Origin of the sequence: Bradyrhizobium manausense (assembly GCF_018131105.1) — a bacterium.
GTDB classification, from domain to species: domain Bacteria; phylum Pseudomonadota; class Alphaproteobacteria; order Rhizobiales; family Xanthobacteraceae; genus Bradyrhizobium; species Bradyrhizobium manausense_B.
Window position 1 is genome coordinate 735,023 of the sequence record NZ_JAFCJI010000001.1, and the last position, 461,373, is coordinate 1,196,395.

General features: G+C 64.2%; 388 protein-coding genes, 6 pseudogenes and 2 riboswitches (2 of these 396 only partly in view). Of the genes and pseudogenes, 207 read left to right on the forward strand and 187 right to left on the reverse strand.

Going from position 1 to position 461,373, the window contains the following annotated elements; translation table 11 throughout:
* Window positions 1–1,052 carry the 5' portion of a diguanylate cyclase gene (locus tag JQ631_RS03450; protein ID WP_212324049.1) on the reverse strand. It extends 847 nt beyond the left edge of the window, so 1,052 of the gene's 1,899 nt are visible here — the first part of the coding sequence; the start codon lies at window positions 1,050–1,052; its stop codon lies beyond the left edge, outside the window.
* 170 nt (window positions 1,053–1,222) lie between these two features.
* Between JQ631_RS03450 and JQ631_RS32610 the strand changes: the two are divergent.
* The 3 genes and pseudogenes from JQ631_RS32610 to JQ631_RS03460 form a co-directional block, all read left to right on the forward strand.
* Window positions 1,223–1,461 (forward strand): annotated as a pseudogene (locus tag JQ631_RS32610) (acyl-CoA dehydrogenase family protein); the annotation flags it as partial.
* Window positions 1,462–1,777: 316 nt separating this feature from the next.
* On the forward strand, window positions 1,778–2,272 hold the full coding sequence (locus JQ631_RS03455) for a septal ring lytic transglycosylase RlpA family protein (protein WP_212328472.1): 495 nt from the start codon (window positions 1,778–1,780) through the stop codon (window positions 2,270–2,272).
* Window positions 2,273–2,462: 190 nt separating this feature from the next.
* Window positions 2,463–2,726 carry a hypothetical protein gene (locus tag JQ631_RS03460; RefSeq protein ID WP_212324051.1) on the forward strand — a complete coding sequence of 88 codons (264 nt, stop codon included), beginning with the start codon at window positions 2,463–2,465 and terminating at the stop codon, window positions 2,724–2,726.
* Window positions 2,727–2,938: 212 nt separating this feature from the next.
* Here the strand turns inward: JQ631_RS03460 and JQ631_RS32455 are convergent, their stop codons facing one another.
* The 3 genes from JQ631_RS32455 to JQ631_RS03470 all read right to left on the reverse strand — a co-directional run bounded on the left by JQ631_RS32455 (window position 2,939) and on the right by JQ631_RS03470 (window position 5,748).
* Window positions 2,939–3,067: a hypothetical protein gene (locus tag JQ631_RS32455; protein WP_283841749.1), complete on the reverse strand. Its 129-nt coding sequence runs from the start codon at window positions 3,065–3,067 to the stop codon at window positions 2,939–2,941.
* A 260-nt stretch (window positions 3,068–3,327) separates the two neighbouring features.
* Entirely contained in the window at window positions 3,328–3,780 is a 453-nt protein-coding gene (locus tag JQ631_RS03465; RefSeq protein ID WP_212324053.1) for an arsenate-mycothiol transferase ArsC, read from the reverse strand.
* A gap of 237 nt (window positions 3,781–4,017) precedes the next feature.
* Entirely contained in the window at window positions 4,018–5,748 is a 1,731-nt protein-coding gene (locus JQ631_RS03470) for a methyl-accepting chemotaxis protein (RefSeq protein ID WP_212324055.1), read from the reverse strand.
* Window positions 5,749–5,966: 218 nt separating this feature from the next.
* Here JQ631_RS03470 and JQ631_RS03475 point away from each other — a divergent pair, with 218 nt between their 5' ends.
* The 4 genes from JQ631_RS03475 to JQ631_RS03490 all read left to right on the forward strand — a co-directional run bounded on the left by JQ631_RS03475 (window position 5,967) and on the right by JQ631_RS03490 (window position 12,461).
* Complete coding sequence (locus tag JQ631_RS03475; RefSeq protein ID WP_212324057.1) at window positions 5,967–7,349, forward strand: ethanolamine ammonia-lyase subunit EutB; 1,383 nt, start codon at window positions 5,967–5,969, stop codon at window positions 7,347–7,349.
* A 171-nt stretch (window positions 7,350–7,520) separates the two neighbouring features.
* Window positions 7,521–9,107, forward strand: a complete 1,587-nt coding sequence (locus tag JQ631_RS03480; protein WP_212324059.1) for a B12-binding domain-containing radical SAM protein — start codon at window positions 7,521–7,523, stop codon at window positions 9,105–9,107.
* The gene (gene eutC, locus JQ631_RS03485; RefSeq protein ID WP_212324060.1) at window positions 9,104–9,889 is read left to right on the forward strand and encodes an ethanolamine ammonia-lyase subunit EutC; all 786 of its coding nucleotides are present in this window, start codon (window positions 9,104–9,106) and stop codon (window positions 9,887–9,889) included. The genes JQ631_RS03480 and eutC overlap by 4 nt, the downstream gene beginning before the upstream one ends.
* A gap of 205 nt (window positions 9,890–10,094) precedes the next feature.
* Window positions 10,095–12,461 (forward strand): efflux RND transporter permease subunit, encoded by a 2,367-nt coding sequence (locus tag JQ631_RS03490; protein WP_212324061.1) that lies wholly within the window; start codon window positions 10,095–10,097, stop codon window positions 12,459–12,461.
* Between the two features lie 82 nt (window positions 12,462–12,543).
* Here JQ631_RS03490 and JQ631_RS03495 read toward each other — a convergent pair whose 3' ends face one another.
* A complete protein-coding gene (locus JQ631_RS03495; protein WP_092229874.1) occupies window positions 12,544–13,041 on the reverse strand; it encodes a hypothetical protein in 498 nt (165 codons plus the stop codon).
* Between the two features lie 481 nt (window positions 13,042–13,522).
* On the opposite strand from JQ631_RS03495, the gene JQ631_RS03500 reads away from it, so the two are divergent.
* The 6 genes from JQ631_RS03500 to JQ631_RS03525 all read left to right on the forward strand — a co-directional run bounded on the left by JQ631_RS03500 (window position 13,523) and on the right by JQ631_RS03525 (window position 19,682).
* Window positions 13,523–13,756, forward strand: coding sequence for a hypothetical protein (locus JQ631_RS03500; protein ID WP_212324062.1), 234 nt, complete (start codon window positions 13,523–13,525; stop codon window positions 13,754–13,756).
* 191 nt (window positions 13,757–13,947) lie between these two features.
* Window positions 13,948–14,832 (forward strand): squalene synthase HpnC, encoded by an 885-nt coding sequence (gene hpnC / locus JQ631_RS03505; RefSeq protein WP_212324063.1) that lies wholly within the window; start codon window positions 13,948–13,950, stop codon window positions 14,830–14,832.
* Window positions 14,822–15,661, forward strand: a complete 840-nt coding sequence (gene hpnD / locus JQ631_RS03510; protein WP_212324064.1) for a presqualene diphosphate synthase HpnD — start codon at window positions 14,822–14,824, stop codon at window positions 15,659–15,661. Before hpnC ends, hpnD begins: the two co-directional genes overlap by 11 nt.
* Window positions 15,661–16,917: a hydroxysqualene dehydroxylase HpnE gene (hpnE, locus tag JQ631_RS03515; protein WP_212324065.1), complete on the forward strand. Its 1,257-nt coding sequence runs from the start codon at window positions 15,661–15,663 to the stop codon at window positions 16,915–16,917. The genes hpnD and hpnE overlap by 1 nt, the downstream gene beginning before the upstream one ends.
* Window positions 16,918–16,968: 51 nt before the next feature.
* Complete coding sequence (shc, locus tag JQ631_RS03520; RefSeq protein ID WP_212324066.1) at window positions 16,969–18,936, forward strand: squalene--hopene cyclase; 1,968 nt, start codon at window positions 16,969–16,971, stop codon at window positions 18,934–18,936.
* Entirely contained in the window at window positions 18,933–19,682 is a 750-nt protein-coding gene (locus JQ631_RS03525) for a phosphorylase (protein WP_212324067.1), read from the forward strand. The genes shc and JQ631_RS03525 overlap by 4 nt, the downstream gene beginning before the upstream one ends.
* A 99-nt stretch (window positions 19,683–19,781) precedes the next feature.
* On the opposite strand, the gene hpnH is transcribed toward JQ631_RS03525, so the two are convergent.
* The gene (hpnH, locus tag JQ631_RS03530) at window positions 19,782–20,942 is read right to left on the reverse strand and encodes an adenosyl-hopene transferase HpnH (protein WP_212324068.1); all 1,161 of its coding nucleotides are present in this window, start codon (window positions 20,940–20,942) and stop codon (window positions 19,782–19,784) included.
* Between the two features lie 36 nt (window positions 20,943–20,978).
* Window positions 20,979–21,403, reverse strand: a pseudogene (locus JQ631_RS03535) (4-hydroxy-3-methylbut-2-enyl diphosphate reductase); the annotation flags it as partial.
* A 337-nt stretch (window positions 21,404–21,740) separates the two neighbouring features.
* Here JQ631_RS03535 and hpnN point away from each other — a divergent pair.
* On the forward strand, window positions 21,741–24,329 hold the full coding sequence (hpnN, locus tag JQ631_RS03540) for a hopanoid transporter HpnN (protein ID WP_212324069.1): 2,589 nt from the start codon (window positions 21,741–21,743) through the stop codon (window positions 24,327–24,329).
* On the opposite strand, the gene JQ631_RS03545 is transcribed toward hpnN, so the two are convergent.
* Window positions 24,297–24,902 (reverse strand): DUF2147 domain-containing protein, encoded by a 606-nt coding sequence (locus JQ631_RS03545; RefSeq protein WP_212324070.1) that lies wholly within the window; start codon window positions 24,900–24,902, stop codon window positions 24,297–24,299. The genes hpnN and JQ631_RS03545 overlap by 33 nt on opposite strands.
* A 142-nt stretch (window positions 24,903–25,044) precedes the next feature.
* Here JQ631_RS03545 and hpnO point away from each other — a divergent pair, with 142 nt between their 5' ends.
* On the forward strand, window positions 25,045–26,436 hold the full coding sequence (gene hpnO / locus JQ631_RS03550) for an aminobacteriohopanetriol synthase HpnO (protein ID WP_212324071.1): 1,392 nt from the start codon (window positions 25,045–25,047) through the stop codon (window positions 26,434–26,436).
* Window positions 26,437–26,554: 118 nt separating this feature from the next.
* Here the strand turns inward: hpnO and JQ631_RS03555 are convergent, their stop codons facing one another.
* The 6 genes from JQ631_RS03555 to JQ631_RS03580 all read right to left on the reverse strand — a co-directional run bounded on the left by JQ631_RS03555 (window position 26,555) and on the right by JQ631_RS03580 (window position 31,960).
* Complete coding sequence (locus tag JQ631_RS03555) at window positions 26,555–27,319, reverse strand: anti-sigma factor family protein (protein WP_212324072.1); 765 nt, start codon at window positions 27,317–27,319, stop codon at window positions 26,555–26,557.
* Entirely contained in the window at window positions 27,316–27,864 is a 549-nt protein-coding gene (locus tag JQ631_RS03560; protein ID WP_212324073.1) for a sigma-70 family RNA polymerase sigma factor, read from the reverse strand. Before JQ631_RS03560 ends, JQ631_RS03555 begins: the two co-directional genes overlap by 4 nt.
* A 151-nt stretch (window positions 27,865–28,015) precedes the next feature.
* Window positions 28,016–28,345 (reverse strand): cupredoxin domain-containing protein, encoded by a 330-nt coding sequence (locus JQ631_RS03565; RefSeq protein WP_212324074.1) that lies wholly within the window; start codon window positions 28,343–28,345, stop codon window positions 28,016–28,018.
* Window positions 28,346–28,359: 14 nt separating this feature from the next.
* Window positions 28,360–29,304: a metallophosphoesterase family protein gene (locus tag JQ631_RS03570; protein WP_212324075.1), complete on the reverse strand. Its 945-nt coding sequence runs from the start codon at window positions 29,302–29,304 to the stop codon at window positions 28,360–28,362.
* 139 nt (window positions 29,305–29,443) lie between these two features.
* Complete coding sequence (locus JQ631_RS03575; protein WP_433995497.1) at window positions 29,444–30,280, reverse strand: alpha/beta fold hydrolase; 837 nt, start codon at window positions 30,278–30,280, stop codon at window positions 29,444–29,446.
* Between the two features lie 60 nt (window positions 30,281–30,340).
* Window positions 30,341–31,960, reverse strand: a complete 1,620-nt coding sequence (locus JQ631_RS03580) for a GMC family oxidoreductase (RefSeq protein WP_212324077.1) — start codon at window positions 31,958–31,960, stop codon at window positions 30,341–30,343.
* A gap of 174 nt (window positions 31,961–32,134) precedes the next feature.
* On the opposite strand from JQ631_RS03580, the gene JQ631_RS03585 reads away from it, so the two are divergent.
* The gene (locus JQ631_RS03585) at window positions 32,135–33,307 is read left to right on the forward strand and encodes a M20 aminoacylase family protein (protein WP_212324078.1); all 1,173 of its coding nucleotides are present in this window, start codon (window positions 32,135–32,137) and stop codon (window positions 33,305–33,307) included.
* 73 nt (window positions 33,308–33,380) lie between these two features.
* On the opposite strand, the gene JQ631_RS03590 is transcribed toward JQ631_RS03585, so the two are convergent.
* From JQ631_RS03590 to JQ631_RS03600, 3 genes are all read right to left on the reverse strand, one after another.
* The gene (locus JQ631_RS03590; RefSeq protein ID WP_212324079.1) at window positions 33,381–35,003 is read right to left on the reverse strand and encodes an inorganic phosphate transporter; all 1,623 of its coding nucleotides are present in this window, start codon (window positions 35,001–35,003) and stop codon (window positions 33,381–33,383) included.
* 124 nt (window positions 35,004–35,127) lie between these two features.
* Window positions 35,128–36,570: a UdgX family uracil-DNA binding protein gene (locus tag JQ631_RS03595; RefSeq protein ID WP_212324080.1), complete on the reverse strand. Its 1,443-nt coding sequence runs from the start codon at window positions 36,568–36,570 to the stop codon at window positions 35,128–35,130.
* The gene (locus tag JQ631_RS03600) at window positions 36,570–37,805 is read right to left on the reverse strand and encodes a putative DNA modification/repair radical SAM protein (protein ID WP_212324082.1); all 1,236 of its coding nucleotides are present in this window, start codon (window positions 37,803–37,805) and stop codon (window positions 36,570–36,572) included. Before JQ631_RS03600 ends, JQ631_RS03595 begins: the two co-directional genes overlap by 1 nt.
* A gap of 163 nt (window positions 37,806–37,968) precedes the next feature.
* On the opposite strand from JQ631_RS03600, the gene JQ631_RS03605 reads away from it, so the two are divergent.
* From JQ631_RS03605 to JQ631_RS03615, 3 genes are read left to right on the forward strand one after another with little or no spacing between them, the layout of a single operon-like run.
* Window positions 37,969–38,757: an ImuA family protein gene (locus JQ631_RS03605; protein ID WP_212324084.1), complete on the forward strand. Its 789-nt coding sequence runs from the start codon at window positions 37,969–37,971 to the stop codon at window positions 38,755–38,757.
* Complete coding sequence (locus tag JQ631_RS03610) at window positions 38,654–40,246, forward strand: Y-family DNA polymerase (RefSeq protein ID WP_212324086.1); 1,593 nt, start codon at window positions 38,654–38,656, stop codon at window positions 40,244–40,246. Before JQ631_RS03605 ends, JQ631_RS03610 begins: the two co-directional genes overlap by 104 nt.
* A complete protein-coding gene (locus tag JQ631_RS03615) occupies window positions 40,243–43,623 on the forward strand; it encodes an error-prone DNA polymerase (RefSeq protein ID WP_212324088.1) in 3,381 nt (1,126 codons plus the stop codon). Before JQ631_RS03610 ends, JQ631_RS03615 begins: the two co-directional genes overlap by 4 nt.
* Before the next feature lie 78 nt (window positions 43,624–43,701).
* On the opposite strand, the gene JQ631_RS03620 is transcribed toward JQ631_RS03615, so the two are convergent.
* Together JQ631_RS03620 and JQ631_RS03625 are read right to left on the reverse strand one after the other, a co-directional pair.
* Window positions 43,702–44,472, reverse strand: coding sequence for an SDR family NAD(P)-dependent oxidoreductase (locus JQ631_RS03620; protein ID WP_212324090.1), 771 nt, complete (start codon window positions 44,470–44,472; stop codon window positions 43,702–43,704).
* A 177-nt stretch (window positions 44,473–44,649) separates the two neighbouring features.
* On the reverse strand, window positions 44,650–44,937 hold the full coding sequence (locus tag JQ631_RS03625; RefSeq protein ID WP_008136644.1) for a hypothetical protein: 288 nt from the start codon (window positions 44,935–44,937) through the stop codon (window positions 44,650–44,652).
* A gap of 56 nt (window positions 44,938–44,993) precedes the next feature.
* Between JQ631_RS03625 and JQ631_RS03630 the strand changes: the two genes are divergently transcribed.
* From JQ631_RS03630 to JQ631_RS03640, 3 genes are all read left to right on the forward strand, one after another.
* Window positions 44,994–46,388, forward strand: coding sequence for a CoA transferase (locus JQ631_RS03630; protein WP_212324092.1), 1,395 nt, complete (start codon window positions 44,994–44,996; stop codon window positions 46,386–46,388).
* A gap of 152 nt (window positions 46,389–46,540) precedes the next feature.
* Window positions 46,541–47,785, forward strand: a complete 1,245-nt coding sequence (locus JQ631_RS03635) for an efflux RND transporter periplasmic adaptor subunit (RefSeq protein WP_212324094.1) — start codon at window positions 46,541–46,543, stop codon at window positions 47,783–47,785.
* Between the two features lie 38 nt (window positions 47,786–47,823).
* A complete protein-coding gene (locus JQ631_RS03640) occupies window positions 47,824–50,940 on the forward strand; it encodes an efflux RND transporter permease subunit (protein ID WP_212324096.1) in 3,117 nt (1,038 codons plus the stop codon).
* Window positions 50,941–50,948: 8 nt separating this feature from the next.
* On the opposite strand, the gene JQ631_RS03645 is transcribed toward JQ631_RS03640, so the two are convergent.
* The 3 genes from JQ631_RS03645 to JQ631_RS03655 are packed head-to-tail and all read right to left on the reverse strand — an operon-like array spanning window position 50,949 to window position 53,909.
* Complete coding sequence (locus tag JQ631_RS03645) at window positions 50,949–51,860, reverse strand: amidohydrolase family protein (protein WP_212324098.1); 912 nt, start codon at window positions 51,858–51,860, stop codon at window positions 50,949–50,951.
* 39 nt (window positions 51,861–51,899) lie between these two features.
* Window positions 51,900–52,457 carry a P-loop NTPase family protein gene (locus JQ631_RS03650; protein ID WP_212324100.1) on the reverse strand — a complete coding sequence of 186 codons (558 nt, stop codon included), beginning with the start codon at window positions 52,455–52,457 and terminating at the stop codon, window positions 51,900–51,902.
* A 21-nt stretch (window positions 52,458–52,478) separates the two neighbouring features.
* Window positions 52,479–53,909, reverse strand: a complete 1,431-nt coding sequence (locus JQ631_RS03655) for a TolC family outer membrane protein (protein WP_212324102.1) — start codon at window positions 53,907–53,909, stop codon at window positions 52,479–52,481.
* Window positions 53,910–54,136: 227 nt separating this feature from the next.
* Here JQ631_RS03655 and JQ631_RS03660 point away from each other — a divergent pair, with 227 nt between their 5' ends.
* Entirely contained in the window at window positions 54,137–55,996 is a 1,860-nt protein-coding gene (locus JQ631_RS03660) for an acetyl-CoA hydrolase/transferase C-terminal domain-containing protein (protein ID WP_212328473.1), read from the forward strand.
* Window positions 55,997–55,999: 3 nt separating this feature from the next.
* Here JQ631_RS03660 and JQ631_RS03665 read toward each other — a convergent pair whose 3' ends face one another.
* Both JQ631_RS03665 and JQ631_RS03670 read right to left on the reverse strand, forming a co-directional pair.
* A complete protein-coding gene (locus JQ631_RS03665; protein ID WP_212324104.1) occupies window positions 56,000–56,779 on the reverse strand; it encodes an enoyl-CoA hydratase in 780 nt (259 codons plus the stop codon).
* Window positions 56,780–56,888: 109 nt separating this feature from the next.
* A complete protein-coding gene (locus JQ631_RS03670; RefSeq protein ID WP_212324106.1) occupies window positions 56,889–57,569 on the reverse strand; it encodes a hypothetical protein in 681 nt (226 codons plus the stop codon).
* A gap of 290 nt (window positions 57,570–57,859) precedes the next feature.
* Here JQ631_RS03670 and JQ631_RS03675 point away from each other — a divergent pair, with 290 nt between their 5' ends.
* Window positions 57,860–58,405 (forward strand): sigma-70 family RNA polymerase sigma factor, encoded by a 546-nt coding sequence (locus JQ631_RS03675; protein WP_212324108.1) that lies wholly within the window; start codon window positions 57,860–57,862, stop codon window positions 58,403–58,405.
* Between the two features lie 2 nt (window positions 58,406–58,407).
* On the forward strand, window positions 58,408–59,046 hold the full coding sequence (locus JQ631_RS03680) for an NrsF family protein (protein ID WP_212324110.1): 639 nt from the start codon (window positions 58,408–58,410) through the stop codon (window positions 59,044–59,046).
* Here JQ631_RS03680 and JQ631_RS03685 read toward each other — a convergent pair.
* Both JQ631_RS03685 and JQ631_RS03690 read right to left on the reverse strand, forming a co-directional pair.
* Window positions 59,043–60,143, reverse strand: coding sequence for a DUF2336 domain-containing protein (locus JQ631_RS03685; RefSeq protein ID WP_212324112.1), 1,101 nt, complete (start codon window positions 60,141–60,143; stop codon window positions 59,043–59,045). The genes JQ631_RS03680 and JQ631_RS03685 overlap by 4 nt on opposite strands.
* Window positions 60,144–60,206: 63 nt before the next feature.
* Complete coding sequence (locus JQ631_RS03690) at window positions 60,207–61,364, reverse strand: GGDEF domain-containing protein (protein ID WP_212324115.1); 1,158 nt, start codon at window positions 61,362–61,364, stop codon at window positions 60,207–60,209.
* Window positions 61,365–61,804: 440 nt separating this feature from the next.
* Here JQ631_RS03690 and JQ631_RS03695 point away from each other — a divergent pair, with 440 nt between their 5' ends.
* The 4 genes from JQ631_RS03695 (at window position 61,805) to JQ631_RS03710 (ending at window position 65,919) form a co-directional block, all read left to right on the forward strand.
* Window positions 61,805–62,374: a sigma-70 family RNA polymerase sigma factor gene (locus JQ631_RS03695; RefSeq protein ID WP_164938793.1), complete on the forward strand. Its 570-nt coding sequence runs from the start codon at window positions 61,805–61,807 to the stop codon at window positions 62,372–62,374.
* On the forward strand, window positions 62,371–63,063 hold the full coding sequence (locus JQ631_RS03700) for a hypothetical protein (RefSeq protein ID WP_212324117.1): 693 nt from the start codon (window positions 62,371–62,373) through the stop codon (window positions 63,061–63,063). The genes JQ631_RS03695 and JQ631_RS03700 overlap by 4 nt, the downstream gene beginning before the upstream one ends.
* Window positions 63,064–63,079: 16 nt before the next feature.
* Window positions 63,080–64,765: a S8 family serine peptidase gene (locus JQ631_RS03705; RefSeq protein WP_212324119.1), complete on the forward strand. Its 1,686-nt coding sequence runs from the start codon at window positions 63,080–63,082 to the stop codon at window positions 64,763–64,765.
* A 479-nt stretch (window positions 64,766–65,244) separates the two neighbouring features.
* Window positions 65,245–65,919, forward strand: coding sequence for a TIGR03809 family protein (locus tag JQ631_RS03710; RefSeq protein WP_212324120.1), 675 nt, complete (start codon window positions 65,245–65,247; stop codon window positions 65,917–65,919).
* 21 nt (window positions 65,920–65,940) lie between these two features.
* Here JQ631_RS03710 and JQ631_RS03715 read toward each other — a convergent pair whose 3' ends face one another.
* The 13 genes from JQ631_RS03715 to JQ631_RS03775 all read right to left on the reverse strand — a co-directional run bounded on the left by JQ631_RS03715 (window position 65,941) and on the right by JQ631_RS03775 (window position 78,518).
* Complete coding sequence (locus JQ631_RS03715) at window positions 65,941–67,311, reverse strand: TIGR03808 family TAT-translocated repetitive protein (RefSeq protein WP_212324122.1); 1,371 nt, start codon at window positions 67,309–67,311, stop codon at window positions 65,941–65,943.
* Between the two features lie 94 nt (window positions 67,312–67,405).
* Window positions 67,406–68,065, reverse strand: coding sequence for a pyroglutamyl-peptidase I (locus JQ631_RS03720; RefSeq protein ID WP_212324125.1), 660 nt, complete (start codon window positions 68,063–68,065; stop codon window positions 67,406–67,408).
* The gene (meaB, locus tag JQ631_RS03725; protein ID WP_212324127.1) at window positions 68,062–69,051 is read right to left on the reverse strand and encodes a methylmalonyl Co-A mutase-associated GTPase MeaB; all 990 of its coding nucleotides are present in this window, start codon (window positions 69,049–69,051) and stop codon (window positions 68,062–68,064) included. The genes JQ631_RS03720 and meaB overlap by 4 nt, the downstream gene beginning before the upstream one ends.
* A 40-nt stretch (window positions 69,052–69,091) precedes the next feature.
* Window positions 69,092–70,078, reverse strand: coding sequence for a tripartite tricarboxylate transporter substrate binding protein (locus tag JQ631_RS03730; protein WP_212324128.1), 987 nt, complete (start codon window positions 70,076–70,078; stop codon window positions 69,092–69,094).
* A gap of 117 nt (window positions 70,079–70,195) precedes the next feature.
* Window positions 70,196–70,957: an RsiV family protein gene (locus JQ631_RS03735; protein ID WP_349644998.1), complete on the reverse strand. Its 762-nt coding sequence runs from the start codon at window positions 70,955–70,957 to the stop codon at window positions 70,196–70,198.
* A 216-nt stretch (window positions 70,958–71,173) separates the two neighbouring features.
* On the reverse strand, window positions 71,174–73,330 hold the full coding sequence (scpA, locus tag JQ631_RS03740) for a methylmalonyl-CoA mutase (RefSeq protein ID WP_212328474.1): 2,157 nt from the start codon (window positions 73,328–73,330) through the stop codon (window positions 71,174–71,176).
* Between the two features lie 16 nt (window positions 73,331–73,346).
* Entirely contained in the window at window positions 73,347–73,811 is a 465-nt protein-coding gene (locus tag JQ631_RS03745; RefSeq protein ID WP_212324130.1) for a GFA family protein, read from the reverse strand.
* Window positions 73,808–75,682: a methylmalonyl-CoA mutase subunit beta gene (locus tag JQ631_RS03750; RefSeq protein WP_212324131.1), complete on the reverse strand. Its 1,875-nt coding sequence runs from the start codon at window positions 75,680–75,682 to the stop codon at window positions 73,808–73,810. Before JQ631_RS03750 ends, JQ631_RS03745 begins: the two co-directional genes overlap by 4 nt.
* Before the next feature lie 80 nt (window positions 75,683–75,762).
* Complete coding sequence (folK, locus tag JQ631_RS03755; protein ID WP_212328475.1) at window positions 75,763–76,254, reverse strand: 2-amino-4-hydroxy-6-hydroxymethyldihydropteridine diphosphokinase; 492 nt, start codon at window positions 76,252–76,254, stop codon at window positions 75,763–75,765.
* Window positions 76,254–76,622 carry a dihydroneopterin aldolase gene (gene folB, locus JQ631_RS03760; RefSeq protein ID WP_212324132.1) on the reverse strand — a complete coding sequence of 123 codons (369 nt, stop codon included), beginning with the start codon at window positions 76,620–76,622 and terminating at the stop codon, window positions 76,254–76,256. Before folB ends, folK begins: the two co-directional genes overlap by 1 nt.
* A complete protein-coding gene (gene folP, locus JQ631_RS03765; RefSeq protein WP_212324133.1) occupies window positions 76,619–77,479 on the reverse strand; it encodes a dihydropteroate synthase in 861 nt (286 codons plus the stop codon). Before folP ends, folB begins: the two co-directional genes overlap by 4 nt.
* Window positions 77,480–77,721: 242 nt before the next feature.
* Window positions 77,722–78,129, reverse strand: coding sequence for a DUF4332 domain-containing protein (locus JQ631_RS03770; protein WP_212324134.1), 408 nt, complete (start codon window positions 78,127–78,129; stop codon window positions 77,722–77,724).
* Between the two features lie 26 nt (window positions 78,130–78,155).
* Window positions 78,156–78,518 carry a DUF2267 domain-containing protein gene (locus tag JQ631_RS03775; protein WP_212324137.1) on the reverse strand — a complete coding sequence of 121 codons (363 nt, stop codon included), beginning with the start codon at window positions 78,516–78,518 and terminating at the stop codon, window positions 78,156–78,158.
* A gap of 341 nt (window positions 78,519–78,859) precedes the next feature.
* On the opposite strand from JQ631_RS03775, the gene JQ631_RS03780 reads away from it, so the two are divergent.
* From JQ631_RS03780 to JQ631_RS03790, 3 genes are all read left to right on the forward strand, one after another.
* Complete coding sequence (locus JQ631_RS03780; RefSeq protein WP_212328476.1) at window positions 78,860–80,482, forward strand: helicase HerA-like domain-containing protein; 1,623 nt, start codon at window positions 78,860–78,862, stop codon at window positions 80,480–80,482.
* Window positions 80,483–80,624: 142 nt separating this feature from the next.
* Complete coding sequence (locus JQ631_RS03785) at window positions 80,625–81,953, forward strand: glycosyltransferase family 87 protein (protein ID WP_212324139.1); 1,329 nt, start codon at window positions 80,625–80,627, stop codon at window positions 81,951–81,953.
* Between the two features lie 43 nt (window positions 81,954–81,996).
* Window positions 81,997–83,391, forward strand: a complete 1,395-nt coding sequence (locus tag JQ631_RS03790) for a M20/M25/M40 family metallo-hydrolase (RefSeq protein WP_212324141.1) — start codon at window positions 81,997–81,999, stop codon at window positions 83,389–83,391.
* Between the two features lie 240 nt (window positions 83,392–83,631).
* Here the strand turns inward: JQ631_RS03790 and JQ631_RS03795 are convergent, their stop codons facing one another.
* Both JQ631_RS03795 and JQ631_RS03800 read right to left on the reverse strand, forming a co-directional pair.
* Window positions 83,632–84,411, reverse strand: coding sequence for a class II aldolase/adducin family protein (locus JQ631_RS03795; RefSeq protein WP_212324143.1), 780 nt, complete (start codon window positions 84,409–84,411; stop codon window positions 83,632–83,634).
* Window positions 84,412–84,540: 129 nt separating this feature from the next.
* Window positions 84,541–86,190: a glycosyltransferase family 39 protein gene (locus tag JQ631_RS03800; protein WP_212324145.1), complete on the reverse strand. Its 1,650-nt coding sequence runs from the start codon at window positions 86,188–86,190 to the stop codon at window positions 84,541–84,543.
* 313 nt (window positions 86,191–86,503) lie between these two features.
* On the opposite strand from JQ631_RS03800, the gene JQ631_RS03805 reads away from it, so the two are divergent.
* Both JQ631_RS03805 and JQ631_RS03810 read left to right on the forward strand, forming a co-directional pair.
* Window positions 86,504–87,382, forward strand: coding sequence for a DUF308 domain-containing protein (locus tag JQ631_RS03805; RefSeq protein WP_212324146.1), 879 nt, complete (start codon window positions 86,504–86,506; stop codon window positions 87,380–87,382).
* 159 nt (window positions 87,383–87,541) lie between these two features.
* A complete protein-coding gene (locus tag JQ631_RS03810) occupies window positions 87,542–87,958 on the forward strand; it encodes a Ros/MucR family transcriptional regulator (RefSeq protein WP_212324148.1) in 417 nt (138 codons plus the stop codon).
* 141 nt (window positions 87,959–88,099) lie between these two features.
* Here JQ631_RS03810 and JQ631_RS03815 read toward each other — a convergent pair whose 3' ends face one another.
* Both JQ631_RS03815 and JQ631_RS03820 read right to left on the reverse strand, forming a co-directional pair.
* A complete protein-coding gene (locus JQ631_RS03815) occupies window positions 88,100–88,528 on the reverse strand; it encodes a SufE family protein (RefSeq protein ID WP_212324150.1) in 429 nt (142 codons plus the stop codon).
* Between the two features lie 70 nt (window positions 88,529–88,598).
* The gene (locus JQ631_RS03820; protein WP_212324153.1) at window positions 88,599–89,045 is read right to left on the reverse strand and encodes a DUF5330 domain-containing protein; all 447 of its coding nucleotides are present in this window, start codon (window positions 89,043–89,045) and stop codon (window positions 88,599–88,601) included.
* A gap of 389 nt (window positions 89,046–89,434) precedes the next feature.
* Here JQ631_RS03820 and JQ631_RS03825 point away from each other — a divergent pair, with 389 nt between their 5' ends.
* The 5 genes from JQ631_RS03825 to JQ631_RS03845 all read left to right on the forward strand — a co-directional run bounded on the left by JQ631_RS03825 (window position 89,435) and on the right by JQ631_RS03845 (window position 92,974).
* Complete coding sequence (locus JQ631_RS03825) at window positions 89,435–91,285, forward strand: PAS domain-containing sensor histidine kinase (protein WP_212324155.1); 1,851 nt, start codon at window positions 89,435–89,437, stop codon at window positions 91,283–91,285.
* Window positions 91,278–91,994 carry a peptidoglycan-binding domain-containing protein gene (locus JQ631_RS03830; RefSeq protein ID WP_212324157.1) on the forward strand — a complete coding sequence of 239 codons (717 nt, stop codon included), beginning with the start codon at window positions 91,278–91,280 and terminating at the stop codon, window positions 91,992–91,994. The genes JQ631_RS03825 and JQ631_RS03830 overlap by 8 nt, the downstream gene beginning before the upstream one ends.
* Before the next feature lie 97 nt (window positions 91,995–92,091).
* Entirely contained in the window at window positions 92,092–92,352 is a 261-nt protein-coding gene (locus JQ631_RS03835; protein ID WP_212324159.1) for a BrnT family toxin, read from the forward strand.
* Complete coding sequence (locus JQ631_RS03840) at window positions 92,333–92,626, forward strand: BrnA antitoxin family protein (protein WP_212324161.1); 294 nt, start codon at window positions 92,333–92,335, stop codon at window positions 92,624–92,626. The genes JQ631_RS03835 and JQ631_RS03840 overlap by 20 nt, the downstream gene beginning before the upstream one ends.
* A gap of 3 nt (window positions 92,627–92,629) precedes the next feature.
* Complete coding sequence (locus JQ631_RS03845) at window positions 92,630–92,974, forward strand: DUF1491 family protein (RefSeq protein ID WP_212324163.1); 345 nt, start codon at window positions 92,630–92,632, stop codon at window positions 92,972–92,974.
* 1 nt (window position 92,975) lies between these two features.
* Here JQ631_RS03845 and JQ631_RS03850 read toward each other — a convergent pair whose 3' ends face one another.
* On the reverse strand, window positions 92,976–93,953 hold the full coding sequence (locus tag JQ631_RS03850) for a DUF2336 domain-containing protein (RefSeq protein WP_212324165.1): 978 nt from the start codon (window positions 93,951–93,953) through the stop codon (window positions 92,976–92,978).
* A gap of 252 nt (window positions 93,954–94,205) precedes the next feature.
* On the opposite strand from JQ631_RS03850, the gene JQ631_RS03855 reads away from it, so the two are divergent.
* From JQ631_RS03855 to JQ631_RS03880, 6 genes are all read left to right on the forward strand, one after another.
* A complete protein-coding gene (locus JQ631_RS03855; RefSeq protein WP_212324167.1) occupies window positions 94,206–94,394 on the forward strand; it encodes a hypothetical protein in 189 nt (62 codons plus the stop codon).
* A 15-nt stretch (window positions 94,395–94,409) separates the two neighbouring features.
* Window positions 94,410–95,171, forward strand: coding sequence for a hypothetical protein (locus tag JQ631_RS03860; protein ID WP_212324169.1), 762 nt, complete (start codon window positions 94,410–94,412; stop codon window positions 95,169–95,171).
* A 196-nt stretch (window positions 95,172–95,367) separates the two neighbouring features.
* Window positions 95,368–98,775 (forward strand): CHAT domain-containing protein, encoded by a 3,408-nt coding sequence (locus JQ631_RS03865; RefSeq protein ID WP_212324170.1) that lies wholly within the window; start codon window positions 95,368–95,370, stop codon window positions 98,773–98,775.
* A gap of 25 nt (window positions 98,776–98,800) precedes the next feature.
* A complete protein-coding gene (locus tag JQ631_RS03870; RefSeq protein ID WP_212324171.1) occupies window positions 98,801–99,244 on the forward strand; it encodes a hypothetical protein in 444 nt (147 codons plus the stop codon).
* A 71-nt stretch (window positions 99,245–99,315) separates the two neighbouring features.
* Window positions 99,316–99,438: a hypothetical protein gene (locus JQ631_RS32460; protein WP_283841750.1), complete on the forward strand. Its 123-nt coding sequence runs from the start codon at window positions 99,316–99,318 to the stop codon at window positions 99,436–99,438.
* 2 nt (window positions 99,439–99,440) lie between these two features.
* Window positions 99,441–100,205: a hypothetical protein gene (locus tag JQ631_RS03880; protein WP_212324172.1), complete on the forward strand. Its 765-nt coding sequence runs from the start codon at window positions 99,441–99,443 to the stop codon at window positions 100,203–100,205.
* 115 nt (window positions 100,206–100,320) lie between these two features.
* Here the strand turns inward: JQ631_RS03880 and JQ631_RS03885 are convergent, their stop codons facing one another.
* Entirely contained in the window at window positions 100,321–101,595 is a 1,275-nt protein-coding gene (locus JQ631_RS03885; protein WP_249160121.1) for an MFS transporter, read from the reverse strand.
* Window positions 101,596–101,655: 60 nt separating this feature from the next.
* On the reverse strand, window positions 101,656–102,816 hold the full coding sequence (locus JQ631_RS03890; protein WP_212324173.1) for an amidohydrolase: 1,161 nt from the start codon (window positions 102,814–102,816) through the stop codon (window positions 101,656–101,658).
* A gap of 186 nt (window positions 102,817–103,002) precedes the next feature.
* On the opposite strand from JQ631_RS03890, the gene JQ631_RS03895 reads away from it, so the two are divergent.
* Complete coding sequence (locus tag JQ631_RS03895) at window positions 103,003–103,500, forward strand: MarR family winged helix-turn-helix transcriptional regulator (RefSeq protein ID WP_212324174.1); 498 nt, start codon at window positions 103,003–103,005, stop codon at window positions 103,498–103,500.
* A 77-nt stretch (window positions 103,501–103,577) separates the two neighbouring features.
* On the opposite strand, the gene JQ631_RS03900 is transcribed toward JQ631_RS03895, so the two are convergent.
* The 3 genes from JQ631_RS03900 to JQ631_RS03910 are packed head-to-tail and all read right to left on the reverse strand — an operon-like array spanning window position 103,578 to window position 105,555.
* Window positions 103,578–104,267, reverse strand: a complete 690-nt coding sequence (locus tag JQ631_RS03900) for an L-2-amino-thiazoline-4-carboxylic acid hydrolase (RefSeq protein WP_212324176.1) — start codon at window positions 104,265–104,267, stop codon at window positions 103,578–103,580.
* Window positions 104,268–104,297: 30 nt separating this feature from the next.
* Window positions 104,298–104,684 (reverse strand): RidA family protein, encoded by a 387-nt coding sequence (locus tag JQ631_RS03905; RefSeq protein WP_212324178.1) that lies wholly within the window; start codon window positions 104,682–104,684, stop codon window positions 104,298–104,300.
* A gap of 1 nt (window position 104,685) precedes the next feature.
* Window positions 104,686–105,555: a VOC family protein gene (locus JQ631_RS03910; protein WP_212324180.1), complete on the reverse strand. Its 870-nt coding sequence runs from the start codon at window positions 105,553–105,555 to the stop codon at window positions 104,686–104,688.
* Window positions 105,556–105,685: 130 nt separating this feature from the next.
* Here JQ631_RS03910 and JQ631_RS03915 point away from each other — a divergent pair, with 130 nt between their 5' ends.
* Window positions 105,686–106,312, forward strand: a complete 627-nt coding sequence (locus JQ631_RS03915) for a LysR family transcriptional regulator (protein WP_212328479.1) — start codon at window positions 105,686–105,688, stop codon at window positions 106,310–106,312.
* Between the two features lie 9 nt (window positions 106,313–106,321).
* Here the strand turns inward: JQ631_RS03915 and JQ631_RS03920 are convergent, their stop codons facing one another.
* Genes JQ631_RS03920 through JQ631_RS03940 form a run of 5 tightly spaced genes read right to left on the reverse strand, consistent with a single transcriptional unit; the run spans window position 106,322 to window position 110,284 of the window.
* A complete protein-coding gene (locus JQ631_RS03920) occupies window positions 106,322–107,092 on the reverse strand; it encodes an SDR family oxidoreductase (RefSeq protein WP_212324182.1) in 771 nt (256 codons plus the stop codon).
* 14 nt (window positions 107,093–107,106) lie between these two features.
* A complete protein-coding gene (locus JQ631_RS03925; RefSeq protein ID WP_212324183.1) occupies window positions 107,107–107,973 on the reverse strand; it encodes an alpha/beta fold hydrolase in 867 nt (288 codons plus the stop codon).
* Between the two features lie 36 nt (window positions 107,974–108,009).
* Complete coding sequence (locus JQ631_RS03930; RefSeq protein WP_212324184.1) at window positions 108,010–108,708, reverse strand: alpha/beta fold hydrolase; 699 nt, start codon at window positions 108,706–108,708, stop codon at window positions 108,010–108,012.
* 44 nt (window positions 108,709–108,752) lie between these two features.
* Window positions 108,753–109,349, reverse strand: a complete 597-nt coding sequence (locus JQ631_RS03935; protein ID WP_212324185.1) for a TMEM175 family protein — start codon at window positions 109,347–109,349, stop codon at window positions 108,753–108,755.
* A gap of 47 nt (window positions 109,350–109,396) precedes the next feature.
* Complete coding sequence (locus tag JQ631_RS03940) at window positions 109,397–110,284, reverse strand: haloalkane dehalogenase (RefSeq protein ID WP_212324186.1); 888 nt, start codon at window positions 110,282–110,284, stop codon at window positions 109,397–109,399.
* A gap of 173 nt (window positions 110,285–110,457) precedes the next feature.
* On the opposite strand from JQ631_RS03940, the gene JQ631_RS03945 reads away from it, so the two are divergent.
* The 8 genes from JQ631_RS03945 (at window position 110,458) to JQ631_RS03980 (ending at window position 117,631) form a co-directional block, all read left to right on the forward strand.
* The gene (locus JQ631_RS03945; protein WP_212324187.1) at window positions 110,458–112,440 is read left to right on the forward strand and encodes a tetratricopeptide repeat protein; all 1,983 of its coding nucleotides are present in this window, start codon (window positions 110,458–110,460) and stop codon (window positions 112,438–112,440) included.
* 135 nt (window positions 112,441–112,575) lie between these two features.
* On the forward strand, window positions 112,576–112,752 hold the full coding sequence (locus tag JQ631_RS03950; protein ID WP_212324188.1) for a hypothetical protein: 177 nt from the start codon (window positions 112,576–112,578) through the stop codon (window positions 112,750–112,752).
* A 236-nt stretch (window positions 112,753–112,988) separates the two neighbouring features.
* Window positions 112,989–113,264: a hypothetical protein gene (locus JQ631_RS03955; protein ID WP_212324189.1), complete on the forward strand. Its 276-nt coding sequence runs from the start codon at window positions 112,989–112,991 to the stop codon at window positions 113,262–113,264.
* A gap of 78 nt (window positions 113,265–113,342) precedes the next feature.
* Window positions 113,343–113,693 carry a nuclear transport factor 2 family protein gene (locus JQ631_RS03960; RefSeq protein WP_249160123.1) on the forward strand — a complete coding sequence of 117 codons (351 nt, stop codon included), beginning with the start codon at window positions 113,343–113,345 and terminating at the stop codon, window positions 113,691–113,693.
* 343 nt (window positions 113,694–114,036) lie between these two features.
* Window positions 114,037–114,528, forward strand: a complete 492-nt coding sequence (locus JQ631_RS03965; protein ID WP_212324191.1) for a YkgB family protein — start codon at window positions 114,037–114,039, stop codon at window positions 114,526–114,528.
* Between the two features lie 83 nt (window positions 114,529–114,611).
* On the forward strand, window positions 114,612–114,938 hold the full coding sequence (locus tag JQ631_RS03970; protein ID WP_212324192.1) for an antibiotic biosynthesis monooxygenase family protein: 327 nt from the start codon (window positions 114,612–114,614) through the stop codon (window positions 114,936–114,938).
* Between the two features lie 185 nt (window positions 114,939–115,123).
* Entirely contained in the window at window positions 115,124–115,549 is a 426-nt protein-coding gene (locus tag JQ631_RS03975) for a hypothetical protein (protein WP_212324195.1), read from the forward strand.
* A gap of 120 nt (window positions 115,550–115,669) precedes the next feature.
* Entirely contained in the window at window positions 115,670–117,631 is a 1,962-nt protein-coding gene (locus JQ631_RS03980; protein ID WP_212324197.1) for a hybrid sensor histidine kinase/response regulator, read from the forward strand.
* An 85-nt stretch (window positions 117,632–117,716) separates the two neighbouring features.
* Here the strand turns inward: JQ631_RS03980 and JQ631_RS03985 are convergent, their stop codons facing one another.
* On the reverse strand, window positions 117,717–118,538 hold the full coding sequence (locus JQ631_RS03985; protein WP_491018473.1) for a DMT family transporter: 822 nt from the start codon (window positions 118,536–118,538) through the stop codon (window positions 117,717–117,719).
* Between the two features lie 216 nt (window positions 118,539–118,754).
* Between JQ631_RS03985 and JQ631_RS03990 the strand changes: the two genes are divergently transcribed.
* The 7 genes from JQ631_RS03990 to JQ631_RS32250 all read left to right on the forward strand — a co-directional run bounded on the left by JQ631_RS03990 (window position 118,755) and on the right by JQ631_RS32250 (window position 125,919).
* On the forward strand, window positions 118,755–119,243 hold the full coding sequence (locus tag JQ631_RS03990) for an Lrp/AsnC family transcriptional regulator (RefSeq protein WP_212324199.1): 489 nt from the start codon (window positions 118,755–118,757) through the stop codon (window positions 119,241–119,243).
* Between the two features lie 272 nt (window positions 119,244–119,515).
* Entirely contained in the window at window positions 119,516–119,881 is a 366-nt protein-coding gene (locus JQ631_RS03995) for a hypothetical protein (protein WP_212324200.1), read from the forward strand.
* A gap of 103 nt (window positions 119,882–119,984) precedes the next feature.
* Window positions 119,985–120,377: a FixH family protein gene (locus JQ631_RS04000; RefSeq protein ID WP_212324201.1), complete on the forward strand. Its 393-nt coding sequence runs from the start codon at window positions 119,985–119,987 to the stop codon at window positions 120,375–120,377.
* Window positions 120,378–120,459: 82 nt separating this feature from the next.
* The gene (locus tag JQ631_RS04005) at window positions 120,460–121,857 is read left to right on the forward strand and encodes an efflux RND transporter periplasmic adaptor subunit (RefSeq protein ID WP_212324202.1); all 1,398 of its coding nucleotides are present in this window, start codon (window positions 120,460–120,462) and stop codon (window positions 121,855–121,857) included.
* Entirely contained in the window at window positions 121,854–125,027 is a 3,174-nt protein-coding gene (locus JQ631_RS04010; RefSeq protein ID WP_212324203.1) for an efflux RND transporter permease subunit, read from the forward strand. Before JQ631_RS04005 ends, JQ631_RS04010 begins: the two co-directional genes overlap by 4 nt.
* Before the next feature lie 30 nt (window positions 125,028–125,057).
* Window positions 125,058–125,519 carry a cupredoxin domain-containing protein gene (locus tag JQ631_RS04015; RefSeq protein ID WP_249160125.1) on the forward strand — a complete coding sequence of 154 codons (462 nt, stop codon included), beginning with the start codon at window positions 125,058–125,060 and terminating at the stop codon, window positions 125,517–125,519.
* A gap of 196 nt (window positions 125,520–125,715) precedes the next feature.
* On the forward strand, window positions 125,716–125,919 hold the full coding sequence (locus JQ631_RS32250) for a GDCCVxC domain-containing (seleno)protein (protein WP_249160127.1): 204 nt from the start codon (window positions 125,716–125,718) through the stop codon (window positions 125,917–125,919).
* Window positions 125,920–125,941: 22 nt separating this feature from the next.
* Here the strand turns inward: JQ631_RS32250 and JQ631_RS04020 are convergent, their stop codons facing one another.
* The 6 genes from JQ631_RS04020 to JQ631_RS04045 form a co-directional block, all read right to left on the reverse strand.
* Window positions 125,942–126,355 (reverse strand): MAPEG family protein, encoded by a 414-nt coding sequence (locus tag JQ631_RS04020; protein ID WP_212324205.1) that lies wholly within the window; start codon window positions 126,353–126,355, stop codon window positions 125,942–125,944.
* Window positions 126,356–126,401: 46 nt separating this feature from the next.
* Complete coding sequence (locus tag JQ631_RS04025) at window positions 126,402–126,887, reverse strand: SRPBCC family protein (RefSeq protein ID WP_212324207.1); 486 nt, start codon at window positions 126,885–126,887, stop codon at window positions 126,402–126,404.
* A 2-nt stretch (window positions 126,888–126,889) separates the two neighbouring features.
* Window positions 126,890–127,201: an ArsR/SmtB family transcription factor gene (locus tag JQ631_RS04030; RefSeq protein ID WP_212324209.1), complete on the reverse strand. Its 312-nt coding sequence runs from the start codon at window positions 127,199–127,201 to the stop codon at window positions 126,890–126,892.
* A gap of 156 nt (window positions 127,202–127,357) precedes the next feature.
* Window positions 127,358–127,942: a DUF1254 domain-containing protein gene (locus JQ631_RS04035; RefSeq protein WP_212324211.1), complete on the reverse strand. Its 585-nt coding sequence runs from the start codon at window positions 127,940–127,942 to the stop codon at window positions 127,358–127,360.
* A complete protein-coding gene (locus JQ631_RS04040; protein WP_212324213.1) occupies window positions 127,939–128,517 on the reverse strand; it encodes a DUF1214 domain-containing protein in 579 nt (192 codons plus the stop codon). The genes JQ631_RS04035 and JQ631_RS04040 overlap by 4 nt, the downstream gene beginning before the upstream one ends.
* 8 nt (window positions 128,518–128,525) lie before the next feature.
* Entirely contained in the window at window positions 128,526–130,817 is a 2,292-nt protein-coding gene (locus JQ631_RS04045) for a transglycosylase domain-containing protein (protein ID WP_212324215.1), read from the reverse strand.
* Between the two features lie 292 nt (window positions 130,818–131,109).
* Here JQ631_RS04045 and JQ631_RS04050 point away from each other — a divergent pair, with 292 nt between their 5' ends.
* Together JQ631_RS04050 and JQ631_RS04055 are read left to right on the forward strand one after the other, a co-directional pair.
* Window positions 131,110–131,625: a YcgN family cysteine cluster protein gene (locus JQ631_RS04050; RefSeq protein WP_212324217.1), complete on the forward strand. Its 516-nt coding sequence runs from the start codon at window positions 131,110–131,112 to the stop codon at window positions 131,623–131,625.
* A gap of 161 nt (window positions 131,626–131,786) precedes the next feature.
* Complete coding sequence (locus JQ631_RS04055; RefSeq protein WP_212324219.1) at window positions 131,787–133,376, forward strand: MDR family MFS transporter; 1,590 nt, start codon at window positions 131,787–131,789, stop codon at window positions 133,374–133,376.
* A gap of 4 nt (window positions 133,377–133,380) precedes the next feature.
* Here the strand turns inward: JQ631_RS04055 and JQ631_RS04060 are convergent, their stop codons facing one another.
* From JQ631_RS04060 to ku, 6 genes are all read right to left on the reverse strand, one after another.
* Window positions 133,381–135,864 (reverse strand): GAF domain-containing sensor histidine kinase, encoded by a 2,484-nt coding sequence (locus JQ631_RS04060; RefSeq protein WP_212324220.1) that lies wholly within the window; start codon window positions 135,862–135,864, stop codon window positions 133,381–133,383.
* 96 nt (window positions 135,865–135,960) lie between these two features.
* Entirely contained in the window at window positions 135,961–137,625 is a 1,665-nt protein-coding gene (locus JQ631_RS04065) for a thiamine pyrophosphate-requiring protein (RefSeq protein ID WP_349644999.1), read from the reverse strand.
* 865 nt (window positions 137,626–138,490) lie between these two features.
* Window positions 138,491–138,655 carry a Flp family type IVb pilin gene (locus JQ631_RS04070; protein WP_212324222.1) on the reverse strand — a complete coding sequence of 55 codons (165 nt, stop codon included), beginning with the start codon at window positions 138,653–138,655 and terminating at the stop codon, window positions 138,491–138,493.
* 188 nt (window positions 138,656–138,843) lie between these two features.
* The gene (locus JQ631_RS04075) at window positions 138,844–139,026 is read right to left on the reverse strand and encodes a hypothetical protein (protein ID WP_212324223.1); all 183 of its coding nucleotides are present in this window, start codon (window positions 139,024–139,026) and stop codon (window positions 138,844–138,846) included.
* A gap of 188 nt (window positions 139,027–139,214) precedes the next feature.
* The gene (locus tag JQ631_RS04080) at window positions 139,215–139,451 is read right to left on the reverse strand and encodes a hypothetical protein (RefSeq protein WP_212324224.1); all 237 of its coding nucleotides are present in this window, start codon (window positions 139,449–139,451) and stop codon (window positions 139,215–139,217) included.
* A 58-nt stretch (window positions 139,452–139,509) separates the two neighbouring features.
* Window positions 139,510–140,496 carry a non-homologous end joining protein Ku gene (gene ku / locus JQ631_RS04085; RefSeq protein WP_212324227.1) on the reverse strand — a complete coding sequence of 329 codons (987 nt, stop codon included), beginning with the start codon at window positions 140,494–140,496 and terminating at the stop codon, window positions 139,510–139,512.
* A 235-nt stretch (window positions 140,497–140,731) separates the two neighbouring features.
* Here ku and JQ631_RS04090 point away from each other — a divergent pair, with 235 nt between their 5' ends.
* The 13 genes from JQ631_RS04090 to JQ631_RS04150 all read left to right on the forward strand — a co-directional run bounded on the left by JQ631_RS04090 (window position 140,732) and on the right by JQ631_RS04150 (window position 156,636).
* Entirely contained in the window at window positions 140,732–140,887 is a 156-nt protein-coding gene (locus JQ631_RS04090; RefSeq protein ID WP_194476763.1) for a hypothetical protein, read from the forward strand.
* Between the two features lie 256 nt (window positions 140,888–141,143).
* A complete protein-coding gene (locus JQ631_RS04095) occupies window positions 141,144–141,818 on the forward strand; it encodes a response regulator transcription factor (RefSeq protein WP_212324229.1) in 675 nt (224 codons plus the stop codon).
* 94 nt (window positions 141,819–141,912) lie between these two features.
* Window positions 141,913–143,289: a sensor histidine kinase gene (locus tag JQ631_RS04100; RefSeq protein ID WP_212324231.1), complete on the forward strand. Its 1,377-nt coding sequence runs from the start codon at window positions 141,913–141,915 to the stop codon at window positions 143,287–143,289.
* A gap of 148 nt (window positions 143,290–143,437) precedes the next feature.
* Window positions 143,438–144,841, forward strand: coding sequence for a hypothetical protein (locus JQ631_RS04105; protein ID WP_212324233.1), 1,404 nt, complete (start codon window positions 143,438–143,440; stop codon window positions 144,839–144,841).
* 100 nt (window positions 144,842–144,941) lie between these two features.
* Complete coding sequence (locus JQ631_RS04110) at window positions 144,942–145,211, forward strand: hypothetical protein (RefSeq protein ID WP_212324235.1); 270 nt, start codon at window positions 144,942–144,944, stop codon at window positions 145,209–145,211.
* A 131-nt stretch (window positions 145,212–145,342) separates the two neighbouring features.
* Window positions 145,343–146,458 (forward strand): c-type cytochrome biogenesis protein CcmI, encoded by a 1,116-nt coding sequence (gene ccmI / locus JQ631_RS04115; RefSeq protein WP_212324237.1) that lies wholly within the window; start codon window positions 145,343–145,345, stop codon window positions 146,456–146,458.
* 37 nt (window positions 146,459–146,495) lie between these two features.
* Entirely contained in the window at window positions 146,496–147,005 is a 510-nt protein-coding gene (gene ccmE / locus JQ631_RS04120; RefSeq protein ID WP_212324238.1) for a cytochrome c maturation protein CcmE, read from the forward strand.
* Window positions 147,002–148,984, forward strand: a complete 1,983-nt coding sequence (locus tag JQ631_RS04125; RefSeq protein ID WP_212324239.1) for a heme lyase CcmF/NrfE family subunit — start codon at window positions 147,002–147,004, stop codon at window positions 148,982–148,984. Before ccmE ends, JQ631_RS04125 begins: the two co-directional genes overlap by 4 nt.
* A 4-nt stretch (window positions 148,985–148,988) precedes the next feature.
* On the forward strand, window positions 148,989–149,471 hold the full coding sequence (locus tag JQ631_RS04130; RefSeq protein WP_212324240.1) for a cytochrome c-type biogenesis protein: 483 nt from the start codon (window positions 148,989–148,991) through the stop codon (window positions 149,469–149,471).
* A 207-nt stretch (window positions 149,472–149,678) separates the two neighbouring features.
* Complete coding sequence (locus tag JQ631_RS04135; RefSeq protein ID WP_212324241.1) at window positions 149,679–151,256, forward strand: Do family serine endopeptidase; 1,578 nt, start codon at window positions 149,679–149,681, stop codon at window positions 151,254–151,256.
* Between the two features lie 283 nt (window positions 151,257–151,539).
* Complete coding sequence (locus JQ631_RS04140; protein ID WP_212324242.1) at window positions 151,540–152,220, forward strand: response regulator transcription factor; 681 nt, start codon at window positions 151,540–151,542, stop codon at window positions 152,218–152,220.
* Window positions 152,204–153,661: a sensor histidine kinase gene (locus JQ631_RS04145; RefSeq protein ID WP_212324243.1), complete on the forward strand. Its 1,458-nt coding sequence runs from the start codon at window positions 152,204–152,206 to the stop codon at window positions 153,659–153,661. Before JQ631_RS04140 ends, JQ631_RS04145 begins: the two co-directional genes overlap by 17 nt.
* Entirely contained in the window at window positions 153,658–156,636 is a 2,979-nt protein-coding gene (locus tag JQ631_RS04150; RefSeq protein WP_212324246.1) for a bifunctional [glutamine synthetase] adenylyltransferase/[glutamine synthetase]-adenylyl-L-tyrosine phosphorylase, read from the forward strand. The genes JQ631_RS04145 and JQ631_RS04150 overlap by 4 nt, the downstream gene beginning before the upstream one ends.
* Here the strand turns inward: JQ631_RS04150 and JQ631_RS04155 are convergent.
* The 5 genes from JQ631_RS04155 to JQ631_RS04175 are packed head-to-tail and all read right to left on the reverse strand — an operon-like array spanning window position 156,602 to window position 162,576.
* On the reverse strand, window positions 156,602–156,841 hold the full coding sequence (locus tag JQ631_RS04155) for a formate dehydrogenase subunit delta (RefSeq protein WP_212324248.1): 240 nt from the start codon (window positions 156,839–156,841) through the stop codon (window positions 156,602–156,604). The genes JQ631_RS04150 and JQ631_RS04155 overlap by 35 nt on opposite strands.
* The gene (fdhD, locus tag JQ631_RS04160; protein ID WP_212324250.1) at window positions 156,825–157,658 is read right to left on the reverse strand and encodes a formate dehydrogenase accessory sulfurtransferase FdhD; all 834 of its coding nucleotides are present in this window, start codon (window positions 157,656–157,658) and stop codon (window positions 156,825–156,827) included. Before fdhD ends, JQ631_RS04155 begins: the two co-directional genes overlap by 17 nt.
* A 4-nt stretch (window positions 157,659–157,662) precedes the next feature.
* Entirely contained in the window at window positions 157,663–160,536 is a 2,874-nt protein-coding gene (gene fdhF / locus JQ631_RS04165; protein WP_212324252.1) for a formate dehydrogenase subunit alpha, read from the reverse strand.
* Between the two features lie 10 nt (window positions 160,537–160,546).
* Complete coding sequence (locus JQ631_RS04170) at window positions 160,547–162,103, reverse strand: formate dehydrogenase beta subunit (protein ID WP_212324254.1); 1,557 nt, start codon at window positions 162,101–162,103, stop codon at window positions 160,547–160,549.
* On the reverse strand, window positions 162,100–162,576 hold the full coding sequence (locus JQ631_RS04175) for a formate dehydrogenase subunit gamma (protein ID WP_212324256.1): 477 nt from the start codon (window positions 162,574–162,576) through the stop codon (window positions 162,100–162,102). Before JQ631_RS04175 ends, JQ631_RS04170 begins: the two co-directional genes overlap by 4 nt.
* Before the next feature lie 224 nt (window positions 162,577–162,800).
* On the opposite strand from JQ631_RS04175, the gene JQ631_RS04180 reads away from it, so the two are divergent.
* Window positions 162,801–163,697, forward strand: a complete 897-nt coding sequence (locus tag JQ631_RS04180; RefSeq protein WP_212324258.1) for a LysR family transcriptional regulator — start codon at window positions 162,801–162,803, stop codon at window positions 163,695–163,697.
* Window positions 163,698–163,782: 85 nt separating this feature from the next.
* Here the strand turns inward: JQ631_RS04180 and JQ631_RS04185 are convergent, their stop codons facing one another.
* From JQ631_RS04185 to JQ631_RS04250, 14 genes are all read right to left on the reverse strand, one after another.
* Entirely contained in the window at window positions 163,783–166,113 is a 2,331-nt protein-coding gene (locus JQ631_RS04185) for a PAS domain-containing sensor histidine kinase (RefSeq protein WP_212324260.1), read from the reverse strand.
* Window positions 166,114–166,338: 225 nt separating this feature from the next.
* The gene (locus JQ631_RS04190; RefSeq protein WP_212324262.1) at window positions 166,339–167,712 is read right to left on the reverse strand and encodes a cation-efflux pump; all 1,374 of its coding nucleotides are present in this window, start codon (window positions 167,710–167,712) and stop codon (window positions 166,339–166,341) included.
* Window positions 167,713–168,003: 291 nt separating this feature from the next.
* Entirely contained in the window at window positions 168,004–168,975 is a 972-nt protein-coding gene (locus JQ631_RS04195; protein ID WP_212324264.1) for a quinone oxidoreductase family protein, read from the reverse strand.
* A 25-nt stretch (window positions 168,976–169,000) separates the two neighbouring features.
* Window positions 169,001–169,996 (reverse strand): NAD(P)H-dependent flavin oxidoreductase, encoded by a 996-nt coding sequence (locus JQ631_RS04200; RefSeq protein ID WP_212324266.1) that lies wholly within the window; start codon window positions 169,994–169,996, stop codon window positions 169,001–169,003.
* A 283-nt stretch (window positions 169,997–170,279) separates the two neighbouring features.
* Window positions 170,280–170,930, reverse strand: a complete 651-nt coding sequence (locus JQ631_RS04205; RefSeq protein WP_212324268.1) for a hypothetical protein — start codon at window positions 170,928–170,930, stop codon at window positions 170,280–170,282.
* 59 nt (window positions 170,931–170,989) lie between these two features.
* On the reverse strand, window positions 170,990–171,187 hold the full coding sequence (locus JQ631_RS04210) for a hypothetical protein (protein ID WP_212324270.1): 198 nt from the start codon (window positions 171,185–171,187) through the stop codon (window positions 170,990–170,992).
* A gap of 173 nt (window positions 171,188–171,360) precedes the next feature.
* Window positions 171,361–172,071: a hypothetical protein gene (locus tag JQ631_RS04215; protein WP_212324273.1), complete on the reverse strand. Its 711-nt coding sequence runs from the start codon at window positions 172,069–172,071 to the stop codon at window positions 171,361–171,363.
* A 56-nt stretch (window positions 172,072–172,127) separates the two neighbouring features.
* Window positions 172,128–173,534 carry a hypothetical protein gene (locus JQ631_RS04220; protein ID WP_212324275.1) on the reverse strand — a complete coding sequence of 469 codons (1,407 nt, stop codon included), beginning with the start codon at window positions 173,532–173,534 and terminating at the stop codon, window positions 172,128–172,130.
* 190 nt (window positions 173,535–173,724) lie between these two features.
* Window positions 173,725–174,498: a fumarylacetoacetate hydrolase family protein gene (locus JQ631_RS04225; RefSeq protein WP_249160131.1), complete on the reverse strand. Its 774-nt coding sequence runs from the start codon at window positions 174,496–174,498 to the stop codon at window positions 173,725–173,727.
* 11 nt (window positions 174,499–174,509) lie between these two features.
* Window positions 174,510–175,529, reverse strand: a complete 1,020-nt coding sequence (locus JQ631_RS04230) for a 2-dehydropantoate 2-reductase (protein WP_212324279.1) — start codon at window positions 175,527–175,529, stop codon at window positions 174,510–174,512.
* A 109-nt stretch (window positions 175,530–175,638) separates the two neighbouring features.
* The gene (locus JQ631_RS04235; RefSeq protein WP_212324280.1) at window positions 175,639–176,064 is read right to left on the reverse strand and encodes a CBS domain-containing protein; all 426 of its coding nucleotides are present in this window, start codon (window positions 176,062–176,064) and stop codon (window positions 175,639–175,641) included.
* 190 nt (window positions 176,065–176,254) lie between these two features.
* Window positions 176,255–177,577, reverse strand: a complete 1,323-nt coding sequence (gene oxlT / locus JQ631_RS04240; protein WP_212324281.1) for an oxalate/formate MFS antiporter — start codon at window positions 177,575–177,577, stop codon at window positions 176,255–176,257.
* Between the two features lie 261 nt (window positions 177,578–177,838).
* Window positions 177,839–179,128: an oxalate/formate MFS antiporter gene (gene oxlT / locus JQ631_RS04245; protein WP_212324282.1), complete on the reverse strand. Its 1,290-nt coding sequence runs from the start codon at window positions 179,126–179,128 to the stop codon at window positions 177,839–177,841.
* A gap of 249 nt (window positions 179,129–179,377) precedes the next feature.
* Window positions 179,378–179,515: a hypothetical protein gene (locus tag JQ631_RS04250; RefSeq protein WP_212324283.1), complete on the reverse strand. Its 138-nt coding sequence runs from the start codon at window positions 179,513–179,515 to the stop codon at window positions 179,378–179,380.
* Window positions 179,516–179,802: 287 nt separating this feature from the next.
* Between JQ631_RS04250 and JQ631_RS04255 the strand changes: the two genes are divergently transcribed.
* A complete protein-coding gene (locus JQ631_RS04255; RefSeq protein WP_212324284.1) occupies window positions 179,803–181,134 on the forward strand; it encodes an Hsp70 family protein in 1,332 nt (443 codons plus the stop codon).
* A gap of 24 nt (window positions 181,135–181,158) precedes the next feature.
* Here the strand turns inward: JQ631_RS04255 and JQ631_RS04260 are convergent, their stop codons facing one another.
* A complete protein-coding gene (locus JQ631_RS04260) occupies window positions 181,159–181,602 on the reverse strand; it encodes an SRPBCC family protein (protein WP_212324285.1) in 444 nt (147 codons plus the stop codon).
* 332 nt (window positions 181,603–181,934) lie between these two features.
* Between JQ631_RS04260 and JQ631_RS04265 the strand changes: the two genes are divergently transcribed.
* Complete coding sequence (locus JQ631_RS04265; RefSeq protein ID WP_212324287.1) at window positions 181,935–182,903, forward strand: alpha/beta hydrolase family protein; 969 nt, start codon at window positions 181,935–181,937, stop codon at window positions 182,901–182,903.
* 57 nt (window positions 182,904–182,960) lie between these two features.
* Entirely contained in the window at window positions 182,961–183,938 is a 978-nt protein-coding gene (locus JQ631_RS04270; protein WP_212324289.1) for an ankyrin repeat domain-containing protein, read from the forward strand.
* 19 nt (window positions 183,939–183,957) lie between these two features.
* On the opposite strand, the gene JQ631_RS04275 is transcribed toward JQ631_RS04270, so the two are convergent.
* The 5 genes from JQ631_RS04275 to JQ631_RS04295 all read right to left on the reverse strand — a co-directional run bounded on the left by JQ631_RS04275 (window position 183,958) and on the right by JQ631_RS04295 (window position 190,011).
* Entirely contained in the window at window positions 183,958–184,539 is a 582-nt protein-coding gene (locus JQ631_RS04275; protein WP_249160133.1) for a c-type cytochrome, read from the reverse strand.
* A gap of 83 nt (window positions 184,540–184,622) precedes the next feature.
* Complete coding sequence (locus JQ631_RS04280) at window positions 184,623–186,497, reverse strand: pyrroloquinoline quinone-dependent dehydrogenase (RefSeq protein ID WP_249160135.1); 1,875 nt, start codon at window positions 186,495–186,497, stop codon at window positions 184,623–184,625.
* A gap of 217 nt (window positions 186,498–186,714) precedes the next feature.
* Window positions 186,715–188,040 (reverse strand): MFS transporter, encoded by a 1,326-nt coding sequence (locus tag JQ631_RS04285; protein ID WP_249160137.1) that lies wholly within the window; start codon window positions 188,038–188,040, stop codon window positions 186,715–186,717.
* 43 nt (window positions 188,041–188,083) lie between these two features.
* Window positions 188,084–189,196, reverse strand: coding sequence for a M14 family metallopeptidase (locus JQ631_RS04290; RefSeq protein WP_212324291.1), 1,113 nt, complete (start codon window positions 189,194–189,196; stop codon window positions 188,084–188,086).
* Complete coding sequence (locus JQ631_RS04295) at window positions 189,193–190,011, reverse strand: gamma-glutamyl-gamma-aminobutyrate hydrolase family protein (RefSeq protein ID WP_283841751.1); 819 nt, start codon at window positions 190,009–190,011, stop codon at window positions 189,193–189,195. The genes JQ631_RS04290 and JQ631_RS04295 overlap by 4 nt, the downstream gene beginning before the upstream one ends.
* Before the next feature lie 85 nt (window positions 190,012–190,096).
* On the opposite strand from JQ631_RS04295, the gene JQ631_RS04300 reads away from it, so the two are divergent.
* Window positions 190,097–191,098: a LysR family transcriptional regulator gene (locus JQ631_RS04300; RefSeq protein ID WP_212324295.1), complete on the forward strand. Its 1,002-nt coding sequence runs from the start codon at window positions 190,097–190,099 to the stop codon at window positions 191,096–191,098.
* A gap of 19 nt (window positions 191,099–191,117) precedes the next feature.
* Here JQ631_RS04300 and JQ631_RS04305 read toward each other — a convergent pair whose 3' ends face one another.
* Window positions 191,118–192,548, reverse strand: coding sequence for a TAXI family TRAP transporter solute-binding subunit (locus JQ631_RS04305; protein WP_212324297.1), 1,431 nt, complete (start codon window positions 192,546–192,548; stop codon window positions 191,118–191,120).
* Window positions 192,549–192,716: 168 nt separating this feature from the next.
* Here JQ631_RS04305 and JQ631_RS32615 point away from each other — a divergent pair, with 168 nt between their 5' ends.
* The gene (locus JQ631_RS32615; RefSeq protein ID WP_433995515.1) at window positions 192,717–192,974 is read left to right on the forward strand and encodes a DUF3551 domain-containing protein; all 258 of its coding nucleotides are present in this window, start codon (window positions 192,717–192,719) and stop codon (window positions 192,972–192,974) included.
* A 50-nt stretch (window positions 192,975–193,024) separates the two neighbouring features.
* On the opposite strand, the gene JQ631_RS04315 is transcribed toward JQ631_RS32615, so the two are convergent.
* The 4 genes from JQ631_RS04315 to JQ631_RS04330 all read right to left on the reverse strand — a co-directional run bounded on the left by JQ631_RS04315 (window position 193,025) and on the right by JQ631_RS04330 (window position 198,448).
* Window positions 193,025–194,389: an MFS transporter gene (locus JQ631_RS04315; protein WP_212324301.1), complete on the reverse strand. Its 1,365-nt coding sequence runs from the start codon at window positions 194,387–194,389 to the stop codon at window positions 193,025–193,027.
* A gap of 229 nt (window positions 194,390–194,618) precedes the next feature.
* Complete coding sequence (gene frc / locus JQ631_RS04320; protein ID WP_212324303.1) at window positions 194,619–195,896, reverse strand: formyl-CoA transferase; 1,278 nt, start codon at window positions 195,894–195,896, stop codon at window positions 194,619–194,621.
* 61 nt (window positions 195,897–195,957) lie between these two features.
* Entirely contained in the window at window positions 195,958–197,691 is a 1,734-nt protein-coding gene (oxc, locus tag JQ631_RS04325) for an oxalyl-CoA decarboxylase (protein ID WP_212324305.1), read from the reverse strand.
* 61 nt (window positions 197,692–197,752) lie between these two features.
* Entirely contained in the window at window positions 197,753–198,448 is a 696-nt protein-coding gene (locus JQ631_RS04330; RefSeq protein WP_249160460.1) for a GntR family transcriptional regulator, read from the reverse strand.
* 344 nt (window positions 198,449–198,792) lie between these two features.
* On the opposite strand from JQ631_RS04330, the gene JQ631_RS04335 reads away from it, so the two are divergent.
* The 7 genes from JQ631_RS04335 (at window position 198,793) to JQ631_RS04365 (ending at window position 207,938) form a co-directional block, all read left to right on the forward strand.
* On the forward strand, window positions 198,793–200,922 hold the full coding sequence (locus JQ631_RS04335) for an acetate--CoA ligase family protein (protein WP_212324309.1): 2,130 nt from the start codon (window positions 198,793–198,795) through the stop codon (window positions 200,920–200,922).
* A 56-nt stretch (window positions 200,923–200,978) separates the two neighbouring features.
* Window positions 200,979–201,818 carry an IclR family transcriptional regulator gene (locus JQ631_RS04340; protein ID WP_212324311.1) on the forward strand — a complete coding sequence of 280 codons (840 nt, stop codon included), beginning with the start codon at window positions 200,979–200,981 and terminating at the stop codon, window positions 201,816–201,818.
* A gap of 181 nt (window positions 201,819–201,999) precedes the next feature.
* Window positions 202,000–203,802: an adenine deaminase C-terminal domain-containing protein gene (locus JQ631_RS04345; protein ID WP_212324313.1), complete on the forward strand. Its 1,803-nt coding sequence runs from the start codon at window positions 202,000–202,002 to the stop codon at window positions 203,800–203,802.
* Between the two features lie 153 nt (window positions 203,803–203,955).
* Complete coding sequence (gene gcl / locus JQ631_RS04350; RefSeq protein ID WP_212324315.1) at window positions 203,956–205,746, forward strand: glyoxylate carboligase; 1,791 nt, start codon at window positions 203,956–203,958, stop codon at window positions 205,744–205,746.
* Window positions 205,747–205,757: 11 nt separating this feature from the next.
* A complete protein-coding gene (gene hyi / locus JQ631_RS04355) occupies window positions 205,758–206,543 on the forward strand; it encodes a hydroxypyruvate isomerase (protein ID WP_212324317.1) in 786 nt (261 codons plus the stop codon).
* A 12-nt stretch (window positions 206,544–206,555) separates the two neighbouring features.
* The gene (locus JQ631_RS04360) at window positions 206,556–207,443 is read left to right on the forward strand and encodes a 2-hydroxy-3-oxopropionate reductase (RefSeq protein ID WP_212324319.1); all 888 of its coding nucleotides are present in this window, start codon (window positions 206,556–206,558) and stop codon (window positions 207,441–207,443) included.
* 111 nt (window positions 207,444–207,554) lie between these two features.
* On the forward strand, window positions 207,555–207,938 hold the full coding sequence (locus JQ631_RS04365) for a DUF1236 domain-containing protein (protein ID WP_212324321.1): 384 nt from the start codon (window positions 207,555–207,557) through the stop codon (window positions 207,936–207,938).
* Window positions 207,939–208,016: 78 nt separating this feature from the next.
* Here JQ631_RS04365 and JQ631_RS04370 read toward each other — a convergent pair whose 3' ends face one another.
* Window positions 208,017–208,613, reverse strand: coding sequence for a thiamine pyrophosphate-dependent enzyme (locus JQ631_RS04370; protein WP_212324323.1), 597 nt, complete (start codon window positions 208,611–208,613; stop codon window positions 208,017–208,019).
* 8 nt (window positions 208,614–208,621) lie between these two features.
* Entirely contained in the window at window positions 208,622–209,188 is a 567-nt protein-coding gene (locus JQ631_RS04375; RefSeq protein WP_212324325.1) for a thiamine pyrophosphate-binding protein, read from the reverse strand.
* A 241-nt stretch (window positions 209,189–209,429) separates the two neighbouring features.
* Here JQ631_RS04375 and JQ631_RS04380 point away from each other — a divergent pair, with 241 nt between their 5' ends.
* Complete coding sequence (locus JQ631_RS04380; RefSeq protein WP_212324327.1) at window positions 209,430–210,479, forward strand: hydroxyacid dehydrogenase; 1,050 nt, start codon at window positions 209,430–209,432, stop codon at window positions 210,477–210,479.
* Between the two features lie 125 nt (window positions 210,480–210,604).
* The gene (locus JQ631_RS04385) at window positions 210,605–210,817 is read left to right on the forward strand and encodes a hypothetical protein (protein WP_212324328.1); all 213 of its coding nucleotides are present in this window, start codon (window positions 210,605–210,607) and stop codon (window positions 210,815–210,817) included.
* Between the two features lie 3 nt (window positions 210,818–210,820).
* Here the strand turns inward: JQ631_RS04385 and JQ631_RS04390 are convergent, their stop codons facing one another.
* From JQ631_RS04390 to JQ631_RS04400, 3 genes are all read right to left on the reverse strand, one after another.
* Entirely contained in the window at window positions 210,821–211,399 is a 579-nt protein-coding gene (locus tag JQ631_RS04390) for a GNAT family N-acetyltransferase (protein WP_212324329.1), read from the reverse strand.
* A 5-nt stretch (window positions 211,400–211,404) separates the two neighbouring features.
* Complete coding sequence (locus JQ631_RS04395; protein ID WP_212324330.1) at window positions 211,405–213,762, reverse strand: Orn/Lys/Arg family decarboxylase; 2,358 nt, start codon at window positions 213,760–213,762, stop codon at window positions 211,405–211,407.
* 98 nt (window positions 213,763–213,860) lie between these two features.
* Window positions 213,861–214,340: an Lrp/AsnC family transcriptional regulator gene (locus JQ631_RS04400; RefSeq protein ID WP_212324331.1), complete on the reverse strand. Its 480-nt coding sequence runs from the start codon at window positions 214,338–214,340 to the stop codon at window positions 213,861–213,863.
* A 133-nt stretch (window positions 214,341–214,473) separates the two neighbouring features.
* Here JQ631_RS04400 and ald point away from each other — a divergent pair, with 133 nt between their 5' ends.
* Window positions 214,474–215,589, forward strand: coding sequence for an alanine dehydrogenase (ald, locus tag JQ631_RS04405; RefSeq protein ID WP_212324332.1), 1,116 nt, complete (start codon window positions 214,474–214,476; stop codon window positions 215,587–215,589).
* A gap of 98 nt (window positions 215,590–215,687) precedes the next feature.
* Here ald and JQ631_RS04410 read toward each other — a convergent pair whose 3' ends face one another.
* On the reverse strand, window positions 215,688–217,598 hold the full coding sequence (locus JQ631_RS04410; protein ID WP_212328485.1) for a flavin-containing monooxygenase: 1,911 nt from the start codon (window positions 217,596–217,598) through the stop codon (window positions 215,688–215,690).
* Window positions 217,599–217,897: 299 nt separating this feature from the next.
* Between JQ631_RS04410 and JQ631_RS04415 the strand changes: the two genes are divergently transcribed.
* The 32 genes from JQ631_RS04415 to JQ631_RS04570 all read left to right on the forward strand — a co-directional run bounded on the left by JQ631_RS04415 (window position 217,898) and on the right by JQ631_RS04570 (window position 255,428).
* On the forward strand, window positions 217,898–218,077 hold the full coding sequence (locus JQ631_RS04415; protein WP_349644955.1) for a hypothetical protein: 180 nt from the start codon (window positions 217,898–217,900) through the stop codon (window positions 218,075–218,077).
* Between the two features lie 130 nt (window positions 218,078–218,207).
* Window positions 218,208–219,266 (forward strand): YeiH family protein, encoded by a 1,059-nt coding sequence (locus tag JQ631_RS04420; protein ID WP_212324335.1) that lies wholly within the window; start codon window positions 218,208–218,210, stop codon window positions 219,264–219,266.
* 124 nt (window positions 219,267–219,390) lie between these two features.
* Window positions 219,391–220,563 (forward strand): fumarylacetoacetate hydrolase family protein, encoded by a 1,173-nt coding sequence (locus tag JQ631_RS04425; protein ID WP_212324336.1) that lies wholly within the window; start codon window positions 219,391–219,393, stop codon window positions 220,561–220,563.
* A gap of 390 nt (window positions 220,564–220,953) precedes the next feature.
* Complete coding sequence (gene ytfQ, locus JQ631_RS04430) at window positions 220,954–221,919, forward strand: galactofuranose ABC transporter, galactofuranose-binding protein YtfQ (protein WP_212324338.1); 966 nt, start codon at window positions 220,954–220,956, stop codon at window positions 221,917–221,919.
* 117 nt (window positions 221,920–222,036) lie between these two features.
* Window positions 222,037–223,578, forward strand: a complete 1,542-nt coding sequence (locus JQ631_RS04435; RefSeq protein ID WP_212324340.1) for a sugar ABC transporter ATP-binding protein — start codon at window positions 222,037–222,039, stop codon at window positions 223,576–223,578.
* On the forward strand, window positions 223,575–224,567 hold the full coding sequence (locus tag JQ631_RS04440; protein WP_212324341.1) for an ABC transporter permease: 993 nt from the start codon (window positions 223,575–223,577) through the stop codon (window positions 224,565–224,567). The genes JQ631_RS04435 and JQ631_RS04440 overlap by 4 nt, the downstream gene beginning before the upstream one ends.
* Window positions 224,564–225,544 (forward strand): galactofuranose ABC transporter, permease protein YjfF, encoded by a 981-nt coding sequence (yjfF, locus tag JQ631_RS04445; RefSeq protein ID WP_212324342.1) that lies wholly within the window; start codon window positions 224,564–224,566, stop codon window positions 225,542–225,544. The genes JQ631_RS04440 and yjfF overlap by 4 nt, the downstream gene beginning before the upstream one ends.
* Window positions 225,541–226,308 (forward strand): FadR/GntR family transcriptional regulator, encoded by a 768-nt coding sequence (locus tag JQ631_RS04450; protein ID WP_212324343.1) that lies wholly within the window; start codon window positions 225,541–225,543, stop codon window positions 226,306–226,308. Before yjfF ends, JQ631_RS04450 begins: the two co-directional genes overlap by 4 nt.
* Entirely contained in the window at window positions 226,305–227,231 is a 927-nt protein-coding gene (locus tag JQ631_RS04455; protein ID WP_212324344.1) for a Gfo/Idh/MocA family protein, read from the forward strand. The genes JQ631_RS04450 and JQ631_RS04455 overlap by 4 nt, the downstream gene beginning before the upstream one ends.
* Window positions 227,232–227,233: 2 nt before the next feature.
* The gene (locus tag JQ631_RS04460; protein ID WP_212324345.1) at window positions 227,234–228,310 is read left to right on the forward strand and encodes an aldose epimerase family protein; all 1,077 of its coding nucleotides are present in this window, start codon (window positions 227,234–227,236) and stop codon (window positions 228,308–228,310) included.
* Window positions 228,310–229,188, forward strand: coding sequence for an SMP-30/gluconolactonase/LRE family protein (locus JQ631_RS04465; RefSeq protein ID WP_212328486.1), 879 nt, complete (start codon window positions 228,310–228,312; stop codon window positions 229,186–229,188). The genes JQ631_RS04460 and JQ631_RS04465 overlap by 1 nt, the downstream gene beginning before the upstream one ends.
* 73 nt (window positions 229,189–229,261) lie before the next feature.
* The gene (gene chvE, locus JQ631_RS04470; RefSeq protein ID WP_212324347.1) at window positions 229,262–230,335 is read left to right on the forward strand and encodes a multiple monosaccharide ABC transporter substrate-binding protein; all 1,074 of its coding nucleotides are present in this window, start codon (window positions 229,262–229,264) and stop codon (window positions 230,333–230,335) included.
* 63 nt (window positions 230,336–230,398) lie between these two features.
* Window positions 230,399–231,976, forward strand: coding sequence for a multiple monosaccharide ABC transporter ATP-binding protein (gene mmsA, locus JQ631_RS04475; protein ID WP_212324349.1), 1,578 nt, complete (start codon window positions 230,399–230,401; stop codon window positions 231,974–231,976).
* Entirely contained in the window at window positions 231,973–233,163 is a 1,191-nt protein-coding gene (gene mmsB, locus JQ631_RS04480; protein WP_212324351.1) for a multiple monosaccharide ABC transporter permease, read from the forward strand. The genes mmsA and mmsB overlap by 4 nt, the downstream gene beginning before the upstream one ends.
* A gap of 396 nt (window positions 233,164–233,559) precedes the next feature.
* Complete coding sequence (locus tag JQ631_RS04485; protein WP_212324353.1) at window positions 233,560–234,216, forward strand: HAD family hydrolase; 657 nt, start codon at window positions 233,560–233,562, stop codon at window positions 234,214–234,216.
* Between the two features lie 6 nt (window positions 234,217–234,222).
* A complete protein-coding gene (locus JQ631_RS04490) occupies window positions 234,223–235,173 on the forward strand; it encodes a sugar-binding transcriptional regulator (RefSeq protein ID WP_212324355.1) in 951 nt (316 codons plus the stop codon).
* A gap of 297 nt (window positions 235,174–235,470) precedes the next feature.
* Window positions 235,471–236,724: an ABC transporter substrate-binding protein gene (locus tag JQ631_RS04495; RefSeq protein WP_249160464.1), complete on the forward strand. Its 1,254-nt coding sequence runs from the start codon at window positions 235,471–235,473 to the stop codon at window positions 236,722–236,724.
* Between the two features lie 149 nt (window positions 236,725–236,873).
* Window positions 236,874–237,746: a carbohydrate ABC transporter permease gene (locus JQ631_RS04500; protein WP_212324359.1), complete on the forward strand. Its 873-nt coding sequence runs from the start codon at window positions 236,874–236,876 to the stop codon at window positions 237,744–237,746.
* Between the two features lie 4 nt (window positions 237,747–237,750).
* Window positions 237,751–238,581, forward strand: a complete 831-nt coding sequence (locus JQ631_RS04505; protein ID WP_212324360.1) for a carbohydrate ABC transporter permease — start codon at window positions 237,751–237,753, stop codon at window positions 238,579–238,581.
* Between the two features lie 15 nt (window positions 238,582–238,596).
* Window positions 238,597–239,604: an ABC transporter ATP-binding protein gene (locus JQ631_RS04510; protein ID WP_212324362.1), complete on the forward strand. Its 1,008-nt coding sequence runs from the start codon at window positions 238,597–238,599 to the stop codon at window positions 239,602–239,604.
* A gap of 20 nt (window positions 239,605–239,624) precedes the next feature.
* On the forward strand, window positions 239,625–240,398 hold the full coding sequence (locus tag JQ631_RS04515; protein ID WP_212324364.1) for an SDR family NAD(P)-dependent oxidoreductase: 774 nt from the start codon (window positions 239,625–239,627) through the stop codon (window positions 240,396–240,398).
* Window positions 240,399–240,436: 38 nt separating this feature from the next.
* The gene (locus tag JQ631_RS04520; RefSeq protein ID WP_212324366.1) at window positions 240,437–242,083 is read left to right on the forward strand and encodes an FGGY-family carbohydrate kinase; all 1,647 of its coding nucleotides are present in this window, start codon (window positions 240,437–240,439) and stop codon (window positions 242,081–242,083) included.
* A gap of 6 nt (window positions 242,084–242,089) precedes the next feature.
* Complete coding sequence (locus JQ631_RS04525; RefSeq protein ID WP_212324367.1) at window positions 242,090–243,025, forward strand: carbohydrate kinase family protein; 936 nt, start codon at window positions 242,090–242,092, stop codon at window positions 243,023–243,025.
* 112 nt (window positions 243,026–243,137) lie between these two features.
* Entirely contained in the window at window positions 243,138–244,559 is a 1,422-nt protein-coding gene (locus JQ631_RS04530; protein ID WP_212324368.1) for an amidase, read from the forward strand.
* Between the two features lie 86 nt (window positions 244,560–244,645).
* Window positions 244,646–245,596, forward strand: a complete 951-nt coding sequence (locus JQ631_RS04535; RefSeq protein WP_212324369.1) for an ABC transporter permease — start codon at window positions 244,646–244,648, stop codon at window positions 245,594–245,596.
* Window positions 245,593–246,486, forward strand: a complete 894-nt coding sequence (locus JQ631_RS04540; RefSeq protein WP_212324370.1) for an ABC transporter permease — start codon at window positions 245,593–245,595, stop codon at window positions 246,484–246,486. Before JQ631_RS04535 ends, JQ631_RS04540 begins: the two co-directional genes overlap by 4 nt.
* Window positions 246,487–246,488: 2 nt before the next feature.
* Window positions 246,489–247,496, forward strand: a complete 1,008-nt coding sequence (locus JQ631_RS04545; protein WP_212324371.1) for an ABC transporter ATP-binding protein — start codon at window positions 246,489–246,491, stop codon at window positions 247,494–247,496.
* Window positions 247,493–248,497 (forward strand): ABC transporter ATP-binding protein, encoded by a 1,005-nt coding sequence (locus JQ631_RS04550; RefSeq protein ID WP_212324372.1) that lies wholly within the window; start codon window positions 247,493–247,495, stop codon window positions 248,495–248,497. Before JQ631_RS04545 ends, JQ631_RS04550 begins: the two co-directional genes overlap by 4 nt.
* A gap of 58 nt (window positions 248,498–248,555) precedes the next feature.
* Window positions 248,556–250,049, forward strand: a complete 1,494-nt coding sequence (locus JQ631_RS04555; RefSeq protein ID WP_212324374.1) for an ABC transporter substrate-binding protein — start codon at window positions 248,556–248,558, stop codon at window positions 250,047–250,049.
* Window positions 250,050–250,411: 362 nt separating this feature from the next.
* Window positions 250,412–251,386 carry a magnesium transporter CorA family protein gene (locus tag JQ631_RS04560; protein WP_212324376.1) on the forward strand — a complete coding sequence of 325 codons (975 nt, stop codon included), beginning with the start codon at window positions 250,412–250,414 and terminating at the stop codon, window positions 251,384–251,386.
* 273 nt (window positions 251,387–251,659) lie between these two features.
* Window positions 251,660–252,133, forward strand: a complete 474-nt coding sequence (locus tag JQ631_RS04565) for a hypothetical protein (RefSeq protein WP_249160143.1) — start codon at window positions 251,660–251,662, stop codon at window positions 252,131–252,133.
* A 55-nt stretch (window positions 252,134–252,188) separates the two neighbouring features.
* Window positions 252,189–255,428, forward strand: coding sequence for a CHAT domain-containing protein (locus JQ631_RS04570; protein ID WP_212324378.1), 3,240 nt, complete (start codon window positions 252,189–252,191; stop codon window positions 255,426–255,428).
* Window positions 255,429–255,485: 57 nt separating this feature from the next.
* On the opposite strand, the gene JQ631_RS04575 is transcribed toward JQ631_RS04570, so the two are convergent.
* From JQ631_RS04575 to JQ631_RS04595, 5 genes are read right to left on the reverse strand one after another with little or no spacing between them, the layout of a single operon-like run.
* The gene (locus JQ631_RS04575) at window positions 255,486–257,192 is read right to left on the reverse strand and encodes a GMC family oxidoreductase (protein ID WP_349644956.1); all 1,707 of its coding nucleotides are present in this window, start codon (window positions 257,190–257,192) and stop codon (window positions 255,486–255,488) included.
* Entirely contained in the window at window positions 257,182–257,832 is a 651-nt protein-coding gene (locus JQ631_RS04580; protein WP_212324380.1) for a gluconate 2-dehydrogenase subunit 3 family protein, read from the reverse strand. The genes JQ631_RS04575 and JQ631_RS04580 overlap by 11 nt, the downstream gene beginning before the upstream one ends.
* Window positions 257,825–258,790, reverse strand: coding sequence for a hypothetical protein (locus tag JQ631_RS04585; RefSeq protein WP_212324382.1), 966 nt, complete (start codon window positions 258,788–258,790; stop codon window positions 257,825–257,827). The genes JQ631_RS04580 and JQ631_RS04585 overlap by 8 nt, the downstream gene beginning before the upstream one ends.
* Window positions 258,787–259,893: an enolase C-terminal domain-like protein gene (locus JQ631_RS04590; protein ID WP_212324384.1), complete on the reverse strand. Its 1,107-nt coding sequence runs from the start codon at window positions 259,891–259,893 to the stop codon at window positions 258,787–258,789. The genes JQ631_RS04585 and JQ631_RS04590 overlap by 4 nt, the downstream gene beginning before the upstream one ends.
* Complete coding sequence (locus JQ631_RS04595) at window positions 259,893–261,668, reverse strand: thiamine pyrophosphate-requiring protein (RefSeq protein WP_212324386.1); 1,776 nt, start codon at window positions 261,666–261,668, stop codon at window positions 259,893–259,895. The genes JQ631_RS04590 and JQ631_RS04595 overlap by 1 nt, the downstream gene beginning before the upstream one ends.
* A 571-nt stretch (window positions 261,669–262,239) precedes the next feature.
* On the opposite strand from JQ631_RS04595, the gene JQ631_RS04600 reads away from it, so the two are divergent.
* The 3 genes from JQ631_RS04600 (at window position 262,240) to JQ631_RS04610 (ending at window position 265,407) form a co-directional block, all read left to right on the forward strand.
* The gene (locus tag JQ631_RS04600; RefSeq protein WP_212324388.1) at window positions 262,240–263,325 is read left to right on the forward strand and encodes a cytochrome-c peroxidase; all 1,086 of its coding nucleotides are present in this window, start codon (window positions 262,240–262,242) and stop codon (window positions 263,323–263,325) included.
* Between the two features lie 18 nt (window positions 263,326–263,343).
* Window positions 263,344–263,664, forward strand: coding sequence for a plastocyanin/azurin family copper-binding protein (locus tag JQ631_RS04605; RefSeq protein ID WP_212324391.1), 321 nt, complete (start codon window positions 263,344–263,346; stop codon window positions 263,662–263,664).
* An 84-nt stretch (window positions 263,665–263,748) separates the two neighbouring features.
* Window positions 263,749–265,407 (forward strand): methyl-accepting chemotaxis protein, encoded by a 1,659-nt coding sequence (locus JQ631_RS04610; RefSeq protein WP_212324393.1) that lies wholly within the window; start codon window positions 263,749–263,751, stop codon window positions 265,405–265,407.
* A gap of 87 nt (window positions 265,408–265,494) precedes the next feature.
* Here the strand turns inward: JQ631_RS04610 and JQ631_RS04615 are convergent, their stop codons facing one another.
* Together JQ631_RS04615 and JQ631_RS04620 are read right to left on the reverse strand one after the other, a co-directional pair.
* Complete coding sequence (locus JQ631_RS04615; RefSeq protein ID WP_212324395.1) at window positions 265,495–266,130, reverse strand: alpha/beta hydrolase; 636 nt, start codon at window positions 266,128–266,130, stop codon at window positions 265,495–265,497.
* Window positions 266,127–267,065 carry a ring-cleaving dioxygenase gene (locus tag JQ631_RS04620; RefSeq protein WP_212324397.1) on the reverse strand — a complete coding sequence of 313 codons (939 nt, stop codon included), beginning with the start codon at window positions 267,063–267,065 and terminating at the stop codon, window positions 266,127–266,129. The genes JQ631_RS04615 and JQ631_RS04620 overlap by 4 nt, the downstream gene beginning before the upstream one ends.
* 131 nt (window positions 267,066–267,196) lie before the next feature.
* Between JQ631_RS04620 and JQ631_RS04625 the strand changes: the two genes are divergently transcribed.
* On the forward strand, window positions 267,197–268,108 hold the full coding sequence (locus JQ631_RS04625) for a LysR family transcriptional regulator (protein ID WP_212328489.1): 912 nt from the start codon (window positions 267,197–267,199) through the stop codon (window positions 268,106–268,108).
* Between the two features lie 18 nt (window positions 268,109–268,126).
* Here JQ631_RS04625 and JQ631_RS04630 read toward each other — a convergent pair whose 3' ends face one another.
* The 3 genes from JQ631_RS04630 to JQ631_RS04640 form a co-directional block, all read right to left on the reverse strand.
* Window positions 268,127–269,050 (reverse strand): alpha/beta fold hydrolase, encoded by a 924-nt coding sequence (locus tag JQ631_RS04630; protein WP_433995499.1) that lies wholly within the window; start codon window positions 269,048–269,050, stop codon window positions 268,127–268,129.
* A gap of 111 nt (window positions 269,051–269,161) precedes the next feature.
* Complete coding sequence (locus tag JQ631_RS04635; protein WP_212324399.1) at window positions 269,162–271,876, reverse strand: hybrid sensor histidine kinase/response regulator; 2,715 nt, start codon at window positions 271,874–271,876, stop codon at window positions 269,162–269,164.
* The gene (locus JQ631_RS04640; RefSeq protein WP_212324401.1) at window positions 271,873–272,904 is read right to left on the reverse strand and encodes an ABC transporter substrate-binding protein; all 1,032 of its coding nucleotides are present in this window, start codon (window positions 272,902–272,904) and stop codon (window positions 271,873–271,875) included. The genes JQ631_RS04635 and JQ631_RS04640 overlap by 4 nt, the downstream gene beginning before the upstream one ends.
* A gap of 283 nt (window positions 272,905–273,187) precedes the next feature.
* Between JQ631_RS04640 and JQ631_RS04645 the strand changes: the two genes are divergently transcribed.
* The 3 genes from JQ631_RS04645 to JQ631_RS04655 all read left to right on the forward strand — a co-directional run bounded on the left by JQ631_RS04645 (window position 273,188) and on the right by JQ631_RS04655 (window position 299,757).
* Complete coding sequence (locus tag JQ631_RS04645) at window positions 273,188–273,949, forward strand: hypothetical protein (RefSeq protein ID WP_433995500.1); 762 nt, start codon at window positions 273,188–273,190, stop codon at window positions 273,947–273,949.
* 71 nt (window positions 273,950–274,020) lie between these two features.
* The gene (locus tag JQ631_RS04650; protein ID WP_212324403.1) at window positions 274,021–298,056 is read left to right on the forward strand and encodes a leukotoxin LktA family filamentous adhesin; all 24,036 of its coding nucleotides are present in this window, start codon (window positions 274,021–274,023) and stop codon (window positions 298,054–298,056) included.
* A gap of 6 nt (window positions 298,057–298,062) precedes the next feature.
* Window positions 298,063–299,757 (forward strand): ShlB/FhaC/HecB family hemolysin secretion/activation protein, encoded by a 1,695-nt coding sequence (locus JQ631_RS04655; RefSeq protein ID WP_212324405.1) that lies wholly within the window; start codon window positions 298,063–298,065, stop codon window positions 299,755–299,757.
* Between the two features lie 131 nt (window positions 299,758–299,888).
* Here JQ631_RS04655 and bluB read toward each other — a convergent pair whose 3' ends face one another.
* Genes bluB through cobU form a run of 3 tightly spaced genes read right to left on the reverse strand, consistent with a single transcriptional unit; the run spans window position 299,889 to window position 301,810 of the window.
* Window positions 299,889–300,521, reverse strand: a complete 633-nt coding sequence (gene bluB, locus JQ631_RS04660) for a 5,6-dimethylbenzimidazole synthase (protein ID WP_212324407.1) — start codon at window positions 300,519–300,521, stop codon at window positions 299,889–299,891.
* Between the two features lie 3 nt (window positions 300,522–300,524).
* Window positions 300,525–301,310: an adenosylcobinamide-GDP ribazoletransferase gene (cobS, locus tag JQ631_RS04665; protein ID WP_212328492.1), complete on the reverse strand. Its 786-nt coding sequence runs from the start codon at window positions 301,308–301,310 to the stop codon at window positions 300,525–300,527.
* The gene (cobU, locus tag JQ631_RS04670; RefSeq protein ID WP_212324408.1) at window positions 301,307–301,810 is read right to left on the reverse strand and encodes a bifunctional adenosylcobinamide kinase/adenosylcobinamide-phosphate guanylyltransferase; all 504 of its coding nucleotides are present in this window, start codon (window positions 301,808–301,810) and stop codon (window positions 301,307–301,309) included. Before cobU ends, cobS begins: the two co-directional genes overlap by 4 nt.
* Window positions 301,811–301,932: 122 nt before the next feature.
* Between cobU and cbiB the strand changes: the two genes are divergently transcribed.
* Together cbiB and cobD are read left to right on the forward strand one after the other, a co-directional pair.
* Window positions 301,933–302,874, forward strand: a complete 942-nt coding sequence (gene cbiB, locus JQ631_RS04675; RefSeq protein ID WP_349644957.1) for an adenosylcobinamide-phosphate synthase CbiB — start codon at window positions 301,933–301,935, stop codon at window positions 302,872–302,874.
* 12 nt (window positions 302,875–302,886) lie between these two features.
* On the forward strand, window positions 302,887–303,852 hold the full coding sequence (gene cobD / locus JQ631_RS04680) for a threonine-phosphate decarboxylase CobD (RefSeq protein WP_212324410.1): 966 nt from the start codon (window positions 302,887–302,889) through the stop codon (window positions 303,850–303,852).
* On the opposite strand, the gene JQ631_RS04685 is transcribed toward cobD, so the two are convergent.
* Complete coding sequence (locus tag JQ631_RS04685; RefSeq protein WP_212324412.1) at window positions 303,841–305,289, reverse strand: cobyric acid synthase; 1,449 nt, start codon at window positions 305,287–305,289, stop codon at window positions 303,841–303,843. The genes cobD and JQ631_RS04685 overlap by 12 nt on opposite strands.
* 5 nt (window positions 305,290–305,294) lie before the next feature.
* The gene (gene cobO / locus JQ631_RS04690; RefSeq protein WP_212324414.1) at window positions 305,295–305,930 is read right to left on the reverse strand and encodes a cob(I)yrinic acid a,c-diamide adenosyltransferase; all 636 of its coding nucleotides are present in this window, start codon (window positions 305,928–305,930) and stop codon (window positions 305,295–305,297) included.
* A gap of 40 nt (window positions 305,931–305,970) precedes the next feature.
* A riboswitch (cobalamin riboswitch) is annotated at window positions 305,971–306,188 on the forward strand.
* A 96-nt stretch (window positions 306,189–306,284) separates the two neighbouring features.
* Here cobO and JQ631_RS04695 point away from each other — a divergent pair.
* Genes JQ631_RS04695 through cobJ form a run of 7 tightly spaced genes read left to right on the forward strand, consistent with a single transcriptional unit; the run spans window position 306,285 to window position 314,192 of the window.
* Window positions 306,285–306,659, forward strand: a complete 375-nt coding sequence (locus JQ631_RS04695; protein WP_212324416.1) for a DUF1636 family protein — start codon at window positions 306,285–306,287, stop codon at window positions 306,657–306,659.
* The gene (cobW, locus tag JQ631_RS04700; protein WP_212324418.1) at window positions 306,656–307,690 is read left to right on the forward strand and encodes a cobalamin biosynthesis protein CobW; all 1,035 of its coding nucleotides are present in this window, start codon (window positions 306,656–306,658) and stop codon (window positions 307,688–307,690) included. The genes JQ631_RS04695 and cobW overlap by 4 nt, the downstream gene beginning before the upstream one ends.
* Window positions 307,690–310,938 carry a cobaltochelatase subunit CobN gene (cobN, locus tag JQ631_RS04705; RefSeq protein WP_212324421.1) on the forward strand — a complete coding sequence of 1,083 codons (3,249 nt, stop codon included), beginning with the start codon at window positions 307,690–307,692 and terminating at the stop codon, window positions 310,936–310,938. Before cobW ends, cobN begins: the two co-directional genes overlap by 1 nt.
* Window positions 310,935–312,098, forward strand: coding sequence for a precorrin-3B synthase (gene cobG, locus JQ631_RS04710; protein WP_212324423.1), 1,164 nt, complete (start codon window positions 310,935–310,937; stop codon window positions 312,096–312,098). Before cobN ends, cobG begins: the two co-directional genes overlap by 4 nt.
* On the forward strand, window positions 312,098–312,727 hold the full coding sequence (locus JQ631_RS04715) for a precorrin-8X methylmutase (protein WP_212324424.1): 630 nt from the start codon (window positions 312,098–312,100) through the stop codon (window positions 312,725–312,727). The genes cobG and JQ631_RS04715 overlap by 1 nt, the downstream gene beginning before the upstream one ends.
* Before the next feature lie 2 nt (window positions 312,728–312,729).
* Window positions 312,730–313,461 (forward strand): precorrin-2 C(20)-methyltransferase, encoded by a 732-nt coding sequence (locus JQ631_RS04720; RefSeq protein ID WP_212324425.1) that lies wholly within the window; start codon window positions 312,730–312,732, stop codon window positions 313,459–313,461.
* Entirely contained in the window at window positions 313,458–314,192 is a 735-nt protein-coding gene (cobJ, locus tag JQ631_RS04725) for a precorrin-3B C(17)-methyltransferase (protein ID WP_212324426.1), read from the forward strand. The genes JQ631_RS04720 and cobJ overlap by 4 nt, the downstream gene beginning before the upstream one ends.
* Here cobJ and JQ631_RS04730 read toward each other — a convergent pair.
* Window positions 314,168–314,914 carry a cobalt-precorrin-6A reductase gene (locus JQ631_RS04730; RefSeq protein WP_212324427.1) on the reverse strand — a complete coding sequence of 249 codons (747 nt, stop codon included), beginning with the start codon at window positions 314,912–314,914 and terminating at the stop codon, window positions 314,168–314,170. The genes cobJ and JQ631_RS04730 overlap by 25 nt on opposite strands.
* 10 nt (window positions 314,915–314,924) lie before the next feature.
* Here JQ631_RS04730 and cbiE point away from each other — a divergent pair, with 10 nt between their 5' ends.
* Genes cbiE through cobT form a run of 7 tightly spaced genes read left to right on the forward strand, consistent with a single transcriptional unit; the run spans window position 314,925 to window position 321,097 of the window.
* Window positions 314,925–316,106, forward strand: a complete 1,182-nt coding sequence (cbiE, locus tag JQ631_RS04735) for a precorrin-6y C5,15-methyltransferase (decarboxylating) subunit CbiE (protein WP_212328494.1) — start codon at window positions 314,925–314,927, stop codon at window positions 316,104–316,106.
* Window positions 316,103–316,471, forward strand: coding sequence for a cobalamin biosynthesis protein (locus tag JQ631_RS04740; protein ID WP_212324428.1), 369 nt, complete (start codon window positions 316,103–316,105; stop codon window positions 316,469–316,471). The genes cbiE and JQ631_RS04740 overlap by 4 nt, the downstream gene beginning before the upstream one ends.
* Window positions 316,468–317,250: a precorrin-4 C(11)-methyltransferase gene (gene cobM / locus JQ631_RS04745; protein ID WP_212324430.1), complete on the forward strand. Its 783-nt coding sequence runs from the start codon at window positions 316,468–316,470 to the stop codon at window positions 317,248–317,250. Before JQ631_RS04740 ends, cobM begins: the two co-directional genes overlap by 4 nt.
* Complete coding sequence (locus JQ631_RS04750) at window positions 317,250–318,560, forward strand: cobyrinic acid a,c-diamide synthase CobB (RefSeq protein WP_212324433.1); 1,311 nt, start codon at window positions 317,250–317,252, stop codon at window positions 318,558–318,560. Before cobM ends, JQ631_RS04750 begins: the two co-directional genes overlap by 1 nt.
* Window positions 318,557–319,288 (forward strand): uroporphyrinogen-III C-methyltransferase, encoded by a 732-nt coding sequence (gene cobA / locus JQ631_RS04755; RefSeq protein WP_212324435.1) that lies wholly within the window; start codon window positions 318,557–318,559, stop codon window positions 319,286–319,288. Before JQ631_RS04750 ends, cobA begins: the two co-directional genes overlap by 4 nt.
* Window positions 319,285–320,034: a precorrin-6A synthase (deacetylating) gene (gene cobF, locus JQ631_RS04760; RefSeq protein WP_212324437.1), complete on the forward strand. Its 750-nt coding sequence runs from the start codon at window positions 319,285–319,287 to the stop codon at window positions 320,032–320,034. The genes cobA and cobF overlap by 4 nt, the downstream gene beginning before the upstream one ends.
* Before the next feature lie 10 nt (window positions 320,035–320,044).
* Window positions 320,045–321,097, forward strand: a complete 1,053-nt coding sequence (gene cobT, locus JQ631_RS04765) for a nicotinate-nucleotide--dimethylbenzimidazole phosphoribosyltransferase (protein WP_212324439.1) — start codon at window positions 320,045–320,047, stop codon at window positions 321,095–321,097.
* Here the strand turns inward: cobT and JQ631_RS04770 are convergent, their stop codons facing one another.
* The gene (locus JQ631_RS04770) at window positions 321,098–321,670 is read right to left on the reverse strand and encodes a histidine phosphatase family protein (protein ID WP_212324441.1); all 573 of its coding nucleotides are present in this window, start codon (window positions 321,668–321,670) and stop codon (window positions 321,098–321,100) included.
* A gap of 72 nt (window positions 321,671–321,742) precedes the next feature.
* Window positions 321,743–321,944, forward strand: a riboswitch (cobalamin riboswitch).
* Window positions 321,945–322,060: 116 nt separating this feature from the next.
* Between JQ631_RS04770 and JQ631_RS04775 the strand changes: the two genes are divergently transcribed.
* The 5 genes from JQ631_RS04775 to JQ631_RS04795 all read left to right on the forward strand — a co-directional run bounded on the left by JQ631_RS04775 (window position 322,061) and on the right by JQ631_RS04795 (window position 329,734).
* Window positions 322,061–324,415: a TonB-dependent receptor gene (locus JQ631_RS04775; RefSeq protein WP_212324443.1), complete on the forward strand. Its 2,355-nt coding sequence runs from the start codon at window positions 322,061–322,063 to the stop codon at window positions 324,413–324,415.
* Between the two features lie 12 nt (window positions 324,416–324,427).
* Window positions 324,428–325,861 carry a PepSY domain-containing protein gene (locus tag JQ631_RS04780; protein ID WP_212324445.1) on the forward strand — a complete coding sequence of 478 codons (1,434 nt, stop codon included), beginning with the start codon at window positions 324,428–324,430 and terminating at the stop codon, window positions 325,859–325,861.
* 115 nt (window positions 325,862–325,976) lie between these two features.
* Entirely contained in the window at window positions 325,977–326,711 is a 735-nt protein-coding gene (locus JQ631_RS04785) for a maleate cis-trans isomerase family protein (protein ID WP_212324447.1), read from the forward strand.
* The gene (gene hydA, locus JQ631_RS04790; RefSeq protein ID WP_249160149.1) at window positions 326,708–328,132 is read left to right on the forward strand and encodes a dihydropyrimidinase; all 1,425 of its coding nucleotides are present in this window, start codon (window positions 326,708–326,710) and stop codon (window positions 328,130–328,132) included. The genes JQ631_RS04785 and hydA overlap by 4 nt, the downstream gene beginning before the upstream one ends.
* A gap of 168 nt (window positions 328,133–328,300) precedes the next feature.
* Window positions 328,301–329,734, forward strand: a complete 1,434-nt coding sequence (locus JQ631_RS04795) for an NAD-dependent succinate-semialdehyde dehydrogenase (protein ID WP_212324449.1) — start codon at window positions 328,301–328,303, stop codon at window positions 329,732–329,734.
* 54 nt (window positions 329,735–329,788) lie between these two features.
* Here the strand turns inward: JQ631_RS04795 and JQ631_RS04800 are convergent, their stop codons facing one another.
* The 4 genes from JQ631_RS04800 to JQ631_RS04815 form a co-directional block, all read right to left on the reverse strand.
* Window positions 329,789–330,925 (reverse strand): MFS transporter, encoded by a 1,137-nt coding sequence (locus JQ631_RS04800; RefSeq protein ID WP_212324451.1) that lies wholly within the window; start codon window positions 330,923–330,925, stop codon window positions 329,789–329,791.
* A 306-nt stretch (window positions 330,926–331,231) separates the two neighbouring features.
* Window positions 331,232–332,236: a helix-turn-helix domain-containing protein gene (locus JQ631_RS04805; RefSeq protein ID WP_212324453.1), complete on the reverse strand. Its 1,005-nt coding sequence runs from the start codon at window positions 332,234–332,236 to the stop codon at window positions 331,232–331,234.
* 198 nt (window positions 332,237–332,434) lie between these two features.
* Window positions 332,435–333,142, reverse strand: a complete 708-nt coding sequence (locus JQ631_RS04810; protein ID WP_212324455.1) for a hypothetical protein — start codon at window positions 333,140–333,142, stop codon at window positions 332,435–332,437.
* A gap of 118 nt (window positions 333,143–333,260) precedes the next feature.
* A complete protein-coding gene (locus tag JQ631_RS04815; RefSeq protein ID WP_212324457.1) occupies window positions 333,261–336,098 on the reverse strand; it encodes an ATP-binding protein in 2,838 nt (945 codons plus the stop codon).
* Window positions 336,099–336,439: 341 nt separating this feature from the next.
* On the opposite strand from JQ631_RS04815, the gene JQ631_RS04820 reads away from it, so the two are divergent.
* The 6 genes from JQ631_RS04820 (at window position 336,440) to msrA (ending at window position 341,511) form a co-directional block, all read left to right on the forward strand.
* Window positions 336,440–337,111: a sensor histidine kinase gene (locus tag JQ631_RS04820; RefSeq protein ID WP_212324459.1), complete on the forward strand. Its 672-nt coding sequence runs from the start codon at window positions 336,440–336,442 to the stop codon at window positions 337,109–337,111.
* Window positions 337,112–337,133: 22 nt separating this feature from the next.
* Window positions 337,134–337,823: a VOC family protein gene (locus JQ631_RS04825; protein WP_212324461.1), complete on the forward strand. Its 690-nt coding sequence runs from the start codon at window positions 337,134–337,136 to the stop codon at window positions 337,821–337,823.
* A 258-nt stretch (window positions 337,824–338,081) separates the two neighbouring features.
* A complete protein-coding gene (locus JQ631_RS04830; RefSeq protein ID WP_212324463.1) occupies window positions 338,082–339,395 on the forward strand; it encodes an epoxide hydrolase family protein in 1,314 nt (437 codons plus the stop codon).
* A gap of 64 nt (window positions 339,396–339,459) precedes the next feature.
* On the forward strand, window positions 339,460–340,308 hold the full coding sequence (locus JQ631_RS04835; RefSeq protein WP_212324465.1) for an enoyl-CoA hydratase/isomerase family protein: 849 nt from the start codon (window positions 339,460–339,462) through the stop codon (window positions 340,306–340,308).
* Window positions 340,309–340,423: 115 nt separating this feature from the next.
* Entirely contained in the window at window positions 340,424–340,846 is a 423-nt protein-coding gene (locus JQ631_RS04840) for an OsmC family protein (protein ID WP_212324467.1), read from the forward strand.
* Window positions 340,847–340,995: 149 nt separating this feature from the next.
* Window positions 340,996–341,511, forward strand: a complete 516-nt coding sequence (gene msrA / locus JQ631_RS04845; protein ID WP_212324469.1) for a peptide-methionine (S)-S-oxide reductase MsrA — start codon at window positions 340,996–340,998, stop codon at window positions 341,509–341,511.
* A 20-nt stretch (window positions 341,512–341,531) separates the two neighbouring features.
* Here the strand turns inward: msrA and JQ631_RS04850 are convergent, their stop codons facing one another.
* Window positions 341,532–344,375, reverse strand: coding sequence for an ATP-binding protein (locus JQ631_RS04850; protein ID WP_212324471.1), 2,844 nt, complete (start codon window positions 344,373–344,375; stop codon window positions 341,532–341,534).
* A gap of 326 nt (window positions 344,376–344,701) precedes the next feature.
* Here JQ631_RS04850 and JQ631_RS04855 point away from each other — a divergent pair, with 326 nt between their 5' ends.
* On the forward strand, window positions 344,702–345,691 hold the full coding sequence (locus JQ631_RS04855; RefSeq protein ID WP_212324473.1) for a Bug family tripartite tricarboxylate transporter substrate binding protein: 990 nt from the start codon (window positions 344,702–344,704) through the stop codon (window positions 345,689–345,691).
* A gap of 59 nt (window positions 345,692–345,750) precedes the next feature.
* On the opposite strand, the gene JQ631_RS04860 is transcribed toward JQ631_RS04855, so the two are convergent.
* The 21 genes from JQ631_RS04860 to JQ631_RS04960 all read right to left on the reverse strand — a co-directional run bounded on the left by JQ631_RS04860 (window position 345,751) and on the right by JQ631_RS04960 (window position 368,405).
* Window positions 345,751–346,203, reverse strand: coding sequence for an RbsD/FucU family protein (locus tag JQ631_RS04860; RefSeq protein WP_212324475.1), 453 nt, complete (start codon window positions 346,201–346,203; stop codon window positions 345,751–345,753).
* Between the two features lie 131 nt (window positions 346,204–346,334).
* The gene (locus tag JQ631_RS04865) at window positions 346,335–346,961 is read right to left on the reverse strand and encodes an FMN-dependent NADH-azoreductase (protein ID WP_212324477.1); all 627 of its coding nucleotides are present in this window, start codon (window positions 346,959–346,961) and stop codon (window positions 346,335–346,337) included.
* A gap of 3 nt (window positions 346,962–346,964) precedes the next feature.
* The gene (locus JQ631_RS04870; RefSeq protein ID WP_212324478.1) at window positions 346,965–348,542 is read right to left on the reverse strand and encodes an isochorismatase family protein; all 1,578 of its coding nucleotides are present in this window, start codon (window positions 348,540–348,542) and stop codon (window positions 346,965–346,967) included.
* A 21-nt stretch (window positions 348,543–348,563) separates the two neighbouring features.
* Entirely contained in the window at window positions 348,564–349,412 is an 849-nt protein-coding gene (locus JQ631_RS04875) for an MBL fold metallo-hydrolase (protein WP_212324479.1), read from the reverse strand.
* 31 nt (window positions 349,413–349,443) lie between these two features.
* Complete coding sequence (locus JQ631_RS04880) at window positions 349,444–350,328, reverse strand: amidohydrolase family protein (protein ID WP_212324480.1); 885 nt, start codon at window positions 350,326–350,328, stop codon at window positions 349,444–349,446.
* Window positions 350,325–351,446, reverse strand: a complete 1,122-nt coding sequence (locus JQ631_RS04885; RefSeq protein WP_212324481.1) for a vWA domain-containing protein — start codon at window positions 351,444–351,446, stop codon at window positions 350,325–350,327. Before JQ631_RS04885 ends, JQ631_RS04880 begins: the two co-directional genes overlap by 4 nt.
* The gene (locus JQ631_RS04890; protein ID WP_212324482.1) at window positions 351,443–352,324 is read right to left on the reverse strand and encodes an AAA family ATPase; all 882 of its coding nucleotides are present in this window, start codon (window positions 352,322–352,324) and stop codon (window positions 351,443–351,445) included. The genes JQ631_RS04885 and JQ631_RS04890 overlap by 4 nt, the downstream gene beginning before the upstream one ends.
* 12 nt (window positions 352,325–352,336) lie before the next feature.
* On the reverse strand, window positions 352,337–353,359 hold the full coding sequence (locus JQ631_RS04895; protein WP_212324483.1) for a xanthine dehydrogenase family protein molybdopterin-binding subunit: 1,023 nt from the start codon (window positions 353,357–353,359) through the stop codon (window positions 352,337–352,339).
* Window positions 353,360–354,937, reverse strand: a complete 1,578-nt coding sequence (locus tag JQ631_RS04900; protein ID WP_212324485.1) for a xanthine dehydrogenase family protein molybdopterin-binding subunit — start codon at window positions 354,935–354,937, stop codon at window positions 353,360–353,362.
* A 12-nt stretch (window positions 354,938–354,949) separates the two neighbouring features.
* Window positions 354,950–355,426 (reverse strand): (2Fe-2S)-binding protein, encoded by a 477-nt coding sequence (locus JQ631_RS04905; protein ID WP_212324488.1) that lies wholly within the window; start codon window positions 355,424–355,426, stop codon window positions 354,950–354,952.
* A 6-nt stretch (window positions 355,427–355,432) separates the two neighbouring features.
* Window positions 355,433–356,251, reverse strand: coding sequence for an FAD binding domain-containing protein (locus tag JQ631_RS04910; protein WP_212324490.1), 819 nt, complete (start codon window positions 356,249–356,251; stop codon window positions 355,433–355,435).
* Entirely contained in the window at window positions 356,252–356,695 is a 444-nt protein-coding gene (locus tag JQ631_RS04915) for an SRPBCC family protein (RefSeq protein ID WP_212324492.1), read from the reverse strand.
* Between the two features lie 5 nt (window positions 356,696–356,700).
* Window positions 356,701–357,138, reverse strand: a complete 438-nt coding sequence (locus JQ631_RS04920) for an SRPBCC family protein (RefSeq protein ID WP_015686997.1) — start codon at window positions 357,136–357,138, stop codon at window positions 356,701–356,703.
* A 10-nt stretch (window positions 357,139–357,148) separates the two neighbouring features.
* On the reverse strand, window positions 357,149–360,055 hold the full coding sequence (locus JQ631_RS04925) for a flotillin family protein (RefSeq protein ID WP_212324493.1): 2,907 nt from the start codon (window positions 360,053–360,055) through the stop codon (window positions 357,149–357,151).
* 26 nt (window positions 360,056–360,081) lie between these two features.
* Entirely contained in the window at window positions 360,082–360,915 is an 834-nt protein-coding gene (locus JQ631_RS04930; protein WP_212324494.1) for a phosphoenolpyruvate hydrolase family protein, read from the reverse strand.
* A 3-nt stretch (window positions 360,916–360,918) separates the two neighbouring features.
* Complete coding sequence (locus JQ631_RS04935; RefSeq protein WP_212324495.1) at window positions 360,919–363,132, reverse strand: ABC transporter permease; 2,214 nt, start codon at window positions 363,130–363,132, stop codon at window positions 360,919–360,921.
* Window positions 363,125–363,907, reverse strand: a complete 783-nt coding sequence (locus tag JQ631_RS04940; protein ID WP_212324496.1) for an ABC transporter ATP-binding protein — start codon at window positions 363,905–363,907, stop codon at window positions 363,125–363,127. Before JQ631_RS04940 ends, JQ631_RS04935 begins: the two co-directional genes overlap by 8 nt.
* The gene (locus tag JQ631_RS04945; protein WP_212324497.1) at window positions 363,900–364,988 is read right to left on the reverse strand and encodes a branched-chain amino acid ABC transporter permease; all 1,089 of its coding nucleotides are present in this window, start codon (window positions 364,986–364,988) and stop codon (window positions 363,900–363,902) included. Before JQ631_RS04945 ends, JQ631_RS04940 begins: the two co-directional genes overlap by 8 nt.
* A 1-nt stretch (window position 364,989) precedes the next feature.
* On the reverse strand, window positions 364,990–366,000 hold the full coding sequence (locus JQ631_RS04950) for a branched-chain amino acid ABC transporter permease (RefSeq protein WP_212324498.1): 1,011 nt from the start codon (window positions 365,998–366,000) through the stop codon (window positions 364,990–364,992).
* A gap of 197 nt (window positions 366,001–366,197) precedes the next feature.
* Complete coding sequence (locus JQ631_RS04955) at window positions 366,198–367,025, reverse strand: helix-turn-helix domain-containing protein (RefSeq protein WP_212324500.1); 828 nt, start codon at window positions 367,023–367,025, stop codon at window positions 366,198–366,200.
* Between the two features lie 129 nt (window positions 367,026–367,154).
* Window positions 367,155–368,405 (reverse strand): ABC transporter substrate-binding protein, encoded by a 1,251-nt coding sequence (locus tag JQ631_RS04960; protein ID WP_212324501.1) that lies wholly within the window; start codon window positions 368,403–368,405, stop codon window positions 367,155–367,157.
* Between the two features lie 397 nt (window positions 368,406–368,802).
* Here JQ631_RS04960 and JQ631_RS04965 point away from each other — a divergent pair, with 397 nt between their 5' ends.
* A complete protein-coding gene (locus tag JQ631_RS04965) occupies window positions 368,803–370,962 on the forward strand; it encodes an exonuclease domain-containing protein (RefSeq protein ID WP_212324503.1) in 2,160 nt (719 codons plus the stop codon).
* Between the two features lie 9 nt (window positions 370,963–370,971).
* Here JQ631_RS04965 and JQ631_RS04970 read toward each other — a convergent pair whose 3' ends face one another.
* The 3 genes from JQ631_RS04970 to dinB form a co-directional block, all read right to left on the reverse strand.
* The gene (locus tag JQ631_RS04970) at window positions 370,972–371,517 is read right to left on the reverse strand and encodes a redoxin domain-containing protein (RefSeq protein ID WP_249160151.1); all 546 of its coding nucleotides are present in this window, start codon (window positions 371,515–371,517) and stop codon (window positions 370,972–370,974) included.
* Window positions 371,518–371,566: 49 nt separating this feature from the next.
* Complete coding sequence (locus JQ631_RS04975) at window positions 371,567–372,979, reverse strand: sensor histidine kinase (protein ID WP_212324505.1); 1,413 nt, start codon at window positions 372,977–372,979, stop codon at window positions 371,567–371,569.
* A gap of 99 nt (window positions 372,980–373,078) precedes the next feature.
* Entirely contained in the window at window positions 373,079–374,179 is a 1,101-nt protein-coding gene (gene dinB, locus JQ631_RS04980) for a DNA polymerase IV (RefSeq protein ID WP_212324507.1), read from the reverse strand.
* Between the two features lie 42 nt (window positions 374,180–374,221).
* Between dinB and JQ631_RS04985 the strand changes: the two genes are divergently transcribed.
* Window positions 374,222–374,665, forward strand: coding sequence for a TspO/MBR family protein (locus JQ631_RS04985; RefSeq protein ID WP_212324509.1), 444 nt, complete (start codon window positions 374,222–374,224; stop codon window positions 374,663–374,665).
* Window positions 374,666–374,686: 21 nt separating this feature from the next.
* Here the strand turns inward: JQ631_RS04985 and JQ631_RS04990 are convergent, their stop codons facing one another.
* The 5 genes from JQ631_RS04990 to iolG all read right to left on the reverse strand — a co-directional run bounded on the left by JQ631_RS04990 (window position 374,687) and on the right by iolG (window position 380,858).
* The gene (locus JQ631_RS04990) at window positions 374,687–375,733 is read right to left on the reverse strand and encodes an ABC transporter ATP-binding protein (protein WP_212324511.1); all 1,047 of its coding nucleotides are present in this window, start codon (window positions 375,731–375,733) and stop codon (window positions 374,687–374,689) included.
* Window positions 375,734–375,742: 9 nt separating this feature from the next.
* Window positions 375,743–377,923 (reverse strand): ABC transporter permease, encoded by a 2,181-nt coding sequence (locus JQ631_RS04995; RefSeq protein ID WP_212324513.1) that lies wholly within the window; start codon window positions 377,921–377,923, stop codon window positions 375,743–375,745.
* 22 nt (window positions 377,924–377,945) lie between these two features.
* Complete coding sequence (locus tag JQ631_RS05000; protein WP_249160481.1) at window positions 377,946–378,980, reverse strand: ABC transporter substrate-binding protein; 1,035 nt, start codon at window positions 378,978–378,980, stop codon at window positions 377,946–377,948.
* A 100-nt stretch (window positions 378,981–379,080) separates the two neighbouring features.
* Window positions 379,081–379,863: an inositol monophosphatase family protein gene (locus JQ631_RS05005; protein ID WP_212324517.1), complete on the reverse strand. Its 783-nt coding sequence runs from the start codon at window positions 379,861–379,863 to the stop codon at window positions 379,081–379,083.
* Between the two features lie 2 nt (window positions 379,864–379,865).
* Window positions 379,866–380,858: an inositol 2-dehydrogenase gene (gene iolG / locus JQ631_RS05010; protein ID WP_212328497.1), complete on the reverse strand. Its 993-nt coding sequence runs from the start codon at window positions 380,856–380,858 to the stop codon at window positions 379,866–379,868.
* Window positions 380,859–381,110: 252 nt separating this feature from the next.
* Between iolG and iolD the strand changes: the two genes are divergently transcribed.
* The 3 genes and pseudogenes from iolD (at window position 381,111) to JQ631_RS05025 (ending at window position 385,447) form a co-directional block, all read left to right on the forward strand.
* A complete protein-coding gene (iolD, locus tag JQ631_RS05015) occupies window positions 381,111–382,952 on the forward strand; it encodes a 3D-(3,5/4)-trihydroxycyclohexane-1,2-dione acylhydrolase (decyclizing) (protein ID WP_212324519.1) in 1,842 nt (613 codons plus the stop codon).
* A gap of 15 nt (window positions 382,953–382,967) precedes the next feature.
* Window positions 382,968–383,867, forward strand: a complete 900-nt coding sequence (gene iolE / locus JQ631_RS05020; RefSeq protein WP_212324521.1) for a myo-inosose-2 dehydratase — start codon at window positions 382,968–382,970, stop codon at window positions 383,865–383,867.
* A gap of 807 nt (window positions 383,868–384,674) precedes the next feature.
* Window positions 384,675–385,447: pseudogene (locus JQ631_RS05025) on the forward strand (SDR family NAD(P)-dependent oxidoreductase).
* 12 nt (window positions 385,448–385,459) lie between these two features.
* Here JQ631_RS05025 and JQ631_RS05030 read toward each other — a convergent pair.
* Entirely contained in the window at window positions 385,460–386,218 is a 759-nt protein-coding gene (locus JQ631_RS05030) for an SDR family NAD(P)-dependent oxidoreductase (RefSeq protein WP_212324523.1), read from the reverse strand.
* A 168-nt stretch (window positions 386,219–386,386) separates the two neighbouring features.
* Between JQ631_RS05030 and JQ631_RS05035 the strand changes: the two genes are divergently transcribed.
* The 6 genes from JQ631_RS05035 to JQ631_RS05060 are packed head-to-tail and all read left to right on the forward strand — an operon-like array spanning window position 386,387 to window position 392,256.
* The gene (locus JQ631_RS05035; protein WP_212324525.1) at window positions 386,387–387,652 is read left to right on the forward strand and encodes an extracellular solute-binding protein; all 1,266 of its coding nucleotides are present in this window, start codon (window positions 386,387–386,389) and stop codon (window positions 387,650–387,652) included.
* Window positions 387,653–387,654: 2 nt separating this feature from the next.
* Window positions 387,655–388,596, forward strand: a complete 942-nt coding sequence (locus JQ631_RS05040; RefSeq protein WP_212324526.1) for a carbohydrate ABC transporter permease — start codon at window positions 387,655–387,657, stop codon at window positions 388,594–388,596.
* Window positions 388,589–389,437, forward strand: a complete 849-nt coding sequence (locus JQ631_RS05045; RefSeq protein ID WP_212324527.1) for a carbohydrate ABC transporter permease — start codon at window positions 388,589–388,591, stop codon at window positions 389,435–389,437. Before JQ631_RS05040 ends, JQ631_RS05045 begins: the two co-directional genes overlap by 8 nt.
* A 20-nt stretch (window positions 389,438–389,457) precedes the next feature.
* Window positions 389,458–390,555, forward strand: coding sequence for a Gfo/Idh/MocA family protein (locus JQ631_RS05050; protein ID WP_212324528.1), 1,098 nt, complete (start codon window positions 389,458–389,460; stop codon window positions 390,553–390,555).
* A gap of 10 nt (window positions 390,556–390,565) precedes the next feature.
* The gene (locus tag JQ631_RS05055) at window positions 390,566–391,210 is read left to right on the forward strand and encodes a ThuA domain-containing protein (RefSeq protein ID WP_212324529.1); all 645 of its coding nucleotides are present in this window, start codon (window positions 390,566–390,568) and stop codon (window positions 391,208–391,210) included.
* The gene (locus JQ631_RS05060; RefSeq protein WP_212324530.1) at window positions 391,207–392,256 is read left to right on the forward strand and encodes a LacI family DNA-binding transcriptional regulator; all 1,050 of its coding nucleotides are present in this window, start codon (window positions 391,207–391,209) and stop codon (window positions 392,254–392,256) included. The genes JQ631_RS05055 and JQ631_RS05060 overlap by 4 nt, the downstream gene beginning before the upstream one ends.
* Window positions 392,257–392,390: 134 nt before the next feature.
* On the opposite strand, the gene JQ631_RS05065 is transcribed toward JQ631_RS05060, so the two are convergent.
* The 4 genes from JQ631_RS05065 to JQ631_RS05080 form a co-directional block, all read right to left on the reverse strand.
* Window positions 392,391–393,596 carry an NAD(P)/FAD-dependent oxidoreductase gene (locus JQ631_RS05065; RefSeq protein ID WP_212324531.1) on the reverse strand — a complete coding sequence of 402 codons (1,206 nt, stop codon included), beginning with the start codon at window positions 393,594–393,596 and terminating at the stop codon, window positions 392,391–392,393.
* A 111-nt stretch (window positions 393,597–393,707) separates the two neighbouring features.
* Complete coding sequence (locus JQ631_RS05070; RefSeq protein WP_212324532.1) at window positions 393,708–393,995, reverse strand: hypothetical protein; 288 nt, start codon at window positions 393,993–393,995, stop codon at window positions 393,708–393,710.
* Between the two features lie 102 nt (window positions 393,996–394,097).
* Complete coding sequence (locus JQ631_RS05075; RefSeq protein ID WP_212324534.1) at window positions 394,098–395,048, reverse strand: helix-turn-helix transcriptional regulator; 951 nt, start codon at window positions 395,046–395,048, stop codon at window positions 394,098–394,100.
* Between the two features lie 51 nt (window positions 395,049–395,099).
* The gene (locus JQ631_RS05080) at window positions 395,100–396,047 is read right to left on the reverse strand and encodes a helix-turn-helix transcriptional regulator (RefSeq protein WP_212324536.1); all 948 of its coding nucleotides are present in this window, start codon (window positions 396,045–396,047) and stop codon (window positions 395,100–395,102) included.
* A 514-nt stretch (window positions 396,048–396,561) separates the two neighbouring features.
* Between JQ631_RS05080 and JQ631_RS05085 the strand changes: the two genes are divergently transcribed.
* Entirely contained in the window at window positions 396,562–397,491 is a 930-nt protein-coding gene (locus JQ631_RS05085; RefSeq protein WP_212324539.1) for an AraC family transcriptional regulator, read from the forward strand.
* A gap of 26 nt (window positions 397,492–397,517) precedes the next feature.
* Here the strand turns inward: JQ631_RS05085 and JQ631_RS05090 are convergent, their stop codons facing one another.
* The 7 genes from JQ631_RS05090 to JQ631_RS05120 form a co-directional block, all read right to left on the reverse strand.
* Entirely contained in the window at window positions 397,518–398,444 is a 927-nt protein-coding gene (locus tag JQ631_RS05090; RefSeq protein ID WP_249160484.1) for a catalase, read from the reverse strand.
* 126 nt (window positions 398,445–398,570) lie between these two features.
* Complete coding sequence (locus tag JQ631_RS05095; RefSeq protein ID WP_212324543.1) at window positions 398,571–399,935, reverse strand: FGGY-family carbohydrate kinase; 1,365 nt, start codon at window positions 399,933–399,935, stop codon at window positions 398,571–398,573.
* 134 nt (window positions 399,936–400,069) lie between these two features.
* Window positions 400,070–401,185, reverse strand: coding sequence for an autoinducer 2 ABC transporter substrate-binding protein (locus JQ631_RS05100; protein ID WP_212324545.1), 1,116 nt, complete (start codon window positions 401,183–401,185; stop codon window positions 400,070–400,072).
* A gap of 49 nt (window positions 401,186–401,234) precedes the next feature.
* A complete protein-coding gene (locus JQ631_RS05105; RefSeq protein WP_212324546.1) occupies window positions 401,235–402,227 on the reverse strand; it encodes an ABC transporter permease in 993 nt (330 codons plus the stop codon).
* On the reverse strand, window positions 402,224–403,210 hold the full coding sequence (locus JQ631_RS05110; protein ID WP_212324547.1) for an ABC transporter permease: 987 nt from the start codon (window positions 403,208–403,210) through the stop codon (window positions 402,224–402,226). The genes JQ631_RS05105 and JQ631_RS05110 overlap by 4 nt, the downstream gene beginning before the upstream one ends.
* Window positions 403,207–404,748: a sugar ABC transporter ATP-binding protein gene (locus JQ631_RS05115; protein WP_212324548.1), complete on the reverse strand. Its 1,542-nt coding sequence runs from the start codon at window positions 404,746–404,748 to the stop codon at window positions 403,207–403,209. Before JQ631_RS05115 ends, JQ631_RS05110 begins: the two co-directional genes overlap by 4 nt.
* Before the next feature lie 2 nt (window positions 404,749–404,750).
* A complete protein-coding gene (locus tag JQ631_RS05120) occupies window positions 404,751–405,563 on the reverse strand; it encodes a DeoR/GlpR family DNA-binding transcription regulator (RefSeq protein WP_212324549.1) in 813 nt (270 codons plus the stop codon).
* Window positions 405,564–405,747: 184 nt separating this feature from the next.
* Here JQ631_RS05120 and JQ631_RS05125 point away from each other — a divergent pair, with 184 nt between their 5' ends.
* The 9 genes from JQ631_RS05125 (at window position 405,748) to JQ631_RS05165 (ending at window position 417,049) form a co-directional block, all read left to right on the forward strand.
* On the forward strand, window positions 405,748–407,844 hold the full coding sequence (locus tag JQ631_RS05125) for a bifunctional rhamnulose-1-phosphate aldolase/short-chain dehydrogenase (protein ID WP_212324550.1): 2,097 nt from the start codon (window positions 405,748–405,750) through the stop codon (window positions 407,842–407,844).
* Window positions 407,841–409,139: an L-rhamnose catabolism isomerase gene (gene rhaI, locus JQ631_RS05130; protein WP_212324552.1), complete on the forward strand. Its 1,299-nt coding sequence runs from the start codon at window positions 407,841–407,843 to the stop codon at window positions 409,137–409,139. Before JQ631_RS05125 ends, rhaI begins: the two co-directional genes overlap by 4 nt.
* Window positions 409,140–409,360: 221 nt before the next feature.
* Window positions 409,361–411,682 (forward strand): FdhF/YdeP family oxidoreductase, encoded by a 2,322-nt coding sequence (locus JQ631_RS05135; RefSeq protein WP_212324553.1) that lies wholly within the window; start codon window positions 409,361–409,363, stop codon window positions 411,680–411,682.
* A gap of 52 nt (window positions 411,683–411,734) precedes the next feature.
* The gene (locus tag JQ631_RS05140; RefSeq protein ID WP_212324554.1) at window positions 411,735–412,169 is read left to right on the forward strand and encodes a PPC domain-containing DNA-binding protein; all 435 of its coding nucleotides are present in this window, start codon (window positions 411,735–411,737) and stop codon (window positions 412,167–412,169) included.
* A gap of 14 nt (window positions 412,170–412,183) precedes the next feature.
* The gene (locus JQ631_RS05145; RefSeq protein WP_212324555.1) at window positions 412,184–412,393 is read left to right on the forward strand and encodes a hypothetical protein; all 210 of its coding nucleotides are present in this window, start codon (window positions 412,184–412,186) and stop codon (window positions 412,391–412,393) included.
* 39 nt (window positions 412,394–412,432) lie between these two features.
* Window positions 412,433–413,146 (forward strand): MgtC/SapB family protein, encoded by a 714-nt coding sequence (locus tag JQ631_RS05150; RefSeq protein WP_212324556.1) that lies wholly within the window; start codon window positions 412,433–412,435, stop codon window positions 413,144–413,146.
* Window positions 413,147–413,313: 167 nt separating this feature from the next.
* Entirely contained in the window at window positions 413,314–414,039 is a 726-nt protein-coding gene (locus JQ631_RS05155) for a gluconate 2-dehydrogenase subunit 3 family protein (RefSeq protein WP_212324557.1), read from the forward strand.
* 9 nt (window positions 414,040–414,048) lie between these two features.
* Window positions 414,049–415,827, forward strand: a complete 1,779-nt coding sequence (locus tag JQ631_RS05160) for a GMC family oxidoreductase (RefSeq protein WP_212324558.1) — start codon at window positions 414,049–414,051, stop codon at window positions 415,825–415,827.
* On the forward strand, window positions 415,820–417,049 hold the full coding sequence (locus tag JQ631_RS05165; RefSeq protein WP_212324559.1) for a c-type cytochrome: 1,230 nt from the start codon (window positions 415,820–415,822) through the stop codon (window positions 417,047–417,049). The genes JQ631_RS05160 and JQ631_RS05165 overlap by 8 nt, the downstream gene beginning before the upstream one ends.
* A gap of 3 nt (window positions 417,050–417,052) precedes the next feature.
* Here the strand turns inward: JQ631_RS05165 and JQ631_RS05170 are convergent, their stop codons facing one another.
* From JQ631_RS05170 to JQ631_RS05190, 5 genes are read right to left on the reverse strand one after another with little or no spacing between them, the layout of a single operon-like run.
* Complete coding sequence (locus JQ631_RS05170; protein ID WP_212324560.1) at window positions 417,053–417,328, reverse strand: cytochrome C oxidase subunit IV family protein; 276 nt, start codon at window positions 417,326–417,328, stop codon at window positions 417,053–417,055.
* Window positions 417,325–417,969 carry a cytochrome c oxidase subunit 3 gene (locus JQ631_RS05175; RefSeq protein ID WP_212324561.1) on the reverse strand — a complete coding sequence of 215 codons (645 nt, stop codon included), beginning with the start codon at window positions 417,967–417,969 and terminating at the stop codon, window positions 417,325–417,327. The genes JQ631_RS05170 and JQ631_RS05175 overlap by 4 nt, the downstream gene beginning before the upstream one ends.
* A complete protein-coding gene (gene ctaD, locus JQ631_RS05180; protein WP_212324562.1) occupies window positions 417,962–419,569 on the reverse strand; it encodes a cytochrome c oxidase subunit I in 1,608 nt (535 codons plus the stop codon). The genes JQ631_RS05175 and ctaD overlap by 8 nt, the downstream gene beginning before the upstream one ends.
* Window positions 419,566–420,507: a cytochrome c oxidase subunit II gene (locus JQ631_RS05185; protein ID WP_212324563.1), complete on the reverse strand. Its 942-nt coding sequence runs from the start codon at window positions 420,505–420,507 to the stop codon at window positions 419,566–419,568. Before JQ631_RS05185 ends, ctaD begins: the two co-directional genes overlap by 4 nt.
* 26 nt (window positions 420,508–420,533) lie before the next feature.
* Window positions 420,534–420,887, reverse strand: a complete 354-nt coding sequence (locus tag JQ631_RS05190; protein WP_212324564.1) for a hypothetical protein — start codon at window positions 420,885–420,887, stop codon at window positions 420,534–420,536.
* A 121-nt stretch (window positions 420,888–421,008) separates the two neighbouring features.
* Here JQ631_RS05190 and JQ631_RS05195 point away from each other — a divergent pair, with 121 nt between their 5' ends.
* The 6 genes from JQ631_RS05195 to JQ631_RS05220 are packed head-to-tail and all read left to right on the forward strand — an operon-like array spanning window position 421,009 to window position 428,055.
* Window positions 421,009–421,665 carry a cytochrome c3 family protein gene (locus JQ631_RS05195; RefSeq protein WP_212328498.1) on the forward strand — a complete coding sequence of 219 codons (657 nt, stop codon included), beginning with the start codon at window positions 421,009–421,011 and terminating at the stop codon, window positions 421,663–421,665.
* Window positions 421,662–424,547, forward strand: coding sequence for a TAT-variant-translocated molybdopterin oxidoreductase (locus JQ631_RS05200; protein ID WP_212324565.1), 2,886 nt, complete (start codon window positions 421,662–421,664; stop codon window positions 424,545–424,547). Before JQ631_RS05195 ends, JQ631_RS05200 begins: the two co-directional genes overlap by 4 nt.
* A complete protein-coding gene (gene nrfD / locus JQ631_RS05205) occupies window positions 424,544–425,899 on the forward strand; it encodes an NrfD/PsrC family molybdoenzyme membrane anchor subunit (RefSeq protein WP_249160153.1) in 1,356 nt (451 codons plus the stop codon). The genes JQ631_RS05200 and nrfD overlap by 4 nt, the downstream gene beginning before the upstream one ends.
* Window positions 425,892–426,422: a DUF3341 domain-containing protein gene (locus JQ631_RS05210; RefSeq protein ID WP_212324567.1), complete on the forward strand. Its 531-nt coding sequence runs from the start codon at window positions 425,892–425,894 to the stop codon at window positions 426,420–426,422. The genes nrfD and JQ631_RS05210 overlap by 8 nt, the downstream gene beginning before the upstream one ends.
* Complete coding sequence (locus tag JQ631_RS05215) at window positions 426,419–426,949, forward strand: c-type cytochrome (RefSeq protein WP_212324569.1); 531 nt, start codon at window positions 426,419–426,421, stop codon at window positions 426,947–426,949. The genes JQ631_RS05210 and JQ631_RS05215 overlap by 4 nt, the downstream gene beginning before the upstream one ends.
* A complete protein-coding gene (locus tag JQ631_RS05220) occupies window positions 426,946–428,055 on the forward strand; it encodes a hypothetical protein (protein ID WP_212324571.1) in 1,110 nt (369 codons plus the stop codon). The genes JQ631_RS05215 and JQ631_RS05220 overlap by 4 nt, the downstream gene beginning before the upstream one ends.
* Here JQ631_RS05220 and JQ631_RS05225 read toward each other — a convergent pair.
* A complete protein-coding gene (locus tag JQ631_RS05225; protein ID WP_212324572.1) occupies window positions 427,997–428,842 on the reverse strand; it encodes a thioredoxin domain-containing protein in 846 nt (281 codons plus the stop codon). The two genes, JQ631_RS05220 and JQ631_RS05225, sit on opposite strands and share 59 nt — an antisense overlap.
* 121 nt (window positions 428,843–428,963) lie before the next feature.
* On the opposite strand from JQ631_RS05225, the gene uvrA reads away from it, so the two are divergent.
* The 5 genes from uvrA to JQ631_RS05250 all read left to right on the forward strand — a co-directional run bounded on the left by uvrA (window position 428,964) and on the right by JQ631_RS05250 (window position 435,016).
* Complete coding sequence (gene uvrA / locus JQ631_RS05230) at window positions 428,964–431,513, forward strand: excinuclease ABC subunit UvrA (protein ID WP_212324573.1); 2,550 nt, start codon at window positions 428,964–428,966, stop codon at window positions 431,511–431,513.
* Window positions 431,513–432,121 (forward strand): cysteine hydrolase family protein, encoded by a 609-nt coding sequence (locus JQ631_RS05235; protein WP_212328500.1) that lies wholly within the window; start codon window positions 431,513–431,515, stop codon window positions 432,119–432,121. Before uvrA ends, JQ631_RS05235 begins: the two co-directional genes overlap by 1 nt.
* Before the next feature lie 490 nt (window positions 432,122–432,611).
* Complete coding sequence (locus JQ631_RS05240) at window positions 432,612–433,688, forward strand: flavodoxin family protein (protein ID WP_212324574.1); 1,077 nt, start codon at window positions 432,612–432,614, stop codon at window positions 433,686–433,688.
* 68 nt (window positions 433,689–433,756) lie between these two features.
* Window positions 433,757–434,716: a cation diffusion facilitator family transporter gene (locus tag JQ631_RS05245; protein ID WP_212324575.1), complete on the forward strand. Its 960-nt coding sequence runs from the start codon at window positions 433,757–433,759 to the stop codon at window positions 434,714–434,716.
* A 105-nt stretch (window positions 434,717–434,821) separates the two neighbouring features.
* The gene (locus JQ631_RS05250) at window positions 434,822–435,016 is read left to right on the forward strand and encodes a hypothetical protein (RefSeq protein ID WP_212328660.1); all 195 of its coding nucleotides are present in this window, start codon (window positions 434,822–434,824) and stop codon (window positions 435,014–435,016) included.
* A 2-nt stretch (window positions 435,017–435,018) separates the two neighbouring features.
* Here JQ631_RS05250 and JQ631_RS05255 read toward each other — a convergent pair.
* A pseudogene (locus JQ631_RS05255) lies at window positions 435,019–435,184 on the reverse strand (DUF72 domain-containing protein); the annotation flags it as partial.
* A gap of 121 nt (window positions 435,185–435,305) precedes the next feature.
* On the opposite strand from JQ631_RS05255, the gene JQ631_RS05260 reads away from it, so the two are divergent.
* Complete coding sequence (locus JQ631_RS05260) at window positions 435,306–435,497, forward strand: hypothetical protein (protein ID WP_249160155.1); 192 nt, start codon at window positions 435,306–435,308, stop codon at window positions 435,495–435,497.
* Window positions 435,498–435,613: 116 nt separating this feature from the next.
* Here JQ631_RS05260 and JQ631_RS05265 read toward each other — a convergent pair whose 3' ends face one another.
* Both JQ631_RS05265 and JQ631_RS05270 read right to left on the reverse strand, forming a co-directional pair.
* Window positions 435,614–435,910 carry a hypothetical protein gene (locus JQ631_RS05265; protein WP_212324576.1) on the reverse strand — a complete coding sequence of 99 codons (297 nt, stop codon included), beginning with the start codon at window positions 435,908–435,910 and terminating at the stop codon, window positions 435,614–435,616.
* 94 nt (window positions 435,911–436,004) lie between these two features.
* On the reverse strand, window positions 436,005–436,181 hold the full coding sequence (locus JQ631_RS05270) for a hypothetical protein (protein ID WP_212324577.1): 177 nt from the start codon (window positions 436,179–436,181) through the stop codon (window positions 436,005–436,007).
* Between the two features lie 371 nt (window positions 436,182–436,552).
* On the opposite strand from JQ631_RS05270, the gene JQ631_RS05275 reads away from it, so the two are divergent.
* Both JQ631_RS05275 and dusA read left to right on the forward strand, forming a co-directional pair.
* The gene (locus tag JQ631_RS05275; RefSeq protein WP_212324579.1) at window positions 436,553–437,443 is read left to right on the forward strand and encodes an SDR family oxidoreductase; all 891 of its coding nucleotides are present in this window, start codon (window positions 436,553–436,555) and stop codon (window positions 437,441–437,443) included.
* A gap of 252 nt (window positions 437,444–437,695) precedes the next feature.
* Window positions 437,696–438,691: a tRNA dihydrouridine(20/20a) synthase DusA gene (gene dusA, locus JQ631_RS05280; RefSeq protein ID WP_212324580.1), complete on the forward strand. Its 996-nt coding sequence runs from the start codon at window positions 437,696–437,698 to the stop codon at window positions 438,689–438,691.
* Window positions 438,692–438,695: 4 nt separating this feature from the next.
* Here dusA and JQ631_RS05285 read toward each other — a convergent pair whose 3' ends face one another.
* The 5 genes and pseudogenes from JQ631_RS05285 to JQ631_RS05305 all read right to left on the reverse strand — a co-directional run.
* A complete protein-coding gene (locus JQ631_RS05285) occupies window positions 438,696–439,250 on the reverse strand; it encodes a TIGR02281 family clan AA aspartic protease (RefSeq protein WP_212324582.1) in 555 nt (184 codons plus the stop codon).
* 28 nt (window positions 439,251–439,278) lie between these two features.
* On the reverse strand, window positions 439,279–439,482 hold the full coding sequence (locus JQ631_RS05290) for a DUF1289 domain-containing protein (protein ID WP_212324584.1): 204 nt from the start codon (window positions 439,480–439,482) through the stop codon (window positions 439,279–439,281).
* 44 nt (window positions 439,483–439,526) lie between these two features.
* The gene (locus JQ631_RS05295; protein WP_212324585.1) at window positions 439,527–441,122 is read right to left on the reverse strand and encodes a sensor histidine kinase; all 1,596 of its coding nucleotides are present in this window, start codon (window positions 441,120–441,122) and stop codon (window positions 439,527–439,529) included.
* Window positions 441,123–441,262: 140 nt separating this feature from the next.
* Window positions 441,263–442,540 carry a sodium:proton antiporter NhaD gene (gene nhaD / locus JQ631_RS05300; protein WP_212324586.1) on the reverse strand — a complete coding sequence of 426 codons (1,278 nt, stop codon included), beginning with the start codon at window positions 442,538–442,540 and terminating at the stop codon, window positions 441,263–441,265.
* A 12-nt stretch (window positions 442,541–442,552) separates the two neighbouring features.
* Window positions 442,553–443,449: pseudogene (locus JQ631_RS05305) on the reverse strand (NAD(P)-dependent oxidoreductase); the annotation flags it as partial.
* 168 nt (window positions 443,450–443,617) lie between these two features.
* On the opposite strand from JQ631_RS05305, the gene JQ631_RS05310 reads away from it, so the two are divergent.
* The 8 genes and pseudogenes from JQ631_RS05310 (at window position 443,618) to JQ631_RS05340 (ending at window position 451,595) form a co-directional block, all read left to right on the forward strand.
* Complete coding sequence (locus JQ631_RS05310; protein ID WP_212324588.1) at window positions 443,618–444,055, forward strand: VOC family protein; 438 nt, start codon at window positions 443,618–443,620, stop codon at window positions 444,053–444,055.
* A 54-nt stretch (window positions 444,056–444,109) separates the two neighbouring features.
* Entirely contained in the window at window positions 444,110–445,252 is a 1,143-nt protein-coding gene (locus JQ631_RS05315; RefSeq protein WP_212324590.1) for an Mrp/NBP35 family ATP-binding protein, read from the forward strand.
* Window positions 445,253–445,448: 196 nt separating this feature from the next.
* On the forward strand, window positions 445,449–446,540 hold the full coding sequence (locus tag JQ631_RS05320) for a TRAP transporter substrate-binding protein (protein WP_212324592.1): 1,092 nt from the start codon (window positions 445,449–445,451) through the stop codon (window positions 446,538–446,540).
* 421 nt (window positions 446,541–446,961) lie between these two features.
* Entirely contained in the window at window positions 446,962–448,050 is a 1,089-nt protein-coding gene (locus JQ631_RS05325) for a TRAP transporter substrate-binding protein (RefSeq protein WP_212324594.1), read from the forward strand.
* A gap of 612 nt (window positions 448,051–448,662) precedes the next feature.
* Window positions 448,663–448,869 (forward strand): annotated as a pseudogene (locus JQ631_RS32660) (histidine kinase dimerization/phosphoacceptor domain -containing protein); the annotation flags it as partial.
* A 40-nt stretch (window positions 448,870–448,909) separates the two neighbouring features.
* Window positions 448,910–449,239 (forward strand): ATP-binding protein, encoded by a 330-nt coding sequence (locus JQ631_RS32620; RefSeq protein WP_491018474.1) that lies wholly within the window; start codon window positions 448,910–448,912, stop codon window positions 449,237–449,239.
* A 285-nt stretch (window positions 449,240–449,524) separates the two neighbouring features.
* Window positions 449,525–450,199, forward strand: a complete 675-nt coding sequence (locus JQ631_RS05335) for a response regulator transcription factor (RefSeq protein ID WP_212324595.1) — start codon at window positions 449,525–449,527, stop codon at window positions 450,197–450,199.
* Between the two features lie 58 nt (window positions 450,200–450,257).
* Entirely contained in the window at window positions 450,258–451,595 is a 1,338-nt protein-coding gene (locus JQ631_RS05340; protein WP_212324596.1) for a sensor histidine kinase, read from the forward strand.
* 3 nt (window positions 451,596–451,598) lie between these two features.
* Here the strand turns inward: JQ631_RS05340 and JQ631_RS05345 are convergent, their stop codons facing one another.
* The 6 genes from JQ631_RS05345 to JQ631_RS05370 all read right to left on the reverse strand — a co-directional run bounded on the left by JQ631_RS05345 (window position 451,599) and on the right by JQ631_RS05370 (window position 457,912).
* Window positions 451,599–452,888: a M20/M25/M40 family metallo-hydrolase gene (locus JQ631_RS05345; RefSeq protein ID WP_212324597.1), complete on the reverse strand. Its 1,290-nt coding sequence runs from the start codon at window positions 452,886–452,888 to the stop codon at window positions 451,599–451,601.
* A 104-nt stretch (window positions 452,889–452,992) separates the two neighbouring features.
* The gene (locus JQ631_RS05350) at window positions 452,993–454,594 is read right to left on the reverse strand and encodes a TRAP transporter large permease (protein ID WP_212324598.1); all 1,602 of its coding nucleotides are present in this window, start codon (window positions 454,592–454,594) and stop codon (window positions 452,993–452,995) included.
* Entirely contained in the window at window positions 454,591–455,130 is a 540-nt protein-coding gene (locus tag JQ631_RS05355; protein WP_212324599.1) for a TRAP transporter small permease subunit, read from the reverse strand. The genes JQ631_RS05350 and JQ631_RS05355 overlap by 4 nt, the downstream gene beginning before the upstream one ends.
* Window positions 455,131–455,424: 294 nt before the next feature.
* Complete coding sequence (moaA, locus tag JQ631_RS05360; protein ID WP_212324600.1) at window positions 455,425–456,459, reverse strand: GTP 3',8-cyclase MoaA; 1,035 nt, start codon at window positions 456,457–456,459, stop codon at window positions 455,425–455,427.
* A 119-nt stretch (window positions 456,460–456,578) separates the two neighbouring features.
* Window positions 456,579–457,079, reverse strand: a complete 501-nt coding sequence (locus tag JQ631_RS05365) for a hypothetical protein (protein ID WP_212324602.1) — start codon at window positions 457,077–457,079, stop codon at window positions 456,579–456,581.
* Window positions 457,080–457,237: 158 nt separating this feature from the next.
* The gene (locus JQ631_RS05370) at window positions 457,238–457,912 is read right to left on the reverse strand and encodes an HAD-IA family hydrolase (RefSeq protein ID WP_212324604.1); all 675 of its coding nucleotides are present in this window, start codon (window positions 457,910–457,912) and stop codon (window positions 457,238–457,240) included.
* A gap of 166 nt (window positions 457,913–458,078) precedes the next feature.
* Here JQ631_RS05370 and rpiA point away from each other — a divergent pair, with 166 nt between their 5' ends.
* The 4 genes from rpiA (at window position 458,079) to JQ631_RS05390 (ending at window position 461,182) form a co-directional block, all read left to right on the forward strand.
* Window positions 458,079–458,792, forward strand: coding sequence for a ribose-5-phosphate isomerase RpiA (rpiA, locus tag JQ631_RS05375; RefSeq protein ID WP_212324606.1), 714 nt, complete (start codon window positions 458,079–458,081; stop codon window positions 458,790–458,792).
* Window positions 458,793–458,794: 2 nt separating this feature from the next.
* Complete coding sequence (locus JQ631_RS05380) at window positions 458,795–459,316, forward strand: DUF2059 domain-containing protein (protein WP_212324608.1); 522 nt, start codon at window positions 458,795–458,797, stop codon at window positions 459,314–459,316.
* A gap of 47 nt (window positions 459,317–459,363) precedes the next feature.
* Complete coding sequence (gor, locus tag JQ631_RS05385; protein ID WP_212324610.1) at window positions 459,364–460,752, forward strand: glutathione-disulfide reductase; 1,389 nt, start codon at window positions 459,364–459,366, stop codon at window positions 460,750–460,752.
* A gap of 121 nt (window positions 460,753–460,873) precedes the next feature.
* A complete protein-coding gene (locus JQ631_RS05390) occupies window positions 460,874–461,182 on the forward strand; it encodes a hypothetical protein (protein ID WP_249160163.1) in 309 nt (102 codons plus the stop codon).
* 16 nt (window positions 461,183–461,198) lie between these two features.
* On the opposite strand, the gene JQ631_RS05395 is transcribed toward JQ631_RS05390, so the two are convergent.
* Window positions 461,199–461,373 carry the end of a carboxylate-amine ligase gene (locus tag JQ631_RS05395; protein WP_212324612.1) on the reverse strand. The gene runs 1,055 nt beyond the window's last position, so only the last 175 of its 1,230 coding nucleotides appear in the window; its start codon lies off the right edge, out of view — the gene reads right to left on this strand; it ends in the stop codon at window positions 461,199–461,201.

Below are 461,373 nucleotides of genomic sequence, written 5' to 3' on the forward strand. Positions count from 1 at the left end.
GGAGACATGTAGAGACGCCTGCCGTTGAGGTCGAGCCGGGTGACCACATCCTCGATGTTCTCGGCAAGCAGCCGGTAGCCGCGCTCACGTTCGCGCAGCATTCTGGCCATCTTCGAACGTTCGCGGAATTGACGCATCAGCAGAGCCGCCAGCCCGATAAGGACCGTCGAGACGACCCCGCCGAGCAGAAAGTCGAAATTCCGGCTTCCGCGCCATTCAGCCAGGATGCTGTCTTCAGCGACTGCAACGCTGATCACGACCGGAAACTCGGCGACAATTTCAAAGGCGAACTGTTTGTGGCGACCGTCAAATGGTGAGACGATCGAATAAAGACCTGTCGAAGCTTCCTTGAGCCGGCTGGCGAACAGGGAGCTGCCGCCTACGTCCTTGCCCACTTGTTCATCGCTGCGATGAACGAGCACCTTGCCATTTTTCTTCATCAAGGTGACCGTGCGCCCCTGGTCGGACTCGAAGCCTTGGTAGAACGACCGGAAGTAGGCCAGATCGATCGCTGCGAACACCACCCCACCGAACGAGCCGTCGGCGTTCGGCAGGCGCCGTGTCATCAGGAGGGTCGGACGACCGGTCACGCGCGATATGACGGGTTCGCTGATGCGGGGCCCGGCCTGCTCGGGATGAGCCTGATGAAACCTGAAGTACTCGCGATCCGAATTGTTCACTGTCGGCACGGTTTCGAACGACGAATACATCCAGTCGCCATTTGCCGAGAGCACGCCAAGCTCGCGCACCTGCGGCATGTTCTTGGCGTACTGCGCCAGGAGGTCATTGATTTCGGCGGACGATCGGGCTGATTTGTCGGAGTGCTCGATGTATTGGCTTGCTCCGAACAGCGCGAGCGCGACCGCGCCAAAGCTCTTGGATGCGTGCTGGGCCAGCGAATGCGTCAGGGCTTGCGTTTGCTGGCCTGCCTGAGCGAGCGCGGATGCTTTCTCTTCCGTCGATTTCCACGCCACAAGCGCCCAGAAGCTGCTGAGCGTAAAGCCAAGCAGCACGGCGATGATGGTTAAGGGAGACCTGACGAGCCGACGCAAGAGACTGTTCCTTTCGAAGGAACATCCTGTCGCATCGCGGCTGAAATCCAGGTTTCCATCGGATCGAAGGCAGCCCCTTTCTGGCTCGATCGTTAATTTGGCGGGAATTTTCGGTGAATTCTGCAACTTGCCGATGTCCCGTTGCTGTGCTGCTCGGTACCAGACCCATCTGTTTGATCGCAAGGGCGCGACCGCTCGTGCTGCAAGTTGCCGACAAGATCGACCCGCGAGGACAATAAGGCCGCGCGCAACGTGAGCGCGGCCGCCAAGATCGTGGTGCCGAGCAGGGCCGCCCGCGTCATCGACCGCCAGATATATCCACGCGCGCTTCATCCGTGTCAGCGACAGCCTTGATCAGGTGCATCTCGCCGCGGTCGGGAAAGATCTGATCCAGCGTGGTGGAGTGATCGGAGTGTTGCACGACACGATAGGCCCATCTTCCAGAGTTCCGCGAGTGCGGTTTTCACGGGTGTTGCGCGATTGCGCGCGCCGCTGAGTGCGTAGGACTCCGGGGATCGACGACGGGGGTCATGTTGCTGACTCATTCCCTGTCTTAGACGGCGACAACGAAAACACGATGCGGGGACCGCTCAGGTTCTCGCAATGGTTCCGTAGCCAGGAGTTTGGCGCGAATCCGCAAAAGTTTGGCACGAGTTCAAAAACGCTGACGCGTTCGCTTGGCCATGTTCTGCGGCATCGGGAACCGGACGAAAATCAAAGGAGATATGATGGTGTTCCGCTCGCGCGCCGCACTTTGCGGCGCTCTGGTTGCGCTTGTCGTTTCTGTGACTGTTGGCCGTAGTGAAGCAAGTGGGGATCATTCAAGCGCCGTCGTCGAGGCCGCCTGTGGCGATGCGATCGTTGGCGCAGCATCCACGTATAATCCGTTCAAGCCCGGCAAGGAGGAGGGCGGCCCGAAAACAGCTTCCGGCGAGCGTTATGATCCCTCGGTCTGGACAGCCGCGATCAAGACGAGCTTGCGTCGGAAATTTGGCGGGGTCCAATTCGGGGCGAAACCGAAATTTGCGCTGGTCGAAGCCGTCGGCAAAAAGGTCATCGTCAAGATCAATGACGTCGGGCCGCTCAGGCCCGGGCGCATCATCGACCTCAACGAGCGGACGATGCGTCACTTCGATCCGGGCATGGAGCTTGGCGTGATTCCTGACGTCACAGTCAGGCCGCTGGCCGGCGATGATTGGACTCCTGGGCCGGTTGGCTAGAGCGTTTTCCCGCGAAGTGGACACCGGTTCGCGTGAAGAAAACGCGTCAAAACAGGAATCGAGAGCTCCGTTCCGATTGAATCTAACGGAAACGGCTCTGAAGGTTCGTTGATCTGGATCAACGAGGAGATGCCGCGGGATGGCGCGATGCGATCGCGCAATTCCGTTGGCATCACGCCGGAGCCCCCTCATGTGGGTCCTGATGTACGTGTTCTCCTATTCGGTCAGTCCCGCTGCGACCAACGACAGGGCGGAATGGCGGCTGCTGCCGACCGTGGTGTTTCAGGAATTCTCCAACGAAGAGCGGTGCAAGGCAGCGAAGTCGACGCTCGAGGCTAGTCTGAGCGAGGCGGGCACGAAACTGAAGAGCGGCCTCGAAGATTTGAAGAGCCTGGGCAAGGCCGACCCCAGTCAGATCATCATTGCCTACAACGTGGAGTGCCTGCCGAAATAGGTCTTGGTCCTGGCGGCGGGCGAAAGCCTCGAGGCCGCCGCCTCCGCAAAGGTCTCAAATATCGTTTTGGCACAAACTGCACAGGCCCTTGGCCCTATCATGGGTTAAGTTTGGGCATGGGCCGAGAGTTGGTCATACGCGTCATTGTCGTTGCAGCCGGTGCCTTCACCGTGGCTGCCGTCTCCGCGCTCGTCTTCAGCTATTGATCTATCTCAACTGGCGCGCCCCGGATGGGTGTTTCCTGTCATCGGCAGGAGATGCGTACGGGGTGCAACGATGCGGCCGTGGGCTTTGCATTCGCTGGTTTGGGTGCTGACGGCGATCGGCTTGATCGCGATCATCTCGATGCTGCTTTGAGGCCGTTTGCGACCAAGCCATTGCAGGTCCAGGCGCGGTGGATGATGATGCGTGATCCATCTTCGTGACGCGATCGCATTCCGCACGGCGCGACACTTTGTCGTCGAACCCCCGTCATGATCCGTTCAAGATTCGCGGCTAATCTTACATCCGACGATTGGTTCGCCGGATGTACGCGGACTGGATCGCAAGCCTCGGCCCCGTGCCGGGGCTTTTCGTTGCCGATGCCCGCGCAATAGTCGCGCTATCGCTCGCGACTTTGCAGGCTCCCGATCAGCAGCCCGACGAGGTCGTCGATCTTGCCCAGTGCAGCGGTCGGATCGAGGAACTCGATATCGTCCACGTTCCAATATTCGACACGATGGGCGATGGCGGCAAAGCGGCGCTCAATCATGGGGCGATGCTCGGTGTCCTTCAGCGCGACCACAAGCTCGGCTTGCGCGAAGTCGTCGACAGTGCAGATCACCGGATGTCGCGCAGCGCCGCCCGGCGCGATTCCTTTCGCTTTCAAGGCCGCCAGCGTGTAGGGCGACATGGGTCCGACGTTCTCGGGAAAATGCTTGTCGGCGACGCCGCGCGAGAAGGCGTGCCACCTCAGTCCGTCGAGTTCGGCCCGATGGTTGAAAATCTCTTCGGCGTAGCGGCTGCGGTAGTAGTTGCCGGTGCAGAGAAACAGCACGCGATTGGTTTTGATCATTGAGCCGTCAAGGAAGTGCATGCCCCGGGGGGAGGCAAGGCTCAAGGGAGCGTCGCCAGGATGATATCATGCCAGTGTTTTGCCCGACGCGTCAATTGAATTTCGTAAAATCAGCAGCAGCTGCCGCGCGGCCGGTCAAGCCCTTGACAGGGCTTGCCCGGCTACTGTGCATGGGGTTGTTTTCGAGATTTTACGAGAGCGGGCCGACTGCCGTCGTCGCAGGCAGCGCGCGCCCTGTCATCCCGCCCTGGCAGTGCGACTGTCCGCGCGCAGGTCCTCGAAGAATTTTTCGACCTCGCGCGACAGCGTGTCGGCGGTCGCGGTCAGGCTGCTTGCAGCCGTCAGCACGGATGCCGCCGCCGTGTCGGTCTCGCCGATGGCATCGCGGAGCGAGGTGATGTTGGCGACCAGCGTCTCGTTGCCCTGGGCTGCGCTTTGCGCATTCGAGGAGATCTCGCGCGTGGCCTGGTCCTGCTGGCCGACGGCACCGGCAATCGCCGAGGTGACCTCGTTGATCTCGCGCACCGCGCCGCCGATCTCGCGCACGGCATCGACCGCGTTGCGGGTCGAGGACTGGATCATCGCGACATTCTCGCTGATGTCGGCGGTCGCCTTCGCGGTCTGTCCGGCCAGCGCCTTCACCTCGTGCGCGACGACGGCAAAGCCGCGGCCGGCATCGCCGGCACGGGCGGCCTCGATGGTCGCGTTGAGCGCGAGCAGATTGGTCTGCTCGGCGATGGTCTGGATCAGGGTCAGCACGCCGTCGATGCGCTGCGTGGCCGCCGCGAGGCTCTCGATCTCGGCAATGGATTTCTCGGTGCGTTGTCCGGTCTGCTCGACCGCGCTGGCGCTCTGCCGCACCTGGCGGCCGATCTCCTCGACGGATGCCGACAACTCCTCGGCCGCGCCCGCCACCGCGGTAACGTTGTGCGAGGCCTGCTCGGTGGCGTTGGCGGCCGTGCCGGCGCGGTTGTTCGCGTCGGAGGTGACGCGCGTGATGGTCTGCGCGGTCTCACGCATGACCGAAGCATTGTCGCTGAGGCCGCGCATGATCGCGCCGATCGCTTCGCGGAACGCCTCGACCGATTGCTCGATGTGGCGCGCGCGTTCTTCGCGTGTGGCCGAATCCTGCGAGACCTGAGAAGCGAGGTTGCGGTTGCGGCCCATCGCGTCCTGGAACACTTCGATGGCGCGGGCCAGCGCGCCGATCTCGTCGGCGCGACCGCTATGCGGCACCACGACGTTCTCGGCGCCGTCGGCGACCTGCTTGATGGTCGCGGTGATCGCGGCGAGCGGCCGGGCGATCGAGCGGGCGATGATGATGATGCCGATCACGACCAGCGCCAATGCGACACCGCCGAGGCAGGTCAGCACGAACGACAGCGTGCGGTTGGTCGCGGTTTCGCGCGCGATCTGCTTGGCGCGCTCGGCATAGACCTTGGAGAGCGCCTCGAGATCCTTGTTCAGCGCCGAACGCACGGAGCGGTTGGCGTCGTTGTCGCCCCATTCGCGGCCCGCGGCCGCGTTGATCTCGACGCCGCGGCGGACCAGCTCCTTGCGGAACTCGACGAACTGCTCGATGCGCTTCTTGAAGGCGGCGAACTGTTCGGCGTCGTCGGCCTTGACGATGGTTTCCCAGCCCTTCACCACGCCGAGGATCTGCTCGTTGAACTTGAGCAGCCCGTTGCCGTATTTCTTCACGACGGCCGGCTCGGTCGACATGTAGACGCCGCGCGACTCCATCACGACCGCATAGACCAGCGAGTTGACGCGCTCGACGTTCAGCGCGGCCGCATTCGCCGTCTCGATCGCACTGGTCAGCTCGGCGCCGCGGCGGCTGTTGTAGTCGGACAGCATCGCGATCGCCGCGGTGAGCAGGGCGAACAGCGCGAAGATCGCATAGAGCTTGGTGGCCAGGGTGAAACGGCCTGCCAGGTCGGCAGCATTCCCAGATCGATTGATTTGCATGTGTTCGGGCCCGAATTGGCCAGGAGCGGCCGGTGGCGCGGTCGTATAAAATTGATGCAAAACTATGCAGAATGAAGATGGACGCAGCGTTAACGCGGCCGGCGGGCCCCTTCGCCCCAGGCCCAAGGAAAGGTAAGCTATTTCAGCGTCTTGATACGAAGGTATGGTTCAGGATCGCTTTGGAGTCGGTCACTGGCCGACGAACCCCGGAGGGGCCTTTGGTCTACCGCCACGCCATCGACACCACGACCTACGCCTTCCCCGACCTGCGCGACCTCCTCGCCAAGGCGACGCCGCCGCGCTCCGGCGACCGGCTGGCCGGCATCGCTGCCGGCAGCGCCGAGCAGATGATCGCCGCCCGCATGGCCCTGGCGGACGTCCCCTTAAGTCAATTCCTCAACGAAGCCGTCATCCCCTACGAGGCCGACGAGATCACCCGCCTCGTCATCGACAGCCATGATGCCAACGCTTTTGCGCAGGTCTCCTCATTGACGGTCGGCGCCTTCCGCGACTGGCTGCTGTCGGACGCCGCCACGCCGGACGTCTTGCGCAAGCTCGCACCCGGCATCACGCCGGAGATGGCGGCCGCGGTGTCAAAGCTGATGCGCAACCAGGACCTGATCCTGGCGGCGCGCAAATGCGAGGTGGTCACCGCTTTCCGCAATACCATCGGCCTGAAGGGCCGGATGAGCACGCGGCTCCAGCCCAATCACCCCTTCGACGACGCCAGGGGCATCACCGCCTCGATTCTCGACGGCCTGCTGCTCGGGGCCGGCGATGCCTGCATCGGCATCAATCCGGCAAGCGACGATCCGGCGGTGATCGCGCAGTTGCTGCGGCTTCTGGACGAGATCATCGCGCGGCTGAAAATCCCGACGCAGGGATGCGTGCTGACCCATGTCACCACGACGCTCTCGCTGATCGGGCAGGGCGTGCCTGTCGACCTTGTCTTCCAGTCGGTCGCCGGCACCGAGGCCGCGAACCGCAGTTTTGGCATCGATCTCGCTCTGCTGAAGGAGGCGCAGGAAGCCGGGCTGTCGCAGAAGCGCGGTACGGTCGGCAATAACGTCATGTATTTCGAGACCGGCCAGGGCTCGGCGCTGTCGGCCAATGCCCATCACGGCGTCGACCAGCAGACATGCGAGGCACGCGCCTATGCGGTGGCCCGCGCCTATGCGCCGTTGCTGGTCAACAGCGTGGTCGGCTTTATCGGCCCGGAATATCTCTACGACGGCAAGGAGATCATCCGGGCGGGGCTGGAAGATCATTTCTGCGGCAAGCTGCTTGGCCTGCCGCTGGGCATCGACATCTGCTACACCAACCATGCCGAGGCGGACCAGGACGACATGGACAATCTGCTGACGCTGCTCGCGGCTGCCGGCGTCACCTTCATCATGGGGGTCCCGGGCGCCGACGACGTCATGCTGAACTACCAGTCCACCTCCTTCCACGACGCGCTCTATGTCCGCGACGTCTTCGGTGCGGCGCGCGCGCCGGAGTTCGACGATTGGCTGGTGCTGTCAGGCATTGCCGGCGCCGACTTCCGGCTTGCCGGTGACGCAGGCCTGTTGCCTGATTTTGCCTCCCGGCTGATCGCCTAGCGCGAAAAATCGCGAAAAACTCCCACCCCGCGGCATGAACCGGGGAAACCATTGGCGCGTCTCATGAATTAGTTCGATGCCACAATATTGAGGAATTCCGGTCGCAGCGTTACGCTATGTTTCTGGAGACCTCGTCAGTACCGTTCTTGGAACGTGGTTGGGGGAAGTTCGATGCGCGCTGAAAGCAACGGAACGAGCCGGCACATTCTCTGTGTCTTCCCGCGCTACACGTCATCCTTCGGCACCTTCGAGCATGCCTATCCGCTGACCGACGGCGTCCGCGCCTTCATGCCGCCGCAGGGCCTGCTGCTGCTCGCGGCCTATCTGCCCAAGGAGTGGCACGTCAAATTCGTCGACGAAAATCTCCGCCGCACCACGAAGGAAGAGTTCGAATGGGCCGAGGCCGTGTTCGTGAGCGGCATGCACATCCAGCGCCAGCACATGAACGACATCTGCCGCCGCGCTCATGAGTTCGACCTGCCGGTTGCGCTCGGTGGCCCCTCGGTCAGCGCGTGCCCGGATTACTACCCGTCGTTCGACTATCTCCATGTCGGCGAACTCGGCGACGCCACCAATCAGCTGCTCGAAATCCTGTCGCGCGACGTCTCGCGCCCCGACCGGCAGGTGGTGCTGACGACCAAAGACCGCGTGCCGATGACGGAGTTTCCGATCCCGGCCTATGAGCTTGCGGACGTGAAACGCTATTTCCTCGGCAGCATCCAATATTCCAGCGGCTGTCCGTATGAGTGCGAGTTCTGCGACATTCCCGGCCTCTACGGTCGCAACCCGCGCATCAAGTCGCCGGAGCAGATCATCGCAGAGCTCAATCGCCTGCGCGAATGCGGCATGACCGACACGGTCTACTTCGTCGATGACAATTTCATCGGCAACCGCAAGGCAGCGCTGGACCTCTTGCCGCACCTCATCGAATGGCAGAAGAAGACCGGCTATGTGATGCGGCTTGCCTGCGAGGCGACACTGAACATCGCAAAGCGGCCCGAAATCCTCAAGAAGATGCGCGAGGCCTTTTTCGTCACGATCTTCTGCGGCATCGAAACGCCGGACCCTGACGCGCTGAAGGCCATGCACAAGGACCACAACATGATGGTCCCGATTCTGGAGGGCGTGCGCACCATCAACTCCTACGGCATGGAAGTCGTGTCCGGCATCATCATGGGGCTCGACACCGACAAGCCAAATACATCCGATGCGCTGCTCGCCTTCGTCGAGGAGTCGCACATTCCGTTGCTCACGATCAATTTGCTTCAGGCGCTGCCGAAGACGCCGCTGTGGGATCGCCTCGAGCGCGAGGGGCGTCTGGTCGATGACGACAGCCGCGATTCGAACGTCGACTTCCTGCTGCCGTATGACGATGTCGTCGAATCCTGGAAGCACGCGATGGGCGTGGCTTACGAGCCCGAGAAGGTCTATGCGCGCTTCCAGTATCAGTGCGACGAGGTTTATCCGCACCGCCTGAAAATGCCGGTGCCGGACGAGATGAAGACCTGGGCCAACATCAGGCGTGGCCTCGTCATGCTGCGCAATATCTTCTGGAAGGTCGGCGTGCTCGGCGACTACAGACGCGTGTTCTGGAAGTTTGCGCTCGGGCGCATCAAGCGCGGCGACATCGAAGGTCTGATCGGTTGCACCATGATCGCGCACCACCTCATCACCTTTGCGCGCGCGGCCTCGAGCGGCAGGCAGAACGCGTCGAACTATTCGATCCGGCTGCGCGAAGCGTCCGTTCCCGCCGAATGAGCGACAAGCCCGCTCCGGCGCGCCCGACCGTCGACCTCAGATTGCTCACGCCTGCGCGCGTCGCGCTCGGGCGCAGTGGCGCCAGCCTGCCGACCAGGCCGCTGCTGGATTTCACGCTGGCCCATGCCCGCGCCCGCGATGCCGTGCATGCCGCCTTCGGCTCGGCGCATCTGGTGGCCGGGGTGAGGGCGCTCGGCCTTGCCGCCACCGCGGTCAGCAGCCGGGCCGCCGATCGCAGGGATTATCTGCGCCGGCCGGACCTCGGGCGGCAGCTCGATGCCGGCTCCGCGGCTGCGTTGGCGGAAGTAGCAACCGCGCCGCGCCAGCTTGCGATCGTCATCGGCGACGGATTATCGGCGGCCGCGGTCCATGCCCATGCGGTCGCGCTGCTGCAAAACCTGTTGCCGCTGCTCGGCGAGGACGAGGCTGTCGCGGTTGGCCATGTCGTCGTCGCCTCGGGCGCGCGGGTCGCGCTTGGCGACGAGATCGGGGCCATTCTCGGCGCTCGCATGGTTTTGATGCTGATCGGCGAACGGCCGGGCCTGTCCGCGCCCGACAGTCTCGGTGCCTATCTGACCTTCGCGCCGAAGCCGGGACTGACCGATGCCGCGCGCAACTGCGTGTCCAACATCCACAAGGCGGGGTTGAGCTATGACGAGGCGGCCCTCAAGATCGTCTGGCTCGTGCGCGAGGGATTGGCGCGGCAGGTCACGGGCGTGACGCTCAAGGACGAGAGCGCCGACCGTGCCCCGCGTCGAATCGGCACGGACGTGCCAAAATGACGGGCATTCCGGTAAAATCTCCGCTTCTTGATCGATTCGGAGACGCTTGGCGCGCTTGCGAGATGGGCTCTTGACCTGCTAAACCGCGGCCGGCGATTTTCCGCGTATTTTCAAAGGGCAAGCCTCCCATTGGTATGGCGTTTTCAAGCCGTTCGCGGGACGCAATAAGCTCACAGACCGAGCCGATTTAGGAACTGGACAAGGCATGCTCGAAAAGCACCGCGAGAATGAGGTTCATGTCGACAAGGTCGAGCAGGGACCTACGTCCTCAATTGCCTTCGGGCTGGAGCGTCTCGGGCTGATTGCAGTCCGGGCGCCGATCGTCTCCTGCATCATCCTGCTCGTGCTGATCGTCGGCGCGGTGTTCGGCATTCATCGCATCAAGATCGACGATTCTCTGTCGCAGCTGTTCCGCTCCAACACGCCGGAATTCCGCCAGTACGAAGCGGTGACAAAGAAGTTCCCGGCCGAGGAATTCGACGTTCTCGTCGTGGTCGAAGGCCAGAAACTGCTGGCGCGAAACAACCTCGAGAAGCTTCGTGACTTCGTCACCGATATGCAACTCGTCGACGGTACGCGCGGCCTCGTCTCGCTGTTCTCGGCGCGCCAGGCGCCAGCGCCAGGCAAGCTGCCGGCCGCGCTGTTCCCGGCCGAACTGCCCGAGGGCGCGGCCTATGACCAGTTCATCGAAACGGTCAAGAACAACGAGATCATCCGGGGCAAGCTGCTATCGGAGGACGGCACGCTCGCGCTGATCGTGCTCTCGCTCGATCCGGAGGTGGTCGCGTCCAACAAGCTCAGCAAGACCGTCGGCGACATCCGCGCGCTGATGAAGGAGGATCTCGGCGACACCGGGCTCAGCGTGCAGCTCTCCGGCGTGCCGGTGATGCAGCTCGAGATCCGTAACGCGGTCGAGCGCGATGGCCTCACCTACAACATCCTCGGCATTCTCGCCGGCTGCGTCATCGCCATCATCTTCTTCCGCAAGATCTCGTTCATGGTGGTGGCGGCGTTCCCGCCGATGATCGCTATCCTGATTGCACTCGGCGCGCTCGGCTGGGCCAATTTCAATCTCAACATGTTCCTGAACGTGATGACACCGCTCATCATGGTGATCTCGTTCTCGGACTCGATGCAGCTCACCTTCGCCGCGCGAGACCGGTTGATCGCGGGCCAGGACAAGTTCACCGCGTTCAAGAATGCAGTGCTGGTGGTGGGCCCGGCTTGCGTGCTGACACATGGCACCGCCGGCATTTCCTTCATCGCGCTCCAGTTCTCCGACTCCGACCTGATCCGCAAATTCGGCGAGGCGGGCCTCGCCGCCACCATCATCGCGCTGGTCACGGTGCTGTCGCTGGTGCCGGTGTTCGGCGTGCTGTTCGTGCGCAACGAGAAGCTTTTTGCGGTGAAGTTCCAAAGCGCGGATGCCGGCGTGCAGGCGTTGCGCAATTTCTGCTACTGGATCGCGGTGCGGATGGTTGGCCGGCCCGGCTTGTTCAGCCTGATCGCGCTGCTGTTCGTTGCCAGCCTCGGCGTCATCTACGCCAATCTTCAGCCGCGCTACCGGCTCGCCGACCAGGTGCCCGACAAGCGCCAGGCCGTGGCCGCCAGCAACAGGCTCGACGCCAAGCTGACCGGTGCCAATCCGGTCAACGTGCTGATCCAGTTCCCCAAGGGTGAAACGCTCTACTCGCCGGAGACGTTGCAAACCATCGCGGACGTGCACGCGACCGTGGAAAAAGCGGCCGGCGTCGGCAACGTCTGGTCGCTTGAGACGCTGCGTCGCTGGCTGGCCGAAAAGGCCGGCAGCGACGACGTCGCGACCCTCAAGGAATATGTCAACGTCATCCCCGAGCATCTGGTGCGACGCTTCATTGACGCCGAGCAGGATGCGGTGGTCGTGGCCGGTCGCGTGCCGGACAAGGACTCCAGCCAGCTCCTGCCGATCGTCGACAAGCTCGATTCCGAGCTCGACGCCGTCCGCAAGAAGCATCCCGGCTACGAGGTTGCCGTCACCGGCCTCGCCGCCATCGCAGCGCGCAACTCGGCCGGCATGATCGAGAAGCTGAACCGCGGCCTCACCGTCGAATTCGCGCTGGTCGCGATCTTCATCGGCCTGGCCTTCCGCTCATGGGTGGTGATGTTTGCCTGCATCCTGCCGGGCATCTTCCCGGTGGTGATGTCGGGAACGGTGCTGTGGGCAATGGGCGAGGGCTTGCAATTCGCCAGCGTCGTCGCGCTCACCGTCTCGTTCGGTCTCGGCCTGTCCGCAACCATCCACTTCCTCAATCGCTTGCGATTGGAGAGCAAGCCCGGCGTCGGTTCTGCGCTTGCGGTGGAACGTGCGACCGTGCTGGTCGGTCCCGCGCTGATCCTGACCACGGTGGTGCTGGCCTGCGGCCTCGTCGTCACCGTGTTCTCGGACCTGCCGTCGCTGCGGCTGTTCGGCTGGCTCAGCGCCTTCTCGATGGTGGCGGCGCTGGTCGCGGACCTCTTCATCCTGCGGCCGACGGCGATGTGGCTGATCAACCTGCACACCAGGCTGCAGGGCCCCGACAAGCCGGCGATCTGAGCGGGGCGGCGAACGCGTACCAGCAAGAAGCCCCCGGCTCGCGAGAGCCGGGGGCTTCTTCTCGAAGACCGGGATAAGGCGATCAGCCCTTCGTCATCGTGATGTTGACGCCGCGAATCTCGCCCTTGGACGAGATCTGCACCGTCTGCTTGGAGCCGTTGGTGCGCAGCGACAGATTGGCGGCAAAACCGTTGGCCTCGACGAACACGTCGATCTGGCCGCCGCCGGCCGTGCCTTGCAAATTGCCGAAGATGTTGCGGTTGGACTCGCTCCAGTTGCCGGAAATCCGCTCGCCCTGGCTGGTCACATCGCTGGTGAGGTCGAACTTGTAGCTGTCGGAGGCGCAGTGCAGCGCCTGCTTGAGGCTGAGGCCGGTGCCGGCAACCTTGTAATCCGCCTTGCAGCGGATGCGCTCGGTCGAACCATCGGACAGCGAAACCGTACCGGTGCCGGTCCACGCCCCGTCGAAACCGGCGAACGGTCCGGACGACTGAGCGTGGCTCGCCGCGACCGAGAAGAGCAGCGCCGCACCAATGCCGGCCGCCTTGATTGCCAGTTCAGATCGCCCAAAGAATTTCATCATCAGTATCCCGTTTTTGGAACGACGCCCGTTCTTGAAAGGACGTCTCGCCACATCGAAAGTTTAGTGTTGCGAGCCTGTGTCAGGTTCAAGCGGGCGATGTCTGCTTCGAAGCCTGGCCACCCACGATGTCAGGCTCGTGCAGCGGTCCAGCCATGATCTGGACCCGGATTCCCTCTGTTTCCATGTGTTTCCGGCCGGAATGGCCGGTCGGACAGATGCAGCTCTGCAACAGGTATGCAGTAAAACGTCGCCTCCCAGAATTATGACGTAGTATCAAACTCTTACATCTGCCAATGAAGACAGAGGGAAGACCTGATTTGGTCGGTGCGGCACCAATTTGGCCGCATTTGCCAGCGCTTGTGGCCTTCTCCGGTACCGCTCTCATCCCGCGGTAACTTGCCATCAGAACAATCCGTTCCCGTTGTGCCCTGTGCTGTCCGGGATTGGTGCGATTCTGCCGTCAGAATGAAGGAATACAATGCGTAAGCTTCTCGTCGCTCTCACCCTGCTGTCGGCAACTCTTTCGACGGCGGCTTTCGCCCAGGCTGGACGCGGCACGGACGCCGAGCAGAAGGCCTGCACGCGCGATGTGCAGAAGTTCTGCCGCCCCGTCATCGACCAGGGCGATTTCACCATCCTGGCCTGCCTCAAGGAGAACCGGGCCAAGATCTCGCAGGCCTGCGACCAGGTCCTGAAAGACCACAACCAGTAAGCTCGGCCACTGGCCCACAAAGGCGGCCCTGGGGCCGCCTTTTCAGGCCTGAAACGGTAGGGCTGCCATCGCGAGACAGGATTGGTTTTACGGCCGTATTCCCCTATATGGGGGCCGCGGCGGCGTCGCCGGCATGAGCCCACGCGAACGCAAAAGCCCTTCCTGTCCAAACGATTGTTGATCAGCCCTCGATGACCTCCGCGAACGAATTGCGATCCGGCAAAGGTGACCGCGACGAGAATTTTCCCGTCGCGTCCTGGATCATTCATCCGCGTCATCGCGCGCTGATTCTGGCGTACTACAATTTCGTCCGCACCGCCGACGACATCGCCGACCACGCCACGCTGCCGGCGGACGAAAAGCTTCGCTATCTCGACCTGTTCGAGGCGGAACTGCTCGGCAAGGGCGAGACCCAGGCCGAGGCTGTCGTGTTGCGCCGTGCGTTGGCCGAACGCGGCATGGCACCGCGCCACGCGCTCGATGTGCTGATCGCGTTCCGCATGGACGTGACCAAGCTGCGCTATGAGAACTGGGACGAGGTCATCCACTATTGCCGCTATTCGGCGATGCCGGTCGGCCGCTTCATGCTCGATGTCCACGGCGAGAGCACGGCGACCTGGGCCGCGTCGGACGCGCTCTGCGCCGGCCTGCAGATCAACAATCATCTGCAGGATTGCGGCAAGGATTTCCGCGAGCTCAATCGCGTCTATCTGCCGCGTGACGCGCTGGCCGCAAGCGGCGCGACCGTCGAGCAGCTCGGCCTGACGCAGTCGCCGCCGGCGATGCTGGCCTGCCTTCAGGGCCTCGCCGTGCGCAACGAGGCGCTGCTGGGTGAGGGCAGGTCGCTGAGCGCCGAGATCAGGGATGTCCGTCTCGGCGTCGACGTCGCGGTGATCCAGGCTTACGCCGACCGTATCGTGCGCCTGCTGAAGGTGCGCGATCCCCTGCGTGAGCGCGTGCATCTGAACAAGTTCGAACTGCTCATGTTCAGCCTTGCCGGCATGGTCGGTGAACTCGGCCGCCGTGCGATCGGCCGCAAGGCCATCTCGAATCCGGGGACTGCCCATGACGCTTGAGGCGACCGCGCCCAGCGCCGATTATGGCTCGTCCGCATCGAACAGCTCCTTCTACGCTGCGATGCGTATCCTGCCGCGCGACCAGCGCGAGGCGATGTTCCAGATCTACAGCTTCTGCCGCCAAGTCGACGACATCGCCGATTCCGACGGTCCGCGTGACCAGCGGCTCGCTGCGCTGCAGGAATGGCGCAACGACATCGATGCGCTCTACCAGGGCAATCCGCCGCCGCGGCTGAAGGACTACGTCGCCTCGGTGAAGACGTTCGGCCTGAAGCGCGAGGATTTCCTCGCCATCGTCGATGGCATGGAAATGGACGTACCGCAGGACATCCGCGCGCCCGACATGGCGACGCTCGATCTCTACTGCGACCGCGTTGCCAGCGCCGTCGGGCGGCTGTCGGTGCGGGTGTTCGGCCTGCCCGAGGAAGACGGCATTCAGCTCGCCCATCATCTCGGCCGCGCGCTGCAACTCACCAACATCCTGCGCGACATCGACGAGGATGCAACGCTCGGCCGGCTCTATCTGCCGCGCGAGGCGCTGCTGCATGCCGGCATCACCTCCGACGATCCGAACCGCGTCATTGCCGAGCGCGCGCTGCCGAAGGTCTGCCTGCCGCTGACGCAGCGCGCGAAGGCGCATTTCGAAAAGTCGGACGAGATCATGAACCGCAACAGGCGCCGCGTGGTGCGCGCGCCGCGGATCATGTCGAAATACTACCATTCCATTCTGGACCTCCTGATCGCGCGCGGCTTCAACGCGCCGCGCGAGTCGGTGCGTGTGTCGAAGGTCACGCGCTTCGCGATCCTGTTCCGATACGCTTTCATCTGATGCAGAACACAGCTCACATCATCGGCGCTGGAATTTCCGGCCTCTCCGCCGCTGTGCGGCTCGCCAATGCCGGCTACAAGCTCGCCGTGCACGAGGCGACGCACCAGGCCGGCGGCCGCTGCCGCTCCTATTTCGACGGCGCCACCAATCTCACCATCGACAACGGCAATCATCTGCTGTTGTCCGGCAACAGCCACGCGCGCGCCTATGCGCGCTCGATCGGCACCGAGGCGGGCCTGGTCGGGCCTGAGACCGCGCAGTTTCCCTTCGTCGACATCAAGACCGGGCAGCGCTGGCAGATCGATCTCGGCAATGGCCGCTGGCCTGCCTGGGTGCTCGATGAGGGGCGCCGCGTCCCCGATACGGGCCTTACCGATTACCTCAAGCTGGCGCCGCTGATCTGGGCGTCGGAACAGACGTTGGTCGGCAAGTCCATTCCCTGCGAGGGCATTCTCTATCAGCGTCTGGTGCAGCCGCTGCTGCTCGCGGCGCTCAATGTCGATCCGCCCGAAGGCTCGGCCGGGCTCGCCGGTGCGATCGTGCGCGAGACGCTGCTTGCGGGCGGGCAGGCCTGTCGTCCGCTGATCGCGCGCGACGGCCTCAGCGCCGTGCTGATCGAGCCTGCCGTGAAGTTTTTGCAGGACCGCGGCCACACCGTTCAACTCGGCCATGAGCTGCGCTCCTTCGTCAGCGCCGACGGCAAGGTCGGTGCGCTGAATTTTGGCGGCGAGGACGTCGTCCAGCTCTCTGCCGGCGACGTGATCGTGATGGCAGTGCCGCCGCGCGCGGCGACGAGCCTGCTGCCGGGCCTGACCGCGCCGACCGAATTCCGTGCCATCGTCAATGCGCATTTCCGCGTTGAGCCGCCGCCGGGTTCGGCACCGATCCTGGGCGTCATCGGCGGCGTCGTGGAATGGCTGTTCGCGTTCCCGAACCGGCTCTCCGTCACCATCAGCAATGGCGACCGCCTGGTCGACATGCCGCGCGAGGAACTCGCGCAGGCGATCTGGAACGACGTCTGCGAGGCTGGTGGCGTGTCGGGCGAGCTGCCTCCGTGGCAGATCGTGCGCGAACGCCGTGCCACATTTGCGGCAACCCCGGCGCAGAACGCCCTGCGTCCAGGGCCGGCGACTACGCTGAAAAACCTGTTTCTTGCCGGCGATTGGACTGCTACGGGATTGCCTGCAACCATCGAGGGATCGGTCCGGTCCGGTGACCGCGCCGCAGATCTGGTTTTGGCCGCAAAGCGGCCCTGACGGGCAAATGCCCCCGTCAATTTCAATCGACGATCGGAGCAATCGAGCGACATGGATTCCGTGAACGCGACCAGCCGCGAAGCCCTGGAATCGAAAGCTTTGGAAACGAGCATTGCCTCGGCCACGCAAGGCGTGCTCGACTTCCAGCAACCCGACGGCCATTGGGTGTTCGAGCTCGAGGCCGACGCCACCATTCCCGCCGAATACATCCTGCTGCGCCATTATCTCGCCGAGCCCGTCGACACGGTGCTCGAGGCCAGGATCGCCAACTATCTGCGCCGCATCCAGGGCGCCCACGGCGGCTGGCCGCTGGTCCACGACGGCGCCTTCGACATGAGCGCCAGCGTGAAGGCCTATTTCGCGCTGAAGATGATGGGCGATTCCGTCGATGCTCCGCACATGGTGCGTGCGCGCGAAGCGATCCATTCGCACGGTGGCGCGATCAACAGCAACGTCTTCACTCGGTTTCTGCTCGCGACGTTCGGCGTCGTGACCTGGCGTGCGACGCCGGTGCTGCCGATCGAGATCATGCTGCTGCCGTTCTGGTTCCCGTTCCACATCAACAAGATCTCGTACTGGGCGCGCACCACCATGGTGCCCTTGATGGTGATCGCCGCGCTGAAGCCGCGCGCGAAGAATCCGCTAGGCGTCGGCATCGACGAGCTGTTCCTCCAGGATCCGCGCTCGATCGGCATGACCGCGAGGGCGCCACACCAGAGCAAGGCCTGGTTCGTGCTATTCCGCGCGCTCGACAGCGTCCTGCGCGTGGTCGAGCCGATGTTTCCCAAGCGCCTGCGCCAGCGCGCCATCGACGCCGCGCTCGCTTTCACCGAGGAGCGGCTCAACGGCGAGGACGGCATGGGCGCGATCTATCCGCCGATGGCCAACATCGTCATGATGTATGACGCGCTCGGCAAGGACGAGAACTTCCCGCCGCGCGCGATCACGCGCCGGGGCATCGACAAGCTGCTCGTGATCAAGGGCGACGAGGCCTATTGCCAGCCCTGTGTCTCGCCGGTGTGGGACACCACGCTGACGGCGCACGCGCTACTGGAAGCCGGCGGCGACAAGGCGGTGCCTGCGGCGAAACAGGGCCTCGACTGGTTGATCCCGAAGCAGGAGCTTCAGGTGAAGGGCGACTGGGCGGTGAAGCGCCCCGACGTGCGTCCGGGCGGCTGGGCCTTCCAATACAACAATGCCCATTACCCCGATCTCGACGACACCGCCGTTGTGGTGATGTCGATGGACCGCATGCGCCGGGAGCACGGCGCGACCGGCTATGACGCGGCGATCGACCGCGCCCGGGAGTGGATCGAGGGCATGCAAAGCGACGACGGCGGCTGGGCTGCCTTTGACGTCAACAACCTCGAATACTACCTCAACAACATCCCGTTCTCCGACCACGCCGCGCTGCTGGATCCGCCGACCGAGGACGTCACCGCGCGCTGCATCTCGATGCTGGCCCAGCTGGGCGAGACCCACACCAGCAGCAAGCATGTGGCCGAAGGCGTCGCCTACCTCAGGAAGACCCAGCACCCGGAGGGGTCCTGGTACGGCCGCTGGGGCATGAACTTCATCTATGGAACCTGGTCGGTGCTCTGCGCCCTCAACATGGCCGGGGTCGACCACGGGGATCCCATGATGCGGAAGGCCGCTGGCTGGTTGGCCTCGATCCAGAACAAGGACGGCGGCTGGGGCGAGGATGCGGTCAGCTACCGGCTGGACTACCGGGGTTGGGAACCCGCCCCCTCGACCGCCTCACAGACGGCATGGGCCTTGCTTGCCCTGATGGCCGCTGGCGAGGTTGATCACCCGGCCATCGCCCGAGGGGTGGAGTACCTGATTGCAACACAAAACGAAAAAGGACTGTGGGACGAGCAGCGGTATACCGCCACAGGCTTCCCCCGCGTGTTCTATCTGCGGTATCATGGTTACCCGAAGTTCTTTCCGCTGTGGGCGCTGGCTCGCTATCGGAACTTGCGGAGCACCAACAGCAGGGTGGTAGGGGTCGGAATGTGACTTTGGGGACGGGGGACTATATTACCGCGGGCAATGCCATTGATCCGCGGCCGATCTTGATCGTGACTGGACTGGTTCAGGAGGCCCGCATTGCTGCCGGGCCCGGGATGGCGGTCATTTGCTCGTCGAGCAGCCCCGCCCAGTTGCGGGCGCTGCTGACGGTGGTCGATCCTGAGACGATTCGCGGCGTGATCTCGTTCGGCGTGGCCGGCGGGCTCGACCCGAGCTTGCGATCCGGCGACGTCGTGGTGGCGACCGAGGTGCTCTCGGGCGATGCCCGCTGGGGCGCCGGGCTGTCGCTCAGCGACGACCTCATCGACAAGCTGACCTCCGGCCGCCGCCGGGTCGTGCGCGGTTCCCTGGCCGGCGCCGAGGAAGTGGTCACGGGCTCATCCTGCAAGGCAGCGCTCCATTCGGAGACTGGCGCCTCCGCCGTCGACATGGAAAGCCACATCGCGGCCGCCTATGCCGCCGAGGTCGGCTTGCCGTTCGCCGCGGTCCGCGTCATCAGCGACCCCGCCCACCGCGCGCTGCCGGCGCTCGCCCGCGCCGCGATCAAGCCGAACGGCCAGATCGACCTCGCCGCCGTCCTGCGCGGCATCGTCCGCAATCCGGCGACGCTCCACGCGCTGGTCTCGACCGGCATCGACTTCAACCGCGCGCTGCGGAGCTTGCGCGGCTGCCGCGACTTCCTGATCGGCACGGAGTTGCTGGAGAGCGAGGCCTTGGTGTCCAAGGCAGCCTGAGCGGCGTCGCTGAGCTGACAAAGAGCTGGACTGACAAAGAAAAGGCCCGGTCGCCAATGACGACCGGGCCTTTTTCGTTTGTGACTGTGACCTGCGCGCTTACGCGGCCGTCGAAGCCTTCCGTGCAGCCTTTGCTTCGGCCGCCGCGGCTTCGTCCTTGCGGATCTCGGAGAGCTTCTTCTGGACCTGCTCGGAGAAGATGTACTGCGCCGGGCGCTGCTTCGACATGTCGATCTCCGGCGCCATCGGGCCCGAAGTCTTGATGCCGCGCAGCGACACCCACATCGCCTTGATCGGGTTGTTGAGCGCTGCGGTCGCAGCCGTCGGCTCGTAACCGCAATGGGCCATACAGTCGGCGCACTTCTCGTACTTGCCGGTGCCGTAGGTCTCCCAGTCGGTGGTGTCCATCAGCTCCTTGAAGGTTTTTGCGTAGCCTTCACCGAGCAGGTAGCAGGGCTTCTGCCAACCGAAGATGTTGCGCGCGGGCATGCCCCACGGCGTGCACTCGTATTCCTGGTTGCCGGCGAGGAAGTCGAGGAACAGGCCGGAGTGCATGAAATTCCACTTCTTGCCCTTGCCCATCGCAAAGACGTCGCGGAACAGCTTCTTGGTCTTGGTGCGGTTGAGGAAGTGCGCCTGGTCCGGCGCGCGCTCATAGGCGTAGCCGGGCGACATCGAGACGCCGACGCCGAGCTCGACGGTAAGGTCGAGGAATTTCGCGATCTCCTCGGCCGGGTGGCCGTCGAAGATGGTGGCGTTGACGTTGACGGTGAAACCACGCGCCTTCGCGGCCTTGATAGCGGAGACGGCGCGGTCGAACACGCCCTTCTGCGACACGGCCTTGTCGTGGTGGTCCTTCAGGCCGTCGAGATGGACGGAGAAGAACAAATACGGCGAGGGCTCGAACAGATCGAGCTTCTTCTCGAGCAGCAGCGCGTTGGTGCAGAGCGAGACGAACTTCTTGCGGGCGACGAGGCCGCGCACGATCTCGCCGATCTCCTTGTGGATCAGCGGCTCGCCGCCGGGGATCGCCACCATCGGCGCGCCGCACTCGTCGGCTGCGTCCCAGCACTCCTGCGCGGTCATGCGGCGATTGAGGATCGCATCGGGATAATCGATCTTGCCGCAGCCGACGCAGGCGAGGTTGCAGCGGAACAGCGGCTCCAGCATCAGCACGAGCGGATAGCGCTTGCGGCCCAGCATTTTCTGCTTAAGCAAATAGCCGCCGATACGCATTTCCTTGAAGAAGGGGATTGCCATTACACGTTTTCTTTCTGGGCTTGAAATTCGGGTAGGTCAGCTTGCCGGTTGGGCCGGAAGCCTGAATTCAATGTTTTCCTCGCGGCCGGGGAGCACCGAAATCATCACCGGTCCAATCCGCCGCAGCGCTTCGATCACGTCATCCACCAGCACCTCAGGCACCGAGGCGCCGGCCGTGAGGCCGACGATTCTGGCACCATTCAACCACTTCGGATTGAGCTCGCGCCATCGGCGATCAGATAACTCGCGACACCGGCCTCAGTGCCGATCTCGCCGAGCCTGTTCGCGTTCGAGCTATTGGCGGCGCCCACCACCAAAATCACGTCGACCAGCTTACTCAAGTCCCTTACCGCAGATTGGCGGTTCTGTGTCGCATAGCAGATATCCCGGATGTCTGGGCGTTGAATGTCTGTAACTTTGGCTTGAAGAGCCCCGATAATGTCCCTGGTGTCATCGACCGACGGGGGGCCGGCGCATCCAAGCACAGCACTTTGTGTCAAAAAATCGGCAAGAGGGAAAGGTGGAAGGGGCCGCAGGTTCCGAACAGGACCGATCTGAGGTATTATAGTGCGCCCGCTTTAGAAGGCAAGGCGGCGACATTTGCGCTCACCCCTTCGTCACTTTACCGCCTCAACTGCGCGGCTATACCGGCCTCCCGCATGATTTTGCCATGGTCCGTCGCCGCTTACCTCGAACCTTGTTCCGGCGCGAACGACCCAAACGGCAATAGGTTTCGCTCGGGAACTCCGCTAAACAGCGGGCGTTTTCGGCAGGCTGTTAACCGCAGAAAGAAAAGAAGTGCTGCAAAGCGTAGTCGTTGCCATCGTCAGGGCCTGTACCCGGTTTGCCTCCCTCGTCGTCGTTCTCGGGCTCCTGCTGGCGGTGGGGGCGGGCTATTACACGTCCCGGCACTTCGCCATCAACACCGACATCAATTCGCTGATTGCGCAGAACCTGGACTGGCGCCAGCGCGACCAGGAGTTCGACCGCGCCTTCGACCGTGATGCGACGATTCTCGCGGTCGTCGAGGCCCGGACGCCGGAGATGGCGACCGCAGCGGCGGACGCACTGTTCGCGAAGCTGAAGGACAACAAGACCGAATTCCAGTCGATGCAGCAGCTCGGCACCGGCGAGTTCTTCGAAAAGAACGGTCTGTTGTTCCTGCCGACCGAGGAAGTCGGCAAGATCACCAGCCAGTTCGAATCCGCGGCGCCCCTGATCGAGATCATGGCGGGCGATCCGTCGATCCGCGGCCTGACCGGCGCACTGGAGACCGGGCTTGCCGGCGTCAAGCGCGGCCAGGTCAAGCTCGACAGCACCGAACGTCCGTTCAACCAGATCGCAGAGACGGTCGAGACCGTGCTCAACAAGGGCAATGCGATCTTCTCCTGGCGCGAACTCGTGAGCGACAAGCCGCTGTCCGACTCGGACAAGCGTGCCTTCATCGAGTTCAAGCCGATCCTCGACTACAACGCTCTGGAGCCCGGCAAAGGCGCAACCGACGCGATCCGCAAAGCCGCGGTCGACCTCGATTTCGCGACGAAGTATCAGGCGCGGGTGCGGCTGACTGGTCCGGTCCCGATTGCCAACGAGGAATACGCCACCGTCCAGGAAGGCGTCGTCGTCAACGGCGTCGGCACGGTGCTCGTCGTGCTCCTGATCCTGTGGCTGGCGCTGCATTCCTCGAAGATCATCTTCGCGGTGTTCGTCAATCTCTTCGTCGGCCTGGCGATCACGACCGCCGCGGGACTGATGATGGTCGGCTCGCTCAATTTGCTGTCGATTGCGTTTGCGGTGCTGTTCGTCGGCCTCGGCGTCGATTTCGGCATCCAGTACAGCGTCCGCTATCGTTCAGAGCGCTACAAGCACGACGATCTCACTGCCGCTCTGGTGCGCGCGGCGAGGCGCTCGGCAGTACCGCTGTCGCTGGCGGCAATGGCAACCGCGGCGGGCTTTCTTTGCTTCCTGCCGACCGCCTACAAGGGCATTTCGGAGCTCGGCCAGATTGCCGGTGTCGGCATGCTCGTGGCCTTCATCTCCTCGATCACCATCCTGCCGGCGCTCCTGAAACTTCTGAACCCGCCCGGCGAGAAGGAGCCGGTCGGCTACGCCTTCCTGGCGCCGCTCGATCATTTCCTGGAGAAGCACCGCGTGCTGGTCGTCGGCGGCACGCTGCTGCTCGCGATCGCCGGTCTGCCGCTGCTCTATTTCATGAAGTTCGACTTCAACCCGATGAACCTGCGCAACCCGAAGGCCGAGTCGATCGCGACCTTTCTCGACCTGCGCAAGGATCCGAACACCGGCGCCAACGCCGTCAACGTGATGGTCAAGTCGGAGGAGCAGGCCAAGCAGGTCGAGGCGAAGCTGGAGAAGGTGCCGGAAGTGTTGCGGGTGATGTCGCTCGACAGCTTCGTGCCGGAGGACCAGGAACCGAAGCTGAAGCTGATCGCGCAGGGCGCCAAGATCCTGAATCCCGCGCTCAACCCGGATCAGGTCGACGCGGCGCCGTCGGATCAGGAAAATGTCGAGTCGCTCAAATCCTCGGTCGACAATCTGCGCCGAACCGCTGGTGACGATAAGGGCCCGGGCGCAGTCGCCTCGCGACGCCTCGCCGACGCGCTGGAGAAGCTCGCCAATTCGGACGAAGCGACCCGCAACAAGGCGCAGGACGTTTTCGTCACGCCGTTGAAGATCGTGTTCGACCAGCTCAGGAAGGCAATGCAAGCCGAGCCGGTGACGCTGAGTTCACTGCCACCCGATCTTGTGAGCGCCTGGAAGAGCAAGGATGGCATCATTCGCGTCGAAGCTCAGCCGAAGGGCGATCCCAACGACAATGATACGCTGCGCAAATTCGCGGCCGCAGTGCTCAACGCTGAGCCAACCGCGATCGGCGGGCCGGTCTCGATCCTGAAATCCGGCGACACCATCGTGAACGCTTTCATCCATGCCGGCATCTATGCGCTGCTGGTGATCGGCCTGTTGTTGTGGATCACGCTGCGCCGCATCGTCGACGTGCTGATGACGCTGGTGCCGCTTCTGGTTGCCGGCGCGGTCACGCTCGAAATCTGCGTGCTGATCGGCTTGCCGCTCAACTTCGCCAACATCGTCGCGTTCCCGTTGCTGCTCGGCGTCGGCGTCGCGTTCAAGATCTACTATGTCGTGGCGTGGCGCTCGGGCAGGACAAACCTGCTTCAGACCAGCCTGACGCGCGCGATCTTTTTCAGCGCCCTGACCACGGCGACGGCATTCGGCAGCCTGTGGCTGTCGAGCCATCCCGGCACGTCCAGCATGGGCAAGCTGCTCGCACTCTCGCTGGTGACGACGCTTGCCGCAGTGCTGCTGTTTCAGCCGGCCCTAATGGGCAAACCCCGCAATCTCAGGGAGTAGGCAGATGTCGCCGACGGGATCGGCGGCACCTTTCTGACCCGGCTTGGCCGCGGCGGCGCTCTTCGGAGCCGCCGTTGTCGGCGCGGCCTTGGGCGCCGCACCTGTCGTCTTGGACGTACTCTTGGCCATGGCGTTGGCCGTGCTCGGGGGGATCGGCGGACCGACGCGGGTCCAGGTCTCTCCGCCGCACAGGATGCCCAGCACGCAGCCCTTGATCTCGAGCTGGTCGGTGCCGACGGGCGTGATGGTCGCACTATACATCTGACCATCCTTGGCGTTGTAGACCTGACCTTCCCACTGCTCCGCGCCGGGCGACTTCTTCATATTGATGAGGGTCGGCATGCCCAAGGTCGGCCTGTTCTTCTTTGAGGCATCCGGGTTGTTTTCGTCGCGGCCGCCGGGCTGCTTTTCCCAGGAAACCGCACCCCACATGCCGCCATTGCATTGGGCGACACGAACATTGGCGACGCCGTCGGCGACTCGCCAGTCGCCGGTAGGATCGGCGGCAAGCGCTGGTGTCAGGCCGGCGCAACCGCCTGCCAGTATTATTCCGGTGTAAATGGCCAAACGCATGAGTGTTCCTTGGCAGTGCAACATGGTCTAAAGCTGTGCTTGCGAAGATGGTCCGAAAAAGGGCAAAAGGCCGCACAGACCCTTTTCCGTCGGCTGACCGTTTTCAGTTGACGAAGCGGCCCTCAACCGAAGTATGTAGCGGATGAACAGTCCAAATCCAGACATGTCTCAGCTATTCGCGGACCGTCAGGCCCAGCGAAGCACCCTGCATAACCGGTTCCTGAACGAGCAGTTCGTCCGGGTTCTCAAGACCATCGGCTACGATGTCGGCTTCCAGAAGGGGCAGGGGCAGTACCTCTACGATCGCGAGGGCGCGCGCTATCTCGACCTGTTGTCCGGCTTTGGTGTGTTCGCAATCGGGCGTAATCATCCGGTCATGCGCGAGGCGCTGAAAAGCGTGATCGACGCCGATCTGCCCAACCTCGTCCAGTTCGACGTCTCGGTGCTTGCCGGCGTCCTCGCCGAGCGGCTTTTGAAATATGTTCCATATCTCGACAAGGCCTTCTTCGCCAATTCCGGCGCCGAATGCGTCGAGGCCGCGATCAAATTCGCGCGCGGCGCCACTGGCCGCCCCGGCATCGTCTATTGCGCCCACGGCTATCACGGCCTGACCTATGGCGCGCTGTCGCTGACCGGTGATTCGAACTTCCGCACCGGCTTTGAGCCGCTGCTGCCGGGCTGCACCTCGGTTCCTTTCAACGATCTTGCCGCGCTGGAGAAGGCGCTGGCCTCGCGCGAGGTCGCGGCCTTCATTGTCGAGCCCATCCAGGGCAAGGGCGTCAACATGCCCACCGACGAGTTCCTGCCGGGCGCGGCCGCGCTCTGCAAGAAATACGGCACGCTGTTCGTTGCCGACGAGATCCAGACCGGCATGGGCCGCACCGGCCGCTTCCTCGCGGTCGAGCACTGGAACGTCGAGCCCGACATGGTGCTGCTGTCGAAGTCGCTGTCGGGAGGTCACGTGCCCGTGGGCGCCGTGCTGACGCGCAAGACCATCTTCGACAAGATCTTCAACCAGATGGACCGCGCCGTGGTACACGGTTCGACCTTCTCCAAGAACGACCTCGCGATGGCGGCGGGCATCGCCACGCTCGATGTGATGGAATCCGAGAAGCTGATCGAGTCCGCCGCCAAGCGCGGCGCCGAGCTTCGTCTTGCGCTGACCCGCATGGTGCCCGGCTATGAGCTGCTGAAGGAAGTGCGCGGCAAGGGTCTGATGATCGGCATCGAGTTCGGACCACCGAAATCGCTGCGGCTGCGGGCCTCCTGGAACGTGCTTGAGGCCGCCAATAAGGGCCTGTTCTGCCAGCTCATCACCGTGCCGCTTTTCAAGGACCACAAGATCCTGACGCAGGTCGCCGGCCACGGCAGCCACACCATCAAGCTGCTGCCGCCGCTCACCATCACCGAAGAAGACTGCAGCTGGATCGAGCGCGCCTTCGACGACGTCATCGCCGGCAGCCATAAGGTCCCCGGTGCGATCTGGTCGCTCGGCAAGACGCTGGTCGACAACGCGGTGCGGCGGTCGGCGTAAGTTCCGTCGATCCATCTCAACGATCGTCATTGCGAGCGAAGCGAGGCAATCCAAAATCTTTCCGCGGAAAGATCCTGGATTGCTTCGTCGCTAGTGCTCCTCGCAACGCTGGCCGAGCCTATCCCTCCACATTCGCCTTCATCGCCGCCTCGAACTTGTCGACGAACTCGGTGAGCTCGTCGCCGCCGATGTCGCTGACGGCCCAGAAGTTCAAGCCGCGCTCGCCCCAGCGGCGGCAGTTGAAGCCCTGCATGGTCTGCGTCTTCGGCGGCCGGTGCTCGGTGCTCGCGGTCTGCGCCACGAACAGGTTGATGATGTGCTGCCGCCGCCGGTAGACGACGGCGCCGATGGCGCGCGCATCGACATAGTCAAGCCGGCCGCCGACCAGGGTAAAGCCTTGCGCGGTGAGGTCGATTACGGGCGGAGCGACGTCGAGCTTGCCGTTGAACCAGGGCTTGACCGTGTGCTGGTCGGTCGAGACGACGTCGATGAGATGGCCGGCCTGGAGCGAGCGCAGATGCGCGGAGACGACCTCCGAGAGGATGCGCTGCTGGTCGTCCTGGCGCAGCACGACGGCGACGACGCCGGAGGCGGCGAGCGCCGAGACCGCCGAGCCCATGGCGAAACCGCGCAGCACGGAGCGACGGCTCGGCTGCGGCCGCGCTTGCGGTATCGACGCCTCGATACGGGCGCGCAAGGTCGCGGGCGCGCTGTAGCGCAGCTTGGTGTCGGCCAGCACGCGCTTCATCTCGCGCTGCGCGGCCAACTCGGCCGTGCAGGCCGGGCAGGTGGCGATATGGGCTTCGACCTCGCGCGCGTGGCCGGCATCGAGCTCGTTGTCGAGCAGCGCGTGAAGCAGGATGTTTGCTTCGTCGCAGGTCATTTCGAGTGCTCCTCTTCCGCCGTCCAGGCCGCGCGCAGCATGGCGCGGGCGCGGGCGAGGCGGGACATCACGGTGCCGACGGGGGCGCCGACGGCGTCTGCAATTTCACGATAGGACAGGTTGTTGATCTCCCGCAGCACGAAGGTTTCCTTGAACGGCTCGGCGAGCGCGTCGATCATCTTGCGAATGGCGCCGGCGTCGCGGCTGCGCAGCACCTCGGTCTCCGGGCTCGCCTCGTTCTCCTGCCACATCGGCGTCTGGTCGGAGGCGCCGGGTGTGTCCTCGATCGCGGCGTGCTTGTGTGCGCGTCGGGCGTATTCGGCGTTGCAGACATTGCGCAGGATCGCGAACAGCCACGGCTTCATCGCCGGACCGCGATAGCTGTCGAAGTGCTTCAGCGCACGCAAATAGCATTCCTGCACCGCGTCCTCCGCGTCGGAGGCGTCGCGCAGCAAGTAGCGTGCGAGCGTGTAGACGTCGTCGAGATAGGGCAGCGCCGCCTCGCGGAAGCGCTGCGCCTTCTGGAAATCGTCGCTGACGGGCATCGCCTCTCGCTTTGCCTCTTGCTGCGTTTCGTACGTCGTTGCGTGCTTCGTGTCGTCCTTCGTGCCGTCCTTGGGTCTGGCCGAAGGCACACGAGCCCGGCCGGCGTGGGACCACCGGCCGGGCAGGACAGAGATGCCTTGGTTGGAGACGTTACTCAACCGTGATCATCCCGGTCATGTGCGGGTGCAACGAACAAAAATACTTGTAGTCGCCCGCATTGGTGAAGGTGAACGTGAATTTGTCGTCGGTATCCAGGGTCTTGGACCTGAATTTTCCGGCCGACACCACGGTGTGGGGGATGTCGTCCCGGTTCGTCCAGGTCACGGTCGTGCCGACCTTGATCTTGAGCTCCGGCGGCTGAAAGACAAAATTGTCGATATGCACCTCCAAGGCGGTGTCGTCGGCACGGGCGGTCGTGACGGGGAGCAGGATGGCCGCGGCCACAGCGACCCCGAAGTCGCGGCGATTGAGTGTCTTCATCTGTCAGCTTCCGATTAACCCTGGAGCGGCGTGTCGATGATCGCGAGCCGCTGCTCATTCTGCTTGAAGTTGATGCTGGCGACCCCGAGCATCGAGCGGAGCTTGGCGTCCTCGACCTTCATCGGTCCGGGCGAGGAGGCGGCGCCCGGTGCCGGTTGCGGGAAGGCGGTCGAACGCGCGGTGTGGAAGGTGACGTTGCCCTCGACCTTCTGCATCACCTGATGGATGTGGCCGTTGAGCACGGTGACCGAGCCAAAGCCCTTGACGTATTCGAGCGCGCGGCCGCCGTCCTCGGTGCCCCAGCCCCATTCCGGATAGACGGTCCACAGCGGAATATGAGCGAACAAGACAATGGGCGTGGATTTCGACTTGCCGCGGAGATCGTCCTCGAGCCAGGCAAGCTGCTCGGCGCCGAGATTGCCGAGACCGCCGGCCTTGAGGTCGACGACGTTGACGAGGCCGACGAAGTGCACGCCGCCGGCGTCGAAGGAGTACCAACCCGCGCCCTTGGTGCCGCGGCCGTAGCGCTCGCGATAGAACTTCACCTCTTCGTCGAGGAAGTCATGCTCGCCGGGCACGTAGTGAACGTCCAGCTTGGACTGCGAAATGATGCGATCGGCGTTATCGAACTCGGCGGCCTTGGACAGATGGGTGATGTCGCCGGTGTGGATCATGAACGACGGCTTGGCCGGCATCGCGTTGATCTTGTTGACGGCTTCTTCCAGCGTGCCCAGCGCATTGGGGTTGGCCGGCTTGTCGAAGCCGACATGGCTGTCGCTGATCTGGAGGAAGGTCATGCCGGGCGCGGCGGCGGTTGCGGCCTCAGCGGAATCGATGATGCCGAGCGAGCGCGGCACACCACCCGTGATGGTCCAGAGCACCCCGGTGCCGGCCCATGTCATGCATTCCAGCACCTTGCGGCGGCTGACGCCGTCGTCCCCGTGATCGTGTCCGCTCATCGCACGTCTCCTTTGGCCCGGAATTGGGCTTCGGGGGAGGTGATCGGGGGAGGGTCCGATTTATTCGCGGGGCGTGATGACGTTTTCGTGAGGTGGGATCACATGCGCCTGGCGCGGGACCTCGGAGGTGAACGGAGACCTACGCAGAAAATTCCCGGACCGCTTGCACCACCATGGCCGGAGCTTCCTGCGCTACGCAATGGCCGGCGCCTTCGAAGACGAGCGTTCGGGCGTGCGGGATGAGCGCCCTGGCGCGTGAGGCCATCTCCTTGTAGATCGGCCACGATGTCTCGGCGGTCGTCACCATCACGGGGCACGCGACTTCGCTGAACCAGGCAAAGGGATTGCCGCGCGCGTCGCCGATATAGACTTGCTCCATCGCCTCGTAGATCGGACGCAGCATCGCCGACTCGATCTCGGGCGTGCAGCAAAGGCGTATCCGGCCATTGTCGAGTGAAGTGAAGCCGTGCCGGACATAGGCCCAGAGCGACGTCTCGGTCCAATCCGCAAAGGCAGGCGCGGCACGGTAGCGTTCGAAGACGGCATCGGCACTGTCGAACTCTGCCTGTCGGCGCAGCGCGCCCTGCGCGCGGGAGAGCGATTGCTCGCTCAGTCCTGCGGATGGATCGCGCGCCGCCTTCGGATTCATGACGGTCGGCTCCATCACGAACAGGCGCGTAAAGCATCCCGGCAGCATCTTTGCCGCCAGCAAAAGGTCAGTCGCGCCCGCGCTGTGGCCGACGCCATAGACCTGGCGCAAGCCCAGCGCATCGATCACCCGGCAGATGTCGTCGGCAAAATCCACGAAGTGATATGTCGCGGGCTTGTGACTGGCGCCGTGACCACGGCGATCCAGTGCATAGACGGTGTGGGTCGATGCGAGCTCGCGCGCGACCTCGTCCCAGACGTCGGCGACGAAGCCGGTGCCATGCACGAGCAGGGCGGCCGGCTTGCCGCTTTCGCCCCATTGCAACATGGCGATCTCTGCGCCTGGGAGGCCGATGGAAAAGCGCTGAGAGATCATGGTGAGGGGATGCTACTTCGCATCCTCCAAAATCATCGCAGCACCCTTCTCGGCGATCATTGCCGTCGGCGTGTTGGTGTTGCCCGAGGTGATCGTCGGCATGATCGAGGCATCGACGACGCGAAGACCGCTGAGGCCATAGAAGCGCAAGCGTTCGTCGACCACAGCCATGGGATCGCTCGCCGCGCCCATCTTCGCGGTACCTACGGGATGGAAGATGGTGGTGCCGATGTCGCCGGCGGCCTTTGCGAGCGAGGCATCGTCGTTGCCGACGGTGGGGCCGGGCAGATATTCGGTGGGGCGATATTTAGCGAGCGCCTTCTGCTGCATCAGGCGGCGCGTGGTGCGGATGGCGTCTGCGCCGACCTGGCGGTCATCGTCAGTCGACAGATAGTTTGGTGCGATGATCGGCTTCTCATCCGGCGTGGCCGAGCGCAGCCGCACGGTGCCGCGCGAGGTCGGCTGGAGATTGCAGGCGCTGACCGTGATCGCCGGAAAGCGGTGCAGGGGATCGCCGAACTTGTCGAGCGACAGCGGCTGCACGTGGAACTGGATGTTGGCGCGCGCGCGCGTCGCGTCGGAGCGGGTGAAGATGCCAAGCTGCGAGGGCGCCATGGTCAGCGGACCGCGGCGGCGGAAGGCGTAGTCGAGGCCCATCAGGCCGCGGCGGAACAGATTGTAATAGGTCTCGTTCAGCGTGCGCACGCCCTCGACCTTGTAGATCGCACGCTGCTGCAGATGGTCCTGCAGATTGCGTCCCACACCCGGCTTGTCCATGACGATGTCGATGCCGAGCGGCGACAGCCAGTCGGCAGGCCCGATGCCGGAGCGATGCAGCACCTGCACCGAGCCGATCGAGCCGGCCGACAGGATCACCTCGCGCCTCGCGCGCGCCTCGATGATCTCGCCGTTCTGGATGAAGCGGACGCCGACGGCGCGGCCCTGCTCGATGATCAGGCGATCGACCAGCACATGCTTCTCGAGCCGCAGATTGGGACGGTTCAGCGCCGGCTTGAGGAAGCCGCGCGCCGACGACCAGCGCCGGCCGCGCTTCTGGTTGACGTGAAAATAGCTGGTGCCTTCGTTGTCGCCGGTGTTGAAGTCCGGGATGCGCTTGATGCCCATTTCTTCCGCGGCATTGCCGACGGCATCGAGAACGTCCCAGGACAGCCGCGGCGCCTCGATACGCCAGCCGCCGCCGGCACCGTGATGCTCGCTTGCGCCGAGGAAGTGATCCTCTAGCCGTTTGAACAGCGGCAGCACATCGTCATAGCCCCAGCCGGTCATGCCGAGTTGGCGCCAGTGATCGTAGTCGGCGGCCTGGCCGCGCATCGAGATCATGGCATTGATCGCCGAGGAGCCGCCGATCACCTTGCCGCGGGGATAGGATAGCGAGCGGCCGTTCAGGCCCGGCTCGGCCTCGGTCTTGAACATCCAGTCCGAGCGCGGATTGCCGATGGCGAAGAGGTAGCCGACCGGAATATGGAACCAGATCCAGTTGTCGTCCCCGCCGGCCTCGAGGATGAGGACGCGGTTTTTGGGCTCCGCCGATAGCCGGTTGGCCATGATGCAGCCCGCCGTGCCGGCGCCCACAACAATGTAGTCAAACTCACCTTCGAGCCGTCTCGGCATTCTGCTTCCACCCGGATGATCTCTAAACGTTCCACCCTAATAGGCAGACGAAGACGGCCGGGACAAGTCCGGCCATGACGTGAGGACAGGTCTACCCTCGATCTGTGGGAGTTAGGCGGACTGGTGGTCGCATGGTAGACAGTCCTGTATTTTCAACAAAGCTTGAGTCCCTCCATGCCGATCGTGAACCGCGTCGCCGACCTTCAACCCGATATCCAGGCCTGGCGGCGTGACATCCACCAGCACCCCGAGTTGCTTTATGACGTCCACCGCACCGCAGCATTCGTCGCGGACCGTCTGCGCGAGTTCGGTTGCGATGAGGTCGTGACCGGCATCGGCCAGACCGGCGTGGTCGGCGTGATCAAGGGCAGCAAGCCGACGGGCGAGGGCCTCAAGGTGATCGGCCTGCGCGCCGATATGGATGCGCTGCCTGTCGAGGAACAGACCAACCTGCCTTACGCGTCCAGGATTCCGGGCAAGATGCACGCCTGCGGCCATGACGGCCACACCGCGATGCTGCTCGGTGCTGCGCGCTATCTCGCCGAGACCCGCAACTTCGCCGGCGACGCCATCGTGATCTTCCAGCCAGCCGAGGAAGGCGGCGCCGGCGGCGCGGCCATGGTCAAGGACGGCATGATGGAGCGCTTCGGCATCGAGCAGGTCTACGGCATGCACAACGGTCCCGGCATCCCGATCGGCTCGTTCGCGATCCGGCCGGGCCCGATCATGGCGGCGACCGACGAGGTCGACATCAAGATCGAGGGGCTCGGCGGCCACGCCGCGCGCCCGCACAAGTGCATCGATTCCGTTCTGGTCGGCGCACAGGTGATCACCGCGCTGCAGTCGATCGTTGCGCGCAGCGTCGATCCGCTGGAATCAGCGGTGATCTCGATCTGCGAATTCCACGCCGGCAATGCCCGCAACGTCATCCCGCAGACCGCGGAACTGCGCGGCACCATTCGCACGCTGTCGCCGGAGGTGCGCAAGCTTGTCGAGAAGCGCGTGCGTGAAGTGGTGGCGGGCGTTGCGCAGATCACTGGCGCCAAGATCGATTTGCACTACAAGCGCAACTACCCTGTCGTGAACAATCACGCCGCGGAGACCGAGGTGGCGGCGCGCATTGCCAAGCAGGTCGCAGGCGACGCCAATGTGCACGACATGCAGCCGCTGATGGGCGGCGAGGACTTTGCCTACATGCTGGAAGCGCGTCCCGGCGCGTTCATCTTCTGCGGCAACGGCGACAGCGCCGGCCTGCATCACCCCGCCTACAATTTCAACGACGAGGCGATCGTGTTCGGCACGTCCTACTGGGTCAAGCTGGTCGAGGAACAGCTCGCGGCGTCGTGACACTGAGCGAAATCATAATGAAAAGGGCCCGTGCATCGCACGGGCCCTTTTTGTTGGTGTGCCGTCTCGCTGCTCAGAAGACGTGCGAGAACAGATAGTAGAGCACGCCCGAGATGATCATCGCGGCCGGCAGGGTCAGCACCCAGGCCATCGCGATGTTGCGGATCGTCGCCCATTGCAGGCCCGAGCCGTTGGCGGCCATGGTGCCGGCGATGCCCGATGACAGCACGTGGGTGGTCGACACCGGCAGGCCGTAGATGTCGGCGGCAGCGATGGTGGCGGCCGCAGTGATCTCGGCGCAGGCGCCCTGCGCATAGGTCAGGTGGGTCTTGCCGATCTTCTCGCCGACCGTGACGACGATGCGCTTCCAGCCGACCATGGTGCCGAGGCCAAGCGCAATGGCGACCACGATCTTTACCCAGCCAGGGATGAACTTCGTGGCGCTGTCGAGCGAGCCCTTGTAGGCGTTGAGCACGGTGACATCGGCAGCGCTGAGCTCCGCTTCCTTGTCCTTCATCAGGAAACGTAGGGCTTCGGAGGCGAGGTACATGTCGTTACGGGTGTTGCCGACGAGGTCGGCCGGCACCTTGGCGAGCGAGCCGTAGGTGCTCACCTGCCTGGAGATGTCGCGCACGAGCACGGCGAGCGACGGGAACGTTCCGGCGTTGACCTCGTGCTGCGCGACATAGTTGGTCACTGCGGGCCGGGGATTGCCGATCACGTTGTAGCCGGCAGCCTTGCCTTCGATGATCTTGCTGGCGGCCTCCGAGTTCTGGCTGAACGCGGCGAGCTGGCTTTCCGGCAGGGCGCGGTTGAGCGCGTAGGCGGTCGGCACGGTGCCGATCAGGATCAGCATGATCAGGCCCATGCCCTTCTGACCGTCATTGGAGCCGTGGAAGAAGCTCACCAGCGTGCAGGTGAGGATCAGGATGCCGCGGATCCACCACGGCGGCGGCTGGTCGCCCTTTGGCTCGCCGAACAGAGCGGGCGTCACGCGCAGCAGCACGGTGCGCAGGATCAGCAGCAGGCCGGCGGCAAGCGCGAAACCAAACAGCGGCGACAGCAGCAGCGCCTTGCCGATGTTGGTGGCCTGGGTCCAGTCGACGCCGGTGGTGCCGCTGCGACCATGCAGAACCGCATTCATGATGCCGACGCCCATGATCGAGCCGATCAGCGTGTGCGAGCTCGAGGCCGGCAGGCCAAAATACCAGGTGCCGACGTTCCAGATGATGGCGGCGATCAAGAGCGCGAACACCATCGCGAAGCCGGCGCTGGAGCCGACCTGGAGGATCAGCTCGACCGGCAGCAGCGAGACGATGCCGAATGCGACTGCGCCGGAGGACAGCAGCACGCCGAACAGGTTGAACATGCCGGACCACACCACGGCGATATGGGCGGGCAGCGAGCGGGTATAGATCACGGTCGCGACCGCGTTGGCGGTGTCGTGGAAGCCGTTCACGAACTCGAAGCCGAGCGCGATCAGGAGCGCGACGAAGAGCAGGAGGAAGGGAGCGAAGGTCTTGACCTGCGCGCCGGACGCATCGACGTCGACCCAGATGCTGTAGGCGACGAAGAGCAGCGCGGCGGCGATCACGCCCATATAGATCACGCCGGTGAGCGGATGGAATCCGCGATTGAGGTCCGGCCCCTTACTCAAAGCAGGCTCGATGGAGCCCGGCAAAGCAACGTCACTCATTGGAAATTCTCCTGTCCCAAGGCCTCGACTTTGCGCGCGGCGTGTGACAGGCGATTGAAACGGCGTGCAGGCCGCCGAAATGACGTGCGTTCTCCACGGCTTGTTGCTGTGCATCGGAGCCGCGTCAGGCGGCGCGTGGTGCTTTTTTCTGCAACGCTGCGGCGATCTTCAGGTCTTCGACAAAGCGCTGATATTCCAGCACCTTGGCCTTTGGATCGGGCAGTCGCAGCAAGTAAGACGGATGCACCGTCACCAGAGCCCTGCGTCCATCGGGGAGGTCTATGAGCCGGCCGCGGGTTTTGCCGATGGGCGTGATCTTGCCTAACACGCTTTGCGCGGCGGTGGCGCCCATCGCCACGATGAGCTCGGGCTGGATTGCCAAGACTTCCCGCTCGTACCACTGCCGGCACGCGCGGATCGCCGGTGTGGCCGGCTTCTGGTGCAGGCGGATCTTTCCGCGCGGCACGAATTTGAAATGCTTCACCGCGTTGGTGACATAGACCTTCTTGCGGTCCACACCGGCTTCCGCGAGCGCACGGTCGAGCATCTGGCCGGCCGGACCGACGAAGGGATGGCCGGCGAGGTCTTCCTTGTCGCCAGGCTGCTCGCCGACCAACATGATGGTGGCGTTGTTCGGGCCTTCGCCGAACACGGTCTGCGTGGCGTCCTTGTAGAGCGGGCAGGCGCGGCAATGCGCGGCCTCCTCGCGGAGCGCTTCGAGATCGTCGGTGGCTGATCTACGTTTCATCGGAGCCTCCGGCCGCTTCTGAGGCTTGTGCGGATCGGTTGCAGCGTTGGCGATCATGGCGCCGGTCATGCGCTCGGCGTCCTCGATCAAGGGCTTAATGATCGAGGCCTCGGGCAGGTTCCTCCAGTATTTCTTCGGCATCTCCGTCTGCATCGCCTTCACCTTGAGGCGCGCCGGATTGAAGATGCTGGCGTAGTAGCGCCGCCATGTTTCCTCCAACCGATCTTCGCCCGGTGCTTCGCTCTTGCTCACGCCCGGCGTGAACGAGAGCGCATGGCCATGCCAATGCGCGCATAGATCCGGCGTCAAGATCGACCAGGGCCTGTCGGCAAAGCGTTTTGCGAAGAATGGGGCTGCGAGCTCGACGATGTGATGCTCCGGTTCGAACCAGGCGACGTAATGCGCTTCGCGTTCGCGTCCGATTTCGCGGAAGCGCACGAAGGCGTGCATCTTGTGCTCGTCGCGATGGACCGCGCGTGCCATCGCCGTGACCTGCGCGACATCGGCATCGGTCGCGACTTCCATGAGATCGTGATTGTCCTTCAATCGCCAGAGCAAGCGGTAGAGGATCGCAAATCGCTCGCCATCGCGATGCAGGATCGCCGATTTCGCGAGGTCGACGAATGTCGCCGATACGCTGAAAGTGCCGTCATTCACCTCGAGGATCGGCGACGGTGAGGGCGGTGCGAACAAATCGGCTTCGCCACCCTGCACGGCCCAGGTGATATCGGTGGGCCGCACATGACCAAGCACAAGGGTCCGTGCGGCCGTGCGCCAGCCGTCGAAATCGGTTTGGGTGTCGAGAGTGATGTATTGCATCAGAAGCCAAACCCCAATTGCGTTGCTTTCGGCTTGAATCGTTCGATCAGCCCTGCTGCATCGAGACGGTTCGACGAAGGGCGGTGATCGCTGAGGATGATGAATGGCAGCGCCTTGTGCTTGGGCACGTGCAGCCGCGCCAGATCGGACAGGCGGATCGTGGTGGTGCGCCGTGTCGCGATGATGCGCTCGACCGCCTTGGTGCCGAAGCCCGGCACGCGCAGCAGCTCCTCGCGGCTGGCACGGTTGACGTCGAGCGGGAAGCGGTCGCGATGGCGCAGTGCCCAGGCGAGCTTTGGATCGATGTCGAGCGGCAGCATCGCGCTGTCGTCGACGATCTCGCCGACGTCAAAGCCGTAGAAGCGCATCAGCCAGTCGGCCTGGTAGAGCCGGTGCTCGCGCAGCAAAGGCGGCGCGCGCAGTGGGAGTGCGCGGCTCGCATCGGGGATCGGGCTGAAGGCGGAGTAATAGACGCGCCGAAGCTTGTACGAGCCATAGAGATTGGCGCTGGTATGGAGAATGGTGTGGTCATTGGCGCTGTCTGCGCCGACGATCATCTGCGTGCTTTGGCCTGCGGGCGCGAAACGCTGCGGCTTGGCCTTCGTTCTTGCTGCGCGGTTCTCCTCGGCTTCGTCCAGCTTCAGCCGCAGCCGGCCCATCGTGCGACGGATCGCGCGCACGTCCTTCTCCGGCGCGAATTGCTGCAGGCTCGCCGGCTCGGGCATTTCGATGTTGATGGAGAGACGGTCGGCATATTTGCCGGCCTGCGCGATCAGCGCGTCGTCAGCCTCCGGAATGGTCTTGAGATGGATGTAGCCGCGGAAGTGATGCTCCTCGCGCAGCTTTCGCGCGACGCTGACCACTTGCTCCATGGTGTAGTCGGGGCTGCGGATGATGCCGGAGGAGAGAAACAGCCCTTCGATGTAATTGCGCCGGTAGAAGTCGAGCGTCAGCTTGACCAATTCGTCGATGGTGAAACGGGCGCGCGGCACGTTCGAGGAGGCGCGGTTGACGCAATAGAGGCAATCGTAATTGCAGGCGTTGGTCAGCAGCACCTTGAGCAGCGAGATGCAGCGTCCGTCCGGCGCGTAGGAATGGCAGATGCCCATGCCTGGTGCGGTCGAGCCCATGCCCTTGCCGTCGCTGGAATCCCGCTTCTCGGTGCCGCTGGAGGCACAGGAGGCATCGTACTTGGCGGCGTCTGCGAGAATCTCCAGCTTGCGTTGCACATCCATTATTGAATCCCTTTGATTCCGCTGATGAATCCGGCAAATCGCCAATTCGATTGACTCTTCGTGCGCCGTTAGCTTTATATTAGAACATATCATGAACAAATGAGCCAGCCACTGGTTCTCTTTTTGAGAGCCACCGGCAATCACCTCTGAAGGAGCGGCGAGCATGAGCAGCGCACGCATGAGCGCGCTTGCGACCTTGCGCAGCCAGATCGAACGGATCGAGACGGCAGAGGTCGTGCATCATCACGACCGCGTTGCGCTCGGGCACCGCGAGGTCGATCGCGCCTTGAAGGGCGGGCTCGCGCGTGCGGCGATCCATGAGGTGTTTTGCACCGGGTCTCAGGGCGCGGTCGCGACAGGCTTTGTCACCGGGCTTGCCGGCCGCGTCACGGTAAGCCGGCCACTGCTGTGGGTGCGGCAGGATTTTTCGGAACTCGAGACCGGCGCGCTGTCGATGAGCGGGCTCGCCGAGCTCGGCCTCGATCCACGCCGCGTGGTGATGGTGCGTGCGGCCGACGTGGAGAGCGCGCTGCGCACCTCGGCCGATGCGCTCGCCTGCGATGCGCTCGGCGCCGTCGTGCTCGAGCTCTGGGGCGAGACCAGACAATTCGATCTGGTGGCGAGCCGCAAGCTGACGCTGGCCGCGCAATCATCCGGCGTCACCGGCTTGCTGCTGCGGATGGCAGCGCAACCGCTGCCGTCGACTGCGGAGACGCGATGGATGCTGCGCGCGGCGCATTCGCCGCCGGGGTCTGCGTGGAGTGCCTGGGGCGCGCCGCGCTTCGATGTCGAGCTGTTGCGCAATCGTCATGGCCCGTGCGGTCGATGGATCATGGAATGGAAATGTGATGAGTGCCAGTTCACTGAACCGTCGGCGGATCCTCAGCCTGTGGCTGCCGCGCCTGCCCATCGACCGGATCCAGCGGTTTCTTGGCAGCGCCGGGCTGGGTAAGGCCAATGAGCCCAGCATCGTCGTCATCAAGGACAACAATGCGCTGGTGATCCATGCGCTGGATGAGGCCGCCGAACGCCTCGGTCTGCATATTGGTCAGCCGCTCGCCAATGCGCGGGCGATGTGTCCGGACTTAAAGGTGTTCGACGCCGATGTCGTGGCCGATACGAAGACGCTCAGCGACATCGCCGATTGGTGCGACCGCTTCACGCCGCTGGTGGCGCTCGATGCGCCGCATGGGCTGTTCCTCGACATCACCGGCTGCGCGCATTTGTTTGGCGGCGAGGCTGCGCTGTTGCAGACGCTGGTCCGTGCGCTGGCGCGCCAGGGCTTTGCCGTCAGCGCCGCGATTGCCGGCACCTCGGTCTGCGCGCGCACGCTGACGCGGCAGGCCACGAACAGCATCGTTGCGGATGGCGCGGAGGCCGCGGCGATCGACCGGTTTCCGGTGTCCGCGCTCGGTGCGGACGAGACGATCACCACCGGCCTCCGCCGTGCCGGCTTGAAGACCATCGGCGATGTTGCATCGCGCAGCGCCTCCGAAATCACGGCACGGTTCGGCGCGCGGTTCTCCACGCTGCTCGCGCATGCGCTGGGGCAGGGTGATGCGCCGATCAGCCCGCGCAAGCCGCTGCCGGATTACATCGTGGAAAAGCGTTTTGCCGAGCCAATCGCGACCGACACCATGATCGCGATGACGCTGTCGCGCCTGGCCGACACGTTGATCGCCTCCATGGAGAAGCAAGGCAAAGGCGCGCGCCGCCTGGAGGCTGCGTTCTTCCGCACCGACGGCGTCGTGCGCGCGATCATGGTCGAGACCGGGCGGCCCGTGACACGAAGCGCCGTCATCGACCGGCTGTTTCGCGAGCGTCTCGATGCACTCGCCGATCCGCTCGATCCCGGCTTCGGCTTCGACATGGTGCGGCTGTCGGCGAGCCGCACCGAGATCGTGGTGCAGGAGCAGCGCGATCTCGACGCCCATGTCCATGACAGTGACGAACTCGCTGCGCTGATCGACCGCATCGCCGCGCGCATCGGCGGCAGGCGCGTCGTCGTGCATCTACCCGGGGATACCCATATCCCCGAGCAGGCGGTGCTGGCCGCGCCCGCCCAGCATCACCTCGCCGCCGCCATGCAGGCCGAATGGCCAGATCGTGCCGAGGGCGAGCCGCCGCTGCGTCCCCTCAGGCTGTTCGACAAGCCGGAGCCGGTCACCGTGCCGTTCGCGACCGTGCCCGATGGTCCGCCGCATCAATTCACCTGGCGGCGCGCAAAACATGCCGTGGTGCGGGTGGAAGGACCCGAGCGCATCGCCATGGAATGGTGGCGGCAGGACGGCAAGCAATTGACGCGGGATTATTTCCGCATCGAGGATGCGGAGGGCCTGCGCTTCTGGATTTTTCGCGACGGTCTTTATGAAGGGGAGGTGTTCGACGCCGACGGCAAGCCCGCTCCGCCCAACTGGTATGTGCACGGTCTCTTCGCATGAACGCGCCTGCTTACGCCGAGATTGGCATCACCACGAACTTCTCTTTCCTGCGCGGCGGCTCGGATCCGCGGGCCTACGTGCATCAGGCCAGCAAGCTCGGCATCCCCGTGATCGGCATCGCCGATCACAACACGCTCGCCGGCGTGGTGCGCGCCTGGAACGAGCTCGACAATAAGGAGGTGCTGCACAAGCCGAAGCTGCTGATCGGCACGCGCATCGTCTTCATAGACGGCACGCCAGACATTTTTGTCTATCCGCGCGACCGCGCCGCCTATGGCCGGCTATGCCAGCTCCTGACCAGGGGCAAACGTGGCGACGACGTCACGCGGATCGAGAAGGGCGAGTGTCGTCTCGGCTTCGCTGATCTGCTGGATTTTTCGGAAGGCCAGCTCCTGGTCCTGACGCTGCCGCATCGGTTCGATGACGCTCAAGCGCTGGATGTGCTTTCAAAACTCGGGGACAGCCGCGCCGAGGGCGTGTGGCTGGCGGCGAGCCTGATCTATCGCGGCGACGACCGCCGCCGTCTCGCGCGGCTCGACGATCTCGCCGCCAAGGCAAGAGTGCCGCTGCTCGCGACCAACGAGGTGCTCTATCATGATCCCGGCCGCCGTCCGCTTCAGGACGTGCTGACCTGCATCCGGGAAAAGACCACGATCGAGGCGGTTGGACGCAAGCTGGAAGCCAATGCCGAGCGCTTTCTGAAGACGCCTCGCGAGATGTCGCGGCTGTTTCGCGATGTCCCAGAGGCGATCGCGGAGACCATGCGCTTTGCGGACAGGATCGACTTCTCGCTCGACCAGCTCAAATACCAATATCCTGATGAACCGGTGCCGCCGGGCAAGACCGCCCAGGGACATCTGGAGGATCTGACCTGGGCGGGCGTCGACAAATATTTCGGCGGTATCGAGAACATTGACGAAAAGCTGCGCGCTACCCTGCATAAGGAACTCGCGCTGATCGCTGAGCTGAAATACGCGCACTACTTTCTCACCGTGCACGATATCGTCCACTATGCGCGCAGCCAGGACATTCTGTGTCAGGGGCGGGGATCGGCGGCGAATTCCGCCGTCTGCTACGTGCTTGGCATCACCTCGGTCGACCCGACCAAGGTTGATCTGCTGTTCGAGCGTTTCATCTCCAAGGAGCGGCTGGAGCCGCCCGACATCGACGTCGATTTCGAGCATTCGCGGCGCGAGGAGGTGATGCAATATGTCTATCGCCGCTACGGCCGCCACCGCGCCGCGATCATTGCCACCATCATCCACTACCGACCGCGCAGCGCCATCCGCGACGTCGGCAAGGCGCTCGGCCTGACCGAGGACGTCACTGCCGCGCTCGCCGACACCGTCTGGGGCAGCTGGGGCAAAGGTCTCAATGACATGCAGGTCCGGCAGGCCGGGCTCGATCCCCAAAATCCCATGATCAACCTCGCGGTCGAGCTTGCGACCGAGCTGATCGAATTCCCGCGCCATCTCTCCCAGCATGTCGGCGGTTATGTGCTGACGCAGGACCGGCTCGACACCTATGTTCCCATCGGCAATGCGGCAATGGACGATCGCACTTTCATTGAATGGGACAAGGACGACGTCGACGCGCTCAACATGATGAAGGTCGACGTGCTCGCGCTCGGCATGCTGACCTGCATCAGGAAGTGTTTTGACTTGATCGATCAGCACAAGGGCGAGCGTTTTTTGTTGGCGAGCGTCCCGCAGGACGATCCCAAGGTTTACGACATGCTGTGTGCTGGCGAGTCGCTCGGTGTGTTCCAGGTCGAGAGCCGCGCGCAGATGAACATGCTGCCGCGTCTGAAGCCGCGGACCTTCTACGACCTCGTCATCGAGGTCGCGATCGTACGACCGGGGCCGATCCAGGGCGACATGGTGCATCCTTACTTGAGACGGCGGAACGGTCTTGAAAAGGTAAGCTATCCGTCTCCGTCGCCGGATCATGGCGACAAGGACGAACTTTACAATGTGCTGCACAAAACGATGGGCGTTCCCTTGTTCCAGGAACAGGCGATGCGCATCGCCATCGAGGCAGCAAAGTTCACTTCCGAGGAAGCCAACGGCCTGCGCCGTTCGATGGCGACCTTTCGCAATGTCGGCACTATTGGCCAATACGAGGAGAAGCTGATCGGCAACATGGTCGCGCGCGGCTATGATGCCAATTTCGCCAGAAGCTGCTTTGATCAGATCAAGGGATTTGGCTCCTACGGTTTTCCGGAGAGCCATGCCGCGAGCTTCGCCCAGCTTGTCTACATCTCCTCATGGCTGAAATATCATCACCCCGACGCATTCTGCTGCGGCCTCCTGAACTCGCAGCCGATGGGCTTTTACGCTCCGGCGCAGATCGTCGGCGACGCCCGCAAGAACGGGGTCGAGGTGCGCGACATCGACGTCTCCTATAGCTTTGCGCAGAACACGCTGGAAAACACCGAAAAAAAGTACTGCGCCGTACGCCTCGGCTTCCGCCAGATCGATGGCTTTCACTGGCTCGATCCGGATGAGGAGTTCCTGAAAAAGCAGCAGGCGAAGCGGCAAGGCAAGATCTATGTCACCCAGGAAGACTGGGCCGACTGCATCATCAAGGCCCGCAACCTGCGGCCCTTCACCTCGCTCGAGGATTTTGCGCGCGACACCAAACTCCCCAAGCGCGCGCTGATCCTACTGGCGGATGCCGATGCGTTCCGCTCGCTCAGGCTCGACCGCCGTGAGGCGCTGTGGCAGGTGCGGCGGTTGCCGGATGACGTCGTACTGCCGCTGTTTGAAGCGGCGACGGCGCGTGAGCAGCCCGACGAGCATGCAAAGCCGCTGCCGGTGATGCCACGTTCCGAACAGGTCGTCGCCGACTACCAGACCATCCGGCTGTCGCTCAAGGGCCACCCGATGGAATTCCTGCGCGAGGCGTTTTCGCGGGAGCGGATCGTCGCCTGCAAGGAGATCAGTCACGAGAACGAGCGACGTCGCGTCCGCTGCGCCGGCGTGGTGCTGGTGCGGCAGCGGCCGGGCAGCGCCAGCGGCGTCGTGTTCATGACGCTGGAGGACGAAACCGGCATCGCCAATGTCGTGGTGTGGCCCAAGGTCATGGAGCAGTACCGGAAGGAGGTGATGGGCGCGCGCCTCATCGAGGTCCAGGGCTATATCCAGAGCAGCCCCGAGAAGGTGACGCATCTGATCGCGCAGCGGATGATCGACCGCTCGCACGATCTGGTCGGCCTCGCCAATGATGCCTTGAGCCGCAAACATCCGGTGCCGGCCGGCGCCACCGTGATCGAGCCGCTCAACGAAGACCCCCGCGCCCTCGCGGATATGCCGGCCCAAAAGATCCGCCACCCCCGCAACGTCCGTATCCTGCCGCCGTCGCGGGATTTTCATTGAGATGTGGCGCGGGATGCGCGCCACTCAGTCGTCATGCCCGGGACAAGCCCGGCCATGACGGCGGCGTGAGCAGCGCCTCTAAAAATTCACCCGGTTCGAGATCGCGCCGTCCACGACGAGATTGGCGCCAGTGGTGAACGCCGACACCGGACTCGCCAGAAACACCGCGGCGTTCGCGATCTCCTGTGGCGTGGCCATGCGCCCCGTCGGATTGCGCTTCATCGCATCGTTGTAGCGCTCCGGCGTGTTCTGCTCGATCATGTTCCAGACGCCGCCCTTGAAATAGACGGTGCCGGGCGAGACCACGTTGACGCGGATTTTCTTCTTCGCGTATTGCCGCGCGAGTCCCTTGGCCATGTGGATCAGCGCCGCCTTGATCGGACCGTAGGAGCTTGCGAAATCGGCCTGAGCTGCCGAGATCGAGGAGATGATGACGAAGGCGGCGTCGCCGCTCTTCTCGCCGCTGGCTTCGAGGAAGGGACGCGCCGCGTCGAACGCATGCACGGCGCCGAGCACGTCGAGCCGAAAATTCTGTTCCCATGACGCCGGATCGTGACCTTGCGCCATGGCGCCGGCATTGGCGAACAGCAGGTTGATCCCGCCGAGTTCCTTGGCCGCGTTCTCGACCCACGCCTTCAGCGCCGCACCGTCGGTAACGTCGACCGTGCCGCCGGTGGCGCGGATGCCGCTCGCTTTCAGCTCGGCCACAGTGGCCGCGACCTGTTCTGCGTTGCGCGCGCACACCGCGACATTGCCGCCTTCACCGGCCAGCGTCGCCGCAATCGCCCGTCCGATGCCGCGTGTGCCACCGAGCACGATGGCATTCTTTCCCTTGAGACCGAGATCCATTGCTTGGGTTTTCCTTTTTGTTGGGTGCAGGGAGTGTAGCTCCTTCAGGAGATGCGCAGAAGCCTCCACATCGTCATTGCGAGGAGCTCTTGCGACGAAGCAATCCAGACTGTCGCTGTGGGCAGACTCGGGCTTGCTTCGCTGCGCTCGCAATGACGCGGAGAGAGAAGCGGGCCCTCACTCCGGCGCGGCCCCCACCGGCGGGCCGCCGGGCGGGCGATGCAGGAAGGTCAGCGAGGCGTAGGCGCCGGCCCAGGAGCCGATCGCCGCGAACGCGACATAGAAGGCGTTTTCGGTGTAGCTGATGACGGCGTAGGAGGAGAGCAGATACCAGACCGCGCTCCAGTTCGCGGCTGGCACACGCTTGCGTGCGATGACGGCTGACGTAAACATGACATAGACCGCGTCGGTGGCCGCCGTTGCGATGAACACGGCGCCTGCGGTGAGGGGATCGATGGCGGCCATTGCATTCCTTCTCGTGCTGATGAATGGTCGCAAAAACGTAAGGGAGAGAAGCGGCCATGCAAAGCCCCTCCGATATTCTCAAGGGTATCTGGACGTCTGTCGGCGGTGATGCGGCCGCGCTCGCGCGCGTGCGGTTGGCCGACGAGGAGGGGCAGATCCCGTCTTCGTTTCGCGTCGCCGTCGCGGGCCAGACGACAATCGCTGCCGCAGGCCTCGCCGCGGCCGAGATCTGGCGACTGCGTAGCGGCGAGGCGCAGGACGTGACCGTCGGCATGCGCCACGCCGTCGTCGAATGCCGCTCCGAGCGTTATCTGCGCCTCGACGACAAGCCGCCGCCGCCAGCCTGGGACGCCATCGCCGGCGTGTACAGGACAGGCGACGGCCGCTTCGTCCGCTGCCACACCAATTTCCCGCATCACCGCGACGCCGTCTGCAAGGTGCTCGGCTGCGTGGCCGAGCGCGATAAAGTGCAGGCCGCACTGATGCAGTGGAAGGGCGAGGATTTTGAAACCGCGGCCTATGCCGCAGGCGGCGTCGTTGCATTGGTGCGCTCTTACGACGAATGGTCCGCGCTGCCGCAGGCGCGCGCTCTCGCCGGACTTCCGCTGATCTCGATCGAGAAGATCGGCGATGCCCCGCCCAAGCGATGGCCGCAAGGTGGTCGGCCGCTCGCAGGCGTGCGCGTGCTCGATCTCTCCCGCGTCATCGCAGGTCCCGTCGCGGGCCGCACGCTTGCCGTGCATGGTGCCGACGTGCTGCTCGTATCGGGGCCGGATCTGCCGGCCATTCCGTGGCTGACCATCGACACCGGCCGCGGCAAGCTTACCACCTTCATCGAACTGAAGAGCGAGGCGGGCAGGGCGCAGATGCGCGCGCTGCTGAAGGACGCTGACATCTTCTCGCAAGGCTATCGCCCGAGCGCGCTCTCAGCCCTGGGCTTCTCGCCGGAAGAGGCCGCAAGAATCAATCCCGGCATCGTCTACGTCACGCTATCGGCGTACGGTGACGCCGGTCCCTGGGCCGAGCGGCGCGGCTTCGATTCACTGGTGCAGACCACGACCGGCTTCAATCACGCGGAGGGGAGGGCCGCCGGAGTCGATGGTCCGAAGGAATTGCCCGCGCAGATGCTCGACCACGCCACCGGCTATCTGATGGCGTTCGGCGCGATGATGGCCAAGGCACGCCAGGTTCGTGAGGGCGGTAGTTGGCACGTGCGTGTGTCGCTGGCTCAGACCGGACGCTGGCTATGGAATCTCGGCCGGCTCGAAAGCGGTCTCGACACCCCGGATCTTACGGGTGACGCCGTACATGCTGCGTTCATGGAAACGGTGTCATCTGGCTTCGGCACGTTGAAAGCGGTGCGCCATTCGGCTGTGCTGTCGAAGACGCCGGTGCGCTGGGATCGACCGGCGATGCCGCTCGGCAGCCATCCGCCGCAATGGCCGCGCTGAAGCTGACGTGAAGCTGACGTGTCGCAAGATTTTACCGCCAACCGACGGACGACCCGCGTTTTTTTAGGTTGTTTGAAATCGCAATTCGGCACTATTAGCGCGACCGATGAGGCAGTTGTCTGCCGAGATCGTCGCAGACATGACCGGGCCCCATGGTAGCTGAAAATACCAAGCGATTGCAGGTGTTTACAAAACGGCGGGTGATCACATCCGTAGTTTTACTAGCGCTTGCCGGGGCGGGTGCCTACGGCTTCCAGTTTGCAGGCGCCAAGGACAAGAAGCATTCCGAAATCTCCAGCCAGTCGCGCAGGAATGCCCAGAATTTCACGCCGACGGCGTCCGAATGGGCGACGCTGACGATCGAGCCGGTCAAGGCCAAGACCTTCCGCGCCGAATACGTCACCGAAGGCAAGGTCGCGGTCGACGAGGATCGTTCGACGCCAGTGTTCTCGCCCTATGCGGGGCGCGTCACCAAGCTGCTCGCCAAGCCCGGCGAGACCTTGAAGCAAGGTCAACCGCTGTTCACAATCGAGGCCGCCGACACCGTGCAGGCCCAGAATGAATTCATCGCCGCGATGACCGCGCAGAACAAGGCGAAGTCGGCGATCGATCTTGCCGACATCCAGTTCAAGCGCGCGAAGGATCTCTACGAGGGCCATGCGATTCCGCTGAAGGACTATCAGCAGGCGGAAGCGACCCAGGTCCAGGCGCAGAACGACATGCGATCTTCGGTGACGGCACTGGAAGCCGCACGCAACAAGCTGCGGATTCTCGGCTTCACCGACGAATCCATCAAGTCGTTCCAGGAGAAGGGCGTGATCGATCGCGAGATCACGATCTACTCGCCGATCTCCGGCACGGTCGTGCAGCGCAAGATCGGCCCCGGCCAGTACGTCAATTCCGGCGCGAGCGATCCGGTGTTCGTGGTCGGCGATCTCTCCACGGTCTGGCTCACCGCCTTCGTGCGCGAGAGCGATGCGGCCGCGGTGTGCATCGGGCAGGACATCACCGTCAACGTGATGGCGCTGCCGGGCCGCCCGCTGACGGCCAAGATCAACTACGTTGCCGCGGCGATCGATTCGAGCACGCGTCGTCTCCTGGTCCGCGCCACCATCGACAACAAGGACGGCCTGCTCAAGCCGGAAATGTTCGCCAACGTCACGATCTATTCGGCCGGGGACCGCGCCGCGCCGGCAGTGCCGAAGCAGGCGTTGATCTATGAAGCCGACAAGGTGCGGCTCTGGGTCGCTCGCGAGGACAAGTCGGTCGAGTTGCGCGAGATCAAGACCGGCCTCATCAACGGCAACCTCGTCGAGGTGACCAGCAACCTGAAGCCCGGCGAGCAGATTGTCGTGAAGGGCAGCCTGTTCATCGACCGCGCGGCGTCCGGTAGCTGATCGACGACCCAAGAAAACAAGACAAGCTGAAGACCTGAATGGACCGTCTCGTCGCCCTTGCCGTCAACCGGCGCTTCCTGATGGTCGGCATGTTCGTTGCCGTGTTCATCGGCGGCCTGCTCGCGTTCAACCAGCTCAACATCGAGGCCTATCCCGATCCGACCCCGCCGATGGTCGACATCGTGACGCAGAGCCCCGGCCTGTCGGCGGAAGAGATCGAACGCTATATCACGATCCCGATCGAGACCCAGGTCGCGGGCCTGAAGAACCTCACGACGATCCGGACCATCTCGCTCTACGGCCTCTCCGACGTCAAACTTCAGTTCTCCTTCGCCTATACCTATGACGAGGCGTTGCAGCAGGTGCTGAACCGGCTGGCGCAACTCGCGCCGCTGCCGGGCAACGTGCAGCCGCAGATCTCGCCGTTGAGCCCGATCGGCGAAATCTTCCGCTATCGCCTGGTCGGCCCGCCGAACTACAGCGTGCTCGACCTCAAGACGATCCAGGACTGGATCCTCCAGCGTCGTTTCCGCGCCGTGCCTGGCGTGATCGACGTCACCGGCTGGGGCGGCAAGAGCAAGACCTATGAGCTCCAGGTCGACAACAACAAGCTGGTTGCCAACGGCTTGACGCTGCCGCAGCTGCTCCAGGCCGTCAGCAATTCCAATGTCAATGTCGGCGGCAACACCGTCAATATCGGCCAGCAATCGGCCGTGGTGCGCGGCGTCGGTCTGATCCGCTCGATCGACGACCTCGCCAACACCATGATCGCCCAGACCAACGGCAATCCGGTGCTGGTGAAGGACGTCGCCACCGTCACCGTCGGCCAGAAGCCGCGTCTCGGCATCGCGGGCATCGACGATTCCGACGACATCGTGCAGGGTATCGTGCTGATGCGGCGCGGCGAGCAGAGCTCGCCAACCATCAAGCGGGTCCACCAGCTCGTGCAGACCATCAACAACTCCAGTATCCTGCCGCCCGGCGTGCGCATCGAGCGCATCTACGACCGCGGAGACCTGATCGAACTCACCACCCACACCGTGCTGCACAACATGGTGGTCGGCATCCTGCTGATCGTGCTGTTGCAGTGGATCTTCCTCGGCGATCTGCGCAGTGCACTGATCGTCGGCGCGACAATTCCGTTCGCGCTGTTTTTCGCCGTGATCATCCTGGTGCTGCGCGGGGAATCTGCCAACCTGCTGTCGGTCGGTGCCATCGATTTCGGCCTGATCGTGGATGCCACCGTCATCATGGTGGAGGCGATCTTCCGTCGCCTGACGCAGACCACGCCAACGACGGAATCCGAGCACATGTCGCCCGAGACACTGTTCGGCATGAAGAGCCATGCCATTCTCAGCGCCGCGGCCGACGTTTCGCGCTCGATCTTCTTTGCCGCCGCGATCATCATTGCGGCCTTCCTGCCGCTGTTCACGCTCTCAGGCGTCGAAGGCAACATTTTCGGACCGATGGCGCGCACCTATGCCTACGCCCTCGCGGGCGGCCTGCTGGCGACCTTTACCGTCACGCCTGCGCTGTCCGCGATCATCCTGCCGGCGCATGTCGAGGAGACCGAGACCAGGGTGATGCAGATCCTGCACCGGATCTACATGCCGGTCCTGAATTGGGCCGTCGCCAACCGCACCATCATGCTCGGCGCCGCCGTCGGCCTCGTGCTGATGACGGTTGCGCTCAGCCGGCTGCTCGGCCTCGAATTCCTGCCCAAGCTCGAAGAGGGCAATCTCTGGATCCGGGCCACGCTGCCGCCGACGATTTCGCTCCAGGAGGGCAACTCATACGTCAACGAGATGCGCAAGCTGATCCGCGCCAGGCCCGAGGTCGAGTCCGTGGTGTCGCAGCACGGGCGTCCCGATGACGGCACCGACGCCGCGGGCTTCTTCAATGCCGAGTTCTTCGCGCCGCTCAAACCCGCGAGCGAGTGGCCCGGCACGCATGACAAGGAGGAGCTGACCGCGGAGCTGCTCAAGCAGCTCGACGATCGCTTCCCCGGCGTCGAGTTCAACTTCTCGCAATATCTCCAGGACAACGTCTCGGAAGCCGTCTCCGGTGTGAAGGGCGAGAACTCGATCAAGCTGTTCGGCAGCGATCTCCAGGCGCTGACCGACACGGCCAACAAGATCAAGTCTGTGCTGTCGACCGTGCAGGGCGTGACCGACCTCGCGGTGTTCACTTCGCTGGGGCAGCCGACGGTGCAGATCGACATCGATCGCGCCAAGGCTGCGCGCTACGGGCTCGCACCCGGCGACATCAACGCCACGATCAAGGTCGCGATCGGCGGCGACACCGCGGGCGACATCTACGAGCCGGGAAGCGACCGCCACTTCCCGATCATCGTTCGCCTTGCGCCGGAATATCGCCGGAGCGCGGAGGCGATCCAGAACATACGGATCGGTGCGCCCGGACCGAACGGCTCGGTGACCCAGATTCCTCTCAGCGAGGTCGCCACGATCAGCCTCGTCTCCGGCGCCGCCTATATCTATCGTGAGCAGCAGGAACGCTATCTGCCGATCAAGTTCTCGGTACGTGAGCGCGATCTCGGCAGTGCCATCCGCGAGGCCCAAGACAAGATCGCCGAACAGGTGCAGCTGCCGCCCGGATCCCACATGGAATGGGTCGGCGAATTCGGCAATCTCCAGGACGCGATCCGGCGCTTGTCGATCGTGGTGCCGATCTCGCTAGCACTGATCGCCGTCCTGCTCTGGTTCAATTTCGGCTCGATGACCGACACGCTGCTCGCCATGAGCGTGATCCCGATGGCCATCTTCGGCGGCGTGCTGGGTTTGCTGATCACCGGCACCGCCTTCAGCGTCTCGGCGGCGATTGGCTTCATCGCGCTGTTCGGCATCGCCGTGATGGACGGCATCATCATCCTGTCGCAGTTCAACCAGCTGATTGATGAAGGCATGGACCGCCTGAGCGCGGTGATCCGCACCGGCGAACTGCAGCTCAGGCCCGTGCTGATGACCTGCGTGGTCGCCGGCGTCGGCCTGCTGCCAGCCGCGCTGTCGGGAGGTATCGGCTCGCAGGTGCAGAAACCGCTCGCGGTCGTGGTCGTCACCGGAATGATGCTGGCGCCGGTCGTGATCCTGGTGACGCTGCCGGTGTTGATCTCTTTCTTCTCGCGCCGCGCGCGCTGACGCCGCGCTTAAAATTCGTAAAGCCGCGCGGGATTGTCGACCAAAATCTTCTTGCGCACATGGGCATCCGGCGCCCACAGCGGAAGCTGGTTGAGCAAGCGGCCATCGTCGATCTGGTGGAACGGCGCGATGTCTGTGCTCTTGCGGCCCTCGACCTGCGCCGAATCCGGATGCGGCCAGTCGGTGCCCCAGACAATGCGATCCGGGTTCGCTTCGATCAGCGCACGCGCATAGGGCACCATGTCCTGATAATCGGGAGCGAGATTGGACGAGCGATATGCGCCTGAAATCTTCACGTAGGCCTTGCCTGACTTGATCAGAGCAACGAGGTCGGCAAAGCCGGGCTGCTCCAGTCCGAGCGGAGCCTCGAGTCCGCCAAAGTGGTCGAACACCGCAGGCACCGGTGAGGCCAGCACGAGATCCCTGATCGCCGAGATCATTGACAGCGTCGTGTAGAGTTGCACATGCCAGCCGCGCGCCTTCATGCGCTCGACGGCGGTGGTGAAGCGGGCGCGACCGACATCGGGATTGTTGACGCCGTCGGTGGCCATATTGATACGGATGCCGCGAAAGCCTGCCGCCTGCATCGCGTCGAGCTCGTTCTCCGTGGTCTTGTCGTCGATCACGGCCACCCCGCGCGCGGTCCTGCCGCGCGCTTTCATCCCGAACAGGCTGGAGGAATTGTCGGTGCCGTAGACGCTCGGCGTGACGATCACGACGCGCTCGATGTGCAGCGTTTTGTGCAGCGCCGCCATTTCTTCCGGGCTTGCCGGTCCCGGCGTGTAGACGCGCCCCGCGAAGAACGGAAATTTGGCGACGTCGCCATGGATATGGGTGTGACAGTCGCAGGCGCCTGCCGGCACCTCGAAATTGATCGGTGTCGTGGGCTGCGCTGCGCGCGCGTAAACCTGGTCGGTCATGGGTACTCCGGCGGCGAGAAGGCGCGCGACGATATCACATCAGCCGGGCAGTCGCGCCACGTCGGTGCATAGCTGCTCGACGAGCTGCGCGACCGGTCGCGCGCCGTCGATGCGGACGACAGGGCAGGGCAGGCCGGCAATCCACGCTTCATGCTTTGCAAGGCTGCGGCCCTCGCGGTCGCCGGCCTCGTAATGCGCGGCCCATTCGATGAAGGCTTCCGTCTCCGCATGACGCCAGCCGCCCGGGGCGACGGCATCAAGACCGAAATGCGCGGCCTCGCGGGCACGGAGGCGCTTCAAGCGAAGCTCGCGCGGGGTGACCACGAAGACGACGAGGTCGAAATACGCGACGAGTTCGTCGCCCCAACCGGTGGCGGTTCCGCTCAACACCCAGTCGTGCCGCGGCAGGAACATCTCGCGCATCAGGCGCAGCCGGTCTGCGGCCGAGCGCGTCGTCCGGTACGGAGGCGACGTCGGCAGCCAGAAATAATCGTCGCAGTCGTGATGCGGCAGCGCCAGCCTGTCCGCAAGCGCGCGGCCGAGCGTTGTCACGCCAGCGCCTGAGGCTCCCATCAGATGAATGCGGCGGCTCTTCATCGGTGTCGACCGACTTGAAACTTACTGCCCCGACGGCGTGCGCAGGCCGTGCCAGGCGTCGCGGACCTGGTGGTAGTGCACTTCGGGCAGATAGTCCGGCGTGTTCAGGCTCAACGTCTTGACGTCGAGATGACCGACGGCGCTCAGCAAGGTGTAGGAGGCGATGACGCGGTCGCGCAGCGCGCCGATCAGGCGGGCCTTGGCCTGGATCAGATCGGCCTGCGAGTTCAGGACGTCCACTGTGGTGCGCTGTCCGCCGGCAGCTTCTCGCTGCACGCCCTGGAGCGCGACGGTCGCAGCCTTCACCTCGGACTCCGAGGCCGAGACCGCGATCTTGGCGCCTTCATTGGCGACCCAGGCGCTGACCGCTGCCGTGCGCGCCTGGTTGCGCACCTGGTCGAGCACGAGCCGGCTCTGCGCCGTGACTTCCTTGGCCTGCCGGGTCTGCGAGGCAGCCTGGCCGCCGTCGTAGATCGGCGCGGTGACGTTGGCGACGATCGAGGCCTGGTCGGTGGCGAAGGTGCCGAGGGTCTGGTCGCCGTCGCGGCTGCGGCTGACACTGCCCTGGAGGCTGGCGCTGGGCAGCAGCGCGCCCTCGGCGACGCGGATATTGGTCGAAGCGACGTCGACATCGAAGCCGGCGGCCATCACCGCCGGGTGCTCGCGGATCGCCATCACGATCGAATCTTCGCGGCTCTTCGGCAGATAGCGATCGACCACTTCGGCCGGACGAAGCGCGGTGGGCGCATTGCCGATCACCTGGGAATAGGTCGCCTGGCTCACCGCGAGCGCAACCTCGGCGGCGTTGAGATCGGACAGGCCGCGATTGAGGCGCGCCTCGGCCTGGGCGGTGTCGGTCGGGGTAACGTCGCCGGCGTTGAGGCGGCGCTGGGTGATCGAGAGCGTCTCGCGCAGGAAGGCGACGTTGGAACGCTGCGCTTCGACCAACGACTGGTTCGCGAGCACATTGGTGTAGGCGGTGACGGCGTCGAGCAGCACGCCCTGGCCGACATTGCGCAGCGCCTCGCGGCCGGACTGCACCTGGAGTTCTGCGACCCGCACGTTGTTGGCGGTGCGGAAGCCGTTGAAAAGGGTCTGCGACACCGTGACCCCGATGGTCCAGGGTTTCAGCGTCGCGGTCTGGATGGTGTTGTCAGGAAGCAGATTGCGCACCGCCTGTAAGCCGGCGCTGAGGCTCGCCACGATCTGCGGGCGGTAGCCGGCCAGCGCCTGTGGTACGTTCTCGTCGGTGGCGCGCTGTCTTGCGCGCTCGGCATTAAGCTGCGGATTGGTCTGGTAGGCCTTGACCAGCGCCTCGGGCAGGGCCTCCGCGTAGGCCGCGGCGGGCAGGGCGCAGCAGAGCGCCAGCGTCGTCCATGTCGCCAGGACAGGACCCACGCCCGATCGACGCCGCGTCATCACGCGACCAGCTCTGGCGGCACGCCCAATCATGTAATCCCGCAAAAACCCCGGCTGTCCGCCCCCGCCGACGGCGGCTGTCATAACTGTTTACCCAGCGTCGGTCCCGCAGGCAAACTGCCGCGGAGAAAACCCCCATGAAATCCGTGCTTGTTGCAGGTGCGTCACACACCGATTCCGCCGCGAATGGGCTATAGGGACTTGGTGGCGCCTTCCAATCCCGTCTGGCGTCTTTGCAAAGCGGTCCGGACCCACGGATGATGCCGAAATTCTTCTCCGATCCCGATGCGCTCGCGGAGGAGATCGTTCGCGACGTCGGAACTGATCTGGTGGTCGGTCTGCCGCTTGGTCTCGGCAAGGCCAATCATGTCGTCAACGCCCTCTATGCGCGGGCCTGCGCCGATCCTGACATCAAGCTGACATTGCTGTCGGCGCTGACGCTGGAAAAGCCCAAGCCGAAGGCCCTGATCGAACGCCGCTTCATCACGCCGGTGATCGACCGCCTGTTCGGCGGGTATCCCGATCTGGCCCATGCTGGCGCGCTGCGCGAGCATCGACTGCCGCCCAACATCAAGGTCGTCGAATTCTTCTTTCTCGCCGGACGCTGGCTGCACGTGCCGGCCGCGCAACAAAACTACATCTCGGCGAACTACACCCACGCCGCGAGTTATCTGCTGGCGCGCGGGATGAACGTGGTGACGCAATTGGTGGCCAAGCGCGTCGTCGACGGCGTGCCGCGTTATAGTCTCTCCTGCAACACCGACACGACGCTGGATGTGCTGCGCGAGCGCCGCGCAGGACGCGCCTCGTTCAAGCTGATCGCGCAGGTGAATTCCGAGCTGCCGTTCATGCCGGGCGAGGGCGATCTGTCAGCCAAAGAGTTTTCCGCTGTGCTGGATAGCGCGGCGACCGACTTTCCCCTGTTCGCGCCGCCGTCGGAGCCGATCTCCGATACCAAATACGCGATCGGCCTGAATGCGGCCTCTCTCGTGCGCGACGGCGGCACGCTGCAAATCGGCATCGGACAGATCGGCGATGCGCTGGCGCAAGGCCTGATCCTGCGCCATCGCGACAGCGGGGCGTTTCATGATGTTGTCACGCGGCTGTGTCCGGCGCGACCAGCCGTTGCGCAGGAAGCCGGTGCCTTCCAGACGGGCCTTTATGGCGTCAGCGAGATGGTGACCGAGGCCTTCATCGGACTGATCGACGCCGGCATTCTCAAGCGCGCCGTAGACGGCGTGGTGCTGCACGGCGCCTTCTTTCTCGGTCCGAAATCCTTCTATCGCGCATTGCGCGAGATGCCGCCCGAGCTGATCGCACGCATCCAGATGATGCCGGTATCGTTCACGAACGAGCTCTACGGCGATGAGGACCAGAAGCGCCGCGCCCGCATCGACGTACGCTTCATCAACGTCACGATGATGGCGACGCTGTTGGGGGCGGCAGTATCTGACGGCCTCGACGATGGCCAGGTCGTGAGCGGCGTCGGCGGGCAATACAATTTCGTGGCCCAGGCCTTCGCGCTTCACGGCGCGCGATCGGTCCTGACTCTCGAGGCGACGCGGCAGTCCGGCGGTGCGCTGAAGTCCAACATTCTCTGGCGCTACGGACACGAGACCATTCCCCGTCATCTGCGCGATGTCTTCATCACCGAATACGGTGTCGCCGATCTCAGGGGAAAGTCGGACGCCGATGTGATCGCAGCCATGCTCGAGATCGCAGACTCGCGCTTTCAGGACGAACTGGCGCGGGTTGCGAAGGACGCCGGCAAATTGCCGATCGGCTACGAGATCCCCGCGGTTCACCGCGAAAACCACCCTGAACGGATCGCGGCTGCACTCAAGCCAGCACGCGATGCCGGGCTTCTGCCCTCGTTCCCGTTCGGTTGCGATTTCACCGAGGTGGAGCAGCGTCTCATCCCGGCGCTGGAAATCCTGCAGGGCGCGCAACATTCATCGCGCGCACTGGCGGGCCTGCTGTGGCAGGGATTGACGCAAAAGCCGGATGCAGACGACGAGGCGTGTCTCGCACGTCTCGGCCTGGATCGCCCCAAGACGTGGCCCGAGCGCCTCTATCGCGCGCTGGTCAGCGCGGCCCTGGTGCAGAGCCGCGCCAGCTAGCCCTCATCGATTCTTGTTCACCGGCTTGCGCTTCTCGATGAACGCGGCCATGCCCTCGGAGCGGTCTTCGAGCGCGAAGGTCGAGTGGAACAGGTTGCGCTCGACGCTCATGCCTTCGGCCAGCGTGGTCTCGAAGGCGCGGTTGATCGCTTCCTTCGCCATCGCGACCGCGGGGCGGGACATCGCGGCGATCTTCTCGGCAGCCGCCATGGTCTCGTCCATCAGCTTGTCGGCGGGGACGATGCGGCTGACGAGACCCGAGCGCTCGGCTTCCGCCGCATCCATCATGCGGCCGGTGAGGCAGAGATCCATCGCCTTGGACTTGCCGATCGCCCGGGTCAGGCGCTGGGTGCCGCCGATGCCGGGGATGGTGCCAAGCGTTATCTCGGGCTGGCCGAATTTGGCGGTGTCGGCCGCGATGATGAAATCGCACATCATGGCGAGCTCGCAGCCGCCGCCGAGCGCGTAGCCGGCGACGGCGGCGATGGTCGGCTTGCGGCAGCGCGCGACACGGTCGCCGCCGATCGCGGCAAAATCCTCGGAGAACATGTCGATGAAGCCCTTCGGCTGCATCTCCTTGATGTCGGCGCCGGCCGCAAAGGCCTTCTCGCTGCCGGTCAAGACGATGCATCCGATGGCGTCATCGGCCTCGAGATCGTCGACGGCGGCTGCAATCTCGCGAAAGACACCGAAGGAGAGCGCGTTGAGCATTTTCGGCCGGTTCAGCTTGATGATGCCGACCGCGCCTTTGCTTTCGACGATGATGTGTTCGAACGTGCTCATGCTCCACCCACGCGTTTGATTGGGCCGGCAATGTGCCCGCTGGCGGGATGAGCTTCAAGGGGGCCAAAAGCCGCCGGGACGCGCGTACAGCGCGCCCCGAAATGGGTCGTTAGGCCATGAACATGCGCGCGGCGGAGGCCAGGGTCAGCAACGTGCCGACACCGATGAAGATCTTGCCGATCAGGGAGCTCTGGTCCCAGGCCGAGCTCGGCTGACTGCTCGCCATCACCGGCGCCGGGCGCGGCTGCGCGTCGGTTGCCGCGACCACCGCTTTCTGCACGGGCGGATTGTCCTGTTGCAGGGCGCGGTCGAGGTCGTTGAGCTGGTCGGGTGCGACCACCTGGTTCTCGGGATTGGGGGCCGCGCTATTGTCGGCTGCGGCCTGCACATTGTCGCTGGCGCGACCGGTCATCGCCGAGGCTGCGGCCGCAGGCGGCGTGTCGGGGGCGGCGAGCTGGGCGTTGGCATTGGCGACTTCCGGCGGCATCTGGCTCGAGGCCGCGACGTCGGCGCCAGCCTTATTGTCGGTCTTGGCCTCGTCGGCCTGCGGCGTTGCATCCGCCTTGCCCGTCTTGTCGGCCTTGTCGTCGGATTTCTGCGCCGTCTTGCTGTCGGTGTGACGGCGCGACGAATGGCGCCGCTGCTTGACCGGCTTGACCGCGTCGGCCTCTTTGCTGGCGCCGTCCGCCTTCGTGCTCGCAGAGCTTGGCGCGGCCTGCACCGGGGCTCCAAACAGCAGCAATAGTCCGGTCAGAACAACCAATGCCGCGCGCCCGCTGGCTTTCATCATGTTGATGATCTCCCCAATTCGCCCGTCCCGGGGGCGAACAGAGACCTCGCCGCATGACGACAGCGCGGCAAAATATGGGAATCTTCGGGCCACACCGGGCAAAACCGGGGCAAAGCGGTCCACCGCAGCGGCCGCCCGGATGCGGCAGGGACCGATCGGTGTTAAGAGCCCTGACGGAGTTCCTGCGGCTGCTTCGGGGCAGGTCGGGCATCGATCACGACTTCGTGATCTCGTGCGTCGCGGCGTAACAAATTGAAAGAGCGGCCGAATTGCAATGGTGAGGGGCGCGCGTGCGCGGACGTGAGGACGAATGGACCGGCCTGATGCGGTCGGCCATGGCGGGCGATGATGCGGCGTATCATCGTCTGTTGAAGGCGGTCACGCCGGTGCTGCGCGCTGCCGCGAGGCGCGGCCTGGCGCGTGCCGGGCAGCCTCCCGATCAGGCGGAGGATATCGTGCAGGAGATTTTGTTGGCGGTGCATCTGAAGCGGCACACATGGGATAGCGAAGCGCCCTTCGCCCCCTGGCTGTTCGCGATCGCGCGCAACAAGCTGATCGATGCGCTTCGCCGCCGCGGCCGGCGAGTCTTCGTCAACATCGACGATTTCGCCGAGACGCTGCCCGGAGAGACGCCACAGGAGACGGCATCGGCGGGCGAAGTCACTGCGCAGCTCAATGCGCTGCCGCAGCGCCAGCGCGACGTTTTGCAGTCGATCGCGGTGGACAGCACCTCGATCAAGGATACGGCGACGAAATTCTCGATGAGCGAAGGTGCGGTGCGGGTCGCGCTGCATCGGGGGCTTGCCGCCCTGACCGCCAAACTACGGGACCACTAGTCATGGACACCGATCAACTCATTCGTACGCTCGCGGCCGACAACGCTCATCGTGGCCCACGCGTCGGCGCGCTGCTGACCACGGGCCTTTTGGTTGCGGCGCCGTTGTCCATCTTGATCTTCGCGACGTTCCTGGGCGTGCGGTCGGACGTGATGAGCGCCATGCACAACCCGTTCTTCGACATGAAGTTCGCGGTCACGCTGTCGCTCGCGATCCCCGCGATCATCATCAGCCTGCATCTGTCGCGGCCCGAGGCTTTGATGCGCGGCTGGGCCTGGCTTCTGCTGTTGCCTGTTGGACTGCTCGCGGTCGCGATCGGCAGCGAGGCGATGATGGCGCCGGCGATGCCGATGACGATGCGGCTCGTCGGCAAGAATTCGCGGGCGTGCCTGTCGGCGATCCCCGCGATGTCGCTGCCGCTTCTTGCCGGCGCATTGTTCGGCCTGCGTCACGGTGCGCCGTCACGGCCTGCGCTCGCCGGTGCGCTCGCCGGCCTTTTGTCGGCCGGGCTCGCCGCCACGCTCTACGCCTCTCACTGCACGGATGACTCGCCGCTGTTCGTCGCGACCTGGTACACGATCGCGACCGCGGTCGTGACCGCGATCGGAGCGCTCGCAGGGTCGAAGGTCTTGCGGTACTAGGCCGCCGACGTCGTGTTCTGCATGCGTTGGAAGCGCAGCACCTGCTGGGCGGTGGAGCTGCGCAGGGCCTCGTAGGTATCGCGCAGCGCCAGCATGTCGGTCTGAGGACCGCCCGAGAGTTTTTCGCGCATGGCAATGATCGCGCGCACGCTCGACCATTGCATGCCGGCGACCTTGGCGAGGATCATCACGCCCTCGGTACGGCTCTCGATCATCATGTTCTCGGCGGTCTCGACAGAAACGCCAGCCAGAGCTGCGAGTCCGGCATTGGTCTCGTCGAACTTGCCCTGTTCGGCGAAAGCGGTGACCTGGAATTCGTTGAGACGGCCGTCGTCGTGGAGCGACTTCACCAGCGCACGTGCCATTTCGGTCTGCCGGCTCATGGCGGCGGCACGAACCCGCTGCGCCGCTTCCTGGACCACGCTCGACACTTCGTCGGCGAGTTCGGGATGGGCGGCTTCCAGCTTCCTGCGCACGCTGAGCGAGGCCTTGGCGACCAGCTTCAGATAATGATGGCGCGGCAGGTCGGGCCGCAGGCCGATGCAGGTGGCGAGATCGTCGTCGCGCTCGGCGCGGGTGACGAGGTCGGTGAAGCTGCCCTCGGAGAGCTTTGCACCGGGATTGCTGACGGTCGACTGCACCACGTCTTCATTGCCGCGCGTCACCAGCACGTCGGTCAGTGCCTCCGACAGCACCCGCCGCAGCGAGATCGCCTTGAGATGGGCCTGGCTCTTGCTGCGCGCGATCTCGATCAGGGTAGCTTCGTCGAGCCGCTCCGACTTGGAAAGCACGGGGCCGGCAACCTCGATGATGTCGTCGAGCGCCAGCGTGCGGATGATCTGTGGCGGGGCGGCTCCGATCGGCGCGAGCCGGTCGGCGAGCAATGCCTTCGCCGAAGTCTCGATCTGCTCGATCAGGCATTGGAAGACGTCGTCGAACACCCGGATATGGTCGTCGGAGTAATCCACTGCGTTGCCCACGAAGAGGTCGGTGACACGGCGCAGCGTTTCGACCCGGCGCGCGACGGTGCCGTGCGCAAGTGCCGACTGCAATTCGTCGAGGAGGTTCTCGGATGACTTAGCGGATTTGGATGTCATAGCCCTGTCCTGGAGCGTTCGGTCCGGCGGTGTGTTCTCACGTGCCGGCGGCAAATGGATTGGTCAACTCGTAGCAATGCGGTTGCGCCCTTGCGCTTTGGCGGAATACAGCGCGCTGTCGGCGCGCGCGAGAAACGTGTCGGCAGTATCGACGTCGCGCAGCGTCACGACGCCGGCGGAAATGGTCACGCTCATACCGGGCGAGAACGCGCTCCAGTCGAGCTCGGCGACGATGCTGCGCAGCCGGTCGAGCATGCGCGATGCAGCCCCGCTGGCGGTACTTGGGAGCAGCAGCAGAAATTCCTCGCCGCCATAGCGGCCGAAGCGGTCGTCGGGCCGGATGTTGGCGAAGATGGTGATGGCGAAGGTCCGAAGCACCTCGTCGCCCACGGGATGGCCGTAGGCGTCGTTGATCCGTTTGAACCAGTCGAGGTCGATCAGCGCGATGGCGCAAGGCGTATCCGCCTGCCGCGACTTTTCGATCTCTGCGTCGAGAAGCCGCATAATGCAGCGGCGGTTGTAGGAGCCGGTCAGCTCGTCAAGCTCGGCGAGCTCCTCGATGCGCTGATAGGCGACCTTCAGCTCGATGCTGCGCCGGTACAGGATTTTGCGCAGCGTGGCGCCGAACAGGCCGAGGAAGGCGCACTGGCCGATCACCAGCACGAAGCAGAGCATCGAAGCGATCCGCTGGAGCCGCGTCGCAACCGGCATGCCGATCGGCAGGTCGGAGCCGAGAAACACGGCCGCGAGCGCAAGGGTCGCGATCGCCCAGGTCAGCATCGCCTGGGCCGAGGTCATGCGCAGCGTGCCGAACGCGAAGATCAGGAAAAGCACGCTGATGAAGGCGAAGCCGATTGTGGGGACCGAAACCAGGAATATGAATTGCAGCGCCATATGCGCCGAGATCTGGAAGACCGTGAGATAATGGTCGGTGTGCTTGTCGCCGACGCCGGCCTCCGACATCACCACGAAGATGCCGATGATCATGAGGCCGCCGACCCAGAACAGCGACGGAACGTTGAGCTGGACGGCGCCGTCAAAGGCATAGAGCAGCAGCACGAAAGCGCCGAGCGAGTAGCTCGCGACCTGGCCGATATACATCTGCCGGCGCTGCCGGATCCGGCGCGCCAGCACCTCGGGCGCCGCTGCCTCGGGCGCGAGGGCGAGATCCGCGACTTCAGCGGCATTCCCTTCTGGAATGGACGTCGCGGCCGTACTCATGGTCCCGCCAATGGTGGATGTCAGCCGAAAAAATCTACGTGGCAAGCCTTTAGGTTTGGTATCCTTTTGCACCGAATCCCGGGGGACGCCGCGCGCGGGTGAGGGCTTCGTGCGGCGCGGAATTTGGCAGTCAGTTAGGCATCGCAGGCGATATCGCGGACCAAATCCGGCGCCGTGCGACATATGGTGCACAGGGCCGCGTCAGGGACCCGGCTCGATCGGGCCGTCTGTGCCGGCCAGCGGCAGTCCGTAAGAAAGTGTTACCGTATTATGTTACCGTTCTGGAGCGAAGTGGCCAACCGCCACGGGTGCGACAAGGAAACTGCGCGCATGTGGGGTAGTTCACACGGGTCCCCGTATGACTGCGGTAGGTTGAAGAATTTCACTCCTCCCGTCGAACCCTGCGCTGCATCGACCCGACCAATCTTGCGAGACGGGCTTTGAGCGTGACACAGGCGGCTACGGACGAAGTCCTCATCGCCAGGATCGCCCAGGGTGACCGGCTCGCCATGCAGGTGCTGTACGGGCGGCACCATGTCAGGGTGTACAGGTTCGGGCTAAGGCTCGTGCGGGACGAGCAGACGGCAGAAGACCTCATCAGCGAGGTGTTTCTCGACGTTTGGCGTCAGGCCGGCAAGTTCGAGGGCCGGTCCGCGGTTTCCACCTGGCTTTTGGCAATCACCCGATTCAAGGCCCTGTCTGCGCTTCGGCGCAGAAAGGATTTTGAGTTGGACGACGAAGCCGCCAACGCGATCGAGGATTCGTCCGACGATCCCGAAACGGTGGTGCAGAAGAAGGATACCAGTGAAGCGTTGCGGGAGTGTCTGACGGGCCTCTCGCCTGACCATCGGGAAATCGTCGACCTCGTCTACTACCACGAGAAGTCCGTGGAAGAGGTGGCCGAGATCGTCGGGATCCCGGAGAACACTGTAAAGACGCGCTTGTTTTATGCGCGCAAGAAATTGGCCGAACTGCTGAAGGCAGCCGGCATTGAGCGAGGCTGGCCATGATGGCGTTGAGCAAGAAGATGCTGGAGCAAGAGCCCAGTGAGATCGAGATGCTGCTGCCGTGGCACGCCGCCGGCACGCTAAACGCGCGCGATGCCCGCCGCGTCGAGGAAGCGCTCGCCAACGATCCGGAGCTTGCCAGGCAATATGCGGCTGTCCGCGGTGAATACGAAGAGACCATCCATCTGAACGAGAGCCTGGGCGCTCCGTCGGCGCGTGCGATGCAGAAGCTGTTCGCCGCGATCGACGCCGAGCCGGCGCGGGCGACCGGTTCGCTGCCGCTGTCGGCGCGCATCGCCACGTTCTTCGCCAGCCTGTCGCCGCGCGCGCTGGCCTGGTCGGCGAGCCTTGGCGCCATCGCGCTGCTGCTCCAGGCCGGCATCATCGGCGCCGTGCTGATGAAGACCCAGACTGCGACCTTCCAGACAGCATCGCTCTCGACCGGCGCGCCGATCACTCGCGAGCTCGGGGCGGCTGCGCCTTCGCGGGCGCTGGTGCGCTTCACGCCCGAGGCCCGCGTTGCCGACGTCACGGCGCTGCTCGACAGCTACCAGGCGTCGATCATCGGTGATGCCAAGGGCGGCATGTTCCGTCTCCAGTTCGACAAGGCGATGAGCCAGGACGAGCTGACCGCACTGCTCGGCAGGATGCAGCGCGAGAAGTTCGTCAACCTCGCCGTGGCGGCGCCTTAAACGCGCCTTCGCACCCATGACGCGCAAGTCCCAGAGTCAGTTGCGAGCCGGGGCCTATGTCTCGTCGGTTGGAGCCGCGCTCCTGCTGGCCGCCTGTCTCGACATCGAGGTGGCGCACGCCCAGGCGATCATGCGCACGCCCACGATCAGTGTTCCCTCGCGCACGCCAACGATCTCTCCAAATATCGCGGCCGGGGCGATGAGCGTCGACCACGCTGCCCGGGTCGTTCCCGCCATCCCGCATACGACTACGGCGCGGATCGGATCGACGCCGGTGCTGCCCTATGCGCATTACTCGCCAAACCTCTATCCGGCTTGCTCCGCGCCCTATCGCGACGCCGACGGCGAGTGCCTTGCACAGCCGAATGGAGGCGGCGACGGCTCCGGAAAGTCGGTCAAGAAAAGCGCCGGCAAGGGGCGGGGCAACACGACGCCGGTTGCGGTTACCTCGCGCACCTTCGCCAGCGAGTTTGTGGCCGAGATCGATGGCGCGCTGTCGCTGACCGAGGCCGACGAGCTTGCGCGGCGCCACGGATTGACGCGGATCTCCTCGGAAAACTTCCCGCTGATCGGGGCTACGGTCGGCCTGTTCCGCATCAGCGACGGCCGGCCCTATGAGACGGTGCGGCGCGAATTCGCCGCCGACGGCAGCGTTCGCTCGCTTCAGCCGAACTTCCGCTACGTCCTCCAGGACCAGAAGCCGGCGGTGCCGACCGAGGGAGATCCGGCGCAGTATGCGCTGTCGAAGCTGCGCCTGCCGCAGGCACACACCCTGGCGCACGGCGCCAATGTCACGGTCGCCGTGATCGATTCCGGTATCGACGCCAAGCATCCCGAACTTGCCAACTCCATTGCCGACGTATTCGACGCGCTCGGCAGCAGCGAGGGCGCCCATGTCCACGGCACCGGTATTGCGGGCGCCATCGTGGCGCATGCGAAGTTGATGGGCAGTGCGCCGGAAGCGCGCATCATCGCTATCAGGGCCTTTGGCGGCACCACCGGGGGCGCCGAGAGCTCGTCCTACATCATTCTGCGCTCGCTCAATTATGCCGCCGAGCACGGCGCCCAGATCGTCAATATGAGCTTTGCGGGTCCCAAGGACGCGGTGATCGAACGTGCGATTGCGGCCAGTGCCGAACGCGGCCTGGTGCTGATCGCTGCCGCCGGCAATGCGGGCGCGAAATCGCCGCCGCTCTATCCCGCCGCCAATCCCAACGTGATCGCGGTCAGCGCGACCGACCAGCAGGACAAGCTGTTCACGGCGTCGAACCGCGGCAATTACATCGCGCTGGCCGCGCCCGGCGTCGACATTTTCCTGCCGGCGCCTGACGGCAAATACCAGATGACGTCGGGTACCTCGTTCTCGGCGGCCTATGTCTCCGGCGTCGCGGCCTTGCTCCTCGAACGCAACTACGCCCTGAAGCCGGAAGCGCTGCGCATGACGCTGGCGAAGACCGCGCGCGATCTCGGTTCACCCGGGCGTGATGATCTCTATGGCGATGGCGAGGCCGACGCGTTTGCCGCGGTCATGGCCGTTCCGGTCGACAGCACGACGCCGGTCGCCGCTGCCGGTACAACTAAACGTGAAGATGCCGACAAGCGTCGCGACGACCCCGGCATCCGCGCGATCGAGCAGCCCTCGCTGTCGAGCGCGGGCGATAAATCCGCGATTTCTCAGGCGGATAGGCCCGCGGCACGCTAGCGCCTGCGACAACTTTGCGCGCAAGCCAAAGGTTAAAAAGTCGACCCCCGGTTTGAACGTTCAGCTTGCTGCCACGACCAATCTATGTGGGAGCGGTCATCCCTCCCCATCAGTCATATCAGGCGCGAGCGCCCATCCACCCCAAGCGCCCATATGGCTCGACCCGTCCGGTTGTCCCCCCGGACGGGTCTTTTCTTTTGGGCGTCCGATTTCTCGAAGCTTGATGCGAGATCAGCTGGCGGTTGAGCTGCAGGCGCGATCGCTGCCACGACTCGGCGCCGACACGCGGCAAGCCCGCTATGCTCATGCGAAGCTTGACTCGCAAACCCCTGAAATCTCCGCACGACTACGGAGTTTGGTGACGGGGGCCGTGTCGTTGCTGGACAAGTCAAAACTTTTCCACAAAATATTCACGTCGCGTCTAAATTGATTCGTGTGCGTTGCGTCGCGTCCGTATTTTTCTCATGACGGGCTGGTTCATGACACATCGCCAAGAGGTTGGCCAAGGCGCGGCCACCCGTGAAATTGCTGCGCGCTGGTGCGCTCTCGCCGAACAGCGGCTCGAACATCTTTCCGAAATGTTCGAGACCGGCCGCTGGCGGCGCTATCACTCCGAACTCGCATTTCTCGAAAACATCCAGGAAGCCAAGCGTGCGGTCCAGACCTGGCGCGCGCTTGCGAGTGGCGGGGACGTCGCCGCTGCCGCAGCCAGCGTAACCTCCGCATTCGGCTGGTCGCCCGCGACCATGCCGCGCGTGTTTCCACGCGAGCAGGCCCAGACCGTGCAGCCGAAGGCCGTGCACATCGCGCCCGAGACCGCCGTGCCGGTCGGGCTCGAGCCCAAGCCGGACGTGCTCGCCGAAATCGTCGAGGCTCCCATTGCTCCGCTCGCCCCGATTGCGCCGATCGATCCGCCTGCGCCGGTCGCTTCGATGCCGCCGCCGGCTCTGCCTGTGCGGGTCGCTCCGATTGTACGGGTCGCTCCAACTGAACGGGTCTCACCGGTCGCGCCGCTGGCGACGATCGCATCGTTCCTGCAGACCTTCACACCGCCTGCCGACGACATCGCCGCCACGCCCGAGCGCGTCGTCGAATTCACCTTCAGCCTCGACGGCATCGAGGCGAAGTACCCACTGTTGCGGAATGCGTTCTAGGCTGAAGGCGAGGCGTCCCGCCTACTGCCGCACCGCGTTGCCGCCGATCACCACCTGCGCAAAGCGCTGAGCGCCGTCGGCCGACAGATCGGCCGTTACCGCGCGCGCGTGGTCCAGGCCGACCACGGCGCCGCGCGGGGTTTCGGAGATCATGTTGTTGTTGACCAGCGCGGTGCCGGCGCCGGGCACCACGGAGATGCCCACGCCCGCGAGCGCCTTGCGGATCACATTGCCCGTGATCGCGACGTCGCGCAGATATTTGCCCCAGCCGGCGACGATGCCGTAGGACGGCGCGTTCTCGATCACATTGCCCGTCACCGACGTGTCGGCCTCGATATAGATGCCGACACCGGCGTCGTCGTCAGGCGCGGTCCCGATCGGCCGCTTCGGGATCAGATTGCGGATGATGTTGCCCTGGACCACCGCGATACGTCCGCCTTCGTTGAAATTGCAGACGGAGACGCCGACGGCAGCGCCATCGACCGTGTTGTTGGCGATCACCGCGGCCTCGAACGAAAACTCCGAATAGAGCGCGACTTCGCGCACGTCGCTGACGCTGTTGCCTGATATGTGGATGTTGGAGGCCGAGTTGCCGCGCACCGCGGAGTAATCGCAATTTTTGATGCGGTTGCCGCGCACGATCACGTTGCCGGCGCGGAACGCATTGATGGCGTTGCCGTACTGGCCGGAGCCGCCGGGGCCGGCCTTGATGTCCTCGATGCGGTTGTCGGTGACCAAGGTGCCGTCATCGCCCATCGCAGTGCGCAGGATCTCGATGCCGTTGTCGTTTGTGCCGACGATGGTGTTGCGGGACACGCTGAGGCCCTTGGCGTCGAACGAGACCACCGCGGTTACCGCGGTGTTTGTAAAAATGTTGCCGGAGATTTCGCCCGTGACCTGTTCGAGCCAGATGCCGCTGCCGCCGGACGCCGTGATCTCGCAATCGGCGATGCGGACGTCGCGCCCGCCAAGGACATGGATCAACCCGCGCCGAGTCGGCAGCGGAATGCCACCGCCGTCAAACGTGATGCCGGTGAGGCCGATTGAGTCGGAGCCATCGCTCTGGATTGCCGAAGCTCCGCCGGTGAAGACGAGTTTGGTCGCACCGCGCACGCCGATCAGCTGCGCGCCAGCAGGCAGCCGTAGCAAGCCGGTGCGATAGATGCCGGGCGGAAGTGCCAGCGGCATCTGCGCGCGCGAGGCTTCGTCGATAGCGCGCTGGAGTGCGCGGGTCTGGTCCTCGCTGCTGCCGGGGCGCACGCCATATGTGGTTGCATCGCGGCCGAGCAGGGACGTCAGCGGCGCCGCGCGTGCGGCCCCTGAGGGCATGGCGAGCGCGCCGGCGATGCCGGCGGTCGAAGCTCCGATGAGATGACGGCGATTGAGGTCCATGACGCGTCCTTCGGCGGACGCGGGGTGTCCGCGAGAGGTTAGGTAGCGCAGGGCGGACGGCGCCGTCGGGATTGTTCGCGGTAGGGTTAAATGTTTACCGCACAGGCCGCCTGTTCCGCACCTTCCTCGCCAAACCCGCCATCTCCATCAGCATGGCCTCGCCGGCATCCACCAGCTCCTCCAGCGTGATCCGTGGTGCACCCTTGCGCCGCACCGCGCCGCTGCGGGCAAGCAGCGGAATGTGGATGAATGCCGCCAGCGGCGGACCGCCGGCCCTGACGTTCTCGATCGCGCGCCAGCTCAGATAGTTGCAGAGATAAGCCCCGGCATCGCGCGAGGGCCGCGCATCGATACCCGTGAGGCGCGCGGCGCGCAGCAGCCTTGCCGTGTGCGGACCGAAGGTCATGGCGTCGGCGTGACCCGCGATTCCTCGTTTGCTCGAGCGGGTATTGGCGGCATCGGGCCACAGCATGGTGACGGCGTTGCGCGCGCGACTCTCGATGCGCAGGTACGGCGTGCGCGCGGCGAGGCCGAACATCAGCAGTGCGTCCGGTTTCACCTTCGCCAGCACCTCGGGCAATTGCCGGTCGACTGCAGCGTAGGTCACCGGAAAGATATGGCTCGATATCGCGACATCATCGAGCGCCGGACGGCGCAGTTGCGCCAGCCGCGCCACCAGTGGCTGGGTCGGATTATGCGGCGCCCCGGGAAACGGGCCGAAGCCGGTGAGGAGAATACGGACCTTGTCGCTCACTGCAGCAACTCCAGGATTTGCTCGGCGGCAAGCGCCGGGGTGAGATGGCCATGGGCCACTTCCGCCTCGATCTTCCTGACCTTGGTGCGAACCGAAGCCTCGCTGCGCAACCGCGCCAGCATGCGCTGCTCCAGCATCGACCACATCCATTTCACCTGCTGGTCGCGCCGCCGCGCGGCGAAATCACCGGATGCGTTCATCGCCGTGCGGTGATCCAGAACCTTCTGCCAGAGTTCGGCGATGCCGGTGCCGGCCAGCGCCGAATAGGTAACGACCGGCGGATGCCAGTGCTCCGATCGGGGTGCCAGAATATGCAGCGCGCCGCGATAGTCAGCCGCAGTGATGTTGGCGCGCTTGAGATTGTCGCCGTCGGCCTTGTTGATCGCGATCATGTCGGCGAGCTCGACCAGGCCTTTCTTGATGCCCTGCAATTCGTCACCACCGCCAGGTAGCATCAGCGCGAGAAAGAAGTCCGTCATGTCGCAGACCGCTGTCTCGGACTGGCCGATGCCGACTGTCTCGACCAGTACCACGTCGAAGCCGGCCGCCTCGCACAGCAGCATCGCCTCGCGCGTCTTGGCAGCGACGCCGCCGAGTGTGCCCGACGACGGCGAGGGACGGATGAAGGCGGCGTCCGACGCCGATAGCCGGGCCATCCGCGTCTTGTCGCCGAGGATCGAGCCGCCGCTGCGTGCCGAGGACGGATCGACCGCGAGCACCGCGACCTTGTTACCCTGCTCGATCAGATAGGTCCCGAGCGCATCGATGGTGGTGGATTTGCCGACGCCGGGCGAGCCGGTGATGCCGACGCGAACCGCCTTGCCGGTGTCGGGCAGCAGCATCTGCACCAGCTCGCGCGCCTGTGCCTGATGATCGCTGCGCCGGCTCTCCACCAGTGTGATGGCCCGCGCCAGCGCTGCACGGTGACCGGTGCGGAGATCGCGGGCGAGGGTGGTGATATCGAGCGAAGTCTTCTTCTCAGCCATGCCCTGCTTTACAACGCCCGGATGGGGCAGGCGAGGGCCCTCAGGCTTTGGCAAAACCGGCGGCCTTCATGGCCTGACCCATCTGGCGATCCGCCTGGTCCATGAAGGTCTCGAACTGGGCGGCATCGCGCCAGACGGTGCCAAAGCCGCGTCCGGTCATGAAGTCCTTGAACGCGGAGGAATCGTACACCTTCTTCAGGGCCGCGGTCAGCCTGGTCGCGATCTCGGGGGCGAGGCCCCTGGGGGCGGCGATGCCGCGCCACGAACTGGTGGAGTAGTCGACGCCGAGCGCCTCCTTCAGCGTCGGGACGTCTGGGAAGCTCGGATTGCGCGCATGCGCCATGATCGCGAGGCTCCGCGCCTGGCCGGCTTCGATGGTGGCGCGCGCCTCCGGCACCGAGCAGGTGGTGAGATCGAGGCTGCCCGCGACGAGATCCTGCATGGCGGGTGCTGCGCCATTCGACGGCGCCCACGCGACCTGGTTTGCCGGCAATCCCATCGCCTGCATCCAGCCGACGAGCGCGAGATGCCAGATGCCGCCTTGTCCGGTGCCCGAGGCCTTGAACCGACCCGGTGGTGCCAGCTTGATGGCATCCATCAGCTCCTTCGCCGTCCTGTAGGGCGAAGACGTGGCGACCTGGATGCCCGGCGGGTCTTCGTTCATCAGTGCCAGCGGCGTGAAGTTTCTCGGCGTCAGCTGCGTCAGCGCCTGCCAATGCAGCATCGCGATCTCCACGGTCAGCATGCCGATGGTGTAACCGTCAGGCGCTGCGGCTGCGATCTCGGCATGGCCAGTGGTGCCGGATCCGCCGGTGCGATTGACGACGTTGAACGGCTGGCCGAGCTCCTTCTGCAGCAGCGTCGCGACGATGCGCGCGGTTGCATCCGAGCCGCCACCCGCACCCCAGGGCACGATCAAGGTCACCGGACGCGCCGGATAGGCTTGGGCGTGCGCAGCCGCGAACAGTGCAGATGTGGCCGCAGCCACAGAAGAAGCCGCGAAATTGCGGCGCGTGATTCCTGACATCAATGATCCCGGCATCGCCCTCGGGAATCGGGCTCGTATCAATGCAAGATGCTACGCAGCTTTGCCCGGATGTCGCAAGCGGCCACCCCGCGGCACTGTGAGCAACGGATTCCCTCCCTATTGCGGCTCCTCAGCGTCGCCCTTGGGCCGTGTGCCGCCGAAGATGCGGACGCCCTCCGGCGTGAGATAGGGCTTCAACGTCTCCCACGGAACGAACGCGACATATTGGCCTTCGGCGTAGGGACCGACGGCATAGGGCGGGTAGTGGAAGGTAAGGCCGGAACTCTTGCCGGTCTCGGTCGACGGTGCGAGCGTCACCGCGCCGATCTTGAGCAGGTTCGGCTCAACGCCCTTGAACCACTCATTGGTGGCGGTCTCGCTGCTGTCGCGCTTCTTCTTCTCGCTTTTCAGCGATGCGATGATGGCCTTCACCATCGCCTTCATGGTCGGGCCGTTGTCGGCGGTCTCGGCGAAGAACGGCCGGATCGAGACCCGCTTGTTCTCGAACTTGTCCCACAACACCGTGTTCACGTCCGAATTGGGATGCGCGCCATGGGTGTCCATGTAGTCGTCGCGCAGCACGCTGACATAGCGGTCGGCAACGATGGAGCGGATCGAATATTTGCGCTCGAAATCCCAGCCGCCGTCCTTGAAGAATTGCGGATCCTCTTTGCGGGCGGCAGCCGCGTCGGTTGCGTTCTTGTCGAGCCACTTCTTGCCCTCGGCGATGCAATCCGCGGCGAGCGCCGCGTCGGCCTTGATCTTGTCGTCGAGGAAGACGCGGGCCTCGATGTTTCTGTTCTTGATGAGTGCATCGGGTTTGGGATCGGCGGCGAGGGAGGGGGAGACGAGGGCGACCGTCGCGACAGCGGACAGAATAGCAAGCCATCCGGCCGGCACATTTGCACGATGATATGTCACTTCAATATCCATCAATTCTGCATCCGACCGCCGTCGCGGCGCTCGGATGTCTGCATGAGCGTAATGACCGCAGGATGAACCGGCGCAGAACGTGCGGCGCGAACACTGGGACGTGATGATTGGTCGCGGCAGCGCGCCCGCGGGTTTGATGCCGGCGGCCGAACGGCGGCGGAACTACTCCGCCGCCTCGCTGTGCCCGAGCCTGGCGTTCAGCTTGCGGATCAGCTCTTCGGCCGCATCGGCGATCACGGTGCCCGGCGGGAAGATGGCTTCGGCGCCGGCCGCATAGAGCGCGTCGTAATCCTGCGGCGGCACCACGCCGCCGACGATGATCATGATGTCCTCGCGGCCCTGCTTCTTCAGCGCGGCCTTCAATTCCGGCACGGCGGTGAGGTGGGCGGCGGCCAGCGAGGAGACGCCGAGAATGTGAACGTCGTTCTCGACCGCCTGCCGCGCCGCTTCGTCGGCGGTGGCAAACAGCGGCCCGATGTCGACGTCGAAGCCGATATCGGCAAACGCGGAGGCGATCACCTTCTGGCCGCGGTCATGGCCGTCCTGGCCGATCTTGGCGACCAGAATGCGCGGGCGGCGGCCCTCGGCCTCCTCGAAGGCGTCGATCAGCGCCTGAACCTTCTCGACCTGGTTGCCCATGCTGGACGCCTCCCGCTTGTAGACGCCGGTGATGGATTTGATCTCGGCGCGGTGCCGGCCGAACACCTTCTCCATCGCGTCCGAAATCTCGCCGACGGTCGCCTTGGCCCGCGCCGCGTCGATCGCGAGCGCAAGCAGATTGCCGTTGCCTTCGCCAGCCGAGCGCGTCAGCGCAGCGAGCGCGGCATCGACGTCCTTCTGGCTGCGCTCGGATTTCAACCGCGTCAGCTTGTCGATCTGCAAGCGGCGGACATTGGTGTTATCGACCTTGAGAATGTCGATGGCCGCTTCGTCCGATGGCTTGTATTTGTTGACGCCGATCACCGCCTGCTTGCCGGCATCGATGCGGGCCTGCGTCTTCGCCGAGGCCTCCTCGATGCGCAGCTTCGGCACGCCGGCCTCGATGGCCTTGGCCATGCCGCCGAGCTCCTCGACCTCCTGGATGTGGCTCCAGGCTTTTGCGGCGAGGTCGCGCGTCAGCCGCTCCACATAATACGATCCGCCCCAGGGATCGATGATGCGGGTGGTGCCGCTCTCCTGCTGCAGGAACAGCTGGGTATTGCGGGCGATGCGCGCCGAGAAATCCGTCGGCAGCGCCAGGGCCTCGTCGAGCGCGTTGGTGTGCAGCGATTGGGTGTGGCCTTGCGTCGCCGCCATGGCTTCGACTGTCGTCCGCATGACGTTGTTGAACACATCCTGCGCGGTCAGCGACCAGCCAGAGGTCTGGCTATGCGTGCGCAGCGACAGCGAGCGCGGGTCTTTCGGGTTGAACGGCTTCAGGAGCTTCGCCCAGAGCAGGCGCGCGGCGCGTAGCTTGGCGACCTCCATGAAGAAGTTCATGCCGATCGCCCAGAAGAACGACAGCCGCGGCGCGAAGCGGTCAACGTCGAGGCCTGCGGCAAGTCCGGCGCGCAAATATTCGACGCCGTCGGCGAGCGTATAGGCGAGCTCGAGATCCTGCGTCGCGCCGGCCTCCTGCATGTGATAGCCGGAGATCGAGATCGAATTGTACTTCGGCATCCGCGTCGAAGTGTAGGCGAAGATGTCCGAGATGATCCGCATCGAGGGCGCGGGCGGATAGATGTAGGTGTTGCGCACCATGAACTCTTTCAGAATGTCGTTCTGAATGGTGCCCGACAGCTTTTCCGGCGCAACGCCCTGTTCGCCGGCAGCGGCGACATAGAGCGCGAGGATCGGCAGCACCGCGCCGTTCATGGTCATCGACACGCTCATCTGGTCGAGCGGAATGCCGGCAAACAACGTGCGCATGTCGTAGATGGAATCGATCGCGACACCGGCCATGCCGACGTCGCCGCCGACGCGCGGATGATCGCTGTCATAGCCGCGATGGGTGGCGAGATCGAAGGCGACCGAGAGGCCCTTCTGCCCGGCTGCCAGGTTACGGCGATAGAACGCGTTGGAATCTTCCGCCGTGGAGAAGCCCGCATATTGCCTGACGGTCCAGGGCTGGTTGACATACATGGTCGGATAGGGGCCGCGGAGGAACGGCGCGATGCCCGGATAGGTCTCCAGGAAATCGAGCCCTGCCAGATCAGCCTCGCCATAGGCGGGCTTCACCAGAATGCCTTCGGGCGTCAGCCAAGGCTCGGCGAGGCCTGACGGCGCGGCGGTGGCAGTCCGTTCGAAGGCGACATCGGCGAAATTGGGAATGCGGCTCATGGCTTCAACCATATCCTCAATCGTGATCCGGATGCTGGTGGCTGACAATGGTCGCCATCTTCTCCGGTCCGTAGTTCTGCTGCGTAGTCTGGCTCGGCAGGTTGGAGATGCCGATCACCCAGCCGAGGCGAGACTCGCTTCCGTATTGCCGCGTCGGCACCAGGCGGTCGGGCCGGTCGAAGGCGCCGGTCATGATCTCGATCCGGTCGCCGTCGATGCGGCCAAAACTCAGCGGCGTGCCGCAGGCGGCGCAATAGCCGCGGTCGGCGATCGTGGAGGAGCGGAAGAACGACGGCTGCCCCTTGGTCCATGCGAAATCCGTGCGGTTGATGTCGGCAAAGGAGGCGAACGGCGCGCCGCTCGCCTTCTGGCACATCCGGCAATGGCAGATCGAAACCCGGTTAGGGGTTGCCGAAATCGCAAAGCGCACTGCACCGCATTGGCAGCCGCCGGTGAGAACGGGTTTGCTGGCGTCGGTCATGCCTGTTCCATCCGCAAATAGGCGTCTCGAAGCGTGGCGAGTGCATCGCCGCCGGCAAACACAAAGCCAACGACGCCGGCCGCCCGCAGGGCCGCCTCGGCCTCAGCCGGACGGCCTGCCAGATAGATATGTCGCGCGCCCGCCGTTTGCAGGGCCTTTGCTGCCGCCTCGGCCTGTTCCGCATAGACCTTGTCGCTGGAACAAAGGCAGGCGAGCGCAGCACCGGAAGCCCTGAGGGCCGCGGCGAGCTTGGCGGGATCGGCAAAACCTTCGCTGTCGAGGGCCTGAATGCCGCCTGCTTCGAAGAAGCTCTTGGCAAAGGTCGCGCGCGCGGTGAAATCCGCGGGCGTGCCGAGATTGGCCAGGAACACGCTCGGCCGTGTGCCGCGTGTTTTCAATGCCGCATCGGATTTGTCGCGCAGCGCTTCGAATGGCGCGGCCATACGCATCGGCGCCAGCGCGTCGAACTTGCACTTCGGTTCGCCCGCGGGCGGCAGCGCGACCGGCTTCACATCCAGCACGGTGGCATCGGCCTCGTGCAGGTTTGGAAACTCGCTGGCGCCGGTCAGCACGTCGCGGCGCTTTGCGATGTTGGCCTCTCGCGCCTTGCGCGTGCCCGCGACCTTGCTTTGGAACAGGCCCTGCTCGAGTGCGGCGAAGGAGCCGCCAGCTTTCTCGCTCTCCTGGAACAATGCCCAGGCCGCCGCGCACAGTTCCGACGTCAGCGTCTCGATGCCGCCGGAGCCTGCTGCGGGATCGCTGACCTTGGCGAGGTTACTCTCCTCCAGCAGCAGGAGCTGCGTGTTGCGTGCCACGCGCCGCGCAAAGGGATCAGGCAGCCCGCGCGCCAGCGTGTGCGGCAGCACGGTGATCGCATTCGCTCCGGCGAGGCAGGCTGCGAATGTTGCGATCGTCGCGCGCAGCATATTCACGTAAGGATCGCGCTGCGTCAGCATGCGCCAGGCGGTTTCCGCGGCGATGAAAGCCGGCTGAGGTGTGAGGCCGCAGGCCTGCTCGACGCGGGCCCATAGCTGCCGCAATGCGCGGAACTTGGCCATGCCCAGGAATTGATCGGCGTCGGCGCAGAGCCGGAATGAAATCGCTCCTCGCGCGACATCGAGATCGATGCCGCCGCGCTCGAGCATGCGCAGATAGGCCGCACCGAGCGACAGCGCGAACGCCAGCTCCTGGGCCTCGGAACCGCCGGCATCGTGCACGGGGCGGCCATCGGCGAGCACGAACGGGCCTTTGAAGCCGCGCCCGATCAGACCCGACACGATGCGCGCGAAGGGCGCTTCGTACTCCGACCAAGGAACAAGCGCAGCGCCGCGCACGGCGAACGTGCTCAGGGCCTGGTAGTTGAAGCGAACGTCGATCCTGGCCGGGTCGAGCTTCCTGGCCTCGACCATCTCGGCGAACAGCGTGCCGGCGTCCTGGCGGCCGGCCACCGGGTTGAGCGAGACCGCAACGCCGGCGTCGAGGAATACACCGTCGAACAATCGCTCCAGCGTCGCCGGGTTTGCATCGATGATACCGAAGCCACGCGCGCCGGGGCCGCCCGCGAACTCGACCTCAAGGCCGGTGGCGCCGTTCTCCAGATCCAGCAGGGCCTGCGCATTTGCCGTGGCCACATCGGGATGATCGATCCGCTGCATGATCTGCCACGGCGCGGCTGCCGCTCGCCCCGTCACCAGCGCAGCCCCCTTGGCGCGCGGGTAGAGCGGCTCGATCCTGAGACCATCATAGGTCTTGCCGACCAGCTTCTCGAATGGCGCGCCCTTCAGCACGACGTCGACCAGCTTGCGCCAGTCCGCGTCTGTCGCCTTGGGAAAATCCGCCGCCAGCGGCAGATTGTCAGTCACAGAGGTCATACGGCCAAGGGCTCCCAACGTATCGACATTCGCAGGCGAAATTGCCACGCCGGAGCGACCCTGCAAACGGTTGTTTTTGGTTAACCGGTATCCGAAAGCCGCTCAATGCCTTGCGTCGAGACGCTGGCGAGGCCGTCACGCACACGAATGCCTGAGATCACGCGGTCCGGTGCGATTTCGGCCAGCGGCACCAGCACGAAGGCGCGCTCGAACAGCCGCGGATGCGGCAGGGTCAGGTCGGGCTTCTCGAACGACACATCGTCATAGGCGATCATGTCGAGATCGAGCGTGCGCGGGCCCCAGCGTCGATCCTTGTCCCGGGTGCGGCCGAATTTCTGCTCGACTTTCTGCATCACGAACAATAGCGCGTGCGGATCGAGGTCAGTCTCGATCTCGACGCAAGCGTTGATGAAGGGATCCTGGTCCTCGTCGCCCCAGGGCGGCGTGCTGTAGTCCGACGAGCGCGCGACCACCGCGGCCTGCGCCATGCCGCAGATATGGGCGACGGCCTTGTTGAATGTCGCGCGGACATCGCCGACATTGCCGCCGAGTGCGATCAGCACGCTCGCCATCATGGGTGCCGCGAGCGGGTCAGCATGATGCCGACGTCGTCGAAGATCGCAGCGATTGGCGCATGCGGCTTGTGCACGGTGATCTTCACGGCGCGGATGCGCGGGAAGTGCGCCAGGATGGCGTCGGCCACCGCACCCGCTGCGCGCTCAAGAAGCTTGTAGTTGGTGTTCTTGAACGCCGCCGTCGTGGTCGCCACCACGTCGGCATAGGAGACGGTATCCATGAGCCGGTCGCTGCGCGAGGGCTCCGACAAATCGGTGTAGAGCTCGAGGTCAATGACGAAGCGTTGGCCGACTGCCGTTTCGTGATCCATCACGCCATGGCGGGCATGGATCGACAGGCCGGTGACGAAGATCGTATCGGTCATTGCTTGCCCTCGATTGCGTTGGCGACCCGCAAGGCCTGCAAGGTCTCGGCGACGTCATGGGTCCGGATGATCTTGGCGCCCTTTTGAGCCGCGATCAGATGTGCGGCGATCGAACCGGCAAGCCGCCCCGACGGCTCCGACGGCGACACCGAGGCGATGAAGCGCTTGCGCGATGCGCCGACCAGGACGGGCAGGCCGAACATGTCGAGCTCGCGTAGCCGCGCCAGCGCGATCAGGCTCTGCTCGGCGGTCTTGCCGAAGCCGATGCCGGGATCCAGCACGATTTTATCACGCGCGATACCGGCCTTCGCGGCAATGTCGAGCGAGCGCAGAAAGAACGCCTTGATGTCAGCGACGATGTCGATGGCGGAATCGATGCTGTCGCGGTTATGCATGACGATGACGGGGACGCCTTTCGCGGCGACCAGCGGCGCTATGTCGGGGTCGCGCTGCAATCCCCAGACATCGTTGGCGATGGCGACGCCCTGGTCGAGCGCGAAGGCCACGACCTTCGCCTTCATGCTATCGATCGACACCGGCACGCCGAGTTCCACGACGCCTGCCAGTACCGGCTTCAGACGGGCCAGTTCGCCTTCTGCGGTGACCGGCTGGGCGCCTTTGTAGGGACGGGTGGATTCGGCGCCGATATCGATGATGTCGGCGCCATCGGCGATCATCGCCCGCGCCCGCGCCAGCGCCCGGTCCGGCGCGATGAAATCGCCGCCGTCGGAGAAGGAGTCCGGGGTGACGTTGAGCACGCCCATCACCGCCGGCAGAGGCCGTTCCAGCAGCGTCCGCAGCGCATCTAGCCCGGCCGAGCCGGCCGGCGGGACGGATGGGGAGGGCGAGGCATTCATGCGGCCCGCTTTGCGCGGTCGGGCAGGGGGAGTCAAGACGGGATTGGCGGCAGCGTCGTGCCCCGGCGTTGCCGATGTTGCGACAACCTCGTGCGTCAATCTCGGCCGTCGTCCCGGCGAACGCCGGGACCCATAACCCCAGGGAGAAGTTTGGCGAAGATTTGTCGTTCGGTACTGCGACCTTCGACGATCGATAGATTCCGCGGTATGGGCACCGGCGTTCGCCGGGACGACAGAACGCCCTAATACGTAATCTTCGGCGGCAGCTTCTTGGCCTTGGCGATGATATCGCCGACCGACTTCTCGGAAGGAAGGATGCGGACGAGCTTCTTCCGGTCGTTGGCCTCGCGCATGCTCTGCGCCAGTCTCGCCGGATTCCGATAGGCGAGCTCCCGCACGGTGGTGACGCCGGCGGCGCGGACGAGGCCGACCTTGGCACGGCCCATGCCGGGAATGCGCATGTAGTCGGAGACGTTGGCCCACTCCAGGAGCTGCTGCTCGCTGATGCCGGTCTTGGCCGAGAGCGCCTTGCGGCCCTTGGCGGTGCTCGCGGCTTCCAGCAGTGCGTCAGTCGTGCGGATGCCATGCGCCTTCAGCTTGTTGGCGGCAAAGGCAGGCAGGCCCTCAATCTCGGAGATCGGATATGTCATGATACTCGGTATGAAATGCGACAGCTTCAGGCGAACTGGCTGAGGCCCGGCGTGCCCGCGATGATCTTGCCCATCTGATCAGCTCCGATTTTGTCTCGACCAAAGCGAAAAAGTTCACGGGCCACGTTCTGGATTTCGGACATGCCGAGCCCAAGGCCCATCAGGCGCGTGCCGACGGCCATCAGCCCGCCGCCTATCAGCCGCGACAGTCCGCCGCTCCTGGATGCTTCGATCACCCCTTCTGCACCGGGGATCTGGTCGATCAGGGCCTGCACGCTGTCGGACGGACCTTCGCTGCGAAGGAAGCCCAGGATAATGCCGACGGTCTTTTCAGCCACAGCACTATCTATGCTGGCGTTTGTCGCCAGGCGCCCGATCAGCTCGTCCATATTGACCCGCCCCTCAGCCGGTTGCACGCCGGAGTATTATTTCGAAAAACGATCTTGAGCCGGTGTGATGTGAAATACAAGCGATGAACGCACGCAACGTTCCGATTCATTCCCGAAGGCGCGAAAAGTGTTGCAGCGATGCAAGAGCGGAGAAGAAATTCATGAGAAATTGCCGCGGTGCGAATGCATCACTCCGACTTTTGGCGCATGCGGCGCGCACATTCTCCGACAATGTCGCATGTCGAGGGCGTCTTGAACGGTTTCAATCGACTTGCGACATGCGTTAAACTACGGAACTGGTGGGCTTGTATTTCAATACGCGAAACTAACGAGAGAGCATGATGGCGGCGCAGGACAACAAGCTCGGCGATACCGACGACAAGATCTTCGTCGGCAAGGGAGACGAGCAGGCCTGGCTGACGCTGGCGCTCGCAAATCGCCATGGCCTCGTCACAGGTGCGACCGGCACCGGCAAGACGGTCACGCTGCAAGTGATGGCGGAAGGATTTGCGCGGGCCGGCGTTCCGGTGTTCGCCGCCGACATCAAGGGCGATCTCTCGGGCATTTCGCAGGTTGGAGAGGCAAAGGATTTCATCGTCAAGCGCGCGACCGAGCTGGGGCTGAATTTCCAGCCCGACCAGTTCTCGACGGTGTTCTGGGACGTGTTCGGCGAGCAGGGCCATCCGGTGCGGGCCACCGTCACCGAGATGGGGCCGTTGCTGCTGGCGCGCATGCTCGATCTCAACGACGTGCAGGAAGGCGTGCTCAACGTCGCCTTCCGCGTCGCGGACGACAACGGCCTTACTCTGATCGACATGAAGGATCTGCGGGCATTGCTCGATGCCATCGTGCCCGATAGCGGCAAGAAGGGACCGGACGCGGAGGAGGATCCGCTCGCGCCGATCCGCAAGGCCGCCCAGGGTTTTGGCAACGTCACCAAAGCCACCGTCGGCACCATCCAGCGCCAGCTTCTGGTGCTGGAGAACCAGGGCGGCACCAAATTCTTCGGCGAGCCGGCGCTGACCTTGAAGGACTTCATGAAGACCGACCGCGACGGCCGCGGCATGGTCAACATTCTCGTCGCCGACAAGCTGATGCAGAGCCCACGGCTTTACGCGACATTCCTGCTGTGGATGCTGTCAGAGCTGTTCGAGGAATTGCCCGAGGTCGGCGACCTGCCCAAGCCCAAGCTGGTGTTCTTCTTCGATGAGGCGCATCTGTTGTTCACCGATGCGCCCAAGGCACTGATGGACAAGATCGAGCAGGTGGTCCGTCTGATCCGCTCCAAGGGCGTCGGCGTCTATTTCGTCACGCAGAACCCGGTCGACGTGCCCGACCGCGTGCTCGGGCAGATGGGCAACCGGGTGCAGCATGCGTTGCGCGCCTTCACTCCGCGCGACCAGAAGGCGGTCGCCGCGGCCGCCCAGACCTTCCGGCCCAACCCGAAGCTCGACACCGCCAAGGTGATCATGGAGCTCGGCAAGGGCGAGGCGCTGGTGTCGTTCCTCGAAGGCAACGGCACGCCGGCGATGGTCGAGCGGGTGCTGATCCGCCCGCCCTCGGCCCGTATCGGGCCGATCACGCCGGAGGAGCGCAAGGCGATCATGGATGCGAGCCCGGTGAAGGGTAAATACGACACCGCTGTTGATTCCGAGTCCGCCTACGAAATCCTCCAGAAGCGCATTGCGGGCACCGCGGCGCCGGCTGACGGTCAGGCCGGGGCAAGCGGCGGCGGCATCCTCGGCCAGATCGGCTCGATCGTCGGCACCATCTTCGGCACCAATACCGGGCGTAACCGGCTGACGACGGGACAGCGCATTGCGCGCGACGTCACGCGCACGGTGACCGGCAAGGTGGTCGGCGGTGTCGCGGCCGATCTCGGCAAGTCGGTCGGCGGCCAACTCGGCGGCTCGGTCGGCCGCGCGCTCGTTCGTGGCGCGTTGGGCGGATTGCTGCGAAGGTAGGGCAGCCACCCCCGTTTGAGGCCATTCTCCTCGGCCCCGGGGCGCCGCGACCGGTCCCGGGTCAGGCACAAATTCGGTCGAAGGGGACTCTCCAAGCGTCTGTCGGTCTGCTACGTGCTGTCTGTTTCCAACGGGACATCATGTGACACCCTCGAATCCATCAGATAAACCTCGCGCGTTGCGCCTGCCGTCCCTGCGCGCGCCGCTCGATCTGCTCTTCCTGGTCTGCTGCGTCATCCTCACCGCCGATGTCCTCGGTCCCGAGATTTTCGGCCGCGGCAAGACGAAGGACTACGCGCTGTGGTACTGGGCCGGGCAGCAGGTGCTGCATGGCGGCTGGCTCTATCCCAGCGACATCCATCACCAGTTCGAGTTCATCTATCCGCCGTTGCCGGCCATCCTGCTGGCGATCCCGAGTTGGTTCGGCAAAATCCCGCTCTACCTCGTGCTGTCGATCCTGAACGTGGTGGCGTGGTGGTGCACGGGCACTCTCTCCAATGCGATGACCGGCTCGGACCGCAAGCCCGGTCCCTGGCTCGAAGCGCTGCCGGCGCTCGTCACCGTGACCTTCGTGTTCGACATGTTCGATCTCGGCCAGCCGAACCTCGTTCTGCTCGCGATGATGCTCTACGGGTTCTGGTGCCTTCTGCACCAGCGGTCGTGGTTCGCAGGCTTCATGTTCGCGCTCGCCACCGGCATCAAGGTGTTTCCGATCGCCGTACTGCCTTATCTGGTCTGGCGCAGGCAGTGGGCGGCGGTTGTCAGCATGCTCGCCTTCATCGGCATCCTGCTTTATGTCGTGCCGGCCCCGATCCGTGGCTTCGAACGCAACGCCGCCGAGCTCAAGACCTGGTACCAGGGCATGGTCGGTTCGAGCTCGGAAAAGGGCTTTGGCCAGCGCGATGCGCAGAACTGGTCGTGGGTCAACCAGTCCATCATTGCCGTGACGCACCGGCTGGTCCGGCCGATCAACTATAATCAGGAGGATCCCGGCAAGCCCGTGCGCACGATGAATGTCATCGACGTCGACTACAAGACGGCGAACTGGATCGTGCTCGTGGTATCGGGGCTGCTCGGGCTCGGCTTCGTTGCGGTCATGCCGCGACAGGCGCGACGAACGCCACGATCGGATGCGGAAGAGCTCGGCATCCTGTTCTGCCTGATGACGGTGGCTTCGCCGCTGGCGCGACAATATTATTTTATGTGGCTGTTCGTGCCGTTCACGGTGCTGATGCATCGGGCCGCCTTCGATGCGAGGCCGAGGGTGCGGCTGGGAACCTGGCTTACGCTCGGCGTTGCCGGCATCATCATGCTGCTGTCGCTGCCGTGGTTTCCCACCGCCATCCAGGCCTGGGGCAACAACCTCGTCGCCACCGCGATCCTTGCAGTTTGCCTTGGCTGGCACATCCGGCATCCGCCTGATGCGGCTAGCTCCAACGTCGCGACAGGGCTAAAACGCAAGACCGCTTGAAACTCAAGCCATCTTGAGACTCGAAAAGTCAGGGAATCCGACCATGGCCAACGCGCAGCTTCAATCCGTGCTCGACCACATCGACAAGGACTTCGACAACAGCCTCGAGCGCCTGTTCTCGCTGTTGCGGATCAAGTCGATCTCCGCCGATCCGGCCTTCGCCGCCGATTGCAAGGCGGCGGCCGAGCATCTCGCCAAGGACATCGCAAGCCTCGGCGTTGCGACCGAGGTAAGGCCGACCGCGGGCCATCCCGCCATCGTCGGCAAGACCGGCGCGGGCGGACGGCCGCATGTGATCTTCTACGGCCATTACGACGTGCAGCCGGTCGATCCGGAAAGTCTCTGGCACCGTCCGCCGTTCGAGCCCGTCGTCACCGATCATGCCGACGGCCGCAAGATCATCGTCGCGCGCGGCGCCGAGGACGACAAGGGCCAGGTGATGACCTTCGTCGAAGCCTGCCGCGCCTGGAAGAAGGTGACGGGCTCGCTGCCGATCGACGTCACCTTCCTAATCGAAGGCGAGGAGGAGGTCGGCTCCAAGAACTTCGTGCCCTTCATCGAAGCCAACAAGAACGAGTTCAAAGCGGACTATGTGCTGGTCTGCGACACCGGCATGTGGGACCGCAACACCCCGGCGATCACGACGTCGCTGCGCGGTCTGCTCTATGAAGAGCTGAAGATCACTGCGGCCAATCGCGACCTGCATTCGGGCGTATTCGGCGGCAGCGCGATGAATCCGATCCGGGTGCTGACGAAGATCCTGGGCGGCCTGTTCGACGACGATAACCGCATCACCATCCCCGGCTTCTATGACGGCGTGAAAGATCTGCCGCCCGATATTCTGGAGCAGTGGAAGAAGCTCAACCTGACGCCGGAGATGTTCCTGAAGCCGATCGGGCTGTCGATCCCGGCCGGCGAGAAGGGGCGCCTGCTGATCGAGCAGGCCTCCTCGCGCCCGACCTGCGACGTCAACGGCATCTGGGGCGGCTATATCGGCGAAGGCTCAAAGACGGTGATCCCCTCGCATGCCTCGGCAAAAGTCTCGTTCCGCCTGGTGGAGGGACAGGACCCGCAAAAGATTCGTAAAGCCTTCCGCGACTACGTCACGGCGCGGCTGCCGGGCGATTGCAAGGTCGAGTTCGGCGATCATTCTGCCGCGCCCGCGGTCGCGCTCGACTGGAACATGAAGCCGCTTGCCGCAGCCAGCAAGGCGCTGGCGGAGGAATGGGGCAAGGAGACCGTGCTGATGGGCTCCGGTGCCTCAATCCCAATCGTCGCCGACTTCAAGCGCACGCTGGGGCTGGACTCGCTGTTGGTCGGCTTCGGCCTCGACGACGACAACATCCATTCGCCGAACGAGAAGTACGATCTGCGCAGCTTCCAGAAGGGTATCCGTTCCTGGGCCCGCATTCTCGCCGCGCTGGCAGACGTGAAGTAGCGGCCCCGCTCTATCCCCGTCATTGCGTAGCGAAGCAATCCAGACTGCCCCCGCAGAAATAGTATGGATTGCTTCGTCGCCAGCGCAAAATTGCTCCGCAATTTTGTCGCGGGCTCCTCGCAATGACGGACGTGGCGAGACCGCCGCCTCAAATAAAAACGCCGCCCGGAATTGGGCGGCGTTTCATTCCGAAACGTGTAGAGGTAGGTGGCGCCTAGCCTACACGAAACCGGCAAAATCTCAAGACCGGTAGCCCGGAAGCTCGCGGTCGAGCTTGCGCAGCAGCGGCGGCCAGACGAGGTTGGTCGCGCGCAACTCGGCGCGGTCGCGATTGGCGAGCAGCTCGGTGTTCTTCTCGATCGCGATCTCCTCGACCGGATAGACCGGCGTGCCCAGCGCGCGGGTGCGCACCTGCATCGAGCAGGCGCGCTCGAGGTGGTACATGCGCTCGAAGGCGGAGGCGACCGAGCGGCCGACGGTCAGCGTGCCGTGGTTGCGCAGCAGCATGTGATTGTGGTCGCCGAGGTCCTTCTGCAGCCGCGGCCGCTCGTCGTGATCGAGCGCGATGCCTTCATAGTCGTGATAGGCGAGATCGTGGGTGACGAGCTGCGCGGTCTGGTTCAGCGGCAGCAGGCCTTCGGCGCTGCTCGACACCGCGGTGCCGTCGAGGGTGTGGAGATGCAGCACGCAGATGGCATCCTCACGCACCTCGTGGATCGCGGAATGGATGGTGAAGCCGGCCGGGTTGATGCTGTACTCGCTCTCCGAGAGCTGGTTGCCGTGCAGATCGACCTTGACCAGGCTCGAGGCCGTGATCTCGTCGAACATCAGCCCATAGGGGTTGATCAGGAAATGATGGTCGGGGCCGGGCACGCGCGCGGAGATATGGGTGTCGACCAGATCATCCCAGCCGTACAGCGAGACGAGGCGATAGCAGGCGGCGAGATTGACCCGTTGCTGCCACTCGGCCTCCGTCATGTCGGACGGCACTTCCTTCAGGCGGGCTTCCGCTGGTGACATGGCAAATCTCCGAACCTCGTTGTTGCGGGAAGGGAGCCTAGTCTCGGGTGAAGCCGGCAGCAAGGCGAGCAAAGCGCGGCAGTTCAGCGTAGCTCGCATGGGGCGGGCTACGGGCTCGGGAGAAAATGACTACGGCGCCGGGATCGACAGCAGGCTGGAAATGCTGCGGCCGCGGATGTCGTAGACGCGCGCGAACACGACGTCGTCGCGCTTGATCTCGACCATCACCGGCGCGGTGAGACCCTTGCAGTAGAATTCGCCGAGCGTCATGGCGAAATCGGCAGCATTGGAATCCCAGCCGATGGTGAAGTCGGGGCCGAGTGCGACTTGCGCAGGACGCTGCGGACCGCACACCGCGACTTTCCATTTGCGATTGCGCGGCGGCACTTCCTGGCGCTCGACCAGTTGCTCGCGCAGGCCGTCGGAGGCCTGTTTCAGCGCGAGGCCCCAATAGTCCAGCATGAAGCGGTCGTCGGCGCCGCGCACCGTGCCGGCGATGTGGTTGAAGTGGGTGTACTGATAGGGATGCAGCCGGATCATTTCGGCGAGTGGCAGCGCCAGGCCGAAACAGAACAGTGCGAGCATGGCCGGCTGCCAGGCGCGGTGCTTGGTGCGCAGGCGCTCCATGCTCCATCCGAAGGCGACGCCGCCGAGCACCGCCATCGGCGGGATCACGAACACAAAGTGGCGGATGCCGTTGTAGAGCGCCGGGCGCTTCACCATCGCGATCGCGAGCGGCAGGGTGGCCGCGAGCGTCAGCATCAGCATGATCGTCTTGCGGCGCGCGGGAACATCGTGGCGCGGCAGCATGACGAAGGTGCCGACCGCGGCGCCGATCATCAGCACCAGCATCACTTCGGGCAGCTGCAGCGCGAACAGCGTCGGCAGATACGACCAGGGCATGTCCGGCACGGACACGATCGCGCCATCGAACATCTCCTTCCAGGGCTTCTCGAAGAAGTGCGAGAAATAGGTCAGCGCCTCGAATGGATTGCCGGGCTCCATGATCGACCACGGCCAGATCAGGCCCATCACGAGATAGCCGAGCGCAAGACCGGGCAGCAGCACGTAGACGACATGGGCGAAACGCCTGATGGCCTCGCGCGCGCCTTCGACGCGCAGTTCCTCGAGGAACAGCGGCACGAAGCCGATCATGGCGTAGACCAGCGCGAGCCCGCCGAGAATGCGCGTGCCGAGCGAGAGACCGGCTCCGAGGCCGACGATCAGGATCGTGCGCGGCGAGGGCTTTGGATATTCTTCGGCGAGCCGGACCAGGCCCAGCATCAGGATGATCATTGCCACCGCGAAGGGCGCATCCTTCGGGTTCATGAACATGTGGCCGTAGAAGATCGGGCAGAGCGCGAGCAGCAGGAGCGAGGCGAGGCCGGCAAGAGGCCCGCCGACGCGGCGGCCGAGCCGCCACGTCACCGCAAGTCCGATCACGCCGACGATCGCGCCGACCAGGCGTCGCGTTTCGAACAGCTCGAGCGGAATGACCTTGTGCAACAGCGCCGCGGCCATGTCGAAACCACCGCCATACATATAGAGATTGGCGAAGGAGAGCGCGGACGTGTCCTTGAAACCGGAGCCGAACATGCGCAGCAGCAGGTCGGCATATTCCGCGTGCGTATAATCGTCCCAGCCGAGCCCGTAGTCGCGGAAGGTCAGGCCTGCGATGACCGCGACGGCAGCCAGCACCAGCATGGCGAGGTCGTCGCAAGTTCGCTCAACCGAGCGCCCGAGAGGCGTGTCGAGCGCCGAAGTCGTGATCGATGTCATGGCTATTGGTGACCCGGACTACCCTCTCGGCCCTGCTGGTGCGCGCGGGCCTGCTCCCCGGAATCCCTATAGCGCAGTTCCATTACCAAGTAATTGGGCATTATGGCTAAATTCCTGATGCGACGCAGCAATTTCCGATCAACTTGGAGAACATGAGAGCTAGCGGAGCGTTGCTGAAGGGAATGTGAATAAGTCCCTGATATCCTTCCCCTTAGGAACGGCGGCGGCAATTCGTCGTTGGCGAGGAACGCAGGATGACGGTATCGTGGCGTAGCGGGTGCCGCGCGTTGATGCGCGGCCGGGGGTGTATTCGATGAGCGTGGCTTTGTTGATCGCTGGGATTTTCGCCGTGGTGGCGGGCCTCCTTGCGGTCGCGTTTGGCTATTCGATCAGGGATTTCAGCCTCGGCAGCACGCTCATAACGAGCGGAACGATGGGCGTCTGCTCCGGAATGTTACTGGTCGGCCTCTACGCCGTGCTGCTCGAGCTGCAAGGCATCGCCCGCCGTCTGGCCGGGGTGGCCTCCGCGTCCGAGGTTCGCGTGCGGCCGGTGCTGCCGCCGGGCCTCGCACCGCCAAATGGACCCAGCACGGCTGTGTCGGAGCCGGCTCCGGCAACGCGGGGCGAGCCGCCGGCCCCGGCTGCGCTGCCATGGCAGGCCGAAGTGCCCGCGCCGACGCGCCCGCGCAGCGAGGCACCGGCCGAGCCGGAGACACCTCCGCCGCCGCCGGCAGAGCCGGAACCACCGCGCCGACGCAACCTGATGTTCGCCTCGAGCTCGCGCAAGGAGCGCGAACGTGCCGAGGCGAAGGCCGCCGAGGGCGCGCCGCCGCAGGCCCACACTCAGCCTGCGGAGCCGGCCGCGCCCGACGCTCCGCACGCGAGCTTCGACGACGCCTGGCCGAAGCCGGACCGCGCGCGGCCGCCGGAGCCGCCCGTTGCGCGTCGGCCGCCGCCGCGCCCGGCGTCGACCTTCGAGCCTGCTGTGCCGCAGCCCGCCGCACCACCGCCGGCGCCCGAGCCGCCGCCGGCCGAACAAGCGCAGGTGACGGTGCTGAAATCCGGCATCGTCGACGGCATGGCCTATTCGCTCTATTCCGACGGCTCGATCGAGGCGCAGATGCCCGAGGGCATGATGCGCTTTGCCTCGATCGACGAGCTGCGCGCCCATCTCGACCAGCGCGGTGGCTGAAGACCTCGCGTGCTCAAGTAAAGTCTCCCAGTTCTCGTCGCGAGAGCAGTAATCGGTTTATATTCTCCAGTTGTCCTATTTCGGCCAAACGTATTGTTGATAGAGAATACTTCACCGTCGCCAGTGTAGCGACGGGGTCTGATTGGAGGGGGCGCGCCCATGTCGGATGCCGGGGCCAAGAATTTCATCGAACTGACGGCGAGCATCGTGTCGGCCTATGTCGGCAACAACCCGACACCGGCTGCCGAGATTCCGAACCTGATCAGCCAGGTGCATGGAGCCTTGACGCGGGTGTCCTCGGGGCGCGTGGAAGCGCCGCTGGAGCCGGCCAAGCCCGCGGTGTCGCTGAAGAAGTCGATTGCGCCCGACTATCTGGTGTGTCTGGAAGACGGCAAGCGCTTCAAGTCACTGAAGCGTCATCTGCGCACCCAGTACAACATGACGCCCGAGCAATATCGCGAGAAATGGGGCCTGCCGGCCGACTATCCCATGGTTGCGCCGAACTACGCGGTGGCCCGTTCGCAACTCGCAAAGAAGATGGGCCTGGGACAGCAGCAGCGGAAGAAGGGGAAGTAGAATCGCGCACTCGGTCTCGTAACTCGGACTCGTAGGGTGGGCAAAGCGAAGCGTGCCCACGTTCTGAGTGCGATCAACGAGAGATCGTGGACACGGCGCTACGGCGCCTTTGCCCACCCTACGGCAGCTCACGATGAGGAGCTACGATGCTTCCGCCAGTGCTTCCCTCGCGTCGGTCTTGATGCGCTCGACCATCGAGCGCAGGCCGTTGGAGCGCTGCGGCGTCAGATGGTCGCGGAAGCCGAATTCGTTGAACACCGAGAGCGCATCGGTATCGAGAATCTCCTGCGGCGTACGGCCGGAGTACAGCGCGAGCACGATCGCGACCAGCCCGCGTACGATATGCGCGTCGCTGTCGCCGCGATATCTCAGGATCGGCACGCCGGCGTCGCGATCAACCAGCTTCTGGAGCCAGACCTGGCTGACGCAGCCATTCACCTTGTTTTCGGCCGAATGCTCTTCCTCGGGCATCGGGTCCAGGGTGCGGCCGAGCTCGATGACGTACCGGTAGCGGTCGTCCCAGTCGTCCAGAAGCTCGAAATTGTCCCTGATGTCGTCGATCGAAGTCATTGATGGCCCGTGGTTCCCGCTTACTGCCTATATAGGCACGCGGGGCCGCGAAATCGATAGGATTTGGGGCCTAATTCGCCGTAGCCTCGGGGCCGCGCCACTCCAGCGCGAGATCGTCCTGGGTCAGCGTGTCGCGCGGCACTTCGGTGGTTGCCGCGTCGCCTTCACCGGCGACCGTGATCGAGCCGGTATGGTCGGGCGCCTTCTTGTCGTTCCTGTTGGTCTTCTCGTTCTTCTCGTCGGTGATCTGCTCCTTCTTGTCGTTGATGATCTGGTAGATCTTCTTCGCGCCGTCCTGGGCACGCTGGCCGATGATGGTCGCGGCCTGGCCGCCGACCTCGCAGGCCGCCGGCTGTCGCTTGCAGAACTGGCTCATGTCGGAAACGGCCGCGGTCGCAGCCTGCACCGCGTCGGCAGCGCCGATCTGCGGCAGCTTGTCCGATTCGGGCGTCTTGTCCCGCGGCAGGAGCACCAGCACCAGCCCGAGCCAGAATGTGATGCGGAGCAGAAAGCGCATCTTATCGACCTGTTTGTTAGATCCGGCTCGCGGCGACTTCCGCGCGCGTTTCGACCTAGCAACTCTCGATAAATCGCAAGTGATTGCCTTGAGCTTAATTCGCGGAGAATTTGCGCAAAAATCTTCGCAAATGACGGTCTCGTAAATTTTCGATTGACGAGGGCGGCCGTGGCTGTCCGGACCGTCGTATCCACCAATTCGAAACCATGAGCGTGACGGTGAAACCCTGTGTTCACCATCACCAATGATGACATTGCCAAATCGTCTAAAAATCTCCGCGATCTCGCGGTGGCCGGCGGTGGGTCGATCCGCCTTAGCACTCGTTTAAGGTCGCTCTGACACGGTGGCTCAACGACAAGGAGGCGTTCCGGCGCGTCTTTTCGAGACGAATGAGCCGAAGCGCGAGACCCGTGACAGTTTTGAGTATCATCCGCGATTGTCTCGATGCACTGCTGCATCCCTCCGCGCGTTACGATGCGCTGACGCGTGCACGCCATCGGGCTTTCATGGCGCCGCGACTTCTTGGCAGCCTGGCTGCCTTTGCCGCATTTCCCGTCTATCTCGTCCTGCGTGGCGCGCCGAGCGCGATCGAAGTCGCGGCCTTCGCCTGGCTGATCGCACCGATCCTGTTGTCCTGGTTCCTGTCGCGCACCGGCCGCTATGAAGGCGCCCATGTGCTGTCGTCGCTGGCGCTCGCCGGTCTGATCATGGCGATCGCGGCGACGACCGGCGGTATCGAATCATTCGCTGCGATCTGGCTGGTCGTGGTTCCACTCGAAGCCGCGCTATCGGCCTCGCGCCGCGTTGCGGCCTTTGCCTCCTTGCTCGCACTGTCCTGCGCGGGCCTGTTGATCCTGCTCGGCCAGTTCGGCTGCCTGCCGGCCGGAGAGCTCGGCGGCGCTGAACGCGGCGTGATGATGGCATTCGGCGTCGCCTCGGCAACGCTTTATGCCGCGGGCCTTGCCTTCGGCGCAGAGTCGCTTGCGCGCACCAGCGTCACGCTGCTGTCGCGCGAGGAGGAACGCTACCGGCTGCTGGCGCGCAACATGAGCGACGTGATCTCCCGGCATCAGCGCAACGGCGCGGTGCAATTCATGTCGCCGGCGGCAGAAGCCATGCTCTGCGTGCCCGTTGCGCAACTGCACGGCCATGGCCTCTTCGACCGCGTCCATGTCGCCGATCGTCCGGCTTATCTCACCGCGCTCTCCGATGCCGCGCGCGGCGACGTGCGCAGCGTCGAATTCCGGCTGCGGCGGGAGCCGACCGGTTCCGGGCGGAGCCAGATCGACTTCATCTGGGTCGAGATGCGCTGCCGGCCACTCGATCAGGATCTCGGCCGTGATGTCATGCGTGAGGCGGAAGTCGTCGCCGTGATGCGCGACGTCACCGATCGCAAGCTCTCCGAGCAGGCGCTCGATCAGGCGCGCAGCGCGGCAGAGGACGCCGATGCCGCCAAGACGCGCTTCCTCGCCACCATGAGCCACGAGCTGCGCACACCCCTCAACGCCATCATCGGCTTTTCCGAGATGATCGCGCAGGAGCAGACCCTGATGCTGGCAGCGAGCCAGCGCAAGGAGTATGCCGAGCTCATCAACGCATCCGGCCAGCACCTGCTGTCGGTCGTCAACGGCATCCTCGACATGTCGAAGATGGAATCGGGAAATTTCGAGATCGCGTCGGAGCCATTCGCGCCGCGCGCCTCGCTGATGCATTGCTGCAATCTGCTGGCGCTGAAGGCACGCGAGAACGGCATCGATCTCATCACCGACGCGCCGCAGGATCTTCCCGTGATGACCGGAGATCCGCGCGCCTTCAAGCAGATCGTGCTCAATCTCGTCGCCAACGCCGTCAAGTTCACCGAGCGCGGCGGCCAGGTCACGGTGTCTGCGTCGGCATCCGCCTCGCAGCTCACGCTACGCATCAGCGACACCGGCGTGGGCATCGCGCCTGACGATCTCAAGCGCATCGGTTCCCCGTTCTTCCAGTGCGGCAAGACCTATGAACGCCGTCACGAGGGCACTGGCCTCGGCCTTTCGATCGTGAAGAGCCTCGTGGCGTTGCATCTCGGCGAATTGACGGTACAAAGCAAGCTCGGCGAGGGCACCGCCGTCACAGTGAAGCTGCCGCTCGTCTACACGCCGCCGCAAGCAAAGCCGGCCGAGAGCAAGATCGCGACGCTGACGCCGGTGCTCCGTCATGAAGTTCAGGACCAACCTGCTCTGGTGAAGAAAAGTGCCTAGAAAGTCTGCCAACGATGAAGCTGCTCCGCGCCGCCGTGGCGCCAAGGGTGGCGTTAAGGCTGCGGTCGTGGATGTCGAGACCGAGCGCAATCTCGTGATGCGCGTGCTCTTGCACAGCCCGAAGGACACGCTGGCCGGCCTCGTCGCCGCCGCGGCCGTCAGCGCCATCGTTGCGAACGCGCTGTTCCTCCAGACCGGCCGGCATCCGGCGCCGATGTTCGGCACTGTGATCAATCTTCCCGCGCCGTCGTCCGTGTCGCTGTCTAGTCCTTTGCCGCGCCCGCGTCCCGTCGGCGCGGATACGTCGCCGCTCGAGCCGCGTGCAACCGAGTTTCGCGTCGAGCCGAAACCGGCCGAGAAGGCGCCTGAGAAGGCCGCCGAGACGACGGCCTCGACGCCGCGCTCCGGCGATCCCATGACCAATCTGGTCATCAAGTCCACCACACCGACGCCGGCCGCCGTTGCCATCGCGCGTCCGCCGGCGCCGATCCCGGTGCAGCAAAGCCCGGCGGCGCGCCGTCTCGCCGGCGTACAGCGCGCTCTGTCCGAATATGGCTACGGCAATTTGAAGATCACGGGCACGATGAGCGGCGAAACCCAGTCGGCGATCCAGACGTTCGAGCGCCAGCACAAGATGCCTGTCTCCGGCCAGGTGTCGGATCGCCTGCTGCGCGAGCTTGCCGCCGCGATCGGTCATCCCGTCGAATAGGCGTCATCCTGCCGCATTCATGGATCCTCGTAGCCCTCCCGCGGCGAGGGCCGGCCACAATTGACTTCAGGATATTTTGTAGTTACAAAATAATCTCGTGAAAATCGTTTGGGACGAGCCAAAGCGCCGAGCCAATCTCGACAAGCACGGGATGGATTTCGCTGATCTCAACGAAGCCTTCTTCGACAATGCCTTGGTTTTGGCCACCTATGGTAACCGCTGGCGCGCAATCGGTGTCAGTGCTCGTGGTGTTGTCTCGGTTATCTTTGCAACTCGCGGAACCGAAGGCGTCAGCATTGTCAGCATGCGCCCTGCCAGCAAGAAGGAAAGGGAGCTCTATGAAAAGGCCCGCCGCTAAGAAGGGCTACACTGCGCGAGACATGCGTGCGGTGAGCGAAAATCCGGAATGGACCAATGCTGACTTTGCCAGCGCCAAAACTTTCGATGAGGCATTTCCCGGCATGCGAAAGGGCCGCGGTCCCAACAAAGCCCCGACAAAGCAGCAAGTGACTTTGCGCTTGAGCCCGGACGTCGTCGACTATTTCAAGGCTGAGGGACCAGGTTGGCAGAGCCGGATTGACGAAACCCTCGTCAAGGTGGTGAAGCGCAGGCGCAGTTCTGCCACGGGTTAATCGATGCGTTTGAAATCAAGTATCTGGGTCTCTGCTTACTTGCGTCGGTGCCAGACCGAGGGCGTGTTCGGCGCGGTGCGCCGTCGCGGCGCCGAGGAGGCGGGCGCGGTGTTCGTCAAAGTATCGCTGCTCGACGGCAACGCGATGCTCTACGTGCCGGCGCCGCAGACCGTCTATGACGAGGGCCGGCCGACCGACCGCATCTTCGTGCCGGCAGCGCCGCAGCCGATACCTGAGCCCGCGGTGGAGGAGCGCCTGACGAAGGAGCTCCGCTTCGATCCCGATGCCTGGATCGTGGAAACCGAGGACCGTGCAGGGCGGCACTTTCTCGATCTGGCGAAGACCTGACTTACCGCTCCGACGACGCGCCGCTGCCCGTGCGCACGGCCGGGCTCGAGCCGGGCTGCACGCTCGGCCGTGACTGGCTTGCGCCTGCGCGTGCGCGCTGGCGGTCGCTGTCATGCAGGGAAGGCTGATATTTGGCGCGCGTGACCGCGAGCGTCGAGCCGCGCCAGGCGGCGAGCATCACCAGCGCGGAGCGGTCACTGAGGCGATCATAGAGCCGCGACAACCGGTACACCTCGTTCACGGAATTGCCGATCGCGGGCTTGAAGAACAGCAGGATGCGCTGAAAGTTCGGGCTCGGCATGTCGAGCGCGCGGGCGGCGACCGCGAGCGCCTCGCCGCCGGCATCGTCGACGATCTGCGCCGCGACGCGCGACGGCAGGATCAGGGTATCGCCAAGCTCGTAGATGAAGCTTTCGACATCGCCGGCGATCGCCGCCATCTCCAGGATCTGGATCGCGCGTTTGGCGTGCACCGTCGGAATCCGCGGCGCGGCCTTCAGCGGTGTCTGTGCCAGATTATGCAGGATCAGCGCGCGCTGGCTTGCATCGGCGCGGAAGAACATGTCGTGGATCTCGGCCGCTTCCTTCGGCTGCATCGCCATGTTGGCGGCCATGCGCATTTCCGCGTCGGTCGGCGTGCGGGCAGGTGAGGGGGCGGGCGAAGCCTGCGGGATTGCGCGCGCCAGCGGAACCCTGCGGCCTTCCTGCGCGGCGACCAGCCCGAGCTTCTGAAGAACAGGGAGGGGCGTCTGCGGATAGATCGCCAGCTTCGCCTTGACGGACGCCCGCGTCGCATCGTCGACCTGGTCGATCAGCCGCGTCGCAAGCTCGATGAATTGCCGCTGCTCGTCCTCGGTGTGGGTGCTGGCCTGGACATACAGGTCGGTCAACACGCGCAGCAGCGTCGGGCGAACATCGACGCCCTCGCGGCGGGAGAGTGTCATCAGCCCGTCGAATCCGGGAAACAGCGACTTGGTCATGGAGGCTTACGCAACTCGGGAAAACTGTTGCCTCAGCCTATCAGCGGTTCGTTTAAAGGCTCCTTAAGGAAAACGAAGTGTGAAACAAACCCGCTCATTTCAACCATTCCAGTGCCGCATTCGGAACGAGTGGAGCGGCCCGTGCGGCTACGGTCCGAAGGCCGTGTTTACATCCCGTTAACCATAAACTGATCCTAATGACGCTCATGTTGCAGGGGCGCGTTCGGTCGCGCGGCAATCGAGAGAGCTGATATGGGGACCATCATCGAATTTCCGGCCGGTCGTCGGGTGGGCTCGTCGGCGGACGTCGCACCGCGCGCGGACATGGGAACGATCCTGATCCTTCCCGTCATCCGCATCGAGCGCGAAGCGGACGAAACCAGCGGCGACCGTGGACCGGAAGCGGGCACTGCGCCGGGGCGCCGTCGTCGTCGCCGCTAAATTCCGGCTTTTGCAATGCCGGACTCCTTCCGCCAGATTCGCACCGTCTTATCGGCCATCCTGCTAGCAACTCTAGGCGCCTCGCTCGCTGCCTGCAGCGGCGGAGATTTCGGCCGCACCCGCGCCGACATGCGCAGCGACGACATGCATCGCTGGCTCGGCGCCGAGGTCACCGGCAGCCTCGGCCTGAAGCCGTCGCAATTCCAGCTCACCGACGAAGAGCGCCAGCTTCGCGATCTCGCCTATCCCATGATCGAGCCGCCGCTGTCGCGGCCGGCCTGGAAGAGCGTGTTCGGCGACTACAAGGCCATACCCTCGCCCTGGCACCAGAAGATCGTGTTCGACCGCACCATGTACGGGCGCACGCTGATCGACGAGCCGCACCGCTCGCATTCCTCGCGTTATGCGCAGCTGATCGAGGACGTGCGCAACGACATCACCCGCTTCGAGCCGTTCTTCGCCAGTGCCATCCGCGTCATCGATCTCGACAGGAAACGTGATGCCAGCATGGCGCGCGTCTCTGCGCTCTCGCCGCAGGAGAAGGCGGATGCGGTCGCGCGCATGCAGGAGAACGCGCTGATCGTCCAGTGGGTGCAGCTGTCGCTCGAGCAGCGCGTCTCATCCTATCGCTGGGCGCTGGAGCGGCTGGTGATCCACGCGCCCGACGGCATGGCCGCCGACGCCGACCGGCTGATCGGCGAGCTCGCGGAGCAGACGGCCAACCCACCGATCCAGTCGCAGCCGGCCTATGGCCGCGCGGTGGTCTCGAAGGGCTGAGGCAGGTCGCTACGGCCGTTCCGGCATCGGCCTGAGCGACCCGCTCCGTCAGGCCCGCCCGCGGAACCGCTGCTCCACCGCAGCCGCCGACCCTCCTGAGCATTCCGCCACCCTACCGATTGGTGATTGTCCTCCCGGGCAATAGGGGTAGGATTAGCCCGTTTCTTCAAGTGATTTCACCCAAAGGTCCTTCGCGATGAGCTTAGACGCCGCGAATCCGTTTAAGAGCCGTCCGGACGCCACCCTGCCGCGCAAACTGCTGGTCCTCGCCGTTCTCCTGGGATCGACCGGCTCGGCTGCCGCGCTGACCAAGGAGGCGGCAATCGAGAACTGCCGGATGACCGTCGGCAAGCCGATCGTGCAGGCCTGCATGCGTTCGGGCGGCGGCGCCAATCTGGAAGCGTGCCGCGCCACGGCTTCTCCCAAGGTCAAGGCCTGCGTCTTGGCGGCGCTCAACGCCGCCAATGGCCGCGCCAACGTCGCCGTCGAGCTTCCCAAGGAAGTGGCACCGAAGCTCGATCCGGGCACGGCCCTGCCGAAGGACTTTGTCGCGCCGCCGCGCAACATTGCGGACATCACGGCGATCCTCGACGGCGAGAAGCCGGACGAGAAGATGATCGCGGAGTTGAAGTCGGATGCCGACGATATGCCGACGGGGAAGGAATCGCGCGTGGATCTCGCGCAGTTCTATTTTGATCGCGCCAACGCGCGCGCCCAACTCGGCCGCCTCACCGAGGCCACGGCCGATGCCAACAAGGCCGTGGAGACGGGGCGCGGCGCCGCCAGCCCGAACATGATGGCACGGATGATGCAACTGCAGTCGTTCCAATACGCGACTGCGGGCGACCCCAAGCGTGCGTTCGAAATCCTCCAGAGAATGCTGCGCGATTTCGCCGGCACGCCGACGGCCAAGGGATTTCAGTTCGGCGCCAACCGCTCGATTGCGGCCATCCTGATCCAGATGGGCGACATCCCGCAGGCCGAAGCCTATCTGCGCCGGAGCCTGACTGCGATCCAGGAAGCGCGCACGAGCGGACTTCCCGGCTGGCGCGCCTCCTATGCCCGGCTCGGCCAGAACTGGGAGGGTGAGATCGAGATTTCGCGCGGCCAGATATTCGAAGCGCGGGGTCAGTTTGCCGAGGCCGAGACAGCCTATCGCACCGCGGAGACGCGCAAGCGTGCCGGCACCAAGGGGGTTCTTGAAGGGGACAATCCGCCGGCCGAGACCCTTCTGCTGCAGGCGATCGACAGCACCGTCCTGAATCAGGCGCGCATGAAGGCGCGGCAGGGCAGGCTCGCCGAAGCCGAGGTCGATGCGCGCCGGGCCCTGTTGTCGCGCCTGAAGGACACCGGCAAGTACAATCCGGTGACGCCGCGTTTTGTAATGGGATTGGCCGGAATTCTGGTCGACCAGGGCCGCTACGACGAAGCCGAACAGCTCGGCCGCGTCGCGCTCGATATCAGCAAGACGGTCGGCGTGCCGGAAGACTCGCAGTCGACCGTGCAGCTGCTCTCGGCGCTCGCCGGCATTCTGAATCTCCAGCGCAAGAATGCCGAAGCCAACGAGATATTTGCGCGGATCGACAAGGCGGTCGCCAATTGGGATCCGCAGCGCCGCCAGGTCATCGAGCTCAATCCGGCGCGCATTATCGCGCTCTACAATTCCGGCCAGCTCGACGCCGGCATCGCCGCCGCCGAGCAGCTGGTCAAGAAGCAGATCGGGCGGGTCGGAGAAAGCCATTTCGATACCGCGTCGGCGCGCGGCACCCTGGCTGTGGGCTTGATGCTCGCCAAGCGCGATGCCGACGCGATCCGCGAGTTCAAGGCCGCCATCCCGGTCATGATGGCGAACGCGAACGAGAACGCCGACGACGAGAACACGACCGTTGTCGCCGCGCGCAGCCAGCGGCTTCAAACCATCGTCGAGAGCTATCTGCTGCTGCTCGCGCGGGCCGAGGGCACCGGCGACGCCGTCGGGGAGGAGACGTTCGGCCTGGCAGACGCCATCCGCGGCCGCTCCGTGCAGCAGGCGCTGGCGGCCTCCAGCGCGCGTGCCGCAGCCAAGGATCCCGCGCTGGCCGAGCTGGTGCGCAAGGAGCAGGATCTCACCAAGCAGGTCAACGCTCAGCTCGGCACGCTCAACAACGTCCTCGCCATTCCCTCGTCGGAGCGCGACGAGAAGGGGGCGCAGCAGATCCAGGCGTCGATTGCCGCCTTGCGCAGTCAACGCGACAAGGCGCGCCAGGAGATCAAGCAGAAATTCCCCGTTTACGCCGATCTGGTCTCGCCGAAGCCGCCGAGCGTCGCCGAAATCCGCGCGATATTGTCCGACAATGAAGCGATGTTGTCGTTCTATTTCGGCCAGAACGGCAGCTTCGTCTGGGCCGTGCCGAAATCGGGGCCGGTGGCGTTCGCTGCCGTGAACGCCAAGATCGGCGATATCGAGACCAAGATTCGCAAGTTGCGCGAGGCACTCGAGCCACAGGCCGCGATGATCTCGGACATTCCGCCGTTCGATCTGAAGCTCGGTTACGAACTCTACGAGCTGTTGCTGAAGCCGGTCGAGAGCGGATGGAAGCCGGCCAGGAATCTGATCGTGGTGACCAACGGCGCGCTCGGCCTGTTGCCGCTGTCGCTGTTGCCGACCGCGCCGGCGGAGGTCGCGGCGGACGAGGATCCACTGTTCGTCGGCTATCGCAAGGTGCCGTGGCTGGCCCGGACCCATGCCGTGTCGACCGTGCCGTCGGCGGCAGCGTTGCGCACGCTGCGGCAGTTGCCGCCGGGCAAGCCCGGCCGCGGCGAACTCGTGGCGTTCGGCGACCCCTATTTCAACAAGGAGGAGGAAGCCGAGGCCGAAAGCGCTGACAGCAAGGTTCAGGTGGCCGATGTCGGTGGCAACGTCACCCGCGGCATGCCGCTGAAGCGCCGCAGCAGCCCGAAGCTGGACGGCGTCGACAGCGCCGAGATCGGCCTCTTGCCGCGGCTTCCTGATACGGCCGATGAGCTCAAGTCGATCGCGCTGGCGCTGCAGGCGGATCCCTCAAAAGTCCTGTTCCTCGGCAAGAACGCGACCGAGAGCGCGGTCAAGACGATGAACCTGTCCGGTTTCCGCATTCTTGCTTTTGCCACGCACGGTCTGGTCCCGGGCGAGCTCAACGGACTGACCCAGCCCGCGCTCGCGCTGTCCTCGCCGGCGGTGACGGGCGAAGGTGGCGACGGCCTGCTGACCATGGAGGAGATTCTCAGCCTGAAGCTCGACGCCGACTGGGTGATTCTGTCCGCCTGTAACACCGGTGCTGGCGCAGGCGCCGGTGCCGAGGCAGCCTCCGGCCTTGGCCGCGCGTTCTTCTACGCGGGCACGCGCGCCTTGCTGGTGACGAACTGGTCGGTGCATTCGCAATCGGCGCGGCAGCTGGTGACCGACCTGTTCAAGCGGCAGGCCGATGATCCGAAACTGTCGCGGAGCGAAGCGCTGCGGCAGGCGATGATGGCCCTGGTCGACGGTCCCGGTTACCTGAACGACGAAGGCAAGACCGAGTTCGCCTACGCGCATCCGCTGTTCTGGGCGCCGTATACGATCATCGGTGACGGCGGTGTGCGATGATTGAAATGGGAAGGTTGGAAGGACTATGACGCGAAATATCTTGCTGGGACTAGTTGCGGCAGGTCTCCTGTTTTCGGGAACGTCGCGGGCAACGCAATTGATCACCGAAGACGAGGCCAAGCTGCCGCCGCCGAAGGGCGCGATCGCGGCCGACCGGCGCGGCATCCTGCGCGGTCCGAAGGTGGAGTTCGTCTCGCCGGGTGACGCCGTCGCCTCTCCCTTGAAGCTTCAATTGAAGTTCGAGTCGTTCGGCGGCGCCAAGATCGATCCTGACTCGGTCAAGGTGATCTTCCTCCGCACGCCGAACGTCGATCTGACGCCCCGCGTCAAGCCGTTCGTGCAGGCTGACGGGATCAACATGCAAAATGCGGAATTGCCGCCGGGCGATTACACCATGCGGGTCGACATCAAGGACAGTGATGGGCGGCCGGGCACGGCGATTTTTACCCTCAAGGTCGCGCCGAAGTGATGTGCCTTTACTGCCAGGCCGAGAACGCGGACAGCGCGCTGGTTTGCGCGTCCTGTTCCCGAGACATCGCCGTGCCCGCAACACTGATTGCGGAGCGCGACGATCTCTTGCGCAAGCGGGACCAGCTGCGCGATGAGCTGGCGCATGCCAGAGGTGAGGTCGAAGCCATCATGCGGCGCAGGAAGTCGCGCTGACGATGGAGTGTCCGTTCTGCGCCGAGACGATCAAGGACGAGGCCATTGCGTGCAAGCACTGCTCGCGCGATTTGCGCGTCGTGCGGCCGACGCTTTTGGAAATCGATGACATCGTTGCCGAGCTGGACAGGCTCAGGCGCGATCTCGACCGTGTCAATGTCCGGCTCGAGCGCTACAAGAATCCGCTGCGCTATTACGCGACGCATGCCGTTCTCTATGTCGTCATTCCGGCCGTCCTGCTGACCTTCGCGCATATTCTGGTCACCATCACCTTCAACCTTTCTCCCATTCCGCTCCGGATCGCGTCGATCATCATTCCGTTGCTGTTCGGCTTCGTGGCCTATCCCCTGCATCGGGTCTCGACGCTGGGCGCGTTCGTGCTGGCCTTGCTGCTCGCCAGCCTCAGCATCCAGGCGATGCTGACGGTGACCGGACTCCACGATGGCGTTCCGATTCTTCCGGAGGTGTGGGTCGAGTGGCGCGAAGTGTTCGAATACGGTGCGAGCATCCTGCTCGCCTTTGTTTCCGGAAACATCCTGGGAATCGTCGTCTTCCAGGTCCTGCCGCGCGTCCTAGGTCAGGGCGGAAAACCCAATGCGTTCGCCTTCAGGATCGCGCGCCTGCTCGGCCAGCATGTCGGGGAGGAGCAGCTGCGCCGCCGGGCGCGGTTGATCCAGGATCTCATGCAGACGGTCGGACCGCTGGCGGGCGTCGCCGCGACAGCCGTGGGCTCGATCTATGCCGGCCTGAAGGGCCTGCTCGGGTAGCTTATGGTCGCGCCGGCGGCTGCCCTGTCTACAACGGCAGTGCTCGGTTTGCCGATGCCCGGGCCGCGGCGCCGATGGCTTGAGGCGCGCGCCCTGGGCACAAGCGAGGCTTTGGCTACGACCCCGTTGGGTCGGTGCGATGCTCGCGCAACAGCAGCAGACCCAGAAGGCCGACGGCCCCGGAGATGGCGACGTAATAGACCGGGCTCATCTTGTCGCCTGTGGCCGCGATCAGCCAGGTGATCGCGAACGGCGCCAGTCCGCCGAAGATTGCAACGGCGAAATTATAGATCAGCCCGACGCCGGTCGAACGAACGCCGACCGGGAATAATTCCATCAGGACGACCGGCGTCGGCCCCCAAATGAACGCCATGACGAGCGATGTCGCCATCTGCGCCAAAATCAGTCCGCCGAGCGAGGGCGCCGCGAGCAGATAGTGCACGGCGGTCCACACGACGATCACATAGATGATCGTCGCCGGCAGCAGGATCGTACGGCGTCCAATACGATCAGACAGGCTGCCGGCGAGGGGACAGAAAATCACGATCAGCGCCGTCGACAGCACCGACGACAATTGCGCGCCGCTCATGGGCATCCCCAGCTGGCGGACGGCATAGATCGGGATGTAGAGCAGCATCACGTAGTAGGAGACGGTCCCCATCACCACGATGCAGAAGCCGACCACGAGCTCGCGCAGATGGTTCGTGAACAGCTCCTGAAGAGGCGTGTTCGCGGGCTTTTGCCGGGATTGCAGATAGCGCTGGAATTCCGGCGTTTCGTCGATGTTGGATCGAAGCCAATAGCCGAACGGGCCGATGAGAATCCCGAGGATGAACGGCACCCGCCACCCCCAGCTTTCCAGCGCCGCGGGCGAGGCATAGGCCGTAGCAAGGTAGGCCAGAAGCGCGCCGACCGTGAAGCCGAGCGCCTGCGACACCATCTGGAAGCTGCCGTAATAGCCGCGGCGGTTCTTCGGCGAATACTCGACCAGCATGGCGGTGGCGTTGGAGAATTCACCGCCGACCGAAATGCCCTGGATCAGCCTTGCAATCACCATGAGCAGCGGCGCGGCGATGCCGATCGCAGCATAGGTCGGCAACAGGCCGATCATGCCGGTGCCGATGGCCATCATGATGATCATCAGCGTCAGCGCGCGCTTGCGGCCGAGCCGATCGGCATAGAGGCCGAACAATATGCCACTCAGCGGCCGCATCGCAAACGCGACCGCGAATGTCGCAAATGTCAGCAGCATCGAGTTGACCTCGTTGCTGGCCGGGAAGAACAGCTTTGAAATGATCGGTGCAAACATGCCGAAGATGGCGTAGTCGAACCATTCAAAGGCGTTGCCCAATGTCGAGGCGACCACCACGCGGCGGCGCATCGCAGTCATGGCATCGTGTTTTGTGCTGGCCTGTATATCCATTGGTCCCCCCGTTTTATGTTTTGTCGTTCAAGTCCGATTGAGCCGGTCGTAGGCGATCTGGACGAACATGGCGCCGCCGATCGGCATGATCGCATCGTCGAAGACGTATTCGGGATGATGGCAATTCGGGCCGTTCTGCCCGACGAAGAAATAAGCTCCAGGCCGCTCCTGAAGCATGAAGGAAAAGTCTTCCGAGGCCATCAGCGGCGTGACGTCGGCGACGAGATCGTCCGATCCGACAACGAGGCGCGCCGCGCGCGCGACGGCCGCCGATGGCTCCGCGTGATTCATCGTCGGCGGGCAGCCGGCGGCGATGTCGCAGGTGATCTTGATGCCAAAGCAGCGGGCAACGCCGTCGCAGATCTCGCCCACCCGCCGCAGCAGGAGTGCCCGCCCTTCCGTGGACATCGAGCGGATGGTGCCTTCCAGAACCACCCGGTCGGGGATGACGTTGGCCGTTGTGCCGCCCTGGATGACGCCGAAGCTGACGACTCCGGAATCCAGCGCGTTGAGCGAGCGGCTGACGACGGTCTGCAACAGGCCGACGAGCTCGCAGGCGATCACGATGGGATCGATGCCCTGGTGCGGCTGTGCGCCATGCGCTCCGACACCATGCACCTCGATGCGCAGCGGATCGCAGCCGGACAGGATCGCGCCGGTGCGAATGCCAACCTTGCCGGGCGGCATCAGCGGATTGTTGTGCAGGCCATAGACTTCGCTGACCGGTGCGTGGGTAAAGAGGCCGTCGGCAATCATCGCCGGGCCGCCGCGCAACGTCTCCTCGGCGGGCTGAAAGATGAAATGGATCGTGCCGGCGAAGTCAGGATGCTCGGACAGATACTTGGCCGCGCCCAGCAGCGTCGCAGTGTGCCCGTCATGTCCGCAGCCGTGGAACGCGTCCGGCCGGGTCGAGCGATACGGCACATCGGCGCGACCGGTCATCGGCAGGGCGTCCATGTCGGCCCGGAAGCCGATGGCGTTGTGGCCGGGCCGGCGCCCCCGCAGCGTGCCGATCACCCCGGTGCCGCCGACGCCGGTACGGACTTCGATGCCCCAGCCGGCGAGCAACTCGGCAACCCTGGCGGCGGTGCGCGTCTCCTGGAAACCGATTTCCGGATGGGCGTGGAAATCGTGGCGCCAGCTCATCAACAGCGGCATTTCCTGCTGCAGATATTCGCGCGCACCCATGCCGGCCTCGTCGAGATAGTGTTGCGCGCCAGGAGGCAATAGGCTTCATGGTGCGAAGGACGTCCACACAGCGGATTCGGCCATCGAGGGCCTACCTGCCACGACGAAAGCCAAACATTATTAGTTGCAATTTGCAACAGTATTGTTTTGCAACAATATGGCCTTCGGGCCGCCAAAGAGGGCCCGATGCGGCGAGAGAAGGTTGAGCGCCATTTAACCTATCGGATGGACACGCTGAGCAGCAGCGCGATCGATATGGCCAACGAGGTCTATACGCAGTGCTGCGGCCTCAACGTGCGAGAGCTGCGCGTGCTGCGCCTCGTCGACGACAATCCGGGAATCACGTTCAGCGATCTCGCTGCGGAGACCAGGTTCGAACGAAGCCTGACCTCGCGCCTGCTTTCGAAGCTCATCAAGGATGGCCTGCTCAGGCGCGCGATCGGCAAGGACGATGCGCGGCAGTTCAATCTGCACACCACGGCAAAGGGCCGTGGGATGTGCGCAAAGGTCGCCAGGATTGCGGGCGAGCTGGAGGAGCACTTCCTCGCTCCATTGACGGCCGCAGAGCGCGATGCGCTGGATTCCTGCATCCGGAAACTGACCGAATGGGTTGATGGCGGGGGCAGGGAGAAGATTGCGCAGCTTGTGCCGAAGACCCGTCGCGGTTCGGCGAGCAAGACCTAGATCGCGCGGCAACTGCGTGACCTCCATTCTGCTTCGCTAATCCTCGGGGATGAACCGCGTGCCGGCCCGGCGCGAAGTCAGCCGTCACGATGCAGTCGCGAGAAGCGGAAATTGCAGTGGCTCGCGCCGCCGGCCAGCGTCTGCGTCCGTTCCAGGCGGATGCCGCGCGTCGCATAGGCGTCGAAATCGAGCCCGCAAATGTGGGGAAGGATCTCCTTGTCGCCGTGGCGGCCTGCGAATTTGCAGAAGCCGCAAGCCCGGTAGTCGATGCCGAATTCAAAACTGTCATTTGGACCCGGTTCGACGAAATCGTAGACGAAATCCTCCGGAAATTCGCTCTGATGGCTCCCTGTCGTGCTTGCCGCCGCCTGCTCGCGCAGCAAGGCCTGGTTCTCCGGCGACATGAATTGATCTCCCGCCGCGAGGCGTTCCGCCTCAGGCACGGTGAGCAATTGCGTCTTGTAGGTGTCCCGCTCGATCTCGCCGATGACAGGCAGCGGTACGCCATGCCGCCGCAGCACGCGGCTGATCGCCATGAATCCGATCAGCCGCATGAAGAAATCGCTCATGCGGTTCGCAGTGCCGCCGACGTAGGGCGTCTGGCTGAGCACGATGACGAATTCGTCCATCACCTCCCGCCTGATCCCGTCGATATCGGCGAGCCGCGCGCGCTCGCGCAGCATTGCCTCGGCAAGGTCGAGCCGATGGCGCATCGCGGCCTCCATGGCGTCACGATGGCGCTCGTAAAAGGGATGGATATCAGCCATGGCTGCCTCGCATCATTGGTCAGTGAAGCCTCATTCCGCGGCGATCGCCTCGATCTCGAGCAGCCATTTGCTGTCGACGGTCTGGACTACCACGGCCGTCAGCGCGGGCTGGTGATCCCCGAGCACTCTGCGGCGAATGATGCGGTTGGCGACGAGCTGGCTGCGGTCGGTCAAGAACGTGGTGACCTTGACCAGATGCGCGACACCAAGGCCGGCAGCGGCGAGCACCTCCACGACGTTACGCCAGGACTGCTCGCATTGCGCCTCGAAACTGTCGGGCACGCTGCCGTCGAGTCTCTCCGGCACCTGGCCGCTGATGAACAGCAGGCGGCGATGCTGCGTCACTTCGAGCCCCATGCAGTAACCACCGGCGGGAGGGCAAACCGTTGCGGGATTGTGGCTGACGATATGGGCCATCTCAGTGTGTCTCCTGTTCGACGAATTCCAGTGCCAGGCCGTGCGAGGCCGCGGGCGGAACCAGCAGCACGCTGCCCGTGGCTTCGAACCCGACGCCGTTGCCTTTCAGTGTTCCTGCGGTGGCGTCGAGATTGCCAACCGCGATGCGGACCGCACAAAACCTAGGCGATCCGCCCCCATCGACGCCCGGCAGCCGGCGCGCGATCCCATCTGGCCCCAGGACCGTGATCCGATCACCGTGCTCGCCGATTGTCAGTCCGTCGGGCACGGGCTCGGCGTCAGTCTCTGCGAAGCGTTCGAGGAAGGATTTGTGCTTCATCGGGTCCGGCGCCGACATCACCACCTCGGTCACGCGCAGGGCGCCGTTGGGGTGACGCTGATAGTCCGGCTTCCAGAACAGTTCCGGCGGATGGCGCTGCTGGCAAGTGAAGAAGGCAAGGCCGGGCATCCCGGGATCGGTGGCAAAGGCCAGCGAGAAGGCGACGCGGGCCCTGTCCCCGCCCGGCAGCACTGCGTCGCGGCCAAAATCGAATGGCGCATAGGCACCGATGCCTTGGCTGCGGAAACGCGCCGCGTCGGCGTGGGCGTCTGTGGTGTGGAGGACCAGCATCGACATTCCCTCGGCGCTTTCGAGGAATTCGCGATTATGTGCGGCGAAGCTGAAATGGCCTGATGTGGCCGGCGGCACCGCCGCAGCGTCGGTGACGGCCAGCAGCTCGAAGAAATTGTTTTCTAACATCGCCAGCCGGTTGCTGGTGCCAAAGGGATGCACCCCGGTTGGCGTCAGGGCGAAGCCGAGCCTTTGCCAATCTGTCGCGGCCTGCGCGAGGTCGTGAACACAGATGACAAAGTGGTCCAGTCGGCGCGGCATGAGAACTCTCCTCGAGATGAGGGCCGACCGTAGCCGCCGATGTCGCGCCGGCGCAAACCATCTTTGCTGCACTTCAGCGCAAGAAAATCTATTGCAAGGAGACCGCCCGTCCGTGTCAAACTGCGACGCGATGACCTATGCCCTTCCGCCACTCAACGCGCTCCGCGCTTTTGAAGCCGCTGCGCGCCATCTCAGCTTCAAGCTGGCCGCGCACGAGCTGCACGTGACGCCCGCAGCCATCGGGCAGCAGGTCAAAGCGCTGGAGGCGCGCCTTGGCGTGCAGCTGTTCGAACGGCTGCACAAGCAGCTCATCCTGACCGCGGCAGGGCAGGCCTATCTGCCCGGTGTGTCCGAAGGCTTTCGCCACATTGCGGAGGCGACCTCGCAATTGAAGCCGGCAGGTGCGGTGCTGCTGCAATTGGGCGTGCATGCCGGCTTTGATTTGCGCCGGCTCGATCTGGCGGCGTTTCGCGAGGCGCATGCCGAGATCGGCCTGCGGGTGCTGCAGCCCGCCGGCCTGCACGAGCTGGTCGAAGGCAAGGTCGATCTCCTGATCGCCCGCAGCCTCGGTCATCATCCTGGTTATCGCTGCAACAGGGTCGACGATGGATCGGGTCTCGGTGATTGGCTGGTCGCACCCGAGGGCGCCGCGGATTGCCCCGAGATCGTCAGCTTTCGCGCCTGGCTGCGCGCCGTGACATCCGAGAGCCCGCGCGCAAATCGCCGTCCGCGGCTGGTCGGCGGCGTCGGAAGTTGAAGCGGCAAATCAGATCGATTTCACTTCGCCGCCGTCCATGCGCAGCGTCGAGCCGGTCATCCAGCGAGCGCCTGGCGACACAAGGAACGCCATCAGCTCGGCGATCTCCTCGGGCTCGCCATAGCGCGCGATACCGGCTTCCTTCGGAAAATTTGCCGTTGCCTGCTCGACCGTCATGTTGTGCAGCGGGGCCCAATGCTCGAGATAGGACCGGCGCCGTCCCGTCATCACCGGTCCCGGCAGCACGCTGTTGACCTGCACGCCGTCGGCGATGCCGCGGTCGGAGAATGCCTTTGCCAGCGCGACAATGGCGGCGTTGATCGTGCCAACGCCTGCATAAGGCGCCTTCGGAAAGAGGGCGGAGTTGCCGGACATCAGCACGACCGAGCCCTGCGCCGCCTTCAATGCCGACCAGGCTGCGATCGTGAGGCGGCGAGCGCCGTGCAGCTTCAGCGCCAGCCCGCCGTTCCATTGCGCATCGGTCATCTCAAACAGGTCGATCTGCGGGACCGCGCCTGCGATGTTGAGCAGGGCGTCGATCCGGCCGAAAGCCGCGAGCGCCTGATCGACGATCGCGCCCGCCGCCGCGGGATCCGCCAGATCGGCATCGATGACCAGCGGTTTTGCGCCGGCGGTCCTCACGGCCTCCGCGGTCTCGTCCAGATTGGCGCGGTTGCGCGCGACCAGCACGAGCTCCGAAAAATCACGCGCGAGACGTATTGCCGTCGCGCGGCCGATGCCCTGGCTGGCACCGGTAACAATGGCCACAGACTTTGACATGCTGGAGATCCTTCCTACTTGCGCACGCGCGCATCTATGAAATCGCCGATGATCTTCGCGATCTCGGCGCAGTGCGTCTCCAGCGCGAAATGGCCGGTGTCGAAGAAGCGGACCTCTGCCTCCGGGATGTCGCGCTTGAAGGCTTCGGCGCCAGGCGGAAGGAAGAACGGGTCGTTCTTGCCCCACACCGCAAGGAATGGCGGCTTGTGCGTGCGGAAGTAGTTTTGGAATGTAGGATAGAGGGCGACGTTGCTCTTGTAGTCGCCGAAGAGGTCGAGCTGGATGTCGTCAGCGCCAGGACGGGCCAGATAGTAATTGTCGAGGTTCTGGCCGTCCGGCGACACGCGCGTCGGGTCGGGTACGCCGTGGGTGTATTGCCAGCTTGTCGTCTCGGGCGTGAGGAAAGCGCGCAGCGCTTTTCGGTTCGCTTCCGAGGCATCTTCCCAATAGGCCCGGATCGGGGTCCAGCCGTCACTGAGACCCTCTTCGTAGGCGTTGCCGTTCTGCGAGATGATCGCACTGATGCGTTCGGGATGGCGAACGGCCATTCGAAAGCCTGTCGGCGCGCCGTAGTCGAAAACGTAAATCGCAAAGCGATCGAACCCGATGATCTCGGTAAAGCGATCGATCACGCGTGCGATGTTGTCGAATGTGTAGGGGAAGCGTTCCCGCGGCGGCATGTCGGTGAGGCCGAAGCCGGGAAGGTCAGGTGCGACCAGATGAAATCTGTCGGCAAGCAGCGGCATCAGGTCACGGAACATGTGGCCTGAGCTGGGAAAGCCGTGCAGCAGAAGAAGCTTCGGCGCTCCGGCTTTCAGCGCTTCGCGATAGAACACTTTGAGGCCGTCGACCTCGATGGAATGGTACCGGACTGCACTCATCGGATTGCTCCTTACGTTCGTGTTCGATCAGTCGGATCAAGCCGAGATGGATTGCCCGGCCTCGAGCAGCAGTTCGACCACATGCTCGGGTGCCGTCGCGATCGGCGTATGATCGACGTCCAGCCGGCGAATCCTGGCTTTCATCCGCTGCGCCATGAAGTCCTGCGTCTCGGGGTTGATCATGCGATCCTGCTCCGCCAGCAGGTACCAGGACGGCAAAGTCTTCCAGAGCGGCTTCGCGGCCTTCTCCATGAGGCAAGCTCCATGTATCGGCCGCTGCACGGCGGCGAACAGCGCGGCTTCCTTCGGGCTGGCATTCTGCGCGAAGGCGCTCGCAAACGCGCTGTCCGGCAACCAGATGAAGCCGTCGCTATCAGGTGCCAGTTGCGGAGCCTTCGGATGCGGCTTCCCGCGGCCGAACACTTCGCCGACGGTCTCGCCTTCGTCAGGCGCCAACGCCGCGACGAAGACCAGGCCCTTGACGCGTTCGTTCTTCGATCCCGGGATCACGGCGCCGGCATAGGCGTGCGCGACGAGCACGAGCGGTCCCTCTATCCGAGCGAGGCGGCGATCCAGCGCGCGAATGTCGTCCGAAACGCTTGTGAGCGGAAGAGGCGCGGCGACGGCCTTTGCGCCACGGGCCTCGAGTGCCTCGATCACCTTGCGCCAGCTCGAGCCGTCCGCCCAGGCTCCGTGAACGAGCACGAATGTCGGAGCAGTTTTGGATTCAACCATGGAAACAATTCCTCTTCAGATCACGCGGGTCAAGTTGGCTTGGGCTAGTTGAGTTGACGAGCTGTGCCCGGCGCCCCCGGGCTCAGGTAGACGGCGAGGCAGAGGCAGATCATCGCCATGCCGCCGAACGGGTATCGAAGTGCGACGATGCCGGCCGCGGCAAAGACCGCCAATGTCGCGAGTGAACGGATGCGCATCATCATGCGGGCCCGCGGCCCGACCTTGTGCGGCGCGGACCTGTCCACGGCCTCCATGCACAGCAGCAGATAGGTCGCATTCACCAGAAAGAAGTCGCCCGCGTAGAACGCGACCGGAACGGCCCCCAATTCCGAGCTGGCGATCCACGCGGTCGCGAACGGCATCAACGACACCGCGAACAGATGCGCGAAATTTCCCCAGATCAGGCGGTGCGTCGCGACGTCGGGAAAGCGCAGGAGGTGATGATGGTTCACCCAGACGATCGCGATGAAGAGGTAGCTGATGGCGTAGCTGATCGCGGCCGGCCACAGCGCCAGCAAGGCGCCAAAGCTCGCCTCCTTCGGAGGGCGGAGCTCCAGTACCAGGATCGTGATGATCACCGCGAACACGCCATCGGAGAAGGCGTTCATCCTCTCGGGCGTCACTGTCTCTTCGTTCGCCATCGTCGCGCGCCATCGGCTCTGTCATCGATGAGATCGGCCGTCGCCAGTCAGCGCAGCGTCTTCATCCAGGCTGCGATGGCGCTGCCGATCTCGTCAGGCGAATCTTCCTGGACGAAATGGACGCCTTTGACGGTGACTTCGGTCTGTGCCGGAAAGCTTCTCGCCTGTTCGAGAACCTTGCCCTCGGCGAGGATTCCGCCGGGCTCCGCCTTCAGGAACAGCTTTGGCACCTGGCTGCTCTTCAGCCATGCGGCGTAGGCGTCGACGGCCGCCGTGACGTCGGCGGGGTCGCCTTCGATGGGGATCTCTCTGGGGAACGTCAGCGTCGGCCGCCGGCCCTCGCCGGGCTCGGTAAAGGGCCGGCGATACTCCGCCATCTCCGCGTCCGAGAGCTTGCGCAGGATCGCCCCCGGCAGGACCTTCTCGATGAAGAAGTTGTCCTGCAGCACCATCTGCTCGCCGGCCTCGGAGCGCAACGCCTGCAAAACCGGCCGCATTCCAAACTTGTCCCAATGGTCCCAATACTGCCGGCCCACCATCGCTTCCATATAGGCAATGCCTTTCACGGCTTCGCGATGGTGGTTGGCCCAGTCGAAGCCAAGGGTGGAACCCCAGTCGTGGATGACGAGCGTGACGCGCTCGCGCACATTCAGCGCCTCGAGCAAGGCGCCGAGATAGCGGCGGTGCTCCACGAAGCGATACGAACCGGGCCCGCTGTCGGGCAGCTTGTCGGAATCGCCCATGCCGATCAGATCGGGTGCGATGCAGCGGCCCAGCGGTTCCAGATACGGCAGCACGTTGCGCCACAGGTAGGACGAGGTCGGATTGCCGTGCAGCAGGACGATGGGGTCGCCTTGTCCCACCTCCACATAGGCCATCTCACGGCCGAGAATCTTGCACCGCTGCTTTTTGTAGGGAAATGCCGCGGATGTCATGATTGCTTCCCCCAAGATCGCACGACTGTTATCGAAATCGCCGCTAAATGACTGATGAGGCTGGTCGTTTCTCTTCCGCGTGAAACGCGAGCCATGCTAGCGTCGGATTGTCACACGATGTCCAAGACCTCCTGCTGTAGGCCGCCATCGTTGGAGCGAGCGTTGGAGCGATCATGGAAATGGCGAGCCCGTCGGCGGACCGCGTTCTTTTGTTGGGCCCGTTGCAAGTCATCCGGAATGGAAGCGCGCTACCCCAGCCGCCGTCGCGCAAGGTCCGCGCTCTCCTTGCCTACCTCGCGATCGCGGCGCGGCCTGTTTCGCGCGAAAAACTGTGCGAGCTGCTTTGGGACGTCGCCGATGATCCGCGCGGCGAGCTGCGCTGGTGCCTCACCAAGCTGCGGCCGTTGGTCGACTGTCCGGCCGCGACACGGCTGATTGCGGATCGCAAACAGGTTCAGATCGAAGCCGATGCGCTCGACGTCGATGCGCTCAGGGTTGCGCGAGATGTCCAGACGACGCTGAGCAGTGGGTCACTGGGTGATGTTCGGTCGTTGCTGGCGCTGTTCCGCGGCGACTTTCTGGAAGGGCTCTCGGTCGAAAGGGCACCGTCGTTCGAAAACTGGCTCGCCGGCCAGCGCCACCGCTTTGGTCAATGGCGCCAGCAGCTGCTGGAGCGCCTCAGCGCTCTATTGCCGCCTGAGGATCGCATCGACGTGCTGCGGGAGCTCATCGAAGTGGCGCCGTTGGATGAAACGGCTCACGTCGCGCTGGTGCGTGCGTTGACGAACAACGCGTTCCATGCGGAGGCGAGGCAGCAGATCGATGCGTCCGTCGAGCGCTTTCGCAGTGAAGGCATTGACCCGACATCGCTCAGGTCGGCTTTTGCGACAGCGCAACAACAGCGTGGCAAACCCGCCAAGGCGATCCGTCTTCAGGGTCCTGGCATCGATGCGCCGGCCCTTCAGCCGGCAGCGCGCACGCGCCGGCCGTTGCTCCTCGTGATGCCGTTTGCCGGGGCGGCGCCCGAGGACCTCGCAGATGCCGGACGCGTGACGAGCGACGTCATTTTCGGCATCGCCAAGCTGCGGAGCGTCAGCACGATCGCTTGGAGCACGGCATCCGCATTGAGCGGTCAATCGCCGGCCGTCGCGGCCACCCGGGTGAATGCGCAATATGTCGCGTGCGGCCGGTTGCAGCGCCATGGTGCGGATTATCTCGCCTCGATCGAGCTCATCGAGCCCGCGAGCGACCGCATCTTCTGGGCCGGCGAATTCTCCTGCAATGTCGACGACGCCTTCTCCGCGGCCAATCCATTGGCATCGCAGATCGTGGCGGGTCTCGATGCCGAGATTCACATCATTGAACGTAACCGGGCGCTGCTCCTGCCGCCGACCTCGCTCGATGCATGGCAGGCGTACCATCGCGGTGTCGCCAACATGTATCGATTCACCAGCGAGAGCAATCGCGAGGCGCAATCGTTCTTCCATCAAGCCATCGCGCGCGACCCGACTTTCTCGCGAAGCTATGCCGGCTTGTCCTTCACGCATTTCCAGAATGCATTCGTGCTGAAGACGCGCGAACGAGAGCAGGAGATCGCCTTGGCGCTCAGTACGGCTGGCCGGGGGCTGGAAGTGGACCCTGGCGACCCGGCAGCGCACTGGGCGATGGGTCGGGCGCTCTGGCTTCGACGAGACCACGAGAGTGCGATTACTGCGCTGGAGCAGGCCACTCGTCTCAGCCCGAGCTATGCTTCGGCTCATTATTCCCTGGCGATGGTGCATTGTCAGACCGGCGATCCCGAACGCGCGGTGCAGGCGGCGGACACCGCAGCTCTTCTCAGTCCGCTGGATCCGATGCTGTTTGCGATCTTCGGCGCGCGGACCTTCGGCCTGCTGCGGCTGGGAAAGACCGAGGAGGCCGCCGTCTTCGCCCTTCGTGGCGCCGAGCAACCCAACGCGCACATCCACGCGCGGGCGATCGCCGTGCTGACGCTCGCGACCGCCGGACGCATGGACGAGGCCGATGCCGAATGGACGCGCCTCCGGCATCTGCAACCCGCCTACACATTCAGGCAGTTCGAAGATGCCTTCCATCTGGTGGACGATCTCAGGCGCACCTATCAAAAGGCGGCGAAGGCGATGCACATCCCGCAGTGAGGCTGATGCTGGGGAACGTCTTCGCCTGCCGAACTCTTCGTCGCACCTGGCTCATTTGTTCCGACGTCCTGGGCCGGCTGATTCAGGAACGGCAAGTTCGTCAATCCGTTATCTCCCGTATGGAAGGAGAGCATCATGAGCGTTGAAGGCAAGGTCAAGGAAGGCGCCGGCTACATCAAGGAAGAGATGAACGAGCACGGCAAGGATCCCGCGAGCCAGCGCAAGGCCCAGGAAGGTCGCGATCTTCGCAACGAAGGCCGCATGGAAGACGGCAAGCCGCCGAAGACCACCAAGCCGGGCACCGGCCACTGATCCGATTCGATCTGGATACCGCCCTTGACCCGCGTCAGGGGCGGTTTCTTGTGCGCCAAAAGCAAAAGAGAGCGCGCGAGCCCTGCTCCTGAGAGCGCAGGCGTACCGCGCGCCAACGGTCGACCCGCGAGCACGGCGACCGTCACTGAGGAAATGCCCGGATCGGGCGCTTGTTCCTATTTGGAACCATCAACTCTGCACCTGCTTGACGGCTTGCGCAGCGAAAAGGCGCGATCATGCGCAAGATCCTGAACTGGTTTTTCCGCAATCGTGAAACCGGCGCCATCACGATCGCGCAGAGCCCCAATCTCGTTCTATGGATCGTCATCGTCGCGGCCCTCCTGCGCTGGATGTGGCCCTCCTCAGGCCAAGTCAGCGGCGCGTTGACGGTCGTCGTCAAAGGCGGACTTCTCGTCTGGGCTGCCGACGAGATCGTTCGCGGCGTCAATCCCTGGCGGCGCTGTCTCGGAACGGCCGTAGCCGTCTATGACCTCACGACGCTTTTGCGGTGAAAGGTGGAAGCGCCGCACTTTTGCCGGGCTCGACCCTTCACCTTGTGTTCATCGGTTCCGCAATATGTCCGGGATCCGATGATCGACATGGTGGTGAGGAACATGTCCTGTGACCCGATGGCCGCGGCGGTTGATTGGCTCGACGCCTACCGCGCCGGCGATATTGAAGCGATCCTGGCAATGTACGCCGAAGATGCCGTGGTGCATTGCGACTGCGATGGCATGAAAACCTTGACCGGCCCGGAAGCTCTCCGGGCCTATTGGGTTGACCGGCTCAGGCGACATCCGGCTTCCGCGTTGGACAATCTCCAGCCCTCGGGTGACGGAACGGAGATCTCCTACATCACGGGGACCGGCTTGGTGAGCGCCATTCTGGCCTTCGACCGCGCCGGGAAGATCAAGACACTCAGCTGCGGTCCGTCAAATTGAGACGGTCCATGTCCCTGATAGCGCCAGGCCGCGAACTTTGTTATCGAACGGGCTAGGCTTAGGGAGGCTGCTTGGGGAAGGACTCCTGGGTTTTGCGGCCCAGGAAGGTATCGGGCATAGGCAGCCTCAGCACCTCTGATGCTTCAACCGTTAGATCGCGCAGGCGCGCGTTTTGTTCGGCCTGAGCCCCGTCACAGAGCGACGTGACTATTCCCGACATGCCCTGCACAAAATCGTGACCGGTCGTGGACGCCCGCGCGCGTAACGGAGCGGGAGAGCCTGCGTACAGATGGTGCCTGTGACGCGGTAGATCGCAGCGCGCCAATTGAATGTGAGAGCTGCGATGAAGGAAATGTTCAATATCGCCGAGACCGGCACGGGGTCTTACCGATCGTTGGCCATCCTGAGATGGGTCATGGTCGTCATCTTCGTCTCGTTCGGAATGCAGAAGTTTACGCCGCAATCGGCGCAAGGCATCGCGCAATTCATAACCAACAGTCCCTTCATCTCCTGGCTGTCCGTGCTCGGCTTGAGAGGCGAGGCTTACTTCCTCGGAATTGCGGAGTTCATCATCGCGGCGCTGCTCGTCGCAGGTGCGTTCAGCCCGCTTCTTTCAGCGCTGGGCTCGCTTCTTGGCATGGTGACGTTCGCAATTACGTGGTCGTTTTTCTTCACGACACCGGGCGTTGTGACGTGGAGCCTGTCGACCGATCCAATGGCCTGGAATTTGGCGGGAGAGTTCCTGTTCAAGGATATCGTTCTGCTCTGCGTCTGCGCAGTGCTGTTTCTCGCATCATTGCCGCGAGCAGGGACGGGTCCCGCTATGTCGCCCTGACCCTTACCGCTGTAACGCTTCGTAGCCACAACGACCGACCGGAGTTCGAAAGATTGCCCCGGTGCAGCAAATAAGAGCTTAGCATGATCAACGACGTGATCGTTATTGGTGATCTGAAATTGCGTCATGACGCGTCGCTCGAGGAGCACGACAGGCTTGGCGAACGCATGTACGGCATCGTGAGCGAGCTGCCGGGTTTCCTGTCCGTCAAATCGTTCAAATCGGATGATGGCGAGGAGCTGACCGTTTTCCGCTTCTCGTCGGAGGAGGCGCTGGAGGCTTGGCGCACCCATCCTGAACACGTCCAGACGATGAAACGCGGACACGCGGAATTTTACGTCAGCGGGTTCTTGCAGATCTGCAAGGTTATCCGGGAGGTGGGCCCGTTCGATCACTCACAGCAGGCGTGACGGGCGTCCGATGATACCATGCTACCGGTGCCTTGCCCGGCGTGTCGAACGTCAACGCCACGGCCTCACCGCGGAATATGCAACGCAGTTGTCCACACCCACGACACGCAGTAGCGAATTGCGGATCCGACCCACTAGCGATCGATAATTTGCCAACGTGATCCGGCGTTGTCTTTATGCCCGGCATGAGCACCAAATCACGCGAGGTCATCTGGAGCGGCCGCATCATGGGGGCGGAGATTTCCGCCAAGCACGCACGCGAGGAGGCGCGGAAAGCGGTGCGCGAGGCCGATCGTGCCGAAGCCGAAGCGTGGTCGGTGCGCATGGAAGGTTACGGCGGTCCCGCGCAGCCCTCGCCGACGATCGGGCAATGCCTCAACGGCGGCCTCGGCTGGCTCGAGGTCGAGTGCGTCAGGTGCAAAGCGCGCGCGAGCCTGCCGCTCGATGCGATCCGTCGTCCCCGCGACACGCCGATCTGGAAACTGGAGGCTTCGCTGAAGTGCCGGTCATGCCGGAACGGACGGTCCGCGCCGCCGGTCCACATGATCAAACTGACCGCGACGCGAAGCATCACGCCGTACAAATGGGTGCACCCGACCGAGGAGCGATAGAGCCATGAGCTCATAGACGCACTAGTGGCGCGGTACTATTGTGTGCCGGATAGGAACGTTTGCCGATTTCGAGGCGTTTGAGCCACTCCCTCCCTTGAGTTCCATCAATTGAGTGCCTCAATGAAATCGACGTCCGTCGGAGATTCCCGCAGCCTCGAACTGCTGATCAACGCGATTGTCGATTACGCCATCTTCATGCTCGACATCGACGGTGTGGTCAGAACCTGGAACAAGGGGGCTGAGCGCCTCAAGGGGTATGCCGCCGAGGAGATCATAGGACGATCGTTTTCGGTCTTTTACACGCCGGAAGATCGGGAAAAGGGTTTGCCGGAGAGAGCCTTGGCAACGGCCGCGGAGACAGGCCGCTTCGCGTCTGAAGGCTGGCGGGTCAGAAAAGATGGCAGACGCTTCTGGGCGCTTGTCGTTCTCGACGCAATTCGCGACGAGGAGGGCAGGATGATCGGATTCGCGAAGGTCACGCGGGACATCACCGAACGACACCAGGCTCATAACGATCTCCTGGAGAGCGAAAGACGATATCGCCGGCTTGTTGAAGCTGTGGTCGATTACGCTATTTTTCAGCTCGATCCTTCCGGCCAGGTCGCGACCTGGAATCCCGGAGCCGAGCGCATCAAAGGTTATCGGCCAGAAGAAATCATCGGCCGACATTTCAGCGCCTTCTACACGCCTGAAGATCTTGAAAAAGGAGTGCCGAAATCGGCCCTGGCGGAGGCAACCGAAAACGGACGGTTCGAAGCCGAGGGCTGGCGCATGCGCAAGGACGGCACGCGCTTCTGGGCCTCCGTTGTCATCGACCGGATTACTGACGAGAGCGGGGCGATCGTCGGCTTTGCAAAAGTCACGCGTGATCTCACCGAGCGCAAGCAGGCGCATGACGAACTTCAGCGAGTCCAGGAACAGCTTGTTGCATCCCAGAAGCTGGAGGCCGTCGGGCAGCTCAGCGGCGGCATCGCGCACGACTTCAACAATCTGCTGATGATCGTTCTGGGAAACCTCGAGAATGCCGAACGTAACAGCCGCAACGTCGGAGGACCCAATCTTCATCGGGCGCTGGCGAACGCGAAGCGCGGGGCTCAACGAGCTGCGGCGCTGACAAGCCGGTTGCTCGCTTTTTCGCGCCGGCAGGCTCTCGATCCGAAGCCGATCAACCTCAATGGCTTTTTGAGCGGCCTGCAGGAGTTCCTGCAGCGCACGCTGGGCGAACGTATCGAGGTTCAGACCGTTGGTGGCGCCGGCCTCTGGCAGATCGAGGCGGATGTGAACCACCTGGAATCGACAATCGTCAATTTGGCGATCAATGCCCGCGACGCGATGCCGAATGGCGGAAAGCTGACCATCGAGGCGGCAAATGTCTCGGCTGACGAAGATTATTCGCGTGCCAACCCGGAGGTCGCGCCAGGCCAGTATATCGTGATCAGCGTAAGCGACACGGGCTCCGGCATGACTCCGGAGGTTCTGGATCATGCATTCGAGCCGTTCTTTACAACCAAGGAGCCAGGGCAGGGAACCGGACTTGGTCTCAGTCAGGTTTATGGCTTCGTCAAACAGTCCGGCGGACATGTGAAGATCTACAGCGAGGTGGGGGAGGGGACCAGCATCAAGATGTATTTCCCCCGCTACTTCGGCCATGTGCAGCCCGCTCCAGAGCAAACAGACGAGTTCGTGGCTGAAGGCGCGAGCATCGAGACGATTCTCATCGTTGAAGACGATGCCGATCTCCGGGGTTACGTTTCGGATGTGCTGCGAGACCTCAACTATCGGGTCCTGTCTGCAGGCAGTGCGCAGGCCGCTTTGACGATCCTGTTGCAGGAAGATCAGCAGGTTGATCTCGTTTTGACCGATGTGGTCATGCCCGGCATGAACGGCCGCGAACTGGGACGGCGAGCGCAGCAGATAAGGCCGCATCTCAAGATCCTCTACATGACGGGTTACTCGCGCAACGCAGTCGTTCACCAGGGACGGCTCGATGAGGGCGTCGATCTTCTGGAAAAGCCGGTCACTCAGGCGAAGCTGGCGTTGAAAGTCCGCGAGATTCTGGATCGACAAAAATCGGGTGGATGATCGGGCTCGCGAATAGGCGCCTGCGACCGGCGATCGATAATCCGGTGGTCCCGATCGTCGTGCTATGGGCGCGAGAGCACCAGACCTATGCAGGCGCCACCGTGGCGGGTACGCGGTGCGCGTGGATGCAGGTCCCGACGCTCAGCAGGACGAAACAGAAGGCAATCGCTTCGAGCGTCGTAGGAAGACGTCGTTCCCATGCCAGGCCGTAGAGCAACGCGAACAGCGTTTCGAACAGGATCATCTGACCGGCGAGCGTTAGCGGCAGCAATCTGCTCATGCGGTTCCAGAACGCGTTGCCGACGATCGAGGCGAGAATGGCGACGCCCAGCGATACGACCGCAAACCGCGCCCATGCGGTCGCATCATGAACCGTGTTGATGAAGGCGAGGGAGGGGATCAGCGCAAGCGCCTGAAAGCCGGTCGCAACACCGGTGAGCAGGTTCCAGTCATGCGCGGAGACGTCCTTCAGACGCGCGAGCGCGCGGCTGTTGCCGATCGCGTAGCTCGTCCACGAGATGAGCGCTCCGGTGGCGCAGAGCAGTCCGGCTCCCTGCTGGAGCAGCGATGTCGACGACGGCAACGCCAGAGCTTGCAAACCGATGCAGACGGCACCCGCCGAACAGAGCAAGAGCGACGGCGCAAGACGCGAGATGGGCACGGCACCTTCGGCATTGCTCCCGATGACCGTGACCGCAACCGGCAGGAAACCGATCACCAGCGAAGTCATTGCGATGCCGCCGAGTTGCACGGCGCTCCCCATCAGCACGTAATAGAGCGTGTTGCCTGCCAACCCCAGCCAGGCGAGCGTGAAGTAGTCGGACCGCTTGAGCCTGTCGGCGATCTCGCGCCAGCGCGGCAGGACCAGGGCGAGAGAAATCGCTCCGAAGATCAGGTAGCGGCTCATGGCCAGCTGAACGGGCGCGAAATCGGCGACCATCGCAGGGCCAAGGAATGCGAATCCCCAAAATGCCCCTGCGGCAGCGCCGCACGCAATTCCCGCTATGTGTGTCGAACCGTGCGTCATGGAGGTCTCGCCGAAATCGATTGGGGCGAGCAATAGCCTCACTTTGGTGATAAAAGGGCCCTTAAACGCACCTCCAAATGAGACAATTACTCGCCCATGGCCAGAAAGCCGCCCGCGCGCGCATCGCTCGACCAGTTCGACCGGGCCATCCTCCGCATCCTCCAGACGGACAACAAGACGCCGCAGCGCGCGATCGCCGAGAGCGTCAACCTGTCGACAGCCGCCGTGCAAAGGCGCGTGGCGGCGCTCGAGGCAGCGGGCGTGATCGCGCGCAACGTGGCGGTGGTCGATCCGGACGCGGTCGGGATGTCCATCACCGCGATCGTGGAAGTCTATCTCCGCGATGAGCGATCGGCGACGGTCGATGCCGCGAAGGCTACCTTCCGGAAGACGCCGGAGGTCCAGCAATGCTTCTACGTCACGGGCGGGACGAGCTTCGTCCTCATTGTCGTGACCCGAGACATGCGAAGCTACGAGACGTTCACGCGCAAGGTGTTCGAGGACAACGACTCGGTCAACAACTACCGAACCCTCGTTGTGATAGATCGCGTGAAGACGGACACGCAGATCCCGATTGAAGACTGACGGGTGAGCATTCGACGGATGCCGTGACGGTCAACAATGGCGGGCGGAAACGCGAAGCATCACGCCGTACAAATGGGTACATCCGACCGAGGAGCGATAGAGCGCGCCCCGGGTCCGAAGGGCCGCATTGGCGCAAAGTGGTCAGCGGCTGCGGAAAGGGCCGACTGGTCGAAAGCCTGGGTCACGAACCCTTGACCGTAATCAATGACTGTTTTCCGTATCCGAATATGGTACTGAGGCGGTGTTGCGGCCCGAGAGGTAAGTCGTTTTCGATGCGGTTCGTCCGTACCATGCTGGCATTCGCCATCGCCATCTCCCTGGCGATGCTGCCGGTTGGCGCGTCCGCGTCTGGCCTCGCGATGTCCTCGGACGACATGCAGGCGACCATGCACATGAGCGGCGATGCCGACATGTCGATGGACGATTGCTGTCCCGACATGAAGGGAACCGGCTCCCACACCAGCGGCTACAAATGCGGTATGGGCTTTTGCTGCGTCGGCGGGATCATTGCGCTCGCTGACGTCAGGCCGCTTGCCTTCGAATATCTTGCCGTCGCCGCCGGCAAGATGGTCCTCCCTGAGGATCAGGTCGTCTCCTATCGCGGCGGCAGTCCTCCCTTCCGGCCTCCTCGAATCTGATCTCGCAAAGCCTGAGACGCGAGCAGCCATGCCTGCTCGCGACGATGACTGACGTGTGCGCTTCGCGTGCCACGGCGGAAGATCAATTCATGAGGATAGGACTATGCTTTTCAAATTCACCACTGCGGCTCTCGCCGCCACCCTTTCGCTTGCCGCTTCCGCCGCCATGGCGGGCGCTGGCGACTACGCCTTCGAGCCGGTCAAGCCGGAGATGAAGAAGGGCGAGGACGTCACGCTCGCTATTCGCCTGACCAACAAGCAGACCGGAAAGCCGGTGTCGGACGCGGTGATCTTCAAGACCCGCGTCGACATGGCCCCGGACGGGATGGCTGAGATGGAGTCGGCGGTTGCGCCGCTGCCGTCGAAGGAGCCGGGTGTGTATGCCTTCAAAACCGACCTGCCGATGGCAGGCCGCTACCAGATGACGCTGTCAGTGAAGGTGCAGGGCGAACCGGAGACGCTCACAGGCAAGGTGATCGTCACGGCGACCAAGTGAGCGCTTGGGCGCTGCCCCGGCGGCGCCCGACATTCCCGTTCCATTCACACGGACGCGCGCTCCTGGCGCGCGGAGACATGCGATGAAAACGCTGCGTCTTCTGACAGCTCTCGCGCTGGGCGGTGGCCTGGTCTTGGGTGCTTACGGATACTTGAACATGGAGTTCGCTCCGGCTGCATCAGCGGCCGACCGAACGCCGCTCTACTACCGCGATCCCAGCGGCGGACCAAACTGGTCGGCAGGTCCAAGGAAGGACGACCGCGGTCGGGACTACCTGCCGGTCTACGACGATCAGGCAGTCCCGGCGCAGACGAAGCCGCAGCAACAGGCGGTGTCCCCGCGAAAGATTCTCTATTATCGCAACCCGATGGGGCTGGCCGACACCTCGCCCATGCCAAAGAAGGATTCGATGGGGATGGATTACATCCCCGTCTACGAGGGCGACGATACGGACGACGGCGCGGTGAAGTTGTCGCCCGGCAAGATCCAGCGCACCGGCGTGAAATCCGAGCCGGTCGAACGGCGCGCGATCCGCGTTTTGGTGAAGGCGCCCGGCACGATCCAGCTGGACGAGCGGCGCGTCTCGGTCATCGCCATGCGCGCCGAAAGCTTCGTGCAGAAGGTCGCCGACGTCACCACCGGCGCCCGCGTGAAGGCCGGGCAGCCGCTGATGGACATCTACAGTTCGGCGGTCGCATCCGCTGCGGCGGAATATCTCGCGACGATCACCTCGAGGGTGGTTGGCGGTGTCGAGATGTACGGCCGCGGGTCGCGCCAGCGCCTGGTCAATCTCGATGTGCCGGAGCCCGTCATCGCGGAGATGGAAAAGACACGGGTCGCGCCCGTCACCATCAGCTGGTCGGCGCCGCGCGACGGGGTCGTCCTGGAGCGCAATGCGATCGAAGGCATGCGTGCCAATCCCGGCGATGTGCTGTTCCGGATCGCGGACACGACGGTCGTCTGGGCGCTGATCGACGTGGCCGAGCGCGATCTCGGTACCATCGCGGTCGGGCAGTCCGTGGTCGTGCGCGCGCGCAGCTTTCCCGGCCGGACGTTTACCGGCAAGATCGCAATCCTCTATCCGCAGGTCAATCGGGATACCCGCACCGTTCGTATCAGGGTCGAACTCGCCAATCCCGATGCGCTGCTGCTGCCGGACATGTACGTCGATGCCGACATCGACACGGCTGATGCCACGCCCGTCCTGGCGGTGCCCGACAGTGCGGTGCTCGATACCGGCAGCCGGCAGGCTGTTCTCGTCGACAAGGGGGAGGGCCGTTTCGAGCCGCGGGAAGTCAAGCTTGGCCGCCGCGGCGGCGGCTATATCGAGGTGCGGGACGGACTTGCGGATGGGGAGGCGGTGGTCACCTCCGCCAACTTCCTCATTGATGCGGAAAGCAACCTGAAGGCGGCGCTGAAAGGCTTTGCGGAAGCGGCGCCGCGGACTGTCGACGCCGGCGCGACGGGAGATCGCAAATGATCGCCCGCATCATCGCCTGGTCGGCGAGCAATCTGCTGCTGGTGCTGTTCGGCGCAGGTTTTGCCGCTGCGGCCGGCCTCTATGCACTGGTTCATCTTCCGCTGGATGCGATCCCCGACCTCTCCGACACCCAGGTCATCGTCTACACGGAATATCCCGGCCAGGCGCCGCAGGTGATCGAGGATCAGGTCACCTATCCGTTGACGACGGCGATGCTGACGGTTCCGAAATCGAAGGTCGTGCGCGGCTTCTCGTTCTTCGGTGTGTCGTTCGTCTACGTGATCTTTGAAGACGGCACCGACATCTATTGGGCGCGCTCGCGCGTCCTGGAATTCCTGAACGGCGCGGCGTCCAGGCTTCCCGCCGGCGTCACGCCGACCATCGGGCCCGATGCGACCGGTGTCGGCTGGGTCTACCAGTATGCAGTGATGTCCAAGGAATTGAACCTGGCGGACACGCGCACGATCCAGGACTGGAATCTGAAATTTGCGCTGGCCAAGGCCGAGGGCGTCGCCGAGGTGGCCAGCATCGGCGGCTTCGTCAAGCAGTACAACGTCGTCCTCGACCCGCAGCGAATGCGCGATCGCGGCATCAGCATGCAGAAGATCCGCGAGGCGATCCGCGCCAGCAACGCCGATGTCGGCGGGCGCACCGTCGAGCTCTCCGAGTTCGAATACGTCATCCGGGGCCGGGGCTACGTCAAGAGCATCAACGATCTCGGCAATATCGTCCTGAAGACCAGTAATGGCACGCCTGTGTTGCTGCGGGACGTCGCCAATGTCGAGCTGGGCCCCGACGAGCGGCGGGGCGTCGCCGAGCTGAACGGCGAGGGTGAGGTCGCAAGCGGCATCGTGCTGCAGCGGTTCGGCGTCAATGCTCTCGACGTCATCGAGAACGTCAAGAAGCGCTTCAAGGAGATCGCGAGCAGCCTGCCGAAATCGGTCGAGATCGTGCCGGTCTACGACCGCTCGAACCTGATCTATGCGGCAATCTACACTCTCAGGCATACCTTGTTCGAGGAAAGCATCGTCGTCGGGCTTGTCTGCATCGTCTTCCTGCTGCACGTCCGCAGCGCGCTGGTCGCGATCCTGATGTTGCCGGTCGGTGTTCTGATGGCGTTCGGCGCCATGAAGCTGCTCGGGCTGGGCTCCAACATCATGAGCCTCGGCGGCATCGCGATTGCGATCGGCGCCATGGTCGACGCTGCGATCGTCATGATCGAGAACGCGCACAAGCACCTGGAGCGCGCCAGGCCTGGTCAATCGCGCGTCAAGATCTTGATCGATGCCGCATCCGAAGTCGGGCCCGCGCTGTTCTTCAGCTTGCTGATCATCACGGTGTCGTTCATGCCGATCTTCACGTTGGAGTCGCAGGAGGGGCGGCTGTTCAGCCCGCTCGCATTCACGAAGACTTTTTCGATGGCGGCGGCCGCGCTTCTGTCCGTGACGCTGGTGCCGGCGCTGATGGTGATCTTTGTCCGCGGCAGAATCGTTCCGGAGAGCAGAAACGTCATCAACCGCTTCCTGATCTGGGTTTACCGTCCGGTCATCAGGGGCGTTCTGCGCGCCAGGACACTGGTGATCCTGGCTTCCATCGCCCTTCTCGCCGTCACGATATGGCCGGCGCGTCAGCTCGGCACCGAATTCATGCCGAACCTGAACGAGGGCACGCTGCTCTACATGCCGACAACACTGCCCGGCATCTCCATCACCAAGGCGGCCGAATTGATGCAGACGCAGGACCGCATCATCAAGTCCTTTCCTGAGGTCGCCTCGGTCTATGGCAAGGCGGGCCGAGCCGCCACGGCGACCGACCCGGCGCCCACGGAGATGTTCGAAACGATCGTCAACCTGAAACCGAAGGAGCAATGGCGCTCCGGCGTCACCATCGACAGTCTCGTCGCGGAGATGGACAAGGCCCTACAGTTTCCGGGCGTCTCCAACGCCTGGACCATGCCGATCAAGGCACGCATCGACATGCTCTCCACGGGCATCCGCACTCCGGTCGGGGTCAAGGTCATGGGCACGGACCTCGTCGAGATCGACCGGCTTGCAAAGCAGATCGAACGGATCCTCAAGGCGGTCCCCGGCACGTCGTCGGCTTACGCGGAGCGTGGTCTCGGCGGCTATTATCTCGAGATCGTGCCCGATCGCGAGGCGCTCGCCCGATACGGCATCCTGATCCAGGATGTCCAGGACACCATCGCGGCCGCGCTCGGCGGTCAGACGGTGACCACGACCGTGGAGGGACGGCAGCGGTTTACGGTGAACATGCGCTATCCGCGCGACTTGCGCGACAATCCCAAGGCGATCGCCAGCGACATCCTGGTGCCGATGCCTTCAGGCGGCGCCGTGCCGCTCGGCGAGGTGGCCCAGGTCGAGCCTACGCGCGGACCGACTTCGATCCGCACCGAGAATGGACAGCTTGCGACCTACATCTACGTCGACATCCGGAACCGCGACATCGGAAGCTACGTCACTGATGCGCAACGCGCCGTGACGGAGAGCGTCCAGTTTCCGGCCGGGACTTACGTGGTCTGGAGCGGCCAGTATGAATATCTCCAGCGCGCCGCTGCCCGCCTGAAGATCGTCGTGCCGTTGACGCTCGCGATCATCTTCCTGCTGCTGTACCTGAATTTCCGGGCGATGACCGAGACGCTGATCGTGATGCTGTCACTGCCGTTCGCGCTGGTCGGCGGCATCTGGATGATGTGGTGGCTCGGTTTCAACCTGTCGGTGGCCGTGGCTGTCGGCTTCATCGCACTCGCCGGCGTCGCCGCCGAGACCGGCGTCGTGATGCTGATCTATCTCGATCATGCACTGGCGGAAGTGAAAGCGAGGCGCAGCGCCGAGGGGCGCGCCCTCACGCGTCGCGACCTACACGATGCCATCATGGTGGGCGCGGTCGAGCGGGTGCGGCCAAAAATGATGACCGTGGTCGCCATCATGGCCGGCCTGCTGCCGATCATGTGGAGCACCGGCGCGGGATCGGAGATCATGCAGCACATCGCAGTGCCGATGATCGGCGGCATGACATCATCGACCCTGCTGACGCTCATCGTGATCCCCGCCATTTTCGGGCTGGTGAAGGGGCAGGGGCTTCCCCGCGATCATGAGGCGACGGGCGCAGGATCGAACCGCGCCTCGCCGGACGTGCCCGAGGCGGCTTGAATTTTCAAACGACAACATCGAGAGGAACTGATGATGAGATTTGCGGCGATCGGACTGGCGCTGGCTCTGGCGACGATATGGACGCCGTCTGGTGCACACGATCACCACCACGGCCACGAGTCCTACTCGGCGGGGGAGCCCGGCGATCCGGCGAGCCCGTCCCGAACCATCGAGATCGCGATGAACGAGATGAGCTATGAGCCATTCAGGATCGAGGTGAAGCGGGGCGAGCAGATCCGCTTCGTGCTGCGCAATGTCGGCACGGAGGATCATGAATTCCTGTTGGCCACGACCAGGGAAAATCTGGAGCACGGTGCAATGATGAAGAAGCATCCGAACATGGCGCACGACGAGCCGAACGGCGTGCGGGTCGCGCCGAAGAAAACCGCGGAGATCCTGTGGAAGTTCACCAAGCCCGGAACGTTCGAATATTCCTGCCTGATCCCGGATCACCGGGAGTACGGGATGACAGGCCGCGTGACGGTGAAGTGAAGGGTGCGGCAGGCCGGGAAACCGGCCTTGCTCGCGATGACCTTTACCGGCGTCACTGGCGGTCCTCGGCGGCGGTTGCGACTTTGCCCGCGCAGCCTTCGTGCCAGCCTCCGGCTGGGTGTCAAACGGCATTTCCGAGGTAACGTTTGCGCTGAACTATATTAGGGCGCTGTGTCCTGTGATAATGAAGCCGGCCATGCAAACTCAATCGGCTCTTACGTGTCCCGTCTGTCATCACGCCTCAATCGAGACGATGCCAATTGATGCCTGCCAGTTCTTCTACGATTGCAAGGGTTGCGGCATCAGGCTCAAACCCAAGCCTGGCGATTGCTGCGTCTTCTGTTCGTATGGAACAGTGCCGTGCCCACCCATCCAGGCGCAGAAGCCGTGCTGCTCGTAGGGCGCAGCCGCAAGCCGCCGTCCTACGCCATCGCTGCCACCATGGTCGTGACAATGAGGACGACCGTCACGAACGCTCCTGCGACATAGAGGATCGTTCTGACGCTGCCACCTTTGGCAGCGTTGCCGCCACGCAAATAGATCGCAACGTGGATCAGGCGGATCGCGGTATAGACCCATACGAGCGTTGCGAGGACAGCAGGCCTTACGCCGACCATCATCGCCAGCACAGCGGGGATGACGAACGGCGTCAGTGCTTCCACCGCGTTCATGTGGGCGCGATCGATGCGGTAAAGCAAATTGTTGTCGTCGGCCGGCAGAACGGGTCCCGAGAGGGCTCCGGCCCGCCCTTTGGATGATCCCGAATGCACCGCAAGCACGATGGACATGAGACAGAGGAGAAGCACGCCTCCAATGCTGAACGAGTAAGCAGCCATATGGACCTCCGCCATTGATGATCACGTCGTATGGGACAAGCGAGCGTCAGGCCTCCCGGGCCATTCGCTCGGCAAACCGCCGAAGGTAGAGCGGCCAGCCCTGATCGCTCTCGACGGCTGCGCGCTCACCCTCCCAGCCTTCGCCGTGCCGTTCGAGGTGGCGGTGTTCCAGCTCCAATCTGGTCCGGCTCGGCGTTTCGGCGATGAACCGCACCTCCCATTCGCTGGTCCTGTCGGGATCGGTCTCGATTTGCCAGCGCGGGCTGATGTCCCAGCTGAGCAGCACGCGGTGCGGCGGTTCGAAGGCCAGCACACGCGCCCAGCGGCACTCGCTGCCGTCGATACCCCGATCATAGACGTGTCCGCCCACCCGCGGCTCGAACACGGTCTCTGCGATGGGAACGGCGAGCAGATTGTGCTCGCGCGGCTTGAAGCTGCCGAAGTCTTCGGTGAAGACCTTGAACGCGCGCTCGATAGGGGCCTCGACCACAATGGACTGTTTGATCGGCGCAGCCGGTATCCGTGCGTTCATTGCTAGTCCTCCCGTGGTTTTTCGACGGCTTCTTTGTATGCTGCCAGCGTGCGGCCCCAGAACCGGTCGAGCCACGCGCGCATCTGGCCGAGCCCTGCCGGATCGATGTGATAAACGTTGCTGGCCCCTTTCGGCTCGGCGCGAACCAGGCGAGATTCGCGCAGCACCCTGAGATGCTGCGATACGGCCGACTGTGAGACGGTCAGTTCTCGCGTGATCTCGACGACCGTGCGAGGCCGTGCGCCCACCAGTTCGAAGATCTGCCTGCGGGTCGCATCGCCCAGGGCGGCGAGTTGTGCGCTGTCTTTAGCCATCGCCTCGTTGGCCGCCGAGCTGAACGATAATTAGCAGTGTCTAATGATTAGTATAAACTAATTATCATGTCAATCATCTCACGATTTCAATGCCCCGCTACTGTGCATGGGGTTGTTTTCAGCTTTTGGCTTTGAGGGCGTTTCGACGCCCGTGCGTCAGCGCCGGCCGCGCGGTGTCTCGGCCTTGGCGGGCGCCTCGGTCTGCGGCGCGCAGGTCGCAGCCTGAAGCGTGGCCTGCGCCTGCGGCATCAGGCCTGGCTCGGCGGCGAGCGCCTTCATCACGATCAGGCCCGTCGTGCTGGGGGAATCGATGATCAGGCGGTCGGCCGCGGTGACCTCTTCGTCCTCGGGCAGGGCGCCGTGCTGGGCTTCCGTCATCAGGTCGAGCTCGATCACCTTCTTGCCGGCCGAGCGGTCGTTGATGGCGTAATAGGCGAGCTCGTTGCGGGTGTAGAACGACACCGACGTATAGGCCTGGCTCACCGGCACGGTGAGCTTGATCGGTCCGCCCGACAGGTCATAGCGGCAGATCGCAAGCGCGAAGGCCGGGTCCATGAACGGCATCGGCGAGGTCTGCGGGTCGGCGAGCGGCAGCTGCGTCACGCCGTTGAGCTTGGTCATCGGCGTCAGCCGCGAATAGGCGTCCTGCGTTGCGATCCGCGGCAGCGCCAGCACGCTGACGAGATGGACCACGAGGCCCAGCACCACACCGGCCACGATGGTGAACGCGAGGCGGATCATGAGCAGCCCGCCGTCGCGATGGTGGGCATCGGCGCGTCGCGCTTGGTGCGTGTCGCGACGCCGACCGGCGTGTCGTAGAGGCGGAACATCAGCGCATAGCGCTCGATGCCGCCGGTGGGCAGCCAGTTGCCGGCGCGCGAGCGCGCGGCGATGTGGATCTCGAACGAGCCGTCGGACTGGCGCACGATCTCCTGGCTGGTGAAGCCGTAGCGCTGCAGCGAGTTGGCGACGAGATGGCCCTTGCGGTCATACAGTGTCAGCGTCCAGAACCGCGCCGGCGGCGTCACACCGGAGACGACCACATCGCAGCGGCCGTCGAGCGCCTTCTTCTTGTCGTCGGCCGTTGCGGTGAAGGCGACGCCGTCGCCGGTGCCGATCGGCAGCTCGCCGTTGCGCACGATGGTGGCGCGCGAATAGGGATCGACGTCGGCGGTGCCGGTGCGCGGACGCGCGGTCCAGGCGCCGATGGTCAGCGCGCCGATCTCGGTGCCGCGCGTCGTCGTCATCCAGGTCGCGCCCACGCCGACCACGGTCGCGAGCAGGAGGGCCGTCAATGTGATCAGGATCAGCCGCACGGATCAGATCAATTCTTGCGCGGGGTGGATGCGTTCGCGTTCTCCTCCGCCGCATAGTTCTGCGGGAAGGCGAGCGCGCTCGTCGACGATGCCGGCTTGGCCGGCTGGCTGTTGTTCTCGGTCGATTTGGTCGCGGTCTTGGCGGCGTCGTCGAGCAGCTTCTCGACGCGCACCAGGATGTCGGCGCCGCGCTTGGTCAGCACCGGCGGCGGACCGGGCTTGGTCTCGAGCACCTTCGGCGCCGCATTGGCCTGCGCGTTGGCGACCTGCTCGTGCGGCAACTTCTGACCCATGCCGACGCCGGGAAGCTCGCGGATCTCGACGCCCCGATGCGCGGCGACCATGATGTCGTGCCAGGTCTGTGCCGGCAGCGAGCCGCCGGTCATGCGGTTGGTCGGCGAGTAGTCGTCGTTGCCGTACCAGACCGCACAGGTGAAATTGCCGGTGTAGCCGACGAACCAGGCGTCGCGATACGCGTTCGTCGTGCCGGTTTTGCCGGCGGTCGGAATGCCGTCGAGCGCCGCGCGGCGCGCGGTGCCTTCGCTGACCACGTGGCTCATCATGCCGGCGACGTCGGCGGCGATGTTCGGCGGAATGGCCTGCTTCGGCTTCGGACCGTCGCGGTCCCAGCGCCAGACCAGATCGCCCGCGCCGGTGCGCACTTCGAGCACCGCATGCGGCGTCACGGCCTTGCCGCGGTTCGGGAAGGTCGCGTAGGCGACGGCGTGCTCGAGAACGGTGACTTCGTCCGAGCCGATCGGCAGCGACGGCGTGTCAGGCAGTGGCGCCTTGAGGCCGAAGCGGCGCGCGACCTCGACGATCTTGGCGCGGCCGATCTTGGCCGGGTTCGGCGCCTTCGGCTGTTCCTTCTGGCCGATCATGATCGAGAGCTTCACGGGCACGACGTTGATCGAGCGCGTGATCGCCTGCGTCAGCGTCACCGGGCCGGAATAGGAATGGCCATAGTTCTGCGGGCACCAATTGCCGATGCAGACCGGGCCGTCGACCACGATCGAATTCGGCGTGAAGCCGTTGAGGAGCGCGGTGGTGTAGACGTAAGGCTTGAACGACGAGCCGGGCTGGCGATAGGCATCGACCGCGCGGTTGAACTGGCTGGCACCGTAGTCGCGGCCGCCGACCATGGCGCGGATGCCGCCGTCGAGATCGGAAACGACGGTTGCCGCCTGCGTCGCGTGATAGTCGCGGCCGAACTGGCGCAACTGGTTTTCGATCGCGTCTTCGGCCGCCTTCTGCACGTTGGTGTCGATCGCGAGGCGAACGACGAAGACGCGCTCGGTGTAGGACTTCGGGAAGGTGTCGACCAGCTTGCGCATCTCGTCGAAGGCGTAGTCGAGATAATAGTTCGGCGACGCCTCGTCGCGGCGGTCGACCGCGAAGGCGGGATTGCGGCGGGCGCCGAACACCTGGCCCTCGGTCATGAAGCCGGCATCGACGAGGTTGTCGAGCACGACGTTGGCGCGGGCACGCGCAGCGGGCAGGTTGATGTGAGGCGCGTATTTCGTCGGCGCCTTGAACAGGCCGGCGAGCATCGCGGCCTCGGCAAGCGTCACGTCGCGCGCCGACTTGTTGAAGTAGAAATGCGCCGCGCCGTCGACACCGAAGGTACCGCCGCCCATATAGGCGCGATCCAGATAGAGCTTGAGAATCTCGTTCTTGGTCAGTCGCCATTCGAGCCAAACCGCGAGGAACGCTTCGTTGATCTTGCGCTCGATGGTGCGCTCGTTGCTCAGGAACAGATTCTTGGCGAGCTGCTGCGTGATCGAGGAGCCGCCCTGGCGGACGCCGCCGGCCTGGGCGTTGGTGACCAGCGCGCGCGCCGTGCCGGCGATGTCGATGCCGAAATGCTCGTAGAAGCGGCGGTCTTCGGTGGCGAGCGTCGCCTTGATCAGCACGTCAGGAAAATCTTCCAGCGGGATCGAGTCGTTATGCTTGATGCCGCGGCTGCCGATCGGGTTGCCGTAGCGATCAAGGAACGTCACCGCGAGATCGGACTTCTTCAGCCAGTCCTCGTCCGCCGTCTCGCGGAAGGCGGGGATGGCGAGGACCAGCATCAGCACCATGCCGCCGAGGCCGATCGTTGCGGCCTCCGACAGCGGCTCGATGAAGACCCAGCGCTTCCACCGCCCGACATAGAAGCGGTCCATGAAGGTCGAGTAGCGCTCGTAGAGCTCGCGGATGCCCTTGGCCGAAGAAAACAGAGAGGAGTCGATGCGCGCATCGAGATCCAGAAAGAAGTTCCGGACTCTGCTCTTCCAGTTGGATGGTGTGTTCTGGACCACCTAGAACCCTTGAGGCTCGCTGCGAAAGCGTCCAAGCACCCGGCCGGGGCGGCATCGAGACGTCTTGCGGGATTGTTGCGGCAAACCCAAGGCGCCCGTTTCGCATCCGAGGGGACTTGCTGTTCTTCTAGCCGAGCGGGGCCTATAAACCAATGGTCAGGCTCGCAATTTTGAACAACAGGCCTAATTGAACCCCGGTTCATTACGGGCCTTTTCGGGGCGTTCCTTGCAGCCTGACGGGCGCACGCCCTAGATGACGCTGGCCGTAGTTATTTCGAATCGTAATAGGCGCATGACCGCAGCTCCCAAACGACCTTCAGACCAAGATGGATTCTTCTGGAAAACCAAGAAGATGGAGGAGATGTCGACGGCCGAATGGGAGAGCCTGTGCGACGGCTGCGGCCGCTGCTGCCTCAACAAGCTCGAAGACGAGGATACCGGCGAGATCTATTTTACCGATGTCAGCTGCAAGTTGCTCGATTCCTGCTCGGCCGGCTGCAAGAGCTACGCGAATCGCTTCGACTTCGTTCCGGACTGCGTTGTGATGACCCCCGAAAGCGTCCGGGGTCTGAAGTGGCTGCCGCCGAGCTGCGGCTACAAGCTGGTTGCCGAAGGGCGCGATCTCTATTGGTGGCATCCGCTGGTCTCCGGCGATCCCAATACGGTGCACGAGGCCGGCGTCTCCGTGCGCGGTCGGGTTGCGGGCACCGAGGTCGAGATTCCGGACGATCAGCTCGAGCACAATCTCGTGCAATGGCCCGGTCAGCTGCCGAAACAGGCACGCCTGAAGCGACGTCCCAAGGACTGATCCGTCCACTGCCGCAGATCACTTGTTCGGGATGACCGCGGTGCGGGATGCACCCATGCGCCGCGGTGCCTGCCTGAGAAGAACTTTGCTGTCTAGATTGGCTTCATAGAACGAATCCTTCGCGGCATTGCCCCGCATCACGCTCGATCTGACAGCCCGAGATGAACCAGTTCACACGGCAGAGCAGCCAGTCTGCCGATATCCAGACATTGCCCGATGATATCGCCGAGGAACTGACCCGCCTTCCGGGCGAGGTCATCAGCATCAGCGACGCACCGCCAATCTCGCCGCCGGCAGCGCTGTCCCAGGACGAGGTCCGCACCATCGTCATCAGCCTGATGCTGACGATGTTCCTGGCCGCGCTCGACCAGACCATTGTCGCCACCGCGCTGCCGACCATCGGTCGTCAGTTCCAGGACGTCTCGAACCTGTCCTGGGTGATCACCGCCTATCTGCTCGCCTCGACCGCGGTTGCGCCGGTATTCGGGACGCTGAGCGACATCTACGGCCGCAAGGTCATGATCATCGTCTCGCTGAGCCTGTTCATCGCCGGCTCGATCCTGTGCGCGATCGCACCGAGCATGCCGATGCTGATCCTTGCACGCGGTCTCCAGGGACTCGGCGGCGGCGGCATCATGCCGGTCGTGCAGACCGTGATCTCAGATGTCGTCTCGCCGCGAGAGCGCGGGCAATATCAAGCCTATTTCTCCAGCGTCTGGATGGTCGGCGGCATCTTGGGCCCCGTCATCGGGGGCGTGTTCGCCGAGCATCTGCACTGGTCGATGATCTTCTGGATCAATCTGCCGCTCGCAGCCGCAGCTCTCGTGATGCTGTTGCCGAAGATGAAGAAGATCCCGGTGTTCCACCGCAAGCGCAAGGTCGACTGGCTCGGCGGCGTGCTGCTGATGGCCTCCGCCGTCGTGTTCATGCTCGTGCTGACGTGGGGCGGGACGCGTTATCCCTGGCTTTCGCCGACCGTGCTGTCGATGGTGGGCGGCGCCGTCGCGCTCGCGATCACCTTCGTCTGGCACGCACGCCGATCGGACGAGCCGTTCCTGCCGCTCAAACTGCTGACGGGATCGGTCGCACCCTTCGCGTTGACCGCAGGCGGTTGCGGCCTCGGCGCCATCACCGGTCTCACCGTGCAGCTGCCGCTCTATTACGAGTCGGTCTATCACCTCAGCGCCAGCGAGGCTGGCCTAGCGCTGATCCCGCTCGCCGCGGTCTCGACCTGTGGTGCCGCGATCGCCGGCCGTACCATGGCGCGTGCCAAGCACTACAAGCGCGTCGCCATCATCGGCACTTCCTGGGCCGCGATCTGCGCCCTCGGCCTCACCGTCACCACGCTGCCACTGTGGGGATTGCTGACGCTGATGGCCGCGTTCGCGCTCGGCCTCGGCACCACCTTCCCGGTCTGCGTGGTCTCGCTGCAGAATTCAGTGGACCGACCGCAGGTCGGCACCATAACCGGCGCGATGAACTTCTTTCGCTCGCTGATGTCCTCGTTCACGGTCGCCGCGTTCGCTGCCATCCTGCTGATTGCCCTCGGTGCCGACATTCCGCTGGCCGGCGAGCATCACGCCGCAGGTGGCATCCCGGCGATCCCGGCCGAGGATATGCGGCACGCCTTCCGCTACGTCTTTGCGGCTGCGACCGCGCTGATGACCACCGCCGCGCTCTGCCTGATCATGATGGAGGAGCGGCCGCTCGCCGGTCCCACCACCACACAGGCCGTCGAGATGGCGGAGTAGGGCGTTAGCCGCCACCGTCCGCAAAATCGCTCTTCCGCGGCAGCACGATCGTGAACTCGGTGAACGCACCGGGCCTGGTCGCGACGTCGATCGTGCCGCCGTGCTGCTTCACGACGATGTCGTGGCTCATCGACAACCCGAGGCCGGTGCCTTCGCCGGCCGGCTTGGTGGTGAAGAACGGGTTGAACATCTTCGCCTTCACCTCATCGGGAATGCCGGTGCCGTTGTCGCGGATGCGGATCTCGATCGCATCGCCGCGGTCACGGGTCGTGGCGGTCACGACCGGCTCGAAACTGGCGTCGGCACCCGCTTGGCGCTTGGCCACCGCATAAAGCCCGTTCGAGACCAGATTCAGCAGCACCCGCGTGATCTCCTGCGGGAACACCTCGGCCGAGCCTGCCGCCGGATCGAACGCGCGCATCAGCGTGACGTCGAGCTGCGGCTGCTCGGCGCGCGCGCCATGATAGGCGAGGTTGAGGCTCTCTTCGACCAGCGCGTTGATGTCGCTCAAGCGATACTCTCCGCCGCCTTCGCGCGAATGCAGCAACATGTTTTTGACGATGGAATCGGCGCGCTTGCCGTGCTGCACGACCTTTTGCAGATTGTCTTTCAGCATGCCCGTCAACTCGTCGACATCGTTGCGGACATCGTCGCCGAGCGGGACGGGCGCGAGCATATCGTTCAGCTCGTCCGTCAGCTCGGCCGACAGCGCGGCGAAATTGTTCACGAAGTTGAGCGGATTCTTGATCTCATGCGCGATGCCGGCGGTGAGCTGGCCGAGCGAGGCCAGCTTCTCAGTCTGGATCAGCCGATCCTGCGCCGCGCGCAAATCGTCGAGCGATTTCGCGAGCTCCCGCGTGCGGTCCTGCACCTCGTTGAACAGCCGCGTGTTCTCGATCGCGATCACGGCCTGGTCGGCAAAGGTCTTGAGCAGGCTGATCGCCTTGTCCGGGAATGAGCCGGCCTCGGGCCGGGTCACGCCGATGGTGCCGATCGCAATGCCGTCGCGCAGCATCGGGATGACGAGGATGCTGCGATAGCCGCGCGTCCGTGCCAGCTCCCGCATGCCCTCGGTCAGGTCTGGCTCGTTCTGCATGTCGCTGCGGAAGGCGTACTCACCGCTGATTGCGACGCGGCTGTGAATGCCTGACGAGGCCAGCGGCGCCGGAAACGTGCTGAGCAACTCGGCATTGCCGGCTTCGTTGTCGGTGGTGAAGGCGGCCAGATGCAGCTTGCCGTCGATGACGCGGGTGACCGTGGAGGAATGTCCGCCGACCAGCGCCTTGGCGCTGTCGGAGATCGCCTGGAACACCGGCGTGACATCGGCGGGCGAAGCGGCGATCACCTTGAGAATGTCAGCGGTCGCGGTCTGCCGTTCCAGCGCCTCCCTGGTGGCGTTGAACAGGCTGACATTCTTGACCGCGATCACCGCCTGGTCGGCGAAGGTTTGCAGCAGCCGCACATGATGCTCGGCGAAATTGCCCGTCGTGCGCCGCGTCGCGATGATGACGCCCTTGGCTTCGCCTTCGCTCATCAGCGGCGTGAACAGCATGCTGCGAAAGCCGCGGGCGCGCGCGATGTCGCGGGCGGCCGGCTCGAGCTCGGTGTCGGGCAGCTGTGCGGATTCTCCATTGGCCGTGAGCTGATAGGCCGGAAATTGCGCGACTGGCACCGGGAACGATGCTTGCAGCACGCGGTCGCCCTCGGGGTCTCCGCGCGTGAACGCCGCAAGATGCGCGGCGCCGTCGATATAGCGCAGCACGGCGGTGGAGAAGCCACCGATCAGCCGGTTGGCATTGGCAGCGATGGCATCGAACACCGGCTGCACGTCGGAGGGTGAAGCCGCCATCACCCTCAGGATGTCGGCGGTAGCGGTCTGGCGCTCCAGCGTCTCGCGCGTCTCCTTGAACAGCCGCGCATTCTCGATCGCGATCACGGCCTGGTCGGCGAAGGTCTGGAGCAGTTGCACGAGGTCGGGCGCGAACGCTCCGGTCTCGGTGCGCGTGACGCTGATCATGCCGACGGCGGTGCCGCGGTTCATCAGCGGCATGAAGAGCACGCTGCGAAAGCCGCGCAGCCGCGCCAGGTCGCGGTTCAGCTCCGGGACGTCGGCAGCCTCGCTGTCGGGAAACTGGATCGTCTCGCCACCGCGCACCAGTGCAAAGGTCGGAAAATCCTCGATCCGTCGCGGGAATGACGCCTTCAGTCCCTTGTCGCCCTCCGGGCTTGTCGGCGTAAACGCCACCAGATGCAACTCGTCGCCGATGAACTGGAGCACGGTCGCGGAGAAGCCGCCGAGCAGGCGTTTTGAGCTCGATGCGATCGCCTCGAAGACGGGCCGGGCATCCGACGGAGAGGCCGCGATGGTGCGCAGGATCTCGGCGCTGGCGTTTTGCCGATCGCGCAGCCGCGCGTTCTCGGCCTCGGCGGACTGCAATTGCCGCTTGAGGTCGTCGATCCCGGCGATGTCGTTGGAAGGAGTGGTCATGCACATTCCGGCTGAATGCCGCGGCATGCACGGCACCGGGCCGGATTATCACATCTCCTGCGGCGGGAGCCAGCGCCCGCAGCCTCGCAGGCTGCCTCAGGTACCGGGCCGCGACACCTCGGTCTCCTTGCTGGTGATGAACTCCAGCAGCACCGGCACGCCTTCCCTCGTTTTCTGGATGCCGCGCTTGATCGCGGGGATGATGTCCTCCGGCTTCGTCACCCGTTCGCCATAGCCGCCGAAGGCGCGCGCCATCGCGGCATAGTCGCCGGAAATGTCGGTCGAGCGATACTTTTCGGTCGAGATCGGCATCACCTTCAGTTCGATCGCCATCGAGAAATTGTTGAGCAGGATCGACATGATCGGGATGCGCTCGCGCACTGCGGTCTCGAAATCCATGCCCGTGAAGCCGATGGCTGCGTCGCCCCAGACATTGATGCAGAGCTTGTCGGGCCTTGCGAGCTTTGCGCCCATCGCGAGGCCAAGGCCGTAGCCAAGCTGCGTCGTCTTGCCCCAGCCGAGATAAGAGAGCGGCGTCACCGCTTTCCAGAACGGCGAGAGCTGGTCGCGCGGGCTGCCGGCATCATGGGTGATGATGGTGTTGTCGATGTCGACGGTGTGTTGCAGGTCCCACAGCACGCGATACGGGCTCAACGGTGCGTCATCGCTGGTGAGCTTCGGCATCCATTTTGCGAGCCACTCCTTGTGCGAGGCCGCGATCTCGGCCGCCACAGCCGATGCATCGCGATCGGCGGTGACGGTCTTGTTGATCTCCTCCAGCAGCGCATCGAGCACCAGCCCTGCGTCGCCGACGAGGCCGATCCTCGCTTCGACATCCTTGTTGAGATGGTTGGGATCAAGCGTCGAATGGATGATGGTCTTGCCCTTCGGCATCGCGATGCCAAAGCTGGTTTCCGTGAACGAGCAGCCGATGCCGAAGATGACGTCGGCTTCGCCCAGAAATTCCGGCACCGCGCGCGGCACGGCGAGGCCGCCGGAGCCGAGGGAGAGCGGATGCGTCTCCGGAAATGACGATTTGCCCCCCAGGCTGGTGGTAACGGGAATGGCAAGCCGTTCCGCGAGCCGCTTCAATTGCGGCCATGCCTGCGCATAGTGCACACCCTGGCCGGCATAAATCACCGGACGCTTGGCGTTGACGAGCAGGTGAGCGGCTTCCTTCACATGCACGGGATCGGCGCCGTAGCGCGTGCGCAGCACCGGCGTGTAGTTCAGCGGCTCCGGCACCTCCTCGTTCCACATGTCGGCGGGAATTTCCACGATGACCGGCCCGCCGCGGCCGTTCTTCAGCCTGGTGAAGGCGCGTCGGAAGATGTTGGCGACCTCGGCCGCGAGGATGATCGGCTCGGACGATTTCGCAAACGGCTTCATCGCCTCGCTGGAATTGAAGTTCGGCTCGATATGCGCAAGCCGGCGCTGGTAGCCCATCGGCAGCACCAGCACGGGAACGGATTCGCCAAAGCACTGTGCGACGCCGCCCATCGCATTCTCCGCGCCGGGCCCATGCTGCATGCAGAACGCCCCGATCGTACGTCCCGACGTGACGCGTGAGATCGCGTCCGCCATGTGCACGCCGACGCGCTCCTGCCGCACCATCACGGGACGGATCTCGGCCTTCGCCGCGTGCTCGATCAGATGATTGACGGGATAACCGCAGAGGATCTCGATCCCCTCGCGCCGCATGATTTCCGCAATGGCGGTGCCGAGCTTCATGGCGTCTCTCTCCCTCGCAGGCCGGTTGATCCGGCTGATTGGATGAGAGAGGATCAGGAATTGCCTGGAGCGTAAAGCGCGAGCGCGCGACAGTCGGCGTGGGTCAGCTATGCAGCTGCCAGCCCTCTATTTGCAATTCTTGCAAATCGTCAGCTTGCGCTTCAACGCCTCGTCTTCCTGATCGACCAACGTCTGGGCGTCGAGGCCGGAGTCCTTTGCTGCGCGAGGCCTCGCGGGTGGCGTTACCTGGCTGGGTGCGTCACTGTCATCCGGACTGGCGCTGAAGCCATCGTAGTCGGCGGCCGGATTCGGCATTGCCGCGGGCCCGCCGATCACGGGTGGAGACGGCTCTCTGGCCGACGGGGTTCTGTCGTTCGTCACCACTGCCGGCTCGCGCCTGGGCTTTGAGTTCTTGGTGCTCGCATGCGGCGGAGATGCGTTGGGAGGGGTGAGGGAAACCGGAGGCGTGGCGGAACTCTGTCCTTGCGCACTGTCTTGCGACCAGATGCCGATCAACATGAGGCTGAGAGCCAGGAGAATCGTGAGTCTCATCGGCGTCCTTCAAACGGTTCTGGTTCAATGATCGACAGTATGGCTCGTCAAGCTACGCCGTGGAGACTATCAGGACTGACATGGCCGTCCAAGCGCCGTGGCCTAGATCGAGCGTACCGTCGTCCGGGGCCCTGCTTTGGAAGGGGCGACAAAGCGGCAAAGCTCGGCCGAAACAGGCCGCGAGAGCGCGAAGGCGTGTCCGGAGAGAAAGTTGCCGCTCGAGAGAGCGATGACGTTCGCTGCATTCTCAGTCATTGCGAGCACAGCGAAGCAATCCAGAGTCTCTCCGCGGAGGGATTCTGGATTGCTTCGTCGTTTCGGTCGTAATGACGAGGCGGTGGTCTTACTTCGTGGCCGCGCTGATCGAGTTGAACTTGTTGCTCAGGAGGACGCTGCCCGTGTTGGTCACGACGGTCACGATGGCGAGCGCGATGCCGGCGGCGATCAGGCCATATTCGATCGCGGTGGCGGCACTCTCATCGGCAAGAAAAGACCTGAGCAAAGTCATCGCCAACTCCTGTTCATCCGGTCCAATGTAGGCGCGCGGCGTTATCAAAGTGGTAAAGTGATCGACGAGGCGCTTTTCGCGCATCAAAAAAGGCGGGTTGCGGCCGACCCGGCCGGATGTGTCTTAACGTGACAGCCGTTAAGCCAAGGTTTCACTATCCAATTCAAATGAGCAGAAGCAGGTGCGCCTCAACTCGTGGTGGTGCGTCCGGGAGCAGCCTTGGAAGGTCGTCCCAGCGCGGCCGCGAGGCGTCCGACCAGATAGCTCACGACATGCGGCCGCGCCCGCACCGCCGCGTCGGCGATGCGCTCGTCCTCGGTCGTGTCACTCACGAGGCCGATATAGTTCTTTCTGGCGTCCTGCTGCGGCACGGTCGTGCGAGCCCTGGTTTTCCGATGGCCGGACCATGGTGCGCGCAAGGGGAATCAACGGTTAATTTCGGGTCCCGTAGGAATACCCGGGTGCGGCACGATGGCAGCGTAGCGCGACGAGTGACGCAGCCGCTTAAGGATTTGTTGAGGCTGTTCGTCACCCGATCGGCAGGCATGCCGAGCGCGGCTCATCGACGCCTGATATCTGCGTTCAGCGCGCGCAGCATGCCGATGCGAGCGAATATGAGCCAGCCGCCGCCGGTCTCCGCCGCGTTGATCAGCATCTCGATCGCGGTCTGCCAGCGCGGCTCCTGCTGCTCGGCCTCGGGTAGTTGCATGATGAAGTCTGCGGCTTCTTGCAGCGTGCGCAGCTTGGCGCCGCCGCGCAAGCCGATCGGATCGTCGAACGGCGTCGACCAGGGCATGTCAGTCTGCCCGATCGGTGAGGGAAGGCGTCACGGCTCGCTCGGCGATGCGATGCGGTCAGCCGGCCTTCTTCGTTCGTGTGGTCGCACGCACCGGCTTGTCGGCCTTCCTGGGCGTGGCTTCCTTGGCAGCGGCGTCCTTGCCGCCCTTGCCGGAGATCGGCAGCAGCATCTCGCGCTGGCCCTCGACGCGCTTCTTCGGCTTCTTGGCCTTTGCGGCTTCCTTTGCGGTTTCCTTGGCGACCTTCGCCGCGGGAGCCGTGTTCTTCTCGCTTGCGAGGCTCTTCTTCAGCGCATCCATCAGATTGATGACGTTGCCGCCGCTCTTCGGTGTTGACTTGGCCGCGATCGGCGCACCGCTGCGCTTCTTGTTGATGAGGTCGATCAGCGCGGTCTCGTAGTGATCCTCGAACAGTTCGGGCTCGAAAGCGCCGGACTTCTTCTCGACGATATGCCTGGCGAGGTCGAGCATGTCCGTCGTCAGCTTCACGTCCTGGATGTCGTCGAAATACTCGGTCTCGCTGCGCACCTCGTAGGGGTAGCGAAGCAGCGTACCCATCAAGCCGCTCTCGAGCGGCTCGAGCGCGATGATGTGCTCGCGATTGGTCAGCACCACGCGGCCGATCGCGACCTTGTCCATGCTGCGGATAGTCTCGCGGATCACCGCAAAGGCGTCATGGCCGACCTTGCCGTCGGGCACGAGATAATAGGGACGGATCAGATAGCGGTTGTCGATGTCGGTCTTCGGCACGAACTCGTCGATCTCGATCGTGTGGGTCGAGTCCAGCGCGATGTCGTCGAGCTCGTCCTTTGTAACCTCGATGTAGGTGTCGGTGTCGACCTTGTAGCCCTTGACGATGTCCTCCGAGGTCACCTCGTCACCGGTCTCGGCGTCGACCTTGAGATACTTGATCCGGTGGCCGGTCTTGCGGTTGATCTGGTTGAACGAGACCTTCTCGGTATCCGAAGTGGCCGGATACAGCGCGACCGGGCAGGTCACGAGCGACAGACGCAGAAAACCCTTCCAATTGGCGCGGGGGGCCATGGGCTACTCCAAACGCAACGAGGACAGACCTATGAAGATACCATCGGGGAACACCGAATCATACACAGGTTCGAGCGGAATCTTGCAACTGCGTTAACCAGTCACTGACCACCGCGGATCGGGCCGATCCAGTCCCAAAAACCGGAACATCAATTCGGATCGGGCGTTGGCTCCGAACACAAGGCCGCGAGGAGGTCGTGGCCACCGGAGGCGATATCCAGAGATTGAGGGCATCATGGCAACCACGCGCGAGGAGCATCAGATCGTCGAAACTGCGACCGAGGCGCGCCAAGGCGAACCGGGGCCATCGGTGGCCGCACTGCTCGCCATCTCGACCGGGCTTGCGATTCTGATCCTTGCCGTCATCTGGTTCGTGTTCTTTCGGACCTGACGGCAAGTTTGACGACCAATCGACAGGAAGGGCGGATCTTCCGACTCGCCGCGATACGCGGCACATTGCGCCCGCCATGCCGCCGGTTCGTCCGGTGGCTTGGCGGGCGCAGTCGTGATGACTGAGACCAGATCGACTGAGACCAATTCGTATATGACCAAAAAGTAACGCAGGCGGTTCCCCGCGTTCATATTCAGTTCACGCCGAAATTGCTCATGTGGTGTGGTGTTCATGCGGCCTATTTCTGGAGAGAAGCGTGCGCCTGCTTGTTGTTGAGGACGACCCCGATCTCAATCGCCAGCTCACCAAGGCGCTGACGGACGCCGGCTACGTCGTCGACCGCGCCTTCGACGGAGAGGAGGGGCACTATCTCGGCGACAACGAGCCGTATGACGCCGTGGTGCTCGATATCGGCCTGCCCAAGAAGGACGGCATTTCGGTGCTGGAGGCCTGGCGCCGCAACGGCCGCACCATGCCGGTTTTGATCCTCACCGCGCGCGACCGCTGGAGCGACAAGGTCCAGGGCTTCGATGCTGGTGCCGACGATTACGTGCCCAAGCCGTTCCATCTGGAGGAGGTGCTGGCGCGGATCCGCGCGCTGCTGCGCCGCTCCACCGGCCACGCCCAGAGCGAATTGAGCTGCGGCCCTGTGACGCTCGACACGCGTACCGGCCGGGTCAGCGTCTCCGGAAACCCCATCAAGATGACCTCGCACGAGTATCGGCTTCTGGCCTACCTCATGCATCATTCGGGGCGTGTGGTGTCGCGCACCGAGCTGGTCGAGCATCTCTACGACCAGGACTTTGACCGCGACTCAAACACGATCGAGGTCTTCGTCGGCCGCATCCGCAAGAAGCTCGACGTCGACATCATCCAGACCGTCCGCGGCCTCGGCTATCTCCTGACCCCGCCGCCGGCACCCGGCGCCTAGTCGATGCGGGCTTGACGGGCGGCCCGACACGGGCCTTGGTCCGGTCATGACCGCCGACGCCATGCCACCACCTCGCGCCTCCGGGATCATTCCGATGCCCGCCAGCTCGCTTGCCAACCGACTGTTCCTGTCGGCGACCGCCTGGCTCGTGGTGATCCTGGCCATCACCGGCGTCGTGCTGTCGTCGGTTTACAAGAACGCCACCGAGCGCGCCTTCGACCGCCGGCTCAACCTTTATCTCCGCACCCTGATTGCAGAGGTCGCCACCCCCGACGAACCGCCGGACCGCCAGTTCCAGTCGCTCGGCGAGCCCCTGTTCGAACTGCCGCTGTCCGGCTGGTATTGGCAAATCACGCGCACCGACACCGAGAAGCCGGAGGTGCGCTCGTCGCGATCACTCTGGGACAAGAAGCTGCCGAAGCTGGAGGACCAGGGCACCGAGCTCACCGCGGCCGGCATTCGCCTGGCCTATGTCGACGGGCCGGAAGGGCAGAATTTGCGCATGGTCGAACGTCCCGTCGACCTCGGTGCCGACGGCAAATATCTCGTCAGCGTCGCCGGTGACGACACCGAGATATTCGATGAGACGCGCAGCTTCGACTATTACCTCGGCGGCACCTTCACCGCGCTCGGCATCGTGCTGCTGCTGACGACAGTGTTCCAGGTCCGCTTCGGTCTCGCGCCACTCAAGCGCATCTCGGAGTCCATCGCCGACATCCGCTCCGGCCGGGCGGAGCGGCTCGAGGGCGAATTCCCGGTCGAGATCGCACCGCTCGCCCGCGAGACCAACGCGCTGATCGATGCCAACAGGGAGATCGTCGAGCGCGCCCGTACCCATGTCGGCAATCTCGCCCATGCGATCAAGACGCCGCTGTCCGTGATCGTCAACGAGGCCGGCACGCATGCGGCCGATCCGTTCGCGGCCAAGGTGATGGAGCAGGCGGACGTGATGCGCAACCAGCTTGCCCATCATCTGGAGCGCGCCCGCATCGCGGCCCGCGTCTCGATCGTCGGCACCGTGACGGAGGTTGCGCCCGCCATCGAGGCCTTGCGGCGGACCATGGAGAAGATCCACCGCGGCCGCGGCATCACGGTGGAGGTCAAGGCCGATCCGGCGGCGAAATTCCGGGGCGAGCGGCAGGATCTGGAGGAGATGGTCGGCAATTTGGTCGACAACGCCTGCAAATGGGCGGCCTCGCAGGTCTTCATCGAGGTTTTGGTGGAGGCACCGACCCAGGCGGGCGCAGCCCCCAGGCTGCGGCTGATCGTCGACGACGATGGGCGAGGTCTTTCCGAGGCCGAGCGCGCCCAGGTCTCCCGTCGCGGCCAGCGGCTCGATGAATCCAAGCCGGGTTCGGGCCTGGGACTGTCGATCGTGACCGACCTTGCCGCGCTCTATGGCGGCAGCCTGTCGCTCGGCAGCGCTCCGACCGGGGGCCTGCGGGCCGAGTTGGTGTTGCCGGGAATATAATCCTCTGATCCCAAACGATTAATTGGGCTTCCCCGCGAAACCGGTGGGTTTCGGAGTAACTTCCTCAACGGCTTCTTAAGGCGCACCCACCTATGATCGGCGAGGACGCATCCTACGTCCGCCATTTTACCGTGCATTACCCGGGCGCATGAGCCAGACATCGATCGAGCGGCTGAGGGAATATCTCGCGCAGCTCCCGCCGCAGGCGCAGGCGCTGCTGATGCGGGAGTTCGAGCGCGCGCTCGAGCGCGGCCAGGATACGGCCGTGGCGACCCTGGTGCTCGAGCAGTTGCGCAAGATCGTGCGCAAGACCGAGGCCGACGAAGCCGTGCCGCCGCGCACCGACGACCTGTCGCGGCTGCTGTTCCAGATCGTGGAACCCTTCCTGGTCGAGGCTGGCGCCCCGATCCGGGTCGGCCAGATCCGTCGCTCCTCGCTGCATCCGATCTGGCAATGGCTGGGCCGCGACGGGGCCCCGGACAAGATCAACGAATTCGAGGCAGCTCTGGCGCGGATGCCGGCAACAGACAGTTCCGGCCAGGTTGAGGCGCTTGCGCTCAAACTCCAGGCGGTGGCCGCGGATGCCATCTTCGAGCTGACAGGGCCCGGCGGCGGCGACAAGTCACGTGCGCTCGCCCGTGTCGGGCCGCCCAACGTGATCGAGGACCTTTATTCGATCGGCGCGGTGCTCGGCGTTCGCGAGGCCCTCGGCACGCTCAATGAAAAATTGCCGCGCTTCCTGCGCGCGTTCGGCGATCCACAGATCACCTCGGTGACCGCTGCGCTCAACATTCCCGTGCTGCAGACCCCGCAGATGCTGCCCTTCGCACTGTCGGTGGTGATCCAGCGCATGACCGCCCCGTGGCAGATCATTCGCCTCGCGATCAAGATCGCGGCCTCTGATGACGAGATCCGCGTTGCCGCGACGCCTTACGGCGCCGCCGTCACCATGGCCTTGCACGATCTCGCCCGCGTGGCCGCCAATTTGCGCATGGACATCAAGCGCGGCCATTTCGAAACGGTTGCCGACAATTTGAAGGCGCTGCACGACGGCGTCCGCGGCCTGCGCACTGAGCTCGACCTGCGCAACGATTCCGCCTGGGGCAAGCAACTGACCTCGATCCGGGCCGACATCTCCAATGCGCTGCAATCGGAGATCGACAGTGTTCCCGGCCGCGTTCGCCGCATCCTGCGCCAGCGCCCTGAAAAGGACATTCCGCCGGGCGCGCGGATCGACAGCACCGAGGTCGAGGAAACCGTCGCGCTGATCGACTTCGTCGCGACCTGCCGCAATTATGCCAGCGAGCTCGCAATCAACGAGGTAACGCTGCGCACCTATTCCGACCTCCAGCAATATGTCGAACGCTCGACCGAGCAGGTGGTGCAGTCGCTACGCGGCGCCGATCACAAGGTTCGCACCTATCGCCAGCAGCAGGTGCAGGCCGCGATCCGTTTCTGCCAGGTGCTGTTCGGCGACGATTACGCTTCGCTGATGAGCCGCGCCGCAGAGAACGCCGCGACGGGCGAGCGCAAATCGACGCGCGCGAGCTGATCCAGTCGCATTTTTTCGTTATCACAATTTATAGTTGACGGTATCGGTTGCGGGCCCTACGGTCGCCGTGCAAGCTTCTGGAATTTCTATCTGTGGGCGCATGAAACCCGTTATCAGCTCCATCGAAATCGAAAACCGCGTCGTTGTTGCCAAATATCAACGATTGATGGTTGGCGCGAAGGTGGTGCTGGTTGAGAAGGCAAGCGGTCGGCAACTGCCCGAGACCGTCACGAGGGTTGCATCGCCCGTTCCCGTCGGGGCGCTGCGCATCAGATTGCCCGACGCCATCGAGCCGGGAACATACTTCCTGAAGGCTCTCAACGGGCACGGTGAGGACGCCGCTCGAAGCGTGGACTTCGAGATCGGCTAAGCCGTTGGATTGTCACCGTTTCGGGACTGTGTGTGCTCGCGCTGAATTGACAATTGTCAATTGCCGCATCGTCCGGCCGTGGTGTAAAGCCACCTGTGGGCGCGGCTCGCGCGCTGCCGGAAGCTTGCCAGATGACGCTATGGTTCGTGTTCGCGCTGATGACGGTCGCGGCGATTTTCGCCGTGCTCTGGCCGCTCGGCCGTGGCGGGCGCGATCAAACTCAAGGCAGCGAAGTCGCGGTCTACAAGGACCAATTGGCCGAGATCGAGCGTGATCTCGCCGCGGGGCTGATCGCGCTACCTGAGGCCGAGGCGGCGCGCGTCGAGATCAGCCGCAGGCTGCTCGCGGCGGCCGGCAGTGAGGCAGAACTCGCGCCGGCATCCAGCCTGAAATGGCGCCGTGCGGCGGCCGTGCTGGCGCTGGTCGGCCTGCCTTTGGTGGCGGTCGCGATCTATGTTCCGCTCGGCTCGCCCGCGCTTCGTGACTTCCCGCTGGCACAGCGCGAACGCGGCGCCGGGTCGGGCACAGCACAGTCGCTCGAGAATCTCGTGGCACAGGTCCAGCAGCACCTGGAAAAGAATCCGGCCGATGGCCGCGGCTGGAACGTGCTTGCGCCGGTGCTGGAGCGGCTTGGCCGCTTCGACGAGGCGGTGCGCGCCTATCGCAGTTCGATCACTTATAACGGCGAGAGCGCGGAGCGCCGCTCCGATCTCGGCGAAGCCATTGCAGCCGCGGCCAGCGGCGTGGTGACGGCCGAAGCCAAGACCGAGTTCGAGCGTGCGCACGCGCTCAATGCCGACGATCCCAAGGCGAACTACTTCCTCGGCCTTGCCGCCGAGCAAGACGGTCGCAAGGATGACGCGGCCAATATCTGGCGCGCGCTATTGGCGAAGGCACCGGCGGATGCGCCGTGGCGGCCGCTGGTGCAGACCTCGCTTGCGCGAGTTGGCGGCGGCGGCGTGACGATGCCGGCACTGTCCGACCAGACGATCGCCGCATCCAAGGAGATGAACGAGGGCGATCGCAACGCGATGATCCGCGGCATGGTCGAGCGACTCGCCACGCGCCTCAAGCAGAACGGCGACGATGTCGAAGGTTGGCTGCGTCTGGTGCGCGCTTATCTCGTGATGGGTGATCGCGACAAGGCGCATGGAGCCTCAAGCGATGCACGTCAGGCGGTCGCCAAGGATTCCGAGCGGCTGCGCCAGCTCAACGAAGGCCTCAAGACGCTCGGGCTCGACGGATGACAGTTGCAGCACGAGACGAGCGAAGAACGGATACGCCATGACGCGCAAGCAGCGACGTATGACCATCATCGGCGGTTCGCTCGCCGTTCTCGCGCTTGCGGCCGCGCTGGTGCTCAATGCCTTGCGCGACTCCATCGTGTTCTTCTCGACCCCGACCATGGTGGCCGAAAAGCACGTCCAGCCGGGCAAGCGCTTTCGCCTCGGCGGCCTGGTGCAGCCGGGCTCGCTCCAGCGCGGCGACAACCTCGCCGTGACGTTTGAAGTTGCCGACGGCGGCGCCAAGCTGCCCGTCGCCTACAAGGGCATTCTGCCCGATCTGTTCCGCGAAGGGCAGGGCGTCGTCGCCGAAGGCGCGCTCGATGCCAACGGCGTGTTCAAGGCCGACACGGTGCTCGCCAAGCACGACGAGACCTACATGCCCAAGGACGTCGCCGACGCCCTGAAGAAGCAGGGGCACTGGAAGGACGATTACGGCGCCCAGGCTTCTGGTGGCCCCAAGCCTGCTGCCACGACGGCGCAGGGCAATTCGCAGGGAGCGGTGCGGTGATCGCAGAAGCCGGACATTACGCGCTGGTGCTGGCGCTCGCGCTGGCACTGATCCAGTCCTTCGTGCCGATCATCGGCGCGCGCTTGCGCGATCCCGCGCTGATGAACGTGGCGCGCTCCACCGCGCTGGCGCAGCTCCTGTTCGTGGGGGCGTCGTTCGTTGCGCTCGTGACGCTGCACGTGAACTCGGATTTCTCCGTCGCCAATGTCTACGAGAATTCGCACTCCATGAAGCCGCTGATCTACAAGATCACCGGCGTGTGGGGAAACCATGAAGGCTCGATGCTGCTGTGGGTGTCGATCCTGGCGCTGTTCGGCGGCCTGGTCGCGGCCTTCGGCAACAATCTGCCGCTGTCGCTGCGCGCGCACGTGCTGGCAGTTCAGGCCTGGATCGCCAGCGCCTTCTATCTCTTCATCCTGATCACCTCGAATCCGTTCCTGCGCATCGCCAATCCGCCGATCGAGGGACGCGATCTCAATCCGGTGCTTCAGGATATCGGTCTCGCCGTGCATCCGCCGATGCTCTATCTCGGCTATGTCGGCTTCTCGATCTCGTTCTCCTTCGCGATTGCGGCGCTGATCGAGGGACGCATCGATGCGGCCTGGGCGCGCTGGGTGCGGCCGTGGACGCTGGTCGCCTGGATTTTCCTGACTCTCGGCATCGCGATGGGATCCTATTGGGCCTATTACGAGCTTGGCTGGGGCGGATGGTGGTTCTGGGATCCGGTCGAGAACGCCTCGCTGATGCCGTGGCTGGCCGGCACGGCGCTGCTGCACTCGGCGCTGGTGATGGAGAAGCGCAACGCGCTCAAGGTCTGGACCATCCTTCTGTCGATCCTGACCTTCTCACTGTCGCTGCTCGGCACCTTCCTGGTGCGTTCGGGCGTCATCACCTCCGTCCACGCCTTCGCCAATGATCCGACCCGCGGCGTCTTCATCCTGCTGATCCTCTGTCTGTTCATCGGCGGCAGCCTCTCGCTGTTCGCGGGCCGCGCGACATCGTTGAAGCAAGGTGGCCTGTTCGCACCGATCTCGCGCGAGGGTGCGCTGGTACTGAACAACCTGCTGCTGACGGTGGCCTGCGCCGTCGTGCTGTTCGGAACGCTCTATCCGCTGGCGATGGAAGTGCTTGCCGATTTCAAGATGTCGGTCGGCGCGCCCTTCTACAATCTCTCCTTCGTGCCGCTGTTCGTGCTGCTGCTGCTTGCTGTGCCGTTCGGGCCGATGCTGGCATGGAAACGCGGTGATCTGCTCGGCGTCACCCAGCGGCTGCTTGCGGCCGGCGTCGCGGGTCTCGTCGTGATTGCCATTGTCTGGGCCTGGACCCGTGGCGGCAGCGCGCTGGCCCCATTGGCGATCGGACTTGGTGTCTTCGTCATCGCCGGCGTCGTGACTGACATGGCTGAGCGAACCGGCCTGTTTCGTCTGCCGTTTACGACCACGTTGCGCCGCGCTCGCGGCCTGCCGCGCTCGGCCTGGGGCACCGCGTTTGCACATGCCGGTCTCGGCATCGCGCTGATCGGGATCGTCTGTGAGACCACCTGGAATAGCGAGTATATTGCGACCATGAAGCCGAACGACGTGGCACAGGTCGCCGGCTATGATCTGAAGCTCGATGGTCTGCTCGAGCGGCAGGGGCCGAACTACCGCGAGATGATCGCCCAGTTCAACGTTACCAGGGGCGGCGAGGCGCTCAGCGTCATGACGCCGTCGAAGCGCAGCTTTACGACACGTGGCTCCTCGACGACTGAGGCGGCGCTGCTGACCCGCGGCGCCAGCCAGCTCTACATCTCGCTCGGTGACGTCACCGCCGATGGCGCGATCGCCGTGCGAATTTATCACAAGCCGCTGGTGCTGATGATCTGGTGGGGGCCTGTGCTGATGGCGTTCGGCGGCATGCTGTCGCTGTCCGACCGGCGCCTGCGGGTCGGCGCGCCGAAACCGGCGCGGGCCAAGCAAAGCCTGCAGCCGGCGGAGTGAGCCGATGCGCCGGGTGATCGCCGCGATCGTCGCGCTGATGCTGCTGGCTTGGCCTGCAGTGCACGCCGTGCAGCCCGACGAGATCATGTCGGATCCCGCCAAGGAGGCTCGTGCGCGCGAATTGTCGCGCGAGCTGCGTTGCATGGTCTGCCAGAACCAGTCGATCGACGATTCCGACGCGCCGCTCGCGCGCGACCTGCGGCTGCTCGTGCGTGAGCGGATCGCGGCCGGCGACAGCAATTCGCAGGTGCTCGACTTCCTGGTCGCGCGCTACGGCGAGTTCGTGCTGCTGAAGCCGCGCTTCGAACGGAAGACCATGCTGCTGTGGCTGCTTGCGCCGTTGCTGCTGGCCGGTGGCGGCTTTGCGCTGTGGCGGCAAAATCGCCGCCGCTCTCGCAGCGATGCAGATGCACCGGTTCCGCCGCTCACGCCGGACGAAAAGGCGCGCCTCGCCGCGTTGATGTCCGAAGACGCAAAATCTTCGTAGGCGCTTTCGGCGCCCGTCACCGAAATCCCGTTAAGTTCCTGTAACTCTACGACTTTTGGCTGCGCTAAACTGCCGCAGTGCAGCCCCCCTTTCATTACAAAAGTTTAACTCCGCAGCCAGCGCGCGGTAAGGCGGCAGTCCCCATCTTCAGGTGCGTAAGGTGCCACCATTGGCGCCAATGGATTTCAAGGCCCTGGAGACCTCTGCATGACCGACCGCCCCGATCTCACGAACCTCCCGTCCTACCGGCAACCCCGCCGTTCGGTGTTTTCCGCCCGCAGGGTCGCGCTGATGGCCTCGGTCGTCGCCGGTCTCGGCATTGCCGTCCACGGCTTCAGCCCGTCGACGTCGCCCGCCGATTTGTTCTCCACCCCGGCGCATGCGCAGGTCAACAATGAGGTCAAGAAGGTCGAACGTCCGATCGGTTTCGCAGACATCGTCGAGCGCGTGAAGCCCTCGGTGATCTCGGTCAAGGTCAACATCAAGCAGAAGACCGCGAGCAACGATGACGGCGATGATTCGTCGCCGTTCCAGCCGGGCTCGCCGATGGAGCGCTTCTTCCGCCGCTTTGGCGGTCCGGACGGAATTCCCGGCCTGAAGGGCGGTGGTCGTGGCCGCGTCGTGCAGGGCCAGGGCTCCGGCTTCTTCATCTCCGCCGATGGCTTCGCGGTGACCAACAACCATGTGGTCGACGGCGCCGACAAGGTCGAGGTCACCACCGACGAGGGCAAGACCTACAGCGCCAAGGTGATCGGCACCGATCAGCGCACTGACCTCGCTTTGATCAAGGTCGAGGGCGGCTCGAACTTCCCGTTCGCCAAGCTCGCGGACAGCAAGCCTCGGATCGGCGACTGGGTGCTCGCGGTCGGCAATCCCTTCGGCCTCGGCGGCACCGTCACCGCGGGCATCGTCTCGGCCAGCGGCCGCGACATCGGCAACGGCCCCTATGACGATTTCATCCAGATCGACGCGCCCGTGAACAAGGGCAATTCGGGCGGTCCGGCCTTCGACACCAACGGCGAGGTGATGGGCGTCAACACCGCGATCTACTCGCCCTCCGGCGGCAGCGTCGGTATTGCGTTCTCGATTCCCGCCAACACCGTCAAGAGCGTGGTCGCCCAGCTCAAGGACAAGGGCTCGGTCAGCCGCGGCTGGATCGGCGTGCAAATCCAGCCCGTCACCTCCGACATCGCCGACAGCCTCGGCATGAAGAAGGCTGAAGGCGCGCTGGTGGCGGAGCCGCAGAAGGATGGTCCGGCCGCGAAGGCGGGCATCGAATCCGGCGACGTGATCACGTCGGTCAACGGCGAATCCGTCAAGGATGCGCGCGAACTCGCCCGCACCATCGGCGGCATGCCGCCCGGCGCGTCCGTGAAGCTCAACGTGCTGCACAAGGGTCAGGACAAGGTCGTGAACCTCACCCTCGGCCAGCTGCCGAACACGGTCGAGGCGAAGGCCGACACCGATAACGACAGCGGCAAGGGCGCAAGCAAGGGCACCGATGTGCCGAAGCTCGGCATGACCGTCGCGCCCGCCAACTCCGTGGCCGGCGCCGGCAAGGACGGCGTCGTGGTCACCGAAGTCGATCCGAAGAGCGCTGCCGCCGAACGCGGGTTCAAGGAAGGCGACGTGATTCTCGAAGTCGGCGGCAAGAGCGTGAGCACCGCCGGCGAGGTCCGCGAAGCCATCAACGCGGCGAAGTCCGACAACAAGAACAGCGTCCTGATGCGCGTGAAGAGCGGCGGCCAGTCGCGCTTCGTCGCAGTGCCCATCGCCAAGGGCTGACGAGGACTGAGCCCTCAGGAGGCTTCAAGATGAAGGGTGTCGCCGGCATCAGTCGCCCCCGCCGCCGGCACTCTTCCGGGGAGCAGAGCAACGCTCGCTCCCCATACCTACCTTCCGGTGGAAATACGCCCCCCTCCGTCGGAAGGCCTAGGGCGGTGAGGTCCCCCCAGCTTCACCGCCCGCCTTTTTGCCTAGCTCAGTCTCGTTCGCTTGGCTTGCATGCAATTGCCGCTCGCGCCATGTTTAGAGAAGGTTGACCTCCTTGACCGCCGCCGAACGCACGATGCGCCTCCTCATCATCGAAGACGACCGCGAATCCGCCGACTATCTCGTGAAGGCGTTTCGCGAGGTCGGACACATCGCCGATCACGCCGGTGACGGCGAGGAAGGCCTCGCCATGGCCGAAAGCGGCGATTACGATGTGCTGGTGGTCGACCGTATGTTGCCCAAGCGCGACGGGCTGTCGCTGATCGGCGCGCTGCGCGACAAGGGCGAGACGGCGCCGGTTTTGATTCTCTCGGCACTCGGACAGGTCGATGACCGCATCAAGGGCCTGCGCGCCGGCGGCGACGATTATCTGCCGAAACCCTATTCATTTGCCGAATTGCTGGCCCGTGTCGAAGTGCTGTCGCGCCGCCGCGGCGGTCCGGCCGAGGACACGCTCTACCGTGTCGGCGATCTCGAACTCGACCGGCTCTCCCATCGCGTCGCGCGCGGCAAGGACGAGCTGACGCTGCAGCCGCGCGAATTCCGCCTGCTCGAATATCTGATGAAGCATGCCGGCCAGGTGGTGACGCGCACCATGCTGCTGGAGAACGTCTGGGACTATCATTTCGATCCGCAGACCAACGTGATCGACGTGCACATCTCGCGGCTGCGCTCCAAGATCGACAAGGGCTTCGAGCGGCCGCTGCTGCACACGATCCGCGGCGCCGGGTACATGATCCGTGACGGCATTCGGTAAACTCGTTCGCACCACGGCGTTCCGGCTGACGCTGGTCTATTTGCTGTTGTTCGCGATGTTCGCGGCTTCGCTGCTCGGCTATTTCGCCTGGAACACGCGGCGGCTGATCACCGAGGAGATCACCCAGACGGTCAACGCCGAGACCTCGGAGATCAACGAGATCTACGGCCGCCGCGGCCTGTTCGGCCTGGTGCGCTCGATCGAGTATCGGGCGCTGCGGCCGGGTGCAAATCTCTACCTCGTGACCACGCCGACCGGGCAGGCGGTTGCCGGCAATGTCGGCTCGCTCGCGCCGGGCGTGATGGCGACGCGCGGCTGGTCGGAGACCGCCTACCGGCGCATCGAGGACACGGACGACCGCGACCATCGCGCGCTGGTGCGCGTCACCGAACTCGAGAACGGTTTTCGTCTCCTGATCGGCCGCGACCTTGCCGAGCGGCGGCGCCTGTTCAGCATCGTCGCCAAGGCGGCGCAATGGTCGATCCTGATCGTCGTCGTGCTCGGCCTCGGCGGCGGCGTCTTCGTCGCGCGGAGGGTGCTGACGCGCATCGATGCGATGTCCGGCACCGCGCATCGCATCATGACCGGCGATCTCAGCGAGCGCCTGCCGGTCGGGCGCAGCGGCGACGAGCTCGATCGCCTCGCCGAGAATCTCAACGCCATGCTGGAGCGGATCGAGGCGCTGATGTCGGGGCTGAAGGAGGTTTCCGACAACATCGCCCACGACCTCAAGACGCCGCTGACGCGTTTGCGCAACCGCGCCGAGGAGGCGCTGGCGAAATCGGGTTGCGAGACCGACTATCGCGCGGCGCTGGAACGGACCATTGAGGAATCCGACGGGCTGATCCGCACCTTCAACGCGCTGCTGATGATCGCGCGCGCGGAATCTGGCCAGGCGCGCGGCAACATGGATGATTTCGACGCCGCCGATGTCGCGGGCGGCATTCACGAGCTCTACGAGCCGCTGGCCGAAGACGACGGCATGACCTTGAAGGTCAAGACCCAGGCCGCGCCCCTTCATGGCAACCGCGAACTGATCAGCCAGGCGCTCGCCAATCTCGTCGAGAACGCGATCAAATACGGCAAGCCGGCGCAGTCAGCGGGAACCGTGGTCAGCATGGACGCGCGTCAGATCACGATCGAGGCGAAGCGCGAGGGCGATCAGGTGCTGCTCAGCGTCACCGACCGCGGCCCGGGGATCCCCGAGGCCGACCGCAAGCACGTCGTCGAGCGGTTCGTCCGGCTCGAGGCGAGCCGCACCATGCCGGGCTCCGGCCTTGGTCTCAGCCTCGCCTCCGCCGTCGCGACGTTGCACGGCGGCGAATTGCGGCTGGGTGATGCCCAGCCCGGTCTCGTCGCCACGCTGCTGTTGCCGGCGCGTATCGGGGCCGGCGACAGGGTTGCCCCGCCAATACCGGATGTGCCACAGAAGGTGGCATGAACCACTCCGCGCCGGGAAACGCGGACAAGCATGGTGAGAGCCTGGCCGCGCGCTTCGTGGAGGCTCCCCATATTGCCGCTTCCACATCAGACGAACGACGTTTCGACACCTGGCTGGCCGAGCTCGAGCCGGCGCAATCGGCTCGTCTGGAAGCGCTGCTGGTCCATCCCTTTGCCCGGAACATTCTCGGGGGAATCGCGGAATTCTCGCCTTATTTGTTCGATCTGGTGCGCGCCGATCCGCCGCGCCTGATCCGTTTGTTGGAATGCGAGCCGGATGCGCATCTCGCTGGGCTGATCGCAGGAGCGAGGGCCGCTGTGCTGGCCGCACCCGACGAGGCTGAGGTGATGCGGCTGCTTCGCCGCATGAAGGCGGAGGCGGCGCTGCTGATCGCGCTGTGCGACATCGGCGGGGTCTGGCCGGTGATGCGGGTGACGGCCGCGTTGACCGACCTCGCGGTGTCCTCGGTGCAGGCGGCGCTCCAGTACCTGCTGCGGCAGGAAGCCGCACGCGGCAAGCTCATGCCACCCGATCCCGAGGCGCCGGAAATCGGATGCGGCCTGATCGTGCTTGCCATGGGCAAGATGGGCGCGGGCGAGCTGAACTATTCCAGCGACATCGATCTCATCGTGTTCTTCGACCCTGATGCCACGACGGTCGCGCCCGACATCGAGCCGCAGCCATTCTTCGTCCGCGTGACGCAAGGCATGGCACGCATCCTCCAGCAGCGCACCTATGACGGCTATGTGTTCCGCGTCGATCTGAGGCTCCGTCCTGATCCGTCCTCGACGCAGGTCGCAATCTCGCGCGACGCCGCGCTGAACTATTACGAGCGGGAAGGGCGTACCTGGGAGCGTGCGGCGATGATCAAGGCGCGCGCCTGCGCCGGCGATCCCAAAGCGGGTGACGCGCTGCTCGCCGAAATCGCGCCGTTCGTCTGGCGCAAGCACCTCGACTTTGCCGCGCTTGCCGACGTGCACGACATGAAGCGGCAGATGCAGACCTATCGCGGCCAGAGCGAAATCTCGGTCGAGGGCCACAACGTCAAGGTCGGCCGCGGCGGCATCCGCGAGATCGAGTTCTTTGCCCAGACCCAGCAACTGATCGCGGGCGGTCGCCATCCGGAATTGCGGGTGCGACCGACGCGTGCAGCGCTCAACATTCTTGCGTCCAGCAACTGGATCACCTCTGCCGCGCGCGACGAACTGACCACAGCATATGAGTTCCTGCGCCGGGTCGAGCATCGCCTTCAGATGATCGCCGACGAGCAGACCCATGCGCTGCCGGAGGACAAGGATGCGGTCGAACGCTTCGCCTGGTTCTTCGGCTATGACCGCCGCGAGACGTTTGCGCGCGACCTGCTGCGACAGCTCGAGATCGTCCAGGGGCACTACGAAAAGCTGTTCGAGGGCGATGACCCGACCGGCACGGCAAGCCTGCCGGCACTCGATTACAGCGCGGGTCCCGATGATCCGCGCCTGCTGCAATATTTGAGCACGCTCGGCTTCAAGAAGCCGGCCGCCCTTGCGCAGACAATCCGCGACTGGATCACCGGCGACTACCGCGTGTTCCGCAACGAGCAGACGCGAAACGCCTTCGTCGAGTTCGTGCCGGTTCTGATCGACGGTCTTGCGCATGCCGAGGAGCCGGACCGCGCCGTGGTGGCGTTCGACGACTTTCTCCGGGCGCTCCAGCGCGGCGGCCGGCTGATCACGCTGCTCGGCCAGAACCGCGATCTCGTCGCGCTGGTGGCGCTCGTGCTGGGCGCCGCGCCTCGGCTTGGTGAGATGCTGGCGCGGCAGCCGCAATTGATGGACGGTCTGATCGATCCGCGCTTCTTCGGTGCGATGCCGGACAAGCGGGAATTGTCGGCGCGGCTTGCGACCACGGTGCACGATGCTGGCTCCTACGAGGAGTTTCTGGATCGTTTGCGGCTGTTCGGGCAGGAGAGCCTGTTCCTGATCGGCACGCGCATCCTCTCCGGCACCGTCTCGGCGCAGCAGGCGAGCACGGCCTTCGCCGACGTCGCCGAGGGCATCGTTCACACCGTGCATGGCCTCGTCGCCGATCGCTTCGCCGCCCAGCACGGCCGGATCAAGGGGCAGGAGACCGCGATCATCGCGATGGGCCGGCTCGGCAGCCGTGAGATGACGGCGTCGTCGGATCTCGACCTGATCCTGCTCTATGACTTCGACAGCGAGAACCCGGACTCCGACGGAGAGAGGTCACTCCAGGGCGCGCATTATTTCGCTCGCCTGACCCAGCGCCTGATCAGCGCCTTCACGACCCGCACCAATTACGGTGTGCTCTACGAGATCGACATGCGGCTGCGGCCCTCGGGGCGCGCGGGTCCCGTGGCATCGAGCCTCGTTTCATTTGCGGACTACCAGGCCAACGAAGCCTGGACCTGGGAGCACATGGCGTTGACGCGCGCGCGCGTGGTGTCGGCATCGCCCGAATTCGCCGCGCGGATCGAGCACATCATCCGCGAAGTCCTGACCCGCCGTCGCGACCCAGCGATTACGGCCAACGACGTCGCCGACATGCGCCGCGCGATCGCGCAGGAGAAGGGCGAGACCGACTATTGGGATCTGAAGTACGCCTCCGGCGGCATGGTCGACATCGATTTCATCGCGCAATATCTCCAGCTCGTTCATGCCCATGACAAGCCTGACATTCTCGACGTCGGCACGGTGCAGGTGCTGGAGAATGCCGCAAGACTCGGCGTGCTGCCGCAATCCGAAGTGGAGATCCTGCGCGCCGCAGCACGGCTCTATCACGACCTGACGCAGATCCTGCGGCTCTGCGTCAGCGACGGCTTCAAGGCGGAAACGGCAGGCACCGACCTTCAGCGCGTGATGGCGCGCGCCGGCGACGCGCCCGATTTCTCGTCGCTGGAGGCGCGGGTGCGGGAAACGCAGGCCGAGGTGCGGCGCGTGTTCACCGCGCTTCTGGAAGGGGAGCCGTCTGCTTGAGCGAAGTCAGGGCTTCGAGCACGTTCGGTTCGAGGCCCGCGCCGCCGGCATCCAGATGCGCGAAGATCGCGCGCTTCATCCGGGGATCCCAGAACTTCTTGATGTGATCGGCGATCCCGGGCACGGCCTTGTCATGGCCCTGGCTGCGGAAGAACGTACCGATCTGGTTGGCCATGTAGACGAGGCGGTCAGCAGGCGACGACATCGACAATCTCCTGGGCACGATGAGCCGTGATGCGGCCCTGGTGCGTGAACACTTCAAACCCGTCGCAGCGGGCAATTGCAATCAGCGTGATACCGGCAGCCGTGGCGGTGCGGACCGCAAGCGCGGTGGGGGCGGAGACCGCGACCATGACAGGTGCACCGATGGCGGCCGTCTTCTGCACCATCTCGACCGAGACCCGGCTCGTCAGCAGCACCATGCCTTCGCTCGCAGCCGTGCGGCTGCGCGCCAGCGAACCTGCGAGCTTGTCGAGCGCGTTGTGCCGACCGACGTCTTCGCGCAGGGCCACGATGCCTTGCGACGGCGACCAGAAAGCTGCGGCGTGAACAGCGCGGGTCTGCATGTTGATCGATTGCAGGGGGGCGATCGCCTGCATCGCCGTCATGATCTGTTGCGGCGTGAAGATCTGCCCCTGCGGCACGATGGCGGCCGGGCGTATGGCCTGCGCGATCGAGTCGATGCCGCAAATGCCGCAGCCGGTCGGACCTGCGATGTGGCGGCGGCGCTCACTGATGCGTGCGGCGTTGTCCTGCTCGAGCCACATGCGCAGCTCGATGCCGTCGTCGAGACGGACCACGTCGAGCGACTGGATATCGTCGATGGATTTGATGATGCCTTCGTCCAGGCTGAAGCCGACCGCAAAATCTTCCAGGTTCTGCGGCGTCCCCATCATGACGGCATAAGTGCCGCCATTATAGGTCAGCGCCAGCGGCGTCTCCTCGGGGATCAGCCGCGTCCCTTCGGACGCGGTGTCATCGCGCCAGATTTCCCGATCGATCGCCTGGACCGGCACGTGCATGCGGTTACTCCGCGGCCTCGGCCGGCGCGATGCGGCGGGAGTGCCGCGCCTGCTCGTCGTAGCTCTTCTGCCAGTCGGACGGGCCGTTCGACGGTGAGATCTGCACCGCCGTGACCTTGTATTCGGGACAGTTGGTCGCCCAGTCCGAATAATCCGTGGTGATCACGTTGGCCTGCGTGTCCGGGTGATGGAAGGTCGTGTAGACGACGCCGGGCGCGACGCGGTCGGTGATCTCCGCACGCAGCGTGGTCTCGCCGGCGCGGCTCTGCAGCCGCACCCAGTCGCCGTCGCGCACGCCGCGTTGCTCGGCGTCGTGCGGATGGATCTCCAGCCGGTCCTCGGCATGCCAGACCACGTTCTCGGTGCGCCTCGTCTGCGCGCCGACATTGTACTGGCTGAGAATGCGGCCCGTGGTGAGCAGCAGCGGGAAGCGGGGGCCGGTTCGTTCATCCGTCGCCACATATTCCGTGACGATGAACTTGCCCTTGCCGCGCACAAAGTGGTCGATATGCATCACAGGCGTGCCTTCGGGCGCCTTTTCGTTGCATGGCCACTGTACCGAGCCGAGCTGTTCGAGCTTCTCGTAGGAGACGCCGGCGAACGTCGGCGTCAGCGCCGCGATCTCGTCCATGATCTCGGACGGGTGATTGTACTTCATCTCGAAGCCCATCGCCTTGGCGAGCAGGAGCGTGACCTCCCAGTCCGCATAGCCGTTGCGCGGCGTCATCACCTTGCGCACACGCTGGATACGACGCTCGGCGTTGATGAATGTTCCGTCCTTTTCGAGGAAGGTCGAGCCGGGCAGGAACACGTGGGCGTAGTTGGCCGTCTCGTTCAGAAAGAGATCATGGACGATGACGCATTCCATCGCCGACAAGGCCGACACCACGTGCTTGGTGTTGGGATCCGACTGCAGGATGTCCTCGCCCTGCACATAGAGGCCCATGAAGGTGCCTTCGATGGCGGAGTCGAACATGTTCGGAATGCGCAATCCCGGTTCCGGGTTCAGCTTAACGTTCCAGGCGGCCTCGAACTGCTGGCGAACAGAGTCGATCGCGATGTGCCGATAGCCCGGCAGCTCGTGCGGGAACGAGCCCATGTCGCAGGATCCCTGCACGTTGTTCTGGCCGCGCAGCGGGTTCACACCGACACCGGAGCGGCCGATATTGCCCGTCGCCATCGCCAAATTGGCGATCGCGATCACCGTCGTCGAGCCCTGGCTGTGCTCGGTGACGCCGAGCCCGTAATAGATCGCGGCATTGCCGCCGGTCGCGTAGACGCGCGCAGCTTCGCGCAACGCTTTCGGGTCCACCCCGGTCATGATGGCGGTCGCTTCGGGGCTGTGGTTTGGCTGCGCAACGAAGGCGGCCCAGTCCTCGAATTCGTTCCATTCACAACGCTCGCGGACGAAGACTTCGTTGACGAGTCCTTCGGTGACGATGACGTGTGCGAGCGCCGTGAGCACGGCAACGTTGGTGCCGGGCATCAGGGACAGGTGCAGCGCCTTCACATGCGGCGATTCCACCATCTCGGTGCGGCGCGGATCGATCACGATCAGCTTGGCACCCTGGCGCAGCCGCTTCTTCAGACGGGAGGCGAACACCGGGTGAGCCGACGCCGGATTGGCGCCGATGATCATGACGACGTCGGTATCTTCGACCGAGTCGAAATCCTGCGTGCCCGCAGAGGTGCCGAACGTGACCGAAAGCCCGTAGCCGGTCGGCGAATGGCACACGCGGGCACAGGTATCGACATTGTTGTTGCCGAAGCCGGCGCGGATCAGCTTCTGCACCAGATAGGTTTCCTCGTTGGTGCAGCGGGAGGAGGTGATGCCGCCGATGGCGTCGCGGCCGTATTTCTTCTGAATGCCGTGCATTCTGGCGGCGGCAAACGAGAGCGCTTCATCCCACGACACCTCGCGCCAGGGATCCTCGATCCGTTCGCGGATCATTGGATTGAGAATGCGCTCCTTGTGGGTGGTGTAGCCCCAGGCAAAGCGTCCCTTGACGCAGGAGTGGCCGCGATTGGCCTTGCCGTCCTTCCAGGGCACCATGCGGACGACTTCCTCGCCGCGCATTTCGGCCTTGAAGGCGCAGCCAACGCCGCAATAGGCGCAGGTGGTGATGACGGAGTGCTCGGGCTGGCCGATCTCGATCACCGACTTTTCCGTCAGCGTCGCAGTCGGGCAGGCCTGCACGCAGGCGCCGCAGGAGACGCATTCGGAGCCGAGGAAGCTCTCGTTCATGCCCGGCGAAACACGGCTGTCGAAGCCGCGGCCGGAAATCGTCAAAGCAAAGGTGCCTTGCACTTCCTCGCAGGCGCGGACACAGCGCGAGCAGACGATGCATTTGGAGGGATCGTAGGTGAAGTAGGGATTGGACTCGTCCTTCGGCATCCAGGCGGCGTTGACCTCGCCGTTGGATTTCGCGAAGACATGGTTCTCGCCCTCATAGCCATAGCGCACTTCGCGCAGGCCCACGGCGCCGGCCATGTCCTGCAGTTCGCAATCGCCGTTGGCGCCGCAGGTGAGGCAGTCGAGCGGATGGTCGGAGATATAGAGCTCCATCACGCCCTTGCGTAGCTGCTTCAGCCGTTCGCTCTGAGTGTGGACGACGAGGCCGTTCATGACGGGCGTGGTGCAGGAGGCCGGCGTGCCGGCGCGGCCCTCGATCTCGACGACGCAAAGCCGGCAGGAGCCGAACGCATCGACCATGTCGGTGGCGCAAAGCTTCGGGATCTGGTGGCCGGCTTCCATCGCCGCACGCATGATCGACGTGCCCTCGGGCACCGTGACCTGCTTGTCGTCGATGGTCAGCGTGACCATCGTTCCCGATTTCGAGCGCGGCGTGCCGAAGTCGATTTCTTCGATCAGAGACATTGTCGTTCTCCTATTCCGCGGCCTGAAGCGTGGTCGGCACGGGGGCGAAATCCTCACGGAAGTGCTTCAATGCGCTGAGCACGGGGTAAGGCGTGAAGCCGCCGAGCGCGCAGAGCGAGCCGAATTTCATGGTGTTGCAGAGGTCTTCGACCAGCGCGAGGTTTTCGCTGACGCGCTCGCCGCGGATGATCTTCTCGATGGTTTCGACGCCGCGGGTCGAACCGATGCGGCAGGGCGTGCACTTGCCGCAGGATTCGACGGCGCAGAACTCCATGGCGAAGCGCGCCTGCTTGCGCATGTCGACACTGTCGTCGAACACGACGATGCCGCCATGGCCGATCAGGCCGTCGCGTGCGGCGAAGGCCTCATAGTCGAACGGCGTGTCGAACAGCGCGCGCGGGAAGTAGGCGCCGAGCGGGCCGCCAACCTGCACCGCGCGAACCGGGCGGCCGGTGAGCGTGCCGCCGCCGATGTCGTCGACGAGCTCGCCCAGCGTCACGCCGAATGCCGTTTCGAACAGTCCGCCCTGGCGGATGTTGCCGGCGAGCTGGATCGGCATCGTGCCGCGCGAGCGACCCATGCCGAAATCCGCATAGGCCTTGGCGCCCTCGGCGAGGATGAAGGGGATGGCGGCGAACGACAGCACGTTGTTGATGACGGTCGGCTTGCCGAACAGGCCGTGATGCGCCGGCAGCGGCGGCTTGGCGCGCACCAGGCCACGGCGGCCCTCGAGGCTCTCCAGCAGCGAGGTCTCTTCGCCGCAGACATAGGCGCCGGCACCGACGCGCACCTCCATGTCGAAGCCATAGGTCGAGCCGCCGATCTTGTCGCCGAGATAGCCGCCGCGCCGCGCCGCGACGATGGCGGCGTTCATCGCCTCGACGGCATGCGGATATTCGCTGCGGATGTAGATGTAGCCCTTGGTGGCGCCGACGGTGATGCCCGCGGTGGTCATGCCCTCGATGACGAGGAAGGGATCGCCTTCCATGATCATGCGGTCGGCGAAGGTGCCGCTGTCGCCTTCATCGGCGTTGCAGACGATGAACTTGCGGTCGGCCTTGGCTTGCGCAACCGTCTTCCACTTGATGCCGGTCGGGAAGCCGGCGCCGCCGCGGCCGCGCAGGCCCGACGCCGTCACTTCGTTGAGGATCGCCTCCGAGCCGAGCGACAGCGCGCGCTCCAGGCCCTTGTAGCCGCCATGGGCGCGATAGTCCTCGAGCGAGCGCGGATCAATCACGCCGCAACGGGCGAAGGTGAGGCGGGTCTGACGCTTCAGCCAGGGGATTTCGTCTGCGAGCCCGAGCCGCAGCGCGTGTGGTCCGCTGCTCGCCATGGACTCGAACACCGAGGCGACGTCTTCTGCGCTGACCGGGCCGTAGGCGACGCGACCATTCGGCGTTGCAACCTCGACCATCGGCTCCAGCCAGGAGAGCCCGCGTGAGCCGGTCCTGATGATCTCGACCGGCACGCCGCGCTTCCCTGCGGCTTGCTCGAACGCGACTGCAATGTCATCGGCGCCGACGGCAACCGCGGCGGCATCACGGGGAATGAAGATCCGCATGTTCATCGCTGCGCCTCCGCGACCAGCGCATCGATACGCTTCTCGTCGAGCCGGCCGATGAGGCGGCCATCGAGCATCGCGGATGGCGCGGTCGCGCACAGCCCGAGGCAGTAGATCGGCTCCAGCGTGACGCGATCATCGGCAGTCGTGTTGCCGAGCGAAACACCAAGCTTCGCCTCGGCGCGCGCCGCCAGCGCATCGCCGCCCGCGGCCTGACAGGCCTCGGCACGGCACAGCTTCAGCACGTGGCGGCCTGCCGGCTTGTGGCGGAAGTCATGGTAGAAGGTGAAGACGCCATGGACTTCTGCACGCGACAGGTTCAGCGCCTGCGCCACCATGGGAATCGCCGCCTCCGGCACGTAGCCGAATGTTTCCTGAAGCGCGTGCAGAATGACGAGCGTCGCGCCTTCCTGCCCGGCGTTTTCGGCGATGATTTCAGCGCCGCGCGTCTCGTCCCAACGTTCGTAAACCGCTGTCATTCTTCATTCTCAAATTGAGCGTCCCTTGCGCGCAAACTATTTGGAATCGTTCGAAGATCAATAAAGCTGTCTCATGCTGCGATTGCGAATTCTGATCGATTTGGAAACGCAATCGGTCGATATGGAGTGGTGATGAAACTTGTACCGGTTGCCGGTTTTTGCGTGTTGGTGCCGGTCCGGCGTGATAGCTTGCATGCCACGACAGTGACCGAGGGGACGAACGGTTGATCGACAAGCTTGAACTGCTGCTGGCGTTGGCCAAGGAGCGGCATTTTGGACGGGCGGCAGAGGCCTGCGGCGTCACCCAGCCGACGATGTCGACCGGGCTCAAGCAGCTCGAGGAGATCCTCGGCGTGATGCTGGTCCAGCGCGGGTCCCGGTTCCAGGGATTCACCCCCGAGGGCGAGCGGGCGCTGGACTGGGCGCGGCGCATCGTCGGCGATGCGCGCGCGATGCGCGACGAGATCAACGGATTGAAGCATCAGCTCTCCGGCGAGATTCGCATTGCGGCGATTCCGACCGCGCTCGGCATGGTCGCGTCGCTGACGACGCCGTTCCGTGCGCGCCATCCCGAGGTGCGTTTCAGCATCCGCTCGACGACCTCGTCGGAGGTGTTGGGGCTGCTCGAAAATCTCGAGGTCGATGCGGGGCTGACCTATATCGAGAACGAGCCGATCGGCAAGGTGCGCACCATTCCGCTCTACAACGAGAGCTATCGCCTGCTCACCGCGCCCGATGGGATGTTCGGTGATCGCGAGACGGTGACCTGGACAGAGGTCGGGCAGGTGCCGCTATGCCTGCTGACGCCGGATATGCAGAACCGCCGCATCATCGACCGCGCGTTGCGCTCGGTCGGCGCGGAGGCCACGCCGACGCTGACATCGAACTCGCTTCTGGTGCTGTTCACCCACGTCAAGACCGGGCGCTGGGCGAGCGTGATGCCGGCCAAGCTCGCTGAGACGCTTGGCTTGTCGTCCGACAAGGTCCGCTCGATCCCGATCACCGACCCCGAGGTCGATTACAGCATCGGTCTGGTGATTCCGCAGCGCGACCCGATGACGCCGCTGATCGCGGCGCTGGTCAATGTCGCCCGCGAGGTGGCGCCGACGCTGCAATCGTAGGGCCACAGCGTTTTCGTGGATGCCGGTTCGCGTGAAGAAAACGCGTCAAACAAGAATCTAGAGCTTCGGTTCTGATACCGAAGCTCTAAGCCGCGGCGGAAATTCCGGACGCCGCCTTGACGGCATCGCGCGGCAGCGTCACGCGGACGACGGTGCCGACTTCCAGCCTCGAGCGCAGCTTCATCGAGCCGCCGTGCAGTTGTGCCAGCGAGCGGGCGATTGCAAGCCCCAGGCCGGAGCCGTGATAGGTCTTGGTGAGCTGGCTCTCGACCTGCTCGAACGGGCGACCGAGCCGCGCCAGCGAGTGCGGCGCGATGCCGATGCCGGTGTCGGCGATCATCAGCACGATCTTGTCCTCGAGCTGCCGGCTGCGCACCACGATGCGGCCGCCGTCGGGCGTGAACTTCACGGCGTTGGACAGCAAATTGACGACGATCTGCTTGGTGGCGCGGCGATCGGCGACGACGGAGATCGATTTCTCGATGTCGGCATCCAGCGTGAGGTTCTTGTCCTGGGCGCGGCCGGAGACGACGCGCAGGGATTCGGCGAGCGTCCGCGACAAATCGAGCTCTTCCATGTCGAGCTTCATGCGGCCGGCCTCGATCTTCGACATGTCGAGGATGTCGTTGATGACCTCGAGCAGGTAATGGCCGCTGGTCAGGATGTCGTGGCAGTATTCCTGGTACTTCTCGCTGCCGAGTTCGCCGAACATGCCCGAGCCCATGATCTCGGAGAAGCCGATGATCGCGTTCAGCGGCGTGCGCAGCTCGTGGCTCATATTGGCGAGGAATTTCGACTTGGTCTGGTTGGCTTCCTCGGCGCGGGTCTTCTCGCGCTGGTACTTCTCGGCGAGATCGGCGAGCTCGATGGTCTGGCGCTCCAGCGCCGCCTGCGAACGCTTGAGATCGATGACGGTGGCGCGCAGGCGCAGATCGTTGTCGACCAGCTTCTGCTCGTGCTCCTTGATCCGGGTGATGTCGGTGCCGACCGAGACGTAGCCGCCGTCCTTGGTGCGGCGCTCGCTGATGTGCAGCCAGCTGCCGTCGTCGAGCTGGGCCTCGAAGGTGCGGGCGCCGGGGCCTTGGGCCGCGGTCTCGTTGTGGCGGGTGCGGACCTCCGGCATGCGGCCGACTTCCAGTACGGTCTCGTAGGAGGTGCCGGGGATCACGGCGGTGTCGGGCAGCTTGTGCAGGCGTTGGAAGTGCGAGTTGCAGAGCACCAGGCGGTCGCTCGCGTCCCACAGCACGAAGGCTTCCGGAATGGTCTCGATCGCGTCGCGCAGGCGAAGGTCGGCTTCCACGCTGCGTTCGGCGAGGCTCTTCTGCTCGGTGATGTCGACCGCGATGCCGATCAGGTGCATGCCGGAATCGCTGGCGCCGCGGGTCCGCTCGCAGCGGACGCGCAGCCAGATCCAGTGGCCGTCGACATGCTGCATGCGGAATGTCTGGTCGATATGGTCGATCTTCTCGGAGATCAGCTGGTCGGCGATCTCGAACAGGTCGATGTCGTCGGACTTCACCAGCGCGTTGACCTCACCGAAGGTGAGGAGCTCGTTGCGACCGTCGAGGCCCAGCATCGAGAACATCGATTGCGACCAGAAGATCCTGCCGCGCGACAGGTCCCAGTCCCACAGGCCGCAGCGACCGCGGTTGAGGGCGGTGTCGATCCGGCCGCGCACGGCGTCGTTGATGAGGTCGCCTTCGCGGGCGCGGGTCGACTGCCAATGGAAGGCGAAGCCGAGGATCAGGACGACGAAGCCTGTCGTCGCCGACAGGGTCACCGACAGCGCCGCATCCGAACCCCAGATCGGCTCGTTGCGCTCCTGGATCACGGTGACGAGGCCGGGCAACGACTTGATCGGCCGCGAGGTCGCCATCGCGGCGTTGCCGTTCGGCAGCGTCATGTTGGCGACGTCATTGTCGCGCGGCGGCGCGGCGAGCAACTGCGCGGTGGTGATCGCATCGAGCAGGCGGTCGCCGCCGGCGGGATCGCTGTCGATCGGAATCCGGGCGAGGATACGGCGGTCGACGCCGGCCGAGGTGACGACGACGTGGCGGCCCGAGACTCTCGCCTTGGACGGGATCATGTCGGGCAGCAGCGTCGGCAGGTTCTCGATGTTCTTCAGCCGCTCGGCGCGCACGGAGGTGACGCGGTCGATGCGCTCGGCCAGCAGTTCGGCAAGCATCGAGATGTCGTTCTGGATCACCAGGCGCTTCTGGCGCGTCTGATCGACGACCTGGACGAATGCACCGAGACAGATGGTGATGAGGAAGGCGATGATGAGCGTCGGCACGGCGCGGCGCAACGCCGGCTCCGCGATCAGGAGCCGATGATAGGCAGGTTTCGCGATCGACTGCGCCAATCCCTTGATCGAATCGGATTGGACGCACGCGTTCGCGGCGTCTGCACGCGCCATGCCTTCGGCCCCCTGAAAACCTGCTTACGACTGATTTCGAAAGCAGCCCCACGTCGCTTTCGAATCACAGCGATTTGAATCCACTTTGCGCAGGCTGTCGAGAGTCAACGAAACGTTAACGCGAAATAATTCTTATCCAACGAAGAGTTTGCGCGCTTCGACTCCGCAAACTCACGTGCGTGATGAGTCCGAAACGAGAACGCGGGAATCCGTGTGCGTTCTGCATCACGCGCGCGGCGGCTCGGCGTGACTGATGACGCGCTTCACGCTCGGGAACGCACGGCGCAGCCGGCGCTCGATCGCGTCGACATGCTCGTGCACCCTGATCACGCTCATCGACGGCGTGGCGCGGCAATGGAAGTTGACGATCTCGCCCGCGTCGGTGTTGCGGACGCGTACATTATGGATGTCGTGGATCTCGCCGCCGGCGGCATATTCGGTGAGCGCGGCGGCGATGGCCTGCACCCGCTCCGGCGCGGCATCGACGCCGAACGGCAGTTCCGGTTCCAGCGGCTCGATATGGACGTCGACCTCGACGTCCGCGCCGAACTCCTCCTGGATGTTCCGCTCCAGCGTGTTGGCGACGTCGTGGGCGGCTTCGAGCTGCATGTTGGCGTCGACCTCGAGGTCGATGCTGACGATCAGTTTGCCGCTGAGGTCATGCACCGTGACGTGGTGGATGGCGAGGCCCGAATTGCGCGCGATCACCATGATGCGGTCGCGCACGGTCTCGTTGTCGCGGGCGACGGGGACGGCGGTGAACGAGAGGTCGGCATCGCCGAACGCCTTGACGACGGCAGCCTCGGCGTTGCGCTTGATGCTCTCGACGCGGTCGATCGGATAGGTCCGCGGCACTTTGGCGATGGCGTCGATGAAGGTCGTGGCCCCGACCATGCGGACCCGCAGCCGCTCCACGTCGATCACGCCGGGAACGCCGCAGATCGCAGCAGTCGCCTTCTCCTGCGCGCCTTCGGGTGCGCGATCGAGCAATGTCTGCACCGTGGAGCTCGCCATCCGCAGGCCGAGAGCCGCGATCATCACCGCCACGGCTGCGGCGGCCGCAGCGTCACCCCACCAGAAGCCGAACGCCGCGAGAACCAGCCCCACGATCACGGCGCACGAGCCCATCACGTCCGACGCAAAATGCAGCGCGTCCGCGGCCAGCGCCTCGCTTCGGGTCTCCCGCGCGGCGCGATGCAGGGCGCGGGCGCGCCAGAGATTGACGACGATGTCGACCACCAGCACGACGAACGGCACGGCCGAGATCGTCGGCGGCGGGGTTCCCTCGCGGAGGTGGCTGTAGGACTGGACCAGGATGCCGCCCGCGAGCACGTAGAGCAGGGCGGTCACGCCGAGCGCGGAAATGCTCTCGAGCTTGCCGTGGCCGTAATGGTGCTCGTCGTCGGCCGGCTTGTCCGACACCCGCACCACCGCCCAGGTGATGATGGTCGCGACCAGGTCGATCGAGGAGTGCAAAGCCTCCGAGATCAGCGCCAGCGATCCGATCGCGACGCCGACCACGAATTTGGCCGCCGCCATGCCGCCGCTGGCGAGGATCGAGATGGCCGCGACCGATGTCTTGTCGTGTTGTCCGCTCATGGCGGGGGATTTAGCAGGGTGCCCGTGAACATCAAGCGACGATCCACAGCCGTAGTCGCAAGTCGGTTGCAGGAGCGAAGCTGTTGCGAATGCTTCTGAATTGAAGGGTGGCTCGTGCCACAGGCTTCGTCATGCCCGGGTCAAGCCCGGCCATGACGAGCGGAGAGGGTGCAGCTCTCGAAGGGTGGGCAAAGGCGCAACGCGCCATGCCCACGTTTCGTTCGTGATAGATAGCGATCGTGGGCGCGCTTCGCTTTGCCCACCCTACGAGGCCGTCGCCCGGAGCGCCGACTACGGCACCGTCACCACGATCTTCCCCAGATGCTTGTTCGCCTCCATGTGCTCGAACGCCTTGTCGATGTCGGAGAACGAATAGACCTTGTCGATCGGCAGTTGCAGCTTGCGCGACTCGACCGCACCCCAGATGTCCTTCCTGACCTCGTCGAAGATCGCGCGGACCTCCTCGATGGTGCGGGTGCGGAAGGTGACGCCGATATAGCTGATGCGGCGGGCGGCATGGAGGTCGAAGTTGAAGTCGGCATGGGTGCCGCCGAGCCGGCCGACATTGACGATGCGGCCCAAGACCTTCGTCGCGGCGAGGTTCTGGTTGGCGACCTTGCCGGAGACCTGGTCGACGATGAGGTCGACGCCTTCGCCGTTCGTCGCCTTCAGGACCTCGTCGACCCATTTGGGATCGGACGAGTCCACCGCGAGGTCGGCGCCATACTCCTTCAGCCGGCCGCGGCGATAGGCGTCGGTCGAGGATCCGATCACGAGCTTTGCGCCCTTGAGTTTTGCGATTTGCATCGCCATCAGGCCGACACCGGAGCTCGCGCCCTGGATCAGCACGGCCTGGCCCGGCTGCACGCCGCCGACGGTGACGACGGCATTGTGCATGGTCGCGAGCGCGACGGGGAGGGTGGCGGCCTCCTCGAAGTTCATGTTCGAGGGCGCCCGGAACAGCCGCCCGTGATCGGCAAGCGTATACTCCGCGAACGCCGCGCCGCCCGATCCCATGATGCGGTCGCCGACCTTGACGCCCTTCGCATCCGGCCCGAGCCCGGCAACTTCGCCGGCCCATTCCATGCCGAGCACGGTGCCGGCGCCGCCGGCGGCGCCATGGGCGTGACCCTTGCGCATCCCGGTATCGGCGCGATTGAGGCCGCAGGCGCGGACCTTGACGAGGACCTGCGTGCCTTTCGGCGTTGGTTGAGCGACGTCGGAAATCCGAGCGCCGTCAGGACCGTAGACATAAGCCTTCATGAATTACTCTCGCTTCTTGCAGTGATTATTCCGCGGCTTGCGCGCTTGGTTGAGCGATCATGCCTTCGAGCCGGCTGCGAATGATCGCCTCGGCCTCGCGCACGATGCGGGAGATCAGCTCGCCGCAGCTCGGGATGTCCTGGATCAGGCCCTGCACCTGGCCGGCCGACCAGATGCCTTCGTCCGAATTGCCTGTTGCGTACACCATCTTGCCGCGGGCACCAGCGACAAGCTCGCGGATGTCCTCGAACCTGGCGCCTTCCTTCTCCATCGCGACGACCTTGGTCGAGATCTCGTTCCTGGCGACGCGCGAGGTGTTGCGCATGGTGCGGAAGATCAGCTCGGTCTCGCGCTCGTCATTGGCGACGATCTTCTCCTTGATGAGCTGATGGATCGGGCTCTCCCTGGTCGCCATGAAGCGGGTGCCCATGTTGATGCCCTCGGCTCCGAGCGCCAGCGCCGCGACGAGGCCGCGAGCGTCGGCGAAGCCCCCGGAGGCGATCATGGGGATCTTGACCTTGTTGGCGGCGGCCGGGATCAGGATCAGGCCGGGGGTGTCGTCCTCGCCGGGGTGCCCGGCGCATTCGAAGCCGTCGATCGAGATGGCGTCGACGCCCATCCGTTCGGCCGACAGGGCGTGGCGGACGCTGGTGCATTTATGCACGACCTTGACGCCGTGCTTCCTGAACTCGTCGACATGCTCCTGCGGCTTGTTGCCGGCGGTCTCGACCACGGTAATGCCGGCTTCGATGATGGCGGCGCGGTATTCGGCATAGGGCGGCGGCTTGATCGCGGGCAGGATGGTGAGGTTGACGCCAAACGGCTTGTCGGTGAGGTCGCGGCAGCGCGCGATCTCCTTGGTCAGGTCTTCCGGCGTCGGCTGGGTCAGCGCGGTGATGAAGCCGAGCGCGCCGGCGTTGGCGACCGCCGCGACCAGCTCGGCCCGTCCGACCCATTGCATGCCGCCCTGGACGATCGGGTGCTCGACGCCGACGAGCTTGGTGAACCGTGTCTGCAACATCTCTGCTTCCCCCGCCTGCGTGGCAGGCTCTGTTATCGCTTGATGGGGGGAGGATGCCGCCGAGGTCGGGAAATGTCTATTGCACCGCCGTGCGGTGCGTCATGCGAATGGTGGGGTGATTCCGCGGGGCGGACAATCGGGTCGCGCCACTGCATCAAACGCCGTCATTGCGAGCAGCGGAGCGAAGCAATCCAGACTGCCCCCGCGGAGAGATTCTGGATTGCTTCTCCGCTACGCTCCTCGCACAGACGGCGAGAACGATGAGGAGGCTACGGTACCGCCGCTACTCTGCCGACAGCCGCACGACCTGGCGGCCGCCGTTGATGTCTTTCAGGCTGTTGACGAAGTTTTCCGGGCGCTGCCAGCGATAGGGGACCTTCAGGCCCATATACTCGGCGATGTCCCCGATGAAGCCGGTGCAGTTGGTGGTCTCGGCGTTCCAGACCGGGGAGCTTGCCTGTAACTTCTTGATATAGGCGAACACGCGCTTGGCGTCGGCCTCGTTCAGATAGACGCGGTAGCTCGCGGTCAGATATTCCGGATCGAGATCGCCGTAGCTCGCGCCGGTCTCCGATGGCACCCAGGTGAGGTGACCGAGCACGTAACTCCAGGTGTCGCCCTTGGGCGTGAGGCCTGCGACCTCGACGGCACGCTCGCTGGTCTTGCCGTACCAGACGAAGGCGTGGCCCCAGCTCGCCGCCGTCCGCGCGCGGAAGTCGACGTAATAGGGACCTTTCTCCGCGCGCGCGACCGAGCGCCGCGTCGCTTGCGGTGCGGTGTCGGTCGAAACAAGCGCATTGGCGTCGGCCACGCGCTTGTTCGTTTCGTGCTTGCTGCCATGGGCCGAAGCTGCGGTCATCATGCATGCGATCATGGTCGCAAGCGCGAGTCCTGCGAGGATGCAGGATCCCGATCGATCAGATTTGTTCGTCACGTGATGCCCCTCGGACTGTCGGCCGCTTGCGCGAATCCTGCGCGTCGTTTGCTTGCGGCTCAGTAGCGCGCGGCGACCGGATGGGGCGCCTTGCCGATCGGGGCCTTGCCAATCGGGCTCTTGCCAATCGGCATCTTGCCGATCGGGGCCTGCTCGGCCGGATAGACGGGCACGGGCTGGCGGCGTGGCAGATCCGCAGCGTTGGCAGCCGTCACCAGAGCAAGCGTGGCACCGAGAACAATTACAATCTTCTTCACATCATACCCCTAGCAGGTTGGTCCAAACACGGCCGAGCCGTGCCCCCAGACACGCCTCTCACAAGGGCGACCGAATGCGACCACAGTGCGGCACCCCCGCGACATGTTGGCGGCATCTGTTTGGCGCGCGGAGATGTGATGCGTGTCGATATGTTTCGGCCCCGGCGCGCTCGTCAGCGATCGGCGCTCAGCCGAAAATGCATCTCGATCTTCACAGGCGATCCGTCGCTCGCGACGCGCCACGGTGAGAAGCCGGGCGTGGGATCGGGATCGGACGGAAGGTCGATCGACCAGTGCTGGGTGGGCACGCCGGGGAGCGTCAGGCTGACAGCGCGGTGACGGGTCTTGTACATCAGCGAGGCCGTGGCGATGATCGCCTTGCGGTCGCCGTCATGGGCGCGCCAGTTGGGAGGCAGCATCGCGTTGGCATAGCCCGAGGCTTCCTCGACCTCGATGTGCACGTCCTCCTCCTTGTCCGGCAAGCTCATGCCGGCCGGCAGGCGAAACTCGACCTGGAGCGTCATGAAGCCGTGACTGAGATTGGGCGAGCGGATCAATTCGTACCATCCCCACCAGCCAAGGATGGCGACGATGAGCACGACGGTGACGGAAAAGGGGAAGGACAGCCGCGTTTTGCCCTGAGGCACGGCACCGGAGGTTCCCGCGGATGGAGCCTCGGCGTGGACCAGGCCGAAGCGCAAGAACAGCCAGATGCCGGCGATGAGGCCGACCACGCCGCCGATCGGGCCGATATCGAAGAAGGCGCCCATGGCGATGCCGCCATCGCGGTCCGGTCCCGCCAGCATGACCACCAGCGCGGCCAGGCCGGCCCAGCCCGCGAGCGCGCCGAGCAGGGCAGACAGGAAGCCCAAGATGAAGCGCATGTGCTGTTGGTCGCGCGGAGATGAATCGCGGTTCGGACTGATCAGTGGTTCGGTCTTCACCCGATCCGGTTCAATCCGTTGCGGATGGTCGAGAAGATCCCCCCGATGTCCTTGCGGAGCGCATCGAGTGCGTTGAAATTGTCGAAGATGCGGGCGAGGCGGTCTTCGACCTCGCGCTTGCTCTTCGTCAGCGCATCGACGCGCGAGGTGAGGGTGACATCGCCATTGGCCTCGATCTCGCCGACCGTCCTGGCGAGAAGATCGCGGGTGGCGCTGACGTCGGCGATCATGGCCTCGATGCCGAACACCGGCGCCTTCAGCGGAACGAGATCGGCCTGCGATTTCGACAGCTCCGCCTTGAACGCGTTCAGCGTTGCCAGCGTCTCCTGCAGCGCGCCGAGACGCTGACGCGACTGGAGGACGAAATCGTTCAGCGCGTTCTGGCGGTGGACGAGGGTCTTGCCGTCAGGATCGGTCTCGACGTCGGCGAGCGAGCGTTCAAGCTGGGCCTGGCGCTGACCGAGCTCCTCGAAATCGAGCCGGATGTTCTTGAGAATGTTGGCGCTGTCGTCGATGCGGGCGAGGCGCTGCTCGATCTCGTTCTTGTTGTTCGACAGCGTCTCGACGCGCGCGTTCAGCGGCGCCTCGCCGCCGGTCTCGAGCTCGTCGATGGTCTTGGCGAGGCGGTCATGGCTGAGGCTCAGCTCGCCGATCAGGGCGTTGATGCCGGAGTCCGATGAGCGCAGCGGCGCCAGCTCGGCGTGGGATTTCGCCAGATCCTCCTTGTGCTGGTTGAGCGTCGCGAAGGTGTCCTGCACCGCGCTGACCCTCGATAGCAGCGTCGATACGTCTCGGCCGATGTCTTTCAGCCGGTCGGCGAGGTTGTTCTTGCGGTCGTCGGTCTCGAGGTCGAGCAGCGCGCGTTCGAGCTGGTTCTGGCGGTCGCGGATCTCGGTGAAGACGGGCTCGACCGCGCGGCGCTGATCGGCGACGTTGCCGACCGTCTCGCGCAGGTGCTGCTGGCGACGGCGGATCTCGGCGAGCTGGTCGTGCATGTCGGTGGACTGGTTGCGGCTTTGCTGGAGCAGCGCGCGTTGCTCGGTCTCGGCGAGCTTGTCATGCAGCGCGGAGACCGCCTCCCTGGGATCGCTCTCGATCAGGTGCTGGACGGTCGTATCGAGGTGGTTTTGCAGGGCGTGCGCGACGACGACGTCTTCCCGGGTCTTCTTGAGGCGGTCGCGCAAGCTGTCGAGACGCCGGTCCTGGCGCGACAGCCGCCAGACCGAGGTGCCGATCAGCACCAGCCCGGCCACCAGGATCGCGCCGATCGCGAGGCGCTGTGGCATCGGCTGGCTCGCGAACAGGGCGGGCAGGTGGGTGACGTCCAGGCCAAACGCCTGCGGGGCGAGAAAGGCGATGGCGGCGAGCAGGACAAACCAGGCAGCCAGGAAAAACAGCCACATCGCGACGCCCCCACGCCGGTGCACATTTTCGCCATGATTGCTATTGGAGAGCGGAACCGAGATCAAGGGGCCGGACGCGTGGCACGACGTTTCGGGGCGCGCAATCCACGGCTGGTTGCGTTGGGCGGTGGGCGGGGTGGGGGCACCCGTCATTCCGGGCTCGCGACTGTGTCGCGCCCCGGAATGACAGCTACAGCCGAAACTCGTTCGTCAACTCACCTATGCCGTCGATCGCCACCGTCACCGTATTGACCGCCTCCTTCATCACGCCGACGCCGACCGACGTGCCGACCGCAATGAGGTCGCCGGGAAGCAGGGTCATGTCGTGGGAGATCTTGCTGACGAGCGCTTGCGCGCTGAAGATCATGTCGGAGATCGGATAGTTCTGCCGTTCCGCACCGTTGAGGATGGTGCGCACGGTGAGCTTGGCTGGATCGAGGCCGGTCGTGATCACAGGGCCAAACGGGCCGTAATCGTCGATGCCCTTGGCGCGGGCCCATTGTGGAAAGGTGGGGTCGCTGGTCAGGATGTCGTTGGCGGTGATGTCGTTGACGCAGGTGTAGCCGAAGATGAAGCTATCCGCTTCGGCTGGCGAGACGCGGGCGCAGGTCTTGCCGATGACGATGCCGAGCTCGCCCTCATAGGTGGTCTTGCCGTCGTAGTAGGAGGGACGGCGGATCACGGCGCCCGGTGTCGTGATGGTGGTGGTGGCCTTGAGCAGATAGAGCGGCTCCGGCGGCTCGGGCTGGTTCAGCTTGGCCGCGAGCGCGTGGAAATTATTCCAGAGCGCGACGATCTTGCTGGGCGCGCAAGGCGCCAGCAACTCGACCTCGGACAGCGCCAGCGTCCTGCCGGTCGCCGCGTTGCGGCCGAACATCTCGCCCTCATGCACGCTGATGCCTGATACGCTCAGCGTGCCGAAGCCGGTGGTGCCGGCATGGCGGAAGCGGAGCCACTGCATCATCTCGCTCGCCATCACGCCACCGCCAGTGCGCGAGGATCCGTCGGCGCCGAGACACCGTCATAGAGGCCGGCAACGCGGGCGCGCTGGGTCACCATCGCCAGCACCGAGTCGAGGGCCGGCGTCGGGATCTTGGTCAAGCGGCCCATCTCCTGCACCACGGTGACGAGCGGGTCGATCTCCATCGGGCGGCCGCGCTCGAGATCCTGGAGCATCGAGGTCTTGTGTGCGCCGACCTTGCGGGCGCCCTCGATGCGGCGCTCGACATCGACGCGAAATTTGACGCCGAAGGATTCGGCGATTGCCTGGGTCTCCACCATGATCGCGCGCGACAGCGCCCGCGTCGATGGATCGGTGCAGATCACGTCGAGCGTGGCATGGGTCAGCGCGCTGATCGGGTTGAAGCAGACATTGCCCCAGAGCTTGAGCCAGATCTCGTCGCGGATGCGGTCGAGCACCGGTGCCTTCAGCCCGGCCGCGACGAAGAGATCGGCGAGGCGCTGCACGTCATCGGTGATTTCGCCGGAGGGCTCGCCGAGCGGGAAATTGTTGCCGTAGACGTGGCGGATCACGCCGGGCGCCTCGATCTCGGTGGCGGGATAGACGATACAGCCGATGGCGCGTTCGGCGCCCAGCTCGTTCCACTGCCGCCCGCCGGGATCGATGCTCTCCAGCGTCGAGTTCTGGTAATCGCCGCCATGCTTGTGGAAGTACCAATAGGGGATGCCGTTGACCGCGGTGACGATACGGGTGTGCGGACCGAGCAGCGGCTGCATCTTCTCGATCACGCCGGTGATGGAATGCGCCTTCAGCGTCACGATGACGTAGTCCTGCACGCCGAGCTCGGCCGCGTCGTCGGTGCAGCGGGGATGGACGGTGTGCTTTTCTTCGCCCGCGAGCAGCGTCAGGCCGTGCTCGCGCATGGCGGCCAGGTGCGCGCCACGCGCGATCAGGCTGACATCAGCGCCTGCGCGCGCCAGCTGCACGCCGAGATATCCGCCGATCGCGCCGGCGCCGTAGATGCAGATCTTCATGAAATCCTCGCGGGGGTACCGGAATTTGGGACGAAAGATCCGGTCCGGCTCGGATGTGTCCGAGCCGGGGCCGGTAGTCGCAGGGGAAGCGTAGTTGCGGTTTAGGTGATCAGGCCGCTTGCGGCGTGCTGCTGGTTGCCTCGTCAACGGCAGCGGCGATGTCGCGCATGCTGATGACGGAAACGAGGCTGTAGTCGTCGATCACGGGCAGGTGCCGGATGTGATTCCGGTTCATCAGATGCCTGACGTGCTCGATCGTGTCCGACGAGGTGCAGGAGACGAGCTGCTGCACGGACACGAGCTGCGAGACCTTGACGTTGATCGCGTTCGCGCCGTGCTCGGCGACCGCGCGCACCACGTCGCGCTCGGTGAACATCCCGACCGCCGTGTTGCCTTCAGAGCGGACCACGTCCTTCACAACCAGCGCGCTGATGTTGTTGGCCCGCATCAGCTTGGCGGCAATACCCACCGTTTCGTTCATTCGCACCGTGACAACGCGCGGTGTCTTCTTGCGCAGAATGTCTCCGACCAGCATGGCAACCTCCCTGGGGTGATCGATGAGGCAAGTGTGGTATACATAATGCCAATCGTCAAGCGCTCGATTTGGCTGATCCGAAAATTCTTGCGGCAGCAATACTGACGTTTGTCGTCGCCCGCCTGAACAGCGGACGAAAAAAGGGGCGCATCGCTGCGCCCCTTTTGGCCGAACTGAAGGCGTGTGGTCGCTACGCCGCCTCGGTCTTGGTGGCGCCGGCCTCGGCGTTGGCGCTCTCGGCTTCCTTGCCCAGGATGAAGGAGCGGCGCAGCGGCTTGATCACGAAGATGGCCATCAGCGCGGCCGTCGCGTTCAGCGCCACGGCCACCACGAACACGGCCTTCCAGCCGTAGGCGGTCGAGATCACGCTTGCGAGCGGCACCAGCAGGGAGGCGGTGCCCTTCGCGGTGTAGAGCATGCCGTTGTTGGTGGTCGCGAACTTCGAGCCGAACGTGTCACCGCAGGTCGCGGGGAACAGCGAGTAGATTTCGCCGAACACACCGAAATACACCGCGGTCGCGAGCACGAACACGAGCGGGACGTGACCATAGGCCGACAACGTCAACAGCATCAGAGCGGCGGTGCCGAAGGCGATGAACATCGTGTGCTCACGGCCGATCGTGTCGGACACGAAACCGAAGAACGGACGTCCGAAGCCGTCGAAGATGCGGTCGAGCGAGATCGCGAAGGTCAGGGCCGCCATCTGGAAACCGGCGAGCGAGACCGGCGTATCGGCGATCTTGAAGTCGTGCGCGATCGGTGCGATCTGCGCCGCGGTCATCAGACCGCCCGAGGCGACCATCACGAAGACGAGGTACATCACCCAGAAAATCGGGGTGCGAAGAACCTGCGGCGGGGTGAAGTCGATCTTGGTCTGCGGCAGATTGAGCCGCTTCTTTTTCGGCGGGATGGAAATCCGCGGCGGCTGGATGAAGAAAGCGAGCAGGAACACGATCACGCCCTGGCCGATGCCGAAGGTGAAGAACGCGCTCTGGTAGCCGCTTGCTGCGATCATGTGCGCAATCGGCACCACGGTGAGGGCTGCGCCCGCGCCGAAGCCTGCGGCCGTCGCGCCGGCGGCGAGGCCGCGGCGATCAGGAAACCATTTCAGCGCATTGCCGACACAGGTGCCGTACACCGCGCCCGCGCCCATGCCGCCGAAGACGGCCGCCGTATAGAGCAGGGGAAGCGAGTCAGCATAGGAATTGAGCACCCAGGACAGGGTGATCATCAGGGCACCGAACATGATGACGATGCGCGGGCCGTATTTGTCGACGAACCAGGCTTCGATCGGCACCAACCAGGTCTCGGTGACGACGAAGATGGTGAATGCGAGCTGGATCGCGGCGCGACCCCAGTGGTGTGCGTGATCGATCGGATCCACGAACAGGGTCCAGCCATACTGCAGGTTGGCGATCATCGCCATGCAGAGGATGCCCATGCCGAGCTGGAGCCAACGGAAACTTGTGCGAAGAGGCGCGGCCGTGACGGCGCCATCCGTGCTGGAAATCATCAACAACCTCCCAAGCGCCTGTCTGGTTACGACCCGGCCGCCTATATGACGGAGTGTCGCAAATATTGTGGCTTATCGTCGCAAGCGCGGCTGGCAGGTTGGTATACCATATCCCAGAATGCAAGCCCTATCTTGGGAGGAAGCTCAAGAAAAGTGCAGGGTTCCTTCGGGTTTGCGGTATCAAGGTATATGTTCGGGTAAAACGAAAACGCCCGGCCGTGAGGCCGGGCGTGATGCGCGAGTTGTGTTGTGCGGGCGAGGTCAGACGGTCGATTGCGCGACCACGACCTTGCGCCAGGGTTTGAGCACGACGATCGCGAGCAGCGAAGCCAGGATATTGGCGCCGGCGGCGATGACGAACACGTTGTCCCAGGTACCCGAGCTTTGCTGCATGTAGTTGGCGATCGGCACCAGCAGCGAGGCGGTGCCCTTCGCAGTGTAGAGCAGGCCGGCATTGGTGGTCGCGAACTTCGCGCCGAACGTATCGGTGCAGGTCGAGGGGAACAGCGAGTAGATCTCACCCCAGGCGAAGAACACGAAGCCCGACAGGAGCACGAACCAGATCGGATCGTGGCCCCAGAGGTGGAGCATCCAGATGCCGATGCCTTCCATGCCGAAGGCGATGAACATCGTGTTCTCGCGGCCGATCATGTCGGAGATCCAGCCGAAGAACGGACGCGTCAGGCCGTTGAGCACGCGGTCGATGGTCGCTGCGAACGTCACTGCGGTCATCGTCACCGCCATCAGCGTGACCGGCACGTTGTCGACCTTCCAGTCGGCCGCGATCGGCTTCAAATTCGCCGTCACCATCAGGCCGCCGGCGCCGACGATCACGAACATGAAGTACATCAACCAGAAGATCGGCTGACGCAGAACTTCCGTCGGCTGATAGTTGCGCCGCGACTGCATCAGGGCCGCATTCGCCACCACGCTCGGAACCTGGCCTGCCTTCGGCGCCAGCAGGAAGAAGGCGAGGATGCAGACGATGATGCCCTGACCGAGGCCGAAATAGAGGAAGGCCGTCTGGAATCCGGAGTCCTTGATCATGGCCTGGATCGGCGCGACCGTGAGCGCGGAGCCGGCACCGAAGCCGGCGGCCGTGATGCCCGCGGCAAGACCGCGCTTGTCGGGAAACCATTTCAGCGCATTGCCGACGCAGGTGCCGTAGACGCCACCGGCGCCGATGCCTGCGATGATCATGCCGAGATAGAAGCCGTTGAGCGTGGTGGCGTGCGCGTTAATGGCCCAGCCGAGCGCGCAGAGAACGCCGCCGACGAGCACGACGAGGCGCGGACCGTATTTATCGACAAACCAACCTTCGACCGGCACGAGCCAGGTCTCGAACAAAACAAAGAGGGTAAAGGCCCACTGGATCGAGGCGCGATCCCAACCGAATTTCTTCTGGATGTCGGGGACGAAGAACGTCCAGCCGTATTGATAGTTGGCGATCATCACCATGGCCCCTACGCCGATCGCCAGTTGCGTCCAGCGATACGAGTCGCTGACGCGTGCGGCTGCAGGAGCCGTTGTTGTTTGCACCATGTCCGTCATGAATCCTCCAATTTGCGCTTCTGTTTTTTTGTGCGAGCGTTGGCGGCATTCTTGTATTCATTATGCCAAGCTTCAAGCGCGCGTCGGCCCATTGTGCGCTTATGACGCAACCCCCCATCGCGAGTTGCGCGAATGTGCCGATTTCCCAAATAGAAATGGCCCCGCAGAGCGGGGCCATTCTTCCAAAGTAGGAGTTCGCAGCTTTTGCAACCGCCGCGACAATTCGACGCGGGTAGGGCGCCGGGGACCTTACAGGCCGAAGCGGGGGAGGTCGCCGTTGTGGTTGGAGATCTCGGCGCTCGCCATCAGCAAGCGGTCAACAGCGGCCATGAAACGGGCGAACAGCGAGGCGGAGGGCGCGAGAGCGACGGAGGCGGTCTTGGACATCGGAATTTCCTTTCCTAAGACAGTCAGTATTGCTGTCTCATTTCGAGGATTGTTCTATGTATACCAGATGCCAATGTCCATGCGTTCCATTGCATGGCAGCATGCTTATCGCCGCATTGCAACATAACATCAGGTTAACGCGGTCAATCGGAGCCCCTAAACCCAGCCATTCGGGTCAAAATCGATGAAAAGTGAAGCCTCCGGAGCGAACTGAGCGGGCTCTTGGCACCGCAGTGCAAAACGGTTAGTGGTTCGCCCCCTTTTCCATCGACCTGTCAGAGTGGTTCATGTCGAGCGCCTCGCCCGCCGTCTCGATCGGCATCGATTTTGGAACCAGCAACACCGTCGTCGCGCTTGCGGTGGACGATCGCCGGGTCGAGGCCATCCGCTTCGACCATGGCGGACAGCGCCACAGCACCTACGTCTCGGCGCTGTGTTTCTGGGAGGACCGGCCGGGCGCCGGCGCCCAGGCTGAAGGCGGGCCGTGGGCGATCGAGCAGTTTCTCGAGGGGCGCCACATCTATCGCTTCCTCCAGTCGTTCAAGACCTTTGCGGCAAGCTCCAGCTTCAACACCACCCAGGTGTTCCGGCAGCGCTTCAAGTTCGAGGACATTCTGGCGGCGTTCCTGCGGACGCTGGCGCGCCATGGCGGCGACAGATTCGGCTTCGAGGCGGCCAACATCACCGTCGGCCGTCCGGTGCGCTTTGCCGGCGGCAATCCCGACGACGACCTCGCCATGCAGCGCTACCGCGCCGCGTTCGAGCGCCTGGGGGCCGGCCACGCCCGCTATGTCTATGAGCCCGTGGGCGCTGCGTTCTCCTTCGCCCGCCGCCTCGAGCGCGATGCCACCGTGCTGGTTGCGGATTTCGGCGGCGGCACCAGCGACTTCTCGGTGATGCGCTTCTCGCGCGCGGGCGGAAACTTGCGCGCTGAGCCGCTCGGACATGCCGGCATCGGGATTGCGGGCGACACGTTCGATTATCGCATCGTCGACCACGTCGTTTCGCCGCGGCTGGGCAAGGGCTCGAGTTTCCGCTCGTTCGACAAGGTGCTGCCGATCCCGAACAGCCACTACACCAATCTCGCGCGCTGGCACCAGCTCGCGCTGATGAAGAGCAATGGCGATCTGCGCGAACTGCGTGAGCTTGCACGCACCGCGGTGAAGCCTGACCGGCTCGAGGACTTCATCACCATCGTCGACCTCGATCTCGGCTTTTCGCTGTACCGCGCGGTGTCCGACGCCAAGGTCGCGCTGTCGGCCAGGGATGAGGTCGATTTTCGCTTCAAGGGCGGGGGCGTCGAGATCGGCTCGACCATTACGCGGAAGAATTTCGACAGCTGGATCGCCGACGATATCGCCCGGCTCGGAGCCACGGTCGACAAGGTGCTGGGCGAAGCCGGCGTCACCGCGCGCGACATCGAGAAGGTGTTCTTGACCGGCGGCACCTCGTTCGTGCCGGCCGTGCGGAAACTGTTCGCCGACAGGTTCGGCAACGAGCGGCTGATGTCGGGCGACCAGTTCGAGTCGATCGCTTACGGCCTCGCGCTGATCGGACACAGTGCCGAGCCGGACCGCTGGACAGCCGACGGCGGGCTGAAGTCGAAGGCGGGCGCCTGAAACACCCGCCTTGCTCGTCACGTGCTATTGCTTGATCTCGGGCTCGACGAGCCGGGCCAGGTTGCGCAGCGATTCCTGCCAGCCGAGATAGCAGGCCTCGGGCGGGATCGCGTCGGGAATGCCGGCCTGCGTGATGTCGACCTCGGTGCCGACGAGCACTTTCTTCAGCATCACGGTCACCTGGATTTCGCCGGGCAGGTTCGGATCGTCGAACTTGTCGGTGTAGCGGAGGCGCTCGCCAGGAACGAGCTCGAGATATTCGCCGCCGAAGCTGTGGCCATCGCCCGTCGTGAAATTGCGGAAGGACATCTTGAATGTGCCTCCAATCTTCGGCTCGAGATGATGCACGGTGCAGGTGAAGCCGTTGGGCGGCAGCCATTTTGCCAGCGCATCCGCCTCGATGAAGGCGCGATAGATTTTCTCCGGGCTGGTGGTGAGAACGCGGTGCAGGCGGACAGTGCCGGGCATGATCATTATCCTTCATGACTTAATGGGCCTGATGCCAGCGTCTATTGCCCATTCATGGCCCAAGGACGATGGAAGCGGTGTCGATCCGACAAGGGATCGGAAATTTTTTATCCCGATCGTTCCCGGTGTCCGCTGGTCTTCACCGTGGCTTGATCGGATGTCTGGGCATCACGCGCTATTTGCTCGTTTCAACTAGCCTGTCCAGATCATCCCGCGAGAGAGAGGAGTACGACCCATGCCGTTCGTTCGCCCCGACGACACGTTTGATCGGCTGAAGCCACAATTCGGCTATTCTTCCTCGCTCAACTTCTGCGTGACATCGGGGGCTTCCGTTGCGCAGAACACTTTGGGCTTTCGCCGTTACGCTTCTTTGTCTTGGGTCGCCGGCGGAAGCCGCAGGCATCCAGCTTCTCGATTCCGATCCGGCGCTGTCGGGCGCGATCTGGTACCCCTGCGCAGCGGAGCCGACGCACGTGGCGCTCGGCAGTCTTTCAGTTGCCTTCGACTACGACCTGAAGGGCGTGAAGGATTGCCCCGTGACCGGGACAAAACTTCCGCTCGTCGTTTTCTCGCACGGCCGCGGCGGATTTTTCGGACAGCATCACGACACGGCGGAAGCGCTCGCCGACGCTGGCTTCGTCGTGGCGGCCATCAATCATCCCGGCGACACCTATAGCGACTCCTCGCGGCGCGACACGCTCTCCGTCTGGGGATCGCGTCCGGCGGACATGGTGCGCCTGCTCGACTTCATGCTGAAGGACTGGAAGGACAGGGCGGTGATCGACCCCGCCAAAGTCGGCTTCTTCGGCTTCTCGCTCGGGGGCGCGACCGGCTTCATCCTGATGGGGACCAGGCCGGATTTCGCCAGGGTCGCCAGCCTCTGCAAGGAGACGACCGGCGGGTGCGCCGAGCTGCACAACGGCGTGACGCCGCCTGAGCCGATCCGGGATGAACGTATCCGCACCGCCGTCATCGTCGATCCCGCGCCGGGCACCCTGACGCGGGAGAATCTCGCTGTGGTCAAGGTGCCGTTCCAGTTCTGGCGTTCGCAGTTCGGCGGCCCCGGCGTCGGCGACGGCTCGGGCACCGCGCGGGTCGCTGACGGCCTGCCGGGCAAGCCCGAGATTCATGTCGTGCCGGCCGGTCATTTTGCATTCCTCGCACCGTGCTCCGCGGAGCTCGCGGCAGCCATCCCGCGCATCTGCACCGACACGCCGGCGGGGTTCGACCGGGCCGGCTTTCACCGCGAGTTCAACGCGGCGGTGGTGAAGTATTTTGGCGAGCAGCTCGGCGAGCACTGACCGGAGCCATCGCGCGCGACAACGGCGGAATAGCCGATTTCCACACGCGGTAAAGCATTGGCACGCGCGCACAGCCGTGGCATCTTGCGACAAAAGAAATGTGCGGGGGCTATCTTGGACCGACATGTTCTAATTCTCTGCGCGAGCGCAGTGGCTGTCCTGAGTGCGTCGACTGTTGTTCGCGCTGCCGATATCCAACGATGCCAGCAGCTTGGAAAGCAGCTTCGACTTGAAGGACCCAAGGTCAGTGCGACCGAGGTGTCGCTGGCCCTGTTTTCGGCGGCAGACGAGAATTGTACCGGCCTGGCCACCGAATTGCTCGACGGCGGGGCCTCGGTCGATGCTCGCGACAGGTTCGGCGCACGGCCGCTCAGTCACGCGGCGCGCAATGGCCGTCTGGAAATGGTGGAGCTCCTGCTTGCCCGTGGTGCGCCGATCAATGCCCGGAATCTGGCGGGTGCGACTGCGCTATACTATGCAGCCGAAAGGGGCCATGTCGCAGTCGTGCAAAAGCTCATCGCGCAAGGAGCTGACGTCAAGCTGACGGGCCGCAGCGGCCTCTCGCCTGTGGCTGCCGGTGCTTATGCAGGCAACGATACCATCGTCGACATCTTGATTGCGCACGGCGCCGATGAGCGCGCGCCCGATGAGACGGGAAAGCCGCCGATCGTCTACGCGGCGGCTCGCGCCAAGCTCGATGTTGTCAGGCGGCTGCTTACCCGAGACGTCGATGTCAACGCTCGCTACGTCCACGATCTCACACTCCTGATGTGGGCTGCGGGCGCGGACGAAAAGGTCGCAGAATCCGACGCCCTCAAGGTCGTCACATACCTGCTCGATGCCGGCGCTCACGTCGATGATCGGGATGCGCGCGGCAGGACTGCCCTGATGATTGCCGCGGAGGGAGGCCGATGCGAGATCGCCACTCTGCTGATCTCACGCGGCGCTGACGCTTCGTTGAGGGACAGGGGTGGCAAAGCCGCGGCGGATCTCACGACCGTGTCGTCCTTACGTGAGCGGCTCACGGCGCAATGACATCAAGCGGGTGCTCAAGCTAAAGCCCTGCCAGGAACTGAGCCAGCGCTGAAAGATCGTCAGGAGAAGTCGCAAGCATCAGGTCGGTCATGCCGGGATTGTTGCCGCGCGCCCGGGTGCGGAAATCGGCCATGGTCTTGGCCAGGTATTCCTCACTTTGCCCGGCCAGCCTGGGGACGGTGCTCGCGCCTTGAAACTGCTCGAGATGGCAACTGGTGCAGCCCACCGAGTGCTCGGCGGTGAGCGCTTTCTGTGTAACGTCCTTTGGTGGTCGCGGCTGGTTGAGGTTCGGCCACGGCTTCTGAGCAAAATACTCCGCAATCGCCAGCATGTCGTTCTTTTCGAACGTTGCGACGATCGGTTGCATCGTCTCGTTCTTGCGGTCACCCCGCTTGAAGTCGCGCAACTGGATGTAGATGTAGCCGGCCTGCTGTCCCCAGATGATCGGGATTGTCTTGTCCGCCGGCTTGCCGTCCTGGCCGTGGCAGCCGGTACAGACCTCGACTTTCTCTGCCAGGCTCTGCGCGGAGCTCGGGCTTGCGCACAAAAGCGTTCCGAAAATCATCCCGGCCAATATCTTGAGAATCAAATTGTCGCCCATCGATTTCCATTCCAGTAAGGCTCAACAGAAGCGGGGCCTCAACCGGCCCCGCTTTGGTGATGTCGACGCGATTGTCTGCTTCGTCAGTCGAGGGTGAAGGCGATGATATTGTTGCCTCGCCTGAAGTTGACCTGGGTGTTGCCGCCTGCACCGACCACGATGTATTGCTTGCCGCCAACCGAATAGCTGGACGGTGGCGCGTTGACGCCCGCGCCGGCTCGGAAATTCCATAGTTCCTTGCCGGTGGAGGAATTGTAGGCGGCGAACTTGCCGTTGCCTTCGCCGGTAAACACCAGACCGCCTGCGGTGGCCAGAATGCCCCCGATCATCGGCTCCGGCGTCTTCACCTGCCACTTGATCTTGCCGGTATCGTAATTGACGGCCGTGATGTTGCCCGACTGCTTCTCACCCGCAATGGCCGTGAAAGCGCCGCCGAGCCACAGCTTGCCGTTTGGATAGTCGGAGCTTTCGACCCGGTAGGTCATGGGCTGATGCAGGTTGATGGCGTAAGCGAGTTTCTGCCCGGGGTCGGTGGCGATCGGCGACCATTCAACGCCGCCATTTGCACCGGGAAGCATCCGCGCGCCTTCCTTCGTCGGCAGGGTCCACATGTTCTCCTGCGGCACCATCGCGTCCGAGAACCGGATCAGGCTGCAATCTTTCCGGTTGTGAACATAGATGTGCCCCGTCTTGCCGGCATGGATCACGCCGGGGATCGTCGAGCCGTTCTTGTCCTTTACGTCCACGAGCACGGGCGGACTGACCGCATCGAGATCCCAGACGTCGTGGGCAATGTACTGGAAGTGGCAGACATACTTTCCGGTATCGAGATCAAGCGCGACCAGCGAGTCGGTGTAAAGATTGTCGCCGGGCCGCGATACGCCGTCGAGGTCGGGCGACGGGTTGCCGACCACGAAGTAGATTCGGTTCGTCGCGAGATCGACAGCCGGGTTCTGCCAGACGCCGCCTCCCAATTTCTTGTAGGGGTCGCCAATCTTGGCGAGTTGATCCTTTTCGGCCTGGATGTTGCGGTGCATGTCGCGGCCGGTCGCGTCCTTCGTCGCCCACACGCCGACGGATTGCTCCGCCGTGGTGTCGAAATTCCAGACCTGCTTGCCGGTCTTTGCGTCGTAGGCTCTGACGAAGCCGCGAATTCCGTACTCGCCGCCATTCGTTCCGATCAGGACTTTGTCTTTGACGACGGTGGGCGCCATCGTTTCGCTGTAGCCGAGTTCGGGATCGGCAACGTCGGTTGTCCAGACGACTTCGCCGGTCTTTGCGTTCAGCGCGACAAGTTTGGCATCAAGTGTGGCGAGGTAGACCTTGTCGCCGAGAACCTGAACGCCTCGATTGTTCGGGCCGCAGCAGTAGGTCGTGATGGGACCCATCTTGTGATTGTAGTGCCAGAGCTGTTCGCCGGTCTTCGCGTCGATGGCGTAGACGTGGCTGAACGATGTTGTCACATACATCACGCCATCGACCACAATCGGTGACGTTTCAAGGGACTCCTTCACCTGCGTCTGGAAGATCCAGGCGACGTGCAGGTTCTTTACATTGTCGCGGTTGATCTGCTTGGCAGGATAAAAACGTGTCTGCGAATAGTTGCCGTTGGTCAGCAGAAAATTCGTCGCGTTCTTGTCCGCGGCGTTGAGTTGATCCTGAGTGACGGGAGCGATCTTTGCTTCGCGGGAGGGGGACCATTGGTCCGGGTTGGCGACTTCTTGTGCTTGACCTGGTGTTACCAGCGCGAAGCCAAGGGCAAGCAACGTGGCGTTCGCAATAGAAAATCTATTCATGGAATCCGCCCCATATGATTTTAAATTATTAAAACCGGCATTATGCGTGCCGGTGTAATGGCACTGTGATCCCGCCAGTTGTGTTTGACAAGGACAAAGCTCCAGGCGGGCAAGGGCCTTGATGGCTGCTGTTTGCGGCTGCAGCGCGGTGCATTGCAGCATGGGGCAAGCTTGCAAGGGAGACTTCAGCCAACCAGTCGGTCGCGATTGAAAACTCGTACCTCAATGGGGCGGCACTCGCGACGCGAGTGCAAGGAGAAGGACTGGATTGGCATCGACATCCCCCGAGCGGAGCGCAAGCAGCGCCGCGGGGTTGCGCAAGGACTACGCGGTCGGGCAGGGGCTGGTGCCGGGGTAGGCAAGCTCCAAGCCCGGCGCGCTACTTCGTGACGTCGAAATTCCGGGTCTCGGGGAGCATGGCCATTGCCACGATGCTGACCAGGCTGATGGCCGCGGTGTAGTAGGCGGGCACGAGCGGATCCTGTGTCACCGCCAAGAGCCAGGTCACTACGAATTGTGTTGTGCCGCCGAACAACGTCGCGCCGATCGCATAGATCAACGATAGCCCGGTGCTGCGAATGGCCATCGGCATCATCTCGGGCAAAGCGACCAGACTTGCCGAGCCGCTGAGTGCGGTGAGGGCAGCCAGGACCGCCGTGACCACGAGGAGGGTGGTGGCGTTTGGCACGCCGGCGAGCCAGAAGAACATCGGCACGATCAGCAACATCAGGGCGACCCGCGGCAGGATCATCGTGATTTTGCGGCCGAACCGGTCGCAGAGCAGGCCGGCGATCAGGCCGAACGCAAAGGTGAGGATGCCGCCGACCAGGACGCTGCTTTGGGCGAGTGCGGCAGGCAGATGCAGCGTCTGAATCGCATAGGTCGTCATGTAGTTGCCGACCTGCGACGACACCGTTCCGGCTGCCGTGATGAGAATACCCAGCACAAGATAGCGACGCTGGCCGGAGAATACGGAGCCGACGATCTGCTTCGTGCTCCGATTTTCGCTGGTTTCGAGCGTCTCTGGCAGGCTGCGCCGGATGTAAACGGCGATCGGGATGAGCACGAGGCTGAACAGGAAGGGAATGCGCCATCCCCAGGCCGCGAGATCAGCGGGCGAAAGGATCAGCGAGACGGTAACGCCGAACAGGCCACCGACCGCTACCGCGATTCCCTGGCTCGCAATCTGCCAGCTCGCGTAGAAACCGCGCTTGTTGACCGGCGCGGCCTCAATCAGCAACGCCGTCGACGGTCCAACCTCGCCGCCGATCGCAAGGCCCTGCAGCAGCCTGCAGATAACGACCAGGATCGGCGCCGCGATGCCGATGCTGGCGTAGCTCGGTGTCGCGGCCAGGCCCAGTGTGCCGACCGTGATGAGCACGACGGTGAGGATCATGGCCGGCCGGCGTCCCGCCCTGTCCGCGAAAGCGCCGATCAGGATGCCGCCGAGCGGACGAGTGAAGAAGCCGACACCGAACGTCGCGACGGAGGCAAGCAGGCTGCCGAACTCGCCACCCATCGGGAAGAAGGCGCGGCCGATGTAGACTGCAAAGTAGGCGTAGATGACGAAGTCGTAGAATTCGAGGGCGTTGCCGGCGACGGCAGCCGCGACCGCCTTGCGGCTCACGCCTCGCGCTGCGACCGTGCGCTGCGGCTTGCCGTCCATGGCATCCATCTGCAATTGCGAGGTGGCAATCGTGCTCATGTGTCGATGTTCCTGCTGGAATGACGTGTTGTCGCGTTCTGCTTTAGGCCACTTCGAGAGCTGTCGGGATCTGCGTGGCATTAAGTCCGTGGAGCGCCTGCAGATAGGCTTCGCGCGCTTGCTGCCAGACCGGGATTTTCCAATCGTCGGCGTCGGGATAGAAGGCATCCTTGAGTGTCTGCTTGATCGACATGCGCTGCTCGGCATTGGCGCTTCCGGACCGGTGCAGCCATTGTTCGGCGCGCAGCGCGTTCTGGACCTGCGGGAAGGGCCGCGTGCCGTATTCGAGGCAGATATGGGTGTGAAGCGCGTCGGGGCATTCCTGCGAAAACGCGGTCTGGATTGGTCCGTTGAGCGGGATGCTGGTCGACGTGCCTGACACGACCGACGTCAGCTTGCCCCACCATGAACGCGCGCGTTCAAGAACGACGGGGTCCTCAGGGCAGGCAAAAATGCGCTCTCCGAAGCCGTATGGGCCAAGGCCGGTGTGGATGTCGATCGAGGCGATGTGTTCGCGTCCGATGGCGAATTCCCGCAGAATGCGTCTGAAGGTCTCGTTGCTCCAGGTTGGACCGGCTCCGCCGAAGAACATGCCGTCCTCGAATGCGTATTGTCCCATCGACATCGCGCGTTGCAGCCCGCGCTGTCCGACCCGCTCGACATAGGCGGCAAGGCTTGCCTCGTTGTCGGGCTGCGGAGGCCAAGCCGCCGGCAGCAGAAGATCGTGTATGGCGGCGTAGTCGGCGTTGACGGGCAAGGGCGCGGAAAAGTCGATCAGGTTGCGATTGAGGTCGACATTTTCCTGGGTGACGCGGCGCGAGTGCGAAAACCCGTAGGGATTCAACGCGTGAATATGCAATACGGCGACGTCTGACTTCGCGCGGACATGCTCCTGCAAGCCAAGTATTCCGGTCTGGATGGCCGAACCGCAGTAGCCCTCGACGCCGTGAACCCCGCTGATCACGATCAGCAGCGACGCGGCATCGACGGGGCCGTCGAAAACCACGTCGGTCGCCAGCGTTTCGCCCCGCACGCCCTGAAGGGGCAGCACGAACGAGGTGACCGGGAGCGCGCGCAACGCCGCGGCCTGCATGAATTTCGCGCGCGCTTGCACATAGCTCGTGCTGAAGAGGTCGAGAATATCCTTGTTGTTCATGAGTCGCTCTCAACGTGCTTGAATGGCTTGTCGCGGTGTCTTGCAGTCCGACGGTCCTGGCAGGCCGCACCAAAACGGGCAAAAATCGCGCGGCTGAGCCCACTGTCATCGATGCGCATTTCCGGATGCCATTGCAGCGCCAGCGTCCATTGATGCGCATCGTCGATCGAGAAGGCTTCGATCAGTCCGTCCGGCGCCGTCGCTTCGATGCGCAGGCCTCGACCAAGGCGCTCGATGCCCTGGTGATGCAACGAATTGACCCGAACGCGGTCTTCACCCGTGAGTTCTGCGAGCTTGCCGCCGCGGGCGATGTGCACGTCATGACTGTCGTCGTACCAACGCTGGATCGGACGATCGTGATCGCCCTCGCGGTGATCGAGACCGCCCGGCCGTTCGTGAACGGCGGGCTGCAAAGTGCCGCCGAAGGCCACGTTGATCTCCTGCAATCCGCGGCAAATGCCGAGGACGGGAAGGCCCGCAGAGATCAGCCGGCGTATCATCGGCAATACGACTGCATCGCGGTCGCGATCCAGCTTTACCGTTGGCGCCAGCGGCGGAGCAGCATAGCGCTCGGCCGCGACATTCGAGGGACTGCCCGTGAGGACAAGGCCATCGATGCCGGCGAGCAGGCTCTCCATGTCGACGCAACCGGGGGCCGCCGGCAGGAGAACGGGGAGCGCGTGCGCCATCTCGCTCACAGCCCGCACATATCCGTGCAGGGCCGCGTAGGCAGGGTGTCCATGCGAGTCGATGCAATCGCTCATGATTGCAACGACGGGCCGGACCGGAAATGTGGTCGGCGACTGGCAATCCATGGCGCACCAATATCGCGCCGGGGCATTTGCGGATATTGCATTTATACTTCATAATCCATGCATGAGATGCAATTAGCGGGACGCCGTGAACACACGACAGCTTCGCCATTTCCTTGCGGTTCTCGATCTGGGATCGCTGAGTGCGGCCGCTGAGGCGGTGCATCTCAGCCAGCCGGCGCTGTCGCGAAGCCTGAGCGCGCTCGAAGACGAACTGCGTGCGCCACTGTTCGACCGAACGGGCCGGCGGCTTCGGCCGACACCCTACGCCTTGGCTTATGCGAAGCGTGCGCGTCAGATCGTGTTCGATGCAAACGAGGGAACACGCGAGCTCAAATTGATGCGGGGTGGCGAGCTCGGACGGCTCTCGTTCGCCATGGGCTCCTCGCTCGCAGCCTGGTTGCTCGGACCCATGATGTTGAAGCTGATGCAGGAGGCGCCCGCACTCAAGCTGAGTGCGCTGATCAAGACGTCGGACACGATGGTCGAGGCGCTCATTGGCGAGACGCTCGACTTCTTTGTCGGTGACATTAGCGTCGCAGCGCTGGTGCCGGATCTGGCGGCCGAGCCGGTCTTTCCCTGTACGTTCGGCTGGTTCGGCCGCAAGGATCACCCGCTTTCGGCGAAGCGGCGGATCGGGATCGGCGAACTCAAGGCATATGCCGTCGTCGGGACAGGCCACCTCGAAGAAACACTATTGCGGCGATTTGCACAGCTCTATTCATTGCGGCCGCCGGTGATTGATCATTTCGGGATCATCGCCGACGACGTCACGTCGGTGCGACGGGTGATCGTCGGGAGCGATGCGGTGGTCCCGGCCACGGACCTGTCAATGATCGACGCACTGCGTACCGGCGAGGTGGTCGCGCTCGACGTCGATCCGCCACTGGATGATCTCGAGATGACACTCGGTATCGTGCGGCGCCAGGGACGCACGCTTGTACCGGCGGCCGAACGCGCCTTCGAGATCGTTCGCTCGCAATTTGCCGAGGCCGCGATGGAAATTGCGCGTCTGCGCGGACAAAAGACGACTGCGGGCCGGGCTACCCGGTCGGCAAAGCGGGCAATCAAGCGGAGACGACGCTCCTAACTCGCAATGCAAAGCATAATCAACCAATGTTGGCCTCCGACCCGACCCCGCGCTTTGCTCCCGCCGGGGCGGGCATTTTGTTCCGGGCAATGATGGCGCGGCGGACTAGGCCGATGTGTTCGCGCAGCGTGTAGGCTTCGCTCGCGAATCCCGTCGGCGTATGAATTCTCGAGACAGCGTCTTCGATGCGCGTCAGATCGGTCAGCCATTTGTCGATCGGCAAATCGCCCGTGCGTGCGGCCACGTCGCGCTCGAGCATGGCCAGCTCGCCATACCAACGGAAAATGCGTGACCGGACGTGCCAGCGCACCAATTGAGGCAAATAGTGGAAGAGCGGAAACAGGATTGCGGCGAGTGGCAGCAAGACGATGATGGAGCGCTCGCCCAATGCGGCAATCCAGAACGGCATGTACTGATAGAGAATGGTGCGGCCGAAACGCCGGTGCTGGTCGGCGTCAGTCGAGACGGTTAGATCGACCTGAGTCGTGCTCGGAAATTCGCCGGCATCCTCGAAGAGGCCTTGCTTGCCGTGAATCTCGCGCGCGGCGTCGATCAGCAGATGCGTGATGGCCGGATGAAGGTCCTTTCGGGCCACCAGCATCTCCTTGGTGCCAATCAGGTCGACCTCTTTCTCCGGAATGTTGTCGGCCAGGTCGATCACGCCGGGTGGCAGTTTGAGTGTGCTGATGAAGTTGAGCCGGCGGCGATATGCCTCGGCCCTGCTGTAGCTCAAAACGCTCAGGGACGGATCGCGAAGCGCGTTCCAGACGGCGGGATTGTCTGCGCCATCGACGAAGATGGCGGCATCGACATCCCCCGAGCGTAACGCAAGCAGAGCGGCGAGGTTGCTCAAGGGCTGCATTTTGACGTTGTCGGACGAGAGCCCGTTGAGCTCGAAGACGGAGTCGCTGAGTGAGCGTGCCCCGCTGCCGGCGACGCCCACGGCAACCCTGTGATCGCGCAACTCGTTGACGAAGTTGAGCGGCTCCGCCTTGCGGTGGAATATCCAAAGCGGCACGTAATAGAGACTCGCGAGCATCATGACGTTGCTCGTATCGGACGTCCGTGCGAGGCCGCCTTGGGTGAAGCCGATATCGACGCCTGATTTCGGATCCTGCAGCAGCCTCAGATTATCTGCCGGGCCATTGGTGATCCGTTCTTCGACCGTAACGCCGGATCGCGCCAGGATGTCGATGTAGCGTCTTGCATGCTGGTGCAGCAGGCCGTCTTCGAGCCCGGACGCAAGGACGATGTGACGCGATGGTGCGGTTTGCAGAACATACGCCACGGCCAGGATCGTGGCCGCGATCGATGTCAGGACAATGGCCGCGAGGCCCAGACGGCTGCGCGGAGGGAGTAATGCGAGGCTTCGGAGTATCGGGCGTCTCATCTCGTGGTGCCGAACGGAGGGAACGTTGGAAGGAAACGCGCCTCCTTCTTGCGAGAACAAGCCGTGTCGCCCTGTCTTCCCAAGAACTCTGTCATGACGCGACGGGCTTGACCTAGATCAAGACTGTCGTGCCGTCCCGACTTCATTGCGAAACACTGTGCCTGCAACGGCCGGGTGCGCAGGGATTGGAGACCGCATTTGACACGTTATCTCGTCGCAGCATTGCTCATGGGAATTGCGATTGGTTCAGTCGGCCCGGCTTCAGCAGAGTTTTCACAATATCCATTCTGCCTTCAGGGCAGGGATTATCCCGGGTGGAGCGGATGCTCGTACGATACGCTTCAGGCCTGCCGGGTCACGGCATCAGGGATGGCTGCCCATTGCATTTCAAATCCCTGGTATCGTGGCGGCGGCTCCAGGCCCTCGACCCGGTCGGTGCCGAGGGGAGCTCTCGAGCCGATGGTGGTACCGCCTCCGCCGCACTAGACCGAGGGGAGGCCGCGTAGGCCTGGGAGTGGTTCGGCCCGGCATCTGCGCTATGCCGTTGCCGGAACCGCCGGGCGCTTCACCAGCGCAAAGGCCGCGGCCGCCAATAGGCAGAGGAGCCCGGCAACAAGAAACGCGGGTACATAGGTCCCCAGCGCATCCCTGCTGACGCCCGCGGCAAATGCCATCAGGCCAACGCCGAGCTGATGGGCGGCAAAAATCCAGCCGAAGATCACCGGTCCCATCTCCCGCCCGAACGTGCCGACCGTCAGTTTGACCGTGGGCGGAACGGTCGCGATGAAGTCGAGCCCGTAAAGCATCGCGAACGCGCTCATCGCACCCAGCGTCGCGTTGGACTCCACGAGCCAGATCAGCGCAAGGCCTCGAAAGCCGTAGTAGATCGCCAACAGCCATCGGTTGTCGTAGCGGTCGGACAGCCATCCCGAACCGATGGTACCGATCAGGTCGAACACCCCGATCATGGCGAGCAGGCCTGCCGAGGTCACGGCCGGCAGGCCAAGATCGCCGCAGAACGGTACGAAGTGGGTCGATGTCAGCCCGTAGCTGGATACGCCGCAGATCAGGAACGTCGCCGCCAGCACCCAGAACACCAGGCGGGTTGATGCGAGGCGCAGGCCCTGAAAACTGATCACCGCAAAGTTTTGCGCGGGAATTGCAGGGATCGGCGGCATCGCCGTCTCCCCGAGTGGCGCCAGTCCCAATTCCTGCGGACGGTCCTTCCCGAACAACAGAAACAGGACCAGCGACAGGAAAAGACCGAGGCCGGACGGAATGAGCGCGACGCGCCAGCCCCAATGTTCGGCGATCCACGCCCCCAGCGGCATGAAGATCAAGGTGCCGGTTGCAATTGATCCGTTGAGGAGGCCGACCACCAGTCCCCGGTGCTTCGTGAACCAGCGCACCGAAACGACCGCGGCCAGTTGCAGGGCCGTGAGCCCAGGCGCGATGCCGAGAATGAGCCCGAGGCCAAACCACATCTCGAAGCGGTTCGTCATGACGATCGTCAGCAGTAATCCGGCCAACGCGAGCGTGCCGGCGATCGCCAGCATCATCCTCGGCCCATAGCGGAGCATGAGGCCGCCGGCGAACGGTGCCACCAGTCCGAACAATGCGAAGCGAAGTCCCTGCGACGCCGAGAGCTCACCCATGCTGACGTGCACGTCAGCCGCGATCTCTCGCATCAGGACGCTGGGCACACCGAGCGCCGAGCTTGCAAACAGGGAGTAGAGAAATCCCAGTGCAGCCATGACCCAGCCGTAGTGGATGTTCCGAGCGGCAGCGTGTCGGGCCGCGAATTCAGCAAGCATGGCCAAATTCCTTTTGCGAAAATGAATTCCCCAAAAAACGGCGCCGACTAAAGAGGCCGCGGATACCAGCGGTGCTTCAAGGTGCACTTCGTCAGGAAGGGCAATTCTTCCGAGAGTGGCATCCTACCCCTGTTTTGCCCGACGCGTCAAAGGGAATTTCGACTAATCAGAAGTTACACGTGACGCCTTGGTATTTGGCTACTGTGCATGGGGTTGTTTTGCAGTTTTTGGTCGGGGGCCTATGGCGGCACGGCCTCTCAAATGCAAAAGGGCCGCCTTGAGGGCGGCCCTTTCGTCTTGATCGAGTCGGTGCCGCTTACTCGGCGGCCTGCTTCTGCGGCGGGTCGAGTGCGCCGGACTTGTGGATCTCGGCGACCTGATGGTCGCTGAAGCCGAGCACCGCGCGCAGGATCTCGTCGGTGTGCTCGCCGAGCAGCGGAGAGCGGGTGACGTCCGCCGGTGAGTCCGACAGCTTGATCGGGTTGCCGACCGAGATGTACTTGCCGCGGGTTGGATGATCGACCTCGACCACGGTGCCGGTCGCGCGCAGCGACTGGTCCTCGGCGATCTCCTTCATCGACAGGATCGGGCCGCAGGGGATGTCGTCCTTGTTGAGGATTTCCATCGCCTCGAACTTGGTCTTCGTCATCGTCCACTGTTCGATGCGCGCGAAGATCTCGTTCAGGCGCGGCAGGCGGGCCGCCGGCTTGGCGTAGTTCGGATCGGTCTTCCAGGTCGGCTCGCCGATCACGTCGCAGATCTTCTCCCAGACCGGGGCCTGGGTGATGAAGTAGATATAGGCGTTGGGATCGGTCTCGAAACCCTTGCACTTCAGGATGCGGCCGGGCTGGCCACCGCCGGAATCGTTGCCGGCGCGCGGCACGGCATCGCCGAACGGAATGCCTTCGCCGAACTGGCTGTATTCCTTGAGCGGACCGTGGGCGAGGCGCTGCTGGTCGCGCAGCTTGACGCGGGCGAGGTTGAGCACGCCGTCCTGCATCGCAGCCGTGACGCGCTGGCCCTTGCCGGAATGGGTGCGGTGATAGAGCGCGGTGACGATGCCGAGCGCCAGATGCAGGCCGGTGCCGCTGTCGCCGATCTGTGCGCCGGTGACGAGCGGCAGACCGTCGCGGAAGCCGGTGGTGGAGGCGGCGCCGCCGGTGCACTGCGCGACGTTCTCATAGACCTTGCAGTCTTCGTACGGTCCGGGGCCGAAGCCCTTGATCGATGCGACGATCATCTTCGGGTTGATCGCCTGGATCTTCTCCCAGGGGAAGCCCATGCGGTCGAGCACGCCGGGGCCGAAGTTTTCGACCAGCACGTCGCACTTCTTGATGAGCTCGGTGAGGACTTCCTTGCCCTTGGGGTTCTTGGTGTCGAGCGTGATCGAACGCTTGTTGTGGTTGAGCATGGTGAAGTACAGGCTGTCCACGTTCGGGATGTCCTGCAGCTGGCCGCGGGTGATGTCACCCACGCCCGGGCGTTCAACCTTGATCACGTCGGCGCCGAACCAGGCGAGCAGCTGCGTGCAGGTCGGTCCCGATTGAACGTGGGTGAAGTCGAGAATGCGAACGCCCTCGAGCGCTTTGGTCATGATGTTGCTCCGTACTCTGTCTGCCCCTGCGAACCACAGGGAATAAAGGGTTGAGGGGGACTTACTTCTTCTTCTGCAGAACACTCTGCGGATTGAGGTTGCCGATGCGGCCGCTCTCGGAACCGGCAGCCGGATCGATCACCGCGTTGATGAGCGTCGGCTTGCCCGAGGCCATCGCCTCGTTGACGGCGCGCTTGAGCTCGTCGGGCGAGGTGGCATTCACGCCGACGCCGCCGAAGGCTTCCATCATCTTGTCGTAACGCGCGCCCTTGACGAACACGGTCGTCGCCGGATCGGCGTTGACGCTGTTGACGTCGGTGCCGCGATAGATGCCGTCATTGTTGAAGATGACGACGCAGATCGGCAGGTTGTAGCGGCAGATGGTCTCGACCTCCATGCCGGAGAAGCCGAAGGCCGAGTCGCCTTCAACCGCGAGCACGGGGTGGCCGGTTTCGAGCGCAGCCGCGATCGCCTGGCCCATGCCGATGCCCATCACGCCCCAGGTGCCGACGTCGAGACGCTTGCGCGGACGGTACATGTCGATGACGCCGCGGGCGAGGTCGAGCGTGTTGGCGCCTTCGTTGACGAGGATCGCCTCGGGATGATCCTTGATCACGTTCTTCAGCACGCCGAGCGCGCCGTGATAATCCATCGGCGACTTGTTGTTCATGAGCTTCGGCGCCATCTTGGCGACGTTCTCGTCGCGCTTGGTCACGATGGCCTTGGTCCATTCGGCGGGCGGGGCGGTCCAGCCCGAAGCGATCGCCTGATTGAAGGCGGCAACGACCGAGCCGATATCGCCGACGACGGGCGCGACGATCTCGACGTTGGAGTCCATCTCACGCGGTTCGATGTCGACCTGGATGAACTTCTTGGGGGTCTCGCCCCAGTTCTTGCCCTTGCCGTGCGAGAGCAGCCAGTTCAATCGCGCGCCGATCAGCATGACGACGTCGGAGTCCTTCAGCACGGTCGAACGGGCCGCGCCTGCGCACTGCGGATGCGTGTCGGCGAGGAGGCCCTTGGCCATGCTCATCGGCAGGAAGGGCACGCCGCTCTTCTCGACAAAAGTCTTGATCTCCTCGTCGGCCTGCGCGTAGGCGGCGCCCTTGCCGAGGATGATCAACGGACGCTTGGCGCTCTTCAGCACGTCGAGTGCGCGCTTGATCGAAGCGGGCGAGGGGATCTGCGCCGGCGCAGCATCGATCACCTTGACCAGCGACTTCTGGCCGGCATCGGCGTTCATCACCTGACCGAACAGTTTCGCCGGCAAGTCGAGATAGACGCCGCCCGGACGGCCCGAGACCGCGGCGCGGATGGCGCGGGCGAGACCGATGCCGATGTCCTGGGCGTGCAGCACGCGATAGGCCGCCTTGCACAGCGGCTTTGCGATCGCGAGCTGGTCCATCTCTTCGTAGTCGCCCTGCTGGAGGTCGACGATCTCGCGCTCGGAGGAGCCCGAGATCAGGATCATCGGGTAGCAGTTGGTGGTGGCGTGCGCGAGCGCGGTGAGACCGTTGAGGAAGCCTGGCGCGGAGACGGTGAGGCAGATGCCGGGCTTCTTGGTGAGGTAGCCGGCAATGCCTGCGGCGTAACCGGCGTTCTGCTCGTGGCGGAACGAGATCATGCGAATGCCGGCGGCCTGCGCCATGCGGCCCAAATCCGTGATCGGGATGCCCGGCACATTATAGATGGTGTTGATGCCGTTCAGCTTGAGCGCGTCGATGACGAGATGGAAGCCATCCGTCAGTTCCTGCTCGGTGCCCGGTGCTTCGGACTTGGTCGCGGTGTTCAGCATGGGCCTTATCTCCCTGGTCTCAAGTAGTGGGGCGAGTTTCTCGCCCTTCTGGTGAACGTTGCTAGGTGAACAGTTCTTGACCATGCGCTTCGACGTAGGCGGCAAGGCCAAGGGTGTGGTCGCGGGCGCGCTTCTCGGCGAGCTCGGTGTCGCGGGCTTCCAGCGCCTCGATCATGGCGAGATGCTCGGGCAGTGAGGTCGCGGTGCGGTCCTTGCGGCCGATCGTCAGTTGCCGGTAGCCGCGCACGTGCAGCAAGAGGTCGTTGGTGAGGTCGACCAGCACGGGGGATTCCGACAGCGAGATCAGCGCCTGGTGGAAAGCGATGTTGGCGCGCGAATATTCCTCGACGTGATCCTCGGGCAGGCGGTCCTTGCCGAAGTCCTTGAAGAAGTCGCGCAGCGCCGAGATGTCCTTCTTGCGCGCGGTGTTGGTGATGAGGCGGGCCGCCATGCTCTCCAGCGCCGCCCAGGCGCGGATCATGTCGACGATCTCGCTCTTGGTCCTGCGCACCACCATGATGCCGCGACGCGGCACAGTCTTCACGAAACCGTCCTGCTCGAGCATCGCAATGGCTTCGCGGATCGGCGTGCGGCTGACACCCAGACGTTCGGACAACGCGCGCTCGTCCAGCATGACCGGCTCGGGCGTCGAATAGATGTCCATCCTGAGGATGGCTTCCTTCAAGGCGTCGTACGCCTTGTTCTTGAAGCTGCTCTCCGGGGCAATACGAACGATTGCGATGTCTGCCTCGGCCATGTTCGGCAACGCCTTGGTTGATTTCCGCAGTGACACGACGATTCTCCTCCAGTGGGAGTCGTCTTTTACAGGATTATTTACCGGAAAGTTTTTGGCATACCACATGCCAGAATGTCAAGCTGGCTATTTTTTGCGGCGTTCTAGGTGGTGCTTCGACTTGACAAGTTGGCTTCTGGCATACCAAATGCCATCGCTAGCCATTTTTGATCCAAGCTGGCGGAGTAATCAAGGCATTTCGCCGCTTCGTTCCGCTAGATGGAACAGAGTGCGGCGATGGCAAGTGTCACGGCAGCCGCATCACGCGCGCTTCGCAAAGCAAGAACTGAAGGTCAAGGGAGAAGCCTATGTCCAATTCCAAAGACGTCGTCCGCAAGGTCCTTGACCAGGTCAAGGTCGACAACCGCACCAGCCTGACCGCGCCCGAGGGCAAGGTAGTCTGCGACGCCTATGGCATTCCGGTGCCGAAAGAGGGCGTGGCGAAGTCGGCCGGCGAGGCCGGCAAGATGGCGTCGTCGATGGGCTTCCCGGTGGTGATGAAAATCGTCTCGCCGGACATTCTGCACAAGACCGAAGCCGGCGGCGTCATCGTCGGCGTCAAGACGGCGCAGGATGCCGAGAAGGCCTACGAGACCATTCTCGGAAACGCGAAGAAGTACAAGGCCGATGCCAAGATCGAGGGCATCCAGGTGCAGCAGATGCTGGCCGGTGGCACCGAAGTCATCGTCGGTTCGATCACCGACGGCTCGTTCGGCAAGCTGGTGGCCTTCGGCCTCGGCGGCGTGCTGGTCGAAGTGCTGAAGGACATCACCTTCCGCCTTGCGCCCGCGACCAAGGAAGATGCGCTGTCGATGCTCGACGGCATCCAGGCACACGAAATTTTGAAGGGCGTTCGGGGCGGTGAACCGGTGAACCGTACCGCGCTGGCCGACGTCATCGTCAAGGTCTCGCAGCTCGTCACCGATTTCCCGGAGATCGTCGAGCTCGACCTCAACCCGGTGTTCGCCACCGCAAAGGACGCGATCGCTGCCGACGTGCGCATCGTCGTCGACTTCGCCTACGTGCCGAAGCCGAAGCCGCGCCCGACCGAAGAGATCGTCGCGGCCATGAACCGCATCATGCAGCCGAAGGCGGTTGCCGTGGTCGGCGCCTCAGCCGAGGATGGCAAGATCGGCAACTCCGTGATGAAGAACCTCATCAACGGCGGCTACAAGGGAGAGATCTATCCGATCCACCCCAAGGCGGCCGAAATCCTCGGCTATAAAGCCTACAAGAGCGTCAAGGACGTGCCTGGCGTGATCGACACCGCGGTGTTTGCGATTCCCGCGAAGTTCGTGGCGGCCGCGCTCACCGAATGCGGTGAGAAGAAGATCCCCGGCGCCGTGCTGATCCCGTCAGGCTTCGCTGAAGCCGGTGCGCCGGAGCTGCAGGCCGAGATCGTCGAAGTCGGCAAGAAGTACGACATCCGCCTGATGGGGCCGAACATCTACGGCTTCTATTATACGCCGGCGAATCTTTGCGCGACCTTCTGCACGGCCTACGACGTGAAGGGCCACGCGGCGCTGTCGTCGCAGTCGGGTGGCATCGGCATGGCCATCATCGGCTTCTCGCGCTCGGCCAAGATGGGCGTCTCCGCGATCGTCGGCCTCGGCAACAAGTCCGATATCGACGAGGACGATCTGCTCGCCTTCTTCGAGCAGGATCCGAACACCAACCTGATCGCGCAGCACTGCGAAGATCTCAAGGACGGCCGCGCTTTTGCGGAAGCCGCCAAGCGCGTCTCCAAGAAGAAGCCGGTCGTCGTGCTGAAGGCCGGCCGCACCTCGGCTGGCGCGAAGGCTGCCTCGTCGCACACCGGCGCGCTCGCCGGTAACGACAAGATCTACGAGGATGTCCTGGCGCAGTCCGGCGTGATCCGCGCCCGCTCGCTTCGGCAGTTGCTCGAATTCGCCCGCGGCGTTCCGGTGCTGCCGACGCCGAAGGGCGAAAACGTGCTGATCATCACCGGTGCGGGCGGCTCGGGTGTGTTGCTGTCGGACTCCTGCGTCGACAACGGCCTGTCGCTGATGTCGATGCCGCCGGATCTCGATACGGCCTTCCGCAAGTTCATCCCGCCGTTCGGCGCGGCCGGAAATCCTGTGGACATCACCGGCGGCGAGCCCCCGATCACCTACGTCAACACGGTGAAGCTCGGCCTGTCGGACGAGCGCATCCACTCGCTGATCCTGGGCTACTGGCACACCATCGTCACGCCGCCGATGGTGTTCGCCCGCAACATGGTCGAGGTGAAGAAGGAGATGGAGGCCAAGGGCTTTGTGAAGCCGATCGTCGCCTCGCTCGCCGGCGACGTCGAAGTCGAGGAGGCCGCCGAATATCTCTACCAGAACGGTATCCCGGCCTATGCCTACTCGACCGAACTGCCGGTCGAGGTGCTCGGTGCCAAGTACAAGTGGGCCCGCGGCGCGGGCCTGCTCTGAGACGAAGACTTCACCTCTCCCCGTCCGCGGGGAGAGGTGATAACTGTCAGGTCGCGATGAGCAAGAACGTGATCCGGCGCAAATCCATCGAGCCACGATCGGCATCAGAGGCTGACCGCGACGGCGGCGTGCAGTCGGTCGACCGTGCGCTGTCGATCCTCGAGACGCTGGCGGAGGACGACGAAGGCTATCGCCTCAGCGATCTCGCGGTCCGCACGGGGCTCTCAGCCTCGACCGTGCACCGCCTGCTGGCGACACTGGAAAGCCGGCGCTTCGTGCAGTTCGATCGCGCCGAGTCGAAATGGCATGTCGGCGTCCGCAGCTTCACGGTCGGCGCCAGCTTTGCGCGGAGGCGCAATTTTAGCGCGCAGGCAATTCCTTATTTGCGCAAGCTGCGCGATCTCACCCGCGAGACCGCCAATCTGGCGGTCGTCGACGATGAATTCATCATCGTTCTGACCCGCATGGAGAGCCGCGAGATCATGCGCTCGCTGACCAAGGTCGGCGGCCGCGTGGCGATGGTGACCTCAGGCGTCGGCAAGGCCGTGCTCGCGACTTATTCCGACGAGGACGTCGGTGCCGTCATCCGCCATCACGGTATGCCAAGGCTTACGGAAAAATCCATCGTGCGGCCGGGCGACCTGTTCAAGGAGCTCGCGACGGTCCGCAAACAAGGTTTTGCGATCGACGACGAGGAGGCACAGATGGGCCTGCGCTGTGTCGCCGCTGTGGTCTACAACGCGCTCGCCGAGCCGCTCGCCGCGATCTCGGTATCAGGCATGACCAGCCGCATCACCGATGAGCGGCTCCCCGAGGTCGGCCGTATGGTGCGCGAGGTGGCGGCGGAACTTACAGCGGCGCTCGGCGGCGTGACGCCGGCGGTGAAACAGGATTGAGGAAGCGGCTTGGGTCAAACCCGCCACCGCCGAGAGACGGAACTCGTGCAGATCTACAGGGTCGGGGATAGCGGGCGGCCCACCGCCTAGGGCTTAAGCACGCGTGCTGCTATATTTGAGCTTGCCCGCTTTGGCGCGGAGCGTAACCATCGTTGGGTCGTAACACCACGCGAGGGCTCTGATGACCAGACTCACCCGCTTTGCCGTCGCGCCGTTGCATACGATGACACGACGCCTTGCCGACGTCGCCTCGGCGCGCGCCGCGCCGGACCTCGTCATAACGGGTGCGAGGGTGCTCTCAACCTATTCGGAGCGGATTCATCCGGGACGGGAGGTCTGGATCACCAGCGGCCGTATCGCGGCGGTGAAGCCATCAGGCGCGGCAAAGAAGACTTGGAGCGACGTCGCAGTTTACGACGCCGCCGGCGGCATCATCGCGCCGGGGCTGGTCGATCCGCACATCCACATCGAATCCTCGATGGTGACGGCCTGCGCCTATGCCGAGGCCGCGTTGCTGAACGGCACTACCACGATCTTCTGCGACAGCCACGAGATCGGCAATGTCATGGACGTCGCCGGCGTCGAAGCCATGCTGGAGGATGCGCGCGAGGCGCCGCTCTCGATCTTCTTGACGGTGCCGAGCACTGTGCCAGCGACCTCGGCGGAACTGGAGACGGCCGGTGGCGACCTCACGCCCGACAAGATCGCCGGTCTATTCGACCGCTGGCCTGAAGCCGTCGCGCTCGGCGAGAAGATGGATTTCGTGCCTGTGACCATGGGTGACGAGCGCAGCCACGCGATCCTGGCGGCGGCCTTGAAGCGAGGGCGGCCGGTGTCCGGCCATATCTACGGCCGCGAATTCGTCGCGGCGTATGCAGCGAGTGGCGTCACCGACACCCATGAGGCGATCGACCGCGACATCGCCGACGATTTGCTCGACGCCGGCGTCTGGCTCTTCCTGCGCGGCGGGCCTCCGACAACGCCCTGGCATTCGCTGCCGCAGGCGATCCGGACGATCACCGAGCTCGGTGCCTCGCACAAGCGCACTGCCGTGTGCACCGACGATCGCGATGCCGATGATCTCCTGCTGTTCGGCCTCGACTGGGTGGTGCGCGAGGCCATGAAGACGGGGATGTCGCCTGAGCAGGCCTGGTCGATGGGCTCGTTACATGGCGCCACGCGCTTCAACATGGAGGGCGATATCGGCGGGCTTGGCGGCGGCCGCCGAGCCGATATCGTGCTGATGGACGACAATCTCGAGCCGCAGTCGACCTGGTATGGCGGTGAGCTCGTCGTTGAGAACCGCAAGATCACGCCGCGCCTCGATCAGGCGCTGTCGCAGCGGTATCAATATCCCAAGTCAGCCTATGTCACCGTCAAGCTGCCGGAGAAGCTCAAGCTGACGCCGGAACTCCCGACGAAGGTCTGTACGGTCAACGCGATCAAGACCGCGCTGCCCGGCATCACGCTGATCCATGAGAAGGTCGTGATCGAGCCAGCCAAGGATTGGCCGTCGCTGTTCGCGCGCTATGGCCTGTGCTTCGTTACTGTCGTGGAGCGCCATGGCAAGTCTGCCGGCAACGTCGCCTATGGTCTGTTGAAGGATTTCGGCCTGAAGCGGGGTGCGGTCGCCTCCAGCGTCGGCCACGACAGCCACAACATCATCGTCGCCGGCACCAACGAGCCAGACATGCAGGTGGCGATATCGGCGATCAAGGAGCAGCAGGGCGGTGTCTGCGTCGTCGTCGACGGCAAGGTGAGGGCGCTGGTCCCGCTACCGATTGCGGGGCTCTTGTCGGACAAGCGCGTCACGGAAGTGGCCGAAGAAGTTAAGGTACTGAAGAAGGAATGGACGGAGGTCGGCTGCACCATCCCCTACATGGGCTTCAATTTGATTCCTCTATCGGTCATTCCGGAAATTCGCATCACCGACAAGGGCCTCGTGCTGGTGCCGCAGATGGTGCTGGCACCGCTGTTCGAGTGAGCAGCTTTCACGTATTTTTCGGTCTAACTGCTTGAGACTGCCGCGACTTTTCCACGGCTGCCGCATCGTGGAAAATAAAATCCATTTCGTTGAGATCGCAGCCTGCGCACCCGATGATCTCGCTCGCTGATTTAAAACAAAGCGAGGTCCGATATGGCGAAGATGCGAGCTATCGATGCGGCCGTGCGCATCCTGGAGAAGGAAGGCATCTCGACCGCCTTCGGCGTCCCCGGCGCTGCGATCAATCCGCTGTACTCGGCGCTGAAAAAGCGCGGCTCGATCCGCCACATCCTGGCGCGCCATGTCGAGGGCGCCTCGCACATGGCCGAAGGCTATACGCGGGCCAAGGCCGGCAATATCGGCGTCTGCATCGGCACCTCGGGGCCGGCCGGCACCGACATGATTACCGGGCTCTATTCCGCGATCGCCGATTCCATTCCGATCCTCTGCATCACCGGGCAGGCGCCGCGCGCGCGTCTCTACAAGGAGGACTTCCAGGCGGTCGATATCGAGTCGATTGCAAAGCCCGTGACCAAATGGGCCGTGACGGTGCGCGAGCCGGCGCTGGTGCCGCGCGTGTTCAGCCAAGCGTTTCACGTGATGCGGTCGGGCCGGCCGGGGCCGGTGCTGATCGACATGCCGCTCGATGTGCAGCTCGCCGAGATCGAATTCGACGACGAGACCTATGAGCCGCTTCCGGTCTACAAGCCGACCGCGACGCGCAAGCAGGTCGAGAAGGCGCTTGAGATGCTCAACGCGGCGGAGCGGCCGCTGATCGTGGCGGGCGGCGGCATCATCAATGCCGATGCTTCGGACCTGCTGATCGAGTTCGCCGAGATCACCAACGTGCCTGTTGTTCCGACGCTGATGGCGTGGGGTGCGATTCCCGATGATCACGTGCTGATGGCCGGCATGGTCGGTCTTCAGACCAGCCACCGCTACGGCAATGCGACGATGCTCGAATCCGATTTCGTGCTCGGGATCGGCAATCGCTGGGCCAACCGGCACACCGGCTCGGTCGAGACCTACACCAAGGGCCGGACCTTCGTGCATGTCGACATCGAGCCGACCCAGATAGGGCGCGTGTTCAATCCCGATCTCGGCATTGTCTCGGACGCGAAGGCCGCGCTCGAGCTCTTCGTCACCGTCGCCAGGGAGTGGCGACGTTCCGGCAGGCTTCGCGAGCGCCAGGCGTGGCCCGCGGCCTGCCGTGATCGCAAGAAGTCCATGTTGCGCAAGAGCCATTTCGACAATGTCCCGATCAAGCCGCAGCGCGTCTACGAGGAGATGAACAAGGCGTTCGGTCGCGACACCTGCTACGTCTCGGTGATCGGCCTGTCGCAGATCGCTGGTGCGCAGTTCCTCGGCGTCTACAAGCCGCGCAACTGGATCAATGCAGGGCAGGCGGGACCGCTCGGCTGGACGTTGCCGGCGGCGCTCGGCGTACGCGCGGCGTGTCCGGATCGCGAGATCGTCGCGCTGTCGGGGGATTACGACTTCCAGTTCCTGATCGAGGAGCTCGCGGTCGGAGCGCAGTTCAATCTGCCCTACATCCACGTCGTCGTGAACAATTCCTATCTCGGCCTGATCCGCCAGTCCCAGCGCGGTTTCGACATGGACTATCACGTTCAGCTCTCCTTCGAGAACGTCAACGCGCCGGAACTCGGTGGCTACGGCGTTGACCACGTCGCTGTCGCCGAAGGCCTCGGCTGCAAGGCGATCCGCGTCACTGATCCCAAGGACACGCAGGCGGCGTTCGCCACTGCGCGCGAATTGATGGCCAAGCACCGCGTGCCTGTGGTGGTCGAGTTCATCCTCGAACGCGTCACCAACATCGCGATGGGGACGGAGATCGACAACATCGTCGAGTTCGAGGAGGTGCTGGATCTGCCGCTTGACGAAGTCGGGACCATCAGGCCCGGCGTGTTGCAGCCGGCAGAATAGGGAACAGCATCATGCCGAAGTTCGCCGCTAACCTCACCATGCTCTTCAACGAGATGCCGTTTGTCGACCGCTTTGCCGCGGCGAAGGCGGCGGGCTTTTCCGGGGTCGAATATCTCTTTCCCTATGATTTCGACAAGGCGCTTTTGCGCGAGCAGCTCGAGGCCCATGGGTTGACCCAGGTGCTGCACAATCTACCCGCCGGCAACTGGGCCGGCGGCGAGCGCGGCATCGCGATCATGCCGGATCGCGCAGCCGAGTTCCGCGATGGCGTGTTCCGCGCCATCGACTATGCCAAGGCGCTCGATTGCGAGCAGCTCAACTGCCTGGTCGGCATCGCGCCTGTCGATGCCGATTCGCGGGAACTTCAGGAGACGCTGGTTGGCAATTTGCGTTTCGCGGCCTCGACGCTGGCGCGCGAGAACATCAAGCTGCTGGTCGAGCCGATCAACACGCTCGACATTCCGGGCTTCTTCCTCAATGGCACCGAGCAGGCGGTACAGCTGATCTCCGAAGTGCGGTCGAACAATCTGTTCGTGCAGTACGACATCTATCACATGCAGATCATGGAAGGCGATCTTGCCCGCACCATGCAGGAATATCTGCCGCAGATCGCGCACATCCAGCTCGCCGACAATCCCGGCCGGCATGAGCCGGGTACCGGCGAGATCAACTATCCCTTCCTGTTCCGCCATCTGGACGCGATCGGTTATCGCGGCTGGATCGGCTGTGAATACAAGCCGCGGACCACGACGCTGGAAGGCCTGTCCTGGCACGCCGCGCAGACTTTTGAGACGTGAGGATATCCTGACATGATCGACATCGGTTTCATCGGACTTGGTACAATGGGACGGCCGATGGCCGGCCATCTTCTGGCCGCGGGCCATCGCGTTCTCCTGCACGATGTTGCGCCGGTCGCGTCAGACCTGATTGCTGCCGGCGGTGTCGCGTGCAAATCGGCCAAGGAGGTGGCGGAAGAGGCGGACGCCGTCATCATCATGGTGCCGGATACGCCGCATGTGGAGGCCGTGCTGTTCGGCAAGGACGGTGTCGCGGGCGGCATCTCCAAGGGCAAGATCGTGGTCGACATGAGCTCGATCTCGCCGCTGGCGACGAAAGAATTTGCGAAGAAGATCGAGGCGCTCGGCGCGGACTATCTCGATGCGCCGGTGTCGGGCGGCGAGGTCGGCGCGAAGGCCGCGAGCCTCACCATCATGGTGGGCGGGCCGGAGCGGGCCTTTGGCACCATGAAGCCGATCTTCGACAAGATGGGCAAGAACGTCACCCATGTCGGCGCCAATGGTGACGGCCAGACGACGAAGGTCGCCAACCAGATCATCGTCGCGCTGACGATCGAGGCGGTGAGCGAGGCGCTCCTATTCGCATCCAAGGCCGGTGCCGACCCTGCGCTGGTGCGCAAGGCGCTGATGGGCGGCTTTGCCTCGTCGCGAATTCTCGAGGTGCATGGCGAGCGCATGGTGAAACGCAATTTCGATCCCGGCTTCCGCATCGAGTTGCACCAGAAGGATCTCAACCTCGCGCTCGAAGGCGCCCGAGCGCTCGGCCTGTCGTTGCCGAGCACGGCGGTGGCACAGCAATTGTTCTCGTCCTGCACCGCGCATGGCGGTAAGGGCTGGGATCATTCGGCGATGGTGCGGGCGCTGGAACTGATGGCGGGCCACGAGATTGCCGCGGCTTGAACTGTTACGCGGTAACAGTCGTCAGTGTTGATGTGAGTTTCATCATGCGGAACCGGAACATTGCTCCCGTCCCGCGGTTGGTGGCGCACAACAACACTGGAGAGTGTGGATATGAAGACCCGACTTGCGATTTCGTTGGCTGCCGCTTCGCTGCTGGCGTCGAGTGCAGCCTTTGCTCAGTCGACGACCGAACAAGGCGCCAGGAATGGCGCGCGCGCGGGTGGCGACATCGGCGGCCCGATCGGCGCGATGGTCGGCGGCACCGTTGGTGCGGCCGTCGGCGCAGGCCTCGAGATTCCGAACGCGGTGCTGGGTGGTATCCCGCGCGATGACTCCGTCGTGATCCATGAGCGCGTCGTCGTCGGCGAGCCGCTGCCTGCGACCGTGGTGCTGCGCCCTGTGCCGAACTACACCGAATATCGTTATGCGGTCGTCAACGATCGTCGCGTGATCGTCGAGCCGCGCACGCGCCGCGTCGTCAAGATCATCGACTGATCGGCGCATCAGCGACTGAAAGTGAATGGCCCCGCGGAGTGACACTCTGCGGGGCCATTGTCGTCAATGATGGGACATTCAGAGCGGCTCGCGCACGCCGAGGCCGTGCATGAAGCGCTCGCGGATCTGCACGGGATCCCTGCGGGTGGCGCCGACGCCGGGCTTGTCGTCGATGCGCAGCGCGATCAGGCTCGGCTCGTCAGCCGACATGGCTTCGTCGACCAGCCGTTCGAAATCCTCCTCATCCGCGGCCCAGGCGCTGTTGGTGAGCCCGGAGCCCAGGGCGATCGCAACAAGATCGGCAACACCGGCGGCCGGCGTCGGCTGTGCGCCGGTGATCTGGTAGATGCCGTTGTCCATCACGATCATGATGAGGTTTTTGGGCTTCAACGCCGCGATCGTCGCGAGCGCGCCTAGCTGCATCAATAGCGAGCCGTCGCCTTCCAGCGCGAACACGCGACGTTCGGGCTGCGCCAGCGCCACGCCGAGCGCGATTGGGAAGGCGAGGCCCATGCTGCCCAGCATGTAAAAATTTTGCGGGCGGTGGCCTGCGGCCCAGAGATCGAAATTCGTGTTGCCGATGCCGCCGATCACCGCTTCCTCGTGCTTGAGCTTCGTGATCAGGCGCGAGGTCACATCGAAGCGGTTCATGACTTTGGTGTTGCGGGTATTCATGCTCGGGCTCACTTGTCAAAAACCTTGCCGCCCGTGAGCAGCGGATTGAGGATCAGTGCCACCGGCGCCTGCGTGGTGACGGCCTGCTTGATCGAGCGGTCGGCGATGAATTCGAGTTCGTCGAGCCGGGTGATGGTGTGGTGCTCCAGCGCCAGCGAATCCAGCACCGGGCGCATGGTGCGGCAGACCAGCGACTGGCCGTAATTGAACTCGCCGAGCGTGCCGCGCTCGGAGACGAACATGATCAGCGGGATCTGATAGGGCACGGCCAGCGACGCGAGCGTGTTGGCGAGCGTGGCAAAGCCCGAGGTCTGCATCAGCACGGCGCCACGCCGCCCGCCCATCCAGGCGCCGGAGACGATGCCGACGGCCTCTTCCTCGCGAGCGGTCGCAAAGGTCGTGAAGAACGGATCGACGTGGAGGTTCTTGATCAGCGGCGTCAGCACACGGTCCGGCACGTAGGGGATGAGGCTGATCTCGTTGCGCTTCAGGGTTTGCAGGACGATGCTGTGCCAGCTTCTGTCGCCGGACCCCGGTCCCGCCTGGGACGAGGTCTGCTGTTCTGCAATCGCCATCGCGTTCTCCCTTGTGCCGCGCATGTTTCTTCTTTGTCCGTCGCGGCGGTCAGCCGAACTTGACGGAGCGGGCGGGATTGTCAACATGTCCGGGCCGGCACCGTGATCTGCGCCAGACGGCCTGCCGAGGCCGGCATCGTCGTGTCATAAGCATGATAATGAGAAAACGGAGGGACGCAGGGACGGAGCGCGCATTTGCGCTGACCTTGCGGGTCTCCACGAGAGAGACGGAAGGGTCCTGATGTCGGTCAACAGCAAGCGTGTCTTCTACGTCAAATACCTGGCCAATCCTGTTTATGTCGACATCCTGAAGGCGCGGCCCGACGTCCGGCTCGACCGCATCGAGAACGAGAGTCCCGAGGATTTTTATGCTCCGATCCTGAACGCGGCGCATGTCTACCAGATCGGTGCCGCCCGCGACGAGTTGGCACCGCATTTCCACGTCGACGCTGCCTTTTTGAAGCGGACGCCGAACCTGCTGCTGGTCTCCAGCAACGGCGCCGGTTTCGACCCGGTCGACGTCGAGGCCTGCACGGATGCAGGCGTGCTGGTCGTGAATCAGTCCGGCGGCAATGCGCATTCGGTGGCTGAGCACGCGCTGGCGATGATGCTGACCTTGTCCAAGCGCATCATTCAGTCCGACCGCCGGCTCCGCCGCGAGCCCAACGTCAACCGCAACGAGCTGGTCGGCAACGAGGTCGAGCACAAGACCGTCGGCATTATTGGCCTCGGCAATGTCGGTCGCCGCATCGCAGCACTGTGCAAGGGCTTGCTCGGCATGAAGGTGCTGGCCTACGACCCTTATCTCTCGAAAGAGGTGATGGCCGAGCGGGGTGGCGAGAAAGTCGAGCTCGACGAGTTGCTCCGCCGCGCCGATTTCGTCTCGATCTCCTGTCCGTTGAACAAGGGCAGCCGTAACATGATCAGCGTGCGAGAGTTCGGCTTGATGCAGCCACATGCCTATTTCATCACCACGGCGCGTGGCTTCATCCACGACGAGGACGCGTTGCTCCAGGCATTGCGCGACAAGCGCATTGCCGGCGCCGGCCTCGATGTCTGGTCCAAGGAGCCGCCGCCGCCGGAGCATCCGCTGCTCCAGTTCGACAATGTGCTGGCGAGCCCGCACACGGCAGGCGTTACGATCGAGGCACGCCAGAATATGGGCCGCATCGCCGCCGAGCAGGTGCTGGAAACGCTCGACGGCAAGCGGCCGCCGCGCATCATCAATCCCGAAGTCTGGCCTGTGTATGCCGAGCGCTTCAAGCAGGCCTTCGGGGTGACGCCGGGGTAGGGACAGCCAGCTTGCCATTCCCGGGCAACGTGGAACCGTCTCCCGACTTTGATCCGCATCAAAATCTCTCTCCCGCGTCCGGGCTAAACGGGATTAGAGTGCCGCCGGGGCAGGCAGGAGGTCCCATGTCAACTTATGTCGTCAGGTTCATGAAGGACGTGCTCGGCCAGTACGGGCGGCAAATCGAGGTTTGCCAGGGCGCGCTCGAGATCGACGCCGCCGACGAGGACGAAGCCAAGGAGCGGGCGAAGGCGAGATTTTGCCAGGACCAGGCGTTGCATCACTGGTCGCTGCATGCCGACCGTATCCAGGTCAGACCGGCCGACTTTCCGTCCTGAAGTCTAGCGGCCCGGTGCTGCGACAGGTGGCGGCGCGGTGACGCCGGCGCCGAGCGAACGCTGCACCATGGCAGTATCAGACCAGCGGCCATGCCGATAGGCCACGCCGCAGAGCAGGCCGACGCGCGCAAATCCAAACTTCTCGTGCAACGCCAGTGATGGCGCGTTGTCGGAATCGATATAGCCGATCATCTGGCGGAAACCAGCCGCCGCGCAGGCGTCGATCAACTCCTGGAGCAGCAGTCGTCCGACACCGCGGCCGAGATGCGCGTGGTGGACGTAGATCGAGTGCTTGGCCGTGTAGCGATAGGCCGGGCGCTTGCGAAACAGCACGGCATAGGCATAGCCGACGACCTCGCCGCGCCAGGTCGCGACCAGATGCGGCAGGCGGGTCTGCTTCAAATTCTTACGCCGGTCGCGAAGATCATCCGGCTCCGGCGCGCCGGTTCCCTCGACATCGCGCGGCACGCCATTGCGGACGTGATGGCGATAAATCGCCAGCATCGCCTCGACATCGTTTTCGCGGGACGGCCGGACCAGGACCGGCTCGTCATCGGGACGTACCATCGCTGTTTCGTTCATCGGCACTATTCGGCAACGACGTAGGTATAGAGCCCGATGCGGCCACGCGCATCGACCTCCTTGTAGACACCCTGGATTTCCACATCGAAACCCGGAAATGTGTTGAAGCAGGTCTCGAACATCTTGAGATAATCCACCATGGGCTTGGCCCGTTCCGTCAGACGCTCACCGGGGACGATGGTGGCGATCCCGGGCGGATAGACCACGAAGGGCGTGGTGGCGATACGACCCGCGATCGCCTCGATCGGCAGATAGTCGACGTCGTTCTTGAACAGATAACGCGCAGCATCGCGCGGCGACATCGCGATCTCAGGCATGTGCTCAGGCATGAACTGTCGCGCCTGAAGCGCGCTGACGTCGGCCGCGCGGAAGAAGCGGTGCATCTCGCCGCAGAGGTCGCGCAGCCGCACGCCGGCATAGCGCGTCTGCCGCCGCTGATAAAATTCAGGGATCGCGTCGGCAAGCAGCGCATTGTCATCGTGCAGCTTCTTGAAGGCGACCAGGCCGGAGATCAGCGTGCCGGCCTTGCTCGCCTCGACCCCGGGCGTGAGCAGGAAGAGCAGGGAGTTGAGGTCGTTCTTTTCAGGCACGATGCGGTTCTCACGCAAATACTGCGCGACGACAGGCGCAGGGATGCCGTGCTCGGCATATGTGCCGGTGGCGCGGTCGAAGCCGGGGGTGAGCAGCGTCAGCTTGTTCGGATCGGTCATGGCAAAGTCTTCGGCCATTCTGGGGAAGCCGTGCCAGTTGGTATCGAGCGAAAGCTGCCAGAGCGCGGAATTGGTTGCGAGCTCGTCGGTCGACAGCGTCTCCCAGGCGACGTTGTGCGCAGTGCCCGGACGGCTGACATCGGGGATGGCGACGCGATCGGGAACGAAGGGCTCGAAGAACCAGCGACGATCCGGATTCTGCTCTTTCTCCTCGAACTCCCGGCGCATCGCGCGGATCTTCTTGCGCAGCTCGATACCCAGGCGAATGGTGTCGTCCCACAGCACTTCGCCGGAGCGGCCCTTCATCATCTGCGCGCCAACATCGAGGGATGCGAACAGCGGGTAGAACGGCGAGGTCGAGGCGTGCTGCATGAAGCTTTCGTTGAAGCGGCGATGCTCGACCCGGCGCTTCTGGCCGCGGATGTGGCGGTCTTTGATATGAATCTGGGAAGCTTGCGAAAAGCTCGCGAGCTGCTTGTGCGTCGACTGCGTCGCGATGATGCCCGGCGCTTCCGGAGGAAGGTTGGCGAGCCCCATGGCGAAGCGGCCGGCATAGAGCGGATGAAACTTCATGAAGCCGGCCCAGGCCTCGTCGAACAGGATGTATTCGCAGAGATGGCCGATGCGCTTCAAGATCATTTCGGCATTGTGGATCGTGCCGTCATAAGTGCACTGCTCGACCACGGCGACGCGGAATGGGCGCTCCTTGCGCCAGGCGCCATTGTCCGTGACCAAGGGATGATTGCGGATCGCCTCGCGCAGCGCCTGCTCGTCGAGCAGGTCCCAGCGCATCGGGCCGATCAGGCCCCAGGCATTGCGGATGGTCGGCACATAGACCGGGATGCCGCCGCCGATCATCAGCGCGCCGTGATGGGCGGCCTTGTGGTTGTTGCGGTCGAACAGCACGAGGTCGCCGTCGGTGACGAGCGCGCCGAGCGCGACCTTGTTCGAGGTCGACGTGCCGTTGAGGACGAAATAGGTTTTTTCGGCGCCGAAGATCTGTGCGGCTTCCTTCTGCGCCCTCAGGGCGGGTCCTTCATGGGTGAGGAGGTCGCCGAGATCGAGAACGGAATTGTCGAGGTCGTCGCGGAATACGGATTCGCCGAGATGCTCGACGAAGACCCGGCCGATCGGGCTGCGGTTGTAGAATACGCCGCCATTGTGGCCCGGGCAGGTCCAAAGCTGGTTGCCTTCCTCGGCATAGTCCACCAGCGCGCCGAAGAACGGCGTCTTGAGCGTCTCGGCATATTGCTTCAGCCGGCTGATCAGATTCTTGGCGATGAAGGTCGGGGTTTCCTCGGAGAGGAAGACATACCCGTCGATGAAGTCGAGCACTTCGACCGGCAGATCCTCGAAGCGCTTGCGGCGAATCAGCAGGATGATCGGGAAGTCGAGGCCGCGGCGCCGCATCAGATTGATCAACGCCGAGGTCTTGCCCTCGAGACCCTTCTTGCCCCAGTCCACCACCATGCAGCCGATGGCGGCATCGGTCTGCACCGCGATCTCGGCATCTTCCAGCTTGCGGGCGCGGACCACCTCGAAGCCGGAGCGCTGGATTTCCTCGATGATCTGGTTGAAGCGGACACCTTCGAGGTCGTCGGCGTCGAAGACGGGTGCTGCGAACAGGAAGTTGAAGCGCTTGAAATAGTCCATGGCGTGTCCCGGATGTGCAGAGACGGACAGGTCTCTGCACATTCGATGACAGTTCTATGACGGTGACGCAGCGTCGCCTGCGGCGGGGATGCGAACGACTATCGCTTCGTCTCGCCGAATACCACCGTCGGTACCGCGCGGTTGACGACCTCGCGCAGTGCGAAGCTTGATTGCACCCGCGCGACGCGCGGCAGGCGCGAGAGCTCGGTGCGGTGGATACGCTCGAAATCCTGGATGTCGCGGGCGAGCACGATCAGGATATAGTCGTCGGTGCCCGACATCAGGAAGCAGCGAACGACGGAAGGACACTTCACCACTTCCGCCTCGAATGCCTTGAGGGCTTCGTCGCTCTGGCTCTCCAGCGCAATGCGCACCAGCACCGTCGTGGTGAGGCCGAACTGCGCCAGATCCAGTGAGGCCTGATAGGCCTGGATGTAGCCATCGTCCTCCAGCGTCTTCTGCCGCCGCGCCAGCGCGGTACTGGAGAGACCGACCTTGTTGGCCAGCTCGGTATGGCTGGCGCGCGCATTGGTCGTGAGTTCCGCGAGAATGGCGAGATCTTTCCGGTCGAGGGCCAAGGTTTCGTTTCCAGCGTGAAAGGGCACTTCCGCGACCGAAACCGGCGCGGAGACGCCAAAGCTAGCGGATATTTGCACGAAACCAAACCGGCCGCGTCGGTAGCATCTCCTGGTGAATCAAAAGGAGACGAGAATGCGTGTCGGTGTGCCCAAGGAGATCAAGGTGCAGGAATATCGCGTCGGGCTCACCCCGGGCGCCGTCCGTGAATATGTCGCAGCCGGGCACCAGGTGACGGTGGAGACCGGCGCGGGCCGCGGCATCGGCGCGTCCGACGAGGTGTATCAGCGGGCAGGGGCCTCCATCGCCGCGAGTGCGCGCGACATCTTCGCCAAGTCCGACATGATCGTGAAGGTGAAGGAGCCGCAGAAGAGCGAATGGGCCCAGCTCCGCGAAAACCAGATACTGTTCACTTACCTCCATCTCGCGCCGGATCCCGATCAGGCGAAGGGCCTGCTGGCCTCCGGCTGCACTGCGATCGCCTATGAAACCGTCACCGACGCGGCCGGTCACCTCCCCCTGCTTGCGCCGATGAGCGAAGTCGCCGGCCGCCTCGCCATCGAGGCCGCCGGCGCCGCGCTCAGGCGCACCACCGGCGGTCGTGGTCTGCTGCTAGGCGGCGTACCCGGCGTGCAGCCGGCGCGGGTCGTCGTGCTCGGCGGCGGCGTGGTGGGGACGCAGGCCGCACGCATGGCTGCGGGCCTTGGCGCCGAGGTCACCGTAATTGACCGCTCAATTCCGCGCTTGCGCGAGCTTGATGATCTCTTCGCCGGACGAGTTCGCACGCGCTTCTCCACGATCGAGTCCGTCGAAGACGAGGTGTTCGCCGCTGACGTCGTGATCGGCGCGGTGCTGGTGCCCGGCGCGAGCGCGCCAAAGCTCGTCACGCGCGCGATGCTGACATCGATGCGGCCGGGCGCCGTGCTGGTCGATGTCGCGATCGACCAGGGCGGCTGTTTCGAGACCTCGCATGCCACCACGCACGCGGAGCCGACTTATGAAGTCGACGGGGTGGTGCACTATTGCGTCGCCAACATGCCCGGCGCGGTGCCGGTGACGTCGAGCCAGGCGCTGAATAATGCGACGTTGCCGTTCGGCCTGATGCTCGCGAGCAAGGGCTTTGCCGCAGTGCTGGAAAATCCGCACCTGCGCAACGGGCTGAACGTCCATCGCGGCCGTATCACCAACAAGGCGGTGGCTGAGAGCCTCGGGCTGGAGTTTGCGCCCGTTGGGAGTGGGCTGGCGGCATGATAGGGCCGTCATTGCGAGCGTAGCGAAGCAATCCAGAATCCCTCCGCGGAAAGACTCTGGATTGCTTCGCTCCGCTCGCAATGGCGATGTCGTGAGACCTACGCCTTCGTCAGCCTGTACTGCCGCATGTCCGGGTCATGCGTCATGCGCCAATAGTCCACGAACCGCCACGGCATCGCCGAAAACACGCGGCCGCTCGAGTTGCGGTAGTAGGTGCTCATGCCCGGATGGGTCCAGATCATGGCCTCGTGCTCGGCATCGACCCTGCGGACGTAGTCGTCGAGCACGTCCGGGCGGACGTCGATGGCGGAGACGTCGTGCTCGATCATGCTGGCGAGGCAGGCAGAGATGTAGCGGCTCTGGCATTCCGACTGGAAGATGACGCTGCCGCCATGCGCCGGGCCGGAGTTCGGGCCGAGCATGCAGAAGAAGTTCGGGAAGTCCGGAATGGTGAGGCCGAGGAATGCAGTTGGATTGTCGTTGGCCCAGGCCTCGCGCAAATTCTTGCCGTCGCGGCCACTGATGTTGAGACGTGCCGCCATCTCCGTGACCTTGAAGCCGGTTGCGACGACGATAATGTCGGCGGGGCGGTGCTTGCCGTCGGCGGTGACGACGCCGCTTTCGTCGAAATGGTCGATCGCGTCGGTGACGAGTTCGACATTGTCCCGCGTCAATGTCCTGAACCACTTGTTGTCGAGCAGGATGCGCTTGCCGTACGGTGGATAGGTCGGAACGCATTTTGCGATCAGGTCGGGCCGGTCCTTCAACTCGGTGAGAATGAAGTCGGTCAGCTCCTGGCGATGCCGATCATTGCCCTTGTTGACGGCGCGATCCGGATGCGGCCAGGCTGGATCCTTGCGCAGGAACGGCAGCAGCCCGTCGCCATAGCGCCAGAACATGTTGAAGCGATACCACTGCACATAAAACGGCAGATGTGCGAGCAGCCAGCGTGCGCCTTCGGTGATGGGATCGGCATAGCCGTTCACCGGCCGCGCCCATTGCGCGCTGCGCTGGTAGACCGTGACCGAGGCAACGCGGCCGGCGATCGTCGGGACCAGCTGCATCGATGTCGCGCCGGTGCCGATCACGGCGACATGTTTGCCGTCGAGCTCGATGGTATCAGACCACAGCGCTGAGTGCAGGATTGTGCCTTTGAACTGCTCTTCGCCCTTGAAATGCGCGCGCGAGGGATCGTTGAGCTGGCCGATAGCTGAGACGAGCGCGGTGGATTCAAAGGTCTCTTCGCCGTTGCTGGTCTTCAGCGTCGAGATCCAGCGCCGCCTTTCTTCATCCCAGCGCGACGAGGTCAGCTCGGTGTTGACGCGCAGATGCTTTCGGATGCCGTATTCGTCGGCGACCTTCAGGAGATAGCCGAGCAGTTCCTCGCGCTGGCAGAAGTAGCGCGTCCAGGGGTTGCCCGAGCCGAACGAGTAGGAATAGGAATGGTTCGGGGTATCGACTCCGCAGCCGGGATAACGGTTGATCCACCAGGTGCCGCCCAGCTCGGCGTTCTTCTCGACGATGGTGTAGGGGATGCCGAGGTGGCCGAGCGCGACACCGAGCGCGATAGCGCAGACACCGGCGCCGACGATAAGCACATGCTGTTCGGCGAGCTTCTCGTCCGGGGGACGTTTGGTCCATCGCGCCTCGCGGGAGACAAAGCCCATCTCCTCGCGCATCAGCGGCGCATATTCCGGCGCGACGTTCTCGCCGAGGCAGGCCCGCATCATCTTGAGGAGCAGTTCTTCGCCGGGATCGGTGATCACGGGTGTCGGCGCGCCATCGGCAAACAGCTTGACCGCGGCGGCGCGGATCTCGTCCTGGATCTCGCGGGGCACGCCGGCTTCCGGATCCGGGATCAATCGGATGTCGCGCTTGGGCAAATAGGGCGGTTCGAGCCAGCGCGTATCGCCCGTCATGTGCACCAGCACCATTAACAGGCAGCGGATGTCGGCTTCCGCGATGGCCGAGGCGAGGTCGAGTGGCTTGCGGGGAGATTCGATGTTCATCGTCTTCTTCTGATCTCCGGCGATCCGGCAACGGACCTGCGGGCGACGGGCACGGTAGTCGACACCGATGGAATCGTCCATGCGGCCACCCCCGGCGCCGGCCCTCCGGTGCCCAAATAGGGCAGAAGAAGAAAACTATTGTCGGAGGATAATCTGGCGGAAGGAGTTTCCCCGCGACGGGGCAAAAAAGCCAATCGCTTCCATTGCCGTCTGGGGCCGAAACGACGACATTTCACCCAGAAATTGATGGATTGACGGCCATGGAACGCACTGGATTTGAGCCTTTCGGCGAGCAACTGGTGTCCACAACGGACACCCAGCCGCGGTCGCGTGCGTCAAAGATGCTGCTGCGGGCCGGCACCGGCCTGTTCTGGTCGCTGGTTGCCGCCATCGTTCTGGCGCGCGCCGCGTTCTTCGAGCCGGGCGTCTATGACAGCTTCAGCCACGTGGCCTCGATCGCCAAGAATCTGTTCTTCTAGAACCGACCTGCTGTCCTGCGCTTGATTATTCCGGGCTGAGGATAGAACTTCCCTCGGCCCTGATATGCCGAAAACTTATTCCCCAACCCGCGCGCCGTGCGTATAAATCTTTCTCCTCTGGGAGAGATTTGTGTCGCAGAATCAAGCATCCAGTCCGGCCGACGACAAGCCGACCACTGCCTTTAGCCGCATCGTTGCGCTGATTCCCGGCATCCTCCTGTGCATCGCGGTCGCTGGCGTCTCAGCCCTGCTGGAACGGGCCGAACTCGGCGTGTTCGAGCATCCCTATGTCGAAGCGCTGGTTATGGCGATCCTGCTGGGGATGGCCCTGCGCAGCTTCTGGAAGCCGGCATCCCGCTGGCAGGCCGGCATCGCCTTCAGCGCCAAGCAGCTGCTCGAAGTCGCCGTCATGCTGCTGGGGGCCTCGATCAGCTTTGCCGCCATCGCCGCCTCCGGAATTGCGCTTCTGGCATCGATCGCCGCGATCGTCGTGATCGCGCTCTGTATCTCCTTTGGCCTCAGCCGGATGCTTGGCCTGTCGACGCGGCTGTCCATCCTGATTGCCTGCGGCAACTCCATCTGCGGCAATTCCGCCATCGCGGCGGTGGCACCCATCATCGGCGCCAACAGCGACGAAATCGCGTCCTCGATCTCCTTCACCGCGATCCTTGGCGTGATGATGGTGCTGGGCCTGCCGCTTCTGATCCCGCTGTTGCAACTCTCCGCCACGCAATACGGCATCCTCGCGGGCCTGACTGTCTATGCCGTGCCGCAGGTGCTCGCGGCCACGGTGCCGGCGGGCCTGATCTCCACGCAGATCGGCACGCTGGTCAAGCTGATGCGTGTGCTGATGCTCGGCCCCGTGGTCGTCGGCCTCTCGCTGGTTGCCTCGCGCTGGCAGACCGGCGCCAAGAAAGCCAATGTCGGTTTCTTCCGCCTCGTCCCCTGGTTCATCCTCGGTTTCCTCGCGCTCGCGACCTTGCGGTCGCTCGAGATCGTGCCGGGCACCGTGGTTGGCCCGGTGACGAAGATCACGAGCTTCCTGACGGTGGTTTCGATGGCGGCGCTGGGCCTGGGCGTCGACGTGCGCGTGCTGGCCAACGTCGGGGGCAGGGTGACGGCGGCGGTGACGCTGTCGCTGCTGCTGCTGCTCGGCATCAGCATCACGCTGGTGCACTGGTTCAAGTAATCGCGCGCATGAATTGCGGCGCACTGCCGCTCTGGACTTCCCCTGCCAGACCGCTATTGGTTTTTGCCAATGTGGTTGGCCGCGAGCAAGCACGACCGATCCGAGAACAAGCGAGGACGCCGCCATGACGACACTGACCGTGAAAGACCTTCTCCCCGAGGATGGCACGAAGGGAACGCTGGTCGGCCGCGTCTGGCTGCCGCAGGCGAACGGTCCGGCCGTGGTCGCTGTGCGTGGCGACGGCGTCTTTGACGTCACCGCAAAGTTTCCGACCGTCAGCGCCCTTTGCGACGAGGACAACCCGGCCAAGGCGCTTGGCACAACCAAGGGCGAGCGTATCGGCGATCTCGAAGCGATCGTCGCCAACACGGCGCCTGATGGGCGCGATACGAAAAAACCCTGGCTGCTCGCGCCCGTCGATCTCCAGACTCTGAAGGCCGCGGGTGTCACCTTCGCGATCTCGATGCTGGAACGCGTGATCGAGGAGCGGGCCAAGGGCAATCCGGCTTCGGCCGAAGCGATCCGCAAGGAAGTGACGCGGCTGATCGGCGACGATCTGTCAAAGCTCAAGCCGGGCTCGGACCAGGCGATGCATCTGAAGCAGGTGCTGATCGACCAAAACGCCTGGAGCCAGTATCTCGAAGTCGGCATCGGCCCCGATGCCGAGGTCTTCACCAAGGCGCCGACCCTGTCCTCGGTCGGCACCGGCATGGATGCCGGGCTGCATCCGAAATCGACCTGGAACAATCCTGAGCCTGAGCTGGTGCTGTTCGTCTCCAGCCGTGGCAAAATCGTCGGCGGCGCGCTCGGCAACGACGTGAACCTGCGCGACTTCGAGGGGCGTTCGGCGCTGCTGCTATCGAAGGCCAAGGACAACAATGCGTCGTGCTCGATCGGTCCGCTGCTGCGCCTGTTCGATGATAGTTTCACGCTCGACGATGCACGCAAGCTCGACATCAGCCTGAACGTGAAGGGCACGGATGGCTTCGTGCTCGACGGCCATTCCTCGATCAGCATGATCAGCCGCGATCCGACCGATCTTGTCGCACAGACCATCGGCAAGGTGCATCAATATCCTGATGGTTTCGTGCTGTTCCTCGGTACGATGTTCGCGCCGGTCAAGGATCGCGATGCGCCGGGGCAGGGCTTCACCCACAAGCGCGACGACATCGTTACTATCGCCGCGCCTCAACTCGGCAAGCTCGTCAACCGGATGCGCACCAGCGATGAGTGCGAACCCTGGACGTTTGGCTTCAGTGCGCTGATGAAGAACCTCGCGCAGCGGAAGCTGATCTAGCTTCTTCGCCTCTCCGCCGCTCGTGCAGCGGGTCGCACGCGCAAGTTTCTATGATCGTCATGCCCGGGCTTGCCCCGGGCATCCACGTTCTTGGGCGCGCGAAGTCAGGCGTGGATGGCCGGGACAACTAGACCGGCCATGACGACAAGAGGCCGCGCTGCCTCACAAATTTTCCTTCATCTATAAATTGTATTTGTAGAATTAATCGTGCTTGGCGTGCCGTTCGCACGCCGTACCTGCGAGCTTGCGTTATTCGCCTGAATAGTCAGATAATATGACTATACGAGAGTGAACTTCCGTGAAATAGTCCCTCCCGCCGCCTCGAAGGCCGGCCTGAGGGTGTCATGATACCGATTGACGCCCCGGATAACACCTTGGGAGACACGCCTGATGACCCTCAAAGCCCTTTTTGCGGCCAGCGCCACGGCCGCGTTGTTGCTCGCATTGCCGGCCAATGCCGCCGAGCTCACCATCGGCTTCTCGCAGATCGGATCGGAATCCGGCTGGCGCGCAGCCGAGACGTCGGTCTCCAAGCAGGAGGCCACCAAGCGCAAGGTCAATCTCAAGATTGCAGACGCACAGCAGAAGCAGGAAAACCAGATCAAGGCGATCCGCTCCTTCATCGCGCAGAACGTGGATGCGATCTTCCTCGCGCCTGTCGTCGCGACCGGCTGGGATTCGGTGTTGAAGGAAGCCAAGGAAGCCAAGATTCCGGTCGTGCTGCTCGACCGAGACATCGATCCGTCGGGCAAGGACCTCTATCTCACTGCCGTCACCTCGGACAGCGTTCACGAAGGCGAGGTCGCCGGCGACTGGCTGGCCAAGACCGTCGGCGACAAGGCCTGCAACATCGTCGAATTGCAGGGCACGGTCGGCGCGAGCGTCGCGGCCAACCGCAAGAAGGGCTTCGACACGGCGATCGCCAAGCACGCCAATCTGAAGATTGTGCGCAGCCAGACCGGTGACTTCACCCGCGCCAAGGGCAAGGAAGTCATGGAGAGCTTCATCAAGGCCGAAAGCGGTGGCAAGAATATCTGCGCGGTTTACGCCCACAACGACGACATGATGGTCGGCGCGATCCAGGCGATGAAGGAAGCTGGCCTCAAGCCGGGCAAGGACATCCTCACGGTGTCGATCGACGCGGTTCCGGACATCTTCAAGGCGATGGTTGCGGGCGAGGCCAATGCCACGGTCGAACTGACGCCGAACATGGCTGGTCCGGCCTTCGATGCCGTTGCGGCCTTCAAGGCGAAGGGCACCGTTCCGCCGAAGTGGATCCAGACTGAATCGAGGCTGCTCACGGCCACCGACAATCCGCAGAAGGAATACGACAGCAAGAAGGGCCTCGGTTACTGAGGCGGGCGTCTTGCCGGACCACGTCTTGTGGTCCGGCAACCCCCTTCGCAATCGTTGCGCGAACGAATAGGCTGGGTATCCGCAGCATAAGCGGACGCCGGTGGGAGTGATGTCGTTATGGAGAATAGCCTTGATCCCGCTTCGGCCCTCCTGGAGGTGCGCGGGATCAGCAAGAGCTTCGGTGCGGTGCGCGCGTTGCAGGAGGTCGACTTCACGCTTCGCCCCGGCGAGATCCATGCGCTGCTCGGCGAGAACGGCGCCGGTAAATCCACGCTGATCAAGGTCGTCACCGGCGTCTTCCCGCGCGATGCCGGGGTTGTGAGGCTGGGCGGCGAAGAGGTCGCGCCGCGTTCGGCCAAGGCGGCGGTGCAGGCCGGCATTGCCACGGTCTACCAGGAAGTCAATCTTCTGCCGAACCTCTCGGTGGCGCAGAACCTGTTTCTCGACCGCCAGCCCATGCGCTTCGGCGTGGTGCGCGAGGGCGAGATGCGCCGCCGAGCAAAACAACTGCTCGCGGATTTCGGCCTCGACATCGACGTCGCGGCGCCCCTCGGCAATTATTCGGTGGCGATTCAACATGTCACCGCGATCGCGCGCGCCGTCGATCTCTCTGCGCGCGTTTTGATCCTGGACGAGCCGACCGCGAGCCTCGACCGTCACGAGGTCGAGGTTCTCTTTCGCATCATGCGCCAGTTGGCCAAGCGCGGCATCGGTATCGTCTTCGTCAGCCATTTCCTCGACCAGGTCTACGAGATCTCCGATCGCATCACCGTCTTGCGCAATGGCCGGCTGGTCGGCGAGCGCGAGACCGCCTCGTTGCCGCGGCTTGAACTGATCCGGATGATGCTTGGCCGCGAGCTGGCCGAGACCACCAACACACGGGCTGCGGCCGGCGAGCAGAAAGCGCGCGAGGTCTGCGCCAGTTTCGACAATTACGGCAAGGCCGGTTATGTCGCGCCGTTCAATCTCGAATTGCGCCACGGCGAGGTCGTCGGCCTCGCCGGTCTGCTCGGCTCGGGCCGGACCGAGACCGCGCGGCTGGTGTTCGGCGCCGAGCGAGCCGATGGCGGGCAGGCGAGGGTGGAGGGCGCGCCGGTGCGGCTCCAGTCGCCGCGCGACGGCGTGCGCCATGGCTTTGGGTATTGTCCGGAGGAGCGCAAGACCGACGGGATCGTCGCCGAGCTCACCGTGCGCGAGAACATCATACTCGCGCTTCAGGCCAAGCGCGGCCTGCATCGGCCGCTATCGCGTCGCGAGCAGGACGAGCTTGCAGGCCGTTACGTCAAGATGCTCGACATCCGTCCGCCCGATCCCGAGCGCCCCGTGGGCCTGCTCTCCGGCGGCAATCAGCAAAAGGTGCTGCTGGCGCGCTGGCTCGCGACGGCGCCGCGGCTCCTGGTGCTGGACGAGCCCACCCGCGGCATTGATGTCGGCGCGCATGCCGAGATTATCCGCCTGATCCGCGAACTCTGCGACGACGGGCTGGCGTTGCTCGTAATCTCCTCGGAGCTCGACGAGATCGTGACGTATTCAGATCGCGTGGTCGTGCTGCGCGATCGCGCCCATGTCGAAGAGCTCGCGGGCGAGGCGATCGACGTCACCAACATTCTCTCGGCCATCGCCGCCGATGGCGCGGCGATGCAAGAGGCCCGGGTATGACAGCGCTGTTGCCGCGTCGCGGCCTTGCCCAGATCCTCGCGCTGATTGTCATCCTCGCGGTCGACCGCCTGGTGTCGCCGCAGTTCTTCGATCTGCGCCTCCAGGACGGCCGCCTGTTCGGCAGCGTGATCGACGTGCTCAACCGCGGCACACCGGTGGCGCTGCTCTCGCTCGGCATGGTGCTGGTGATCGCGACGCGCGGCATCGATCTCTCCGTCGGCGCGGTGATGGCGATCTGCGGCGCGATTGCCGCAAGCCTGGCCGACAGCCACAGTTTGCCGGTGGTGCTGGCGGCGGCGCTCGGTGCGGGTTTGATCTGCGGACTGTGGAACGGCTTCCTCGTCGCCGTGCTCGGCATGCAGCCGATCGTGGCGACGCTGATCCTGATGGTGGCGGGGCGCGGCATCGCGCAGCTCATCACCGAAGGCCGTATCGTGACCTTCACCTCGCCGGATCTGGTCTGGCTCGGCAATGGCGCCATTCTCGGCGTGCCGGTGCCGATCGCGATTGCGCTCGGCATGCTGATCCTGACCGGCGCCGTTGTGCGCGGCTCGGCCCTCGGACTTCTGATCGAGGCAACCGGCGGCAACGCGCGGGCGAGCGAGCTTGCAGGCGTCGGCACGCGCGCGATGATCCTGGCAGTCTATGTCTGGTGCGGCGTCTGCGCCGCGCTCGCCGGCGTGATCGCGGCAGCCGACATCATGGGCGCCGATGCCAACAATGCCGGCCTCTGGCTCGAGCTCGATGCCATTTTGGCCGTCGTGATCGGCGGCACCTCGTTGTTCGGCGGGCGCTTCAGCCTGGTGCTGGCGGTGTTGGGTGCGCTGATCATTCAGACCATGAACACCGGCATTTTATTGTCCGGCTATCCACCGGAGTTCAATCTGCTGGTCAAAGCCGTGGTAGTGCTCGCAGTGTTGCTGCTGCAATCGCCGAAATTGCCCGGCTTTGCCGGTATCATGGCGCGGCTGCGGGGGACGAAACCATGAAAGGCCTGCCGCCCGTCCTGATCACGGCCATCGTCCTTGTCGCCGGCTTCGCAGCCTGCGCGGCGCAGTTTCCCAACATCGCTTCCACCCGTGTCGTCGGCAACCTCCTGACTGACAATGCCTTCCTCGGTATCGTTGCGGTCGGAATGACCTTCGTCATCATCTCCGGCGGTATCGATCTTTCGGTCGGCTCGGTGATCGGTTTCACCACAGTGTTCGTGGCGCTCGCCATCGAACGCTGGGGCGTTCCGCCGCTGGTCGCTTTCGTCGCCATCCTCGCGCTGTCGGCGGCCTTTGGCGCGGCGATGGGCGCGGTCATTCACGTCTTCGACCTGCCGCCCTTCATTGTAACCCTCGCCGGCATGTTCCTCGCGCGCGGTGCAAGCTTCCTGCTATCGACGGAGTCGGTGCCGATCAGCGCGCCTGTCTATTCGACCGTGTCCGATTTCGCGCTGCGCATGCCCGGCGGAGGGCGACTGAGCGCGATCGCCATCATCATGCTCGTTATCGTGATCGGCGGAGCGCTGCTGCTGCAGCTCACCCGGTTCGGTGCCAATGTCTATGCGCTCGGCGGCAGCCGCGCGACCGCAAGCTTGATGGGCGTCGCGGTCGGCAAGATGACGGTGAAGATCTACATGCTGTCGAGCCTGCTCGCAGGGATCGCCGGCATCGTGTTCTCCTTCTACACCAGCGCCGGCTATTCGCTCTCCGCCGTCGGCGTCGAGCTCGACAGCATCGCTGCCGTGGTGATCGGCGGTACGCTGCTCACGGGCGGGCAGGGCTCGGTGATCGGCACCTTCCTCGGCGTGCTCATCCAGGGCATGATCCAGACCTACATCAATTTCGACGGCACGCTGTCGAGCTGGTGGACCAAGATCGCGACCGGCATCTTGCTGTTCGCCTTCATCGCACTTCAGCAGGGATTGGTCGCGCTGGCGCGCCGGCCGGCGGCGAAGCGCGCGGGAGCTGCCTCATGACCTCGCGCATCGTCGTCATTCCAACACCACGGGCTCATTCCAACCACGCGGAGGTGGCCCGTTCGATCGGCGTCGACATCATCGCCGGCCGCTATGCGGAGGGGGTGCGGCTCCCGGGGGATGCCGAACTGACGGCGATGTTCGGTGTGTCGCGGCCGGTGCTGCGCGAAAGCGTCAAGACGCTGGTCGCCAAGGGGTTGCTCACCACCAAAGCGCGGGTCGGCACGGTCGTGCGCGAGCGCGCCGCCTGGAACATGTTCGATGCCGACGTGCTGGCCTGGCATCTGGATGCCGGCATCGACAGGCGCTTTCTCAACGATCTCGCCGAAATACGTCTTGCGGTCGAGCCGCGCGCGGCGGCCCTTGCGGCCAAGCGTCGTTCGGAGGAGGACATCGCCGAGCTTCAGCGCAGCATGGACCGCATGAGGCAAGAGCCGTCCGAGTCCGCCGGCTTTGCCGACGCCGACCTCGCCGTGCACCTTGCGGTGGCGCGAGCGTCCGGCAATCCGTTCATGCGCTCCGTCGGTCATGTGATCGAAGCCGCCTTGCGCGCGGCATTCATGCTCAGTGCCCCGGCCGGGTCGGAAGACCGCGAGACCGCCTTGATCTGGCACCAGAAGATCGCCGATTCGATCGCGGCCGGTGATGCGGACGCAGCGGCCGAGGCCATGGCCTTCGTCATTCACAATGGCATGCGCCGGCACAAGGGAATGGCCGCCGAAGCAGCACCGGCAGCCTCAACGGAATTTGGAGAAAGTTCGTGACAGCAATTCGTATCGCCATCGTCGGCTTCGGCAAGATCGCGCGCGATCAGCATGTCGGCGCGATCGCCGCGACGCCTGGCGCGGTGCTCGCCGCCGTTGCCAGCCGTAACGCGTCGCTGCCGGGCCTGCCGCATTTCGCGACCATCGAGGAGCTTCTGGAGAAAGGCCCGGAGATCGATGCGGTGTCGCTCTGCACGCCGCCGCAGGTGCGCCGAGCCCAGGCCGCTGTGGCGCTCGCCGCCGGCAAGCACGTCATGCTGGAGAAGCCGCCCGGCATCGGCGTTGCCGAGCTCGATCCGCTTGTGGCGATGGCGGCGAATGCAAAGCGCACCTTGTTTGCGACCTGGCATTCCCGCCACGCGCCGGCGGTCGAGCCGGCCCGTGAATGGCTTGCGACACGCCGGATCAAGTCGGTCCACATCATCTGGAAAGAAGACGTTCGTGTCTGGCATCCCGGCCAGACCTGGATCTGGGAGCCCGGCGGGCTCGGCGTGTTCGATCCCGGCATCAACGCGCTCTCGATCCTGACCCGCATCCTGCCGAAGCCGGTGTTCGTTACCGCGGCTGAACTGGCCTTTCCGGCCAATTGCCAGTCACCGATCGCCGCCAACTTGACGCTGACCGACATCGACGGCATGGCGGTGACCGCCGAATTTGACTTTCGTCAGACCGGGCCGCAGAGCTGGGACATCGTCGCGGAAACGGACCAGGGCCGCATGACATTGTCTCGTGGTGGCAGGATCATGGAGGTCGATGGCAAGGTTGTTGCCGACGCGCCTGATGAGGAATATCGCGAGCTCTATCGACGTTTCGTCAAACTCGCCGCCGCTGGCGAGCGCGATGTCGACCTGGCGCCGCTTCGTCTCGTCGCCGATGCGTTCCTGCTCGGCAAGCGCAATATCGTCGAACCGTTTGTGGACTAGACATGGCCAACGCAAAAATAGCGAAGGACGTATTCGGAAAGCTGCCTGACGGACGCAACGTCGAGCGTATCGTGCTGCGCGGAGAGGGCGGGTTTGAGGCTCGTATCATCACCCATGGCGCGGTGATCCAGGCACTGATCACGCCGGACGCCAGGGGCGGCTGCGACGACGTCGTGCTCGGTCATGACACCTTCGCCGGCTATCTCGCCGAACGGAAGTTCTTTGGCGCCACCGTCGGCCGTTACGCCAACCGCATCGCCAACGGCCAGTTTTTGCTCGACGGCGAGACGTTCCAGCTTGCCGTCAACAACGGTCCCAACGCGCTGCATGGCGGCCTCGACGGTTTCGACCGCAAGCTTTGGGACATTGCCGAGATCGAGGACGGCGCCAGCCCTGCGGTGACGCTGACCTATACGAGCCGGGACGGTGAGGAGAATTATCCCGGCAAGCTCGACGTACGCCTGACTTATCGCGTCACCGGTCCGACCGAGCTGTCGCTGATCATGGAGGCACGCACCGACCGGCCAACCATCGTCAACCTGACCAACCACAGCTTCTTCAATCTGGAAGGCGCGACCTCGGGCACGCCCACGCTCGATCACCGGCTGACGGTCAACGCCGAACATTTCCTGGCCATCGATCCGACTGCCATTCCACTGCCGGAGCCGCCGCGCGGCGTGGCCGGCACACCATTCGACTTCCGCCAGACTCACGCCGTCGGGGCGCGCATCCGCGAGGGTGACCAGCAATTGCGCAACGGCAAAGGCTACGACCACACCTATTGCCTCGCGCGCGACGGCAAGCTAGCGCTCGCGGCCCGGCTGGAGGCGCCGCTGTCAGGGCGGATTATGGAGCTGTTGACCAATCAGCCCGGCCTTCAGGTCTATTCCGGCAACTATCTCGATGGCACGATCTCGGGTAAAGGCGGCAAGCTGATCCGGCAGTCCGACGCGTTGTGTCTCGAGCCGCATATCTGGCCCAATTCGCCGAACCGGCCGGACTTTCCGAGCCCGCGCCTTGATCCCGGCGGGGTCTATCGGCATCATACCGTCTATCGCTTCGCAGTGAGGGCGCCATGATGGACGAGGTACCGACCTCGGTTCTCTCCGCCGAACGCTGTCACCTCGGCGAAGGCCCGACCTATGACGTCACAACCGACACCGCCTGGTGGTTCGACATTCGCGAGGGGCGCCTGTTCGAGGCGCATCTTGGCGGCGGCAGCATCCGCACCCACGCGCTTGGCCGGATGGCGAGTGCGCTCGGACGGATCGATGCCGAGCGCCAGCTCATCGTCGCGGAGGATGGATGTTATATCCGCACGCTCGCCGATGGCGCGATGACGCGGTTTTGTTCGCTTGAAGCGGACAATCCCGCGACGCGTTCCAATGATTGCCGCGTGCATCAGTCCGGCACGTTCTGGATCGGGACCATGGGACGCAAGGCCGAGCGAGGTCTGGGGGCGATCTATGCGCTCCACCGCGGCAAGATCTCGACGCTGTTTCCCGGCATCAGCATTCCCAACTCGATTTGCTTCTCGCCGGATGGCACCACAGGCTACTTCACTGACACCGCGCGTGCGGTGCTTTATGCGGTGCCGCTCAATGCCGAGACCGGCCTGCCGCGCGGCGAGCCCGAGGTGCTGCTGCGCCACACCGGTATCGGTGGGCTCGACGGCTCGGTCTGCGACGCCGACGGGCAGATCTGGAACGCCTGCTGGGGCGCCAGCCGCGTCGATGTCTATTCTCCGCAAGGCGAGCGTTTGCGCTCGCTGCGCGTGCCGGCCAGGCAGGCGAGTTGCCCCGCCTTCGTCGGCCCCGATCTGTCAGGCCTGCTCGTCACCTCCGCCTGGCAGGATATGGATGCGGAGGCACGCGCTGCCGATCCGCAAGCTGGTTGTACCTTTCTGTTACAAGCCTCCGCGCGCGGTCGCGCGGAGCCCGATGTCAAGCTCGCATAGGAGATTCGAAACCGACCTCTACCCACGTACTGGACGACCGAAGAAACAGTCTGACACCCAACGGGAGTGAAGCATGTTGAAATTGAAGACGACATTTCTCGCGATGGCGCTGGCCGGCGCCGCAACGATGGCCACGGGCCTCACGGCCTCCGCACAGGACAAGGCGACCGTCGGCATCGCGATGCCGACCAAATCCTCGGCGCGCTGGATCGACGACGGCAACAACATGGTCAAGGTGCTGAAGGAGCGCGGCTACAACACCGACCTGCAATATGCCGAGGACGACATTCCGAACCAGCTCTCGCAGGTCGAGAACATGGTGACCAAGGGCGCCAAGGCGCTGGTGATCGCCGCGATCGACGGCACCACGCTGTCCGACGTGCTCAAGCAGGCCAAGGCCAAGGGCATCACCGTGATCGCCTATGACCGCCTGATCCGCGGCACGCCGAATGTCGACTATTACGCGACCTTCGACAATTTCCAGGTTGGCGTGCTCCAGGCTCAGTCGATCGAGAAGGGGCTTGGTCTCAAGGAGGGCAAGGGTCCGTTCAACATCGAGCTGTTCGGCGGTTCGCCCGACGACAACAACGCCTTCTTCTTCTACAACGGCGCGATGAGCGTGCTGAAGCCCTACATCGACAGCGGCAAGCTCGTGGTCGCCTCCGGCCAGATGGGCATGGACAAGGTCGCGACCCTGCGTTGGGATCCCGCCACCGCCCAGGCTCGCATGGACAATCTGCTCAGCGCCTACTACGGCAACAAGAAGGTCAACGCCGTGCTGTCGCCCTATGACGGCCTGTCGATTGGCATCATCTCGTCGCTGAAGGGCGTTGGTTACGGCACCGCGGATCAGCCCATGCCGATCATCAGCGGCCAGGATGCCGAAGTCCCGTCGATCAAGGCGATGATCCGCGGCGACCAGTATTCGACCATCTTCAAGGACACCCGCGACCTCGCCAAGGTGACCGCCGACATGGTCGATGCGGCGCTCGCCGGCAAGCAGGTCACGGTCAACGACACCAAGACCTACGAGAACGGCGCCAAGACCGTGCCGTCCTATCTCCTGAAGCCCGTCGTGGTGTATAAGGACAACTGGGAAAAGACCCTGGTTGACAGCGGCTACTACAAGAAGTCGCAGTTCCAGTAAGCCTCTCGAGTTTCCCTCTCCCCGTTCGCGGGGAGAGGGACGTAACGGACGGGACACAACGCAATGACCGCCATGCTGGAGATGCGCAACGTCAGCAAGAGCTTTGCTGGTGTGCAGGCGCTGCGCGACGTCAATTTTTCGGTCGAGGCGGGCCAGATCCACGCTCTCGTCGGCGAGAACGGCGCCGGCAAGTCGACCTTGATGAAGGTGCTGAGCGGGGTCTACCCGGCGGGCAGCTATGAGGGCACCATCGTCTTCGAGGGCCAGGAGCGCCGTTTCCGCGACATCAACGATTCCGAGGCGCTCGGCATCATCATCATCCACCAGGAGCTGGCGCTGATCCCGCTGATGTCGATCGCGGAGAATATCTTTCTCTCGCATCCGCCGTCGAAGTTCGGCGTGATTGATCGCGACGAGGTCTACAAGCGCACGCGCGATCTTCTCGCACAGGTCGGCCTGAAGGAATCTCCGGATACGCTGATCACCGATCTCGGCGTCGGCAAGCAGCAGCTTGTCGAGATCGCCAAGGCGCTGTCCAAGCGCGTCCGCATGCTGATCCTGGACGAGCCGACGGCGAGCCTGAACGAGGCCGACAGCGCTGCACTGCTCGAACGCCTGATGAAATTCCGCGAGCAAGGCATCGGCTCGGTCCTGATCTCACACAAGCTCAATGAGGTGGCCAAGGTCGCCGACCACATCACGGTGCTGCGCGACGGTCGCACGGTTGACGGTATCGATTGCCGCGCCGAACCGATCCAGGAAGACCGTATCATCCGCAGCATGGTCAACCGCGATCTCGCCCATCGTTTTCCGGAGCGAAGCCCCAAGATTGGCGAGCCCGTTCTCGAGGTTTCGAACTGGTCGGTCTATCACCCCATCCATCCTGACCGCCAGGTCATCAAGAACGTCAATTTCGGCGTCAGGCGCGGCGAGGTCGTCGGCATCGCCGGGCTGATGGGGGCCGGCCGTACCGAGTTCGCCATGAGCCTGTTTGGTCGCTCCTGGGGCACCAATATTAGCGGCCGGATCACGCTTGAGGGGCATGAGATTGCGCTGACGAGCGTGGCGGCCGCGATCGACGCCGGGCTTGCCTATGTCACCGAGGATCGCAAGCAACTCGGTCTGATCCTGGCCGACGACGTCCGCAAGAACATTACGCTGGCGAGCCTCGACCAGGTTGCGCCGGGGCGTGTGATCGACGACATCGCCGAGCTGAAGGTCGCCACCGACTATCGCAACCGCATGCGCATCCGCTGTTCCGACGTCTACCAGGAGACCGGCCAGCTTTCCGGCGGGAACCAGCAGAAGGTCGTGCTGTCGAAATGGCTGATGACTGACCCCAAGGTCCTTATCCTGGATGAGCCGACACGAGGTATCGACGTCGGTGCCAAATACGAGATTTACTGTATCATCAACGAGCTTGCGGAGGCCGGCCGCGGCGTGGTGGTGATCTCATCGGAGATGCCCGAGCTACTCGGCATCTGCGACCGCATCTGTGTCATGAACGACGGCGCCTTCGTCGGCGAGTTCCCGGCCACGGATGCGACACAGGAAAAGATCATGCGCGCTATCATGCGCAACGAACGAAGCAACGGTAACGGCGCGGTCGAGGCCGCAGAGATGGGAGGGTCGCAGCCATGACCGACAAGACGGTTTCGCTGCCCGAGGAGCGCCGGAACGGCAGCTTTATCAAGAACAACCTGCGCAACTACGGCATGCTGATGTCGCTGGCCGCGATCATGCTGTTCTTCCAGGTCATGACCAGCGGCACGCTGCTGCAGCCTCTCAACCTGACCAATCTTGTGCTCCAGAACAGCTACATCGTCATCATGGCGCTCGGTATGCTGCTGGTGATCGTCACCGGACACATCGACTTGTCGGTCGGATCGGTCGCGGGATTCGTCGGCGCGGTCGCCGCGCTCCTCATGGTGACCTACAAGGTCGACTATACGGTCGCATTCATCGCCTGTCTCATCGTCGGCGCCGCCATCGGTGCTGCGCAAGGCTATTGGGTGGCGTATTTCAAGATCCCGTCCTTCATCGTGACACTGGCCGGCATGCTCGTATTCAAGGGTCTCGCGCTCGCGGTGTTGCAGGGCCAGTCGCTCGGGCCGTTCCCATCGACTTTCCAAAAACTGTCGTCGGGCTTCATTCCGGAACTTTTGCCCGAGGCCGGCACGCTGCATCCGACATCGATGCTGATCGGCGCGTTGCTGGCGCTGGGGCTGGTCTACGCGAGCGCCAAGGGCCGCGCACGCGAAGTGTCTCACGGCATCGAGGCCGAACCCTACGCGTTCTTCCTCGGCAAGAGCGTCGTGCTCGCCTGCGCCGTGCTGTACTTTACCTATCTCATCGCGACCTATCGCGGCCTACCCAACGTGCTGGTGATCATGAGCGTCCTGATCGCGCTCTATGGCTTCGTCACCCGCCGCACCGTGATCGGCAGGCATATCTATGCCGTCGGCGGCAACGCCAAGGCGGCAGGCCTGTCGGGTATCAAGACCGAGCGGCTGACCTTCTTCACCTTCGTCAACATGGGCGTGCTTGCGGCGCTGGCTGGTCTCGTCTTCGCCGCGCGCCTCAACACCGCGACCCCCAAGGCGGGCCTCGGCTTCGAGCTCGACGTCATCGCCGCCTGCTTCATCGGCGGCGCCTCGGCCTATGGCGGCGTCGGCCGCGTCGGCGGGGCCGTGGTCGGCGCCATGATCATGGGCGTGATGAACAACGGCATGTCCATCCTCGGCATCGGCATCGACTACCAGCAGGTCATCAAGGGCCTGGTGCTGCTCGGGGCGGTGTGCATCGACGTGTATAACCAGCGGCGGTAGGAAGCGCGCGACTTCGACGCTGTCGCTGGAAGTCGATCACGGTATTGGCATTGCTGCGGGCGCCAATGCCTCGCCTTGACCATGATTTGGGACCTAGATCCTGCCGGTCGAGTACTGCCGGGCAGGGTAGCGCTGATGGCGGCTCAGTACCATGAGATGACGGAGCAGGAATACGCGGACCGGCTTCGCGCCCTCATCCGTATCGTTTCTGCCTCGACCTTGGGGCTTTGCTCCTTTGCCGTGGGTCTGCTGATCGGGGCATTTTTTCTGTTTTGAATAGGGTCTCGTCGCGGCTTGGCGCTCTGTTGCGCGTGATTCCGGCCAGGGGAGATCAAGGAGCAAAGCCTCCCCGGCCGAGCTATTGCTCAGCATCTGGGTATATGATCGAATGCCCGAATGGACCCGGGTCGGCCAGATCTGATCATCTTCGATTGCGACGGCGTGCTCGTCGATAGCGAGCTGCTCAGTTGTCGCTGCCTGTCCGAGATTCTGTCGGAATTCGGCTTTCTACTGAGTGTGGAGCAGGCGCTCGAATTTTTTCTTGGACGCAGTACCAAGGCTATTGAGCAGCACTATCGTGATCTCGGGCAGGCCTTGCCTGACGACTTTCTTCCGCGTCTCAAGGCCCGCGTGCTCCAGACATTTGCGGCCGCGCTCCAGCCGATCCCCGGCGTAGCTGCGGTGCTGTCCGGATTGGTGACGCCGCGCTGCGTCGCATCGTCGAGCGATCTCGACCGCGTCTCGTTGTCGCTTGATGTCACCGGCCTTGCGCCGCACTTCGGTGGCCGGCTCTACACCGCGCAGATGGTCAGGCACGGCAAGCCGGCGCCGGATCTCTTTCTCCACGCCGCCGGGAAGATGCAGGCCGATCCCGCACGCACGCTGGTGATCGAGGACAGTGCCAGCGGCGTGCAGGCCGCCAAGGCGGCAGGCATGATGGTCTGGGGATTTGTCGGCGGTGGCCATTATCGCGCCCGCGATGGTCGGGCTATATTGTCCGCCGCCGGGGCCGATCGGGTCTTCGCGCACATGAGCGATTTCTGGGAGGCGTGAGGCCGCATGGCCGTCGAGAACGAAAAATCCAGGCTCGACGACGCCGCGCGTGCCGGCTGGCTCTATTTCATTGCCGGCCACACCCAGGACGAGATCGCAAAGATGCTGCAGGTGTCGCGCGCATCCGCGCAGCGGCTGGTGTCGCTGTGCCTCGCCGAGCGGCTGATTACCTTCCGGCTTGAGCATCCCATCGCCGCCTGCATGGAATTGGCGGCGCGCCTGAAGGAGCGGTTTGACCTTAATCATTGCGAGGTGGTGCCGGCCGATCCTGCAGCGCCCCAGGCCAACGCGGGTATCGCCGAGCGCTGCGCCAATCTGCTCGACGCGACGCTGCGCTCGGAAACGCCCGTGATCGTTGCGCTCGGGACGGGGCGGGCGGTGCGCGCCGCGGTCGAACGCGTCACGCCGATCGACCGGCCCAACCACCAGATCGTCTCGCTGGTCGGCAACATCTCCGCCGACGGTTCGGCGAGCTTCTACGATACCGTCGGCCGGCTCGCCGACCGCACCGGCGCGCGGCATTACCCGATGCCGTTGCCGTTTCTGATGTCGTCGGAGGACGAGCGCAACAAGATGGTCCGCATCGAGCCGATCGCGAAGGTGAAGGCGGTCGCGGCCAAGGCGGATTTGCGTCTCGTCGGGATCGGCCAGATGGACCAGAAGGCTCAGGTTCATGTCGATGGCTTCGTCACGCGTGATGAGCTGTTCGAGATGATGCGGCAGGGCGCGATCGGAGAAATCACCGGCTGGGCCTATGATTCCAAGGGTCGCCTGCTCAAGGCCGGCACCAACAAACGCCTCACGAGCATTCCGCCGGAAGTGCCAGCGAAAACCACGACCATCGGTGCCGCGGTCGGCGCGGCCAAGGTGTCAGCGATCGCGGCGGCGTTGAACGGGGGGCTGATCAACGGCCTGATCACCGACGAGACTACCGCACGGGCGATTCTGGAGCGCTAGGGCGGCCAGGCTCGACGTCGTCATGGCCGGGCTTGAGCCGGCCATCCACGCCTATCCTGCAGCACTGAGATCGTGGATGCCCGGGGGAAGCCCGGGCATGACGGGCTCGCACCTCTCCCGCACCGCAGCACTCATAAGTTGCGGGAATGGCTGCGCGCCTGCTTGACAAGCGGCAAGGCTCGACCGAACATACGCCCAACGCGTGGGCATATGCTCAAGAGCGCGGATAGGGAGGTCACCGTGAAACACGTTCTGGGCGCCGTCTGCGGCGCGTCCGTACTGCTTGCCGTCCCCGCGATGGCCGAAACGACCCTGACGATCGCCACCGTCAACAACGGCGACATGATCCGCATGCAGGGTCTGACCAGCGAATTCACCAAGGCCAACCCCGACATCACCGTGAAATGGGTGACGCTCGAGGAGAACGTGCTGCGCCAGCGCGTCACCACCGATATCGCCACCAAGGGCGGCCAGTTCGACGTGTTGACCATCGGTACCTACGAGGTGCCGATCTGGGCCAAGAAGGGCTGGCTGGTGCCGCTCGCCAATCTCGGTGCCGATTACGACGTCAACGACCTCCTGCCCAAGATCAAGGATGCGGTCTCTTCCGACGGCAAGCTCTACGCCGCGCCATTCTATGGCGAGAGCTCGATGGTGATGTACCGCACCGACTTGTTCGACAAGGCCGGCCTGAAGATGCCGGAAAAGCCGACCTGGGATTTCGTCATCGATGCCGCGAAGAAGATCACTGACAAGAACGGTGGCGTCTACGGCATCTGCCTGCGTGGCAAGGCCGGCTGGGGTGAGAACATGGCCTTCCTCTCGGCGATGGCCAATTCCTACGGCGCGCGCTGGTTCGACGAGAAGTGGGAGCCGCAGTTCAACACGCCGGAATGGAAGACCACGCTCACGACCTACGTTAACCTCATGAAGGACGCCGGCCCTCCCGGTGCGAGCTCGAACGGCTTCAACGAAAATCTGGCGCTGTTCAACGCCGGCAAGTGCGGCATGTGGATCGACGCGACGGTGGCGGCATCCTTCGTCACCAATCCGAAGGATTCCAAGGTCGCCGACAAGGTCGGCTTTGCGCTCGCGCCCAACACCGGGCTCGGCAAGAACGCCAACTGGCTGTGGGCCTGGAATCTTGCGATTCCCGCCGGCTCGAAGAAGACCGAGGCCGCCGAGAAGTTCATCGCCTGGGCAACCAGCAAGGACTACACCAAGCTCGTCGCGTCGAAGGAAGGCTGGGCCAATGTTCCCCCCGGCACGCGCACCTCGCTCTACACCAATCCCGAATATCTGAAGGCCGCGCCCTTCGCCAAGATGACGCTGGCTTCGATCGACGCCGCTGATCCGAACAAGCCGACCGTGAAGCCGGTGCCTTACGTCGGCGTGCAATATGCGGCGATCCCTGAATTCCAGGGCATTGGCACGCAGGTCGGACAGCAATTCTCGGCCGCACTAGCGGGATCCATGACGGTCGATGCGGCGCTCGCTGCCGCGCAAACCGCCACCGAACGCGAGATGAAGCGCGCCGGCTACATCAAGTGAACCTGAGCTCTCCCTGAGCTCAAACTTGCGGCCATCCACTCCTTGCGCGATGGATGGCCGCCTTCTTCCCGAATCTTAATTTCGATGCGTTTTCTTCCCGCGAACCGGCCTCCACTTCGCTCGAAAACGCTATGAAGGAGAGCCTGAGGATGGCAACCCGGCAGACGCAATTCCTTGCGCGGTCGCTCCTGACCCCGGCCGTCGGACTGCTCTTCATCTGGATGATCGTCCCGCTCGCGCTGACGCTGTACTTCTCGACGCTGCATTACAGCCTGCTCGATCCCGGTTCGGAATCATTCGTTGGTCTCGAAAATTTCCGCTACTTCCTCACCGATCCCGCCTTCCTCGCCTCGCTGCAGAACACGCTGGTGCTGGTCGGATCGGTGCTGGCGCTGACGATCGTGCTCGGCATTCCCCTAGCGCTGCTGATGGATCAGCCGGTGATCGGACGCAATTTCGTGCGGCTGATGGTAATCGCGCCGTTCTTCGTGATGCCGACGGTGAGCGCGCTGGTCTGGAAGAATCTGCTGATGCATCCGGTGTCGGGTCTGTTCGCCTGGCTCGCCAAGTCCGTTGGGCTGACGCCGGTCGACTGGTTCAACGATGTGCCGCTGTTCTCGGTGATCCTGATCGTGGCCTGGCAATGGCTGCCGTTCGCGACGCTGATCCTGCTCACTGCGCTGCAATCGCTCGATGAAGAGCAGAAGGAGGCGGCCGAGATGGATGGCGCGAGCGCAATCTCGACCTTCATCTACATCACGCTGCCGCATCTGGCGCGCCCGATCACCGTGGTGATCCTGATCGAGACCATCTTCCTGCTGACCGTGTTCGCAGAGATCTTCGTCACCACTGGCGGCGGACCGGGCCTGCAGACCACCAACATTGCCTTCCTGATCTATTCGCAGGCGCTGATCCAGTTCGACGTCGGCAGCGCCTCGGCGGGCGGCCTCGTAGCCGTGGTCATCGCCAACGTCGTCGCCTTCTTCCTCGTCCGCATCGTCGGCCGCAACCTGGAAGCCTGACATCATGGCGCGCAAGTCAACGACACAGCGGGTGGTGATCTCGACGATCGGGGCGTGGTTCTTCGGCTTCCTGATCTTCTTCCCGATCCTCTGGATGGTGCTGGCGAGCTTCAAGACCGAGCTCGAAGCCTTCGCCATTCCGCCGTCTTTCCTGTTCTTCCATTGGACCACCGAGAACTACGCGACGGTGCAGGAGCGAAGCGACTATCTGCTCCATGCGATGAACTCGATCATCATCGCCGGCGGCTCGACGCTGATTGCGCTCCTGATCGCGATCCCCGCCGCCTGGTCGATGGCGTTCTCGCCGACCAAGCGCACCAAAGACATTTTGCTTTGGATGCTCTCGACCAAGATGATGCCGCCGGTCGGCGTGCTGGTGCCGATCTATCTGATCTACAAGACCTTCGGTTTGCTCGATTCCCGCATCGGCCTCATCTTCATCCTCTGCCTCGGCAATCTGCCGATCGTGATCTGGATGCTGTTCACCTACTTCAAGGAGATCCCGCGCGATATCCTCGAGGCCGCGCGCATGGACGGTGCCACCATCGGTCGCGAGCTGGTCTATGTGCTGACGCCGATGGCGATCCCGGGACTGGCATCGACCATGCTGCTCAATCTGATCCTGGCCTGGAACGAGGCGTTCTGGACATTGAACCTGTCGACGTCGAACGCCGCGCCGCTCACCACGTTCATCGCATCCTATTCCAGTCCGGAAGGACTGTTCTGGGCAAAGCTATCGGCGGCCTCGACGCTGGCGATCGCGCCCATTCTCGTCCTCGGTTGGTTCAGCCAGAAGCAGCTCGTGCGCGGGCTCACCTTCGGCGCGGTGAAATAGAGGGGCTGCCGGCTCATGGGTCAGATCACACTTCAGGGCGTACAAAAATCTTTCGGCCCCGTGCACATCATCAAGGGTGCCGATCTCGACATCGCCGACGGCTCCTTCGTGGTGTTCGTCGGTCCGTCCGGCTGCGGCAAGACCACGCTGCTGCGGCTGATCGCCGGGCTCGAGGACGTCTCCGGCGGTAGTATCCTGATCGACGGCAAGAACGTCGTCGACACACCGCCCGCCAAGCGCGGCCTGTCGATGGTGTTCCAGTCCTATGCGCTTTATCCACATATGAGCGTACGCGGCAATATCGGCTTCGGCCTCAAGATGGCGGGATTGCCCAAGGACGAGATCAACCGCAAGGTCGAGGCGGCCGCCGCGACGCTGAACCTGACGCCTTATCTCGACCGCAAGCCGCGCGAGCTCTCCGGCGGCCAGCGCCAGCGCGTCGCGATCGGCCGCGCCATCGTCCGCGAGCCCAAGGGGTTCCTGTTCGACGAGCCACTCTCCAATCTCGACGCCGCGCTGCGCGTGCAGATGCGCATCGAAGTGACGCGGCTCCAGAAACAGCTCGGCACCACGGCGATCTACGTCACCCACGACCAGGTCGAGGCCATGACGATGGCCGACAAGATCGTCGTGCTCAACGCCGGCAAGATCGAGCAATACGGCTCTCCGCTGGAACTCTATGAGCGGCCCGCCAATCTCTTCGTCGCCGGCTTCATCGGCTCGCCCAAGATGAATTTGGTCAGGGGCGATAGCGCCGCGCAGCAAGGCGCGGCCACGATCGGTGTGCGGCCGGAGCATCTCAAGATCGAACGTGAGGGTGCCGGCGGCTGGCAGGGCACGATCTCGGTCGCAGAGCATCTCGGCAGCGACACGTTCCTCTATGTCGATGCCGGGCCGCTCGGGATGTTGACCGCGCGCTACATCGGCGAACTGAGCCTGCATGCCGGCGACCGCGTATCGCTGGTGCCCGATCCCACCCGCATTCATCGCTTCGACGCAAGCGGGAACGCGCTTCGGAACTAACAAGAAACGGGAATAAGACCATGTACCTGGAAAAATTCAAGTTGAGCGGCAAGACCGCGTTCATCACCGGCGGCGGGCAGGGCATTGGCCTTGCCTGCGCCGAAGCGCTGGCCGAAGCCGGCGCCAAGGTCATCATCGGCGACCGCGACAGCAAGGTCGCCGGCGACGCCAAGGCCAGCCTGAAAGCGAAGGGTTTTGACATCGAGACCGCGATCATGGATGTCACCGACACCAACCGCGTGGCGGAGGTCGCAAACGACCTCGTCGCCCGCCATGGCAAGGTCGATATCCTCGTCAACAACGCAGGCATTGCCCGGAGTGAGACGCCGGCCGAGACCGTGACCGACGAGCACTGGCTCAACGTCATCGACGTCAACCTCAACGGCACCTTCTGGTGCTGCCGCGAGTTCGGCAAGCACATGCTCAAGGCCAGGAGCGGCGCCATCGTCAACGTCGGCTCGATGTCCGGTTTCATCGTCAACAAGCCGCAGGAGCAGTGCTTCTACAATGCGTCCAAGGCCGGTGTGCACCATCTGACCAAGTCGCTCGCCGCCGAATGGGGCACACGTGGCATCCGTGTCAACGCTGTGGCCCCGACCTATATCGACACACCGCTCAACGCCTTCGTGAAAAGCACCCCGAGAATGTATGACGCCTGGATCGGTGGAACCCCGATGGCGCGGATGGGGCAAGTCGAGGAGATCGCCTCGGTCGTGTTGTTCCTGGCATCCGAGGCCGCGAGTCTGATGACCGGCAGCATCGTGCTGGTGGATGGCGGCTACACTTGCTGGTAGGCTTGCGTCAAAATTGACGAGAGCTTCCGGGAGCGACAATGCCGCGAGCGTATATCGGCGTCGATGTAGGGACCACGAGCACGCGGGCAGGGGTGTTTGACGAGGCGGGAACGCTGCTTGCGACCGCCAGGCATCCGATCCGGATCTGGCACGAGGCCGGCGATATCGTCGAGCAGTCGTCCCAAGATATCTGGGAGGCTTGTGTCAAATCGGTGCGGGCGGCGATGGCGGAAGCGGCGATTGCGCCCGATAGCGTCGGCGGCATCGGTTTCGACGCGACCTGTTCCCTGGTGGTGCTCGACCGCGAGGGAGAACCGGTCACGGTCAGCGCTTCCGGCGACAAGCAGCGCAACGTCATCGTCTGGATGGATCACCGCGCCATCGCGGAGGCTCGTCTCATCAACGAGACGGCCGACGATGTGCTGCGCTATGTCGGCGGCTCGATCTCGCCCGAGATGGAGATGCCGAAGCTCTTGTGGCTGAAGCGGCATCTGCGCGCGAGCTTTGACGCCGCCGGACATTTTTTCGATCTGGCGGACTATCTGACCTGGCGCGCGACCGCATCGCTGCAGCGCTCGACCTGCACGGTTACCTGCAAATGGAATTACCTCGCGCATGACGGCGGCGGCTGGAGTGCGCCGTTCTTCCAGCGTATCGGCCTGTCTGACTTCGTCAGCGAGAAATACGCGCGCATCGGCACCGAGATTGTCGCGCCCGGCACGCGGCTTGGCGCCGGTCTCACCCGCGCGGCTGCGGCCGATCTCGGACTGCCCGCCGGCATTCCGGTCGGTGCCTCCTTGATCGATGCCCATGCCGGCGGAATCGGCGCGATCGGGGGACGGGACGGGTCGGGTGGAACGACCGATGTCACCGATCGCCTCGCCTACATCATGGGAACGTCGGCGTGCATCATGGCGACGACGAAAGAGCCGTGCTTCGTGCCCGGTGTCTGGGGGCCCTATTATTCAGGCATGGTACCGGACTTCTGGCTGAACGAGGGTGGCCAGTCGGCCGCGGGCGCGGCGATCGACCATCTTCTCAAGTCGCATCCCGGGCATGCCGAGGCGAACGCGGCGGCGAAGAGCGATGGCGTCGACCTCATCGAGTTCCTCGAACGCCGCATCATCGCGCGTGCCGGCGACGCCAGCCGCGCGGCGCTGCTCGCCCGTGACGTCCATGTGCTCCCCGAATTCATTGGCAACCGCTCGCCGTACGCTGACCCCGATACCCGCGCCGTGATCGCGGGCCTCGATCTCGACACTGATGTTGGTTCGATGGAGCGGCTATTTCTCGCCGGCCTGTGCGGGCTCGCCTATGGGCTCGCCGAGGTAATCGAGGCCTTTGCCGCTCATGGCGTTCATGCAGGCATCATGATCATGGGTGGCGGCGCCAGCCGCAGTCCCTTGGTGCGGCAGATCATGGCTGACACAACGGGCCTCACGGTCGCGCTGCCACAAACCAAGGAGCCGGTGCTGCTCGGCGCTGCGATGCTGGGGGCGGTTGCCGGGGGGGCATATGCCTCGATCGGCGAGACCATGGCAAAGATGTCTGCTCTCGGACGCAAGAGCGAGCCGACCGCGCCTGACATGGCCGCGTTTCACAGCAGGAAGCGTGAGGTTTACAAGCTGCTGCGCGAGGTCGATCGCGGCAGCCGTGCCGCAATGTACGGCATCGCCAAAGGTTGACGGATCATGCTGATTTCCTGCGGCGACGCGCTGATCGATTTCGTGCCGACGAAAAACGCGGAAGGACGCGAGGCGGTGATGCCGGCGGTTGGCGGCTCCTGCCTCAACGTCGCGATCGGCATCGCCCGGCTCGGCGCGCCGACCGGTTTTGTCGGCGGCATCTCGAACGACCTGTTCGGGCGCATGATCGCGGACCATGCCGCCGCATCAAACGTCGAGCTGGGTCTTGCCACCCGCAGCGATCACCAGACCACGCTCGCCTTCGTCCGCATCGTCGCGGGCGAGTCGCATTACGCCTTCTATGACGCCGAGACCGCGACGCGAAATTGGACGTTTCGGCGTGGGAGCATTCCCTTCAACGCGGTCGACGCTGTTCATGTCGGCTCGACCACGCTGGTTAACGACCAGGGCGCTGCAGAGACGAAGGCCCTGATTGCGGATGCGCGGGTGACGTCGATGATCTCGTTCGATCCGAATTGCCGCCCCAATCTGGTCGCGGACAAGCCGGCCTATCTCGCTCGCATGGCCGAGTTCGCCGCCAGCGCAGATCTTATCAAGATGTCGGATGTCGACTTCGCCTATCTCTTCGGGGAGGAGCCGTATGAGCAACGCGCAAGCGCGCTGCTGGGGCAGGGGGCCAGCCTCGTCGTCATCACCCGCGGCAACCACGGCGCCATCGCCTGGCATGCAAAGGCAGGCCAGATCGAGGTCGAGGCGCCGAAGATTGAGGTCGCCGACACCATTGGCGCCGGCGACAGCTTTCAGGCCGCATTGCTGTTTGCTCTGTACAAGCAGGGCCGTCTTGACCGACAGCAATTGAAGGACACCGGCACTGAGGAACTCCGCCGCGCGCTGTCCTTTGCCGCCAATTGCGCCGGCCTGACCTGCACCCGGCCTGGAGCCGATCCCCCCTGGAGCCGCGAGATCAGCTGGAGTTGGTAAGCCGCCTCACGGCCTCGGGATGTTCCCAACGGACTGCCGCCATGCGCCAGCCGAAATGGACAGGTGAGGTGCCCGCTGGCAAGGTCCGCGCGTCCCGACGTGAGCCTGTCCTATGACCAACGATCTCTGCTTCCTCTCCGCCACCGAACTGCGTGAACGCATTGCCAGCAAGAGGGTCTCGCCCGTCGAGATCACCAGCGCCGTGCTCGCGCGCGCTGAGGCGCTTCAGCCCAAGCTGAACTGCTTCATCACCCTCTGTGGCGAAGAGGCAATGGCAGCGGCACGCGAAGCCGAGCGCAAGGTCATGGCGGGCGAGCCGCTCGGCCTGCTGCATGGACTCCCTGTTACGGTCAAGGACATCGTCAACACCAAGGGTGTGAAGACAACATTTGGCGCCGTTCCCTACAAGGACAATGTGCCGACGGAGGATGCCGTCGCTGTCGCAAAGCTACGCGCCGAAGGCGCGATCCTGATCGGCAAGACCACAACGCCGGAGTTTGGCAGCAAATGTCTGACTGACTCGCCACTGTTCGGTCGCACCCGCAATGCCTGGAGTGCGGAGCGCTCATCCGGCGGCTCGAGCGGCGGCGCAGCGGTGGCGGTGGCGAGCGGCATCGGGCCGCTGGCGATCGCGACCGATGGCGGCGGTTCGACACGGATTCCGGCCGCCTGTAACGGCGTCGTTGGCTTGAAGCAAAGCAACGGCGTGATCGCGCACAGCCAGGCGCTGGATGCGTTCGGCAACCAGACCTATGTCACGCCGACCACGCGCACCGTCGCCGACACCGCCTTGATGATGCAGGCGATGGCCGGCGAGGACGCCTGCGATCCCTGGTCGATCGGCGTGCCCATGCCTGATTTCATCGGCACCGCCGCTCCGCGCGGCGACCTGCGTGGGCAAAAAATCCTGTTCTGCGAGTCCCCTCCAGGACGTCCCGTATCATCGGATGTTGCCGCCGCCTTCAGGGCGAGCCTCGATCGGCTTGCGAGCCTGGGCGCAGAGCTGGAAGAATTCTCTGGCGAGGGCTACGACGTCGAGCCGATCTGGCGTGCCATCAACCACACCGTGTGGCGTTCGCGCTTCTCAAAGCTGGTTGCTGAGCATGGCGACGTCCTCAGCGAGGCCTTCGTCAAACAGATCGCGCTGGCAACCCATGTCAGCGGCGTTGACTATCAGGAGGCGATGTTCGCGCGCACGGCGTTGTTCCGTCACGTGCAATCCCTGCTTGCGGGCGGGCATCTTCTGGCGATGCCGACCATCACCCGCACCGCGCTGCCGATCGACCAGGATTTGTTCGGCAAGATCGAGATCGACGGCCAGCATTTTGACAGCGTTCGGCCGCACTGGTTCCCTTGGACGATGCCGTTCAACATGACCGGCCACCCCGCCGTCAGTCTGCCCTGCGGTTTTGGTCGCGACGGCCTGCCGATCGGGCTCCAGCTCGTCGGCCGCTTCCGAGCCGATGCAGAATTGCTACGCGTCAGCGCGCTGTTTGAGGCCTCGTCCGACCTCCTGTCCCGCCGCCCGGCTTAAGGGGTTGACGATGGGCCGCAAGGGGCTTGCGTCCGGCGTCCGGACATGTTGATCGTGCCGCTGATGAGCCCTGAAGCCGACCGCGCATGAGCGTATTTGTCCTCCGACGTGTCCTGACATTGCTGGCGACGCTGGTCGGCGCATCCGTGATCATTTTCCTGGTGCTGGACGCGCTGCCGGGCAATGCCGCGCAGACGTTGATGGGCGCCGATGCGTCGGCCGACGCGGTGCGCGCGCTCACCGTCAAGCTCGGGCTCGACCAGCCGCTGGCGGTCCGCTATTTGTTATGGATCAAGGGCCTGTTCGTCGGCGATCTCGGCAATTCCTATGTCTACGGCAGCCCGGTCGCGAGCCTGATCGCGGAGCGGCTGGTGCTGACGATTCCGCTCGCGATCATGTCGATGCTGATCACGGTGGTACTGGCCCTCTCGGCCGGCATCTACACCGCCGCCAACCACAACAAGCTCGGCGATGTCGGCGTGATGTCGCTGACGCAGATCGGCATCGCACTACCGAACTTTTGGTTTGCCATTCTCCTGGTGCTGCTGTTCGCCGTGCGGCTGCAATGGCTGTCCGCGGGCGGCTTTGCCGGCTGGGATGACGGTGCCTGGCTTGGGATCAAATCATTGCTGCTGCCGTCAGTCTCGCTGGCCGTGGTGCAGGCGGCGATTCTCGCCCGTGTTACCCGCTCGGCCGTGCTCGAAGTGTTGCGCGAAGATTTCGTCCGCACCGCGCGCGCGAAGGGGCTCGGAAAGCGCGAGGTGCTGTGGAGCCACGTGTTACGCAACGCCATGATTCCCGTGATGACGGTGATGGGCCTGCAATTCGCCAATCTGCTCGCCGGCACCATCGTGATCGAGAACGTTTTCTATCTGCCGGGCCTCGGCAGGTTGATCTTCCAGTCGATCGCTAACCGCGACCTGATCGTTGTGCGCAATTGCGTGATGCTGCTGGCGGCCATGGTCGTGATCGTCAATTTCGTGGTCGACGTGCTTTATGCCTTCATCGATCCCCGCATCAAGGTGCACGACCTGTGAGCGCGCAGCTTTCCACGCCGGTCGACGCACCGGTCGCAACGCGGCCCTTGTCGGCCCGGACCTTCTGGGGCCGTGCGCTGCGCCATCGCAGCTTCGTAGTGGGCGGCGTGCTCAGCCTGCTGGTGGTCGCTTCGGCGCTGCTCTCGCTGGTGTGGACGCCGTGGTCGCCCTACGAGATCGATATCGCCTCGAAACTGCGGCCGCCGTCGGCGGCGCACTGGCTCGGCACCGATACCTTTGGCCGTGACATCGTCTCGCTGCTGCTCGCGGGCGCGCGCTCGACCATTCTGGTCGGCATCATCGCCGTCAGCATCGGTCTCACCTTCGGCGTCTGCCTCGGCCTGATCGCGTCGGCCAAGCGCGGCTGGACCGAAGAGATCATCATGCGCTTCTCCGATTTCACCTTCGCCTTTCCGGCCGTACTGTCGGCGATCATGCTTGCAGCGGTCGCAGGGCCAGGCATGGTGACCTCAATCATCGCGATCGGCATTTTCCAGATCCCGACCCTGACCCGGCTGACGCGCGGTTCGGCCAATGCGATCTGGGCGCGCGAATTCGTGCTGGCGGCGCGCGCCTCGGGGAAGGGCGCCTTCCGCATCACCATCGAGCACGTGCTGCCGAACGTCCTGTCGATCCTGATCGTGCAGGCAACGATCCAGTTCGCGCTCGCGATTCTGGCCGAAGCCGCGTTGTCCTATCTCGGCCTCGGCACGCAGCCGCCACAGCCGTCCTGGGGCCGCATGCTGAACGATGCACAGACCATGCTGTTCCAGTCGCCGATGCTCGCGGTCTATCCAGGAGCCGCGATCGCGATCGCCGTGCTCGGTCTCAATCTGCTCGGCGACGGATTGCGGGATTTGCTCGATCCCCGACTGGCGCGGGAGCGGTGACGATGGCTGATCCCGCAACCCTGATCGAGGTCGACAATCTCGGCGTCCGCCTCAACACCAGCCGTGGGCCGGCACAGGCCGTGCGCGGTGTCAGCTTTGCGTTGAAGCGTGGCGAGACGCTCGGGCTCGTTGGTGAATCCGGCTGCGGCAAGTCGGTCACGGCTCTGTCGCTGATGGGGCTGTTGCCGGACAGCGCGGTCGTCACCGGCAGCATCAAGCTTGATGGCAACGAGCTCGCGCGGCTGCCGGATGCCGATTACTGCAAGCTGCGCGGCAACCGCATCAGCATGATCTTCCAGGAGCCGATGACGGCGCTCAACCCGATGCACACGATCGGCCATCAGGTCGCCGAGCCGTTGCGGCGTCACAAGAAATATTCCGCCACGCAGGCGCGCAAGGAGGCGATCGCCTTGCTCGACCGTGTCGGGCTGCCCGATCCGGCCAAACGCATCGACGCCTATCCGCATCAATTCTCCGGCGGCCAGCGCCAGCGCGTCACCATCGCTATGGCTCTGGCTTGCGAGCCCGATCTGTTGATTGCGGATGAGCCGACCACGGCACTCGACGTCACCATCCAGGGCCAGATCCTCGACCTCATTGCCGATCTCGTCGAGGAGCGCGGGATGTCGATGATCCTGATCTCGCATGATCTCGGTGTCATCGCCGAGAACGTGCAGCGCATGATGGTGATGTATGGCGGCACGGTGGTCGAGAGTGGACCGACCGACCAGGTCTTCCGCCGTATGGGACATCCCTACACGCAGGGCCTGTTTCGCGCCCGTCCGCGGCTCGGTGCGCGCAAGGGGACGCGGCTGACGACGATCTCGGGCACCGTGCCGGAGCTCGCCGATCTGCCTGTGGGGTGCGCGTTCGGCGATCGCTGTCCGCTGGTCCTGGACAAATGCCGCGCGGCACTGCCGCCGATGGTCGAGGTCGGCCCGGGTCATGTCGTGCGTTGCGTGCGCACCGATGTCTCGATGGCCGCGAATGTCGGGGCGCTGTCCGCATGAGCACGGCACCTCTTCTCGACGTCAAGGATCTCGAACAGCGCTATACGCTGCCGCGCGAAAGCCTGTTTCGTCCGCCCGGCCAGGTGCGCGCGCTGAACGGTGTCAGCGTGCAGGTCCGGGCGGGCAAGAGTCTCGGCATCGTCGGCGAATCCGGCTCGGGCAAGTCGACCTTCGCGCGGGTGGTGATGGCGCTGGAGCGACCGACCGCGGGCGAGGTCACGCTGCTTGGCCGCGACCTCAACCGCATCCCTCCCGATGAATTGCGCCGCGCGCGTCGCGATTTCCAGATGGTGTTCCAGGATCCCTACGGATCGCTCGACCCGCGCCAGACCATCGCGCGCATCGTCGCCGAGCCGCTCACCGTGCTTGACGATGCCGATCGCGCCACGTTCAGCGCCCTCGTCGCCGCGGTGCTGAAGCAGGTCGGCCTGCGCGAAGCGGACATGGACAAATATCCGCACGAATTTTCTGGCGGGCAGCGCCAGCGCATCGCCATTGCGCGTGCGCTGATTACGCAACCAAAGCTGATCGTGGCGGACGAGCCCGTCTCCGCGCTCGACGTCTCCGTCCAGGCTCAGGTCCTGAATTTGATGCAGGACCTCCAGGAGCAATTCGGCCTCAGCTACATCCTGATCAGCCACGACCTCGCGGTGGTCGACTATCTCTGCGACGAGGTCGCGGTGATGTATCTCGGCCGGGTCGTCGAGCAGGGGCGGCCGGAGGATCTGTTCGAGCGCTGCGCCCATCCCTATACGCGGGCGCTGCTCGATGCCGTGCCGCGCGCACGGGCCGGCGGCGGCCGGCGGCGGCGCGGGGCCCAGGCGATCGCCTCGCAATCGGCCGCCGCGACCGGATGTCCTTACGTGGCGCGCTGCCCGCTCGCCGACCAGCATTGCCGCGAGGTTCCGCCCTTGCTACGCAGGGTGGGCGAGGAACATCTCGCCGCCTGCCACAAGGCGGAGGCCGTGATGGCATTGCCGCGGGCGGCCATGGAAGGTTAAGGTCGGCTACGGAATTCGCGTAGCCTCAAGAACGTAGAAGAAGGCCGGGGAGACAGGCATGTTGAAGAAGCTAACAATCGTCGCTTTTGCCGCAGCATTGGCCGCGGCGCCGCTACCGGTGCTGGCGCAGAGCAAGAAGGACAGCGTCGTCATGGGTATGACGCTGGAGCCGCCGGGGCTCGATCCCACCAACGCAGCCGCTGCCGCGATCGCCGAGGTTACGCTCTACAACATCTATGAGACCCTGACCAAGATCAACGAGGACGGCTCGGTCGCACCGCTGCTCGCCGAGAGCTGGACCGCGTCCCCCGATCTCAAGACCTATACGTTCAAGCTGCACAAGGGCGTCAAATTCCAGAATGGCGAGGCCTTCAATTCCGCCGCCGTGAAATTCTCGTTCGAACGCAACGCGGCCGCGAACAGCACCAACAAGGACAAGAGCCTGTTCCAGGCCTTCGAGAAGATCGACGCGCCCGACGCCGACACGATCGTGCTCACGCTGAAATATCCCGAGCCGAACCTGCCGTTCCTGCTCGGCCAGGCGAGCGGCTCGATCGTCGAGCCGAAGAGCGCGGCGACCAATGTCACGCAGCCGGTCGGCACCGGGCCGTATCAGCTCGGCGCCTGGGTCAAGGGCTCCTCGCTGACGCTGAACAAATGGGCCGACTATCGCAACGCCTCCGCGATCAAGCTGTCCAAGGTGACGATCCGCTTCATCGGCGATCCCGCCGCGCAGATCGCGGCGCTGCTGTCCGGTGACGTCGACGCGTTCCCGCGCGTCACCACCCGCGGCGTCGCGCAGTTCAAGAGCGATCCGCGCTTCACCGTGCTGGTCGGCGGCTCCAAGGCCAAGACCATCGTCGCCATCAACGAAAAGAAGAAGCCGCTCGACGACGTCAGGGTGCGCCGCGCGATCCTCGCCGCCATCGACCGCAAGGCGATGATCGAAGGCGCGGTCGAAGGCTTCGGCACGCCGATCGGCAGCTTCTATACACCGGGATCGCTCGGCTATGTCGACACCACCGCCATCAACCCCTACGATCCCGAGAAGGCGAAGAAGCTGCTGGCCGAGGCCGGCGTCACCACGCCGCTCGAGCTCAGCCTGAAGCTGCCGCCGCCGCCTTACGCGCGGCAGGGCGGCGAGATTCTGGCAGCCCAGCTCGCCAAGGTCGGGATCAACGCCAAGATCGAGAACGTCGAGTGGGCGCAGTGGCTGTCGCAGGCGTTCGCGCCCAACGGCCCGCACAACTACGACCTGACCATCGTCTCCCACGTCGAGCCGTTCGATCTCGTCAAGCTGACCGAGCCGGACTTCTATCTCGGCTACAACAGCGAGGCGTTCAACGCACTCTACAAGCAGATCGTGTCGACGCCCGATGAGGCCGGCCGCGCAAAACTGCTCGGCGATGCCCAGAAGATGCTCGCGACCGATGCGGTGGCCGGCTTCCTGTTCCAGCCGCAATGGCCGACGGTCATCAACAAGAAGCTGAAGGGCGTCTGGAAGGAAGTCCCGCAATTCGAGAACGACTTCTCGGCCTGGTCCTGGGAGTAGATCCGCTCACCTGGTCGATCCGGCGTCGCAATTTTGGCCTCTCCCCTTCGGGAGAGGCCATTTTGCTTGCCGGCATCGAATCAAAATCTGAAAACAACCCCATGCACCGTAGCCGGGCTCAGTCATTTCAACGACTTGTACGATCGGCCCGGTCGATTTCGAAAATCAGAAATTCCGATTGACCCGTCGGGCAAAACACTGGCATGATGACATCATCGAAGAAGGCCGCGGCCGCTTTCGCCTGAGGGCGCTCCCTCGATTGATTCCCCGATGTTGAACGATTGGAACCCTCGTGCGTTAGCCCGGCGTGGGAAGGCCGCATGCCGTGCGATCCGGCGTGAAGGGCAGACGGAGTTCGGTCATTGCTGAAACTGCACAGGTGGCCGTCCGACGACTGGCAGGGTATCGGCGCCGAAATGCCCTCGGAGATCATCTGGGCGGATCTGCTGAATGGGACCGCGGAGGAAAAGCAGTTCATCGAGCGACTGCTGAAGATACGCATCCCGTCCGAGGAGTCGCTCAGCGAGATCGAAGCGTCGAGCCGCCTGATCCTCGAGCACGGCAACCTCTATCTCAGCTCGCCGGCGGTGCGGCTCAACGAGGTTAACGAAGCCGAGATCACGCCGGTCGGGTTCGTGATCGGCCCGCATGTGCTGGTGACAGTGCGCTTTGCCGAACTGCCGATCTTCGACCAGATCAGCAAGCGCGTCGGCTCCGACGACAGCCTCGAGAACGGCATGTGCGTGTTCACCAGCCTGCTCGAGGCCATGATCGACCGCGGCGCTGACGCGCTGGAGCATCTCGGCGCCAAGGTCGACCAGCTTTCGCGCGGCGTCTTCAAGGGCGGTCTCGTTCGCACCAAGCGGCCGGTCCGCTCGAGCCGAAGGATGCGCGAGGCGCTGGAGAATATCGGCGAGCTCGCCGATCGCCTCGCCAAGGCGCGCGACGTGCTGCTCGGCGTCGGGCGTATCGCGTCCTACGCCGACAATGTCGGCAGCGAGTGGATCACGGCGGCGTCGAAGAAGCGCCTCGAGGCGGTCTCGAAGGACGTCGCGTCGCTGAGCGACTACGAGACGCGCCTGTCCGACAAGATCCAGCTCCTGCTCGATGCGGTGCTCGGCTTCATCAACATCCAGCAGAACGAGCTGTTCAAGATCCTGACGATCGTCTCCGTCGTCGGCGTGCCGCCCACAATCCTGGTCGGTATCTGGGGCATGAACTTCAAGAACATGCCGGAGCTGAGCTGGACGTTCGGCTATCCGCTCTCATTGCTCGCGATCATCGCCAGCGGCGTGCTACCGCTGATCTGGTTCAAGCGGCGCGGCTGGTTCGAGTGACCAAGGCCGCGATCACGTTGTCGATCGGCGAAGTACTCGACTTGATGACCGGCGACGACCGCCATTGATGGCGGTGGCGGACGGTGTGCCGGCGGTCGCAAGGCATCCGGCGAAACCGGGCTGGTCGCCTGTGGCTGTGCGCTGCAATACAGCTCGATCCACGTCTGTGGCGCTTTGGATGTCGACAGGTTCGTCAGTTGACTTGCCGCGATGATTGTTGACCGAACCTTTCGCCACGGATAGCTTTTGGCTTTCATTTCAAAGGATTTAAGAATGCATATCCGGAATTCTATGGGAGCATGTTTGAGGGTCGGTGCTTGCTGGAGCGCGAATCGTTCTGCAATGGTTTGCCTGCTGGCTCTGTTTTCAGCGCTGACCTGGTTTTGTGAAAACGCGCTCGCTCAGGAAACGTCGTCCCGGTACGGCATGGGCGGTCGCACGGGACAGTTCGGCGAGATCCGTCAGCAAATCGCTGTGAGCGGTCAACCTTTTAGAATTGAAGGTCACTGTCAGTCGGCCTGTACCATGTTTTTGAAACTCAAGACTGCGTGCGTCGAGCCGAGCGCTGAACTCCTGTTTCATGCCGGCAGCAACCAAAAGGCTACGCAGCAGATGCTGAATTCCTACAATGGCGCCTTGCGCAATTATCTCGTCGCAAATCATATTATGGAGACGACGTCATTCACGACCATTTCTGGAAGAGATATCATCCAGAAATTTGGTTATCGGTCGTGTGCAGCAAAGTAGCGCATCAACCGTTCCACTTTATTGGTCGTCGGGCGGCACTTTTCATGGGTCGCAAATGAGCAGCTTGTCACGGTGGGCACTCGTGCTTTGCCTTGTGCTGAGCTTTGGCACAAAGGCGTCGAGCCAGGAGTCTGCCGAATGCTCCTTCAATGCCGCGACGACGCAGCAGGCCTGCGAGCCAAATGGAGGCGCGTCGAGCGTTAGCGATCGCCCGGCGAAAAGTCCGCTGCCGCCGAGTTTTCTTCCTCCGCCGCGATCGATTGCGGATATCACGGCGATTCTCGACAGCGAAAAGCCGGACCCCGCCACCCTGGCCAGAATGAAATCTGCCGCCGACGCTGAGCCTGCCGATGGTCTTTCGCAGGAATCGCTGGCGAAGTTCTACTATGCCCGATCCGAGGCGAGGGAAATCCTGGGGCGCTCGGTTGATGCATTGGCCGATAGTCAGCAAGCACTCATCGCCGTGCGACACGTCGACAACGATCGTCTTACGATGCGTATCGCGATGGATATCGTAAGTCGGCTTAAGTCGACGGGGGACTATAAACGCGCTCTCGCGATGGTAGAGCCGCTTATTGCTGAAGCTGATCAGCCGCGCACAAGGGGAAACTTGTTCCCTCTGCATCATCTTGCTGTTGGAACTGCGATTGCAATGGGGAATCTGCCGTTGGCGGAGGAGCACCTGCGGCGAGCGCTGGTCCTCATTTCGGAGGCGCGCAACGGTGACCCTCGCTGGCGGTCCTACCGCATCAGGGGCAACTCCTGGGAAACTTCAATTGCATTGATGCAAGCGGCAATCTTCGCCGCGCGAGGCCACTTTAGGGATGCCGAGCTCGCTTTTGTCCAGGCGCGCGAGCTTCGAATTAAATCGATCGATGTTTTCAACAAGCTGGCAAAAACGGACCCGGACGTGCCCCTGGCTTCGGATATGCAAAGACAGGCAGATGGATTTTTACTTAACATCGCTACGATGAAATCGCGGCAGGGCCGGTTGGCCGAGGCTGAGTCGGATGCACGCATCGCGTTGTTTTCTCGCCTGAATGCGGATGGCAAGTACAATCCTCTGACGACCCCCTACGTGACTGGTCTTGCAAAAATCCTGAATTGGGAAAGCCGCTTCTCAGAGGCCGAGAAGCTCGCACGAACGAGCCTCGACATCCAGCACACACTTGGCATCGACGATGACCGCCCCAATAATGCCCACGCTCTCTTCTCACTCGGTTCCAGCCTGACTGGCGAGGGGAAGTCAGATGAAGCGATAAGGGTTTTCGACCAATTGGACCAGGCGATTGCCGCGTGGGATCCTCGACAGAGAGCAACAGTGCTATCCAGCGTCACTCGGATCAGTGCGCTTTTGGCGTCGAGCCGAAGTGACGAAGCTCTTGGCGCTTCGCAGGCACTCGTCCAACGCGAGATCGCGCGTGTCGGTGAGGGCCATTATGATAGCGCCTCTGCACACGGCATTCTAGCCATTGCCTTGATGCGCGCAGGCAGGGACGCCGACGCACTTCGCGAGTTCAAGATCGCGCTGCCGGTACTGCAGGCAGCGGAGCAACAGAACGCCGATGATGGCGATGCTGAAGGGGTGGGACGGGTTCAGGCCCGGTTGAGGTTCGTCGTAGAGAACTACATCAAGCTATTGGCAACAGCCCGAAGCCCAGCTGACGATGTCGCCGCTCAGACCTTTATCATGGCCGATTCCATTCGCGGGCACGCGGTGCAGCAGGCTTTGGCGGAGTCGAGCGCGCGTGTGGCGGCAAAGGATCCGGCACTCGCGGAGCTTGTGCGAAACGAGCAGGATCTGAGCAAGCAACTCAGGGCACAGCTCGGTTCGCTCAACAATCTTCTGAGCGTGCCGTCGAACGAGCGCGACGAGCAGGTTCTGCGCGATATCGAGAATTCGATCGGGCGATTGCGTATGGATCGCGACGTGGCTCGTGCCGAGATCAACAAGCGTTTCCCCGCCTATGCCGATCTCGTCAACCCGAAGCCACCAGGTATCGAGCAGATCAGGGAGGCTCTTCACGACGGCGAAGCGGCGCTGTCGTTCTACTTCGGAGGCGAGGCAAGCTTCGTGTGGGCGGTACCCAAGAGTGGACCGGTGGCTTTTGCTTCCGTTGAGGCGAAGCCCGACGAGCTCAGACGCAAGATCCAAAAGCTGCGGGAGGCATTGGAGCCGGACGCGGCGCTGATTTCCGATATCCCGCCGTTCGACGTCGATCTCGGCTACCAGCTCTACTCCATCCTCCTAAAGCCCGTTGAGGAGGGTTGGAAGAGATCGAAAAGCCTCATCGTGGTGACGAACGGTGCGCTCGGATTGCTGCCGTTGTCACTGTTGCCGACCGCACCGTCCACGCTGAAGTCCGACGAAGACCCGCCCTTCGCGGCCTATCGAAACGTGCCTTGGTTAGCTCGCACCCATGACATCGCCACTCTGCCATCGTTGTCGGCGCTCGTCACTCTGCGGTCGCTACCGGCAGGCGCTTCCGGACGCAGGCAACTCATCGCATTCGGCGACCCGCTTTTCAGCGAACAGCAGGCCACGGAAGCAGAAAGGAAGATCGCGCATGTTGCTCCCTCGGCCGCTGCAATCACGCGCGGCGTGCCGTTCAGGCGGAGATCGATTCCAAGGCTGGAAGGCGTTGACAGCGCCGAGCTTGCGATGTTGCCGCGGCTTCCGGACACCGCCGATGAATTGAGGTCGATCGCGATCGCGCTGCACGCCGATCCGTCAAGAGTGCTGAAGCTCGGGAAGGACGCCAACGAAGAGGTCGTCAAGTCGACGAACCTGTCCGGGTTCAGGGTCGTCGTGTTTGCAACCCATGGCCTCGCGGCGGGTGAACTCAACGGGCTGACGCAGCCGGCTTTGGCGCTCACCGCGCCAGCCGTCGCCGGCGTCGAGGGTGACGGATTGCTCACCATGGAGGAAATCCTGCAACTGAGGCTCGACGCGGACTGGGTCATTCTTTCGGCTTGCAACACCGGCGCCGGAGAGGGCGCCGGCGCGGAGGCCGCCTCCGGGCTGGGCCGCGCATTTTTTTATGCAGGGACGCGGGCCATCCTCGTCACCAATTGGTCGGTTCATTCGCAGTCGGCAAAGGATCTGGTCACTGATCTGTTCAAGCGGCAAGCCGATGATCCCAAGCTGACGCGCGCGGAGGCGCTGCGGCAGGCAATGATGGCTCTGATAGACGGGCGGGGCTATGTCGGCGCCGACGGGAAGACCGAATTCGCCTATGCCCACCCGTTGTTCTGGGCTCCCTACACAATTTTGGGGGACGGCGGGACACGTTGACTGGAAGCGCATTGGGCGCGCCGCGTCGCGGCCGTCCTGAATGAAGCGGCACCACGCTCATGACCTGTGCACCTCGGTCGAACGCTGACGGATGGAAGTCTGCCGTGGGACGGCGGCGTTGAGCTCCCCCCGTCGCGCCAGAGCGCGAATGCGGTCCGCGGTCCGGCAGGCGATCGCCTGGATCGTCAGCGACGGATTGGCGCCTCCGACCGTGGGAAAGACCGAGCCGTCACAGATCCACAAGTTCGGAATGTCCCAGCTGCGACAATCCGCATCGACGACGCTGGTGCGGGCATCGCTCCCCATGCGCGCGGTTCCGTTGAGATGGCAGGTATCGTCGTCCTGGATCCAGATGTCGTCTGCGTCGGCCGCCTCCAGCGCACGGCTCATGAATTTGAGGGAGTGGTCGATCAGGCGCTTGTCGTTGTCGCACCAGGAATAGGTGACCCGGGGAATTCGCAATCCATACTGGTCGACCTCGTCGGCCAGGCTCACCCGATTGGATTCCTGAGGCAGCATCTCGCCGACGATCCTGAGACCGACGACATGATTGTAGTCTTTCATGGCCTCGACCAGGCTCTCCCCCCAAAGGCCGCGCGCGCTGAACAATGTGTTCGCCCAGAGCTGCGGCAACGGGCCCTGGCTCATGTAGGAATAGCCGCCGAAGAAATCCTTGCCCTTGTCTTCGTAGTTCCAGTGCTCGGTGATGGCGAGCGACGGCGGCCCCTTGTAGGAGCGTACCTCGTGCTCGAGCCGTCCCCACACCGCCTGATTGGACTGCGCCATCAGGTTCTTTCCGACCAGGCCCGAGCTGTTGGCGAGGCCCTCCGGAAAGCGGGCCGTCGCGGAGTTCAGCAGAAGCCGGGGCGTTTCGATGGCATAACCCGCGACGACGACGTTGCGCGCGCGCTGAAAGCGCCACACGCCGTCCCGATGATAGTGAACCCCGGACACGAGCCCGGACGGCTCGACCTCGACGCGACCGACCATCGCGAGATCGCGGATCTCCGCGCCTGCGGCGATTGCGCGTGGAATCCATGTGACCAGTGCGCTCTGCTTGGCGTTGGTCGAACAGCCGGAGATGCAGAAGCCGCGATAGACGCAAGGGTGGGCCAGACCTCGCGGGGCCGACAGCGTTGCGAGCGGCGTCTCGGTCCAATTGATGCCCAGCGCCTCGCAACCTTTGGCCAGTGCCCGCGCCGCGCCGTTCAACGGATGAGCGCGGTACGGGTAGCGCGGACGCGGCGGACCCCAGGGATAGGTCACCGGGCCCGATATCTTCAGGGCCTGTTCGACTTCGGTGTAGTAGTCCCACATCTCGCGCCAATCGAGCGGCCAGTCGGCGCCGTAACCGAGCAAGGTGCGTGACTTGAACCATTCGGGACGGAAGCGGAGCGAGACCATCGCGAAGTGCACCGTCGAGCCGCCAACGGCCTTGCCGCTGTTGTTGCCGCCAAGCTGCAACGGATTGGCGCCGTCGACGATGCGGTCGTCAGTCCAGTAAAGCTTGGTCTGCTCGGATTCATCCGAGGCGAAATCCTCCAGCGGCCTGAAATAAGGGCCCGCGTCGAGAGCGACGACAGAGAAACCGTATTCGGCAAGCTTGCAGGCGAGTGTGCCGCCGCCGGCGCCCGTGCCGACGATGGCGAAATCGACCGGCTCGCTCTCTCGGTATTGCCGCATCGGCACCCAGCCGCCCGGATGGAACACGTCCGGTGCCCGGCCATCGTGCGCCCTCGTCGCATGGAAGGGATCACCGGACACGGCGGTTACTCCGGCGCGCCGCGGCATCATTCCCATCCTTCGCCTCGGCGGCCTCCCAAGGGTCGCGCTCGTCGATATCGAGCCGCACATAGCCGCGCGGGCTCGCGGGGCCGCCCCAACCGATCTCGCTCCAGGCGGTCGGGTGAGCGTAATAGGCGAACACGATGTCCCGCCCCATGCGGGCCTTGAAGAAGACGTCACAGCGCAAGCCGCCCCATTGATCTGCTTTCAGCTCACCAGCCTGGGCGGAGCGAAGCAGCCTGTCCTGTAACGCCTGCGGCAACTGCGCAAAGCGCTTGCCATAGGCTGTGGAGGCTTCAGCGTTCAGTGCCTTCAGTCCGAGACGCCACGCATCGCCGTCCCTGGGCATATCGGGCCTGCGAAACCCGTCCATGACCCGGTCGTGCAGCTTGCGGTCGACCAGCGCGGCGATCGGCACCGGGGGACGATCGGGCGGCTGTGGAATGAGGTGGTCCGCGATCGCCACGACGGTGTCGTATTCGTCGCGTGTGAAGAAGCGCGGCTCAGGCGCGATGGATAATCGCCGCGTGATGACCTCGCGCGTCTTGTCGTTCCAGGACGGTCCCGACCATTTGGCGAGAACGTCATATCCGGGATAGCGGTCGCGACTTTCATGCATCGGGATGCGCCCTCATGAGGCCGAGTGCAGCCAGACCGGCAAGTGCGAGGCCAGTGAAGCTCAGCGGCGCGGGAAGCGGCGGTCCGTTCAGAATGTTCTGGCTCCAGTTGCGCCAGCCACCCATGTTTCGTGACACGCCGTACGCGTGGAAGCCGACACCAGCCAAACCCATGGCCGTCAACACACGCATCCACCCGCGTGTGAAGCGATGCGTCCTGCCGGATCCGCCTGCGGCCGCCGACAGCAGCAGCGCTGCGCCGACCGGCGGCAGCGTCACCGGGAGAAGCATGAAGGGGTTGTGATAGGCCCCCCGGAAATGGAGCAGGCCGGCCTCGCCAGTCGTGCCGAGCAGGCCTGCGCCCGCGACCGCGGCGATGGTGCGTCCCGCCGGCAGACCGAAGATGCGCGGGCGAGTTCGGGCCGCTTCCCGCACTCGCTCCGAACAGAAGCCGAGCAGGCCCGAGAGCAGGATCGCCATCGGCGCGCCGATCGGGGCACCGTAGAATACGTTCTGCCAGCTGAAGCCGCCGACGCGCTTGCCGACGTTGTAGAGATGAAATCCCGAACCGATCATCCCGGTCGCTGCTGCCAGCAGGTAGGTCGCGTCGCGCGCCTTGTGCGCGAACGGACGCATGTCGGCCGTGCCATGGATGCTCGTCGCGAGGGTCAACGCCGAAACTGCAAGGGGCGTGTACATGGCTTTGTTCTTGAACGATCCGCGGTAATGCTCGACGCTGGAATCGGCGAGCACGGAGGCGGCGAGAGTTCCCGCGGCGCGGTTGAGTTCCTGCGCGGTCTTGACCGTCGCTGCGCGGCCGGACCGAATGCGACGCGGCGCGCGGCGCGGGCCAGAGCTGCCAGCCGGCGCGGAGGCTGCCGAAAGGAGTGAGACAAGCGCCACGCCGGATGCAGCGATCGCGGCCAGAGCAAGCAGATCGCGTTCCGCCGGTGGGCTCATGCTGCCTCCGATACTGCGTAAGCGGCGGCATCGGCGCGCTTGAACACCAGGCCGTGTCCCGGCGCCGTCAGATCGGGCGCGATCCGGCCATCGCGGGGCTGCGGAGCGCCATCGAAAAACATGCGCTCGATCCGGACGTGGTCGTGAAACCATTCCAGATGACGCATGCGGGGTGAAGCACAGGCAAGAGCCAGGTGCAGCGCCGGCGCACAATGACCGGAGAGGTCGACGTGAAAGGCCTCGCACAGCGACGCAATTCCGAGAAAGCCGGTGACGCCGCCGCATCGCGTCGCGTCCGCCTGCTGCACGTCGACGGCACCGGCCGCAAGCATGGTGCGCACATAGTCGATGGTATAGGCATATTCGCCGGCAGCCACGTCCATTCCATCCGGTGCGTGCTGTCGCACCATGGCCAGTCCCGGCAGGTCGTCGGACGATACGGGCTCTTCGAACCAGCTGACGTCCTGTTCGGCGAAAACGTGCGCCAGCCGGATCGCCTGCGTGGCGCCGCAGGCGCCATTGGCGTCGACGAACAGGGTCGCCTTGCCAATCGCGCGCTTGGCGATTGCGACGCGATGCGGATCCCGCTCCGGCTCGGAGCCGATTTTCATTTTGACGCAAGCGCAGCCGTCGTTCTCAACCCAGCCGCCGAGCTGCCGCTCCAGCTCGCTGTCGGAGTAGGTGGTGAAGCCGCCGCTGCCATAGATTGGAATGGAGGTGCGGCGCGCGCCGAGAACAACGACGAGCGGCAGCTCGAGCAGACGCGCTTTCAGGTCATGCAGGGCGGTATCGACCGCGGAGATGGCCGTAGCCGCGAGGCCCTCACGTCCGAGGTTGCGGACTGCCCGCCGCATCGCCTCGAAACAGGCTTGCGGCGCCAGGGCGTCCTTGCCCGCGATCACAGCGCCGAGCGTATCCCGGATCAGCCCCACAATGCAGGCACTGGCATAAGTGTAGCCGAGGCCGACCCGTCCTCCACCCTCGACCTCGACGAGCACGAGAGTCGTGGAATTCCAGGCGATGGTGCCGTCCGCCTCGGGCCGGTCGGTCGGCACCAGGTACGCCTGCGCGCGCACGCTCCGGATCGGGACCTCAGACAGCATCAGTCTTTTCCGGGCAGAACGCTCGACAGCAGCTCCTTGGCGCTGTTCTTCAACACGCTTCCGAGTTCAGGCTCGGACGGGATCATGCTGACGAAGTTCTTGGCTTCCTTCAGCGTGATGTGCGGCGGAAGCGGCGGCACGTTGGGGTCGGTATAGGCCTCGAGGATGACCGGCCGATCTGCCGCGAGCGCCTCGTCCCATGCCGCACCGACGCGATCGGGATTGTCGACGAAGATGCCCTTCAGGCCGATCAGCTCGGCATAGCGATGATAGGGGAAATCCGGAATGCTCTGGGTCGACTCGGTCTTTCCGGTGCCGAGCTGAATGCGCTCTTCCCACGTCACCTGATTGAGGTCGCGGTTGTTGAGAACCAGCACGATCAGCCGCGGATTCGACCAACGTTTCCAGTATTTGGAAATGGTGATCATGACGTTGAGACCGTTCATCTGCATCGCACCGTCGCCCATGCAGGCGATCACGGTGCGATCAGGGTAGGCCATCTTTCCTGCAACAGCGTAGGGCGTGCCGGCGCCGAGCGAGGCAAGGCCGCCAGACAGTGACGCTTTCATGCCGCGCCGCATCCTGAGATCGCGAGCGTACCAGTTCGCCACGGAGCCGGAATCGGCGGTGATGATGGCGTTGTCCGGTAACCGCGGCGACAACTCCCAGAACACCCGCTGCGGATTGAGCGGTTGTGCCGAATTCATCGCTCTTTCCTTCAGCAGATCCCACCAGTCGGCCATGCCTTTCTCGATGTCACGCCGCCAGGACGACGCCTTCTTCTGCGTGAGGAGCGGCAACAGCGCGCGCAACGTCGTCGCGCTGTCGCCGACCATGTTGACTTCCATCGGATAGCGCAGGCTGAGCCGGCTTCCGTCGATGTCGATCTGCACGCCGCGCGCATCGCCCGGCCTGGGTAGAAACTCGCTGTAAGGGAAGGCGGAGCCCACCATCAGGAACGTGTCGCAGTTCTTCATGAGGTCCCAGCTTGGGCGCGTTCCCAACAGTCCGATCGAACCGGTGACAAACGGAAGATCGTCGGGCAGCGCGGCCTTGCCGAGCAGCGCCTTGGCGACGCCTGCCTGCAGGCGCTGGGCAACTTCTATCGCCTCGTCGGTCGCATCCAGCGCGCCGGCGCCGACCAGCATGGCAACCTTGCTGCCTGCGTTGAGGACGTCCGCGGCAGCTCGAAGCGAGGCGTCGTCGGGCAGTTTTGCCGGCCCGGCATAGCCGATGCCGGTGTGAGTGGCGCCGTGAGCCAGCGGCGGGTCCCTGTAGTCGAGCTCCTGCAGATCGTTGGGCAGTATCACGCAGGTGACGGCCCGCTTCGTGTGCGCGATGCGTACCGCGCGATCGATCAAATGGCGGATCTGCTCGGGCACACTGGCCAACGCGACGTATTCGGTGACGCCCTGGAACAAGGTCTGGAGATCGACCTCCTGCTGATAGCTCGCGCCGATCGCGCTGCGCGCCTGCTGACCAACCAGCGCGACCACGGGGACGTGATCCATCCTGGCGTCGTAAAGCCCGTTGAGGAGGTGAATCGCGCCAGGGCCTGATGTCGCGTAGCAAAGGCCGACCTCGCCGGTGAATTTCGCGTGGGCCGAGGCCATGAAGGCCGCCATCTCCTCATGGCGAACCTGCACGTAGTCCATTCTGTCCTTGGCTTTTTCGAGAGCGACGTCGAGCCCGCCCACACCGTCGCCGGGATAACCGTAGACGCGCTTCAAACCCCATTCGGACAGGCGATGCCAAACATAATCGCTAACATTCATCGGAGGGGTTCCCGTGTGTCGATCGGCGATGACCGGGTGGGTATGGAATCCAAACGGGAAACAACGTCGAATGTTGCAGCCTGAACGATTGTTTAGGTTCAGCAGAACGTGAGGGCGCAAAGCTACGGCGAACGACGTCCGCTCGGCGACGCCAATGGATTGTCTTCACCGTCGGGGCAAAGCTTCAAACATTTGCTTCCGCGAGTTCATGCCGCGCACGGTGTGATTGTTCCTAACAAGGTCGGATGAAAGTCAGATCATCCGCCCACGCGTGCTGTCGACGGCGCGCGTTTTCGCAACTGCCGATCTTCAAGCAGATCGCCGAGCGGGACGGCTTCCACGACGGCATCGGTGGCGCAGAATACGGTTCGACAAAAGGCACAACTCTTCGTTGGCCGCCGATTCTCGCTGCACTTTATGAGTGCGGAAATGCCGAAAAGCGATAGCTGACCGTTGCGGCCGCTACGATCTATTTAACGAATTGCGGCTAGATTCATGACGATTTTTCCGTTGCGCGTTGCTTCGACGTTTTTCGGTGTCGCGAATGACACCCTTTCTGGGGGACATTTGCATGCCGACGCAGGGCGCCTATCGCTCGCAACTTTTCATTGCGACGATCGCATCAGCCACACTCGGCGTTGTTGGTTTCGCGACGGTCGGTTTCGGCGCCGCCGTGGTCGGTGAAAGCCGGAAGGTCGAGATCACGCAGAAGGGGCCGAGCGGCGTCGATGCGCTCAAGGCGCAGTACCGCAGGCCCGCGACGATCCCGTTCCCCAAGGACAATCCTTTCACGCCCGACAAGGCTGCTCTCGGCAAGAAGCTCTATTTCGACACGCGGCTGTCGGTGACATCGGCGCAGTCATGCGCGAGCTGCCACAGCCCGGGTTTCGGCTGGGGCGACGGGCTTGCCGTCGGCGTCGGTCACGGCATGGCGAAGCTCGGCCGTCGTTCGCCGACGATCGTCAACGCGGCCTGGAGCGCGATCTACATGTGGGACGGCCGTCTTCCGACGCTGGAAGACCAGGCGCTCGGCCCGATCCAGTCGCCCGGCGAGATGAACATGAAGCTCGACCAGCTGATGGCGCGGCTGGCCAGCATTCCCGAATACAAGCCGGCCTTCGATGCCGCTTTTCCTGGCGAAGGCATGAAGCCGAAGACCTTGGCACAGGCGATCGCTACCTATGAACGCACTGTCGTCTCGGAACGGGCGCCGTTCGACGCCTGGGTTGAAGGCAACGAGAAGGCGATCTCCGAGGACGCCAAGCGCGGCTTCGCGCTGTTCAACGGCAAGGCGCAATGCGCGGCCTGTCACGAGGGCTGGAATTTCACCAACGAGGGTTTCCAGGACATCGGTCTGCCGAGCGCCGACGTCGGTCGCGGGGAATATCTTCCCGCGGTCATCAAGATGCAGCACGCGTTCAAGACGCCGGGTTTGCGCGAAATCACCCGCCGCGGCCCGTACATGCATGACGGCTCGCTCGCCACGCTCGAAGCGGTCATCGATCATTATGACCATGCCGGCGTCGACCGGCCCAGCCGTTCGGATCTCATGCGTCCGCTCGACCTGACTGCGCAGGACAAGGCCGATCTCGTCGCGTTCCTCAAGACATTGACCAGCGAACTCGGTCCGACGGCCGTGCCGGTTCTTCCTCGCTAACCCCTGAAGGTTCTTCCCATGCGCACAATCGCTCTCTTCACCTGTGTCATCGTTGCCGGCTTCTCGGTCGGCGCCTACGCCGCGACCGAAGTGATCCATCAGCAGGGCCGCGCCTTCTCCGCCGAGAGCATCACGGTGAAGAAGAACCAGGCCGTCACCTTCCTGAACGACGACACGGTGCCGCACAACATCATGTCGGCCAGCAAGGGCAACGAGTTCAATTTGGGATCACAGGCGCCGGGCACCTCGACGGACGTGTCCTTCAAGGAGCCGGGCGATGTGCAGGTGATCTGCGCCATTCATCCGCGCATGAAGATGATGGTCAAGGTGACGGACTAGGATTTTGTTTTGACGCGCTTTCCTCACGCGAACCGGTACCCACTTCGCTCGAAAGCGCTCTAACCAAGGCGCCGGAGATTGACGATGTCGATACGTTACAAGATTTTCGGTGCCTTCAGTGTCGTGCTTCTCCTGGCTTGCGCCATCGCCTTCTACGGCATTCGCGCCATCGGCAGTTCGGGCGACATGGTGGTACGTCTCTATGACGGCCCCCTGATGGGGATCAACCACGCGCGCTCCGCTCACGCGGCGCTGCACGAGGCGCGGCTGGTGCTCCAGCGCGGCCTGGTCGCGGGCAGCTCCGGCGAGGTCGTCGCAAAGTTCGAGTCGCTGATACGCGATAGTGTCGAGGACCTGAAAGTTGTGCGTGAGCGTGCCGCAACGCCGACCGTTGCGGCCGCGCGCGAGAAGGTCGAAAGCGAACTCAAGGATTGGTCGACCGCCGCGCTCAGGATTCTGAAGCCGTCGCCCGGCGGTGCCACGGAGATCCCGACAAGCTTCCTGCTTGCCCAGCAGGGCGACCGGCTGATGGCGTCGATCGATGACCTCGTCGAGCTCGTTGCGGCGTACGGCTATGAATATCGCATGGCGGCGGAGAAGGACGTGGAGGCGGCCCGCACCACGATGCTGTCGGTCGCTGTCGGAACCGTCGCGATCGGGCTGCTGATCGCGCTTGCGTTCTCGTACTCGATGAGCCGGCCAATTTCGGCCGCGGTGCGGGTTGCCGAACGCGTCGCCGCCGGCAATTTCACCGATGACATCGCGGTGCGTCGCAGGGACGAGCTTGGTCGTCTGCTGAAATCGCTCGCCGTCATGCAGGCAAGCCTGAAGACCCGCGCCGACGACGATCTCGCGCTGATTGCCGCCAAGGACCAAAGCAGCGCGGAGCAGGCCGGTCACCGGCAGCGTCTCGAGGCCGAGATCGATGCCTTCCGCTCCGCGTTCAGCGAGGTCATGAGCAACACCGCCCGCATGACCGGCGAGTTGACCGATACGGCGCAGGGGCTCGCCTCCGCCGCTCGCAATGCGGGCACGCAATCGAACGAGGCGGCTTCGACGGCGAAGGACACGTCGACGAACGTCCAGACCGTGGCGACCGCTGCCAGTCAGCTGGGCCAATCGGTCCAGGCGATCACGTCCCAGCTGGCGGATGCGACCACCATCGTGCAGCGTGCATCCGGCATGGCCGAAGCGGCCAATCAGACGATCGGCAGGCTCGCCAGTGCCGCCCAGCAGATCGACGAGGTGGTCGGCTTCATCAGGACCATCGCCGGCCAGACCAATCTGCTCGCGCTCAACGCCACGATCGAAGCGGCGCGGGCCGGCGAGGCGGGCAGGGGCTTTGCGGTCGTCGCCTCGGAAGTGAAGGCGCTGGCGACGCAGACGGCGAAAGCGACGGAAGAGATTTCGAGCCAGATCACCGAGGTGCAGTCGGCGACGCGCGAGGCGGTCGACAATGTCGGCGCCATTGCGTTGATCATCGGCGATATCGACGGCTTTACGGGGCGGATCGCAGCCGCGGTCAGCCAGCAAAATGCGGCAGCCGGCGAGATCTCCAGGAATATCGGGCAGGCGGCCTCCGGGACTGCACAGGTCGCACGCAGCATCGCCGGGACGGCCGAGGCGACTGACAACGCCAATCGCACGGCCGACATCGTTCTTGCCACGGCGCACGACCTGTCCAGTCAGGCCACGCAGTTGCGTTCGTCGGTGGATCGCTTCCTGTCGAACGTTGCGGCGTAGCCGCTGTAAAGGCATGTGGCAGCCGCGGTGCGGCTGGTGAGTGAATGCAGCGGCGCATCGTCCGAAGACGATGCGCCGCATTTTCTCTTATGCAGCTTTGGCGTCGGCGCTGCTGATCCAGTTGCGGGCCAGCGTGACGTCGGCCTGCGACAGTTGATGTCCTGCCGGCAGGACCTTGTGCTCGACACGCGCTCCCGCTTCCGACAACAGCGCCGCAAGCTTCGTCGAATTGCTTGCCGGTACGATCGGATCAGCCTGCCCCGACAGCAGTAGAATCGGCTTGCCGCCAAGCTCCGGCTTGACGAGATTGGCCTTGGGCGGATCCGACAGCGGCACCATGGCGCGCAGCAGCACCGCGCCTGCCAGCACGTCCGGCTTCAACAGCAGCAGCGCGGCTGCGATGTTGGCGCCGTTGGAGAAGCCGACCGCGACGGGCGCGGCGATGCCGTAGCGTTCGCGCGCGTCCGCGACGAAGTCGCCGAGCTCGAGCGCACGGCGGCGGACGTCCTCTTCGTCGAACACGCCCTCCGCGAGACGACGGAAGAAGCGTGGCATGCCGTGCTCGAGCACGCGGCCGCGCGGCGAGAGCAGCGCCGAGCCAGGCGAGATCGTCTTGCCCAACCCGAGCAGATCGTTCTCGTCACCGCCGGTGCCGTGCAGCAGCAGGATTGGGGGCGAGCCCGCGCTGGTCGCTGGCTCGAAGCGATGGATGAAGTCGGTCATGACGCGGTCTCTTCCAAATTCGGCAGCACGCCCTCGATCTGCTTGCGATGCTGTTCGAGGAAGCTGGGCAGCTTCAGGTCACGTCCCAGGGTCGCCACGGGTTCGTCCACGGCAAAGCCGGGGATGTCGGTCGCGATCTCGAACAGCACACCGCCGGGCTCGCGGAAGTAGATCGAGCGGAAGTAGTTGCGGTCGCGCTGCTCGGTCGGATGCAGGCCGTGATTGCTCACGAGCTTTTGCGCCATCTTGCCCTGTTCGGCATCGTCAACCGCGCGGAACGCGATGTGGTGCACCGAGCCGCCACCTTGATGGCCGCGCAGAAAACCCTTGGCCTCGTAGATGTCGACGACGCTGCCCTGCGCATCGCCCGGCGCCTTGAAGCGGATCACCGAACCTTCGCGCCCGGTCTCCTTGAAGCCGAACACGTCGGTGAGGACGGCGGCCGTCTTCGCCGCGCTGTCGAGCAGCAAGGTCACGCCGTGAAAGCCGCGGATCGCGTGCTCGGCCGGGACGTCGCCATTGCTCCAGCCGGGCTCGTTCTCGGCGCCTGATATGCCGACCAGCGCCAGCGCCATGCCGTCAGGGTCGGTGAACGGAAGCACGGATTCGCCAAAGCGCTTCTCCAGCGCCTCGTAGGCGATGCCCTTCTCGATGAAGCGCTGCGTCCAGTAGCCGAGCGAACGCTGCGGCACGCGGAAGGCGGTCTGATGGGTCTCGCCGACGCCGCGGCGTCCCGGCGACACGCCGGCCCAGGGGAAGAAGGTCAGGATGGTGCCGGGGCGGCCGGTCTCGTCGCCATAATAGAAGTGATAGGTGCCGGGATCGTCGAAATTGACCGTCTTCTTGACGAAGCGCAGGCCAAGGTCCCGGGTGTAAAAGCCGAAATTGCGGATGGGGTCGCCGGCAATCGCGGTGACATGGTGCAGTCCAGACATTCTCGTCCTCCAAATTCGGGGAGCGGGTCTTGCTCTCTGGCCGGAAATATCGTTCCGCTTTGGATTGGAGACAATCCATGCAAATATGACGGCTATGTCTACGATTTGGAAACAATCGCCGGGGCCGGCCCCTGGATAAGGTCGGCAGCCTCAGGGCCTTCGTGAAGGTGGTCGAAAGCGGCAGCTTTGCCGAGGCCGGCCGGCAATTGCGGCTGTCACGCTCGGCCATCAGCAAATACATCGCCGACCTCGAGGAGAGCCTCGGCGTCCAGCTTTTGAACCGGACCACGCGTCACGCCAGCCCGACCGAGAACGGCCAGCGCTATTTCGAGCGCGCGGTCGTGATCCTCTCGGAGATCGAGGCCGCCGACCAGGCGGTGACGCAGGCCCAGTCGGCGCCGCGCGGATTGCTGCGCGTCAACGCGCCGATGTCGTTCGGCACGATGCGGCTCGGGCCGGTGCTGGCGGATTTCATGGCGGCGTACCCGGAGCTTCAGCTTCAGATCGTGCTCAGCGACGATCTGCTCGATCCCGTGCAGGACGGCTTTGACGTGACGCTGCGGATCGCTGATCTGGAATCGTCGAGCCTGATTGCGCGAAAAATCATGCCGGTGCCGCGCATGATCTGCGCTTCGCCCGACTACCTCGTGCGTCACGGCACGCCAAGGCATCCGCAGGATCTGCGTGCGCATGCCTCGCTCACTTACGGATTCCTGCTGACAGGCAATCAGTGGAAGCTGACAGGCACTGACGGTGACCACTGGATCCAGCCGGCCTGGTCGCTCTGCGTCAACAATGCCGAGGTGCTGCGCGACGCCGCGATCAAGGGCAGGGGGCTGGCGCTGTTGCCGGAGTTCATCGCGGCGGATGCTTTAAGGAAAGGCGAGCTGCGGACAGTAATGGACGATTATTCCGCGCCCCCGCTTGCGCTCTATGCGGTGTATCCGCCGACACGGCATCTGTCGGTGAAGGTGCGGCTGTTCATTGACTTCCTGGTCGAGCGGTTCGGGCGCGAGGAGGAAGGGGCGAACCGGTTGACATGATCCGCCCGGCTCCTCGTCCTATTTCTTGCCGTCGAGAAATTCGCGTAGCGCCTTGATGGTCGCCGCCGGGTCTTCCTCCATCAACCAGTGTCCGGCGCCGGGAATCACGACCTCGGTGACATCGGTTGCCGCGTTCCGCATCACCACCGCTTCCATCTTGCCGAAGGACTTTTCGCCGCCGACGGCCAGCACGGGCATGGTCAGTTTGGTCGCGATCTGCTTCTTGTTGTGCTCGGCATCGGTGCGGATCGCCCTGAATTGGGCGAAGGCGGAATGCATCGCGCCCGGCTGCGCATAGAGTTTTGCGTAGTGACGGCGCGTTGCTTCGTCGACCTTGGAAGGGGTACCCGCGAACTCATTCCAGAAGCGGTCGAGGTAGATGCGCTCGCGGCCTTTGACCAGCCGCTCCATGTCGGGGCCGCCGAAATCGAAGTGCCAGAGCTGCGGGCTGCGGACGATCTCGTCCCACGGCGGCACGCCCGGCACCGGGGCATCCATTACGACCAGCTTCTCGGTGAGGTCGCGATAGCGCGCCGCATAGGCATAGGCCACCATGGTGCCGATGTCGTGTCCAACGACGACGGCCTTCTCGATGCCGAGCGACTGGAGGACGGCGCGCATGTCGGCGGCCTGGCTCCATTTGTCGTAGCCGTTGTCGGGCTTGGCCGAGAGGCCCATGCCGCGCAGGTCAGGTACGACCACGGTGTGATCGCGAACGAGATCCGCGCCAAGCCTGGCCCACATGTCGCCGGTGTCGCCAAAACCGTGGATCAGGATCACGGCGGGGCCCTTGCCGCCGACGCGCACATGAATCTGCGTGCCGTTGGCCGGGATGGTTCTGGTCTGGAAGGTGGACGGGAATTGCTCTTCGGCGCGGGCGGCAGGCGCGAGCAGCATGAGGAGAATGGCGAGATATCTTGCGCGCACCGGCGATCCTATCATCTTGTGTTTCGGCCGGCAGAGGTAATTCGAGACCGTTCGATCTACAACAGGAATCCGGGCGAGGGGCCGTCGCAATCGGGCGAAACTGTAACCCTCACCCGAATCGCATTTTCAATGCGATCCGACCTCTCCCTTCGGGCGAGGTGGGTCCTCGGCGGGCGCGAGCAGGTCGTCCAGCGTGTTCATCGACGCCTCGCGAAGCGCGGCCAGCTCGCGGGCGGCATCCTGGCGCTCGGCCGAGGACATCGCCGGCGCCGTCTCCTCGATCTCGCGGCAGCGCTCGAACAGGCTGATGAGACCGAGCGCGCTCGCCGCGCTGCCGAGCTGGTGCGCGAAACGCGCAAGCTGGTTGGGATCGCCGGCCGCGGCCGCTGCAGCGATATCGGCGATCAGCCGTCCGCTGGTCTCTCTCAGCAGATGATGCAGCTTCGCGATCTGGGAGGCGCCGAGCAGGTCCTTCTGGTCGTCGAGAAAGTGCCGGTCGATCAATCCGTCGGTTTCGGGCCGCTGATCCGTCGCGCCTTGTTCGGGTTCGTCCTCGATCGCCTCGCGCAGCGCGTTCATGAGGATCGGCTTGCCGACGATCTTGGTGATGTCGGCGGCTGCGAGCCGCTCACGGGTGTTCCGCGACACGTCGGCGGTCACGACGATGATCCGCGGCATCGGCTGCAGCGGGAGCTTTCGAATGCGCGTGGCCGCCTCCACGCCGTCCATGTCGGGCATGTGCAGGTCCATCAGGACGACGTCGAACGGTTGTCTGGCGGCGAGCGCGACGGCGGCCGCACCGTCTCTTGCGATCGCCGCGCGGTGGCCGAGCCTGACCAAAATGGCTTCGCCGACCTCGCAATTGACGGGATCGTCGTCGACCAGCAGCACGCGGCGTTGCCGCGATGGCGGCGGCAGCGCGCCTTGCACGATGCCGCTTGCGGCTTGACCGAGCGGCACGACGAGCGTGAACACGCTGCCCTTGCCCAGCGTACTCTCCACCGTCAGCTCGCCGTGCATCAGCCGCGTGAGGCGGCGCGCGATTGCGAGGCCAAGGCCGGTGCCGCCGAACCGCCGCGCGATGCTGTCGTCGGCCTGCACGAAATCCTCGAAGATCCGCTCATGCATGTCGGGCGCGATGCCGATGCCGGTGTCGCGAACGACGACGCGGAGCCGCGCGTGGTCGTCGTGCCGCTCGGCGGTCGCGCTCAGCGAGATGCCGCCGCCCGGGGTGAACTTGATGGCGTTGCCGATCAGGTTGAGCAGGATGCGGTTGAGGCGGACGGGGTCGCCGTGCACGGACGTCTTGACCGTCGCGTCGCAGGCGAGATCGAAGGAGAGGCCCTTGGCGAACGCCTGCGGGCGCATCAGATCGGCTGCCGTCTCGATCAGCTGGTCGAGGCGGAAATCGCGCGTCTCCAGCGCCTCGGTGCTGGCCTCGAGGCGGGCATATTCGAGAATGGCGTCGACCAGCGCGATCAGCGTTTCGCCGGATGCGGCGGCAGTCGCGAGGTGGCGGCGCTGGACTTCGCTGAGCCGGCCGTCGTCGAGCAGTTGCAGCACGCCCATGACGCCGTTGAGCGGCGTGCGCAGCTCGTGGCTGACGACGGCGAGGAAGCGCGACTTGGTTTCGTTGGCCGCGACCGCGACACTGCGCGCGCGCTCGGCCTCGTCATGCTCGGCAAGGGCGTGATCGCGTGCCTTCTCGAGCTCGGAGGTCCGTTCGATCACCTTGCGCTCGAGCGTCGCATAGGATTCGCGCAAGTGCGCGGCCATCCGGTTGAACTGGTCGCCGAGCGCCTCCAGCTCGTCGCCGGTGTTGATAGCGAGCCGCAGTCCGAGATCGCCGCTACCGATCCGCTGTGCGCCCTGGCTCAGCATCTGGATCGGCACGGTCATGCGCCGGCTGAGCCAGAGCGACACCAGCGTGGCGAAGGCCAGAAGCACAAGCAGCAGAAACGTCGACCGTCCGATCGAGGCGTAGATCGGAGCGTAGGCTTCGCTGAGCGGGAGTTCGACGAACACCAGCCAGCCGAGCGAAGGGACCGTCGCATAGGTCGAGAGCACGCGTTGACCGGAAAAATCCTCCTTGATCAGGCCGCCCGAGGGCGGTCCGACGCCGTCGAGCGCGGCGCGCACGTCTGGATGCCCGGAGAGATCACTCCGTTGCAGCGCCGGCCACAGATCGGGATGTGCGATCAGTACGCCGAGGCGGTCGACCACATAGGCCTTGCCGGTATTGCCCACTCTGATGCCGGCCACGAGGTCCCAGATGAAGCGCAGATTGACCTCGGCGATGACCACGTTGGGCTCGCGGCCCGTACCGCGTGCGGCGATCGTCATGAAAGGCTCGGTATCGCCGAAGAAGTAGACCGGCCCGTAATAGGCCCGGCTTTCATTGGCGCCGCGGAAGGCGGCTTCCGCGGAGTGGTCGGCATTGCTGCCGATCCTGTCCGGGACACGGCGCGACACGCGTACCTGCTCGCGGCCTTGCGCATCGAGCTCGGTCAATTCGGCGATCGCAGGCGACAGCCGCAGCAGGCGAATGGCGTTCAGCCGCCTGTCTTCGTTGGTCGACAGCTCCGGCGGCAGGCGCGCGAGCCATCTGATCTGGTTTTCGATCTGGCCGATGAACTGGCCGATCTGAATCGCGGCGCTTGCGGCCTGCTCGCGCTGGGTCGCGGCGAGAAGCTGCTTCTGCTCGCGATAGGAGAACCAGACGTCGAAGCCGGTGTTGATGGCGAGCGCGGTGAAGGCGAGGGCGACGATCGCGTAGAGATATTTGCGGAACAGCCGTCCCGGAGGCGTCCGCAAAGCTCCCTGGTCGATCTCCTCGTTCACTCGCGAATCTCGTCGGCGCGCGCGAGCAGGGTGAACGGGATCTTCAATCCGAGCGAGTCGGCGACGGTACGGTTGATCAACAGCTCGTATTTTCGCGGCGACTGCACCGGCAGATCGCCGGCCTTGGTGCCGCGCAGGATGAGATCGACGTAGTCGGCCGAGCGCACCTCCAGCGTCGGCCCGTAGCTCATCAGCCCGCCCGCATCGATGAAATAGTGGAACGGATAGATCATGGGCACGCGATATTTCGCGGCCGTCGCGGTGATCGCTTGCCGATTGACCACCAGAAAACTGTCGACGAGCGAGATCATCGCCGCCTTCGGAGACTCGGCGAAGCGTCCGATCGCGCCATCGATCTCCGCCGGCGTGCTGATCGGCGCCTGGACCACCGCAACGCCCGAGGAAGCGGCCTCCTGCTCGAGGGAATCGAGGTAGTAGCGCCCCGCGCGCGGCGTGCTCGCCGGATTGAACAGGACGCCGACGCGCTGGATGTCGGGCACGGCCTCCTTGATCAGCTGAAGCCATTTGCCGCCCATCTCGGGGGTGCTGCTGGTGAAGCCCGTGACATTGCCGCCGGGGTGCGCGAGGCTTTGAACGAAGCCGTTGCCAACGGGGTCGTTGGATGTCGCGAACACGATCGGGATCGTCTTGGTGGCTGCTATGATGGCCGCGGTTTCGACGGTCGAGCCGGTCAGGATGACATCCGGCCTGAGGTCGATGAGCTCCGCGACGGCGGCCTTCATCTTGTCCGGTCCGCCGAAACTCGAGCGCAGCTCGAAGTGAAAATTGACGCCTTCGACCCAGCCACGCTGCCTCAGTCCGGCGATCAACCCACCAAGCCGCGTGGTTGCACTCTCGGTCATGCTTCGTCTGGTGAGCTCGTCGTCGAGCGACAGGCTGGTGATCGACGCGACGATACGGATGCGATCCGACGTTGCGCCGAGCGCAAGGAAGCCCGCGGCGGTTGCGCCCGCAAGCCGAATGAAATCGCGGCGGGCGACCGCCGGCGCAACAGGCCGTTTGATCATGAAATGTTTCGCAAAAATTGTCCCTAGCGTTGTGCATAACGCGAAAGGCTGACGCCGACAATTGATGAAAAAATGCGCTTGTGAATGTTCATTCGCAGCCATGGGCAGCCCAATACCGTATTGCTACGTAAATCGCTGTTTCGTTTGGTGTCTGCTCTGTGGCGCCCTGTAAGGCCTTTTGGCATTGCAACATTTCCGTCCCGATTGCGGGCGGCGGTTCGGGGAAGCCGATTTCGTGACTGCCGATTTTTGAGCTGTTGTTTCAGATTGTTTTCGAAGGTCTATGATGCGCAAAATCTACCTCGTACCGGCCCTTGTAGGCCTTCTCACCACTGTTGCGGTTGGCCCGCTGGCGGCCCAAGGCGCGACGCCCAAGCAGAAAGCCACTGCGGCGCCAAAGACGGTCGCGGCAGGCGCTGCGCCAGCCGCGACGGCCCCTGGCGGTGCAGCACCGGCCGCCTCGACCGAGACCGCCGCGGCGGCCGCCGACGACAAGATCAAGGCGATCGAGGGCTTCCGTTCCGCCAAGTTCGGCATGAACGAGGCCGATGTCCGCGCGGCGATGGCCAAGGACTTCACCCCGAAGGCCGACGCCATCAAGGCCCAGGACAACCCGTCCGAGTTGACCCACAGCGTGCTGCTCTCCGTTCCGGAACTGCTGCCGAACGGCGGTACGGCCGAGCTTTCCTATGTGTTCGGCTACAAGTCCAAGTCGCTGATCCAGGTCGGCGCGGTCTGGTCCAAGGGCACTGATGCGGCCATGACGCCGGAGAAGCTGTTCTCCAACGCCAACATCCTGCGCGCGCACTTCCTCAGCGAGGGCTTCAAGCCCGACTCGATCGCGGTCAACATGCCGGTCAACGGCGGCATCGTGATGTTCCGCGGCAGCGATGCCAAGGATCGCTCGGTGATCCTGCTGCTCCAGGGCACGTTCGAGAACAAGGAGAACAACCAGCGCGTGCTCACGCCGACGAGCCTGCTGCTGTTCTACGTGGCCGACGCCAAGAGCCCCGACGTCTTCAAGCTTCCGCCCGGCCAGTTCTGATCACGGACGATCTCGAATCATTCTCCCACCTGGTTGTGGATCGGCGCCAATGCCGATGAAGAGGATCTGAAATGCGCAGACCATCTGCGAGGCGAGACGACAACAGCGAACGGATGCTGCAAGGACTTGCACGCTTCCGTTCGATGTCGCTGCTCTGCGCGATGCAGATGGTCTTTCTGCCCGTCTTCAGCGTCCGCCTGCAGGCGCAGACGGCGAACGTCATCGTTCCGGACGGACGCACCGGCACCTCCCTGCAGACCTCCGGCAGCGTCACCAACGTCACGACCTCGACGGTGTCGGGCGCCAACGCCTTCAACTCGTTCTCGCAGTTCAGTGTCGGGCAGGGCAACACCGTCAATCTGCAACTGCCGACCGGCACGCAGAACCTCGTCAACATCGTTCGCGACGCGCCTGTCTACGTCAACGGCACGTTGAACTCCTACATGAACGGGGCGATCGGCGGTAACGTCTATTTCGCCGATCCCAAGGGCTTCATCGTCGGGCGCAGCGGCACCGTCAATGTCGGCAGCCTCAACGTCTCGACGCCGACGCGCGAGTTCACCGACAGCCTCGTCGGCCCGGGCGGTACGATCAACAACACGGCGGTCGGCAACCTGATGGCGGGCTCGTTCCCGGTATCGCCGGACGGCAATGTCAGGATCTACGGCCGGATCAACGCCATCGACGGCGTTCGCCTGACCGGGCAGAACGTGCTGGTCGGCGGCGCCAGCCAGCGCGACATCGCCAATCTCGATCATGCCGCGAAGTTCGCCGCTTCCGTCAATTCGAAGGGCCTGCGCAGCGCCAGCGCCATCACCGTCAGCAACGGCTCGATCCATATCGGCGCCGTCAACAAGGCGACGGTCAATGGGCGGCTGACCGCGCGCAGCAAGACGACGACGCCGAGCAATATTACCGTCACGGCCGGCCACGGCATCGAGGTCGGCAGGAACGCCAAGCTCACCACGGCCAGCAAGACCGGCAATGCCGGCAACATCACGCTGAAGACGGAAGGTGACCTGACCGTCAAGAGCGGTGCCAAGATCGATGCCAACTCCGCCAGGGGCAATGGTGGTCTGGTCGACCTCAGCGCCGACGGCAAGTTCGATATCGGCGACAAGGTCCAGATCAATCTGGCGGCGCCGACCGGCAAGCACGGCACGCTGGTCCTCGATCCCGTCGACATCATCATCGGCGACGCCTCCCAAGGCGATGCCAACGTCAACATGTCGAACGCGACGGTCGCGGCCGCGATCGCGGCGCTGAACGGCACCGGCACCTTCACGCTGCTGGCGAGCAATTCGATCACGATCGACCAGCATGGCCGGGTCGACGCCGGCACGGGCGGCCTCAACGTCACCTTGAGCGCGCCGACGCTGACCTTGCTGGCCGGCAGCTATCTGCGCGGCGCTACGGTCTCTCTGGACTCTGGGGTCTCCGGCACAATCAACATCAATGCCGCCACCAACGGTGGCGCGCAGGTGGTGGCGAATACCGCGCTGCAGTTCACCGCCGCGCACCTGATGCTGACCAGCACCGCCGCGGCGATCGTGGGCGACGGCACCAGTTCGACCAACAAGACCGCATCTGGATTCATCTCGAACGCGACGATCGCCCGGTACGCCGCCGCGATGAGCGGGGCGGGCGACCTGACCGTGGGTGCGGCAACCTCCATCACCGTGGACGCCACCGGCATCGTCGATACCCGCGAGATCAGCGACGGCCTTTCCACCGCCAGCTCACTCGGCGTGACGCTGAAGGCGCCGACCATCAGCGTTCTGGCCGGCGGCCAGATCCTGACCAAGGCGAACAACGATTCCGACTCGGCCTTCACGACCGGCGACATCACCCTCGATGCCACCAGCACATCGAGCGGCACCGTTTCGGTGGCCGGTATGCTGGCCGGTGGCGTCACCACGCTCCAGGCCGGCACCTCGGTAACCCTGGCCGCAACGGCCATCATCGACACCCGCATTCGCGATTCCGACGGTCTTGCCACCGCGAATTCGCAGAACGTCGTGCTGACCGCGCCGTCGATTACCGCATCGCAGGGCAGCCAAATTCTCGCCGGTGCGGTCAATGCCGACAGCACGACGACTTATGTCGGCGGCAATGTCAGGTTCGACGCGACGGGCTCGTCGGGCGGCGTCGTCGCGGCCAATGGCGCGATCGTCGGCGACAATGTCGACCTCTGGGCCGGTTCAACCGTGAACGTCGGCGCGCAGGCCACGATCGCCTCATCGGTCCCGTCGGGCACGGCGGCGATCACGCTTCAGGCGTCGAACATCACGGTCGCGACGGGCGCGGCGTTTTCGGCGCCGGGCGTCAACAACGGCGACCCGGTCACGGGCGCAGTGGTCAATTACGCCCTGCAATCGGCATTCGCCGTCAACGACCCCACGACCGTGCAGCAATACATCGCCGCGCTCAACGGCAGCGGCAGGATGAACTTGTCGTCGACCGTCTCGCTGGCCGTCGGCTCGGCGGGCGTCATCAACGGCGGCAACCTGGACGTCACGCTGAGCGCGCCGTCGATCACGCTATCCGGCGGCAGCAGCGTCAGCGGCAACGCCGTGTCTCTGGTGGCCAGTAACGATCTCAATATCGACGCCAGCCGGACCGGCGGTGCCCAGATTTCGTCGGCGACGCCGCTGTACCTGGCCGCGCCCACGCTCAGCCTCACCAACACCGCCGCCAACGTCGTGGTCGGTGATGTCAGTGCCGATGCCGGCGTCAATCTGACGAATTCCACGATCGCGAATTATCTCGCCGCCGGCCCGATCGGGACCTTCAGGATATCCGGCGGGTCGTCGATCACGGTCGATGCCGCCGGCGTCATCGACGTCCGCCGCCAGAGCGGAGGGGTTACCGATGGCGTGTCGGCGAACATCGTCCTCGCCGCGCCGACCATCACGATTGCCACCGGCGCGTCCGTACGTTCCGATGTCGTCAATACCAGCAGCACGTTCTACACGGCCGGCAACATCACGCTGACCTCGTCGAACATCACGGTCGGCGCCGGAACGTTGAATGGCGGCCTCGTTACGTTCAACGACGGGCAGAGCGCGATCTATGTCGGGCCGTCCGGCGATTCGAATGCCTCCAATCCAGGCTTCCTCTCCAACACCAAGATCTCGAGCTATCTGGCTGCGCTGGCCGGGTCGAGCACGTTCGGGCTTTCCGCAAGCGCCTCGATCTCGATCGACAGCGGCGCCGTCATCGCCGGTGGCAGCTCCCGCAACCTGAATTTCGCTGCGCCGACACTGACGTTTGCGGCCAACAGCACCGTGAGCGGCAACACCATCCTCCTGGATGCGGGCAGGACCGGGATCATCAACATCAACGCCGCCGCCGGCACCGGGGCGCAGATCACCGCGCAAACGCCGCTGCAGGTGACCGCCTCGCAGATCAACCTGACCAGCGCGCCCGCCATGTTCGTCGGCAATGCGGGCACGTCGACGAACAGTTCCGCGGCCGGCTTCATCTCCAATGCGACCATCGCACGCTACGTCACCGCGATGCACGGCATCGGCACGCTGCAACTGTCGGCGTCGTCGTCGATCACGGTCGACGGCACCGGTGTCGTCGACGGCACCCAGATGAGCAACAACGTGTCCACCGGCAATTCGGTGAACCTGCTGTTGACCGCGCCGACGATCACGGTCGCCGCGCTGGGCAAGGTGGTTGCGCTCGCGGTCAACTCCGGCACCAGCTACACGTCCGGGACCGTCACCCTGAACGCAGCCGGCGGCAGCTCCGGTCTTGTCAGCGTCGGCGGCACCGTGAAGGGCGGCACGGTTTTGCTCAGTTCCAACCTGATCACGGTTGCGAATGGAGCGACGCTCTCGGCCGGCCCCAATGGCACCGTGATCTTCGCCTTCGACGAAGACCTGACGGTCAACAGCTCGTCGGGCAACAACGGGGCCGGCGGCATCCTGTCGAACAACGTCATCGCCAACTACGTCGCCGCCATGAGCGCAGGGACCTTCGCGCTGTCGGCTGGTTCCCACGGCCTGACGCTGGCATCGACGGCATCCATCACGGCCGGCAATGGCATCGCGGTCGGCCTGTCCGGGGCCACGCTGAATGTCCTGTCTGGCGCGTCCATCAATGCGGTCACGGTCGGGTTCGGCTTCAACGAGGACAACATCGTCATCGCGGCGAGCAACCCCAACACGCCGGACTACGCGTTCGTCAGCAACAGCCAGATCGCGGCGCTCGTTCTCGCGTCGGCCAACGCGACGAAGCTGACGATATCGGCGAACAATCGGATCAACGTCGCAGCGTCTGGCATTATCGACACCCGCTTCCTGAACGCGCAGTCTCACTCCACCCACAATGCGCTGGGCATCGAACTCGACGCGCCGATCATCACAGTTGCGACCGGCGCCCAGATCCTGGCCAGGGCGATCAATTCCGGCGGCAGCACCTTTACCGACGGTGACGTCACGCTGTCCGCGGCCTGGAGCACGAGCCTCATTTCCGGCCTGGCGAGTTCGACCACGAGCATCACGGTCGACGCGGCAACGATCACGGGCGGCAACATTACGATTGCGGCCAACTCGTCGGCCTCGTCAAACTTCACCAGCAACGCCTTTGGGTATCTGGCCACGATCGGTGTGTTGCTCGCCGGGCTGGGCGTCAATGGCGGCTACGTCGCCGGCGAATCGACCGCAACGGTGGCGATCAATTCACACGCCAATATCTCGGGATCCGGAAACGTCGCGCTCACGGCAACGGGGTCCGAGACGGCGGCAGATCCCGTCGTCGCCATAAGCGCGATTTCGCCGTTCGGCGCTTCCGTCGTCGTCGGCAGCGTCAAGGCGGATGTCTCGGTCATCGTCGCCGACCAGGCGACGATTGCCGCCGGCGGATCGCTGCGGATCGCTGCCGCCAACGACGCCACGCTGGATATTTCAGCGCTGACCATCACGACGGCGGGGCAGTTCATCACCACCGTGGCTGTTGGCCAGGCCGACATCCAGACCCAGGCCATCGTGAACAGCGGCGCCAATATCAGCGCCGGCGCCGGCGGCATCAGCGTCACCGCGCGAAACGGCAATTCGTTCTCGACCAGCGCGACGGCGTTCGCCTTCAACCCGACGACCGGTTCCGGCGGCGTCGGCGGCGTTGCTGCGGTCAGCAACGTCAGCAGCGTGGCAACGGCGATCCTCGGCGCCAACGTCGGCAGCGCGAGCGCGGCGACGCCCGGTCCGGTGCAGGTCTCGGCATTCTCCGATACCAGCAAGAACGCGGTCAGCGCGTCGGTGACGATGGGACAGCCGGCCCTGGTCGGCGCGATCACCTCCGGCATCGCCGGTCTCGGGAAAGTGTCCGCCGGCGTGATCGGCGCCCTGATGTCCCCGCTGGTGTCGATCGAATTTCCGCTGAAGATCGCAGGCTCGTTGTCGCTTGCCACCAGCGACGTGTCGGCCAATGCCGGGATCGCCGCGAGCGGCGGCGGCGCTCCGGCGATCTATTCCGCAGGCGACGTCAGCGTCGTCAGCCGCGTGATCGACGATCAGATCCGGAACAACTCGTCGTCCTCGGTCACCGTCAGCAATCCGAGCAAGCCCGAAGCGGCAACGATCGCCGCTGCGGTTGCCTATGGCAGCTATACGCACAATTCGAACGCCTATGTCGGTGAGGACGTCACTATCAACGCGTCGCGGATCGCGGTGTCGGCGGACACCGTGTTGCCGAACACCAACACCTGGGGTCAGTGGGACGGGTTGAGCGAGACGCTCAGCCATCTCAACGCGAATTTCGGTGCGGTCAACAACGTCGTCACCACCTATGCCGACGCGACCGCGAGTGGCGGGAGCACGGCCAGCGTTTCCGGCTCGTTCGCCTATTTCGGCAATACCGACAACACCACGGCGTGGATCGCGAGCGGCGCGAGGCTGACGTCGAACAAGACCACGACGGGTGCATGGTCGACGCAGGTCGCCGACGGCAGCCAGAATGGCCTGACGGTGAATTTTGCCAGCGACATCACCGTCTCGGCGACGGCGACCAACAACTCGATCAACATCGGCGGCGTGTTCGGGCCCCTGGTGCTGATGCCCGGAGCGGATTCCGGCGGGGTAGCCGCAGGCGGCTCGCTCAACCTCATCATCTCGACCAGCAATACCAACGCCGGCGTTTCCAACGGCGTCATGCTCAGCGCCAAGGACATCGCCGTCACCGCCATCACGACCGACCTGATGTTTGCGATCGCGCCGACGTCGGGTTCGTCGTCGGGGAGCATCGCGCTCAACGGCCTGACGTCGCTCGGCTTCATCAATAACGAAACCCATGCCTCGATCAGTTCGGGTGCCACGGTCACGGCGCCGACGATCGATGTCGAGGCCTACCAGAACATCTCGGTGCTGTCGCTCGCCGGCGCGATCCAGCTCAGCACCACCTCCGGCGTCGGCCTCGCGGTCGCCTATCTCACGGCCAACACGGACACGTCCGCCTATATCGGCGACAATCACAGCGACATCCAGACATTCAGCGGCGACGACAGCGGCGCCGTCTCGGCCGACGGCGGCAATATCACCAGCAGTGCGCTGACGGTGCTCGCCGCGACTGCCGGCCGCCTCACGGTGGCTTCGGTCGCGGTGGTGGAATCCGATCCGTTCGCCCAGGTGGGCTCCGCGACCAAGGCCAAGTCGATCCTGTCGGGTTCAACCGGCGTATTCGGGACGTCCGTGGCCAGCCAGCTTAACCGGGCCGCGTCGGCCGCCGCGTCCAAGTCCGGCAGCAAATCGCCGAGCTTCAGCGTCGATATCGCCGGCAGTTCGGCGGTCTCGCAGACCGAGATCGACACCACGGCCTATATTTCCGGCGTCACGATCAATCAGACCAATCCCTACACCGCCAGCGCCGCGCCGTTCGTGCAGGTCGAGGCGCTGAACTACAGCATTCTGGACAACGGCTCCGGCGCAGCCGCGCTCAATTTTGCGGGCAGCAGCAACCCGAGCGCCGCCGTTGACGGCACCATCGCGGTCGCGATTTCACAGAATTCGACGACCGCCTTCATTGCCAACACGACGATGAGCGACGAAGCCAGTGCCAGCGTTACCGCGCTGACCGGCGGTTCGGAGACGGTGGTCGCCCTCGGGCTGGCCGCGACCCGTACCGGGATTGCGGCCTCGATTGCGGCCTCGGTCGCCCTGATCGCCGACAGCACCACGGCCTATATCGACAACTCGACCATGACCGGTGTTGCGTCCGGTACGTCGAATGCGCTCAACGTCAACGCCTACCAGACCAGCAACATCGCGATCGGCGGCGGCTCGCTGTATCTGTCCGGCAGCACCAGCAGCAGCAGCGGCAGCATCGGGCTCGCGCTGACCTATGCCGAAATTCGCGATCCCGGCGGCAGCAAGGCTGTCGATGCCCACATCACCAATTCGCAAGTCAACGGATTCAATACGCTGACCGTGATCGGCGACGACGCGGCCGTGATTGCGGCCGGCGCGGCTTCGGGCGGACTGGGCGGCAACGGCCTGGCCGGCGCCATCGTGGTCGACGTGATCAGCCCGACGATTACGGCCTACATCAGTGGCAGCGCCGTTACGATGTCGGCCGGCGGCACCGTCATCGTCAGCGCGGAAAGCGGCGATTCCTCCAGTCTCGATACGGCGCTCAGCATCCTCGCCGAGAGCACGAACAACGGCCAGGTCGCGCACGACAACTGCCCCACCTCGACCGGCTCGCAGGCTTGTGTCGATTTCAGCGGCGCCGCGCTCAACGGCGGCGTCGGCGCCGGTCCGGGCGCGGCGATCATGTCGGTCGCCGGCTTCGTCCAGGCCGGCAAGAACAATATCGGCGTCGCCATCGTCGCCGATGCCATCTCCACCACGCATTCGGCCTACATCACCCAGACGCTGATGACCGCGACGGGCGGCAACGTACTGGTGTCCGCGGAAGATTCCTCGAAGATCCAGTCCGTTGCGGTCGGATTTGGCCTCGCGACCGGGCAGTTTGCCGGGCAGGGCGGCGTCGTCGTCAGCACCATCAGGAACGACGTGTCGGCGTCGATCGGCGGCGGCAACTCCACCCCTGCCAATACGGTGGTGAGCGCGGGCAACGTCAACGTCCAGGCGCTCGACAATTCCGCGATCACCTCGACGGCGGCAGTCGGGGGAGCGTCCACCCAGGGCAGCGCCGCCGGTCTCGCCATCGTCTACAGCGAGATCAGCAACCAGCTCAACGCCAACGTCGCGAGCGCGAAGATCGTCGCCAGCAGCGATGCGAGGGTCAGCGCCGATTCGGACGCCACGATCTCGACGGTCGCCGTCGGCGTGGCCCTGTCCTCGCAGATCGGCCTTGCAGGGTCGGTCGCGACCAATGTGATGGGCACCAACGTCACCGCCAGCGTCACCGGCGGCGCCGATGTGCTCGCGACCAACAATGTCGGCGTGCTCGCCAACAACACCGACGGCATCGCCGTGTTCGCCGGCGCCTTCGCGATCTCGAAGGGCGCGGCCGGCGGCGGTGGCTCGATGGTCACCAACTCGATCAACGGCAGCACCTCGGCCTTCATCAGCGGTGCGACCACCAAGGTCGATGCGCTCGGCACCAGTTCGTCGGACACCTTGTCGGTCAACAGCGGGACGCTGGCGCACGCTTTCAACATCGGCGGGTTCGACGCGCCGACCGACAACATTCCCGACCTCAGCGAGACGCAGGAGGTCGTTAAGGGTCTCGCCGTGGTCGCCAGCTCGCATCAGGCGGTGGTTGCCAACGTCGCCGGTCTCGCTGTAGGCAGCAGCATCGCGATCATGATCAACCCGATCGTGAACGTGATGCAGGGCACGACGAACGCCTATATCGACAGTTCGAGCATCGACACGCGACTGACCAGTACCACCCCGGCGCCGCAAATCGACGTCGCGGCCTCTAGCTTCTCGTATTCGGGAACATTCGGCGTCGGCATCGCGGCGACCACCGGTGGGAGTGGCGTTGCCGGCGGTGCGACCATCGTCAGCACGACGATGGCGCGCAACACGTACGCCACCATCACCAACGCGACGATCGGCACAACGATCGCCGGCACGCCAGCGGTCGGAGCCGTCACCGTCAAGTCCAATGCGGAGCAGGATGCATCGTCGATCGCGGTCGGCTTCAACAGTGGCTCGGTCGGGCTCAACGTCTTCAAGGCGACCACGGAAGCCTATGTGGATGGCGGCGCGCTCACCGCCACGTCGCTGTCCGTCAAGGCCGCCGACAGCACGGGGATCGCGTCGGCGAACGGCAGCGGCGCCTATGGCAGCCAGGCCGCTGTCGGTGCGGCGTTCCTGGTGCAGGTCAGCGCCAACACCACCGAGGCCTATATCGGCGACGAGTTCCATTATCGCGGCAACAGCGCGGGGTCGCATACCACGGCGATCACGCTCGCCAGCACCGGCGCCCTCGACGTCGAGGCGTCGACCACGGACAATTTCAAGGCCTATTCGGTCGGCGGCGCGGTCTCGACCGGCACTGCCGCCATCGCCGGCATGGCGAATATCGAAATCGCCAACAACACCACGATCGCGGGGATCTACGACACCACGGTGCAGTCGGCGAGCGGCGGCTCGGTCGGCGCGATTACGGTCAGCGGCACCGAAACCGTCAACATCATGGAAATCGCCGGCGCGCTGTCGATCGCCGCGAGCGGGGCGGGCGTCGGCGTCGGCGCTGCGGCCAACATCGTCTCCTTCAAGAGCTCAACCGTTGCGGAGACCCGCAACAGCGACCTGAACTCGTCCGGCACGATCAGTGTCGTCGGCCAGAGCACGAAGGAGGTCATGTCCTACGCGGTGACCGCCGGCATCGGCGGCTCGGCCGGACTTGCTGCAACGATCGGCGTCATCACCGTCGGCACGAACCTGGCCGATGGTGCTGTGTTCGCACAAGAGATGGGGCAGCTCGGCGGCACCCTGAACACGACCAATTCTGCAACCAATTCCGATCAGGGCGGCGGCGCGGTCGCGAGCGGCACCACCGGGTCTCCGTCCGGAGCGCACGCCAGCTCGACATATGATGTCAGCACGGCGCTGAATGGCGGTGCCGATGGTGTGACCGCGCAGATCGACGGCGGTCACGTCATCGCCCACGAAATCGACGTGGGCGCGACCAGCGCGACCAGCGCACAGATGTTCCTGCTCGGGGCCGGCTTCGGCAAGAATGCCGGCGTCGGTGCCGCGATCGGCTTTGCCACCGTCGGCAGCAACGTCCTTGCCAGCCTGAACCCCGTTACCGCGGTGGCGCCCACCATCAACGTCCTGGCGACGGTGCAGGACCCGACCGGCGGCGCGCACCCCGGCCGGACCATCGACATCCAGTCGGTCGCCGGTGGCGGCGCGCTTTATTTCGGCGGTGACGCAGCCGTTGCCGAGGGCGATGTCGCCAACGTGGTCACGTCGCAGATCGGCGGGCAGGTCGCGGGGACCAGCACCAACGCCGCCGCCATCAATGTCGGCGCCCGCGACACCTCTTCGCAGCGCGCCCAGACCGAAGGCGCATCGGTCGGCGCCGTCGCGGTCGGCGCATCGGTCACGTCCGCGCAGAAGACCAGCCTCGTTACCGCCCAGGTGATGGGCGGCGCCCACATCACGGCCGCCACCCTTAACGTGAACGCCTCCAATGCCGGCATGCTGTGGGCCTATTCGGTCGCGGTCTCCGGCGGCATCATCAGCGGCAACGGATCGGCCGCCACTGCGACGGACCTGGCGAACGTCACCGCGCGAGTCGGTTCCAGCGCCGTCATCACGACCAGCGGGAGCAGCGGCCTGAACCTGACTGCGACCGATACGCCGGATGCGGAGGCCAATGCGCTGGGCGTCGTCGCCGGCGCTGCCGCTGTCGGCGCTTCGGTTGCGACCGCCACCGTGAGCTCCACGGTCACGGCAGAAGTGCTGGACGATGCAGCGCTGACCGGCAACGTCGCGGTCAACGCCTATGAGAGAGTGCAGGACGGCGGCAAAGCGGCCTATACCAACGCGATCGGTGCCTCCGGCGGTGTCCTTCTCGGGCTTCAGGCGACGGCGTCGCTTGCCTCCAACACCTCCCATGTCGCGGCCACGATCGGCAATGACGTCAACCTGTCATCCGGTAACGTCACCATTCTTGCCCAGAACACGACCGGCCAAAGCGCCAATGCCACCGGCATCGCGGCAGCGGGAATCCTGGCGGTTGGCGTGGTGGTCGTGAACGCGAGTTCGGACACGACGACGACCGCCACGATCGGCAACAACACGGACGCCTCCAACACGGGCGTGATGCAGATTTCGGCCGTCGGCACCGACAACAACTACGCCCACGGGATTTCCGGCAGCGGCGGCATGTTTGCCGGAAACGGCGCATCGGCGAACACGTCGGATAGTTCGACGGTGATCGCCGGAATCGGTAACGGCAACCGCGGCGCTACGACCTCCAGCTCCGACAACTTCATCTCGGTGGCGTCGCTGGCGATCCTTGCCACCCACGTCGACAATTACACGACGATGGCCGATACCGGGCAGGCCGCGGCTTACGGCGCCAGCGGCGCGGCGTCGACGCACAGCTCGAATTCCGTCGTGACGGCGGGTGTCGGCATCAACAATACGATCGGGGTGAGGGGCACCAGCCCCGGCCATTGCGACGTGTCGGATTGCGCCCCCGACCTGACCATCACCGCCAACAACGTCTTCAACGAGGTCGGCACCGGCTCCAGCGCCAACGCGGGCGCCGGCGGCGGCATCAACGGTGTCGGCGCCACCAGCGCCATCACCCTGGGCGGCGCGGCGACCGTGAATATCGGCAAGAACACCCACATCGCTACCGGCACCGACACGGTCTCGAACCCGGGCAATGTCAAAATGCTCGCTACGACCACGATCGCCGGCACCGACCGCGTGACCCTGGTCACCGGCGGCGGCATCGAAGGCGCCGGCGTCTCGTCGTCGCTGCACGCAGAAGTCGACAACAACATCAATATCGGCTCGGCCACCGCCTACGATTCCGGTGCGCTGACGTCGCCTTCGTCGGCCACGGCGGACCAGGTGTGGATCACCTCGTTCGGCACGATCGGGGCCGGCACCTACACCATGTCGTCGGCCAACACCTCGTCCAACGCCAACACCTACGGCGTCGCGTTCGTCGCCGCCGCGGCGTTCGCCGACACCAACATCACCACCAACCAGAACATCGTGGTCGGCTCGTCGGTGCTGACCGCTTTCGACAACATCGATCTCACGGCCGGCAGGAGCCCGGATGGGCTGCATGCCACTACCATGCAGGATGACGCGTCCGCGATCAGCTTCGCGAGGGGCCTCATCGCGGTGCCGGACGCACGCGCGAGCTCGACGCTCACCAACAACACCAACGTCACCATCGCTGCCGGCGCATCGGTCAACAGTGGCCAGAACATTGTCGCCGGCGGTTATGCCGGCGTGGTGAACGCCACCGCGACCGGCAGCGGTCACGGCTACGAGCTCGGATTCATCCCGGCCAGCGACGGCCACAGCGACCCGAGCAATAACGCCCATGCCGAGCTGACGGTCAACGGTGCGCTGACGGCCGGCATCTACAACTCGCTCCTGATCACCATCGCCTGCGACAACAGCGCCAGCTGTCTCACCGTAGCGCCCGGCGGCGCGCCCTTCAGCTTCAGCTATACCAACGCGTTCGACGGCACCACGTTGATCACCAGCCATTTCGACCACGAGACCCGCGGCACACTGCTCAGTGGGTTGAGCACCTCGGGTAACGCGTTCGCGCTCGGACAGTTGTTTGCCTCGGGCGGTACCGTCACCCTCAACGCCGACCACATCACCGGAAGCGGCACCGTCACTGCCAGGGGCGCGCCAACGATCTCGGTGAACAACCAGAGCGATGCCAATCTGGTGCTCACCGGCGCCTATATCGGGATTGCCGCGGCGGGCGACATCTTCTTCACAGGCGCGGCCAGCAGCTTCGCAAGCGGATCGACGGCGACGCTTCACGCCAACGCGAATACGAGCGGGATCGCGACGATCGCGATCAACAACTCCTACAACCCGCCCGACTACGATCTGAGCGTCAATGGCCCGACGCTGCTGATCCTCGGCGACGTCACCAACGTCAACGGCCTCGTGACCGTCAACAACACGCTCGGCTCCTACGGTCTGTCGGCGAACCTGACTGGCCAGCAGGTCCAGATCACCGTTCCGAACGGCGCGGTCGCGGTTTCGGCGAATGATGACTCGGGCATGTATATCGCCGGCGGCGCGCCGTTCTCGGAATGGTCGAGCTTCATGGTGTACCCGGGCGCCGATCCGGCGAGCGGCACGCCGATCGGCAACGTCGCGGCCGCGTACCTCGCGAACGCGTTGTTCCCGACTGCCACCAGCGCTGACGCGCTGAACCGGGATCTCTATGGTGAAGTCGGCCAGTCCGGGACGAAGGTCGACGGCTCGCCGGCCAATATCAGCATGATCCTGTTCGGCAACTGCGTCATGTACTACAGCGGTAACTGCATCGGTTTCCACCAACGTTACGCGTCCAGCTGGAACGGAGTCGTCAGCACTGGGGACCCCAGCCAGTCGCAGAATTACGACTTCAATGTCGGCGGCGACGACGCGATGCAGCCGTACATCACCTATCTGTCGCTGACCAAGTCGACCGATGCGACCCAGACCGTGGCGCAGCAATATGCTCAGGCCAACCTGAGCGGCAGCCTCGCGAGCTTCCAGATCTACGGTGCCCAGGTCGCGATCAAGGCCAGCATCATCGACGTCAACGGCAGGATCACCGCCGGACGCCAGACCAATTACAGCATCAATCTGGATTCAAGCCTGTCTGCGCCTGCCGTCGTCACCACGACGACGACCACCACCGGCAATGACAATTCGTTCGGTTGCATGATGTTCGGGACCGATTGTACGACGACGGTGACGAACACGAGCGTCTCGGGTGGATCCATTTCCTTATTCCAGTACAACTACCAGAAAGACATCCTGACCAACCCGACCGCCAACGCGCTGATGACGCTGGTCACCGATCAGTTCGGCGCCCCGCTGGCGACCTACAACGCCGCCACCAACCAGATCACCGTCGCCAACATCAATGCCTCGTCCGGCGGCGGCAGCGTGCTGCTCGACGGCAAGATCATCAGCACCAACCAGCTCGGCAACATTCACGTCAACGGTGGCTACGGCAGCGTCAGCATCAACAACCAGACCGGCCTCGACCTCGTGGTCAAGGGCGTCAACACCGGCAACACGGCTGCTGCTGCGGCATTGACCAGCACCGTGACCCTGGTCGATCGCAACATCACGTCCGGCAACAACACCTCGACCTACGTCTATTCGCCGGCGACCAATGCCATCAACCTCTACAAGACCGCGAACGGTGCGCCGGCCAACACCACCGCCGGCTGCACGGCCGCGAATAATTGCTCCACGACCTCGGGTTCGGACGGATATTACGATCCGGTGTCGGGACTGCGCTTCCAGTGGGTGCAACAGGCATCGATCCAACGCCAGCTTACGACCACCGACCCGAACACCCACGTGGTCACCGATGTCGGGGCCTACGCGGACTGGCAATTCACCGGTGACAGCAATCAGCCGTGGTCATACGTCGCGGCGGACGGCACGCTGTCGTCGACACCGCAGGGAACAATCACGACCGGCAATTCCACGAGCGCGCCCGTATTCCAGGAGACGATCAGCGGAACCGTCGACCATTACGCCCAGACCAATGTCGGCTATGGCCATTGCGACGGAACCAGCTGCAGTTACGGCTTCCATCAGAACGGCGCCAGCACCGGCGACTGGAACTACAATCTGGTGGACAGGGGCACGCTGACCATCACCGCGTCGGTGAAGGCGGACAACCGGTTCGGGATCAACTTCGGCGGAAACGCCAGCGGTACGGTGAACATCGCCTCGAACGGCAACGTGATTTTCACAGGTAGCGTCGTCAATCCGAACGGCGCGCTGTCGGTGAACTCGTCGTCGCAGCAGCAGCTCTTCAACACGACGACCGGCGGCAGCATCTCGCAGACCCCGACCGGTTCGATCCTGACCCAGAGCGCAAGCTTGATCGCCTCCGGGGCCATCGGCTCGCTCGCGGCCCCGCTCAATGCGACGCTGTCCAATAACGGATCGGCGCCGGGCGGGTTGTCGGCGCAGGCCGGCGTCGGCGGCGTTTATTTGAACCTCGCCTCGGGCGCCACGCTCGGGCAGGTGTCGTCAGGCAACGCCAACACCGGCTTCGGCGACGTCAACATCACCGCGACTGGCGATCTCATCGCCGGGGCCAACGCGCAGGTCACCGGCCGCAACATCTCGTTGATCAGCACGCTCGGCAGCGTTGGTGCGATCACCAATCCGCTGTCGATCAGCGCCAATGCCTCGCAACAGGCTGACGGCTCGTACAACGGCGGCATCGTCAACGTCGTGGCCCATGGCGACATCGGCCTGACCCAGACCGCGGCGTCCTCGGCCTATTCCAGCGATCTGCGGGTCGGCCTGATCGCTTCGGCGAGCGGCGACGTGCTGCTGAACGTGCCCTACGGCACGATCCTCGACGCGAGCGGGCAGACCGCATCGCAAACGCTGACGTCGGCGCAGGTTGCGGCGGTGTCCTCGGCCTTGCACCTGACCGCGCTCGATGGCGCCAACGACTCCGCGCTCGCCAGCGTGATTGCGTTCTCCAACATCGTGAACCGCGATCTGCTGGCCTATAGCGTGCTGCTGCAGCATGGCACCATCCAGGCCGGTTCGGCGTCGCTGAACGCGTCCGGGATCGCGCGTCTCGCCATCGGCGTGCTGAACTCGACCGACTACGCCACCTTCCAGAGCCTCACCGCCGCTGCCAATGCGACGATTGGATCGGATGGCACGCTGACATTGACGGCGAACGGCATGGCCCAGTTCAAGACGGCCGCGGCCGCCACACTCGGCATCACCAACCCGACATCGGCGCAGATCCAGACCTACGCCAACAGCCAGTACCAGGCCTATGCAACGGCGATCCAGAGTTACGCCAATGCCCAGGGCACTTTCGTGCTGGCCGGCGACCTGGCTTCGATCGCGACCTACGCGCCATCGGCCCTGACGGCGGCGGACTATACCAAGTTCCAGACGTTGACCTCGAATGGCGCGATTCTCAGCGGAAGCGGAGTTCTGACCCTGACCGCGGCCGGCGTTTCGGCGAACGCCTCGGCGGCGCTCGGGTCGGCCTACAGCTCCTTCCAGACGCTGACCTCCAGCACCAACGCCACGATCGGATCGGATGGCACGCTGACCTTGACCGCGGACGGCATCAACCAGTTCAGGGCGGCGGCGGCCACCGCACTTGGCATCGCCAACCCGACGTCGGCACAGATCCAAAGCTACGCCAATAGCCAGTACCAGGCCTACGCAACGACGACCCGGACCTACGCCAACACGACGTATCAGGGCTTCAAGACCACCATTCAGGCCTATGCGCCGACGCTGTACCTGCCGATGGCCACCGTGTTTGGACAGGCTTACGGCTCGAACTGGAAGACCAACGCGCAGGTTGCGAACTATGCGACGAATTCGGCGGCCCTGCTGACGCTCAACACCTATGGCAGTGTCGTCAACGGCGTGTTCACGCTGAGCACGGGCGCTATCGGCGACGCCGCCGTCGCGCACTACGCGTCCGCCGGGCTGACCACGCAATACGGCCTGTTCCAGACGCTGACGTCCGCGCAAAACAGCTCGGTCAATGATGGCGTTCTCACGCTGACGACGGCCGGCGTTGCCAACTATGCATCGTCTGCGCTCGGATCGGGATCTGCCGGCTATACCGCGTTCCAGAACCTGACCTCGGCGGCCAACGGTTCCGTCAGCAACGGCGTGCTCACGCTGACCCCGGCCGGCGTCACCTTCTTCACGGCGGCCGCGGCCGCGGCGCTGCATGTTGCTTCGCCGACGGCGGCGCAGGTCCAGGCCTATGCCAACGCGCAATACCAGAGCTACGCGCAGAGCATCCAGACCTACGCCAATGACAAGTATCAAGGCTTTGCCGCGACCATCCAGACCTACGCCACGGGCCTGTACCAGCCGCTGCAAACGGCGACGACGTTCAATGCCACCCCTGCGGTCGCGTTCTCGCTGTTGAGCGCCAGCGGCGCGCTCCAGAACGGCACCTTCGTGCTCACCAACAGCGGCATTCTAAGCTACGCCAAGAGTGCGCTGTCGAGCACCAACTATGCCCAGTTCGCCAATTTGCTCAGCAACGGCACGCTGAGCGGCGGCACGTTCCAGCTGAGCGCCAGCGGCGTCTCCTCGCTGGCCCAGACGGCACTGACGCAGGACTACCAGAACTTCGAGACGCTCTATACCAACGGCTCGCTGGTGAACGGGGTCTGGACGCTGACTGCCGCGGGCATCGCGGCCTTCCGTCAGGCCGCGTCGACGGCGCAAAATCCGAACCCGACCGACGCGCAGGTGCAGGCCTATGCCAATGCGCTGTACCAGTCCTATGCGACGAACATCAACGGCGCGGCCAACGTGCAGTATCAGGGCTACCTGACTTCGATCTCGACCGCGGCGAGCACTGCGTACCGGAATTTCGCCGTCGAACTGCTGGCGCTCTATAACCAGTACTACGCAGGCGGCAATCCGATCGCGATTACCGATCTGCTCGGACCGACGGCGACATTCGCGCCGGCCGACGCGATGCAGTTCTTGCAGAGCGTTTCGAACCTGCTTCCCACCGCGGACCGGACCGCGTTCGCCAGCCTGACGGCGCTCGGCCAGATCCATAACGGGACCTTCGTGCTCAACAACGTGTCTTCCTACGCCCAGACCGGACTGAGCGCCGCCAACTACGGCGCTTACACCGCGCTGCTGGCTTCGGGCACCCTGACGAGCGGCGTGCTGGCCTTGTCACCGGCCGGCTTGAACGGCATGGCGCAGGCCCAGCTGACGCCGAGCTACCAGTCCTACGTCAACCTCACGTCCAGCGGCTCGTTGCAGAGCGGCAACTTCGTCTTCAGCAGCGCCGGCGTTTTCGCCAACGCACAGGCCGGCGTGACCGCCGCCTACACTTCGTTCCAGCAATTGATGGCCAACGGCTCGGTCGTCAACGGTGTGTTCACGCTGTCGAGCAGCGGCCTTGCGGCCTACACCTCGATCGCCGCGGCGGCGCTGGGCGTCGCCAGTCCGACGGCGCTGCAGGTGCAGACTTACGCCAACCAGCAGTATCAGAACTCGCTGTTCAGCAGCGCCAACCCTGTCTATCAGTCATACGTCCAGTCGATCGGCTCCGGCGCTCAGGCGCAGTACGCCGATCTGGCCAACAAGGTCTTCCTGTACCTGCAACAGCATGACCAGCAGGGGTGCGGCGGCTTCGGTGGTTGCACGGGCCCGATCCTGGCCCCGGGGCAGACCACCGCCACCGATGCCCAGGTTGCGCAATATGCCAGCCAGGCGCTGTACGGCACCGACCTGCAGAACTATCAGACGCTCGCGGCCAACGGCACGGTTGCCAATGGCGTGTTGACGCTGACCTCGGCCGGTCTCGCGCCGGTGTCCGCGCTGGTGCTCTCGGCGCCGCTCGCGACGGCCTTCGCCTCGCTGCTGAGCACCGGCTCGCTGCAAGGCGGCCAGTTCGTGCTCAGCTCGGCGGCCGTCTTGCAGAACCTCCAGACGCTGGCGACCGGCGGCAGCGCAGCGTCCGGGCTGTACCAGTTCAACACCGCAGGCATCCTGGCCAATGCGTCGACCGCGCTGGGCACCAATGCCTTGCAGCAGCTTCTGGCGAGCGGCTCGCTTCAGTCCACAACGGTGAACGGGGTCTCGACCTCGAGCTTCGTCCTCAGCGATCCCGGCGTTACCTACTACGCATCGGCGGCGCTGACGGCTGCGAACTACCTGACCTTCCAGGGGCTGACCGCGAGCGCCAACGGCGAGGTCGTCAATGGTGTGCTGACGCTGTCCGCCGCCGGTATCGCGCAATTCTCCGCGGCGACGGCTGCGGCGCTGCATCTGGGCACGACGGCGCCGACGGCGGCGCAGGTTCAGGCCTATGCGAACAGCCAGTACCAGGGTTTCGCGACGACCATCAAAACCTATGCGAACGCGCAGTATCAGGGCTACGGCAGCACGTTCTCGTCCTACGCGAACGGCCAGTACCAGCCGCTCCAGCAGGCGGTGGTGAACTACGCCACGAATAACCTCGATGTCGTGGTCGACCTGGCGAGCGGAACGTACCGGACCAGCTACGGCTACGGCGGTACCTGTCAGTACAACAATTGCTCTGCCCCGATGCAGATCACCAACGCGGTGCTGGCCGACTGGGCGCAGCAGGCTCGTTCGGGCTCGACCAACAACCCGTTCGGCGGCAACAACGGCTACGGCACGATCTCGACCGCGGACTACAACAGCTTCATCGCGATGCTCGGGCAGGGGACCGTGGTGTCAGGAGCGCTGACGCTCAATGCCGCCGCCCTGCAAACCTATTACTCGAACCAGACGTCAAGCGCGGCGATCCTGAACCAGTCGTATCTGGTGTTCCAGACCATCGTCGGGGCCGGTAACAGCACGATCCAGAACGGCGCGCTGACGCTGACCTCGGCCGGCATCACCAATGTCGCGGCCGCCGCCGTCGCCTTCCTCGGAAACAATCCGACCAATGCGCAGGTGCAGGCCTTTGCGGCGCAGGCCTATGCGAGCGACCTGACTTCAATCCAGGGCTATGCTGCGACCCAGTACCAGTCCTACGCCACGTCGATCAGCGCCTATGGCAACACGCAGTACCAGGGCCTGGTTCAGACCATCCAGAGCTACGCCAATACGCAGTACCAGGCGAACGTGACGACGATCCAGGCGTACGGCAATACGCAGTACCAGACCCTCACGGCCAACGGCACGCCGCAGGTGAGTGCCGGCATCCTCAGCCTGGTGGCCGACTCCGTCTACTCGACGGGACAGATCGTCTCCACTCTGAGCAATGCCGCGCTGCTGCCGTCGGCAGGGACCGTGGGCACGAATGTCACGGCCAGCGTCGTCGGCCGCAACGTGACGCTGAATGCCGGCAACAGCGTCGGCAGCACCGCGCCCAACGTCTCGATCGACCTGACCCATCTGAGGGACGGCACGATCACGACCACACAGCAGGCCGCGCTGTCGGTTGCGACCACGCCGGGCTCGATCACGTTCAGCGCGACGGTCAGCAACCAGGTTCTGGCGGGTATCGACCTGGCGCATCTGCCGGCCGGCGTTACCGTCAATGGAAACACGCTCAGCGGTTTGACGCTGAGCAACCTTCCGAACGGCGTCACCGTCAATGATCTGAACTCCGTCGAGCTGGCGCAGACAGCGCCGCTCTATGTCAACGCCAGCGGCACCTTCAACGCGACGGCAGGCACGGCGCTGTACGTCCAGGCGGCCGCGAGTGATGGACACCCGGTCGCGAGCCTGACGGTCGGTCAGATCACCGCAGGTGGCGACGTCACCTTGCTGGCGCCGCAGAGCATCCTGGCGGCGACGAACTCCGCCGGGGCGGCGCTGTATGCCAATCAGGTCGTGATCAACCCGGCCAATGGTGCGATCGGCAACCTCACGCTCGCCGCCACCAACGCGATCGGTTCGGCCGATAATGCGTTCAGCTATCACATCAACGGCAAGCTGGTGTCGGCGCAGGCTGGTACGGATGCCTATCTGACCGCAACCGGCGGCGATGCCATCTTCGGCAAAGTGTTCGCTACCAACACCGTCTCGCTGACCGCGACCAACGGCAATATCGACAGCTACCTGGCTGGTGTCACGATGGCCGCCAACAACATCATCCTCAACGCATCGGGCGATGTGGGCACGCAGAACACGCCGTTCACGGTTCAGGTCGGCGCCACCGGCCTGCTCAGCGGCACGATTGCAGGATCCGCCTTCATCTATAGCCCGACGCTGGCGACGCAGAATCCGGTGTCGCTCAACGTTGGCAACCTGTCGGCCGCCAGCGGACTGACGCTGATCAGCGATGCCGGCATCACCTTCGGCGGTGCCGCGGGCTCGTCGCTGGGATCGGTCACGGTCTGCTCGGGGCCGTGCCTCACCGGATCGACCGCGGTCGGCGGATCGATCACGATGGCTACCAACGCCTCGATCCTGTCCGGACAATCGATCAGCCTGACGGCGCCCGGCGATATCGTGCTCGGCGAGCTGACCTCGACCGCCAACCCGTCGTCGACCGCGACCGTCATCACGATCAACAGCACCGGCGGCGCCATCACGGCCAATGGTGATGGCCACACCAATGTCACTGCAACGGCAGCGAACGCCGCAGTGTCGCTCGCGGCGAACAGCATCGGCACCTCGACGCAGAGGGTCAGCGTCGATACACCGCTGCTCACGGCGACCGCCGCTACCGGTGGCATCTATCTGGGCTCGGTTGCCGATCTTGAGGCGACCCAGCTGTCGGCAATTCACGGGTCGGTCGATATCGTCTCGGGCGGCAAGTTGAGCCTCGACAGTGTCCTGGCGGGCACGGCCGCCGGTGCGAGCGGCACCATCACCGCCAAGACACTGACACAGGCGGGCGACGTCGTCATTGCGACTGCGACGAGCAGTGGCGACATGACGGTCGACAGCGCCGGAGCCCTTCGCTTCACGCAGCTCAGCAGCACGGGCGGAGCCATCGAACTCACAGCCTATGCCGCCGTCAACGGCGGGACGCTCGATGCGGCGGCCGCGCTGGGCGTGACCTCGACCACCGACAGCATCACGCTGGCAACCGCCAGCAGCGGCGGCTCGCAGACGGTCCAGGCCCACCAGAACGTCACCTTCAACAGCCTGACTGCGACCGGCATCACCGGCGACGTCGGCAGTGTCACGGTCGTCGCGACCAACGGCTTCGTGCTGGCGCAGACGGTGCTCGTGAACGGGACGGCGACGCAGGGCTCGGTGGCGGCCAACGGTTCGGCATCGCTGACCGCAGGAACGACCAACACGGGCAGGGTGCTGACGGCCACCACCGGGTCGGGCTCGATCAGCGGCAGCGGCCTCGTCGATTGGACCTCGCTCGCGAGCGCAACAACGCTAGGCGTGACATCGACCGCGGACAGCATCACCTTCGAGACCGCTCAGAGCGGCGGCACGCAAACCATCCACGCCCACGACAACGTCACCTTCAACGCCCTGACGGCGACCGGCATCAGCGGCGATGCCGGCAGCATCAGCGTCACCGCCGACAACGGCTTCATCCTGGCGCAGACCGTGACGTCAGGCGGCGTGACGACGCAGGGCTCGGTCTCGGCCAACGGTTTGGCTGCGCTGGTTGCCGGCACGACGATCACCGGCAACACGCTCGCGGCCACGACGGGTTCGGGCCTGCTGACCGCGGGCGGCCCGGTCGACTGGAGCACGCTCAACGTCGGAACGTCGCTGGGCATGACCGCGGGCCAGGGCAGCATCACCTTCCAGACCGCGCAGAGCGGTGGGACGCAAACCATCCGCGCCCAGGACAACGTGACGTTCAACGCGCTGACGGCGACCGGCATCACCGGCGATGCCGGCAGCATCAACGTCAGCGCCGACAGCGGCTTCATCCTGGCGCAGACCGTGACGTCAGGCGGTGTGACGACGCAGGGCTCGGTCTCCGCCAACGGCTCGGCTGCGCTGGTTGCCGGGACGACCATCACCGGCAACACGCTCGCGGCCACGACCGGTTCGGGCTTGCTGACCGCGGGTGGCCCGGTCGACTGGAACACGCTCAACGTCGGAACGTCGCTGGGCATGACCTCAGGCCAAGGCAGCATCACCTTGCAGACCGCGCAGAGCGGTGGGACGCAGACCATCCACGCCCATGACAACGTGACGTTCAACGCGCTGACGGCGACCGGCATCACCGGCGATGCCGGCAGCATCAACGTCACCGCCGACAACGGCTTCATCCTGGCGCAGACGGTCGCGGCCGGCGGCGCCCTGACGCAAGGATCCGTTGCGGCCAATGGCTCGGCCACGCTGATCGCGGCATTGTCGAACACCGGGCACAGTCTCACGGCGACCACCGGCAACGCGACGCTGCGTGGCACGCTGATCCGCTGGGATAACCTCAATGTCGGCGGTTCGCTCGGCATCACGGCGACGACGGGCGGCATCGATCTCGGAACGGCCATCAGCGGCGGCACGCAGACGCTGCACGCCGTGACCGATATCGCCTTCACCCAGCTCACCACCACCGGCATCCCGGGTGATGCCGGTGACATCAACCTCACGTCCGACACGGGCTCGCTCCGCGGCGGATCGATCTCCGCCAACGGCGATACGCATTTCGATACGGCCGGCTCGATCTCGCTGAACCGTATCAGGGGCAGCACCATCAAGCTGTCCTCGCGGGGCGACCTGACGGTCGGCTTCGTCAGCGTCGTCAAGGAGCTCGACCTCGCGGCTGATACCATCAACATCAACGGTGAGCAGATCCGCTCGACGCCGCCAATTCCGCTGGTCATGAACGTGACCGGCTACCACGGCGGGACGGCGACGTCGGCCAACATCTCGCTCGACCCGGACACCATCATCGTCAATCAGTTCAATGTGGTGGATGCCAACTTCCTGACCGATGCCCGCGCCGTCTCGATCCTGAACGGCTATGTGCCGGGTCAGCTCATCCTCACCACGGCGACCGAGCAGGTGCTGCTGAACAACCGTTCGCCGGCGCCGACGAACTGGCCGTCGCTCCAGCTCTACCAGCCGGGCGGCGTGTTCGCGATGAGCCAGACCGGCAACGCCAACGTCAGCAACACCTACGTGGTGTTCTACACCGGCGATATCTCGGCAACCGTCACCAACTACGGGCCGACGCACACCTGCTGCAGCGACTACACGGGCGCCAGCATGATGCGCAACATTGCCATCGACGGCGAGAGCTATGAGAGCATCGATACCTGGGTGGCGCAGAAGAGCGGGGGAACGTTCTATCTGCTCGGTCTCTCCGGCCACGCGCGGCTCGACGCCTTGCTGTCGCCGCGCCCGGTCGAGGCCATCGGGTCCGGTCCCGCGGTGAACATCGACGGGCTCAGCGACATGCGCAAGCTGCGCCGCCATGGTCAGCGCACGGGGCGCCCGGGCTGGAAAGATGCTGCGATTGGTGTCATGACGAAGCCAGCGGTGAGTCGTCTCGCCGAAGCGTGGTAGGTCAGTATGCGTGTTCTGGGGGTAGTACTGGGGGTAGGGGTCGCAGCATCGAGCATCGTAGCCGCGCGTGCCCAGGTGCCCACGATCAATCCCGGCGCGATCCAGAACGACGTCGACCGGCAACGCCGCCAGTTCGAACAGCAGAGCGCGCCGCCGAAGCTGAACGGTCCCGCCGTGGTCGGCGGCCCCAGGGAAAAGTCGCCGCTGATGAAGCCGGGCGGCCCGAAATTCCGCCTGCGCAAGCTCGAGTTCGACTCATCCAAGTTCATCACGCCGGCCGAGCTCGACGAGATCGCGAAGAAATATGTCGGCAAGAATGTCGACATCGCGACGCTGTTGCAGATCGTCGCCGACATCAATGCCATCTACACCGAGCGCGGCATCGTGACCGGCATTGCGACCCTGCCTGAACAGGATCCCAAGGATGGGACCGTCAAGATCAAGCTGACCGAGGGGCGGCTGCAGAAGACGACCATCGAGGGCAACAAGCAGACGCGTACCGACTACATCCTCCAGCGCGTGCAGGAGCCGGAGGCCGAAGTCCTCGACGTTCCCAAACTCAACCGCGACGTGACCTGGTTCAACCGTACCAACGACGTCCAGATCAAGGCACTGCTCCAGCCGGGCACGAGCTTCGGCCTGACCGACCTCCAGTTTGCGGTGATCGAGCCGCCGGTCGATACCTGGCAGCTCTTCGTCGACAACCAGGGCTCCGAAAACACCGGTCGCTGGGAAGGCGGCACCTTCTACAAGCGCCACGGCCTGTTCGGCGTCGACGACCGCCTGACCTTCTACGGCGTCCGATCCGACGGCAACCTCAACGGCAACGCCGCCTACAGCGTCCCGGTCAACCCCTGGGGCGGGCGCGTCGGCGTCAGCTACACCGAAGGCAAGATCAAGATCATCCAGGGTCCGTTCGTCGCGCTCGACGTCACCGGACGGTCGAGCCAGGCTGCGGTCAATTTCAGCCAGCCGGTCTGGGTGACGCAGAACTGGCTGGTGCTGCTCAACGCCGCCGAGACCGAGGGCAAGACGGTGAGCCGCTTCTCGACTGTGGCCGTGACCGACGACCACTACGACAAGGCCACGGCCGGCGTCTCCGTGACCAATTCCGGCAACACCTATTCGATCACGGTCTCGCCCGCGGTGAACTACATCGAATGGCAAGACCATGTGCTCGGCAACAACCGCACGTTCAACACCTATACCGGCTCGCTGATCGCGACCAGCGCAGCCGGTCCCCCCAATTTCAGCGCCAACGTGCTGGCGAGCTGGCAATACACCCAGGAGAAACTGCTGCCGGGCGACCAGATCTTCACGATCGGCGGTCCCACCACCGTGCGCGGCTATCCGACCAGCGCAGCGTCGGGCGACAGCGGCTATTATTTCAATGCCGAGCTGCATTACAACTGGTCGCAATGGCTTCGCGGCTTTGACACCTACATCTTCAGCGATTGGGGCACGGTCTATTCGACAGCCCCCGGCATCACTGAAATGGCCTCCGTCGGCGTCGGCTTCTCCTGGACTTATGCGCAGTTCATGACGTTCGAAGCGAACTATGCGACGCCGTTGAAGAATGCGGTTTCGACCCAGCACCACTACGAGGCCTACGGCCGCGTCATCTTCCGCCCGTTGTTGATGTTCGAGAAGCAGCAGACTGCAACGCCCGTGGCGGCGGTTGCCGACCGAAGCAAGTCGTAACGACGGGTTGAGCTCTCTCCCTCGTCATTGCGAGGAGCGAAGCGACGAAGCAATCCAGACCATTTCTGCGGCAAGAGTTCTGGATTGCTTCGCAGCGCTCGCAATGACGGAGGATGTTGAGTGCGATCTGACTAGCGCCGCAGCGTGAACTCTTCCGCACCTCGCCGGTGTTCCCATCTCGCTCGCTCCAGCTCAGGCTGGTCGCACTCCGCCTCGGCATAGCCGATGCAGAGATAAGCGACGAATTTCCATGAGGCGGGCACGTCGAGAATGTCGTGCATGCGCGCGGGAGTCAGGATCGAGACCCAGCCGAGTCCGATCCCGGCGGCCCGCGCGGCAAGCCACATCGCGGTGATCGCGGCGACCACGGAATATTCCGTGGTCTCCGGCATGGTCGCGCGGCCGAGGCCGTGGCCGATATCGCTGGCCTTGTCGGCGAAGACCGCGAGGTGGGCAGGTGCCTGTTGGAGGCCTGAAAGCTTGAGCGTGGCATAGCGGGCGGCGCGCTCGTCGGAATAAGAGGCCAACGCATCGGCGTTGCATGCTCTGAAGTCGTCGATCACGGCGCGGCGCCGCGTCGCGTCATCGACGGTCACGAAGCGCCAGGGCTGGCTCAGGCCGACCGACGGCGACAGGCAGGCGGTCTCGATCAAGCGCTCCACGGCGCCGTCCGGCAATGGATCGGTGCGAAAGCGGCGCACGTCGCGCCGCCACACGAACAGCTCATGCAATTGGCGGCGGAAGGCGTCGTCGAACCCGACCATCAGTCACCCTCCCGCGTGAAGGAAGGCTGCGGCGACAAGCAGGATCAGGATCTCGCCTGTCTGCTCGAACGCGCCGAGGATGTCGCCGGTCTGTCCGCCGATCTGGCGGGTGGCGAGTCGCGCCAGGATCAGTCCGGCGAGCGACAGCAGGACGAGGCCGACAAGCGCCTTGGCCGGTCCGAGCGCAAGCGCAAGTATGAGCGTTCCGAGACCGAATGCGATGGCCACGCTGCGGCCCGGGGGCGAACCTGCGCGCGCGGAAAGCCCGTCGGGACGCGCGGGCGGTACCAGCGACATGAAGGCCGGCAAGCCTGCGCGGGCCGCCGCATGCGCGGAGACGAGTGCAAGCATCACGGCCCATGGATTGCCGATCGCGGCAAGTGCACTGCAGCGCAGGCCGAACGACAGGATCAGCGCGCAGACACCGTAGCTGCCGATCCGGCTGTCGCGCATGATCTCGAGCTTGCGCTCGCGCGTCCGTCCGCCGCCGAGCCCGTCCGCGGTGTCGGCCAGCCCGTCCTCGTGCAGCGCGCCGGTGATGAGGGCGGTTGCGGCGAGCGCGAGCAGGGCGGCCAAGCCTGGTGCCAGCCCCAGCTTACTTGCGAGCCCGTAAGCAAGAGCGCCCACGAAACCCACCAGCAGCCCAGCGACCGGCAGCGCCCAGGTGGCGCGCGCGATGGCGCCTTCGCCGGCTGGCTTCGCCGACGCCACCGGCACGATCGTGACGAAGGACGCCGCGATCCTGAGATCGGCTAGGACGTCTTTCAGAATGTCGGCGCTCGGCATTATTTCAATTTCATCGGCAGGCCGGCAACGACGAACTCGACCTCGCCGGCAACGGCCGCAATGGTCTGGTTCATGATCCCGGCGGCGTCGCGAAAACTGCGCGCCAGCGCGTTGTCGGGCACGATGCCGAGGCCGACCTCATTGCTGACGAAGACGACGGGGCTCTTGAAGCGGGGCAGTGCAGTGGCGAGTTCGCTCACCTCCCGCTCCCAGTCGCGCTCCGCATGCATCAGATTGGAGAGCCACAGCGTCAGGCAATCGACCAGCCGCGCGCCGCCGCCATCGGTCGAGATCAGCGTGGGCACGAGATCGAGCGGCTCCTCGCGCTCGATCCAGTCGGTTCCGCGCCGTGCGCGATGCCTGGCGATACGCTCATCCATTTCAGCATCGCGGGCCTCGGCCGTCGCGACATAGACGGGCTGCCCGGGAAAGGCACGCGTGCGGGTCTCCGCACGCTTGCTCTTGCCCGATCGCGCTCCGCCCGTGATCAAGATGACGGCCATCAAGGTCTCCTGTGGGCCTGACTAATCACCAATCGCGGCCAAAGACAAAGCCGAAATCAGCCTGGCAGGGGCTTGCGCTCGCCCTCCGCTTTGCGCAACAGGGGCAGGACAGGAGGCAGGTCGTGGGCTTTGCGGGCGCGATGGTGGTGGCCTTGGCGGTGGATGCCCTCACGGGCTGGCCGACGCCGTTGTTCGCGCGGATCGGCCACCCCGTGACCTGGCTCGGCCGGCTGATCGCTGCGATCGACATCGGCTGGAATCGCGAATCCGATTCTCCGGTCTTTCGACGCGCAGCGGGCGTCGCAGGCGCGCTTCTGGTGATTGTGCTTGCGGTCGCGCTTGGCTGGTTGCTCCAGTCGCTGCTTCCCTCGGGCTGGATCCAGATCGTGCTGGTCGGTATCCTGGCCTGGCCGCTGGTCGCTCTGCGTTCGCTCAACGATCATGTCGCTGCGGTCGCAAATCCTCTCCTGGGCGGTGACATTGCCACCGCGCGCGAGGCGGTTTCGCGCATCGTCGGCCGCGATCCCGCTGCGCTTGATGAAGCAGGCATTGCGCGCGCGGCGATCGAGAGCCTCGCCGAGAACGCGTCGGACGGCATCGTCGCACCGGTGTTCTGGGGCGCGCTATTCGGTCTGCCCGGCATTCTCGGCTACAAGGCGATCAATACGCTGGACTCCATGATCGGCCATCGCAGCGAACGGCACGAAGCCTTTGGCTGGGCGGCCGCGCGCATCGACGATGTCGCAAACTTCATTCCGGCGCGCCTCACCGGCTTTCTGTTCGTTCTGCTCGCGCGGCGGCAGTCCGAGGCGTTATCGTGCATGACGCGCGATGCGCGCCGCCATCGCTCGCCCAATGCCGGCTGGCCGGAGGCGGCGATGGCCGGCGCGCTCGGCGTGCGGCTGAGCGGTCCCCGTATCTATCATGGCAGCACGACCGCCGAGCCCTGGCTCAACGAAGGCGCGCGAGATCCGCTTGCGGCTGACATCAAAGAAGGACTGACGGTCTACCGCCGCGCCATGCTGCTGCTCGCAGGTGTGCTTGCGATCCTCGCCTTCGCGTGAAAGAACGGGGATATGCGCGAGCACGGTGGAAATCTCGATCTGGCCCAGCAGCGTTTCGGCGGGCGTGCGGAGGACTGGATCGACCTGTCGACCGGGATCAACCGGCTGCCCTATCCCGTGGGCGAGATCGCTGCGCATCATTGGCAGGCGCTGCCGTCGCGATCCGAGATCGAGGCGCTGCATCGGGCCGCCCGGCACGCCTATGGCACGGCCGCGCCTGTTGTCGCGACGGGCGGCGCGCAGGCCGTCATTCAACTGCTGCCGCAACTCGCGCCGCGTGGCCGCGCACGCATCCTCGCGCCGACCTACAACGAATATGCTCCGGTGCTGTCGGCCGCCGGATGGGAGGCCGAGGAGGCGAGGGAGCTCGACGCGCTGGTGGGCGCGAACCTCGCCATCGTCGTCAATCCCAACAATCCCGACGGGCGCCGTCATGCGCCGAAGGATCTGCTTGCGGTGCTGCCACACGTCGGTCACCTCGTCATCGACGAGAGTTTTGCCGATGCCGTTCCCGAACTCTCGCTCGCTTCGGAAGCAGGCCGGCCGGGGCTGCTGATCCTGCGCTCGTTCGGCAAGTTTTATGGCCTCGCTGGGCTGCGGCTCGGCTTCGCGATCGGTCATGCGGCCGACATCGCAAAGCTCGCGGCGGCTTCAGGTCCGTGGCCGGTCTCTGGCGCTGCGATCGCGATCGGCTGCCGCGCTTTGCGCGATGATGCCTGGGCGAGGACCACGTCGGCGCGGCTTGCGCAGGACTGCGTTCGTCTCGACGGTTTTGCGCAGTCGCAAGGCTGGCGGCTCGTCGGCGGTGCGCCGCTGTTTCGTCTCTACGAGACGCCTGACGCGCTTGGCGCGCAGGAGAAGCTGGCGCGTGCGCAGATCTGGTCCCGCGTCTTCGCGCAGAATCCGACTTGGCTGCGGCTTGGGCTTCCGGGCGCAGAGGCCGAATGGTCGCGCCTTGCCGAAATCCTAGCGCGCTAGCGCGAGCAGGCCTTGGACGTCGAGATGCTTTTCGATGTGATCGGCGAGGGCGTCGAGGGCGCTCTCGACCCTGAAGTGATAGGGGTCCTCGCCCGCGGGAATATCAAGCTTTGCAAGGAATGCCCTGCGAAACGCGTCCGACGTGAACAGGCCGTGCAGGTAGCTGCCTTGCACACGCCCGTCGCGTGACATCGCGCCTTCCGGCTCGCCATTCAGCCTCGCGAATGGGCGCACACGATCCGGGCCATCCGTGCGGCCGATGTGAATTTCATAGGCCTCGATCGGGTGTTCCGTCGCCGCATGCACCGCGGCAACACGCGTCAGCGTCTTCTCTGCACTCATCACGGTCTCCACGTCCAGCAACCCGAGGCCCGGCGTGTCGCCCGCGGGGCCCTCGATGCCATTGGGATCAGCGACGCCGCGCCCGAGCATCTGATAGCCGCCGCAGAGGCCGAGCACGTGGCCGCCACGGCGATAGTGCGCGAGCACGTCGATGTCCCAGCCCTGCGCGCGCAGGAAGGCGAGGTCGCCGCGGGTGGATTTTGAACCGGGGATGATGACGAGCCTGACGTCTCCGGGGATCGCTTGGCCAGGGCGCACCATCACGAGATCGACTGAAGGCTCGAGCTTCAGCGGATCGAGATCGTCAAAATTGGCGATCCGCGACAGCGCCAGGCAAGCGATCTTGGTCCGTCCGGGCTTTCGCGCATCACTCAGGCCCAGCGCGTCCTCGGCCGGCAGCTCGCCGGCGCGCGCGAACCAGGGCAGCACGCCAAAGCCGAGCCATTCAGTCTTCGCCTCGATCAGCTTGTAGCCGTCATCGAACAGCGTGGGATCGCCGCGGAACTTGTTGATGACAAATCCCTGGATCATCGCGGCATCGTCGGGGTCGATCACCGTCTTGATGCCGACGAGCTGGGCGATGACGCCGCCGCGATCGATATCGCCAACCAGCACCACGGGCACGTCGGCCTTGCGCGCAAATCCCATATTGGCGATGTCGGCCTTGCGCAAATTAACTTCGGCCGGGCTGCCTGCGCCTTCGACCAGCACCAGATCAGCCCGCGCCTTCAGCCGCTCAAAGCTCTCCAGCACGGCGCCCATCAGCGACGGTTTCATCGCAGCATATTCGCGCGCGCGCGCGGTCGCGATGCGCTTTCCGTGCACGATCACCTGCGCGCCGACATCGGTCTCGGGCTTGAGCAGTACCGGGTTCATGTCGGTGTGCGGCTCGACGCCGGCGGCGAGCGCCTGCAGCGCCTGGGCGCGGCCGATCTCGCCGCCATCGACGGTGACGGCCGCGTTGTTCGACATGTTCTGCGGCTTGAACGGGAGCACGCGCAGGCCGCGCCGCGTGAACGCGCGCGCAAGGCCGGCGACGATGAGCGACTTGCCCACGTCAGAGCCGGCTCCCTGGATCATCAGCGCGCGTGCCATCGAATTCAGAACTCGACGCCGGCCTGCGCCTTGATGCCGGAGCGGAACGGATGCTTCACCAGCGTCATCTCGGTGACGAGATCGGCGATCTCGATCAGCTCGTCCTTGGCGTTGCGTCCGGTGAGCACGACATGCGTCATCGGCGGCTTCGAGGTCTTCAGGAAATCGACGACCTCGGCGATGTCGAGATAGTCGTAGCGCAGTGCGATGTTGATCTCGTCGAGCACGACCATGCGCAGGCTGTCATCGAGAATCAGCTCCTTGGCTTTCTCCCAGCCGGCGCGCGCGGCCGCGATGTCGCGGGCGCGGTCCTGCGTCTCCCACGTAAAACCTTCGCCCATGGCGTGGAACTGGCAGAGCTCGCCGAAATGGCCGGTGAGCAGACGCCGCTCGCCGGTGTCCCAGGCGCCCTTGATGAACTGTACGACGGCGCAGGGGAAGCCATGGGCAACGCAGCGAACGATCATGCCGAAGGCGGAGGAAGACTTGCCCTTGCCGGCGCCGGTGTGGACGATGATGAGGCCTTTTTCGCCGCTCTTGGTCGCCATGATCTTGTCGCGGGCGACCTTGATCTTCGCCATTTTCGCGGCGTGCTTGGCGTCGGTTTCGCCGGCCGTTCGGGTATCCGGTTCAGGCGTCATCGGATGGGGTCCTTCGGCTTGACAAGAGGCGGCCGGGGGCAAATGGTGGCCCGGCGTTGGTTCCTGTCCTATGACAGGCGAAGAGGGAATGCGATAGGGTCCGAATCGGCAAGATTTGGGTCCAAAATGCAGCCGCCCCCGCGACCGTGACCGGAGAGATGCCCGAAGCCACTGATCCCCTGGGGATCGGGAAGGCGGGGATCGAAGGGGAAACCCTGCTCCGCAAGCCGGGAGACCTGCCAGCGCGGACGATTTTTGGACCGGCGGACGGGGTGTTCCGCGACGGGGAAACGGGCCTTCGCAAGAACGGTCCGTGGGCCTCTTCGCCTCCCGCTGATACTTCTGGAAGAGGCGATGAGCGTCACACTGCATGTCTGCATCACCTGCAAAGCCGGGCAGACGCTCGGCGAGGGCGAGGTCGCACCCGGCAAGCGCCTGCATGGCGCGATCCTCGAGGTCGGCGTGCCTGAAGGCGTCAATGTGGTTCCCGTCGAATGCCTGTCTGCCTGCAACCAGGGCTGCTCGGTCGCGCTCAGCGCGCCCGGCCGCTGGTCTTATGTTTATGGCCGCCTCTCGGATGCCAATGCGCAGGACGTGGTCGCGGGCGCCGCTGCCTATGCGGCTGCGCCCGACGGCCTCGTGCCTTGGCGCTGCCGGCCTGAAATCTTCCGCAAGCAATCGCTTGCCCGCATTCCCCCCATTGCCGTGTTGCCGGAGGCCGCCGAATGAACTCGCTCGCAAAAGTCCCGGTCACGGTGGTCACCGGTTTTCTCGGCTCCGGCAAGACGACGCTGATCCAGCATCTGCTCAGCAATCCCAACGGCAAGAAGCTCGCCGTGCTCGTCAACGAGTTCGGCAGCGAAGGTGTCGACGGCGAGATCCTGAAGTCCTGCGCCGACGAGAACTGTCCTGAGGAAAATATCGTCGAACTCGCCAATGGCTGCATCTGCTGCACCGTGGCCGACGATTTCATTCCGACCATGGAGAAGTTGCTGGCGCGTCCCGTGAAGCCCGATCACATCCTGATCGAGACGTCAGGCCTGGCGCTGCCAAAGCCGCTGCTGAAGGCGTTCGACTGGCCGGAGATCCGCTCGCGCATCACGGTCGACGGCGTGATCGCACTGGCCGATGCCGAGGCTGTCGCGGCCGGACGCTTTGCACCCGACCCGGAAGCAGTGGAAGCGCAGCGTGCGGCGGACGAGAGTCTCGATCACGAGACGCCGCTGTCGGAAGTGTTCGAGGACCAGATCGCCTGTGCGGATATCGTGCTGCTGACCAAGGCCGATCTCGCCGGCACCGCCGGCATCGAGGCGGCCAAGGCGGTGATCACCGCCGAGATGCCGCGCCGCGTGCCGATGCTGCCGATTACGGACGGCGCGATCGATGCGCGCGTCATCCTGGGTCTCGGTGCTGCCGCGGAGAACGATCTCGCCGCGCGTCCTTCGCACCATGACGGCGAGGAGGACCACGAACACGACGATTTTGCTTCCGTCGTGATCGATCTTCCTGAGGTGGCCGACGTCGATGCGCTGGTCGCGTCGGTGCAGAAGCTGGCGCGCGAGCAGAACGTGCTGCGTGCCAAGGGCTATATCGCGGTCGCGGGCAAGCCGATGCGGTTGCTGCTGCAAGCCGTCGGCGAGCGCGTGCGCCACCAGTTCGACAAGCCCTGGGGCGCGAGCGGCCGACAGTCAAAGCTCGTCGTCATCGGCGAGCACGGCGATATCGACGAGGCCGCGATCAAGGCGGGATTGGGAGTCTGATGCACGTCGTCTTCCGCGAGAGCCGCGGTCTCGAGGAGACCGCGACGCCAAGAGACATCGGCCAGGACCCGGCCGATCTCGTGGTGCTCTCGTACTCGGATTCCGATCTCGCGGCGTTCGCGGCGGGCTGGCGGCGGGGCCGCAACAGCCTGCCGTCGCTGCGGCTCGCCAATCTCGCGGAACTGCGCCATCCGCTCTCGGTCGACACCTACATCGAGCGAACGCTGTCGCAGGCGCGCGGCATTCTGGTGCGGCTGATCGGTGGCGAATCCTATTGGCAATATGGACTCGCAGCCCTGCAGCAACTCGCCACGGATCGTAACATCGTGCTCGCCGTGCTGCCGGCCGATGGCCGCGACGACACGCGGCTGGATGCATACTCGACCCTACCGGTCTCGACGCTGCGCCGGCTGAAAGTGCTCTGCGACACCGGCGGTCCTGTCGCCGCTCAGGCTGCGATCGCGCAACTCGCGCTGGCCTCCGGACTCTACGCTGGTCCGGTCGTCGGTGAGATGACCGTTCCGGAGATGGGCTTTTACGATCCTGCGCGTGGTGTGATCGCCGCGCCGTCGGCGGTTGAGGGCAAGCCGCTCGCGCTGGTGACGTTCTATCGCTCCTATCTCACCGCTGCGGACACCGGCCCGGTCGATGCGTTGATCGCGGCGTTGCGTGACAAGGGTTTCGACGCGTACGGCGTGTTCGTCACCTCGCTGAAGGCCGCAGGCGTTGCGGATTGGCTGCAGGCATATCTCGCGCAAAATCCTGCGGCCGCGATTGTTAACGCGACGGCATTCTCGGCGATGGGCGATGACGGTACGACGCCGTTCGATGCCGCACCGTGTCCCGTCTTTCAGGTCGCGCTGTCATCAGCGCGGCGCGAGGACTGGGCGGAGTCGCTGCGCGGCCTGTCGCCTGGCGACCTCGCGATGCATGTGGTGCTGCCCGAGGTCGACGGTCGCCTGTTCGCGGGCGTGGTGAGTTTCAAATCAGCGGCGGACCGCGATCCGGATCTGCAATTCTCGCATCTGGCGCATCAGCCGGATGCAGAGCGCGTGAATGCTATCGCGGCACGCGTTGCGGCCTGGCGATGCCTCGCGGAAAAGCCGGCGGCCGAGAAGCGGCTGGCGCTCGTGCTCTCCAACTATCCCGGCCGTCCGCACCAGATTGCGCATGCGGTTGGTCTCGATGCGTTGGCTTCGATCGAAGCTTTGGTGTCTGACCTTTCGGAGGCCGGCCTCGATGTCGCTCCGGTCCCTGCGCTCGGCGAGACGCTGCTCAAGCAGAGTTTGACCTGGAGCGTCGCAGATTACCGTGTGGCGCTCGCGCGCCTTCCGTCGTCCTTGCAGGACGATCTCGCGCGAGCCTGGGGTGCGCCGGAGACCGATCCGAGCTGCCGTGACGGCGCATTCCACTTCGCCGCGGTCCGTTGCGGCCAATCGATCGTCGCGGTTCAGCCCGAGCGCGGCGATGCGACGACGCGCGATTCTGATTACCACGATCTCGCCCGCACACCGCGCCATGCCTATGTTGCGTTCTATCTCTGGCTCCGCGATCGGGGCACCGATGCCGTCGTGCACATGGGCGCGCATGGCACGCTGGAATGGCTGCCGGGGAAATCCGTGGCGCTGTCCTCATCCTGCTGGCCGGAAACCCTGATCGGTGATCTCCCCGTCATCTATCCCTTCATCGTCAACGATCCCGGCGAAGCCGCGCAGGCCAAGCGACGGATCGGTGCCGTCACCATCGGCCATCTGCCGCCGGCGCTCGAGCAATCAACGGTACCGGAAGGCCTGCGTCGGCTCGAACGGCTGCTCGACGAATATTCGACCGCCGACGGTCTCGACCCCGCCCGCCGCCAGCGCCTCATCGCTGCGATCCGCGAAGAGGCGCGCGCAGCCGGGCTCGAAGATGATCTTGGTCTGGAAGCATCGGCTGCACCGGCAGAGGCGATCCCGCGGATCGACCGTTTCGTTTGCGATCTCAAGGAAAGTCAGTTTGGCGATGGCCTGCACGTGTTCGGTCGCGGCGCCTGCGGCGAAGCGGAGCGGGACGCGCTGCGTGCCGCGCTCGCAGGACAGCGCGTTGCGCCGGGCCCATCAGGCTCGCCCTATCGCGGGCGTCAGGACGTGCTGCCGACGGGGCGCAATCTCTTTGCCGTGGATCCTCGCGCCGTGCCGACGCCGTCGGCGCATGCGCAGGGGACAAAGCTCGCCGAAGAGCTGCTGCGTCGTCATCTGCAGGATCACGGCGATTGGCCGAAGGGGCTCGTCGTCGATCTCTGGGGCTCCGCGACCATGCGCACCGCGGGCGAGGAGTTCGCAATGGCCCTGCATCTGGCCGGCCTCGCGCCGCGCTGGGATCACGCCTCCGGCCGCGTCACCGGCTATGACATCATCGCGCCGGCTGAACTGGGCCGTCCCCGTATCGATGTGACGCTGCGCGTGTCGGGCCTGTTTCGCGATGTCTTCGCGGGCCTCGCGCAATTGTTCGAGGCCGCCTGCGAAGCGCTCGCCTCGCGTGAAGACGAGGGCGACGAAAATCCCTATCGCCACCATGTCTCGCGCGTCTTTGCGCCGCGCCCTGGGCAATATGGCGTCGGCCTCTCGGCGATCCCCGATGCCTTCACGCCCGAGACTCGCAATGCGGCCGGCGAAGCCTGGCTGTCGGCCTCGTCCTGGGCGTTCTCCGCCGATGGCGAGATCAAGCCGGATCGTGCCGGCATTGAGCAGCGGCTCACCTCCGCCGACGCCTTCGTTCACCTTCAGGATCTGCCGGAGACCGATCTGCTGCTCGCCGCCGATTATTCCGCGCATGAAGCCGGCGTTGCCGCTGCCGCGGCGCATCTCGGTGCGACCGGGCCATCGCTCTACCACCTCGACACGACGCGCCCCGACCAGCCGCAGGCACGCACGCTGACGGAAGAGATTTCGCGCGTCGTCCGCGCCCGCGCGGCCAACCCGGCCTGGATCGCGGGCATGATGCGCCACGGTTTTCGCGGAGCGGCAGAAATCACCGCGACGCTGGAACACATGGCGGCCTTCGCGCATCTTGCCGATGCCGTCCCGCCACATCTGTTCGATCTCTATTACGACGCGACGCTCGGCGACGCCAATGTCCGTGACTTCATGGCGCGCGAAAATCCGACAGCTCTTGCCGCGATGGAGACCTGCTTCACACGCCTGCACGAGGCCTCGCTCTGGCGAACGCGCCGCAATTCAATCGCGGCGGCGCTGAAGGAAGCGTCATGAGCGTGGCGTCAGTGAAGGGCTGGTGCCCCGGTGCTATCAGGCCGATGCAGTCGGGCGACGGGCTCGTGGTCCGCGTACGTCCGTTCGGCGGCCGGCTCGATGCCGCCCAGACTGCCGGCCTCGCGCATCTCGCCGACCGCCACGGCAATGGTCTGATCGATGTGACCAGCCGCGCCAATCTTCAGATCAGGGGCGTCAGCGAGACCAGCCATCGACTGCTGCTTGACGGTCTCGCGCAGCTCACGCTGCTGGACCCTGATGCCGACACCGAATCCCGGCGCAACATCCTGGTCACGCCGTTCTGGTGCGATGGCGACGAGACCCAGGCGCTCGCCGCCGAGCTGGAGGAGGCGCTGGCGGACTCTGTACTGGAGTTGCCCACGAAATTCGGCTTCGCCATCGATGACGGCAGGTCGCGCGTGCTCGCTGGCAATTCCGCCGATGTGCGGATCGAGCGTGATCTCACAGGTGGGCTGATGGTGCGCGCGGATGGCGCCAGGGTCGGCCGTAGCGTCGCGCGTGGCGAGGCCGTGACCACTGCACTCGCTTTCGCAAGCTGGTTCGTCGCGTCAGGTGGCGCCAAGAACGGGCGCGGGCGCATGGCGGCGCATCTCGAATCCGGCGCGAAATTGCCTGAGATGCTGGGCGGCGAGGCCGAGCCGGCGCCCATCATGGCCGCGGTGCGCCCCGGGCTCTATCCGCAAGGTGCCATGGTCGGCATCGCCTTCGGGCAGATATCGCATGCGACGCTCAACCAGCTGTCCGGTTGCGGGCATGCGCTGCGAATGACGCCATGGCGGATGGTGTTGAGCGAGGGCAGGCGGACGATGCCATCAGCCTCAGGCCTGATCACCGAGGCCTACGATCCGGCGTTGCGCGTCGTCGCCTGTAGCGGCGCGCCGTGCTGCGGCGAGGCCTATGCCGACACTCGCGGGCTGGCAGCTGCGCTTGCGCCGAACATCGGCGAGGCCGCACGGCTTCACGTCTCCGGCTGCGCCAAGGGCTGCGCCGATTCCGGCGCGGCCGCGATCACGCTGGTGGCGACGGCTGCGGGATTCGATCTCGTGCGCGGCGGCTCGACGCGCGACGAGCCCATTCTGCGCGGGCTCGACCGCGACGACATCGTTCGCGATCCCTCCATCCTGATGGGAGGGCATTGATGCCGCATAGTTACGAAACCGATGGTGCGGCGATCTACCGGCAATCCTTCGCGACCATCCGGGCCGAGGCCGATTTGGCGCGCTTCACGCCTGATGAGGAGCAGGTCGCGGTGCGCATGATCCATGCCGCCGGCATGGTGGGCCTCGAGGCGCATATCCGCTTCACGCCTGGCATGGCGACCGCCGCACGCGCCGCCCTGCAGAAGGGCGCGCCGATCCTGTGCGATGCGCGCATGGTGTCCGAAGGAATTACGCGCGCGAGATTGCCTGCGGCCAACGCCGTGATCTGCACGCTTGGCGGCGAAACCGTTCCGGCGCTGGCGCAGTCCATGCGCAACACGCGCTCGGCGGCTGCGCTCGAGCTGTGGCGCCCGCATCTCGACGGCGCCATCGTCGCGATCGGCAATGCGCCGACGGCGCTGTTTCATCTGCTCAACATGCTCGAGGACCGCGACTGTCCGCGGCCGGCGGCGATCATCGGCTGCCCTGTCGGTTTCGTCGGCGCGGCCGAGTCCAAGGCTGCGTTGATGGCCGATCCACCGGTGCCTGCGCTGACGGTGGAGGGCCGCCTTGGTGGTTCAGCGATCACGGTGGCCGCCGTGAATGCGCTCGCGAGCCGGAGCGAGTAGCCATGGGACGCATCATCTGCTGCGGTCTCGGCCCCGGCGATCCTGATCTGATGAGCGTGCGCGCTGATCGCACCGTGCGCGGCGCCAGGCACGTCGCCTATTTCCGCAAGAAGGGCCGGCCGGGCCAGGCGCGGCGTATCGTCGCCGGCATATTGGCTGGCGATGTGACCGAATACCCCATGGAATACCCGGTCACCACGGAGATCGCCTTCGACAGCCCGGACTATGTCCAGCTGCTATCAGGCTTCTACGACGAATGGTCCGAGCGCCTGGCGCGGCTTTCGCGCGCGGTCGATGTCGTTGTGCTCTGCGAGGGCGATCCTTATTTCTACGGTTCCTTCATGCATCTGCACAAGCGCCTGCAGGGCCGCGTCGAGATCGAAGTGATCGCCGGCATTCCGGGCATGGTCGGCTGCTGGAATGGCGTCGGCCAGCCCATCGCGCTCGGTGACGACGTGACGACGGTGCTGATGGGGACGCTTCCGGAAGCCGAACTCGAACGCCGCATGCGCGATTCCGATGCGCTCGTGATCATGAAGACCGGCCGCAATCTCGCAAAAGTGCGCCGTGCGCTCGCAGCCGCGGGCCGACTGGATGACGCCTGGTTGGTTGAGCGTGGCACCATGCCGGGCGAGCGTGTCGCCCGGCTTGCCGAGATCGATGCAGCTGACTGTCCTTACTTTGCAATCGTGCTGGTGCACGGCAAGGGCCGGCTTCCGGACGCAGCCGAATGACGGGTTCGCTGACCATCGCGGGCCTCGGCCCGGGCAGCGACGCGCTGGTGACGCCGGAGGTCTCCGCCGCGCTCGCCGCCGCGACCGATATTCTGGGCTATGCGCCTTATGTCGGGCGCGTCCCGCCACGTGCGGGTCTCGCGCTGCACCCGTCGGATAATCGCGAAGAGCTGCAGCGGGCAGGCGAGGCACTGCGGCTCGCGGCCGAAGGCAGGCAGGTCGTCATCGTCTCCTCCGGCGACCCCGGCGTCTTTGCGATGGCCTCGGCCGTGTTCGAGGCGCTCGAGCTGGCGCCGCAATATCATGACCTGCCGATCCGCGTGCTGCCTGGGATCACCGCGATGCTGGCCGCCGCTGCGCGCGCCGGTGCGCCGCTCGGGCATGATTTCTGCGCGATCAATCTCTCCGACAATCTCAAGCCCTGGGCGGTGATCGAAAAACGGCTGCGGCTCGCTGCGGAGGCTGATTTTTCGATCGCGATGTACAATCCGCGCTCGGCGAGCCGGCCGGAAGGATTTGGCCGCGCCCTTACGGTGTTGAAAGAAACCGGCTGCGGCGGGCGCCTCGTGATCTTCGCGCGCGCGATCAGTGCTCCCGACGAGAAGATCGTGACAACGAGGTTGAACGACGCGACGCCCGAGATGGCCGACATGCGCACGCTTGTCATCGTCGGCAATTCGCAGACGCGCCGCGTCGGCCGTTGGGTCTATGCACCGAGGCAGGTCCGATGACCAAGCCACTGCATCACCTCAGCGACGCTCTCGACCCGTTGGCGCTCGGGCAGCGTCGGCCGCGAGATCATGATCACGGGCAGGCCGAGCATACGGGCAGCATCGATCTTAGCGCGGGCGCCGCCGCCACCGGAGTTGCGGGTGACGACCCACGCGATGCCGCGTGTGCGCATCATCTCCAGTTCGCCATCAAGCATGAACGGCCCGCGCGACACGATCACATCTGCTGCGAAGGGCAGGGGTGCCTCGGGAGGATCGACGAACCGCAGGGTATAAATATGCTGCGGCTTCGTCGCGAACGGCGCGATGTGCTGCCGGCCGATGGCAAGGAATACGCGTGCCGGCACCTCGGGCAGGGCGGCAGCCGCAGCGGCGACATCGCCGACTTCGGTCCAGTTGTCGTCCGGCGCTCTGGCCCACGGCGCGCGTTCCAGCGCAATCAATTGCGTTCCGGTTTCCGAGCAGGCTTCAACGGCGTTGCTGCTCATCTCGGCAGCGAAGGGATGCGTCGCGTCGATCACATGCGTGATACCTTCGCCGAGGATGTAATCTGCAAGCCCGCTCGCGCCACCAAAGCCGCCAATGCGGGTCGGCAGCGGCTGATCGGCAGGCAAGCGCGTGCGGCCGCCATAGGAATAGACGGCGTCAAGACCCGCGTGCGCGATCTCTGCGGCGAGCAGGCTCGCATCGGAAGTTCCGCCCAGAACAAGGGCGCGTGTCATGGTTGATTCCTTGGCTGATCCCTGGCTGACCATCATCGGTATCGGCGAAGATGGCCTTGCCGGCCTGTCCGAAGCAAGCCGAAAGGCGCTTGCTGGCGCGGAAACCGTGTTCGGCGGTGAACGGCATCTGGCGCTCGCAGATGTCGGAGCCCGCGGCCGCGCATGGCCGGTGCCGTTCGATGCCGACGTCGTGCTGAGTTGTCGCGGCCGGCCGACGGCGGTGCTGACCTCCGGCGATCCGTTCTGGCACGGCGCCGGCGCAAGCCTTGCAGAGAAGCTCGACGCGGGCGAGTGGATCGCGCATTCCGCGCCATCGACCTTCTCGCTCGCTGCCGCGCGGCTAGGCTGGCGGCTCGAATCCGTCGTCTGCCTCGGGCTTCATGCCGCGCCATTCGAGCGGCTCGTGCTGCATCTCGCGCTGGGCGCGCGGATCATCTGCCTCGTGCGCGATGGCAAGGCGGCCGCTGATCTCGCGAAATGGCTGAGTGAGCGCGGCTGGGGCGCCTCCGCGTTCTGGACTCTCGCCGCACTCGGCGGGCCACGTGAAGCCATTGCGCAGCAACGTGCGGACAGCTTTGCAGGCGATCGCGCCGGAAACCTGGTCGCGGTCGCTATCGAGGCAGGGGGCGGGCAAGGCCTGCCCCGCAGCTCCGGTCTTGCGGATGATCTTTTCGTCCATGACGGCCAGATCACCAAGCGGCCGGTCCGTGCGCTCGCGCTGTCGACCCTAGCGCCGCGCCAAGGCGAGCGGCTGTGGGACATCGGTGCCGGCTCGGGCTCGATCTCGGTGGAATGGGCGCTGTGCGGGGGCACGGCGATTGCCGTTGAGGTCCGCGAGGATCGCGTTGCGAACATCCGCAGCAATGCAGTCGTGTTTGGACTGGCGCATCGGATCACAACCGTCGCGGGGAGGGCGCCCGAAGCTCTCGCCGCGCTGGACGCGCCGGATGCGGTCTTCATGGGTGGTGGCCTCGATCGCGCAATGTTCGATGCTGTCTGGTTACGACTTTCGCCAGGCACTCGGCTTGTGGCACATTCAGTGACGCTGGAAACGGAAGCGCTGCTCGGCGAATTGCATGGGCAGCATGGCGGCGAATTGGTGCGGGTCGAGATCGCCCATGCCGCTTCGCTTGGCCGCTATCGCTCGTGGGAGGCGGCGCGACCCGTGGTGCAGTGGAGTGCGATCCGATGAAGGTCGCCGGGCTCGGATTCAGGCAGGATGTGTCGCTGGCGTCGTTGCGCGAAGCGCTTGCGGCCGCGGGCGGTTCTGAAGGCCTTGTGGCCGTGGCAACCGTCAGCGACAAGGCCGACACAGAGGCCTTGAAACTGCTCGCGCGCGAATGCGGCGTGCCGATCAAGGCTGTGCCGGCTGAAATGTTGGCCGATGTCGATACGCCGACGCAGTCGCAACGGATCACCGAAAAGTTCGGCACTGGTTCCGTCGCGGAAGCCGCGGCACTCGTAGCCGCCGGCCCTCACGCGCGGCTCATCGCGACGCGTGCGATCTCGCGGGATCGCACCGCGACCGCCGCGATCGCCGAAGGAGACGGCCCATGACCGTACATTTCATCGGCGCCGGGCCGGGCGCTGCCGATCTTCTCACCCTGCGCGGCCGCGATCTCATCGCCGCATCTCCGGTTTGTCTCTATGCCGGCTCGCTGGTGCCCGCGGGCGTGCTGGCGCATTGCCCGGCCGGCGCGCGCATGATCAACACCGCGCCGTTGTCGCTCGACGAGATCATCGCCGAGATGGCCGCCGCCCATGCGGAGGGCAAGGACGTCGCGCGGCTGCACTCCGGCGATCTCTCGATCTGGTCGGCGATGGGCGAGCAGCTTCGCCGCCTGCGTGCGCTCGGCATTCCCTTCACGGTTACACCGGGCGTGCCGTCTTTCTCGGCCGCCGCAGCAGCGCTGGAGGCCGAGCTGACGCTGCCCGGTCTCGCCCAGAGCGTGGTGTTGACCCGCACGCCGGGCCGCGCCAGCGCGATGCCTGAGGGCGAGAGGCTTGCCGCATTCGCTTCCACCGGTGCGGTGCTCGCCATCCATCTGTCAATCCATCTGCTCGACCAGGTCGTTGCCGAGCTGACGCCGCATTATGGCGAAGACTGTCCGGTCGCGATCGTCTGGCGCGCGAGCTGGCCGGACCAGCGCATTGTGCGCGCGACGCTTGCGTCGCTCGATAGCGCCGTCGCTGCCGAGATGGAGCGGACCGCGCTGATCCTGGTCGGCAAAACCCTCGACGCGGCGAATTTTGACGAGAGCCGGCTCTATGCGGCCGACTACGACCGACGCTATCGGCCCGTTGGTGCCGAGCCGCGCTTTCCGGAGGCGTCGTGATGGCTGCAGGTCTCGTCATCTCGGCTCCAGCTTCCGGCGTCGGCAAGACCACGCTGACGCTGGCGCTCGCCCGGGCCTGGCGCAATCGCGGCTTGAACGTGCAGTGCTTCAAGAGCGGGCCTGACTATATCGACCCTGCCTTTCATGCTGCTGCGACGGGACGTGCCTCCGTCAACGTCGATAGCTGGGCGATGGATCGCGCCACGATCGCGCATCTCGTCAGCCGGGGCCTTGATGCCGATATCGTTCTCGCCGAGGGCTCGATGGGCCTGTTCGACGGCGTTGCCGCGCGCGGCGTGTCCGGCACCGGTGCCACCGCCGACATCGCGGAGATGCTTGGCTGGCCGGTCGTCCTCGTGATCGACCCGTCCGGGCAGGCGCAGACGGCCGCGGCGATCGCTGCGGGCCTTCGCGATTACCGCGCCGGCGTGCGTCTTGCGGGCGTCGTGCTCAATCGTGTCGCGAGTCCTCGCCATGAAGACCTGGTGCGTCGTGCCCTCAAAGATGTCGGCATCACTGTGTTCGGCGCGCTGCCGCGTCATGCTGAGATCAGCCTGCCGAAGCGGCATCTCGGTCTGGTGCAGGCCGAGGAGCAGGCCGAGATCGGCAAGCTGATCGATGAAGCGGCGCGCTTTGTCTCCGAGCACGTCGATCTCGATGCGGTGATGCGATCGGCGCCTGCCTGGTCGCCGCAAGCCGCATCGAATGGCGTGAGCGTCACGCCGCCGGGCCAGCGCATCGCGCTGGCCCGCGACGCCGCGTTCTCCTTCGTCTATCCGCATATGCTGGAAGCCTGGCACGCGGCGGGCGCGGAGATCGCGACATTCTCGCCGCTGGCCGACGAAGCGCCTGATGCCAACGCCGATGTGTGCTGGCTGCCCGGCGGCTATCCCGAGCTTCATGCCGGCACAATCGCCGCCAATGCGCGCTTCCGCAGCGGCCTGCGCGCCTTTGCTGAAACGCGGCCGGTGCATGGCGAATGCGGGGGGTATATGGTGCTAGGCAATGCCTTGACCGACGCCGACGGTATCAGCCACGAGATGATGGGCCTGCTCGGTCTGGAGACGAGCTTTGCCAAGCGCCGCATGCATCTGGGCTATCGCCTTGCCGCGCTCGCTGCACCCATGCCTGGACATCAGGCCGGCGCACGCCTGCGTGGCCACGAATTCCATTACTCGACGATTCTCGCGCAGCCCGACACGCCACTGGCGGTCGTTCACGACGCCACCGGCGCGGTCATCGCTGAGACCGGCTCGCGGCGCGGACACGCCACCGGCACGTTCTTCCACCTGATCGCGGAGGATCGGTGAGCGGTTTTGTTTCCTTCATTTCCGCCGGTCCCGGCGATCCTGAATTGCTCACGCTCAAGGGCGCCGCGCGGCTGCGCGAGGCCGACGTGGTGCTCTACGACGATCTTGCCTCTGGCGCGATCCTCGATCTCGCACGCTCCGGCGCCAATCTCGTCGCGGTCGGGAAACGGGCAGGCCGGCCCTCGACAAAGCAGCATCATGTCAACCGCCTGCTGGTCGACTATGCCGCCACGGGCGTACGCGTCGTGCGGCTGAAGTCGGGCGACGCCGGCATCTTTGGCCGGCTCGAGGAGGAGCTGGAGACGCTCCGCGAAGCCGGTATCGGCTACGAGATCATTCCCGGCGTCACCTCGGCCTGCGTCGCGGCCGCACAAGCCGGCATTCCCCTGACCCGCCGCCACACCGCGCGCCGGGTACAGTTCGTCACCGGCGCCGATGTCACCGGCGAACTGCCGCCAAATCTGAACTGGGCGGCGCTGGCCGATCCTGACGCGACGACGGTGGTCTATATGGGCCGGCGCACTTTTCCGGCGCTGGTCGCGAAATTGATCGAGCACGGCCTTGCACCCACGACGCCGGCATTGTTCGCCGAGTCCCTCGGCCGCGCCGACGAGCGGCTGGTGCGGACCACGATCGCCGAACTCGCCGATCAACTCGCACGCGGGGGCGCGGCGTCCACCGCGGCCGTGATCATGTTCGGCGCGCTGGCGGAGGGCGGGTCATCATGATGACGCTGACCCTGATCGGCATCGGCTGCGGCGACCCCGGGCAGCTCACACGCGCCGCGATCGAGGCGATCAATGCCGCCGATCTCGTCCTGATTCCGCGCAAAGGCTCCGCAAAGTCTGATCTTGCTGATCTCAGGCGAACGATCTGCGCCGACGTGCTCACCAACGACGCCACACGTATAGCCGAATTTGATCTTCCCGTGCGCGACGCCGGTGAAACCGAGTATCGGAAAGGCGTCGATGATTGGCACGATGCGGTTGCCGCAACCTGGTCGCAGACGATCGAAAATCATCTCGGAAGCGACGGCAAGGCCGCTTTGCTGATCTGGGGCGATCCCTCGCTCTATGATTCCTCGCTGCGCATCGCGCGCCGGCTCGTTCCGTTGCCCAAGATCGAGGTCGTGCCGGGCATCACCTCGATTCAGGCGCTGTGCGCGGCGCATGCGCTGCCCCTCAACGATATCGGCGAGCCCTTCCTGGTGACGACCGGGCGCCGCCTGCGCGAAGGTGGCTGGCCGCAAGGCGTCGACACCGTTGTGGTGATGCTCGACGGCGGCACGGCGTTCCAGTCGCTCGATCCGAAGGGCCTGCATATCTGGTGGGGCGCCTATCTCGGCATGGCTGATCAGATCATCCTATCCGGCGCGCTGGCTGAGGTCGGTCCACGCATCGTCACCGCGCGGCGAGAGGCGCGCGAGCGTCACGGCTGGATCATGGACAGTTATATTTTGAAGCGCAGGCCGTAAGCGAGGCAGCATGCTCCCTGATTGGATCACTCAAAAGTGCCCCGACATTTCCGCCACCCATCGTGAGGCGGCGGTCGCGCGGCAGGCGCAACTGACAAAGCCGACCGGCGCGCTCGGCCGGCTCGAGCAGCTCGCGATCGAGCTGGCGGGCCTGCAGGCGACCGAACGCCCTCGCGCGGCACGCGTTCCGATCATCATTTTCGCCGGCGACCACGGTATCGTTGCGCAGGGCGTGTCGGCCTATCCGCAAGCGGTCACCATCGCGATGATGGCGAATTTTGCCTCAGGCGGCGCTGCGATCTCGGTGCTGGCGCGCGAGCTGGGTTCCTCCCTGGAGGTGGTCGACGCGGGCACGCTAGCCGAGGTGGCGATGCCAGGTATCGTCACGGACAAGCCGCGCCACGGCACGCGCGATTTCAGCATTGAGCCTGCGCTCACGCCGGCGGAGTTGGCGTTCGCCTTCGAGGCCGGTCAGCGCGCGGTGGCGCGCGCAAAAATCGGTCAGCCCGATCTCCTGATCTTCGGCGAGATGGGCATCGGCAACACCACGACGTCTGCGGCGCTCGCTGCGAGCCTGCTCGACATCAGTGCCGAGGAGATCGCGGGCACCGGCACCGGAGTCGATGCTGCAGGCCGCGCGCACAAGGCGCGCGTGATCGATGCGGCGATCGCACGCCATCGTGTTGTGGGCGGAACGCCTGAAGAAGTCCTGTGCGCCGTCGGCGGCCTCGAGATCGCGGCGATCTCCGGCGCCATCATTGCGGCCGCGCAGGCGCGCATTCCCGTGTTGATCGACGGCTTTATCGTATCGGTTGCGGCACTCGCGGCGGCGCGGCTGAACCCGTCGTGCCAGCCATTCCTGCTTCCGTCGCACCAATCGGCCGAGCAGGGGCATCGGTTGGTGCTGCGCGCGCTCAACGTGCAGCCGCTGATAAGCCTCGATCTCAGGCTCGGCGAGGGATCGGGCGCGGCGATCGCGCTGCCTCTGGTGCGATCGGCCTGCGCGCTCCACAACGACATGGCGACGTTCGCGCAGGCCAATGTGCCGGATCGGCCGGCCTGATCAGGCCATTCGCTGATTGACCGCGACGACGCGCCAGCCGGTCGCGAGCCGATCGATCCGGGTCAGCGACAGCGGATCGATCACGAAGCGCAACGCCGCTTGTGGCGTCATGTCGAGCGCGACGCAGAGCGCGGCGCGGATCGTGCCTGAATGCACGACGAGCGTCGCCGGCCCGGCGCTTATCCGTGCGAGGCCCAGCCGAACGCGCGCGACCTGATCTTCAAAGCTCTCGCCGCCAGGCGGTCGTCCGCGCGCCGGATCGTTCCAGAACTGCGCATAGGCCTCGCCACCACTCGTCGCCAGCTCGTGATGCTGCCGGCCGGTCCACGCGCCAAAATCCTGTTCACTGAATTCGGTCACCAATTTGGGCTCAAGCCCCAACGCCCGAGCCGTCTCGACCGTGCGTCGCGCCGGGCTGGCATGACTCGCCGCATCCCGAGGCAGGCACCGGCGCAGCGCCTCGAGCTGCGAGCGATCGCGCAGGTCGGCCGGCGCATCGTTCGCATGGATGGTTCCCGCGACGCCGTCGACGGGGGCATGCCGTATCAGCCAGAGGAAGGTCTCGCCTTCCATACAGATCTCCCGGGAAGTTGGGCGCTGTAGCAATATCGCCGCATCTAGCACATTGACTCTGTCTCCGCCGTAATCCTAGATGGCGATGACGGTTTCCCCGAGAGGGGATGAAAAGGGAATGCGGTGCGGGGACGTTGTCCCCAATGCCGTAGCTGCCCCCGCAACTGTAAGCGGTGAATCCTTCGTCAGAAGCCACTGGGTCCTCGGTCCCGGGAAGGCGACGAAGCGGTCACGACCCGCGAGCCAGGAGACCTGCCGTCAGCCGTGGTCACACGCGAAGATGTCGGTCGGGGAGTACAGACATTCGGCTCTATCGGAAGGCTGAAAGCCTGATGATGGGACCTTGGTTCGCGGTGACGTGCCACTGACGTCACACCGAGGTCCAGGACCGTGTCTTCCATCCGTATCGTACGACCACGCCACTTTCTGCTGGCGTCCGCCGCTCTCACATCTCTTGCCGCTATCGACATGCCGGCTGCCCTGGCGCAGCAGGCCCGCGAGCCCCTGCCGGCCGTGGAAGTGTCGCCGCCGCAATCCCGCAAACAGGCAAGGCCGGCCGGCCGGGACGCTGCAAGCGCAGGCCGTACGGCTGCGCGGCGACGCGCGACCGCAGCGCCGGCGTCCAGGCCGGTGGTGCCGAACGCTGCGGCGCCGACGCCGCTCAACAGCAACGCAATCGCCGAGAGCGCCTCGCGCCTTGGCCTGACCGTGCGCGAGACGCCCGCGACCGTCGAGGTGATCTCCGCCGAGACCATGCGCGAACAGGGCTACCGCACCGTCTCCGACGTCGCGCAAGGGGCAGTCGGCGTCACCGCCGGCGACAATCCGGCCGAGCCCTCGGCCTTCTCGATGCGCGGCTTCACCAACAGCCAGATCAACACGCTCTACAACGGCATCAAGATCGGTCCGCAGAACATGACCTCGCGGATCGTGGACACCGCCAATCTCGAAGCCGTGGAAATCCTGAAAGGTCCGGCCTCGCTGATCTCAGGCGAGGGCGCCGCCGGTGGTGCGATCAATTTCGTCACCAAGCAGCCGCACACCGGGCCGATCCGGAACGAGGCTGACTTCTCCTATGACTCACTGAATTCCTTCCGCGCCTATTACGGCTCGGGCGGCAGCACCAACGTCCAGGGGCTGGACTACCGCTTCGACGTCAGCCGGTCCTCGCTCAACGGTTTTGCCGACGACACCAACACCAGGACGCTCGACGTCTCCGGCCAGCTCAACTACCGGATCTCCGACAGCCTCAAGGTCTGGGGTGCGATCGAATATCGCGAGGATCGCGGCAAGGCCTATTGGGGCGCGCCGCTCGTGCCAGTCGCTTTCAGCGGCTCGCACGCCACGGCAGGCATCGTCTCGGGCACCTATATCGCGTCCAATGGCTCGAATCTCGGGCCGATCACCATCGACGACCGCACCTTCAACACCAACTACAACGTCCTCGACAACCGCAACGTGGCGCAGGAGGTCTGGCTGCGTGGTGGCTTCGAGTTGAAGCTTGCCCCCGATCTGACGCTGAAGAGCCAGGCTTATGCCTACGGCGCGGAGCGTTCGTGGTTCAACAACGAGGTGGAGGCGTTCAACACGGCGACGAACACGGTTGACCGCAGCCGCTTCTACGTGGCGCACAGCCAGCGCCTGGTCGGCAACATCACCGACCTGACCTGGGATGCGAACATTGCAGGCTTCGATAATCGCCTCGTCACGACGCTGTCGTCGAGCTACCTCGATTTCGTGCGCCCGGGTGCTGCGAATTTTCCGGGCGATTCCGTTGATCTCGTCGATCCCGTCAGGGGATTCTACGGCCTGCTCACGACCAAGCAGCAGACCGCACGCATCGACAACGAGGCGCTGTCATTCGAGGATCGGCTGAAGCTCACGCGCACGTTCTCGCTGATCGGCGGCCTCCGTGTCGAGCATATCGGGCTCGATCGCAACTCGACCGACGTTAACGGTCTGGAGAATGCGAATTTCCCGTTCTCGAAATCCTGGGCGCCCGTCACCGGCCGCATCGGTTACACCTGGGAAGCTGTTCCGGGTCTGACCTTCTTCAGTCAGTACGCCACCGGCGCCGACATCTCGGCCAACAACATCTTTCTGCTCGCGCCGACCCAGAACCTGGATCTGACGACTGCGCGCACCTACGAGACCGGCGTCAAGCACGTGTTGTGGGACAACAGGGCCGAGTGGTCGTTCTCGGCCTACGATATCGTGCGCAAGAATGTCTATGCGGCGGCTGGTGGTCAGACGCTCAACATTGCCGGACGGCAGGAATCGAAAGGTGTCGAGCTCGCCGGGGCAATCCGCCCGATCGAGCCTCTGCGTCTCTGGGGCAACATTGCCTATGTCGACGCGCGCTATGCCGACTACGACTTTGCCGGCGGCTCGTTCTCGGGCAACACGCCGCCGAACGTGCCGCGCATCGTTGCGAATGCGGGCGCGTCCTGGCGCTTCTTCACGCCCTGGCCGGTGGAGATCGGCATCACCGGCCGCCATGTCGGCGACCGCTACAACAGCGACGCCAACACGGTGACCATGAACGCCTACACGGTTGGCGATATCTACGCTTTCGTCGACATTCCCAGGACGGTCTTCAATGCGGTCGACCAGGCCCGCCTGACCTTTCGGGTGCGCAACTTTACAGACAAGCGCTACGCGATCTGGGGCGACCCATTCTATCCCGACCAGATCCTCCTGGGTGCACCGCGGACCTATGAGATCTCGGCTGCGTTCAAATGGTAAGGCATTGACCGCATGATGGGCGCGATCGTCCTGTTGCACCGCTGGCTCGGAATCGCGTTCTGCCTCCTGTTCGCGATGTGGTTCGCGAGCGGGATCGTGATGCACTTCGTTCCGTTCCCGTCGCTGACGGAAGCGGAACGCTTTGCGGGGCTCGCGGCGGTGGAGCGCCAAGGATCGATCATGGCAGTGGCCGACGCGGTATCCGCCAGCGGGATCACCGACGCCACGCGCGTTCGGCTTATCCAGCGCAGCGACGGGCCGGTCTATGTCGTGTCGGGACCGTCGCGTCTGCGCGCGGTCCGCGCATCCGACGGAGCCGATGCATCGGTCACGTCGCCGGACGTCGCGCTCGCCATTGCCCGGGATCACGCCCGCAACCGCGGGCTCGATGCCGCGCGTGCAGAGATCGTCGCGCGCGAGGATTACGATCAATGGAGCGTGCCGAACGGCTTCGATCGCCACCGGCCTCTGTTTCGTGTTGCGCTTGACGATGCGGCCGGGACCGAGATCTACGTTTCGTCGCGCACCGGCGAGGTCGTTCTGGATACGACGCGGTCAGAGCGAGGCTGGAACCTTGTCGGCAGCGTGCTGCACTGGATCTATCCGACGGCCCTGAGAAGCAACTGGGCGCTGTGGGACCGGGTGGTCTGGACTGCATCGCTGGTGGCCTTTATCGGAGCGGTGTTCGGCGCAGTGCTCGGGATCATCAGGATCAGGCCGCGGGGAGGGCTGCTCGGCTCGCCCTATCGCGGCTGGCACGCCCTGCATCACGTCATCGGTCTCGTCGCGACCGCTTTTGTGCTGACCTGGATATTCAGCGGCTGGCTCTCGATGGATCACGGCCGGCTGTTCTCGCGCGGGCAATTGACCCCGGCGGAGACTAGCGCAACGAACGTAGTGCCCGATTGGAGGGCGGATCCATCTCTCGGTCAGCGGCCCGTTTCGTCTTCAGTCTATGAGGTCGAATGGTTCGCTTTCAATGGAAGTGTCTATCGACGTGACCGGACCGGTCTTGGCAGTCAGACCTTGATCGAGGCAGACGAGCCAGCCCTCAATCCCCCGCGGATGTTCCTGGATGAGCCCGACGTCCTGAGCTTGACGACGCGTCTTTCGGCCAATTGCGGTCCAGCATCTGTTCTCGCCGGCAACGACTCCTATCCCGCCCAATCCATCGTTCCCGGCGCGCCGGTCTATCGCTCCCGTTGCGGCGACCTGTGGTTCGACATCGACGGGGCCGACGGCAGCATCCTGCAACGGCTTGATGCCTCGCGCAGGGCCTATCGCTGGTTCTACAGCGCACTGCACACGCTCGACTTCCCGGTCCTGATCGCGCATCCGCGCCTGCGCGACGTGCTGATTGTCGGGCTTTGCGCCCTTGGCCTGGTGTTTTCCGTCACCGGGATCGTGATCGGCTGGCGGCGTTTACGGGCGACCTTCGCTGGCTGAAATTCCCGGCGGCAGATGAGAAGCAGCCTGCAAAATTGCCGGTTGCGCAGATGCCAACGGGCGAGGATGATCCCTTCGGAGGGGCGTCGCAGGCCTCCGCAACGGAGCGTGATCGATGTCAATCCAGCGCAAGCGCCTCGGCATGATCACGCCGTCCTCCAACTCGGTGCTCGAGCCGGTCACCAGCGCGATGCTGCACGGCGTGGCCGACGTCACCGCGCACTTCTCGCGCTTTCGCGTCACCGAGATCGCGCTTGATGCCGCGGCGCTCGGCCAGTTCGACGCCTCGGTGATGTTGCCGGCGTCGGACCTCCTGGCCGATGCCAAGGTCGATGCCATCGCCTGGAACGGTACCTCCGCAAGCTGGCTCGGCATTGACAGGGACAGGAGCCTTTGCGAGGCGATCACGGCGCGCACCGGCGTACCGGCAACGACCTCGACGCTCGCCTGCATGGATGCCGCCCGCGCGCTTGGGGCCCGACGCGTCGCGCTCGTCTCGCCCTATACTGAGGACGTGCAGCGGCGGATCGACCATGTCTGGGCCGGGGAGGGCATCGTACCGTATGCGGAGCGCCATCTCGGCTTGCGCGACAATTTCTCCTTCGGCGAGGTCGCACCCGCTGATATCGCGGACATGATCCGCGCGGTGGCGGCGCAGGGGGCCGACGCCGTCGTCATCCTTTGCACGAATCTCGACGGCGCCGCGCTTGCCGCGTCGCTCGAACGAGAGCTCGATATCGCGGTGCTCGACTCCGTCGCGGTCACGCTGTGGCGAACCCTCGGTCTCGCCGGCGGCGACATCGCGGCGCTGGCATCGTGGGGACGAATATTCAAGGCTTCAGTGAAATGACGGAGACAGCAGTGACGCAGCTCGATCTCGCCATCCGCGGCGGCACCATCGTGACCGCCAGCGACGAGTTTCGCGCCGACATCGGCATACGCGACGGTCGCATCGTCAGCATTGCGGATAGCATCGAAGGTGCTGCGCGCGAGGTCGACGCGACGGGGCTGCTGGCGCTGCCCGGCGGCATCGACAGCCACGTCCACATCTCGCAAGCCTCCGGCCCCGATGTCGTCATGGCCGATGATTTCGCCTCGGCGACGCGCGCGGCGGCTGCCGGCGGCAACACCATGGTGCTGCCCTTTGCGCTTCAGGAGAAGGGGACGTCGCTGCGCACCTGCGTCGAGAACTACCGCAAGCTCGCCGAAGGTGAGTGCTACATTGACGTGGCGTTCCACCTCATCATCTCCGATCCCACGGCGGTGGTGCTTGGACAGGAGCTGCCGGCGCTGGTGAAGGACGGCTACACCTCGTTCAAGGTGTTCATGACCTATGACGACCTCGTGCTCAGCGACAACCAGCTGCTGGAGGTGTTCGAGGTGGCGCGCCGGGAGGAGGCGCTCGTCATGGTTCATTGCGAGGGCTACGACGCCATTCGCTTCCTCACCAGCAAGCTGGAGCGCGAAGGCCACATCGCGCCCTACTATCATGGCGCCTCGCGGCCCCAGGCCGTCGAGCGCGAGGCGACGCATCGCGCCATCAGCCATGCCGAGGTGATCGGCGTTCCCATCATGATCGTCCATGTCTCGGGGCGCGAGGCGATGGAGCAGGTCCGTTGGGCCCAGCAGCGCGGCCTGCCTGTTCACGCCGAGACCTGCCCGCAATACATCACGCTGACGGCCGACGACATGAAGGGCCTCAACATGGACATCACGGGCGCGAAATATGTCTGCTCGCCGCCGCCGCGCGATGTCGAGAGCCAGCAGGCGATCTGGGAAGGCCTCACGTCAGGCGTGTTCCAGACCTTCTCCTCCGACCATTGTCCGTTCCGCTATGACGACCCCAGGGGCAAGCTGACGCCGAATGCCCGCACGTCGTTCCGCTGGGTGCCGAACGGCATCCCCGGCATCGAGACCCGGCTGCCGATCCTTTTCTCCGAGGGCGTCTCGAAGGGCCGCATCACGCGCCAGAAGTTCGTCGAACTGACCGCGACCAACCACGCGCGCATCTACGGCCTCTATCCCCGCAAGGGCTCGATCGGTGTCGGCTTCGATGCCGATATCGCGCTGTGGGACCCGAAGCTGAAGAAGGCCATTCGGCAGTCCGATCTGCACCACGGATCCGACTACACGCCATGGGAGGGCTTTGACGTCACCGGCTGGCCGGTCACGACGATCGCGCGGGGGCAGGTCGTGTACGAGCATGGCAAGATCGTCGGCGACAAGGGCGCAGGCGAACTGCTGGGCCGCGGCAAGTCCAGCCTGGTGTGACAGGCCTTGATGCGCCGCGGCGAGGCGGTGTCGCCCCTTGCGCATACCTTCCGCGCGTGGCTGCGGCATCTTTGATCCCTTTCCGCCGGCCGCCTTTCGGTGTAGCTCTGCGCCCACCTAAGCGGCGGCCGTCGATCGGGCCGCCGAAATCATGCAGGAGAGCCAAGGATGTACCCGAAAGTTCAGATGTTCATTGCCGGCGAGTGGACCGACGGCACCTCCGGCAAGTCCGAGGACATCCTCAATCCCGCCACCGGCCAGGCGATCGGCAAGACGCCGCATGCCTCGAGGGCGGACCTCGACCGCGCACTGGAAGCTTCGAAGGCCGGCTTCGAGGTCTGGCGCAAGACCTCGCCGTTCGACCGCTACAAGCTGATGCGCAAGGCCGCCGACATCATCCGCTCGCGCGCCGCCGAGATCGCCCCCATCATGACCATGGAGCAGGGCAAGCCGGTCGTGGAAGCGCAGGGCGAGACCATGCTGGCCGGCGACCTCATCGACTGGTTTTCGGAGGAAGCCCGCCGCGCCTATGGCCGCATCGTGCCGCCGCGGATGGGTAACGTCTCCCAACTCGTGACCAAGGAGCCGGTCGGCCCGGTCGCGGCGTTCACGCCCTGGAATTTCCCGATCAACCAGGCGGTGCGCAAGATCTCGGCCGCGCTCGCGGCCGGCTGCTCGATCATCGTCAAGGGGCCGGAAGAAACCCCGGCAAGCTGCATGGAATTGGTGCGCGCCTATGCCGACGCGGGCATTCCTGCCGGCGTCGTCCAGCTGGTGTTCGGTGTGCCGTCGGAAGTGTCGGAATATCTGATTCCGCATCCGATCATCCGCAAGATCAGCTTCACCGGCTCGACCGCGGTCGGCAAGCATCTGGCTGCGCTCGCCGGCCTGCACATGAAGCGCGTCACCATGGAGCTCGGCGGTCACGCACCTGCGATCGTGTTCGCTGATGCCGACCTCGACAACGCCGCGAAGATCCTCTCGGCCAACAAGTTCCGCAATGCCGGCCAGGTCTGCGTCTCGCCGACGCGCTTCATGGTGCATGAGAGCGTCTATCAGCCCTTCGTCGACAAGTTCGTCGCGGCCGCCAAGGGCCTCAAGGTTGGCAACGGCCTCGACAAGGACACCCGCATGGGTCCGCTGGCGAACCCGCGCCGTGTCGACGCCATGGAAGGTCTGGTCTCCGACGCCGTTCAACGCGGTGCCAAGATCCAGGCCGGCGGCAAGCGCATCGGCAACGAGGGCTTCTTCTTCGAGCCGACCGTCATCACCGACGTGCCGCGCGATGCCCGCATCATGAACGAGGAGCCGTTCGGACCGCTGGCGCCGATCACGTCGTTCCGCAGCTATGATGAAGTCGTGGCCGAGGCGAACCGTCTGCCTTACGGACTTGCTGCGTATGCCTACACGACCTCGACCAAGACGATGCAGGCGATCGGATCCGACATCGAGAGCGGCATGGTCTCGATCAACCATCACGGCCTGGCGCTGCCCGAAGTGCCGTTCGGCGGCATCAAGGATTCCGGCTATGGTTCCGAAGGCGGCCTCGAGGCGATCGAGGGCTACCTCAACACCAAGTTCGTGACCCAGGCGAGCGCGTAAGGCACGGGCGACATCCATCGCAAGGCGCGTCACGGCACACCGTGGCGCGCCTTTCTATTTTCTGGTCACGGCGCGCGCAGATAACGTGACGACGCACATCAGCGCGGCGAGCATCCAGAACGCCGTCGGCAGGCCGACGGCGTGGGCGACAAAACCGATGCCGGCGGGACCGACGAGAACGCCGGCATAGCCGGCCGTGGTGATCGACGCCACCGCGAGACCCCTGGGCATTGCAGTCTGCATGGCGGCGCCGCGGAACAGCACCGGCACGAGGTTGGAGGCGCCGAGGCCGATGAGCAGGAAGCCAGCAATGGCGACGGTCGCGCTGGGCGCAAGCAGCAGCACCGCAAGGCCCGCGACCGCGAGCAGACTTCCCCCGACCAGCGTGGCGCGATCACCGACACGGGCCACGACCGCGTCGCCGCCAAGCCGGCCTACGGTCATCGCGATCGAGAACACGATATAGCCGATCCCTCCCTGCGCCTCGCTGACCAGGCCGCTGCCGATGACGAGCAGCGCGCCCCAGTCGAGCATCGCGCCTTCGATCAGGAAGGTGATGGCCGCCAGCAGCGCCAGCAGCAGCACGATGCCATGCGGCAGTACGAACAGCGGTCCCTCCTGCGCCTGCGCCGAGCGCAGCAGCAGGCGCGGCCAGGCGAGCGCCATCGCGATCAGCATCAGCACGGAGCAGATCAATGCGCATGCGAGCGGTCCAAGGTGAAACGACAATAGCGCCGTCATCACCGCCGATCCGGCGAACCCGCCGATGCTGAAGAGCGCATGGAAGCCCGACATCAGCGGCTGTCCGGCCGCGCGTTCGACCTCGACCGCGTGGATATTCATGGCGACGTCGATCGAGCCGAGCGCAGCGCCGAATGCGAGCAGCGTCAGCGCCAATGTTACGGGCGTGCCGGCGACGACCAGCAGGGGCAGAATCAATGCGAGACCGATCCCGCCCGCGATAATGATCGGCTTGGTGCCGTGGCGTGCGCTCAACATGCCGGTGGCGATCATCGCGAGGACCGAGCCGATGCCCAGGCTAAGCAGCAGCAGGCCAAGCACCGCGTCGTCGACCGCGAGGCGCTGCTTCGCGAAGGGCACCAACGGTGCCCAGCACGCGATGCCAAAGCCGGCGACCAGGAACGAAAGGCGCGTGGCGAGACGCGTCGCCGGCCGGTCGGCTGATGTCATGAGTGAAGCTCCGGGAGGGAAACCAAGCGCGTGATCGCGGGAGAGGCGTGTGCTTAGATCACCAACCAGGAGCGAAGACCAGAGTTCCGCCGGCATCGCGCGTTGACGAATTGTATCATTGTGATGTCAGCCACAATCCCTTGCGTTGCCTGATGGGCAACACATGCAAGGGTCGGGTCAATGGCGCGAGGCGACGGAGACACGAGAGAGCTCGTCGCCGGGGAGCGCGCACGAGCGTCAAACCACCGCCCGTGTCCGCCGCGCAATGGACGTCATGATCTACAATTGCTGCGGTTTTTGAGCGTCTCACCGCGCGTCAGCGTAACGCATATTGATCGCCCAGTCCGTATCTGGCGGAAGCCGGCGCCGCGCAGGAGTTTCGAGGCCAGGCCGTTCGTTCCTGGCGGCCGCGCGCCATCGCGCCGGTGTCTGGCCGCTGATGCGCTTGAACACGGTCGAGAAATGCGCCTGGGTGCTGAAGCCGACTGCAAGTGCGATCTCGGCCAGAGGCCGCTGCGTCGTCGTCAGCAGCGACTTGGCATGCTCGATCCGATGATTGAGCAGATATTCACGAGGACGATATCCGGTCGCTGCGCGGAACTGCGCGGCAAAATGCATTCTCGACAGCCCCGCGACATTGGCGAGCTCGGACAGGCTGATGCTGCGCTCGAAATGCGCGGCGATATGCTGTTCGACGCGGCGCAAGCGCCATTTCGGCAGGGCGTTGACCTTGGCGCGCGGCAATTCGGTGCGGGTGAGATGCATCGCAAGGATCTCGCCGATGCAACGGGCAAACTGGCGGCCTGCGGCGTCGCCTTGCTCGGCGAGCGCCTTGGTCAGCCCGGCGGCGAGCGGATCGCGCAGCAGGACGAGATCGTCCAGTCCTTCGACGCCGCCTCGCGACCAATGCGTAGAAAAATGATCGGCAGAGATATGGAGGTGCAGGAAGGCGCAGGGTGCCTGGAATTGCACGTTGAGCTGTCGCGATGGTCCGCTGACATACAGCGTGCCTGACGGCATGATGCCGTCGAAAATGACCTGGCGGTCTCTGGTCAGGATCGCGCGCGTGGTCTTCAACGCGATGCCGACGAAATATCGATCGGGCGGTGTCGTCGCTGTGTGCCGCGAGACCTCCCGCGAATCCTCCCATCGGGAGATCGCGATGTCATCCAGTGCGGCCTGCGAGCTGCAAGCCGTCTGACGCCACTGGCTTTCCCGGGCGATGGCCTGGGCGGTGTAGGGAGTTTCGTGATCCCTCGGGTCAGTCGGAAGATCGATCCGGGCGTGGGTCCTCTGCAATTCGATCAGCATCGTCTATTCCTTCCGCGCTTCACCGTCGTTCACTGCGACCGGTGGGCTCGCACCCTCGGTATGCTGACAGGATAGGCGTGAGCAGGTCTGGAAGCCCGTTAGGGGTGATGAGGAACTGTTAGATTATGTGGGAGCCGGCCGGCTGCGGCGGCTGGTCGCGGGAGCCTGTACTTGGGCCGATAATTCAGGGGCTTGCCGTTACTCGAAGACGGCGTCGAAGATCTCGACGTCGATCAGCACCGGCTTGGCAATCGCGGTGCCATCGGGCTGTCGCGTCAACGTGCGCCGGAGGGTTGGAACCACGATGCCGCCAAAGCTGTCGTGGGCCCACGAATAGTGCGCGACATTTGCGCCCAGGAGATCGTGATCGGTCCGCCGCTGCAAGGCATTGCCGTCGAAGTAGAACACTTGCTCCGACGCAAGGTTGATCAGGTTCGGCGGGAACTGTGTGCGAAGGCGCCGCCAGGTCTCGTTGTTCTCCTGCCACGGCGGCAGCTCCTCGACCACGACGTCTGGGCGGGCCAGGAGGAACGGTGTCGTGAGATAGTTCCAGATCTGGACGCCGCAGAAGAACACCAGATGCAGTTCGTCCGCGAGCGCATGCGTGCCGTTGGTCGGGAAGGCGAGGCTCGGGTTGCGCCAGGTTCGCAGCACCTGTCCGTCAAGGCTTTCGATCGTGATTGCGTCGGGTGCGAATGCGCCGGACTGTTCGCCGCCGGTGATCCCGGTGAAGCGGACCGATTGCGTCCGCGTTGATCCCTCCGCCGTGACGTCCTTGAATTCCCGGGCGTGGCCGGCATCGGAGAACAGGGCACCACCAACGGAAAGATGCAGCGTGAACCGGCTCAGGCTATTCCAGCGGGCCAGGCCCCCGCAGGCGTCGATCGCATCGTCAAGAAGTGCCATGTCTCACTGCATCCACCATGAATTGGAATCACCATGGCGGGACCAATGCGGCTTGGCATGTTAGAAGTTGTTAGGAGTTGCAAGCGCCAGATCTGGCGGTATCCCGTTGAAGATGCTGTTAATTCAGCGCGCTCAGAAGCCCCTTCGCGGCGACCAGGTCGCGGCTCGACAGGCCTTCCTGATATTGTCCGACGAGGGGCGCGAGCAGAGCCTGCGCGTCGCGCTGTCGCCCGGCCCTCTGCCAGATGCGGGCGAGGCTCATCGCCCCCCGCAGCTCCCAGCCACGCGCGCATTGCCGGCGCGACAAGGTCAGCGATTGCTGGAGCCAGGCTTCGGCTTCCGTCATTCTGGCGGATTGAACCAGAATGTCCGCCTTGACCCGGAGCATTTCCGGCATATCGAAGGATTCGCCGTGGTCGCCGATCTGGGCGATGGCTTCTTCGATCGTGCGCAAGGCCTCATCGGCCTCGTTCTGGGCCGCCAGTCCCTCCGCGAGCGCCGTTGCAAACACCGTCGTCATGATCCGGTGGCGGGTGGCGTACAGGGTCGCCTGGCTGCGGCGAAGGTGCTCGATGCCGCCGGCGATGTCCCCGCGGCGGAGCAGGAGCTCGCCCTTCTGACCGATGCCGACCGCGTGATAGGGGCCGAGGAAGTGCCGAGCGGCGTGGTCGATCAGCCGCTCGATCAGGCTTTCGGCGCTGGCCCAATCGCCGATCCATAGAAATACGTAGATCGTCCAGATCAGGGAAATGCCGAGCGTCAGCGGTTGCTCAAGCTGCTCGGCCTCTCTCACGGTGTATCTCGCCGCCTCGATGGCGCGATCGGGCCGTCCGCTGAGCCAGAGCCCGCGTGCCAGGGCGACCAGCGCAACAATCCGGTCGTCATAGCCGAGATGGCCGATATTGAGCCGCTGCGAGCCTGGATTGTGCACCATCGCGCTCTCGCAGAACTGGACGGCCTTGTCCTGGTTGCCGATCAGATGGTGCGCGACGCCCAGCATCCACTCGACGTTCAGCGTGCTGGTCGGGTCGTTCAGCTTTCTCGCGACGCTTTCGCCCCGTACGCCGGTGCCGAGCGCGCCGTGAAAGTCTCCGACCCGGGTGAGATAGATGTGCAGTCCGCGCAACAGCCAGAGCTGCCAGTGCAGATCGTCGAGGCCTTCGGCCAGTTGCAGGCTTCGCGTGAACGCCGACCGGACCCCTTCCGTATTGCCTTGCGTGAACATCACGGAGACGCCGAGGGCCGCCTGCAATGTCATCTCCTTGCGGCTATCGACCATATCGGCGGACGCGAGCGCCTGCTGGGTCCAGCTATGGCATTCCGTCAGCAATGTGAGCTCGAGGAAGAACTGGGCGGCCGCTGCCGCCAGGTCCACGGCGATCGCGCGGTCGCCGGTCTCGGAAAAGCTCCAGGTCAGCGCGGCCCGCACATTCGACAGATGGTCGGCATAGGGCAGGAAGCCGCCCGCGCTCTGCATGCCCGTCGATTTCACGGAGATGTCGTGAAGGAAGTCGCGGAAATATTCGGCATGGGCGCGTGCGACGCGGGCCGATTCTCCGCTTTCGACGAGCTTGTCGCCGACAAAGGCGCGGGTCGTATCGAGCAGGCGGTATCTCAGCCGCCGTTCCGCGGGCGACGTCGCGATCAGGGATTTCGACAGCAGGTTCGAGATCGCTTCGACCGCTTCCGCTTCGTCGATGCCTTGGCTTGCGGCGACGGCGAGCGCCGCTTCCAGCGTGAATGGCCCGACGAAGACCGACAGGCCGCGCAAGGTCGCGCTCTCGGCTTCGGGCAGGAGATCGTAGCTCCAGCTCAGGGCCGCGCTCAGGGTCTGGTGCCGCGGAATCGCGGTGCGGCGGCCTCGCCACAGCAGCGAGAAACGGCTGTCGAGCAGCGAGGCCGTGCCGGCGATCCCGTAGGCGTTGACCCGTCCTGCGGCAAGTTCGATCGCGAGCGCAATGCCGTCCAGGCGCCGGCAGATATCGGCGACCAGAGGCGCATCCTCCTCACTGAGTTCGAACTCGTTCAGGCTCTCGGCAATCCGCTCGACGAAAAGCTGGCTCGCCGGATAGGCAAGGACGTCGGCCATGCTCAGCCCGTCGCCCTGCGGCGGGCAATCCAGTGGAAACAGCCGGTAAACCCGCTCGCCCTCGGTGCGGAAGGATTCGCGGCTGGTGGCGAGAACATGCAGCCCCGTGGCTTCCCGCACCATGCGCTCCGCCAGAGGAGCGAGCTCGTCGATGATATGCTCGCAGCTGTCGAACACCAGCAGCATCCGGCGACTGCGCAGCGACTGCAGCAGTCCCGGTATCGGGTCGCCAGAATTGACGGTCAGGCCGAGGGCTGCCGCGATCGTGGCGGGAACGAGCCGCGGGTCTGTCAGCGCGCCAAAATCGACGAAGCAGACCTGGCCCTCGAAGCCCGCATGCTGACCATGCGCCACGGCGAGTGCGACCGAGGTTTTGCCGATGCCACCGGGGCCGACGATGGTGACGAATCGATGCAGGGAAAGCTCGGCCGTGATCTTCTCGACGGCGTCGTCTCGGCCGATCATCTTGGCAAGCTGGGCGGGCAGCGACCGAAGCGAGGAAACAGCCGCGCCCGTCCGCGTCTCCGCAGGCGCGGCGCGGAGCAATGGCGCCGTGAAGCAATAGCCGCGGCCGGGCACGTTGACGACATAACGGGCGCCTTCACCGGCATCGCCCAGCGCCTTGCGCAGCGACGTGATGTGAAAGCGCAGGCTGCCCTCGTCGACGTTCACGTCGGCCCAGACCCGCTTGACCAATTCCCGCTTGTCGACGACCTCGCCGGCACGCTCCGCGAGAAAAACCAGGATATCGAGCGCGCGTCCGCCGAGATGAAGCGGAACGCCATCCTTCTCGAGCCGTCGCGACCGGGGAAACAGCCGAAAGGCCCCGAAGGAGATAGCTGAGTCCTGATCGTTATTGTCCGGCACGCGCCATGATTCCAGCGAAAGGAAAGTGCTGCTGTCCGTTTGATCTACCAGAACGAGACCGCGAGTAAACCGGCCGAAAGCGGCGAAATCGCGCAACGGGCATGCGATCGGGCCGAAAGAGCAGAGCCGAAACGCAACGAATTTTGTTTAAACGCGAACGGCTTGTGCGGAAAGCATGAAAGTTCGGCAGTGCGCATCAGAACCAGCGCATCGGTCGCGGCCTGCGAATATCGCGCGCCATCCGATCATAACAGAATCTTGCAACGTCTAACGAGCGTGAGGCACCGGTCTGCATCAGTATAGCTTTCGAGTTAGGCCTATTTCCAACGGGGGAGGCTATGATGCCCGGTATCAGCTCTCGGACGGACGACAGAAGCGTTCGATCACATTTCGTCAGCAACCTGGATGAGGTCTCGCGCGACTGGGAACTCGTGCTGCGTGAGTCGCACCACCGCATGAAGAACACGCTGACGCTGCTGGGTGCGTCAGTCCGTCGCGACTTCACACGAGCGGGTGGACGAGACATGTCGGTTGCGGTTGACCGGCTGGAGCGGCGGATCGTCGCGTTCGGAAGGCTCTATCAGCTGCTGTCCGACAATGACGATCTCACGGAAATCTCCGTCGAGACCTTCTTCGAAAAGCTGTGCTGTGCGCTTTCCGAGGCCGTGCTGGAGCCGGCAGGCGTCCGCTGCGAGGCATCGATTGCGAGCGGCACACTGCCGGCATGGCAGTGCCATCGGCTCGCTCTGATGCTGACGGAGCTGGTCACGAATGCGGCAAAGCATGCTTTTCCGAACAAGAAGGGTGCGCTGATCCGCATCGAGATGGCGAACCGCGCGGGCTCCTGGTTCTGCGCAGTCGTCGACAACGGTGTCGGTGCGACCAACCCACTTCAGGGGGCCGGCAGCCGGATCCTGGAAGGTCTGGCGCGCAGCCTCGGTGCTCGCTTGTACGGCGATGCCGGGCAGGGCGGCACGCGCGTATCCATCGCGATGCCGCTTGTACCGGCCTGAACGGCAAATCAGGGAGTTCGACATGACGATCATCGAGACAAAGCACGACGTCGAAGCAAAAACGTCAAAGCCGCATCGGGCCGATCTCAAGCTCGAGGTCATTGTCGTTCCAGTATCGGACGTCGATCGCGCCAAGGCATTTTATGCAAGCCTTGGCTGGAGACTGGACGCCGACTTTGCTTCGGCTGACGACTGGCGCGTCATCCAGTTCACGCCGCCTGGCTCGGCCTGTTCGGTGATTTTCGGCAAGAACGTCACATCAGCGGCGCCCGGCTCGGCGCAAGGCCTGTATTTGATTGTCTCCGACCTCGAGGCGGCCCGACAGGATCTGCTCGCGCGCGGCGTCAAGATTAGCGAACCCTTCCACGGTGGCGGCGATGTTCACGCCGGGACGGATGAGCCGTATCTGTTCGGCCGCATCAGGCTCAGCGGCGCCGATCCAAAGCGCGGCAGCTACAGCTCGTTTGCCTCTTTCAGGGATCCCGATGGCAATTGCTGGTTCTTCCAGGAAGTGACCGCGCGACTGCCCGGCCGCATCGAGGCGACGGACACCACCTTCTCCTCGTCGAGCGAGCTTGCACGCGCGCTGCGTCGCGCGGCGGCGGCGCATGGTGAGCATGAGAAGCGGACTGGCGTGCACGACGAGAATTGGCAGGACTGGTATGCCGACTACATCGTGCGCGAACAGGCAGGCCAGCCGCTGCCGACCTGACGCGCTCGCGTGAATAGCCAGATCGGCTTTCGCGGCGCGCGATGGCTCATTGCGCGCCGCGATGCGTTTCACATCTTGCGAAGTTCATCCCACGCCAGAAGCCGATCTTGCGTTACGACGACTCGCAACGGCTAACGCGGCCTAACAATCCATAACGAGCCAATGGCCGGCGGCTGCGCCAATCTGCTTTCAAGACGGACCGAGATGTCGATCTCGAATTTCGGTCGACGTCACGGACGAAAGCCAGGGAGATCCAAAATGACGACGCGAACACGAGCCGACATTATGAACCCCGACCGCCGCCAGCTGCTTGGCCAGGCCGCGATGGGCGCCGTTGCCGCGAGCATGGCGAGCCTGTTTCCGGCCCACCCGGTAAAGGGTGCTGCAAGCGGATCAATTCGTCCATTTCACGTCAACGTGCCCGAGGAAGATCTGCTCGATCTGCGACGCCGTCTCGCAATGACGCGCTGGCCGGATCGCGAGATCGTCGCCGATCAATCGCAGGGCGTGCAGCTCACGACGGTCCAGCAGCTGGTTCGCTACTGGCAGTCCGATTACGACTGGCGCAAGATGGAGACGCGGCTGAACGCTCTGCCGCAATTCGTCACCGAGATCGACGGCGTCGACATTCACTTCATTCACGTGCGTTCCAAGCACGACAACGCGCTGCCGATGATCGTCACCCATGGTTGGCCGGGCTCGATCATCGAGCAGATCAAGATCATCGGCCCGCTGACAGATCCAACCACGCACGGCGCGACGGCGGCCGATGCATTCGACCTCGTGATCCCTTCGCTGCCCGGCCACGGCTTCTCCGGCAAGCCGACGGCCCTCGGCTGGGATCCGCAGCGCATCGCGCGGGCCTGGGTCGTGCTCATGAAGCGGCTTGGCTATACCCGTTACGTCGCCCAGGGCGGCGATTGGGGCAATGCAGTCACCGAGCAGATGGCGCTGCTGGCGCCGCCGGAGTTGCTTGGCATTCACACCAACATGCCCGCGACCGTTCCCGACGACATCGCCAAGGCGCTCCAGCCCGGTGGATCGAAGCCATCGGGCCTCTCGGCCGACGAGAGCTACGCTTACGACCAGCTCGACGATTTCTACAAGCACGGCCTCGGCTACGCGATCGAGATGTCGAACCGGCCGCAGACGCTGTACGGCCTGGTGGATTCGCCAGCGGGCCTGGCGTCCTGGATGCTCGACCACGACGCACGCAGCGCCGCGATGATTGCGCGTGTCTTCGACGGAAAGACCGAAGGCCTGTCGCGCGATGACGTCATCGACAACATCGCGCTTTACTGGCTCACCAACACGGCGGTGTCATCGGCGCGGCTGTACTGGGAGAACAGGCTGGTATTTTTCGCGCCCAAGCACGTGAATATCCCGGTCGCCGTCAGCGTCTTCCCCGACGAAATCTATGCCGCCCCGCGCAGTTGGGCCGAGAAGGCCTATCCCCAGCTGATCCACTACAACCGTCTCGACAAGGGCGGCCACTTCGCGGCCTGGGAGCAGCCCGCGCTTTTCTGCGCGGAAATGCGCACCGCGTTCCGTCCACTACGCCAGTCGATTTAAGTCGAGCAGGACGTGCGGATCACGCGCGCCCTTGTCCTTCAACGACAAATCAGGAGTGAAAACCATGAATCGTCCCGAACGCAACTTCACGACGGAAGACATAAGGCTGGAGCGGCGCTTGCCGACATACTGGCGCGTCACCTTCGACATGCCGCCGGTGAACATCTTTGGCCCGAAGCACCTTCCGCTGCTGAACGATATCATTACTACGATCGAGACAGATCCGCAGGTCAAGGTCGTCGTGTTCGACAGCGCCGTCGAAGGCTTCTTCATCACGCATTATGACTTCCTGGCACCGCTCGAGGACTCCCTTAACATCCCGCCGGGGCCGACAGGGCTTCAGGCATTGCCCGATATGCTGGTGCGCCTGAGCCGGGCGCCGGTGGTGTCGATTGCCTCGATCCGGGGCCGCGCGACCGGTGTCGGCAGTGAGCTCGCGCTCGCAAGCGACATGCGCTTTGCCAGCCGCGAGAAGGCGATCCTGTCGCAATGGGAGGTCGGCGCGGGTCTCGTGCCCGGTGGCGGGCCGATGGCGCGGCTGCCGCGCCTGATGGGCCGCGGCCGCGCGCTCGAGGTGTTGCTCGGTGCCGACGACATCCGCGGCGATCTCGCTGAGCGCTACGGCTATGTGAACCGGTCGCTGCCGGATGCCGAGCTCGATGGCTTTGTCGACGCGCTTGCCATGCGTATCGCGTCCTTCGACAAGGACGCGATCGCCGAGACCAAGCGTCTCGTCGATGTCGCGAGCCTGCCGCCGGATGACGAGATCAAGCCGGAGTGGGACGCGTTCATCGCAGCCCTCGGTCGTCCCGCAAGCGAGACCAGGCTCAAGGCGCTTTTCGCGCGTGGTTTCCACCGCGCGGGCGACGTCGAGAACCGGCTGGGCTTCCACGTCGGCCAGATCGGCATCTGATGGAACCGCTGCGGCGCTCGACCGGTTGGATCGCGACACGGCGCCGCCGCCGCGATAGCCTTCCACCGGTGCGGAGCGCCGCCGGACGACCCCAAGGCAAACAAGGAGAAACAAGATGATCCGCAAGGCAAAAGCAGTCTGGCAGGGCACCGGCCGCGATGGCACCGGCCATCTCTCGAGCGAATCCGGCGTGCTCGCCGAGACGCCTTATTCGTTCAAGACCCGCTTCGAGAACGAGAAGGGCACCAATCCCGAGGAATTGATCGCGGCGGCCCACGCCGGCTGCTTTACGATGGCACTGGCCTTCGGCCTTCAACTCGCCGGCTTTACGCCGACCGAGCTGTCCACCGAGGCCGCGGTCACGCTCGATCCGGAGGGGAAGGGGTTCAAGATCAGCAAGTCGGCGCTGACCCTGCGCGCCAAGGTGCCGAACCTCGACGACGCCGGCTTTGCCCGCATCGCCGGCGAGGCCGAGAAGAACTGTCCGGTGTCGAAAGTGCTGAACGCTGCGATCACGCTCGACGCGAAGTTGATCTGAGCGAACGCCGGGGAGCCATTCCCCAGGACTTATTCCCAGGACTTGCCAGCATCGGTCCGATGGAGGCAAAGTCCTGGGAAAGGAACCATCGGCGAGAAGCGTTTCCGCACGGATGCGAGCACCTCGACGGAGCGAAAGGAACACATCACATGACGACAGAGCGCGCAGTTTTGGCTGGAGGCTGCTTCTGGGGCATGCAGGATCTCATCCGCAAGCAGACGGGTGTGATCTCCACGCGCGTCGGCTACACCGGCGGCCGGGTGAAGAATGCGACCTATCGCAATCACGAAGGCCATGCCGAAGCGATCGAGATCATGTTCGATCCCGCGAAGACGAGCTTCCGCACCATGCTGGAGTTCTTCTTCCAGATCCATGATCCCACCACGCTCAATCGCCAGGGCAACGACCTGGGGACGAGCTACCGCTCCGCGATCTTCTACACGTCAGACGACCAGAAGCGCATCGCCGAGGACACCATTGCCGATGTCGCAGCATCGGGGCTGTGGCCTGGCAAGGTGGTGACCGAAGTCGCCCCGGTCGGCGAATTCTGGGAGGCCGAGCCCGAGCATCAGGATTATCTCGAGCGCTATCCTGACGGCTACACCTGTCACTTCATCCGGCCCGACTGGAAGCTGCCGCGACGTGCGGCCGCCGTGGGAGGCTAGAGCTCGCGACGGGATCTCAGTTATGCCGCGCGCAGTTGCGTGATCAGGCCGCGCGCCATCCGCATATCGGCGATATCAGATCCTTCGGTCAGCATGTCGCAGACCTTCTCCAGAGCAGCGAGTGCCTCTGCGCGCTGATCCTGCTTCATCCTGAGCTGCGCGATGCTGATGGCGCATCGCAGCTGCCAGAACTCTGCGCCCTGTTGCGTGGCCAGGTCCATGGCTTCGTGAAAGCAGGCGTCGGCGGCTTCTGGTTGCGGTGCCTCTCTCAGCATCAGCTCACCCTTGATGCGAAGCAGCTCCGGCAGATACCAGCGTTCCTGCCTGTCGTTGCAACGCGCCAACGCGTTCTCGACCGTGTCTAAGCCCTGATGGACCTGGTTGGCTTGTCCGAAACATGCCGCGAGCTCGCCGAGCAGGGGAAGAAAGCGCGGCAGGAAGCGCGCATCGCCGGCACGATTGAGTTCGTCGCGCAGCAGCGGCAGGCCCGTCTCGACATTCGTGCGCCGAGCGACGACCAACGCGTTGAACGCGCGCGCCCACAGACCCCAGAGCCTGATGGCGTGGCGATCGGTGTGCTCCAGCAACTCGGTCCCATAGCGCTCGGCGGCATCGTAGTCACCGGCCAGAAAGGCGATCGGGCAGGCGGCTTGTCCGAGCACGCTACAGAAGGTCAGCGCGTGTCCGTTGGCACGGCCTTCATGGATGTTCTGCTCGGCGAGTGCCAGGGCCTGATCCGCATAACCCTGGAGCCACAGGATGCGGGCGCGAAAATATTTTGTCGATATCCGCAAATCGAGCGGGAAGATCTTAGGCTTCTCGGCCAGCACATGCAGCGACGCATTCACCCGGTCGATACGAACGCGCGCCTCGCGCTGATCTCCGAGATAATGCAGCACGACGGCCGTGAGGCGGTCCGCCAGCATGAGGTCCGTCTTGTCAGGCGAATTCGCCGCGGCTTCGGCGAAACGGTCGGCGAGCGCGCGCGCCTTGCCGAACGCGCCATTGTTGAACTGATCGATGGACAAGCCCCAGAGGGCCCGCAACCTGAAATCCTTGTCATCGAACCTGTCGGCCAGCTCGAGCGTGGCTTCGAGAACGGGGCGCGCCTCGCGCGCCCGCCCTTCGCCGTACATGAGCGACCAGCCGAGCGCCGCGAGGAGCTGCATGCGCAGCCGGTCGTCGTCTTGGTCTCCGAGCGCGGCCAGTGCGGTTCTGGCGCGCTCGCGACATTCGGAGAACAAGGAAAGACGAACCCAGAGCGTGACCGCCACCGCCGTCAGCCCGATGCCGAGCTGTGCGTCGCCATCGGGCGAGAGGGCCCAATCCAGCGCGGCGCGCAGATTGTCCAGTTCCGCGCCGTAGGTGCCTAGCCAGTCCGTCAGGGGGGAGGAGGTCTCGGCTTCGGCGCGCTCGAACAGGCCGCGGAAGTATTCGGCATGCCGCTGTGCGATCCGCTTGGCTTCACCGGCTTCGTTGAGCTTGCCGAGCGCGTAGGTCCGCGTCGTATCCAGCAGGCGATAGCGCAGTGTTCGTGCGCCTGAGGGTGCGATCAGCGACTTCGTGACGAGATTGTCGATCGCCTCCATCGTCGCGGCGGCACTGAGCCCGTCGCCCGAGGCGACGGCGGCGGCTGCCTCCGGCGTGAACGGCCCGACGAAGACCGACAATCTCCGCAAGATGGCGCTCTCGGATGCGGAAAGCAGGTCGTAGCTCCAGTCGAGCGCGGCGCTGAGCGTCTGGTGTCGCGGGATGGCGGTGCGTCGCCCGCGCCATTGCAGCGAAAAGCGGCTGTCGAGCAGGGATGCCGTGCCGGCGATTCCATAGGCGTTGACGCGTCCCGCCGCGAGTTCGATCGCAAGCGCGATGCCGTCAAGGCGGCGGCAGATGTCGGCCACCAGCGGCGCTTCCTCCGCGCTGAGCTGAAATGCTCCGGAACTCTGCGCGATACGTTCGACGAAGAGCTGGGCTGCGGGATAGGCGAGAACGTCGGCCACGGCGAGATCGTCGCGCCGGGGCGGGCAGTCCAGCGGAAACAGTCGAAAGATACGTTCGCCTTCGCTGCGAAAGGATTCACGGCTGGTTGCCAGCACGTGCAACCGCGGCGCCTCGCGAACGAGGCGCTCGACCAACGGTGCAAGGCTCTCCAGCACATGCTCGCAACTGTCGAAGATCAGCAATGTCGGCTTCGACTGGAGATGGGTCAGCAGGGCCGGGACCGGATCTTCCGCATTGATGGACAGCCCGAGGGTGGAGGCGATGGTGATCGCCGCGAGTTCGGGCTTTCGCACCGGTCCGAAGTCGATGAAAAAGACTGTGCCGTCAAAATGCCCAAGTCGGCGATGGCCCACGGTCACGGCCACGGCTGTCTTGCCGATCCCGCCCGGGCCGACCACGGTGACGAAGCGGTGCTGCGCGAGCCCGGTCGAAATCTTCTCGATGACGTCGTCTCGCCCGATTACCCTGGCGAGTGGAGCGGGCAGCGAGCGGGGCAGGGGAACGTCGACCGGGGAAGCAGGAAGCGCGGGCGCGACCTGCGCCAGCGACGCGACGAAGCAATAGCCTCGCCCGGGAACGTTGACGACATAACGGGCCGACTTGCCGGTGTCTCCGAGCGCCTTGCGCAGTGCTGCGATATGGAAGCGGAGGCTGCCATCATCGACATTCACGTCGGCCCAGACGCGCTTGACGAGCTCGCGTTTGTCGACCACTTCGCCGGGCCGCTCGGCCAGGAAGATCAGGATGTCGAGCGCACGGCCCCCGACGTGAAGATGCGCGCCGTCCCTCTCCAGGAGGCGCGACTTCGGAAACAGTCGAAATGGCCCAAAAGAAATGGCCGAGTCTTGGTTGTTGTTATCTGGCACGCGCCATCGCCCCCTCGGAGGGGAGTCAAAATTTGTTTGATTTTGTCTACCAGAACGAAGCGTACAGTAAACTGTACGAAAGCAGCAAAGGCGGCGGTGGGGTCGCTTGCAGCCGCTTCGGCAGATTGCGTGCGACCAAAATATCACTGCTAAATGAACAGGTTATGACGACGTCGATCTGACGCGTCCCGGCAGTCTCCAGTCCCGCGCAATGGACATGCCCCTCATCGACGGCGCCGCCATTGACGATCGCCACAGAGTGCTGCGAATGGAGCCTTGGGAGCCGGTCCCGCCTTGACTTGGGCTCACGACTTTCGGAACAGGACATGCCTTCCCTCTCACGGCGAGACTTCGTCAACGCAGCCGCGTTTGCGGCCGCACTCGCCGGAATTCCACGCAACGGAAGCGCGGCGGATTATCCGTCGCGTCGCATTCGGCTGGTGATCCCATATTCTGCCGGAGGTTCAGGCGATCAGATCGGTCGCCCCTGGGTTGAGAAGATGTCATCTCAACTCGGTCCGACATTTGTCGACAATATCGGCGGTGCGGGCGGCGCGATCGGGACGACCGAGGTCGCGCGCGAGAAGCCCGATGGCTATTCGCTGCTGTTGGGAAACGGCAGCACGCAGGTGATCATTCCGTTGACGACGCCCAATCCCGCTTATGCCATGGGAGACTTTCGGGCGATCTATCGCCTGATCAGCAGCGCGCTGGTTTTCGCCGTTCATCCGTCGGTGCCGGCCACGGATCTGCAGGGCCTGATCGCCTATGCGAGGAGCAATCCCGGCAAGCTATCGTATGGGACACCCGGCATCGGCACCGGTAATCACCTGGTCGGTGAGCAGTTCAAGCAGCAGGCAGGTGGGCTGGATATCGTCCACGTCCCTTATCGGGGCATCGCGCAGGCCACCAACGACCTCGTCAGCGGCCAGATATCCCTCGTCGTTGCCGTGATGTCGGTCCAATTGCAGCAGCTGAACCGGGCCGGCAAAATAAGGCTGCTCGCCGTCACCACCGACAAGCGCCTGAGCGGCGCACCTGATATCCCGACTGCCATTGAATCGGGCATGCAAGGTCTCAGCTATGAGGGATGGTTCGGCCTGTTCGCGCCGAAAGGGACGGATGACGCGATCATCGACCGCATCGCGCGAGAGACCCGTACGGCCATGGCCGATCCCGCACTCCAGGCGAACTATCGCGCGCAGGGCATGGAGCCCGACAGCGATTCAAGCCCGGACAAATTCCAGCGAATCGTCGATGCCACCTCGGCAAGCCTTGGACCGGTGATCAAGTCGATTGGACTGCAAGCGCTGTAGACGCGCCGGCCACAATACCGGGCCAGCGTCGCGCGGAAGCGACCTGCTGAAGGTCGTCATTATCCGTCCGGTGCAATGACGCCCTTGCTGAAAAGGAAACAACCATAGAAGCGCCGCTCACCGGTGGCGATCACGCAGTAGGCTGCCTTGGCCTTCTCATAGAAGGCATGGCGCTCGACCCCCACCAGCGGCCACGCGCGTCCCTCGGCGCGGTCGATCACGGCCTGCACCTCGCGCTGAACCGGCGGCACCTCCTGAGGCTGGCCGACGATCTCCATGCGCATCGCAGCATCGTCCACGAACGTATCGAGCGGCATGACCGAGAGAATGGCTTCGATCGCCTTGGCCGTGCTGACGTTGTCGATGCGAAGCAGCTCGCCGAACACGGTCTGGCGTGCGATCGAGTCGGCTGGAAAATTGGTGTCGCATACGACGAGACGATCCCCATGCCCCATTGCCCGCAAGGCGTAGAGCACGTCGGCATTCAGCAGCGGGTTGATGCCTTTGAGCATGTTGTGTCCCTTCCTTGTCTTCAAAATCGTCAGGACCCTGATGGTCCGAATTCAATCCATATCACCGTACGATGGCATATCTGGACTCCACAGGGCCAGCGTCGATCGCGGGCCGAATGGAAGAACGCGGCTCAGAATCGCCTGGCGATCTCGGCGAGGCGGCGATGTGCGGTCTCGCGCGCGGCGCGGATCGGTTCGGCCGGGCCTGCCGTGGGGCCGATCGGCACGAAGCGCACGTCGCTGACGCCGATGAAGCGGAGCGCCTCGCGCAAATAGGGCGTCGCCATGTCGATGCGGCCGCGGTTCATGCCGGTGGCAAAGTCGCTGCCGGAGGCGAGGATCACGACGGTCGGGCGATCCTTCAATAGTGGAAGATAGCCCTGAACGGGATCGAAGCGGAACGTCAGCCCTGGCTGGATGACGATGTCGAACCACTGCTTCAGCTTGTAGGGGATGCCGAAATTCCACATCGGCGTCGAGATCAGCACGCGGTCGGCCAGTGAGAAGCGCAGCGCTATCCGTTCGGCTTCGGCAAAGCTGTTCCGCTGCGCGTCGTCGAAGGCCTGCGCTTTCATGCGCGCGTATTTGGCCTCGACGATGGGGCCGGCGAACTCCGGCATGCGCTCGTGCCAGAGATCGACGACGTCGATGTCCCAATCGGAACGGGCCTGGCGGAAGCCGTCAAGGAAGATGCGCGCACCGGCGCTCGACTCGGAATCGGCTCGTGGCGAGCAGGAGAGGTGCAAAAGCTTTGCCACCGCTCATCCCAGCGCTCTGATGACGGCGTCGGCGCGTGTGACGACGGCGACGTTTTGCATGGCGAAGTTGATCGACGCCGAGTGCCAGTCGGCATTCATGGTCGAACAGCAATCTTCCGGCACGACCATGAAATAGCCCTTGTCGGCTCCGGTGCGCGCGGTGTGCTCGACCGACATGTTGGTCCAGGCGCCGGTGTTGATGATCATGTCGCGGCCGGTGGCTTTGAGGATCGTCTCCAGCCGCGTGCCCTCCCAGGCGCTCATCCGCATCTTCTCGACCACGAAGTCGCCGGGGCGCGGCTCGAGGCCTGGAACGGGCGCCGCACCCCAGCTGCCGCGCACCATCGCCTTGCTATCGACCAGACCTTCGAACAGCGGCGCGTTCAGCGTCACGCCGGGCGCGCCGGGCTCGACCACGAACCAGACATGGATAATGGTTACGCCCCGCGCGCGCGCGGCTTCCGCCAGGCGACGGACGTTCTCGACGACATGTTGCTGCTTGGCGTGGCCGGGCGCACCGGAGTCGGCGAAGGCACCGCCATCCATGATGACGTCGTTCTGGAGATCCTGGATGATCATGGCGCAGCGGTTTGGATCGAGCCGCATCTCGCCGTCGGCGAGGATGGGGCTTGCTGCCGCGGGACCGGGACCTGCAGCTCCGCCACCGCTGCGTCTGCCGCTCATATAGGGCTCGTGGCGCGGGCCGGTCCTGGTCGGGATGGCATAGACCGAATGGGTCGAGGTCAGGTAGAGCGTCCGGAAATCCGGTCCGCCCCAGGCGAGATTGGCGACGAGCTCGGGCACACGAACCTTTCCGAGCAACTCGCCGCGTGCCGAATAGACCCAGACCCCACCGGGCGCGGTGACCCAGACATTGCCGTGCTGGTCGCACTTCATGCCGTCAGGCAGGCCCGCCTCGAGTTCGGAGCGGATGCCGCTCGCGAACACGCGCGCGTTGGACAGCGTGCCGTCGGCGACGACGTCGAACACGCGGATCAGCGCCTGCACGGTGTCGTTGACATAGAGCAGCTTTTCGTCGGGCGAGAAGCATAGTCCGTTCGGCTGGTCGAACAGGGTTCTATCGACCATGAGCTTGGGCTCGCTGCCGGGCACCACGCGGTAGACGCCCTGGAAGCCGAGCTGCCGCGGCCGCTCGACGCCATAGACCGGCATGCGGCCGTACCAGGGATCCGAGAAATAGATCGCGCCGGAGGAGTGCACGCAGACGTCGTTGGGGCTATTCAGCTCCTGTCCGCCAAAGTGCGAGGCCAGCACTTCGCGCCGTCCGTCCGGCCGTTCGCGGATCAGCGACGAGGTCGCGTGCTCGCAGACGATCAGGTTGAGCTCGGCGTCATAGGTCATGCCGTTGCATTTGTTCGACGGGCGCTTGACCTCGGCGACGCCACGCCGCGCATCCCAGCGCCGGCGCACGTCGCCCGGCATGTCCGAGAACAGCAAATAGTGATCGATCGGATGCCAGATCGGGCCTTCCGTGAAATCAAAGCCCGTTCCGACCTGCGCGACCGGCGCGTAGGGGTCGATCAGCGTTTCGAATTCGGAGCGCAAGGTGACATGGGTCATCGGTCGGCCCTCACATCATTTTCAGGCTGGGAACCAGTTCCGCGCAGGCAGGGACTGTACGATCGGGCCAGGGACCTGATCGTGCAGCCGGCCCACGACAGTGCCGCCTTCGATCTTGGCGGGGCGATCGTGCACTGGCAACAGATAGCGGGAATTACTGAGCAGCTTCTTGATCGAGGCCTTCTCGGCGCGCTTGCTGGTACCGTGATTGCCGGTGGTGCGTGGCTCCGCGTCGTGGATCTCGTTAAAGGGCGTGACGATCTGGTCGTTGAAGTCGTAGATGACGTCGCCGCAAATGGTGGCGATGCCGTCGGCGGTTTCGACGATGATGTTCATCGAGCCCTCGGTGTGAGCGTTGGCCGCGTCGCAATAAACGCCAGGCATCAGTTCGACGGGGCCGGTGATCTCGAGGTCGAGGAAACGCAGCGCGCTCTTGGTGTGCAAGCGGTCGATCAAGTGCTTGATGTCGGGCGCCGGATATTGCGGGTGCATCAGGCCGGAGACGGAATATTCCAGCTCCTTGCGGTTGAGCACCACGGTCGTGTTCATCGGGAACAGATCGTCCTTGCCCGCGTGATCGATATGCAAATGGGTGTGGCAGACGAACCGCACGTCGCCCATGCGCACGCCGTGGCGAGCGAGCTGGTTCTCGATCATGTTCTCATGGTACTGCAGGCCGCGCATGCCCAGCGTCTCCATGATCTGGTTGGAGCGATAGCCGGTGTCGACCACAACAGGATATTTCCCGCCGAGGATCAGAAAGCCCAGCGTGAGGACGCGGCGGGTGCGGCCGCAGTCGCGGCCGAGCACCAGGAAGCTCGATTCCAGCTCGATATCGCCGTAGTCCAGGATCTTGATCTCCAGCGCCATTCTTTGCCCTCCCTGTCGTTTTTCTTGTCTGTCAAAGCCGATAGACGCGCGTCGCGGTGCCTCCGAAGATCGCGTCCTGTTGTTCGGTGCTCAGTGGTGCGGCTGCCGTGCGAAATGCGCCGACGAGTTCGCGGTAGCTGGTCCACAGTTTCTCGATTGGAAAATTGGAGCCGAACAGGCAGCGCTCGGCGCCGAAGATCGCGACGGTGTCCATGACCACCGCGGCGATATGCGCGGGGTCGTTTCGGTGAATGAACGTGCCGAGCCCGGAAAGCTTGGAGACCACGTTCGGGTGGGCCGCAAGGCGGGCCATCCCGGCGCGCCAGGCCGCACGCCCTGCAGGGGAGAGATCCTCCAGCATGCCGGCATGCTGAAGGATGAAGGTCACCTTGGGGCAGGATTCGGCGAGCATGGCCGCATCCGGCATCTGCGGCGTGAACACCTGCAGATCAAACGTCCAGCCGTAATCGGCGAGGCGCGCGACGTTGCGGCGAACCATCGGATCGAGGCAGAGGTCGGGCTTTGCCGCGAAACGATAAAGTGGGTTCTCGTGCCAGTGCAGCTGCATGCGGACGCCGCGCACGAGTGAGTAGAGTTTCAGGCGGTCGAGCTGCGGACGCACGTCGTCGACGGCGAAATTGGCATAGGCAACGATGGCGTGTGGCCAGCCGTGCTCGTCGGCCGTCCGCTGCACCCAGGCGGTTTCGTCCTCGAAGCGATCGTTCGCCCAATTGGTCTGGACATAAACCGAGCGAGTGACGCCGCTGCCTTTGAGGTCGTCGAGATACTCCCCGATCGGATAGTCGCGGCGGATGGCCTCGTAAGGTCCGAAGATGCGCGGCTGCATCGGGCCGACCAGCCAGGGCAGGTCGGCCTGCCGCCAGATATGATGATGGCCGTCGACGATTTCGGTCACGCAGCTCTCCTTCGTCCCAGTGCCAGTACATGCGCGACGATGGATGCGGTGGATCCACCGTCGACGAGGTCGCCGACAAAGCGCTCGATGGCAACGAGCGCGTCGGTCTGCGGGCGGAAGCCCGGGCCGCTCGCCAACGGCGTCAGCCAGCTCACGCGCCAGGCCCGCCGCGACAGTTTTGCCACAGCATCGCGCAACGCATCTGAATCGCCGCGCTCAAGACCATCAGAGACGACGACCACAGCGGCCCCACGCGCGTAACCGCCAAATCGAGGTACCGCGAGGAAAGCCTGCAGTGCGTCACCGATGCGGGTGCCGCCGTCCCAATCGCTGACGAGATGCGCGGCCGCATTCAACGCCTGCTCGCGTCGCTTCAGCCGCAGAGGGCGGGTGACGCGAGTCAATCGCGTGCCGAAGGTAAATACCTCGACATTGGGCGCGGCCTGCACCAGCGCATGCGCCAGCTTCATGTTCTCCTCGGTGCGGCTCTTCATCGAACCGGAGACGTCGATCAGCAGCAGGAATTTCCGCGGGCGCCGGCGCCGCTTCATGTGGCCGAGCCGCAGGATCTCGCCGTCGCTCCGGACAGAGTCGCGCAAGGTGCGGCGAAGGTCGGCGAAGGGACCGCGTCGCGCCCGCATGCGCCGGTGGCCGCGCCGCCGCGGCAGGCGTCGGGGAGCCTCACGCGACAAGCGCCGCAGCGCGTCGGTGGTGGACAACTGGGCAAAACGACGTTCGACCAGCGCCTCGGTGCGGGCCGCGGTCAGGCCGGACTCATTGGCGTCGTCGGAAAGGAGCGGCTCCTCGTCGCCGCGACCTTCTTCCTGAAGCCGGACGGTCTCGTCGTCCTCGCCGTCGTCGGTGTGCTCGATCGCCTCGTTGCCGCGGAAGTGTAGGTCGAAGAGCCGGTCAAACGTCGCGCGGCGCTCGGGCGGCGGGGCGAGCGTGGCCAATGCGGCATGCCTGATGTCCCTGAGGTCACGCGGGCCGAGCAACTCGATGGCTGTCAGGAACGCGGTGGTCTGCTCCGGTGCAACGGCAAAACCGTTGGCGCGCATCAAGGCGACAAAGGAGACGAAGATGCGGGCGGCGCGCGGCAGCTGGAGCTCGGTGCTCATGCGGTCGCCTCCGCGAGCATCGCGTCGAGCCGGGGTGAGATGAAATGCAGGTCTTCCTCGTCCTTCAGCGCCACGCCGATTGAACGCTTGAAGGCGTCGGGCCAGCGCGCGCCGCCCTTGTTGAGGAGTGTCGCTGCCTCGGCCCAATCGACCGCCTCGGCGATGCCCGGCGCTTTGCTCAACGGTTCGCGCCGGAGTTTGCCGACAGCTGCGACGACTGCGCGGGCGGTGGCTTCCGCAACGCTGGAGGCTCGCAGCATCACGATCCGAGCTTCCCGCTCTTCGCTGGGGTAGCCGATCCAGTGATAGACGCAGCGGCGGCGCAAGGCCTCGTGCAGGTCGCGTGTTCGATTCGACGTCAGCACCACGACGGGGCGCTCGGCGGCACGAACCGTGCCGCGTTCGGGGATCGAAATCTGAAAGTCGGACAGGAATTCGAGCAGGAACGCCTCGAACTCCTGGTCGGCGCGGTCGATTTCGTCGATCAATAGCACGGTCGAGTCCGGCGCGCGTAGCGCGGCCAGCATCGGGCGTTCGATCAAAAACGTCTCGCCATAGATGTCGATGCTTTCGTCGCCGGCCTGGCGGATCGCCAGCATCTGGCGCGGATAGTTCCATTCGTAGAGCGCCGCGGAGGCGTCGATGCCCTCATAGCATTGCAGGCGGATCAGGCGACGGCCCAGCACGGCGGCGATGGCCTTTGCGGCCTCGGTCTTGCCGACACCCGGCGCGCCCTCCAGCAGCAGCGGCTTGCCGAGCGCGAGGCCGAGATAGGCTGATGTCGCAAGGCCCTCGTCGGCGAGGTAATAGGCCGCGCGCAGCGCCTTCTCCAGCGCCTCCGGACTATCGATACCGACGATGTTGCTGCGGACCGCCATGAACCAGGACCTCTAGCGCCGTGCCTGCGGCCGCGCGCCGCCCTGGGATTTGATTGCGCGCAGCACCTTTTCGGGCGTGATCGGCAGATCATCGATGCGCACGCCGACCGCATTGAAGATCGCGTTCGCGACGGCCGGCAGCACCGGGTTGGCGCACATCTCGCCGGGACCTTTGGCGCCGAAGGGCCCATCAGGGGCAGGGCGCTCCAGCACGGCGATATCGTGCGGGCAGATGTCACCAGGGCCGGGCATCAGATATTCGACGAAGTCGCGGGGACCGTGAACGGGCTCGGGATAAGCAGGCTCGGTCGTCTCGTAGAGCGCGTGGCTGACGCCCATCCACGCACCGCCGACGAGCTGCTGTTCGACCAGCCGCGGGTTGAGCGCGCGGCCGAGCTCGTAGGCCGAATCCATCCGGACCATTGCGATCTCGCCGGTCTCATCGTCGACATCGACCTCGGCGACGAGGCAGGCGTGGGCGTAGCAGGTCGCCGGCGACATCTCGCCGGTTTCCGGATTCACCTCGGAGAGCGGCACCAGGAAGATGCCGCGACCAGAGATGGTCTTGCCCTGCTTGAACTGCGCGGCGATCGCGACGTCCTTGGTCGAGATCGAGCGGTGCGGCGCGCCCTTGACGTGGATGTTGCCGCGCCCGTCGGTTTCGAGATCGGCGGCGTTGACCTCCAGTTCCTCTGCGGCAGCTTCCATCATCACGCCGCGAGCTTCCCGCGCCGCCGCCATCACGGCATTGCCGACGCGATGGGTGCCGCGCGACGCGAACGAGCCCATGCAGTGCGGGCCGGTGTCGGAGTCGGCGGTGTCGACATAGACGTCCTCGACAGGCACCCCCAGCGTCTCCGCGCAGATCTGCCGTGTCACCGACTTCATGCCCTGTCCCAAGTCGATCGATGACAGTGCCACCGTGAACTTGCCGCTCGGGTTGGAGTGCACAAGCGCCTGGCTGGGGTCGCCGCCGAGGTTCATGCCGATGGGATAGTTGATCGACGCAATGCCGCGTCCGCGATGCCGGGTCATCTAGCGCCTCCTGGTGCCGAAGACGGAGGAGAAACGGGTCGCGCCATGCGAAGGCGCGGTTGGCCGCGGCGCAGGTGGTGGCGGCTCGCGCGGCGGTTCGCGGGTGACAGTCGGCGGGAGCCGGTCATAGCTGGTGCGCTGCTGGACAGGCGAAGTTGGTCTTGTGCGCGAGTCCGCCGGGGTCGGCGGGATCACGGCGCGGCTGCCGCCGCCGTCCTTGCGCGAGGACGCCCGCTTGAATTCCTCGCGCAGCGGCCACTTTGCTTTCTCAGCGGCGACTTGCACGCATTCGATCAGCGCGGTGTTCTTGGCCTCGCGCCGGTGCGCCTTCATGTCGCCGTCGCGGTAGGCGTTGAGGATCCGGAACTCCATCGGATCCATGTTGACGAGGTGCGCCAGCTTGTCCATCTGGCACTCGATCGCAAAGTCCATTGCGGTGACGCCGAAGCCTCGCATCGCGGTCGCAGGCGTCCGATTGGTGAAGACGCAATAGACATCGCCGTAGACGTTGGGGATGGTGTAGGGGCCCGGCAGATGCGCGGCACATTTCACGGCGGCGTAGCTGGAGAGCCGCGTATAGGCGCCGCTGTCGAAAAGGGCGCGGATCTTGCGCGCGACAATGCGGCCGTCGCGCATCACGCCGTCCTTGATGTAGATGCGTTCGGCGCCGCGGGGCGGACCATACTGCATCTCCTCCTCGCGCCCGAACACATAGCGTACCGGCTTCCCGGTCAGCATCGCGCCGAGAATGGCGAGCGGCTCGGTCAGCGTATCGACCTTGCCGCCAAAGCCACCGCCGACGGTGCCACCGATGAAGTGGAAGGTGTTGGACGGCACGTCCAGGATTTTTGCGCAGGTGTCGACCGAGAAGAACAGCGCCTGCGTCGAGGTGTAGACGACATAACGGCCGTTGGTGTCGGGCGCAGCAATGGCGCCATTGGTCTCGGTCGGCGCATGCTCGATCGGCGACATCTGGTAGCGCTGCTCGAGCACATGGTCGGCAGTCGCCAGCGCCGCGTCGGCATCGCCGAAGCGAAGCCTCTGATGATCGTACGTCTCGTGATAGGTGAAGGTGTTCTTGGGATAGGTCTCGTTGACCACGGGCGCGCCCGGTTTCAGCGCGTCCTCGACGTCGAACACCGCCGGCAGCGGCTCGTAGTCGATTTTGACCTTGGCGACCGCCTCAAAGGCTTCGCGCTCGCTGTCGGCGACGATGGCGACGATCGGCTCGCCCTTGTAACGGACCTTGTCGACGGCCAGCGACGGCTCGTCGTCCTTGCCGAAATTGATCAGGCTGAGTAGCGTGTTGAGATTCACCGGGACGTCGGCGCCGCGAATGATCCGTCGCACGCCGGACGAGCGCTCGGCCTCCGACGTGTCGATGCGACGAATCCGTGCATGCGCCTGCGTCGAGCGGACGACCTTCAGGTGCAGCATGCCCTGCAGCTTGTGGTCATTGAAATAGCTCGACGTGCCCGTGACATGCCCGAGCATGTCCTGGCGCTGCGTACCCTTGCCGATTTCCTTCAGATTGTCGTCGCGCTCGTCGGCGAAAATGTCCTTGCGCAGTTCCAGCATGGTCGCGTTCCCTTACGCGCTGACCCGGCCGCCAGCGGCGGCGAGGATGGCATTGATGATCGGCTCGTAGCCGGTGCAGCGGCAGATGTTGCCGGAGATCGCCTCGACGACCTCGTCGCGGCTAGGTGAGGGATTGCGGTCGAGCAGGGCCTTTGCGGCCATCAGCACCCCCGGGGTGCAATAGCCGCATTGAGCCGCGAAATTGTCGGCGAAGGCCCGCTGCAGCGGATGCAGGTTTGGGCCCTGCTTCATGCCGTCGAGCGTTTCGATGGAGCGGCCTGCAACTGTCTCCGCCAGCGTCAGGCATGAGAGGTGAAGTTCCCCGTCTATCAGCACGCTGCAGGTGCCGCAGCCGCCCTGGCCGCAACCGAATTTGGGTGTCATGTCGCCGATCAGCTCGCGCAGCGCGACCAGCAGATTGGTGCCGCCATCGACGAAGATCGCGACGTCGCGGCCGTTGTGACGAAATTGCAGGGGTATCTTGGACATAACAGTCTATTCCTGACCGGACAGCAGGCGGCGCAGATGAACGCCGACGATCTCGCGGCGATACCAGGCGCTGCCGAGCGCGTTGTCGGATGGCGATGTTCCTTCGGTGGCGGCGGATGCGGCCGCCGCAATGGTCGCGGCGTCCAGCGAGCGCCCCTCCAGCGCGCGCTCGGCGGCGCGGGCGCGGATCTGCGTCGGTGCCATCGAGCCCAGCGCGATCCGGGCACCCGCGATCCGGCCGCCTGAGATAGGCAGATGCGCAGCAAGCGTGATGACCGAACCGCCCTTCGGCTTGATGCGGGCGATCTTGCGATAGCGGAATGCCTCGGTGCTTACGGGCCGCGTGCAGGAGACTGAAAGGACTAATGTCCCGGCCTGTCGCTCGCGCGCCTGCAGGAATTCCTCGATCGGGATGTCGCGGGCCCCGAACCCGCCAGCGACGGCTACGGTGGCGTCGAGCGCCAGCAGCGCGACGGTGAAATCGCCGTAAGGGTTGGGCGCGAAGAGATTGCCGCCGATGGTTCCCATGTTGCGCACGGCGGGGCCGCCGATTGAGCGGGCTGGGGCATGCAGGAAGCCGAGGTCACGCTCGGCGAGGACGCGCGCGAAGGTGATGCCGGCGCCCAGTGTCACGCGTGGGCCGGATGCATCGATCCGGGTCAGCGCCTGGTCCTGGGCGCGGACCACGCTTGAAATCGACACGTCGCCCTCGTTCAGGGCTCGCATCACCAGCGTGCCGCCGCCGAGATAGCGCGCGCTGCGGTCCGAGGACAGCACCCCGGCTGCCTCGCTGGCGCTCGCAAACGTCTTCACTGTTACGGCCATCTAGGCGGCCTCCTTCAAATGCCGGCGGATTGCCTCGAACCCGGCCTGATAGATGTCTTCCGCGACCATGTGGGTGATGCGGTCGCGGTCTTCCGGCCTGGTCGTGAAGCGCGACTCCCAGTGCCAGAAGGTGCGATCACCGTCGGTGACCGGCAGCAGGCGGACATGGGCGACATAGTTGAACATCGGGATCGGCGTATCGAGCAGGCAGTAGCTGAAGCTCTGTTCGAGATCGGACAGCGCCAGCAATTGCTCGCGCAACTCGGCACCATCCTTCAGCTTGAAGCGCCTGACGCAGCCGATCTTGTCGGACGAATGCGCGCGCTCGATCGAGGAGGTCGCAACCGCCGGATGCCAGCGGTCGTGCCCGTTGAAATCGCGCAGCATCGACCACGCCGCATCGGTTGGCGCATCCAGGATCGTGCTTTTGACGATATGCGGCACGGCTGTCAGCCTCCGAACACGCGCTTGAGGGCGTCAAAGCCGCCCTGGAACACGCCACCGCCGATGTTGCCGACCAGTTCGGTCTCCCGTTCCGGTGCGCAGTCGAACTCGGCGGTCCATTCGACGAAGGTCTGGTCACCATCGGTGACAGGGGTCAGCCGCAAGGTCGCGACATAGTTCTCGACGCCCATCGGGGATTCCAGGATGGAGTAGGTGCAGAACATGTCGTAGTCGGAGAGGCCGAGCAGCTTCTCGCGGATACGGTCGCCGTTGCGCAGGCGAAAGTCGCGTACACATCCGATCTTGTCCGAGGGCTCGCCGCCCTCGATGCGGCTTTCGGCGATCGCGGGATGCCAGTTCGGCAGTCCGTTGAAATCGCGCACCCGCGCCCAGACGCGGTCGTTGCGCGCATTGACGACGGTGGAGACGTAGACGCGGGGCATGGGTCAGACCTCAGCTCTTCTTGCGCGGACCGCGTTCGGCCGGCGGTTCGCCGCCGCCCTCGGCCGCTGGCGGGGACGCCGCCGGCTTGTCGCCGCCACCACCACCCTTGCGCGCGGACTCCTTGATGCCCTGCATGTCGCGGGCCTCGCGGATCAGGCCCGGCATCTTGGCGAGGCTGCCGCCCTCGACGCCGATGTCCGAGAGGAGGGAATCGATCAGCGGTGCCTGCACTCGGTAGCGCAGCGCGGAGTCGATCACCTCGTCGGTGGCGCTGCGCCCGCCGTTGCCGCCGCCGCCATTGCCGTTGAGCCCGTCCACCTGGAGGATGCGGATGCCTTCGATCTTCTCCATCGGCTTGACGCTCTCGCGCACGATGCCCTCGATCCGGTCGAGCAGCTTGCGGCGGAACAGCGAGTAGCGGGCCTGGTCGGTGAGCACGTTTTCGGCCTCGTTGAGCATGCGCTGTGCCTCGGCCTCGACGGCCGCACGCACACGCTCGGCTTCGGCGGCAATCCGGGTTTCCTCGGCCTGCTTCTCGGCGAGCAGCACCTCGACAGTCTTGCGGCGCTTTGCGATCTCGCTTTCGCGTGCAGTGACGACCCTCTCGGCGGCCTCGGTGGCGCGGATGCGCGCTTCCTCAGCGGCAGCGCGCGCCGCTGACTCTTCGAGCGACTTTTGATGGATGGCGATCGCCTTCTCCATCAGGACCGTCTCAACCTCCTTCTCGCGGTTGACTTCGAGCTTGCGCAATTCGCGTTCGCGGCCGATGCGGGCTTCGTCGAGGCCGCGGTCGGATGCGATGCGCGCGCGTTCCACTTCCTCGCGGGAGGCGATCTCGGCCTCCTGCAGTGATTGGACGCGGGCGACCTCGAGCTGCTCGATCGAGCGGCGCCGTTCGAGGCGGGCGGCTTCCAGCGCCTGCTCGCGCGAGACGTCGGTGGTCTCGACCTCCTTGCGGGCGACGATCTCGGCCTGCCGAACCTGGCGGTCGGCGTCGATCCGCTCGGACTTCTTGGCGGAGAGGGCGATGACGCGGTCCTCGTCGGCAATCTCGATCGCCTTCTTTTGCTCGATGTTGAGCACCTCGCGCTTCTTGGAGGAGGTGATCCGCTCCGCCTCGAGCGCCAGATCGACCACGATGCGCTGCCGTTCGATCGCGTCGCGCCGTTTTAGTTCGGCCGCCTCCAGCACGCCGGTGCGTTCGATTTCGAGCGACCGCGTATCGCGCTCGGCCTGGATGCGCTCGGCCGCGACGGCCTTCTCCTGGGCGATGCGGGCCGCCTCGATCGCCTCGCGGGAGGCAATGTCCGCTTCCTCGACGGCGCGGTTGCGGGCGATCTCCAGCGAGCGGACGCGCTCCTCCTGGGCGATCCGCGAGGCCTCCGTGGTCTCCCGCGCCGCAATGCCGGCGACTTCGAGTGTCTGGTTGCGCTCGATCTCAAGCTGCCTTGTATTCTGCTCGGCCGCAATGCGCTCGGCGGCGAGCGTTCGCTCGCGGGCGATGCGGGCGGCCTCGACGGCACGCTGCGCCTCGATCTCAGCCTCCTGGATCGTACGAACCTGCTGGATCTCCAGCGCGCGGGTCCGCTCGTCGGAGGAGATGCGCTCGACATTGACGATCATCGTTTGCGCGATGCGGGCCTTTTCGGTGGCTTCGCGGGCGGCGATCTCGGCCTCGTCGACGGCGCGGGTGCGCTCGATCTCGCGGCGGCGCGTCTCTTCCTCATTGGCGATGCGGGCGTCGGTGACGACGCGGTCTTGCTGGATCCGGGCCTTCTCGATGGCTTCGCGGGCCGCGATCTCGGCTTCCTCGACGGTGCGCATCCGCTCGATCTCGCGCTGGCGGACCTCGCGTTCGCTGGCAATCCGTGTCGTGTCGATCGAACGCTGGTTGGCGATGCGGGTCTTTTCGATCTCCTCGCGTGCCAGAAGCTCCTTTTCCTCGATAGTGCGGGTGCGCTCGATCTCTTTCTGCCGCGTCTCGCGTTCGGAGGCGATGCGCGCTTCGGCAATCGCCTGCTCATTGGATATCCGCGCGCGCTCGATCGCCTCGCGCGCAGAAATCTGGGCCTGCTCCGCCTCGGTTTCGCGCAGGGCGCGTTCCCGGGCGACTTCGGTGCGCTGGAGCGCGCGGCGCATCTCGATGTCGCGTTCCTGTTCCAGCCGCGCGGTCTCGCTCTCGCGCTCGATCTCCAGGGCCTGCCGTTCCGCTTCGAGATTGCGGGTGCGGATCTTGATCATCGAATCCTGCTCGATGTCGTTGCGCAGCTTGCGCCGCGCTTCGATGTCCTCCATCAGCCGGGTCAGACCTTCGGCGTCGAAGCGGTTCGAGGGGTTGAAGAATTCGAGGTCGGTCTGGTCGAGATCGGTGATGGCGACCGATTCCAGCTCGAGACCGTTCTGGGCGAGCGCTTCGGCCGCATTGGTCTTGACGCGCGCGACATAATCGCCGCGGCGTTCATGCATCTCCTCCATGGTCATTTCGGAGGCGACCGAGCGGATCGCCGAGATGAACTTGCCGGCCAGCAGCGTGTGGAGCTGTTCCGGCTCCATGGTGCGGCGTCCCAGGGTGGCGGCCGCAATCGAGACGGCTTCGCGGGTCGGCTGCACGCGGACATAGAAGTCGGCCTCGATGTCGACGCGCATCCGGTCGCGGGTGATCACCGCATCCTGCCTGGAGCGTACGATGCCCATCGGTAGAACGTTCATGTTGACCGGCGTGTAGGCGTGGATGAAGGGCAGCACGAAGGCGCCGCCGTTGATCACCACGCGCTCGCCGAGAAATCCGGTCCGGACGAACGAGACCTCCTTGGAGGAGCGGTGATAGAGCCAGTTGACGATGTAGACGCCAACCACGATCACGATAACAGCGACGATCAGCCAGAGGATGAGCTCGCCGACCAGGATCCCTGACATGTTTCCCTCCCTCAATCTTGCAGGCGTTATCGCGCGCCGATCGCCTTGAATTTTCGAACCTGTTCCGTCAGCGCCCGCTCCACAGGCAGCCGCTCCATCGAAGAGGCGCCGTAGAAACCGTGGCAATAGCGGGTGTTCTTCATGATGAAATCGGCGTCCGCGGGATCCGCGATCGGACCACCATGGGCGAGCACCAGAATGTCCGGATTGACGCTTAGCGCCGCGGAGGCCCAGGTGTCGATGCGTGCCGGGCAGTCTTTCAGCTTGGGCGCGGTCTGCGCGCCGATCGTGCCGCCGGTCGTCAGGCCCATGTGGCAGACGATGATATCGGCGCCGGCGATCGCCATTGCGGCCGCTTCCTTCTCGCTGAAGACGTAGGGCGTCGTCAGCAAATCCTTCTCGCGCGCTTTCGCAATCATGTCGATCTCGAGCGCGTAGGACATGCCGGTTTCTTCCAAATTGGCGCGGAAGAGTCCGTCGATCAGCCCGACGGTCGGAAAGTTCTGCACGCCTGCAAACCCGATCGCCTTGAGCTGGTCGAGGAACACGTCCATGTCGCGGAACGGATCGGTGCCGTTGACGCCGGCCAGCACAGGCGTCTTGCTGACGACGGGCAAGACTTCGCCGGCCATCTCCAGCACGATGGCGTTTGCGTCCCCGTAAGGCATCAGCCCGGCGAGCGAGCCGCGACCGGCCATGCGGTAGCGACCGGAATTGTAGATCACGATGAGATCGACGCCGCCGGCTTCCTCGCACTTGGCCGACAGGCCGGTGCCGGCACCGCCGCCGACGATCGGCTCGCCGCGCTTCGCCATCTCGCGAAACCGCTTCAGCAGTGCTGCGCGTTCAAACCGGGCCATCGGTCACCTCGCTGCTCTCCGGCGCGCCCCGGCACGGCCGAACAGCGTTCGGAACGCAGCCGTGATGGTCGAGGCGAAGTCGGGATCGTTGATGTTCTGCTTGACGCGAATGAGCTGGCGGTTGCTGGTCGCACGCACCGTGCGTTCCAGCGTGCGGAACAGGGCCGCATCGGCTTCCGGGTCCCAGAACGGCTGGCCGCGGGCATCGAGCGCGGAGACGCCGCCCTCGGGCAGGAAGAATCGCACCGGCCCATCCATCTGGTTCAGTCGCTCGCCGATCCAGCGGCCCATGCGCTCGTTCTCTTCCGCCGTCGTCCGCATCAAGGTCACCTGCGGGTTGTGGACGTGGAATTTACGGCCGCGATAGCGTTCGGGGATGGTGTCGGGCGTGCCGAAATTGACCATGTCGAGGGCGCCGACCGAGCCGACATAGGGAAGGCGGGTGCGGATGACAGCGCCGAAGCGATCCTCGGTAGCCGGAAACACGCCGCCCATCAGGAGATCGCAGATCTCGGTCGTGGTGAGATCGATGATGCCGGCGAGCTGGCCGGAATCGACCAGCTTCTCCATCGAGCGGCCGCCGACGCCGGTGGCGTGGAAGACCAGGCATTCGAAATCGTCGCGCAGATCGGCCGAAATCTTCTGCACCGCCGGCGTGGTGACGCCGAACATGGTGATGCCGACCGATGCCAGGCCGCTTGCCGCACGCTCCTTGGCTTCGCGCTGATCGAGCCGCGCCTTGACCATGCCTGCGACGGCGTTGGCGCCGTTCGACAATACCGCGCGAGAGATCGAGTTGAGACCCTGCACGTCGGTCACCGAGTACATCATGGTGATGTCGGCGGGTCCCACGTAGGGCGCGACGTCGCCGGAGGCGACCGACGAGATGATCAGCTTTGGCACGCCCACAGCGAGGGCGCGCATGGCAGGTGCGACCAGCGATGCCGCGCCCGAGCCGCCGGCCGAGATCACGCCGGCGACATTGCCCTGGCGCTTGATCCAGTTGGTCAACGCGTCGGCCATCGCGGTGACGGCGGCGCCGCGATCCGGGCCGAACACGGCGGAGCCGCCGCGGCCGTGGTTCAGCGCGATCTCCTGTGCGGAGACATCGCAGGTGGCGTGCCTGCCGCTGGTGGAGACGTCGACGAGCCGCGTGCGGAGGCCGGTCGCCGCGACGATATCGCGGATGAAGCGAAGCTCAGTGCCTTTGGTGTCGAGCGTTCCGACGATCAGCACCACGGGCGGCCCTGACGTCTGCGCCGTGGCCGGCTCGCGCTTGCGCCGCGACGGCTCATCGAGACGCGCGACCTGCGTCGACTGCGTCCGCGCCGCCGCTTCGATCCGTCCGATCGGAGCCGGTTGCGACCAGCGCGTCGGCGGGGTTGGGTTGGAGATGTAGACCCGGATCGGGCCGCTCGCGCGCGCCGGCTGCGGAGCCGGCTTGGCTTCGCCGCCCGCCGCCGGCATATCGATCTCGGGTTCGAGCCCGGCATGAAGTCCGACGCCGAGAAGGCGCTGCTGCAGTTCGCGATCGGCGGACAGCCGGCCAGAGTCGATGATGCGGTTGATGCGGCCGTTGACCATGATCGCGACGTTGCGCGAGATCGCGGTGGCGACGCCGATATTCTGCTCGATCACGAGCACGGACATGTCGCCGTCCTCGCCGAGTTGCAGCAGCATCTCCTCGACCTGGGCGACGATGACGGGCGCGAGCCCTTCGGTCGGCTCGTCCATGATCAGGAGCTGCGGATTGGTCAGCAGCGCGCGCGAGATTGCGAGCATCTGCTGCTCGCCGCCCGAGAGCTGGCCGCCGCCATGATCCCGGCGTTCGGCAAGGCGCGGGAAGGTGTCGTAGATGCGCTCCACGGTCCAGGCGCCGGACCGCATGCCGCCGGCCAGCCGCAGATGCTCGTCGACGCTGAGCGAGCGCCACAGCCGCCGTCCCTGCGGCACGTAGCCGACACCGAGCCGCGCAATGTGCGCCGGCGGTCGCCGCGTGATGTCTTCACCACGGACCCGGATCGAGCCGCCGCTGACCGGCACGAGCCCCATGATCGCCTTGCACAGCGTGGTCTTGCCCATGCCGTTGCGGCCGACCACGGAGAACACGCCGGCATCGAGCGAGAGGTCGACGCCCTGCAGCGCGTGCGAATGGCCGTAATAGACGTCGAGGCCGCGGACCTCGAGCGCTGCGGCGGAGCGGCGGGTCTCACTCATGGCCGCCTCCGAGATAAAGCTCCTGCACCTCTGGGTCGGACTGGATTTCTTCCGGCGCGCCTTCCTTGAAGATGCGGCCGTTGTGCATCATCGTCACGCTCTCGACGACGCGAAGCGCCACGTCCATGTCGTGCTCGATGATGATGTAGCCGATATGCGCCGGCAACGAGGTCAGGATCTCGACCAGCTCGGCGCGCTCGGTCGGCGACAGGCCTGCCGCAGGCTCGTCGAACAGCACGAAGCGTGGAGCGCCGGCAAGCGCCAGCGCGATCTCGAGCTGGCGCTGCTGGCCGTGGGCGAGCTCGGCGACGCGCTGGTCCTTCACTGCGGCGAGGTGCACGGCTTGCACCAGACCGTCGGCTGCGTGCATCAGCGCGTCGTTCTGTCCAGAACGCAGGAACGAGAAACGCCCGCGCGAGACGCCGCGGCAGGCGAGGTAGACATTGTCCTGAACGGTGAGGCCGGGGAACAACGCTGAGATCTGATAGGTTCGCCTGAGCCCGCGGCGGATGCGCTCATAGGGCGGGAAGTGCGTGACGTCCTCGCCGAAGAAGCGGATCGTGCCCGACGTCGGAGGGAAGTCGCCGGTGATGCAGTTGAACAGCGTGGTCTTGCCGGCGCCGTTGGAACCGAGCACGGCGCGGCGTTCGCCGGGGCGTACGGTGATGGTGACGTCGGTCAGCGCCGCTAGCGCGCCGAACAGCCGCGTGACGCCGCGCAGCTCCAGTGCTGCACCGGCACCGACGGCGGAGAGGCGCTGTGCGACGCTATCCATGGCTGCGCCCTCCGCCCGGACGATCCGACTGCGGGCGATGGCCCTGGCGCCAGCGCTGCCACAGGCCGATCACGCCGTCCGACGACCAGAATACGATGGCGAGGAAGCCGAGCCCGATCAGCAGCCGGAAGCGGTTGCCGTCGAGCCCGATCTTGACCAGAAAGTCGAGCGCGAAGGTACGCAAGAGGACGAAGACCAGCGCGCCGATATAGGGACCGATCGGCCGTGTGATGCCGCCGACGACAGCGATGATGAGGACATCGATGCAGGCGCCGACGCTGACCGAGCCGGGCGAGATCTGACGATAGTTCCAGACCTGGAGCACACCGGCGAGGCCGGCGATGAAGGAGGCCACCGCATAGGCCGCGACGCGGTGCGCATTGACGTTGAAGCCGAGCGCGGCCATGCGGCGCGGATTGTCGCGTACGCCCTGCAGTGCGAGGCCGAACGGCGCGCGGGAGATGTAGTCGACCGCAAAATAGCAGAGCGCAGCGACCGCGAGCACGACGTAGTAGAAAGGAATGTCGGCCCGCCAGTCGACGCCCCAGAAATGCGGTGTTGAGACGTTGTTGATACCGGTATGGCCGTTGAAGATCGCCCAGTTCTGGTTGGTGAAGTAGTAGAAGGCCGCACCAATCGCCAGTGTGATCATGATGGTGTAGATGCCTTCGGTGCGCACCGCGAGCGCGCCGCCGAGCGTGCCGAAGATCGTTGCGAGCGCCAGCGCCATCGGCACCGCCAGCCACCACGGCCAGCCCAGGCTGATATTGGCGTTGCCGCTGACGCCGAACACCGCGACCATGTAGGCGCAAAAGCCCGCGATGGTGAGCTGCATCAGGCTGACCATGCCGCCATAGCCGGCGAGGAACATCAGGCTGAGCGCGATGGTGCCGAGGATCAGCGTCGTCGCAAAGATTTCGATCAGGAAGAAGCCGTTCGCGATCAGCGGCATGATCAGCAGGATGGCCGCCACGATCCAGGCCGCCGGATTGTTGATGTCGGGCCAGGTGCGCGCGGCCGGGCGCTGCGCCGTCGCGGCGGGGCTGCGGACCTGAATGCGCGCATCGTGGGTGACGGACATGTCAGCGCCTCGCCAGCAGGCCCTGCGGCCGCAGCGCCAGCACCAGCACCATGATCAGGAAGGTCACGACGATGGCATAGGTCGGGATGTAGACCGAGCCGAGCTGCTCGGCGAGACCGATGATGAGCGCGCCGAGCGCAGCTCCCGGGATCGACCCCATGCCGCCGACGATCACGACGACGAGGGAGGCGAGGAGGAAGCGGATGTCCTCGCCGGGCGAGAGTGACTGGAAGGTGCCGCCCACGACGCCTGCGATGCCGGCGAGTCCGGCACCGAGCGCAAAGACCAGCACGAACACGACCTGGATACGCACGCCGGTTGCGGCAAGGATGTCGCGATCGTCGACGCCGGCGCGGATGATCATGCCGATCCGGGTGCGGTTGAGCGCGAGCCACATCGCGACGCCGATGATCACGGAAGCCAGGAAGATCACGAGCCGGACCAGCGGATAGCGCAGATAGACCGGTTCGCCGGAGGATTTCACCGCGGTGAGCAGCGGCAGCTCGATCGGTCCGATCAGCCAGTTCGGGGTCTGGATCTGGTAGAAGTCGCCGCCGCAGGCCCACAGCATGAGATCGGCGAACACGATCGAGAGCCCGATCGTCACCATGGTCTGGCGCAGATCCTGGCCCTCCATGCGACGGAAGACGAGAACCTGAAGCAGGACGCCAACCAGCGCCGTCAGGATGAAGGCGACGATGAAGGCGAGGATCCAGGAGCCGGTCGAGGCGCTGACGGCGTAGCCGACATAGCCGCCGAACAGATACAGCGAGCCATGCGCGAGGTTGACGTTGCGCATCAGGCCGAAGATCAGCGTGAAGCCGCTGGCGACGAGGAAGTAGAGGCCGCCGAGCGTGATGCCATTGAAGAGCGCATTGAGGAACACCCGCTTGCGGCCGACCGCCTCTTCAAGTCCGGGCGGCCACACCGCGAAGATCAGCCACAGCGCCACCGCGACCGCGATGATGACGATCAGCGCCCAGGCGGGATGGCGTTCGACAAAGCGGGTCATGGCGTTACCTCGCTCCGCTTGCGACGGTCGCCATCACGCTTCGGATGCAGGTCAGACAGCCCCGTGAAGGCTGCGTACCTCGGCATGGACGTGCGTCCTCCCGGACTGAGGCGATCCTCTTGCCGGGATCGCGTTTCGCCCATCCTAGTGGGGCGGCGAGGGAGGCACTTGATCGTGAGTATCTTTTCGCGCGTCCGTCAGCCGCGCAAAACCTTGGCGGCGCGGCGATAATCGGTCGGCGCCATCCCGACATTGGCCGCGAAGAAGCGGGTGAAACCGCTCTGCGAGGAAAAGCCGAGATCGAACCCGATGTCGGCGATCGGCGCTTCGCCCGCCACCAGGGCCTCCAGCGCCTGCTCCATCATCAGGGTGTTGAGATAGAGGTGGGGCGTGACGCCGGTCTGGGTGCGGAACAGCCGGTAGAAGTGCGGCCGCGACAGGCCGGATTCGCGCGCAATGGTGTCGAGCTCGATCTCCGCGCCGGGGCTTTCCGACATCATCTTGATGCACTTGCGCACGCGAAAATCGGTCACCGAGCCGTTCGCGCGTGGATCGCGCAAGGTCTCCGCCTGCTGCCAGCTCTCGTCGTAGCAGATGTCGATCAGTCGTCTCAGCTCGCCATCGAGACTGTTCAGCGAGGGTGCGCCGCACACAAGAGCAGCCGCGTGCCTGATGTGCTTGTCCAGCGCAACCGATCGCGTGAACTGGGTTCGGCCGAAGCGGAGGCGGTCGGCGCCCGGCGCATCGGGTGCGAACCACTCCGCATTGACATAGAGCACGAAGAAGACGGCACCGCCGTCGAGATCGGTCGGCAGGAAATTATGCGGCTCCCATGGATTGACCGCGACGACGGAGCCTTCGGTGAGCTCGTAACGTCCATCGTTGACATCGATGCATGCGGGACGTCCGCCGACATGGAAGATCAGATGACCTTCGCGATGTGCGTGGATGTTGAAAGGGCGGTTCAACTGATAGACCGTCGCCCGGCCGAAGCGGCCGTGGAAGACGGCGAGCGCCCGGCTCATACCTTCCCTCCCAGAAGCTCTTGTCTTTTTTGATAGCGTTCAACAACCGGGGAGAGAATGCAAGGGCGCACGTGTCGCGCTCTTTGCAAATCTCTCCCCGGTCAGTCATCGCTCGCGAACGAGACTACGTCAGTACTTCTTACATTCCGGTACTGTACGGCTTGGCAAACCGATCTTGGCGAACACCGCGGGATCGTAGCCCAGCGTCTGGTTCACGTTCGGGATCACCTTCACGACCTTCGAGAACAGCGCGCCCTTGCCGTCGTCGACGACTTCGGTGACGAAGTTGGTGCCGATCGCCTGGCGGTTGGCGTCGAGCTTGATCTTGCCGTTGGGCGCATCGAGCTCGATCTTGGCCAGCGCTTCCTTGTACTTGGCCTGGTTGTTCGAGAGGTCGCCGTTGACCTGACGCAGCGCCAGGATCAGCGCCATGGTCGAGCCATAGTAGTTCGTGGCGAGCAGCGACGGGCTGGGGAAGCGCTTGTTCGGCGGGAAGGCGTCCTGATAGTCCTTCACGAACTTCTGCCAACCCGGATCCTCCCAGGTGTCGGCCTGGCCGCTCGCAGCCAGCGTGCCGACCAGAGCATTCTTGGCGTTGCCCTTGGACGACAGGATGGTCTGGTCGATCATGATCGAGCCGCCCATCAGATGCGCCTTGCCGCCGGCCTGCTGGTACTGGTTGAGGAAGTTGACGGCATCCGCGCCGCCAAGGCCGAGATAGATCGCGTCGACATCGTCGGGCAGGGCGGCGATGACCGAGGCAAAGTCCTTGGTGCCGAGCGGCACCCATTGCCGGTTGGTGACCTGCCCGCCCATGCCGCAGAACTCGAGCACGAGGCCGAACACCTGGGTGTAGATGAAGGAGTAGTCCTCGCCGACCGTCGCGATCTTGCGATACTTCTTTTCCTCATAGGCGTATTTGCCGAGGCCGACCTGCCACTGCGCGCCGTCCATGTTGTAGCGGAAGAAGTTCGGAGCCGGATCGACATAGGTCGTTTCCTGGGCGCCCGAGGCCGCGTTGATGAACGTCAGCTCCGGATGGGTCTTGGCAAAGTTCTTGACCGCGATGCCCTCGTCGCCCGACAGCGGCGACAGCAGGATCTGCACCTTGTCCTGCTCGATCAGCTTTCGCACGGCGCGGACAGCGGAATCGGGTGTCGCGTCGGTCGAGGCGATGACGAATTCGAGCTCCTTGTCGCCGACCTTCTTGCCGAGCACGTTGAGTGCCGTCTGGAAGCCGCGGATGCCGTCCTCGCCGAGCACGGTGTAGGTGCCTTCGAGCGTCGCGGTGACGCCGACCTTGATCTTCTCCTGCGCGTAGGCAGTGCCCGACAATAACAGGCTGCTCAACGCGATCAGTCCTAGACTGCCTTTCAACATTGCTCTCCTCCCTGGGCGTTCTTGTCGCTGTTTTTCACCGCGCCCTCGCGCGTCCGCCGCGCGTGCGGCGTTTTCGCAAGGCCATCGGTTCTTCGACGGTTTCTTGGGATGAAGGCTAACCGAACTCGGATGCAGCGCACGCGTCGAAGCCGTGTGCGGCTTAACGGGCAGTCTCATTTTGAATGGTGCGTCGCAAATCGTTCTGAGGTGTACCTCAAGAATGGAACGACCCTGGGATTGCGCGCGAACGCGACCGTTCTGAGCTTGACACTGTCGGGCGAAAGGAACAGAAGTCGAACATGGACGCCCATGAATCAGGAGTGGCCGGTATCTCTGCCGGCTGCGCAACTTCGACCAGAGCAAAGTCTGGCTACGCCGCGCCGAGGGTGAAGCGCGGATGACGCTGCCTGTCCTGCCGGTCTACTACTACCACGACCACTTCACCGAGATGCTCAGCTTCGTCTGCGAGACCTATGGTCCGGTGCTGACAGAACGGCACCGTGCGTTTGTCGCTCGCTTCTCGTCGCTGTCGAAGGATGCCCAGTGCCTGTTCATCCGGATGGTCAACCGGAACGGCACGGTCTTCAATCCCTCCACGTTCAAATACACGGAGATCTCCGACCCGGTCGGCGCGCTGGGGGAGCTTGGTATCGCCGGTCATGTCCGCGGCCTGACCGAACGGGACTACGCTGCGTTCCTGGCCTGTCTCGCAAAGCCGGTGTTGTTCGACGGCGCCAAGGCGGCCGGCGTGAGCGATGTCAGGGCCTCATGGCCCAAGGCGAAGCTGATGGACTATTGTCTCGCCAATCTGTCGTTCGGCACCGCATTTCGGCACTGTGGTGGCGAGGCTTTCATCGCGCTCGGCGACACCGAACCGCTGGAGTTTTTGCTCTACCTCTACTTCGGCAAGACAGAGGACAACCTCAAGAATTTCGCGCTGCGCGATCTCGGTATCCTGCGCACCAATGACCAGGCCGATTTCAGCGCGCGGTTTGCCGACGCGGATGAGGCGAGGGCCTGTTTCCACTACGCCCGCCTGTTGCGTCATCTCGAGGCCAGATCGGACGAGGTGTATCGCAATTCCGTTGCCGACATCCTTGGCGGTCCTGTCTGCCCGACGGACTACGCCGCCGATCTCAGGAACCGCGCGGCCCACAAGGCCGGTCTGCACTTCGAGAAGAAGGGCGAGGCCGCGCTGGCGCTGCAGCTCTATCGCGCCGGCTCCTCGGCCGAATGCAATGAGCGTCTCGCCCGTCTGCTTTACGCGGAAGGCGACAAGGACGCGGCTGGAGACCTGCTGCGTCGGATGATCGACGATCCCGCCAGCGACAACGAGTTCGTCTTCGCGAGCGATTTCTATGCACGGAAGTTCGATGGACGCCGGACCGGATTATGCACCGAGCTGCTGCGGGCGGGACGAACGCTTCGGGTCGACGATACCTGGCGCGGCAGCCCTGAAGCGGGACTGGCGGGCGTCTTGCGCCGGCAGGGCGTTGAGGTCTTCCACGCCGAAAACACGCTCTGGCATTGCCTGTTCGGATTGTTGTTCTGGGACGAGCTGTTCGAATCTGGACAGCTGCACAGCGGCTTCGATTGGATGCCGCACTGCCTGAAGGACCGAACGTTCGCTCTGATGTTCTCGCCTCGGATCGAGACGAAGCTGGCGGCTGTCGCGTCGAGCTCCGCGCTCCCCCAGATCCTGCGTGTCGTCGCCGCAAAATGGGGCAAGCCTAATGGCCTGTTCGCCTGGGACCATGTCGACATGGATGCGCTCCGCGCGCTGCTTGCCGGCGCCAGTGCTGATGGTCTCGCCACGATCCTTCGCCTGATGTGCGAAGACTATCGCGCGATGCGCGACGGCTTTCCCGATCTCATGCTGGTGACGAACGGCGTCGTCTCGTTCATGGAAGTGAAGGCGGAGGGTGACGTCATCAGGCGCAACCAGCTGACGCGGCTTCGCCAGCTCGGCAACGCCGGAATCCCTGCGGAGATCGGCCGTGCCGATTTCCGTTTCGATCCGGACCAGGACTATGTCGTCGTGGACATCGAGACCACCGGCGGCTGGACCGGCGGGGATCGCATCACCGAGATCGGCGCCGTCAAGATCCGCAATCATGAGGTCGTGGCGGAGTGGCATTCGCTGCTCAACCCTCAGCGCTCGATCCCGGCCAAGATCGTCGCGTTGACCGGAATCACCAACGAGATGGTGCGGAACGCACCGTTGTTCGCGGAAGTCGCGGACAGCTTCATGCAGTTCATGGGCGACGGTGTTTTCGTCGCCCACAACGTCAATTTCGATTACGGTTTCATCGCCTCGGAATACGAGCGTCTCGAACGCCGTTTCCGCTTTCCAAAGCTCTGCACCTGCGCGGGCATGCGCCGCCACTACCCCGGTCACAAATCCTACGGGCTCGGCAAGCTCACCCGGGCCTACAATATCGAATTGAAAGACCACCATCGCGCTCTATGCGACGCCCGCGCGGCGACGCACCTGCTCAACTTGATCAACGCGAAGCGGGACGAGGGCGGAAGCGGAGCGGAAGAGATCGCGGCCTGATTTCGGGCGTTACGTGCAGCCATCCGTTGCGCAGACGCCGTCTTGCCCGGAAACAACGGTCGCATCCGGCGGCAACCCCTCGCAGACCAGCGCCATGATTTCCGCGCCGAGCTGCAAATCCGGGATATGGCCGAACACGTGCCGGCGAAGCTGACCATCACGATCGAACAGCAGCATCGTCGGCGTTCCCTGAAATCCGTAAGTACGCATGGTCAGCGGAAAGTCGTTGCCATCGGGCGCGTCGACGGCAACGGGGAAGCCGATCTTGTACTCGTGTAGGAAGACGCGCAGCGCGTTCGGTCCCATGGCATCGTGATGCTCGAACACGCTGTGCAGACCGATCACGGCGACATCGGATGATTTGAATGTTGCGGCGACACGCTGGGCCTGCGGAAGGCTGTTGGCGACGCATCCCGGACAGAGCATCTGGAAGGCGGTCAGCATCACGATGCGGCCACGCAACGCGGCCAGCGATAGTGGCTCCGGCGTATTGAACCACGCGGTGGTTTGCCATTCCTGGGCTGCTTCGGCGGCCGCCATATGATCCGTCCTCATCAGTACGCTCTCGCCGATGTATCACGATTTTAGTCCCTCATCGCAGCCATTACGCAGCCACGGGGATTTCGATGGCGATCTGGGTTCCCGGACCCGGTTTGGTCTCGAGCTGAAGCCGGCCGCTGAGCGAGGAGGCGACGAGGTTGAACGCAATGTGCAGTCCCAGGCCGGCATTGCCGCTTTCGCGACCTGTGGTGACGAACGGATCGAAAATGTGCGCCTGCAACTCGTCAGGAATTCCGACGCCTTCGTCCGAGCAGACCAGCCGGACCGTCTCCGGCCGAGGCTGATGGACCGCGATCGTGAATTTGCCGCCTCTCTTGTCGGGATAGGCGTGTCCTGCCGTGTTGAAGGCCAGATTGCTGATCACCTGGGCGAGTGCTCCGGGGTAGCTGTTGAGGCGAATGCCCGACGGGCATTGCACCTCGACCGCCAGGCCATGATGCGACAGCAGCGGTCCGAGCCTGGCCATCAATTCGGACAGCCACTCCTTGAGCTCGAACGCGCGGCGATCCTCGTCGGCCTGGTTGACCGCGACCTGCTTGAAACTGTGCACCATCTCGGACGCCCTCTGCAGGTTGTCGAAGGTGAGAGTCAGTCCCTGCTGGAGCCTGCTGATGCCTTTGGTCAGGTCGGACCGCCGGACCGATGTTCCATTCAATGCATTCGTCATGGTTTGCAGATCACCATGCATGGCCGTCGAGGTCGTGAGCGCCAGGCCGAGCGGCGTGCTGACTTCATGCGCGACGCCAGCCACGAGCTGGCCAAGCGATGCGAGCTTTTCGGCCTGGACGAGATGGGCCTGGGTCGCGCGCAGATCACGCAGGGATTTTTCCGAGCGCTCCTTTTCGCGTTGCAGGGCCTCGGACGTCCGGAATTGCCTTCGGGCCCGGTACTCGCGCGCGGCCACCGCATAGAGGGAGAGTGCGTAAGCGTTTCCGACCAGCGAATGGTTGATGAATCTCAGGCCCATCGGCAGCGTCGGCGCAAAGCTCTCAGCGACGATCAGAGCCACCCACGACAGCGCGCAGAAAATCGCCAGCGAGCCGATCCGCAGCGGCAGCATGGTCGAGACGAACAGGATGATCATCATCATGCCGGCAGCGGCAAAGGTGAAGCCCGACGGCAGGACGAGATAGACGCTCGGCAGGATGCAGCCCGGCACAACGCAGTAGACGAGGAAGATCGTCTCCGCCCGCGGCTTCATCGATCGCCTGGACAGCAGGGCGATCAGCGGGAGCAGCACGAACACGGCAGTGCCGCCACGGATCGCCAGCGTGATCGGAACAACTTCAGGGTAGAGCACCCAGTCCCAGAGGGTGTAGCCGGCATAGGTGGCGGCGCCGAGCAGCATCGCGATCTGCGTCCACCCGAGGCTGCCCCGGACGTACTGGTCGACAAACCGCCGCTCTTCAATGGGGTCCTCGAAGCGCAATCCCAAACGTATCAATAAGGCGAGCATTCCAACATCAATCGCGAAAACACTGAACGGATGTCTCTACGACAGGTTTGAAACCGCGTCGCGAGCAAAGATGTCGCGTTTGTCGCGGGCCAATCCGGATCAGATGCCGAAGGTCAGCTGTGGTTCCGCATCGTCTCCGAGCTGGAGGGACGACAGCGAGACACCGAGGAGTCTGACCCGTTTGGGCAGGGGCATCTCGACCTCGAGCAGGCCGCTGGCGAGGCGCTCCAGCTCGTCCCGGCCGGCGACCGGCGCGAGCACGGACCTGCTGCGTGTGATGATCTCGAAGTCGGCGAACTTGATCTTCAAGGTGACGGTGCGGCCCCGGCTGGCGGTCGTCTCGCAATGGCGCCAGACCTTGTCGACCAGGGGCCGAAGTTCGGCGACCAGCACATCAAATTCGGCGAGGTCTGTCGAGAACGTCGTTTCCGCGCCTATCGACTTGCGGATACGGTTGGCCCGCACCGGACGTTCGTCGACGCCGCGCGAGATCCAGTAGTAATAGGCGCCGGACTTGCCGAAATTCGCATTCATGAACGCGAGCGTCTGGTTGCGGATGTCGAGACCGGTAAACAGGCCGAGTGCGTTCATCTTCGCGCCCGTCGCCGGGCCGATGCCGTGGAATTTGCCGACGGGCAACGTCTCCACGAAACCGGGTCCCATCTCCGGGGAGATCACGAACTGACCGTTGGGCTTGCGGTGATCGGAGGCAAGCTTGGCCAGGAACTTGTTGTAGGAAATGCCCGCCGACGCGTTGAGGCCGGTCTCGGCCTTGATCTTCTCGCGGATCCGCAGCGCAACGTCGCGGGCGAGGGGAATGGCTTGCAGGTTTTCCGTGACGTCGAGATAGGCCTCGTCGAGCGACAGGGGCTCGATGATCTCCGTGTGCTCGGCAAAAATCTCGCGGATCCGCCGGCTGATCGCCTTGTAGACCTCGAAGCGCGGCTTGACAAAGATCAGGTCAGGACATTGCCGCTTCGCGGTGACCGAGGCCATCGCGGAACGGACGCCGAATTTTCGCGCTTCATAGCTCGCCGCGGCGACCACACCGCGCTCGGCCGACCCGCCCACAGCGACGGGCCTGCCGCGCAGTTCCTTGTTGTCGCGCTGTTCCACGGACGCGTAGAAGGCATCCATGTCGATATGGATGATCTTGCGAACGCGAGCTGCGTCGCCTTCCACGATGTCGGAGTCGCTCATGCGTGGATGATACAATCGGGCCGAGGGAATCGCGAGGTGCGTATGCTTCAGCTGTTGGTCTTCATCGTTGTCGTGGTTGGAATCGGCTGGCTGATCGGCGCCACCAATCTGCCCGGTCCATGGTATGCCGCTCTGGCAAAGCCTTCCTTTGTGCCGCCGAACTGGGCGTTTCCGGTGGCCTGGACCATTCTCTACATCCTGATCGCCATTGCGGGCTGGCGGACGTTCCGGCGGGAACCCCGAGGGAAGGCGATGGCTATCTGGATCGCGCAGCTGGCCCTCAACTTCGCCTGGTCGCCGGTCATGTTCACTGGGCACCAGATCGGAGCTGCGCTCGCGATCCTGTGCTGTCTGTTGGCGGCGATCGTCGTCTATATCGGCCTCGAGCTGTCACGCGACCGATTGGCGGCCGCGCTGTTCATCCCCTATGCAGCCTGGGTCGCCTTCGCCGGCGTGCTCAACGCCGCAATCTGGCATTTGAACTGAGGGCGGCTGGATTCGAGTCCGTCACCCAACGAGAGCAATACTTTGCGGGGCGAATGACAGCTTGATCGCCGCACCTTCAGCCGGGAGCTCATCGGTTTGCCGGCTGATGACAAAGAGCTCGCCGATCGGCGTCGAGACGATCATCTCGACGTGATCGCCGAGGTAAGAGGATTTTCTGACGGTTCCTGCGAGGCCATCGCCGAGCATGATGCCGTGTGGTCGAATGGCAGCCTTTGCCGGCCCAGGCGTGAGGCCGCGCGCCGGAAGCGTCAGGCGGAGGGGCCCCAGCATGACCTGCGCCTGCCCGCCCTCGACCGCGTCGATCGTCACCTCCACGAGATTGGCGTCGCCGATGAAATCAGCGACGAAGCCGTTCGCCGGAGCCTCATAAAGCTCGCGCGGCGAACCTTGCTGCGCGATCTTCGCATTCGACATCACGATGATGCGGTCGGAGACGGCGAGGGCCTCCTCCTGGTCGTGCGTGACATAGGCGACGGTGAGCTTCAGCGACTGCTGCAGTTCGCGGATTTCCTGCCGCACTCTGCGCCTGAGCTTGGCGTCGAGATTGGACAACGGCTCGTCGAATAGCAGCACCTGCGGTTCGAGCACCAGGGCGCGCGCCACGGCGACGCGCTGCTGCTGACCGCCGGACAGCTCGGCCGGATAGCGCTTCTCGAAGCCCTTGAGCCCGACCAGAGCGAGCTTCTCCAGCGCCATGGTCTCGGCCTTGGCCTTGCCGAGGCCTTTCAAAGTCGGCCCATAGGCCGCGTTCTCCAGCACATTCATATGCGGGAACAGCGCATAGGACTGGAACACCATGCTGACGTCGCGGTCGGCCGCCGAGAGCCGTGTCACGTCCTTGCCGCCGATCAGGATCTGCCCCTCGCTCGCGATCTCGAGCCCGGCGATCATGCGCAGGGTCGTCGTCTTGCCGCAGCCGGACGGGCCGAGCAGCGTTACGAGCTCGCCCGCGTTGATCGTGAAGCTGACATCGTCGACCGCCGTCACTGTGCCGTAGCGCATGCTGACATGGTTGAATTCGACGGAGGCAGGGCCGGATTTGGGCATGGACAAGTCCTATCTGGCGGGCTCGGTGGCCGGCGTCGCAACGGCAACGGACCTGCGGCCGAGCTTGCGCTCGCCGACGCCGAGCTGGATGAGCGCGATGCCCGCCGCCATGACGACGATCAGTACCGAGGAATAGGCGATGGCGAGGCCGAACTCGCCGGCCTCGACCCGTCCGACGATGTAGGCGGTCGAGAGGTTGTACTCGGCCGACACGAGAAAGATCACGGCGCTGACCGAAGTGATGCTGCGCACGAAGCTGTAGATCAGCGCCGCGACCAGCGCGGGCTTGAGCAACGGCAGTACGACACGGCGCAGCGTCGTGAAGCTGCGTGCCCGCAGGGTCGTCGAGGCTTCGTCGAGGCTCTTGTCGATCTGTGCCAGCCCCGCAATGCCGGAGCGGATGCCGACGGGCATGTTGCGGAAGACGAAGGCAAGCACGAGGATGAGGCCCGTCCCGGTGATCTCGATCGGCGGCACGTTGAAGGCGAGGATATAGGCGACGCCGAGCACGGTGCCGGGAATGGCAAAGCTCAGCATGGTCGTGAATTCGAGCAGCCGCCGGCCGACGAAGCGTTGCCGCGTGAGCAGATAGGCGGTGAGCAGGCCGATCGCGGCCGTCAGCGGTGCCGAGATCGCAGCGACCTTCAACGTCGTGAACAAAGAGGACCAGGCTGCGCCCTCGAAGAACAGTCCGTGGCTGAAATCGACGGCAAAACCGGTCCGGTAATGCTCGAGCGTCGGCGTATGATCGCGGCCCATCGTCTTGACGAAGCCGCCGACCAGGATAACGGCATAGATCACGGCCGTCAGCACGACCCAGGGGATGATGACGCCGGCTGAGAGCACGGTGACGGAAGTGGGCAGCTTCGCCGGAATACCGGCATCACCCTTGCCGGAGACGGTGGTGTAGCTCTTGCCGCCGAGCCAACCCTGCTGCAGCCAGAAGGCGCCGAGCGTGAACACGAGCAGCACGATCGACAGCACGGCCGCCATGCCCTGATTGTGCGCGGCACCGACCACGGCAAAGAAGATCTTGGTCGAGAGCACTTCGAAATTGCCGCCGAGCACGAGAGGGTTGCCGAAATCGGCCAGGCTCTCGACGAAGCCGAGCAGAAAAGCGTTGGCGAGTCCCGGCCGCAGCAACGGCCAGGTCACGGAGCGGAACGTCGGCCAATGCCTGGCGCCAAGCGTCTGCGCCGCCTCTTCGAGGCTCGGTGCGATACCCTGGACCACACCCATCAGCACGAGGAAGGCGATCGGCGCGAAGGCCAGCACCTGCGCCAGCAGCACGCCCGGCAGACCGTAGATCCAGCGCGAGCGCGGGATGCCGAACCATTCGGACATCAAGCCGGTCACGACGCCGGAACGGCCGAACAGCAGGATGAGCGCAAGGCCGATCACAAAGGGCGGCGTGATGATCGGCAACACCGTCATCGCGCGCATCAGCCGCTTGCCCGGCATCGCTGTGCGCAGCACGAGCAGCGCGCAGGCGAGGCCCAGCAGCGTGGTGATCAGGCCGATCAGCACGCCGAGGATCAGCGTATTCCAGGCGACGCCGCAGGCGATACCGCCGCCCAGGCAGCCCAGTCCCCAGATCGTCGAAGAGAAGAGGCGGTCGACGAATTCGCCGAATGCCCAGCCGCCATTGGCGTCGACCAACGCGCTGCGCAGGATCACCGCGACGGGCAGGAAGATGAAGAGGCCGATCAGCAGCACCACGACACCGATGGTGGACGTGGTGAAGAGATCGCCCCGGCAAAAGCCGCGATAGGCCAGGCCGTGGCAGAGCAGCAGGAGAAGCGCGAACAGGGTCAGCAACGCGCCGAAACCCATGCCCGGCTGCGCCGCGCCTGCGCCGCCGAGAACCGCTGCGAGCCAGGGAATTCCCTGGTCAGGCAACGTAATCGCAAAGCCCTGTGCGAAGAACGTGACGAGACCGAAAAGCCCGATGGCGATCAGCGCCCGGCCGCTAAAAGTGGTCTCGGCACGGACGGCGAGGAGTGTCGCCCCGACGAGCGCGATGCCGATCGGCCAGAGCCACGGCGCCGCGCCTGACACCGCAAGCGCCAGCGCCGTGCCGGCCCGTCCGAACGGATAGCCCGCGAGGTCCCACTCTTCCGGCAGGTACCAGGGCGCGAACGCGTAGCCCAGCCAGCCGAACAGCAGAGCAAGCCGCGTCGCAGGGCGCATCCGATGTCTCCGCAGCCGGCGGCTATTTCGGCAGCGCCTTGACCTCCTTGTCCCACTTTGTCAGCAGCCGCGAGCGCTCGGCCGAGGAGCCGTACTTGACGAAATCGTAGTTGATCAGCTTCATCTCGTTCATCTTCGGCGCCTGCGGGGGCACCGGCGCATTCTTGTTGGACGGGACCTGATACGATTTCGCGGCGGCGCCGAGAGCCTGCGCGGCGGGCGTCAGCGCCCAGTCGTAGAACTTCTTGGCGTTCTCCAGATTGCGCGCGCCCTTGACGATCGACATCGAGCCGATCTCGTAGCCCGTGCCCTCGCATGGCGCGACGGGCTTGATCGGGTCGCCCTGTACCGCGAAGACGACGGCATCATGGATGAAGACGATGCCGACGGCGGTTTCGCCCAGGCTTGCCGCCTTCGCCGGCGCGGCGCCTGATTTGGTGTACTGGCTGACATTCTTGTGCAGGGCCTTGAGATAATCGAAGCCCTTGTCCTCGCCCATCAGCTGCACGACCGTGGCCAGCAGGGTATAGGCCGTGCCGGACGAGTTCGGGTCGGCGACCTGCACGTCATCCTTGAGTTTGGGGTTGAGCAGATCGGCCCAGCATTTCGGCTCCGGGATGCCCTTGGCCTTGATCTGCTCGGTGTTGAAGCCGAAGCCGAGCGCGCCGGCATAGATGCCGATCGAGCGCTGCTTCGCCGCTTTCCACTGGTTCAACGCCCAATCCTGCAGATCCTTGTTGGCGGGAGATTCGTATTCGAGCGTCAGCCCCTCTTCGGCCGCCTGAAGATGCGGGTCGCCGGTGCCGCCCCACCAGATGTCGGCGCGCGGATTCGAGGCCTCCGCCCTGAGCTGCGCGTAGACTTCGCCGGCTGATTTTCGCGTCATCGCAACCTTGATGCCCGTCTCCTTCTCGAAGGTGGTGGACATCGCGCGGCACCATTCCTCCTGCACGCCGCAATACATGACGAGCGAACCCTGGGCCGACGCCGGCGCAGCGGCTGCGCCCACGATCAGGATGCCGGCACCGAGCAGAACTCTTGCAGTCAAAGATCTCAAAAGCATGGCCCACCTCCCCGGAAACGAGAACTTGATGTTCTTCGCAATTGGGAGCGATGGTGGAGCCTTCACCGCCTCAAAGCAATAGTCGTCGCGCGGACTAGGTAATTCCCGTGATTTCGCCGAGCTGCGATGCCAGCGCGGGCGTGCAACACAGGATCGGGTTGCCCTTGCTGATGCCGTCCCCGGCAAAGAAATCGTTCACCCAGCCGCCGGCCTCGCCGACGATCACAATGCCGGCGGCGACGTCCCAGGCGTTGATGTGCAGCTCGGCATAGGCGTCGGTGCGCGCGTTGGCGACATGACAGAGGCCCAGAGTGCCGGAACCCGAGCGCTTGATCGAGCAGCCGGCGGCATAACCGCGGCCGATCACGTCGAGATAGCGCTGGGCGGGCAGGCGGGCCGACCAGCCCAGTTCGACATAGGCGCGTCGGATATCATCGACGCCGGAGACCGCGATCCTCCGCCCGTTCAGCGTCGCGCCCTGGCCGCGTTGGGCGACATAGAGCTCGTCCAGCGCCGGTGCGGCGACGATCCCGATCGTCGGCTCGCGGTTGAGCAGGAAGCCCATGGAGATGCACCAGTTGCGATCGCCATGGGCGAAGTTCGAAGTGCCGTCGATCGGATCGATGATCCAGACCGCATCGCTGGCCTCGCCGCCGCCTTCCTCGCCAATGACGGTGTCGCCAGGGAAAAGCTCCGCCAGCCGCGCACGCAAAGAGTCCTCGACGGCGCCATCGGCGACGGTGAGCCAATCCTGCGCCCCCTTCATCGAGATGCCGAGGCTTTCCTTGCGGCCGAAATAGTCGAGCGCGATGCGCCCGGCCTCGGCGACGAGGCCCTGGGCTGCGTAGCGGCGCAGCAGGAGTTCGGCCGGCGTCATGGTCAATCGGCCTTGATGGCGACGGGGCGGCCGGTGCGGGCCGATTCGGTGGCGGCGTCAGCGAGCATCTGCGCGCGCAGCCCGTCGTGCCCGGTCGGGGAGAGCGCAACCTTGCCGGCGCAGGCATCGATGAAGGCAGCGAGTTCGGCGCGATAGGCGGCGGCATAGCGTTCGAGGAAGAAGTTCTGCACCGGATCGGCTCGGAAGCCCTGGCCGGTCGCGATCTCGACGGTCGTCTCGTGGATGTTGCCGGCCCTCAGCATTCCCTTCGAGCCATGCACCTCGATGCGCTGGTCGTAGCCGTAAGTGGCACGGCGCGAATTCGAGATCTGCGCGATGCGCCCGGTCGCCGTCTTCATCAGCACGGCGGCGGTGTCGACGTCGCCGGCTTCGCCGATGGCCTTGTCCACCAGCGCCGAGCCGAGCGCGAAGACCTCGACCGGCTCCTCTGCCAGCAGAAAGCGCGCCATGTCAAAATCATGGATCATCATGTCGCGGAAGAGTCCGCCCGAGCGTTTCACATAATCGACCGGCGGTGGTCCGGGATCACGCGAGATGACGCTGACGATCTCGATCTCGCCGGCCTCGCCGCTGCGCAGCCGTTTCTCCAGGCCTGCGAAGTTCGGATCAAAGCGGCGGTTGAAGCCGATCATCAGAGACTTGCCTGACTTTTCGACCGTGGCCAGGCAGCGGCGGATGCGGTCCGAATCGAGATCGACGGGCTTCTCGCAGAACACCGCCTTGCCGGCCGAGACGGCGGATTCGATCAGGTCGGCATGCGTATCGGTCGGCGTGCAGATCAGAATGGCGTCGATGCCGGAATCGCTCATGATCGCGTCCGCATCGGCCACCTTCGCACCTGTCGCCTGCGCCAGCGAGGATGCGGCCTCGATTGAGGCGTCGGCCACGGCAACCAGCCGTGCATCGCCGCGCGCCGCGACATTGAGAGCGTGAATGCGCCCGATCCTGCCGGCGCCGAGAAGTCCAAACCGCATTGTCATCTTCATGTCCGTCGAAGACGGAGGCACTCCCTGGGTGGCATATTTTCTTTGTCTTGCTTGACTATTCGAATAAGCATTCCATTCTCTGCGCCGCTTAGTCAAGGTCGGAGCGTGCCGTCTCGATGTCATCAGCCGCGTTACGGAATCGTATCGGATTGCACGACGACGAAGGCGCGGTCGGCGCAACGACGGAACATTCTGGCCCGATGATCGAAGCCGGGCGGCGCGGTTGAGCAGGAGTGAGTGATGGCGACGATCAGGCTCACCATGGCGCAGGCGCTCGTTGCTGCGATGGCCGCGCAGAGGACGGTGATCGACGGACAGGACCAGCCGCTCTTTGCCGGCGTCTGGGCCATCTTCGGGCACGGCAATGTCGCGGGGCTCGGCGAGGCGCTGTATGCGGTGCGCGATCGTCTGCCGACCTTTCGCGCGCATAATGAGCAGGCGATGGCGCATGCCGCGATCGCCCTTGCCAAGGCCTCGCGCCGCCGGCGCATGATGGCGGTGACGAGTTCGATCGGCCCCGGCGCGACCAATATGGTGACGGCGGCTGCGGTCGCTCACGTCAACCGCCTGCCGGTGCTGCTGTTGCCTGGCGATGTCTTCGCCGGACGCCGCCCCGATCCGGTGCTGCAGCAGATCGAGGATTTCGGCGACGGGACCGTCTCCGCCAATGACTGCTTCCGGCCCGTCTCTCGCTATTTCGATCGCATCACCCGGCCCGAGCAGATCATGCCTGCTTTCGAGCGGGCGATGCAGGTTCTGACGGATGCTGCCGAATGCGGGCCCGTGACGCTCGCGCTCTGTCAGGACGTGCAGACCGAAGCCTACGACTATCCCGACTGGTTCTTCGCCGAACGCGTCTGGCAGCCGCGCCGGGCGCGGGCCGACGTGACGCAGTTGGCGCAGGCCGCAGCGCTGCTCAAGGCGGCGAAGCGCCCGCTCGTCGTCGCCGGCGGCGGCGTCCTCTACAGCGAGGCGGAGGGCGATCTCGCTGCCTTCTGCACCGCGCACGGCATCCCGGCGGCGGAAACCCAAGCCGGCAAGAGCGCGCTGCCGCACGACCATCCGCTCAATCTCGGCGCGATCGGCGTCACCGGCACAGGCGCGGCCAACGATGCGGCGCGGCGTGCCGATCTCGTGCTCGCGATTGGCACGCGGTTGCAGGACTTCACCACAGGATCACGCTCGCTTTTCGCCGATCCCGCCTGCCGGATCGTCGGCCTCAACACGCAGAGCTTCGATGCGGGCAAGCATTGTGCGCAGCCGCTCGTTGCCGATGCCAAGGCCGCTCTGGCCGAACTCGGCGCCGCACTTCGGGGCTGGGTGGCGCCCGCCATCTGGACCGAGCAGGCAAGGACCGGCCGCACGGTCTGGCTGGAAACGGCTGCACGCTACCTGGCTGCCGGCAACGAAACCTTGCCGAGCGACGCGCAGGTCATCGGCGCCGTTCAACGCCGCAGCCGGCCTGACGATGTCGTGCTCTGCGCCGCCGGCGGCTTGCCCGGCGAGCTGCACAAGCTCTGGCAGGCGGGCGCGCCCGGCGGCTACCACATGGAATACGGCTATTCCTGCATGGGCTACGAGATCGCCGGCGGGCTCGGCGTCAAGCTCGCCGATCCCGCGCGCGAAGTCATCGTGATGGTCGGCGACGGATCCTACCTGATGATGAATTCCGAGATCGCCACGTCGGTGATGTCAGGTGTGAAGCTCATCATCGTCGTGCTCGACAACCGCGGCTTCGGCTGCATCAACCGGCTCCAGAATGCGACCGGCGGCGCCCCCTTCAACAACCTCCTGCGCGACGCCCGCCACGAGACGCTGCCGGCGATCGACTTCGCAGCCCACGCGGCCGCGATGGGCGCGGTCGCGCGCAAGGTCGCTGGGCTCACCGAGCTGGAAGCGGCGTTCGACGAGGCGCGAGGTCACGATCGGACCAGCGTCGTCGTGATCGACACCGACCCGTTGCCTTCGACCGATGCCGGCGGCCATTGGTGGGATGTCGCGGTGCCGGAGGTCTCGGAGCGCGCCGAGGTCGAGGCCGCAAGGCGCGGATATGTCGAGGCGCTCGTGCGCCGCAAATACTGATCAAGCGAGGACGACATGCCTATCCGTATCGGCGCGAACCCCATCGGCTGGTCGAACGACGATCTGCAGGAGATCGGCGGCGAGACATCGCTCGAGACCTGCCTCGCCGAGGCGCGCGAGGTGGGCTTCGTCGGCATGGAGCTCGGCCACAAATTTCCGCGCGAGCCGCAGGCGCTGAAGGCAGCGCTCGCGCCGTTCGGTATGGCCTGTATCTCCGGCTGGTACTCGGCGGAGCTTTTGAAGCGCGATGCCGAGGAGGAGATGCGGTATCTGCGCCCGCATCTCGATCTGCTCAAGGCGATGGGATCGAACGTGCTGGTGTTCGCCGAGACGTCGAACGCGATCCATGGCGATCGCAGCAAGCCGCTATCGCAGCGGCCGGTCATGAAGGCCGGCGACTGGGCGCAGTTCGGTCGCCGTATCACTGAAGTTGCCGAGCGTACGCGCGCCGAGGGCGTCAGGCTGGTCTACCATCATCACATCGGTACCATCGTGGAAAGCGCCGATGACATCGACGCCTTCATGGCGGCGACCGGCGAGGCCGCTCATCTCCTGCTCGACACCGGTCATGCCACCTGGGGCGGAGCCGATCCAGCCGTGCTGGCCCGGAATTATCGTGCCCGCATCAGCCATGTCCACGCCAAGGACGTACGCAGGCCGGTGATGGAGCAGGCGCGACGCGAAGATTGGAGCTTCCTCGACGCGGTGCTGGGGCGCGGCGGCGAGCTCGGTGTCTACACCGTCCCCGGCGACGGCATGGTCGATTACCCCTCCGTCTTCCGCGAGCTCAAGGGCTATTCCGGTTGGATTGTGGTCGAGGCGGAGCAGGACCCGCAGAAGGCAAACCCGCTGACCTATGCCAGGAAAGGTATGGCCCATCTGAAGCAGAGCATGAAGCAAGCCGGGCTTGCCTGATTTCAGGTATCGATGAATTGCAGCGGTTCTGCCGGCCCGTCGGGCAAAACACCCGTCAGCTCGTCAACCCCTCTTCATGAAAATATTCCACTTTACCGAAATTCGGAAACGGCGTATGTCTCGGCCATCCCGGCTCATCCTCGAGGGGCGATCGTACGTCGTCACTGATTGCGAGCCGGGCTTGCGGTGGACGCGGCAGCGTCGGCACGGAATGGTGCGGACAGGGCGGGTAGTCCCTGTGAGTCCGAAACCGCGTGCGGACGAACGGCGCTGTTAGTTCGTTTCGCCAACATTCTTGCGGCGCGTGTGCACACTGCTGCAAGACCCTGTGGCGCCAACGGATGCGCGTACGGCAAAACCGTGTGGTCCTGACCGTCGTCGCTACGGTCAAGCTTTTCGCGGAGGTGCAGGTAGCCCAACCGGGTGAAGTGCATCGCTCATCTGCGAGGCGAGGGAGGCCAGAACGAATTCGGCTCCCGGGAGAGCACGGCATAAACCGTCAACCCATCGCGCAGGGAAGGCCGAGTGATTGGCACCACCTGTATGCTGCTGTGCGGTTTTCCTGCGCTACATTTTCGCGCAGCGGACCGCGGGTGCGAGGTCAGCACCCGGTCTTCCCTGCGCCCTCTTGGATAGGAGGGCGGAACGATGAAGCAAAGCTCGGGCGAAATGCGCCGCGAGAATGCGAATGTGCGTCTGTGCGTGACAGGTCAGCGCGTCTCGCGCGGGAGATGCGGGGGACGACCGCTATCGAAGTGACCCGCTGACGCTGTAGAGTCGGTTCTGGAACGTTCGGAGAGGCAAGGCATGGCAATCGTTTTCATCACCGGCAGCACGGACGGGCTTGGCCGCGTGGCTGCGCACTCGCTGCTCGATCAAGGCCACCGGGTGGTGCTGCACGCGCGTTCGGCCGATCGGGCTGCGGCGCTAAAAGACCTCGCCTCGCGCGCCGAGGGCGTTGTGGTCGGCGATCTCCAGAGCGGCGCCGAGACGAGGGGAATGGCGGACCAGGTCAACGCGATCGGGCGCATGGATGCGATCATCCACAACGCCGGCGTCTACACGCAGCGAAGTCGCGGTTCCACTCCGGAAGGTCATGCGAGTACGCTCGCGATCAACGCCCTTGCGCCGTACATGCTGACGGCGCTGATCGAACGGCCCGCCAGGCTGGTCTATCTCAGCAGCGGCTTGCACCGCGGCGGGGCAGGGTCGCTGAATGATCTCGACTGGACGAAGAGACCCTGGGATTCTGCCAAGGCCTACGCGGAGAGCAAGCTTCACGTCGTGGCTCTTGCGTTTGCGCTCGCACGACGCTGGCCGCGGGTCCTGAGCAACGCGGTCGATCCCGGCTGGGCGCGCACAAGGATGGGCGGCTCGGGCGCGCCGGTCGATGTCGAGACGGGCAGAAGACGCAAGCCTGGTTGGCGGTCAGCAACGATCCCGCCGCGTTGATCAGCGGTCGCTACTGGCATCATTTGCGCGAGCAGGAGCCGGCTGGCGAAGCCATGGACACCGGTTTTCAGGACGCACTCATCGACAGGCTGCGCGAGCTGACTGGCGTCGCGCTGCCACGGTCGTAGCCCACACGCGTCTCAGACCCAGCCGCCATCGACAATGTAGTGCTGGGCAGTGCAGGCCGAGGCCTCGTCGGAGGCGAGGAAGAGGGTGACCTTCGCAACCTCGTCCGGAACGAGCCTGCGCTTCAGGCACTGCCGTTGCTGCAATTCGACCTCGCCGGCCGGGGTCATCCATTTCTCGAGCTGGCGCTCGGTCATGATCCAGCCCGGCGCGATCGCGTTCACGCGGATATTGTAGGGACCGTAGTCGCGCGCCAGCGAGCGCGTCAGGCCGATCACGCCCGATTTGCTGGCGGTGTACGCCGCCATGCCGCCTTGTCCGGCGATCCACGACACCGAGCCGAAATTGACGATGGCGCCGGCATTCGCGGCCTTCATGTCCGGCAGCACGGCCTGCGACGCAAAGAACTGGTGCTTCAAATTGACCGCGATGCGATCGTCCCAATATTCCGGCGTCATCTCCTCGGTCTTGTGCCGCTCGTCATGGGCGGCGTTGTTGACGAGAACGTTGATCGCGCCATGCGCCTTGCGTGCCTCGACGACGCCGGCGCGTAGCGCCGGGATGTCGGTCAGGTCGACATGCTGGAAATGCGCAGCCAGGCCTCGATCCGACAGCTCGCGCGCCAGGCGCTGGCCCTCGTCGACCTTGATGTCGAAGAATACGACCTTGGATTTCTGCTCCGCGAAGCGCCGCACGATTGCAGCGCCAATTCCCGCTGCACCTCCGGTGACGAGCACAACCTTGCCGGCGAGGTCGGAATAGATGGCAGCCATGGGAACCTCTCAGTTTGTTGTGGACGCCGGACTGACCGCGCGCCCCGACTCTTTTCCCGACCTTAGCCATTCCTTTCGTGAGGTGCATAGGTCAGAATTTGTGTTGCGTACCTCAAAAACTGAAGGCAGGATTGCAGTCAAAGAATAAGAGCCCGTTGGGAGGATGTGATGAGACTGCTTGAGAAGCTGGGACTCGCCGCTGCCGCATGCCTGCTTGGCGCCAATGTCGCCGCAGCTGATACCATCGTGAAATGGCTACATATCGAGGTGAATCCTGCCCAAGTGAAGATCTGGGAGGAGGTCGCACGCAGCTATGAAGCGTCGCATCCCGGTGTGAAGATCGAGATGCAGTTCCTCGAAAACGAGGCTTACAAGGCCAAGCTGCCGACCATTCTGCAATCGAAGGACCGGCCGCACATCATCTATAGCTGGGCCGGCGGGGTGCTGAAGACGCAGGTCGAGGCGGGCGTGCTGGAAGACATCACCGATTCCGTGAAGAGCGGCGGCTACAGCGACACGATCGCACCGGCGGCGCTCGCCGCCTTCACCCAGAACGGCCACGTCTATGGACTTCCCATTGCGCTGTCGCAGGTCGGCTTCCTCTACAACAAGGATCTGATGGCCAAGGGCAATGTCGATGCAAGCAAGATCAAGACATGGGACGATCTGCTCGGCGCGGTGAAAACGCTGAAAGCCGCGGGTGTTACGCCGATTGTGGTTGGCGGTGCCGACAAATGGCCGCTGCATTTCTTCTGGACGCATCTCGCGGTGCGCGTCGGCGGCAAGCCGGCCTTCGATGCAGCGCTGAAGGGTGAAAACGGCGGCTTCGCCGGCGAGACCTTCCAGAAGTCCGGAGAGCTGTTCAAGCAGCTCGTTGATCTGCAGCCGTTCCAGAACGGCTTCCTCGGCTTCAAGAATCCGCAGGCGGTCGGCTATTTCGGTGACGGCAAGGCCGCGATGATCCTGGCCATCTCGTCGTTCTATCACACCCAGCGCGCGCTCGCCGCCGACAAGGTCGGTCTTTCCGACGACAAGCTCGGCTGGTTCGATTTTCCGGTCGTACCCGGCGGCAAGGGTGAGCCGTCAGACACGCTCGGCGGCATCACCGGCTGGCTGATCACCAAGGGGGCGCCCAAGGAGGCCACCGACTTCCTCAAGTACTTTATCTCCAAGGACGTGCAGGCGCGACTCGCCGTCGGCAACTTCATCGTTCCCGTCGTCAAGGGCGGCGAGGCCGGCCTCAACAGCACCTTCATGAAGCAGATCGCGGCCAATCTGGCGAAGTCCAACTATCATCAGAACTTCTATGACCAGAGTCTCGGCCCCTCGGTCGGTCGCGTCGTCAACGACGTCACGGCAGAGATCGCCGGCGGCAGCATGAGCCCGCAGGACGCTGCGAAGGCCATCGAAGCAGCGTACAAGCAGGGTAACTGAGAGTGGCGCGGCGGATCGCGATCGCGTCGCCGATGGGCGTTGCCGGCGAGACAGCCCCGCAGGTCGCGAGCCGCGGTCCGAGCTGGGACGGCCGTTTCACCGTCCTGATCCTGTTCCTGCCGCCGGCGCTGCTGCTGTTCACGTTGTTCGTGGTGCTGCCGATCGGCGAAGCCGCCTGGTACTCGGGCTTCAACTGGAACGGCTTTGGCAGGCCGACCCACTGGATCGGCTTTGACAATTACCGCTTCGTGCTGGAGACGCGCGCGTTCTGGCTGGCACTGCGAAACAATGGGCTGATCGTCGCGGTCTCGCTCGCAATCCAGCTGCCGCTTGCGCTCACGCTGGCCTTGATGCTGGCCGAGAAGTTTCGCGGCGCCGTGGCGCTGCGCATGCTGTTCTTCATGCCCTACATCCTGGCCGAGATCGCGACCGGGTTGATCTTCTCTTTCGTCTATGACGGCGACTATGGCCTCGTTGCCTCGATCTGGCGCACCTTCGGCGCCGAGCCGCCGCATCTCCTGGCATCGACCGACACCGCGATGCTGGCGGTGCTGATCGTGATCGTGTGGAAGTATTTTGGCTTCCACATGATGCTGTTCATCGCGGCGCTCCAGAGCCTCGACAAGAGCCTGGTCGAGGCGGCGCGGATCGACGGCGCAACGCGCTCGCAGGCCCTGCGCCATGTCGTGATTCCCTTGCTCTATCCGACCATCCGGCTCTCCGTCTTCTTCGCCATCGTCGGCTCGTTGCAACTGTTCGATCTCGTCATGCCGCTGACGCGCGGGGGACCGGCGGATTCCTCCAACACCATGGTGAGCTTCCTTTACAACAACGGTATCTCGCGCATGCGGGTCGGCTATGGCAGCGCCATCGGTGTCATTCTGTTCGTGATCTGCGTGACCTTTGCCTTCACGTACAAGCGATGGTTCATGCGCGATGAGTAATGCCGACACCACAAGCGCGCCGTTCGATCCCGCTGTTCTGTTCAAGACGGCGTTCCTCGCTGTCGTTGCGATCTTCGTGCTGGTGCCGCTGCTCGCGACGTTGCTTGGCGGATTCAAGTCGCTCGGCGAACTGCGCGTCAATCCGTTCGGGCTGCCGACTCACTGGGAATGGCAGAATTACGCCGACATCCTGTTCTCCGCGCGTTACTGGCAGCTGTTGCGCAACTCGCTGATCATCTCGACGCTGACGGTGACGTTGACCCTGATCACGGCCTCGATGGCCGCGTTCACCTTCGCCCATGTCAGGTTCTACGGCAGCTCGATGCTGCTGAGTTATCTGACGCTCGGCCTGCTGTTTCCGGCCGCGACCGCCGTGCTCCCTTTGTTCATCAAGGTGCGCGATCTCGGGTTGCTCGATACTTATCTCGGCGTCGCGCTGCCGCAAGTGGCCTTCAGTCTTGCCATGAGCGTCCTGCTGCTGCGACGCTTCTTCAAAGACATTCCCTATGAGCTGCTGGAAGCCGCGCTGGTCGACGGCTGCAGCTATATCAAGTTCTTCCGCTATGTGACGCTGCCGCTGTCGCGACCGATCCTCGCCACCGTCGGGACCATCACCTTCGTCAACAGCTGGAACGCCTACCTGCTCCCGCTGGTGATGCTCAACACCGATGCGCTCTATCCATGGCCGCTCGGCATCATGGTCTATCAGGGCGAATATTCGTCGGAGTGGCACCTGATCCTGGCCTTCATCACGCTCACCATCCTGCCGACGATCATTCTGTTCCTGTTGGCGCAGAAGCACATCGTCGCCGGCCTCACCGCAGGTGCGGTCAAGGGATGAACGACTCCACGGAGACAAAAATGAGAAAAGTCGGCATCGGAATCATCGGCTGCGGTGTGATCAGTACCGCTTACCTCAAGGCCGCGCAGCGCTTTTCCGTCATGGAGGTGAGAGCGCTGGCCGACATGCGCAGCGATGTCGCGGAGCGCCAGGGTGCCGCCTTCGGGCTGCCGGCGATGCGGGTCGATCAGCTGCTCAAGCGCGACGACGTCGAGATCGTCATCAATCTCACCGTCCCGCTGGCCCACACCGACGTCAGCCTCGCGGTGCTCAACGCCGGCAAGCACGTTCACTCCGAGAAGCCGCTCGGCATCAACGTTGCGGAAGCCCGCAAGGTGATGGATCTCGCCGCACAAAAGGGCCTGCGCGTCGGCTGCGCGCCCGACACGTTCCTCGGTGGCGGGCACCAGACCGCGCGCAAGCTGATCGACGACGGCGCGATCGGCACTCCGGTCGCCGGAAGTGCCTTCTTCGGCTGCCCCGGCCATGAGCGCTGGCATCCGGCGCCGGGCTTTTACTATCTCCGCGGCGGCGGGCCGATGCTTGACATGGGACCTTATTACATCACCGATCTCGTGCAGCTGCTCGGTCCGGTCGCAAGCGTGATGGGCTCGACCGCGCGCCCTAAGTCCGAGCGCCTGGTCACCAGCCAGCCGATGAATGGCGCGCTGATCCCGGTCGAGGTCTCGACCCATGTCGCCGGGACACTCGAATTCGAGAGCGGAGCGGTCGTCTCGATCGCGATGAGCTTCGACGTGCCGAAACACCGGCATGCGCCGATCGAGATCTATGGCGACAAGGGCAGCATGCTGGTGCCGGACCCGAACCGCTTCGGCGGCGAGGTGCAGGTTGCGAAGACTGGCGGTGAATTTGAGACGGTGCCGCTGACGCACGGCCATGTCGAAGGCGAGTTCCGCTCCATTGGGGTCGCCGACATGGCTTCAGCGATCCTGAACAATCGGCCGCATCGTGCCAGCGGTGCGCTCGCCTTCCACGTGCTGGAGGTGATGGAGGCGTTCCAGATCTCCGCCGACGAAGGGCGACGCGTCAAGATCGAGAACCGCGTCGAGCGGCCGGCGATGCTGCCGGCCGGACGTGAAACCGGACAGATCGACTGAGGGAATGACCATGCGCAAGGCAATGATTGTATGGGGCGGCTGGCCGGGACACGATCCCGATTTGTGTGCCTCGATGATCCGCGGCTGGCTCAAGGCGGAAGGCTTCGAGGTCCGGATTGAAACGACGACGGAGGCATTCGGCGATCCCGCCATCCATGATCTCTCCTTGATCATCCCGATCTATACCATGTCGAAGATTGAGAAGGCAGACGCGCTCAATCTCTGCGCGGCAGTCAGGGGCGGCGTTGGGCTCGCCGGCCACCATGGCGGCATGTGCGATGCGTTCCGCGATTCTGTGGACTACCAGTTCCTGTGTGGTGGGCAGTGGGTTGCGCATCCCGGCAACATCATCGATTACAAGGTCGACGTGACCAAGGCCGACGATCCCATCATGATGGGCCTGAAAAGTTTCGAGCATCGTTCCGAGCAATATTACATGCATATCGACCCCGCCATCGAGGTATTGGCGACGACGACCTTCACCGGTGAACACGCGCCATGGATCGATGGCGTGGTAATGCCCGTGGTCTGGAAGAAGCGCTACGGTGCGGGCAGGGTGTTCTACTCCTCACTTGGTCACCGCGCCTACGAACTCGACGTCCCGGAGATCCGAACGTTGATGACCCGCGGCATGCTGTGGGCTGCGCGCGAATGACAGCTGGCGCGACGCAGCCGGCGATGCGCGCCACGCTGGAAGACGTCGCGCGTGCGGCGGGCGTTTCGCTCGCCACCGTCGATCGCGTCGTCAACCGGCGCGAGGGCGTGCGTGCCAAGACCGTCGCGCGTGTCGAGGCCGCGGTGGCGAAGCTCGGCTATCGTGCCGACGTCGCGGCCGCGCGGCTCGCCCGGGGGCAGTCGTTTCGTTTCGCCTTCGTGCTGCCGGCCGGCAGCAATAGCTTCATGACCAATCTGACCGAGCAGGTCCAGCGCACGGCGGACTGGCTTGCGGGCCAGCGCGGCTTCATCGACATCCTCCACGTCGACGTGTTTGATCCGGATGTCCTCGCCGGCGCGCTGGAACGCTTGTCGCCGGTCTATCAGGGGGTCGCCGTCGTCGCGCTCGATCATCCCAAGGTACGCGACGCGATCGACGAACTCACCGCGCGCGGGGTCGCCGTGGTGACCCTGGTATCGGACGCGCCGAGCTCGCGCCGCCTGCATTATGTCGGCATCGACAATCCCGCAGCGGGGCGAACCGCGGCAACGCTGATGGGGCGCTTTCTCGCCGCCCGTGAGGGCAAGGTTGCGGTGATCGCGGGATCGTTGTCGCTCCGCGATCACACCGAGCGGCAGTTCGGGTTCCACCAGATATTGTCCAGCGAGTATCCGAGCCTGACGGCATTGCCGGTGATCGAGGGCCGCGACGACAGCGAGCGCACGCGGGAATTGACCACCGCGCTGCTCAAGCGCCATATGGATCTGCGCGGCATCTACTGCTGCGGTGCAGGCAATCGCGGCATTGCCGAGGCGCTAGAGGCGTCCGGTCGCGCTCGCGACGTGGTCTGGATTACTCACGAGCTGACTCAACATACGCGGCGCTTCCTCGTTCGCGGGACGCTCGGTGCCGTCATCAACCAGGACCCCGGCCACGAGGCGCGCTCCGCGGCGCGGGTGCTGCTGGCGCATTGCATGGAAGAGCCGATCAGCCCGGACCAGGAGCGCATCCGCATCGACATTTTCCTGCGTGACAATCTGCCGTAATCGGCAGTTCGCGTCTGGAGACCGGCGCGTGGGGCACTTCAGGCCGGCGCGCGCATCATTGGAGTCGGCTCCAGTGCGGTCGATGGCACGGCCGCGCTTCGGCATCGGAAGCGCGGCCATGCCTTGTGAAGTTCTTAGACTTCGGTGACGCGCTCCGGATCGGCCGACGCAAGCGCGGCGGCACGCTCTGCCTGCGGCGGATAGATCCACACGGTGTTGATCTCCTGCTTGGTCTTCTTGGCGACATCGCCGACCATCTCGACTTTCCGTTCCCAGCCGCGCGTGAAGACGGCGCCGGCTTCACCAAGGTCGAGGCATGTGACGTAGGCTTTCTGGTGATACGGCTTGGTCGGGACGCCGAGGAGCTCGGCGGCAGCATTGTTACCTGCGAAGGCGCCCATTCGGGTGGCGTGCTGGCAGGACATCAGCGCAAAATTGCCGGCATCGTCGCACGCTGCCTTGGCGGCATCGCCAGTGGCAAAGACGCCGGGCACCGATGTCACGCGCAGATCCCGATCGACCAGCAGCCGCCCGGAATTGTCGCGTTCGGCCGGGATCTGCTGAGTCAATGGAGCGGCGCGAATGCCCGCAGCCCAGACGACGGTCTCCGCTTCGATGCGCTCGCCATTCGAAAGCGTGACCCCGGCTTCATCGAGCGAGCTGACGCCAACGCCGACCCGGGTCTCCACGCCGAGCTTGCGCAGCGCATCCTCGATGACGGGGCGAGGGCCAGCGCCCATGTCGGGGGCGATCGCGCCGTTGCGCTCGACGATGATCACGCGCGGCCTGGTATCCTTGCCGAGGATTGCACGAAGCCGCGCGGGCATCTCTGTAGCGGCTTCGATGCCGGTGAAGCCGCCGCCGGCAACGACGATGGTGTCGCGTCCGTTTCTCGCCGGCCTGTCGGCCAGGCTGTGCAGATGTCTGTCGAGGGCGACCGCATCGTCAAGCGAGTCGACACTGAATCCATGTTCGGCGAGGCCTGGAATATTCGGGCGGAAGAGCCGGCTGCCGGTGGCGACGACCAGTCGGTCATAGGAGAGCGTCTTTCGTGTCCCGCCGGCGGTCGAGATCTGCACCACGCGGGACTTGGTATCGATCGTTTCCGCATTGCCCTGCACGTAGACGACGTCGATGGATTTGAGCACCTCCAGCAGGGGCGCGGTTAGCGTTTCCGGCTTCGCTTCGTAAAGCCGCGGGCGAACCACGAGTGTCGGCTCCGGTGCGACCAGCGCGATCTCCAGTTCTTCGGGCGAAACGCCCTGGATGTCGCGCAGGCGGGCAGCTGAAAGTGCGGCATACATGCCGGCGAAGCCGGCGCCGATGATGACTAGTCGCATGTGGTATTCTCCTCTGGTTGATCTTCGGGCATAAACGCGTCGCCGCCGCCGCTCTGCTTGCGGTTTCGTGTGGTCGTCGACGCGAAGACGTGAAACGGAATCGTTGGGTTTCTAAGGGGAGGCGCAGCTCGACTTCGATGCGGCCCAGCGCCGACGAAAGAAGATCGGCTCGGCGGCATTCGGGCCGCCCCAATTGGCGTAGGGAAGGGGTGCGTCATCGTTGGTCATGACGGACAGCACCGGGTTCGCCCTTTGCAGGGACTGTGGTGGGATTTCCACTTCCTCGCCTGTTGCGGACGTGAAGCGAACCGCCAGGGAGAGGCCATACATGATGGTCGTTGCGGCGAGCCTCCGCCGCGGAGGGAATGCAAAGAGGCTGACGAAGGTCTTCGAAGTCATCGTTTGTCTCCGTCCGTTGGGAGCGTTGGGCACCCTGATCATCTAGCGGATCGGACCCTCAACTGCGCCAGCGAGATTGCTCTGCCTGCAGAGCAATTGCTGCTACCGCATGCGCCGTCGCCAATCGCTCGGAGTTTCCTCGGTTAGTTTCTTGAATGCCGCGGCGAACGCAGTCTGCGAAGCGTAGCCAAGCTGAGCGGCGATCGCCGCGATCGGAGTATCGGTATCGCGCAGCATATTCATGGCTTGATCCAGCCGCTGCTGGCGTAGCCATGCATGAGGCGAAAGCCCGGTGCTTTCCTTAAACGCACGACAGAAGTGGAAACGCGAGAGCCCGGCATCGGATGCGAGCATCGTGAGAGATACGTCGGTATCGCGGTCCGAGCGCAGCCGTTCGATTGCACGCCGGAGAGCATGGGGCGACAGCCCGCCGATGGCCAGCTCGAAGGTGGGTGCCTCGCCAGCGTGTTCAGCCAGGAGACGTGTGGCCAGAACATCCGTCAGCTGCTGCCTGAACAGGTGATCGAGGGCCGCGTTGCCCTCCAGCATGTCCGCCGCACTCATCAACAGTCCTGATACGACGGGGTCAGGGTATCCCGTCCGTTCGAGAAGATCGCCAGGAGCAAGCATGTTGGCTTCGTGGGCGATGCGTCCGAGCGCGGCCTGCGGGAGATAGAGTTGGATTACGTCGACGGAGCCGGGAATATCCCATCTTGCGCTCGAACCGGCCGGGATGATCGTCACAACTCCGGAACGTGCCGTTCCAATGGCAACCGATTTGCCGGTACGCCTCTCGAGGCGTTGAACGCCTGTGGGATAGGTCATGATCACGTGGTCGGTCATGGGCTCGACGACGTCATGCAGAGCCCCGTGCTTCCAGTGTGTGATGGCGCCGCTGGAAGGGTCCGAGGCTATTTGAAGCGGTGCGGTCTTGAGGACGCGCGCCATCTCCACATCGGCGCGACGCCGCTCGATGCTCGCGGAGCTGTCGTGGGCCGCACCGGGTGCGGCGAGCAGAGCCTCCGAGGGAGACTGTGCGATTGGTCTGGTCATGGAGCCGTCCTCGCCTTCCGAGGCATTTCATTGACAGCGGGAAGACCGTCGCTAACGCACGCCTCGTCGCCAATCGCTCGGCGTCTCACCGCTAAATCGCCTGAACGCCGCCGCGAACGCCGTCTGGGAGGCATAGCCGAGCTCCATCGCGACCGACACGACGGATGCATCTGTGTCGCGCAGCATCTTCTTGGCCCGCTCGAGCCGGTATTGCCGCAACCAGGCAAGTGGGGAAAGCCCGGTGCTCTCTTTGAACGCGCGGCAGAAGTGAAAGCGCGACAGCCCGGCGTCGGAAGCCAGAGCATCGAGGGAGACGTCCGCATCGCTATTCGAGCGCAAACGCTCGATGGCACGGAGCAGGACCTTCGGCGAGAGTCCCCCGATAGCCGGCTGGAATGTGGCTGGCGAACCGGTATGCGCAGCCAGGAGGCGCGTCGCCAGGAGGTCAGTCAATTGATGCCTGAACAATGCATCCAGGGTCTGATTGCCCTCGAGCACGCTGGCCGCGCTCAGGAGCAATCGGGATGTAATGGGGTCGGGATGCGCCGTTCGTTCCAGGAGGTCGGCCGGTGTGCCAGCCGCGGCTTCGTCGGCTACGCGCTTCAGCGTTGCGTCGGGAAGATAGAGCTGAACGACGTCGACTGGCTTCGGAATGTCCCATCTGGAACTTGATCCTTCCGGAATGATGATCAGCACCCCGGGACGAAACGTCCCACTCGCCACCGATCGTCCCGACCGCCGCTCCATGTGCTGAATCACGCCGTTGTAAGCCATGATCACGTGGTGGCTCATGGGTTCGACGACGTCGTGTAGGGGTTCATGCTTCCAGTGGGCGATCCCGGCGCCCGTGCCGTCCAAAGCCATTCGAAACGGCGTGGTCCCGAGAACGCGCGCCATCTCCACGTCGGCGTGACGCCGGTCGGAAGCCGACGAGTCCAGGCCGGGCGTCGTGGGTAAGACTGGCAGGATCTCCTGAGGATCGACGCTCGGATTGCTCATGAATGGTGCTCGCACTGGGGAGGTCTAAAGCATGAGTGGCCTCTCGATCGCTTCCAGCTCCGCGTTTTCATGGGTCTTACGGGTGTACCGCGTGACCGTCTTTCCTAAAGCGAGCGAATTTTGTCTAATCCTGCGCGACGCCACGCAGGCCCACGCGGATGTGACTGCGCAGGATGATATCGCTCAAGGCAGATGCGCTTGGATTGTCGACGCTTTGGATACGCTGCCTCTGGATCACAAATGGCGACAGAAGTCGCTGCTCCAGCGGGTCGGCGATCGGATTTCACAAACGCACGATAGAACCGGGCCTGGGCTTGTTCCGGGGCAAGGTCTTAGGGCTCAATCATATTGAAATTGCTCCGGAAAATCGCCGATTGAGATCATAACGTGCGACATTCAGCGCCGCTGCCTGTGCCAGCGCAGGTCTGGACGACCGCTGCCGGTTTTCGATAATGAGGGCGGATTCACGGGCGGATGACCTGCCCGGTCCAACTTCAGGAATCGGGCCGACTGGATGTTACGCGCAGGCGCCTTCGGAGAGATGGTCAGGCAACAGTTGCGCCTGCGGGATGCGCCTCCCTCGCTGGTCACGCGTTCATTGCGCGGCATCGACCTCGCGGTCACCGAGACCCAGGATGACAATCCCGTACCAGGCCGTTCCGGCTCGATGGCTGACGAAGCCTATCTCGTCAGCCTGAAACTTCACGATTACCCGGATTGCGAACTCTGGGACCATGGCAAGTCTGTCATGAAGGCGGACGTTAGAGCCGGCACGACTTATCTCTACGACCTCAGGAGCGATCCGGGCTATATCATCGACAAGCCGTTCCATTCTCTCCAGTTTTATCTTCCGCGGTCGGCCCTTGACGGCATCGTCAAGGAATCTGGTGCACCGCGTGTCGGGGACCTCGCCTGTCGGTTTGGCTTCGGCCATGACGACAAGGTCATGCGTCATATCGGGGCATGTCTGATGGAAGCGCTGAGTCGCCCAAGCGAGGCTAACCAGCTTTTTATCGATCACATGATGCTCGCATTCGCTGCGCACATCGCCCAGGCCTATGGCGGGCTACAAACCGTTGCCGGATCGGCTCGCGGCGGTCTCGCCCCATGGCAGGTGAAACGCGCCTGCGAAAGGCTCGACGCGAATCTCGGCGGGACCCTTCCGTTGCAACAGATCGCGGCGGAATTTGATCTTTCGGTCAGCCATTTTTCGCGCGCATTTCGCATTTCCACAGGCCTGCCGCCGCACCAATGGCTGCTGCGCCAACGCGTGAAGGCAGCTCAGCAACTGATGACCGTCCGCGACCTGCCTCTGTCCGAAATCGCGATCTCGGTCGGATTCGCCAATCAAAGTCACTTTACGAAGGTGTTCTCGGCGCAGGTTGGCGTTAGCCCGGCAACATGGCGTCGCGGATCACTGGGCATCAGGGGAAGCGAAAACTGATCGGAGGAGCCACGCGTATCCTCTGATCAACGACGCGTCGTCAGCGAGATGGCATAAGCGGCGCAGCGAGCTGCGAAGATCTCGTCGGGCGGTTGGGCAATGCCTTCGGCGAGATTCGCTGGATCGAAGGCGGAAGCGTCGCAGGTTTCGTCCGGCTCGAGGCCGGTGATGACGATCGTTCCCAGCCGAATCTCTTCACGATTGTCCTCGTCTGGCCATCTGATGGTTACGTCCGTGGTGGGGTCGCCGGGACGATCGAGCAGCGCCATTACACTGAACCGGATATCGCCGCTGGTGACCCGATGTTCGAGGTCGTCGTGCAGGAAGTTGGCGAAGCTCGCCGTAAGGTCGCTCTCCCTCGGCGCGACCTCTGCGCCGACGGGGGTGACCTTGAACTTGATGAACCGTGTTTCGCCGGCTGAATTTGTTGCAGGAAATGAATGCACGCCCCAATAGGTGGTGCTGGCAAAATTCCGGGGCAGTGGATGCGCGGCGATATAACCGGCCTGATGCAGTGTTTCGGGATTGGCGGCGGAGAATGCCTTGACTCTCTCGATATCCGGACTGCCGTCCGGCCCTGGAATGCGCGCCTCGAGGAACGCGAGCATTTGGTCCAGCGTCTTCGCAAAATGCACCGGAGCGCTTTGCGCGAGAATGTCCGAACGGTGGTGAATCTCTCCGAGCCTGAAGCTAAAGCCGCTTAGCACGAGATTGTCGGTAACTGTGGCCCCGGGATTGGTGCTCCCGATCGAGAAGCGCGCCAACACGCGCGATGGTCTTGTGAAACTCCGCGATCTCGTGATTTCCTCCGCCCGATCCGACGGGACATAGGTCCCTCGCACACATCTGCCCTTGCCAAAGCTCGCGCGTACCTTAGGCGGAACGACCGCTCCCGCTTTCAGCGCATCGACAATCGCCGCGGGCGTGGCGGTCGGAATTTGGGGCGTTGGCAGCTTTGGGCTTGACACCGCGATGGTCTAGCGGATCTGCCATCTCGCTACTCCAGAGCGATTGCTGCGATTATCGTGCGATTGCTGGTAAGGGGATTCCGCAGTCGCTCGGCCTGTTCGGCGTCTGGCTCACCGAGCAATCTTGTCGACTGCTGCCGTCCATGCCTTGCGATAAGCATCAAGGCCTGTCATCGACATCGGAGCGACGGGGCCGGGTTCCGCGATATGGTAAGAGGGGGGCCAGTGCGCGAGCATGGCGGCGCCGCGTGCCGTGCCTGCGGCGTCCTCGGCCCTGAAGACACGCTGCGCCGGTCGTAGTGCGCCGAGAGCCTGACAGAAGGGAAGATTGCCGGCGAACGTCCCTTCGACGATGAGATCTCCCCCAGTTACGCCCATCCGTGTCAGCATCAGATCGCTGACCAAAGCGCAATACAGCGTCGCAAGTGCGGTTCGATCGCGCGTTGCGACGTCGCCGCGGATCTTGCCTTTGGACGTCGCATAAGGTCCGCCATGGCCGGTGAAACAGGGTAGGGCCATCGCGCCCGAGGCGATGACGCGTTCGAGGGCGCCAGGCTCAGGATTTCCGCCGCCGCGAGCGATGACCGCGTATTCGCGTCCGCCCATGAAGCGTCCGCAGGCGATGGGGCGGCCCAGCGCGTCGACGTTGGCGAGGGTGTCGTCGCGAGGGTCGAGTTTCTCGAGCGAAAGGCCCACGCACATCAGGATTACCCAGGTGCCGGTCGACAGCACGGTGAATGGCGCCTGACGCGAGACGAGATAGGGCAGAAGTGAAGCGTTGGAATCGTGGATACCGCAAAAGACCGGCGTTTCAGGTGCGAGCCGGCATGTGGCGGCGATTTCTGGTTTGATCGGACCGAGCGGATCGAAGGCGCGGCGCAGCGGCGGCAGCAAGTGCTCGACGGAGAGAGATTTGACGAGGCTCGAGGGCTGTCCCTGCCGCGGCGCCCAGAGATCAGCATGAGCGCCGAGAGTCGTGACTTCGGAGACTGCGACCCCGCTCAAGCGCCAGGCCCAATATTGTGGATAGCCGACGAAATGCCTCGCCTTGGCAAAGAGGTCCGGACAGCGCCATTTCTGATAGGCGAGCTGTCGACCGAGATTGAGGCCGGCGGGCAGGTTCGGCGATAGGCTCTCCGCAAAGGGCGGCCGCAGCTTGGCATACTCGGGCTCGATCACCTCTACGCCTGCGAATTCGTAGTCCAAGACCGGAGCGGCGAGATTGCTCTCGCCGATCAAAGCACCGGCTGCGCCATGTGCGGTCGGAACGATCGCATCAATCCGGTGCGTGCGTGCGGCCTCACGAAGCGCATCGAGAAAGAAGTTCCAGGCGGTCTCGACGTCTTCGTGCGGATAGGGCGGTCCTAGCAAAACGCGGTTGGGCGCTGTCTTTTCCCAGAGAAGCCGGCCGTGGTCGAACAAGGCAAGCTTGACGTTGGTCTTGCCGATGTCGAAGACTGCGACCGTCTGGCTCATCGTCAACTCAAGGCAGGTGGACAATTCGACAAGCAACGTGATCACCGTGTCATGGCCGGCTTGCTGCGGCCATGACCGCGGAGATCAAAGTGCGTCGCCCGACTGCTTTCGGCGGGCCGGGCGACGAGTTCGGATCAGAAATCGAAATCCTTGATGTTCTGCTTCGTGAAAATGAACGGCGACCCAAGCAGAATCTCGCTGCCATTGACCACGTTCAGCTTGCCGAGCTTGCCCGCGTCCACGGACGTTGCACCGGGCTTCAGGCTGCCGTCGACCACGGCACGCATCACGTAGGTTGCGGCATAGCCGAGATCGACCGGATTCCACAGCACAACCGACTTGACGCAGTCCGCGTTGACATACGGCTTCATCGCATTTGGCGTGGCGAGGCCGACCACCGCCACCTTGCCGCAGAGCTTGGCCTTGGTCACGGCTTCCGCCGAAGCAGGCGTTGCGACCGAGGTCATGCCGAACAGGCCGGCGAGTTTGTCGCCATGCTTGTTGATCAGGGTCGTCGCCTGGTTGAAGGACAGGTTGTTGTCCTCCTGCGCCTCGACCGTTTCCAGCCATTTCAGCTTCGGATGGCACTTCTGCGCATAGGCCCACATCTCGGCGATCCAGCGTGCCTGGTTCGGTGTCGTGAAGGTCGAGGTGACGATCGCGAAGCTCTTGTCTTCGCCGGCCTCCTTGGCCATCGAATCCATCATCGCCTTGGCGATGCCGTTGAACTCGGCCTGGTTGACGAACCATTCGCGGGCGTCTGGAGCCGAGTTGGCGTCATAGCCGACGACATGGATGCCCTTCGACAGGGCCTTCTTCAGGACCGGCGCGATCGCCACCGGATCGTTGGCGGCGAAAAGAATGCCGTCGACGCCGCTGGTGATGTAATTGTCGATAAACTTGATCTGCTCGTCGATCTTGGCCTCAGTCGGGCCGTCGGTCTTCACCGTGACATTGCCGAGCGCCTTGGCAGCCTCCTGCATGCCTTTCGTCGTCGCGTTGAAATAGCCGATGCCGATCAGCTTCGGCACGTCGACCAGGGTGATCGGTTTGCCTGCCTTGTCGGCCGCATTGGTTGGCTTGCCACCGTCATATGGCTTGGCAGCCGGTGCGGCGTTGGCTTCGCCTGCCGAGCACGCAAGCGGATTGACCGGCAGGTCGTCCGCGCCGTCCCATCTCTTGTCCGCCGCGGAGGCCGTTCCCGCCAGGATCGTCGCGCCGAGGAATGCAACTGCTAATCCGAGTTTCATCTTGTTTTCCTCCCCTGTTGAAGCCGCTTCTTCGCGGCTAGACACGCCATCAAACGCCCTCGCGTTTCCGCTGGAGCGAACTCGCCACAAGAGTTGAAAGGATGAGGACCGCGCCGATCACGATGATCGTCGCATCGCCCTTGACGCCGGTCAGGGCTAGACCGTTTTTCAACAGCTGGATCATTGCGAGGCCGACCACCGTGCCCCAGATCGTGCCGACGCCTCCGAATATGCTGGTGCCGCCGAGCACCACTGCCGCGATCACGTCGAGCTCATAACCGATCCCCATATCCGAGCGGGTCGTGGTCACGCGGGAGACGAGAACACAAGCGGAAAGTCCGGCCATCAGGCCCGACAATGTGTAGATGATCAGCTTGACGCGATCGACCGGCAAGCCGGAAAAGCGCGCGGCTGTCTCGTTGTTGCCGATCGCATAGAGCGTTCGGCCGAAGGTGGTGCGGTCGAGGACGATGGCCGAGACCACGATCGCGATCAGCAAGAGCCAGAGCTGCGCCGGCACACCGAAGAGGTTTTCCTGTCCGATAAAGTAGAACCATTCCGGGTAACCGCGCACCGAACGCGCCTGGCTGATGCCCTCCGCCAGCCCGCGGTAGAGGGCGAGCGTCGCAATGGTCATGATCAGCGGCGGAACTTTCACTTTGGTGATGACGATCCCGTTGAGAAAGCCAGCCGCGGCGCCGACGAGCAGCGAGAAGCCAATCGCCAGCGGAAGAGGAAAGCCGAAAATTTTCCAGGAATAGCCAAGCAGGATCGCGCAGAGCCCGACGATCGAGCCGACTGACAGATCGATGCCGCCGGTGATGATGATGAACGTCATCGGTAGCGCGATCAGCCCGACCTCGGTCGTCAGCCTGCCCTGGTTCAGCAGATTGTCGAGTGTAAGGAAGCGACTGTTCAAGCCTCCGAGCCCGATCAGCGCAACAAGCAGGATCGCCGCGAGCATGGTCTCGTGGCGCAGCAGCCACCAGGGCACGACGCGCTTGGCGGCTTGGGGGAGGGGAATCTCGCTCATGGCGCTCATGCTCCGGCCATGCGCCGGCGCCGCAGAATGTCGGCAATCACGGTCGCGAGGATAAGCACGCCCTGGACCGCGCGGATCCAGTAGGGCGAGACGTCGGTGAAGACCAGCGCGCTGGCAATCTCGGCGATCAGGACGGCGGCAAGGGTCGAGCCGACCACCGTGCCGACGCCGCCGAGAATGCTGACGCCTCCGACGACCGACGCGGTGATGATCGTCAGCTCAAGATTGGGCGGCACGGTCGACTGGATGACGCGCAGTTGCGTCGCGTAGAGCAATGCGGCCGCCCCCGCGAACAAGCCGTGCAGCGCGAACACCATCACGACCGTGCGCGGCTGCGAAATGCCGCAGAGCCGCGCCGCTTCGGCATTGCCGCCGACCGCGTAGATCGCACGTCCTGAGGCCGTATAGCGCATCCACAATGCGGCCAGGATCGTTACCAGGATCATGAGAAAGACCGGAAATGGCAGCGCACCGAAGATCTCGATATCGGCGAGATGGAAACTATCGGGCAGGTCGGTGATCCATTTGCCGCCGGTCACGCTGATCAGGCCGCCTTTGAGGATCGACAGCATGCCGAGCGTCACCACGATCGCCGGAATGCGCAGATAGGCAATGATGACGCCCTGCAACGCCATCACGAGGACGCCGGCAACGAGTGCCGCGAGCCAGGCGACCACGATCGGCGCACCGTTCACAGCCAGAGTGCCGCTGATCGTCGCCAGGACGCCGATCAGCGCGCCGACGGAAATGTCGATGTTGCCAGACACGATCACCATCGACATGCCGACTGCCGCGACGGCGATATAGGCGTTGCCGAGCAGCACGTCGGAAAGATTGCGTGCCGCCAGAAAGCGCGGGTTATATAGGCCGACGGCAATGGCAAGGCCGATCACCGCGATCGCGAGCAAAGCCTCCTGCGAGGCAAGGGCCCTCAGCCGTCGTCGCGGATCAGCCTCGGCGCCGGCTAAGGTCACCGCCGTCATGCTGCTTTCTCCGCCTTTTCATGGCTGCCCATCATCGCTGCGCCAACCGACTCCTGGGTTGCATCCTCGCGCGAGAATTCGGCAACGATACGGCCTTCGCGCATCACGAGCACACGGTCGCTCATGCCGAGCACCTCCGGTAGTTCGCTCGAAATCATCAGGATGGCGAGTCCCTGGGCCGCAAGCTCGCCCATCAGCCGATGGATCTCCGCCTTGGCGCCGACATCGATGCCGCGCGTCGGTTCGTCGAGGATCAGCAGCTTCGGCCCGTTGGCCAGCCATTTGCCGAGCACGATCTTCTGTTGATTGCCGCCGGAGAGCTTGCCTGCGATCTGCTCGAGCGAACTTGTCTTGACTGCAAAGCGCTTGACGCCATCGCCGGCGAGCTTGCGTTCGGCACCACGGTCGATGAAGCCGCCGAATGCGACCTTGCCGAGCGCGGCGAGGCTGAAGTTTTCGCGCACCGTCATCGGCCGCACCAGGCCTTGCGTGCCGCGATCCTCGGGAACGTAGGCGACGCCCAGAGACCGCGCCTGGGCGGGCGAGCGAATGTCGACTTGCCGACCGGCGATCCGGATTTCGCCATCCTCCGCAGGCGTGACGCCGAAGATGGTTTGCGCCAGCTCGCTACGGCCCGAGCCGACGAGGCCGGCAAGACCGACGATCTCGCCGGCTCGCACCGAAAGCGAGGCGCTCTTCGTCAGCGGCCGTCGTTCGAGGTCCTTCACCTCCAGCACCGGCTTGCCGATCGGAACCGTGATCTTCGGGAACAGGCTTTCGATCCTGCGGCCGACCATCAATTGCACGAGCTCGGCCGCGTCCGTATCGGCGACGCGCTTGGTTGCGACATGCGCGCCATCGCGCAGCACGGTGACACGATCGGCGATCGCAAAGATCTCATCGAGACGATGGCTGATATAGATCACGGCGACGCCGCGAGCCTTCAGCTTGCGCACGATGTCGAACAGTCGCGTCACATCGTACTCGGTCAGGGCCGCGGTCGGTTCGTCCATGATCAGGATGCGCGCATCCTGCGACAGCGCGCGCAGGATTTCGACACGCTGGCGATTGCCGACGCTGAGTGAGCCGACGACGCGCTCGGCCTGCAGGTCATGAATCTCGAGTGAGGCGAGCAGCGCATTCGTCTTCTCGCGCATCGCCCGCCAGTCGATCCGGCCGAGGCCGGCGCGCGGCGCATGCCCCATGAAGATATTTTCGGCGACCGTGAGCTCCGGGAAAAGCAGCAGTTCCTGATAGATCGTGGCGATGCCGGCGCGCCTCGCATCGTCCGGCCGCGCGAGGTCCACCTGCCTGCCGTCCACGAGCACCTCGCCGCGATCGGGCGGGAACACGCCCGAGATGATTTTGATCAGCGTCGATTTGCCAGCGCCGTTTTCGCCGAGCAGGGCGTGGACCTCGCCCCTGGCAGCCTCGAAGGAGACGCCGGACAGCGCCCGCACGCCTGGAAAGGACTTCTCTATTGCGTGCACCGAAAGAAGCGGAGCCGAGGGAGCTTCAGTTTGCGTGTCCGTCATCATGGTCACGCCGCCGCAGTGGTTTGAGTGCTCGCATCGACGACAACGACGCGGACGCCGTGCCCGCGCAGCATGTCGAGTGCGTCGTGTGGCGCGTCGGAATCTGTGATCATCGTATCGATGCGCGAGAGTGGGCAGACGACAAGGCTGCCGCGCGAGACGAACTTCGAGGAATCTGCGAGCACGATCAGCTTGTCGGCACGCTTGAGCAGCTTGGATTCGGCGCGGGCAAGCAGGGGATCACCTTCGATCACGCCGAGCGGTCCGATCGAGATCGCACTCATGAACATCCGCGTCGCCGAATAATGCTGGATCGCATCCTCCTCGAAAGGCGAGACGATCATGCCCTGCTCACGATAGACCTCACCGCCCGGCAATGCGACGCGGCATTTCGACGTGTGGATCAGCGCATCGGCGAGCAGATAGGAATTGGTCAAAACCTTCAGGCGGCGCTCGCGCAGATACTCGCCCATCTGATAGGTGGTCGTGCCGCCATTGATGATGATGGTCTCGCCGTCGGCGCAGAGAGCGACGGCCGCTTTCGCGATGGCGCGCTTGGCATCGATATTGAGCGTCTGGCTGACGTCGAAGGAGCGCGTGGCAAGGGAGAGAACGTCGCTTGGTGCGCTCGCGGTTTCCGGCAGGGCTTCCAGTCCGCCGTGCACCCTGATCGCGATACCTTGCTCGGCGAGCCTGGCGAAGTCGCGCCGGATTGAGGCCTCGGAGACACCGGTCGCGCGACAGGCGTCGGCGATGCGCACTAGCGACCGCTCGCGCAAAAGCGCCTTGATGACCTGCCAGCGTTCCCGCTCGTGCACGTCGTCCTCCCCTTTGCTTGTAAATAGGTCACGCTCTCGCGCAGTGGTCAACTGTAATCCGTCACAATCGATCAATATCGCGCCGCGTCAATCATATTGCGTCGCGAGGTTGAGTGTCGGTGATTGACCTTGATTGAATCCGTGGCCTAAGCTGCCCAGAGATCAAGCACAGGGAGGATGCGTCATGAGCGAGGTTGCGGCCACGCCCCTGCCAAATCTATGGGACGACGCGCGCGCCGCCGGGCTCGATGAAGCCGGCCAATTGCTCTACCGCTCGAACCTGCTCGGGGCTGATCTGCGCATCACCAATTTCGGCGGCGGCAACACCTCGGCCAAGATCGAGATGAAGGATCCGCTGACGCGCGAGAGCGTCCGCGTGCTCTGGGTCAAAGGCTCGGGCGGCGACATCGGCTCGATGAAGCGCGATGGCTTCTCGACGCTGTATCTCGACAAGCTCGAGAGCCTGAAAGGCCACTATCGCGGCCTCGCCCATGAGGACGAGATGGTCGCTTTGTTCAATCATTGCACCTTCGACCTCAATCCGCGCGCGACGTCGATCGATACGCCCTTGCACGCCTTCGTGCCGCACCGGCACGTCGATCATGTTCATGCCGATGCGGTCATCGCCATTGCGGCCTCGGAAGACGCCGAACGTTTGACCCGCGAGGTGTTCGGCGGCAAGCTCGGCTTCCTGCCGTGGCAGCGGCCCGGCTTCGAACTCGGCCTGAAGCTCGGCGAGATGGCTGCGCGCCATCCCGACTATGTCGGCGTGGTCCTCGGCGGCCACGGGCTGTTCACTTGGGCCGAGACGTCGAAAGCCTGTTACGAGATGACTCTGCGCGTGATTCAGCAGGCCGCCGATTGGCTTGCAGCGCACGAGCAGAAGCCGGCCTTCGGCGGTGCCAAGGTCCAAGCGGCCCCACCGGAAAAGCGTCGAGCGATCGCGGCCAGGCTGATGCCGCTGATCCGCGGCAAGATCTCAGCGGACGAGCGCAAGATTGGGCATTTCACCGATGCGCCGGAGGTCCTGGAGTTCGTCAATTCCAGCGCGCTGACGAAGTTGGCGCCGCTCGGCACCTCCTGTCCGGATCACTTTCTTCGTACCAAGATCCGGCCGCTGTTGCTGCCCTACGATCCCGTGCGCGATAATCTCGGCGAGGTGATCACCGGCCTCGACGACGTTCTCGTCGCTTACCGGCGTGACTACGCCGCCTACTACGAGCGCTGCAAGCATCCGAACTCGCCGGCGATGCGCGACCCCAACGCGGTCGTGTATCTCATCCCCGGAATCGGCATGTTTACTTTTGCCAAGGACAAGGCGACGGCGCGGGTTGCGGCTGAGTTCTACGTCAACGCTATCAATGTCATGCGCGGCGCTTCGGGCGTCAGCGCCTATGTCGGCCTTGCCGAGCAGGAGGCCTTCAACATCGAGTACTGGCTGCTGGAAGAGGCCAAGCTCCAGCGCATGCCCAAGCCGAAATCGATGGCCGGGCGGATCGCCTATGTGACCGGCGGTGCCGGCGGCATCGGGGGGGCAACCGCGCTGCGGCTGCTCGGTGAGGGCGCGTGCATCGTCATTGCGGATATCGACGAGAAGGCCTTGAGCGAGCGTATCACGGCGATCACGAAGCACCACGGCCGCGACGCGGCGATCGGCGTGAAGCTCGATGTGACCGATGAGGCGGCAGTGGTCGCTTCGTTCGAAGAGGCCGCGCGCGCCTTCGGCGGCATCGACGTCGTGGTCTCGAATGCCGGCATCGCTTCGGCTTCGCCTGTCGAGGACACGAGTCTTGGACTGTGGCAGAAGAACATGGACATTCTCGCCACGGGGTATTTCCTTGTTTCGCGCGAGGCATTCCGCCTGATGCAGCGCCAGAGCATCGGCGGCGCCATCATCTTCGTCGCTTCGAAAAACGGTCTCGCCGCTTCGGCCGGCGCATCGGCCTATTGCGCCGCCAAGGCGTCGGAGATTCATCTTGCCCGCTGCCTGGCGCTGGAAGGCGCAGTGCATGGCATCCGCGTCAACACGGTCAATCCGGATGCAGTGCTGCGCGGCTCGAAGATCTGGGAGGGCGAGTGGCGCCAGCAGCGTGCGGCGTCCAACAAGGTCACCGAGGACCAGCTCGAGGAAGTCTACCGTCAGCGCTCGATGCTCAAACTGTCGGTCTTTCCCGAGGACATCGCCGAGGGTGTCTACTTCTTTGCGTCCGATCTTTCGGCCAAATCGACCGGCAACATCCTCAATGTCGATGCCGGCAACGCCCAGGCCTTCACGCGATGAGCGCGCCGTTTTCGATCAGCGCGGAGTTCGTCGCCGAGCACAATGCGCAGCTCGAAGGTGCGATCACCGAAGACTATGATGCTCTGAAGCGCGCATTGGCGCGGCGCGGGATCGACGCGGAAGCGCTGGCGCAGAAAGTCGCGGCCTTCGGCGTCGCCATTCCGACCTGGGGCGTCGGCACGGGAGGCACGCGATTTGCCCGCTTTCCAGGACAGGGTGAGCCGCGCAATGTCTTCGAGAAGATCGACGATTGCGCCGTGATCCAGCAATTGGGGCGAGCAACCCCGACGATCTCGCCGCACTTCCCTTGGGATAAGGTCGACGACTATGCCGCCCTGCGCGAACAGGCCGCGAGCCACGGCCTTGCCTTCGACGCAGTCAACTCGAACACCTTTCAGGATCAGCCGGGGCAAGAACTCTCGTACAAGTTCGGCTCGCTGTCGCATACAGATGCGCGTGTGCGCGCCCGGGCCATTGCCCACAACGTCGAATGTATCGAGGTCGGCCGCAAGCTTGGCTCGAAGGCGCTGACCGTCTGGATCGCCGACGGCTCGAACTTTGCCGGTCAATCGAATCTGACCAAAGCGCTCGACCGCTATATTGACGCGACGCGCGAGATCGTCGCGGCGCTGCCCGCCGACTGGCGGGTGTTCCTCGAGCACAAACTGTACGAGCCGGCGTTCTACTCGACCGTGATCTCGGATTGGGGCACGAGCTTTGCGGCCGCGCAGGAGCTTGGGCCGAAGGCCTATTGCCTCGTCGACCTCGGTCACCATGCGCCGAACGTGAATATCGAGCAGATCGTCGCCCGGCTCGTTCGCTTCAACAAGCTCGCGGGCTTCCATTTCAACGATTCCAAATATGGCGACGACGATCTCGATAGTGGCTCGGTCGAGCCGTTCCGGCTGTTTTTGGTCTTCAACGAGTTGATCGACGCCGAACGCCGCAAGGCGGAAGGCTTCGCGCCGGCCTACATGATCGACCAGTCGCACAATGTGACCGATCCGATCGAGAGTTTGATGCAATCGGCGATCGAGTTGCAGCGCGCCTATGCGCAGGCACTCATCGTCGATCGCGCCGCGCTTGAAGCGGCGCAAGAGACCAACGACGCGCTCGGCGCGCATCTCGAATTGAAACGCGCCTTCACCACCGATGTCTCGCCACTCCTCGCCGTCGCTCGCATGCGGGCCGGCGGGGCGATCGCACCCATCGCGGCCTATCGCGCGTCCGGCTATCGGGCGCGAAAGGCGAGGGAGCGTCCCGCCGTCGGCGGAACTTCGTCAGGCATTGTCTAGGCGAGGCACCCGCAGAGCGAGCGGGAAAGAAGCCGTGACATTTCGACCGAGGCGGTGCGGCGATGGTCGCCGATCGCTTACGCCGAGTTGGGATCCCCGCGTGGTTCGTGTCCGACACCGACGTGTCGACGTACGTTGTATTCCAATGTTCCAAATCGCGGAGGAACCAGCGACCTCTTCTCAAGTTTTCCGAGCGGGGCTTGCAGTTGAAGGTCCCCGCCATGCGGCAGAAAGCCAAAGTCGAGAACTACGATGCTCCCGCCGGCGGTTGGGGGTCTCTGAACGCCGTCATTCACATTCTCACGCAAGAAGAGGTCGCGCTCCTCGGGAGCGAGATTCTGCTGAAGCAGAACAAGCCCGGCGGTTACATGTGCGTGAGCTGCTCCTGGGCCAAGCCCGCCAGTCCCCACCCATTCGAGTTCTGCGAGAATGGTGCCAAGGCGACCGCGTGGGAAATAACGGGCAAGGTCGTTACGCCGGAGTTCTTCGCTCGGCATACGTTATCGGAGCTACGATCCTGGTCCGACCACAAGCTGGAAGAGCAGGGGCGGCTCACCAATCCGATGCGCTACGATCCCGTCAGCGACAAATATGTGGCTGTCGATTGGGGTGTGGCTTTCCGCGAGATCGGGGTTGAGCTGAACAAGCTCGATCCACGCTCGGTCATCATGTACACCTCTGGCCGCGCCTCGCTGGAGGCCAGCTACATGTATCAGCTGTTCGGCCGGATGTACGGCACTAACAATTTTCCCGATAGCTCCAACATGTGCCATGAGACGACCTCGGTGGCATTGCCGCAGGTGATCGGGGTTCCGGTCGGCACCGTACAGCTGAAGGACTTCGGCGACACCGACTGCATTTTCTTTTTTGGCCACAATACCACGACAAACGCACCGCGGATGCTGCATCCACTCCAGGAAGCAGCCCAGCGCGGCGTTCCGATCGTGACCTTCAATCCGCTCCGGGAGCGCGGGCTCGAGCGCTTCGTCAATCCGCAAAACCCGCTCCAGATGATCGCGGGCGGCACGCGCATCAGCACGCAATATCATCAGGTTCGGGTCGGCGGCGACGCCGCGGCGATGATTGGGATCTGCAAATGCGTGATCGAGTCGGATGATCTGGCGCAGGCGAACGGAATGCCGCGCGTCGTCGACGCCGACTTCATCGCGCAGCACACTGCGGGATTTGAGGAGTTTGCCGCGTTTTGCCGCGCACAGGACTGGAACGCGATCGAGCGGGCCTCCGGTCTCACGCGGGCCGCAGTGATCGATGCAGCGAATGTGTACATGGCGGCCAATGCCGTGATCGCCAATTACGGCATGGGCGTTACGCAGCACAAGCACGGCGTCGAAACCGCCAAGATGATCGTCAATCTGCTGCTGTTGCGTGGCAATATAGGCAAGCCGGGCGCTGGAATCTCGCCGATCCGGGGACATTCCAACGTCCAGGGCCAGCGTACGGTCGGCATCTCCGAGAAGACAAAGCTCGTGCCGCTCGACAAGCTCGCAGAGCTTTACGGCTTCGAGCCACCGCGATGGGACGGCCTTTCGACCGTGGATGCCTGCGAGGGCATTTTGAAGGGCGACGTTCGCGGCTTCGTAAGCCTCGGCGGCAATTTCGTGCGCGCTATCCCGGAGCGCTTGCTGATGGAGCCGGCCTGGTCCGGCCTGCGCCTGTCGGTGCAGATCGCGACAAAGCTCAATCGCAGCCATATCGTGCCTGGCGAGGTCACGTACCTCCTGCCATGCCTCGGTCGCATCGAGGTTGATGAGCAGGCCGGCGGTGCGCAGGCCGTGTCGATGGAGGATTCCACCGCCTGCATTCACGGCTCGCGCGGTCAGCGCAAGCCGGTGGCCGAGCATGCCCTCTCAGAGCCGGCGATCATCGCAGGCCTCGCCAAGGCAACGCTGAAGCCCAATCCCAAGGTCGACTGGGACGTGTGGATCGCTGACTATTCGCGCGTGAGAGACGCTATCGAGCGCACATATCCGGACCAGTTCAAGGACTTCAACAAGCGCATGTTCGAGCCCGGCGGCTTTCCGCGCCCGCTGGCGGCGCGGGAGCGCAAGTGGAAGACGCCGAACGGTAAGGCCAACTTTACCGTTCCCAAGGCTGCCTTCGCGCCGCCAAAGGAGAGCGACGGCGTCTATGAGCTGATGACTATGCGCGCTGACGGCCAGTTCAACACGACAATCTACAATGAGGATGATCGCTTTCGCGGCATCGCGGGCAGCCGATACGTCGTTCTGATGAACCCGACTGACATGGAGGCAGATGGCCTCAAGGCGGGAGATACGGTCACCCTGGTAACCGAAGCCGGCGACGGCGTCGAGCGCAGTCTGAGCGAACTCCAGGTCGTGCCTTACGACATCCCACGCAGGAGTATTGCGGGCTACTATCCCGAGTGCAACGGGCTCATCCCGCTGTGGCACTACGCCGAGGGCAGCAAAGTCCCGGCCGCCAAGTCGGTGCCGGTGCGAGTTTTCAAGGATGTCCCGCCGGAGATCATCGAGGGCGGCGAGATGCCGATCTCGGCTACCTGACCGGGATTGCGGCCCGGGCGTGGAGCCGAAACTCACAACAGCGAGACTGCGGATGAAATCGAAATCCATCAATGACGGCGCCGAGCGGACCTTTGTCCTCATCCTCGACCAGGGCGAGGAGGCGTTCAAAACCATCACGGAATTTGCCGATCGCGAGAAAATTACGGGTGCCTCGGTCTCGGCGATCGGTGCCTTCTCGCACGCGAAGGTCGGCTGGTTCGATTTTGCGGCCAAAAAATACAAGCCGATCGAGGTAAACGAGCAATGCGAGGTGCTGAGCCTGCTCGGCGACGTCGCGCAAGGCGACGACGGCAAGGCCAGCCTGCATCTTCATGCCGTGCTCGGCTTGCAGGACGGCACGCTACGCGGCGGCCATCTCCTGTCGGGATCGGTCCAGCCGACCCTGGAGGTGACGATCACCGAGACGGTGGTTCATCTCCGCCGCAAGAAGCGGCCGGAGCTTGGTATTGCCTTGATCAGTATTTAGCCGCTGGAGCCCTCATGTATGCGCTTTTTGAAGGGGAGAGGCAGATTGGAAACCCGTTCACCACGGAGAAAGAGGTCTGGGAGGCTGCCTTGATCGAAGGACTTCTCACGGATGTTCCGGTCGCGGACGAGGAGGGCGGTCAGCTCCTGCCGGCCGGCTATCACGTTCAGCGCGTCGACGAAGGGGCGCGTCCGCGCGGTGAGGGGGCGAGAAGGCGTCCCTGACGGGCCGGGATCGCTCGGGACTTTAGGGACGCGAACATCATGCCGCTCCATCCGACTGTGACCGACATTGCGATAAGGCTTGCGCTGACCATGCTGGCCGGCGGCATCATCGGTCTCAATCGCGGCGCGCGCGGCCATGCGGCCGGCTTTCGGACGACGATTCTGGTGTGCCTCGCGGCCTCGGTCGCAATGATTCAAGCCAATATCCTGCTGCCGCTGGCGGGCAAAACGCCGGAATCGTTCTCAGTCATGGACCTCATGCGTCTTCCGCTCGGTATTTTGACCGGCGTTGGCTTCATTGGCGGCGGCACGATCCTGAAACGGGGCGACCTCGTGACCGGGGTGACCACTGCGGCAACGCTATGGCTCGTCACCGTGATCGGTCTCTGCTTCGGCGGCGGGCAGCTCGCACTCGGCGGGGTGACGACCGTGCTTGCCGTGTGCACGCTCTGGGCACTGAAGAAGGTCGACATCTGGATGCCGCGAGAGCACCGCGCCCGGGTGGTTGTGATCGGCCCCGCGCAGTGGGATACGGTCGTGGAGATCCAGCGGCTGGTCGCGCCAAGACAAGTCGACGCGCGATTTCAGGAGCAATCGCGAACATCCAGCGACAACAAGATCGCGGAATATGTGTTCGAGCTTGGATGGCGGAAGCCAGACGCGGCCGAATTGCCCCCTCTCGATATCTTGCGGCTCATCGAAAGCAAGTTCGAGATCAAGGCCTTCGAGCTCACGACCGACAATGGCCGTTGATGCCGGCAGGCCGGCTGGAGGCGGTCCGCTGGCACTATATGGCGCGCGTCGGGCTCCTCGGTGGGCGCTTGTCGACTCGACATCCCGAGGTTGGACGACACCCATCTGGGCATCTTAGGAACATCCAAATCCGGCCCACGTTGGCGACACGGGCTTATGGATGTTCCATGCGGCGCAGAACATTTCTTACACTCGCGGCCTGGCTTGTCGGCACGACATCCCTGACGCGCGCAACCGTGATCCACAATCACGTGCCATGGGCGCCTCATCCGAACTCGCCGCCGGAGATCGCGCGGCCAGGTCCCTGGCAGTTCTTCACTCTGGATGAAGCTCGTGCGATGGAAGCGATCGTCGATCGCATCATCCCGCCGGATCCGGAGACGCCCGGCGGCAAGATCGCCGGCTGCGCCGTGTTCATCGATCGCCAGCTCAAGGGGCCGTATGGCTCCAACCAGGGCCTCTACACGCTTGGACCGCATACCAAGGGCACCAAGGAGCAGGGGCCGCAATCGGCGCTGACTCATGCCGACCTCTATCGCAAGGCGCTTGCAGCACTCGACAAGCACTGCAAGTCGACGCAGGGCGGAAAGTCCTTCGCGGAACTCGATGCCGCCGCGCAGGACGACGTGTTGCGGAAGATCGAGTCAGGTGAGGTCAAGTTCGAAACGGTCGATGCCCAGGGCTTCTTCTCGGCTCTGCTGAAGGACGTCCCGGAGGGCTTCTTTTCCGATCCCATCCATGGCGGCAACAACGACATGGTCGGCTGGAAGATGATCGGCTTTCCCGGAATCCGGTACGACTACCGCGACTGGGTCAATCGTCACAACGAACGCTATCCGCATCCGCCCGTCAGCATCGCCGGGCGGGCCGACTGGACACCTGCAAAATCGTGAGCGCCGCACATGGCTCGTAAGCTTCCGCGGAAGGACGTCGTCATCATCGGGCTCGGCTGGACCGGTTCGATCATGGCCTACGAACTCGCGGATGCCGGGCTCGACGTGATCGCGATCGAGCGCGGTCCCTGGCGCAATACGGCGACGGACTATCCGCCCGGCTATGCGGCCGACGAGTTGCGCTACCGCATCCGTCACGAGTTGTTCCTGAGCCCCGGCCAAACCACCTTCACCTTCCGCAACAAGATGAGCGAGGCAGCGCTGCCGATCCGCAGCTGGGGCGCCTTCATGCCCCCGAACGGCGTCGGCGGAGGTGGGGTGCACTGGAACGCGGAGACGTGGCGCTTCCTGCCGTCGGACTTCGTTCTGAAGACGCATCTGACCGAGCGCTATGGCGCCGGATTCCTGCCCGGTGACATGACCATCCAGGATTGGGGCGTGACCTATGACGAGCTAGAGCCGCATTACGACCGGTTCGAATATCTCTGCGGTACGTCCGGTCAGGCCGGCAACATCAAGGGCACGATCATGGAGGGCGGTAATCCCTTCGAAGGGCCGCGCTCGCGCGCCTATCCCAATCCGCCGCAGGATCAGCCATTCGGTCACACGTTGTTCGGCAAGGCGGCGCGCGAGCTCGGCTACAAGCCGTTTCCGCAGCCCTCGGGCAACATGTCGCGACCTTACCAAAACCCACTCGGTGTCCGCCTCGGGCCATGCACCTATTGCGGTTTCTGCGAGTGGTTCGGCTGCGGCAATTACTCGAAGGCCTCGCCGCAGACCACGGTGCTGCCGGCACTGGTGCGAAAGCCCAACTTCACGGCCCGTGACAACAGCGAGGTCACGCGGATCAACATCGACAGCTCCGGCAAGCGCGCCACTGGCGTGACTTTCGTCGATGCCTCAGGCGACGAATGGGAGCAGCCGGCCGACCTCGTCGTGCTTTCGGCCTATACGATCTTCAATGTCCAGCTCCTGCTGCTGTCGGGCATCGGCAAGGCCTACGATCCCGCCGCCAACACCGGCGTGGTCGGGCGCAATTTCACCCACCAGACCATCTCGGACGTTGTCAGCTTCTTCGATCCGGAAAAATTTGTCTTCAATCCATTTATCGCCTCAGGCGCGATTGGAATGTGCATCGACGAGTTCAATGGCGACAATTTCGACCACGGTCCGCACGGCTTCGTCGGCGGCGGCTATGTCGGGCAGGTGCAGACCAATGGGCGTCCGATCGAGACCACGCCGGTGCCACCGGGAACGCCGCTGTGGGGCGCGGCGTGGAAGAAGGCCGTGAAAGATAATTATCAGAGCGCGATCAAGCCGGGCACCGGTGTGCACGGCAGCATGTACAGCTACCGCGACGTCTATGTCGATCTTGATCCCACCTATAAGGATCGCTTCAACCGGCCGCTGGTGCGGATCACCATGGATTTCCATGATAACGAGATCAAGCAGAACAAATTCCTGACCGACAAGTTCGCCGAGATCTTTCAGGCGATGGGCGCCAGGCAGGTCCACAAGGAATATCGCAAGGCGCCATACGACATCACCAAATACCAGACCACGCATCTCTGCGGGGGCGCGATCATGGGAACGGACCCCGGCACCAGCGCGCTCAACCGCTATCTTCAGAGCTGGGACGTGCCCAACCTGTTTGTGCTTGGCGCCAGCGCGTTTCCTCAAAACGCCGGCTACAACCCGACCGGAACGGTCGCAGCGCTCGCTTATTGGGCCGCGGATGCGATCCGCTCGAAATATCTCAAGAACCCGGGGCAGCTCATCAATGCATAGAGCTGCACAAATCGCGCTGGTGATATTGACGCTTGCTGCCGGCATTGGCGAGGCCACGAGCGCAGGTTCGCAGGACTTTGCCGCTGTCGAGCGCGGGCGTTATCTCGCGAACGCGGCCGATTGTGGAAGCTGTCATACGGTTCCGGGCAGTGACCATCCCCTGAGCGGCGGTCGTCCCATCGAAACCCCGTTCGGCACGCTGGTCGCGCCCAACATCACGTCGGATCGGGAGACCGGGATCGGCGCCTGGAGCGACGACGAATTCGACGCGGCGGTGCGGACCGGAATGCGCCGCGACGGCAAGCGGCTTTATCCGGCCATGCCGTTTCCCTACTTCGCGCGGATGACACGCGAGGACATCAAGGACATCCGCGCCTATCTCGAGACTGTCGAGCCCGTGCATAATCCGGTGAAAGTCAACCAGCTGCCGTTCCCGCTGAACCAGCGGATGGCCATGACGGTCTGGGACAAGCTCTATTTCACGCCGGGCGAGTTCATGGAACGGTCGGACAAGTCGAAGCAGTGGAATCGAGGCGCCTATCTGGTCGAAGGCCCCGGCCATTGCGGCGCCTGTCATACGCCGAAGACGGCGTTGGGCGGCGACAAGTCCGACAAACGCTTTCAGGGTTACACGCTTCAGGGATGGGTTGCGCCTGACATCACCAGTGGACAGGGGCCGCTCGCGGACTGGTCGGCCGACGATCTCGCGCAATATCTCAAGACGGGCCATAATCGGTTTGCGGCCGCGGCCGGCTTGATGGGGGAGGTCGTCGAACTTTCGACATCGAAACTCAGCGACGACGACACCAAGGCGATGGCAGCCTATCTGAAGGATCAGTCGGGACCGAAACCGGCGGCGGACAGCTCGGCGGATTCACACGTGATGGCTGCGGGCGGCGCGATCTATCAGGACCTTTGTGCGGCCTGCCACAAATCAGACGGGACCGGCGTTCCCAATCTCATTCCGAACCTCTCCCACGCCGCGACCGTCAACACGGGAGACCCGACGACGGTACTGCGCGTGATCCTCCAGGGCGCGCAGAGCGTGGCAACCGACAAGGAGCCGACCGGTCCGGCGATGCCTGCCTTCGGCTGGCAGCTAAACGACGCGCAAGTCGCGGCGGTCGCGACCTATGTCCGAAACCATTGGGGCAAGGCGCCGCCGGTTAGCGAGGATGAGGCAAAGAAGGAGCGCACGGCGCTCGATGCAAGGACCAACTGATCCTCACGTTCGGGTCAGGAAATCCATCGAGCCGAGGTAGAGAAGAATCCCGAGCCAGAACAGCCCGGCGCCGGCGAACACGAGCGTGAGACCGCTCCGATGCCGCAGCTCCATGAAGATGGCTGCGACGACCCCTGCCTTGATCGTGCCGATGATCAGGGCCACGGCGGCATTCCCGGCTCCGAGCGGCACGTAAGCCAGAGTCACGGTGAGCGCCAGCAAGGCGAGCAACCCAAGCCATGAGCCGATCAGGGCAAGCGGCGGCCGCCAGTCCGTCATGATGTAGACCTCCCGGGCAGGTAGATCAGCGCGAACAGGAAGATCCAGACCACGTCGACGAAATGCCAGTACAGCGCGGCGCTGTGCAGCGCCGTATGATGACGCGTCGTCGGCGCCTTCCGGCAGATCGTCGCAAGCGTGAGCAGCAGGCAGATCCCGATCAGCATATGCAGGGCGTGGATGGCCGTTGCGATGAAGTAGAAGATGAAGAATAGTTGGACGCCGTTGGCTTTCGGACCCGCGAATTGGAAGTCGATCCCGGGAATCAGATGTTCGTCATATTCCCTACTGTACTCAATGCCCTTGAGTGCGATGAAGACAAGGCCGAGACACGCAGCCCCGACGAGCAGCCATGTGACGATCCTCGTGGTGGCGGGCGAAAAGACCTCGACGGCCCACGCCACCAAAAAGCTCGATGTCAGCAACACCGCTGTGTTGGCCGTTCCGATCACGATCTCGGTGTGCCGGCTGCCCGCGGCGAAACCTTGCGGCAAAGCATGACGGTAGACGAAATAGGCGAGGATCAGGCCGCCGAACAGCAACACTTCCGTGGCGATGAACACCCACATGCCGAGTTCGGCGGTGTGATCGCGGTGGGGGATCGATGCGTATTGGGGCGCGAAGGCGGAGCTGTCAGGCATTTTGCGGCTCCGCCTCAAAAGCCTCGTTGTATTGGTAAGGATCGCGCGTCACCACCGGTTGGACCGTGAAGTTGAACTCCGGCGGCGGCGAGGACGTCTGCCATTCGAGTCCGGGCGCGTCCCACGGGTTCGCCGGCGCGCGCCGGCCAAAAAACGCGGAATAGCCGAGATAGAATACCGGCATCAGATACGCCACGGCGAGGATCACCGCACCGCCCGATGACAACACGTTCCAGAGCTGAAATTCCGGCGGATAGACGTGATAGCGCCGCGGCATGCCTTCCGCGCCGAGTATGAACTGCGGGAAGAAAGTGAGGTTGAAGCCGAAGAAGATCAGCACCGCGGCGGTGCGCGCCCAATATTCCGAGTAGAGCCGGCCGGTGATCTTTGGCCACCAATAATGCAGCCCGCCGAAATAGGCCGTCACCATGCCGCCAACCATGATGTAATGGAAATGAGCGACGACAAAGTAGGTGTCGGTCGCGTGCACGTCGAAGGCAAGGCAGGCAAGGAACAGGCCGGTGAGGCCGCCGATCGTGAAGAGCCCGATGAAGGCCAGCGCATAGAGCATGGGGGCGTCGAAATGGATCGAGCCCTTGTGCAGCGTCGCGGTCCAGTTGAACACCTTGATCGCGGAGGGCACCGCGACGATGAAGCTCATGAAGGAGAATACGAGGCTTGCGATCAGCGACTGGCCGCTGACGAACATGTGATGGCCCCAGACCAGGAAACCGACCGCAGCGATAGCCAGACTGCACCAGGCCACGAACTTGTAGCCGAACACCTGCTTGCGCGAGAAGCACGAAATCAACTCGTTGATTACACCCATGCCCGGCAGGATCATGATGTAGACCGCGGGATGCGAGTAGAACCAGAACAGGTGCTGGAATAGCAGCGGATCGCCGCCAATCCTGGGATCGAAGATGCCGACGCCGAAGAAGCGTTCCGTCGCCATCAAAAGCAGCGTGATGGCGAGTACCGGCGTTGCCAGCACAAGGATGACTGAGGTCGCGTAAAGCGACCACAGGAACAGTGGTAGCCGATACCAGGTCAATCCCGGCGCGCGCAAGCGGTGGATGGTGACGATGAAATTGAGGCCGGTCAGGATCGACGAGAAGCCGGCGATGAAGACGCCCGCGGCTGCGACGATCACGTAACTGTTGGAATAAAGCGTCGAGAACGGCGTGTAAAACGTCCAGCCGGTGTCGACACCGCCCGCGAAGATTGCGAACAGCGTGGTGCAGCCGCCGAGCATGAAGATGTACCAGCTCATCAGATTGAGCCGGGGAAACGCAAGGTCCCGGGCGCCGATCATCAGTGGGACAATGAAATTGCCGAGCGTGTTTGGGATCGATGGAATCAGGAAGAACCACACCATGATGATGCCGTGCATGGTGAAGAGGCGATTGTAGATGTCAGAGCTGACTAGATCGGCCTGCGGTGTTGCGAGCTCGATCCGGATCGCGGTGGCGGCCGCGCCGCCGATGAAGAAAAAGACGATCAGGCTCGCGAAATACAGGATCGCGATGCGCTTATGATCTGTAGTGAAGAACCAGGATCGCAGCGTGAAATCGGCGGTGAGATAATTCTTCTCGCTCATGTTGGATGTCCTGCGAGCGATTTGATGTAAACGACGAGCCGCAACAGCTGATCCTCGCTGACCTTGCCCTCGAACGACGGCATCAACGGCTGATAGCTTGCGACCACTTGGCTGCGCGGCATCAGGATCGAATCCCGGATGTACTTGTCGTCCGCGATGACGGTGGTGCCGTCCGAGAGCGGCACCGGCTTGCCGTAGACGCCTTCGAGCGGAGGAGCGCGGATCGTGCCGCCGCCACCGTGGCAGCCGCTGCAGCCGAGTTCGCGGAACAGCTGACCGCCTTCGCTCGCCAGCGGGCTCGATGGCGCCTGCTGCGTCAGCCAGTTGGAGAAGTCGGCCGGGTCCATCGCAACGATCTCGCCGATCATGCCGGAATGGTCGGTGCCGCAATATTCGGCGCAGAACAGATGATAGTGGCCCGGCTTGTCGATTTCGATCTCGAGGTCCTGGTAGCGGCCCGGTACGACATCATGCTTGAGCCGAAGGGCGGGAATGAAGAAGCTGTGAATGACGTCCTGCGAGGCCATCACCAGGCGGATGGGGCGCTTGACCGGAATATGCAGCGCATCGATCTCCGCCTGGCCGCCGGGATGCTGGGTCTTCCACATCCATTGTTTGGCCACGATGAAAATATCGTGCTCGTCTGCCGGCGTCCGGTAGATCTGGAAGTAGACGGTCGCACCCCAGACGAAGAGGCCGAGAAAGCAGACGAACGAAGCGGCGGTCCAGCTCACCTCCCAATGCCAGCTCTTCTTGACGCGATGGTCTCGGTCGGTCTGATTGCCGGCGCGATAGCGCGCGCAAAACAACGTGAGCAGGAAGAACAGCAGTCCGACCACGAGTGCGCTGGCAATCAGGAGGCCGGTAAACAGCAGGTCGACGTCGCCGCTGTGCGGCGAGAGACCGGGATGCCAGAACGGAATCCACTGGCGCCACATCTAGGGCAACCCCAATTGACGCGCGCTCATGGAGACGGCCATCCTGGCAAACCCTTGCGCAGGAGGATATCGATCGCGCGATCGATCGGAATCCGGACCTCTCCTCGGCTGCGATCGGCCCAGCCGTAGCCGCCCTCGATCTGCGCTTCTCCTTGCCGTGTCGCCTGCAACGTGGCCCGTGGGTTAACCTCGAGCGGAGGCGCATTGGAGCTCATCGCCGGGCGGCTCGCGGGTGTGATGCGCTTGGTGGACAGCGGAAATAAAGGGGGGAGGACGAGCGGCGTAATGAGGACAAAAGTCGCAAGGCCTGCCGCGAGCCAGCCGACAAGGCGCAGTCCGACGTCCGACCGCTCGTAGTCGACGTGGTTAGTGTCCGCCATGGGTGCTGTCCTCGATCGCGGCGGGACAATGCGGTCCCGGGGATTGTGTTCCTAGTTTAGGAACCATCGTAGAAGGGCAAGATTGTCGACCGGACAGCTCGCTCACCGGGTCACGGCGAGAATGGTGCAAATATTCTCACCTGTGGCGGACACGTGGATTCGCCTGTTCCTGATCGGCGGCCTGTCGCTCGCCGGCGGCAGCATCGTGGCCGCTGTCGGCTTCGCACATTCGGCGTACATGACCGAGACCGATATTCGCCCGCATCAGCCGGTGCCCTTCAGTCACCGCCATCACGCAGGGGAACTGGGAATCGACTGCCGCTATTGCCATAGCAATGTCGAGGCCGGGCCGCAGGCGGGCCTCCCACCGACCGAGACCTGCATGACATGTCACTCGCAGATATGGACGAACGCGTCGATGCTGGAGCCGGTGCGCAAGAGCCTCGCCGACAACAAGCCGATCCCATGGAGGCGCGTCGCAAAGTTGCCTGATTACGTGTTCTTTCGCCACGACATCCATATCGCCAAGGGGGTCGGCTGCGAGAGCTGCCACGGGCGCATCGACCGGATGGCGCTGACCTATCGCGCCAAGCCGTTCACGATGCAGTTCTGCATCGATTGCCATCGCGATCCAGTGCCACATCTGCGTCCGCCGGATCACATCACCGACATGGCGTGGACGCCGTCTGCGAATGCGCGCAAGGAGGGTGAGGCGATCGCTGCCCATGAGGGCATTCGCTTCGGCGAACTCACGCATTGCTACGTGTGCCACCGATGAAACGCCGCATCGACCATCGATCGGCGGACGGGCCGCGAGTGTGGGCAGGTATCGAGGAGCTGTCGGATGATCCGCGGTTTCAGGCCTTCATCGATGCCGAATATCCCGCGGTTCACGAATTATCCAAGACCGCGCGCCGCGAATTCCTCAAACTGATGGGGGCCTCCTTTGCGCTGGCGGGGCTGACCGGCTGCGAGAAGAGCTCGTTCATTACGGCACTGCCCTATGTCGACCAGCCGCCGAGCGAGACCATCGGCCTGCCGCGCTATTATGCGACAGCGGTGCTGCTCGACGGCTACGCGCAGCCGGTGGTCGCCACGGCCCATGCCGGTCGTCCGACCAAGCTCGACGGCAATCCCGGACATCCGGCGACGCAAGGCCGCAGCGACATCTTCATGCAGAGCGCGGTGCTGCAACTCTATGATCCCGATCGCGCGGCGGCACCGACCCGGCATGGCGAGGCGACGAGCTGGGCCGACGTAGAAGCCGCGATCGGAATCATGCGCGAGAACTGGCGCCCTGATCAGGGCGATGGCGTGCGACTTTTGCTTGGGCCGACGACATCGCCGACGCTTCTGCGGCAGATCGATGCCTTCCGGGAGCAGTTTCCGAAGGCACGCGTTCATGTGCATGCGGCGACGGACCACGAGGCGAGGCGGCAAATGGCGACCGCCGTTTATGGTCAGGCCCTCGATTTGCACTATGTGCTTAACGAGTGCGAGATCGTCGTTGGCCTTGACGACGATTTTCTCGGGCCAGGTCCTCATCAGGTACGCAATGCGCTGGGGTGGTCGCAATCGCGGCGGCGGTCCCATGATCGTCCTGGCAATCGATTGTTCATGGCTGAGAGCGTGCCAACGGCCACAGGGGCGATGGCGGGTCAGCGTCTGATCGCAGACGCCGGGCGGATGCCCGTTCTCGCCGAGGCCCTCGCCAACGCGCTCGGTGTGACGGGCGCATCGAAGCCCGAAATATCGGCCGCAGAAACAGGCTGGATTGCGCGTGTCGTTGCGGCTTGCAAGGATCGTTCGGTGCGATCGCTGTTCGTCTCAGGCTTGAGCGGCGGCGCGGCCACGGCGTTCTGGATTGCGCGGATCAACCAGCAGCTAGGGAACGCCGGTGCAAGCCTGAAACTGACCGCTCCGATCGCGGGCCCTGCTGATGCGGGAACGCTGGCCGACCTGGTGACCGATATCATTGCGGAGCGCGTCACCGCTCTCCTCGTGCTCGATTGCAATCCCGCCTACAGCGCGCCCGGTGAGCTCGAACTCGGCGACGCCATCAAGCGTGTCCACTCATCGCTTTATCTCGGCCTGTATCGAGATGAGACAGCTGCACTCTGCGAATGGCAACTGCCCCTGGCGCATCCGCTTGAGAGTTGGAGCGATGCGCGCGCTGTCGACGGCACTGCAACCATCGTTCAGCCGGTGATCTCGCCGTTCTACGACGTCAGATCGGTACATTATGTCCTGGCGAAGCTGCTTGGTGAGGTTGACCAGGCACTGGATGCCGCAGTCCGTGAGACCTGGCAGGTGAGGCTTGGCGATCAATTCGAACTGCGCTGGAAGCAAGCGCTGCACGACGGCTTTATCGAGGGAGCGGCTTCGTTCATCACGGCATCCCCCACAAGCAATACCGATGCGCCGCCGAAGACGACCGGCGGCCTGGACGTCGTGTTTCAGCCGGACCCGACGATCCGGGACGGCCGGTTCGCCAATATCGGCTGGCTTCAGGAGCTTCCCAAAACGCTGACGACGGTAACCTGGAGCAACGTGATCGCGGTGAGCCCGGGGCTGGCGAAGCGCTTCAGTGCCGCCAACGGCGATCATGTCGAAGTGACGGTCGGCGAGCGTCACATCAAAGGGCCGCTCTGGATCATGCCGGGCCAGGCCGACAATACGGTCGCACTCTATCTCGGCTACGGCAGGACCAGGGCAGGACGGGTCGGCGACAATCTCGGCTACGACGCCTATCTGGTACGGCCGGCCGCCGAACCGTGGCTTGCACAGGGAAGCCTGCGCAAGCTCGACACGAGTGAGGATCTGGCGGTGACGCAGCTCCATCACCGCCTCGATGGATTTGATCTCGCTCGCGAGGTCAGCCCCGGTCAGCTTGAGCGGACAAAGCCAGAGCCGGCCAGTCTTTACGCTCCCTGGCCGTCGTCCAGGAACGCCTGGGGCATGGTGATCGATCTCGACAGCTGCATCGGCTGCAACGCCTGCGTGACCGCGTGCACAGCCGAGAACAACGTTCCGGTGGTCGGTGCGGATCAGGTCAGGGCCGGCCGCGAGATGCACTGGCTACGGATCGCGCGGTACTACACCGGCGATGTCAGCCAGCCACACAGCTTCTTCGAGCCGGTGCCCTGCATGCATTGCGAGGACGCGCCCTGCGAGATGGGCTGCCCGGTGCATGCCACGACGCACAGTCCCGAGGGCGTCAACCAGATGGTCTATAACCGCTGCATCGGCACGCGCACCTGCTCGAGCTATTGTCCTTACAAGGTGCGGCGCTTCAATTTCTACGACTATCGGGCGCCAGCTGATTCATCGGAGCACGCCGCCCACAACCCAGACGTGACGGTACGCTCGCGTGGCGTCATGGAGAAATGCACCTACTGCACCCAGCGCATCGAGGCGGCACATGTCGCCGCGGACAAGGAGAACCGCCCCGTACGTGATGGCGAGATCGTCACCGCCTGCCAGCAGGCCTGTCCGACCAAGGCGATCGTGTTCGGCGACATCAACGACCCGAATTCCGAGGTGTCGCGGCTAAAGCGTGACGGCCGGCATTATGTACTGCTCGAGGAGCAGGGGACGCGGCCTCGCACGACTTATCTGGCGCGCTGGCGTGACGATGACTCGGAATCGAGGCAGGGATGAGCGAGCATTCCGACATCCTGCCGACGCGCCAGAGCATGGGCGGCATCGCCGACCAGCTCACCCGCATCCCCCTGCATTTCCCGGCGGACCGTCGTTGGGTGATTGCGATGTCGATCGCGAGCGCGCTGCTGTTGCTGCTGATGGTTTCGGTGGTCGAGCTGTTCACCCGCGGGGTCGGTATCTGGGGCATCAACATCCCCGTCAACTGGGCCTTTGCCATTCACAATTATGTCTGGTGGCTCGGCATCGGCCATGCCGGCACGTTGATCTCGGCGCTGCTGCTGCTGACGGGCAGCGAATGGCGCAACTCGCTCAATCGCTTCGCCGAGACCATGACGCTATTCGCTGTGGTCTGCGCCGGCATCTATCCGATCCTGCATCTTGGGCGGCCCTGGTACGTCTACTGGATGTTTCCCTATCCGGCGACGATGGGCGTGTGGCCTCAATTTCGCAGCCCGCTGGAATGGGACATCTGGGCGGTGCTGACCTATCTGACGGTGTCGCTGGCCTTCTGGTACACGGGCCTGATCCCTGACCTCGCCGCAGCGCGCGATCGGGCGACGCGGCGCGGCTGGCAGATCTTCTTCGGCATCACGGCGCTCGGATGGCGCGGCTCGGCCAGGCATTGGCAGCGCTGGCAGCAGGCCTACCGGTTGACCGCGGGACTTGCCGTGCCTTTGGTTGTCTCAGTTCACAGCGAGGTGTCGCTGCTGTTCGCCGTCGGGCAGATCCCGGGCTGGCATTCGACGATCTTCCCACCATACTTCGTGCTGGGCGCCGCCTTCTCCGGTTTCGCCGTCGTCTCCATCATCGCGGTATCGCTGCGCTCGTGGTTCGGCTTGAAGAACCTCGTGACCGACGATCATCTCGATCTGCTCGGAATGGTCCTGCTCGCGACCGGCCTGATGACCGGCTACGGTTACGTCTTCGAGGTATTCGACGCCGTCTATTCCGGCGAGGCGCACGAGATTCAAACGCTGGCGGATCGCTTCACCGGCGCCTACGCCTGGACCTATTGGGGGGCGGTCATCTTCAACTTCATCCCGCTGCAGGCGCTGTGGCTGCGCACGGTCCGGCGAAGCGGATGGATGCTGCTGCTGGTCTCGGCGTCCGTCGTGATCGGAATGTGGCTCGAGCGCTACATGATCCTGGTCACCAGCCTCTATCGCGACTTCCTCGTCTCGTCCTGGAGCCACTTCACGCCGAGCTTCTGGGACTGGTCGACTTATTTCGGCACGATCGGGCTGTTCCTGGTGCCGTTCCTCATCGCTATCCGCTTCGTGCCCATGATCTCGATCTTCGAGAGCAAGGAGCTGCTCCACGAAGAGAAAGAGGAGCGGCAGCATGGCTGAACGGCTCTACGGCGCACTGGCGGAGTTCAGGAGTCCGGAAGACCTGCTGGCCGCGACACGCAAGACGCGCGAGGCGGGCTACCGCAGTCTCGACGCCTTCACGCCATTTCCGGTCGAAGGACTGGATCGCATTCTGCGTTTTCCGCGGCCGACCATCTCCTTCGTCGGCCTTGGCGGGGCCATCGCCGGCGCAAGCGCCGCGCTCGCCATGCAGTTCTTCACGAACTACGATTACCCGCTCAATGTCGGTGGACGGCCGATCTATCCGATCTCGGCCTTCGCAGTCGTGACTTTCGAGCTCACCATCCTGTTCTCTGCGCTCGCGATGCTGTTCGGGATGCTCTGGCAGAACGGGCTGCCCCGGCTCAGCTACCCCGTGTTCGACGGCGAGCGATTTCATCGCGCCAGCAAGGACAGGTTTTTTCTTTGCGTCGGCGCTGACGATGCCAAGTTCGATGCGGGCGAAACGCTAGCCTTCCTGAGCAGAACCGGCGCGTTGTCGGTGGAACTGGTGCCGGAATGAACAGGGTTCTGGTCATCGTTGCGCTGGCCGGTCTGCTCGCCGGGTGTGACCAGAACATGGACGAGCAGCCGCGCTACAGCGAATATTCGCGTGCGCCGTTGTTTCGCGGCAGTGTGCTGCGACCGCCGCCGGCAAACACGGTCGCCCGCGACGATCTCGACCGGGAGAAGGCGGCGAGCACGAAGCCTGCGCTCACGGCCAAACTGCTGGCGCGGGGGCGTGAGCGTTTCGGCATCTTCTGCTCGCCATGCCACGGCGCCGGCGGCGATGGAACAGGCATCGTCGTCCAGCGCGGCATGCCGCGTCCGACGAGCTATCACGACAACAGGCTGCGCACGGCGGATGACCAGTATTTCTTCGACGTCATCACCAACGGCCATGGCGCGATGTATTCCTATGCGGCCCGCGTGCCGCCGGCGGATCGCTGGGCGATCATCGCCTATATCCGGGCGCTGCAGCTCAGCCGTCAGGCCTCGCTCGACGACGTGCCGGCCGATGAACGCGCCAGGCTGGAGAGCCGGCCATGAGAATTCTTAGCAGCGCGCGGAGCATGGGGGCGGTGGTGTCAGGCCTGGTCCTGATCGTGGGATTTGTTGTCGATACCCGCTCCACCACTGCTGCCTATCTTGTCGCCTGGAGCGCCTGGGGTGCCATTCCGATCGGTGCGCTGATTGTGTTCATGACCAGCTATCTGGTGCGACGCCGCTGGACCGACGCGTTGCATCCGGTCTTCGTCGCGACAACAGGCATTTTGCCCGTTACGGCGCTAACGTTCATTCCCGTCCTGCTCTTGATGAAGGAGATCTATCCGGCCATCGCGGATGGATCCTCATTGCCATCCTTCAAGGCGCACTGGTTCGTGCCTTGGTTCTTCGTGCTGCGGACCGTGCTTTACTTCCTGATTTGGATCGCGCTTGCCGAATGGCTCCGACGTGCCTGGCGCAATGACGAGGCTATGATGCGTGCCGCGTCGGTCGGATCGATCGTTTGGACGCTGACCGTGTCGTTTGCCGGGGTCGACTGGCTGGAATCGCTGGAACCGGAATTTCATTCATCGATCTATGGGCTCATCGTCCTCAGCTTCCTGCTGGTGAACGGAACGGCCTTCGTCATCGCAGCGGGCCTGCTGTCGACGCGACGGATCGGTCCGAGCCGCGGCTATAGCGGGCTGCTGCTCTCGGTCCTGCTGCTGTGGTGCTACCTCCACGCCATGCAATACATCGTGATCTGGTCGGGCAACATCCCCAAAGAGGTTACCTGGTACATCGCGCGGTCGAATAATGGCTGGCAGCTCGTCCTGGCAGCGCTCTCGTTCGGGCAGTTCGTCTTCCCGTTCTGTGCGATGCTCAGCAGCCGAGTGCGATCGGACCCGCATTGGCTGCTGGGGCTCTGCGGGCTGACGCTGGCGATGCGCTGGCTCGAAGCCGCGATCCTCATCCTGCCGGCGATTCACGGGCTGTCGGTGATGGTCACTGGCGCCATGCTGATTGCGGCCGGGCTCTTCCTCGGCACGGTGTTCTGGTTGGCGTTCGACGCGGTTCTGAGGCGGTCCGAACAAAGGGAGCCTTTGGGAGCTATCTGGTGGCGTGCTCGCGCCGAAGCAGGACTCCGATCAACAGGGCAAGGACAATGACACTGAAGGAGGATGTCGCAATCAATAGCCGTCGCGCCGCCAGTGTATACGTGCCGCTCGCGGGATCGAAGCCATAGCAGAGCAGATGGATCTGGTCGCTCCAGCGTCCGACATGACCCTGGCCGGCTTCGACAAGGGCGAGGCGCAGGCTGGTGGCATCGACCGCAAGGGCCGAGAGCGTGCGCGAAATTCGCCCGTCCGGTGTCACCACGAAGGCGGCAGCGGGATGAGCGAATTGGTCATGCTCGCGATCGTAAACGGGCTGCACGCCGAATGCGTCGGTCAAAGCACTGACTTCCGACGCTACCGCGCGCAGGAACACACTGTGATCGGCGACCCCGTTCCTCGGGCTGAGCTGCGCATTCTTCATGATCAGCGCCTGGGCGGCGGTATCCTTGGAATCGAAGCCGACGATGATCAGCCGAAAGTCCTTGCCGGCGTTCAGGCCGGTATCGGCGAGGGCGTTCGACACGATCGAGATCGCGGGCCCGCAGAGTGTTTCGCAGGTGTAGTCGGCCAGGATCCAGACTGTCGGGAAGCCACCAAGCCAATCCTGCAACGGCGCGCTACGCTCGTGCAGGTCGCGAAGCGGGGTTCGCAGAGGCAGTTGCACATTGGCGCGAGGCACGAGAGCGACCTGCTCGAGCTGCGAGCTGGAAAGGGCTGCTTGTGCCGGCAGCGGCATCGCTACCCACGCAACGAGCGCCAGGACCCATCCTGCGATCTGCACGCGGGGGTGGCTGGTAGGCTTTTCGATCCAGCATGGCAGCCGCAAAATGTGCCTCATCTCGGGCGATCGCTGGAACGAACTTGCGCGCTTGGCAATGGTTCCAAGAGATACCGCGCGCGTCTTTGGATCGTCGGCGTTTCGGGCCAGTTATCCGCCTTAACGGCATTGGCAGCGAGTGATGGACGATAAGGTTTACAAGCTGGAGCAGGGCACCAGGCAATCGACTCCCGGGTTTGTCCGGGTGCGCGGTGCGCGCGAGCACAATTTGAAGAACGTGGACGTGGACATCCCGCGCGATGCACTGGTGGTGTTTACCGGCGTGTCCGGTTCCGGAAAATCGTCTCTGGCATTCGGGACTCTGTATGCTGAGGCGCAGCGGCGATATCTGGAGTCCGTTTCGCCTTACGCCCGGCGCCTGTTTCACCAGATGGCGGTCCCTGAAGTTGACGAGGTCGAGGGGTTGCCGCCGGCCGTGGCGCTCCAGCAGCAGCGGGGATCACCGACGACGCGATCCAGCGTGGGCAGCGTCACGACGTTGTCGAACCTGCTTCGGATGCTCTATTCGCGCGCCGGCGACTATCCGAAGTCGCAGCCGCTGCTTTACGCCGAGTCCTTCTCGCCCAATTCGGCGGAAGGAGCCTGTCCGAAGTGTCATGGCCTCGGGCGCGTCTACGACGCGACCGAACGTTCAATGGTGCCGGACGACACGCTCACCATCCGAGAGCGTGCTGTCGCGGCCTGGCCGACGGCATGGCACGGCCAGAACCTGCGCGACATTCTGACGACGCTTGGCCACGACATCGACACGCCTTGGCGTGAGTTGCCCAACAAGGCGCGAAACTGGATCCTTTTTACGGACGAGCAGCCAACGGTCCCGGTCTATGCGGGCTATGATCGCAAGGAAGTCCAGCGAGCGTTGCGGCGAAAGGAAGAGCCGAGCTACCAGGGTACATTCACAGGTGCCCGGCGCTACGTCATGGAGACGTTTGCCAACACGACCAGCGCGATGATGAAGAAGCGGGTCTCGCAATTTATGCTGAGCACCGAGTGCTCGGCCTGTCACGGCAAGCGGCTGAAGCCAGAGGCGTTGTCCGTCAAGTTTGCCGGCATGGATATTGCCGACATGGCACGCGTTCCATTGAAGCAATTGGCGATGCTGATGCGGCCTTATTGCGACGGCAAGGCTGGCCGGCAGGACGCTCACCCGGAGAAGGCAATCGTCGTGCAGCGGATCTCGCAGGACCTGAGCGCGCGGCTTGGCGTGCTGCTCGACCTTGGTCTCGGTTATCTCACGCTGGAACGGAGCACGCCGACCTTGTCCCCCGGCGAACTCCAGCGCCTGCGTCTGGCGACGCAGGTGCGCTCAAACCTGTTCGGCGTGGTCTATGTGCTAGACGAGCCGTCTGCTGGTCTCCATCCCTCTGATACCGAGGCGCTGCTTCGTGCGCTCGACCGGCTGAAGGCGGCCGGAAATTCGCTTTTCGTCGTCGAGCATGAGCTGGACGTCGTGCGCCACGCCGATTGGATTGTCGATGTCGGACCCGACGCGGGCTGGCATGGCGGCGAAATCCTTTACAGCGGTCCCATCGATGGACTGAAGCCCGTCGAGAGATCGCGCACGGCAAAATACCTGTTTGGCCAAGTGGTCCCACCACAGCAAAGGGAGCGCACGCCGCAGGGATGGCTCAAGCTGAGCGGTGTCACGCGCAACAATCTCAGGGGGATCGACGTCGCATTCCCATTGGGCGTGCTGACGACGGTCACCGGCGTATCCGGATCGGGCAAGTCCAGCCTCGTCAGCCAGTTCCTTGTCGAGGCACTGGGTGCTCATTTTGGGCAATCTCATTCACCTGATGATGACGGCGAAGCCGTCCTTGAACGCGCGCCGGTCGAGACTTCGAGCGGCAGGATCACTGAGGGACTTGGTCGCCTGAAACGGCTGGTCGTCGTGGACCAAAAGCCGATCGGACGGACGCCGCGTTCCAATCTGGCGACCTATACCGGTCTCTTTGACGATGTACGAAAGCTGTTTGCGCAGACGAAGGAAGCGCGCCGACGGCGCTTCGATGCCGGGCGCTTTTCTTTCAATCTGCCGAAGGGGCGCTGTCCGACGTGCAAGGGAGAGGGATTTGTCTGCGTGGAACTGCTGTTCCTGCCGAGCGTCTATGCGCCTTGCCCGGAATGCCATGGCGCGCGCTACAACAGGGAGACGCTCCAGATCAAGCTTAACGGCAAATCGATCGCCGACGTGCTCGGAATGACCGTCGATGAGGCGCATGCGTTTTTCGCCGGCGACGCTCAGATTTCGAGGTCGCTCGACGTGATCCGGCAAGTCGGGCTTGGATATATCCGCCTCGGTCAGCCGGCAACAGAGCTGTCCGGCGGCGAGGCGCAACGGGTGAAGCTCGCCACCGAGCTGCAGCGCACCCAGCGCGCCGGAAGCATCTATATCCTCGATGAGCCGACCACGGGATTGCATCCCTCGGATGTCGAGAATCTCATCGTCCAGTTGGAAGGATTGGTGGAGGCGGGAAGCACCGTCATCGTCGTCGAGCACGACTTGAGAGTCGTGTCCGTAAGCGATTGGGTGATCGACATCGGTCCTGGTGCCGGCGATGAGGGAGGGCAGATCGTTGCGGCGGGGCCGCCGGCGGAGATCGCGCGGCACAAGTCAGGCCGCACGGCGCCATATCTCGCGCGGGCGCTGGACGAATATCGGATGCGATGATGAGAAGCAACAAATCTGAGATCGCCGAAATTCAGGATGCTGTGCACCTCTGCATCGATATGCAGAACATCTTTGCGCTGGGCGGCCTCTGGCAAACGCCCTGGATGGAGAGGGTCTTGCCCACGATCGCATCGATCGTGTCGCGCTATCAGGTGAGAACGGTCTTTACGCGCTTCATCACGCCGCAGGCGCCGGAAGATCGCCCCGGGCAATGGCAGAGCTATTTTCGGCGCTGGCAGCAGGCCACGCGCGACCAACTCCCGCCGTTTGCTCTCGACCTCGTGCCTGCGTTGGCGCGCTACGTTCCTCCGGTTCGCATCATCGACAAGCCTGCCTATTCCGCGTTCAGCAATCCAGCCCTGGCAAGTCTGCTGATCGAAAAGGGCGTCGGGACCGTCGTCGTGACCGGCGCGGAGACGGATGTTTGCGTTCTGTCGACAGTGCTGAGCGCCGTGGACCTCGGCTTCAGGGTCGTCCTCGCGGAGGACGCGCTGTGCAGTTCGTCGGACGTCGGACACGACGCGCTGATGACGATGTACCGTACTCGGTTCCACGGTCAGGTTGATCTCGTGACCGCCGAGGAACTGATCGAGTTCTGGCGTGAATGACTGGACTGCCGTTTGCTTGTCTCTGCGCAGTTTCTCGATCACGGCCCGGTCGATGTTCAGATGGTGCCGTCACGAGTTGCCCAGCGACAATATGGCTGCCGGATTCACATAGCCTAATGCAGGGACCGTCGTGAGCCGTCAAACTTACCTCCGGGACCAGGGGCTACGACGACGATGGATCGCGTCGAAAAAGTGTTTGTCGGCACGGCGATCACGGGCTTCGTCATTATGCTCGGGGCGATTATATGGATGATGTTGAGTTAGCGGACAGGGCGACCTCTGCTTTGCGTATCACTCTGCCGTACCTCGCGGTTTTCATATGTATTGCGGTCGCTGCGTGGGTGACTTGGAGCAGGCTGCTCTGATCCTGCGCGCGTTGCGCCAAGCCGCAGCATTTGCAACCGCAAGACCGCTTTCCCATCGCTCGCGCCTAGGAACCGCATTCTGAACCTCGGGTTGGTCGGATTGACCAATCGATCGAGGACGCAGCATGACGGAACCGGACGTTCGCAAGGGCATGCCGCCCGTCAAGCTGTCGCGAGAGGAATTCGAGAGCCGTTACAAGAGCCAGTTCGTCGACCCCGCCTTCGCACCGCTCGGTCGCGAGCTGGATGCAATCGTTGGCGCGGCTTGGGACGCCTACAGCCATTCACGCAAATCGCCGGTGACGCGGAAAGCGGGGGCGGGGTTTAGCGATCCGGATTATGATCTTGCCGTCGATTGGCTGACAGCACGGGCCGCCATTCTGGCGGCGCAGCGGCAGCACGACGAAGCCAGCGCGACGCCGCGTATCCTGGTCATCAACGGCTCGGCCCGCAGCGAGCACACCTGTCCCGGCGAGATGTCCAAGACCTGGCGCATGGTCAAGCTTGCCGAGCCCGTCCTCTCCGAAATGGGATTTGCTGTCGATATCCTCGATCTGTCGCGGCTGACCTCCGAGTTCGGCAAAAACATCCATCCCTGTAAATCCTGCGTCTCGACGGCGATGCCGCTTTGCCACTGGCCCTGCAGCTGCTATCCGAACTATTCACTGGGGCAGACCAGCGACTGGATGAGCGAGATCTATCCGCTTTGGGTCGCAGCGCATGGAATCCTGATCGTCACGCCGGTGAACTGGTATCACGTGCCGGGCGGGCTGAAGGCGATGATGGACCGTCTGGTCTGCGCCGACGGCGGCAATCCCGATCCGACGTCGACCCACGGCAAGAAGGCCGCTGAGGCGAAGGCGCTGGAGCTGAAGGGCTGGCCGTATCCCCGCCATCTCGCCGGCCGCTATTTTGGCCTCATCGTTCATGGCGACAGCGTCGGTGCCGAGGGCGTTCGCCGAACCTTGTCCGATTGGCTGACCGACATGCACCTGATCTCGGCCGGTCGGTTCGGCGAGATGGACGGCTATGTCGGCTACATGGAGCAATACGCGACCTCCCACCAGGAGCTGGACGAAGATGGGGCGTTCCAGCAGGAGGTGGTGAATGTCGCGACGGCACTGGGTCGTGCCGTGAAGCTCGGCCGCAGCGGGCGGCTCGAAGATCCCGGGGCGGAACTCTCGGATCCAGCTCCGAAGTAGCGCCTATCGAGGCTGTCGATTCCGAGCGTCGCGGGCCGGTTCGCTGATGGCAACTGAGGATTCGGTGCGTGAGCAAGACGGCGGAAGGATCGTCGAAGACCATTGTCTATGCCGCGCTCGTCGGCAACGTCCTGGTCGCGGTGACCAAGATCGGTGCTGCGGCCTGGACCGGCAGCTCCGCGATGATGAGCGAGGCCGTACACTCGGTGGTCGATACCACCAACGAGGTGCTGCTACTCTATGGTTACCATCGCGCGGGCCGACCGCCTGATGAATCCCATCCGCTCGGCTACGGGCGCGAGCTGTATTTCTGGAGCTTCATTGTCGCCCTGCTGATCTTCGCGCTCGGCGCGGGCGCGTCGCTCTATCAGGGCGTCCTCCACGTCGCCGCACCCGAGCCGATCGAGGATCCCGTCGTCAGTTTCATCGTGCTCGGCTTGTCCTTCGTGTTCGAGGGCATCTCCTGGCTCTTCGCCTGGCGCCGCTTCCGGTCCGAGACCTCCCGCCTTGGATGGTACGAGGCCTTCGTCCGCAGCAAGGACCCTCCTGCCTTTATGGTGTTGCTCGAGGACAGCGCGGCGCTGGTCGGCATCGTCATTGCGGCTGCGCCAACCGCCGCGGCATCATTCTTCGCTCAGCCGGTCTGGGACGGCGTCGGCTCGATCCTGATCGGCATTCTCTTGGGGATCACCTCCATCGGGCTTGCCAGGGAAAGCAAGAGCCTGCTCATCGGCGAGCCGGCCCATTCCGATTTGTCGCGATCCATCCTGGACATCGCGCGGCGGTCACCCGGCGTGCTCCGCGCCAACGGACTATTGACGGTGCAATTGTCGCCTGCCGAGGTGGTCGCGGCATTGAGCGTCGAATTTGCGGACGACAAGCGCGCCGACGATATCGAGCACTGCGTCATCTCGATCGAGACCGAGATACGCAGACAACATCCAAGCGTTGCGGCCCTGTTCATCAAGCCGCAGACCAACGCGCGATTTCACGCCGTTCGCGCGAGGCGCTGGGGCACCGGAGCCTGAAACGCCTTCGCCCACGGCCAGGAACCAACCGCTCTGCGTCGTTTTACTTTGGAAGAAGAGGGCGGTGCTCAAGGGCAATGGGAGTGATCTGATCCCTTCCGTGCCATGGCTGCCAAGGAAAAGCGCATGTTGGAAGAAAAACTCAAGCAAGCCATCATCGACGAGCTCAAGCGTCAGGCGGCCAATCGGCCGCAGGCGCTGAAGGTCGAAGGCTTCGCGGACGAGCTGATTGTCAACGGAAAGATCGATATGGCCGACCTCGTCATGGTGATCGCAGGGTCAGTTGCCGGCGGGCCATAGCGTTAGAGCATCCGCTTCAGCTTGAGCGCATCGGCAGGAGCCGCGCTCTTCTGGTCGTTGTCGAAATAGACATAGACATCGCATCCTTGTCGCTTCCAGGACTTGATGCGCCGCCCATTGCGTCAGCGCTGGCCTTGTATAGCGGCCGCTTGGGCCGTGGCCGCGCACATTGGTCGCGAGAAGTTGAATCGCTCGCTTCAGCAGCGTCACGAACCGTCGCGGAATTAACCTATGTTCCTGCAGACCTTCGGCAGTGAGCGCAAAATCACTCCATCAGACGATGGAGCCCATGATGGGACTGAGACGCAGACGATTCAAACACACGGATTCTCTTGAAGCACGGCTCGCGAAATTCGCGCGAGACATGCGCGATCGCGCCAAAAAAGAGCCGCCCGGGCAAGAGCGGAGCGAACTGCTGAAACGGGCTTACAACGCCGGTCAGGCCGCCGACCTCGATCGCCAGCTTCGTGGATCGCATTAGAAGCGAGCTGAAGGGGAACGATTGGTTTCGTATCCACGACCATTCGGCCTCCGCCTTGTTGCGGAGGCCTTTCTCTTGCGGACGAAATGCCGTCGCAGATCGGGCCTCTTGATCCGCTATCGCCGCTTCGCGGCGCGCGTCTTGGTCGCGCGCCGATTATAGGGCGAGCGATTGACTGGCCTCAGCGAGATGCCTTCGCGATGTGCCTTGCTACGGATCGCCGCGATCGGACGCTGAAGCTTAACGCTCATGACGCCCGTGGGCGTGTTGCCCTTCGCAAGCTGCCGCAGCATCCTGACGTCTGCGGTCGACCACGGCTGGCGCGAACGACGCTTGTATGATGGGTTTACCTTGCGCGGTCCCTTCTTGCCGATCGGCGAGCCGGGTCGTTTCCAGGTTGTTGTGCGTGCCATATTGATCCTCCTGGAATCGTTAAGGCACGAATCAGCGTGTTAGTTCCCTGAACTGATCGGCCCGCTCTCGCAGGCTTTGCCAATTCGAACATCGCTACTGGTGCGGATCAAACTCCGCGATCTTCAGAGGGCCGCGATAGAGCTCGACGCCGCAATCCTGCGCGAGTTGTTGAGCGCGCTCCTTCGCGGTGTCTTCGTCGACAGAGACGAGATCGACCCGGCCGGCAATATGTCCGTCCGGCCCGAGAAGATAGGCCTTGTAGTCTTCCATCGAACGTCCCTCGCATCCAGCTTACGGCCGAGCGCCAAAATTCTAAGCTCAGACAGAGATCATGGTCATCGGGAAAAATATGCAATGCTGGCCGGCATCTTTGCAAGCGTAACATTTGTTAAAGCGGGAACTCGCAGGCGAGCTCTGTTCTGATCGGCTAAGCCAGGAAAGTGTCGGCCGATCGATCAACCGCGCATCGGCCGCAATTCCCGGGACTAGGAACCTCGGTCCCGAGGCCGGGTTGGTCGCCGGAAAGATCCGCGCATGACGCATCAAGACGAAACATGACTGTCACGCCGCAAATTGTCCGGGCGGCGAGCGTGACGTTCGCTGCGGCTTCGCTGGCATCGCCGACGGCGAAAGGAAATGTTATGGCCGAGCAGGAATTGATTGATCCCGTCACCCGCTATCCGAAGCCGCCGTTCAAGAAGCAGTCGCAGCCATGGCCGGGCCTTGCTGGCAAGATGGAGCCGCGTCCCGATCACGGCGAGACCAGCTACAAGGGGTCAGGCCGCCTCATTGGCCGCAAGGCGCTGATCACTGGTGGCGATTCCGGCATGGGCCGCGCAGCCGCGATCGCGTATGCACGCGAGGGTGCCGACGTCGCGATCAATTATCTGCCGGCGGAGGACCCCGACGCCCAGGAGGTGATCTCGCTGATCAGGAAAGAAGGCCGTGCCGGCCTGGCAATCCCCGGCGACCTCAAGGACGAAGCCTTCTGCAAGAAGCTGGTTGCGCAAGCCGTACAGGGCCTCGGCGGGCTCGACATCATCGTCAATAATGCCGCACGTCAGCAGACCCGCGCCTCCATCCTCGACGTCTCGTCGGAGGATTTCGATGCGACCATGAAGACCAACATCTACGCACCATTCTGGATCATCAAGGCGGCACTGCCGCACCTCAAGGCAGGGTCCTGCATCGTCGGCACGACGTCTGAGCAGGCTTACGATCCTTCGCCGGATCTCTACGACTATGCGCAGACCAAGGCAGCGACGATGAATTATGTGAAGTCGCTGGCAAAGCAACTCGCCTCGAAAGGCATTCGCGTCAACGGCGTTGCGCCGGGACCGATCTGGACACCGCTCCAGGTCTCGGGCGGCGCTACGATGGAAAAGCTCGAAAAGTTCGGCGGCATGACGCCGCTCGGCCGCCCCGGCCAACCTGCCGAACTCGCGTCGGTCTATGTGCAGCTTGCTGCCGCCGATGCGAGCTATGCGACCGGGCAGGTCTATGGCTCCGCCGGCGGATCGGGCCAGCCGTAGCGCGCCAATCGGGATCGCGGCTTCGACGCCCGTGACCCCTCGGACACGGCCCCACCAAAAACTCCTATGCTCGCCCCGCGTGCGGCCTGTGTACGCTTGCTCGCGCACCAGAAAATCTGGAGGCGCGATTTCCGCTTCCAATTCATGCCTATATGGTCCTAGAAGCACCGGACGGTGGAAGCTCGAATAGCCAGATTTCTTAATCGGTCCAATAGCATGCGGGATCGATCCTGAAGTAAATGACTCAGTTAAATGAATGACTTAGATCGGAAGTTTTCCACAGCCCCGATGATGGACTGGACCGACCGGCACTGCCGGGTGTTCCACCGTCATCTGACGAAGCGGGCGCTGCTCTATACGGAGATGCTGACGACGGGCGCCATCATTCATGGTGACCGGGAGCGGCTGCTTGGCTTCGACGTGTCCGAGCACCCGGTGGCGCTTCAGCTTGGCGGGTCGGATCCCGGCGAACTCGCGAAAGCTGCGCGGATCGGCGAGGAGTTCGGCTATGACGAGATCAATCTTAATGTCGGCTGCCCGTCGGATCGCGTGAAGGATGGCCGTTTCGGCGCCTGCCTGATGGCGGAGCCCGAACTCGTTGCGAGATGTGTCGACGCAATGAAGCGCGCGGTCTCCATTCCCGTTACCGTGAAATGCCGCATCGGCATCGATGATCAGGATCCCGAAGTCGCGCTCGATGCGCTCGCGCGCGCCGTCGTGGCCGCGGGCAGTGATGCTCTGATCGTGCATGCCCGCAAGGCCTGGCTGAACGGTCTGTCGCCGAAGGAGAACCGCGACATCCCACCGCTCGACTATGAGCGTGTCTATCGGCTCAAGCGTGCGATGCCGGATGTGCCCATCATCATCAATGGCGGCGTCCTAAGCATCGAGGAGGCGAAGGCGCACCTTGCTCATGTCGACGGCGTGATGCTTGGCCGCGCCGCCTATCAGGAGCCGTGGCGGCTGCTCTCGGTCGATTCCGACCTGTTCGGCGAGGCGGCACCGCACGCGACCATGCAGGACGCGTTCGAGGCGATGATGCCGTATATCGAGGCGCAACTCGGGCGCGGCACGCGCCTGCACGCCATCACGCGGCATTTCGTCGGCGCCTTCCACGCGGTCCCCGGCGCGCGCGCCTTCCGCCGCCATCTTGCCGAGCAGGGTGTAAAGCCGGGGGCTGGCCTGGACGTGCTGCGCGATGCGATTGCGCGTATCGGCGCGCGAGTGCCGGCGGAAGCTGCGGCCTGACCTGTTAATCGACCGCCGTCCGCGAGCGGCGGTGGCTGCTCTGAAGCTCCGGATAGCCGGTGAGCATCAGCGTGTCGGAGCGGACGCCCCAGCTCTCCAGGCGATCGAGGAAGCTCATGCCGAGCAAATTGGTCTTCATCTGCCCACGCTGCACCACGAGTGCCGGCACCGATTTCTCGACGAGATGGCCGACAGCGAGGCGGTCGATCGTGAGCCGCGCCGCTTTGGTGTGACCGCCGGCGGTCTCGAGGTCGACGTCATATTCGAGCATTTCGAGCGGAAGCCCGATTGCTTTCGCGGTCTCCCAGGTTAGCACCACGGAGGTGGCGCCGGTGTCGATCACCATCGGTGCGGCAACGCCGTTGATCTTGGCCCGCAGCGCGAACTCGCCGCCCTGGCCGCGCTGGATCTGCACTGCGGGGGCGGGCTTCGCCGTCTGTGCGCGAAAAATGTGCGAGACCTTGTGGCTCGCGCGCGCAAACTGGTCTGGATCACCATAGGCGACCACGGCGCCAGCGGTGCCGGCCAGCATCATGAGAACGAGCAGGAAGCGGATCATCGCGCGCCTCCGATGGCACGCGGGCCCGTCAGGCGCGTTTCGCAGATCCCGCGATCGGCTGCAAACCGGCGTCCGCCATGCGCGCCGGCAACAGCGCCATCAGCGCGAGCCGCTCCGCGCTCTCCATGGTGTGCCAGCGTGCGATCTCCGGCAAGGTCCGGCCGCAGCCGAAGCACAGCCTGGTCTTGGGATCGATCATGCAGACGGCGACGCACGGCGTTTCTTTGCTCATCCGGGCATTGTGGGGGATAGGCGGGCAGGTCTGCAAGCATGTGTTTACGAACCCGTGCCCGCGCTCATGATCGGCTTGTGCCGCGGCCGGCGCTTTTCGTCGGGCACCATGGAACTCTCGGGCTGGAGCGGCGGCGCATCCTCCGACAGCGGCGCCAGCGCGCTCATCACGCGCTCCGGTGGGAAGGTGACGATCACCTCTGTGCCGATGCGCAGCTTCGATTTCAGCGTGAACGTGCCGCCATGCAGATCGATCAGATTCTTGGCGATGGGCAGGCCGAGGCCTGCGCCCTGTTCGGCCGACTTGATCGAATTGGAGCCCTGACCGAACGAGGCCAGCACCACCGGAATCTCGTCCTCGGGAATGCCGGAGCCGGAATCTCTTACCGAGAGATACTGCCCGCCCGAGGCGGTCCAGCCGGCCTTCAGCCAGATCTCGCCGCCTTGCGGGGTGAACTTGATCGAGTTGGAGAGCAGGTTGAGCACGACCTGGCGGATCGCGCGCTCGTCGGCCCAGAGCCGCGGCATCGCCTGCTCGAACACCTCGTGGATGGTGATGCCGCGGCTGGAGGCACGCAGCTTCATCAGATGATGGCAGTCGGCGACAATGCCGACCAGCGACACCGCTTCCTCGTTCAATTCGTAGCGGCCTGCTTCGATCCGCGACAGATCGAGAATTTCGTTGATGAGGTTGAGCAGGTGCACGCCGGAATTATGGATGTCGGCCGAGTATTCCTTGTAGACCGGCACAGCATGCGCGCCAAAGATCTCGCTCTTCATCACCTCGGAGAAGCCGAGGATGGCGTTGAGGGGCGTGCGCAGCTCATGGCTCATCTGCGCCAGGAAACGTGATTTCGCGACGTTTGCGGATTCGGCGCGATGACGCGCTTCGTCCGAGATCGCCTTGGCCTGCTCAAGCTCGCCGATCAATGCGTCCTTCTCGGCTCGCGCCTCCAGCGTGGCGAACGTTGAGGAGTGCAGGCGATGCGCCAGCAACACGAAATACCCTTCGGCCGCGAGCGAGAGCGCGCCGAGGATGTAATTGTCCAGCGAGCCGCTCATCACGAAGCTCAGCGCCATCGCGACCGCAACCGGCGCGGTGGCGGCCAGCGCTGCGATCGGCAGATTGGCGGCAAGCATACTCGACACTGCGATCACCAGCAGCATCAGAAACATCATCAGCGTTTCCGTGACCGTGTCGAGCACGGGATGAATCAGGATCGCCATCCAGCACAGGCCGTAGAGCAGGTCGAGCACGACGAAGCGCGTGCGCCAGCTGCGCGTCGCGATGGGCGAGGCGGGTTCGGTCAGGAAACGCTTGCAACTGCGGATCATCGCCGCGTGAATGCAGATCATGCCGGCGGTCCAGGCCGCAGCCGGGATCGGCTGCATCCACAAGCCGAACAGCACGCCGGTGGCGACCACCAGCAGCATCACGACATAAGAGGCGGAGAGCCGCGTCTGCGCATATTGGCGCAACAGCTCGGCGTCGAAGGCCGGTCGGGTTCCGCTGGTCGACGTTAACTTATCGCGCGCCTCGCGCACCCGTTGCGACGCAGCCCTTCGGCTGCTCGCTGATGGAGCGCTGACCGGCTCGGCCGGAAGCTGCACTACCTCAGGCTTTTCCGCGGGGTTACTCATCAAGCAACAACGATTCCTGCCCACGTCGGACGCGGGACTTCTGCATTGTCTATCTCTGGCAAGAAATCCTTAAGAGGTGACTTAAGGAGCTAAAAAATTACGTTAACCGGGCGTTAATTTGAATCTGCGGCAAGCGCCGCTCAGTGCAGCCACGCATGCTGCGCGACATAGACCACGGCGCCCGCCAGATAGCCGGCGAATGCCGGGACCGCGATGCGGCGGGCGTACCAGAGGAACTCGATCCGCTCGAGCCCCATGGCAGCGACGCCTGCGGCCGAGCCGATGATCAGGATCGAACCGCCGGTGCCGGCGCAATAGGCGATGAACTCCCAGAGGAAGCTGTCGGGCGGGTAGTGGCCGAGGTCGTACATGCCCATGGTCGCGGCGACCAGCGGCACGTTGTCGATGATGGCGCTGAGCAGGCCGAGCACGACGACGATGACGTCCTGGCGGCCGATGGTCGCCTCAAGCCATCGGGCCAGCATCGTCAGGAGGCCGGCATGTTCGAGGCAGGCGACCGCCAGGAGAATGCCGACAAAAAATACGATCGAACCCATGTCGATCCGTGTCAGCGCATGCGCGAGCGAAAGGGGACGGCGCACATGCTCGTCCTTGTCGCGGTGAATGACCTCACCGATCAGCCAGACGATGCCGAGGCCGAGCAGCACGCCCATGAACGGCGGCAGATGCGTGACCGTTTTGAAAGCGGGCACAGCGATCAGGACGCCGAGCCCGAGATAGAACATCAGATTGCGCTCGAACCTGTCGACAGTGAGCAATCCACTGTCTCTTGGCGGCGCCGCGATGGTCTTTCCCCTGAGTGACAGGCTGATGAAAGCCAGGGGCACGAGCAGATTGACCAGCGAAGGCAGGAACACCGCCCGCATGATGTTCAACGGCGTGATTTGTCCACCGATCCAAAGCATGGTCGTGGTGACGTCGCCGATCACGGTCCATGCGCCGCCGGCATTGGCGGCAATGACGATGAGGGAGGCGAACAGCAGGCGGTCGTCACGTTTGGCGATCAGCCGCTGGATCAGCGAGACCATCACGATGGTCGTGGTCAGATTGTCCAGGATCGCGCTCAGGAAAAACGCAACGAATCCGACCAGCCACATCAGTGTGACCTGGTTCGTGGTGTCGATGCGCGAGGTGATGACCTCGAAGCCGTCATGGGCGTCGATCACCTCGACGATCGTCATGGCGCCGATCAGGAAGAACACGATCTGCGCGGTCGAAGCGACGGATTCGTCGAGCTGATGACTGACCAGCGCATGATCGCCGATCGTGACGGCATAGATCGTCCAGAGCAGCCCCGCACCGAGGAGCGCGGTTGCGGTCTTGCTGACGCCGAGGGGGTGCTCGAGCGCGATCGCCGCATAGGTCAGGACGAAGATTGCGGCGATCGCGGTCAGCAAGGCAATATCAGGTCAGCGATTGAGGCGTGCGAGCAGGCTCGACGTATCCCAGCGCTTGCCGCCCATCTTCTCGACCTCGGCGTAGAACTGGTCGACCAGCGCGGTGACCGGCAAATTGGCGCCGTTGCGGCGGGCCTCGGCCAGCGAGATCGAGAGATCTTTGCGCATCCATTCGACCGCGAAGCCGAAATCGTACTTGTCGTCGTTCATGGTCTTGTAGCGGTTCTCCATCTGCCAGGACTGCGCCGCGCCCTTGGAGATGGTCTCGATCACCGCCGCGACGTCGAGGCCGCTCTTCTTGGCGAAGTGGATGCCTTCGGAGAGGCCCTGCACGAGGCCGGCGATGCAGATCTGGTTGACCATCTTGGTGAGCTGGCCGCTCCCGGCGGGCCCGAGCAGTTTGCACATCCGTGCGTAAGCGCCCGTGATGATCGGCTCGGCGCCGGCATAGGCGCCCTCGGCGCCACCGCACATCACCGTCAGCACGCCATTCTCGGCGCCGGCCTGACCGCCGGAGACGGGAGCGTCGATGAACTTGAAGCCGGCCTTGGTCGCGGCCGCATCGAGTTCGCGCGCGACCTCGGCCGAAGCGGTGGTGTGGTCGACGAAGGTCGCGCCCTTCTTCATGCCGGCGAATGCGCCATCAGCGCCGATCGTGACTGCGCGCAGATCGTTGTCGTTGCCGACGCAGCACATCACGAAGTCCTGGCCTTCGGCCGCGGCCTTCGGGGTCGCCGCGGTCTTGCCACCGAACTTGTCCGCCCACTCCTTCGACTTGGCCGCGGTCCGGTTGTAGACGGTGACCTCATGGCCCCCTTTTTTCACGAGGTGTCCGGCCATGGGGAATCCCATCACGCCGAGACCGAGGAAAGCGACTTTAGCCATGTGTGTGTCCGTAGCTTGAGTTTTACGGTTGCAGCCGGGCGAGGGGCGCCAAGCCGGGTCCTTGGGGTTCCGCCTGAGGAGCGGACCGGGCGCACCATAAACCCTTGCGGCCGGAGGGCAACGGCTTCGTTTGGCCGCCTCCTGTGCTAGGATGGCGGGACTCTAAGGACTTCAAAACAAGGGAGCGAAGGCATGGGCGGCGTGAGTGTTGGCGTGCTCGATCATTTCAACATCCGGACCCGGAATCTGGCCGAGACGGTCCGCTTCTACGAGGACGTGCTGGGCCTGGAAAAAGGCGCGCGGCCGAATTTCGCCTTCCCGGGGGCCTGGATGTACAGCGAGGGCAAGCCGGTGGTGCACCTCGTCGATATTTCCCCGACCTCCGAGCCGCAAAAGCCGGATTCCGGCGTTGTCCACCACGTCGCCTTCGTCAGCCGCGGCTTTGACGGCATGAAGCAGCGCCTGACGTCCAAGGGCATGAAGTTCGACTCCCGCCAGGTGCCCGGGGGAGACCTCTGGCAGATCTTCGTCCACGACCCCAACGGGGTCATGATCGAGCTCAATTACGAGGCGGCTCTGGAGCAGGGGGCAGCTCCAACCGAGATGGCTGAGGATATCGGCAAGCTGTAGCCTTTTGGCCGTTTCCGCTCTAATGGGGCATCCTGAACTTCTGGGAGATGCGCTTTGAGCGTGACGCAGCAACAGGTCCTCGACAGCCTCGCCAAGATCAAGTCGCCCCGCGGGGTCGCGCTCACCAATGCCAATGTGCTGAGCGCGATCAGCGCGTCCGACGGCAAGGTGTTCTTCTCGATCAATGTCGATGCCGCCGAGGCGCGGGCCTGGGAATCCGTCCGGGCCGAAGCCGAGGCCGCCGTGCGCGCCATGCCCGGCGTCACCACCGTGATGGTCGCGCTGACCGCCGAGCGCAAGGCGGGCGCAGCACCTCCGCCGCCCCCGCAGCCGAGCCGCGGTGCACCCGGCGTCCAGCCGGTCCATGCCCACAAGCCGCCGCCGCAGGGCGGCGCCCAATCGCCGATGTCGCGGCAGTCCGAGATTCCGGGCGTCGCTGCCGTGATCGCGGTCGCCTCCGGCAAGGGCGGCGTCGGCAAGTCGACCACTGCGCTCAATCTGGCGCTGGGCCTGCGCGACCTCGGTCTCAAGGTCGGACTGCTGGATGCCGACATCTACGGCCCCTCGGTACCGCGGCTGACCGGCCTGCACGAGAAGCCGGAGCTGGACGGCGAGCGAAAGATGATTCCGCTCCGTCGCTTCGGTCTCGCCATCATGTCGATCGGCTTCCTGGTCGAGGAGGAGACCGCGATGATCTGGCGCGGCCCGATGGTGATGTCGGCGGTGACGCAGATGCTGCGCGATGTCGCATGGGGCGCGCTCGACGTGCTCGTCGTCGACATGCCGCCGGGCACCGGTGACGCCCAGCTCACGCTGGCGCAGAACGTGCCGCTGAAGGGCGCCGTGATCGTCTCGACCCCGCAGGATCTGTCCTTGATCGACGCGCGGCGCGGGCTTGCCATGTTCAAGAAGGTCAACGTGCCCGTGCTCGGCATCGTCGAGAACATGAGCTACTTCCAGTGCCCGCATTGCGGCACGAAATCCGACATCTTCGGCCATGGCGGGGCGCGCCACGAGGCCGAGAAGCTCGGAGTACCGTTCCTGGGCGAAATCCCGCTGCACATGGCGATTCGCGCCACGTCGGACGCCGGCAATCCGGTGGTCGACAGCGAGCCGGACGGACCCCATGCGGCGATCTATCGCGCCATCGCGGGACAGGTCCGCGACCAGCTCAAGGGCGTCATCGCAGCGGCCTAAAGCGATTGTCTGGGGACATGCGACTTTCGTCGCCCCCTGTCATGCCATTGTCGCGTTCCGCGCGCGTGGCTTCCGTGTTAAACGCCCACGACAGCGAAGCCCCTTCGGTTTGACGCAGGCTTGGACCCGTGTCGTCGGAATGAGCGGCGGCGAAGAGAAAGTTCGGGGAAACACCCCAGCAAGGAGAGACCTGAAGATGAAGCGTCGTGATTTCCTGAAAGTGTCGGCAGCAGGCGCGGCGGCATCAGCCGCGGTGGCCTCGCCGGCGATTGCGCAGTCCTCGCCCGAGATCAAGTGGCGCATGACGTCGAGCTTCCCGAAGTCGCTCGACACCATCTATGGCGGCGGCGAGCAGCTGGCAAAGTACGTCGCCGAAATGACCGACAACAAATTCCAGATCCAGGTGTTCGCGGCCGGCGAAATCGTCCCCGGCCTGCAGGCGCTCGACGCGACCTCGAACGGCACCGTCGAGATGTGCCACACCGTCTCGTACTACTATGTCGGCAAGGACCCGACCTGGGCGATCTACGCCTCGGTGCCGTTCGGCCTCAACGCGCGCCAGCAGAACTCCTGGTGGTACCAGGGCGGCGGCGAGCAGCTCGGCAACGAGTTCTTCAAGAAGTCGAACGTGATCGGATTCCCCTGCGGCAACACCGGCACCCAGATGGGCGGCTGGTTCCGCAAGGAGATCAAGACCGTTGCGGACCTCTCGGGCCTGAAATTCCGCATCGGCGGCATTGCCGGCCAGGTGCTGCAGAAGGTCGGCGTCGTGCCGCAGCAGCTCGCGGGCGGCGACATCTATCCGGCGCTGGAAAAGGGCACCATCGATGCGGCCGAGTGGGTCGGCCCGTACGATGACGAGAAGCTCGGCTTCGCCAAGGTCGCGAAGTACTACTACTACCCGGGCTTCTGGGAAGGCGGTCCGATGGTCCACGCCTTCACCAACCTCGACAAGTGGAATTCGCTGCCGAAGAACTACCAGGCGATCCTCACCAACGCGACGGCCAACGCCAACAGCTGGATGGCCGCGCGTTACGACATGCAGAACCCGTCGGCGCTGAAGCGTCTGGTCGCGGGCGGCACCCAGCTTCGTCCCTTCACCAACGAAGTGCTCGAGGCCTGCCTCAAGGCGACCAACGAGCTGTGGGGCGAGATCTCGGCCAAGAACGCCGATTTCAAGAAGTCGATCGACGCCATGCAGGCCTATCGCTCCGACGAATATCTGTGGTGGCAGGTCGCCGAATACACCTACGACAGCTTCATGATCCGCTCGCGCACCCGCGGCTGATTTTCGAGCAAGTCGCCAGACGACAGAGCCCGGCCTCGTTCGCGAGGCCGGGTTTTTCTTTGCCGCGATGGCGGCTCACACTCAAAATCCGCAAAACAACCCCATGCACAGTAGACGCGGGGTGAGGGCGCGTCGCTCGGTGGATGGAGCCGGGTTTGACACGTCGGGCAAAACAGTGGCATGAATCCATAATCGCTTAATCCGAATTTTGCCATGGTGCAAATCCCTGGAGCGATGAGCTTCAGCGCCTCCCGTCTACGGCTTAAGTCGTAGGACCGGACGACCCGGCTCCGCGTGGAGGCCGGGCTTTTTCTTTGCCGCAGTGCGATCACGATGGAATTCGGTCAGGCGCTGCGCCATGCTGTCTGCCAAGCCTCGACAAGAAGGCCCGCAATCGTAAATTCATCAGGGTAGGAAAATCATGAAGAGAAGAGACTTCATCAAGGTCACAGGACTCGGTGCGGCCGGTGCCGCGACGTTCGCGGCTCCCGCGATCGCGCAGTCGATGCCGGAAATCAAATGGCGCATGCCGACGAGCTGGCCGAAATCGCTCGACACGCTCTATGGCGGCGCCGAGATGATGAGCAAGATGGTTGCGGAAGCGACCGACAACAAATTCCAGATCCAGACGTTTGCGGCCGGCGAGATCGTGCCGGGCCTGCAGGTGCTGGACGCCGTGCAGAACGCCACCTGCGAGATCGGCCACACCGCGTCCTACTATTATTTCGGCAAGGACCCGACCTTCACCTTCGGCTCGTCGGTGCCGTTCGGCCCGAACATGCGCATAAACCAGGCCTGGTACATGCAGGGCGGCGGGCGCGAGGTCCTCAACGAGTTCTACAAGAGCTATAACGTCATCTCGCTGTTGGCCGGCAACACCGGCTGCCAGATGGGCGGCTGGTTCAGGAAAGAGGTCAATACGCCGGAAGACCTCCGGGGCCTGAAATTCCGCATCGGCGGTTTCGCCGGGCGCGTGCTCCTGAAGCTCGGGGTGGTGCCGCAGCAGCTCGCCGGCGGCGACATCTATCCGGCGCTGGAGAAGGGCACCATCGACGCCGCCGAATGGGTCGGCCCCTATGACGACGAGAAGCTCGGTTTCTACAAGATCGCGCCGCACTACTACTATCCCGGCTGGTGGGAGGGCGGGCCGATGCTGCTCGCCTTCGTCAATCTCGACAAATGGAATGCGCTGCCGAAATATTACCAGAGCGTGCTGGAGCTGGCCGGTCAGGCCGCCAACAACTACATGATGGCGCGCTACGACCAGGCCAATCCGCTGGCATTGAAGAAGCTGCTCGCGGGCGGCACCAAGCTGCATGCGTTCTCGCCGCCGATCATGGACGCCTGCTACAAGGCGGCCAAGGAGCTGCACGCCGAAGTCGGCGCGAGCAATGCCAACTTCAAGAAGGTCCACGACTCCCTCGCGAAGTTCTCGAGCGACAGCTACGCCTGGTTCCAGGTCGCCGAAGTCGGCTACGATGTCTTCATGTCGCGGCGCTCGCAGAGCTGAGCGCGGCATCGTGTTATGCAGGCCCCGGAGCGAAAGCTCCGGGGCCTTTGCTCGAGGCGGCCTCACGAGATGGGGAGGCAGCGATGAGCTTCGATGTCGATGAACCGTAGGATCGATGTCGTCTCCGCTCTACCCATCGCGCAGGCCGGCTTCAAATAGTTCCCGCTATTGTAACAAAATACGACAGCTCCAGTCGGAACGGCGCGAGAACCCGGCCCGTTGGTCCGGATGAACAAACTGTATCCGCTGCTGCTCGAGCATCGACTGCCTGTTGTTGTGCGGTACTGCATCTCCACCGCGATCATGCTTGTTTGTTCGGTCATGCAGATAGCCCTGCAGATGCTATCCGGATACCCCGGCTATTTTCTTCTGCTTCCGGGCATTTTCCTGTCCGGTCTGGTTTTCGATCGCGGTACGGGAATATTTTCTGCGCTGATCGCCGTCTGCGTAGGGGGATATCTCAGCCTTCGACCCGAGTCCGTCGAGTATCTTTCCACCAATGGTCTTTTTCTGGTGACCGCCGCCGGTACGGCAGCGGTAGCGGAGTTTCTGCGCTCAGAGATGAAGAGGGTCATGCTGGCCGACCGTGCGAAAGCATTGCTGCTTCAGGAAATGGCGCATCGCACGAAGAACAATCTTGCATTGCTGAGCGCCATGATCCGCCTGCAGGCCAAGAATGCAGAGCCGATCGTTGCGACCGCGTTGCAGGACACTGCTCAACGAATCCAGGTGACCTCGGAAGTTTATGATCATCTCGAGGTCCACGACGATCTGCGGCTGGTCAGCATGCGATACTTCCTGACCGATGTCGTCGAGAAGATATTCCAATCGCTCGCTCCGTCAGGCCCGATCGCGTTCGATGTCAGTTGCGAGGACGTTGTGTTGCCGAACAACCAGGCGCTGGCGAGGGATTATCGTCAACGAGCTCGTCACGAACTGTCTGAAGTATGCTTTCCCCGATGGTCGGCCGGGGCATGTGGCGATCTCTCTTTCAGTTGTGGACCAAATCGAAATATCCGTTTCGGATAACGGTATTGGTCAAAACGGCGGGGGCCGGAAGGGAGAATCCGGCCTCGGTTCGAAGATCGTCATGCTTCTGACTCAACAGTTGGGGGGAACGTTACTCTATGAAGAACTCCAGCCCGGGCTACGCGTCCGTCTCCGCGCGCCGGGAACGACCGTGTCCTGATGACTCCAGGACACACGAGGGAAAGCCAAGCATGGTGCGTTCACAACACACCGGTCGAAGTCCGTAGCAGAGACCGTGACCTGGCTGCCGGATCGTGCCGACCCGGATCATGGCATCGAAATCGTCTTCCCCGAGGTGCACTTTCAATACCGTGAAGCGGAGCCGCTGCTTACACGAACCTGACAGAAGGTGATGAGTGGGGCTCCTTTTCGCTGGCCGAGGAGCCCCGAATGGTGGAAGAGAGCAGGGGTGCGGCAAGAGCCGCGCGGTGATGCCGGGAATGCGATGCGCCTTCTGATCGTCGAGGACAATGCCGAGCTGTCGCGGCTCGTGGCCAACGGGCTGGCGGCGGCCGGCTACGAGAGCGACATCGTCGGCAGCGCCGGGGAGGCGCGCGAGGCGGTGCACAATGTCAGCTATGCCGCGATGATCCTCGACCTCGGCCTGCCCGACGGCGACGGCCTGTCGGTGCTGCGTGAGTTGCGGCGGCAGATGGAGCCGCTGCCGGTGCTGGTGCTGACCGCGCGCGGCGGCGTGCAGGACCGCGTCAACGGCCTGCGCAGCGGCGCCGACGACTACCTCGCCAAGCCGTTCGCAATGGAGGAGCTGGTGGCGCGGCTGGAGGCGATCCTGCGCCGTCCCGGCCAGCTGCTCGGCCGCTCGCTGCGGCTTGCCAATCTCGTCTACGACACCGAGAGCCGCCAGATCTTCGTCGACGACAAGCCGCGCATCATCTCGTCGCGCGAGACCTCGGTACTGGAGATCCTGCTGCGCCGGCAGGGGCGGGTGGTGCCGAAGAAGAACGTCGAGGATCATATCTTCGGGCTCGAAGGCGAGGTCGCCTCCAACGCGGTCGAGGTGTACGTCTCCCGGCTGCGCAAGCAGCTCGCCGAACATGGCGCCAAGGTCGTGATCCACACCATCCGGGGCGTTGGCTACATGATGGCCGAGGAGAAATAGCATGGGCCGCGCCGGATCCAGGAACGGATCCAGGACTGGACCGGAGACTGGATCCGGAATGCGGCGGCCGTCGTTCAAATCGCTGATCTCGCGCATCGTGTTCCTGCACATCATCGCGGTCGCCGTGGTTGCGATCTTTCTGCCGCTGGTCTTGTTCTGGCTGTTGAACTCCGAGATCGACCAGCTGCATCGGGCTGCGATGCGCGCCCAGGCCGAGACGCTGGCCGAACGGATCGTCCTCCAGCCCGACGGCAGGTTGACGTTCAATCTGCCGGATAGTCTTCGCGGTCTCTATTCGGAAGCATATGGCCGCTACCAGTACGACATTCGCGACGCCGGCGGCCGTCTGCTGTTCTCGTCGCACAGGAAGACGGGGGGCTTTGACTCGGACTCGAGTTCCGGCGCCGAGGTGACCCAGACGATCGGCGACACCACCGTTCGCATTCAGGTGGCGGAAGATCTGTCGCATCGCGACGTCATCACCGATGACATCGTGGCCAACTTCTTCCGCCGCGTCGGCTGGATCACCATTCCCATTCTCCTGATCCTGCTCGCCACCGACATCATCATCTTCCGCCGCGCCGTCGCGCCGCTGTGGAAAGCGTCGGAGGAGGCGAGCAATATCGGCCCGTCGCGCACCGACATTCGCCTGCCGACCGAGCAGATTCCGCGTGAGATCATTCCGCTCGTCACCGCCGTCAACCAGGCGCTCGATCGCCTCGAGGACGGCTTTCGCGTGCAACGCCAATTCACCGCCGACGCCGCCCATCAGCTGCGCACGCCGCTTGCGATCCTGCGCACGCGGGTCGACACGCTCGGCAACAGTGCGGCCAGGCAGGCGCTGCATGACGACATCGAAAGCATGAGCCGGATCGTCGCCCAGCTCCTGGAGATCGCCGAGCTCGACACGCTGGTGCTCGATCCCGGCGAGACCGCGGACTTGCGCGCCGTCTGCGCCGAGGTGGTCGGCGCGATCGCGCCGTACGCGATCGCGCAGCACAAGGACATCGCGCTGAGGGGCGCCGACGCCCCGGTGATGATCCACGGCAATTCCGAGATGCTCCAGCGCGCCGTCTTCAATCTCGCCGAAAACGCCATCAAGTTCACCGCGAAGGAGACCTCTGTCGACGTCGAGGTCAGCGACGACGGTTCGGTGCGGGTGCGCGATTGCGGCCCTGGAGTCACCGAGGCCGAGCGCGAGCTGATCTTCCAGCGTTTCTGGCGCAGGGATCGCCAGCGCAGCGACGGCGCGGGCCTGGGCCTTTCGATCGTGCGCGGCGTTGCCGACGATCATGATGCGACGGTCGCGGTGGACAATCTCCCCGGCGGCGGCGCCGAGTTCACGCTGCGGTTCAGGCTGGCGGAGGCGGGAGCCCCCACCCTTGGTTCAAGCTGACCGCTATTTCAGCTTGCCGGTCGACAGATCCATGATCATGCGCGTGGTCAGGTAGAGACGCGGCACGATGGTGTCGAGCTTCACATATTCGGCGTCGTTGGAATGCGCGCCGAAGCCGGACAAACCCATGCCCTCGACCACAGCGCCCCTGGTCTTGAGCGCGGCAAAGGCGGCGTCAGTGCCGCCACCGGTTGCCTTCTCGTCGACCTTCAGCGGCAGTCCGATCTCCTCGTAGATCGTCTTGCCGTAGGCGGCGACGCGGCGCGAGGCGTCGGTGGCTTCCAGCGGCGGACGGCGCACCTCGAATTTCAGCGCGACCTTGGAATCCGGCAGCAGCCGATTTTTGATCTTCTCTTGAAGCGCCTTCTCCAGCTCGTCGAAATCCGACACCTTCAGCGCACGCGCATCGGCCTGCGCCGTGGCTTCGGCCGGGATCACGTTGCGGTTGGTGCCGGCCTTGGACACGGTCCAGTTCAGCTTCAGGCCCTGCTCGGGCTTGGATAAATCCTTCATCTGAAGCACCTGATGCGAGAGCTCATAGAGCGCATTGATGCCGCCCTCGGGTCGCGCGCCGGCATGCGAGGACTTGCCCGTGACCGTGAGATAGGCCGAGCCGATGCCACTGGTGGCGAGCCGCAGCGTGCCGTCCGCGCCGCCGCCTTCGAACGAGAACACCGCGTCCTGGTCGGCGGCGAACTTGGTGATGGTGCTGCGCCAGCCGGGCGAGGAAATCTCCTCATCGCCATTGGTGAGCACCGTGAGCGTGCCGTACTCCTTGAAGTTCAATTTCTGAAGCATCGCCACGGTGTGGAGAATGAGCGCGACGCCCTGCTTGTCGTCGGCAATGCCGAGGCCGTAAGCCTTGTCGCCATCGATGTGGAACGGCTGGTCCTTCAGCATGCCCTTCAGATAGACCGTGTCCATGTGAGCGATCAGCATGATCTTCCTGGTGCCGGTGCCCTTGAAGACGGCGTGCACGGCCGGGCCGATCTTGTCCGGGGTGTCGTCGAGCCGATAGATGTCGGTGGGTTGCAGGATCTCCACCGTGCCGCCGAGCTGCTTGAGCTGATCGGCGACGCGTCCTGCGATCACGTTCAGGCCCTCGACGTCCCTGCTGCCGGTTTCGATGCTGACGAGGTCGCGCAGCGTGTCGAGCAGCGGCTGCTGCTCCTTCTGCGCCAGCGTCTGGACGTCTGCCACCGGCTCGGCATGCGCCATGGATGCGGCACAGGCGAGCCACAGCGAGACGATCAACGAACCGGCGAACGGGGGAGCAGGGAGCGATCGGGACATGCGCGGCGTTCCACACTTTGAGGAACGTCCGGTATGCCTGCCTTTGCCGCGCGTGTCACGCTCTTCACCTTCTCCCACAGGGGGAGAAGGGAAGAAGGTCGCTGCTACTTCTGCGGTGGCCCCAGATCCAGCGGAGGCAGGTCGATCTGCGGCACCTCGATCTTGACCTTGTCGAGATCGACGTTGAGCGGCTTGTCCAGCAGGCCCGTCACCGTGATCGGGAACGCGATCACGATCAGCACCATGATCATCTGGAGACCGATCCAGGGCATTGCGCCCCAATAGATGTCCGAGCTCTTCACTTCCTTCGGCGCCACGCCGCGCAGATAGAACAGCGCGAAGCCGAACGGCGGATGCAGGAACGACGTCTGCATGTTGACGCAGAGCATGACGCCGAACCAGATCAGCGCCGGACCGTCGCCGACGACGGGTCCGAGCACCTTCTGTGCGATCGGTGCGATCATCGGCAGGATGATGAACGCGATCTCGAAGAAGTCGAGGAAGAACGCCAGGAAGAAGATGAAGAGGTTGATGAAGATCAGGAAGCCCCAGACGCCGCCCGGCAGCGAGGTCAGGAGATGCTCGAGCCAGACGCCGCCGGAGACGCCGAGGAACACCACCGAGAAGCAGGTCGATCCGATCAGGATGAAGGTGACCATGCAGGTGAGGCGCATGGTGGATTCGTAGCCCTGCTTGATGAGGTCGCGCAGGTCCGGGATGCGTGCGGCCGAGATGCCGATCCAGGCCACGGCGAGGTAGGTCACGGCGAAGGCGAGCTTGAAGACCAGGTTCTCGGTGAACAGCATCGCGACGATGGTGCCGATGCCCGCGGCGATCACGCCGACGATCAGGATCTTGCGGTCGGTCGAGGTGAAGTCCTTGTGGTGGATCGCGGCGAGCACGATGGCGCCGACCGCGCCCATGGCACCGGCTTCCGTCGGGGTCGCAAGGCCCATCATCATGGTGCCGAGCACCACGAAGATCAGCACGGCCGAGGGGATGATGCCCATCAGGCACTTCTTCCACAACGCCCAGCCGGTCAGCGTGCGCGCTTCCTTCGGCACAGGCGGCACGTGGTCGGGCTTGATCAGGCCGAGCACGAAGGTGTAGCCGGCGAACAGGACGATCTGGAACACCGAGGGGCCCCAGGCGCCGAGATACATGTCGCCGACCGACTTGCCGAGCTGGTCGGCGAGCACGATCAGCACCAGCGAGGGCGGCACCAGCTGCGTGATGGTGCCGGAGGCAGCCAGCACGCCGGTGATGTAACGCATGTTGTAGCCGTAGCGGATCATCACCGGCATCGAGATCAGCGCCATGGCGATGACCTGGGCCGCCACCGTGCCGGTGATGGCGCCGAGGATGAAGCCGACGATGATGACGGAATAGCCGAGACCGCCGCGGACCGGGCCGAACAACTGGCCCATCGAATCCAGCATGTCCTCCGCCAGTCCACATCTCTCCAGTATCGCGCCCATGAAGGTGAAGAAGGGGATCGCGAGCAGGAGCTCGTTGGAGAGCACGCTGCCGAACACGCGGCCGGGAATCGCCTGCAGGAAGTTGAGGTCGAAGAAGCCGAGATAGATCGAGAGGAAGCCGAAGGAGAGGCCGACCGCCGCGAGCGTGAACGCGACGGGGAAGCCGATCAGCATCGCCAGAACCAGGCCGCCGAACATCAACGGCGGCATCATCTCCAGCGTAATCATTGGGTCGGCCTCTCGTACTTGGCGTCGATCGTCACATAGCCCTGGAGAGCCGCGATACGCTTGATGACTTCGGAAATGCCCTGGAGCGCCAGCATCACGAAGCCGGCGGGGATCACGAACTTGATGGGCCAGCGGATCAGGCCGCCGGCGTTGCCCGACATCTCGCCGACGTCATAGGCCTGCATGAAGAACGGCCATGACAAATAGGCGAGCAGGAGGCAGGAGGGGATCAGGAAGAACAGCGTGCCGATCATGTCGAGCCAGAGCTGGCCGCGCTCGGACAGGGTCAGGTAGAAGATCTCGACCCGGACATGCTCGTTGCGCTTGAAGGTATAGGAGGATCCGAACATCACCAGGATCGCGAACATGTACCATTGCATCTCCAGCCACCCGTTCGACGAGTAGCTGAAGGCGTAGCGGATCATGGCGTTGGCCGCGCTGACCAGGCAGGCGAGAAGCACGAGCAGGTTGCAGACGTACCCAATCTTCTCATTGAGGGCGTCGATGGCGTTGCTCACCGCCAGCAATGGACGCATCTTACTTTCTCTCCGTCGCGGCCTAACTCTTCATGGGAGACTTCAGCGCGCAACGCCCGGCCGGCGTGCGAAAAGCACGCGACCGCACGGATCTCGGTCCGGAGCGATTGCGGCGTCAGTCCTCCCCTCGTGCCTTGCCGTCTTGACCGCGACCGCCAAAGGGGCGGGCCGGCTTATTGTTGCCGGGCAAGCAAAGGCGATCGCACCAAACCAGCGGGCTTGTGCGCCGTCAATCGGAAAATGGGCAAATTGACGGCGCGTCAAAAGCTTAACGCAACCGTCGGCGACGAATCCTCAACCGCCGGTAACGCTCATATGCCTTGAGACGCTCGGCCGGTTGTGACGGCGGTCGATGATGAAATCGTGGCCCTTGGGCTTCAGCCCGATGGCGCGGTCGATCGCATCCGCGAGCAGCACGTCGTCGCCGGATGCACGCAGAGGCCTGCGCAAATCGGACGCGTCCTCGTGGCCGAGGCAGGTGTGCAGCGTGCCGGTGCAGGTGATGCGGACCCGGTTGCAGGATTCGCAGAAATTGTGGGTCATCGGCGTGATGAAGCCGAGCTTGCCGTTGGTCTCGGCGACGCTGACATAGCGCGCCGGCCCGCCGGTGCTCTCGGCGAGGTCCGTCAGCGTGAATTGCTGGGCGAGTCGCGCGCGCACCAAGGACAGCGGCAGATACTGGTCGATGCGGCCCGCGCCGATCTCGCCCATCGGCATCACCTCGATCAGGGTGAGACCCATGTTCTTGCCATGAGCCCAGCGCAGGAGGTCGGGGAGTTCGTCCTCGTTGAGGTTCTTCAGCGCCACCGCGTTGATCTTCACGGCGAGTCCTGCGGCGCGCGCGGCCTCGATGCCCTCCAGCACCTTGTCGATCTCGCCCCAGCGCGTGATCTCGCGAAACTTCTTGGGATCGAGCGTGTCGAGTGAAACGTTGATGCGGCGGACGCCGCAATCGGCGAGCTCCCTGGCATGCTTTGCGAGTTGCGTGCCGTTGGTGGTCAGCGTCAGCTCGTTCAGCGCGCCGCTCTTAAGGTGTCGCGACAACGAGCGCACCAGCGACATCACGTTGCGCCGGACCAGCGGCTCGCCGCCGGTGAGCCGCAGCTTCTTCACGCCCTTGGCGATGAAGGCCGAGCAGAGCCGGTCGAGTTCCTCGAGCGTCAGCAGGTCGGCCTTGGGCAGGAACGTCATGTCTTCCGACATGCAATAGAAGCAGCGCAGGTCGCAGCGATCGGTGACGGAGACGCGCAAATACGAGATGGTCCGCCCGAACGGATCGGTCATGGCGCTCGACAACGCGGCGGGGGGACTCGCAGTCAATCCGTTCATACCAAATGCCTTGCCAAATGCCTTGTCACTTACGGCGACGCGCGCACCATTGCTTCAGCGGTGCTTGGAAGCAATCTAAGCACCGGACGCGGCTCAGACAATCGGGTGGTATACGTAGTTTAACGCTTGCCCGCGTTCGGATCGGGGAACGGCGAACCGCCTGCGGGCGGTGCAGCATCGGCCGGCGCCGCGGCGGGCGCGGCTGCGGCGGGTTTCGGCTTCTTCGGCCGGTGCGGCTTCTTCTTCACGGGCTTCGGCGGCACCGCCGGCGCAAGCTCCGCGAACACCGGAGTCGGATCGGTGGTCACTGAGGCCGGCGTGGTGAAATCGCCGGGATTCTTGATCACATTCACCGGCACGGTGGTCGGCTGGTACTTGGGAAGCGTGTATGAGACCGTGAACGGGGCGTCCGGGGCGGGAACCGACACGGAGCAGGGGGTCTTGCAGCCGCCACCCAGCGAGGTCGTCGCGTCAGCCCCCTGGGGGTTGGATTCGAGCCGGACCTGAACGGTCGGCGGCGCCGATTTGAACATGTCCCAGGACATCGAGGAGCAGCCACCAAGGCTTGTTGCTCCCAGGAGGCTCGCCCCCGTTAACGCAATCGCGATGACACGACGCATGACCATCCACTTCTACTGCGACGAACCGCCACATGACCCCGCGCGGACCATAGGAGCGTCGTTCCGGGCAAGCAACCGGCGGGTCGCGCATAGTTAATAGATGGTTAACGCAGGGTTCCGCGGCAATAGCCGAGCTATCTCAGGACCTTGCGTGAAGCCTAGGCTGACATCAGGCTGTGGGCGGCGGCCGGCAGGTCGCGCATGTGATGGATCAGCCGGTCCGGCTTCAGATCGGCGATCGGCACGTCCGTATAGCCGAAGCTGACCCCGATCACGGGGACCCCGGCGCGCCGGGCCACGCCGACGTCGGTTCCGGCATCGCCGACCATGATGCTGGCTTTGACGTCGCCGCCGGCCCGGGCCACCGTCTCGCGGAAGATGGTCGGATCGGGCTTCGGGACCCCGAAGGTGTCAGCGCCGCAGATCGCGGCGAACCGCTTGGTCAGGTCGAGCTGGTCCAACAGCCGCTTCGAGAGCCATTCGAGCTTGTTGGTGCAGACCGCCAGGCGATGGCCCTGCGCCGCCAGCAAATCGAGCGCCTCCAGCAGCCCCTCGAAGGGACGGGATTCCACCGAGATATGGTCGGCGTAATAGGCGATGAAATCCGCCGTCATCCGGTCCATCTCGGCAGGGGTGACCGTACGGCCCTCGGCCTCCAGACCCCGCTCGAGCAGCTTGCGGGCGCCCGCACCGATCATGTTGCGGGCGGCAGCCATCGGAACCGGCGGCAGGCCTTCGCGGTCGAGCACGTAATTCAGCGCGGTGATCAGGTCGGGCGCCGTATCCACAAGCGTGCCGTCGAGATCGAAGACGAGGGTATAGGGGGAGGTCATGCCAAAAGCGCTATCGGTCCGGCCGGGCCGGCGCAAGGGGCGGGCCCATAAGATCACCTTATAGAGAGGCTCCCGGACCCTGTTCTCGGGAGAAAATCGAGGCTACATAGGCCGCCGCAAGCGAAACCACCGGCGGCACTCCTGGCTTTTTGAGGCGGGCGCGAACGTGAACATGGACCAGTTGAAGCGGCAGGCTGCGGCGCGCGCCCTCGAAGAGGTGCGCGACGGCATGCAGCTCGGCCTCGGGACCGGCTCGACCGCCAAGCATTTCGTCGAGCTGCTTGGCGAGCGCGTCGCCGCCGGGCTCAAGGTCATCGGCGTGCCGACCTCCGAAACCACACGCGCCGATGCGGAGCGCTGCGGCGTGCCGCTGACCACGCTCGACGAGATCGACCATCTCGACATCACCGTCGACGGTGCCGACGAGATCGATCCGGAGCTCAACCTGATCAAGGGCGGCGGCGGCGCGTTGCTGCGCGAGAAGATCGTGGCGGCCGCCTCGGATCGCATGATCGTTATTGCCGACGACACCAAATGGGTGCCGACGCTCGGTCGCTTTCCGCTGCCGGTCGAGGTGATCCCGTTCGGACTCGGGGCGACCCGCCGTGCCATCGAGAAGGCATTTGCGGAATGCGGCGTTTCCGGGCAAATGGCAGTCCGCAAGGCCAAAGACGGCCACGTTTTCGTTACCGATGGCGGCCACTGGATCGTCGATGCCCAGCTGGGACGTATTGCTGATCCGGGGAGCCTCGCCAAGGCGTTAAGTGCGATCCCCGGCGTGGTCGAGCACGGGCTGTTCATCGGCTTGGCCAGCTCGGCGGTCTTGGCGGGTGGCAAGGGAATTCGCGTGATTGAACGGCGTAAGCCGAAAGGAGACTAGGAATGAAGAGCGTCTTGAAGATCGTGCCCGCCGTGTGCCTCGCCTTCGTGATGGCACTGGGAATAGCGCCTGTGGCCGCACAGCAGAAGGCGGCCCCGGCAGCACCGACCCCGGGGGCGATCGCCGCGGCAAAGGAGATTTTACAGCTGAAGAATGCCAGCGCGATGTACGCTGGCGCCGTGCCCGGCATGGTGGAGAAGGTCAAGACCACGCTGATCGGGCAGAACCTCAACTACCAGAAGGATCTCAACGAGCTCGCCCCTGTCATCGCCAAACAGCTGGCCGGCCGTGAGTCGGAGATCGGTGAGGGCATGGTGGGAGTGTATGCCGGCGAGTTCACCGAGCAGGAGTTGAAGGATCTCGTTACGTTCTACAAGTCGCCGCTCGGCCAGAAGCTGCTCACCAACGAACCCAAGGCTATCAGCCTCAGCATGCAGGTCATGAACGACTGGGCGCGGAATTTCTCCGAGGTCGTCGCGAGTGCGTTCCGCGCCGAGATGAAGAAGCGTGGCAAGGAAATCTGACAGTACCTATCTGTCCGGGTAATCCTTGAAAGAGGTCGGAGTGGACAATGGCTGAATTCGACGTCGACCTCTTTGTCATCGGTGGCGGCTCGGGCGGCGTTCGTGCCGCCCGCATTGCGGCGGGCTACGGCGCCCGCGTGATGATCGCGGAGGAGTACCGCATGGGCGGCACCTGCGTGATCCGCGGCTGCGTCCCGAAGAAGCTGTTCGTGATCGGCTCGCATTTCCGCCACGAACTCGAGGACGCCGCCGGCTTCGGCTGGACCGTTCCGCCCGCGACCTTCGACTGGCCGACCCTGATCGCCAACAAGGACAAGGAGATCGCGCGGCTGGAGGCGGCCTACACGACGAATGTCGAGAAATCAGGCGCGCAGGTCGTCAAGAGCCGCGCGGTGATCGAGGACAAGCACACCGTCCGCCTGCTCGCGGACGACAAGAAGATCACGGCGAAATACATCCTCATCGCCACCGGCGGCGCGCCCAATCACGGCGCGGCGATTCCCGGCATCGAGCATGTGATCTCCTCGAACGAGGCGTTCCATCTGAAGAAGCTGCCGAAGCGGATCGTGATCCAGGGCGGCGGCTATATCGCGCTCGAATTCGCCGGCATCTTCGCCGGCTTCGGCTCCGACGTCACCGTGATCTACCGCGGCGACAACATCCTGCGCGGCTTCGACGAGGACGTTCGCGCTCACGTCCGCAGCGAGATGGAGAAGCAGGGCATCACCATCCTCACCGGCTGCACGGTGAACAAGGTCGATCGCCACGGCGAGGAATTCACCACGCATCTGTCGAACGGGTCGAGCATCGCGTCCGACCAGGTGATGTTCGCGATCGGGCGCCATCCGGCCGTCGCCAATCTCGGCCTGGAGAAGGCCGGCGTTGCCATCAATCCGAAGAACGGCGGCATCGCGGTCGACCATTTCTCCAGGAGTTCGGTCGACAGCATCTATGCGATCGGCGACGTCACCCATCGTTTCAACCTGACGCCGGTGGCGATCCGCGAGGGCCATGCCTTCGCCGACACCGTGTTCGGCAAGCGCGAGGTGCAGGTCGATCATTCGCATATTCCGACCGCGGTGTTCTCGCAGCCGGAGGTCGGCACGGTCGGTCTGACCGAAACCGAGGCGCGCGCCCAGTTCAGCCACGTCGACATCTACAAGACGAATTTCCGCCCGATCAAGGCGACGATGTCCGGTCGCGACACCCGCGTGCTGATGAAGCTCGTGGTCGACGGCTCGACCGATCGCGTGCTCGGCTGCCACATCGTCGGCGACTGCGCCGCCGAGGTGACGCAAGTGGTCGCGATTGCCGTGAAGATGAAGGCGACGAAAGCCGATTTCGACGCGACCATCGCTCTGCATCCGACCGCAGCCGAAGAACTGGTGACGATGCGCACGCCGACTGCGCGCCACGTTCGCCAGGCCGCGGAGTAGGGCGTTCTCAGGACAGTTCAAGCCCGCAGGCGGGGCCGTGACGGCGCCGCAAATCCTCCACGCTCCGATTGACATTTTGTTCATGTTTTGTTCTCATGCTGCAACCGAGATGGAGGCAGCCATGGACAACCGTATCAACGAAGTTCGCCGGACGATCAGAGCGCTCCGCGTCAGCATGCGCGAAGCCGAGGCGATCATGCATGAGCAGATCAATCGCGATGAGGATTGCAGCTTCGTGGCGCAGGAAGTCATCAAGATGCGCTCGGTCATGAGCCTGCTCGTGAAGGAGCGAACGGCGCTCGGCGATTTCGAGCCGATCCTGGTCAACAGCTTCTTCATCCCGCGGCGTCGGTCGGCACGCAAGCTCGCTGCCGCGCCGGTCCCGACCGTCGAATCCGTGTTCCGTCCACGCCTGGTGGCGCGGGCTTGACGCGGATGTGCGGGCGCTATGACGGCGCCTGGACGCTGCGTCCGATCGGCGCGCTCGTCCCTGAGATCGTCGATGCAGCGATCCATCGTGACACGGCTGCGATGTCGTCGCCGTTGTCACGATAGGCGCGAAGCTGGAATTCGGCCGAGCTGCCGCGGTCCACGATGGTGCGGCAATGCTCGATCTCGGCG

Excerpts from the sequence above, each read along its gene's own strand:
- JQ631_RS03455 (WP_212328472.1), top strand. The coding sequence starts at position 1,778 with ATGATGGTGTTCCGCTCGCGCGCCGCACTTTGCGGCGCTCTGGTTGCG.
- JQ631_RS03460 (WP_212324051.1), top strand. The coding sequence starts at position 2,463 with ATGTGGGTCCTGATGTACGTGTTCTCCTATTCGGTCAGTCCCGCTGCG.
- JQ631_RS32455 (WP_283841749.1), bottom strand. The coding sequence starts at position 3,067 with ATGATCGCGATCAAGCCGATCGCCGTCAGCACCCAAACCAGCGAATGC.
- JQ631_RS03465 (WP_212324053.1), bottom strand. The coding sequence starts at position 3,780 with ATGATCAAAACCAATCGCGTGCTGTTTCTCTGCACCGGCAACTACTAC.
- JQ631_RS03470 (WP_212324055.1), bottom strand. The coding sequence starts at position 5,748 with ATGCAAATCAATCGATCTGGGAATGCTGCCGACCTGGCAGGCCGTTTC.
- JQ631_RS03480 (WP_212324059.1), top strand. The coding sequence starts at position 7,521 with ATGCGCGCTGAAAGCAACGGAACGAGCCGGCACATTCTCTGTGTCTTC.
- eutC (WP_212324060.1), top strand. The coding sequence starts at position 9,104 with ATGAGCGACAAGCCCGCTCCGGCGCGCCCGACCGTCGACCTCAGATTG.
- JQ631_RS03490 (WP_212324061.1), top strand. The coding sequence starts at position 10,095 with ATGCTCGAAAAGCACCGCGAGAATGAGGTTCATGTCGACAAGGTCGAG.
- JQ631_RS03495 (WP_092229874.1), bottom strand. The coding sequence starts at position 13,041 with ATGAAATTCTTTGGGCGATCTGAACTGGCAATCAAGGCGGCCGGCATT.
- JQ631_RS03500 (WP_212324062.1), top strand. The coding sequence starts at position 13,523 with ATGCGTAAGCTTCTCGTCGCTCTCACCCTGCTGTCGGCAACTCTTTCG.
- hpnC (WP_212324063.1), top strand. The coding sequence starts at position 13,948 with ATGACCTCCGCGAACGAATTGCGATCCGGCAAAGGTGACCGCGACGAG.
- hpnD (WP_212324064.1), top strand. The coding sequence starts at position 14,822 with ATGACGCTTGAGGCGACCGCGCCCAGCGCCGATTATGGCTCGTCCGCA.
- hpnE (WP_212324065.1), top strand. The coding sequence starts at position 15,661 with ATGCAGAACACAGCTCACATCATCGGCGCTGGAATTTCCGGCCTCTCC.
- shc (WP_212324066.1), top strand. The coding sequence starts at position 16,969 with ATGGATTCCGTGAACGCGACCAGCCGCGAAGCCCTGGAATCGAAAGCT.
- hpnH (WP_212324068.1), bottom strand. The coding sequence starts at position 20,942 with ATGGCAATCCCCTTCTTCAAGGAAATGCGTATCGGCGGCTATTTGCTT.
- JQ631_RS03545 (WP_212324070.1), bottom strand. The coding sequence starts at position 24,902 with ATGCGTTTGGCCATTTACACCGGAATAATACTGGCAGGCGGTTGCGCC.
- hpnO (WP_212324071.1), top strand. The coding sequence starts at position 25,045 with ATGAACAGTCCAAATCCAGACATGTCTCAGCTATTCGCGGACCGTCAG.
- JQ631_RS03555 (WP_212324072.1), bottom strand. The coding sequence starts at position 27,319 with ATGACCTGCGACGAAGCAAACATCCTGCTTCACGCGCTGCTCGACAAC.
- JQ631_RS03560 (WP_212324073.1), bottom strand. The coding sequence starts at position 27,864 with ATGCCCGTCAGCGACGATTTCCAGAAGGCGCAGCGCTTCCGCGAGGCG.
- JQ631_RS03565 (WP_212324074.1), bottom strand. The coding sequence starts at position 28,345 with ATGAAGACACTCAATCGCCGCGACTTCGGGGTCGCTGTGGCCGCGGCC.
- JQ631_RS03570 (WP_212324075.1), bottom strand. The coding sequence starts at position 29,304 with ATGAGCGGACACGATCACGGGGACGACGGCGTCAGCCGCCGCAAGGTG.
- JQ631_RS03575 (WP_433995497.1), bottom strand. The coding sequence starts at position 30,280 with ATGTTGCAATGGGGCGAAAGCGGCAAGCCGGCCGCCCTGCTCGTGCAT.
- JQ631_RS03580 (WP_212324077.1), bottom strand. The coding sequence starts at position 31,960 with ATGCCGAGACGGCTCGAAGGTGAGTTTGACTACATTGTTGTGGGCGCC.
- JQ631_RS03585 (WP_212324078.1), top strand. The coding sequence starts at position 32,135 with ATGCCGATCGTGAACCGCGTCGCCGACCTTCAACCCGATATCCAGGCC.
- JQ631_RS03590 (WP_212324079.1), bottom strand. The coding sequence starts at position 35,003 with ATGAGTGACGTTGCTTTGCCGGGCTCCATCGAGCCTGCTTTGAGTAAG.
- JQ631_RS03595 (WP_212324080.1), bottom strand. The coding sequence starts at position 36,570 with ATGCAATACATCACTCTCGACACCCAAACCGATTTCGACGGCTGGCGC.
- JQ631_RS03600 (WP_212324082.1), bottom strand. The coding sequence starts at position 37,805 with ATGGATGTGCAACGCAAGCTGGAGATTCTCGCAGACGCCGCCAAGTAC.
- JQ631_RS03605 (WP_212324084.1), top strand. The coding sequence starts at position 37,969 with ATGAGCAGCGCACGCATGAGCGCGCTTGCGACCTTGCGCAGCCAGATC.
- JQ631_RS03610 (WP_212324086.1), top strand. The coding sequence starts at position 38,654 with ATGAGTGCCAGTTCACTGAACCGTCGGCGGATCCTCAGCCTGTGGCTG.
- JQ631_RS03615 (WP_212324088.1), top strand. The coding sequence starts at position 40,243 with ATGAACGCGCCTGCTTACGCCGAGATTGGCATCACCACGAACTTCTCT.
- JQ631_RS03620 (WP_212324090.1), bottom strand. The coding sequence starts at position 44,472 with ATGGATCTCGGTCTCAAGGGAAAGAATGCCATCGTGCTCGGTGGCACA.
- JQ631_RS03625 (WP_008136644.1), bottom strand. The coding sequence starts at position 44,937 with ATGGCCGCCATCGATCCCCTCACCGCAGGCGCCGTGTTCATCGCAACG.
- JQ631_RS03630 (WP_212324092.1), top strand. The coding sequence starts at position 44,994 with ATGCAAAGCCCCTCCGATATTCTCAAGGGTATCTGGACGTCTGTCGGC.
- JQ631_RS03635 (WP_212324094.1), top strand. The coding sequence starts at position 46,541 with ATGGTAGCTGAAAATACCAAGCGATTGCAGGTGTTTACAAAACGGCGG.
- JQ631_RS03640 (WP_212324096.1), top strand. The coding sequence starts at position 47,824 with ATGGACCGTCTCGTCGCCCTTGCCGTCAACCGGCGCTTCCTGATGGTC.
- JQ631_RS03645 (WP_212324098.1), bottom strand. The coding sequence starts at position 51,860 with ATGACCGACCAGGTTTACGCGCGCGCAGCGCAGCCCACGACACCGATC.
- JQ631_RS03650 (WP_212324100.1), bottom strand. The coding sequence starts at position 52,457 with ATGAAGAGCCGCCGCATTCATCTGATGGGAGCCTCAGGCGCTGGCGTG.
- JQ631_RS03655 (WP_212324102.1), bottom strand. The coding sequence starts at position 53,909 with ATGATTGGGCGTGCCGCCAGAGCTGGTCGCGTGATGACGCGGCGTCGA.
- JQ631_RS03660 (WP_212328473.1), top strand. The coding sequence starts at position 54,137 with ATGCCGAAATTCTTCTCCGATCCCGATGCGCTCGCGGAGGAGATCGTT.
- JQ631_RS03665 (WP_212324104.1), bottom strand. The coding sequence starts at position 56,779 with ATGAGCACGTTCGAACACATCATCGTCGAAAGCAAAGGCGCGGTCGGC.
- JQ631_RS03670 (WP_212324106.1), bottom strand. The coding sequence starts at position 57,569 with ATGATGAAAGCCAGCGGGCGCGCGGCATTGGTTGTTCTGACCGGACTA.
- JQ631_RS03680 (WP_212324110.1), top strand. The coding sequence starts at position 58,408 with ATGGACACCGATCAACTCATTCGTACGCTCGCGGCCGACAACGCTCAT.
- JQ631_RS03685 (WP_212324112.1), bottom strand. The coding sequence starts at position 60,143 with ATGACATCCAAATCCGCTAAGTCATCCGAGAACCTCCTCGACGAATTG.
- JQ631_RS03690 (WP_212324115.1), bottom strand. The coding sequence starts at position 61,364 with ATGAGTACGGCCGCGACGTCCATTCCAGAAGGGAATGCCGCTGAAGTC.
- JQ631_RS03700 (WP_212324117.1), top strand. The coding sequence starts at position 62,371 with ATGATGGCGTTGAGCAAGAAGATGCTGGAGCAAGAGCCCAGTGAGATC.
- JQ631_RS03705 (WP_212324119.1), top strand. The coding sequence starts at position 63,080 with ATGACGCGCAAGTCCCAGAGTCAGTTGCGAGCCGGGGCCTATGTCTCG.
- JQ631_RS03710 (WP_212324120.1), top strand. The coding sequence starts at position 65,245 with ATGACACATCGCCAAGAGGTTGGCCAAGGCGCGGCCACCCGTGAAATT.
- JQ631_RS03715 (WP_212324122.1), bottom strand. The coding sequence starts at position 67,311 with ATGGACCTCAATCGCCGTCATCTCATCGGAGCTTCGACCGCCGGCATC.
- meaB (WP_212324127.1), bottom strand. The coding sequence starts at position 69,051 with ATGGCTGAGAAGAAGACTTCGCTCGATATCACCACCCTCGCCCGCGAT.
- JQ631_RS03730 (WP_212324128.1), bottom strand. The coding sequence starts at position 70,078 with ATGTCAGGAATCACGCGCCGCAATTTCGCGGCTTCTTCTGTGGCTGCG.
- scpA (WP_212328474.1), bottom strand. The coding sequence starts at position 73,330 with ATGAGCCGCATTCCCAATTTCGCCGATGTCGCCTTCGAACGGACTGCC.
- JQ631_RS03745 (WP_212324130.1), bottom strand. The coding sequence starts at position 73,811 with ATGACCGACGCCAGCAAACCCGTTCTCACCGGCGGCTGCCAATGCGGT.
- JQ631_RS03750 (WP_212324131.1), bottom strand. The coding sequence starts at position 75,682 with ATGACCTCTGTGACTGACAATCTGCCGCTGGCGGCGGATTTTCCCAAG.
- folK (WP_212328475.1), bottom strand. The coding sequence starts at position 76,254 with ATGGCGAGCGTGCTGATCGCACTCGGCGGCAATGTCGGCGATGTCCGC.
- folB (WP_212324132.1), bottom strand. The coding sequence starts at position 76,622 with ATGACCGATACGATCTTCGTCACCGGCCTGTCGATCCATGCCCGCCAT.
- folP (WP_212324133.1), bottom strand. The coding sequence starts at position 77,479 with ATGAATGCCTCGCCCTCCCCATCCGTCCCGCCGGCCGGCTCGGCCGGG.
- JQ631_RS03770 (WP_212324134.1), bottom strand. The coding sequence starts at position 78,129 with ATGACATATCCGATCTCCGAGATTGAGGGCCTGCCTGCCTTTGCCGCC.
- JQ631_RS03775 (WP_212324137.1), bottom strand. The coding sequence starts at position 78,518 with ATGGACGAGCTGATCGGGCGCCTGGCGACAAACGCCAGCATAGATAGT.
- JQ631_RS03780 (WP_212328476.1), top strand. The coding sequence starts at position 78,860 with ATGGCGGCGCAGGACAACAAGCTCGGCGATACCGACGACAAGATCTTC.
- JQ631_RS03790 (WP_212324141.1), top strand. The coding sequence starts at position 81,997 with ATGGCCAACGCGCAGCTTCAATCCGTGCTCGACCACATCGACAAGGAC.
- JQ631_RS03795 (WP_212324143.1), bottom strand. The coding sequence starts at position 84,411 with ATGTCACCAGCGGAAGCCCGCCTGAAGGAAGTGCCGTCCGACATGACG.
- JQ631_RS03800 (WP_212324145.1), bottom strand. The coding sequence starts at position 86,190 with ATGACATCGATCACGACTTCGGCGCTCGACACGCCTCTCGGGCGCTCG.
- JQ631_RS03805 (WP_212324146.1), top strand. The coding sequence starts at position 86,504 with ATGAGCGTGGCTTTGTTGATCGCTGGGATTTTCGCCGTGGTGGCGGGC.
- JQ631_RS03810 (WP_212324148.1), top strand. The coding sequence starts at position 87,542 with ATGTCGGATGCCGGGGCCAAGAATTTCATCGAACTGACGGCGAGCATC.
- JQ631_RS03815 (WP_212324150.1), bottom strand. The coding sequence starts at position 88,528 with ATGACTTCGATCGACGACATCAGGGACAATTTCGAGCTTCTGGACGAC.
- JQ631_RS03820 (WP_212324153.1), bottom strand. The coding sequence starts at position 89,045 with ATGCGCTTTCTGCTCCGCATCACATTCTGGCTCGGGCTGGTGCTGGTG.
- JQ631_RS03825 (WP_212324155.1), top strand. The coding sequence starts at position 89,435 with ATGAGCCGAAGCGCGAGACCCGTGACAGTTTTGAGTATCATCCGCGAT.
- JQ631_RS03840 (WP_212324161.1), top strand. The coding sequence starts at position 92,333 with ATGAAAAGGCCCGCCGCTAAGAAGGGCTACACTGCGCGAGACATGCGT.
- JQ631_RS03845 (WP_212324163.1), top strand. The coding sequence starts at position 92,630 with ATGCGTTTGAAATCAAGTATCTGGGTCTCTGCTTACTTGCGTCGGTGC.
- JQ631_RS03850 (WP_212324165.1), bottom strand. The coding sequence starts at position 93,953 with ATGACCAAGTCGCTGTTTCCCGGATTCGACGGGCTGATGACACTCTCC.
- JQ631_RS03855 (WP_212324167.1), top strand. The coding sequence starts at position 94,206 with ATGGGGACCATCATCGAATTTCCGGCCGGTCGTCGGGTGGGCTCGTCG.
- JQ631_RS03860 (WP_212324169.1), top strand. The coding sequence starts at position 94,410 with ATGCCGGACTCCTTCCGCCAGATTCGCACCGTCTTATCGGCCATCCTG.
- JQ631_RS03865 (WP_212324170.1), top strand. The coding sequence starts at position 95,368 with ATGAGCTTAGACGCCGCGAATCCGTTTAAGAGCCGTCCGGACGCCACC.
- JQ631_RS03870 (WP_212324171.1), top strand. The coding sequence starts at position 98,801 with ATGACGCGAAATATCTTGCTGGGACTAGTTGCGGCAGGTCTCCTGTTT.
- JQ631_RS03880 (WP_212324172.1), top strand. The coding sequence starts at position 99,441 with ATGGAGTGTCCGTTCTGCGCCGAGACGATCAAGGACGAGGCCATTGCG.
- JQ631_RS03885 (WP_249160121.1), bottom strand. The coding sequence starts at position 101,595 with ATGACTGCGATGCGCCGCCGCGTGGTGGTCGCCTCGACATTGGGCAAC.
- JQ631_RS03890 (WP_212324173.1), bottom strand. The coding sequence starts at position 102,816 with ATGGGTGCGCGCGAATATCTGCAGCAGGAAATGCCGCTGTTGATGAGC.
- JQ631_RS03895 (WP_212324174.1), top strand. The coding sequence starts at position 103,003 with ATGCGGCGAGAGAAGGTTGAGCGCCATTTAACCTATCGGATGGACACG.
- JQ631_RS03900 (WP_212324176.1), bottom strand. The coding sequence starts at position 104,267 with ATGGCTGATATCCATCCCTTTTACGAGCGCCATCGTGACGCCATGGAG.
- JQ631_RS03905 (WP_212324178.1), bottom strand. The coding sequence starts at position 104,684 with ATGGCCCATATCGTCAGCCACAATCCCGCAACGGTTTGCCCTCCCGCC.
- JQ631_RS03910 (WP_212324180.1), bottom strand. The coding sequence starts at position 105,555 with ATGCCGCGCCGACTGGACCACTTTGTCATCTGTGTTCACGACCTCGCG.
- JQ631_RS03915 (WP_212328479.1), top strand. The coding sequence starts at position 105,686 with ATGACCTATGCCCTTCCGCCACTCAACGCGCTCCGCGCTTTTGAAGCC.
- JQ631_RS03920 (WP_212324182.1), bottom strand. The coding sequence starts at position 107,092 with ATGTCAAAGTCTGTGGCCATTGTTACCGGTGCCAGCCAGGGCATCGGC.
- JQ631_RS03925 (WP_212324183.1), bottom strand. The coding sequence starts at position 107,973 with ATGAGTGCAGTCCGGTACCATTCCATCGAGGTCGACGGCCTCAAAGTG.
- JQ631_RS03930 (WP_212324184.1), bottom strand. The coding sequence starts at position 108,708 with ATGGTTGAATCCAAAACTGCTCCGACATTCGTGCTCGTTCACGGAGCC.
- JQ631_RS03935 (WP_212324185.1), bottom strand. The coding sequence starts at position 109,349 with ATGGCGAACGAAGAGACAGTGACGCCCGAGAGGATGAACGCCTTCTCC.
- JQ631_RS03940 (WP_212324186.1), bottom strand. The coding sequence starts at position 110,284 with ATGACATCCGCGGCATTTCCCTACAAAAAGCAGCGGTGCAAGATTCTC.
- JQ631_RS03945 (WP_212324187.1), top strand. The coding sequence starts at position 110,458 with ATGGAAATGGCGAGCCCGTCGGCGGACCGCGTTCTTTTGTTGGGCCCG.
- JQ631_RS03950 (WP_212324188.1), top strand. The coding sequence starts at position 112,576 with ATGAGCGTTGAAGGCAAGGTCAAGGAAGGCGCCGGCTACATCAAGGAA.
- JQ631_RS03955 (WP_212324189.1), top strand. The coding sequence starts at position 112,989 with ATGCGCAAGATCCTGAACTGGTTTTTCCGCAATCGTGAAACCGGCGCC.
- JQ631_RS03960 (WP_249160123.1), top strand. The coding sequence starts at position 113,343 with ATGATCGACATGGTGGTGAGGAACATGTCCTGTGACCCGATGGCCGCG.
- JQ631_RS03965 (WP_212324191.1), top strand. The coding sequence starts at position 114,037 with ATGAAGGAAATGTTCAATATCGCCGAGACCGGCACGGGGTCTTACCGA.
- JQ631_RS03970 (WP_212324192.1), top strand. The coding sequence starts at position 114,612 with ATGATCAACGACGTGATCGTTATTGGTGATCTGAAATTGCGTCATGAC.
- JQ631_RS03975 (WP_212324195.1), top strand. The coding sequence starts at position 115,124 with ATGAGCACCAAATCACGCGAGGTCATCTGGAGCGGCCGCATCATGGGG.
- JQ631_RS03980 (WP_212324197.1), top strand. The coding sequence starts at position 115,670 with ATGAAATCGACGTCCGTCGGAGATTCCCGCAGCCTCGAACTGCTGATC.
- JQ631_RS03985 (WP_491018473.1), bottom strand. The coding sequence starts at position 118,538 with ATGAGCCGCTACCTGATCTTCGGAGCGATTTCTCTCGCCCTGGTCCTG.
- JQ631_RS03990 (WP_212324199.1), top strand. The coding sequence starts at position 118,755 with ATGGCCAGAAAGCCGCCCGCGCGCGCATCGCTCGACCAGTTCGACCGG.
- JQ631_RS03995 (WP_212324200.1), top strand. The coding sequence starts at position 119,516 with ATGCGGTTCGTCCGTACCATGCTGGCATTCGCCATCGCCATCTCCCTG.
- JQ631_RS04000 (WP_212324201.1), top strand. The coding sequence starts at position 119,985 with ATGCTTTTCAAATTCACCACTGCGGCTCTCGCCGCCACCCTTTCGCTT.
- JQ631_RS04005 (WP_212324202.1), top strand. The coding sequence starts at position 120,460 with ATGAAAACGCTGCGTCTTCTGACAGCTCTCGCGCTGGGCGGTGGCCTG.
- JQ631_RS04010 (WP_212324203.1), top strand. The coding sequence starts at position 121,854 with ATGATCGCCCGCATCATCGCCTGGTCGGCGAGCAATCTGCTGCTGGTG.
- JQ631_RS04015 (WP_249160125.1), top strand. The coding sequence starts at position 125,058 with ATGATGAGATTTGCGGCGATCGGACTGGCGCTGGCTCTGGCGACGATA.
- JQ631_RS32250 (WP_249160127.1), top strand. The coding sequence starts at position 125,716 with ATGCAAACTCAATCGGCTCTTACGTGTCCCGTCTGTCATCACGCCTCA.
- JQ631_RS04020 (WP_212324205.1), bottom strand. The coding sequence starts at position 126,355 with ATGGCTGCTTACTCGTTCAGCATTGGAGGCGTGCTTCTCCTCTGTCTC.
- JQ631_RS04025 (WP_212324207.1), bottom strand. The coding sequence starts at position 126,887 with ATGAACGCACGGATACCGGCTGCGCCGATCAAACAGTCCATTGTGGTC.
- JQ631_RS04030 (WP_212324209.1), bottom strand. The coding sequence starts at position 127,201 with ATGGCTAAAGACAGCGCACAACTCGCCGCCCTGGGCGATGCGACCCGC.
- JQ631_RS04035 (WP_212324211.1), bottom strand. The coding sequence starts at position 127,942 with ATGATCCGCCTCGCGTTCACCATCGTGGCCGGTGTGGTGCTGGGCCTC.
- JQ631_RS04050 (WP_212324217.1), top strand. The coding sequence starts at position 131,110 with ATGACCGCAGCTCCCAAACGACCTTCAGACCAAGATGGATTCTTCTGG.
- JQ631_RS04055 (WP_212324219.1), top strand. The coding sequence starts at position 131,787 with ATGAACCAGTTCACACGGCAGAGCAGCCAGTCTGCCGATATCCAGACA.
- JQ631_RS04060 (WP_212324220.1), bottom strand. The coding sequence starts at position 135,864 with ATGACCACTCCTTCCAACGACATCGCCGGGATCGACGACCTCAAGCGG.
- JQ631_RS04070 (WP_212324222.1), bottom strand. The coding sequence starts at position 138,655 with ATGACTTTGCTCAGGTCTTTTCTTGCCGATGAGAGTGCCGCCACCGCG.
- JQ631_RS04080 (WP_212324224.1), bottom strand. The coding sequence starts at position 139,451 with ATGCCCTGGTCGACGCCGTTCGACGATCCGATCGGCTTGCGCGGCGGC.
- ku (WP_212324227.1), bottom strand. The coding sequence starts at position 140,496 with ATGGCCCCCCGCGCCAATTGGAAGGGTTTTCTGCGTCTGTCGCTCGTG.
- JQ631_RS04090 (WP_194476763.1), top strand. The coding sequence starts at position 140,732 with ATGGCAACCACGCGCGAGGAGCATCAGATCGTCGAAACTGCGACCGAG.
- JQ631_RS04100 (WP_212324231.1), top strand. The coding sequence starts at position 141,913 with ATGCCCGCCAGCTCGCTTGCCAACCGACTGTTCCTGTCGGCGACCGCC.
- JQ631_RS04105 (WP_212324233.1), top strand. The coding sequence starts at position 143,438 with ATGAGCCAGACATCGATCGAGCGGCTGAGGGAATATCTCGCGCAGCTC.
- JQ631_RS04110 (WP_212324235.1), top strand. The coding sequence starts at position 144,942 with ATGAAACCCGTTATCAGCTCCATCGAAATCGAAAACCGCGTCGTTGTT.
- ccmI (WP_212324237.1), top strand. The coding sequence starts at position 145,343 with ATGACGCTATGGTTCGTGTTCGCGCTGATGACGGTCGCGGCGATTTTC.
- ccmE (WP_212324238.1), top strand. The coding sequence starts at position 146,496 with ATGACGCGCAAGCAGCGACGTATGACCATCATCGGCGGTTCGCTCGCC.
- JQ631_RS04130 (WP_212324240.1), top strand. The coding sequence starts at position 148,989 with ATGCGCCGGGTGATCGCCGCGATCGTCGCGCTGATGCTGCTGGCTTGG.
- JQ631_RS04135 (WP_212324241.1), top strand. The coding sequence starts at position 149,679 with ATGACCGACCGCCCCGATCTCACGAACCTCCCGTCCTACCGGCAACCC.
- JQ631_RS04140 (WP_212324242.1), top strand. The coding sequence starts at position 151,540 with ATGCGCCTCCTCATCATCGAAGACGACCGCGAATCCGCCGACTATCTC.
- JQ631_RS04150 (WP_212324246.1), top strand. The coding sequence starts at position 153,658 with ATGAACCACTCCGCGCCGGGAAACGCGGACAAGCATGGTGAGAGCCTG.
- JQ631_RS04155 (WP_212324248.1), bottom strand. The coding sequence starts at position 156,841 with ATGTCGTCGCCTGCTGACCGCCTCGTCTACATGGCCAACCAGATCGGT.
- fdhD (WP_212324250.1), bottom strand. The coding sequence starts at position 157,658 with ATGCACGTGCCGGTCCAGGCGATCGATCGGGAAATCTGGCGCGATGAC.
- fdhF (WP_212324252.1), bottom strand. The coding sequence starts at position 160,536 with ATGTCTCTGATCGAAGAAATCGACTTCGGCACGCCGCGCTCGAAATCG.
- JQ631_RS04170 (WP_212324254.1), bottom strand. The coding sequence starts at position 162,103 with ATGAACATGCGGATCTTCATTCCCCGTGATGCCGCCGCGGTTGCCGTC.
- JQ631_RS04175 (WP_212324256.1), bottom strand. The coding sequence starts at position 162,576 with ATGACAGCGGTTTACGAACGTTGGGACGAGACGCGCGGCGCTGAAATC.
- JQ631_RS04185 (WP_212324260.1), bottom strand. The coding sequence starts at position 166,113 with ATGGCGCGTGCAGACGCCGCGAACGCGTGCGTCCAATCCGATTCGATC.
- JQ631_RS04190 (WP_212324262.1), bottom strand. The coding sequence starts at position 167,712 with ATGAGCGGACAACACGACAAGACATCGGTCGCGGCCATCTCGATCCTC.
- JQ631_RS04195 (WP_212324264.1), bottom strand. The coding sequence starts at position 168,975 with ATGAAGGCTTATGTCTACGGTCCTGACGGCGCTCGGATTTCCGACGTC.
- JQ631_RS04200 (WP_212324266.1), bottom strand. The coding sequence starts at position 169,996 with ATGTTGCAGACACGGTTCACCAAGCTCGTCGGCGTCGAGCACCCGATC.
- JQ631_RS04215 (WP_212324273.1), bottom strand. The coding sequence starts at position 172,071 with ATGCGCTTCATCTTGGGCTTCCTGTCTGCCCTGCTCGGCGCGCTCGCG.
- JQ631_RS04220 (WP_212324275.1), bottom strand. The coding sequence starts at position 173,534 with ATGTGGCTGTTTTTCCTGGCTGCCTGGTTTGTCCTGCTCGCCGCCATC.
- JQ631_RS04225 (WP_249160131.1), bottom strand. The coding sequence starts at position 174,498 with ATGATGCAGTGGCTCCGCTTCCGCCATGCCGGCACCACCGGCTTCGGC.
- JQ631_RS04230 (WP_212324279.1), bottom strand. The coding sequence starts at position 175,529 with ATGAAGATCTGCATCTACGGCGCCGGCGCGATCGGCGGATATCTCGGC.
- JQ631_RS04235 (WP_212324280.1), bottom strand. The coding sequence starts at position 176,064 with ATGCTGGTCGGAGACATTCTGCGCAAGAAGACACCGCGCGTTGTCACG.
- oxlT (WP_212324281.1), bottom strand. The coding sequence starts at position 177,577 with ATGATTTCCAGCACGGATGGCGCCGTCACGGCCGCGCCTCTTCGCACA.
- oxlT (WP_212324282.1), bottom strand. The coding sequence starts at position 179,128 with ATGACGGACATGGTGCAAACAACAACGGCTCCTGCAGCCGCACGCGTC.
- JQ631_RS04250 (WP_212324283.1), bottom strand. The coding sequence starts at position 179,515 with ATGTCCAAGACCGCCTCCGTCGCTCTCGCGCCCTCCGCCTCGCTGTTC.
- JQ631_RS04255 (WP_212324284.1), top strand. The coding sequence starts at position 179,803 with ATGTCGAGCGCCTCGCCCGCCGTCTCGATCGGCATCGATTTTGGAACC.
- JQ631_RS04260 (WP_212324285.1), bottom strand. The coding sequence starts at position 181,602 with ATGCCCGGCACTGTCCGCCTGCACCGCGTTCTCACCACCAGCCCGGAG.
- JQ631_RS04275 (WP_249160133.1), bottom strand. The coding sequence starts at position 184,539 with ATGGGCGACAATTTGATTCTCAAGATATTGGCCGGGATGATTTTCGGA.
- JQ631_RS04280 (WP_249160135.1), bottom strand. The coding sequence starts at position 186,497 with ATGCTGCAATGCACCGCGCTGCAGCCGCAAACAGCAGCCATCAAGGCC.
- JQ631_RS04285 (WP_249160137.1), bottom strand. The coding sequence starts at position 188,040 with ATGAGCACGATTGCCACCTCGCAATTGCAGATGGATGCCATGGACGGC.
- JQ631_RS04290 (WP_212324291.1), bottom strand. The coding sequence starts at position 189,196 with ATGAACAACAAGGATATTCTCGACCTCTTCAGCACGAGCTATGTGCAA.
- JQ631_RS04295 (WP_283841751.1), bottom strand. The coding sequence starts at position 190,011 with ATGGATTGCCAGTCGCCGACCACATTTCCGGTCCGGCCCGTCGTTGCA.
- JQ631_RS32615 (WP_433995515.1), top strand. The coding sequence starts at position 192,717 with ATGGGAATTGCGATTGGTTCAGTCGGCCCGGCTTCAGCAGAGTTTTCA.
- frc (WP_212324303.1), bottom strand. The coding sequence starts at position 195,896 with ATGACCAAAGCGCTCGAGGGCGTTCGCATTCTCGACTTCACCCACGTT.
- oxc (WP_212324305.1), bottom strand. The coding sequence starts at position 197,691 with ATGCTGAACACCGCGACCAAGTCCGAAGCACCGGGCACCGAGCAGGAA.
- JQ631_RS04330 (WP_249160460.1), bottom strand. The coding sequence starts at position 198,448 with ATGGCCGAGGCAGACATCGCAATCGTTCGTATTGCCCCGGAGAGCAGC.
- JQ631_RS04335 (WP_212324309.1), top strand. The coding sequence starts at position 198,793 with ATGTCCAATTCCAAAGACGTCGTCCGCAAGGTCCTTGACCAGGTCAAG.
- JQ631_RS04340 (WP_212324311.1), top strand. The coding sequence starts at position 200,979 with ATGAGCAAGAACGTGATCCGGCGCAAATCCATCGAGCCACGATCGGCA.
- JQ631_RS04345 (WP_212324313.1), top strand. The coding sequence starts at position 202,000 with ATGACCAGACTCACCCGCTTTGCCGTCGCGCCGTTGCATACGATGACA.
- gcl (WP_212324315.1), top strand. The coding sequence starts at position 203,956 with ATGGCGAAGATGCGAGCTATCGATGCGGCCGTGCGCATCCTGGAGAAG.
- hyi (WP_212324317.1), top strand. The coding sequence starts at position 205,758 with ATGCCGAAGTTCGCCGCTAACCTCACCATGCTCTTCAACGAGATGCCG.
- JQ631_RS04360 (WP_212324319.1), top strand. The coding sequence starts at position 206,556 with ATGATCGACATCGGTTTCATCGGACTTGGTACAATGGGACGGCCGATG.
- JQ631_RS04365 (WP_212324321.1), top strand. The coding sequence starts at position 207,555 with ATGAAGACCCGACTTGCGATTTCGTTGGCTGCCGCTTCGCTGCTGGCG.
- JQ631_RS04370 (WP_212324323.1), bottom strand. The coding sequence starts at position 208,613 with ATGAATACCCGCAACACCAAAGTCATGAACCGCTTCGATGTGACCTCG.
- JQ631_RS04375 (WP_212324325.1), bottom strand. The coding sequence starts at position 209,188 with ATGGCGATTGCAGAACAGCAGACCTCGTCCCAGGCGGGACCGGGGTCC.
- JQ631_RS04380 (WP_212324327.1), top strand. The coding sequence starts at position 209,430 with ATGTCGGTCAACAGCAAGCGTGTCTTCTACGTCAAATACCTGGCCAAT.
- JQ631_RS04385 (WP_212324328.1), top strand. The coding sequence starts at position 210,605 with ATGTCAACTTATGTCGTCAGGTTCATGAAGGACGTGCTCGGCCAGTAC.
- JQ631_RS04390 (WP_212324329.1), bottom strand. The coding sequence starts at position 211,399 with ATGAACGAAACAGCGATGGTACGTCCCGATGACGAGCCGGTCCTGGTC.
- JQ631_RS04395 (WP_212324330.1), bottom strand. The coding sequence starts at position 213,762 with ATGGACTATTTCAAGCGCTTCAACTTCCTGTTCGCAGCACCCGTCTTC.
- ald (WP_212324332.1), top strand. The coding sequence starts at position 214,474 with ATGCGTGTCGGTGTGCCCAAGGAGATCAAGGTGCAGGAATATCGCGTC.
- JQ631_RS04410 (WP_212328485.1), bottom strand. The coding sequence starts at position 217,598 with ATGAACATCGAATCTCCCCGCAAGCCACTCGACCTCGCCTCGGCCATC.
- JQ631_RS04425 (WP_212324336.1), top strand. The coding sequence starts at position 219,391 with ATGACGACACTGACCGTGAAAGACCTTCTCCCCGAGGATGGCACGAAG.
- ytfQ (WP_212324338.1), top strand. The coding sequence starts at position 220,954 with ATGACCCTCAAAGCCCTTTTTGCGGCCAGCGCCACGGCCGCGTTGTTG.
- JQ631_RS04435 (WP_212324340.1), top strand. The coding sequence starts at position 222,037 with ATGGAGAATAGCCTTGATCCCGCTTCGGCCCTCCTGGAGGTGCGCGGG.
- JQ631_RS04440 (WP_212324341.1), top strand. The coding sequence starts at position 223,575 with ATGACAGCGCTGTTGCCGCGTCGCGGCCTTGCCCAGATCCTCGCGCTG.
- yjfF (WP_212324342.1), top strand. The coding sequence starts at position 224,564 with ATGAAAGGCCTGCCGCCCGTCCTGATCACGGCCATCGTCCTTGTCGCC.
- JQ631_RS04450 (WP_212324343.1), top strand. The coding sequence starts at position 225,541 with ATGACCTCGCGCATCGTCGTCATTCCAACACCACGGGCTCATTCCAAC.
- JQ631_RS04460 (WP_212324345.1), top strand. The coding sequence starts at position 227,234 with ATGGCCAACGCAAAAATAGCGAAGGACGTATTCGGAAAGCTGCCTGAC.
- JQ631_RS04465 (WP_212328486.1), top strand. The coding sequence starts at position 228,310 with ATGGACGAGGTACCGACCTCGGTTCTCTCCGCCGAACGCTGTCACCTC.
- chvE (WP_212324347.1), top strand. The coding sequence starts at position 229,262 with ATGTTGAAATTGAAGACGACATTTCTCGCGATGGCGCTGGCCGGCGCC.
- mmsA (WP_212324349.1), top strand. The coding sequence starts at position 230,399 with ATGACCGCCATGCTGGAGATGCGCAACGTCAGCAAGAGCTTTGCTGGT.
- mmsB (WP_212324351.1), top strand. The coding sequence starts at position 231,973 with ATGACCGACAAGACGGTTTCGCTGCCCGAGGAGCGCCGGAACGGCAGC.
- JQ631_RS04485 (WP_212324353.1), top strand. The coding sequence starts at position 233,560 with ATGGACCCGGGTCGGCCAGATCTGATCATCTTCGATTGCGACGGCGTG.
- JQ631_RS04490 (WP_212324355.1), top strand. The coding sequence starts at position 234,223 with ATGGCCGTCGAGAACGAAAAATCCAGGCTCGACGACGCCGCGCGTGCC.
- JQ631_RS04495 (WP_249160464.1), top strand. The coding sequence starts at position 235,471 with ATGGCCGAAACGACCCTGACGATCGCCACCGTCAACAACGGCGACATG.
- JQ631_RS04500 (WP_212324359.1), top strand. The coding sequence starts at position 236,874 with ATGGCAACCCGGCAGACGCAATTCCTTGCGCGGTCGCTCCTGACCCCG.
- JQ631_RS04505 (WP_212324360.1), top strand. The coding sequence starts at position 237,751 with ATGGCGCGCAAGTCAACGACACAGCGGGTGGTGATCTCGACGATCGGG.
- JQ631_RS04510 (WP_212324362.1), top strand. The coding sequence starts at position 238,597 with ATGGGTCAGATCACACTTCAGGGCGTACAAAAATCTTTCGGCCCCGTG.
- JQ631_RS04515 (WP_212324364.1), top strand. The coding sequence starts at position 239,625 with ATGTACCTGGAAAAATTCAAGTTGAGCGGCAAGACCGCGTTCATCACC.
- JQ631_RS04520 (WP_212324366.1), top strand. The coding sequence starts at position 240,437 with ATGCCGCGAGCGTATATCGGCGTCGATGTAGGGACCACGAGCACGCGG.
- JQ631_RS04525 (WP_212324367.1), top strand. The coding sequence starts at position 242,090 with ATGCTGATTTCCTGCGGCGACGCGCTGATCGATTTCGTGCCGACGAAA.
- JQ631_RS04530 (WP_212324368.1), top strand. The coding sequence starts at position 243,138 with ATGACCAACGATCTCTGCTTCCTCTCCGCCACCGAACTGCGTGAACGC.
- JQ631_RS04535 (WP_212324369.1), top strand. The coding sequence starts at position 244,646 with ATGAGCGTATTTGTCCTCCGACGTGTCCTGACATTGCTGGCGACGCTG.
- JQ631_RS04545 (WP_212324371.1), top strand. The coding sequence starts at position 246,489 with ATGGCTGATCCCGCAACCCTGATCGAGGTCGACAATCTCGGCGTCCGC.
- JQ631_RS04550 (WP_212324372.1), top strand. The coding sequence starts at position 247,493 with ATGAGCACGGCACCTCTTCTCGACGTCAAGGATCTCGAACAGCGCTAT.
- JQ631_RS04555 (WP_212324374.1), top strand. The coding sequence starts at position 248,556 with ATGTTGAAGAAGCTAACAATCGTCGCTTTTGCCGCAGCATTGGCCGCG.
- JQ631_RS04565 (WP_249160143.1), top strand. The coding sequence starts at position 251,660 with ATGCATATCCGGAATTCTATGGGAGCATGTTTGAGGGTCGGTGCTTGC.
- JQ631_RS04570 (WP_212324378.1), top strand. The coding sequence starts at position 252,189 with ATGAGCAGCTTGTCACGGTGGGCACTCGTGCTTTGCCTTGTGCTGAGC.
- JQ631_RS04580 (WP_212324380.1), bottom strand. The coding sequence starts at position 257,832 with ATGCATGAAAGTCGCGACCGCTATCCCGGATATGACGTTCTCGCCAAA.
- JQ631_RS04585 (WP_212324382.1), bottom strand. The coding sequence starts at position 258,790 with ATGAGCCCACCGGCGGAACGCGATCTGCTTGCTCTGGCCGCGATCGCT.
- JQ631_RS04590 (WP_212324384.1), bottom strand. The coding sequence starts at position 259,893 with ATGCTGTCTGAGGTCCCGATCCGGAGCGTGCGCGCGCAGGCGTACCTG.
- JQ631_RS04595 (WP_212324386.1), bottom strand. The coding sequence starts at position 261,668 with ATGAATGTTAGCGATTATGTTTGGCATCGCCTGTCCGAATGGGGTTTG.
- JQ631_RS04600 (WP_212324388.1), top strand. The coding sequence starts at position 262,240 with ATGCCGACGCAGGGCGCCTATCGCTCGCAACTTTTCATTGCGACGATC.
- JQ631_RS04605 (WP_212324391.1), top strand. The coding sequence starts at position 263,344 with ATGCGCACAATCGCTCTCTTCACCTGTGTCATCGTTGCCGGCTTCTCG.
- JQ631_RS04610 (WP_212324393.1), top strand. The coding sequence starts at position 263,749 with ATGTCGATACGTTACAAGATTTTCGGTGCCTTCAGTGTCGTGCTTCTC.
- JQ631_RS04615 (WP_212324395.1), bottom strand. The coding sequence starts at position 266,130 with ATGACCGACTTCATCCATCGCTTCGAGCCAGCGACCAGCGCGGGCTCG.
- JQ631_RS04620 (WP_212324397.1), bottom strand. The coding sequence starts at position 267,065 with ATGTCTGGACTGCACCATGTCACCGCGATTGCCGGCGACCCCATCCGC.
- JQ631_RS04630 (WP_433995499.1), bottom strand. The coding sequence starts at position 269,050 with ATGATAGGATCGCCGGTGCGCGCAAGATATCTCGCCATTCTCCTCATG.
- JQ631_RS04640 (WP_212324401.1), bottom strand. The coding sequence starts at position 272,904 with ATGATCAAACGGCCTGTTGCGCCGGCGGTCGCCCGCCGCGATTTCATT.
- JQ631_RS04645 (WP_433995500.1), top strand. The coding sequence starts at position 273,188 with ATGATGCGCAAAATCTACCTCGTACCGGCCCTTGTAGGCCTTCTCACC.
- JQ631_RS04650 (WP_212324403.1), top strand. The coding sequence starts at position 274,021 with ATGCGCAGACCATCTGCGAGGCGAGACGACAACAGCGAACGGATGCTG.
- JQ631_RS04655 (WP_212324405.1), top strand. The coding sequence starts at position 298,063 with ATGCGTGTTCTGGGGGTAGTACTGGGGGTAGGGGTCGCAGCATCGAGC.
- bluB (WP_212324407.1), bottom strand. The coding sequence starts at position 300,521 with ATGGTCGGGTTCGACGACGCCTTCCGCCGCCAATTGCATGAGCTGTTC.
- cobU (WP_212324408.1), bottom strand. The coding sequence starts at position 301,810 with ATGGCCGTCATCTTGATCACGGGCGGAGCGCGATCGGGCAAGAGCAAG.
- cobD (WP_212324410.1), top strand. The coding sequence starts at position 302,887 with ATGCGCGAGCACGGTGGAAATCTCGATCTGGCCCAGCAGCGTTTCGGC.
- JQ631_RS04685 (WP_212324412.1), bottom strand. The coding sequence starts at position 305,289 with ATGGCACGCGCGCTGATGATCCAGGGAGCCGGCTCTGACGTGGGCAAG.
- cobO (WP_212324414.1), bottom strand. The coding sequence starts at position 305,930 with ATGACGCCTGAACCGGATACCCGAACGGCCGGCGAAACCGACGCCAAG.
- JQ631_RS04695 (WP_212324416.1), top strand. The coding sequence starts at position 306,285 with ATGAGCGTCACACTGCATGTCTGCATCACCTGCAAAGCCGGGCAGACG.
- cobW (WP_212324418.1), top strand. The coding sequence starts at position 306,656 with ATGAACTCGCTCGCAAAAGTCCCGGTCACGGTGGTCACCGGTTTTCTC.
- cobN (WP_212324421.1), top strand. The coding sequence starts at position 307,690 with ATGCACGTCGTCTTCCGCGAGAGCCGCGGTCTCGAGGAGACCGCGACG.
- cobG (WP_212324423.1), top strand. The coding sequence starts at position 310,935 with ATGAGCGTGGCGTCAGTGAAGGGCTGGTGCCCCGGTGCTATCAGGCCG.
- JQ631_RS04715 (WP_212324424.1), top strand. The coding sequence starts at position 312,098 with ATGCCGCATAGTTACGAAACCGATGGTGCGGCGATCTACCGGCAATCC.
- JQ631_RS04720 (WP_212324425.1), top strand. The coding sequence starts at position 312,730 with ATGGGACGCATCATCTGCTGCGGTCTCGGCCCCGGCGATCCTGATCTG.
- cobJ (WP_212324426.1), top strand. The coding sequence starts at position 313,458 with ATGACGGGTTCGCTGACCATCGCGGGCCTCGGCCCGGGCAGCGACGCG.
- JQ631_RS04730 (WP_212324427.1), bottom strand. The coding sequence starts at position 314,914 with ATGACACGCGCCCTTGTTCTGGGCGGAACTTCCGATGCGAGCCTGCTC.
- JQ631_RS04740 (WP_212324428.1), top strand. The coding sequence starts at position 316,103 with ATGAAGGTCGCCGGGCTCGGATTCAGGCAGGATGTGTCGCTGGCGTCG.
- cobM (WP_212324430.1), top strand. The coding sequence starts at position 316,468 with ATGACCGTACATTTCATCGGCGCCGGGCCGGGCGCTGCCGATCTTCTC.
- JQ631_RS04750 (WP_212324433.1), top strand. The coding sequence starts at position 317,250 with ATGGCTGCAGGTCTCGTCATCTCGGCTCCAGCTTCCGGCGTCGGCAAG.
- cobF (WP_212324437.1), top strand. The coding sequence starts at position 319,285 with ATGATGACGCTGACCCTGATCGGCATCGGCTGCGGCGACCCCGGGCAG.
- cobT (WP_212324439.1), top strand. The coding sequence starts at position 320,045 with ATGCTCCCTGATTGGATCACTCAAAAGTGCCCCGACATTTCCGCCACC.
- JQ631_RS04770 (WP_212324441.1), bottom strand. The coding sequence starts at position 321,670 with ATGGAAGGCGAGACCTTCCTCTGGCTGATACGGCATGCCCCCGTCGAC.
- JQ631_RS04780 (WP_212324445.1), top strand. The coding sequence starts at position 324,428 with ATGATGGGCGCGATCGTCCTGTTGCACCGCTGGCTCGGAATCGCGTTC.
- JQ631_RS04785 (WP_212324447.1), top strand. The coding sequence starts at position 325,977 with ATGTCAATCCAGCGCAAGCGCCTCGGCATGATCACGCCGTCCTCCAAC.
- hydA (WP_249160149.1), top strand. The coding sequence starts at position 326,708 with ATGACGGAGACAGCAGTGACGCAGCTCGATCTCGCCATCCGCGGCGGC.
- JQ631_RS04795 (WP_212324449.1), top strand. The coding sequence starts at position 328,301 with ATGTACCCGAAAGTTCAGATGTTCATTGCCGGCGAGTGGACCGACGGC.
- JQ631_RS04800 (WP_212324451.1), bottom strand. The coding sequence starts at position 330,925 with ATGACATCAGCCGACCGGCCGGCGACGCGTCTCGCCACGCGCCTTTCG.
- JQ631_RS04805 (WP_212324453.1), bottom strand. The coding sequence starts at position 332,236 with ATGCTGATCGAATTGCAGAGGACCCACGCCCGGATCGATCTTCCGACT.
- JQ631_RS04810 (WP_212324455.1), bottom strand. The coding sequence starts at position 333,142 with ATGGCACTTCTTGACGATGCGATCGACGCCTGCGGGGGCCTGGCCCGC.
- JQ631_RS04820 (WP_212324459.1), top strand. The coding sequence starts at position 336,440 with ATGCCCGGTATCAGCTCTCGGACGGACGACAGAAGCGTTCGATCACAT.
- JQ631_RS04825 (WP_212324461.1), top strand. The coding sequence starts at position 337,134 with ATGACGATCATCGAGACAAAGCACGACGTCGAAGCAAAAACGTCAAAG.
- JQ631_RS04830 (WP_212324463.1), top strand. The coding sequence starts at position 338,082 with ATGACGACGCGAACACGAGCCGACATTATGAACCCCGACCGCCGCCAG.
- JQ631_RS04835 (WP_212324465.1), top strand. The coding sequence starts at position 339,460 with ATGAATCGTCCCGAACGCAACTTCACGACGGAAGACATAAGGCTGGAG.
- JQ631_RS04840 (WP_212324467.1), top strand. The coding sequence starts at position 340,424 with ATGATCCGCAAGGCAAAAGCAGTCTGGCAGGGCACCGGCCGCGATGGC.
- msrA (WP_212324469.1), top strand. The coding sequence starts at position 340,996 with ATGACGACAGAGCGCGCAGTTTTGGCTGGAGGCTGCTTCTGGGGCATG.
- JQ631_RS04855 (WP_212324473.1), top strand. The coding sequence starts at position 344,702 with ATGCCTTCCCTCTCACGGCGAGACTTCGTCAACGCAGCCGCGTTTGCG.
- JQ631_RS04860 (WP_212324475.1), bottom strand. The coding sequence starts at position 346,203 with ATGCTCAAAGGCATCAACCCGCTGCTGAATGCCGACGTGCTCTACGCC.
- JQ631_RS04870 (WP_212324478.1), bottom strand. The coding sequence starts at position 348,542 with ATGACCCATGTCACCTTGCGCTCCGAATTCGAAACGCTGATCGACCCC.
- JQ631_RS04875 (WP_212324479.1), bottom strand. The coding sequence starts at position 349,412 with ATGGCGCTGGAGATCAAGATCCTGGACTACGGCGATATCGAGCTGGAA.
- JQ631_RS04885 (WP_212324481.1), bottom strand. The coding sequence starts at position 351,446 with ATGAGCACCGAGCTCCAGCTGCCGCGCGCCGCCCGCATCTTCGTCTCC.
- JQ631_RS04890 (WP_212324482.1), bottom strand. The coding sequence starts at position 352,324 with ATGGCGGTCCGCAGCAACATCGTCGGTATCGATAGTCCGGAGGCGCTG.
- JQ631_RS04895 (WP_212324483.1), bottom strand. The coding sequence starts at position 353,359 with ATGACCCGGCATCGCGGACGCGGCATTGCGTCGATCAACTATCCCATC.
- JQ631_RS04900 (WP_212324485.1), bottom strand. The coding sequence starts at position 354,937 with ATGCTGGAACTGCGCAAGGACATTTTCGCCGACGAGCGCGACGACAAT.
- JQ631_RS04905 (WP_212324488.1), bottom strand. The coding sequence starts at position 355,426 with ATGTCCAAGATACCCCTGCAATTTCGTCACAACGGCCGCGACGTCGCG.
- JQ631_RS04910 (WP_212324490.1), bottom strand. The coding sequence starts at position 356,251 with ATGGCCGTAACAGTGAAGACGTTTGCGAGCGCCAGCGAGGCAGCCGGG.
- JQ631_RS04920 (WP_015686997.1), bottom strand. The coding sequence starts at position 357,138 with ATGCCCCGCGTCTACGTCTCCACCGTCGTCAATGCGCGCAACGACCGC.
- JQ631_RS04925 (WP_212324493.1), bottom strand. The coding sequence starts at position 360,055 with ATGTCAGGGATCCTGGTCGGCGAGCTCATCCTCTGGCTGATCGTCGCT.
- JQ631_RS04930 (WP_212324494.1), bottom strand. The coding sequence starts at position 360,915 with ATGGCCCGGTTTGAACGCGCAGCACTGCTGAAGCGGTTTCGCGAGATG.
- JQ631_RS04935 (WP_212324495.1), bottom strand. The coding sequence starts at position 363,132 with ATGAGTGAGACCCGCCGCTCCGCCGCAGCGCTCGAGGTCCGCGGCCTC.
- JQ631_RS04940 (WP_212324496.1), bottom strand. The coding sequence starts at position 363,907 with ATGGATAGCGTCGCACAGCGCCTCTCCGCCGTCGGTGCCGGTGCAGCA.
- JQ631_RS04945 (WP_212324497.1), bottom strand. The coding sequence starts at position 364,988 with ATGTCCGTCACCCACGATGCGCGCATTCAGGTCCGCAGCCCCGCCGCG.
- JQ631_RS04950 (WP_212324498.1), bottom strand. The coding sequence starts at position 366,000 with ATGACCCGCTTTGTCGAACGCCATCCCGCCTGGGCGCTGATCGTCATC.
- JQ631_RS04955 (WP_212324500.1), bottom strand. The coding sequence starts at position 367,025 with ATGAGCCGGGCGCTCGCCGTCTTCCACGGCCGCTTCGGCCGGGCGACG.
- JQ631_RS04960 (WP_212324501.1), bottom strand. The coding sequence starts at position 368,405 with ATGTTGAAAGGCAGTCTAGGACTGATCGCGTTGAGCAGCCTGTTATTG.
- JQ631_RS04965 (WP_212324503.1), top strand. The coding sequence starts at position 368,803 with ATGACGCTGCCTGTCCTGCCGGTCTACTACTACCACGACCACTTCACC.
- JQ631_RS04970 (WP_249160151.1), bottom strand. The coding sequence starts at position 371,517 with ATGAGGACGGATCATATGGCGGCCGCCGAAGCAGCCCAGGAATGGCAA.
- JQ631_RS04975 (WP_212324505.1), bottom strand. The coding sequence starts at position 372,979 with ATGCTCGCCTTATTGATACGTTTGGGATTGCGCTTCGAGGACCCCATT.
- dinB (WP_212324507.1), bottom strand. The coding sequence starts at position 374,179 with ATGAGCGACTCCGACATCGTGGAAGGCGACGCAGCTCGCGTTCGCAAG.
- JQ631_RS04985 (WP_212324509.1), top strand. The coding sequence starts at position 374,222 with ATGCTTCAGCTGTTGGTCTTCATCGTTGTCGTGGTTGGAATCGGCTGG.
- JQ631_RS04990 (WP_212324511.1), bottom strand. The coding sequence starts at position 375,733 with ATGCCCAAATCCGGCCCTGCCTCCGTCGAATTCAACCATGTCAGCATG.
- JQ631_RS04995 (WP_212324513.1), bottom strand. The coding sequence starts at position 377,923 with ATGCGCCCTGCGACGCGGCTTGCTCTGCTGTTCGGCTGGCTGGGCTAC.
- JQ631_RS05005 (WP_212324517.1), bottom strand. The coding sequence starts at position 379,863 with ATGACGCCGGCCGAACTCCTGCTGCGCCGCTACGCAGCCCAGGGCCTC.
- iolG (WP_212328497.1), bottom strand. The coding sequence starts at position 380,858 with ATGCGGTTTGGACTTCTCGGCGCCGGCAGGATCGGGCGCATTCACGCT.
- iolD (WP_212324519.1), top strand. The coding sequence starts at position 381,111 with ATGGCGACGATCAGGCTCACCATGGCGCAGGCGCTCGTTGCTGCGATG.
- iolE (WP_212324521.1), top strand. The coding sequence starts at position 382,968 with ATGCCTATCCGTATCGGCGCGAACCCCATCGGCTGGTCGAACGACGAT.
- JQ631_RS05030 (WP_212324523.1), bottom strand. The coding sequence starts at position 386,218 with ATGGCTGCCATCTATTCCGACCTCGCCGGCAAGGTTGTGCTCGTCACC.
- JQ631_RS05035 (WP_212324525.1), top strand. The coding sequence starts at position 386,387 with ATGAGACTGCTTGAGAAGCTGGGACTCGCCGCTGCCGCATGCCTGCTT.
- JQ631_RS05045 (WP_212324527.1), top strand. The coding sequence starts at position 388,589 with ATGAGTAATGCCGACACCACAAGCGCGCCGTTCGATCCCGCTGTTCTG.
- JQ631_RS05050 (WP_212324528.1), top strand. The coding sequence starts at position 389,458 with ATGAGAAAAGTCGGCATCGGAATCATCGGCTGCGGTGTGATCAGTACC.
- JQ631_RS05055 (WP_212324529.1), top strand. The coding sequence starts at position 390,566 with ATGCGCAAGGCAATGATTGTATGGGGCGGCTGGCCGGGACACGATCCC.
- JQ631_RS05060 (WP_212324530.1), top strand. The coding sequence starts at position 391,207 with ATGACAGCTGGCGCGACGCAGCCGGCGATGCGCGCCACGCTGGAAGAC.
- JQ631_RS05065 (WP_212324531.1), bottom strand. The coding sequence starts at position 393,596 with ATGCGACTAGTCATCATCGGCGCCGGCTTCGCCGGCATGTATGCCGCA.
- JQ631_RS05070 (WP_212324532.1), bottom strand. The coding sequence starts at position 393,995 with ATGACTTCGAAGACCTTCGTCAGCCTCTTTGCATTCCCTCCGCGGCGG.
- JQ631_RS05075 (WP_212324534.1), bottom strand. The coding sequence starts at position 395,048 with ATGACCAGACCAATCGCACAGTCTCCCTCGGAGGCTCTGCTCGCCGCA.
- JQ631_RS05080 (WP_212324536.1), bottom strand. The coding sequence starts at position 396,047 with ATGAGCAATCCGAGCGTCGATCCTCAGGAGATCCTGCCAGTCTTACCC.
- JQ631_RS05085 (WP_212324539.1), top strand. The coding sequence starts at position 396,562 with ATGTTACGCGCAGGCGCCTTCGGAGAGATGGTCAGGCAACAGTTGCGC.
- JQ631_RS05095 (WP_212324543.1), bottom strand. The coding sequence starts at position 399,935 with ATGAGCCAGACGGTCGCAGTCTTCGACATCGGCAAGACCAACGTCAAG.
- JQ631_RS05100 (WP_212324545.1), bottom strand. The coding sequence starts at position 401,185 with ATGAAACTCGGATTAGCAGTTGCATTCCTCGGCGCGACGATCCTGGCG.
- JQ631_RS05105 (WP_212324546.1), bottom strand. The coding sequence starts at position 402,227 with ATGAGCGCCATGAGCGAGATTCCCCTCCCCCAAGCCGCCAAGCGCGTC.
- JQ631_RS05110 (WP_212324547.1), bottom strand. The coding sequence starts at position 403,210 with ATGACGGCGGTGACCTTAGCCGGCGCCGAGGCTGATCCGCGACGACGG.
- JQ631_RS05115 (WP_212324548.1), bottom strand. The coding sequence starts at position 404,748 with ATGATGACGGACACGCAAACTGAAGCTCCCTCGGCTCCGCTTCTTTCG.
- JQ631_RS05125 (WP_212324550.1), top strand. The coding sequence starts at position 405,748 with ATGAGCGAGGTTGCGGCCACGCCCCTGCCAAATCTATGGGACGACGCG.
- rhaI (WP_212324552.1), top strand. The coding sequence starts at position 407,841 with ATGAGCGCGCCGTTTTCGATCAGCGCGGAGTTCGTCGCCGAGCACAAT.
- JQ631_RS05135 (WP_212324553.1), top strand. The coding sequence starts at position 409,361 with ATGCGGCAGAAAGCCAAAGTCGAGAACTACGATGCTCCCGCCGGCGGT.
- JQ631_RS05140 (WP_212324554.1), top strand. The coding sequence starts at position 411,735 with ATGAAATCGAAATCCATCAATGACGGCGCCGAGCGGACCTTTGTCCTC.
- JQ631_RS05145 (WP_212324555.1), top strand. The coding sequence starts at position 412,184 with ATGTATGCGCTTTTTGAAGGGGAGAGGCAGATTGGAAACCCGTTCACC.
- JQ631_RS05150 (WP_212324556.1), top strand. The coding sequence starts at position 412,433 with ATGCCGCTCCATCCGACTGTGACCGACATTGCGATAAGGCTTGCGCTG.
- JQ631_RS05155 (WP_212324557.1), top strand. The coding sequence starts at position 413,314 with ATGCGGCGCAGAACATTTCTTACACTCGCGGCCTGGCTTGTCGGCACG.
- JQ631_RS05160 (WP_212324558.1), top strand. The coding sequence starts at position 414,049 with ATGGCTCGTAAGCTTCCGCGGAAGGACGTCGTCATCATCGGGCTCGGC.
- JQ631_RS05165 (WP_212324559.1), top strand. The coding sequence starts at position 415,820 with ATGCATAGAGCTGCACAAATCGCGCTGGTGATATTGACGCTTGCTGCC.
- JQ631_RS05170 (WP_212324560.1), bottom strand. The coding sequence starts at position 417,328 with ATGACGGACTGGCGGCCGCCGCTTGCCCTGATCGGCTCATGGCTTGGG.
- JQ631_RS05175 (WP_212324561.1), bottom strand. The coding sequence starts at position 417,969 with ATGCCTGACAGCTCCGCCTTCGCGCCCCAATACGCATCGATCCCCCAC.
- ctaD (WP_212324562.1), bottom strand. The coding sequence starts at position 419,569 with ATGAGCGAGAAGAATTATCTCACCGCCGATTTCACGCTGCGATCCTGG.
- JQ631_RS05185 (WP_212324563.1), bottom strand. The coding sequence starts at position 420,507 with ATGTGGCGCCAGTGGATTCCGTTCTGGCATCCCGGTCTCTCGCCGCAC.
- JQ631_RS05190 (WP_212324564.1), bottom strand. The coding sequence starts at position 420,887 with ATGGCGGACACTAACCACGTCGACTACGAGCGGTCGGACGTCGGACTG.
- JQ631_RS05195 (WP_212328498.1), top strand. The coding sequence starts at position 421,009 with ATGGTGCAAATATTCTCACCTGTGGCGGACACGTGGATTCGCCTGTTC.
- JQ631_RS05200 (WP_212324565.1), top strand. The coding sequence starts at position 421,662 with ATGAAACGCCGCATCGACCATCGATCGGCGGACGGGCCGCGAGTGTGG.
- nrfD (WP_249160153.1), top strand. The coding sequence starts at position 424,544 with ATGAGCGAGCATTCCGACATCCTGCCGACGCGCCAGAGCATGGGCGGC.
- JQ631_RS05210 (WP_212324567.1), top strand. The coding sequence starts at position 425,892 with ATGGCTGAACGGCTCTACGGCGCACTGGCGGAGTTCAGGAGTCCGGAA.
- JQ631_RS05215 (WP_212324569.1), top strand. The coding sequence starts at position 426,419 with ATGAACAGGGTTCTGGTCATCGTTGCGCTGGCCGGTCTGCTCGCCGGG.
- JQ631_RS05220 (WP_212324571.1), top strand. The coding sequence starts at position 426,946 with ATGAGAATTCTTAGCAGCGCGCGGAGCATGGGGGCGGTGGTGTCAGGC.
- JQ631_RS05225 (WP_212324572.1), bottom strand. The coding sequence starts at position 428,842 with ATGAGGCACATTTTGCGGCTGCCATGCTGGATCGAAAAGCCTACCAGC.
- uvrA (WP_212324573.1), top strand. The coding sequence starts at position 428,964 with ATGGACGATAAGGTTTACAAGCTGGAGCAGGGCACCAGGCAATCGACT.
- JQ631_RS05235 (WP_212328500.1), top strand. The coding sequence starts at position 431,513 with ATGAGAAGCAACAAATCTGAGATCGCCGAAATTCAGGATGCTGTGCAC.
- JQ631_RS05240 (WP_212324574.1), top strand. The coding sequence starts at position 432,612 with ATGACGGAACCGGACGTTCGCAAGGGCATGCCGCCCGTCAAGCTGTCG.
- JQ631_RS05250 (WP_212328660.1), top strand. The coding sequence starts at position 434,822 with ATGGCTGCCAAGGAAAAGCGCATGTTGGAAGAAAAACTCAAGCAAGCC.
- JQ631_RS05260 (WP_249160155.1), top strand. The coding sequence starts at position 435,306 with ATGATGGGACTGAGACGCAGACGATTCAAACACACGGATTCTCTTGAA.
- JQ631_RS05265 (WP_212324576.1), bottom strand. The coding sequence starts at position 435,910 with ATGGCACGCACAACAACCTGGAAACGACCCGGCTCGCCGATCGGCAAG.
- JQ631_RS05270 (WP_212324577.1), bottom strand. The coding sequence starts at position 436,181 with ATGGAAGACTACAAGGCCTATCTTCTCGGGCCGGACGGACATATTGCC.
- JQ631_RS05275 (WP_212324579.1), top strand. The coding sequence starts at position 436,553 with ATGGCCGAGCAGGAATTGATTGATCCCGTCACCCGCTATCCGAAGCCG.
- dusA (WP_212324580.1), top strand. The coding sequence starts at position 437,696 with ATGAATGACTTAGATCGGAAGTTTTCCACAGCCCCGATGATGGACTGG.
- JQ631_RS05285 (WP_212324582.1), bottom strand. The coding sequence starts at position 439,250 with ATGATCCGCTTCCTGCTCGTTCTCATGATGCTGGCCGGCACCGCTGGC.
- JQ631_RS05290 (WP_212324584.1), bottom strand. The coding sequence starts at position 439,482 with ATGAGCAAAGAAACGCCGTGCGTCGCCGTCTGCATGATCGATCCCAAG.
- JQ631_RS05295 (WP_212324585.1), bottom strand. The coding sequence starts at position 441,122 with ATGAGTAACCCCGCGGAAAAGCCTGAGGTAGTGCAGCTTCCGGCCGAG.
- JQ631_RS05310 (WP_212324588.1), top strand. The coding sequence starts at position 443,618 with ATGGGCGGCGTGAGTGTTGGCGTGCTCGATCATTTCAACATCCGGACC.
- JQ631_RS05320 (WP_212324592.1), top strand. The coding sequence starts at position 445,449 with ATGAAGCGTCGTGATTTCCTGAAAGTGTCGGCAGCAGGCGCGGCGGCA.
- JQ631_RS05325 (WP_212324594.1), top strand. The coding sequence starts at position 446,962 with ATGAAGAGAAGAGACTTCATCAAGGTCACAGGACTCGGTGCGGCCGGT.
- JQ631_RS32620 (WP_491018474.1), top strand. The coding sequence starts at position 448,910 with ATGTCAGTTGCGAGGACGTTGTGTTGCCGAACAACCAGGCGCTGGCGA.
- JQ631_RS05335 (WP_212324595.1), top strand. The coding sequence starts at position 449,525 with ATGCGCCTTCTGATCGTCGAGGACAATGCCGAGCTGTCGCGGCTCGTG.
- JQ631_RS05340 (WP_212324596.1), top strand. The coding sequence starts at position 450,258 with ATGCGGCGGCCGTCGTTCAAATCGCTGATCTCGCGCATCGTGTTCCTG.
- JQ631_RS05345 (WP_212324597.1), bottom strand. The coding sequence starts at position 452,888 with ATGTCCCGATCGCTCCCTGCTCCCCCGTTCGCCGGTTCGTTGATCGTC.
- JQ631_RS05350 (WP_212324598.1), bottom strand. The coding sequence starts at position 454,594 with ATGATTACGCTGGAGATGATGCCGCCGTTGATGTTCGGCGGCCTGGTT.
- JQ631_RS05355 (WP_212324599.1), bottom strand. The coding sequence starts at position 455,130 with ATGCGTCCATTGCTGGCGGTGAGCAACGCCATCGACGCCCTCAATGAG.
- moaA (WP_212324600.1), bottom strand. The coding sequence starts at position 456,459 with ATGAACGGATTGACTGCGAGTCCCCCCGCCGCGTTGTCGAGCGCCATG.
- JQ631_RS05365 (WP_212324602.1), bottom strand. The coding sequence starts at position 457,079 with ATGCGTCGTGTCATCGCGATTGCGTTAACGGGGGCGAGCCTCCTGGGA.
- JQ631_RS05370 (WP_212324604.1), bottom strand. The coding sequence starts at position 457,912 with ATGACCTCCCCCTATACCCTCGTCTTCGATCTCGACGGCACGCTTGTG.
- JQ631_RS05380 (WP_212324608.1), top strand. The coding sequence starts at position 458,795 with ATGAAGAGCGTCTTGAAGATCGTGCCCGCCGTGTGCCTCGCCTTCGTG.
- gor (WP_212324610.1), top strand. The coding sequence starts at position 459,364 with ATGGCTGAATTCGACGTCGACCTCTTTGTCATCGGTGGCGGCTCGGGC.
- JQ631_RS05390 (WP_249160163.1), top strand. The coding sequence starts at position 460,874 with ATGGACAACCGTATCAACGAAGTTCGCCGGACGATCAGAGCGCTCCGC.